Source organism: Nocardia sp. NBC_01327, assembly GCF_035958815.1.
GTDB lineage: Bacteria > Actinomycetota > Actinomycetes > Mycobacteriales > Mycobacteriaceae > Nocardia.
Genome location: NZ_CP108383.1, coordinates 403,701 through 865,073 on the forward strand (window position 1 = coordinate 403,701; position 461,373 = coordinate 865,073).

Below are 461,373 nucleotides of genomic sequence, written 5' to 3' on the forward strand. Positions count from 1 at the left end.
TGGGCCTTGATGCGGTCCACGCCATTGACGAGATCGTCCATGTAGAAGTGCCCGGCTTCGATGGACACATGCGAGAGCGGCTGGCCGGCCACCCGGTTGCGTTCACCGGCCTCGCTGTAGTCGATGGAACTCACTGTCCCTCCAGCCTTTCCCAGAAAGCCTGAGTGTTGACCCGGGTGGCGAGTTCGCGGAAAGCGGCCACGGTCTTCTCGTTCGCGATCCGGTCGGCAACATCGACATCCAGGATCACCTGCTCGCGCCACTGCAGCATCGGCTCGACCGGCGTCGCGCCGAGCATCAGGGTAGTGCCCAATCGATAGCGTACGGCGGCTCGGCTCAGGGTGTTGTTCTGCTCCTGCAGCCACGCCGCCTGCGCCGCCTGCAGGCCGGTGGACTCGTTCAGTTCCGGCACCGCGGTGCGCACGTAGCGCACCGATTCCATCAGTCGCGCACCGTCGTGTCCACAGGCCGCGCCGGTCTCCAGCAGCCCGTGCTCGCCGTGCACGAGACCGTTCGCGGCCACCAGGTGCTGGCGGGTCCAGCGGTGGAACACCAGCCAGCGCACCGTGGACTGGGCCAGCTGCGGCATGGCGGTGGCGCGCAGCACCAGGGTGAGGGCGATGGAGCGCCCGGCGCTCAAATCGACGATGGTGACATCGAATTCCTGCTCGCAGGTGGCGAGCAGTTCGGCGCAGCGGCGCACCATGGCCTCGTCGGCGAAGGCGAATTCCGCACCGCCCGCATCGCCGGGGAACAGCACCAGGCGTCCGGACGGATGCCGGGAGTGCCGCAGTTCGGGGCGGTCGGTTTCCGAACGCACGCTCAGGCGGGCCGCGGAACCGTTGTCGCCCAGCATGTACGAGTGCAGTCCGGCGTCACCGGTGATGCCGCGGTCGGCCCGGCTGATCTCGAAGATCGCGCCCACGGTCGGCGAACCGAAGTCGAAATCCAGATACGCGACCTTGAGGCCGTCCATGCTCAGCTGATACGCCATATTGGCGCTGGTCACCGAGCGGCCGGTGCCACCCTTGTCCGAGGCGGAGAAAACGAGCACGTCACACGCTCCTGGTGGCGTCGAAGCGGGCGTAGGCGAGTTCGTCGAGCTCGAGCAGGGCCTGCGAGGCCAGACTCAGTGCGGTGCCGGGGCGTTCGTCTATGAGTATCCGAGCGCGTTCCAAGCGGCGTTGTGCCAGTGCCAGGGCGGTGCGCAGCGCGGAGCTGTCCGTATCGCTGAGCTCCAGCAGCTGGCCGTTGAGCAGATGCTCGGCCTCGATCAGCAGTTCCATGGCGCGCGCCACCATGCTGGGGAAGCGCAGCGGCGGCTCCCGGAACATGCGTGCGGCGGCGACCAGGCATTCGACCACGCGCTCGGTGAGATACCAGGAGGGTTCATGATTTTCGGCCCCGCCGAACAGGCGGGCCGGATCGTCCCACAGCCCGGTGACCCGGCCCTCGCGGAAGGCGCGGCGGTCCAGATGCTCCATGGTGTCCTGGGCCAGCTGCAGCAGTTTGTCGCGCACCTCCATGGTCCCGGAGAGCCGGGCGGCCTGCAGGATGCGCTTCAAAAGTACTGTGGCGTAGTCCGATACGGTCCAGACCAGCAGCGGCCCGTCGTACACCTCATCGCTGCCGATGAGCCGCAGCCGCACACCCGGGGTGTGCATGGCGCGGGCCGAATCGTGCACCGTCATGCGGCTGGTGATCCGGCCGCGCCGCGCGAGTTCATCGAAAATCGGTGCGGCCCTGGTGAGGTCGTCGTCATCGGCTTCTCGGTTGAGCAGATCCTGCATGAGGACGGCCGATACCGTGAGGCTGAAATAGTCCGACTCCTCACCGTCGGAGGTGCGCCAGGGAATATCCTCGAGCGGCCAGCGGCCGGAGCCGAAGCGCGCCACCGCGGACCAGTAGCGCTGCGCCAGATCCCAGCGCAATTGCAGCGCCTCGGCCAGGCGGCGCTGCTCACCGTCGAGCAGGTCCAGCTCGCGGGTGCGGGCGGAGGTGAGGTCATTGATTCCGTCCAGCGCCACCACGGTGAAGTGCAGGTAGGGACGGGCAATGGCGTAACCCGGCGCGGCGGCGATGGGCATATCGACAAAATCGATATAGGCGGCATCACGCACCAGACTCCAGCTCCAGCCGCATTCGAAGAGCAGATCCTCGTCGTAGAGGTCCACACCGGGAGTCTGGCTGAGGGTCAGATCATTGCGCAGCCGGATGCGCACGCGTTCCAGGCGGCGGGCGACCGCGTCCACCACCGCCGGGGCGGCCGCACCGGTCTGATTGAGCATGGAGAGCATGGCCCGGCCCTCGGGCGATTCCGGGGTCACGGTGTTCACCACGAAGCTGCGCACCAGGCCGACCATGGCGGCGGTCAGGCGGGTATTGATACGGGCATCGAGATGATCGATACGCGCGGCGAGATCCCTTGCCTCCCTCCGGGTCTGCGTCAGCAGGAAGCCCTGGAAACCGCGCAGGAACTTCAGCGCGGCCAGGCACAGGGTCAGCGACATGGAGTAGGAGTCGACGATATCGAGGCCGCGCTGCTCGTCCGTCGGTGCGACCTCGTCCAGGCTGGACAGATAGCTGCCCGCCGCGAAGACCGGCAGATCCTTCTTCTCCCCCGCCTCGTTCGCGGCGACCTCGGTATAGCGGTCGATGTAGTCCTCGAGCACCCGGACCAGCGTTGCTCCCACACGTTGCGGATTGCCCATCGGTGAGAGCACCGCGCGAATATCGTCGGGGATATCGTCCGGCCGGTCCAGGCCGAAGCCGTCGATCTCGGTCGCCGGATACAGCAGACACAGCAGCTGTTCGGCATCACTGATGGAATTGGAGCCGTCGCGCCCGCCCCACACCCACTCCCCCTCGCGGTAGCAGGCGGTGAGCAGCGACCGCCACACACCGAGAATCTGCTGTCGTGGCTGAATTCTCATCGACGCCGTCCCCTGCCGTTTCGTGGCCCGCCTCGCCGGTCGCAAAAACTATCATGCGCCGACGCTGTACACCTGGTGAAAGAGCCCGCTGAACCGATGCGTATTTCGAACGGTCGATCGGGCGAATCGGACAGTGCCCAAGGGTAACTCGGTCTTCGTGCACCGTCATGTGCGTAACGGAACCGGGTGATCCAGGCGGTACTGGGCCCGGGACGTGATCCAGGGATCGGGCGAATCGGGCGCGTGGTCGCACACTGTGTGCGGGTCGACCGGTAGCGTCCCCGATCATGAACCGGACGGTTCGGCGCGTCGCCACCAGTTATGCCCTGCTGCTGCCGAGTCTTCTCGGCGTCGGCTGTTTTCTGCTGGTCCCGATCGGGGTGGTGCTGTGGCTGAGTCTGCACAGCTGGAATCTGCTGGGGCCCATGCAGTTCACCGGTCTCGCCAATTGGCGATCGGTGCTGGGTGACCGGCAGTTCGGGCATTCGCTGCTGGTCACGCTGGCGCTCACGGCGCTGGTGGTGCCCGCGCAGACGGCTCTCGGGTTCGGGGTCGCGGCGCTGCTCGCGCGGCGCGGGCGCGGGTCGGCGGTGCTGCGGGTGATCTACGCGCTGCCGTGGATGTGCGCGCCGGTGGCGGTGGGCGTGGTGTGGCAGTGGATCTTCGCACCCACCGGAGGTGCGCTGAACGCGCTGCTGGGGCGGCGCATCGAATGGCTCAGCGATACCGCGCTCGCACTGCCGGCGGTGGCCATGGTGATCGTCTGGATGAATGTCGGCTATGTGGCCTTGTTCTTTGTCGCCGGAATACGCGCCATACCAGCGGAAATCCTCGACGCCGGTGCGCTCGACGGGGCGACCGGCTGGCGGCGGGCGCGCTGGCTGATCCTGCCGCTGCTGCGACCGACCATGTTCTTCGTGCTCGCCACCGGTGTGCTGAGCGTCTTCCAGACCTTCGACACCGTGTACGCGCTCACCAAGGGCGGGCCAGACCATCACACGGATGTGGTGGCCATGCGCATGTATTCGGAGGCCTTCGACGCCGCGCGCCCCGGGCGGGCGGCGGTCATGGCGGTGGTGGTGTTCGCGGTCATGTTCGTGATCACCCTGGCGCAGCATCGGTACTTCCGGGATCGGACCAGCTATGAGTACTGAACTCCGCAGGGCGGCAGTGCGTTCCGGCGCGGCATACGCGGTGCTCATCGTGGGGGCGCTGCTGACGGTCGCACCGCTGGTGCTCAGTGCGTTCACCGCGGTGAAGACGTCGGGGCAGTTCGCGAGCGAATCCGCCTTGACGCCACCGCATCCGGTGACGCTGGACAACTTCCGGACCGTGCTCGACCAGGGACTCGGGCGGGCAATCGCGGTGACCGCGCTCATGACGGTGTTCATCACCTTCGGACAGCTCGTCATCTCCATCCTGGCCGCATACGCGTTCGCGCGCACCAGCTTTCCCGGGCGGGAAGCGATCTTCTGGGTGTACCTCGGCACCATGATGGTGCCCAGCGCTGTCACCCTCATACCGCTGTATCTCATGTTCGCGAAACTGGGCTGGCTCAATACCTTCTGGGCACTGGTGCTGCCGTTCGTCTTCGGCTCGCCGTACGCCATATTCCTGCTGCGGCAGTATTTCCGGTCCATACCCGGTGAGCTCGTCGATGCGGCGCGGATGGACGGCGCGAACACGCTCGATGTTCTGGTGCATATCGTGGTGCCCATGAGCCGGCCGATTCTGGCCACCCTCACGGTGATCACCATTGTCTCGCAGTGGAACAACTTCATGTGGCCGCTGGTCGCCGCCAGCGGGACGAAGTGGCAGGTGCTCACCGTGGCGACCGCGAATATGCAGACCCAGTACAACTCGCAGTGGCCGCTCATCATGGCCGCCACCACTCTCGCCATCGCGCCACTGGTGGTGCTGTTCCTGATATTCCAGCGGCAGGTGCTGCGCTCCATCGCGTGGACGGGGCTCAAATGAGGGTCAAGGACTCCACCCGGGCGGTGCTCGGGATCGCGCTGGCGGTGCTGCTGCTCATTGCCGCCGCGCTGTGGCTGGGGCGCGATGGTGACGCGTCGGGGCGCACCGTGGTGCGGCTGCGCATCTGGGATCAGAGCTTCGTGGCCGCGTATCGGGCCTCGCTCGATGAATTCCAGCGGGCCAATCCGGATATCGAGGTGCGAATCACGCTGGTGCCGTGGGATTCCTATCCGCAGAAGCTACGGCTGGATGTGGCGGGCGGGATTGCCGACGATCTGTTCTGGACCGGGCTGTACGAGGACTATGCCGACAGCGGGCGCCTGGTGGACATCGGGGCTGCGCTGGGTGCGGACGCCGCGCGGGTGTGGGATCCGGCAGCGGTTTCGCAGTTCACCCGCAATGGAAAGCTCTGGGCGGTACCGCAATTCGTGGACGGCGGGACGGCGGTGTTCTACAACCGGGATCTGCTGCACGCGGCCGGGGTCGATCCCGCCGAGATCGCGGGAGCGCGCTGGAGTCCCGATGATGCCGCCGATACCTTCCGGCCGCTGCTGCGGCGGCTGCACGCGGTGGCGCAGTGGCCGTACAACGCCGCCAAGGATTACCAATCCATCGAACTGCCCTACCTGGGTTCAGCAGGAGGGCAGCTGCAGCAGGGTGAGCAGTTCGCCTTCGCGAGTCCGCAGGGGGAGACCGCGTTCGGGTACCTGGTGCGGCTGATCGCCGAGGGATTGTCGCCTTCGGCGGCGGACACGAACACCAGCGGCGACTTCGCCAAAAATGCGTTCTTGCAGGGCAAGATGGCGCTGTTCCAATCGGGCAGCTTCAATCTCGCGACCATTGCGCAGGGTGCCGGATTCCACTGGGGGCTGGCGCTAATTCCGCAGGGGCCGTTGGGGCGGCTCAGCACCGATAATTCCGTCGGCGTCGCGGCCAATGCGGCGTCGAAGCATCCGGAGGCGGTGCGGCGGGTGCTGGCGTGGCTGGGTAGTCCGGCGGGTGATCGATATCTGGGGATGAACGGGGCCACCATTCCGGCCGTCGTCTCCGAACGGCAGGTGTACCAGGACTATTGGGCGCGGCACGGTGTCGACGTTTCGGCCTTCTTCGATGTGCTGCGCGAGGGGCAGTTCGCCGCCGGGGGCGGACCGGGATTTCCGGCCGCGCTCAAAGCGATGGATCCGATTCTGGCGGAGATGTTCTCGGGCCGGATTCCCGTTCGCGCGGGTCTGGAACGGGCACAGGCGGCGGCGAATGACGCTGTCGCGCAGCAGTAGATCAGATTCGGCTGTGGTCGGTGTACGGGGTGCGCGGACCGAACTTGGGCTTGTGCGCGAAACCCGCGAGGCCCAGTAGCCGGACGGCCCGATAGCGGTGCGGGCGAAGAGGTTCCAGGTATTCGATCATGGCGTCGTCGTCGATGGGACGGCCGAGCAGCGTCCAGCCGACCGTGGCGGCGAGGTGGAAATCGCCCACCGACAGGGCATCGGGATCACCGAAGGCGCGCTGGGCGATTTCGGCCGCGGTCCACACGCCGATACCCGGGACGGTGCGCAGTCGCTTTTCGGCGTCGGCGTGACTCAATGCCGCCGCTTCCTCCAGCTTGGGGGCGATACGGGCCGCCAGCACAATGGTTTTCGAACGCTGCGGCTCCACATTCGCGCGGTGGTAGACCCAGGACGGAATGTGCCGCCAGGTTTCGGCGTCCGGCATGACCCGCAGTCCGTCGGGGGCCGGGCCCGGCGCCGGAGTTCCGTAGCGCCACACCAGTTTCCGCCAGGAGGCGTGCGCGGTGCGGGTGTGCACCTTCTGCTCCAGCACCGCGGGGACCACCGCCTCGAACACCAGGCCGGTGCGCAGCATGCGCAGGCCCGGATTGCGGCGGTGCGCCTCGACGACCTTCGGATGCTCGGGGGAGAAGCCGGTGAGGTCCTCGTCCAGGCACAGCATGTGGGGGAGGCGCTCGAGGAATTCCTCCGCGCCGGGCCCCCAGGCCTGGGCGTCGACACCGCGGCGATCGAGCTGCCGCAGGCGGTAGGTGACCGGTCCGGTCGGCATGCGGGAGGCGTGCCAGTGCGCGCCGTCCGGAGTCTCGCGGTGACAGGGGTCGCCGAGCCCGCGCCGCAGCGGCGAGACGGTGGCGGCGAGATCGATCGGACGCTCGGACCGCACCGTGCGCGTCTGAGCGGTGGCGATCGGCGCGGTGGTCACCGGGACATTCTGCGCCCCGCCGCAGCGGTGCCGCCGCCAGCCCATGCCGGTGGTGACCCCGGCCATAGGCGCGGCCGGGAGAGCCTGCCCCGGCCGCGATGCCGTCATGGCTGGTCGCTGGGCTCCGACAGGAATTGGGCGAGGTGCCGGAAGGACTTGCCGGCCAGCTGCTCGGCCTGGGTGCGGCACGAGAATCCGTCGGCGATCAAGATCGAATCGGGCTCTGCCGCGCGCACGGCCGGGAGCAGTCCGTTCTCGGCGACGGCGACCGATACGTCATAGTGCCCGCGCTGCATTCCGAAGTTTCCCGCGAGCCCGCAACAGCCAGCGATCTCCTGTACCGAAGCACCGGTACGTTCCAGAATCCGCCGATCCGCCGCGAACCCGGAGACCGCGTGCTCATGGCAGTGCGGCTGCACCAGCACCGTCTGCCCGCGCCGATCCGGCGGCTCCCAGCCCGGCTGCGCCTCGAGGAACTCCGCGAGGGTGCGCATCGCCCCAGCGACCGCGCTCGCCCGCGGATCCTGCGGCAGCAGACGCGGCAGATCCTCGCGCAGCGCGGCCGTGCACGACGGTTCGAGCCCGACCACCACCCCGCCGCCGCGCACATGCGCGTCCAGCGCATCCACGGTGTCCCGCAACCGCTTCCGTGCGCCGTCCAATTGCCCCGTGGTGATCCAGGTCAGTCCGCAACACACCCGCCGCTCCGGAATGCCGACCGAATATCCCAGTGATTCGATCAATTCCACGGCAGCCCAAGCGATCTCCGGATCGAACGCATCGGTGAAACTATCGATCCACAGCATGACACCGGTCGACAGGACGGCTGGAGCCGATGCCGAATCACTGGGCGAGACAGCGTCTGCCCCGATCGGCGGCTGCGCGTCCGCCCCGTCGGCGGAGTCGGAGCGGACAGCACGGGCTGCGCCCGAACTGTCGGTGGGGAGCGAGCCAGCGTGACCTTCTGTGATCGGCGCCGCGATTGTGACGTCGGCGGTGGCGCGCAGGGCAGTTTCATTCGGCGGCGGTCCGGATCGCGCACGGTCGCGCCAGGAGCGGCGAAAGCTGCGGGCCGCCAGGGGTGGCACGGGTCGGCGGGAGTCGATTCCGGCGGCGCGCAGGCCTATTCGGCGTAGCGGACCGGTGGCGGCGAAGGTGTTGAGTACGCGGGGGAATCGGGTGGCGATGGCGAGCCACTGGGGGAGGCGGCCCAGGGAGTAGTGGTCGAGGGGGCGGGGGCGGCGGTGGTAGCGGCGGTACAGGGTTTCGGATTTGTAGGTGGCCATGTCGACGCCGGCGGGGCAGTCGGATGCGCAGGCCTTGCAGGAGAGGCAGAGGTCCAGGGATTCGGCTACCGCGTCGGAGCGCCAGTCGAGTGCGCCGCGCACCACCTCCTGCAGGACTCGGGCGCGGGCTCGGGTGCTGTCCTTCTCATCGGCGGTGGCCTGGTACGACGGGCACATGAAGCCGCCGGCGCGGCTCGTATCGGCGCGGCATTTGCCGACGCCGACACAGCGATGCACGGCGGTGCCGATATCACCGTCGGCGAGGAAGGCGAAGCCGTCCGCATCCGGGACCGGGCGCAGACCGGCGAGGCGCAGGTCGGCGTCGAGGGGGTTCGGGCGTACGAGGACACCGGGATTCAGTACGTCTTCGGGGTCGAAGAGCGCCTTGAAATCGGCGAAGGCCGCCAGGGCCGCGGGGGAGTACATGTACTGCAACAGTTCCGAGCGGGCGCGGCCGTCGCCGTGCTCACCGGAGAGGGAACCGCCGAAGCTCACCACCTGGCGGGCGGCATCCTCCAGGAAGGCCCGGAACCGTTGCGGGGCATCCTTGATCGGCAGATCCAGACGGACGTGGATGCAGCCGTCGCCCATGTGTCCGTAGAGCAGGCCGTCTACCCGGTGGTCATGCATCAGGCGCTCGAATTCGCGCAGGTACGCACCCAATCGCTCGGGAGGCACCGCCGCGTCCTCCCATCCCGGCCAGGCTGGATTGCCGTCGGGCGTACGCCCCGACAGACCGGCGCCGTCGGCGCGAATTGCCCACAGCGCCTGCGCTTCTCGCTGATCGAGCACCACGCGGGTATCGAGTGCGTGCGCGGAGTCGCACAGCATCTCGGCCAGTTCTCGGGCCTGCTCGGCGGTATCGCCCGCGATTTCCACGAACAGCCAGCCGCCGCCGCGCGGCAGGTCGGGAACCCTGCCGGTATGCGCGCGGACCACGTTCACCAGTCGCGCGTCCATACCTTCGACCGCGATGGGCCGGACCGCCATGATGGCCGCGATATCGTCTGCGGCCGTGGGCATATCCGGATAGCCGAGCACGACGAGCACCGTGGCCGCAGGTATCGGCACAAGGTCGACCGTCGCCTCGAGCAGTAGTCCACAGGTGCCCTCGGTCCCGACAAAAGCCTGCGCCACCGACGAACCGTGTTCCGGCAGTAGGTGTTCCAGTGCATATCCGGACGCCTGCCGCTCGAACCGCCCCAGTTCGGTGCGGATCAGCGCCAGATTCGAGCGGGTGAACTCTGTCAGGCCCGGCACTACCGCCAAATCCCTGCCGAGTCGCCGCTGCGCACCCGTCCCGTCGAGAATTCGCAGCTCCCGCACGGTATCCGAGGTGCGCCCCCACGCCACCGCCCGCGGCCCGCAGGCATTGTTGCCGATCATCCCGCCGAGCGTGCACCGATTCTGCGTCGACGGATCCGGCCCGAACCGCAAACCGTGCGGCGCGACCTCCCGCTGCACACTCCCCAGCACCACTCCCGGCTGCACCCGCGCCCACCGCTGCTCGGCATCCACCTCGACAATCGCATTCATATGCCTGCTGAAATCCAGCACCACCCCCGCCCCGATGGCATTGCCCGCCACCGAAGTCCCCGCCCCGCGGGCCGTAACCCCCAGCCCCTCGCCCCGCGCGAAGGCCAGCACCTCGGCCACATCCGCTTCGGTCCGCGGAAAAACCACCGCCGCCGGCACCACCCGATAGTTCGACGCATCCGACGAATACTCGGCCCGCCGCCGCTCCGAGGCATCGACCTCCCCGGCAAGCCGCCCGCGCAACCCCCGCACCACCGATTCGCTCACCCCGCCAGCCTAGGAGCACCGCTCCGCAGCACCGCCTACCCGCGGCACCGACCGGCAGTCCGCCCGCACCACGCCGCCCGAGACCACACAGCGCATGCCCTAGCCGAAATACTCCACAGGGCATGTTCAGTCGGTAGAGAGGCTGTTCGGTGAGAGTCGGGCCGCCAACACCCCCACCTGCAACACCCACCGACCGGCAGTTCACCCTGCATGCCAGATCGAGGCCACACAGCACTTGTCTCAGCCGAACAGCTCTGATCAGGCATGTTCGATCGGTCGACGGGCTGTTCGGTGCGAGGTGAGCGAAGCCCGCTTCGACGCGATGGCCGATTCCGCTGTGAGCGGACAATCGGGGGTATCGGCTTGTCCTGAACCTTTGTTGAGGTCTTACTGTCGGTGGTCTGGGGTTCGATGAAGTCCAGAGTGGTGAGGAGTGCGGGATGAGTATGGAAGCCGTAGCGCGGGATCAGCTGTATCGGCGGATGAACGCGCACACGGAGCAGCGGCCGCTGCGGGCGGGGACCGCACGGCGGATTCTCGCTTTCGCGCGTCCGCATCACCGGCGGCTGGTGGCCTTCCTGGTGTTCAGCATCGGGTCGGCGCTGCTGGCGGTCGCGACGCCGGTACTGGCGGGTCAGGTGGTGAACGACATCGTCAAGGGGTCGGCGCCGCGGACGGTGATCCTGCTCGCGGCGATCATCGCGCTGGTGGCGGTGCTGGACGCGGGTTTGGGGCTGGTCATCCGGCTGCTGTCGGCGCGGATCGGCGAAGGGCTGATCTTCGATCTGCGGACCTCGGTCTTCGATCATGTGCAGAAGATGCCGATCGCGTTCTTCACCCGCACCCGGACGGGAGCACTGGTCAGCCGCCTCAACAATGATGTGATCGGGGCCCAGCGGGCCTTCAGCACCACACTGTCCGGTGTTGTCACGAATGTGGTCACGCTGGCACTGACGCTGGCGGTCATGCTGCGGCTGTCCTGGCAGATCACGCTGCTGGCCCTGGTGCTGCTGCCGGTGTTCGTACTGCCCGCGCGGCGCATGGGCGACAAGCTCGCCGGGATTCAGCGTGAGGCCGCGGGGCTGAACGCGTCCATGAGCACGCAGATGACGGAGCGGTTCTCCGCGCCGGGCGCGACGCTGGTGAAGCTGTTCGGACGCCCGCATCAGGAGTCCGCCGAATTCGGCGACCGGGCCGGGCGGGTGCGCGATATCGGGGTGCGGACCGCCATGCTGCAGACCTACTTCGTCACCGCGCTCACGCTGGTGTCGGCCCTGGCTCTGGCGCTGGTGTACGGACTGGGCGGATACTTCGCATTGAAGGGGACCCTGGAACCCGGTGCGGTGGTGGCACTTTCGCTGCTGCTGGCCCGGCTGTACTCACCGCTGACCGCGCTGGCCAGCGCCCGGTTGGACGTCATGTCGGCGCTGGTGAGCTTCGAGCGGGTCTTCGAGGTACTGGATCTGAAGCCGCTGATCGAGGACGCGCCCGATGCCGTCGCGGCGCCGGACGGGCCGATCGCGGTGGAGCTGGACCGGGTGAGCTTCGGCTATCCGTCCGCCGACAAGGTATCGCTGGCCTCGCTCGAGGATGTGGCGACGCTGGACAGCCGGGGCGGGGACGAGGTGCTGCACGAGGTGTCGCTGCGGGCCGAACCCGGACAGCTGGTGGCACTGGTCGGCTCCTCCGGGGCCGGGAAATCGACCATCGCGCAATTGGTTTCGCGGTTGTACGACGTGGATTCCGGATCGGTGCGGCTGGGCGGCACCGATGTGCGCGAGCTGACCGGGCGCTCCATTCAGGACACCGTCGGCCTGGTCACCCAGGACGGGCACCTGTTCCACGACAGCATTCGCGGCAATCTGCTGCTCGCCCGCCCCGAAGCCACCGAGGCGGAACTGTGGGATGCCCTGGAGCGTGCCCGGTTACGTGATCTCATCGCCTCGCTGCCCGACGGTTTGGACACCGTGGTGGGCGAACGCGGCTACCGGCTCTCCGGCGGCGAACGCCAGCGCCTCACCATTGCCCGCCTGCTGCTCAAGCAGCCGCGCGTGGTCATTCTCGACGAGGCCACCGCCTCGCTGGACTCCACCTCAGAGGCCGCTGTGCAGGAGGCGCTCGCCGAGGCGCTGCAGGGCCGCACCGCCCTGGTGATCGCGCACCGGCTCTCGACCATCCGCAATGCCGACCAGATCCTGGTTCTGGAGCACGGCCGCATTGTGGAGCGCGGCACCCATACCGAGCTATTGGCCGTCGGCGGCCGCTACTCCGAGCTCTACCGCACCCAATTCGCGGACGACAGCGAGACTGCCGCCGCCTGATCCCGCCACGCATCGCCCGTTAGCCGTTGCCGGTTCGGCAAGCTGTTGCCGAACCGGCAAATAAAGTTGGCGTACCGGAAAAACTCGATAGCGTCGTAGGCATGGGAGCACATACGCACGAGCACGCGCATCAGCACGACAACCCAGCAGCCACGGACGGCGCCGCCCCCGCGAACGGGCACTCCCACGGCCACGGGCACTCGCACGGGCACACCCACGACGGCATCGACTGGACCACGCAGATCGCCAATCTGCGCCGGGAGGACGCGATGGCGGCCGCGGCGCAGGCGGCGATCGCCGAGCGGTTGATCGCCCTGCTGCCCGAGAGCGGTGACGTGCCGACCGTGCTGGATATCGGTGCGGGTGCGGGCGGGCAGAGCGCGGCCTTCGCCCGGGCCCTCGCGGCTCGCGCCGGCGGACGGCTGGTGATCGCCGATGCGGTACCGGAGCTCATCGAGGCCGCGCGCACCGCCGCGGAGTCGGCCCGGGGCGGCGACGACCGGGTGACCATCGAGACGATCCAGGTGGATGCCGCCGATGACGCCGCGGTCGAGGCGGTTCCGCCCGCCGATCTGGTCTGGGCCTCCCGCATGGTGCACCACCTGCCCGATCAGCAGGCGGGCGCCGATCGCCTCGCCCGCCTGGTCCGCACCGGCGGCTGGCTGGCCCTAGCCGAGGGCGGCCTCACCACCCGTTGTCTCCCCTGGGATCTCGGCATCGGCGCCCCCGGACTGGGGGACCGGCTGGCGGCCGCCCGCGAAACGGGATTCGGCCGCATGCGCGCCGAGATCACCGGCGCCGTCCGCATGCCCTACGGCTGGAGCACCGCCCTGGCCCACGCGGGGCTGAGCGAGGTCACCTCGTTCAGCATCCTCATCGATCATCCGGCGCCCGCCGGCCCCGAGGTTCGCGCCAATGCGGCCGCCTGGCTGGAGGCGCTGCGCGGCCATATCGACGATCAGATCACCGCCGAGGACCGCGCCGCCATCGATGCTCTGCTCGATCCCGCCGGCGACGGCTTCATAGCTGCTCGCAATGACGTATTCATGCTCGGCGCCACCACAGTTCACCTCGGCCGCCGCTGATCGAATTCCGCACCGGCAACCTATCCGCAACGCCGCCAACGATATTCGGCGAATGCGGATCGGCGGCCGCGTGTGCGCAGCCGGTATGCACGTCTGCAAGTACACCCGCATTCACAGCGGCGCGGTGTCTGAGCGACACCGTGCTGTGACCGTTCCGTTAAGCGCGAGGCGGTCGCAAATGTCCTGCTGTACGGCATAATTCGACTTCCCTGGCACAGCTTTCACACACCTTTTTTCAGGCCGGGGGAGGAGTTTCGGTGAGTCGTACGACGGAGCAGCGGCGGGTAACCGCCTTCGGTTTCGATGATATTCAGCGCTTTGCTGAGGTCGCGCGCGCAGGCGCGGAAAAACGGGAGTCCCGCGCCCGCGAGATACCCCCCATGGAATTGCGGGTGACCAGCGAATTCCGCCGGACCGAGGAACAGTGGACGGTCCCGGAGAAACTGCTGGCGGAGTGCACCACGGGCAAGGTGGTTGTCGATTTCACGCAGGCGTACTGTTCCCGCCGCGAGATCGATATGCAGGTCAGGGCGGGTTCCGGCTCGATCGTGGTGATCGTGCCGCGCGGCTGGCGGATCGACCTGGAAGCCGTGGAGTTCGGCACCGGACATGTGGTGAATCGCGTTAATCTGCCGCGTTTTCCGGGCGCCCCACTGATTCGGATCCAGGGCCACGTGGACTCGGGTGTGCTCAGGGCCCGATATGCGCATCGTTCTCCGGCGGAGTGGTTGCGGCGCTCTCGCTGAGAGTTGCGGTAAGACGGAGGGGTGACGCGCTGGCTGCTGCACGTCGACCTCGACCAATTCCAGGCCGCGGTCGAATTCCGGCGGAATCCGGAGCTGCGGGGCCGACCGGTCATTGTGGGCGGCAACGGCGATCCGGAAGAGCCGCGGAAAGTGGTGTCCTGCGCGTCGTACCCCGCGCGGGCGCACGGTGTGCGTGCCGGAATGCCACTGCGGGTGGCACTGCGCGCGTGCCCGGACGGCGTTTTTCTCCCACAGGATCTGGCCGGCTACGCGGAGGCGTCCGAGGAGATCATGACGCTGCTGCGCACATTCCCCGGGCGGGTGGAGGTGCTCGGATTCGACGAGGCTTTTCTGGCGGTGGATACCGACGATCCGGAACAGCTGGCGCGTGAAATCCGCAGTGCCATCGAAGAACTGGGTCTGACGTGTGCGGTCGGCATCGGAGACAACAAGACCCGGGCCAAACTCGCCACCGGATTCGCCAAGTCGGTCGGCAAGTCCGGTGATGCCGCCGCCGAGCGGGATGCCGGAACGGGCATCTTCCGGCTCACGGCGGACAATTGGACCGAACTGATGGCGCATCGGCCCACCACCGCGCTGTGGGGCGTCGGTGCGCGGATCGCAAAACGCCTGAGCGCCTTGGGGATAACGACCGTCGCCGAGCTGGCGGCCGCGGATCGGGAACTGCTCGCCAGGGAATTCGGGCCCAATACCGGGCCTTACCTGTGGGTCCTGGGCCACGGCGCGGGCGATACCGAGGTGGCCGAGCCCCGGGAACCGGTGGGGCACAGTCGATCCGAGACCTTCCCCGCCGATCTCACCGAACGCGCCGAATTCGACGATGCCGTCACCCGCCTGACCACCCAGGTGACCGAGGAGACCCTCGCCGGCGGGCGCACCGTGGCGCGCATCGGCGTCACCGTCCGCACCAGTACCTTCTTCACCCGCACCAAACAGCGGAAGCTCGCACATGCCAGCACCGATGTGGACGAGGTCGTGCAGACCGCGCTGCAGGTACTGCACGGCTTCGAGCTGGACCGGCCCATTCGCCTGCTGGGCGTGCGCGTGGAATTCGGCCCGCGCTCCGAGTGATCGAGGGTCCGGCGTGAGTGACCGAGCGTCGGGCGGGAAGACCACGTTTGCAATGCTGGGACCAGGCATACGGACGGAAGGCACCCATCGATGAGCAATTACGAGAACATCAGCTTCGAGCACAATGGCCCGATCGCCCGCATAACGCTGAACCGGCCGAAGGCCGCGAACGGCATCGACCAGGCGCTGGCCGACGAATTGGCGCAGGCCGCCGCGTACTGCTCGGAGGATCCCGCCATCAAGGTGGTGGTACTGACCGGCGCCGGGAAGTTCTTCTCCGCGGGCGGCGATCTGCGGGCCATGGCGGGCAGTGACGACACCGGTGCGTTCATCGCCAAGCTGGCGGGCACGCTGCACGAGGCCGTGTCCTCCCTGGCCCGCATGGACGCCCTGCTGATCGTCGGGGTGAACGGCACCGCGGCGGGCGCCGGCATGAGCCTCGCGGTGGCCGGTGATCTGGTGGTCGCGAGCGAATCGGCGTCGTTCACCATGGCGTACACCAAGGTCGGGCTGAGCCCGGACGGCGGCGCGTCCTACTACCTGCCGCGCCTGATCGGCGTGCGCCGCACCCAGGACCTCATGCTCACCAACCGGGTGCTCAGCGCCGCCGAGGCGCTCGACTGGGGGCTGCTGCACCAGGTGGTGCCGGACGCGGATCTCGCCGACACCGTGGAGCAGCTGGCCCAGCAGTTCGCGCAGGGGCCGAAGGGTTCCAATGCGAATGTGAAGAAGCTGCTGCTGGTTTCGTCGCAGCACACCCTCGAGGAGCAGTTGGCCACCGAGGCCACATTCATCACGCACGCCGCCGAATCGGCCGACGGGGCCGAGGGCATCGCCGCGTTCCTCGGTAAGCGTTCGCCGAAATTCGCCTGAGGAACGCGGCTTTCGCCGATCACTGCTCGATGAACTCGAGGATGTCGGAGTTCACCTGCGCCGCATGCGAAATGTAGAGGCCGTGCCCCGCGGTCGGGTACTCCTTGAGCACCGCATGCGGCGCGAGCTTGATCGCCTGGTAGCTGCTGACCTCGATCGGGATGGACTGATCGACCAGGCCGTGCAGCAGCAGGAACGGGATGGTCAGCCCGGCGACATCCGGGCGGTGATCGGAGGCCAGCAGGTCCCGCTGCACCTGACGGGTGGCGTAGGGGGAGGCCGAGAGGCAGCGCTGGACCTCGAAGTCGATGACGGCCGCGGAGACATTGTTGCCGAGGTGGGTGGCGAAGTAGCCCTGGGCGCGGGCGGCGAACCACTTCGGACGGTCGGCGTCCAGCTCCGCCATCGACGCCTCGAGCAGCTCGGGCGGTACGCCTGCCGGGTTGTCCTCGGTCTGCGTCATAAAGGGAATCGCGGGGGCCAGCAGGGCAATTCGCGATACCCGGCTCTCGCCGTGCCTGGCCAGGTAGCGCACCAGCTCGGCGCCGCCGGCCGAGTGACCGACCAGGGTGACATCGGTCAGGTCCAGGTGCTCGATGAGTGCGGCGATATCGTCGGCGCGGGTGTCGACGTCGTAGCCACCGGAGGGACGATCCGACCGGCCGTGGCCGCGGCGGTCCAGCAGAACGCAGCGGTAGCCGTGCTGGACGAGGAACGGCACCTGGTATTCCCACATATCCGCATTGAGCACCCAGCCGGCGGCGAAGACGATCGGCGCGCCGGTGCCGTAGTCCTCGTAGGCGAGGGTGGTGCCGTCGGTGGTGGTCTGGAAGTAAGGCATATCTGCTGCGCTCCTTGGGCTTTCGCTTACCGCGTGTTGCTTGCTGAGATCAACGATGCCGCGCCGCGGGAACGAAAGCGATTACGCGCGAGGTAAAGTCGCCGATTATTGCGGGAAGATCGCCCTGACCAGCGCCGAAGCCTATGCTCGGACCATGGAGTTCCAGGCGATGGTGGCACACAAGACGGACAGCGGGATCTCACTGCTCCGCGAGACGGTCGGCGACGACTTCCTCGGGCCGGGGGACGTGACGATCAAGGTGCACTTCACGAGTGCCAACTACAAGGACGGACTCGCCATCACCCCCGGTGGCGGCGTGGTGCGCGATTATCCGATCGTCCCGGGCATCGATATCACCGGTGAGGTTTTCGCCTCCGACAACCCCGAATTCGCGGTCGGCGACCTGGTCGTCGCACACGGCTACGAGATCGGCACCGCGCGCAACGGCGGCTTCGCCGAATACGCGCGGGTGCCCGCCGAATGGGTCGTGAAGCTCGACGGTCTCACCCCGCGCGAGGCGGCGACCCTGGGCACCGCCGGATTCACCGCCGCCCTGAGCGTGCAGGCGCTGCTCGACCACGGTCTCACCCCCGGCAGCGGTCCGGTGCTGGTCACCGGGGCGACGGGCGGCGTCGGCAGCGTGGCCGTCGATATTCTGAGCGGGCTCGGCTTCGAGGTCATCGCCTCCACCGGCAAGATCGGTGCGACCGAACTGCTCGATACGCTCGGTGCGAAGTCCGTGGTCGGGCGGCTGCCCGCCGAGGGCGAAAAGCTGCGCCCGCTCGGTAAGGCACAGTGGGCCGCCGCGGTGGACAGTGTCGGCGGATCCTCGCTCGCGCATATTCTCTCGGCCGTGAAATACGGTGGCGCGGTGGCGGTTTCCGGCCTCACCGGCGGCAGCGACCTGCCCACCACGGTACTGCCCTTCATTCTGCGCGGCGTCTCGCTGCTCGGCATCGACTCCGTGCAGCTGCCGATCTCGATCCGTCGGGAATTGTGGGCGCGGCTCGCCAAAGACCTGAAGCCCCAGCACCTTTCGCTGCTGGAAAACTATGCCCCGATCACCGAGGCCGAAGCGGTCCTGCACTCCGTGCTGGAGGGCACCCACTCCGGGCGCACCGTGCTCGGCGTCGCGGGCGAGTTCTAACCGACGATCGCTCGCACGAGATTGTGGTCGGAGGTACCGGCCACATCCTCGACGGCGGCATCGCGGACCGCGATGCCGCGGACCACCACGTGGTCGATGAACTGGGATTTGGCGCCGTCGGTGCGCGGGCGCGTGGGCTCGGAGTCCGGTGCGAGGCCGGCCACGGTGAATGCCGCGCCGAGCGCGGCGCCCACGGTCGCCCGGTCGGCATTGAAATCGCCCAGCAGCACCGCCGGCGCGGTGGCCGCCAGTGCGGCCAGATCGGCGAACTGCCCGTCGCGGCGAAAATCGCCCGTCACATGGGTCGCGACCACGAGCACCCCCTCCACCTCGACCGCGAGCGCACCCTTTCCGGGATCGGTGGCGAAGGACGCGGCGGCGACCTCCTTACCGGGCCCGTCGACGATGAGTACGAGGTATTCGGCGCGCTCCGCGAGCACCGACGCGATGCGGCGCGGGTTCGGTATCCGCGGATAGCGGAGCGTATGAAAGGTGCTGGCGGGCAGGGCCTCCCGGAGGCTCGCCAGCTGATCGCCACTGACTTCCTGCAAGGCGATGACCCTTTCGGATCGCCGGGCCACCACGCCGGTGACAGCGGCAATTCGCTCGGCCTCCACCGGCCACTGCGCGGCGATCTCGTTGGCGTAGTTGTCGGCGTGGACCCTGTGCAGCACATTCCAGGTAGCGACAGTGATCATGAACAGTCAGGTTACCGAGATACAAACGGACCGTGCGAGTTTCGTTTCATGTGAAACACGCACGGTCCGAGCACGGGGGAGCCGTGCGCGGGGGGACTCCACGCACGGCTCCCGGGCCGAGCGCCTGCCGTCAGGCGGTGGCGCTCAGGGGACGGCCATCCAGAGCCGGCTCGAGAACCGGTTCGATGGCGTAGGCCAGGATGTCGGCCACGTCGGCGACGGGACGGACGTCCAGGGCGGCCAGCACCTCGGCGGGGACTTCGTCGAGGTCAGGCTCGTTGCGGGCCGGGATGAAGACGGTCTTCAAACCGGCGCGCTGGGCTGCGAGCAGCTTCTGCTTCACGCCGCCGATGGGCAGGACCCGGCCGTTCAGGGTGACCTCGCCGGTCATGCCGACGTCCGAACGGACCTGTCGGCCCAGGGCCAGGGACACCAGGGCGGTGACCATGGTGACACCCGCAGAGGGACCGTCCTTCGGGACCGCGCCTGCCGGGAAGTGGATGTGGATATTGCGATCCAGCATCTTCGGCTCGATGCCGATCTCCTCCAGGTGGGAGCGGACGTAGGTCAGGGCGATCTGCGCGGACTCCTTCATGACGTCACCCAGTTGACCGGTCAGGGTGAGCGAGCGCTCGCCCTCGGCGGCATTGGCCTCGATGTAGAGGACATCGCCACCGGAGCCGGTCACGGCCAAACCCGTTGCCACACCGGGGACCGCGGTGCGTTCCACCCCGTCGGGGGTGAAGCGCGGACGGCCCAGGTACTCCTTCAGGTCATCGAGTCCGATCACCAGCGGCGCGGGGCCACCGTCGTAACCGAGCTCGGAACCGTAGCCCAGATCCGCTGTGAGCCCGTCGTTCTCGCCGAGCGACTTCGCATCGGGCACGAAATCTCCTGCGATGACGATGCTTTCGGGGCCATTGAGATCCGCCGACTCCGACAGCCTGGTCGCCGCCTTGCGCAGCGCCTTGGCGATCAGCCGCTCCATCTGCCGCACACCGGCTTCCCGGGTGTAGTTGGCGGCGACCTCACGCAGCGCCTCGTTCGTGATCACGACCTCCTCGCCGGTCAGAGCATTGCGCTCCAGCTGACGCGGGATCAGGAAGTCACGGGCGATGGCGACCTTGTCGTCCTCGGTGTAACCGTCGACGGTGATGATCTCCATGCGGTCCAGCAGCGGGCCGGGAATGGTGTCCATGACATTCGCGGTCGCGATGAACAGCACATCGGACAGGTCCAGATCCAGATCCAGGTAGTGATCGCGGAAGGTGTGGTTCTGCGCGGGGTCCAGGACCTCGAGCAGCGCCGCCGCCGGATCACCGCGGAAATCGGAGCCGACCTTGTCGATCTCGTCCAGCAGGACAACGGGATTCATCGAACCCGCCTCCTTCATGGCCCGTACGATGCGACCCGGCAGCGCGCCGACGTAGGTGCGCCGGTGACCGCGGATCTCCGCCTCGTCGCGCACGCCGCCCAGGGCGACGCGAACGAACTTGCGGCCCAGGGCCCGTGCCACGGACTCGCCCAGCGAGGTCTTACCCACACCGGGCGGGCCGACCAGCACCAGCACCGCGCCGGAACCGCGACCGCCCACGACCTCCAGGCCGCGTGCGGCCCGGCGGGCGCGCACCGCGAGGTACTCGACCATGCGGTCCTTGACCTCGTCCAGGCCGTGGTGATCGGCGTCCAGCACCGCGCGGGCAGCCGAGACATCGGTGCTGTCAGCGGTTTTCACGCTGAACGGCAGCTCCAGGACGGTGTCCAGCCAGGTGCGGATCCAGCCCGATTCGGGGCTCTGATCACTGGAACGCTCCAGGCGATCCACCTCGCGCAGCGCGGCCTCACGGATATTGTCCGGCAGGTCGGCGGTCTCCACGCGGGTGCGGTAGTCGTCCGCGCCGTCGGGCTCACCCTCGCCCAGCTCCTTGCGAATCGCATTGAGCTGCTGGCGAAGCAGGAATTCGCGCTGGCTCTTCTCGACGCCCTCGCGCACTTCCTCGCTGATCTTCTCGCTGACCTCGGTCTCCGCGATGTGCTGCTTGGTCCAGCCGATCAGCTTGGTCAAACGGGTTGCGGTATCGAGGGTTTCGAGCAGTTCGCGCTTGTCCTCATTGGTCAGGTAGGTCGCCCAGCCGGCCGCATCGGCAATGGCCGACGGATCGTTCAGCTGATTGACGGCGTCGATGACCTGCCACGCCTCACGGCGCTGCAGTACGGCCACGACGAGCTTCTTGTATTCGGCGGCAAGCTCCCTGGTGCGGCCGTCGGCCTCGGGGAGCTCGACCGGCTCGGCCTCGACCCAGAGCGCCGCGCCCGGGCCGGTCACGCCGTGCCCGATCTTCGCGCGCCCCTCGGCCTTCAGCACCGCGGCGGGTGCGCCGCCACGCATGCGGCCGACCTGTTCGATGGTGGCGACCACACCGTAGGTGGCGTAGCCCTCGTCCAGGCGCGGCGCGACCAGCACCTGGTTGACCTTGCCCGCCCGCGCGGCGTCGATGGCGGCCTGCGCGGACTCGTCGAGCTCGATCGGGACGACCATGCCGGGCAGCACGATCGGATCGGTCAGGAACAGGACCGGCAGGTTCTGTGAGGTAGTAGTCACGTCTTCGACCCTTCCAACATTGAGCGTCTCCTGCTCAACTCAGGTTGAGCGTGACCTTGTCAACCTCACTACCCCTCGACTAATTCCGCACGCTCGTTCACCCCCAGCGAACGGCCGTTGTATCTTGATTGTCAAGATAAATTCGTCCGAACAGGGAGCTCATCCGAATGTCCAGCGACATCGAGGCCCGGCTGGGAGCGGCCGTGCAGGCATATCAGGCATCGGTCGACGACTTCGACCGCGAGCTCGCTCGCCTGATGGGAGTGAACGAGACGGACCTGCGCTGCCTGGAAATCCTGATCAATGGGGAGGACGCGGCGCCGAGCACGCTCGCCGTCCAGCTCGGACTGACCAGCGGAAGTGTCACCACCATGCTGGATCGGCTGGAGAAGCTCGACTACCTCAGCCGGCATCCGCACCCCACCGACCGGCGCAAGACCCTGGTCCGGATCACTCCGCGCGCGCTCGAACGCGCCCTCGGGCTGATGGCGCCCTTCCTCGACGACTCCCGCCACATCGTGGCGAAGTACACCCCCGAGCAGCTCGAACTGATCATCGGGTTCCTCGACGCCAGCCGGACCACTCAGGACGAGCACGTCCAGCGGTTACGGGCCATGCCCCCTCAGAAAGCTTGACAATCAAGTGACTTGAAGTTCAAGATATATCTATCGGCGGTCGAGATTCCCGCGATATTCGAGAGCTTCAGGTTTCAGGAGGTCGTCACCATGCACGTCATCATCATCGGAGCCGGTACCGGCGGTATGTGCCTGGCGCACGGCCTGCGTCAGGCGAACGTTTCCGTCGCGGTCTACGAGCGCTACGGATCCCGCAGGGACGGGCTGTACGGCTATCGCGTCGGCCTGGACGCCACCGGCGGGCGGGCGCTCGAGCAGTGCCTGCCGCCGAAGCTGTACGAAACCTTCGTCGCCACCTGCGCTCGGGCGCCGCGCTACTTCAATGTGCTGACCGAGAAGATGCGGACCACGGCCAGCATCGCGCTCGGCGAGGCCGGCGACGGTGAGCGTTCGGTCTCCCGCTCCACGCTGCGCCAGGTGCTGTTCACCGGTATGGACGATGTCGTGACGTACGGGAAGGTGTACACGCACTACACCCAGAACCCCAATGGCACAGTCACCGCGCACTTTTCGGACGGGACCAGCGCCGAGGGCGATGTGCTCGTCTCGGCGGAGGGCACCCGTTCGGCCGTCCGGCAGCAGTACCTGCCGCATGCGGAGATCAAGGACTCCGGCATTACCGCGCTGGCCACCAAAACCGCACTGACACCGGAGATTCGGGCGATGCTCTCGACCGAATTCGAACAGGGCATCAACCTCATCTTCGGCAGGGGCGGCATGATGGGCATGCTGCACGTGATGCAGTTCCCCTGGGACGAGCACGGGCGGCCCCGGGACGGCGAGGATGCGGACCTGCTCAATGTCTGGGATGGCCTGCAGTACGACAACACTCGCGACTATGTGAATCTCTCGGTGTGGAGCGCGCACGACCACTTCCCCGAGGGCGTCACCGAGCTGCGCGGTCAGGAACTCGTGCGGGCGGTGCTTGCCGCGACCACAGGCTGGGATCCCAAGCTGCGCCGCATGATCGAACTGTCCGATCCGGCTTCCGCTTTCCCACTGCGGATTTCGACCTCGGTGCCGATCGAGGCCTGGCAGCCGACCAATATCACGCTGCTCGGCGATGCCATTCACACCATGACCCCGGGGCAGGGTGTCGGCGCGAACACCGCGCTGCGCGATGCCGCACTGCTGTGCCGCAGGCTGATCGCGGTGGAGCGCGGTGAGCAGGAGCTGATCGCCGCGATCGGCGAATACGAGGCCGAGATCGTGCCCTACGGCTTCGCCCGGGTCGCCGATTCGCTCGACAACAACGGCACGAGCGCCGATGATCCGCTGTACCGCCCGGTCATGGGCCGGTTGGCGCTCTTCGCCGCGCGCCGCTACTTCAGCCTGACCGCCAAGATCCCCGCCCTGCGCCGGAAATTCCTGGCAGACCTGCGGGATTACCGCGACGCGTGAACGGTGGCGGGCGCCTCCGGAATATTGTTTCCATGGACATAGTTTCTATGTACAGTAAATAGCGGACGCACTTTCGTCACACCCAGGAGTCAGCCATGACCACTGCACCCACACTCACCGGTCAGGACATCGCCGAGGCCGAAGGGGCGGTCACCGCCCTGCTCGAGGCGACGCTCGCCGCGAACGGATTCACCACCACCAGTAAGGAATACGCCGTCCTGCGCGCACTGGCGACGCGCGGGCCGGTCGCCGAACCGGCCGAGTTCCACGCCTATCTGGCCGGGCAGCGGCAGCTCGGCATCGATGCGGCGGGCGCGGGCGCACTGCTCGGCGGCATGCAGGCCAAGGGGTTTGTCGACGGTTCCGCCGTCGACGGCCCGGGACCGGTGCAGCTCACCGCCGCGGGGGCCGCCGAGCTGAAGACCCTGATGCAGACCGTCGGGCCGCTGACCCGGCCCATCTTCGGCGGGTCCGATCCGGAGGAGCTGGCCACCGCCCACCGGGTGCTGACCTCTGTCATCGAGCGGGCGAAGAAGCTCCGCGAGGGACAGGCGCTGTGAAAACGCCTTAGCCACACAACTATTCGACACCCTCGGGCGCATCGAGGAGTTCCCGCAGCATGGCGGCGAGCTCCGCGGTGCGCCCGCTGTTGTTGCCGCCCAGGGGAGCAGTCAATCGATCCCGCAGGTCGTAGACGAGTTCTATTGTGCACTGGGCGGTTTCGACACCCGAATCGGTCAGGGACAGTTCGACCGCGCGCGGGTCAGCGGTGCTGGCGGTGCGCGTGACCAGCCCGAGCCGTTCCAGGGCGCGCACCAGTTTCGAGATGTAGACGGCGTCGAGACCGGTGAGATCGGCCAGTCGCCGCTGACTCGGGCGGGTGCCGTCCCTGGTCAAGCCGTACAGCGGGGCCAGCACCGAGTACTGGGCCTGGGTGAGTCCGTAGGGCGCGAGGGCACGGTCGAGGGTGGCGCGCCATCGGGTCGACAGCCGCCAGACCAGATAGCCGACGTTCGCGCCCACTTCATCATTGGTATCCGCGTTCTCCATGCCCGCCACGCCGGACAGTTTATATGGCAACTATATGGCCCGGATCAGTCGAAAATTGGGGGGTTGACGACGTTGGCTAAAGCGATTAGCTTTATGGCTATCGCAGTTAGCTTTGAACGAGGAGAGAACGACATGACCGAGTACATCGATATCGACGGCGGCCGGATCGCTTACGACTCGATCGGCGAAGGACCGCTGGTGGTGCTCTCGCACGGCATGGGCGACAGCCGCAAGGCCTACCGGTTCCTGGCGCCGCAGATCGCGGCCGCCGGCTACCGGGTGATCAATACGGATATGCGCGGACACGGCGAATCCAGCATGGGCTGGCCGTCGGTCACCGGCAAGGAGGCCATCAGCCGCACCGATGTGGCCAATGACCTGCTCGCCGTCATCAAGGGGCTGAATGCCGGGCCCGCCGTCATCGTGGGTCACTCGCTGTCCGGCGGGTCCGCCACCATCGCCGCCGCGCAGGGGCCGGACCTCGTCCGGGCCATTGTCGAGATCAACCCGTTCACCCTGGAGCAGAAGGTGAACATCGGTGCGCTGCTGACCAATTCGCACCACCGCCGCGGCATGATCCCGCTGATGGGCACCATGATCTTCAAGAGCGTCGGCCAGTGGCTGAAGTACCTGAACGTGGCCTACCCGACCAAGCCCGCCGACTACGACCAGTACATGGCCGACCTCGCCGCCAAGCTGCGCGAGCCGGGCCGGATGGCCGAATTCATGAAGACCGGTCAGTCGACCCCGGCCGATGCGCAGGCCCAGCTGCCGAACGTGACCCAGCCGGCGCTGATCATCATGGGCACCGCCGATCCGGACTTCCCGAGCCCCGAGGCCGAGGGCAAGGCCATCATCGCCGCACTGCCCGCCGGGCTGGGCAGCCTGGGCCTGGTCGAGAACGGCGGCCACTACCCTCATGCACAGCTGGCTGATCAGACCGCAGCCCTGATCCTGCCGTTCCTGAAGGAGCATGCGTAGTGCCTAGAGTCGGGCTCAGCAAGACCGATGTCGTCGCGGCGGGCGCCGCGCTCGCCGACGACGTGGGTTTCGCGAACCTGGCGCTGAGTCCCCTCGCACAGCGGCTCGGCGTCCGGACGCCGTCGCTCTACAAGCACATCGACGGACTGGCGGATCTGCAGCACGGGATCGCCACGCTCGCCATGGGCGAACTCGATCAATGCGTTCGCGACGCCATGCACGGGCGCTCCGGCAGTGCGGCGCTCGCGGCCTTCTCGAACGCCTTCCGGCACTACGTGGTGGAGCATCCCGGGCGCTACGCGGCCACCGTCGGCGCGACCTCCACCGGGCCCGATGACCCACTGCTGCAATCGAGTACACGCGTCATCGAATCCATTCAGGTGGTGCTGCGCGGCTACGGCATCCCCGAATCCGAGATGGTGCACGCGGTGCGCACCCTGCGCAGCATCTTCCACGGATTCGCCAGCCTGCAGGCGGCCAACGGATTCCAATGGAGCCCCGATGCCGAGGACAGCTTCGACTGGATGATCCGCTTCCTCGACCGCGGCTTCAGCGACGCCGGCAGCGGCTGAGCGGCCGCGGCACGAGGTAGATTCGCCGAAGAGCACAGGTGTCAGCGGTTTTCGGCGGACCATGAGTACATCACCGGCAGTGTGGCCACGGGGAGCATCATGGAAAACTTCGAGTTCGACGGTATTCGCATCGCCTACCTACAGCAGGGCGACGAAGGACCAGCGGTGGTGTTCCTGCACAATGCGGGGTCCTCACATCTGATCTGGACACCGCAGATCACCGCTCTCGCAGGGCGATACCGGGTGTATGCGCTCGATCTGCCCGGCTACGGGAGCTCCGATCAACCGGCCGACGGATTCACCCTGGAGCGGTACACCGAACTGGTGCGGCAATTCCTGCTCGCGCATGAGCTCACCGATGTCGGCCTGGTCGGCAACTGCCTGGGTTCGGCCATCAGCCTCACCCTGGCGCGGCGCAATCCGGGACTGGTCCGTGCGGTCGTCGCGATCAACCCGCTGACCGAATCCACCGCCATGCACGGCGATCTGGGCGCACTGGCGCGCATCACCCGCGGCCTCCCCGCGCTCGGCGCCCGCGTACTCGGCGGCTGGCATACCCCGAAGTGGTTCGCCCGCAGCACCATTCGCTCCTGGTTCTCGAGCGGCCGCAGCTATCGCGAATGCCCCTACGTCGCGCCGCTCTCCGACGGCTTCCCGGCCCGCGCCCTGGTCGGCCTGGTCCGCGACCTGTCCGCCTTCACCGCGCTGGACCAGTGGCCCGATCGCGATCAGCTCCCCCCGATCTGCACGATCTGGGGCACCGAGAACCGCATCCTCTCGTCCGCCGCCGGCCGCACCCTCAATGCCCAGCTCCGCCCCGACCGCGCCGAATGGCTGGACCGCTCCGGCCACGTCCCCATGCTCGAGCGCGCCCCCGAGGTAACCGCCATAGTCACCGACTTCTTCGCAGAAGCCTTCGCTCCCGCCAGACCGACCGCGCAGGACTCAGCTCGAAGCTGAGCGCATCCATCTGGCAATTCGCCCCGTTGTTCGGGTGCGTGGCCAGGCCGGGGCGGGATATCGGATGGGTTGGGAGGGGTGGCGGCCTAGCATGGCGGCGGAGTGGAATGCCCGATCCGATTGCCATAGGAGTCGATGAACATGTTGGCGGCGCGACTACATCTGGGACCTGACCGCAGGCTGGAATTGGATGAGGTGCCGGTACCGGAACCCGGGGCCGATCATGTGCTGGTGAAGGTGGAGGCCGCCGGGGTTTGCCTGTCGGATGTGCATCTCATCGATGGGACTTTGTCGCCGCTGTTCTTGAAGGGCGATGTGGTCACGCTGGGGCATGAGGTCGCGGGGACCGTGCATCAGCTGGGGCCGGGGGTCACGGGCGCGAAGGTCGGGGATCGAGTGCTGTTGCAGGCGGGGGAGTTGCGCAATGGCGCTACCTTCACGCGCGGAGTGGATTACGACGGCGGGTGGGCGGAATACACGCTGGCCCGGGTCGACACGCTGGTGCCGATTCCGGATGAATTGCCGTTCGAGCAGGCGTGCTTCATTCCGGATGCGGTGTCCACGCCGTGGGCCGCCATCACCGCTACCGCCGAGGTGAAAGCCGGTGAGGCGGTGGGTGTCTGGGGTGTCGGCGGGCTGGGTGCGCACGGGGTGCAGTTGCTGCGCCTGGTGGGTGCGGCGCCGATCATCGCGATCGATCCCTTGCCGGCCGCGCGGGAACGCGCGCTCGAATTCGGTGCGGATTTCGCCTTCGATCCGGCCGATCCGGAACTGCGGGCGAAGGTGTGGGCGGCCTCGGGGACCGGGCTCGCCGCCGCGTTCGACTTCGCCGGGGTGGCCGCGGTGCGCGAGCAGGCCGCGATCTGCCTGGCGCCCAAGGGGCGGCTGGTGCTGGTCGGGCTGACCGATAAGCCGATCACCATCGCGCACGGGACGGCGTTCAGTTTCTTTCAGCAGCAATTGCGCGGGCACTACGGGTCGGCGCCGGAGCACGTCACCGAACTGGTGAAACTCCAGGGGCTGCAGCGGGTCGACTTCGCCCGGTCGGTCAGCGCGGTGGTGCCGCTGGCCGATGCCGCCAAGGCCGTGCACGCGCTGGATGCCAAGGAGGGCAATCCGATTCGCATCGTGCTGAAGCCCTGAGGATGGGTGGATCCCGGGGTTCAGGCCAGTCGGCGCTGAAAAGCGTTGGTGGGCTGGGCGGTTGACGGGTCGACGGTGTAGACCGTGAGGTCTGCCGAGGACTGGGTCAGGTCCAAGACCATGAAGCCGAGGTCGGTGAAGTTCTCGTACAGCGACGGGGTGATCCGGGCCGGATCGGTGGCGTGCGCGCCGGAATTGGTTTTGGCCGCTGCGCCGGAACCGATCTGGCGGGTGCCCTTGGTGGCGCCGGTGGGTTCCAGCACCTGCAGGCAGTGGTCGTGCCCGGAGAGCAGGAACTGGGCACGACCCAGCACGTGCGCCTCGAAGAAGTCCTTCACATGCGTTCCGTCAATGGGGCTGATGCTCAATCCCTCGTACTGACCGGCATTTCCGTGACTGCCATTGCTCAGATACGGATGATGCGTGCAGACGATCTTCCACTTGGCGGTGGACTCGTCCAGCGCGCGATCGAGCCAGGCGGCCTGCTCGGTCATGAACTGACCGTCCGCGGCCCAGTACGGCGCGAAGAGCGGAGGCAGGTAGGCCGCAATGGGATTCAGGTCCAGCACGAAGAACTCGACGAGCGCACCGATGGGCACCGTGTAGTAGCGCGACGGCATGAACCAGCGCGGGGAACGCGCGTGATAGGCGACCTCGTGATCACCGCGCAGCAGCCAGCCACCGTCGCCGGGCAGGATCGAACTGTTGTCGTGATTGCCCTGCACCATGATCCAGGGGAAGTCGAGATCGTGGTTGGGGTCCTCGAATTTCGCGCTGAACTGGGCGTCGTCATCGGACCACGGGCCCTGTTCGTAGACATTGTCGCCGAGACCGAGCGCGAAGGAGAACGGCTGCTCGCCGTGCAGGGCGCGGGCGGCATCGGCGACGGCCCACTGCGGCCGGGCGCCGGTGCCCGCATCACCGGTGACGAGAATCCGCAGTGCGGCGGTGTCGGGGAAGGGCAGTTTGGTGATGATCGGCGCGGGCGCGGGTTCGGCCCAGCCCGGCCCGGCGGTCGCGGCTACTGTTGCGATGCCGGCGGCGGTTGCGGCACCGGTCAGAAAGCCGCGGCGGTCCACGGTCATCCAGCTCTCCTCAGCTCAGTTTCTGGTCGACTGACCAGTATTCCCGGTCTCCGAAAAGTCCGCACAATATGACACGTTCGCCAAGGCCATCGACCTTTTGACAGCACCCTTCGCCGATGAGAGTGTTGGTTGTCCGTTATCTCACAATCTGCTCGGCCACAGGGGGACGCCACAATGACGACATTGGCCTCGGGTGCTTTCATCGACTGGGAGCAGCTGATCGGCCAGCCGAAACTCGTCGTCGATCTGGTGAGTTTCCCGATCTTCAGCGCCATCGCCGGTTGGCTCACCAACTGGACCGGCGTCCTGATGTTGTTCTGGCCGCTGTACTTTCGCGGATTCCGCGTCCCGGGCCTGGACATCCTCTACCCGTATCTGCCGCGCCGCGTCCAGGTGCTGCCCACCTTCTCCGGCGACGGAAAACAGCTCGGCTTCCAAGGGTTCATTCCCGCGCGCGCCGAAAAGATGGCCAGCATTTGTGTGGATGTCGCCATTATGCGAATCGGCAGTCCCAAGGACTTCATCCACGAACTCGATCTGGACGGAATTTCCGACTACATCGCCGATGTCGGACGCAAACAGGTGCCGTCCATGGTCAACGAGATCATGAAAAGGGAGAACCCGGATCTGTGGGGCGCGGTGCCCGGCGCGGTCCGCAATGTGCTCTACCAGCGGGTGGAGCGCGAACTGCCGACGCTGGCCCGGCGCGCCTTCGAGGAGCTCGGCGACAATGTCGATCAGCTCATCGATATCAAGGGCTTCGTCATCGGGTACCTGCGGGAGAACCCGCACATCCTGAAGGACCTCACCACCACCATCGCCGCGCCCGAACTCAAGTTCATGGTGCGGATCGGCCTGCTCGGCGCACCGTTCGGTCTGCTGCTGGCGCTGTATATGCATGTGCACCAGAGCATTCCGGTGATCGGGTGGATTCCGAACTGGGCGGTCATCCTGACCGCCGCGGCCGCCATCGGCGTGACCGTCAATGTCATTGCCGTCAAAATGGTGTTCGAGCCCGGCGATCCGCAGCCGCGCTACAAGTACCTGTGGAAGCAGGCGCTGCTGGCCAAGCGGCAGCCGGAGGCCGCGGCCGATCTCGCGCATCTGCTGGCCTATCAGGTGCTCACGCTGCCGAACCTGGCCAAGGAACTGCTCGACGGCACCAATGGCGACAAGACCCGGCAGCTGCTGGAGCGGCTCATCTCCGCCGAGATCCACCGGCAGCTCGGGCCCACCCACACCTTTGTCCGAACCGTGTTCGGCGCACGGCAATTCGACAATCTGACCATCGGCGCGGCGGACGCGGCGGCGGGACTGGCCCCGACCCTGGTCGAGGACGAGGAATTCGCGGCCACCCAGGCCAAGAAGATCGACGAATTCGCCGCCCGCAAGCTCAAGCAACTCACCCCCGGCGAGTTCATGGAGATGTTCTACGCCTCCGTGGAACAGGATGCGTGGCTGCTCTACCTGCACGGCGCCGTGCTGGGCCTGGCTGTCGGCGCGGTGCACCTGGTGATTTTCGGCTGGTAGGAGCGCCTCGGTAAATACAAGCACGCACGCTTGCATTTTTTCCACCGCACTGCGATGCTGACCGGCGACGGCATCCGCCATCGGCGTGCGTGCTGTTCCACACTGCGACAAGGACTTGCGATGGCCGACCTCGAAGCGCTGCTCGCCGACCTCACCGCCGAATGCGGTGATCTGGACCGGCTCGTCGCCGATCTGGATCCCGCCGACTGGCAGCGGGACACCCCCGCGGCCGGCTGGACCATCGCACATCAGATCGGTCACCTGACCTGGACCGATCGCGTGGCCGCCGTGGCCGCCACCGACGCCGTGGCCTTCGACGCACTCGTGCAGGCCGCCCTGCCGAAGGCGCTGACCTTCGTGGACGAAGCCGCCGAAGAGGAAGCGAAGACGCCCGCGCCCGAACTGCTCGCGGCGTGGCGGCACGATCGCGAAACGCTCGTACAGGCGCTGCGCACGGTGCCGGCCGGCGCCAAGCTCCCGTGGTTCGGCCCGCCCATGAGCGCGGCCTCCATGGTGACCGCACGGCTGATGGAGACGTGGGCGCACGGCCAGGATGTGGCGGACACGCTCGGCGTCACCCGAGTACCGACCGCTCGGTTGCGGAACATTGCCCACCTGGGTGTCCGGACCCGGAACTTCGCGTACATCACGCACGGCCGCAGCGCGCCCGAGCACGAGTTTCGCGTCGAATTGACCGCACCCGACGGCAGCACGTGGGCCTGGGGGCCGCAGGACGCACCGCAGCGAATCACCGGACCCGCCTTGGACTTCTGCCTCGCCGTCACGCAGCGCCGTCACCTGGACGATCTCGCACTGCAGGTAGAAGGCGCGGATGCACTCGAATGGCTGGGCCTGGCACAGGCTTTCGCCGGGCCGCCCGGAACAGGCCGGACGGCAGGCCAGTTTTCCTGACCTGCCGTCTGGGCATAGAGCGAGCGAGCGCCACCGTAGGTGCGCCGTGCCTGGTGCCGACCGGACGACATTGGCCGGAGGTTCCTCGATGGCAGTCGAGTTGGCGCTCGCCGCTATCCGCTAATTACCCACCCTTTAGACGCCGGAAACATGCTTGTGCGCCGGCAATCGACTTTCTCATTTCGGACTCCTGAGTCCCGCCTGCCGGTACAGTCGCTGTGATCCTGGTCTCGAGGGCGAGGGGTCCTGCCGCGTGCCGCCGTAACCTGGACGGGCGTACGACTTTCAATGGTGCGGGTCGTGGGCGTCGAAAGACGCAGGGGGACCAGGGGAGAGGGAAAGGAACGCACCAGTCATGTCGCATCAACTCGCGACGCAGGCCGCCCGGACGTCTCGGCGCGCAGCACAGGTGCTCCGCTTCAGCGCCGTCGTCACCGCGGGCATGGCCAGCATCGGTCTGACCGTCGCCGCCGGATCCTATGTCGCCAATGAAATGGCCGGAACACAGAAGTCCGGCACCATGCTCACCACACCCAGCCTGGCACACGGGCAATTTCCGCCACCGGTCAACGGCGGCGGCAACCCGCTGCCCGGACCCGTCACGCCGACCGCCGACACCATCGGTCTCGCTTCATTTTTCACCCCGCACAAGACGGAAATGATTGGGCTGGAGCCGATTCCGGCTGTCGAACCGGGCAAATCCGCCGCCGCTCCGGCCGCCGGGCCGCGACCCAGCGCGCTGGCCGGGCAGATTCGGCTCGGCACCGCCTACGTCGGCGCGGCAGTCGTTCCGGCGCAGCTCAATTCGGTGTCGTTCACGCTGGACACCAATGTCTTCGCGACCGTCGCCGACCTGGTGCTGCACAGCCCGCTGGGCCAGCAGCTCGGCATCGGCTCGGATCCGTCCGCCAATACCCAGCTGCGCACCGATGTGGACACCCGGCGCGGCGAGGTCACCGTGACCTTCTCCGATCCGGCCCTCGGACGCTACGGCGTGCAGTTCGCACCGCACACCGCGCCCGCACCGGCCGACTCGGACACGGCGGCCGCCGAGCTCACCCCACCGGTCGCGACCGACCCGGCCGGGGCGACCGGCCAGAGCATCGGCGGCCGGACCAGCGCCCGCACCGGCACGCTCACTACTGACGGAGACTCACACACCGCCACTGTGTGAGACTTCCCGGTGTGTACGACTACTGCGTGATCGGCGGCGGAATCGTCGGGGTGGCCACCGCGTATCGCCTGCTCGACCGGCATCCCGGCGCAAGCCTGCTGCTGGTCGAGAAGGCGGACGCGCTCGGCGTCCACCAGACCGGCCACAACAGCGGAGTCATCCACTCGGGGATCTACTACGAACCCGGCAGTCTGAAGGCGCGACTGTGCCGGGCCGGGGCACAGCAGACCAAGGAATTCGCGGCCGCACACGATATTCCGTTCCGTGTATGCGGGAAACTGCTGGTGGCCACCGATTCCGCCGAACACGCCCGGATGCTGGCGCTCTACGAGCGGTCGGTGACCAATGACGTGGAGGTGGAACTGCTCGACACCGCGGAACTGGTGCGCCGGGAACCGCGGGTGACCGGGGTCGGCGCGCTGTTCGTGCCGAGCACCGGAATCATCGACTACCAGCGCGTCACCGATGCCCTGGCGGACGAGGTGCGCGCGGCCGGGGGTGAGATCGTACTGGGCGCGGAAGTCACCGCCATCGACGAAACCACCGACGCGGTAACGGTTTCCGGGCCCTCGGGTAGTTGGCGCGCGGCGCGGCTGGTGGTGTGCGGCGGACTGCAGGCCGATCGCCTGGCGCGACTGGCCGGGGTGGATACCGATCTGCGCATCGTGCCGTTCCGGGGTGAGTACTACCAGTTGCCGCCCGAGCGCAGCGATCTGGTGCACACCCTCATCTATCCGATACCGGATCCCGAATTGCCGTTCCTGGGTGTGCATTTGAGCCCGACCATCGACGGCGGGCTCACGGTGGGGCCGAATGCCGTGCTGGGGCTGGCACGCGAGGGCTATCGCAAGGGCAGTGTGGATCTGCGGGATGCGCGCGAGATTCTGGGATACCGCGGATTCCATCGGGTGGCGGCGGCCAATGTCCGCACCGGGCTGCGGGAGATGCGCAATTCGGTGTTCAAGCGCGGTTATCTGGCCGAATGCCGGCGCTACTGCCCGGAGTTGACGCGGCAGGATTTGCTGCCCCGGGAGGCGGGTATCCGGGCGCAGGCGGTGCGGCGGGACGGCACGCTCGTGCACGATTTTCTACTCGAACGCACGGCGCGCTCCGTGCATGTTCTCAATGCTCCCTCTCCGGCGGCGACGTCCGCACTGCCGATTGCCGCGCATATCGCCGCGCAATTGGACGCTTGACCATTCTGTGAATTACCGCAATCCGGTTGTGGATGACGGTTACCAGGACTACATATCCGGGTATCCGTTCATTAAATAGGACTGCTGTAGTACTTTTGTTGGCAGCCGTGGGACAGGGAGCAGCCTATGGGCCACATGAAATACGCGAGCGACGTCGGGGCACCGGTGGAGGTCGCGTTCACGTACACGGACAACCATCAGTTCGTACCGGACTGGGCCTTCGCCGTCGCCGCCTTCGAACCACTCGGAGACAGCGATCACGGCGCGGGCACGGTCTTCGCAGCCACGCTGCGAGTAGGCCTCTGGCATCCCACGGTCGAGTGTGAGATCACCGACTACCGCCGGAACGCGGTCATCGAATACACGCTGCGCAGGCGCAGGACGGGGAAGTCAGCGCACGCGCAGAGTGCTGGAACGAGCGAGGGCGGCGGCGGTGTGCAGGACACCGGCGTCTGCTGTTCACCCCTGTGCGTCATCACCCTGCGATTCGATCCGCTGGGCTACGGTCGAGCGGTGCTCACCTCGGAAACCGAGTACTGGACCCCGCGTGGGCTCACCGGCCGCCTGCTCTCCCGAATGCTGGCTGCCGCCGTACAATCGGCCGTGCGACGCACCGAATCGCAATTGCGAAGGGAGATAGAGGAATTCCACGGAACGGATCTTGTCGGCCGGATTGCGTAGGGTTGCGAGCATGATCATCGTGAGCACCGACGGATCGTGCCTGCGTAACCCGGGCGGGGCCATCGGCTGGGCGTGGGTCAATCACGCAGGCGGATCGGCCAGCGGCGGTGCGCCTTCGGGCACCAATCAGATCGCGGAGCTACGTGCCCTATTGGAGGCCATACGCGCGCACAGCAGCTCCGAACCACTGCTCATCGAGAGCGACTCGCTCTATGCGATCAAGTGCGCCTCCGAATGGATCAACAGCTGGCGCCGCAATGGGTGGAAGACCTCCACCGGTGGTCCGGTGAAGAACCTCGAGCTGATCCAGCAGATCGACAGCGCCATCTCCACTCGGCCCGGACCCGTGCGTTTCCGCTGGGTGCGCGGTCATGTGGGCAATTACTTCAATGAGCAGGCCGATCAGCTCTGCGGTCAGGCCGCCCGTGAGGTCGCCGCCTCCGGGGTAGGCACCGACCCGGTGGTGACGGCGCCCGCGCCCATCCCGAGTGAGCCCATCACCGAACCCATTCCGGTGGAACCGACCACCGAACCGATTCCGGTGGTCAGCCCTGTCGAAACGGTTTCGGCTGCTCCCGAAGTCGCGGGAAGCGGGGCGGCGCATCCCGCGCCCGCCACGCCGCGCCGGCGGGTCGCCGCGGCGAAAACTCCGGCGCCCGACGCACTCACCCTGTTCTAGCGAACAAGGAAATTTGGGGGCTTCGCCCCCAAACCCCCTAGGACGGCGAACGCGGACTCCGCCCGGAACCCCGAAAGGACAACGGGCAGGGGCCCGCGACCCGAATGTGGGGGCCCGAGAGTGGGGCCCGAGAACCGCGACCGAATGTGGGGGCCGGAAACCTGCGACCCGAATGTGGGGCTCTACGAATGAGAGCCGCCCCCGGTGATCACTCACCGGGGGCGGCTCTTTTCGGTTCGGACTACTTGGGAGCTGCCGGAGTTGTCGGCGCTGCCGGGGCCGGGGCACCGGGGGTGGCGGGTGCGCCCGGGGTGGCCGGAGCTCCCGGGGTGGTGGGCTGGCCGCTGCCGGGCTGATCGCCGGAGGGGGCGGTGCCGCCGGGGACCAGTGGGTTCTGGGCGTTGTTGCCCTGCGAGGGCAGGTTGTCGAAGTTGGCTACCTTCCACTTGCCGCCGTCCTTCTCCATCTCGGCGATCGCGCCGATGGTGAGGGAGTCGGGCTGCGCGGCGAGCTGGCTGGTGCGATTCTGCGTGAGCACCACCATGACCTTCGCCTTATCGCTGTCACCGGAGACCCAGCCACAGTGAATCTCGCTCAGGGTGGACTTGACCTTGACGCTGACCATGGCGTCGCGGAGGCCGTCGGTGGTGGAGTTGAACATCTTGGCGAAGTCGCCGGTGGAGAGGTTCTTCACGTTCGTGAAGTAGTCGTCCAGGTGCGCCGCGTCGTAATTGGTGACGGTGGTGCCGAAGTCGCAGGCGGTGGCGGTAGCCGAATCACGCTCGGACAATTCGGTACTGCGGTCGCCTGCCTTGAGCCAGAACACCACACCGGCGGCAACGGCCGCGATCAGCACGACGCCCGCGGCGATCAGTGCGAGGACCGGTACGGCCAGGCTGCCGCCGGGAATGCCGGAGCGCTCGGGCTTCTCGGGCTTCTCGGGCTTCTCGGGCTTCGCCGCGGCCTCGACCTTGGCCGACTCCGCTGCGGGTGTGGCGGCAGCGACCGGAACCTCGGCGGCGGGAGCCGCATCCTCGACCTTTGCGTCCTCGACCTTTGCGTCCTCGACCTTTGCGTCCTCGACCTTTGCGTCCTCGGCCTTCTTGGTCAGGTCCGTGGTCTCGGCCGTCTCGCCCTCAGGGGCGGCTGCCGTCTTCTCGGCATCAACCTTTCCCGTGTCGGCATCGCCCCCCGGTGTCACGGCGACGGGCTCGGCGGCCTCGTCATTGTTCTTCTTGTCCTGGGCGGCGTCATCCGACATTGGATCGATCCCCACACTTTCCCGGCGCGCTGCGGACGCGCCAAATAGGTTCAGTCAGGCGAGTATGCCGAACCCGGCAATGAAACCGCCAGGTCGGATTTGTCTCACCGCACCAGCGGTGGAGTTTGTCTGCACCGGTCACTTGATCGGCGGCAGGGTGCGCTCGTTCGGGTCGGCGCCGGCGGGCGGCAGCGCACCGTTGTCCGGGATATCCGGGCGAGGCGCATTGCCGGAGCCGCGAATCTGCTGATCCGCAGGCGCATTGGTGCAGTAGCTGGCCCAGCGCGGCAGGGTGTTCTCGGTCGCGACTTCGGTCCGAACCTTAGCGGTGCTGTAATCGCAGTACGGCCGGGGCCAGATATCCGCGATCGTATAGAACTCGTTGTCGTGGGCGGGGACGCCCATGGCCGAGGTGCCGACCACCAGCGCCGGGAACAGCGCGCGCAGGGCGGGGAGTCGCAATTGCGCGGCCTTGGTGACCGCCGCGAAATTGGTCAGCAGGCTCGACATCGGGTCGGCGGTCTTGTCCAGTACCGCCCCGAGCTGCTGGAACTGCGCCGGAGACTGCTCGAGCAGCTTCTGCAGCTCGGCATTGGCATCGTTGAACTGCTGGAACAGTACGCCCGAATTGCGAGTCAGCGTACCCAGATCCGGCTGCGCCATCGAGGTGGTCGAGGTGATGGTCTGCAGATTCTTGATCAGGTTGACGGTCTGCGGGAGCAGATTGTCCAGTCCGGTGGTGGCCGTGCTGATGCCGTCGATGAGCGAACGCAGCTGGTCGGGCCCGCCGGAGAGCGCGGTGTCCAACTCGGTCAGGATGGTGCTGAACTTATCCGGATCCACCTGGGCGATCAGCGCACTGGAATTGTCCAGCACCGACCACACCGGTGTCGGCGTCTTCACCTTGTCCGGGTCGAACTTCACGGTCGCGCCATTGCCCAGATACGGGGCCTGATCTGACTCGGGCCGGAAGTCCATGTACTGCTCACCCGCGCCGGAGAGCGAGCCCACCGATACCAGGGTGTCGGTGGGGATCTTGTACTTCGTGTCGATCTCGGCGGTGGCGGCGATGGCCGAACCGCTGTCGATCAGCTTGATATCGGTGACCTTGCCGATGCGGTAGCCGCGCAGGGTCACGTCATTGCCGGCCTGCAGACCGCCGGAGCGGTCGAGATTCACTGTCACCCGGTAGGTTTCACGCAGCGGGTTCACGCGCATGACACTCACCGCCAGATAGGCGGCGCCGACCAGCAGGATGAGCACGAGCGCACCGTTGGACACCAGATTCCGGTGCTGCTTCACCCAGTTCACTTGTGGCCCCCGTTGACCCGTCCGTAGATGATCTGCAGCACCTGGATGAGGCTGCCCCCGAAGTCGTTGAGGTCGCGCAGATCCCAGAGTTTGCTGTTTGCCGGATCGGTGAGTGCACCGATGTCGAGCATGGTGGCGGTCGCGGAGACGGCCAGCGTATTGCCCTTGAAGGAGGCGTCGACGGCGGGCCGGATCTCGTGCAGGCCGTCGAGCATGGGCCCGAAGTTCTGCGAGGTCTGCGACAGCGCGTTCATCAACTGGTGCACATTGTCGAGCAGCCCGGCGAGCTGATCGGAGGTGGTGTTGGCGTAATCACCCAGGGCCGCACTGGTTGTCGAGACCTTGGTGAGCAGATCGCCGATGGCCTGGTTGTTCTCGGCGATGGCGCCGATCATGCTGGGCAGGCTGTTCGCCACCTGGCCGAGCTGGTCGTGGTTCGCCTGGAGCGTATCCGCGAGTGAGTCGAAACCGGCGAGCACACTGTCCACCCGCTTGCTGTTGGCATTGAGATTGCTGATGACGCTGGTCATCTGGGTGAGCACGGACCCGAGCTGCTGACCGTGACCGCCGACGATGGAGTCCAGCTCGGAGGTGAGCTTGGACAGGCTGGCGATACCGCCGCCGTTGAACAGCATGGAGATCGAGAGCAGCAGATCCTCGACGGTGGCGCCTGCCGAGGTATTGGTCAGCGTGCCACCGTCTTTGAGCAGCGCCTGGCCGGTATCGGTCTTCGGCTTGGACACCGCCACGAAGACATCACCCAGCGGAGTCGCCTGGCGCAGTTCGGCGGTGGAGTTGGCCGGCAGCGAAATATCCGTGCGGATGGCCAGATCCACATTCGCCTTGAAATCCTTGGTCGTGATCTTGGTGACGACGCCGACGTCGGAACCACCGATCTTGACCTTGGCCTGGTCCGGCAGATTCAGCGCATTGTCGAAAACCGCATGGACCGTATAGGTATCGCCGCCGACGCCGGGCTTGGGCAGCGGCAGTTTGTCCACGGTCAGGGCGCAACCGGACGCGCCCAGCGTGGCCGTGACGGCGAGCGCCACCAGCGCATGACGAGAGCGCCTGGCGAACAGCACCTCTCGGACGAATCGACTACTCATTTGGTCAGTCCCAACATGGCCGCGGTCAGACCGAAGTCAGGTCCGAAATCTTCCATCTTCCCGGTGCGGCAGCCGTCCGACCGCATCTGGATGCGCTCGCAGAAGGTGCTGATGATCTCGCCGGAGAGCGCGGTGCCGATCACGGCGTGCAGGCGGATGAACTGCCCCTGCCGGTTCACCGAGCGATCCAGGTTCTGCATGAGCAGCGGCGCGGTATCGACGACCTCGACCAGGCCGGTCGCGTTGGCGCGCAACTGGTTCGTGACATTGGTCAGACCGGTCAGGGTGCCGTTGAGCTGATCGGCGTACTGCGAGAACGCGCCACTGGTATTGGCCAGGAAGCCGTTCAGCTGATCCAGCGTGGCCTGCAGGCCGGGGGCCTGGTCGGCCAGCAGACCGGTCATCTGGGTGATGTTATTGCTGAAGTCGCGCACCGACTGGTCGTTATCGGCCAGCATGGTGGTCAGCTCGTTCAGCTTGATGATGATGGTCGAGACGGCGTCCTTGTTGTCCACGCCCACCTTCAGCGCACCCGACAGCGCAGTGAGGGTGTCGCGCATCTTCTCGCCGTTGCCGTTCATCATCGGGTACAGCACGCGGCCCGACAGCGGGCCGATGCCGTCCTGCCCCGGCGTCGGCTTGAGCGCCGCGGCGAAGGTGTCGATGGTCTTGATCATCGTGTCCAGCTCGACCGGGGTCTTGGTCTGCTGGGTGGTCAGATGCGAACCGTCCTTGAGAGCGTCACCGCCGGTGTAGCGCGGGGTGAGCTCGATATGCCGGTCGGTGACGATGGAGGGCGAGATCAGCGCGGCGATCACGTTTTTCGGGATCTTCACCCCGCCGTCCACAGTCATATGGACTTCGACGTACTGACCCTTCGGCACGATCTTGTCGACCTTGCCGACATCGAGCCCGAGCACGGTGATCGGATTGCCCTCGAACATGCCCGCGATATTTTCGAAGTCGGCGGTGAAGTGCTGGGTCTGCCCGACCGCATCCTTCACTCCGAGCGGCACGATCGAGCAGCTGCCCACCGCAAGGGCGGCCGCGCCGATCATGGCCAGCTTGGTGATCCTGGCTGCGATTGTCATTTGTGGCACCCCTCGTTCACCTGTACGCCGCACAGCCAGTTGTCCGGGAACAGCCACGGCAGGGCGACCTCGCCGTAATTGCCGTTGCCGAAGGCATTATTGAACGTCCGCACCGACACCGGCATGATCGACAGCAGTCGATCCAGGTTGTCCTTGTTCTTCTGCAGGCCGTCGGCCATGGTGTTGAGCTGCTGCAGGGTCGGGCCGAACTGATTGTTGTTGTCGGCGCCGATCTGCTGCAGCTGCCGGCTCAGGGTCGCGACATTGTCGAGCAGTGAGCGCAGCAGACCCTGTCGCTCCATCACCCGGTTGGCGATGGCCTGACCCTGGGTGATCACCAGCAGCACACTGTTGCTGTTGTCGCCGAGGATCTTGGTCACCCGGTCGAGATCCTTGAGCAGCTTGTCGACCGAATCCTTGCGATCGTTCAGGGTTTTGGCCAGCGCGCCGACGGAATCGAGCGCCTGCACCGTGAGCTGCGGGCTGTCACCCATCTGCTGATTGATCAGATTCAGCGAATCCGCCAGCTTCTTGGTGTCGAGCTCCTCGAACTTCGGCGTGCCCTCCTGCACCACATCGGCCAGGTTGTAGGGAACGGCGGTATTGGACTTGGGGATTCGATTGCCCTTGAGTCCGGAACCGTCGCCCGGCACCAGATCGACGAAGCGGGCGCCCAGCAGGGTCGCCATCTTGATCGTCGCGTGCGCGTCAGGGCCGAACTTCACCGAGTCCTTGACCGAGAGGGTGACCAGCACATGGTCGCCCTCGAGTTCGGCGCCGGAGACGGTGCCGACCGAAACGCCGGAGATGGCCACCTTGTCACCGGTTTTGATGCCGGCGGTCTGCACGAATTCCGCCTTGATGCTGTTCTCACCGATGCCGAGTGACCGGTACACGGTGGAGCCGAGCAGCAGGGCGACGATCAGACCGGCGCCGAACAGACCGAGCCAGAAATTGCGATTGGCGCTGAAGCGAGATTTGAGTTTCGTCATCATGGACGGCACACCGCCGAGTGGGAATTGCCGCCGATCTGGTTGAACAGACCGCGCGGGAAGAGGACACCGTACAGCGAGACATCCAGGCTGCAGATGTAGGCATTGGCGTAGGCGCCGTTCTGGGTGAACTTGCCGACATTGCTCAGGATCGCGGGCAGATCCACGGCCCCCTGATCCAGCTTGGCGCCATTGGCCAGCAGCAGGGTCAGCGCATCCGTGGTGGAGCTCTGCGCCAGCGCCAGCTTGGGCTGGATCAGACCCATCATGGACACCAGAGACGTTGTCGCATCGGCGATCTGCACGGTGGAGGTCTGCAGCGACTGGCCCTGCGCGTAGAGGCCGCCGATCAGCGAGCGGGTCTGGGTCACCAGGGTCTCGAGTTCGTCACCGCGCTTGGCCAGACCGGACATCACGCCGGACAGGTTGGTGATGACATCGGAGAGGATGGCATCACGCCGCTGGAAGTCGCTGGCCAGCGCCGCGGCCTGAGTGATGAAGCCGCTCAGCGAGACTCCGTCACCCTGCAGCGCCTGGATGAAGGTGTTGGAGAGGTCGTTGACCTGCTGCGGCTGCAGCACCTGGAACAGCGGCTGGAAACCGTTGAGCAGTGCGGAGATATCGAAGGACGGCTCGGTGCGTTCCACCGGGATCGCGCCCTTGTTCTGCAGCGGCGTATGCGAACCGCCCGGCTTGGTGTCCGGGGCCAGTGCGACATAGCGCTGGCCGATCAGGTTCTGGTACCGGACCAGCGCCTTGGTATCGCCGTACAGCGTCTGATCCTTCTGCACGATGAAGGTCACCAGCGCCTGGTTCTTCTTGTCCAGGTCGATCTTCTCCACCTTGCCGACGCGCACGCCGGCCATGCGGACGTCATCGCCCGCCCGCAGGCCGAGCACATCGGTGAAGGTGGCGGAGTAGGTGTTGGTGGGTCCGTTGACGGTGCGCGCCAGCGTGTTCCAGATGACCGCGGTCACCAGGATGGCCACGATGGCGAAGATGCCGAACCCGATCAGCGGTTTGCGAATGCTCACTTAGCCGCCCCGCTTTCGGAAACTTGCAACGTTCCACCCCTCAGGATCGAGCTCAGCAGCAGGTATTCGGCCGCTGTCGGACGACGGCCCAGTATCGCGGTGATCGCATCGTCGCCGGTGAAGGAGATCGGTGCGGCCTGCTGCGGCGCCGCGGCCGGATGGATGGGCAGCGCGGCCGGAGCAGCCGGGGCGGCGGGATCGGCCGGTGCGGCCGGAGCCGCGGGATCAGCCGGTGCGGGTGCGGCCGGGAACAGGTTCGGGAACAGTCCCTGCAGCGGGGTGCCCGCGAACGGGTTGTTCGGCTGCGCCGTCTTCGGATCCGGCAGCAGTGAATCGGTGGTGTTCAGACCCGGAATGGTCGGGAAGCCCGGCGGCGCCGGAAGTTTCGGCAGGCCGGCCGCCGAATCGAGCGCCTTGGGCCGCATCGACTCCGGCAGGGTGCCGGGATCGGAGACCAGCGGCGCGGTGGCACAGCTGGGTCCGGCGAGGTCGCCGTAGCGCGGGCAGTCGTCACGGGTGTACGGCTTGTACGGCGTGAAGGTGATGCCCATATTCCAGGCCATCTGACGCTGCGGACCCCAGTTGAAGGTCGAGTTCAGCTTGTGGATGGAGCTGTTGAGGTTCGCGATCGCCTGCGGAATGGAGGACGGATCGTCCGAGAGCGCGCCGAACAGGGCACTGGTGCCCGTGGTGACGTCCTTGCCCAGGTTGGGGTTTCGGGCGAACAGCGAATTGACCTTGTCCACGGTGCCGCTGGCTCCGGTGATGAGCGCGACCAGATCGGCGCGGCGATCGGCGATGGTCTGCGCCGTCTTCACCGAATCGGCCAGCACGCTCATCAATTCCGGTGCGGACTGGTTGAGCGCGTGGAACGAATTGGAGAAATCAGTCAGCGTCGTACCGAGATCGGGGACCGCGCCGCGCACACCCTGCAGCCAGTCGTCGACCCGCACAATGGTGGAGCCGGGCGCGCGGCCGCTGCCGTCGAGCGCGTAGGAGAGCGTGCCCAGTACCCGGCCGAACTGCACCGGATCGATCTTGGTGAAGATATTGCGCACCGTGGTGAGCGTGTCCTGCAGCGCGATGGTGCCTTCGGAGCGGTCCTCGGCGATCTGCGAACCCTCCTTCAGGTGCGCGGAATCGGCTCCGTTGTAGACGAGTTCGACGGAGGTGACGGCGAACAGGTTCGAGGGCACCACGCGCGCGGTCACATTCGCGGGGATGCCGGAGGTGTACTCCGGCTTCATCTCGATGTGCACCTCCTGCGCCGCACCCTGGTCGGCCACCGACACATCCTTGACGGCGCCGACGAGGATGCCGCGGAACTTCACGTCCGCATTGGAGGGCAGGCCGTCACCGGTGGTGGTGAGATTCGCGGTGACATTGACCTTTTCGACGAAGTAGCCCTTGTACCGCGCCATCAGGAAACAGAGGATGATCGCGAAGACGATGAGCCCGGAAACGCCGGCGATGAGCAGCTGCCGCATGGTCGGGCCGCGCCCGCTCGGATCGATGATCATGGTGTTCGCCCCCTATCCCGAGATCCGGATGCCGGGGTTGACGCCCCAGATGGCCAAGGTGATGAACAGGTCCGCGAAGACCACCGCGATAATGCAGTACTTGATGGCGCGACCGGCCGCGACACCCACGCCCTCCGGGCCGCCCGAGGCGAAAAACCCGTAGTAGCACTGGATGAACGTGGTGATCGCGACGAAGATGATCGCCTTCAGCAGTGAGTACAGCACATCGACCGGCACCAGGAACTGATAGAAGTAGTGCTGGAATGTCCCGGACGCGGTGCCGCCGATCAACTGCACGGTCAGCGAGCAGGAGATGTACGCGAACGGCAGGGCCAGGCAGTACAGCGGCACGATCGCGATCATGGCCGCGATCATCCGGGTGCTCACCAGGTACGGAAGCGGCCGGATGGCAACCGATTCCAGCGCGTCGATCTCCTCGGAGATGCGCATGGCGCCCAGCTGTGCGGTGAACCGGCAGCCCGCCTGCGCCGCGAAGGCGAGGGTGGCGAGCATCGGGCCGAGCTCACGCGTGGTGGCGAACGCCGAGATGGCGCCGGTGAGCGGGCTCAGGCCGAGCAGGTTCAGCGAGGTGTAGCCCTGGATGGCGACGGTCATACCGCCGAACGCCGACAGGATGAGCACCACGCCGATGGTGCCGCCGCCGACGATGAGATTGCCGTTGCCCCAGGTGACATCGGACAGCAGTCGCCAGACTTCCTTGGGGTACTGCTTGAACGCCATCGGCATGGAGCCGAGCGAGCGCAGGAAGAAGAAGACCTGGTGACCGATGCGCGCAATGAAGTCGCGCGGCGACGTGGCGACGCCCTTGATCCGTTGGAACGGCCGCAGCAGCGGCGGAACATACGTTGCTGACACGACTCTCAGACCATCTGTGGTGGGAAGAGGGAGTTGTAGACCTGAGTGAGGATCAGGTTGACGCCGAAGAGCATGACGGCGGACATGACCACGGCGGTGTTCACCGAGTTCGCGACGCCGCCCGGGCCGCCGCGTGCGTTCAGCCCGGCATCGCAGGCGATGATCGCGGCGAGCAGGCCGAAGATGAGCGACTTCAGCAGCGCCACAAACAGATCAGTGGTGATCGCGAAGGAGGCGAAGGTTCCGACGTAGGACCCGGGGGTGCCGCCCTGGGCGAAGATATTGAAGACGTAGCCGGTCAGGAAGCCGACGAAAACCACGAAGCCGCACAGGAGTACGGAGACCAGCATGGCGGCGCCGAGGCGGGGGGCGACCAGGCGGCGCAGCGGGTCCACGCCCATGACGCGCATGGCGTCGATCTCCTCGCGGATGGTGCGCGAGCCGAGATCGGCGCAAATGGCGGAGCCGACCGCGCCGGCGATCATGAGCGAGGTGACCAGTGGCGCACCCTGCTGAATGATGCCGAGGCCGTTGGCCGCACCGATGAACGAGGTCGCGCCGACCTGTCCGGCGACGGAGCCGACCTGAATGGACACGATCACGCCGATCGGAATGGCAACCAGCAGTGTGGGAGCCGCCGCGACATTCGCCATGAAGGCGCACTGTCTGACGAACTCCGCGTAAGGGAAGCGTTTCCGGAAGATCGCGACGAACAGTTCGACAACGGCGGCGACTCCCATCGCCATCATCCGTCCACCGGTCTCGAGCGACCGTTTGGGATGGTCCTCCCAATACCCCTTGGCCCAGCCGACGGCGGCATTAACCCTTGACTCCGTTGGGCTCCCCTGCCCGTCCAGACTCTTCGTCAACTGCACTCTGACTACCCCTCTCGACGCCGGGTTACCCGCCACCGGCGACTGTTTGCTTGACGCACCTTACTACGGAGTTAGGAAAAACACACCAGGCGTTGTGGTTCCGGTCATAGAGGCGGATCACTTTCTCTGAACGGTTGTGAACAGGCACATCACGGTTGGTTCACAACCCAAAGAACCAGGCAGACATCTAGAACTTGTTCTAATTTCCGAGTATGGGCAGAGACGTTTCGGTTGAAGTGAAGCCCCATTGGGTAAGAATTAATGGGAGAGAATTTATCGGAAATCCGGCCGAGTTATGCATAAATCCCATAACTGCATCCAACTCGGTATCACTGTGCAACGCGCGCAGGACACGGCTGCGCAACATGTGGCAGTACAAGCAGCCTCGCGGGACGAATACTGACAGGATGTGTTCCGCAGCTTTTTTCGAGCGGCTTCCGACGTCTGGAGGGACATGATCAGGAAACTCGCCGGTATGGCCGGCGTCTTCGCTTTTGCCGTGAGCACCGCGATGTTCGGCGCCGGGGCTGCGAACGCCGATCCCGCACCGGCAGTCATCGGCGGTGGCTCCGGCATCGTCATCGATGACATGTTCGAGTGCACCGTGACCACCATCGGTCACGACGGGGCCGGGCGGCTGGTCGGTATCACCGCGGGACACTGTGGTGACCCCGGAGCCCAGGTGTTCGCCGAAAAGGATCGCGGCGCAGGGCAGATCGGGAAGTTCGTGTACTCCAATCACGATCTGGATTACGCGGTCATCGAGTTCTTCCCGGATCGGGTCATTCCGGTGAATCGGATCGGCAATGTGGCAATCACCGGAATCGGCGGGCCGCCGAACTTCCCGATGATCGTGTGCAAAGAGGGACGGACCACCGGTAATACCTGTGGCCTCTCGTGGGGTGACGTCTTCGCGACCAATGTCGAGACGTGGAGTCAGATGTGTGTGGTGGAGGGCGATTCCGGGGCTCCGGTCGTCGTCGGCACCACCCTTGTCGGCATGGTGAACGCCTACCTGGCCCTCGCCTGCTTCGGCCCCGAGGTCGGGACGAATATGTCCTCGATCATGGGAGACCTGAACGGACGCGGCCAGATCGGCTCGGGGTACAACCCCATATAGATTGCCTCCGCTCCGTCGGAACGAGACCGAGAAGCCCGGCCGGACAACATGTCCGGCCGGGCTTCACTGTTCCCCGGGGGAAGTGGCCTCAGAGGGTCGAGACGCAGACGACGAGTTTGCGCTCGTCGTATACATAGCCCTGGTTGCCGACATTGCAGTCGTCGACGCTGGTGCTGTTCTTCAGGATCGAGAGCACCTTGACCCCGTCGGCCGCGCCGCGGGTGCTGCAGTCGATTCGCTTGGGGTCGTCACCGCTGCCCTTGGCGCCCAGATCGAGGCAGTCGCCGATGACCCAGTCGATATCGAGGCAGATCGCGCCGGTCTCGATGCCGGAGAGGGTCTCGTAGTACGCCTGGTCGACATCGGTGGGGCATTGGGAGTTGGTGGGCGCCTTGGCGACCACCTTGTAGTTGGAGTCCTTGCTTCCACAGGTGGCGTGCTTGATGGTGGCATTGTCGGTGGTGCCACCGAGTTTCACGCAGTCGCCGATGCTGGCCTGGAAGTCGGTATCGCCGCCGCGGTCGGCGGGCGGGGTGGAGGGTTTGCCGCTGGGGCCCGGCTTGCCGGTGGGCTTCGGCGTGGTGCCGGGCGCCTTGGTCGTCGAGACGGCCGAGTCCAGTCCGGGGGGTGCCGCAACCGGGCTGCCGGAAATGGTGGAGCCGCAGGCTGCGAGCAGCAGGGCGGCGGCGGAGAGGGCCGGGACGGCGATCCGGGCGGAGATCTGCTGACGCAACACGAACTTGTCCTAAATTTGAGGTACACCAAGCTTTGAGTCTTGCCATGCATACACGACGTATCGGACACCGTCGACTCACAGCCCGCACACAGGGTTCCGGTCGAACCCCGGGTAGTAGTGAATACGTATAGGAGAGCATGAGTACCGCCGCCCAACCGGTCGGTCCCGAGACCCTGCACCAACCTCGGCTGGTACTGCTGCATGCCCTGGCCGCGGGCATCGATCTCGAGCGGTACTTCCGCCGGCGGCACGAACGGCACGGCGATCCGTTTCTGATGCGCTTCCCGTCCTTCGGGTCGGTGGTCTTCACCGGCACGCCCGAGGGCGCGCGCGAATTGTTCCGGGCGCCGGTCGAACTGCTGGCGCCGCCGCTGCCGAATCCCATCGAACCGATGGTCGGCCCGGCGTCGCTCATCCTGGCGCGGGGCGAGCGGCATCGGCAGGAGCGCGCGGTGCTGGCGCCCGCGTTCCACCGGAATCGAATCAGCGCCTACGGCACTGTCATTCGGGATACGGCGCGGGCCGAGCTGGCGGGTGAGCGCACCGGGCGGGCCTGGCGCGCGGGTACCCGCATCGATGCCCGGGATGCGGCGCGCGCCATGACATTACGGGTGATTCTGGCGGCGGTGTTCGGTATCGACGAGCCCGAGCTGCTGGCCGAATACACCTCGGCCACAACGGAATTCCTGACCTCCTTCGGCACGCCGCTGTTCGCGGTTCCGGCCTTGCGGCGCAATATGTTCGGATTGTCGGGCTGGGAGCGCTTCCTGGCCGCGCGGGATCGGCTCGACGGCCTGATCGATACCGAGGTCGCGCGGCGACGGGCGAGGGACTGCAGCGGCACGGGCGCCGAACAGGATCTGCTCGGCATGCTGCTGGAGACCCGATACGAGGACGGCAGCGCCATGACCGACGCGGACCTGCGCGAACAATTGCGCACCCTGCTGGTCGCCGGGCACGAAACCACGGCGACGGTGCTGGTGTGGGCGCTGTACCGGCTGCACCGTTCGCCGGAGACGCTCGCGCGATTGCGCGCCGAACTCGCCGCGGCCGGACCGGATCTCGATCCGATCGAGATCGCGACACTGCCGTACCTGGATGCGGTGTGCCAGGAGACGCTGCGCCTGCATCCCCCGGTGCCGATCGTATTGCGCAGGCTCACCGGTGATTTCGTATTCCGCGGCACCACGATGGTGGCGGGGGACACCATGGGGCTGTCGGTACAGCTGCTGCACACCGACCCCGAAGTGTGGAGCGAGCCACAGCGATTCCATCCCGAGCGGTTTCTCGAACGCCGCTACGGTCCGTTCGAGTTCGCACCGTTCGGCGGCGGGCACCGGCGCTGCGTGGGTGCGTCGCTGGCCGATTTCGAATTGCGGATCGTGCTGGCCACGGTGCTCGGTGCTGTGCGGTTGCGGCTGTCGCCGCGGTTCGCGCGCGGGCGGGTGCCGTGGACGGTGCCGCACAATATTGCGACCGGTCCGCATGCGGCCATTACCTTCGAGGCCCTCGAACCCTGATGCGACTCCAGTGATTTGCCTCACATCCAGGTTTGAGTATGCGGGTGCATAGGCGTGGGACACACCCGTGACCCGTTTCGGGAATCGCCGATGCGAACGGCGCTAATGCGCCAGCAATTCGCCCGTGGACAGTGGAGTGACCTGAACCACACCAGTGGGTCGGTATGAATAACTGCCACAAGCCAATTGGAATGCCTCTGCTCGCACGGTAGTAATGGATGCGGGGTTGGGACCTACAGCGGGCGGACTGCGCCTGCAATCTGCGTGTTGAACGAGGATCGAGAGGACCGAGAGCTGTGCGCATCACCCGGTACGGACTGATTTCCCTCGCCGTCATTGCGGCGACCGGAGCCGTGGTGGCAGCGCCCGCCTCAGCGACCCCGCTATGGCCGGGCGGCCCGGAGATTCCGGGTGTGCCCTCGGCGGTCATGCCGCAGCCCGCGCCCGGCGATCTGCCGACCGCGCCCGGCGCCAATTCGCCGCTGCCGCCGGCCAATTTCGCGGCCCCGAACATCAGCCCCGGCGACGGGGACGTGGTGGGCGTGGCGCAGCCGGTCATCATCAACTTCAAGGATCCGGTCAGCGATCACGCCGGTGCGGAGAAGGCGATCCGGATCACCTCGACCAACAAGGTGGACGGCCACTTCTACTGGATGGGCGATAAGCAGGTTCGCTGGCGGCCCGAGGACTTCTGGCCGTCGGGCACCAAGGTCACCGTCGAGGGCGGCGGCACCAAGGTCGCCTACGAGATCGGCGACGAGTTCATCGCGACCGCGGACGACAACACCCACCAGATCGTGGTCACCCGCAATGGTGAGGTCGTGAAGACCATGCCCACCTCCATGGGCAAGACCGGGCACGAGACCCCCAACGGCACCTACATCGTCAGCGAGCGCAATCGCAAGATGATCATGGATTCCTCGACCTACGGTGTGCCGACGACCGATCCGCAGGGCTACAAGCTCGAGGTCGAGTACGCCACCCGCATGTCCAACAGCGGCATCTTCATTCACGCCGCCCCGTGGAGCGTCGCACAGCAGGGCTACTCCAACAGCTCGCACGGCTGCCTCAATGTGAGCACCGACGATGCGAAGTGGTACTTCGACAATGTGAAGAAGGGTGATCCGGTGGTGGTGAAGAACACCAGCGGCGGCACCTTCAGCACCAGCGACGGCTGGGGCGACTGGAATTAAGGCGTAAGCCCCAGCCCAGCACAAACTTTCGCAGGCCCCGCCCGTAATGGGCGGGGCCTGCGGTTTATTTCAAGGGTGAAGCTGTCCCCGCGGCCGGGCCACGTCTTCGGGACGGCCCGCCGCGCACTTATCGGTGGGCCGCTCACCAGATCGCCGCAGATTCCTTGCGCGGCAAGCCGGTAAGTTCGCGGCTGGACGGAGGGGGGCCGTGCCGTCGCGGCGGGCGGGCGGCATCGCGCCGACATTCAGGCGAGGCGCTGGGTGGTGGGGGCGTACTGCTCCAGAGTGATTCCATTGGAAGCGTGGTTGAGGGGCTTCATGATGGAGCGCAGGGCCATGCCCTTCCAGGGGAGGCGGCGCATGACGCGCAGGGCGGTGGTCTGGATTTTGAGGCCGCGCTTATCGGCGGCGACCATCTGGTTGGCGTTGTTCCAGCCGAGGGTGAGGTTCAGGTCGACGTATTCGGCCATGCGGGTCTGGTAGTTGCCGAAGGCGACGGTGTGGTCGCCGTGGGCCGCATTCAGCTCTCCGGCAAGGACATACGCGCCGACCAGGGCCATGCTGGTGCCCTGGCCCGAGAGCGGGGAGGGGCTGTAGGCGGCGTCGCCGACCAGGGCGATACGGCCCTGGGACCAGTGCTCCAGGTGGATCTGGCTGACCGAGTCGAAGTAGAAGTCCGGTGATTGCGGCATGAGGCGCAACAGGTTCTGCGTCTCCCAGCCGGCATCGGCGAAGGCCTCGGCCACCAGTCGCTGCTGAGCGGCGATATCGCCGCGCTCGGGCAGGGTTTCCGGGGCGCGGAAGATGAACTGCGCCTTCGCCGAATGCTGCTGCGTGCTGTACACCTGCACGATCTGGCCGGGGGTCGGGTGCACCAGCTCCCAGTGGTCGAGGTTCAGGTAGTTGGGCACCGAGATCACGCAGGCGGCCATACCGGTGTGCTTGGCGAACTGCTCCTCCGGGCCGAAAGTGCTGCGGCGCACCGTGGAATGCATGCCGTCCGCGCCGATCACCAGGTCGAAGACCCGGGGCGCGGCGTGCCGGAAGCGCACCGAGACGCCGTCGGCCTCCTCGGTCAGATCGACGATCGAGTCGCCGAACAGGTACTGCACATCGTTCTTGGTGGCGTCGAACAGGATTCGGGCGAGGTCGCCGCGCAGCACCTCGTCGTCGCCGGGGCCGCGCAGGCCGATCAGGTCCGGGCCGAGGGTGGCGAGGGTCTTGCCCGACTCGTCGACCCAGTCGCCGCCACGCATGGCGGTGGAGGCGCGCTCGATTTCCGGCAGCAGGCCCATGCGGTTGACGACCTCCATGGCGGTGCCGCGAATATCGACCTTGTAACCGCCTTCCCGCAGAGCCGGGGCTTCCTCCACCACCGTCACGGCAAAGCCGTAGCGGTGCAGCCAGTAGGCGAGAGTGGGGCCCGCGACGCTGGCGCCGGAGATGAGGACGGTCTTGCTGGTGAACTGCTGCTGCGTTGTCATGAGAGAAGCATCTGCCGCAGCCCTCACCAACTACTCACCATCGGCTCACCGCCGCTCACCGGGTGGTGCGCAGGGCGCTGAACTGGGGCTATACGCCGATCCCCAGCTGGGAGAGCTAGAGCGCTCTCCGCGGATCCAGGGTGTGGCAGCTAAAGTTCGCAGCTGTCGACCAGGGCGAGCACCTGATCCGGTGACAATGCGGCGCCGCGCCTGTAGGCGGCATCGAACAGTGCTCTGCCCAGGGCCTTCCGGGCAGCAACCGCCACATCCACCGCTTCTGGAGCACCGGCAAGAGCGACACCGCGCAAAGCCTCGGCGGCACCCAGCAGGGTCGCCGCCCGTTCCGTGTCCCCGGTGGCAAGCGCCACACCGGCCACGCCCTCGACAGCACCCGCTGCCAATGGCGGCAGACTGCTCGCGAGCGCCAGTTCCAGCGCTTCGCGATGGCTCGAAAACCCCTGCACCTGCGCTATTTCGGCGATCGCCAGCCAACCGAGGCCGATCAGCGCGCGAACACGCGCCTCCACCGAGCCGATCGAATCACCGCCGGGCAGTGCCAGCGCCGCCTCGTACCGCGCCCGCGCCACGTCCTGATCAGTGCGGCGTGCGATGTCGCCCAATCCGCATAAAGCATTGGCGCGCATATCTGTTGCGCCGATAGACCGGGACAGCTCAGCCGCGCGCTCATAGTCCGCCCGAGCGGCATCGCGCTCCTGCTCCGAATCCACATTGCGCGCATGGATATCGCCACGCCGATTCAGCAGGTCAGCAGCGTCGGCAACCATCCCCAGCTCCGTCCCCAGCGTGATGGCCTCATCGATCAGCGCCAGCGAACCCGCGCGATCACCCCGCAGATCGGCAACCGCGGCAAGCTTGTCCAAGGTAGCCGCAATGGCCCACCGATCCCCGGTTCGCCGGAATCCGCCCAGCGCCGCAAGGAATTCCGGCTCCGCCTCGACCGCATGCCCCGACATGAACAACCCCAGCCCAGCCCCCAGCCGCTCGAACGCCCGAGGCCAATCGTCAGCCCCGAGTAACCCCTGCAACTCCTCCGGATCCCCCGGTATCAACCCACCCACCAGCGCCAACAAGAACACCACATGCGGCCGCCGCAGCGGCCCCGCCAGCTCAGCGATTCCCGCCGCCGCCCGCTCGATCGGCGTCGCCCCATCGATCGCCACAGAACGAGAACCTGATTCCGCAACGTATCGGTCGGCCTCCTCAGGACGGTCGCCACTCGCCAGGTGGCTTTCGATGGCATCGGCCGTAGAAGACGCGGGGGCATATGCCGCCGCTTCACCAGGGGGCGTGGCACGTTCGTCTGCGGTGCGACCTCCGCCCATCGCGGCGGCAGGCTCCCCGTTTCGCGGGACGCGCTCGCTCTCGGCCCCGGTTGGGGCCGGCTGCCCAGCGGACAGAACGGCGAGCGCACCACCTCGCGCAGCGACCGCGACACACAGGGCGTAGTCCTCGGAGGAGACGGGTGGGCGCTGCGCTGCACGGACGCCGGCAGCGCAGCACGAACCATTGCCCGGCGCAGCGGTATCGGCGCCGGTCGGCGGGCAGATTGTCTCCGGTAGGCCGGCCGGTGGAGTATGCGCCGACTCGATGTCGGCTGGGACGCAGGAATCGGGGGATAGCGGAGGGAGGTTCGAATACAGCTGGGCGAGGAGGTGATTCGCTAGCTCGGGGGCGGCGCCGGAGCGGCCGGTCAGCCACCAGTACCAGGATTGTGCGGCGATGAGCCGCAGGGCCAGTGGGGGATCGGCGGGAACTGCCCAGTGCAGGGCGGCTTGGAGGTTGTCGTGATCGGCGGTGAGGTGGGAGAGCCAGGTGAGCTGGTCGGGGCCGCGCAGGGCTGGGTCGGCTTGTTCGGCGAGGTCGGTGTAGTACTCGGCGTGGGCTCGGAGAAGGGTTGTGTGGTCGCCGGATTCGGTGAGGTGGCAGAGGGCGAACTCGCGGATGGTCTCGAGCATGCGGTAGCGGCCGTCGACCACTGTTACCAGGGATTTTTCGACCAGTGCTGGGAGCAGTTCGTCGGCTTCGGGCCAGTCGGCGTCGTACGACAGATGCGCCGGAGGTGCGGTCAGCCGACCGGCCGCGGCAGCGGGATGGCCGGTTGGATCGAGGGAGCCGCAGATTCGGGTGACTGCGGCGAGGGTGGCGCCGCCGGAGAAGACCGCGAAGCGTTGGGCCAGTTGTTGTTCGGGGGGATCGAGGAGATCCCAGCTCCAGGCGACTACGGCCTGGAGGGTTTGGTGGCGGGGGTCGGCGGTGCGGTCGCCTCGGGACAGGAGGCGGAAGCGATTGTCGAGACGGGCGTCGATGTCGTCGAGGCCGAGGGTGCGCAGGCGGGCGGCGGCCAGTTCGATCGCCAGGGGGAGTCCGTCGAGGCGGGTGCAGATGCGGGCTACGGCGGTGATGGTGCCGGCGTCGACGGTGAAGCCGGGGCGGGCGGCTGCGGCGCGATCGGCGAAGAGGCGGACGGCGGGGCTGCGGAGTTGGTCGGCCAGGCGGGCTTCGGGGGCGGCGACCGGGAGCTGGGGGACCTGGAAGACGGTTTCGCCGGTGATGCTCAAGGGTTCTCGGCTGGTGGCCAGGATGCGCAGGGCGGGGCAGGAGAGCAGGAGGCGGTGGGCCAGGCGGGCGGTGTCGAGCACCAGGTGTTCGCAGTTGTCGAGGATGAGCAGCAAGGGACGGTCGGTGAGAAGGGCGAGCAGTTGGGCCTCGGGGTCCCGGTGGCCGGATTGGGTTGCGTCGCTGCCGCCCAGGGCGGCGATGACCGCGGGGGCGAGCTGCGCGCCGTCGGTCAGGGCGGCCAGTTCGACGAAGGACACGTCACCCCGAACTCCGGCGCCCGCCTCCAGCGCGAGCCGGGTCTTACCGGTGCCACCGGGGCCGAGCAGCGTCACCAGGCGGGACTGGGCCAGCAGTGGAATCAGCTGCGCGAGTTCGAGTTCGCGGCCGACGAAGCTGGTGAACTGCGCGGGTAGTCGCCGCTGAGCAGCGCTGGGCGTGGCATCCGCCCGCAGAATAGCCAGGTGCGCCTCGGCCAGTTCCGCGCCCGGATCGGCGCCCAGTTCATCGGCGAGCAGCATCCGGCCCTGCTCGAAAGATTCGAGTGCGTCCGCCTGCCGGCCCGCCGCGTACAGCGCGCGCATGAGCAAGGCGCGCAACCGTTCCCGCAGTGGATGCAGAGCGACCAATTCCGGCAGCGTGGACACCACCGCGTGATGGTCGCCCAGCGTCAGAGCCGCTTCGGCGCGATCGGCCAGGACTTCCAGACGGGCCTCGTTCAACCGCGCCGCCTGCACTTCGGCGAACGGGGCGTCCAGGACATCGGCCAGTGCCGGACCACGCCACAGCGTCATCGCCGCATCGAGCAAAGTGACTGCCGCAGCGGCATCCCGGTCCCGCAGCGCCTTCCGCCCGTCGTCGGCCAGCTTGCTGAAGCGGTGCACGTCCACCGCCTGCGGGTCTATCGCGAGCCGATAGCCGGCGGAAGACGATTCGACGACTTCCGCTGCGCTCGAGCCGTTCCCCTGTGCGGCCGAGTCGTGGCCCTGCGCATCTGACCCGTCAGGCTGTGCGCCCGAGCCGTTCCGCAGCGCACGGCGCAGGCGTGATACCTGCGATTGCAGGGCATGTGCCGCATCGCCTGGCGGATCCTCACCGTAGAGGCCGCCGATCAACCGCTCGCGGCTGACGAGCCGCCCGGCATCGATGAGTAGCAGGGCCAGCAGCGACCGCACCTGCGGGCCGCCTACAGCGATCGGGCTTCCATCGGACCGCCGCGCTTCAATGGATCCGAGTATCCCGAACTGCACGATTGCCAGTATGCCCGGAGCGCCGGGGGGTCGTGCTTCCTCACCGTGGAGGTCGGTCCGACTGGGCGAGGATCGGCCACCCCGCCATTCCCGCGTGCGTGGCGGGGCTGGATGGGGGGGACGTCGGCCGCGATCGCGTGCGGTGCGGGAGTGAGATCGGCGTGTCGGGGATATCACGTCCGAATTGTCCGGCTAGTGGCGTGAATGGCATTCCTCCCAGGAAAGCACCTGTGCCGCCGTACGATTCGGCGCATGTCCGCGCCACCAGCGGGTGCGTCCGGTGAACAGTCGGTTGCGCCTGTGCGCCGACTATTCAACCGCCCAGCATCTGATCGTTACCGGCTAGTCGACCGCAACCGGCACGCTGCGCGGGTGAAGTCGAGGCCTGAACGAGTACTACCGCAGCCCCCGGGACGTGGCTGGCGCGGCAGACCCTGGCAGGACTATGCGCTCTTCACTGTGCTTGTCGCGCCAAACCTGGTGCTGCTGTCGGTTTTTGTGTATCGGCCGCTGATCGACAATATTCGGCTGTCGTTCTTCGACTGGAATATCTCCGATACCACCGCCACCTTCGTCGGACTGGGCAACTACCGCGAGTGGTGGGGCCGGCACGATTCATGGCAAATCGTAGGCAACACAGTGGTCTTCACGCTGGCCGCCGTGATCGGCAGTATGGTGCTGGGTTTGGCACTCGCCCTGCTGCTGGATCGGAAGCTGTTCGGCCGCAATGTGGTCCGGTCCGCGGTCTTCGCGCCGTTCGTCATCTCCGGCGCGGCCATCGGCGTGGCCTTCCGATTCCTCTTCGATCCCAGCATCGGCATGGTGCAGGACCTGCTGCACAAGGTCGGGGTGCACAGCATCCCGGACTTCTACCAGGACCCGCACTGGGCCATGTTCATGATCACGGTCACCTACATCTGGAAGAATCTGGGCTATACGTTCGTCATCTATCTGGCGGCGCTGCAAGGGGTTCGGTCCGACCTGATGGAGGCGGCCGAGATCGACGGCGCGAGCCGGTGGACCACCTTCACCCGAGTACTGCTGCCGCAATTGCGCCCCACCACGTTCTTCCTGTCCATCACCGTGCTGCTCAATTCGCTGCAGGTCTTCGACATCATCAATGTGATGACGCGCGGCGGCCCGCTCGGCACCGGCACCACCACCATGGTCTTCCAGGTCTATCAGGAGTCGTTCCGGAATTTCCGGGCCGGATACGGTGCGACGGTCGCCACCATCATGTTCGTGGTGCTGCTGATCGTGACGCTCGTGCAGGTGCGCATCATGGATCGGAGCGAACAGTGAAGCGGCTCGCGGCGACGACCAAGAATCTCGACAATGCCCGCTGGGCAACAATTTTCGGCTATGCCGCCATGGTGTGCGTGCTGATCGTGGTCGGCGTGCCGCTGTTCTACATCTTCATCACCTCGTTCAAGGCGCGCCCGGACATCTATACGAATCCGACGGTGTACTGGCCGCACAGCTGGCATCCGGAGAATTACCGGGACGCCACCACGACCCTGCCGTTCACGACGTTCCTGCGGAATTCGATCATCGTCACCGCGATCATCTCGGCGGTGAAGTTCGTGCTGGGCGTGCTCAGCGCGTACGGCCTGGTGTTCCTGCGGTTTCCGGGCAAAACGGTGCTGTTCCTGGTGATCATCGCGGCGCTCATGGTGCCCAACCAGATCACCGTCATCTCCAACTACGCGCTCATCGCACAGCTGGGCTGGCGAAACACGCTGCAGGGCATCATCGTTCCGCTGTGCGGGGTCGCCTTCGGCACCTTCCTCATGCGCAATCACTTCCTGTCGCTGCCCGCCGAGGTCATCGAGGCGGCGCGTATGGACGGCGCGGGCTGGTGGCGGCTGCTGACCCGGGTGGTGCTGCCCATGTCGGGGCCGACCATGGTGGCATTCGCCGTGGTCACGATGGTGAACGAGTGGAACGAATACCTGTGGCCGTTCCTCATGGCGGACGACTCGCGGGTCGCGACGCTGCCGGTCGGGCTCACGCTGCTGCAGAACACCGAGAACCCCAGCGTCACCAATTGGGGTCCGGTCATGGCCGGAACCCTGCTCACCATGCTCCCCATTCTCATCGTTTTCCTCGCGCTACAGCGTCACATGATCAAGGGCCTCACCTCCGGTGCGGTCAAGGGTTAAGTCCCAGAAGGAGATTCCCGTGTCGGAAGCACGAACCTCTGCCGAATCCATGGCCCGCCGCGCCCTGTCGCGACGTGGGTTCCTCGGTCTCACCGGTGCGGCCGCCGCCGGGCTCGCGCTGACCGCCTGCGCCGGAACCGGCAGCAGCACCAAGCAGGGCGGTGACTCGAACACCATCACCTTCTGGTCGAACCACCCCGGCACCTCCAAGGATCAGGAGAACGAGCTGATCAACCGATTCCAGGCCAAGTACCCGGATCTGAAGGTCAAGCTGATCGACGCCGGCAAGAACTACGAGGAGGTGTCGCAGAAGTTCAATGCGGCGCTGTCCGGTGGCGACCTGCCGGATGTGGTTGTGCTGTCGGATGTCTGGTGGTTCAACTACGCGCTGAACGGCACCCTCGAGCCGCTGGACAGCCACTTCGGTTCCGCCGGTGTGAAACTCGACGACTACGTGGACACGCTGGCCGCCGACTACCTGTTCAACGGCAAGCACTACGCGCTGCCGTACGCCCGCTCGACCCAGATCTTCTACTACAACAAGGATGTCTGGTCCAAGGCCGGTCTGCCCGACCGCGGCCCGAACAGCTGGCAGGAATTCGACGAGTGGGGCCCGAAGATCCAGCAGGTCATGGGCGGCGACAAGTGGGCGCACGGCTGGGGCGACGCCGTGAACTACCTGGGCTGGACGTTCCAGGGACCGATGTGGACCTTCGGCGGCGGCTACTCCGACGACTGGAAGCTGAAGTTCAACGACCCCAAGTCGATTGCCTCGGGCAAGTTCTTCAGCGACATGATCAATGTGAAGAAGTACGCGAGCATCCGCTCGCAGATCGTCACCGATTTCGGCACCGGTGTTGTCGGCTCCGCCATCGCCTCGACCGGTGACCTGAAGGGCGTCAAGCAGAACGCCGCGGGCAAACTGGAATTCGGCACCGCGTTCCTCCCGCACCCGAGCGGCCCCGGCGCGACCACCGGTGGTGCGGGCCTGGCCATCCCGTCCCGAATCTCGGACGCGCGCAAGGAGAATGCGCTCAAATTCATCGAGTTCATCACCAATGCCACCAATACCTCGTACTTCTCGCAGGCCACCGGATACATGCCGGTCCGCAAGTCGGCGCTGCAGGATCCGACCGAGCTGGACTTCCTGGCGAAGAACCCCAACTCCAAGACCGCCATCGACCAGCTGGCACTGACCAAGTCGCAGGACTTCGGCCGCGTCTTCGTGCCCGGCGGCGACCAGATCATCGGCACCGGCCTGGAACAGATCGGCCTGCAGAACCGTGATGCGACAGCGGCTTTCGCGGATATCACCACCCAGCTGCAGACCATCATCGACCGGCAGATCACCCCCAAGCTGCCCAAGTAAGAAGTCAGGAGACCCGCCGGCATGGCGACTGTGCAGTTCGAGGGCGTGTCCCTCAGTTATCCGGGTGCGCCCGGCCCCGCGGTGGCAGACCTGAACCTGGATATCGCCGACGGCGAATTCCTGGTGCTCGTCGGACCGTCCGGCTGCGGCAAATCCACCAGTCTGCGCATGCTGGCGGGCCTGGAAGCAGTGTCTTCCGGGCACATTCGCATAGGCGGCGTCGAGGTGACCGGGCTGCCGCCGCGCGCCCGGGACGTGGCCATGGTGTTCCAGAGCTATGCGCTCTACCCGAATATGACGGTCGCGGACAATATGGGATTCGCGCTGCGCAATGCCGGGATGAGCAAGGCCGACACGCTGGTCCGGGTCACAGAGGCGGCGGCCATGCTCGAGCTGGAAGAGCTGCTGGACCGCAAGCCCGCCAAACTGTCCGGCGGGCAGCGGCAGCGAGTTGCCATGGGGCGGGCCATCGTTCGGCGTCCGCAGGTGTTCTGCATGGACGAACCGCTGTCCAATCTGGATGCCAAGCTCCGGGTGAGCACACGGTCGCAGATCGCGGCGCTGCAGAAGCGGCTCGGGACGACCACGGTGTACGTCACCCACGATCAGGTCGAGGCCATGACCATGGGGCATCGGGTCGCGGTGCTGAAAGACGGCAAGTTGCAGCAGATCGCCGCTCCGCGTGAGCTTTACGACGATCCGGTGAATACATTTGTCGCCGGATTCATCGGATCACCCGGGATGAATCTGCTCACCGCGCCGGTCAGGGATGGCGCCGCCGAGCTGAACGAGTTGCGAATTCCGCTGCCGCACAGTGTGTCAGGTGATCGTGTGGTGGTGGGGATTCGCCCGGAATCGTGGGAGGTGACCACCGATCCGGAGAATTCGCTGGCCGTGGAAGTCGAGCTGCTCGAGGAGCTGGGATCGGAATCATTCCTCTACTCGCACGGCGTCAACGATGAATGGTCCAGTCGCACTGGCAGAATCGTCGCTCGGGTGGATCGACGGTTTCAGGTTGCGCTCGGGGATGGGTTGCGGCTTGCGCCTAAGCGGGAAGAGGTTTTCTTTTTCGATGCGGTGAGCGAGCTTCGAATTCGATAAGGACAATTCGGGATTCTGAATAGCCTTATATCACAAAGGATTTCGCCTTTCCGGAGTTGTTTTCCGGCGGTAGAATAGAGGCATGAATCCGGGGGCAGAAACCACAATCGTATCGAGTGCACACGCACTCGATACCGCCGTGGAAAACCTCCTGAACGCCTCCCTCACCCCACTGTGCGACGAACAATTCATCACGCTCATGGGCGAGGTCGAGACCAGCATGCGCAAACTCGAAGCCGTCAAACACCGCTTCGTCACCGAAACCTGCACCCGCTCACTGGCCGCCCGCGCCGGATCAGCCTCCCCGATCAAATTCCTCGAACAAACCCTGCGGTTGTCCCACGCCGACGCCGCCTCGCGGGTCAACGCTGCCAAGCAACTGAGCCCGCAACCAGCCCTGGGTGGGGACCTGGAACCGGAACTGGCGTATGTCGCCGAAGCCCAACGGGCCGGGGCGATCTCGGTCGATCACGTGCGCCGGATCACGCAGGTCCTCAAGCGCATCCCGTGCGCCGCCGACCCGGGCCAGAAAGACCTCGCGCAGGACGTTTTGACCACCTACGCGCGTACCGGCAGCCCGGACAAACTGATCGATCTCGGGGAGATCATCCTGGCGCACATCGATCCGGACGGCACCTTGACCCAGGACAAGGACCGCGACCGCATGCGCGGGCTCACCCTGGGGCGTAAGCGTGCCGACGCCATGTCGCCGTTGATCGGGGAGATCACCGAACCGTTGCGGGAAGTCCTGGAACCCTTGCTGGCGAAGTTCGCCCGCCCGGGCATGTGCAACCCCGCTGATCCGGACAGCCCGAAGGTCGCCGACCGCACCCTCGACCGGACGAAACTCAAGGCTGCCGCCGAGCGTGATACACGCTCGGCCGCGCAACGCAACCACGATGCGTTGCTGGCGGTGCTGCGGTTTCAGCTCGACCGCCCCAAACTCGGCTCCCACCGCGGCCTGCCGGTCGAGGCGATCATCACCATGCGCCTGGAAGATGTGGAGCGGGGTGCCGGGATCGCGACCACCGCGACCGGGGGCACCCTGACCATCGCGCAAGCCCTGGAACTGGCCGCCGGAACCCGCCCGTTGCTCGCAATACTGAACAAGGCCGGGCTGCCGCTCTTCCTCGGCCGGGGTCGGGATCGGTTGGCCAGTCCCGCACAACGACTGGCGTTGATCGCCTCCGACAAGGGCTGCACCCGCCCCGGCTGCAGTGCCCCCGCCTCGATAGCGGCCGCCCACCACGTCACCGGGTGGGCCGAAGGCGGGCGCACCGATATCGACAACCTCACCCTCGCCTGCGATGGCTGCCACGCCATGATCCACGACGGCCCCGGCGGCTGGAAAACCATCGTCATGGGCGAAGACACACCCTTCCCCGGCCGGACCGGGTGGATCGCCCCACCGCATATCGACCCCACCGGGACCCCGCAGGTCAACCACCTGCACCACACCGGTGAGGTGATGGCCGGTGCCCTGAACCAGATCCGCACCCGTGAACGGGCACAACGGGCGCGGCGGCAAGCTTGGCTCGATGCCCGCAAAACCACCCCCACCCCGACCCGCGAATAGGCGGGCCACACCCCTTGTAGACACCGTCAGGCTGGTCCTGACGGTGCTACAAGCCGTTGCCCACCAAGGTTTCCGGGGCCATCGACACCGATCAACGTGGCCATCGACCCCCGATCAACCAGATCCGGCCCGGACCAGGGAACGGCGACAACAGCGGCCGACGGCTGACTGTCTCCCTTACCACCAACTCGATAGCAGGACAGCGCAGCGATCCCTCCCAGCGATGCCAAAGAGCCCGCCCCGCGAAAGCTTCCAGAGGCATCGGCGACCGAGGTGCGACCAGAACGGGCTCGGACCGAGCAGACCGACAGCGGCAGCAGCGGCTGCGGCTGCGGCTGCGGCTGCGGCGATGGCAAGCGTGGCTCGATGCCCAAACCACTCCACAGCTCATCGGCACCGGCACCGGCACCGGCACCGATGAGAGGGCCTGGTATTCACGCCCGCGAATAGCAGGCCACCCCGCACACACACCCTCAGGTGGATCCCCGCCGACGCGACAGCCGGTCCACAAGCGTTGCCAGCCGAAGTCTTTCAGGCTCGTGGTCTTCGATCCCTTGTCTCCAGGCGTCCTTGATCTTTCGGGTCTTCGTCTTTTCGTATTTGTCTTTGAAACCGGACCACAGCCGGTCGACCGAGCCGGTACCGCAGGTATCTCCGTACTGCGGGAGGTAAATCGGGTACCCCACCCGACGCCACCAGCACAGCCATCTCGGGCCCTGCCCGCACCCAGGGGGGTCAAGTCCAAATGCGTGGTGTAGCAACGGTGGTCATCGCTTGATCCGGTAGTGGGTCAGGCGGTCAGTGCCGCGGTGGTGTCCTCCTGTTCGTCGGGGTCGGTGAGCCCGCGGGAGCGGGCAAGAACGTCCAACCCGAGGTAGCGGCGTCCTTCGATCCATTCGTCGTGTTGCTCGGCCAGGACGGCGCCGACGAGACGGATGATCGCGGTGCGATCGGGGAAGATACCGACCACGTCGGTGCGGCGGCGGATCTCTTTGTTCAACCGTTCCTGGGGATTGTTCGACCAGATCTGGCGCCAGATCTGCTTGGGAAACGCGGTGAACGCCAGCAGGTCCGCGCGGGCAGCATCGAGGTGCGCGGCGACTCTGGGCAGCTTCTCGGTCAGGGCGTCGAGCATCCGATCATATTGGGCGGCAACCGATTCGGTATCGGCTTGATCGAATACCGAATGCAACAGGGTGCGAACCCAGGGCCAGGAACTCTTCGGGCAAACCGACATCAGGTTCACCGTGTAATGGGTGCGGCAGCGCTGCCAGCTCGCGCCGGGCAAGGTCGCGCCGATCGCGGCCACCAAACCCGCATGCGCGTCGGAGGTGACCAACGCGACCCCGGACAGGCCGCGAGCGACCAGGTCGCGGAAGAATGCCAGCCAGCCGGCACCGTCCTCGCCGGAAGTGACTTGGATACCCAGGATTTCGCGGTAGCCGTCGGCGTTGACGCCGGTGGCGATCAGGGCGTGGACGTTGACCACGCGCCCGTTCTCGCGGACCTTGAGCACCAGGGCGTCTGCGGCGAGGAACGTGTAAGGGCCCTGATCCAAGGGGCGGGTGCGGAATGCTTCGACCTGGGCATCGAGGTCGCGGGCCATGATCGAGACCTGGGACTTGGAAAGTGTTGTGATGCCCAGGGATTCGACGAGTTTCTCCATCCGCCGTGTCGAGACCCCGAGCAGATAGCAGGTCGCGACCACGCTGGTGAGGGCCCGTTCGGCGCGTTTGCGGCGTTCCAGGAGCCAGTCCGGGAAATACGAGCCGGATCGTAGTTTCGGGATCGCGACGTCGAGGGTGCCGACGCGGGTGTCGAAGTCGCGGTGGCGGTAGCCGTTGCGGTGGTTGATCCGGTCGTCGGAGCGTTCGCCGTAGCCGGCTCCGCAGGCGGCGTCGGCCTCGGCGCTCATCAGGGTTTGCACGAAGCTGGACACCATCTCGCGCAGCAGGTCCGGGCCCATTACCGCCAATTGGTCGGCGAACGGCTTGCCCGGGTCGATAGGCTGGATATTGGTCATCGCGTGAAGTCTCCTTCGAGTGACTGTGAGAGGTCCTTCGAGGATCACGCGGTGACCACCTTGCTGTCCGGGGATTACGCCAGACTCAGCAGCTGATCAGCTGCCGTACACCATCTTCGTGGACGCAACCCCCAGGGGTCCACCACCGCCTCTCGGCGCACGCAACCCAGGTGCACCGGCCTTATCTCGGCCGCACAGCAGGTGTCCGTATGTCACAGACCCGATAACCGTTGTGCCGCTGAGAGACCCGCTGTTCCATCCCCGGTGGCCGACGGTTTCTATGCCGAAACGGTCGGTGCACCTGGGTTTCTTGCCTCCCGGGCAGGGTTGGTCAGCAGGGGGTGCGGGCAAAGCCCGAGATGGCCGTGCTGGGCACGTTGGGTGGGGTACCCGGTTTACCTTCCGCAGCTGGGAGAACTACCTCCGTACCAGCGGTGTCGACCGGCTGGGGTGCCGTTCTCGAGAACAAGATACGTAGGGATGCGGTGGTGTGTCTGAGTCGACGATGTCAGTTCTTTTTTTTTTGGGGGGGTGTCCCTATGTTCTTTGTCAAGCGGCAGCCCGGTAGGGCTGCTTGCTGTGGAGCATCGCGTAGAGGACGTCGCAGCGGCGTCGGGCCAGGCAGATGAGGGCGGCGTTGTGTTTCTTGCCTTCGGCGCGTTTGCGGTCGTAATAGGCGCGGCTGGCCGGGTCGTGCAGGGCTGCGAAGGCCGAGAGGAACAAGGCGCGTTTGAGTTTGTGGTTGCCTGATCGGGCGGGGTGTTCGCCGCGGATCGAGCTGCCGGATCGGTGGGTGATCGGTGCGATGCCGGCGTAGGAGGCGAGATGGCCGGCCGATGCGAATGCCGTGCCGTCGCCGACCTCGAGCAGGATGCGGGCGCCGGTCCTGACTCCGACGCCGGGCATCGAGGTCAGGACCTTGGCAAGAGGGTGGTCATCGAGCATCCTCTCGATGTCTTCGGCGATTGTTCGCCGTTGCAGCAGAACAGCTTTCAAGGAGTCTGCCAGCTTGGGCAGGACGATCTCGGCGGCGTTCGTGCCTGGAACGGTGACCGACTGCTGCGGCAGCGCGGTGAGGATTTCCTCGACCAGCCGGGCGCCCATGCGCGGTGCGTGCTTGGTGGCGATGGTCGTCAGTTTGCGGCGTCCGGCTGCCGCGATCCCGACGGGTCCGCCACAGCGGGAAAGGATTTCGAGCACCGCCGGGTGCGCTGTGCGAGGTCCCAGGACACGTTCGAGGGCCGGGTGGATGCTGGTGAGCAGTCCACGGATGCGGTTGATGGTGCGGGTGGCTTCGCCGGCCAGGTCGTCGTCGAAACCGACCAGAACACCGAGCTCGGTGAGGGTTTCGTCGCCCGTGTCCACCTGGCGCAAGGCGTGGGGCATGGTTCGGGCGGCGTCGGCGATGATGAACGCGTCGCGGGCGTCGGTTTTGGCTTGGCCGGGATAGAGGTCCGCGATGCGGCGCATCGCCAGTCCCGGCAGGTAGGCCACGTCGTGTCCGGCGGCGCGAGCGACGGTGACCGGCAACGCGCCGATGGTGTTGGGTTGGTCGACCACGATCAGCAGTGGACCGTGGGCGGACAGGCGCTCGAACACCGCTCTGAGCCGGGCCTCGTCGTTGGGTAATGCTTTGTCGTGTAATCGTTTTCCATCGCCGGTGCGGAGCCCGACCGCGTGATGTTCGCCTTTTCCCACGTCGATGCCGCAGATCACGGCATACGCCTGTGTCATCTCGGTACCTCTGTCGCCTCAGCGTGGACGGCCGCCGATCCGGCGTCGATGCCCGGCACCCACGTTACGAGGAGACCTACCAGCGGCCCTGTCCCTATCAGCGGTCCATCGACGCCACCAGAACCCGGCGACACCACCCCCCGGATCATGCGAGCGACAGGGGCAAGAAGTCATACCGGGCCTGGCGACCGTAGCCCTCGTTCAAGGACTACTAAAAAGGTAACGTGTGGGGGGCGGCGGTAGCTTGCCCGCATGCGAGTTTTCGGCCGTGTGCTGGCTACCACTGTGGTTTTGGTGTTGGCTGCTTGTGCGCCTGGTGGGACCAGTGGTTCGTCTGGGAATGGGGCGGGGTTCGTTCATCCTGGGGTGCTTGTTTCGCGGGCGCAGCTCGACTTTGTGAAGCAGGAGGTTCGGGGTGGGGTTGAGCCGTGGAAGTCGGCGTTCGGGGAGATGGCGGGGAGTGCTTATGCGCGGCTCGATTTCGCTCCCAGGGCGCGGGCGGTGGTGGACTGCGGGTCGTATTCGAAGCCGGATAATGGGTGTACCGATGAGCGCAGGGATGCTGTTGCCGCGTATACGGATGCGCTGGATTGGTATCTGAGTGGGGACGATCGGTACGCGGTGAAGGCTATCGAGATCATGGATGCCTGGTCGGGGACGATCAGGGATCACACCAATTCCAATGCACCCGTGCAGAGTGGGTGGGCGGCGTCGATTTGGGTGCGGCCTGCGGAACTCATTCGGGCTGGGCACGATTGGCCCCAGGCGGGGCGGTTCGCGGAGATGCTGCGGAAGGTGTACCTGCCGAAGGTCGTCGGGGGTTCGCAGTCCAATGGGAACTGGGAGCTGAGCATGCTGGAGGCGACGGTCGGGATCGCGGTGTTCACCGATGGTCGGGCTACCTACGACAAGGCCGTGTCCATGTATCTGGATCGAGTGCCTGCCTACATCTATCTGTCGTCGGACGGGGCGCTGCCGAAGGTGTCCGCGCGGAGCAATCTGCGTACCCCGGAGCAGATCATCAAGTACTGGCAGCAGCAGTCGACGTTTGTGGACGGGCTGGCCCAGGAAACCTGCCGCGACTTCGCGCACACGGGGTATGGGTTGTCGGCCATCGCGCATATCGCGGAAACCAGTCGCATCCAGCACGGAGATCTGTATCCGCAGGTGGCGGATCGGCTGCGGGCGGCATTCGAGTTCCATGCCAAATATCAGCTGGGCGAACCGCTTCCGGAGAATATCTGCCACGGCCACTATGAACGCTCGCTCGGGCCGACCACGGAGGTCGCCTACAACGCGCTGCACAATCGACTCGGCCTCGCTATGCCCGAGACCGAGCGGCTCACCGCACAGCTCCGCCCGGAAGGCGCCGACATGTTCAGCCTCTGGGAGACGCTGACGCATGCCGACAATCCCCACTAGCGGAATCCCGTCAGGGCAGCGGCCGCGCCTGCTCCAGGATGGCGTCCACCGTCTGGTCGACAGTGAGATCCGCACTGTCGAGCCACAATCCGAGGTGCGGGGTGGTGGTGCGTAAACCGGTGTCCAGGTCCGCGACGGTGAACGGTCCGTACGCCTTCTTGTCCCGGCCGGCTTCTCGGGCGGCGACCGCGTCGGGGCGCGGGGCCAAGACCACCACATACCTTGGGCGCGTGCGGATCAGGTCGACGAAGTACGGCAGGAAATCGCCCAGCACCACGTCCTGCACGACAGCGGTGAAGCCCGCGGCGGCGTAGGCGTCGGCGGTCTGGGCGGCCAGCCGGTGGCGCAGGCGCAATTGTTCGAGCGCCTGCTCCGGTGGGTCCGGGCGCATATCCTCGCGGCCGTTCACCACGAAACGGCGGAAGGCGTCACCGCGCACATGCGCCGAGCGGGGCAGTCGCTCCGCCAGCGCCTGTGCGACAGTCGATTTCCCGGCCGCCTGGATGCCGGTGATCAGGTAGACGGCGGCGGTCACCAGATCTTCACGCGCTCCGCTGGATCGAGGTAGAGGCCGTCGCCGGGCTTCACGTCGAACGCCTCGTGGAAACCGTCGAGGTTGCGGACGACGCCGTTGCAGCGGAACTCCGGCGGGGAGTGCGGGTCGACGGCCAGGCGGCGGATGGCCTCCTCGGGGCGGGCCTTGGTGCGCCAGACCTGCGCCCAGCCGAAGAAGACGCGCTGCAGACCGGTGAGCCCGTCGAGGGTGGGGGAGTCCTTGTCCTCCAGCGAGATCCGGTACGCCTCCAGGGCAATGGTCAGGCCGCCCAGATCGCCGATGTTCTCGCCGATGGTGAACTCGCCGTTGACCTTGTGATCGTCGGAGAGGTCCTTCGGGGAGAACTGGTTGTACTGATCGATGAGAGCCTTTGTGCGCTTACCGAATTCGCTGCGATCGGATTCGGTCCACCAGTCGATCATATTGCCGTCGCCGTCGTACTTCGAACCCTGATCGTCGAAGCCGTGGCCGATCTCGTGGCCGATGACCGCACCGATGCCACCGTAATTGGCGGCGTCGTCCGCATTCATATCGAAGAACGGCGGGTGCAGAATTGCTGCGGGGAACACGATTTCGTTCATGCCGGGGTTGTAGTAGGCATTCACCGTCTGCGGGGTCATGAACCATTCGGCGCGATCCACCGGGCCGCCGAGCTTGTTCAGATCGCGGTCGTTCTCGGCGGCGTACCCCTGGCGGTAGTTGCCCACCAGATCGGCCGGGTCGACCACGATCGCCGAGTAGTCGCGCCACTCGTCCGGGTAGCCGATCTTCGGGGTGAACTTCTCCAGCTTGGTGAGTGCGGCCTGCCGGGTGTCGGCGCCCATCCACTCCAGATCGGAGATATTGCGGCGGTACGCCTCCTGCAGGTTCGCCACCAGCTCGACCATGCGGGCCTTCGCGGCCGGCGGGAAGTGGCGCTCCACATACAGTTTGCCGACGGCCTCGCCCAGCAGATCCTGCACCAGGGACACGCCGCGCTTCCAGCGCTCACGGTTCTCCGGGGCGCCGGTGAGGGTGCGGCCGTAGAAGTCGAAGCTCGCCTCGACCAGGTCATCGGTCAGATAGGAGGCACGGGCCTTCACGATTCGCCAGGCCGCCCACGCCTTCCAGTCCTCCAGCGACTCCAGCGCCCAGGTCTGCGCGAAGGTGCGCAGGTAGTCCGGCTGGCGCACCACCACTTCGGCGAAGAGCTCGCTACCGGAACGGTCGACGCCCTCGGCGATCGCGGAAGTCCAGGCGGTCCAGTCGAATTCGGGGTGCTCGCCGGCCAGCGCGTCGAAAGTGGTGAGGTTGTAGCTCTTTTCGGCATCGCGGCGGCGCACCACATCCCAGTGCCCGGCGGCCAGCTTCTGTTCCAGGTCGAAGACCCGCTGCGCGTCGTAGTCCACGCCGGCCAGCTCGAACATGCGGCGGATGTGCGCGACGTACTTGTCGCGAATGTCGGCGTATTCGTCCTTGTGGTAGTACGACTCGTCCGGCAGGCCGATGCCGGACTGGCTGGTGTGCACCAGGTAGCGGGTCGAATCCTTATCGTCGGTGTCGACGTAGAAGGCGACCGGGCCACCGACGCCGTGGCGCTGCAGGCTGCCGATGAGGGCGGCGAATTCGCTCCGATCGCGCACCTGGGCGACCGCGGCCAGCTCGTCCGCGATCGGGGTCAGACCGGCGGCAGCGATGGCGGCCTCGTCCATATAGCTGTTGTACAGGTCACCGACCTTGCGGGCCTCGCTGCCGGGCGCGGCATCGGAGGCAGCCGCCTCCTGGATGATCTGCTGCACGTCCAGCTCCGCCTGGTCGTAGAGCGTGCGGAACGCGCCGTCCACCGCCCTGTCCGACGGTATGTCGTATTTATCCAGCCATTCGCCATTGACGTGCGCGAACAGGTCGTCCTGCACCCGCACGCCCTCGTTACGGAAGGTCAGGTCGATACCGGAGGGATTGTTCAGCTGCGAAGTCACGCTCCCCAGTATGCCGATTTCCGTTCGGGGGAGCCGGAGCCGTGCGTGGTTTCACGGGGAACACACAGCACGGAGAACACACAGCACGGGGAACAAAGCACCGAGAACAGAACACTCAGGCGGTGAGTGCGATCCGGTCGAACTCGCCGTCACGGACTCCGGCGGCGAAGGCGGCCCACTCGCCGGGCGTGTAGACCAGGGAGGTCTCACCGTGGACGAGGGTGGCCCCGCCATCCGGGGACGGGTACGCGACGAGGGCGGTGGAGGCGACGCGGCGACCCGGCACCGTGCCGAGGAAGGCCATCCAGTCGGCGGCGGTCACGGTGATGATGGGCTCGGCCTGGCCGCGATGCGCCGGGTTTCGCCGGAACTTGCTGTCACGGATGAGCACCGCATCACCATCGAAACGGACTTCTACACACTGATTTCCATTATTGGTTCGGGTAGAGGTGAACCAGTCGGTGGAATCCGGCCGATACTGCGCGGTATTGAACATGGGCAGCATTTTACCGTCTCGCATGTGTCTCCTACCCTTGCGAATAACTCTTGATCATGTCCAAAGATTCTGCACGACTGAGAGATTGGTCGAGTGCACGCACAAATGCAAAACCCAGATCGCGAATCTGATCCGGATCCTCCACCGGCCCACCGAAAACCGCACTCTCGGCCCAGCCGAAGGTGGGCAGCGATTCCGAAGTGAAATCCAGCAGATGAAAACTGGCGCCGCCGAGCATGGCGCCCTGCGAGGCGGCGAACGGAATCACCCGTACCGTCAGCGAATCCAGCTCGTCGAGCAGCATCGCCAGATGCTCCAGTTGCCCGCGCAGGACTTTCGGGCCGCCGATCTGCTGCAGCAGCGTGGCCTCACCGATGACGGCGGTGAGGTCCAGATGATCGGCGTCGCGCAGCCGCTCCTGCCGCCGCATGCGCACGGCCACAAGCTGTTCCACCTGCACCGGGCGGATCATGACATCGGCGCTGATGAGCGCCCGGGTGTACTCCTCGGTCTGCAGGAGACCGGGGACCACGAGGCTGTCGTAACTGCGGATGCTGTCCGCACCGAATTCCATACCGTAGTAGCGCTGCAGTTCGGGGCCGATGAGTGCGGAAGCCTTGGCCCACCAACCGCGTTCCTTGCTGGCGGCCAGGAGTTCGAGCAATTCCTCGTGCTCCTCGCCGTCCACCTCGAGCAGCGTCAGCACCGGTTCGATGGTGCTGGCCGTGAGGACCCTGCGGCCCTTCTCCACGTGCGACCAATTGGCCGGCGTGAAGCCGACCCGTTTGGCGAAGGTCGCCGAATCGAAGCCGCGCTGCTCACGCAGCTCCCGTAGGCGGAGAACCAACTCCCACCGGGCGACGGTGGGCGACACGGGTGCCATGCCAGCTGATGCTACGCCTGAAACTCACCGGCGTGTGACTATTGTCATACTGATTGCGGGAGAATAGGGTCGGTAGCAGGAGGTTCGCCATGAGCGCGCTGGACCCGTCCTCGTACACCGCAACTCAGGAGGCGCTGGCCCGTTGCCGGTGCTACCGCAAGGAGCACGGCCTCTACGGGATCGTCGACTCGGCGCTGGGCCGGATCATGCTCGAAATCGGTTCGGTCGGCGCCGTCACCATGCCCGCCGACTTCGGCGCGCGCGTGCGTGACCACCTGCAGGCGCGCAAACGCTGCGGTCCCGTCATCGGGCATCCGCGGTCCGGGCGGTGGACCTTTCTGACCGGGCCGACGGACGATTCGTATCTCGATATCGCCCTGTTCTCGGACCTGTTCCGGGACTGCGCGGCGGTCGCGCTGCCCGGTAGCCACATCGTGCTGCCGTCGCCGACGGACGAGCACACCGGCTACCGATCCTGGGTTTGCCCGCCGGACAGTGACTTTCGGCCGGAACTCGCGGAGGTCGTCGCCGCCACCCGCGAGTGCCGGCCGGTGCAGCACTGAGCGTGCCTGTCCGGCACCGGCACTCGGCCGGTTCGCGCTCGGTCAGTTCGTGGGGGCCGGGGTCAGCGTGATGCTGTACTTGTTCTCGATCTTCTGATTCCAGTCCTGCTCACACTGATCGATCTTGGACTGGTCGTTCTTCGCATCCCGGACGCAGGAGACGAAGTCACTGCCGCCGTTGTCCTTGAAGAAGGTCCAGCCGATCACACCGACAACAATGCCGATGATGAGACTCAGCAGGCCGAGAATGAGACCGGTGAGGGCCATTCCGGAGCCGCCGCTGGTGCCCTTGCGCGCCTTCATCAGCGCGATCACGCCGAGAATGACGGCGAAGAGGCCGAACCCGATGCCGCCGAGCACCGTCCACGAGCTGAGCAGCGCGAGAATGCCCAGGATCAGGGCGGTGATGGCCAGGCCCTTGCTCTTCGGGGACTCCTGCCAGTACTGCTGACCGCCGGGCGGCGGATAACCACCGGGCGGCTGCCCGGGGTACTGGCCGTAATTGCCGGGGGGCGGGTTATTGCCCGGAGGCGGGTACTGCGACATGGGCGGGCCTTTCGTCGGTGCTGCTCCCGGTATCGCCGACAGGAGAACCGGCCGTTAACGCGCCCGGTTCGCCCGGAATCCTGGTCTTATACGAGATGCTATTGCCCGCCCAGACGCGCGTGCATCTCCCACACCAAAATTTCCGACGGCAGGCTCGCCGTCACCCGCTGACCACCGCTGCGCGCCAGCCGCACCGCGTCACCCTCGTACAGCGTCCCGACACCCTCCAGCTCGACCTCACCGCGCGCAATGAATACGTGCAGGTAAGGGGCTTCCGGCAGGCGAACCTCCGGCGCCTCGCCGAGACCCGGCATGCGGGCCACGTGCAGTGCGGAATGACTGCTGCCGATGCCGATGGCCGTGCGATCGCGATAGCGCGGCAGGCCCGAGGCCACCGTCACCAGAGCGCCGCCGGCCAATTCGTCGTCGATCTCCAGCTGCTGATAGCCGGGATCCAGGCCGGGCTCGTCCGGAACCACCCACATCTGGACGAAATGCACCGGCTCATCGTGTTCGGGGCCAGCATCGAACCGCCACGAATCGTTCTTCTCCGAATGCAGGATGCCCGCACCCGCACTCATACGCTGCGCGAGACCGGGATAGATCACCCCGTTGTGCCCGAGCGAATCCTGATGCACCAGGCTGCCGCTCAGTACCCAGGTGATGATCTCCATATCGCGATGGGGATGCGTTTCGAATCCTTCACCGGGCAGCACGATGTCTTCGTTGTTCACGAGCAATAAGCCGTGATGGGTGTTGTCGGGATCGTAATGTTCCCCGAAGGAGAACGAATGCTTCGAATCCAGCCACGCCACACGCGTTTTCATGCGGTCACCGCCACGATGGACATGGATCTGTGGTGTCGTGAGCGTGGACACCGCCGTACTCCTCTCACCGGCGCGCACCGATCAGAATCCAGAGTAGAGGCACATTCCGCGACCCAACCTGAACTCCCGGTAAATATTCTAACGTGAGAGCAACGCCGCTCTGCACGCCACCGACCAGGCACTTCGCTTATACGAGATAACGAGCACCCCGCCGACAGGGTTCGGTCGGCGACCGTATCATGATGTGCCGCAGCGAAACCGGAGGGAGACCAGGGGGATGCGACCCGACGTACTCGCGGGCATCGAACGCGAACTCCGACAACAGGCCAATGCCGAGGGGATCAACCACTTCGTGGTGGCAGCGGCCGTGTTCCGGAATGGAAAACTACTGGTCGTGCGGCGTGTCGCGGACGATTATCACGGCGGCATGTACGAACTCCCGGGCGGCGGCGTCGAATCCGGGGAGAGCTTCGCCGAATGCGTCGAACGAGAACTCTTCGAGGAGACAGGCCTGCGTATCCAGCGCATCACGGACGTACTCGGCGGATTCGACTACGCCACCCGCACCAAATCGCGAGTGCGGAAATACAGCTTCGTGGTCGATACCGAACCCGGGGAAGTGTTGCTCGCACCCGGCGAACACGATCAATTCCAGTGGATAGACGCCGACAGTCTGGACAACCTGCCCATGGCGGACGATATGCGCGCGGCCGTCTTCGCGCTCGTCACCACCCACCCCGCCAGGTGAGCGAACCCGAGACTCGACACGCACAAGACAACACACCGGCGGATAGCTCGCAGTCCGCAGCCGCACCGCGCACACCGCACCTCTCAGGCGCACCGCATCCCGCAGACCCTCGGGACCTTGCAACCCCTCGGGACCTCGCGGCCGAGCCAGACCTTGCGACCCCACCGGAGCTTGCAGTCCCACCGGACCTTGCGGCCGCACCCGAGCTTGCAGTGCCACCGGACCTTGCGGCCGCACCGCGCAGGGGCGTGCGGAGCGCGGTCGCGTCGGTACGCGGCGCCCTGGCGGAGAGTCCGGGTGCGCTGCGGCTGAGTACCGTGCGGCTTGCCGGGCAATTCGGCGACGGCATGTTCCAGGCGGCGCTGTCCGGGGCGATTCTGTTCAATCCCGAGCGGGAGACGGATCCGCTGGCCATCGCGGGCGGGTTCGCGGCGCTGCTGCTGCCGTATTCGATCATCGGGCCGTATGCGGGGGCGCTGCTGGACCGCTGGGACCGGCGCACGGTACTGCTCATCGCCAATGTGCTGCGCGGCGTGCTCATCGCGCTCACCGCGGTGAGCCTGCTGAGCGGGATGCGGGATACGCCGATACTGCTGCTCGCGCTGTCCGTGGTCGGAGTGTCGCGATTCGTGGGGGCGGGCGTGTCGGCGTCCCTGCCACGGGTGCTCGCACAGCAGCGGCTCGTGGCCATGAACTCGATCCTCGCGACCATCGCGTCCGGCTGCGCCATTCTCGGGGCGGGGGTGGCGTTCGGGCTCATCACGGTGATCGGGGCGGGGGATTTCGCCTCGGCCGTCGCGGTCGCGCTCAGTGCCTGCGGATCGATCGCCGGGGCTTGTGCGGCGGCCGGATTCCGGCGCCACGCGCTCGGCCCGGATCCCGGTGACCGCGGTGGTGAACCGAACCGGGAAAGCTCACTCCGGGCGATTGCTGCGGGTTTGCGATCAGGCGCTACCGCGGCCTGGCGGTCACGGGAGGTCACCACCGCCATGATCGGCATCGGCGCGCACCGCATGGTGTTCGGCGCCGACACGCTGCTGATGGTGCTGGTGCTCAGGCGCGGCGCGGGGACCGGGCATCACATCGCGAAATTCAGCGCGGCCATCACCGCGACCGGTCTCGGCATGCTGGCCGCGGCGGTGGTCGCGCCCGTGCTCATTCCGCGGCTCGGGCGGGCACGCACCATTGTGACGGGGCTGATCACCGCCATCGTGGTGCAGTTGACGCTGGTCACGCCCATCACGCTCGCCACCGGGACGGATGAGCGCCGGGCCGAACTGCTGCTGCTCGCGGCCGCGTTCCTGCTCGGACTGGCGGGACAGACCATCAAACTCACCGGCGACGCCGCCATGCAGATCGAGATCGACGACCTGCACCGCGGACAGGTATTCGCCTTGCAGGACACCATTTTCAATATCACCTATGTGCTGGCGCTGGCGGGCACCGCGCTGTGGATACCGGCGGACGGCCGGTCGCCGGCCGTGGTGATCGCCGCGGCGGGGGTGTACTGCTGTGGGATTGCCGCCATAGCGCTAATATCGGCTCGATCACAACCGGCCGACAACCGGTTTCGCTGAGCTCGGGCCACGGCCCGGCGGGTTACGGTGGGGGCCATTCGATCTCGCCCGGCCCGGACGAGGAGACACACACCGCATGGGATTCCGTCCGACCGATGTCCTGATCCTGTCGGGTGCGCTGACCGTGGGTGCGATCCTGCTCCCCGCCGCGCCCGCCGGTGCGACCGAGCCGTGGGCGCCGCCGCCCATGAACAGTTGCGGGGAAACGGGATTCGACCCGCTGGCGCGGGAAGCCCCGCCCGCCACCGCGCAGCCGCAACCGCAGCCCGATCCGACCATTCGCATCCAGGTTCCGGTACCGCAGATCACCACGGTGCCGGTGCCCGGGCCCAAGCCGGACAAGACCCGTATCGAACCGGTGGCGCTGCCGGAGGATCCGTGCGCGGCGCCCTGCCCGGATATTCGCAGCGACCCGAAACCGGCGGAAACCACACCGCCGGAGGGCAATCCGACCGGCGAGCCCGCCACGCCGGGCGAACCCGACGTCTCCAGCAGCGCCGCACCGCCGACCACCGCTCCGAATGCCGGGGGCGACGGACCGCGACCGGCGCCGCAGATCGAACTGCAGCCGGAGACCGAACCCATCCCGATTCCGGTGCCGGGCGGTGAGCCGCCCGAACCGCAGGCCCCGCCGGCCGTGGATGTGCAGCCGCCCGCCGCCGCGCCCGTGGCGGCCGCGGTCACCCCGCGCGAGGTGCAGCAGGTGCAGCTGGTCAATCAGATCACCGGGCACGGGTCGGTCAATCGCACCGATACCCGCTGGTCGGTGGACGGCACCGATCTCGGTTTGATCTGGGAGAACAAGCCCGGTCAGGTCTCGGTCGTCTTCGGCGACACCTTCGGCAAGGGCTGGAGCCCGATCGGCGCGGGGACCGGGGATCAGGACTGGCGCAGCAACACCCTCGCCTACAGCAGCACTCACGATCTCTCGAACGGGCTGGTCCTCGATAATTTCGTGCAGGACAGCCGCTGCCACGCCGCCGAGATCCTGGACAGCCGCAAGATCAAGAACTTCGAGGTCACCACCATCCCCACCTCGGGTTTCGCGGTCGGCAACCGCCAGTACCTGACCTACATGTCCGTGAATCGGTGGAGCAAGATCCCCGGCATGTGGTGGACCAACAACGGCGGCATCGCCTGGTCCGACGACAATGGCAGCACCTGGACCAAATCCCAATGGGCGCACTGGGACAACCTGTTCGGGCTCGGGCGCTTCCAGGTCGCGACCATGGTGCCGCACGGGGACTACGTGTACATGTTCGGAACGCCGAACGGGCGCATGGGAGTGATCGGGCTCGCCCGGGTGCCCGCCGCGCAGGTGCTGAACAAAACCGCGTACCAGTACTGGACCAACGGCAACTGGGTCCCGGCCGACGGGGCCAACGAATTGCTGGCCACCCCAATCGTTTCCGGCACCGCCAGCGAACTGTCGCTGCGCTACGACCAGGACACCGGGCAGTGGCAGATGGTGTACCTGGATCTGCAGCGGCACGAGATCGTGCTGCGGACCGCCGCGGAACCGCAGGGGACGTGGACGGATCCGGTCAAGCTCATCGATATCGACGACTATCCGACGGCGTACGGCGGCTTCATGCATCCGTGGTCGACCGGTAAGGATCTGTACTTCACCATGTCGGCCTGGAACAGCTACAACGTGTATCTCATGCACGCGTCGCTGAAGTGACCCGGCGGAAGCGCAGCGCCTGACCGGGCCGGGCCTGCGCGACCGCGTCCACATCGGCGTCGAGCACCACACCGATCACCGGATAGCCGCCGGTGATCGGATGATCGGCCAGGAAGACCACGGGCTGACCGCTCGGCGGGACCTGGATCGAACCCAGAGCCATACCCTCCGTGGGCAATTCGCCGGTTGTGCCGCGCTGCAGCGGCGGGCCGGTGCGGCGGTCGAGGCGGGTGCCGACGCGGTCGGTATCGGAGGATACGGTCCATTCGCCCTCGTACAGGGCCGGGGCGTTGGCGAACCAGTCGTCGCGCGGGCCGGGCAGGACCCGGATGGTGAGCCGGCCCGCACGCGGCGCCGCCACCGGGGCCACGTCCACGATCGGGTGGATGCGGGGCGGAAGGCCCACGGGCAGTTGATCTCCCGGGCGTAGCGGCTCGGGGCCGATGCCGGACATGGTGTCGCGGCTGCGGGAACCCAGCACGGGTGGGACGTCGATTCCGCCGCGTACCGCCACATAGCTCCGCAAACCGGATAGGGCCCAGCCGAGCCGAAGTCGCTGGCCCTCTTCGATTTCCAGCACGCTCGCCGCGCCGACCGGACGGCCGTCCACGGTCGCGGGTGCGGACGCGCCTGTCACCGCCACCGTGAGATGGCGCTGCGCGAGCAGTTCCAGGCCGCCGAACAACGCTTCGATTCCCGCTGCGCCCTCAGGGTTTCCGACCAGTCGGTTCGCCAACCGCAGGGACGCGCGATCCGCCGCGCCCGCGATGCCGACACCGGAATCGAACCAGCCGGGGCGGCCCAGATCCTGAATGGTCGCCAGCGGGCCGACCCGCTCGACCCGGATCACGGAAGATCACCACTGCCGGCGGGATGCGGGTGCCGGTGTGCGCCGGGGAGCGGCAGTCCGCCGCGCGCGGTCACCCGGACCTTGTGAAACTCGCAGGCAGACAGGCCGATCCACATCTTCATCCCCGCTCCTCGACATCGACGAATCGCACGCGGGTGCCGGTGCGGATCGCGGCGGGCGGATCGCGATCGACATCCCACATGGAGATATCCGTGGTGCCGATGAGCTGCCAGCCGCCGGGACTGCGGCGCGGGTACACCGCCGAATAGCCGCCTGCCAGGGCGACCGCGCCGGGTGGAATCGCGGTGCGGGACTGGGTGCGGCGGGGGACCGTCAGGCGGGCGTCGGGGGATTCCAGATAGCCGAAGCCGGGGGCGAATCCCACAAAGGCGCAACGCCATACGATGCCGGTGTGCTCGGCGATCACCTCGGCCGGAGTCAGACCGAGCAGGCGCGCGACCTCGGGCAGATCCGCACCGTCGTAGCGGACGGGGATCTCGACGGGTTCGTCGCGGAAACCATTGCCGCCCACCGCATCGTCCGGACGATCATCCGGCAGCCAGCCGGGCAACCGGCGCGCCCCCGCCGCCACACGCGCCTCGGATTCCAAGCGGGCCAGCAGCGAATTCAACTGCTGCCGCACCGGTTCCGCAGCGGCAGGAGCAGAGAGCGTCACCAACACCGTCGCCGCAGCGGGAAGCACATCCACCACACCCGCTGGCCGCGCGCGCAGCGCCGCGACCAACTCCCCCACCATGCGGCGCTGTGGCGGAATCACCAGCAGCGCACAATCACCCGCCGAGCGAACCTCGCCGGCGAGCGACTCGGACGCCGAATCAGTCATTACGGGCCTCCCGTGCGAAGGCCTCCAATGTAATACCGACCGCCCCCGCGGTGGCCCGGATACGACAGGTCAGGTCGGCGGTGGTCATGGCCGGCCTCTCATGTGAAGGCCTGCAGTGGAATGCCGTCTTCTTCGAGGGCGGTGCGGATGCGGTGGGCCATGTGCACGGCGGCGGGGGTGTCGCCGTGCACGCAGATGCTGGCGGCGGAGACGGCTACGGTGCCGCCGTCCAGGGTCAGGGCTTTGCCGGTGCGGGCGATCGAAAGGGCCTGGGCCACTGCTTCGTCCGCGTGCAGGACGGCGCCGGGGAGGGTGCGGGGGGCGAGCAGGCCGTCGGGGGTGTAGGCGCGGTCGGCGAAGCCCTCACCGAGGAAGGGGGTGCCGGCGGCTCGGGCGGCATGCTCCATTTCGGTGGCGGCGGGGCCCAAGAGGGCCAGGCGGGAATCGAATTCGCGCAGGGCCGCGACGATCGCGTCCGCCAGGGTACGGTCCGCGGCGGCCGCGTGATAGAGCGCGCCATGGGGTTTCACATAGCGGACGCGGTCACCGGCGGCGCGGGCGAAGGCGTCGAGACTGCCTATTTGGTACAGGGTTTCATCGCGCAGTTCGGCGGCGGGGACTGCGAGGGCGCGGCGGCCGAAGCCCGGCAGGTCCCGGTAGCCGATGTGCGCGCCGATGCGAACGCCCTTCTCGACGGCGAGCGCACAGGTGCGGCGCATGATCGACGGATCGCCGGCGTGGAAACCGCACGCGATATTGGCGCTGGTGACCACCTCGAGCATGGCCGCATCATCACCCATGCGGTACGCGCCGAAGCCCTCGCCCAGATCGCTGTTCAGGTCCACCGTCATGGGTCCGATTGTAGAAGTGACTCGAGTCACCTCGGAGAATCCGGAGATGTCATCGGTGGTCGGTACGCTCGAAAAATCATGGCCACCTATTTCGATCCGAAGGCCTGGTCACCTTTGCGGGCGGTGGACCTGGGCATGGACCTGGGGAAACGCCTGTTCGACCAGACCTGGGTCGATCAGTGGGCGAGCTTCACCACCGCATGGATCGAACCCGTCACCGACTTCGGGGTCGGGACCGTCACCGCGCTCATGCCCGATGTGCTCATGACACTGCTGTCCGAGGGCATTCTCAGCCAGTTCGGCGGGCAGGAGGTGAACGCCACCTTCCTCGGACATGATCTGCGGGCCACGCTGCACACCCTCAAGGTGCGGCGGCGAGGAGCGCATTTTCAGACCAAAACCGTTCTCACCGGGCTGTATTGGAATCAGCACCGGGTCGAGGAGCTCACCGTCATCGCACACGGGGTGCGGCTGGTGCCGGGGGTACCGACCAAACTGCGGGCGCAGCAGCTCGACGTCACCGGGGTGATTTCCCTTGCGGCGCTGCTGGACTGGCTCAACAGCTGGCAGCGGGACTGGGAATTGTCGCCCGGGCCGGACGGGCTCATTCTGGCGCGGCATCGGCGCAGGCGGGTGCGGGCGCTGGTCGACGCCGATATCACCGACAATGTGCTGACCATCGCCGTGCAGAGCGCACACTGGCGCGGGATGCGCGCGCCGCGGCGGATGACGAGGCTGAAGCCGATTCCGCTGGCGGACCTGCCCAGTCAGGCGCGGATCATCAGTACGCAGCGGGTCGGCGAGCATGTCTGCTTCGCCGCCGACCTACCCGGATTGGCCGGGTCGTTCGACCTGGCGCAGATCCGATCGGCGATCGTCGCCGGAACCACGCTGATTATTTTTTAGCCTGCCACCATTCGACGAGTGCCGCTTCGGCTTCCTCGCGAGGAAGGGGGCCGCGGTCCAGGCGAAGTTCCTTCAGGAACTTCCAGGCCTTGCCGACGTCGGGGCCGGGCTGGATGCCGAGCAGTTCCATGATCGCGTTGCCGTCCAGGTCGGGGCGGACGCGGTCGAGGTCCTCCTGCTCCTGGAGGACGACGATGCGGGCTTCCAGATCGTCGTAGGTGGAGCGGAGCTGGGCGGCGCGGCGCTTGTTGCGGGTGGTGCAGTCGGCGCGGACCAGTTTGTGCAGGCGGGGGAGCAGTTCGGCGCCGTCGGTGACGTAGCGGCGGACGGCCGAATCGGTCCACTGGCCCTTGCCGTAACCGTGGAAGCGCAGGTGCAGGTAGACCAGGCGCGCGACATCCTCGGTGAACTGCTTCGGATACTTCAAGGCGCGCATGCGCTTTCGCACCATTTTCGCGCCGACCACCTCGTGGTGGTGGAAGCTCACGCCGCCGCCGGGCTCGTTCTTCTTGGTGGGCGGCTTGCCGATGTCGTGCAGCAGGGCGGCCCAGCGCAGCACCAGGTCCGGATCGCCCTCCTCCTGATCGATGGCCTGGCGCAGCACCGTCAGCGAATGCTCGTAGACGTCCTTGTGCTGGTGGTGCTCGTCGATCTCCAGCTTCATGGCGGGCAGTTCGGGCAGCACCCGCTCCGCCAGGCCGGTCTCGACCATGATGTCGATGCCCTCGGTCGGGTGATCACCGGCGATCAGCTTGTCCAGCTCGGTGTGCACCCGCTCGGCGGTGATGCGGTCGATCTCCGGGGCCATCTCGGCAATGGCGTCCCGCACCCGCGGGGCCAGCCGGAAACCCAGCTGCGAGACGAAACGGGCGCCCCGCAGCATGCGCAGCGGATCGTCCTGGAACGAATCCTGCGGCAGCGCAGGCGTATCGAGCACACCCTCGAGCAGATCCGCCATACCGTTCAGCGGATCCACGAACTCCAGCTCACCGAGCTCGCCGATGCGCACGGCCATGGCATTCACCCGGAAATCGCGGCGCACCAGATCGGCCTCGAGCGTATCGCCGAAGGTGACCTCCGGATTGCGCGAGACCCGGTCGTAATTGTCGGCGCGGAACGTGGTGATCTCCAACTGCTGGCCCAGCTTGGACGCGCTCACCGTGCCGAACGCCAGCCCGCCGGTATCCCACAGATGATCGGCCCAGCCGCGCATCAAGTCCTGCACCACATCGGGCCGGGCATCGGTGGTGAAATCCAGATCCGTACCCAACCGGCCCAGCACGGCGTCACGCACCGTGCCGCCCACCAGATACAGCTCGTGACCGTGCTGGGCGAACAACTCACCCAGCGGGGTCAGAACCTCCGACAGCCGTCCCACGGTGATCGCCGCCGAGGCCAGCAATCGGGTACGACGATCCACGCTGCTTGCTTCCTCGGACTTCGGCGAAACCACGAAATCCGAGCTTAGTAGACCAGGCAAGTCCGCCCCGCCTCCCCGGGACTCTTGCGGGCACCCAGGTGCGTCCAGACTCTCGCGTCGGGCCGGCGGTTCGATGGTTGGCGGAGTCAGCCCGTACCCGGTGAGTTACCCGTACGGCACGAAATCAGCCCTCACGTCAGATACGTATCCCCGTGCAGAGTCGCGGAGCGGCGGAGAGAGTGCACCCCTATAGACTGGCGCCGTGTCTCCGGCCGATCGCGCGAACAGTCGACGCCGCCAGCCCCGGCGCCGTGGTTCGGCCGGTAGTGCGGCGAAACCTCGCATGCGCACGGTGCGGGAGACCTCTGCCGGTGGGCTGGTTGTCGATGGGCTGGACGGGCCGCGTGAGAAGCGGTGTGCCGCACTGATCGGGCGGACCGATCGGCGCGGGCGGTTGCTGTGGTCGCTACCCAAGGGGCATATCGAAGAGGGCGAAACCGCTGAGCAGACGGCTATTCGCGAGGTTGCCGAGGAGACCGGCATCAATGGCAGCGTGGTCGCCGAACTGGGCAGTATCGACTACTGGTTCGTGACCGAGGGCCGGCGGGTACACAAGACCGTGCACCACTATCTGATGCGATTTCTCGACGGCGAACTCTCCGATGCCGATGTCGAAGTCACCAAGGTGGCCTGGGTTCCCTTGAGCGAACTCGATTCCCGGCTCGCCTACGCTGACGAACGGAGGCTGGCGGAGGTCGCGAACCGGCTGATCGACCGGATGGAGAACGGCAGACAATGACGCGTGCGGGGTCTGGGCGTCCTGGGCAAGACACCGCGGCGCTGCACCGCTGGATCCTGTCGTTCGTCGCGGTGGTGGTCGCCGTGCTGACGGTATGTCCGTCCGCTGCGACGGCACAGCCGTCCGGCAGCGGCTCCGGCGCGGCGCCGACCGGACCGAAATTTCTGAAACTGTCCCTGGATTCGGTGACGCCGACGGCGATCACCGCCAGCAGCGACCCCTATTTCGTGGTGTCCGGCACCATCACCAATATCGGTGACCGGCCGGTCGACGATGTCAGCGTGCGCATTCAGCGCGCCGCCGCCGTCACCACGCCGAGCGGATTGCGGTCCACGCTGCGGCTGGACCAGAACAGCTACGACGTCGCGGGCGAATTCCAGGATGTCGCAGACCGTTTGGACACCGGACAGCGAAAGCAGTTCAGCCTCACGGTCGCACTGCGCTCGGCGGCCGAATTGCCCAGCGGGATCTCCTCGATCGATATCACCGCGCCCGGCATCTATCCCCTGCTGCTGAACGTCAACGGCGCACCCAGCTACGGCGGTCAGGCGCGGCTCGACGACGCGCGCTTCCTGCTGCCCGTGCTCGGCGTCCCCATCGCCACCCCCGACCCGATGAAACGCACTGTCACGCCGACGGTTCCGGCCGTCCCGGACGCGCCGCCGGTCGCCACCACCATGTTGTGGCCACTGGCCGACCGGCCGCGCCTGGTCGCCGGTGCGACCGGGTCCGTACAGGGGTCCGCCATGCTCACCGATGACGATCTGGCGTCCTCGCTGGCCAGCGGCGGGCGGCTCGATCAATTGCTGTCCGCGCTGGAGACCGCGCTCAAACCCGATGGCGGGCACGACCGCAAACTCACCAGCGCGCTGTGCCTGGCCGTCGATCCGGATCTGCTGCTCACCGTCTCCGATATGACGGACGGCTACCGGGTGCTGGCCAGTCCGTCCGATCCGGACGGCACCACCCGGGCCGGCACCGGCGCGCACGCGGCCAAGGCCTGGCTGGACCGGCTGCGCACGCTGGCGCCCACCATGTGCGTGGTCGCGCTGCCGTTCGCGCAGGTCGATCCCACCGCGCTGGCCGCCGCCGGGGACGAGACGCTCTCGGATCGAGCCCTCAACGCGCCTGCCGACCTGGTGGATTCGCTGCTGTCGGTGAAATCCGTGCGCGGCGTGGCACTGCCGGACTCCGGAACCCTCGACACCGACGGTGCGGGCCTGCTCGCGCACCACGGCTACACCACCGCTGTGCTCGCCGACAATGCCGTGGCGGCCTCCGACGGGCGCAGCAATATCTCCAGTGCAAAAAGCCCGGGCGGCGCAGTCGAATCGGTGAATCCGGATATGGTGCAGCTGTCGGGGATCACCCTGCCCACCGCCGGCGGCGATGCACCCGGCGGCCCCGAAATGCATGCCGCCACCTTCGATATCTGGTCGGCCACCGCCCTCGCCGCCATCGGCTCGCATCCGCCGACCCCGCCGTTCACCCCGGACCGGGTCCGCTACGACGTCACCAACGACTCCCGCGCCGCCCGGCTGCAGGACGCGCTCGGCGCGGTCGCCTGGACGGCCCTGAACCCGCAGGCCGGACGGCCGCGCTCCGCGGTGCTCATGCCGCCGCAGCAGTGGGGCGCCAACCGGGACGAGGCCACCGCGGTGCTCGGACAGCTCGACCTGCTCTTCCGCAATAATCTGGCCGCACCGCGCTCCTTCGCCGAACTGCTGGCGCAGCAACCGGATCCGCAGCCCTACGACCTGGACTACCTGCCCGCCGCCGCGGACGAGGCCGTGCCCGACCACTTCGCCGAACCGGTCCGGCAGCAGGCGCACAACATCACCGAGCTCATGGGCGCCCTGGTCGACCAGCCGCAGCAGGAACTCACCCCGCGCACCTTCCTCACCCCGCTGCGCGACGACCTCATCCGGGTGCTGACCATGTCCGACCGCCGCGCCGGGGCCGCCGCGGCCGACACCACCGCGCAGCGCCGCCTCGACCAGACCAGCCGCACCATCGACGACCTGTTCCATTCGGTGACCGTGCTGCCGCCGGGCGGCGTCTACACCCTCGCCTCCGAACAGAGCCCGCTACTGCTGGTCGCCCGCAACGATCTGCCGGTCGCCATCCGCATCAAATTCCGCATCGACGCGCCGACCGAGACAAATATCAAAGACATCGGTGAACAACAGCTTCCGGCCAAGGGCACCCGGTCCTTCCAGATCCCGACCGAAGTGTCCGACAGCCGAAACCTGGTGATACCCATTGCCCTTACCACACCCGACGGGACGCCGCTCGGCAATGCGGTATCGGTATCCGTGCGGTCCAACGCCTACGGTCGAGTGTTGGCGATAATTACCGCAAGCGCCGGAGCACTGCTGCTCCTGCTGGCGGGTCGCCGGCTCTGGCACCGCTTCCGCGGGCAGTCGGATCCGGCGGACGAAGGCTTCGATCCGGAGAAGCGACGCCGGGTGAACAAGTACCTGCGCGCCCGGAAACGCAAGCTGCGAGACGAGAACCAGGAGGCCCGGTGAGCGAGTACGGCGGACCGCGCTCGACCGGCCGACCCGACGGCGCCGACGGGCCGCGCTCCCACGGCGCCGACGGCCCGCCCGCCCGGGGCGCCGACGGCCCGCCCGCGCGCCGGGCACCGTCAGCACCCTGGGAGCGCGGTGCGCCCGCACCCCAGGCACCGCGTCCGGCACCGCAGGCACCGCGTCCGGCGCCCCAGGGTCCGCGGCCCGTGCCGCAGGGTCCGCGTCCGGTACCGCCCGGCCCGCGCAGTGGCGGCTTTCCGCCGGTGCCGCAGGTGAATACGCCCGGGGGGCCCGGCCGTCCACTACCCGGTCAACCGTCCGGTCCGCTGCCGGTGCGGGGACCACGCCCCGGCGAATCCGGGCCCATCATGCAGCGCCCGCCCGCACCCGGTCAGCCGCGACAGCCGCAGCCGCCACGCCCGGCCGGACCGCCACGCGGAAACGCCTATGTCCCCGAAGAAGACCGCTACCACTGGGGACACGGCAACCCGGATCAGAACCGGGCACCCGGAATCGGGCCGCGGCCCACCCCGCGCGACGGCATGCGCTACCCGGAGTCGAATCCGGTACCGCGGCACTCGCAACCACTGCCCAGGCAGGCGCGCGGCGGACCGACCACGCGGGAACAGCAGCAGGTCGAGAAGGCCGAGAACTCGAACGCCAGACTGGTCCGGGACTCCGGATCCATCGCGATCGCGACCCTGGTCAGCCGCATCACCGGCTTCGGCAAACAGCTACTGCTGCTGACCGTGCTCGGGCCGGCCATCGCCAGCGCGTTCACCGTGGCCAGCACCATCCCGACCATGATCTCCGAGCTGCTGCTCGGCGCGGTCCTCACCGCCATCGTGGTGCCGACCCTGGTGCGCGCGGAGAAAGAGGACCCCGACGGCGGCAGCGCCTTCGTCCGGCGGCTGTTCACCGCCGCGATCACCATCCTCGGCATCGGCACCACACTCACCCTGATACTCGCGCCCATCCTGACCACGCACGTCTTCCTCTCGAACGACGGCAAGGTCAATACCGCGCTCACCACCGCACTGACCTTCCTGCTGCTGCCCGCGGTGTTCTTCTACGGCACCTCCGCGCTGATGATGGCCATCCTGAATACGCACGGGGTGTTCAAACCCGGTGCGTGGGCGCCGGTGCTCAACAACCTCGTGGTGCTGGCCGTGCTCATCGCCTACCGGCTCACACCCGGTGAGATCAGCCTGCATCCGGTCCGCATGGGCGATACGAAACTGCTGGTCCTCGGCATCGGCGTGACCGTCGGCGTCGCGGTCCAGGTGCTCAGCCTGCTGCCCGCCATCCGCCGCGAAGGAATCGACCTGCGGCCGCTGTGGGGTGTGGACGCCCGGCTCCGGCAGTTCGGCGGCATGGCCGCGGCCATCATGCTGTACGTGCTGATCAGCCAGGTCGGCTGGACCTTCGCGACCCGCGTGTCCTCGCATGTGGACATCGCCGGTCCGGCCATCTACCAAAATGCCTGGCTGCTGCTGCAATTGCCGTACGGCGTACTCGGCGTGACCCTGCTGACCGCGATCATGCCGCGGCTGAGCCGCAATGCCGCCGCCGACGACACTCCGGCCGTGGTCGACGATCTCGGCACCGCCACGCGACTCACCATGATCGCGCTCGTTCCGGTCGTCACCTTCCTGACCTTCGCCGGACCGCAGATCGGCCGCGCCCTCTACGGCTACGGGCACTTCGGACCCGGACAGGCCGGGCGGCTCGGCGAGGCCGTGTCCTGGTCGGCCTTCACGCTGATCCCGTACGCGCTGGTGCTGATCCACCTGCGCGTCTTCTACGCCCGCGAACAGGCCTGGACGCCGACCTGGATCATCCTCGGCATCACCAGCGTGAAGATCGCGCTCTCGGCGCTCGCGCCGATGGTCGTCGACGAACGCCACGTGGTGATCGCGCTCGGTGTCGCCAACGGGCTCGGCTTCGTCTCCGGCGCGGTGATCGGCGGCTGGCTGCTGCATCGCAGCCTCGGCGATCTGCGCATGGCCAATGTCGGGCACACCATCACCCGCGTCGTGGGGGCCTCGCTGGCCGCCGGCGTGGTCATGTGGACCGCCGACAAAGTCATGGGGCTGCACCGGCTTTCGGAGTCCTTCGGCGGCATCGGATCGCTGGTGCGGGTCGCCCTCACCGCGATCATCATGTTCGGCGTCGCCTTCGGCCTCATGCGCCTGGCCGGCATCCCCGAAATCGTCGCCATCACGGTGGCCGTGTCGCGGCGCCTCGGCTTCACGGCACCGGCGCCGCAGATGGATCTCGACGGCGGGCCGATCGACGCGACCACGCTGCTCCCCAAGCCGGATCTGCGCGCCGCGCCGTACTACTACCGGTTCGACCCGTACCTCGACGCGCAGACAATGGTGCTGCCCGTTATCCGACCCGATGCGGTTGACATCACCGGCAAGGGTGAGTTCCCGTACCCTGTTCGGCAGAGAAGCGCAAGCGCCGCATCCGGTGTTCCAGACGACTACAACAGGCCGGATGAGGGCTCTCGCGCGGCCTCGGACGACGGCGTCTACCAGGCACCGGGTTCGGCCCAGACACATCGGTCTCCGACATACCAGGGCGAAGGAGGAACGAGGGTGAGCGACGACGCGGTGAGCGGCGTCCCGGCCGCCGAATCCACAGCGGCAGCGGGCGGTGGGCTCTCCACGGATGCGCCCCCGACTCCGGACGAAAAGATCGGAAAGCAGAGCGGCAAAGCCGATTCCGCCAACCGATCCACCGGACGTGGCGACCGAGGCGAACCGGACGAACTACCGGACGAAGGTGGCGCAGGCCCCGAAACCGGCGTCTACGAGGCGATCTCGCCTCAGATGCCGCCCATGCGGGTGGAGGCCACCAAGCGCATCCAGCGCGGCCCCAAACTGCTGCCCGGCGCGTCCGTCGCGGGCGGCCGCTACCGGCTGCTCGCCGGCCACGGCGGTGCGCGCGGCCTGAAATTCTGGCAGGCGCTGGATGTGAAGCTCGACCGCGAGGTCGCGCTCACCTTCGTCGACGCCGACCAGCAGGACGCCGAGAACTCCGGACACGATGGGCCGCAGGCGATCCTGTCGCGCACCCTGCGACTCGGGCGCATCAACTCGCCCGGCCTCGCCCGTGTGCTCGATGTGGTCCGCGGCTCCTCCGGCGGCATCGTCGTCGCCGAATGGACGCCCGGCCGCTCGCTCAAGGAGATGGCCGACACGGTGCCGTCCCCGATAGGAGCGGCGCGCGCCATCCGGGCGCTCGCGGCGGCGGCCGAACTGGCACACCGCGGCGGCGGCTCGCTGTCCATCGATCACCCGGATCGGGTGCGCATCAGCGCCTCCGGTGACGCGGTGCTCGCCTTCCCCGGCACGCTCGGCGATTCCGACGCGCAATCGGATGTCCGCGGGCTCGGGGCCATGCTGTACGCGCTCATCACGGCGCACTGGCCGATTCGCGTCGGCGGCGTCACCGGTACCGCGGCGACCATCGGCGGACTGCCGCTGGCCGATTTCGGGCCGGACGGAACTCCGGTGGAGCCCAGGACCATTCGGCCCGAGGTGCCCTTCGAGATCTCCGCGGTCGCGGTGCGCTCGCTGGAATCCAACAAGGGTGTGCGCACCGCCGCCACGGTTCAGCACGTGCTGGAGCAGGCGTCGGTCGTCGACCAGAAGACCGACCTCATCCCGGTGCTCAGACTCGGCCAGCGGCCGCCCTCGGCGCCGGACGAGACCCTCGCCGATCCGGAACTGCTCGCCGCCGAGAAGGAACGCTCGCAGCGGATGATGTGGATCCTGGTCGGACTCGGCGTGCTGGCCGCGCTGGTGGTCGGCGTCATCATCTGGTGGCTGCTGAGCGTGTTCGCGCCCGGCAGTTCCGAAGCGCCGCTGAACGAACAGCGCAATATCGGTCTCACGACGTCCAGCCCGATACCGACCTCGCCGGGGGCTCCCGTGCCCACCGGCGGTGCGGCGCAGGGTGTTCCGGTACCGGTCACCGGCGCCATGGTGTTCTCGCCCGAGGGCACCCCGGACGGTGTGGGCAGCATCGGGGCCGTGCTGGACAACAACCCCGTCACGGTGTGGCGGACCGACGCGTACTTCCAGCAGTTCCCCGCCCTCAAGAAGGGGGTGGGGATCATGACGACGCTCGGCAGCCCCAGCAAGCTGACCAAGGTGATCATCGATTCGCCGACGCCGGGCACCGTGGTCGAGATCCGCACCTCGCCCACGGCGTCGCCGACGCTTGATCAGACCCAGCTCATCGGGTCGGCGACGCTCGGCAACGGGACCACCGAGATCGCGGTGCAGGCCGACCAGCCCGCCCGCTACGTGCTGGTGTGGATCACCGCGCTGGCGCAGAACGGCGGGCAGTACCAGACCTCCATCGGTGAGGTGCGCTACGAGGCCGCACCGTAGTTCCGAGGCCGTGCCGTGATCTACGGCCTCGGAACCCGGTGTCCGGTTCGCCCGAAAAAGCCCGCTAGCTGCGCTTTTCTTGCGCAAACCATTGCTACCGAATCGTTATCTTCGTTATGATCTTGCGTACTCTCTGCAGGTTTCAGGAGTTGCAGGTTCAGGAGTTGCATTGTCAACTGCGAAGAATTACGAGGTAGCGACCGAGCCGACCACTCGGTCCACAGCGACGGCCGTCCGGACCCGGAAACCCCGGGTCGCCGAGACCACCGATCGCGATCTCCTAGCCGCCCACGCCTCCGGCGAGCGGCACGCCTTCGCCGAACTATTACGGCGCCATCGCGATCACCTCTGGCAGACCGCGCTACGCGCCTCCTATACGCCCGAGGACGCCGCCGACTCGCTGCAGGACGCCCTGCTCTCCGTCCATCGCGGTGCGGGCGCCTTCCGCGGCGATGCCGAGGTGCGCAGCTGGTTGCACCGCATCGTGGTGAACGCGTGCCTCGATCGCATCCGTCGCAACAAACTGCGGTGCACGGTACCGTTACCGGACGAGTCGTTGCTCGAACCCCGTTATGCCCGCGACGATTTCGCGAGCCTGGAGGCAAGTCTTGTCATCGACGCAGCATTGTTCACGCTGCCCGCCGAACAGCGCACCGCACTCGTCGCGGTGGAGCTCGAAGGACTGTCGATCGCGGAAGCCGCAGCGCTGCTCGGAGTTCCGGCCGGAACCATCAAGAGCCGGTGCGCCCGCGGCCGGCGACGACTCGAAGAACATCTGCACGCGATGAACACCTGAATCCGCTGCGGAACAAGCAGGATAGCGGGAACCGGATCGCACTCCGGTGCGTCAAAAACTAAGACAGGTCTGCGAATTCCCATATCGGGTCCGATCTGGAGGGGCGATGAACGAGGACTACGCAGGAGGACCGGTGGCAGCAGGGACGATTCCCCGGCCGCCCTATTCCTCCGAGCTGCTCGCCGATCTGCACGCCGGGAACGTCCCGGCAGACCTGTCCGCCCAGCTGTGGACGCAGGTCCGCCGCGATCCGGACGCCATGCGCTATCTGCGCTCGCTCGATCAGGTGAACAATCGCCTGCGCGACCTCGGCCGCGACGAACACATCGCCCACCCCATGCCCATCGCCATCACCGCACGCCTGGAACGAATGATCGACAATCTCGCCGCCACCGACCTCGACACCAGTGATCGAGTGGCCACCGTGCACCGCCTCCCGGTGCCCCGCCAATCCACCCATCCCGCACCGCCTTCCACCGCACCCATGCCGGTACTGAACGGTTCGGCCATCTTCGACACCGGGCGGCTGGACCCCCGCGAACTCGACGACCTCGTCCCCGAGGAGCCCGAGTCGGAGTTCGATCTCACACCCGGCCCCGCACCGGCGACCGAACGGTTCTCCAACCGGCTCCGCTGGCTCACCGCGGCCGCGGCCACCGCCGCCATCACGGCCGGAGCCGTGGTGGCCGTGGACGCCGTGCAGACCCGCACCGGGACGCCCGCCGCCGCACAGTCCGCCGCCGCGCTACCGCTGGCGGCGGAACTTCCGCCCACCGCGGTGCTCACCGCCATGGGCCACCACGACATCAGCGGGCCGCTCGCCGCGGGCAACGCACTATCGAGTTGCCTGCGGGCCGCAGGGCTCGACCGCTCGGTGCTGGGATCGCGTAGCGTCCTCTACGGCGGCAAACCGGCCGTTCTCGTGCTGCTCGCGGGCCCGCACGCGCCGCAGATCACAGCCGCCGTGCTCGACAACGGCTGCGGACCGGGGAACCCGCAGGTACTGGCCAGCACCGATATCGGCTGACGGCCCGCCGCCGCTCCCATGCACAGCGGTAGATGGGAGCGCCACCGCCTACCCACGGCCCGGTGGGAACAACAGCGTTTACGCTGTGGTTGACCGACATGCCTGTTTCACGTGCCTGTTTCACAACTGCCTCGGAGGACCCTTTGAGTACCGCTGTTCGCGACCTGATCATCGTCGGTTCCGGACCGGCCGGATACACGGCGGCTGTGTACGCGGCGCGTGCGGAACTCCAGCCGATCCTCTTCGAAGGCACCCAGTTCGGCGGCGCCCTCATGACCACCACCGAGGTCGAGAACTTCCCCGGCTTCCGCGGCGGCATCATGGGCCCGGATCTGATGGAGGAGATGCGCGAGCAGGCCAAGCGCTTCGGCACGGACATCCGCACCGAGGACGTGGACGAGCTCGACCTCTCCGGTCCGATCAAGAAGGTCACCGTCGGCGGTGAGGTTTTCGAGGCCTACGCCGTGATCCTCGCCATGGGTTCGGCGGCCCGCTACCTGAACATCCCCGGTGAGCAGGACCTGCTCGGCCGCGGCGTCAGCGCCTGCGCCACCTGCGACGGCTTCTTCTTCAAGGGCCAGGACATCGTGGTGGTCGGCGGCGGCGACTCGGCCATGGAGGAGGCCACCTTCCTCACCAAGTTCGCCTCCAGCGTCACCATCATCCACCGCCGCGAAGAGTTCCGGGCCTCCCGCATCATGCTGGAGCGGGCCAAGGCGAACGAGAAGATCCGTTTCCTGCTCAACTCCGAAGTGACTGCGGTGCACGGTGATTCGGCTGTCACCAGCCTGAGCATTCGCGACACCCGCACCGGCGAGACCTCGGAGCTGCCGGCCACCGGCCTGTTCGTCGCCATCGGCCACGACCCGCGCAGCGAATTGGTGCGCGGCCAGGTCGAACTGGACGGCGAGGGCTATGTCCAGGTCGACGGCCAGTCCACCTTCACCTCGCTGCCCGGCGTCTTCGCCGCGGGCGACCTGGTGGACCACACCTACCGGCAGGCCATCACCGCCGCCGGAACCGGCTGCCGCGCGGCCATCGACGCCGAGCGCTGGCTCGCGGACCAGGGCGACATCACCAGCAACACACTCGATCACGCCGGTCACTCGGTGGAATCGAACTCTGCGGTCATCAGTAACTAGAAGGAGTCACCATGTCGGACGCCAAGACCACCGCCACGAAGACCGTCACCGACGCCACCTTCGCCCAGGACGTGCTGGCCAGCGACAAGCCCGTCCTGGTCGACTTCTGGGCCTCCTGGTGCGGCCCGTGCAAGATGGTCGCCCCGGTGCTCGAGGAGATCGCCGCCACCCACTCCGACAGCCTGACCATCGCCAAGGTCGACGCGGACGCGAATCCGGAGGCCTCGAAGGACTACGGCATTCTGTCGTTGCCTACCATGGTGCTGTTCCAAGGGGGCAAGGAGATCAAGCGGATCGTCGGCGCAAAGGGCAAAGCGGCCCTTCTGCGCGAACTCGAGGGTGTTATCTGACGACGCGCCGTACGATGCCTGCACTCGACAGTTGCCGAAATCCGGTCCGGGTCTGAGACAATCGACCGACGCTCCGGTCGTGCAGAGGTGTGAATCTTTGCATGAGTGGGTACCCGGGTTGGCGGAAGGAAAGGGCTCTTACGCATGCACCGACTTCGTCACGGCGATACTGGACCAGCCGTAGCTGAGGTTCGGAGCACCCTCGCAAGTCTGGGTTTCCTGCACTCCCACCTGAATGCCGAGCACGGCAACGGGAATGGCGAGTACTGGAAGAACGTAGAAGTCGTCTTCGACCACGACCTCGACTCCGCGGTCCGCGGGTTCCAGCAGCACCGCGGCCTGCTCGTCGACGGCGTGGTCGGTCCGGCTACGTACCGGGCCCTCAAGGAAGCCTCCTACCGACTCGGCGCCCGCACGCTCATCTATCAGCTGTCGGCGCCGCTGTACGGCGACGATGTCGCCACCCTGCAGCGCCGCCTGCAGGACCTCGGTTTCTACGTGGGCCGGGTCGACGGGTTCTTCGGACCGCATACGCACGAGGGGCTCACCTCGTTCCAGCGCGAGATCGGCCTGGCCGGTGACGGCATCTGCGGTCCGGATACGCTCCGGTCCCTGGAACTGCTGGGAGCCCGTGTCACAGGCGGTAATCCGCATCGCATCGCCGAGGAAGAAGTGGTGCACCGGGCCGGGCCGCAGCTCACCGGTAAGCGCATCGTCATCGATCCGGGCCTGGGCGGACCCGATAAGGGCGCACCGGTGCCCAGCGAATTCGGCGACGTGTACGAATCGGAGATCCTCTGGGATCTGGCCAGCCGGCTCGAGGGCCGCATGGCCGCCACCGGTATGGAGACCTTCCTGTCCCGGCCGTGGGGTGCGAATCCCTCCGATGCCGAAAGAGCCGAGACCTCCAATACTTTCGACGCGGATCTGATGATCTCGCTGCGCTGCGCGGGCAACCCGAGCACCTCGGCGAGCGGGGTGGCGAGCTTCCACTTCGGCAATTCGCACGGGTCCACCTCGATGATCGGGCAGGTGCTCGCCGGTTTCATCCAGCGCGAGATCGTCGCCCGGACCTCCCTGCAGGACTGCCGGACCCACGCCCGCACCTGGGATCTGCTGCGCCTGACGAAGATGCCGACCGTGCAGGTCGATATCGGCTATCTGACAAGCGATTACGATTCGACGGTGCTCACCAACCCGCGCATGCGGGATGTGATCGCCGAAGCCATCCTCATCTCGGTGAAGCGGCTGTACCTGCTCGGCCAGGACGATCAGCCGACCGGTACCTACACCTTCGCCGAACTGCTCGCCGAGGAAATGGCCGCGGCCGAGCGCATCTGAGTCCGCTTCCGAACCGAAAAACCCCGTCCTCCCGAATTACTGTGGGAGGACGGGGTTTTCTGCTGTACCGGCCGATCAGAGAGTGATCAGGCGGTTCGGCATGGTCATGGCCGCGGTCGCGAGCAGCTGATCCAGCGCGCGCTCCACGTCTTCCTTCCACAGGTGGTCGCTGTCCAACTCCAGCCGCAGGCGCGGGAAACGGTGGTGCGCGGCAACCACTTTGAAACCGACCTCCTCCAGGAAATCGGCATCGATCATGCAGGTCTCCGGCGTGCACACGGACGAGGGCGACGGCTTGGAGGACGTCCGCGGGGAAGCGGGCGCGATCCGCTCCATGAACATCATGGAGCCGAGATCGGCCATCGAGGTGGACGACGGATCCGAGCGAATCCCGAAGGATTCGATGGCCCGCACACCACGACGCACCAGATCGCCCACCACGGCCTGAATAAGCTGCTGGGCTACATCATTCGTCTGATACGGGAATTCGGCGCCCAGCGTGGTCAGCAGGACCGCGTCCGGGCTCACGGGGGAGGTGGGGAACAGGCCGGCGCGCGGGGACGAGCTCGGCGGCGAATACAGGGCGCAGCCGGCGGGCTGACCGTCGATCAGCGCGATCTGCCCACACGAGCCCCACTCCAGGAGCACAGTGGAAAGCCAGGCCTCCTTTTCGAAGACCGGGTCACTGAATTCACGGGAATCCGCAGCCACCGCCGGATCGAGCTCCCAGAAGACGCACCGCCGGGCATGTGCCGGAAGTTTGTCGAGTCCGCCGAGGGTTAGTGCGGTAACGCTGGTCGACACCGCTCTGCTCAGCCTCCAGCTGTCCGATTCATCCACACTCACGCCGCATCAATATCTGCTCGCCAAAAAGAATAAGCGATCAAAGCAACACGCCTCTCCGGGCCTAGAAAACTCCGGCGTCACTGTGACGTTTCAGCCCCCACCCTCGGGTAGGGGCACCGAACCTCGAAAAATCCGCTCCGAGACTCGGGTGTGGGGGTAGGGCCCCGATTTCCACTACGGCTTGGACTGCTCCATCATGCTGACGATCCGCTCCAGATCATCGATGGAACCGAACTCGACCGTGATCTTGCCCTTGCGCTTGCCGAGCGCCACCGTGACCCGGGTGTCGAAGGATTCCGACAACCGCTCGGCCACATCCTGCAGACCCGGCATCTGGATCGGTTTGCGCTTGGCCGCCGGGGGAGTGGCCGCGGCATCCGGGTTCCGATTGGCCAGAGTGACAGCCTCTTCGGTGGCCCGGACCGACATACCCTCGGCCACGATCCGTGCGGCGAGCGCCTCCTGCGCTTCGGCTCCGGCCTCCAGTGCGAGCACCGCGCGCGCGTGCCCGGCGGAAAGTACGCCCGCCGCCACCCGGCGCTGCACCGGAATCGGAAGTTTCAGCAGGCGAATCATATTCGTCACGACCGGTCGGGAACGGCCGATTCGCGAAGCCAATTCCTCATGGGTGACGCCGAACTCCTCCAGCAGCTGCTGATAGGCGGCCGCCTCTTCGAGAGGATTCAACTGCACGCGATGGATGTTCTCCAGCAACGCATCCCGCAGCAGTGATTCGTCCGCGGTCTCCCGGACGATGGCCGGAATGGCGGGCAGGCCCGCCTCCTGGCTTGCGCGCCAACGCCGCTCGCCCATGATGAGCTGATACTTCGGGGTCGGCAGGCTCTCCACCTGACGCACCACGATCGGCTGCATGAGGCCGAACTCCTTGATGGAGTGCACCAGTTCGGCGAGCGCCTCGTCCTCGAAAACCTGACGCGGCTGCTTCGGATTCGGCACGATCTGGTCGTGCGGAATCTCCCGGTACACCGCACCCGCATCGGCCGCGTCGCCGCCGCCCTCGACCGGATCCGGAACCCGGTGCAGGAAGGCCGAAGCCGGCTGCGGTCCGATCGGGTCCAGTCCGATGACGACATTGGCGGCAGCACTGCCCAGACCGCCCGGTGTGGCTGCGGGCCCGGTAGGGATCAGCGCGGCGAGACCGCGTCCCAGTCCACCCTTCTTCGCCTGACTCATCGGTCTACTGACCCCTCTCGTTGTTCACCGCAGCCGAAATTGTCATTACACACCCGATCCCGTATCGGGTAGCAATGCGGGCTCCTGAATCGCCGAACGGAGTGCCATCTCACGTCCCGCATCGAGGTAGCTCATGGCGCCACGCGAACCCGGGTCGTAGTCGAGCACCGTCATGCCGTAGCCCGGAGCCTCGGACACCTTCACACTGCGGGGGATGACCGCCTTCAGGACCGTGTCACCGAAGTGGTTGCGCACCTCCTCCGCCACCTGATCGGCGAGCTTGGTGCGGCCGTCGTACATGGTGAGAACAACGGTGGAGACATGTAATTCGGGATTGAGATGCGACTGCACCAGACCGATATTGCGCATCAGCTGACCGACGCCCTCCAGCGCGTAGTACTCACACTGGATGGGGATCAGCACCTCCTTCGCCGCGACGAGCGCATTGACGGTGAGCAGTCCGAGCGACGGCGGGCAGTCGATCATGACGTAGTCGATGTCGTATCCGGCGAGATTGGCTTCCTGAATGGCGGCCTTCAACCGGCCCTCGCGGGCGACCATCGAGACGAGTTCGATCTCCGCACCCGCCAGATCGATGGTGGCGGGGATGCACATGAGCCGCTCATTGTGCGGGCTCTGCTGGATGGCGTCCCGCACCGTGCACTCACCGATGAGCAGTTCGTAGCTCGACGGAATACCGGAGTGGTGGGGGATGCCGAGCGCGGTGCTGGCATTGCCCTGCGGATCGAGATCGACCACCAGCACCCGCATGCCCTGGATCGCCAGTGCGGCAGCCAGGTTCACCGCGGTGGTGGTCTTGCCGACGCCGCCCTTCTGGTTGGCGATGGTGATGACCCGCTGCTCCTTGGGGCGCTGCACCTCCGAGTTCTTGCTGGGGTGCAAGACCTGGCTGGCGCGCGACGCCTCGGCGGCAATGGGGGTCTCGGTGGGGGAGATGTTCCCGAACGGGGTGCGGCTGAACTCCTCCGCGTCGAAGGTCCCGGTATCGAGCATGCCGGGCACTCGGGACGTTGTTTCCCGTGAAACATTCGCCGGACCGTTGGACATACAGGCTCCTAACCCCGAGAACTCAAAGACACGTGGCCGAGCGTGGCAGCAGGATCGACAGCGGGCTCACTACGCCACGCTGCGTTGTCACCGAGATGGTGCGAGGTTCGAGATGCGATACCCATTCGAAGCCGTTCCCGACTGTCGTGCAGTCGATTTGGAGCCGCTGCCGGGCATCGCAGTCTGCGCTCACACTCGACGTTCACTAGCTTGCCAGTACGGGACACAATACGGAAGTTGAACGGCAATGAACTCCATCCGACACGCGAAAACGGCCGGGACAATCCGCAGATTTCAGACTCGGGCGCGGCGAGCGGGGCGCGGCGCATGTTTCCCGTGAAACAACAGCGGCAGTGGGGAGGGAAGCAGGGAGGGGAAATCACGAAGCGGGCGAGACGGCAGGACGCCGTCTCGCCCGCTTCGGTTCGGGGGGGTGCTGGACTACTGCGCCGAGAGGCTACTGAGCAGACCGCTGAGGGGGTTGCTCCCGGACGAGCCGGTGCCACCCGGAGTAGTGGGCTGGTTCGTCACTGTGACGGTGGTGGTCTTACTGCTGATGAGTTCCTGCGTCGCCTTGATCTCGTGCGAACCGGTCGTCGACGGCGTCCACTGAATCGTGGCCGTGCTGCCGCTCGGGTACGCCTTGCCGATCTCGGTGCCGTTGTCGGTGAAGTCGACCTGGAAGAGGGCGGAGGTGACCGTGACGCTCGCGGTGATCGTATAGGCCTGCCCGACATAGAGCGTGGTGCCCGAGACACTGAGGTCCGTCACCAGTGCGCTCGCCTGCGGGGCCGCGACCAATGCGGCCGTCGCGAGTGCGCCGAGCAGTGTGGTGCCGAGGCCGGCCCGCCGTGAGATCTTCATGAAAACTCCTGTGCTCCCTAACCCACTGCCTGTGGGTCATCGGGACAGTACCGAGCCATCGGCCTGCGCACAGCTATTTTGAAGTATCTATATTTCAATTATTGCGGGCACGGGACTTGCGGCGCTCACCCCGGGGGAGACGCTCGGCGCTGATCACCATCGTGGGGGTTTCCAGCACACCCACACCGCACTCGAGGACCTCGGCGTGACCCGCGCCCGCCTTGGTGAGATCGGCGCGATCGCGTTCCAATTCCTCGATCGCGCTGATGCCCTTGAGCGCCAGCATGCGCCCGTGATCGTGAATCAGCGGCATGGACCAACCGGCCAGCCGCGCCAGGGGAGCGACCGCGCGGGAGGTGACCACGTCCGCGCCGCCGGCCTCCTTCTTCACACCGGCCTGCTCGGCCCGGCCGCGGACGACGGTGATATCGAGTCCGGCGGCCTCGATGAACTCGGCCAGGAAGACGGTGCGGCGAAGCAGCGGCTCCACCAAGGTGATTCGAAGATCCGGGCGGGCGATGGCGAGGGGGATGCCCGGCAGTCCCGCACCGCTGCCGACATCGACGACGGTCGCGCCCTGCGGGATGAGCTCACCGATCACCGCGCAATTGAGAATGTGCCGATCCCACAGCCGGGGCACCTCGCGCGGACCGATCAGGCCGCGCTCCACACCCGCACCCGCGAGGGCGGTGTAGTAGCGACGGGCCAACTCCAGCCGATTCCCGAAGACCACCGCAGCGGCGGCGGGCGGTTCCGACTCGGTTGGCATTGCTGCCTGATCGGTCATCTCGGTGCCAGGTTCCACGTGAAACATCCTTCCGAACTGATGACGAACAATCGGGACCGGATCGCACGGATCTCATGAACGCCGCGCCCTACAGAGGACAAGCGTAGGGCCCCCGGTCTGATCGACGCGGGGGCCCTACCTCAATGTGCGCGTGTCACGCGGGGAGCACGACGACCCGTCGGCTCGGCTCCACGCCTTCGCTCTCGCTGACGACGCCGTCGACCGCGGCCACCGCGTCGTGCACGATCTTGCGCTCGAACGGAGTCATGGGGGTGAGCGCCTCACGCTCGCCGGACTCCAGCACACGCTTGGCCGCCTCGGCGCCGAGTGCGCTCAGCTCCGCGCGACGGCCGGCCCGCCAGCCCGCGACATCCAGCATGAGACGGCTGCGCACGCCGGTCGCCTGCTGCACGGCCAGCCGGGTCAGCTCCTGTAGCGCGTCCAGCACCTCGCCGCGACGGCCGACCAGCTTGTCCAGATCCTTGCCACCGTCGATGCTCACGATGGCGCGATCGCCTTCGACGTCGAGATCGATATCGCCGTCGAAATCGAGGACATCCAGTAGCTGCTCCAGATAGTCGCCCGCGATCTCACCTTCTTCGATGAGTGCTTCCTCGGCGTCCACCACGGTCTCGGCCGGCGCCTCCGCCGCTGCCTCATCAACAGATCCAGCCGGTGCCGCCGTCGCAGCAGTCACAGTGGGGTCCCCTCCGTCTGTTTCAACAGTCATTGTTGTTCCTTCATCTGGAGTTGTCGGCGCCAGGCGCCACGAGAAGATCAGCGGCGCCGCTTCTGGTTGGCGCGACCACGGTTGCCGGACCGCTTCTTGGCCTGGTTCGAGTTCGGCTTCGCCTGAGTCGAATTCGGCTTGGAGCCGTTCTGCGTGGCCTGCGGCGCATCGGATTTCGCCATATCGACCCCGTCGGAATCGACCGCGTCCTCCACCGGCTTCTTACGCGTATCGACCGGCTTGGCACCCGGCTTCGGCGCATTCTGCGCACGACGCTCCAGGGCGACGGCCTTCTTCTCTTCGTCTTCCTTCTCCATACGACCGAAGACGAGATGCTGCTGCGCGTAGGTCCAGATGTTGTTGGAGACCCAGTAGATCAGGATGGCGATCGGCAGGAACGGACCACCGACGAGCACGCCGAGCGGGAACACGTACAGCGCCAGCTTGTTCATCATGGCGGCCTGCGGGTTGGCGGCGGCCGCCTCGCTCTGCCGCTGCACCGAAGCGCGCGCATTGAAGTGCGTCGCCAGTCCGGCGATGATCATCAGCGGGATGGAGACGGCGGCGATGGCCACCTTGCTGGGCACGCCGCCGTACTCGGCGAACGACTGCAGCACATTCGCCTTCTCGGTCATGAAGCCCGAGAGGGGAGCGCCGAAAAGCCGTGCGGTCAGGAAGGACTGGACGTCGCCCGGGCTGAAGATGTAGTTCGCGGTATGGGCGTTCGCGTACGGCGTCATGCCGACCTGGCCGATACCGGTGCCGGTGCGGTTGAACGAGCGCAGCACATGGAACAGGCCGAGGAAGACCGGCACCTGCAGCAGCACGGGCAGGCAGCCCATGAGCGGGTTGAAGCCGTGGTCCTTCTGCAGCTTCTGCATCTCGATCGTCATCTGCTGACGATCGTTCTTGTACTTCTTCTGCAGTTCCTTGATCTGCGGCTGCAGCTCCTGCATCTGCTTCGTGGTGCGGACCTGCTTGACGAACGGCTTGAACAGCACCAACCGCAGCGTGAACACGAGGAACACCACCGACAGCGCCCAGGCGAACCCGCTGTCCTTGCCGAGCACGAACCCGAAGGCTTGGTGCCAGAACCACAGAATGGCCGACACCGGGTAGTAGATGAAATCGAGCACGGCGTTATGTACTCCCGTCGTTCGTATCGCCGGTCACCGCGGACGATGACCCTTCATAGGCTGCTGCCGCGTGCCGGTGCCGTGAAGCACGTTCCGGTACGGGGTCCCACCCACCAGGGTGCCAGGGCGCACATTTCGCAAGACGCACGGCTGCCAGTCCGAGTCCGACGAACAGACCGCGGGTGCGCAGTGCGGTGACCGCGTACTCACTACACGTGGGAGTGAAGCGGCATGTGGGCATGCGGGTGGGGGAGATGTAGGTCCGATACAGCTCGATGAGGAATATCAGAGCTTTGGCCGGTAAGCGGGCCGCCGCGCGCAGCGCGTTCATGACTCGCTTGATTCACTGGAAGCCACAGAATCGGCCAGGGTGCCGAGTTTGCGCAGCCCGCCACGAATCTGCCGTTCGAGATCGGCGGAGGAGGCGGCCGCGGCGCCCGGCAGGGCGCGCAGCACGATATCCGTGCCGTCGGGTACTTCCGCCGCGACAGCCGCACAGATATGACGCAGGCGGCGGGCCACCCGGTGGCGAACCACCGCGTTACCCACCGCCTTGCTGACGATCAACCCGAAACGCGGACCGCCCACCCGGATGGATGGTTGCGGCCCGCTGGACTGATCGTCGTGTAGCAGTACGTGCACAACGAGATCCCGCTTCCCGATCCGCCGGCCCTGGCGCACCGTCCGGGAAAAGTCGGTACGCCGGTGCAGCCGATACGGCTCAGGCAGCACCGATGCGTCCGGCGGAGTGCGGGCGGAGAAGAGAACGGAGGTCGTTCATAGAGCCGTGCATGGGACCCCACGGCGAGCCGTGCATCAGCCGCCACGGCGAGCCGTCAACAAGCCGCCGCATCCGGGGTTCCGAATCAGGCAGTCAGCTTGTCGCGGCCCTTGCCACGACGAGCCGACACGATGGCGCGGCCCGCACGGGTCCGCATCCGGAGACGGAAGCCGTGGACGCGCGCCCGACGACGGTTGTTCGGCTGGAACGTCCGCTTGCCCTTGGCCACGGTCAACACTCCTCATAGGTGGGGGCGTCGGTTGACGCCCGAAGTTTTTCGGTGAAACGGTGTTGCAACGCGACGAATCAGATCCATCGGTGCAAATACCCTTGTCGGCACGGGCAGCACACAGCCGCCACCGCACCATAGGGTGACTGTAGAAGGGTACTGATCTGCTGGACGAGGGTCAAACTCGGGGGGAGTGACGGTTGTCCCGCCCCCGTCGGGGGGTTGAACACCGGTGCCGGCGGGGTTGAACGCCGGTGTCCGCGGGGGTGAACACCGGGTTCGTGCCGAGAGGTCCGTTTCGTGTACGGTCCTTGGCAGACGTCACCCGACCTAGCGTGTAGTTGCCAGCTGATTGCTGAAGAACCGCAGGTCTACGTCCGTTTGGGGGGATTCGACGGGATGCGACACGCATCCCCAGGTTGTCCACATCTGTGGATAATTGTGTGGAAACACCCTTGGAGTGGCATATTCGTGTGGCTGACGGTCCTCGTCGACGCCCGGTTACCTGGGGGAATCGAGCAGTCGCCGCCCGTCTGCTCCAATCGACCTTGCTCCGGGGAGGACTACGTTCGTGGACGACGAGCAGAATGTGCTGACAGCTGTCTGGCCCGAGGTGATCGCCGAACTCGCGAGCGGCTCGGCCGACGGTGAGATCCAGCCGGTCAGCAAGGCGCACAAAGCCTGGCTCGGCATCATCGAACCGATCACCTTCGCCCAGGGATTCGCCCTGCTCTCGGTACCCGGGACCATGGCGCAGGAGGTGGTGGAACGCGATCTGCGCGAGCCCATTCTGCGGTCCCTGGGCCGCCGTGGTCTCCAGGTCGAGGGCCTCGGTGTGCGGATCCGGGCACAGCAGAATTCCCCGGTCGACCGGTCGCCGAACGCACCCCGCCATGCCCGCATGACCTCCCGCCCCGAACGCCCCCGCGAGCCGGATCGGGCGCCCATGGGCTACCAGCCGGCACCCCCCGCGCAGCCGCCGGCCGAGCGTCCGCAACAGCACTACCAGGAGCGGCCGGACTATCCACAGCCGCGCTACGCACCCGCACAGGACTACCCCTCGGAGTACACCGAGCGCGATGCTTATCCACCTGTGGAATTCCAGCAGCCGCAGATGGCCGAACAGTTGCCGGCCCCGCAGCCGGAACCACAGCAGCCGCCGCGCCGACGCGAGAACCACCGCCCGCCGGCCATGCCGCCCGGGCAGGAATCGCTGTTCTCACCCGAGCCCACCCCGCAGTTCCAGGAGCCGCAGCCCACTCCGCAGTTCCAGGAGCAGCAGTTCCAGGAACCGCAGCCCGAGCCCATGCCCGCACAGCCCACCCGCCGTCCGGTGGACGAGGACCGGGATCGGGATGACGAGCCGGTGGTGAACGCTCGCAACTCGTGGCCGACGTACTTCAACAAGTCGCCCGAGCGGGAGGCGCCGCAGCCGTCCTCGGCCAACAGCCTGAACGCCAAGTACACCTTCGAGACCTTCGTCATCGGCGCCTCGAACCGGTTCGCGCACGCGGCCGCGGTCGCCATCGCGGAGGCTCCGGCGCGGGCCTACAACCCGCTGTTCGTTTGGGGCGCTTCAGGTTTGGGCAAAACGCACCTGCTGCACGCGGCCGGTCACTACGCCCAGCGACTGTTCCCCGGCATGCGGGTGAAGTACGTGTCCACCGAGGAATTCACCAACGACTTCATCAACTCGCTGCGCGACGACCGGAAGGTGGCGTTCAAGCGCCGCTACCGGGAGACCGACATCCTGCTGGTAGACGACATCCAGTTCATCGAGGGTAAGGAAGGTATCCAGGAGGAGTTCTTCCACACCTTCAACACCCTGCACAACGCCAACAAGCAGATCGTGGTGTCCTCGGACCGGCCGCCCAAGCAGCTGGCCACCCTGGAGGAGCGGCTGCGCACCCGCTTCGAATGGGGCCTCATCACCGATGTGCAGCCGCCGGAGCTGGAGACGCGGATCGCGATCCTGCGTAAGAAGGCCCGGATGGATCGCCTGGATGTGCCGCACGACGTGATGGAACTCATCGCGACCAGGGTGGAGCGCAATATCCGCGAGCTCGAGGGCGCGCTGATCCGGGTGACGGCGTTCGCCTCGCTCAACGGGCAGCCGCTGGATCTGTCGCTGGCCGAGGTGGTGCTGCGCGATCTCATGCCCGACGCCGCGACCATGGAGATCACGGCGTCCACGATCATGGCCGTGACCGCGGAGTACTTCAATACGACCCTGGAGGAACTGACCGGTCCGGGTAAGGCCCGGCCGCTGGCCCAGGCCCGCCAGATCGCCATGTACCTGTGCCGCGAACTGACCGACCTATCCCTGCCCAAGATCGGCCAGGCCTTCGGCCGCGACCATACGACGGTCATGTACGCCGACAAGAAGGTGCGCAAGGAGATGACCGAGCGCCGCCGGGTGTACGACCAGGTTCAGGAACTCACAGCCCGAATTAAACAGCGTTCGCGCTGATCCACAACTAACAGGCCCCCATGTCTTCTGACATGGGGGTCTTGTGTTTTCAGGGTTGTGGATTCCTCGAGTAAACGTTGTGGAATCCTCGAGGAAACTGCCAGTTGTCCACCGGTTCGCTCACAGGGCTCTACTAACAGGGGTGCACAACCAGTAGTGCACAGTTCCCACAGGTTGCTTCATCCTCGAGGTCTGACCTGCGCGGATGGGAGTTGTGCCCTGTGGATTCCTCGAGGAGTCCCATGGGAGTCCTCGAGGAAACTGCCAGTTGTCCACCGTTTCGCCCCCATGTGCGCAGGTGGCCCGGAAACCGTGGAGCAACTCGAGGATGACTCGAGGATGAATGTGGAAACTGGTGATGACTCCACAGCCATCGGCTGTTCATCCTCGAGACACCCTCGAGACATCCACACGCCGCCACACCCTCCGAGCTGCGGAAAGGGGGGAAGTCCACAGATTCCACACCGCCTACTACTACTTCATTTCTCTCTAATTAGATTTCTCTTCTAAAACAGGTGTGTGGAAAGTCGGCTTGGGAGCGAACGGTTCGCCGGACTCGGTCCCCGGCTTCATGAACAAGCAGAGATGCCTGGACGAGAAGGCCGTCCCTCGAATCGGACAGTCGGACCCTCCGACCCGGCGCGCGCAGATCGCGGGTACGGTTTGATGTCGGCCCCCTGTGCGAGACTGCATGGGTTCCAGGGGGAAGTAGCCCCTGAAGAATTCAGATCACGACTGATCGAGACTGGGAGAGGACAGACCGGGCGATGGAGCTTGCAAGCATGAAGTTTCGGGTCGCTCGCGAGGACTTCGCCGAATCCGTAGCTTGGGTGGCCCGCAGCCTGCCGTCGCGGCCTCCGGTGCCTGTGCTCGGCGGTGTGCTCCTCGTGGCCGATGAAGATGGTCTTACCGTGTCCGGCTTCGACTACGAGGTCTCCGCGCAGATGCGGGTGGCCGCCGAGGTCGCCGGACCGGGGCAGGTGCTGGTCTCGGGCCGTCTCCTGGCCGATATCACGAAGTCACTTCCGAACAAGCCGGTCGATGTGTCGGTGGACGGCACCCGTGTGCTGATCGCCTGCGGCAGTGCGAAGTTCTCGCTGCCGACCATGCCGGTCGAGGATTATCCCCAGCTTCCCGAACTTCCTCCCCAGACCGGTGAGCTCACCGTGGATCTGTTCTCCGAGGCCGTCGGTCAGGTCGCCGTCGCCGCGGGTCGCGATGACACGCTGCCCATGCTCACCGGCATCCGGGTCGAGATCGAGGGTCCGAAGGTGGTGCTCGCCGCCACCGACCGCTTCCGGCTGGCCGTGCGCGAGCTGGAGTGGAATCCGGGTCGCGCCGATGTGGAGACCGCGGTGCTGGTCCCGGCCCGCACGCTGTCCGAGGCCGGTAAGACGCTCGGTTCGTCCGATAAGCCGGTGCAGCTGGCGTTCGGTACCGGTTCCGATGGCCTGCTGGGCATTGTGAACGGCGGCCGTCGCACCACCACGCGCCTGCTCGATGCCGAATTCCCCAAGTTCCGTCAGTTGCTCCCCAAGGAGCACACCTCCATCGCGACGCTCTCGGTGAGCCAGCTGGTCGAGGCCATCAAGCGTGTGGCCCTGGTGGCCGAGCGCGGCGCCCAGGTGCGGATGGAGTTCTCCGAGGAGGGCCTGCTGCTCTCCGCCGGCGGTGACGATGCCGGTCGCGCCGAGGAGTGGCTGGAGGCCGACTTCCGCGGTGAATCGCTGACCATTGCCTTCAACCCGGGCTACCTGGTGGACGGCCTGGGCGCGCTGCGCACCGATAAGGTGACCTTCGGTTTCACCACCCCCAGCCGTCCGGCCGTCTTCGTGCCGACGCCGGAGGAGGATCCGGCGCAGCTGGATTCGGGTGCGTTCGCGGCACTGGCCAGCAATTACATCTACCTGTTGATGCCGGTGCGGCTGCCGGGCTGATCTCAGCGCGAGCGGTAGAGCACTGTGCACACTGTTGATAAACCTGTGAAAAGCTCGGCGCTGGGTGGTGTTTCACCACTCGGTGCCGGGTTTTTGCACTGCGTGGGGTAGTTATCCCCAGGTCGAAGGGAACGGTGGACTGACCGGATGTACGTGCGCACCCTGTCGCTGCGCGATTTCCGGTCCTGGGAGGCCGCCGAGCTCGAATTGCCACCGGGCCGAACGGTATTCCTGGGCGCCAACGGCAACGGCAAGACGAACCTGATCGAGGCCGTCGGCTATCTGTCCACACTCGGTTCACACCGAGTGTCGGCCGATGCCCCGCTCATCCGCCTGGGTGCGCAGCGCGCCCGGATCGGTGCGACCGTGGTGAATACCGGTCGTGAGTTGCGGGTGGATATGGAGCTCAATCAGGGCTCCGCGAATCGGGCGCAGATCAATCGTTCGCCGGTGCGGCGGTCGCGCGAGATCCTGGGGATTCTGCAAACGGTGTTGTTCGCGCCGGAGGATCTGGCGCTGGTGCGCGGCGACCCGTCCGAGCGCCGTCGTTTCCTGGACGAGCTGGCCACGGCGCAATTGCCGCGGATGGCCGGGGTGCGCGCGGATTACGACAAGGTGCTGCGGCAGCGTTCGGCCCTGTTGAAAACCGCTGGGCGGCAGGCGCGTTCCGGGTCGCGCGGTACGGATCTGAGCACCCTCGACGTGTGGGACGGACATCTCGCGGCGCACGGCGCGGTGCTGCTGGCGCATCGGCTGCAACTGGTGCACGAACTTTATCCACATCTTGCACAGGCCTATGGATCGATTGCGCCGGAGTCGCGACCTGCGTCGATCGCATACCGAAGTGGTTATCTGCCTGTGGAATTCCAGGATCCCGCGCGGACGCCGGAGCCCGGGGACGATGAGGCGCTCGAGGCGATCCTGCTGCGCGAGTTGGCGAATGCGCGCCAGAAGGAGTTGGAGCGCGGGGTGTGCCTGGTCGGCCCGCACCGTGACGATCTGGAGCTGATGCTCGGTTCCGCGCCCGCGAAGGGTTTCTCCAGTCATGGCGAATCCTGGTCGTTCGCACTGGCTTTGCGTCTCGGCGCGTTCGAGCTGCTGCGTACCGCGGGCACCGATCCGGTGCTGATTCTCGATGACGTGTTCGCCGAACTGGATCGCCGCCGCCGCGCCGCACTGGCCGCGGTGGCCGCCGGGGCGGAGCAGGTATTGATCACGGCCGCGGTGCCGGAGGATGTGCCGGCGGAGCTGGCGGCGACGCCGCTGCGGGTGGAGACCACCGGGGAAGCCGATCAGCGGGTGTCGCGAATCGTGGAGTAGGCCGCTCGGCTGGTGGCGCGAGTGCGACATCACGGCCTCGCCGAGCGTGTCTGTCGGCGGGATGCGGCAGAATCGCCGGGAACGAACGGATGATCTCCACAGCAGGGTGATCTCCGAGCCGACCACCTCGCGGACGAAGGGATGAGTGCATGGCCGAGCAGTCGCCAGCCGCCGATCCGCACCGCCCGGCCGCCGCCGCGGGTACGCCGGCCGCCGCCGGTCCCGAATCCGAGCTGCGCGGTGTGGATCTGGCCCGCCGGGCGCTGGAGGAGGCCCGTGCCGCGGCCCGGGCCGCCGGTAAATCGGTGGGCCAGGGCCGGGCGTCGCCGCGGACCGGCGGGGTGCGCGCGCTGCGCGGCCGCCGCCGCGGCTGGTCCGGTTCCGGGCCCGATGAACGTGATCCGCAATTGCTCGGCGCACTGACCGGCAAGCTGGCCAAGGGGCGCGGCTGGTCCGGCAAGGTCGCCGAGGGCATGGTGTTCGGCCAGTGGGCGAAGGTGGTGGGGGAGGACATCGCCTCCCATGCGCAGCCGGTTTCGCTGGAGAACAATGTGCTGAGCATCCAGGCGGAGTCGACCGCGTGGGCGACGCAGCTGCGAATGTTCCAGTCGCAGATTCTGGCCAAGATCGCCGCCGCGGTGGGCCACGGGATCGTCACGCAGCTGCGCATCAACGGCCCGACCGCACCCAGTTGGCGCAAGGGCGAGCGTCACGTGAAGGGACGCGGCCCGCGCGATACGTACGGGTAACCACCCGGAATCGCCTGTGCGGCAACCCTGTTGTCCTGGTCAGCTGACCGTTTCACGTGGAACATCGCCGAAAACGCCGGCCCGGGCAAACTGTGCGCGACGCCCCCGCGACTCGATCTTCGCGCACTTCGTCGCTAACTCACCCGGTGGTCCGCACGACAGCCCGCTGAAGCTCCCCGGACCCCCGTCACCCATGACCGGACATATTGCTGGTCGATTTCACGCACCTACGGCGCACACAGGGGTGTCATAGGTGCATTCTGTGTCGGTCGTACCAGTAGGATGTAGGAGTAACTAGCGGCGATACCTCCCGGCGCGTTCGGCGACAGCTCGCGCGTGGACCCGTAACCCTCGAGCAGACATGCCCCGGGGCCCCACGTGTGCTCACCGTTCAGCGCTCGGAGGATCAGCAAGTAAGGAGAGCTACCGACCAGTGGCTGCCATGGACTCCAACGCAGACGGCTCGACCAAACCTAAGTCGGGCACATACGGTGCCGACTCCATCACCGTCCTCGAGGGCCTCGAAGCCGTTCGTAAACGGCCGGGTATGTACATCGGCTCCACGGGTGAGCGCGGTCTGCACCACCTGATCTGGGAGGTCGTCGACAACTCGGTCGACGAGGCGATGGCGGGTCACGCCACGCGCGTCGATGTCACCATGCTGGCCGACGGCGGTGTCGAGGTCGTGGACGACGGCCGCGGTATTCCGGTCGCCATGCATGCGCAGGGCGTGCCCACCATCGAGGTGGTCATGACCCAGCTGCACGCCGGCGGCAAGTTCGACTCCGACTCCTATGCGATCTCCGGTGGTCTGCACGGCGTCGGCATCTCGGTGGTGAACGCCCTCTCGACCCGCTTGGAAGCGGATATCGATGTCGACGGCTACCACTGGACCCAGGAGTACAAGGATTCCAAGCCGGGCAAGCTGGTGCAGGGGGAGGCCACCAGGCGCACCGGTACCACCATCCGGTTCTGGGCCGATCCGAATATCTTCGAGACCACCGTCTACAACTTCGAGACGGTCGCGCGCCGGCTGCAGGAGATGGCGTTCCTGAACAAGGGACTGACCATCACCCTCACCGATCAGCGGGTGGCCGAGAGCGATATCACCGACGATGTGGTGAGCGATACCGCCGAGGCGCCCAAGCATCTCGACGAGAACGCCCCGGTCGCGACGCCGAAGGTGAAGACGCGGACCTACCACTACCCCGGTGGGCTCGAGGATTACGTCAAGCACATCAACCGCACCAAGACGCCGATCCACAATTCGATCGTGGCGTTCACGGGCAAGGGCACCGGCCACGAGCTCGAGGTCGCGATGCAGTGGAACTCGGGCTACTCCGAGTCCGTGCACACCTTCGCCAACACCATCAATACGCATGAGGGCGGCACGCACGAAGAGGGCTTCCGCTCGGCGCTCACCACGGTGGTGAACAAGTACGCGAAGGATAAGAAGCTTCTCAAGGAGAAGGACGACAACCTCACCGGTGACGATATCCGTGAGGGTTTGGCCGCCATCGTCTCCGTGAAGGTCTCCGAGCCGCAGTTCGAGGGCCAGACCAAGACCAAGCTCGGCAATACCGAGGTGAAGTCGTTCGTGCAGCGCGCCTGCAACGAGCACCTGGCGCACTGGTTCGAGGCCAATCCGGCCGATGCGAAGACGATTGTCACCAAGGCGGTTTCGTCGGCGCAGGCGCGGGTCGCGGCGCGGAAGGCGCGAGAGCTGGTGCGGCGCAAGTCCGCCACCGATCTGGGCGGTCTGCCCGGCAAGCTGGCCGACTGCCGCTCCAAGGATCCGGTGAAGTCCGAGATCTACATCGTGGAGGGCGACTCCGCCGGTGGTTCGGCGAAGTCCGGTCGTGACTCGATGTACCAGGCGATTCTGCCGCTGCGCGGCAAGATCATCAATGTCGAGAAGTCGCGTATCGACAAGGTGCTCAAGAACAACGAGGTCCAGGCGATCATCACCGCCTTCGGCACCGGCATCCACGACGAGTTCGATATCGCCAAGCTGCGCTATCACAAGATCGTGCTGATGGCCGACGCCGACGTGGACGGCCAGCACATCTCGACGCTGCTGCTCACGCTGCTGTTCCGCTTCATGCGGCCGCTGGTCGAGCAGGGTCACGTGTATCTGGCGCAGCCGCCGCTGTACAAGCTCAAGTGGCAGCGCACCGAGCCGGAGTTCGCGTACTCCGACCGCGAGCGCGACGGTCTGCTCGAGGCCGGCCTCGCGGCGGGCAAGCGGATCAACAAGGACGACGGCATCCAGCGCTACAAAGGTCTGGGCGAGATGAACCCGAAGGAGCTGTGGGAGACCACGATGGATCCTTCGGTGCGCGTGCTGCGCCTCGTCACGCTCGACGATGCCGCCGCTGCCGACGAGCTGTTCTCCATCCTCATGGGTGAGGACGTGGAAGCCCGGCGCAGCTTCATCACTCGCAATGCCAAGGACGTTCGGTTCCTCGACGTTTAGCGGAGCCAGGGGTTAGGGGTTCGATTCCCCTGGCCCCCACCTGCGTCGAGCACCCTCCCAAAAGACTTCCTACGGAGACCAATTCATGACTGAGACTTCGCTTCCGCCCTCGGGTGGCGACCGCATCGAGCCGGTCGATATCCAGCAGGAGATGCAGAACTCCTACATCGACTACGCCATGAGCGTGATCGTCGGGCGCGCGCTGCCCGAGGTGCGCGACGGTATGAAGCCGGTGCACCGCCGGATCCTGTACGCGATGTACGACAACGGCTACCGCCCCGATCGCAGCTATGTGAAGTCCGCGCGCCCGGTCGCCGACACCATGGGTAACTACCACCCGCACGGTGATACGGCCATCTACGACACCCTGGTGCGCATGGCGCAGCCGTGGTCGCTGCGCTATCCGCTGGTGGACGGTCAGGGCAACTTCGGTTCGCGCGGCAACGACGGCGCGGCCGCCATGCGCTACACGGAGTGCCGCCTGACTCCGCTGGCCATGGAGATGCTGCGCGAGATCGACCACGAGACGGTCGATTTCACCCCGAACTACGACGGTAAGACGCAGGAGCCGGTGGTGCTCCCGGCGCGCGTGCCGGCGCTGCTGATGAACGGCTCCAACGGTATTGCCGTCGGTATGGCGACCAATATCCCGCCGCACAATCTGACCGAGCTGTCCGAGGCCATCTTCTGGGCGCTGGACAATCACCTCGCGGACGAGGAAGCCACTCTCGAGGCGTGCATCGAGCGGGTGAAGGGTCCGGACTTCCCGACCTACGGCCTGATCGTCGGCACCTCGGGCATCAATGACGCGTACCGCACCGGTCGCGGCTCGATCAAGATGCGCGGTGTGGTCGAGATCGAGGAGGACGCCCGCGGGCGTACCACGATCGTCATCACCGAACTGCCGTACCAGGTCAATACCGACAATTTCATCAATGCCATCGCCGAGCAGGTGAAGGACGGCAAGATCGCGGGTGTCTCCGACATCCACGACGAGTCCTCGGACCGTGTCGGCATGCGCATCGTGGTCACCGTCAAGCGTGACGCGATCGCGAAGGTGGTGCTGAACAACCTCTACAAGCACACCCAGCTGCAGACCTCGTTCGGCGCGAACATGCTCTCGATCGTGGACGGGGTGCCGCGCACGCTGCGCCTGGATCAGATGATCCGGCTGTATGTGAACCACCAGTTGGAAGTCATCGTCCGGCGCACCAAGTACCTGCTGCGCAAGGCCGAGGAGCGGGCCCACATCCTGCGCGGCCTGGTCAAGGCGCTCGATCAGCTGGACGCCGTGATCGCCCTGATCCGCCGTTCGGCCGATACCGACACCGCGCGCACCGGTTTGATGCAGTTGCTGGAGATCGACGAGATCCAGGCGACCGCCATCCTGGATATGCAGCTGCGCCGCCTGTCCGCCCTGGAGCGTCAGAAGCTCGTCGACGAATTGGCGAAGATCGAGCTCGAGATCGCCGATCTCAAGGACATTCTGGAGAAGCCGGAGCGCCAGCGCGCCATCGTGCGCGACGAGCTGACCGAGATCGTCGACAAGTACGGCGACGACCGGCGCACCAAGATCATCGCCTCCGACGGCGACGTGACGGACGAGGACCTGATCGCCCGCGAGGACGTGGTCGTCACCATCACCGAGACCGGCTATGCCAAGCGCACCAAGACCGACCTCTACCGCTCGCAGAAGCGCGGCGGCAAGGGCGTGCAGGGCGCGGGCCTCAAGCAGGACGATCTGGTCCGGCACTTCTTCATCACCTCCACGCACGACTGGCTGCTGTTCTTCACGAACAAGGGCCGGGTCTACCGCGCCAAGGCGTACGAGCTGCCCGAGGCCAGCCGCACCGCCCGCGGTCAGCACGTGGCGAACCTGCTGGCCTTCCAGCCGGACGAGAAGATCGCCCAGGTCATTCAGCTGACCACCTACGAGGACGCCCCGCATCTGGTGCTGGCGACCCGCAACGGCCTGGTCAAGAAGTCCCGTCTGACCGACTTCGACTCCAACCGCACCGGCGGCATCGTCGCGGTCAATCTTCGCGATGGTGACGAATTGGTCGGCGCGGCACTGTGTTCGGCCGATGACGATCTGCTGCTGGTGTCGGCGCACGGCCAGTCGATCCGCTTCTCCGCCAATGACGAGGTGCTGCGCCCGATGGGCCGCGCCACCTCCGGCGTGCAGGGCATGCGGTTCAATCAGGCCGATGAACTGTTGTCGCTCAACGTGGTTCGCGAGGGCGACCAGAACTACCTGCTTGTCGCGACGGCCGGTGGGTACTCCAAGCGCACGGCGATCGAGGAGTACACCGCGCAGGGTCGTGGTGGAAAGGGCGTATTGACCATTCAATACGACGAGAAACGTGGCAGTCTGGTCGGTGCGCTCATCGTCGACGACGAGGATGAGCTGTACGCCATTACATCCGGCGGCGGTGTTATCCGGACTGTGGCCAAGCAGGTTCGCAAGGCTGGACGCCAGACCAAGGGTGTGCGATTGATGAACCTCGGCGAGGGCGATACCTTGCTTGCGATCGCGCGTAACGCGGACGAGCCCGACCAGGTTGTCGAAGATGACACCAGCGGTTCGGCGAAGCAGTAGTTTCACCCCAGCAGCGGCGGCACAACGGATCGAAGGATTCACCATTGACCAATCAGCCGAATGACCAGCGTGGTCATGCCAATGGCGTGACCGAGAGAATCGCTCCGTCTCCGATTCCGCCGCGGCCTATTCCGCGACCGGGTTCGGGAAACGAGGGCGGCGTGCCGCAATCCAATGAGATGCCGGACAACTCCGGCGATTTCGCGCCGGACAACTCCGGCCGAATGAGCGATCCGACGGAGGTGACCGCCCCCGAAGGCGTGGACGGTCAGTCCGGTGGTTCGCCCTATCAGGACGGTGGGTGGTCGCAGCTGCCGCAGCGGGAACCGCAGTCCAACCTGTACCGCCCGGGTCAGGCCCCCACCACCGGCAGGCCCGGCAGTGCGGGTCTGAACGCCGGTGTCTCCAATGCGCGCACCACCGCCGATCTGGCGGCCAAGGCGGCACGCAAGGAGGCCGCCATGGTGAAGTCCGTCGGCATCGACGGACCCACCCGTAGCATCGCCCGTCCGGAACTGGTGAAGGATCTGCCGGATCTGTCGGAGATGCGGCATCCGCTGCCCCCGCCGGAGCCGATTCCGCCGTCCGGTCCGGTATCGCCGTCCGCTCCGGCGGCGGTCGCTGCCGCCGCCGCGACCGGGGAGCCGCTGCGGGCCACCGTGCAGGTGCGCCATATCGACCCGTGGTCCACCTTGAAGGTGTCGCTGGTCATCAGCGTCGCGCTGTTCTTCGTGTGGATGCTGGCGGTCGGCCTGCTGTACCTGGTGCTCGAGGGCATGGGTGTGTGGGGCCGGCTCAACAGCACCTTCACCGACATGGTGTCGGACAGCTCCTCCTCGGGGCTGATCGACGCCGGCACGGTGTTCGGCTACGCGAGTGTCATCGGTCTCATCAATGTGGTGTTGCTGACAGCACTTTCGACGGTCGGCGTGTTCGTCTACAACCAGTGCACCGATCTGGTCGGCGGCATTCAGGTGACCCTGTCCGATCCGGATTAGAGACCCTGTCCGACCCGGATTAGAGGCTTGTCGAAACGGCTGGTCCCGCCTGTGATTTCAGGCCGGTGACCAGCCGTTTTGCTTATCCGCGCTGTCGTCGGGTAATCTTCAGCCTCGGTTCGAGTCACAGACTCGGAGCTGGATGAGGGCCTATAGCTCAGGCGGTTAGAGCGCTTCGCTGATAACGAAGAGGTCGGAGGTTCAAGTCCTCCTAGGCCCACTCCTGAACATCACAGTAGGGTGGGATTCATGCTGAAAACTCTCCTCATGGTCGGCGTTGTCGCCGCGGTGATCTTCGGAATCAGCAAGCTGCGCCAGCGAAGCGATGCGGACCTGTGGCACGAGGTCACCACTCGCTGATCCTCTTCGGGATCCTGTGGAAGCACAGACATCCCGGCTGGGGGCCTTAGCTCAATTGGCAGAGCACTGCCTTTGCAAGGCAGGGGTTAGGGGTTCGATTCCCCTAGGCTCCACTCGTTAATTATCACAGCCCTTCGTGGCTGTCTTATTCCGAGCACATGCGCCCCGTAAGGTGGCGGCATGGCTTCCCCGGAGATCTCCAAGCTGGTCCAATCGGTGGTGGAGCCGTTCCTGCTGAACGGGCAGCGCAAATACAATCGGCGCGAAGTCACCGCGCTCACCAAGGTGCCCTCCTCGCTGACGCGGCGCCTGTGGGTTTCTCTCGGATTTCCGGCCGATCCGGACGATTCGGCCGTCGAGTACACCGATGCCGATATCGATGCGGCCAAAATCTTCAGCAAGCTGAATGTGCTTGCCTCCGCGGATATTCACCGGCAGACGACCGCCGCGCGCACCCTGGGCCGCTCCATGGCCCGGCTGGCCGAATGGCAGGTCGATCTGGTGACCGAGGAGATCCTCGATCGCATTGCCAAGAACACCGCCGAGGATCCGGCGGCCGATCACGAACAGGTGGCGCGCGCCGCGACCGAAGAGGTGGTGGCCGAGCTCGAGGCGCTCATGTCCTATGCGTGGCGGCGGCACCTGGACGCGGCCCTGTCGCGGTCGCTGGAGGAGGGCGCGGTCGCGGGGGACACCATGCGGGTGCTGGCGGTCGGCTTCGCCGATATGGTCGGCTACACCCGCCTGACCCGGCACCTGGATCCCGAGGAGCTCTCCTCGCTGCTGGAGGCGTTCGAGACGGCCACCAGCAATGCCATTACGGCGCACGGTGGTTGGGTCATCAAGAACGTCGGCGATGAAGTCATGTTCGCGGCCAATACCGCGAAGGACGGCGCCCGCATCGCCCTGGCCATCCAGGAGGCCGCCACCGCCTCACACGGCGTCACCCAGGAGCTCCGGGTCGGCCTGGCCTACGGCGACGTCCTGCAGCGCTTCGGCGACCTCTACGGCTCGGTCGTGAATGTTGCGGCCCGCCTTACAGGTGTGGCCCGCCCGGGCACCGTACTCATCGATGACAGTGCGGCACAGTCGATTGTCGGCGACCCGCAATTCGATCTGCGCCACCTGCGCACGGTCCGAGTGAAGGGCATCAACCGCCTCCACGGGCATGTCTTGCGCCGCAATGAGATTCGTCCACTGGTCTGAAAAGGCGAACTACCTGCGCTGATTCCTACCCCAGACATGGGGGCGGGCCTCGGCGAAGGGGGGGAGTTAGCCGAGGCCCGCGTAAGGTCGGCCCGGGGGGGAGGGGCCGACGCGATCGATCCTACGCGACACCGGCTGATTGCGTGGAAATCGGGGCATCGCGTTCGAAGATTTTTTGCGGGAAAAAGTGTCGTACCCGCGTGCGAACATATGTTCGCACGGGAGCTGGCTGTCTCGGACCCCCGGCGGGATGCGGTCGTTAATGTGTGGCCTCCGCCGCCGCGCCGGGGCATACTTGCCCTGAATGTCCGGTCTTGTTCAGCAGCATCTGTGCAGCTCAGAGCCCCTGCGGCTGCCAACTCGCGAGACATCAGGAGAATCATGCCCGACGCAATAGTCGCCGAGGGTCTGGTCAAGAAATACGGCAAACTGGTCGCACTTGACGGACTCGATCTCGTGGTGCCGGAAGGCACCGTCACCGCGCTGCTCGGTCCCAACGGCGCGGGCAAGACCACCACCGTGCGCGTACTCACTACTCTGCTGGTGCCCGACGCCGGGCGGGCAACCGTTGCGGGCGTGGATGTTCTGCGGGAACCGCAGCGGTTGCGTGCGCGCATCGGCGCGTCCGGTCAGTACGCGGCCGTGGACGAATACCTCACGGGCTTCGAGAATCTCGAGATGGTCGGCCGTCTCTATCACATGGGCGTGCAGCGCAGTAAGGAGCGAGCGCGGGAGCTGCTGGACCGCTTCCGGCTCAGCGATGCCGCCGATCGTCCGGTGAAGGGGTATTCGGGCGGTATGCGTAGACGGCTCGATCTGGCGGGCGCGCTGGTGGCCAATCCGCCGGTGCTGTTCCTGGACGAACCGACCACCGGCCTGGATCCCCGTGCGCGCCTGGATCTCTGGGATGTCATCGACGAACTGGTCGCCGGCGGCACCACGCTCCTGCTGACCACCCAGTACATGGAGGAGGCGGACAGACTGGCCGATTCCATCGCGGTCATCGACCACGGCAAGGTCATTGCCGAGGGCACCTCCGATGAGCTGAAGGCGCTCGTGGGTGGTGATCGCATCGAGCTTGTTGTCGACCATGCGGACAATCTGGGCATCGCCCAGCGCGCGCTGGAAGGCTTGGCGCAGGGCGAGATTCGGCTCGAGCCCAGTATGCGGCGCATTATCGTGCCGGTGAACGACGGCTCGCAGGCGCTGGTGGATGCCATCGGTCTGCTCTCGAAACATGAAGTGGTCATTCATGATGTCGGGTTACGCAGGCCCTCGCTGGACGATGTGTTCCTGTCGCTGACGGGGCACGAGGCCGACGATCTGATCAATGGCGCCAAGTCCGCCGAGCCGACCGCGGGCGGTGCCCGATGAGCGCCGCACTGCAGACCACCGTCGACAATCCTTCGCCCGCAGCGCGTTTGGCGATGGTGTTCACCGACAGCGTCACCATCACCAAGCGCAATGTCATCAAGATTCGGCGCGTGCCCGATGTGCTGATCTTCTCGACGCTGTCGCCGATCATGTTCGTGCTGCTGTTCGCGTACGTCTTCGGTTCGGCAATTCAGTTGCAGGGCACCTCTTATCGCGAATTCCTGATCGCGGGCATCTTCGCGCAGACCGTGGTCTTCGGCGCCACCTTCACCGGGCTGAGCCTCGCGGAGGATATGCAGAAGGGCATTATCGACCGCTTCCGCTCGCTGCCCATGGCGCCGTCGGCGGTGCTGATCGGCCGCACGATCGCCGATGTGTGCATCAATCTGGTGAGCCTGGTGGTCATGTCGCTGACCGGTCTCGCGGTGGGCTGGCGCATTCGCGGTTCGTTCCTCGACGCGGTGCTCGCCTACGTGCTGCTCCTGCTGTTCGCCTATGCCGTCTCGTGGATCATGGCGGTGGTGGGCCTGCTGGTGCGGGCGCCGGAGGTCTACAACAATGCCAGCTTCATGGTGATCTTCCCGCTGACGTTCATCGCCAATACCTTCGTGCCCACCGCCACGCTGCCCACCGTCCTCCGGGTGATCGCGGAGTGGAATCCGGTCTCGGCGGTCACGCAGGCGAGCCGGGATCTGTTCGGCAATACCAGTCCGATGGGGCCGAGCACCGATGTGTGGCCGATGCAGCATCCGGTGGCGACAACACTGCTATGGGTCGTGGTGATTCTCGCCGTATTCGTGCCGCTGGCGCTGGCGCAGTACAAGCGCTCCGTGAGTCGCTGACTCGGGAGCAGGTCGAATTACCTTCTCAGCGCGCGGATTCCGCGATCGGAGAGGGGCTGGAGCCGTTGCGGGAATACCCGAGGCGCGGCGGCTCCGCGGCGGGGGCGGGCGGCTGGGGCCGCCGGCTCACGAAAAACGCGACGGCGCCGCCCGCGACAGCGAGCACCGCCGCCACGATGATCCGATTGCGACGGAAAATTCCGGAAGAACGCCCCAGCTCCATCCGACCACTTTGACACAGCAATGGTTTTCGCGCACCCGAGTGCGCGTCCCGGGGTTACTCGACGGTAACGCTCTTGGCGAGGTTGCGGGGCTTGTCCACATCCCGGTCCAGCGCGACGGCCATGTGATAGGCCAGCAGCTGGAGCGGGATGGTCAGGATGATGGGATCCAGTTCCCGCGCGACCGCGGGGACCCGGATGACCGCATCGGCCAGCCCGGCGGGCAGGTCGGTATTGGTGATGGCAATCACCGGTCCGCCGCGGGCCTTGATCTGCTCGATGGTGGTGATGTTCTTGGCCAGCAGTTCGTCACCGGGGATCAGGACCACGCTGGGCATCTCCGGATCGATGAGGGCCAGCGGGCCGTGCTTGAGCTCGGAACCCTGGTACGCCTCGGCGTGGATGTAGGAGATCTCCTTGAGCTTCTGCGCACCCTCGCGGGCCACCGGCCAGCCGCGCACCCGGCCGACGAAGAACATGCTGCGCGCCTTGGCGTAGCGGTTCGCGATCTCGGCGATCTCGGCGTCCTGGTCGAGCACCGATTCGATGGCCTCGGGCAGTGCGCGCAGGCCGGTGACGATGCGCTCGCCCCCGGCGGCCGACAGGTCGCGCACGCGGCCCAGCAGCAGCGCCAGCATGGCGAAGGAGACGGTCATATTGGTGAGCGCCTTGGTGGAGGCCACCGAGACCTCGGGTCCGGCGTGCAGGAACATACCGGCCCCGCATTCACGGGCAATGGCGCTGCCGACGGCATTCACCGCGCCGATGACCCGGCCGCCCTTGCGCTGCAGCTCCTGCACCGCGGCCAGGGTGTCCAGGGTCTCACCGGACTGGCTGATGGCGATGTACAGTGCGTCCGGGTCGACCACGGGATTGCGGTAGCGGAATTCGGAGGCGGGTTCGGCGGTGGCGGGGATGCGCGCCAGCTCCTCGATCAGCTGGGCGCCCAGCTGTCCCGCGTAATAGGCGGAGCCGCAGCCGAGGAAGACGACCTTGCGAATGCCGCGCAGTTCCCGCGCGTCCATGTTCAGTCCGCCCAGAATCGCGGTGGCGAAGCGTTCGTCGAGCCGGCCGCGCAGTGCCCGGCGGACCGCGTCGGGCTGTTCGGCCATTTCCTTGCGCATGAAGTCCGGATAGCCGCCGAGTGCGTAGTCCTCGGCCGCCATATCGATGGTGGTGGGGGTTTTGTCGGTTCGGCTGGCATCCAGTCCCAGTGTGCTGGTGCGGAATTCGCCCGCCTTCACGGTGGCCAGTTCGCCGTCGTCGAGGAAGACCACACGCTGGGTGTGGTGCACCAGCGCCGCCACATCGGAGGCCACGAACATCTCGCCGTCGCCGACGCCGAGCACGATGGGGCTGCCGTTGCGGGCGACGACCAGTTCGTCGGGGCGGCGCGAATCCAGCACCAGCAGACCGAAAGTGCCTTCGACACTGTGCAGTGCGGTGCGGACGGCGTCCTCGAGCGATTCGGTGTCGTCGAGGCAGGCGGCGATGAGGTGCGCGATGGCCTCGGTATCGGTGTCGGAGAGGAATTCCACGCCGTCGGCGGTCAGTGCGGCGCGCAGTTGTTCGGCGTTCTCCACGATTCCGTTGTGCACCACGGCGATCCGCCCGCTGCCGTCGGTGTGCGGATGCGCATTGGCGTCGCTGGGTTCACCGTGGGTGGCCCAGCGGGTGTGTGCGATGCCGACGGTGCCGCGCAGGCGCGCGCCCTCCGCGTCCACCCGATTGCGCAGATCCTGCACGCGGCCCTGGGTTTTGGTGATCCGCAGCCGGCCGCGGTGCGGGACGGCCAGTCCGGCGGAGTCGTAGCCCCGGTATTCGAGGCGGTGCAGGCCCTCGAGCAGGACCGGCACGGACTCACGGTGCCCGATGTATCCGACGATTCCACACATTGCGCGAAGCTCTCCTCTGTCTATCCGTAGACGATGCGGCGCAGCTGCCGTTCGGTGAATTCGGGGGCGGCCACCCGGTGCTGCGCCAGTTCGCTCGTGAGGCGCTGCCAGATATCGGCATTGCGCACCTGGCGGCGTTGCAGTTCGGCGTGTCTGCGGCGCACGAACTGCTCGGCCGTCTCGTCGAAATATCCGACGACATCGGCGACCACCCGGGCCGCGATGGCGTCGGGCAGCCCCGTGGAGGCCGCCACATGGCGCACCAGATCGACCGGAACCCCGTCAGTCACGCCCTGAGCCTGCCCGATGATTTCCATTTCGCCAACATTTGTGCCCGATTCCGGGCAAAGAATCACATCGAACAGGTCGCGGTCACTGTTGGTGTGCCGTGGAACCGCGCAGTCCACCCCGGCCTCTACGCTGTGCTGCGTGACCTCACCGAATCAGACTGCTGTTGCGACGCTGCACACCAATCAGGGCGACATCAAGATCGCGCTCTTCGGTAACCACGCCCCCGCCACGGTCCGCAATTTCCTCGGCCTGGCCGACGGCACCGCGCCCTACACGACCAAGAACTCCTCCGGCACCACCGAGGGCCCGTTCTACGACGGCTCGGTCTTCCACCGCATCATCGACGGTTTCATGATTCAGGGCGGCGACCCGACCGGCACCGGCCGCGGCGGCCCGGGGTACGAGTTCAAGGACGAATTCCACCCGGACCTGCGTTTCGATCGCGGCTACCTGCTGGCCATGGCCAATGCCGGACCGGCGACCAACGGCTCGCAGTTCTTCATCACGGTCGGCCCGCAGCCGCACCTGAATCGCAAGCACACGATTTTCGGCGAGGTGGTGGACCCGGATTCGCGCAAGATCGTCGATGCGATCGCGAATGCCGCCACCGACCGCAATGATCGGCCCAAGGACGAGATCACGATCTCCGGGATCACCCTCTCCTGAATCCGGCCTACCCCGAAGAGAATTCGCCATGAATCCGCAGCAGCCCGCACCGACCTGCTACCGCCACCCCGACCGCCCCACCGGTCTGGCCTGCACCAGGTGCGGGCGACCGTCCTGCCCGGAGTGCCTGACCCCGGCCGCGGTCGGGCAGCACTGCGTGGAATGCGTGCAGCAGGGCCGCCAGGATGTGCGGCCGGTCCGCAATCAGGCCGGTTCGGCGGTGTCCAAGCGCCCGGAACCGTATGTCACCTGGTCGCTCATCGCGGTGAATGTGCTGGTCTTCGCGATCACCGCGTTCCAGGCCCGCAGCGTGATGGACAACCAGCGCTCGGATCTGTTCGTGGACTGGATGCTGGTGCCGGCGCTGGTCGGGCACGGGCAGTGGGTGCGGGTGATCGGCTCGGCGTTCCTGCACTACGGCCCGATCCACCTGCTGGCGAACATGTTCGCGCTGTACGTGCTCGGCCCCTACTGCGAGATCGCGCTGGGCCGGGCCCGGTACCTGTCGGTGTACGCGGTATCCCTGCTGGGCGGTTCGGCGGCGGTGACCGTGCTGTCGGATCCGCTGACGGCCTCGGCGGGCGCCTCGGGCGCGATCTTCGGACTGTTCGGCGCGGTGGCCGTGGTGATGCTGCGGACGCGGCAGAACCTCACCCAGATCATGGTGCTGCTGGTGATCAACCTGATCATCACCTTCTCGGTGCCCGGCATCTCCGTCTGGGCGCATCTGGGCGGCCTGCTGGCCGGTACCGTCGCGGCCGGCGGCATCCTGTACCTGCCGCGCTGGTTGCGCGCGAGTACGCCCGCCCTGGCCATGCGGATCGGCTGGATCGCGGTGGCCGCGGTGGGCCTGATCGCGGTGATCGTCACCGTGGTGGGTGCGCCCACGCTGTACTGACAGGCGTGTGGTGAGGCGCTACTGATTCACGAGGTAGCCGCGCAACGTGTCGAGCACGGTCTCCGGCCGGGTGCCGAGATCCCAGCGCCCGAAGATGATGAGCTTCTCCTCGCCCTGATGATCCACATCCATTTCCAGCATGGGCATGCGGCGTCCGAGGCGGCGATAGCTCACCACGCGGGCGCGCAGCACCTGCTCGGGTGTGTAGTACTGCGGCCCGGTGAGGCCGCGCACCACGATGTGCGGCACCGGCCCGGGCTCCACGGACAGGCGCGGGCGCTGCCGCAGTCCCATTCCGGCCAGGAAGAGCAGGCCGAGCGCGGCCAGGCCGATGAGCAGCCGTCCCGGACCGTCGTCCGAGACGACAACGGCCACGGCGAGGATGATGCCGCCGAGGCCGCAAACGGCCAGCGCGGCCGGGGGTGTGGACCAGGAGAGCTGGGGCTCAGCAGTCACTTTCCCCACTTTCTCCTCGAGTTGTCCACAAGCTCATCCACAGGTGTGCATGAATAACAGTGGTGTAAGGAACTCATCGCCAGCGCATGGTCATGATCAGGCCCACGACCATGAGGCCGAACCCGATCAGGAAGTTCCACGCGCCCAGATCGCTCATCCAGGTGATGTGCTCGGCTGCCAGGTAATACACCAGCAACCACACCAGACCCGCGAGCATGAAGCCCAGCATGATGGCGACGTACCAGACCGGCGACGGGCCGGCCGACTTCACCTTCACAGGCGTGCGGCTGGCCGGGTTGATCGTGTAGTCGGTCTTCTTCCGGACCTTCGACTTGGGCATGACGTCCTCAGTTTCGGCGTGCAGTCTCGGTAGACATTATCCCAGGTCACTCGAGCACAACCTGTGCGAGCCACTCTGGGGGAATAAACGACGGTATTGCATGCGACGCGGCGGGACCCGCCCACTAGTCTCGAATCATGCGTGTATTGGTCGTCGACAACTACGACAGCTTCGTGTTCAACCTGGTCCAGTATCTAGGACAGCTGGGCGCCGAGGCTGTTGTCTGGCGCAATGACGACCCACAGTTGGCGGATCTCGACGCGGTCGTGCAGGAGTTCGACGGAATTCTGATCAGTCCCGGCCCGGGCACGCCGGAGCGCGCGGGCGTCAGCATCGAACTCGTCAAGGCCTGCGCCCGGCACGAGCGACCGCTGCTCGGCGTCTGCCTGGGCCATCAGGCGATCGGCGTGGCGTTCGGCGCCACCGTGACCCGCGCCCCGGAACTGCTGCACGGCAAGACCAGTGAGGTCTTCCACATCGGCGCGGGCGTACTGGCCGGTCTGCCGGATCCGTTCACGGCCACCCGCTACCACTCCCTGACCGTGCTCGAGGAGACCATGCCGCCGGAGCTGGAGGTGCTGGGCCGCACCGAATCCGGCATCGTCATGGCCATGCGGCATCGCACCCTGCCGATCCAGGGGGTGCAGTTCCATCCCGAATCGGTGCTCACCCAGGGCGGGCATCGCATGCTGGCGAATTGGCTGGGCGTGTGCGGCGAGCGTCCCGCCGAGGCGCTCGTGAAGACCCTCGAGGCGGAGGTCGCGGCCCTGGTATGACGGCATACCGAATGAACCGGGCATGACGGCATGACAGCCGGTCGAGGGCGACCGCACGTGCTGCTGTCGGTGGCCGTCAGCATCGACGGCTATATCGACGATGCCGGACCCGACCGGCTGCTGCTGTCCAATGCGGCCGATTTCGACCGGGTCGATGCGCTGCGCGCCGCCTCCGACGCGATTCTGATCGGCGCGCAGACGCTGCGCAGCGACAATCCGCGGCTGCTGGTCAACAATCCGGACCGGCGCCTGCAGCGGCTCGCGGCCGGCCGGCCGGAATATCCGCTGCGGGTGATCGTGACCGCGGCCGGGGATCTCGATCCGGCGCTGCGGTTCTGGCAGCACGGCGGCGAAAGACTGGTCTACACCACCGATTCCGGCGCGGCGCGGATCGGCGACCGCCTGGACGGTCTCGCCCAGGTCGTATCCCTGGGCGCGGCAGTCGATTTCGCGACCCTGCTGGACGATCTCGGCACACGCGATATCGCACGCCTGATGGTGGAGGGCGGCGGCGCCATCCACACCGCCTTCCTGGCGGCCGGGCTGGTCGACGAGATCAGCATGGCGATCGCGCCGCTCGTGATCGGCGATCCGGCCGCCCCCCGCTTCCTGGGGACGATTGTGGATAGTTCTCGACACCGCATGCAGCTGGCCGAGGTCAGCCGGATCGGTGATATCGCCCTGCTGCGCTATCTGCCGAAGGAGGATTCGAGTGCCGGATGAAACACGGGGAGATCGGGGCTGGATGCGCCATGCCATCGGCCTGGCGCGCCTGTGCCCGCCCAGCGATACCGCCTTCTCCGTCGGCGCGGTGATCGTCGGCGCGGACGGGGTCGAGATCATGCACGGCTGGTCCCGGGAGACCGATGAGAAGGTGCACGCCGAGGAGTCCGCGCTGAACAAGCTCGGCGACGACCCGCGCCTGCCGCACACGACCCTCTACAGCACCCTGGAGCCCTGCTCGCAGCGCGGCAGCAAGGATCGCGCGCCGTGCACGGATCGCATTCTGGCGGCGGGCATTCGGCGCGTGGTCATCGCCTGGCGGGAACCGGGCACCTTTGTGGATAACTGCCAGGGTGTGGAGAAACTCCGCGAACACGGCATCGAGGTCGTCGAATTGTCCGATCTCGCAGACGAAGCCATGTCCATGAACCGGCACCTGCAGCTATAACCGTGCTCACCGAACATCGGGGTGTGCGGGAATCCCGCACACCCCGATGCTCGTCAACTCACGGCGGGCCGAGCAGGGACGCGCCGACGGTAATGGTCACCGTCTGATTCTTGGCGATGGACGATCCGGCGGACGGCTGCTGGGCGATGATGCGGCCGACCCCGCTGGGGTCCAGGGTGCTCTGCGTGTTCTGGCTGATCTGCCCGTTCCAGCCGCGCTGCCGCAGCGCGTCGGCCGCCTGCCCGGGGGAGAGGCCGATCAGGCTGGGCATGGGGATCTGATCACCGGAGGCGACCTGCACGGTCACCGTCGAACCCTTGTCGGCCTGGGTGCCGGCGGCCGGGTCGGTGCTGATCACGGTGCCCTTGGGCTGGTTGCTCGGCACCTCCTGAATGGTGACCTTGAAACCCGAGCTGTCGGTCAGATTCGGTTGCGCCACATCGATGGACTGGCCGACCACATCCGGGACGCGGACCTTGTCCGGGCCGGAGCCGAGGCTGATGGTGACCTGTCCGCCGGTGTCGATCTTCTGCGCCTCGACCGGATTCTGGCTGGTGACCTTGTCCTTCTCGTCGACGCTCGAGGCTTCCCGGCGCACATCCGGATTGAGCCGCAGCCCTACGGAATTGAGCTGCTGTTCGGCCTGCTGCTGGGTCAATCCGGCCAGGCGCGGCACCGCCACCTGCGACGGTCCGCTGGAGACCTGCAGGGTGACGGTGCTGCCCTTGTCGATGCGGGAGCCGCCCAGGGGCTGGGTGGCGATCACATTGTCCTGTGCGACCTTCGGGTCCGGTTTGTTCTGGACGGCGACGCTGAAGCCGAGCTTCTCCAGATCCCGCTGTGCGAGTTGGTAATTCTGGTTCGAGAGCTCGGGCACGGCCACCTGGTCGGCATGGCTGCCGGGTCCGAGCAATGCCCAGAACAGCGCGGCGCCGACGGCGAGCACGGCGATGACCACGCCCGCGACGAGCCAGTTGCGGCGGCCACCGCCACCGCTGCCGCGTCCGGCCTCGACGAGTTCCTGTTCGGTGGTGTCGTCGCGCCGCTCGACCGTGCGGTAGCTGCGCGGCGGCGGCAGATCGTCGTCGAGGAAGTTGTTGCGATCCTCGTCGTTCATGACCATGGGCGCGGTGGGCTTCTGCCCGCCCAGCACCCGGATCAGATCGGCGCGCATCTCGGCGGCGGTCTGGTACCGGTTGGCCGGGTTCTTGCTCATGGCCTTGAGAACCACGGAGTCGAGTTCGCGCGGCACGCCGGGGTGCACGTGCGAGGGCAGGCGGGGGTCCTCGCGCACGTGCTGATACGCCACGGCGACGGGCGAATCACCGGTGAAAGGTGGTTCGCCGGTGAGGATTTCGAAGAGCACACAGCCGACCGAGTACACGTCGGAGCGCGCGTCCACCTGTTCGCCGCGGGCCTGCTCGGGGGAGAGGTACTGGGCGGTGCCGATGACGGCGGCGGTCTGCGTCATGGGGTTGGAGCTGTCGGCCAGCGCGCGTGCGATGCCGAAGTCCATCACCTTCACCGCGCCCGCGCGGTTGATCATGATGTTGGCGGGCTTCATATCCCGGTGCACGATGCCGTTGCGGTGCGAGAAGTCCAGCGCCGCACACACATCCGCGATGACCTCCATGGCGCGGCGCGGCGCCATCGGGCCCTTGCCGCGCACGATATCGCGCAGGGTGTCGCCGTCGACGTACTCCATCACGATGTAAGGCAGTGGGCCGCCGTCGATCTCGGCCTCACCGGTGTCGTAGACGGCGACGATGGCGGGATGGTTCAGCGCCGCCGCGTTCTGCGCCTCACGCTTGAAACGCAGATAGAAGGTGGGGTCCCGGGCCAGGTCGGCGCGCAGCACCTTGATGGCCACATCGCGGCCGAGGCGCAGATCGCGGGCCTTGTGCACCTCGGACATGCCACCGAAGCCGATGATCTCGCCCAGCTCGTAGCGGGACGAGAGATTCTTCGGGGTCGTCATGACTGTCCTTGGGGGATGACTGGAGCACTGCTGTCCGACGTTCCTGCATATCCACCGGTTCCGGGAACCGCCTGCCCGTACTCATCGTGTCCGTTGCCGTAGCCGCGAGCCCCGGGAACCGCTGGCCATGATGGTATGTCCCAGGTGGGGCGCGGGTAGCGACTGGTGGTCGGCCAGGCCGGCCGGGTGGTCGTGTTCTGCGGTGTCGTCGTCTGCGGTGTGGTCGTGGTTTGCGGTGTCGTCGTCGGCGCCGGTGTGGTCGTGGGCGCGTCCGTCGTGGTCGGCGGGTCGTCGGTCGTCACGACGGGCGGCGGCACCGGCCGCTCCCGGGTGGTGGTGGTCGGCGGCGGTGTTGTCGTGGTGATGACCGGCGGCGGTGCGACCACCACGCTGGTGCGGGTATTCGGCGTCGACTCCTGCGGCGATCCGCTGAGCAGTACGAAAGCCGCTGCGGCGCCGAGGATCAGCGCACCCACACCGAGTCCGGCCATGGCCTTCTGGCTGTTGGTGAATCGGCCGCCGCCGTCCCCGCCGGTCGTCGCCGGCGCCAGGGTGACCGGTCCGGCGGGCGGGCGCGGACCCGACATCATGACGGTCGCGCCGTCGCCGGGCTGCTGCTGCCGCATCTGCTGCGACGGGGTGGAATAGCGCATGGTGGGCTGGTCGCCGCGGCCGCCGGGAATCATGACGGTCGGTCCGTCGGGCGGCATGATGCGGGCGGCTCCGCCGGTCATGGCGGTGGTCGCCATGCCGCCGGTGGGCGGCGGCCGTCTACCGGACCGCACGGCGGCCACCGCGTCGGCGAATTCGCCGCCGGTGGCGAACCGCTGCTGCGGATCCTTGGCCATGGTGACTTCGATGAGTTCGCGCACGTTCGGCGGCAGATCGGCCGGCAGCGGCGGCGGCGTCTCCCGCACATGCTTCATGGCCACGGTGAGCGCGCCGTCACCGGTGAACGGCCGCTCGCCCGCGAGCGCCTCGTAGCCGACCACGCCGAGGGCGTACACGTCGGAGGCGGAGGTGGCGTCCTCGCCGGTGGCCTGTTCCGGCGCGATGTACTGGGCGGTGCCCATGACCATGCCGGTCTTGGTGACCGGTGAGGCGTCGACGACCTTGGCGATGCCGAAGTCGGTGATCTTCACCTGACCGGTCGGCGTCACCAGAATATTGCCGGGCTTCACATCCCGGTGCACCACGCCCGCGGCGTGTGCGACCTGCAGGGCGCGCCCGGTCTGCTCGAGCATGTCCAGACCCTGCTGGACCGACAGCCGGCCGAGCCGGCTGAGCACCGCGTTGAGCGGTTCGCCCTGCACGAGTTCCATGACCAGATAGGCGGTTTCGCCGCCCGAGGGATCCATGGTCTCGCCGTAGTCGTAGATGCCGGCGATACCGGGGTGATTGAGCTGCGCGGTGGTCCGGGCCTCGGTGCGGAAGCGATGGCGGAAGGTGGGGTCGGCGGAGAATTCCGCCTTGAGCACCTTCACCGCGACCCGGCGATCGAGTCGCGTGTCGAGAGCTTCCCAGACCTGGCCCATTCCACCGGTGGCGATCAGCCGATGCAGCCGGTAGCGGTCCGCGATCAATGCACCGTTGTTCAGCATTTCCGACCCTGTCTACCTTGCGCGTTCATGTCGTTCAGCTCCCCAGCCCGGCGTCGAGCACCGCGCGGGCGACCGGCGCGGCCACGGATCCACCGGTGGCGGCCAGTGCCCGGTCGCCGCCGTTCTCGACGATCACCGCGATCGCGATCTTCGGGTTCTGCGCCGGTGCGAAGGCGATGTACCAGGCGTGCGGAGGGGTGTTGCGCGGATCGGTGCCGTGTTCGGCGGTGCCCGTCTTGGACGCGATCGTGTATGCGCTCTGTCCCCCTCCCGTGGTGTTCTTCTCCGATTCGATCATCATGTTGGTGAGCTGGGTGGCCACCGGCGCGCTGATCGCCTGCCCGACCGACATCGGTTTGATGGTCTCCAATGTGCTCAGATCGGGGGCTTGCAGCTGGTCCACCAGATGCGGCTGCATGCGGACGCCGCCATTGGCGACGGTCGCCGCGATGACCGCGTTGTCGAGCGGGGTGAGCGCCACATCGCGCTGCCCGATACTGCTCTGGGCGAGTGCCGGTGTGTCGGGAATGGTGCCGACGGTGCTGTCCGCCCACGGCATCGGAATATTGGGGTGCTGGCCGACGCCGAAGGCCGCGGCCTCGTCCTTGAGTTTCGCGGCCCCCACCTTCATACCGACCTCTGCGAAAGCGGTGTTACACGAGAGCTTGAACGCGTCGGCCATGGAGACGGTGGCCGCGTCGCCCGGACCGCAGTGCGTGCCGTTGTAGTTCTCCAGCGTGGTCGTGGTGTCCGGCAGGGTGATTCGCGGCGCCGCGGTGAACTGGTCGGTCGTCTGCGCGACATTGCCGGACAGCGCGGCGGCGGCGGTGATCACCTTGAACGTGGAGCCCGGCGGATACGTCTGCGAGACAGCACGATTCAGCATGGGCTGGCGCGGATCCGCCTGCAGCGTCTCCCAGGCCTGCGAGGACGCGGCCCCGTCGTGCCCGGAGAGCAGATTGGGATCGTAGGACGGGGTGGACACCATGGTCAGAATGCGCCCGGTGCTCGGCTCGATCGCCACCACGGATCCGGTGTAGCCCTTGGCCGTCAGCTGGTCGTAGGCGACCTTCTGCATGGCCGGGTTCAGGGTGGTGATCACATTGCCGCCGCGCGGATCCCGGCCGGAGATCATATCGATGAGCCGCCGCCCGAACAGCTGATTGTCGGAGCCGTTGAGCACCGAATCCTCGGCGTGCTCGAGTCCCGTGCTGCCGTACTGCATGGAGTAGAAACCGGTCGCCGGGGCGTAGGCCAGCGGATCGGTCGGGTAGGTGCGCAGGTACTTGTAGCGATCGTCGGTGGAGACCGAGCTCGCGAGCACGGTGCCCTGTGCGGAGATCTGGCCGCGCTGGCGCGCGTACTCGTCCAGCAGCACCCGCACATTGCGCGGGTCGTTGCGCAGACTGTCGGCCTTGATCACCTGCACATAGGTGGCATTGGCCAGCAGAGCCACGATCATCAGCATGACCGCCATGGCCACGCGGCGCAGCGGTGTGTTCACGCGGTGCCCCCCTTCGGTCGCCGCAGCAGTTCGGTGGGCGCGTCGGTGATCGATTCCTGCGGCTTCTTCCGGACCGGCGCCGGGGCCCGCGCCGCATCGGACACCTTGATCAGCAGCGCCACCAGCGCGTAGTTGGCCAGCAGCGAAGAGCCGCCGTAGGACATGAACGGTGTGGTGAGGCCGGTCAGCGGAATGAGTTTGGTGACGCCGCCGACCACCACGAAGACCTGGATGGCGATGGTGAAGGCCAGCCCCGCCGCGAGCAGCTTGCCGAAGCTGTCGCGCACCGCGAGCGCGGTGCGGATGCCGCGAATCACGAACACGCAGAACAGCATCAGCACGGCGGAGAGCCCGATCAGGCCGAGCTCCTCACCGATCGCGGAAATGATGAAGTCGGTCTTGGCGAACGGCACCTGTGACGGCCGCCCGCTGCCCAGCCCGGTCCCGGCGAGACCGCCGGTGGCCAGCCCGAACAGCGACTGCGAAATCTGATAACCGGTGTTGTTGTAGTCGGCGAAGGGATGCAGCCAGGTCTCCACGCGCACCCGCACATGCCCGAAGGCGTTGTAGGCGAAGACGAATCCGATGGCCAGCAGCACCGTGCCGACCGCTACCCAGCCGACCCGTTCGGTCGCGATGTAGAGCATGCACAGCACTGTGCAGAAGATGAGCAGCGAGGTGCCGAGGTCCTTCTCGACCACCAGCACGCCGACGCAGACGATCCAGACCAGCAGGATCGGGCCCATATCCCGGGCGCGCGGCAGTTCCAGCCGGAACACGTGCTTGCCCGCGGCGGTGAACAGATCACGCTTGGCGACCAGCACCCCCGCGAAGAAGATGATGAGCAGGATCTTCGCGAACTCACCGGGCTGAACACTGAAGCCGGGCAGTCGAATCCAGATCTTGGCGCCGTTCACCTGGGAGAACCGGTCCGGCAGCACGGCCGGGAGGGCCAGCGCGGCCAGACCGACCAGGCCGAGCGTATAGGCGTAGCGGGCCAGCGTGCGGTAGTCCCGCAGCAGAATCAACAGGCCCGTGAAAACCACCATCCCCAACCCCGTCCACAGCACCTGCTGGTTGGCATCGGGGGAGGGGATGGGCTGTGAAGCGAGGAAGGCGTCCTGCTTCTCGGCCAGGTCGAGTCGATGGATCAGCACCAGCCCGAGCCCGTTCAGCAGGGCCACGATCGGTAGTAGGAGAGGGTCAGCGAAGGGTGCGTACCGGCGTACCGCCAAATGCGCCACCCCGAACAGGGCCAGGTAGGCGGCGCCGAGTTTGGCGATCTCCCACGTGATCTCCTGTTCCTGACTGGCCTCGACCAGCACCAGCGACACCGTCGTCACCACTGCCGCCAGACCGAGCAGCAGCAGTTCCACGTTCCGCCGGGTGGACGGCGGAGGCGCGGGAGCGAATCCGCCCGGTGGACTGGGAAAGGCCCCAGCGGACGGTGGTGCCGGTGCGGACATCAGTCCGCCACCCTGCAGTTCTGCCCCGGCGTCTGCGGCGCGATCGTGGTGGACGGAACCGGTGCACGCGGTTCCAGCTGATGATTGTCACCGGTGCCCGCCGGAGCGCCGGGCACGGTGGTGGTCGGCGGGGCCGCCGCGGTGGTGGTGACCGGAGGGGCGTTCGGATCGACCGGCGGGGTGACGACGGGCGGCACCACCGGCTGCTGCTTCTCGCACGGCGGCAGCAGATCGTTGCGGGTCAGGCTCTGCAACTGCTTGATGGCGTCGTCGCGGGACCCCGGCGGCAGACCCTTGTCGACCGAATCACGCCCGGTCGGCTTCAGATCGGTGAGCTGCAGACTGCGGCAGCCCGACGGGAAATCCCCACCGGGAGACGTCATCTGGAGATCGCCGCTGCGGGTGACGCAGGCAGACTGATCCACATCGCGAATCGAATAGCCCAGCACCGAACCCGGCAGCCCGCGCAGCACCACGACCTTGTCGTGATCGGCGCCGACGTAGTAGTTGCCGCGAATCATGTTGTAGCCCACCGTGAGCCCGGCGCCGATGGCGATGAGCAGGGCGAGCGACAGCCCGATCCAGCGCAGCTTGTGGCTCTTCTTCGGCGGTTCCGGCTCCGGCGCCTGGACGGCCCGGCGCGGTGCGGCCCGCGGCGGGCGCATGGCGGCGGCCCGGCCGGCGGCGGTATTCGGCGGGGGAGTGTCCTCGTCCTCACCGGAGGCGGCGCCGGCCACGATGGGGTGGCTCTGGCCGTAATCCAGATCGATGACATCGGCGACGACGACGGTCACATTGTCGGGACCGCCACTGCGCAGCGCCAATTCGATGAGCCGGTCCGCGGATTCGTCGGTGCTGCCCTCGCGCATGGTGTTGGCGATGGTCTCGTCGCTGACCACATCCGACAGACCGTCGGAGCACAGCAGATACCGATCACCGGCGCGGGCCTCCCGCATCACCAGCGTGGGCTCGATCTCATTGCCGGTGAGCGCCCGCATGATCAGCGATCGCTGCGGATGGGTGTGCGCCTGCTCCGGGGTGATCCGGCCCTCGTCGACCAGCGACTGCACGAAGGTGTCGTCGCGGGTGATCTGGGTGAGCTCACCGTTGCGGAGCATGTAGCCGCGGGAGTCACCGATATGGGCCAGGCCGAGTTTGCGGCCGGCGAACAGGATGGCGGTGAGCGTGGTGCCCATGCCGTCGAGTTCCGGTTCCTCCTCGACCTGATCGGCGATGGAGGCATTGCCTTCGTGCACAGCACGATCCAGCTTGCCGAGCAGATCGTCGCCGGGCTCGTCGTCGTCGAGATGCGCCAGCGCGGCGATCATCAACTGGGAGGCGACTTCACCGGCGGCGTGGCCGCCCATGCCGTCCGCGAGGGCGAGCAGGCGCGCACCCGCGTAGACGGAATCCTCGTTGTTGGCTCTGACGAGACCGCGGTCGCTGCGCGCTGCATAGCGGAGAACAAGAGTCACGATCGCAGCTCGATCACAGTCTTCCCGACACGGACAGGGGTGCCGAGTGGAACTCGCACCGGGGTGGTGACCTTCGACCGGTCGAGGTAGGTCCCATTCGTGGAACCGAGATCCTCGACATACCAGTCCTCCCCGCGCGGCGAGAGTCGCGCATGACGGGTGGAGGCGTAGTCGTCGGTGAGGACCAGTGTGGAATCGTCCGCGCGCCCGATCAGCACCGGCTGTGTGCCGAGTGAGATGCGGGTGCCGGCGAGTGAACCCTGAGTCACCACGAGATATTTGGCGCCCTTCTGGCCTCGGCGCAAGGATGGGAGCACCGCGGAGCCGCCTTGGGCCCGAGGTGCGACCCGAATGCCGGAGGCCGCGTAGATATCACTGCGCAAGGTCCGGAGCACGGCCCACACGAACAGCCACAACAACAGCAGGAACCCCGCACGGGTGAGTTGCAGGATCAATCCCTGCACGGTGCTCCACCTCCTGTTCGACCATGTCGTACGTACGGGCTGTCGATACGGAAAAGCTCCGCGGACCCGCAACCGGTTGCTGGTCAGCGCGGCCCTACGCCACCGTGAGTATTGGCAGCATCATAGGGCCGTAGACCGGTTGCGATCACGATACGACCGAGGAATCTCGAGCCATATCGTGACCTGCTTCGCGAGCTTACGGGATCAGACGATCCGGATCAGGATCTCGGAATGCCCGGCGCGGATGACATCCCCGTCGGCGAGCTGCCAATCCTGTACGGGAGAGCCGTTGACCAGCGTCCCATTGGTGGAACCCAGATCCGAGAGCATCGCGGTCTGGCCGTCCCATCGAACTTCGATGTGGCGCCGCGAAACTCCGGTATCGGGCAACCGGAAGTGCGCGTCCTGGCCGCGGCCGATGATATTGCTGCCCTCGCGCAACTGGTACGTGCGACCGGAGCCGTCGTCCAGCTGCAGGGTGGCGGAGTAGCCCGAGGCGGCCGCGCGGCCTGCCGGCGCCGCATACCCGGCCTGCTGGCCGTAGCCCGGCTGCTGGGCGTAACCCTGCTCGTCGGCATAGCCCTGCTCGTACGCGGCAGGCTGCTGCCCGTACGCGGGGTCCGCGTAGCCGGGCTGCTGGCCGTACGCCTGCTCCGGCTGCTGCCCGTAGGCCTGATCGGCGTAGCCGGGCTGCTGGGCATAGCCCTGCTGCTGCCCGTAGCCCTGCTGCTCGTACGCCTGCTGCCCGTACCCCGGCTCGGCATAACCCTGCTGGCCGCCCTCGGCGTAGCCCTGCTGCCCGTAACCGGGCTCGGCATAGCCCTGCTCGTACCCGGCCGGCTGCTGCCCGTACGCCTGGTCGGCGTAGCCGGGCTGCTGCCCGTAGGCCTGATCGGCGTACCCGGGCTGCTGCCCGTAGCCCGGCTCGGCGTAACCACCCTGCGGGGCCGCGCCGTAGCCGGCACCGCCCGGCTGGTTGTAGTCGTAGCCGTTCTGGTACTCGCCGTAGCCCTGCTGATCGGGCGCGGCATAACCGGGCTGATCGGGGTACTGCGACTGCGCCGGCACACCGCCGCGGCCGTATTCGCCGTAGCCCTGCGGAGCCGGGCGGCTCGCGGGCGGGGGCGCGTACCCGCGGGAACGTGGATCGGACTCCGCGGGCTCACGACTCGGGTCGTAGCCTGAGTTCTGCGTCATGGGGCCAGCTCCTGGTTGCGGGTTGGGTCGTGGTGTGCGTTCAGGTGCCGGCGCCGGACCCGCCCGGCGCTCGGCGGTTCCGCCGACGGCGTCCGGGTCCACACGGCCGCGTGTCCTGAACTGTCCGGTGTGCAGCGTAGGGGATGCCTCGAACTCCACGTGCACTTCGCCGTACGTCTGCCAGCCTTGCTCACGGATGTAGTCCTGTAAGTGTTTGGCGAAAGCCCGCACTGCGAGGTCGTGGTCGGCCTGTCCCTCGCCCTGGACGAGCTGCCCCAGGTCCGACTCGTTGATGGTGATGACGTAGCTGTTCGGAGCCAGCAGATGTCCGCTGCCGAGGTCCTGGATATGGTCCGCCGCCTCGCGCTGCAACGCGGCTTCGACCTCCTGTGGAACCACGCTGCCACCGAAGGCGCGGGCGAAGACGTCACCGACAGCACCCTGGAGGCGGCGTTCGAACCGCGAAACGATCCCCATCGCCCCTCCTCTCGGGTCAGGACGCTCCCTCGAGTGCGGTTACATCGAAGTGAGCGTGCGGCGTGTCTGGTCTCCTGGCAACGTAGGCGGCACGCGGACATGGCGTGTCACCGCGGGGACACGGTGATTGCATGATATCCACCATCGTCCACCCCTGTAACTCCCGGAAACGGGTCAGGGTTCCCGTGCGGGCATCCGCCGCCCCCAGCGCCGGTTACCTGGTGATTTCGTTTTGGCACACGGGCCGTGATACGTTCTTCGAGTCGCTCGGGCGAGTGGCGGAATGGCAGACGCGCTGGCTTCAGGTGCCAGTATCCGAAAGGATGTGGGGGTTCAAGTCCCCCTTCGCCCACAAACAGTAGGCCCGATCCGGATTCCGGATCGGGCCTACTGTCATTTCCGCACTTGCCGGTGTCATTTCTGCACCCATCGGCTGCTTGCGTGTAGGTTGCCGAACCCGCAGGTCAGACCAGGTGTGACGAAGATCGCAACCACGGTGTGAACTCCTCGGCCGAGGCGTTGCCGGATGGCCTCCGACGGTCCGCGGAGGGGTGGAAATCGATTGCCGGAAGGTGTCGCATCGGGTATGCGCCCGATTTTCTTCGACCATTGCCTGACGGGCATTAAGTCAAAACAGAGTTAAACAAACTTGCAGTCTGTTTCCCCCGAAGCGACCGCTCGGCAATGGTGCTGAGCAGGTGAGAAACACCAGCTTAACGTGGGTTGAACCGCTTGTGCGGAGTAATGGCCGGACTAATCGGCAAACCATTCGACAGGGGTTCTCGTGGTGCACGTGCAAGTGGTCGAAACGAGTGCGCCAACGGTACCGCGCGGGTGGTTTCATCCGCCTCCGCAGACCACCGGCAACGTAGAAGCTGGACATTAGCGGACTGCTCGAGTTGCCTTCGCGCAAAGGGTATTTCGCCTGGTCGCGTTATACGCCCGGTGAGCAAGTCGGAGGTTGCGTAGCCATAACGTTTGTGTAGAGTCGACGGTAACGCTGGCCGCAGCTGAGCCGGACTCGCTGCGGCCAGTGGAAATCACTTCCGGGCCGTTGCCATCAGCGTCGAACTCGCCGCTCCCGCAACCGGATCCGGGTCGCCCCCGAGCGAATTGCCCGGGGTGTGCGCTGAATTGCCCGGCATATGCTCGATATCGCCCGGCATGTGCTCGATCCCACTCGCCGCCTGCGCCGCCGTCTCCTGTTCGAGCACCGCGCGCCGTCCCAGGCCGAACACATAGGCCAGGAAACCGAGTTCGGCGAGCGCCCCGATGCCGATCCGCACCGGAGTGGGCAGACCGCTCGGTGTGACGAATCCTTCGATGAATCCCGAGATCAGCAGCACCACGACCAGGCCGAGAGCGATCGCGGCGGTGGCGCGGCCCTGCCGGGCGAGGGCCTGCGGCCGGGACTCCCGGCCCGGATCGATCAGCGTCCAGCCCAGTTTCAGGCCCGCGCCGCCGGCCACGAAAATGGCGGTCAGCTCCAGCATTCCGTGCGGCAGGATGTAGCCGAAGAAGGCGTCCAGGCGCCCGGCATCGGACATCAGACCGGCGCTGATGCCCACATTGAGGGCATTCATGGCCATCACGTACACCGCGGGCAGGATGAGTATCCCGGTGAACAGCGACATGGCCGCCACCGTCGCATTATTGGTCCACACCTGCGCCGCGAAAGCGTCGTGCGGATGTGCGTAGTAATAGGTCTCGAAATCGCCACCGGGGCGGGTCAGCGTATCCGTATCGGTATCGAGGCCCAGACTGCGCCGGGCGGATTCGGAGTTCGCCACCCACGCGCCGACCGCCGCGGAGGCGACCACGAAGACCGTGGCCACCGTCACCCACCACGGCCAGGCCCGGTAGACGGCCGCCGGGAAACGGTGGGTGAAGAAGCGGCCGATCTCGCGCAGGGTGTCGATGCGCGCGCCCAGCACCCGGCCGCGGGCCCGGGTGAGTACGGCGGAGAGACCGGCCACCAGTTCCGCCTCGGCGGATCCGGACTGCAGCCGGGCCAGCTGCTGCGAGGTCAGCCGGTACAGCAGCACCAGTTCGTCGGATTCGGCGCCGGTGAGTTTCTTATGGCGGGTTGCCAATGCGTCCAGGCGATCCCAGGAAGGTTTGTGCAGGAACGTATACGCGTCCAGGTCCATCGGTTGCCTTCCTGTGCCTTCGCTCGGAAGAATGCTAGTCGCCCCCCACCAGGAGTGACATGGCCCTTTTCACCACCGGCGAAGCAGTCGCCGTCGAACTGCCGATCGCGCGCCTCCCCACGCGGGCCGCGGCGTTCCTGCTCGACCTGTGCCTTCAGCTGATGCTCGGGCTGGTGCTGGTGCCCGGCAGCCAGGTGCTGCTGTCCCGGTGGGGCGCGGATTCGGCCTGGCGCGATACCGCCGCGGTCGTGACCGTGGTCGCGGTGCTGATCGGTTATCCGGTGCTGGGCGAAACACTCACGCGCGGAAGGTCGCTCGGCAAGATGGCGCTGGGGCTGCGGGTGGTGCGCGGCGACGGCGGGCCGATCGATTTCCGGCATGCGGTCACCCGCGGCCTGTCCGGGATCGTGGACTTCTGGATGCTGGGCACCGGTCTCATCGCCGTGGTGGTGTCGCTGTGCTCGCCGAATGCGCGCCGCATCGGTGACGCCCTCGCGGGAACGGTGGTGGTGCACGATCGCAGCCGCCTGCCTTTCGCTGCGCTGGTCGTCCCACCGCCGTGGTTGCAGGGCTGGGCGCGGCAGCTCGAACTCTCCGGCCTGTCAGACGAATTGGCGCTCGCGATACGCCGCTACCTGGTCCGCTTCGGCACCCTGACCCCCGTCGTCCAGGACCAGCTGGGCCGCACCCTGGTCCTCACGGTCTGCGCCCGCCTGCACACCCCGCCCCCCAACGGCTATCCGCCCCTGATGATCCTGGGCGCCGTCCTGTCCGAACGCCAGCGCCGCGCCTTCCCCCCGCCACCACAGCCGATCCGCCCCGGATACGTGCGAGCCCTCGCCTGAAGACCACTCCTCGCAGCGCGAGTTTTACATCGAGCCGGTCTGTTTGAGCTCCAGATACTCGTCCGCGAGGGCGGCGGGAAGTTTGTCCGGGGATTCGGTGATGACGCGGACGCCGGTGCGGCGCAGGGTTTCCCGGGCGATCGCGTGTTCGGTGAGGATGTTCTCGGCGGCGGCCGCGGTGTAGAGGTCGTCGAGGGTGGAGCGGTGGGCGGCCGCGGCGGCCACGTCCGGATCGGTGACGGAGACGATCAGGACGCGGTGGCGCCGGGCCAGGACGGGGAGGACGGGCAGCAGGCCCTCCTGCACGGTGGCCGCGTCCAGATGCGTGAACCACACCACCAGGCTGCGGCGGCGGGCGCGCTGCAGGGTGGTGCGGAGCAGGCCCTGGTAGTCGGTGTCGACCAGCTGCGGCGTGATCCCGGCGAGGGCGTGCATGAGCTTGAGCTGCAGGCGTTTTCCGCCGACGCCGCGCACCTCGGCGCGCAGGATGCGGTCGTAGGCGAGCAGGTCCACCGAATCGCCGCCCGCGGCCGCGAGACCACCGAGCAGCAGTGCGGCCTCGATGGTGGCGTCCAGGCGGGTGCCGTCGCCGACGCGGCCCGCGCTCACGCGCCCGGTGTCGAGCAGCATGACCACGTGCCGATTGCGTTCCGGCCGCCAGGTGCGCACCAGCACGTCATTGGCGCGGGCGGTGGCCCGCCAGTCGATGGTGCGCACGTCGTCACCGGCCACGTACTCGCGGAAGGAATCGAATTCGGTGCCCTGGCCGCGCCGGTTGGTGGTGTTGCGCCCCTCGAGATGTTGCAGCTGCGCGACTTTGGAGACGAGTAGCTTCTCACTGCGGAACGGCGGCAGGGCGCGCAGCCGGGCCGGGACGTCCCGGCGCAGCTGCCGTCCGGCCAGGCCGAGCGGGCCGAGCAGGCGCACGGTGACCGGGCCGGCGACCCGGTCGCCCCGGTATTCGGGGGTCAGCTCGGTATGCAGCCGAATCCTGGTGTTGGACGGCAGATTCAGCGTGTGCGCGTGATTGCGGGGCTGGGCGCTGGCGGGCCAGTCGTCCCAGAGCGTGCCGCGCAGGGTGCGATCGCCGGTGTTCAGTGCGATCAGCTCCACCTCGATACCGCGCCCGGTGCGGACGGTGGTGAGCGCGGCCCGCGAAAGCTGTAGCGCCCCCGGCGAACCCAGCAGCAGCAGATCCGCCAGCACCAGCGCCCCGAGCAGCGCGGTCGCCAGCAGCACGCCCGCCCAGGACGGCAGCACGAAGGTGACGAAGAGTGCGGCGACGCCCGCCGCGACGGCCAGCCGGCCGGTGACGACCACCGGCTACACCGGCACGGGGACGGACATCAGCAGGGACGCCATCACCCCTTCGGTGGTCACGCCCTCGATCTCGCGCTCGGGCCGCAACTGCAAACGGTGCCGGAGCACCGCTGTCGCAACGGCTTTCACATCGTCGGGGGTGACATAGCCACGGCCGTTCAACCAGGCGAAGGCGCGGGAGGCCGCCATGAGCGCGGTCGCGCCACGGGTGGACGCGCCGTGCGCGACCGCGGGGGAGGTGCGGGTCGCACGGCACAGATCGACCGTGTAGGCCAGGACCTCGGGGCTGAGCGCCACCTGGGCGACCGCCCGGCGGGCAGCGGCGATATGCGCCGGACCGGCCACCGGACGCAGTCCCGCGGCGGCCAGATCGCGCGGATCGAAACCGGCGGCGTGCCGCTGCAGAATCCGGAATTCGTCGTCGCGCCCGGGCAATTGGACGTCGACCTTGAACAGGAACCGGTCCAGCTGCGCCTCCGGCAGCGGATAGGTGCCCTCCTGCTCGATGGGGTTCTGGGTGGCGACCACCACGAACGGATCGGGCAGCGGCCGCGGCACCCCGTCCACCGAAACCTGGCGCTCCTCCATGGATTCCAGCAGCGCGGACTGGGTTTTCGGTGGGGTGCGGTTGATTTCGTCGGCGAGCAGCAGATTGGTGAAGACCGGTCCGCGCCGGAAGGTGAATTCCGCCGAGTGCGGATCGTAGATCTGCGAACCGGTGACATCACCGGGCATCAGGTCCGGGGTGAACTGGATGCGGGCGTGCTCCAGATCCAGCGCGGTGGCCAGCGCCCGCACCAGCAGCGTCTTGGCCACGCCCGGAACACCTTCCAGCAGGACGTGACCGTGGCACAGCAGCGCCAGGACCAGGTACATGACCGCCTGGTCGTTGCCGACCACGGCCTTGCCGATCTCGGCGCGCAGGGCCAGCAGCGCCTGCTGGGCCTGTTCGGCGGTCACCGCGTGGTTGGTGTCCACGACAACCGCCGTGGGCTCTGATCCGGTCACAAGACCTCCGCTTCGATCCATTCGAGTTGTGCGGCCACGACTTCCAGCGTGACCCGGTCCGGGACCGGGTCGTACAGTGCGGCGCGCACCAGCACCGGGTCGGAGCCGATGCGCGCGGACAGGGCCGCGGTCACCAGTTCGGGCGGGGTGGCGGCGGTGACGCCCAGCGCGGGCCGCAGCCGCCGCAGGGTGGCGGCGCGCAATCGCGCCGCCACGTGGTCGTGGTCGCGGGATTTCCGGTACAGCCCGGCCTGTCCCGCGAGCAGTTCATTGGCGGGCGCCTCCACCGGGCGGGGTTCGCGCACCACGGTGCCGCGCCGCCGGCCCCGCCACCAGAGCACCGTGACCCAGGCGATGAGGAATTGCAGCCCGCCGTAGGCCGCCCAGTCGGGCAGGCGCTGGAAGATGGAATCGTCGCCGCCGCCGAAGTCCGGCGGCTTCACCTTGGGCGGGTGGTGCGGCGCGGTGGTCGGCGGTGGCTGGGTCGGCGGGGGCTGCGTGTCGTGCGGTGTCGACGGCGGCATGCTCAGGTGGGTGACCAGGTAGATGAGGAAGAGCACGGCGAGTATTCCGGCCAGCACCGCCCAGAATCGCCAATCACGCAGGAGCGCGGGCAGTTCCAGCGGTTCGCGGCCCTTCTTCTTCCGCGCTGTCTTGGGCTTGCGGGACGTGCGCTGCTCGGCGATCTCGGCCGGCGCCAGCTTGGGTGGCGGGGCCACGGAGTAGCGATCGGCCTGTTCCAGTCGCCGGTATTCGGCCTCGGCGGCCGGGCGGCCGCCGTACACGATCTCATCGAAACTGTGTGCGGCCGAGGGCAGTTCGGTGGCCTCACCGGGCAGTACCGCTGTCGCGGCCTGCGCGGTTTCGCGGGCGGTGCGGGCGCGCTGCACCTCGAGGATGCCGCGCTGCTCCAGACCGCGGGTGACGGCGCGATACCGCTCCCGCAGCGCGGTGCCGAAGTCGGCGCGCCGGGCCGCCTCCTCGGCGGCGGCCAGGTGGGCGGCCGCGGGTCCGAGCGCGGGTTCCGGTGGGGCCGGGCGGTATTCGTTCGTGCGCGGATCGGTCACGGCCGGACCGCCCCGGGAATACGGATGTCCCAGGCCTCACGGCGGCAGCGCCGGTCCACATAGGTGACGACCTGGGCCGCCGACTCCACCATTTCGCCGAAGGCCACCATGAGCAGCGCGACCGTCACGATCAGCACCGTCACCGTCCAGCGATGCGTGCCGGAGAAACCGGAGATGAACTGCGGCAGGGCCAGCAGCGGCACCACCAGCACCAGCAGCAGCCCGCGCAGCGAGATCAACAGCCCGACGATCTGCCAGTCCGAACCGGACATCAGCAGTTTCGTGCGCAGTGTCGCGATCCGGAAGGTGGCCGATTCATCGAAAATGGCCGGGACCGTGGTGAATCGGCGCGCCCGCAACCAGAGCAGCCAGATCGCGGCGAACGGGAAGGTGATCAGCAGGGGAGCGCCCAGCGCGAGTACGCCGATGCCGATGAGCGTGTACATCACCTGATAGCCGAGCAGCGGCCCGGCTTCCGAGGCCAGCTGATGCAGCGCACCCCGCCACGACAGCTGCTGCCGGTGCACCACCGCGAGCCCGATCGGCACGGTGACGCCGCGCACGAACATGCGCAGCGCCCAGGCCGCCGCCAATCCGGTCAGCAGTGCGCCCCAGAAGGTTCCGCCGTCCGAATCATCGGTGGCGATGGAGACCAGCACGGTGACGGCGAGGGTGACGGCGGCCGCCACGGCCACCGCCGTGCCGAGCAGCACGGCGAGGGTTTTGATACGCGTCTGGATCAGTGCGAACGGCAGATCCAGGAGTTCCCGGAACTGCATGGGGCGGATCGGGACCGCCGCCGGTTCGGTGTGCGGTTCCCCCACCGAGCCGGCCGGCGGACCGACAGGATCGGTGGCGGCTGGCAACACGGGGCCGAGTCTATAGGGAGGGCCTCGTCCGGTCGCTCTATGTTTTCGCGAGCAGGCGGGCGACCAGCTGCCGGTACAGCTCCGGGTCGACGGGCTGCATACCGAGCAGTGCGCGCAGGTAGACGCCGTCTCCGACCAGGCGGACGATCTCGGCGTGCACCGGATCGTGGATCTCGTTGTCCAGTGCGACCTTCCAGGCGCCCATCATTTCCGCGAGCGCGCGATCGGTCTCCTCCGCCGGAGCGTCGTCCGCGGTGGCGCTGTTCGCGTCGTCGGCGGGACCGTGTGCGCCGTCGACCGTGCGCATGGTGGCCAGGATGGACCGGTGCAGCGCGAGGTCCAGCGCATCGGCGTCATTGTCGGGCTGCGGGGTCTGCAGATACCACTCGGCGACGGAGTGACCCTCGTCCACGGCATGGCGCAATTGCTGATCGGCGCGCTCGCCGAGTCGGCGCACGAGTCCGGCGAGCAGCGCGTCCTTGCTCTTGAAGTGGTAGAGCAGTCCGCCCTTGGAGACGCCGGCGGCCGCGGCGACGCTCTCCAGCGTCACCTGGGACATGCCTTTGTCCAGCAGGAGAGTTTCGAGCGCGTCGAGAATCCGATTGCGGGTGCCGACGGGATCGCGGGTGGTCGTCCGAGAGGGTGTCACAGCCATTAACTGTACCGTCTGGACGGTAAGTCTGTTACTGTACCGTCCAGACGGTTTCCCTCTGGAAGAGAAAGTACCCATGCCCAGCCACATCCCCGCCCGGTCCGGACCCGGATCCGCGGCGGCCCCCGGCAATATCCCGCCCACGTCCGGCACACCCGCGCCGCACTCGGCCGGTCGCGCGACGCTGCGTGATTGGGCCGGTCTCGGTGTCCTGGCGCTGGCGCTGCTGCTGGTCTCGGTGGACGCGACGGTGCTCGATCTCGCGGTCCCCGCCATCAGCAGTGATCTCGCACCCACCACTCCGCAGCTGCTGTGGATCATCGACGTGTACTCGTTCGTGCTGGCCGGTCTGCTGATCACCATGGGCACCCTCGGCGACCGCATCGGTCGGCGGCGACTGCTGCTCATCGGCGCGGCCGCCTTCGGGCTCGCGTCCGCGGTCGCGGCCTTCGCGGTGAACCCCGAAATGCTCATTGCCGCACGGGTTCTGCAGGGTCTGGCCGGTGCGACGCTGATGCCGTCCACGCTCGGCCTGATCCGGTCCATGTTCACCGATGCCCGCCAGCGCACCATCGCCATCTCGGTCTGGGGCGCCATGGCGGGTTCGGGTGCGGCCATGGGCCCGCTGCTGGGCGGCTGGCTGCTCGAGCACTTCTGGTGGGGGTCGGTATTCCTGGTGAACCTGCCGGTCATGGCATTGCTGCTGGTGCTCGCGCCGTTCCTGGTGCCGGAGTCGCGGGACCCGAATCCGGGCCGGTTCGACCTGGCCAGCGCCGCACTGTCCATGCTGGCGCTGATTCCGATCGTCTACGCGGTCAAGGAGTTCGCGGCACACGGGCCGAGCCTGAATCAGCTCGTCGCGGCGGGTATCGGTGTGCTGGCGGGTGTGCTGTTCGTGCGCAGGCAGCGCTCGCTGGCTGCGCCGCTGATCGATCTGGCGCTGTTCCGCATTCCGCCGTTCCGGGCGGCCGTGCTGGCCAATCTGCTGTCGATCTTCGCGCTGGCCGGTGTGCTGTTCTTCGGATCGCAGTATCTCCAGCTGGTACTGGGCCGCGCGCCCTTGCAGGCGGGTCTGCTGCTGATCCCCGGCACCGTCGGCAGCATGGCCGGTTCGCTCGGCGCGGCCTGGCTGGTGCAGCGCTGGCGTCCGGTGAGTGTGCTGGCCGGTTCGCTGGTCACCGCCGCGGTGGGCGCCTCGCTGTTCTGGCTGCTGCGCGCCGATCCGTCGGCCTCGGTGCTGCCGTTCATGGTGGGCTTCCTGCTGATCGGCCTGGGAGTCGGTGTGGCGCTGACCCTGTCGTCCGACATGATCGTCAGCACGGCGCCCGTCGAACGCGCCGGCAATGCGGCCGCCATCTCGGAGACCGCACTGGAAACCGGTGTGGCCCTGGGTGTGGCGGTGCTCGGCAGCGGTGTCATGGCGGCCTTCCGGCACGGACTGGATGAATCCACGGTCCCGGCCGCGCACACCGGGGCGGCGCGCGAATCCCTGGGCGGCGCGGTCGAAACCGCGCGCGGCCTGCCGGAGGCGGAGGCCACGTCACTGCTGAACTCGGCGCACACCGCCTTCGTCGACGGCATCCACCTGGCCGCCACCGGCACGACCCTGATCCTGCTGGTGACCGCGGTCGTCACCTATCGGGCCGCGACGAGCAAGAAGCGCCAGGCGCAGTAACTCCCGGCGCGCTTTTGGCCGGGATCCACGCCCCGGGGTCCTCAGCCGATCTCAGTGGATCCCGGCCAGAACCGTGCCGGGATGACGGGCGCAGGGCCGACGGTGAGGCTGGCGGCCCGGCGAATATGGCTGTGGCCCGGATGTTTCCGTGTTCAACGTGAAACATGCCGGGCCACAGCTGTCTCGGCGACGATGCCGAAGGAGTCCTATTTCTTGTCGGCGCCCGGCGGAAGTTCGCGCGGGCCGCGGTATTCGAGCTCCGGGGCGCGGTGGCCGGGGAGGGCGTGCTGCTGCTGGCCCGCAGGGAGCTGATAGCTCGGATCGACGACCTGGCCCGGCGGCAGTGCACCGTAATTCGGGTACTGCGCATACGGCTGCTGGTACGGCTGATCCACGACATTCGAGGCGACATGGTGGGCGTACTGCTGCTGCGCGCCCGGCGGCAGCTGGTAGCCGTACTGCGGCTGGGCATACATCTGCTGCTGCTGCGCGGAATCCTCGAAGTTCGAGGTCACCTTGCGGGTGCGCCGCAGCGTGAAGGTGATCTCCTCGGCCTCTTCGAACGCCTGCCGCACGGTGCGCAGCGGATGCGTGGCGGTATCGAGGGCATTGGCCACGAACGACGGCACCAGCGGCCGGATCCAGCGGGCCGCGGTATCGGTGAACGGCACCGTGCCGATGATCGGAAGTTCCAGTCCGCCACCCTTGTTCACGGGGGCGGGCTGCGGGGCCGGGCCGGCCGGTGCGAGCGCACCCGCAGCGCCCACCGGCACCGGCGTTCCCGGTGCGAGGTGGGCGGGCAGGTTCGGTGTCACGATGCCGTCCTGGGACACGGAGCCGTCCTTTCGGTGACCGGCCGGCAGTTCATGCTGTGCGGCACGGTCGAATTCGTCGATGGCGCGCTGTTGCGCCGGTTCGGTGATGCCGATCTCGAAGCCGCCGATGGAGGCGATGATGCGCTTGCGCTGCCGCTCCCGATCGATGGCGGTATCGGCGTGCAGCGCCAATTTGGCCGCGGTGAGCTGCTGTTCGGCCCGCAGCGTCTCGGCCTCGACCCGGGTCTCGGCCTGTTTGAGCGCGATGGCGGTGGCGGCGGCCTGCTCCACCCTGTCGGTGGCGGTGCGGGTGGCGAGCTCGCGATCGAACGCGGTCTCTCCGCGCCACCAGCGCAAAAGCAGTGGCAGCAGCGCCAGCACCACCAGTAGCAGCGCGGTGGCCAGGCGCAATGCCAGCGGCCCGGCATGGCCGGTGGTGTAGTCGTTCATGGCGACCCACCGGGCGCCGAGCCCGCGATCGCCGTCGGTGTAGGCGGCGGTGCGCGCGACGCCGAGCGCCTTGTCCTTATCGGTGATCGCGGCGTCCAGCCCGCCGATCCTGGCCTGGGCCGCGGTGAGCTGGGCGTGCGCGTCGTCGGCCACCTGATTGGCGGTGCGCTCCTCGGGCCCGCGCCCCGGGTCACCGGTGATCCGGGTCTGCGGGCAGTCCGGTGTCGGACGGTATTCGCAGCGTGCGGTCACCAGGGCGACGTCGTAGTCGTTCTGCGCCTTGGTGATCTGCTGATCGAGGGTGGCACGGTCGGTGCGCGCCTGGTCGAGATCGGTGCGGGCGGTGACCACGGCGGGCGCGGATTCCACTCCGCGCCGGGCGGTTTCGTCGAGCAGCCGGTTCACGGTGCCGCCGAACAGTACGGTGCAGGCCATTTCGGCGACGAAGATGCCGACCACGGCGGCGACACCGATGCGCGCCGCGAATTCGGCTCGTACCCGCGGTGTTTCGGCTCTTCCCGGGGTGGCGGAGGTGGCCAGCGCGCGAGAGACCGCCCCCACCAACAGGGTTGCGATCAGGGCGATGACGACGACCGCGAACAGCGGCCAGTGCGCGGCGCCGGTGGCCAGTGCGATCACGATGGCCGAGGTGACGGCGAACAGCGCCACCACGGCTCCGGTCACCGCATAGGCGGTGCGCTCGTGGCGTTCGGTGACCCCCGCGTGCGCGCCACCGAGCCAAGTGAGCAGAACGGTCATGAGAGCTCACATCCTCGACACAGTGTTATCTCAGCGTGACAGGCGGGCGCCGGTTCCACCGAGTGGGGCGGCGGGGATGTGGTCAGGCTCACATCGGCGCGTTTTCAGCGTGCGACGTGGTCTTGATCACGCAGGTGCCGGCCGGAATATCGCCCCAGTTAGTGACTTATCGCATATTCACAGTTAGCTGACCGAGTGCTGAATCCCACAGTTTGTAAAGATTCCGTACGGTCGGAACGTTGCAATGGCTTGTCGCCCGGAGTGCCGCGACTTTCACCGCATACCGCCGGGAAGTTAGCCGCCCCACGCCCGGTTTGCCGGATGCCCCTGTGGGGAAACCTCTTTCATTGCAGGTGGGAGGCCGTTCCGGAGCTGCGCCGGGGCGGATAGCCCTTTCCCTCGCGCGCGCGGAGATCAGTGGGCAAGTCAACTGAAACACCTGCGCATGCCTGCTTTACACTGGACAACGCGCAGGTAGTGGAGGATCGATGAAGAAGCCCAGCTAGAAGCTGGTATTAGTCCAACCTAAGTTGGTTGGACCCGAGTCCTGACTTATCGTTTGCTCTTACGCCGGATGCGACAAGTTCGGCATATCGCCCTACACAGCCAGAGACCCGATCGGTGCTCAGCGTAGTGGGCGAGATTGGCGCGGCAGGTAGCTAACACGTAAGCGTTCGGTTACCGCCGAGCACCCACTACGAACTCGGAGCGGGTGAACAACTGGAGAGTTGACTGCACGGGACGACCATCAGCGCCGCTGGTCTCCGAAACGTCCGGGCGCAGTCCGACCGGAGGCGTTCGACGAAGGCCGCAATTCTTCGAAGGCCTGTTTTTTGTGAAGGCAGAGGCATGACGCAACTTCCCGGCCACAGGTCCCCTACTGGCGGTGCCAGCTATGGATACGGACCCCGCGGGCTCTATGACCCGGCGAATGAACACGACGCCTGCGGCGTCGCATTCGTCGTCGATATGCACGGCCGTCGTAGCCGCGACATCGTCGACAAGGCTATTACCGCCCTGCTGAACCTGGAGCACCGAGGTGCAGCCGGCGCCGAACCCAATTCGGGTGACGGCGCGGGCATCCTGATCCAGCTTCCGGACAAGTTCTTCCGCGCTGTGGTCGACTTCGAGCTTCCCGCCGAGGGCGCCTACGCCACCGGTATCGCCTTCCTGCCGCAGGCCCGCCGCGAGGCCGCCCGTGCCGGATACCGCGTCGAGAAGATCGTGCGCGAAGAGGGCCTCGAGGTCCTCGGCTGGCGCGAGGTCCCGATCGACGAGTCGTCGCTGGGCGCGCTGTCCCGCGACGCCATGCCGACCTTCCGGCAGATCTTCATCGCCTCGCCCAAGGGCGGCAGCGAGCAGCTCGAGGGCATGGACCTGGAGCGGCGCGCCTATGTCGTCCGCAAGCGCATCGAGCACGAGCTCGGCAGCGCGGGCGCCGGCGAGGGCGCGACCGGCAAGGAATCGGTGTACTTCCCGAGCCTGTCCGGCCAGACCTTCGTCTACAAGGGCATGTTCACCACCCCGCAGCTGCGGGCGTTCTACCTGGATCTGCAGGACGACCGGGTCGAGTCCGCACTCGGCATCGTGCACTCCCGCTTCTCCACCAACACCTTCCCGTCGTGGCCGCTGGCGCACCCGTTCCGGCGCGTCGCCCACAACGGCGAGATCAATACCGTCTCCGGCAATGAGAACTGGATGCGGGCCCGCGAGGCGCTGCTGAAGTCGAACTCCTTCGGCACCGACAGCGAGGGCAACAACCGCCTGGAGAAGATCTTCCCGGTCTGCACCCCCGGCGCGTCCGACACCGCGCGCTTCGACGAGGTGCTGGAACTGCTGCACCTGGGCGGCCGCAGTCTGCCGCACGCCATGCTCATGATGATCCCCGAGGCGTGGGAACGGCACGAGTCCATGGACCCGGCCCAGCGCGCCTTCTACCGCTACCACTCGTTCCTCATGGAGCCGTGGGACGGCCCGGCGTCGGTGTGCTTTACCGACGGCAAGGTCGTCGGCGCGGTGCTGGACCGGAACGGTCTGCGCCCCGGCCGGATCTGGGTCACCGACGACGGTCTGGTCGTCATGGCCTCCGAGGTCGGCGTGCTCGATATCGATCCGGCCCGCGTGGTCCAGAAGACCCGGCTGCAGCCCGGCCGCATGTTCCTGGTGGACACCGAGCAGGGTCGCATCATCAGCGATGACGAGGTCAAGTCGACGCTCGCCGCCGAGGCGCCCTACCAGGAGTGGCTGGACAACGGCCCGACCAAGCTGTCGGACCTGCAGGACCGCCCGCACGAGCACATGTCGCACGACCGCGTGCTGATCCGCCAGCAGATCTTCGGATACTCCACCGAGGAACTGAACCTGCTGATCTCGCCGATGGCGCAGACCGGTGGTGAGGCGCTCGGCTCGATGGGCACCGACACCCCGATCGCGGTGCTGTCCTCACGGCCGCGGGTGCTGTTCGACTACTTCTCGCAGCTGTTCGCGCAGGTCACCAACCCGCCGCTGGACGCCCTGCGCGAAGAGGTCGTCACCTCGCTGCGCAGCATGATCGGTCCCGAGGACGATCTGCTGAATCCCGGGCAGCAGTCCTGTCGTCAGATCACGCTGACCCAGCCGATTCTGGACAATGACGAGCTGTCCAAGCTCGTGCACATCAATGACGACGGCTCGCGTCCCGACCTGCGTTCGGTCGTGGTGCACGGCCTGTACCCGGTCGCCGAGGGCGGCCAGGGTCTGCGCAATGCCATTGCGGCAGTGCAGATGCAGGTGTCCGCGGCCATCGACGGCGGCGCGCGCATCATCATCCTGTCCGACCGCGAGTCCAACGAGAAGCTGGCGCCGATCCCGTCGCTGCTGCTCACCGCGGCCGTGCATCACCACCTGGTGCAGGAGCGCACCCGCACCCAGGTCGGCCTGGTCGTGGAGGCCGGTGACGCCCGCGAGGTGCACCACATGGCCCTGCTGATCGGCTTCGGCGCGGCGGCGATCAACCCGTACATGGCCTTCGAGTCCATCGAGGACATGCTCGAGCGCGGTCAGCTGCTCATGCCGGGCAGCACCGGCGATCACGGCGCCGACTTCAAGAAGGCCGTCTACAACTACAACAAGGCCGCCGGCAAGGGTGTGCTGAAGGTGATGTCCAAGATGGGCATCTCCACCATCGCCTCCTACCGCGGCGCGCAGCTGTTCCAGGTGGTCGGCCTGTCGCAGGAGCTGGTGGACGAGTACTTCACCGGTCTGCGCTCGCCGCTGGACGGCATCGGCCTGGACGGCATCGCCGGCGAGGTCGCGGCACGGCACCGAATCGCGTTCCTGGAGAACCGCAATGAGCGCGCGCACCGCGAGCTCGAGGTCGGCGGCGAATACCAGTGGCGGCGTGAGGGCGAGTACCACCTGTTCAACCCGGACACGGTGTTCAAGCTGCAGCACGCGACGCGCTCGGGCCAGTACAAGGTCTTCAAGGAGTACACCAAGCTCGTCGACGATCAGTCGGAGCGTTTGGCGTCGCTGCGCGGCCTGTTCAAGTTCAAGTCCAAGTCGCGCAACCCGATTCCGATCGACGAGGTCGAGCCGGTGTCCGCGATCGTGAAGCGCTTCTCGACCGGTGCGATGAGCTACGGCTCCATCTCCTCGGAGGCGCACGAGACCCTCGCGGTCGCCATGAACCGCCTCGGCGGTCGCTCCAATTCCGGTGAGGGCGGCGAGCATCCGGCCCGCTTCGAGCCGGAGGAGAACGGCGACTGGCGCCGGTCCGCGATCAAGCAGGTGGCCTCGGGTCGCTTCGGTGTGACCGCGCACTACCTGACCAACTGCACCGATATCCAGATCAAGATGGCGCAGGGGGCCAAGCCCGGCGAGGGCGGCCAGCTGCCCGCGCACAAGGTGTACCCGTGGGTCGCCGAGGTCCGGCACTCCACGCCCGGCGTGGGCCTGATCTCCCCGCCGCCGCACCACGACATCTACTCGATCGAGGATCTGGCGCAGCTGATCCACGACCTGAAGAACGCGAACCCGCAGGCGCGGATTCACGTGAAACTTGTCGCGGAGCCCGGCGTCGGCACCGTCGCCGCGGGTGTGTCCAAGGCGCACGCCGATGTGGTGCTCATCTCGGGCCACGACGGCGGCACCGGTGCGTCCCCGCTGACCTCGCTGAAGCATGCCGGTGGTCCCTGGGAGCTCGGCCTGGCCGAAACCCAGCAGACGCTGCTGCTCAACGGTCTGCGCGACCGCATCGTGGTGCAGGTGGACGGTCAGATGAAGACCGGCCGCGACGTCATGATCGCCGCGCTGCTCGGCGCGGAGGAGTTCGGTTTCGCGACTGCGCCGCTGGTGGTCTCGGGCTGCATCATGATGCGCGTATGCCACCTCGACACCTGCCCGGTCGGCGTCGCGACGCAGAACCCCGTGCTGCGTGAGCGTTTCACCGGTAAGCCGGAGTTCGTCGAGAACTTCATGAACTACATCGCCGAAGAGGTGCGCGAGCTGCTCGCGTCGCTGGGTCTGCGGACTCTCGACGAGGCCATCGGCCGCGTCGATCTGCTCGACACCACCCGGGCCAAGGAGCATTGGAAGGCCGCCAAGCTGGATCTGTCGCCCATCCTCGACGATGTCGAGACGGCGTTCATGCAGCAGGACCGCCGCAATACCAAGGGCCAGGACCACGGTCTGGACAAGGCGCTGGACAACCAGCTCATCGCGCAGGCCGCGGATGCGCTGGAGCGCGGTAAGCCGGTCAAGTTCGACACCAAGATCACCAATGTGAACCGGACCGTCGGCACCATGCTCGGCCACGAGGTGACCAAGCTGTACGGCGGAGTCGGCCTGCCCGACAACACCATCGACATCACGTTCACCGGTTCCGCCGGTAACTCGTTCGGTGCGTTCGTGCCCGCCGGCATCACGCTGCGGGTCGTCGGCGACGCCAACGACTATGTCGGCAAGGGTCTTTCGGGTGGCCGCCTGACCGTGCGGCCGTCCCTGGACGTGCCCGCCGAGTTCGTGGCGGAGCGGAACATCATCGCGGGCAACGTGATCCTGTTCGGCGCCACCAGCGGCCAGGCCTTCATCCGCGGTGTCGTGGGCGAGCGGTTCGCCGTGCGCAACTCGGGCGCCACCGCGGTGGTCGAGGGCGTGGGCGATCACGGCTGCGAGTACATGACCGGTGGCCGCGTGGTCATCCTCGGCGAGACCGGCCGCAACTTCGGCGCCGGTATGTCGGGCGGCACCGCGTACATCTACAACCCGAACAACACCTTCGAGAAGCACCTGAACACCGAAATGGTGGATCTGGAAGGACTCACGGCGGACGAGTCCGCGGCGCTGCGCGACATCATCGCCCAGCACCGCGACGAGACCGGTTCGGCTGTCGCGGAACGCATCCTGATCGACTGGTCGCAGCAGGTGAATCACTTCGTGAAGGTGATGCCGCGCGATTACAAGAAGGTCCTGCTGGCCATCTCGGAAGCTGAAAAAGACGGCCGGGACGTCAGCGCGGCGATCATGGAGGCCGCTCGTGGCTGACACGATCCACGCTGGAGTTGTCGGATGCGCCGAACTCGGCGCGAAAATCGGAGTCGTAAATGGGTGACGCACAGGGATTCCTGAAGCACACGAGTCGGGAACTGCCGAAGCGCCGTCCGGTCGAGCTGCGCCTGATGGACTGGAAAGAGGTCTACGAGGAGAAGTTCTCCCACGAGACCCTCCAGAAGCAGGCCAGCCGCTGTATGGATTGCGGTATCCCCTTCTGCCACAACGGTTGTCCGCTCGGGAACCTGATTCCCGAATGGAACGACCTGGTCTACAAGGGCGCCTGGAAGGAATCGTTCGAGCGGCTGCACGCCACGAACAACTTCCCGGAGTTCACCGGCCGCCTGTGCCCCGCACCGTGCGAGTCGTCCTGCGTCCTGGGCATCAACCAGGATCCGGTGACGATCAAGCAGGTCGAGGTCGAGATCATCGAGAACGGTTTCGACGAGGGCTGGGTCACCCCGGTGTACCCGACCCGCCTGACCGGCAAGAAGATCGCCGTCGTCGGTTCCGGTCCCGCCGGTCTGGCCGCCGCCCAGCAGCTGACCCGGGCCGGCCACACCGTGACCGTGTTCGAGCGCGACGACCGCATCGGCGGCCTGCTGCGCTACGGCATTCCGGAATTCAAGATGGAGAAGCGCTTCATCGATCGCCGGCTCGCGCAGATGGAAGCCGAAGGCACCATCTTCAAGACCGGTGTGAACGTGGGCGTGGACATCACCGCCGATCAGCTGCGTGAGCGTTATGACGCCGTTGTGCTCGCCGGTGGCGCGACCATCGCCCGCGACCTGCCGGTTCCGGGTCGTGACCTGGACGGCATCCATCAGGCGATGGAGTTCCTGCCGCTGGCCAACCGCGTCCAGCTGGGCGATCCGGTCGCCGATGAGGAAGGCCTGCCGCGCATCAATGCCCGCGGCAAGAAGGTCATCATCATCGGTGGCGGTGACACCGGCGCGGACTGCCTCGGCACCTCGCACCGGCAGGGCGCCGCATCGGTGCACCAGTTCGAGATCATGCCCCGTCCGCCGGAGGAGCGCGCCGGCTCCACCCCGTGGCCGACCTACCCGCTCATGTACCGGGTGGCCTCGGCGCACGAGGAGGGCGGCGAGCGCGTGTTCTCCGTCAATACCGAGCGTTTTGTCGGCGCCGACGGCAAGCTGACCGGTCTGCAGGCCCACGAGGTCTCCATGGTGAACGGCCGCTTCGAGAAGGTCGAGGGCACCGACTTCACCCTCGAGGCCGATCTGGTGCTGCTGGCCATGGGCTTTGTCGGACCGCAGAAGAACGGCCTGCTCGAGGGCCTGGGCGTCGGTTACGACCAGCGCGGAAACGTCAAGCGCGACAACGGCTGGGCCACCACCGTCCCCGGCGTCTTCGCCGCCGGCGATATGGGCCGCGGCCAGTCGCTCATCGTGTGGGCCATCGCCGAGGGCCGCTCCTGCGCGTCCGCGGTGGACAAGTTCCTCGAGGGCGACACCGCACTGCCGTCCCCCATCCGCCCGACGGATGTGGCGCAGCGCTGACCCGCTGAGCCGAGACCAGAAGCGCCCGTGGAGCTTACGCTCCACGGGCGCTTTGCTGTTCGTGCTCGACGGGAGGTCGTGCCGGCGTGGCGGGAAGTCGTGCGGGATGACGAGAGGTCGTGCCGGGATGACGGAAGCTGTTCAGCCGCAGGCGATGGCGAGGCGGTAGTCGCCGGTGGTGTTGGTGGCGGCTGTGATTCGCCAACCGCCGGTGACTTGCCGGCGGGCGGTCTGGGTGATGTTGGCGCCGGTGAGGGCCGGGGCGGCGCAGCGTTCGGGGATCCAGAGGTCGGCCGATGCGCCGGCGCGGTCCGCGGTGCCGGTGAGAGTCATTGCGCCGGAGGGGATATCGGAGGTCAGGGCGGTCAGCTGCCCCGGTGCGGCACGGGGGTAGGAGCGGGCGATGACAGCCGCGGTGGCGGGGTCGTGATCCAGGCCGGTGTCCGGCGCGGTGCAGGTGGGACGGGTGCCGCGGGTCTGGATATTGTGCGGATCGCCGCAGGCCTGACGCCACTGCCAATAGGTGCCGCCGACCAGGTGGCTGTCCTCGAGGGCGGCGTAGCGGCGGGTCTTGTCCGCGATGACGGCGGGATCGGTGTCCCAGAATCCCCATTCGCCATTGAAGAAGGTGGTCCCGTAGCCGCTCGCCGCGGTCGCGGTATCGGCGAAACCCGAAGCGAGAGAGCCGGGTAGCGGGCTGATGGATTCGTTGTACTGGTGCGGGGCGTAGACCATATCGTCCTCGCCCGCCGATCCGGAGGCAGACCCCGAGGCGGACCCGGAGGCCGATCCCGACGCCGATCCGGAGGCAGACCCCGAAGCGCTGGTGAACAGCGGCAGCGGCCCGGGGACAGGCAGCGATCCGGTGATGACCGACGGTTCGAAGAAGGCGATGTGCCGGAACCCGCCCGGCGCGGACTGCTCGCCGGAACGGATGGCGGCCATGGCCCGGCGATAGAAATTGCCGAGCAGCACGTAATCGTCGAGACCCGGAATCAGGCCCGGATTCGGTTCATTGAGCAGGTCGTAGCCGGCGATGGCCGGATCGTTCGCGAAGCGTGCCGCCACCGCCGCCCAGGTATTCACCAGTTCGGTCTGGACGCCGTTGACGTCGAGGTAGAAGTTCGCGAACGAGGCCTGCACCGCCGCCGAGAGTTCGCGTTTGCTCACCCGGCAGGTGGCGCTCGTGCCGACCAGGGCGGTCGCCCATGCGGGCGCGCCGTCCCAGCCGACGCCGGGCTGGGTGAAGGGCGGGCAGTAGACGCCGTCGGGCGTGTTCACCGCGACACCCCAGGCGTCCTGGTGCATATCGAGCAGGACGTAGATGTCGTGTGCCCGCGCCCAGGCGACGGCCTGGGCGATGCGATCGAGATAGTTCTGATCGATATGGCCACGAGTGGGTTCGAGTGCGGACCAGCTGATTATGAGACGCACCACATTCGAGCCGAGTGCCGCGATACGGAGGAAGTCGTCTTCGGTCAGTGTGGTGGTGGCGGGCAGGTCGGGCCATTCCTGGTAGTACTGCCCGGCACTGTTGACATTGACGCCGCGCAGCAGCACGGTGCGACCGGTGTCATCGGCGATGCGGGCGCCCTGTCCCATGACCGCGTGTAGCGGACGTTGTACCTGGTCTGCGGTGGTATCGGTGAGCGGGGTGGCATGGACGACGGGTGTGCTGCCGGCGAGCGGAATTGCCAAGGTGGCGAGGGTGATCAGTACTCGGCGGCGCAATGTGAAATATGTTCTGGTCATTTGACCAGGAGACGCTAGCAGCCCGCCGCGAATCCGCGCGCGGAAACTGAAATCGGACAAGTTGTGATCGCCGCGTAGCGCTTCCGGAATCGTCCCTTTATTGTTGACGGCGTTGTGTCGCTGATCTCTGTCGAGCGGTCTGTTTTGCACATCTCATACGGGGCGGTTACTTCGGTTAACCCCCAGTGCACTCGATCGTCATCCAGCGCAGACACCATGAACGGGAATCGGGACGGCCGTCTCGGGCAGGCGTGAACTGGAGCAGTATGCGGTTGAAAAGAATTGTCGCGGCTGCGGGCGCAGCAGCGAGTGTGCTCATGTCGGGAATCGTGCTCGGCAGCGGGCCTGTTACGGCCGATCCGGGATGCCCGGTCATGTACACGGTAGCCATTCCGGGTACCTGGGAAACCGGCCACGACAAGACTCCCCAGCCCGGCATGCTGGCCGGGGTTACCAACGGGCTACCCGGCGAGGTCGACTATGTGACCTATGCCGCCACCGCGTTCCCCTGGGAAGGCGATGTGTACGGCGCCTCCAAGAAGGAAGCGACCGACAATGCCCGCGGCCTGGTCCAGGCCATGGGCCAGCGTTGCCCGGGGACCAAGATCTCCATCGCCGGCTACAGCCAGGGCGCCGACGCCGCGGGTGATCTGGCCGCCGAGATCGGCTCCGGCCTCGGCGTGGTGCCGCCGGACCGCATCGCGGCCGTCGCACTGATCTCCGATCCGCGTCGTTCCGCGACCGATGCCCAGGTCGGCCCGATCGCGCCCGGCGCCGGTGCGGGCGGCGCCCGGGTCGGCGGCTTCGGCTTCGTCTCGGATCGGGTGCGTACCGTGTGCGCGGTCGGCGATCTGTACTGCGCCACCGAGCCGACGGACTTCATCAGCCGCTTCGCCGGATTCCTGGCGCAGACCTCTGATCCGAATCCCGCGAACATCTGGCGCTATCAGCTCGAGATCGGCTCGATCATCAACGATCTGATGGCACAGGGCGGCATCCCGGTATTGCAGTCACAGCTCAGCATGGGCGCGAACGAAGAGCGGGCCGCGCAGTTCGAGCAGTTCTTCAAGACCGGCGAGCACACCAGTTACGGCTCGTACCAGGTCGGCGGCGGTCAGACCGCCATCACCTGGATGCACAACTGGATTGCCAACGCCGCGTAACCGCTGCTCTCAGCAGGATGGAAAGGCCGCTCCCGACGGGGGCGGCCTTTCGTCGCTGAATAGGTGTGCAGTACTGCGCAATTCAGGCCCCGGCACTGAGTTCACGCATATCGCCGGGCGGGTTAGCCGAAGGAGCCGGTGCTCGGCGGGGTCCAGACCGGCGGCTGGTTCTGGTCGCCGCCACCCTGCCAGTTACCCGGGTTCCCACCCTGCCAGTTGCCATCGTGATCGTGGTCGTGACGGTGGTCGCGATCGCCACCGTGGCCCTGCCAGTCCTGATCGACCTGCTGGGCGACGACGGGCGAGGAGTCCGGGGTCGCCGCGGAGGCGGTGGCGGGGAGAGCGAAGAGCGCGAGCGGCACGACGGCCAAGGCGCCGGCGGCGGCGAGGCGCATTCCCAGGCGACGCTTGCGGGGGGCGGTCGAGCTCATGGAAGTAGGCATCGGAAATCCTTTCGCAGAAACCGAGTCGCTATCCGCGACCCGTGTCCCCTATACAAGTCCGCGGCTCTGGGAGCCCGATGCGACGACTCTGGGAGTCGTCTGTGCGACCGTTCAGTCCCGGCCCGCGCGATTGCGCGGCAGCAGATCCCACACGTGTGCGTTCTCGTTCACCGTGGCGGCCGTGCGGCGGCCGGTGCGGGAGTACAGGATCCGCGTGATCGAGCAGTAGTCGATCGGGAAGGTCAGCGGGCGCTCGAGCCCCAAAACGTCCTGGAGCAGCACGTTTATCACGCCGCCGTGGGCGAAGACCACCACGGTGTCGGCCGGGTCGGCAGTGGCCGCAATGCTCGCGACACTGTCGAGGACCCGTGCGGTGAAGGCGGGCCCGTCGATCTGGTCGGGCAGGTAACCGGCCTTGATGCGGTCGTAGACGTCCTTGAAATCGCGCTGGGCGTCCTCGATCGGGATATACGCGGGAAGATCACGGTCGTACTCGGCGAGACCGTCCAGGACCGCGATATCCAGGCCGAGCTTCTCGGCGGTGGGCCGGGCGGTTTCGCGGGCGCGTAGCTGCGGACTGCTGACCACCCGCGCGATCCGGTGCTGCGCGAGCGCGGCCGGAACCCGGGCCGCCTGTTCGGCCCCGATGGCGGTGAGATCGGGGTCGGCTGGGCCCGAGACCCCCTGGACGCGGGCGGGCTGAGCATGGCGGACGAGGATCAACTGCACCTCTTCCACTCTGCCGCACCGCTCCGCGCTGTCCAGGGGTGGGGGCCGGACGGGTTTCGTCCTATCCGGTCCGGGGTTTCACCAGCGGGAACGGCAGCGTCTCGCGGATACTGCGCCCGGTGAGGAGCATGATCACCCGGTCCACGCCCACGCCGAGACCACCGGTCGGCGGCATGGCGTGCTCGAGGGCCTGCAGGAAGTCCTCGTCGAGTTCCATGGCCTCCGGATCGCCGCCCGCGGCCAGCATGGACTGTTCGGTGAGGCGTTTGCGCTGCTCCACCGGATCGGTCAATTCGCTGTAGGCCGTGCCCAATTCGACACCCCAGGCGACCAGATCCCAGCGTTCGGTGACACCCGCGATATGGCGGTGCGCCCGGGTCAGCGGGGAGACGGAGGTGGGGAAGTCGATATAGAAGGTCGGCTCCTGGGTCTCCGACTCGACCAGATGCTCGTACATCTCGAGCACGAGTTGCCCGGCGTCCCAGCCCAATTGCCACGGGACCCCGGCCTTGTCGCACAGCACCCGCAGGCGGTCCTCGTCGGTGTCCGGGGTGATGGTCTCGCCGAGCTTGTCCGAGACCGCGCCGTGCACGGTCTTCACCGGCCAGTCGCCGGAGATGTCGACCTCGGCCAGCGTGCCGTCCGCACCCGGTCGCATAGCCACCATCTTGCCGTTGGCGGCGACCGCCGCCTCCTGGATGAGCTGGCGGCAGGCGTGCATCATGCGTTCGTAATCACTGTGCGCCTCATAGGCTTCCAGGATGGTGAACTCGGGATTGTGGCTGTAGTCCACACCCTCGTTGCGGAAGACGCGGCCGAGTTCGAACACCTTCTCCATACCGCCCACGCACAATTTCTTGAGGTACAGCTCGGGTGCGATGCGCAGGTACAGGTCGAGGTCGTAGGCATTGATGTGGGTGGTGAACGGGGTGGCATTGGCGCCGCCGTGCACCTGCTGCAGGACCGGGGTCTCGACCTCCATGAAGCCCCACCCGTGCAGGGTGTCGCGCAGCGAGCGCACCACCGCGCTGCGCTTGGCCATCACCTCGCGGATATCGGTGTTGATGGCCATATCGACGTAGCGCTGCCGGACCCGGGCCTCGGGATCGGCGAGGCCCTTCCACTTGTCGGGCAGCGGGTGCAGGCATTTGCCGAGCATCCGCCAGTCCGCGGCGAGCAGGGATAGCTCACCGCTGCGGCTGCGCCCGATCTGACCGCTCATCTCGATGAGATCGCCGAGATCGAAGAACTGGTCGAAGTCCGCGCTGCGATCCGCGCCGACCCGGCCGCGGTCGATGACCAGCTGGATCTCCCCGGACCAGTCGCGCAGCAGTGCGAAGGTGACGCCGCCGTAATCGCGAATCCGCAAGAGCCGCCCGCAGACTCGCACCGTGGTGCCCATCGGCGAATTGCGCGCGGCGGTCACCGTATGGGTGGGCGGATAGGCGACGGGGTAGGCGTCGACGCCGGAATCCTCGAGCCGCTTGAGCTTGTCCATGCGCACCCGCACCTGTTCGGGGCGGCGCGGTCCGGACTCCTCCAGGTCCTCCGGCGGGAGGTCGGGGAGGCTGCCGTCGGCGTGCAGGCCGGTCATGGTCGGCGGCACCGAGGAGCGCAGACCGGTGTGCGCGGACACGTCGGGCTCCTTGCCGAACCGCGGCAGGAAGCCTTCGGCGAGCGCACTGGCGATGGCGACGCGCGGCAGATGCCGGCGTTCCTCGAAGAGCGAGAAGCGCGGCACCCAATCCGGTTGGTATTTCACATTGGAGCGGTAGAGGGCCTCCAGCTGATACCAGCGGGAGAAGAACATGAGCACACCGCGCCACAGCCGCAGTACGGGTCCCGCGCCGATGCGGCCGCCCTCCTCGAACACCGCGCGGAAGACCGCGAAGTTCAACGAGATCCGGGTGATGCCGTACTGCTCGGAATTGAGCGCCAGCTTGGAGATCATCAATTCCATGACGCCGTTGGGACTTTGGCGATCACGGCGCATGACATCCAGGGAGACGCCGGTGCGGCCCCACGGCACGAGTGACAGCAGGCCGAGCACGCGGTCGTCGGCGTCGACCGCCTCGACCAGCAGGCAGTCGCCGTCGAGCGGATCGCCGAGGCGGTCCAGCGCCATGGAGAAGCCGCGTTCGGTCTCGGTATCGCGCCAGGCGTCGGCGCGGCGCAGCACCTCGCGCATCTCCTCCGGCTCGAGCTCCTTGTGCCGGCGCACGCGCACGGTGATGCCCTGTTTGGCGAGCCGGTTCACGGCCTGCCGGACCTGTTTCATCTCCGGTCCGGCGAGCGAGAAGGTGCGGGTCTCCAGAATGGCTTCGTCACCGAGCCGCAGCGCCGACAGTCCGGCGCGCCGGTAGGCGGTGGCGCCCAGTTCGCTCGCGCCCATGACGGCCGGGGCCCAGCCGTACTGGTCGGCCAGCCGGAGCCAGGCGTCGATGGCGTGCGGCCACGATTCCTTCTGGCCGATGGGATCACCGGAGGCCAGGCAGACGCCCAATTCGACGCGATAGGTCAGGGCGGCCTGCCCGTTGGGTGCGAACACCACGGCCTTGTCGCGGCGGGTGGCGAAGTAGCCGAGCGAGTCTTCGACGTCGGACCGCTCCAGCAGTCCGCGCAGCGCGGATTCGTCGAGTCCGGTGAGGGCATTGGAGGCGCGCTGCGAACGGAACAGCACCGCCACCGCCGCCAGCAGCGCGACCGCGCCGAACAGGCCCAGCAGCAGGTTCACCAGATGCGGCGGATGCCCGTCGAAGTCGTCATTGCTGACCAGGATGGCGCCGGTCACCCGGGACACCGCCCACAGCGGCCGCTGTTCGTCGGCGGGCAGGCTGCCGGGGAACAGTTGCACCAGACCCCAGCCGGCCACACAGCCGAGCGCCAGCCCACCGGCCAGCACCCCGACCGCGCGCACGATCGCGCCGCTGCGGACCCGGGTGTAGAACTCGGACCAGGCCGCGATCAGCACCGCGATCACCGACAGGTGCACGACCAGCGCGACCAGCGCGTTGAGATCGCCCTCGGAGGCGAAGTCCAGTGCGTTGGCGATCGAGAACACCGCCATATAGCCGCACAGCAGCCACCAGGCGATGCGCTTGCGGCTCGCGGTGGCGCCGGCCAGCAGACCCACCACCAGCGCCCAGACCAGCGAGGTGTCCGGCGAGTCGAAGTAGTAGGTGTCGAGATAGTGCCGTAGCGACTGGGTCAGGAAGCGCAGACCGGGCGAAATACTCCACAGTGCGCAAAGGAGGGCGTAGACGCCCAGAATCGTCCCAGCGACATGTGGAACCTCACGGAGACGGCCGTGTCCGCGGTGCGGCACCTCAGGCGACCGCGTCTCCGGTCTGTATGCGATGTCCTGGTGTTGCCGGTCCTGCGTCGAAGTCACCGCACCAGTGTGTATGTTGCCGTCGCCCATGTGCACTCGGAACCCGGTTCGTGTCTTGTAGTCGGCGTGTGCCGCTGAGTGACGAGGGCGGCGTTTGGCGGTCCCGGAGGCCGCGGGTGAGGATGTACCTCATGTCGGATCCAGTCGAAGTGCCGATCGAAGACGATGTCATTCGACTCGGCCAATTCTTGAAACTGGCGAACCTCATCGATTCCGGAGCGGAAGCGAAGACGGTCATCGCCGAGGGACTGGTGCGGGTAAATGACGAGGTAGAGCTACGTCGCGGACGCCAATTGTTCGCCGGAGACGTGGTGCTGCTCGCCGGGCGCAAGGTCCGGGTGGCGGGCCGCCGGCGATAGAACCGCCGCGGGCCCGGCCCCCGCCGCCCACCGCCTGCGGTGAAGCGAGGACCGGAGCCGCTGAGAATCTCCCTAGAGTCTCTCGAGAAGCAGTTCTCAGCATCCCTGAAAAGCCGTTTTCGGGGCTTTTCCGGAAGCGGCGATCAGTCTTCCGCGCGGACCACGATTCCGTCGTGATCGCTGTAGAGCACCTCGCCCGGCACGAAGGTCACACCGCCGAATTCGACGGGCACATCGCGCTCGCCGGATCCGGTCTGGGTGCTCTTGCGCGGGTTGGTGCCGAGCGCCTTGACGCCGATATCGAGGGTGCGCAGGATCGCCGAATCCCGCACCGCGCCATGGACGATGACACCGGCCCAGCCGTTGTCCACGCCGCGGCCCGCGATGATGTCGCCGACCAGTGCGGTGTGAATGCTCGCGCCGCCGTCCACGACCAGCACCCGGCCGTTGCCCGGCTCGCCGAGAGTCTGCTTGACCAGGAGGTTGTCCTGGAAACAGCGGATGGTCACGATGCGTCCGGAGAAGGCGGGCTGCCCGCCGAACTGGAGGAACTGGGTGTCGCAGCTGCGGATCCCGGGCCCGATCTCATCGGCCAGGTCTGCGGTCGCGACCACCTCTGCTTGGTTCTGAACACTGCCTGATTCGGTCACTCGCCTATCTTGTCAGGGCGAAAATGCGCAAATCACGCGCGGTGCGATTGCGGTAGGCGGTATAGGCCTGGGTGGTCTCCTCGAAGCGCGCGAAGATCTCCTGCTGCTTCGCCTCGTCCGAGACCCGGGTCGCCCGCACCGGAATCCGCTCGCCCGCGAGGATGATCTCGGCGGCCGGATTCGCGAGCAGGTTCCCGGTCCACGCCGGGTGGTGCTCCTGCCCGAAATTACTGCCGATCACATACAGCGTGTCGCCGTCGTGCACGTACAGCAGCGGGGTGGTGCGCGGCTGCCCGGATTTGCGCCCGGTGGTGGTGAGCAGGACGACCGGTGCGCCGATCGGGCCGAGCACCGTGTATTTGCCGCCGGTGCGCTGCAGCACTTTCCGGTCCAGGGGCGTCAGCTTGCGAATCACCAGCGAGCCGAGCTTGGTCGCGGCGAACGGGCTGGCGATGCGGGACAGAAGATTGGTGCGCGAACCCCAGATGCGGTCCGGAAACTGCTGACTCATGCCGGAAACTGTAGTGCGCGTACCCGCCGCGCGAACCCCGGAAACCCCGCCGGGGGACCCTGGAAACCCCCTGCGGCGTGCATATTCCGATGCATCTGTGCTGTACACGCGCGCATACTGAACGCATTGGCCCACCGGAGCAGGACCGGTAGTCATTGGTTCGTGCGGAGGGGCATGGGTTGGAACCGGCGATCGAGTCGGACATAGTCGGCGCAGCGCGCTCGGTGCTGACGGCTGTCTCGGCACGCTTCGCGGCGGCGTGGGATACGGCGGGGGAGCCGCCCCCGCTGGCCGAATACCTGCCCGCCGCACCGGAATTGCGCCGCTTGTGCCTGATCGAGCTCATCAAGGTCGATCTGGAGTACCGGTGGATCCACTACGACTTCCCGAAGCGGCTGGCCGACTACCGCGCCGAATACGACGAATTGCGTTCCGGGCCTTTGCCGCCCGATCTGGCCTACGAGGAGTTCCACGCGCTGCGCCGCTCCGGCAGATCCCCGGGCGTCGATATCGCCGACAGCGGCTATCCGACCGATGCGGGTCTGACCCGGGCCGCCTGGGGTGAGCGCGACTATCGCAGCACGCTGATCGCCCGCCCGCGGGCCCGCGCGGCCCTGGACGGCATCGAGGTCGGTGACCGGGTGGACGATTTCGATCTGCTGGTCGAATTGGGCAGCGGCGCTTTCGCTCGCGTCTTCCTGGCCCGTCAGCGCTCCATGCAACGTCTGGTGGCGGTGAAGGTTTCGCAGAACCACGGCACCGAATCGGAGACGCTGGCCCAGCTCGATCACGAGAACATCGTGCGGGTCTTCGACCAGCGGCTGATGGACGAGCGCGAACTGAAACTGATGTACATGCAGTACCTGCCCGGCGGCACGCTGTCGAAGGTGCTGAGTCTGGTGCGGCAGCGCCCGCCGCGGGAGCGTTCCGGCGCGCTGCTGCTGGAGGCGGTCGATACGGCCATGCGGGACAAGGGCGGACTGGTGCCGAGCGAATCGGCCATCCGCTCCGGCATCGCCGCGCGGAGCTGGCCGGAGACCGTGGCCTGGCTGGGCAGCCGGCTGGCCCGGGCGCTGGACTACGCCTCCGGCAACGGTGTGCTGCACCGGGATATCAAGCCCGCCAATGTGCTGCTCACCGCCGACGGGGTGCCGAAGCTGGCCGACTTCAATATCAGTTTCAGCCTGCATGTCGCGGGCACCAGTCCGCTCGCGTATTTCGGTGGCTCGCTCGCGTACATGTCGCCGGAGCAGTTGGCCGCCTGCCATCCGCAATTGCCCGATACCGCTGAGGAACTCGACGGCCGCAGCGATATCTTCGCGCTGGGCGTGGTGCTGTGGGAACTGCTCACCGGGCACCGGCCCTTCGACGACGAAACCCGCGCGGGCGATTCCGAATCCTCGCTCGAGCGCATGCTGCGGTTGCGGCGGCACGATATCGATTCGCGCTATCTGTCCGAGCTGCCGCCGGACTGCCCGCCGACGCTGCGCCGGGTCCTGCTGAAATGTCTTGCCCCGCAGCGCGCCGACCGCTGGCCCACCGGTGCGGCGCTGGCCCAGCAGCTCGACCTGTGCCTGGATCAGCGCGCCCGCGATCTGGTGGATCCGCCGCGAAACAGCCTGCGCGCCAGGGTCGGTCCGTGGTCGCTGGTGCTGCTCATCACCGCGGCCAGCTTCCTCGGCGATTTCCTCGGCATGCTCTACGCGAATCTGCACAACGGCCCGCTCTGGGCGGTGTGGTTCACACCGGACCAGCAGGTGAAACTGCAGGCGGTCGGGGCGGGGCTGGCGCTGTTCACCACTCCCGCGGCGATTGTCGTGACCAACTATCTGTGCCGCCGCGCCTTCATCGTCTGGCGCGGCCTGCGCAAGGGCCGCACCTACGATCCGGACACGCTGGCGCGGGCCCGCCGCGACACCCTGGTGGACGGGGATCGGGTCGCGCTGCTGGCCTTCCTGTGGTGGGTGGTGTCGGCGGTGGTGGCCGCCGTCTCCCTGGAGGTCTACACCGATCTGACGCCCGGCCAATTGCTGAATCTGACCGCGACACTGCTGGTTTCGGGCGCCGTCGCGGTCGCCTACCCGTTCTTCCTGGTGACGTTCTTCGTGGTCCGCTGCTTCTACCCGCGGCTGCTCACCCACGGTGAGATCGCCGAGGATCACGAGGCGCTGCGGGCGCTGGGCCGCCGCTGCACCCGCTATCTCGCGGTGGCGGTGGCGATTCCGCTGATCGGCGTGATCACCAGCCTGCTGTTCCTGACCCCGGACGAGGTCCCGCTGGCCATCGGCCCGATCAAATGGCTGTGCCTGGCCGGCGTGCTCGGATTCCTCGGCGACTATTGGCTTTTCCGGCAATTGGAGGCGGATCTGCGGGCTTTCGAGCGCGCGGTCACCACCCGCCTGGATTTCCGCTGACCGATATCAGCGCAGCAGCATCAGCCCCGGCCGTGCCGCTGTTCGTAGGCCTGCCGATCGCCGGATTCGCGGGCGCGCTTGGCGGTCTCGGCCAGGGCCGGATCGAAGCCGTGCTTGATGAGTTTGTTGCGCCGGAACACATAGGTGAGCGCCACGGTGAAGTAGATGAGCGGCAGGTAGAGCAGCGCCATCATGGCCAGGCGCATCCACAGCGGTCCCGGGACGAGCAGGAACAGGCAGAGCACCGGAATCATCGGCAGCAGCATGCGGAGCAGATAGCGGCGGGTGGCGCCGGGGCCGATCAGATCCTCGCGCACCCAGTCCGACATGGCCGGCGGGAGCGTGCGGCCGCAGATATAGCCGATCCGCTGCAGGAAGGACGGCGTGGCGGGTTCGGGCATATGCCCAGCATCCCCGCAGGGAATGGGCCGGACAACGTCGGGGGGTCGGCGGCTTTGACGACCCCGGGCGGTCAGGCCACGGTGCGAACGGCGATCAGGCTTCGGTGCGCGCGAGGTGGAAGGCGGTGACCTGGGTGACCAGATTGTGCGTGGAACCCTTCACGGCGAGTTTCACGAACGGCTCGATGGTGCGGCCGAGCAGCTTTCCGGCCAGGCCGCCGGGCACCCGGTAATCGACGATGGCGTCGATGGTGCAGGATTCCTCGCCCTTGTCGTGGAAAAGGAAGGTGGATTCGATTTCGAAGCCCTTGATGGACTTCACGGCAATGGCGAGGCCGGGTTCGTGCCGCACGATCTTGATGGTCGAATGCAGCGATACCGGCCCCAGGCCGATGGTGCCGTCGAAGGTGGCGCCGACGCCTTCTGTTTGCTCGGTGAGCGGTTCGAAGGCCTTGATCTCACTGATGAATCGGGGCAGATTCCGGTAATCGTTGACATAGGCGAAGGCCGATTCGGCCGACGCGGCGCATTCCGCGACGATCTTGACTTCGGTCATGCGCACGACAGTAACTCGTTCCAATTCAATGCGCAGATCATAAGGTGAGGGCCACATTCGGGCCCCCACCTCCGATTCCTACGCGGTGACCGCCAGCGTGGCCGCCAGACCGAACACCACCGCCATCAGTAGTACTTCGAAAATCGCACGGCGCAAAGAGGATTCCGCGTCCATGCGATGTTCGGTCGCGAGCGGCACCCAGGTGCGCCGCCACCACCAGCCCATGGCCAGCAACGCGACCAGGATCACGGTCTTCGCCAGCAGGATCCGGCCGTACCCGGTGGTGACGAACGGGGTCAGGCCGCCGAGGCGGACCAGTCCGTTCACCAGGCCGGTCGCGGTCACGATTCCCGCCAGCGGCGCCGCCCAGCGCGAATAGCGCGGCAGTAGCACCGCCCATTCGCCGCGGGTGCGGACGGTCAGGGCCAGGGCCAGCAGCACCCCGAACCAGGCGGACGCGGCCAGCGCGTGCACCGCCCCCAGCACCGACCCGAACATCTGCTGCGACATATGCCCGGTGATCGGGCGCAGGGCGAGGGTGACCGCCGTGAACACCAGCACCAGATCCGCCGTCACCCGGTCGGCATAGCGAAAACCGAAGGCGCTGTACACCGCCACCGCACCACTGCCGATGAGCAGTGCGATACCGATCTGCCCGCCGCTCACCGTGGTGAGGTAGTCGCCGAACTGCCCGGCGCCCAGGCGGGCCACCGGAATGCCCTGCACCTCACCGGCTTCCAGCACCAGCATGGCGAATTCCATGGCCGCCCAGAGACCGGCGACCACGGTGAGCGTCCGCCACGGCGGTTCCAGTCGCTCGGACAGTCGCGGTAGGGCGGCCAGTCCGAGCACGGTTGCGCCCGCGCAGTCCGCCAGCACCCGCACCGAGGCCTCCGCCTGGACGGGATCGCCGGCCGCCAGCAGCCAGGCCAGTAGCGCACCGCCCAGGCCGAGCGGAACGATCAGCAGCAGTAGCCATATCGATGAGCTGCTGCCGCCGGTCGTCCCGCGCTCCCTGGGACGATCGGTGCGGTCCGATCGATTCACCTGCGCTGCTTGCCCCGCCCACCCAGGAGCGCGAAGGCCAGGCCGCCGCCGAACAGCACCACCGCGCCGACGATGAACACCCACAGCGGCACCCCGCCGTCGGAGCCGCCACCGGATTTGGCCGAGGAGTCCGCCTTCGGGCCCGGAGTTCCGGTGCCCGCCTTGGTGAGGGTGAAGGTGCGGGTGCCGCTGACCGGATGCCCGTCCGCGGAGGTGACCCGGTACGCGATCTTGTAATCGCCGACCGGACCCAGCTCACCGACCTGGATGCTGATCGTCTGACCGTCCACCTTCGGCTGGCCCCTGGACCACAGATTGCCGTCCGGGCCGGTGACCGTCATGGACGGATAGCTGGTCTGCAGATCCTCGTTGAAGGTGACGCTGGCCGTCGCCGGCGAGGTGTCGATATGCGCGCCGTTGTCCGGGCTGGAACCGATCGGCACCGAATGTGCGCTCGCCACACCGCTGCCCAGCAGGGCGAAACCGGTGACGAGCAGTCCGGCCACCAGACCGGCGAGGAGTCTGCGGGTCATGATTTGCGACCGCGGATCACGCTGCCCAGTCCCAGTGCCGCACCCAGTGCGCCGAGGGCCAGGCCGACGCCGCCGAGCCAGCGCGCGGTGGTGTCGGTGTCCTTGTCCGACGCGGTGGCGGCAACGGCGCCGTCGCCGTCATCGTCGCCGCCCTTGCCGACCGCCAGGGTCAGGGTGGGGGCGGGGTGCTCCGGCTCGCTGCCGTCCGCATTGTTCTTCTGGTCCCAGACCACGACATTGCCGTCGCTGTAGGTCTGGGTGGCCGGGAAGCTGACCGTCTCCTGCTTGGGCAGGGCGACCGAGAGCACGAACCGCTGGAACTGACCCGGTGCGATACCCGGATTGCCCGGGTTGGCGGTCCAGGTGGCGGTGACGGCCTCGCCCTTGTCGTTCTTGTCGATCTTCTCGGTCCAGCCCACCAGGGGTTCGGTGCTGGCGCTCTTCAGATTCGGCAGGGCGACACTGAGTTTCGTAGTGGAGGCGGTGACCGATTCGGTGGGCACCTTGAAGGTGGCGACCGAATAGCCGCCCTGCGTCGCGCCCGGGGCGTCGACGGTGACGTGTGCCGAGGCGACGCCCGCGGTCAGCAGGGTGAGGCCGGCGGCGGCGACGGTGGTGCCGAAGGCACGCGAAGGAGAGATGTGCATGAGTGAATGGCCTCTTCTGGCAAAGGGTTACGGGTGAGGGGAGTTGTCACACCGCAACCGGCGGGGCGCGCGATCCGTTCGCGCCCAGGGCGAGCAGCCGCCTCGCCGTCGCCGCGACCGGAGCCCAGCGCCCGGCCGGAGACTGCACCGGCAGCCCGGCGGGCCGGGTCAGGACCGTCCGAACGGTCTGCGAGACAAGCAGATACAGCCGCTCGGCCACCAGAATCAGGACAGCGAAGACGAGCGCGGCTACGGCGTGCGCGGTAGCCATCGCGCCCGTGCCCAGGAAATCCATGGCCCCCGCGGCATGCCCGTGCTGTGTCAGGCCGCCCAGCGCCACATGGCAGAGGGGCTGACCCAGCACCAGCAGCGCGGGCAGGGTGACGGGGGAGCGCAGTGCCGCGGCCAGCGCGCCGATGGTTCCGGCCGCCAGCAGCAGCAGCGCCAGCCCCGTCGAACCCGGATAGCCGCCACCCGCCGTCCCGTGCGCCGCCACCGCCAGCACCGCCATGGTCACGCCCGCGAGACAACCACGGACAGTGCTGGATTCGGCGCGGCGGTGCATGGGATTCGGCTCAGTTCACGCCGAGACGCGCGAGCACATCGGCTTCGATGCCGGAGAGCTCGTTGGAGATCGACGCGTGCACGGCACGGCGCCGCTGCACCGGCATCTGCGCGGCCGTGCGAATCGCGGCCGAGAGGCTGTCGAGGCGATCGCGCGAGGCGGCCACGAACTTCTTGGTATCGACGTCCTGCGGATTCTTGCGCTCGAGCTCGGCGAGCGTGCTCTCCACATTCGCCTGCCGCGCCTGCAGTTTCGCACCGGGACCGGCGAATTCGCCGAGCTGATTCACCCCGATGCCGAGCTGCTGCGCCCGCCGGGTGTCGAGCTGCCCGCGCACGAAGGTGGCGCCGCGGTAGGCGATCGGCGCCAGCACCGGCAGCAGAATCCGCGCCACACCCAGATACTTGCGCACCTGCGCGGCACTGAACAGATCCCGATCGGCCTTGGCGGCGATCTTCAGCGCGGCCTTCTCCTCGGCCTGCAATTTGGAGATCTCCGCCTTCGCGACCTTCCGCTGCGTCCGCGCCTCGCCGCGATGCCGCTTCCGCTCGTTGCGCGCCCCGAGCTTGGCCTCCATACCGGCCTTGTGCTTCAGCGCCTTGGCCTCGGCCCGCCGCCCGACCTTCTTCTTGCGCTTGGTGAACAACCCCATAGATGGCCTCCGTCATGCTGGTTCGCCATGGCAGCACAGGGCCGGGGGAAGTGCCTGTCCGCCCATGAAACACAGTTTGCGCTCACCCTAACCGGTGCCATTCCAGAACGACGACCGCCGTGCCTGTTTCATAATGAATCCGCGCTGTGACGGGGCGACGGGTTCGACTGTCACAGGGTGAGTTCATACTTCAACCGTGTATTCGGGCATCGGTGACCATGGCGAGCGGGCCGCGTTTCTGGACGCGCGGGCCCTGATCGGCTGCCGGCACCGGCTGCTGCTGGACTCCAGCCATCCGCAGGTGCTGACCGGGGTGATCGAGGACGCCGGTGTGCAGCAGCGGCGGGAGGCGGCGGCCGCGCATCGGATTCAGGTGCGGGACACGCTGGTCGGAGCCAATCCGGAACTCTGGACCGTGATCGAACCGGGCCAGTCCGCGGGCCGTCGCGCGGAGGCGACCATGCGCGCCATGGAGGCCGGGGCGGCACGCATCTGGGGCGGATTGCTGCCGCAGGAGTCCGATACCGGCCGTCGCGGCGGGTGCGAAATCCTCTGGCGCGATGCCGATCGCGGCGGGTACATCCCCATCGTGGTGGTCAATCACAAGGTCACCGACCCGCGTCAGCCCGACCCGGCCGACTTCCATCCCATGACGAGCAGCCTCTACGACTGGCGCCCGAAGTCCGACCGCAATGTGCGCACCCGTCCCCAGCCGCGTGATCAGCAGCGCCTCGCGCACCTGTACCGCATGCTGCAGCGGCATGGCCTGGCCAGCCCGTCCCTGGCGGGCGGCGCCATCGGTTATGCGTTCGACCGCATTCTCATTCACGACCTGTCCACGATTCTCGACGATTACGACCGCCGCTACGCCGACCGCATCGCGGTGGTGCGCGGTGAACTGCCGACGGTCCCGTCCAAGGTGCCCGAATGCCGGCAGTGCCCGTGGTTCACCCGCGCTCCCGAGGAGGGCGGCCGCAGCTGTGAGAAGTGGCTGGTCGAACAGCGTGATGTGAGCCTGGTGGCCCCGGGCGCGCGGGCCGAGGTGCTGCGCCGCCACGGCGTCGACACCATCGACGATCTGGCCGCCTGGACCGGCGACGCCCCGGACGACTGGCATTTCGAGCTGTTCACCGAAACCGTTGTCACCGCCCGCGCCTGGGCCACCGGTGCCCCCCTGGTCCGCCGGGTGGAGCAGGTCCAGGTGCAGCGCGCCGACGTCGAGGTCGACGTGGACCTGGAGAGCTACCAGGAGCACGGCGCCTACCTGTGGGGCACGCTGCTGGACGGCGTCTACCGCCCCTTCGTCACCTGGGACCCGCTACCCACCGAGGACGAGGGCCGCTCCTTCGCCGAGTTCTGGACCTGGCTCATGCAGGTCCGCGCCGACGCCGCCGCGACGGGCAGAACCTTTGCCGCCTACTGCTATTCGCGCACCGCCGAGGACAAGTGGCTCTACGAGTCGGCGCGCCGCTTCGCCGGCATGCCCGGCATCCCCACCGAACGCGAGATCCAGAAGTTCGTCGACGGCCCGCAGTGGGTGGATATGTTCCAGGCCGTCTCCGAGCAGTTCATCTGCCCGAACGGCAAGGGCCTCAAGAAGATCGCCCCGGTCGCCGGCTTCTCCTGGCGCGACCCGGAGGCGGGCGGGGAAGCCTCCATGAGCTGGTACCGCCTGGGCGTCGGTTACGACGGCGGCGAACCGGTGCTCTCGCAGCGCACCCGCATCCTCGAGTACAACGAGGACGACGTACAGGCCACGAAGGTATTGCGGGACTGGATGACCGATCGGGCGGATGCCGAGGTTCCGGGCATCGCAGATTTCGCGGGACGTAATATCGCGTCGTGACCGATCACGTCGAACAACTCGAATTCCAGGCCGAAACTCATCAGCTGCTCGAGTTGATGATCCACTCGGTTTATTCGAACAAAGACACCTTCCTGCGAGAACTGATCTCGAACGCCTCCGATGCGCTGGACAAGCTGCGCATGGAGTCCTACCGCGACAAGGACCTCGTCGCCGACACCTCCGACCTGCACATCGAGCTGGCGGTCGACCGCGACGAGCGCGTGCTCACCATCCGTGACAACGGCATCGGCATGTCCCGCGCCGAAGTGGTGGATCTGATCGGCACGCTGGCCAAGTCCGGCACCGCCGCCATGCGTAAGCAGTTGCTGGAGAACAAGTCCGACACCGCCGCCGAGGAGCTCATCGGCCAGTTCGGCATCGGCTTCTACTCCACCTTCATGGTGGCCGACAAGGTCGCGCTGACCACCCGCAAGGCCGGCGAGACCACCGGCACCCGCTGGGAATCCGCTGCGGGCAGCTCCACGTACACGATCGAGGAACTCTCCGACGCCCCGCAGGGCACCACCGTCACGCTGCACCTGAAGCCGGTGGACGACGACGACCACATGTTCGACTACACGATGGAGTGGAAGCTCCGCGAAATCGTGAAGAAGTACTCCGACTTCATCGCCTGGCCCATCCGCATGGATGTGGAGCGGACAGTCACCGAGGGTGAGGGCGAGGACAAGACCGAGAAGACCCTCGTCGAAACCCAGACCCTGAACTCCCAGAAGGCCCTGTGGACCCGCCCCAAGAGCGAGGTCTCCGAGGACGAGTACAAGGAGTTCTACAAGCACGTCTCGCACGCCTGGGACGATCCGCTGGAAACCATTCCGATGAAGGCGGAGGGCACCTTCGAGTATCAGGCGCTGCTGTTCCTGCCCTCGACCGCGCCGTTCGACCTGTTCACCCGGGAGCACAAGCGCGGCGTGCAGCTGTATGTGCGGCGGGTGTTCATCATGGACAACTGCGAAGAGCTGATGCCGGAGTACCTGCGCTTCGTCAAGGGCGTGGTGGACGCACAGGACCTGTCGCTCAATGTCTCCCGCGAGATCCTGCAGCAGGACCGCCAGCTCAAGATGATCCGCAAGCGCCTGGTGAAGAAGGTGCTCACCACGATCAAGGATCTGCAGGGCGCCGAGGACAAGTCGAAGTACCAGACCTTCTGGCGCGAGTTCGGCCGAGTTCTCAAGGAGGGCATGCTCTCCGATCAGGACAATCGCGAATCCATCCTGGCCGTCTCGTCTTTCGCGTCCACGCATGCGGCCGATGAGCTCACCACGCTGGCCGAATACGTCGCGCGGATGCCGGAGACCCAGACCGGCATCTACTACATGACCGGCGAATCCCGCGAGCAGATCGAGAACTCACCGCATATCGAGGCATTCCGGGCCAAGGGCCTGGAGGTGCTGGTGCTGACCGATCCGGTCGACGAGATGTGGGTCGGTTCGGTGCCGGAGTTCGAGGGCAAACCCCTGCAGTCCATTGCCAAGGGTGAGATCGATCTGGAGTCGGAGGAGGAGAAGAAGGCCTCCGAGCAGCTGCGCGAACAGCAGGACAAGGATTTCGCCGATCTGCTCGGCTGGCTGCAGCAGACCCTGGACGACACCGTGAAGGAGGTCCGCCTGACCTCCCGCCTGACCTCCTCTCCGGCCTGCATCGTCGGAGATGTGTTCGATTTCACTCCGCTGCTGGAGCGCATGTACCGCGCCTCCGGTCAGCAACTGCCGGACTCCAAGCGCATCCTGGAGCTGAATCCGGCGCATCCGCTGGTCATCGGTTTGCGCGACGCGTTCGCCAAGGTCGAGGATGAGGCCGACAAGCCCGCCGAACTCGCCCAGACCGCCGAACTGCTGTACGGCACAGCGGTTCTCGCCGAGGGCGGCGTGCTCGCGGATCCGGCGCACTTCGCCCGCATCCTGGCCGATCGGCTGGCCCGAACGCTCTGACCCGCACGACATCTCGTCCCCGTCGCACCCCCGGTGGCTCGATCACCGGGGGTGCGGCTGTGCGGCGGCGGTTTTCGGTCATGCCCGGTCTCGCGCGGATGTGACGCCGGTAATTTTTTCGCCGGTTCCGGGAACTCCCCCCGGCCGGGTGTGCGTTGTACTGCTTGGTCGTAAGTTTTTCGTGTTCGTGTCTCACATGCTCGCGCTGAACATCGTGCGGGCGCTTCTCTTGCCAGGCAAGTTGCAAGTCGCCTTCTGATTCGACCCGGTCGCCGTGACCGCGGCGGCCGATGCAACATTCAGCAGGAGAAAGTTATGGTTCAGGGCACCGTCAAGTGGTTCAACGCGGAGAAGGGCTACGGCTTCATCGCCCGCGAGGACGGCCCCGATGTGTTCGTTCACTACTCCGAAATCGAAGGCAACGGCTACCGCCAGCTCGAAGAGGGCCAGGCCGTGAGCTTCGAAATCACCGAGGGCAAAAAGGGTCCGCAAGCAGCGGCCGTAAAGCCCCACTAAGAGCCCCCCGGATATGCGCTGATTAACCCGCGCACTCCGAACTCGTGAAACACCAAGGCCCGCACCGGAATACGGTGCGGGCCTTGTGTCGTTCGGGGGCTAGGGGCGGAGCCCCGAAATCCCTTCGGGGGTTTGGGGGCGAAGCCCCCGAAACCCAGCGTTAGCGCGGCGCCATGCGCAGGGCGCCGTCCATGCGGATGGTCTCGCCGTTGAGGTAGTCGTGCTCGGTGATGTACTGCGCGAGCTGCGCGTACTCGTCCGGGCGCCCCAGGCGGGACGGGAACGGCACACCGGACTCGAGCCCCTTGCGGTACTCCTCGGTGACACCGGCGAGCATCGGGGTGTCGATGATGCCGGGGGCGATGGTGTTGACGCGAATGCCGAACTGCGCCAGGTCACGTGCGGCCGGAATGGTCATGCCGGCGACACCGCCCTTGGAGGCGGAGTAGGCGATCTGCCCGATCTGGCCCTCGAACGCCGCGACCGACGCGGTATTGATGACCACGCCGCGCTGGCCGTACTCGTCGACCGGTTCGGTCTTGGAGATGGCGTCGGCGGCCAGGCGCATGACATTGAAGGATCCGAGCAGGTTCACGGTGATGACCGTGCGGAACAGCTCGAGGTCGTGCGGGCCGTTCTTGGACAGGATGCGACCCGCCCAGCCGACACCGGCGCAGTTGACGACGATGCGCAGCGGCACACCGGATTCGACGACCGTGGCGACCGCGGCGGCCACCTCGTCACCGCTGGTGACATCGGTCGGAATCAGGGTGACACCGGCGGGGACGCTGTCGCCCGCACGCTCGATCGACTGTGCCAGGTCGAACCCGAACACGGTGGCACCGGCATCGGCGAAGCGCTTGGCGGTGGCGGCGCCCAGGCCGGACGCACCTCCGGTGACGATGGCGGCGGAGCCGGAAATCTCCACGGTGATTGGTCCTCTCGACTGTGGAGCGCCCTCTCACTGGCCCTCCGTCAACAAGCACCATAACGGGCGAGATGGACACCACAGCGACGGGCCGGTGCAACCCGCGGTACAGCGGGGGAGATCCAGACTTCGCGGTTTGCGAACACAGGTGTTCGTTGAGTGCTAATCTCGATTCATGAACGCCAGCACGGCCCGACGCCCGCGCCGTGGTCTCCTAGGTCCGGCCCAGTCGGTGGCCGGCAAACGCATCCTGATCACCGGTGCCGCCCGCGGCATCGGCGCGGCCCTCGCCCGGCAGCTGCATGCCCGGGGCGCCCGGGTGGCACTACTGGGCATCGAAGAGGCCCTCCTGGCCGAGGTCGCCGCGGACTGCGGCGACGCACCCTGGCGCTACTGCGATATCGGTGATCAGGACCAGGTGGAGCGAGTGGTCAATTCGCTCACCGCGGAACTGGGCGGTCTCGACGCCGTGGTCGCCAATGCCGGTATCGCCCGCCAGCTTTCACTGCTGGGCGGCGAGCCGGACGTGCTCGAGGAAACCCTCACCGTCAATGTGCTCGGCGTCTACTACACGCTGCGCGCCGCCGGCCCGCACATCGCGCACCCCGGCGGTTACGTGCTGCTGGTGTCCTCCCTGGCCGCCGCCATCCACCTACCCCTCGCGGGTGCGTACAGCGCTTCCAAGGCCGCCGTGGAGGCGCTCGGCGACACCCTGCGCATAGAACTGCGGCACACCGGCGCGAAGGTCGGCATGGCCTATTTCGCCGAACTCGACACCGATATGACCAGCCGCGGCTTCGGCACCGACGCCGCGCGAGACATCCTCGGCCGCAATACCGTTTCCGGCACCGCACCCCTGGGACCGGCCATCGACGCCATGGAACGCGCCCTGGCCCGGCGCTCCCGCAAGGTGTTCTCGCCGTACTGGGTCGGCCTGATCCTGAGCTTCCGCGGCATCGGACAGCGTGTTGTCGACTACGCTCTGCGCCACGGGGTCGAGACCGGCCTGGAAGTTGCCCGGACCGAGCGGGTGGCATTCACCACCGAGCAACCGGCGCGCCCCCGCAGAATGGGAAAGCTCGCCTGAACCGCTACGGCCCAACGGAGTTCACCGCATGACCGATTCGGCAGTAACCGCTCGCCAGTTGCCCCGCGGCCGGCACGGTCTACCCCGCGAGATCGTGGTCGCCGCGCAGCGCGACCGCATTCTGCTGGCCATGGCCGAGGCCATGACCGAGAACGGTTATGTCGGAACACCGGTCGCGGCGGTCATCAAACGCGCCGGTGTTTCGCGTGAAACCTTCTACGAGCAATTCCGTTCCAAGGAAGATTGTTTCGAGGCCGCCTTCGAGCGCGCCGTGGAACTCATGCTGACCGGCATCTTCGCCGCGACGGGCGCCGAATTCGACGGCGAAACCCAGACCGAGCGCATCGAGCGCGTCCTCGGCTCCTACCTCGACGCCCTCGCCGCGGAACCCGCGTTCGCGCGTGTATTCCTCGTCGAGGTCTATGCGGTCGGCCCGGAAGCCATCGCCCGCCGCACCCAGCTGCAGGAAACCTTCGTCGCGATGGTCGCCGATATCTTGGACGCCGATACGGAAGAGCAGCGGTTCGCCTGTCAGACCCTGGTGGCCGCGCTGAGCGCCATGGTCACCAATCGCATTGCCGTCGGTGATGTGGAGGGCCTGCGCGCCCTGCGTGATCCACTGCTGAACCTGGTGCGCCGCAGCGGCGGCCTGTTCGGCGCCGTGCCCCTCACCGACTGAACTACGCGGTTCGCTCCCCGATAGTGCGGTCCGGGCGATCCTCGCTGTCCGGTCCCGCCGGAATCGGCGTGCCGCCCCGTCGGCGCAGCAGCAGGAGCACCACTCCGGCGATCGCGGGCAGGACCAGTGCCACTGTCGCCGCGCCCAGCGTTCCCAGTCCGGGGGCCAGTGCGTCGAGCAGTGTCGCCGCGCCGAAGTACAGGAACAGCAGGCCGGAGCACAGCGCGATGAGCCGTTCCGGCACATGCTTGCCGACCGTCACGCCGATCAGAATCGCGAGCCCGCCGGCGGCGACCATGCCGAGTACCGAGCCGATCCACACCCCGACCCAGCCGTTCTTGGTGGCCAGGGCCATGGTGGCGAACATGGTGCGGTCGCCGAGTTCGGCGAGCAGGAAGGCGGACAGCACCACCAGGAAGGCCGACCGGGAGGTGGTCTGCGGCGCGGCGGTTTCGGCTTCGGCCTCGTCGTCCGCGCCGGACAGGATTTCGCGCAGTGTCCACAGGCCGACACCGATCAGGGTGGCCGCGGCGAACAGTGCGATGACGGTGGTGGGCAGCGCCGCACCGAGGAAGTGGCCGACACCGACGGCGATCAGGTTCACCAGCACGCTGGCCACGCTGATCGCGCTCAGCACCACCCACCAGCGGTAGCGCAGCGCGAACGTCAGGGCCATGAGTTGCGATTTGTCGCCCAGCTCGGCGAGGAACAGCGCGCCGAAGCTCAGCAAAATCGTGGTGATCACAGTGTCAGCTCCCAGGTCTCCGGCCTGTCGGCATGAATGCGGGGGCGCTTCAGCCGACACCCGAACCAAAAATCGGTTTGGTTTGTCTTGGCCGAAGGTCTCGCCCACCGGAAACTTCCACCGGTTCACGCAGCCGGACCCGAGAAGGATCAGTATGTCGACTACGCAATTGGGGGCTACTCCCCTTCGCTGCCGTCGATACTACCCCGGCAAATCCGGCATCGGCAAACCGACATCACCGAAATCGCAATGCGCACAATAAGTTTGGGGACACTGCCGCAAGGTTTCGGGTACCCTTACGCACCCGGGAGGTGTGCCCTCACGCGGCCAGCAGCATGGCCAGAACCGCGGTGTCGGGATCGCTGATCGGATCTACGCCCACCCTGCTCACCATGGATGTCACGGACCCGTCGGTATCCGTTTCCACCCAGGCCGCCCGATGTTCCAGACCCAGATGCGGAAGTCCCGGCAGCAGCAGGGTGCCGGAGGCCGCGCCCGAGCACTCGGGCAGCGACGGCCGCGTTTCGCGCGGCGGATGCAGCAGGATCAAGGCCGGTGGCACATGTGCGGCAAACCTGCCGGGCAGCAGCGCGGACGCGCCCAATACGGTGCCCTCGGCAATGACCAATCCGACCATCCCCGGCTCGGGATCCTCCGGCAGCTCCTCCCGGGCCCCGAACACCGTTGTGGTTGCCAGCAGCCCCGGCAGACTCGCCACCCGCACGGCCAGCACCAATAACTGTGCCCATTCCTTCGTGGAATCCGGCCACCGACCGGAAATCACGAACCCGCGAAGCGCGCCGCCCGATTCCTGTGTTGATGAAACGAAGGGCAATACACCGATCTGCTCGCTCATCGCGTGCCTCCCGATATGACGATCCCGGGGCGGCTCTGCCCGTCCTAGTACTCGAGTTTGTACCTATTCAGGACTGGCACACAAGTACCAATGAGTGCTAGATACCAGCTAATCAGGCCCCTACCAGGCGCAATGCCTGGTTAGGCTTGCGGGACTTGTCACGCTTTGCCCCAAACTCGGCCAAAATGTCCGAAATGATCGCCTGCCACGCCTCCGCTGCCTCAGCCCACCGAACGAGCTGTAGGCGGGTGTAGTGCTCTTCGGTCACGTCTCCCCGAGTGCTGTGGCCCGCCCATGCCTTGATCACGTACTCATCCACACCACGCTTCTTCATCTGCGTGATGATCGTGGCCCGGCAGGCATGAGGCTTCAGGTGTCGCACTCCCGCTCGATCCAGCAGCGCGTACCAGGGCGGATAGACAGAGGTGCTGCTGATCGTTGATCCGGCAGGCCCGGCCTTGTTGCCCTTGGACTTCACCACGACCCGCTTCGGAAGTTGAGGGAACAGGCCGTTCTTGTGCTGCTCGTTCTGCCACTCGCGGACCTCGCCGAGCATGGTTGTCACAAGAGGCGGTAGTCGTAGTAGTCGGTCGCCTGCTGCTGACTTCACCTTGGCGAGTTCGTGCAGGCCCGTGATCGGGTTGTGGACCCACTGCTGATTCACCAACAGCCCCGGCTCGTTACCCGCCTCGTCCCGCTCCAGGAGAATGTTCACCCACTCCGCACCGAGGGCCTCTCCGCGCCGCAGGTTCAGCATCCACATCCAGAACATGGGCCGCATTCCCGGGGTGTTCGTATTTTTGATGTCGTCGGCCGCGATCAGAATCTGCGCGATCTCCTCCGGGCTGTAGGCCCCAGAGTCCACGCTCGAACGCATCTGCGCCAACGTCAGGCGGGGCCGCTCCTTCTTCAGGGACTTCACCATGGCCGCCGCGTTGTACGCCTGCCCGAGGTTCCGGAGCCGCTCGAGTGCGTTGTCGAGGTGGCGAACCATCTGGTTCACGCCGTCCACCACCCAATGCTCCAACTGGGCATCTCGGAGTTCGATCACGTCGGATTCCCGCAGCGCCGACACTGGCCAGTGCCCGAACTTGTCCTTCGCGGGTTGCAGCCAATTCGTGTAGGACTGCCACGTTCGCGGGTTCTGGGACTTGTAAGGCAACAGGTAGTCGTCGATCGCGTCCCCGATCGTGTAGCCGGAGGGCAATCCGACCTGCTGTTGAACCTCGCGGGTGCGCCGGATACCCCGAGCGAAATCGTTTGCCTGGTCCAGATCCTTGAAATGCCGGTGCCGCTGGTCTCGCTTGCCTCCAGGCTTCGGCGCACCTTCAGGGCGTGCGCACCATCCGGTTCGGCTCGTGCCCTTCGTCGTGCAGTCCGCCGCCGGGCGCACGTCTATATCGATCTCTTGTTTGCGCGGCCTTGCCAACCTACTCGTTCTCCTTGATCTCGTTGAGCCACAACACGAATTGCCGCAGTGCTTGACCCTGCGCTTGGGGCGAGAGTTCCTCGAACATCGGGCCTACGGTGTCGATGAACATCCGCATCGAGTCACTTAACTCGAGGTCGGGTGATGGAGCCGGAGTCGCGTGCTCATGTGCCTTCGTGATGCCGTCTACGAGCGCGAGGAGTGTCGAGGTCTGTGGCACGCCACCGGCTTCCATGTGCTTGATGGTCCGCACCGGCACGTTGGACAACTCGCTGAGGCGGGCCTGAGTCAGCCCCAGGGCTTTGCGGTCAGCCATCACCCAGCCCGCGACCGCCATGCGATCGGCCATGTCGAGTCGGTTTCCGCGCCGCGCCTGGTGCAGCAACCACCGGACCTCGTTGTCATGTTCGCCGCTGTCGTCGAACGCACGAGCCCGAACGTCGTCCATGCCGGTCTACCTCCGTTCACTCTCTCGGATACTGCGTGAACCGTAGCAGAGTTGCCCATCGTGGGTGTCATAGTTGGCCTAAAACAGGGGTGTCATAGGTGCGTTCTCTGTCGGACACACTGTTAGGATCGTGATGAAAGTGAAACACAGGGCCAGAGTGTGCATGTTCTTGCACCACCTGTGGTCAGTGAAGGAGAACCCGCGTTGATCGTGACCCCGATGAGCCCCACCGAAGCCGCTCGCACTGTTGGGTGCCACCAGAACTCGATCTATGCCGCCCTACTGTCCGGGGAGTTGAAGGGCTACCAGCGGACCGCGAAGGGGCGCTGGCGGATCTTTCCTGACGATCTCGCCAAGTGGCTCAAGGGTGAGTGAGCGCAAGGAAAAGCCCGGCCTGTGCGGCAACACGGACCGGGCTAAAGAAAAACACCCGTCTACCAGGAAGGATGTCTAGTGAGCAACGATACTACAGCCGCGAAGGGCTGTGGCAGTGAGTTCCCGTACCAGCAGTTCGACGTGATCACCCGTGACGCAGTGGGGCTGATGGAAGCCAATGGGCTGAAGGTCTCGCGGCAGTGCATGGGTGGCTGCGGGCAGTGGCTGACCAGTCTGGAGTCGGTGGCCCGTGGGATGGGTTCGGCGTGCTGGAATCGTGCCCAGCAGGCCCCGGAGGGGCGTGCGTGACCGAGGATCGGCAGTCTCGCGAGGAGGTGCGGGCTGTGCTTCGGGGTGTACTGACCGAGGTGCGCACGCATTTCGACAGGTTCATCTATACCGCTGATCCCGATGGGGACGACTCGGTGATCCTGACTTTGTGGGCGGCGCATTCATGGGCGATCGAAGCGCTGTACACGTCGCCCCGGCTGTTGTTCGACTCGCCGTTGCCGGGTTCGGGGAAGACCACGGCTCTCGAGCATGTGGGGCGGTTGTCGAAGGCTCGGTTGTCGATGGCGGCTGTGTCCAGTCCCGCACTCATTCCCAGGGTTTTAGACACTGCACCGAGGACTCTGCTCATTGACGAGTGCGACCGGTCGCTGTCGGGGAAGAAGAACGGCATCGAAGACATCCTCGCCATCCTGAACACCGGCTACAAGAAGGGCGCGTCGCGGCCCGTGCTGGTCAAGAACCCGGATGGTGGTTTCGACGCGAGGGAGATGAGCACCTACGCGGCCGTGGCGATGGCGGGGAACTCCCCGGACCTGCCGGACGACACCCGTTCCAGGACCATCGAGATTCTGCTTTTGCCCGCCAGCAACGGCGAAGTCGCCGAAACCGATTGGGAAGAACTGGATGAGTCGGTGGCAGTGCTCGCACAGCGGTTGCAAGGGGCTGTCGAGGCTGTCATGGACGAGTTCAAGGGGTTGGCCGTGGACCTGCCCGCAGGACTGACCGGCCGCCGCAAAGAGGTATGGCGGCCTCTGATGCGGGTGGCGGTCACCGCTGGCGGTCATTGGCCCGAGAGTCTGGCGCGGGTGATCGGCAAAGATATGGACCGACTGGCCGCCGCCGTCGAGGATGGGCTTGTTTACGAGAAGCCGCATGTCGTGCTGATCAAGGACATGCACGCGGTGTTCGGTGCAGAGCTGTTCATGCCGACCGTGACTGTCATCGATGCCCTGATCGCGCGCAACCCGTTCATGTGGGGCGCGAACCAGGCTCGCAACCTCACGGCGTTGACCGCCAAGCGGCTTGCGTTGATGCTGACGAAGAATTATCGGGTGCGGTCGGCGCAGCCGGCGCGGGGTGCGCAGCGCGGGTATCGCCGGGCGGATCTGGAACGGGCGTGGGCCTCGGTCGGCCTCAGGCCCTCATCTGAACAATCCGATGCACGTGATGCATCTGATGATTCGATGCGGGCGCGGTGCATCACGTCATCGGATGCATCGGATACATCGCATGTTTCAGGTGTGCGGCTGGGCGTGAGCGAAGGATTAGCCGAGCGGGCCTCTCGATGGCTGGCCACCCCCGGCCACGACGGCAGCACACGCAGCGTCGTCGGTGCGGAGGAACTCGCCGCCGCACTCGGTGTCGCCGTGGACGAGATCGCCACCGAACTCGGACCACCGGACTCGTCCAACTTCTATTGGGCCGCTGACCTGAAGTTCGCAGCCTGATTCGGTGGTGATGGATTGCGACAACCCCCGGCACGGTTGCAAGCGAGCCGGGGGTTGTTCGTGAAGTGCGTTGTGGTGCAACGCTCTACGTTGTCCTGAGTTCGGCTATGGCCCCACCCCCTCTCTGGGCTTCCCGAGCTATCGGAGTGGTCTTGGTGGTTAGGCCTCACCCGCCCTCGCTGGCGGTAGGTCCCGCATTGGTGGCATTGCGCGCCGTGCGTACGTCTCCTCTGGATCGACAGTGATCACGTCGAGTTGCTGGACCAGCGTCCCCGGCACTTCGCCATCCTCGAAGTGCTCGGAGCTGGGGACGAATACGGCTTCAGCATCCAGGCGGGTTGCTTGGGCCTTGAGCCGGGCCAACGGTGGCCGACCGAAGCGGGGGTCATAAATCACCATGTCGGCGAAGTCGTATCCGAGACGTGTTGCAAGCCTGCGTATTTGGGTTTGATCCCAGAGCAGAGCCAGCCCGGACACATCGGTCCGGGCGTACCCCACGCATGTTGGCTTGTACTTCATGACTGCCCCTTTTTCATCCGGTCCGATGAGTGCACCGTGTCCGGGAAACTCCAGGTAGAAGCCCGAGTAGTCGTCGGATTCGTCTCCGGCACTGTGTAGTTCGAACAGGCCACCGGGAAATTCGTACAACCTGGTTCGCGGCGCGGCCTCTGGCTCATCGGTCACGGCTGCCTCCTCGGGTCGCTGGTGAGGCAGTCCGGGGGCGGGACGACTGCACCGACCCCGAACGCCTGACTTCGACGCTAAACGGCCACATTGCGGCAACTCCAGGAGCTTGCAGCAGCTTGCGCAGGTTCTTTCGAACCACTGCAAGGCGGACAACGCAGGGGGACCATGGGATGTGCTATCCGCAAGGTGCTGCATAGCAACAGGAGGACAGGTCATGAAACCTGAACAGGCCACCACACTTCAGTTCCTCGGCAAAGGAGGTACCACCGGCGACGGGTGTCCCTCCGTCTACGTCACCGACCACGGCACATTCCTGATCCAAGGATGGGTGACCGATCAGGCGGAGACGGTCGAAATACCGCACCTACTACTAGGTTTCGTCGGCAACGACAGGTTCATTGGTGCGCGCATGGAAGACACAGGGCGCGGCACTTTCCTCCTCACTGGGCGGCCGGTAACCGATGCCGGAACCTTGACGCAGCTGGATCTGTACGAGGACGAGACGGCCATCGAGGTTCCCGTGTGTGAGAGGTCGTTCTACGGTGTTGCTGCTGCCGGGTAAGGAGTTTCACGGGCCGTTCGCGGCCTGCCAACGGGAAGCGTTCCACCTGGAGGTGAAAGACACTTACGAGACGCCGGAGGAGTCCGCGCCTTTCGGGCGGTTCCTTGCCGGGGAGCCTGATGATTACTCATGGCTCGAGGGGTGGCTGGATCGGGTGCGGGCGATGACAGCTCGTGGCGTGCGCGTGCGTAGAGCGCGCGTGGTGACGGTTCCGCACACCGACTACACCAACTTCGCCTTGGAGGTCGCAATCCAGTGCAACAGTGCTGCGGGCGAGGAGATTCGGTACCTTCCCCGCAACCGTATCGACCCCAGTCTGTTGACCACCGATGATTGGTGGCTGATGGATGATGAGACCGTGGCGTTCACCGTGTTCGAGTCAACCGGCCGATTCGTCGGTGGCGCTGTCACAACTGATCCACGGATTGCGGCCTACATTCGGGAGGTGAGGGATCGGGTGTGGGAGCACGCTGTTCCGCTCGCTGACTATGTTCCCCAGCGGACGCGGTGACCAGCGCGGCACATGAGGCACGCGAAGCTCTCGGGGTGAGACTCCGGGAGCTTCGTCGTGATGCGGGCTTGACCGGCCGTAGGCTTGCTGCGCTTGCCGGTTGGCATGAATCCAAGACCAGCCGTATCGAATACGGCAAGCAAACCCCTACCGAAGCGGACCTGCGCGCCTGGTGCGAGCACACCGGCAGCCTTGACCAGTTGACTGACCTGGTCGCGTCGCTACGGAATATTCAGGCCGCCTACATGGAGTGGCAGCGGATCCTCGGCACTGGCACGAAGCGTCGCCAGAAGATGTCGGTGAAGCTGGAGGCTGAGACGGCCGCGATGCGCTGGTATGAGCCGTCGCTAGTGCCTGGCCTGCTTCAGACTCCCGCCTATATTCGGCAAGTTCTTGCGCTGGTCATCAGATTTCGGTCGATTCCGGATGACCTCGAGGAGGGGATGGCTGCCAGGATTGAGCGGCAGCAGGTGCTGTATCACGGCACCCGAAGGTTCTCGTTCGTTGTCGCTGAGCAGGTGTTGCAGACGACCCTGGGCGATGACTCGGTGATGCTGGGGCAACTGGATCGGATGCTGTCGGTGATGGCGTTGCCACGCGTGACTCTCGGGATTGTGCCGCGTCGCAGCGCGATTGAGGCGCTGGCACCGAACGGGTTCGTGATCTACGACAACAGGCTCGTGCAGGCGGAGACAGTGACGGCCGAACTGAATATCAGTCAGCCTCGCGAGATCGCCTTGTACGGCAAGCTGTTCGCGGTGCTGAGTGATCGGGCTGTGTACGGGGAAGCTGCCCGTCGGTTGATTCAGGATGAGGTGGAGAAGCGCAGGCAGGGGAGGTACCTCTAGCTGCGGTCATTCTCCGGACAAGTAGCGGTAGACGGTCGCTCGGGAACACCCGAGCATCTTCGCGATGTCCGGTGCGTTGATTCCCTTCGCCTTCAGCTCTTTTGCCTTCGCCGCGTCCGCGTCACCCACCTTGCGAGGACGGCCACCCTTGCGGCCGTTCGCCGCTGCCGCTGCCAGTCCAGCACGAGTTCGTTCGATCATCGTGTCTCGTTCCAACTGCGCGAAAGCAGCCATGATCGTGAGCATCGCCTTACCCATCGGCCCGTCCGTGTGCAGTCCTTCGGTGAGGCTGCGAAAGCCAATCCCGCGCTCAGTCAGTTGCTCGATCAACTGGAGGACGTGAACCGTGTTGCGGCCCAAACGGTCCAGCTTCCACACTGCCAGCACATCGCCCTCACGAAGGTGATCCAGGCACCGATCCAGTTCTGGCCGTTCAGTCTTCGCGCCAGACACGCCAACGTCGGTGTAGATGCGTTCCGCGCCAGCGGCCTTCAATGCGTCGAGTTGCAGCTGAGGGTCTTGGTCGTTGGTGCTGACTCGTGCGTACCCGATGATCGCCACTGAACCGCCTTCTGTCTCATAATCCCGTTGCTTTTCTGGTTTTGAGACTAGATGTTTTGAGACATGGTTTCAAGACAGTTGTTGATCATGTTTGCCCAGAGTGGCTGACGCTGAACCTGCCGCTCGTCTCAGTCTCAACAACCGATCGTTTATGAGACACCTGCTGGACGGGTGAGCATGGCCCGTGCTCGCACCCTGGGGAGGGACCCTCCAAGGCTCTGTGACCGCCTACCCTCAGGCGCAGTCGCCAATTCTGCGCGCGGGTGGGGGAGGGGGCATTGGCGTGCCTGACCGGGCCGCCCTACCTGGGGTGCCGGGGTTGGATTCGCACCGGGTCGCTATGTGGCTCGCGGTCCGTACGCATTCCCAGGGGTGTTTGACCCCCGTAGACCCTCCCTCCGGGCTCATTTGGGTCAGCGCACCTCCCGGTTGTCTCCCCCTTGTACGGGTTACCAGGTGTGTTTCCGAGGTGGGGCAAGCGAACGCCATGGCTCCGGACTTGTCACGCCTTGTCACAAATCCGGGTTTCACGGCGGTCTAATGGCATCCATCGAGATCCACATTCATGCAGCTCAGAAGTGGTTCTCGGTCATACCGGTCCACCCGCATTCACGGGACTAACCCAAGTACCAAAGAGTGCTAGCACCCGGCGTGTCCGTCGAACACTCACCTGGGAAAACGCAAAAGGCCCGCGAACCAACATGGTTCGCGGGCTTTCCGACAACCTGGCCGGAGCTTCAGGGGCTGCGTCCCCGAAACTCCGTCCGCGGTTACTCCCGTATCCCGGTCGAGGGCCCAGGGGCTGCGTCCCCGGCCCCTCGGTCAGGGGGTGTGGGGGCGTCAGCCCCCACGTCAGTCCTACGGCTGTCAGCCGAAGATCAGACCCTTGCCCTGCTGGGTCGCACGGGCGAAGCGGTCCTGCACGTCGGCCCAGTTGACGACGTTCCAGAACGCGGTCACGTAGTCGGCCTTGACGTTCTTGTACTGCAGGTAGAAGGCGTGCTCCCACATATCGACCTGCAGCAGCGGGATGATGCCCAGCGGCACATTGGCCTGCTGGTCGTACAGCTGGAAGGTGAGCAGCTTCTGGCCCAGGGTGTCGTACCCGAGCACGGCCCAGCCGGAGCCCTGCAGACCGTTGGCGGCAGCGGTGAACTGCGCGCGGAACTTGTCGAACGACCCGAACTGGTCGTCGATGGCGGCCTCGAGCTCGCCGACCGGCTTGTCGCCACCGTTGGGGGAGAGGTTCTTCCACCAGATGGAGTGGTTGGCGTGGCCACCCAGGTGGAACGCCAGGTTCTTCTCGTTCAGGAAGATGGCGGCGTGATCGCCCGACTCACGGGCGGCTTCCAGCTTGCCCAGTGCGGCGTTCGCGCCCGCGACGTAGGCGGCGTGGTGCTTGGAGTGGTGGATCTCGTTGATCTGCCCGGAGATGTGGGGCTCCAGGGCGCTGTAGTCGTAATCCAGTTCTGGCAGCGTGTACTCAGCCACGATGTCCCTTCCTCAGTGTGTCGGGGCTGTGTGCCCGGGGCCTTTGCCTAGGCGCACCCAACCATCATTCGTACACCCGCTCCCGTGCAACCGGGCTGCGTGCCCCTACATTCCGGTGCTCACGACACTTTCCCAACCATTGGAACAGTGGTGATCGCAACTGGAGCCGGGCCGGTACAGGCATACCTCGACGACCGTCGGTGAAACTGAGGAGTGACGGCCGCGGGGGCCGGAGCCCCCACGAATTCACGCTGATTTCACGACGGATTTCACAGTGCCGGACCGATTTTCACAGCGGCGGCACGATATGCGGTCGCATGGTGCGCGGGTCGCCGGCGTCGTGTGCCTGCCACCAGCGCACACCGCCGGAGATGAACTCGGGCAGCGGAATCTCCGTGCCCTTCTTGTCCTGCACGGTGATGCCCTCGAACCACACCCGAACATCGAGTTCGCGGGGATCGACGCCCTCCTCCTGCGAGATTTCGAGCATATGCGCCGCGGGCCGGTCGTTCAGGACGGTGTCGAAGCTGAGCAGTTTGCGCCATTGCGTCCAGGCGTTGTCGTCGAGGTCGAAGAATTCCCAGCCGTGCAGTCCGCCGCCGCCGAAGCTGTTGACGGCGTCGTGCAGCCCGTCCAGTTCGAGCGGCAGCACCACCGGGTCGAGGTCGTCCCAGCGCTGGCGGCGCAGCGAGGCGGCGACGCGGCTGATCCCGGTGAGGGACAGGTACACATCACAATCCGCGGGCGGTGGCCCGTCGGTGGGAAGTGTCAGGACGTCGAGTTCCAGCCGAAACTTTCCGGCCGCCGCGTCGACGTCGATTCCGAGGCATGTCGCCTCGGACAGTGCGGTGTTGAGTCCGGTGATATCCAGTCCGTCGAGTAGCCCCCTGCTCACAGTCATAGCGCCAGGCTACCGATCTTGCCTGGCTGAGCCCAGGAATTCCGTTTTTATGTATGTATGTCGTTTTTTTCCGGTGCGAACGGAACCGATCCCTGACCGGGGCCGTCCTACTAGATGTCGGGTCGACCGCTCCGAGCGGTGGAGGGGACTTTTCGGATCGGTTGACCGGACTTTTCGGGTCTTTCCGTCACTTCTCAACCTGTGGATCAGGTTGTGGATTATGTGGATAACTACATCGAGCCCCCGCGTAGGGCCCCGGCTTCGGGGCGTGTGACGGGGTACCGTCCGGCAGAACGAACCGCCAGTTCCGGACGCTTCGCCGGGACAGAACTCCACGGCCTTTCGGCGCCCGTGGCAGGATCGAAACCGTGAGCAGTTCCGATGTCCCCTCGGTCCCCATCGACGCCGTGCCTGCGGAATTCGATGCCGCCGAGCCGTGGGCGCCCGGCACACCCGCTCCCGCCCTGCTCCTGGACGTCCGCGAGGACGATGAGTGGGCGCTCGGGCGCGCGCCCGGCGCCATCCACATTCCCATGGTCGATGTCCCCGCCCGCCTCGACGAATTGGACTACGACGCCGAGATTTACGTGGTCTGCCGTCAGGGCGGCCGTTCGCTCCCGGTGGTGCAGTACCTGATGGATGTCGGTTTCGACGCTTTCAGTGTCAGCGGTGGCATGGTGGCGTGGCAGCTTGCCGGACGACCGCTCACCGGCGACGGTGACGAAGCGAAGATCTACTAGCGACGATCGACCAGCGCAGAATGATGGAGCGAATGAACGGGGGACACGTGGCAGATCCGCGATCCGCGGTGGTACAGCCGTGCGCCCGCTGCGGCGCCCGCTGGGCGGTGCAGGGCAAACCGCTGCACTGGTGCCCGCGCTGCCACGGCGTGCTGCTCTCACCCGCGGCGGTGGACGCGCCGCCCGCGCGCCGCAATTACCGCTGGGTGGCCCGGCCGCCCGGCCGCAAATCCACACCGCCGCAGCCGCCCCGGCGGCCGGTCGCACCACAGACGCCGCACTACACCCAGATTCCGCGCTGGGGGCTGCAGGATCGGCTGCCGCAGGAATCGGTGGCGCCGCGCACGCGCTTCGAGGCCCTGATCGCCCGCTTGCCGCTGCTGCTCGTCACCACCGCCGTCATTTACGGGGTGGCCGCGCTCGCCGAACTCGGCCGCTACGGCGTTCTGCTGCGCAATCGCACCCGCCTGATCCAGCCCGCGCTGCTGTGGATATCTGATGGCGCGGTGACGGTTTCCGCCATCGCGGCCGCGCTGGCGGCACTGGTGACGGCGGTGGCGCTGGTCGGCTGGCTGGCGCAGACCCGGCGCACCGCGTATGCCGGTGTGGGACGGCGGGATCCGCGGCCGCGCTTCGAACTGTTCCTGGGCTGCCTGGTCCCGGTGGTGAATCTGGTGTGGCCGGGTGTGTTCCTCACCGAGGCCGTGCGCGAGGGCGCGGACGATCCGCGGCTGTTGCGCGCGGTCCGCATCTGGTGGGCCGCCTGGGTTTTCAATGCCGTGCTGGTGACCGCGGCGGTGCTGTACCGGTTCACGGGTTCGCTGCAGGCGCGCGCCGACGGCGTGATGGTCACCGTGTGGGCCGATCTGGTCGCGGCCGGCGTCGCGGTGCTGACGCTGTGGCTGGTGCGCGCCTTCGCCGGTGTGGACCTGCGCGGGCGTCCCGCGACCCTCAAGCGCTGGCTGCCCGCCACCACTCCGGCCACCTCGGTCATCGAACCGGTGCACCCGGCCGGGGCCGAGGGCGCCGGGCGGCGCGCGCCGGACGACGGTGTCGGGAATGATGAGGCGACCGTTCAGAATCCGGAGACCGCGACCGCGGCCGCCGACGGGGCGCCGGAACCCGAGCACGAGGAGGTATTGGCGAAGTGAGCCCGGCCAATCGCGCACCGTTCGTGGTAGCGCACCGGGGGGCGTCGGCAGCGCGACCCGAACACACCCTCGCCGCATACGAACTCGCGCTGCAGGAGGGTGCCGACGGGGTCGAATGCGATGTGCGCCTGACCAAGGACGGGCAGCTGGTCTGCGTGCACGACCGCACCGTGGACCGCACCTCCAACGGTGTCGGCGCGGTCAGTGAGATGACCCTGGAGGAACTCAAGGCCCTGGATTTCGGCGCGGACGGGGAACCGGCCGCGGTGCTGACCCTGGCCGAACTGATCGAACTGGTGCTGGACTGGAAGAGCCGTCCGACAAAGCTTTTCATCGAGACCAAGCATCCGGTCCGCTTCGGCGCCCTCGTGGAAACCACCCTCCTGAGCGAACTGCAGCGCTACGGCATCGCCGCCCCGGCCTCCGCCGATCACTCCCGCGCCGTGGTGATCTCCTTCGCCGCGACCGCGGTCTGGCGTATCCGCCGCGCCGCGCCGCTGCTCCCCACCGTCCTGCTGGGCGAGTCCTCCCTCTACCTCTCCGGCGGCGCGGCAACCACCGTGGGCGCCACCGCGATCGGCCCCTCCGTCCGCACCCTGCGCGAACACCCGGACCTGGTCGACAAGGCCGCCGCCGCGGGCCGCGCCACCTACGTCTGGACCGTCGACGATCCGGAGGACGTCCGCCTCTGCGCCGACCTCGGCGTCAGCTGGGTCGCCACCAACCACCCGGGCCGCACCAAAGGCCTGCTCCCCGCCGCATAGTCCCGGGCGGCAGCAGACCACAGTCCCGGGCGGCAGCAAACACCCTGCGTGGTCGAAGTGCGTGCGGGCTGACCCTGTAGTTTTGCCAGTCATGGGTAAGAGCAAGCGCAACAGTCCCAAGCCGGACAGCAACCGGGCGGAGAAGCTGGCCGCGCGCCGGGCCGAGCAGGAGCAGGCGTCGCAGACGATTACGCGGCCGTTCGAGGGTCTGGCTGCCGAATGTGATCTCGTCGCGCTACGGGAGTTCGTGCCGTCGGCGACCGCCACGCTGAAGCTGTCGCCGAGCATTGCCGCCGAGCGTGCGGTCACCCTCGCCACGGTGCTGCCGGGTGCGGTGGCCGCGCTGGTGCGGGCCGGGGAAGAGCCGATCGGTTTCGTCGGCACGCAGGTGCAGTTCCAGTCGGGCAATCCGGCCGCCGATCTGGCGACCGCGATTCTGTGGACGCAGTCGGCCGAGCCGGGCGAATCTCTCGCGGGCGCGACTGTCGAAGGCGCGCCGAGCCTTTCGGACGTGCTCGACAATGCGGCCCTGGATCTGACCGTGCATCAGGACTTCAACTGGTGGGTGCCCGAGGGCGTCACCCCGGACAAGCAGGTGGCCGCCACCATCGAGCAGGCCAATCTGGCCATCATGCCGTCGGCCCGCCTGAACCTGGGCGCGGATGCCATCGGTGCGGCCTGGTGGGTGGACGCCGGCGAGAAGGCGCACCTGCGCTGGGTCCGCCCGGAGGACGAGGACCAGCTCATGCTGGCGCTGGCGCGGTTGCACGCGGCCGGTGAGCTGCACCTGGGCGAGGGTTCGCGTTTCGCGGGTTCGTTCCGCACGCACGGCCTGCTGGTCCCGGTCTTCGACCTCGATCCGGAGCGGCACGCGGTCGAATGGGAGCCGGCGGCAAAGGAATTCGGCGCCCGCCTGGCGGCCGCCCTGAAGAACGACGAGCCGATGAGCTCGGAGGAGCGGCGTTCGCGCGACGGCCTGCGTTCGCGTCAGGTCACGCTGCGCTGATCGTGCGGTGAACGGGCCGTTTGCTGAGGGTTCCCCCTACGGCGAACGGCCCGAAGCCTTTTCGATAGCCCGAAGCCTTTTCGACAGCTCAGCAAAAAGGCCCGGTCCTGTCTACGGGACCGGGCCTTGTCGTCAAGCCGGAATTACAGCGCGCCGCCGGCGGTGTGCGGCGAGCCCGAAGCATCCTTCGGAGAACTCATTTCGCGGGAAACGAAATTCTCCAGATCGAACATATTGGCGCTGGCCCGCTCGGCGACGGTGAGGAGGGTCTTCATGGTCGCGACCTCCTCGACCTGCTCCTTGAGGAACCACTGCATGAACTGCTCGCCCTGGTAGTCGCCCTCTTCACGGGCGGTCTTGGCGAGCGCCACGATCTGCTCGGTGACCGCCTGCTCCTGCGTCAGGGCCAGGGCGATGGGCTCACGGGCATTCTCGAATTGCGATTTGGCGGGATCGACATTCGCCACCTCGACGATGAAGTCCTGGTCGAGCAGGTACTGCGCGATCATCAGCGCGTGATTGCGCTCTTCGACGGCCTGCTTGTAGAAATACTTGGCCAGGACCGGCAGATCAGCGTGATCGAACCACAATGCAATGGCCACATACTGGTGCTCGGCATTGAATTCGTTGCGAATCTGATCCTGCAGCAGGGCGTGGAACTTGCTGCTCTTGGTTTGGGTTCGGCTGGACATGGGCAAGACATTAGCCCTGGTCAGAACACCTGTCATCCAAGTGCAACCTTATTGAGTGCAGCCTTATTGAGGCAAGTATTGCCTAATTTCACTAATTGCCGGTTGTCGTCACCAGATCCGCCGGAATCGGTTTGTCGCTGGCCAGCGCCTCGAAGAACTGACTGGCCCGGGTCTTGTCCCAGAGCAATACATTGCCGCTGCCGTCCACATCCTCGAACCCGCCGACCGGCACGGTGGTTGCTATCGGATCGCCGGCCAGCGCCTTGCCCAGCAGGGCCAGATCCCAGACATGCGTGCCCTTGTCCACCTGCAGGGACTTCGTGGTGCCCTGCAGCAGCGGCCACACCCGGAACGGGTTGATCAGCGTGGTCGGACTCGCTGCCTTCTTCAGCAGCGCGTTCAGGAATTTCCGCTGGTTGAGCATGCGATTGAGATCGGAGAGGGCGGTCGCGCGGCTGCGCACGAATCCGAGCGCCTCGCTGCCGTTGAGCTTCTGGCAGCCCGCGGGCAGGTCCACCCCGGCGAGCGGATCCTTCATGGGCTGGTCCAGGCACATATCGATACCGCCGACCGCATCCACGATGCTCGCGAATCCGCCGAAGCCGACCTCCGCGTAGTGGTCGATGTGCACGCCGGTTGCGCCCTCCACGGTCTGCACCAGCAGCTGCGCGCCGCCGAAGGCGAAGGACGCGTTGAGCTTGTCCTTCCCGTGGCCCGGAATGCTCACATAGGAGTCGCGCGGCAGGCTGACCAGCGTCGGCCGCCCGGATTTGGGCATATGCATGAGCAGGATGGTGTCGGTGCGCGCACTGCCGACGTCGCCGCCGGTGGCCAGGGCCTGCTCCTGCTCCGGGGTGAGCCCGGTGCGGCTGTCGGAGCCCACCAGAAGCCAATTCGTCCCGGGCGTGTCGCCGATCCGGCCGGAGTAGTCGGCCAGCGCGTCGGTCCGGTTCAGGTTCTGCTCGACGTAGACCGCCGCGGCGATCGGCAGGAGCAGCAGAATCACCAGCAGCGCGAGAATCCAGCGGAACCAGTGCCGTTTGCGTTTCGTCTTGGGCCCGCGCGGCGGACGGTCGCCGCCACCACCGCGTTTGGTCGGCAGTGCGGGCGGCGGCGGTGTCGGCGGTTTCTCGCGGAAGGGCACCGGCTGCTGGGTCGGCGCATGGGACATGGGCGCGGCGGCGCCGTACCGATCGCGTTGCGGCGGAACCGGATTGCGCGGCGGCGCTCCCGGACCGCGTGGCGGTCCGCCGGGATTACGCGTCGGCGGCAGCTGATTCCGTTGCGGCGGAGGCTGATTACGCGGCGGCTGGCCCGGATTGCGCGGGGGCGGCGGGTTGCGGGGGTTGTTCACGATCGGTGGCGCCTCCGACCACGCCAGCGGCGGGCCGGGTTCGTTGCGCCGAATGACCCGGGTGGGGTCCACACCGGGCCGTGGTGGCCCCTGGTGGGGGCGCTCGAGGTCATCGCCGTTCATCATCGAAAGACTACTGATCCAACCCGTCTCAGGGTTCATCTCGATCGCATTACGGCAGCCAGGAGAGGTGTCCACGCAGCAGTGAGTACCCGAGATAGGCGATCGTATCGATGAGCGCGTGCGCCAGCAGCAGTGGCCAGAGCCGGTTCGTGCGCTGCCAGTAGCGCCCGAATACGAGTCCCATCACCAGGTTCCCGATCCCGCCGCCGATGCCCTGGTAGAGGTGATAGCTGCCGCGCAGCAGCGCCGAAGCCACCAGCGACCGATCCTCGGACCAGCCCAGCGCCCGCAATCGAGTGATTAGATACGCGACCACCAGTACCTCTTCGGCGGCCGAATTGGCCCACGCCGACAGCACCAGCACCGGTAGCCGCCACCAGTGATCCAGTGATCCGGGCACGATGGTGACACTCATCCCGAGGGCGTGCGCCACCAGATACAGGCAGAGCCCCGGTATTCCGATCACCGCCGCCAGGACCAGCCCCGGCAGCACGTCCGGTCGCCAGTGCAGCCGCGCCAGGCCGATCAGCTTCGGTCCGATTCCGCTGCGCCACAACAGGTAGAGCCCCAGCGCCGCCCACCCGAGTAGTCGGGCCACGCTCAGCAGTTGGAACAGCAGGTCGATGGTCGACTGCGCCGCCCGCGACGGATTCAGGGCCACCGTCTGCCCGCCCACCCCGCCGGGTGAGAGCGCACTCTCCAGCAGCGACAGGGCCGCGCTGGCTCCGCTCAATCCGAATGTGATGACCAGCACCACCGCGATCTCCAGCCGGATCGCCCGCCGCTCCTGTTCGGAATTGACGGGTGCGGGCCAGTGCGGGTCGGACTCGGCAGCCGAATTCATGGACGCCAATCTATGTGCGCCGGCCGCACTTTGATCAGATGCGGTGAATGCCCTGTTCAAACGGGTTGCCCGCCAATGCCTGTACCGCGCGGCTGAGCGATTCGACATCGTGCGCGGGCGTGGCGAAGGGGACGCGGATATCGTGATCGGCCTCGACGGCTTCGACGCGCAGGGTGACGCCGTAGCGGTCGATGGCGAGCGGGTGGATGAGCGCCCCGCGCCGCAGGTGGGCGGGGAGATGCCGGGCCAGGCGGTCGATGACATCGGCGTGGTCGGCGTGCAGGTGCTGCAGCCAGGCGCCCTCCATGGCGCAGAACGGATCGGGCTGGGCCTGCCGGAGTTGTTCTCGGGACACCGAATCCGCGCCGGAGGTGTCGGCGACGACCGCGGAGTCCACGACCAGGCGCAGCAGGGTCGCGGTGTAGCCGATATCGAGCAGGGCGGGGTGCGGATGGTCCTCGGCGACGGCGGAGGCGAGGGCACGCTGGGTATTGCCCGGTACGGCATGCACCCACCCGCGCAGCCACACCAGCGAGCGCACGGGTTCGCGCAGCGGTAGCGGGGCGTGGTCGGTGAGTTCCAGGACGGCGGGCGAGCCGGTGGTGCCGCAGCCGCCGACCAGCAGGGCGGCGACCGAGCTGGACGGCACCGCGAGCACGGTGTCCCCGCACTGCCGCAGCAGGTGCACCGAGGTGGGGACGGGGTCGAGGCCGGGCAGGGCCAGCATGGCGCTCTCGGCGTGGGCGCACGCGCTGTGCACGCGTTCGGCGGTTTCGGGCGCGACGACCGGTGCCGTATGTGGCATGCCAACCTCCAAATGAATTAGGTAAACCTAAGCTAAGTCAGAGTGTGATCTTGCGCAAGCCATTGACTCGCTACGGTTGACCCGTGCCGCACGATTCCGCCCCCGCCTCCGAACCGGTCCTCATGCAACTGAGCGTCCCGGTCAAACCCGGCGTCCAGGGCATTACCGACGGTCTCGTCCGTGCGATCACCGCCGATCCGAGCCCCGCCGAAATCCTGGATCTCACCGCGGACGACGAGACCGTGTCCGAATTCCTCGTCCGAATCGCCCACAGCGATACGGGTTTCGTCGCCCGCACCGACTCCGGCGACCGCGCCGTCGCGCTCATCGCCGCGACGGTGGCCGCCCTCATCGGCGACGACATCCGCGCCGCCCTGGCCGAACCCGACATCGCCTTCCTGACCGGCCTGAAACCACCAGCCGTGGAAGCCCTCCGCACCGTCCTGCTCGCCATCGAGACCAGCGACCCGGACGGCGTCACGAGCGCGCTCGCGGCGCTGACCCGCTGATCCGCGCTCGCCGCCGCCGCCCGGTCGTGTCACCGCGCCCGCCGGTGAATCGTGTGAGGAGCCGGTAAGGAGTGATTCAAAGTAGGGGGTTGCTCGGCGCACGCAAGTAAGGTCGTAGCCGTGCCGCGTATCGCCTATTTCGGGCCGTCGGGAACCTTCACCGAGATGGCCCTCGCAAAACTCGAGTCCACCGGAGCCTTCCGTGGGCCGGTCGAGCGTGTCCCCGCGCCGAGTCAGGGCGCGACCATCGAACTGGTGCGGGCCGGGCAGGCCGAGGGCGCCGTGGTGCCGATCGAGAGTTCGGTGGAGGGATCGATCGCGCCGACGCTGGACGCGCTGGCGCTCGGGCCGCGGCTGCAGATCATCGCCGAGACCGAATTGGATGTGGCCTTCACGATTGTCGGGCGCCCCGGCATCGAACTGGCGGACGTGCGCAGCATGGCGGCCTATCCGGTCGCGGCCGCCCAGGTGCGAATGTGGTTGGCGCACCGGCTGCCCGCAGTGGAGATGTACACCTCGGCGTCGAATGCCGCCGCGGCGGAGGATGTCGCGGCCGGGCACGCCGATGCCGCCGTCTCGACGGCGCTGGCGGGGGAGCGGATGGGGCTTTCCGTCCTGGCTTCCGGTGTGGCCGACCACGATCAGGCGGTGACGCGTTTCGTCCTGGTCGCGCCGCCGCAGCCCGCGCCGCCGCGCACCGGTGCGGATCGGACGTCGTTCGTGCTGGAGCTGGTCAACGAGCCCGGTTCGCTCATGCGGGCCTTCGCCGAATTCGCCACCCGCGGCATCGATCTCACGCGTATCGAATCGCGGCCCACCCGCACGGGTATGGGCACCTATCGTTTTTATCTGGACTGTGTCGGCCATATCGACGACACCGCGGTGGCCGAGGCGCTGAAAGCGTTGCACCGCACCGCCGCCCGGATCCGCTTCCTCGGATCCTGGCCGGCGACATCGGCGATCGGCACTCCGCCGCCCGCCGACGAACCCGCGGCGGCCTGGCTGGCCGATCTGAAGAAAGGGGTGGCCGACCTGTGACCGGCAAATTGATTCTGGTGCGGCACGGGGAGACCGAAGGCAATGTCGCCAAGCTGCTCGACACCCAGCTGCCGGGACTGCCGCTGACCGAACGCGGTGTGGCGCAGGCGAAAACCTTCGGCGCCACACTGATAACCCCGCCGCAGCGACTGTTCTGCTCGGAGGCCCTGCGCGCCCGCCAGACCGGCGGGTATATCGAGGCCGCCACCGGCACGCCGCTCGAGGTGCTGGAGGGTCTGCAGGAGGTGCAGGTGGGTGAGCTGGAGGGCCTGAACACCCAGGCCGCGCACGAACAGTTCCAGGATGTCTACCACGCCTGGCATTTCGGCGATCTGAGCCTGCGGGTGCCCGGCGGTGAATCCGGCATGGAGGTGCTCGACCGCTACGTCCCGATCCTCGAGCGCCTGCGCGACGACTACCTGACCGACCCGGAAGCCCCCGACGTCATCCTGGTCAGCCACGGCGCCGCCATGCGCCTGATCTCCCGCGAACTAGCGGGTGTCCCAAGACGTTTCGCCGCCAACAACCACCTCGATAACACCGAAACCATCGAACTGGTCCCCACCACCGGTGGCGGCTGGGAATGCACCCGCTGGGGCAGCTACACCCCACCCTTCGGCGAAGACGCCGCCCCCACCGGCGACGACCCCATGGGCTGACGCCGCCCCGCCCGTAGAAATCTGGGCCAGACGCCCCCGGTCATCCGGGCCGCTGTCACGCCCGTCATCCCGACATGCTTTTGGCCGGGATCCGTCGCGACCCACGGACCACTGGTGTGGATCCCGGCCGAAATCGCGCCGGGATGACGAGGGGAAGAGAAGTCGCGCTCGGGTGAACTGGAGCGGTTCAGCCGAGGTGGGGTGTCGGGAACTCTTGCCGCAGGGGTAGTTCCGCGATCAGGTCTTGTAGCGCGGTGCGCAGGCGGGCCGGTGTGCCGGTCGCGAGTGATGTCCACATTGTCCCGTCGTCGGCGCGGCTGGCGGTGGCGAGGAAGCGGCCGTGGCGGGTGTTGAAGACGGCGATGTGGTTGTCCGCGGTGTCGCGGGTGCCGTCGCCGTAGACGACGCCGGTGATCTCGGCGTGTGAGTGCACCTGAACCAGTGCGGCGGCAAGGGTTTTCGCATCGCGGGGCGGATTGCCCACCTGGGCGAGCCGGTGCGCGGTGCCGGTGGAATCCCCGGCCTCGTCGAAGATCGGGGCCAATTCCGCTGTAGGAGCGTTCATTCCGTCGAGGGCGAGGGGTTCGGCAGGCCCGAGCGCGGCCATGAGCGTGCCCGCGAGATCGTGTCCCGCCTCGTCGAGCACATACGACTGCGGCCCGCGCAGCGCGATCACCTCGATCTCGTCGCCCTTGGCCAGGCAGCACCGATTGACCTGCCCGTCCACGTACCAGCGCAGTGCCACGACCCAGTGCGGGCGGTACAGCACGCGCAACCGTTCGGCCAGCTCCGGATGCACCTCGTCACCGTCGAGCAGCTCGCGCTCGGCCAGCGTCGCCGCGGCCGCCGTCATGGCCGCTTCGTGATCGGCGGCATTGTCGTAGCGCCCCATGGCGTTGAGCACCACCGGCAGCTCGTCCAGCGCCAATGCCTCCTGGAGATACTGCATTTCGTCCAGAGACAGCGTGACCGCCCGCAGCACGGACGGCCCCCGGCCCGCGCCGAGCACGGTCACCGATGGTCCTCGTGATCGCCGCCGATAACGGCGGGTGCGATGGCCCGCCCGTCGGCGAAATGCTCCACCGAACGCCCGTAGTCGTTCCCGCCGTGCGTCTCTTCCTCGTCACTGCCGCCCTGATTACCGAGCAGCGGGCTCGAGGCGGGCCGCACAGGTGCACCGGCCGATGCGTTCGGCGCGACCGCAACAGGTTCCGCAATCGGCGCTGCCATCGGCGCGGCAGTTGTTGCGCCGCCGCCGATTCCGGCGCCCGAGCCCCAGCCTTCGGGGAGTTTCAGTGTGCCGCCACCGTTTCCGATGCTCACACTGGCACCGCCGCCACCACCACCGAACGACACCGCACTGGTGCTGAGCCCCACGCCGCCCGCGCCCGCAGCAGCCACTCCGGTGTCGGCAACGGACGGCAGATGCGTGCCCGCCCCCTGCGTAAGTCCGTTGGCCACAGCGGTAATCGCACTGCCTGCCACATTGCCCGCGCTGGTCGCCCCCGTGGTGACCACGGTCCCGGCAACCTGCGCCGCCTGACCCATGGCACTGAGCACCGCGGGATTATTGGCGAGCCCGGCCGCCGCGGCCAATGCCGCCTGGACCGGATCACCGGACCCGTCGCCGAAAGCGCCTGCGCTATCGGCCGATCCGGCGCCCATGGCGATCGGCGGCGGCATGAAGAATTCCCCCGGCGTGGTGACCAGCGCGGTGGTGGCGGCCTCGTAGGTCTCCATGACCAGCGCCGCCCGAATGTCCAAAGCCAGCTTGGCGGCCTCGGCCGCCTCAGCGGTGCCATTGAGCGCACCACCGGTGGAATGCGCCGCCACCCGCGCGGCTTCGACGGCCGCGATCTCGGGCAGGCTCGGCATGATGATCGAGGCCACGGTGTACGCGGTCACATTCGCGGCGGCCTTGGCGGCCATGACCGCGGCCTGCACACTCTGCTGTTCGGACCAGAGGGTGAAGCCGGTGAGCCGGGCCAGCACATTGAGCCCGTTCACGCCCTGCAGCCCGACGCCGACCTCGGCCATGACCCGGGCCACGGTGGTGGTGGCATCGACCCAGGCGGCGGTGAGCCCGCCCCAGGCGGTGCCCGCGGCCGCGATCGGAACCGCGTGCGCGCCCGCGTTCAAGGTGACGGAGTTCAACTCCGCCATGCGGGGCAGCCAGAACACCCCGGTGATTCCCAGCGTCATTGTCAGTGTTCCCCTCTACACCTGGATGGCGGCGATACCGGCGGCGCGCACCGCGTCCTGCACCAGATACTCGGCGAGCTGGCTGCGCAGGGTGGCGGCGGCGTGATGCAGTTCCAGGACGGCCTGTGCGGTTGCCCGATCGTGGCTCAGCGCAGCCTGATTGAAGTGTGCGGCGGCCAGGAAGGACACTTCCTCGGCCCCGGAGGGGATGACGTGGGTGGCCGGCGCGGTGACCGCGGAGGCCAGCGAGAGCCGCTCGGCGAGCAGGTCCAACTCCAGCGCAGCAGCGAGAACAACCTCGGGCTGTACGAGGACATGACCGACCATGAGCGAACTCCCTTCCCGAAGACTTTCCCCCCGATGCCGAGTTCCCCCCGACATCAAGATTGGACGCACCGGTTAGCTGATCGGTTCCCGGGGTCTCGGATCAGCCCCATCCCAGCTGATGAAGGCGGTCGTCGTCAATCCCGAAGTAGTGCGCGATCTCGTGAATCACTGTGACGGCCACCTCGTGCACCACCTCTTCTTCGCTGGTGCACATGCCGAGAATGGCCTCGCGATAGATGGTGATGGTGTCCGGTAATGCGCCCCCGTAGTGGCTGAAGTCCCGATTGGTCAGCGCGATCCCGTGATAGAGACCGAGCAGATGCGGGTCCTCGGCACTGCGGGCCTCGATGAGAACCACCACATTGTCGATGGCCTCGGCGAACTCCCGCGGAATCAGGTCCAGTGCGTCGCCGACCAGTTCCTCGAACCGGTCGGCCGACATGGAGACCGGCATATCTACCCGATCACCGCGGCTGCGGGATGACCGGCGGGGCCGCGCCCGGTAGCGGCGGCGGGGTGTAGCGGCCATTGTTCGGCGGCGGTACGGGCGCCTGGCCGTCGATGAGCAGATCGCCGCGGGCCGAACCGGTGATGGTGGCGAAACCCTCCTGGTCCGCGCCCTTACCGACCATGCAGTTGAGGCTCTGGCTGCCGGCCAGCCAGCTGCGGGCGTCCAGGAAGTCCCAGAACAGGGTCAGGGTCTTGTTGCGCAGTGCGTCGGGGGAGCCGAGGTAGTCGGTGGAGTCCTTGCCGCACTGGTCCTCCATGACCTTGTCCTGATCGTCCTTGGAGGGCGGGCCGCCGGGGAAGCGCGCGCCGAGATCCACGGTGGAGACGATCTCGAAGGCGTGCGGCTGCGCGCAGTCGACCGGATCGGTGGGCAGATTGCGGGCGATGCCGACGCAGGTGCCCACGTCGAAGATCTTGGACTGGTTGATATTCCGCACGCTGCCGGTGATCGGGTGGGTGGCGGTGCCGGCGCTGCCGGTGATCTGCAGACCGCAGCGCAGGGTGCGCTCGCCCGCCTTCCACCCGGCCTCGCCCGGATTGATCAGGCCGACCACGAACTTGCCGCGCGGATCGAGCTTGCCGCCGAGATAGCCCTGCGCGGCGCTGACGCAGTGCTCATCGCGCAGCTCCGAGAAGCGCAGCGAATCGGGAAAGCGTGAGCCCGGCCCGAATTCGACGCCCGGATACTTGCTCAGGTCGATATCGGCGGTGACCTCGAACAGATGCTTGCTGCCGCAGTCCACCTTCACCAGATCGCTGGCATTGCCCTTGGTCCAGCTCAGGCAGTCGCCCTGTTTGGCGGTGCCGAAGGCCGCACCCGCGACCGCACCCGTGGGCTGGGTGCCGCCCGGCGTATGCGCCTCCACCCGATGCGAGTCGAAACCGGAGATGACCATGGTGATCAGCGCCGCCACCACCGCACCGATCGCGACCGCGAGCAGCCCCCAGCGCAGCGTCGGCGCGGAGAGCGGACCGTCCTTGTCGAGCTTGGAGCTCAACCGGCCCAGCGGCCCCGGCAGTCGCGACCGCTTGGAGCTTTCCGGCGGCGGACCGTCGGCGCTCCCCTGCCGCGAGCCGGAAGGTGACCGCGTCTGCCGTCCCCGAGATGGCCAACCTGACTGTTCCGCAGGTGGCCACTCGGGCTGTTCTGGAGGCAACTGTTCGTCGGACATCGCGCTCCATCATGTCAGCGCACCCTCTGCCCCGCCATGTCCTATCGAATCTCGCACCCCAACTCGCCGGTTCACCATGTCGAACCGGCGCGGACCACGCTATTCGGAAGGCCGCGAGCCGAACTGCCCACGCACCTATCCCGAGATGATGCCGGCTGCTTTCTCGCCGATCAGTACCGCGGGCGCGTGCGTATGCCCGCGGGTGATGATCGGCATGACCGAAGTATCGGCGATCCGCAGTCCCTCGATCCCGTGCACCCGCAGCTCCGGGTCCACCACTCCGGTGTGGTCGGTACTCATCCGGCAGGTTCCCACCGGGTGGTACAGCGTGTGCGAATGGTGTTCCAGGCACCGCCGCAGCACATCCTCGATCGGTGTGTCGGCGGGCAGCACCGGTTGCATGAGCTCCCCGATGTGCTCCTTCAGCGCAGGCTGCGCGGCGATTTCGAGGCAGGTCCGCAGCCCGTTGAGCAGGGCGGTGCGATCGGAGAACTCGGCGCAGTAGTTCGGATCGATGAGTGGTGCGGCGAACGGATCGGCCGAGGCGAGGGTGATGCTGCCGGTCGAGAGCGGCTTGAGCAGAATCGCCGCGAAGGTGAGCGCGTGCCCGTCCGGATCGCCGAGTCCCTCCCCGATGTAGGGCGCGGGCGCGAAGATCAGTTCCAGATCCGGCAGCCCGACATCGGGGTGGCTGCGCACGAATCCGTACGCCTCACCGACATTGGAGGTGAGCTGCCCGCGCCGCCGCACGAAGTAATTGGCGAGTTCGGCGATGCTCTTGTCCGCACCGTAGAGGCTGCCCGCCTTGGTCCGGTAGACGATGGGCGCGGCGAGGTGATCGCGCAGATTCCGCCCGACCTCCGAATTGTGGTGCAGCACAGGAATTCCGTGCGACTGCAGCTGGTCGGCGTCGCCGATGCCCGAGAGCATGAGCAGCTGCGGCGTATTGATCGCCCCGCCGGACAGCACGACCTCCCGCTTGGCGTGCAGCTGTTTGATCTCCTCGCCGACCCGGTATTCGACGCCGACGGCGCGTTTGCCCTCGAACAGCACGCGGGTGACGTGCGCGTCGGTGACGATGGTCAGATCCTGATGCTTCTGCAGCGCCGGCCGCAGGTACGCGTCGGCGGTGCTCCAGCGCGCCCCGCGCTTCTGATTCACCATGGTCTCGGTGAATCCTTGCGGCGCATCGAGATTGGCGCGTTCCACCGGATATCCGGCTTCGGCGGCGGCATTCAGGTACTGCTGGGTGAGCGGCCGCGGGCTGCGCTGCCGGGAGATGTGCAGCGGCCCGTCGACGCCCTCCCCGGCCTCGGTCGCGCCCTCCACGGTCTCCATGCGCTGGAAGTACGGCAGCACCTGCTCGAACGACCAGCCCGGTCCGCCGTATTCGGCCCATTCGTCATAGTCGGCGGCGAAGCCGCGCACCCACATCATGGCGTTCATGGAGGAGGAGCCGCCCAGCACTTTGCCGCGCGGCCAGTACACCTGGCGATCGGCCAGCTCGGGTTGCGGTGTGGTGCGGTAGTTCCAGTCGTTCTCGCCCTCGAAGAGCTCGGCGAATCCGGCCGGAATGTGGATGAATTTATCGCGGTCGGTGCTGCCGGCCTCGATGACGGCGACGCTGACGCCGTGCTTTTCGCTCAGCCGCGCGGCCACTGCCGCCCCGGCGGAGCCGGCGCCGACGACAATGAAATCGACTGTGCTCGGCATGTATTGGGGCATGGAGACTCCTCGGGAGAACTGGCGAGGGCCACGCGCACGGGCGCAGACGCGCTTCCGGCCGTGTCCATGCGCCCCACTCTGGTCGATGAGGTCTGCGGTGGCCAGGCAAACGGGCGAATCCAGCGAAACTGTGTGGCAACACCCAGTGGTCGTGGCCCGCCCGGGTCTGGACTGACGGAGCGGGGGAGCGAAGCGGAGGAGCGGAGGAGGGAAGACCCGGGTAACAGGGCCACGACCCCGCCGGAGCGAAGCGGAGGCAGAAAATTCAGTCCACTAGGCTGTTTCTATGATCGACCTTCGATTCCTGCGGGAGAACCCGGACGTGGTCCGCGCGTCGCAGCGGGCTCGCGGCGAGGACCCGGCCCTGGTGGACGCCCTGCTCGCGGCGGATGTGGCGCGCCGCGCGGCCGTCGCCAATGCCGACGGCCTGCGCGCCGAGCACAAGGCACTCGGCAAGAAGGTCGGCAAGGCTTCTCCCGAGGAGCGCCCGGCGCTGCTTGCCCAGGGCCAGGAGTACTCGGCGAAGGTGAAGGAGGCGGAGGCCGCGGAGAACGCCGCCGACGCCGTCCTGGACGCCGCCCAGCGCGCCCTGTCGAATGTGGTGCAGGACGGTGCGCCCGCCGGCGGCGAGGACGACTACATCGTGCTCGACCACATCGGCGCCCCGCGGGAATTCGATTTCCAGCCCAAGGATCACCTGGAGTTGGGTGAATCGCTGGGCATCATCGATATGGAACGCGGCGCGAAAGTATCGGGTGCGCGTTTCTATTTCCTGACCGGTTACGGCGCTCTCCTGCAGCTGGGTCTGCTGCAGCTGGCCGCGCAGAAGGCCACCGCGAACGGTTTCACCATGATGATTCCGCCGGTGCTGGTGCGCCCGGAGATCATGGCGGGCACCGGTTTCCTGGGCCAGCATTCGGCCGAGATCTATCACCTCGAAGAGGACGACCTGTATCTGGTCGGCACCTCGGAAGTGCCGCTGGCGGGCTATCACTCGGGCGAGATCCTGGATCTGGCCGAGGGCGCCAAGCGCTATGCGGGCTGGTCGAGCTGTTTCCGTCGCGAGGCGGGCAGCTACGGCAAGGACACCCGCGGCATTATTCGCGTGCACCAGTTCGACAAGGTGGAGATGTTCGTCTACACCCGGCCGGAGGACGCCGATGCCGAGCATCAGCGCCTGCTGGCCTGGGAGCAGGAGATGCTCGCCGCGGTCGAGGTGCCGTATCGCGTGATCGATGTCGCCGCCGGTGATCTGGGCAGCTCGGCCGCGCGCAAATTCGATTGCGAGGCCTGGGTTCCGACCCAGCAGACCTATCGTGAGCTCACCTCGACCTCGAATTGCACGACATTCCAGGCGCGCCGCCTGAATGTCCGCTACCGGGACGAGAACAACAAACCGCAGACCGCCGCGACCCTGAACGGCACCCTGGCCACCACCCGCTGGATCGTCGCGATTCTGGAAAACCATCAGCAAGCCGACGGCAGCGTCCGCGTCCCCGCCGCCCTGGTGCCGTTCGTGGGTACCGAAGTCTTGAAGCCGATCCGCTGAATGCCGCGGATCGGCGGCGCTCAAAGTTCGCGGCCCGTCCCGATTCTGGACTGAGTGGAGCGGCGGAGCGAAGCGGGGGAGCGGAGGGAGGGAAGAATCGGGACCTCGGGGGCCGCGAACAGCCGAAGCGCAGCGAAGGCGAGTCAAACAGTGCGGCAAAAATCAACACAGCGTTTAGGCTAGGCAGCGTGCGAGGAATCGGGTCTCGCGGCGATACCCGAACACGGGTGCGGGCGGCATCGGCGCTGGCGACAGCAATGGTCATGGCTCGGACCACCGGGGCGTTCTACGTCATGGGTGGGGTGCTTGGTCTGGTTATCACAGCCGTCGCCCCGGGTGATGAGGGAAATCGGCCGCTCGTCGGCAGTGCTGCTTTTGTTGCGCTTTTGCTCGGTCTCAGTCTGCTGATCTGGGGTCCGCGACTGCCGCATTCGGTCCATCACGTGTATGTGGCGATTGCGACGGTGCTGGTGACCGTTGCGGTGCACTGGTTCCCGAATACGGTCGGCGCGATCAGCCTGGCCGCGTTCTATGTCTTCGTGGCCACCGATGCGGCGATTTTCTTCGCCTGGAAATGGCTGGGCGCGCATATAGCTTTCGCGGTGGTGTGCTGCCTGTGGGTGGTGCCCTCGCGCGGGCTGCCGTGGTGGTCGGGCCTGATTCCGGCGGGTATCACGGTCGGAATCGGCATTGTGGTCGGCATTCTCACGCGCATGGCTTCGGACGCGGATATCGATGTGCTGACGGGTCTGTTGAACAGGCGTGGTTTCGATCGCGCGCTGGCCAATGCCATCGGGCATGCCACCCGCACCGGGCAGAGCCTGTCGCTGGTACTGGTCGACCTGGATCGTTTCCAGAAGATCAATGATCATCTGGGTCATCGCGCCGGTGACGCCGTGCTGCAGCGGGTGGGCGATACCTGGCAGAAATTGCTGACGCCGGAGCAGCGCCTGGCGCGTTACGGCGGTGACGCTTTCGCGGTGCTGCTGCCGAATTCGACCGAGCAGGCCGCGATTCTGCTGACCGAGCAGCTGCGCGCGGCGGTGACCACCGGATGTTCGGCGGGTGTGACCTCCTGGCAGCCGGGCGAATCCGGTTCGCTGCTGGTCAGTCGCGCCGATGTGGGTCTGTACCGGGCCAAGCAGGCCGGTCGCAATCGCACGGTGCTGGAGTCCTCGCGGCAGTTGCCGCTGGCGGTGGAGCTACGCGAGGCCATCGATCAGGGCACCCTGGACGTGCAGTATCAGCCGATCGTGAGCCTCTCCGACGGCGCGACCCGCGCGGTCGGGGTCGAGGCGCTGCTGCGCTGGTCCTCCCACGCACAACCGGATGTGACCACCGAGGGCCTGATCCGGGTGGCCGAGGAATACGACCTCATCTCCGATCTGGACGAGTTGGTACTGCGCCGGGCCTGCGCGGACGCGACCCGCCTGCAGGAGACCTTCGCCCAGCTGGATCTGACGCTGAACGTGAATGTGAGCGGCCTGGAATTGGCCGAAACCGAGTACGCGGACCGGGTTTCCGGCATTCTCGCCGATACCGGCTGGCCGGCGAATCAGCTGGTCCTCGAGGTCACCGAGAGCGAGATCGCCGCCGAGTCGGAGACTGCCATCGCGAATCTGCACAAGCTCCGCGAGACCGGTGTGCGCATTGCCATCGACGATTTCGGTACCGGCTATTCGTCTTTGAGCCGTTTGGCCACCCTGCCCAGCGACATTCTGAAGGTGGATCAATCCTTCGTGGCCGCCATCCGCTCCGATTCCCCGGCGCCGCCGCTGCTCGGAGTGATTGCGGCACTGAGTAAATCGCTGGATCTGCAGGTGATCGCCGAGGGCGTCGAGACCGAGTACCAGGCGGCGGTGCTGACCGAACTCGGTTTCGCGCTCGCCCAGGGCTACCACTACAGCGATTCGCATCCGGTGTCCGAACTCATCAATGATCTGAACGACCGCCACGGCCTGGTCGGCGCGACAGTCCCCGATCACGAGCCGAACACCAATGGCTGGATTCCGCTCGACAATCCGTTTGACCCAGGCGTGCCCGGCGCGCAGAGTTGACCTATGCGCATGCTGATCTACGCCTGTTGATCCCGGCTCTCCTCCCGAGCTAGTCGCGCCTTCGTCTCGGGCGCGGCCGCCATCCGAGCACGTCATGGTGCCGATCCGGCCAGGCTCGTGCGCCGCGGCCGCCCCGGCGCCGATCCCCTTCGCAGCCTGACTCTGCGTGCAGTGCTGTTCGCCTTCTCCGCGGACCTGATCCCGCTCTATGCCCTCTACGCTCTGCTTTTCGCCGATCACGGCCTCAGCACCGCGCAGATCTCCTCCCTGCTGGCCATCTGGTCGGCCACCTCGTTCGTGCTCGAGGTCCCCTCCGGCGCCTGGGCCGATACGGTTTCCCGCCGCGCCCTGCTGATCGGCTCCGGCGCGCTGCTGGTCGCGGCGTTCTCGTCCTGGACCCTTTTCCCGTCGTATGCCGGTTTCGCCCTGGGCTTCGTGCTCTGGGGCGCCTCCGGTTCGCTCCGCTCGGGCACCTTCGAAGCCCTGCTGTACGACGATCTCGCCGCCCGCTCCGCCACGTCGAGCTATCCCCGTATCACCGGTTACGCGCGGGCCGCCGCGGAATCCGGTGCGCTGGTGGGCATTCTGGCGGCGGCCCCGCTGTACGCCTGGGGCGGCTACGCGCTGATCGGCTGGTCGAGTGTGGCCATCGCCGCACTGCACATGTGCACCGCCGCAGCGCTTCCCGCGGCGCCGAAGACAGTGTCCGCCAGCGACATAGAGGAGCTCGCGGAAGCCTCGCCACCCGATGCCGATGCGCTCCCGCCGGTTTCGGGCTCGCCGCTGCCGCGCGGTGAGGGTGAGCCGGCCCCATTCGAACGGGACCCCGCTGACGGGCAGGCGGGTGTGCGGTACCTGCGCATGCTGCGCTCCGGACTGCGAGAGTCCCTGCGGATCCGCATGATTCGCCGAGGTCTGCTGCTCGCCGCCATGTTGAACGGCATTACCGCCTTCGACGAGTACTTCGCGCTGCTGGCAGGCAATGCCGGTGTCGCACCGTCGATTACGCCGCTGCTGGTAGGTCTGACGGTGGCGGGTGGTCTGGCCGGTACCGCCCTGGCAGGGCGTACCGAGAATATGAGTCCGCGTGTGATAGCCGCAGCCCTCCTCATCGGCGGCGTGCTGTTCATCGGCGGCGCGCTGTTGGCGGGGCTCGCCGCCGGTCACCCGGATGCCGTGTATGTCCTGACAGCCGTGGGCTTTTCAGCGATCGGCGTGGCCTACGGTATCGACTACAACGCCGAGGTGGTGGCCGCCGCCCGGTTGCAGGACGCCATCGAGGGTCCGGCACGTGCGACGGTGACCTCGGTCGGCGGTTTCCTCACCGAGCTGATGGCCTTGGCCGTCTTCGGTTGTGTCGGCCTGGCTTCGGTGTGGCTGCCGATCCCGCCGACGGTTGCGCTGCTGGGCGTCCCGCTACTGGTGATCGCCGCCTTGTTCCCGGCCTGGCTGCCGCGTGCCGGTTCAGACGACTGACGGTCGAGTGAGACTCGACCACAGCACCCCGCCCTGCGCGGCGAAACGTCGCGCGAGTTCGCGCCGCGCCTCATCGTCGCCCATCGAATTGTGCACGCAGAAATGACCTTCCGCGACGGTCAGCACCTTCACATTGATCAGGCGGATGGCGGAGAGCGGTCCGCGCACCGCCGCGGGTAGTTCGTCATCCACCAGACCGAGCATGACCACGAGGGCGCCGTTCTCGTCCAGATAGGTATCGGCCGCCTCGCCGGGCAGCCGCGCCTCGTCGAGCTGAATGGTGATGATCCTGTGCCGATCCAGCATATCGGGGACCTGGAAGCCGTACTGCGCCACCAGATTCGAGACTGTCATGACGGTCTGACCCAGCCAGGAGGTAGCGACCGTGAGCGTATCGCTGTCGATATGAATATCGGGCGAGATACCGAACACCTCGAGCTCGTACCCATTCGTCGGCTCCGCATCGTCCCACTCCGTCGGATCGGCGAGCCCGCTACTGGCCACCAGCAGCGCATCCTCCCGCCGGACAATGGCATGCGCCTGCCGCACCGCCGGCCAACTGGGCCCACCCAGAAACGAGGGATTGATCAAATGGGCGATCACATCGACATCGGGCGTCCCCCAGGATTCCCACGCGGAGCTCAGCACCCGGCACGTCTCAGCGGCATACGTCTCGCCGACGATAGATTCGGTCACGTCCCTAACGTAATCCACTCCACCCCAACAACTCCCGTCCCGCCAACCGCCCCTCTCCGCGTATTCCTCCCCCACCTGGGCAGTTGTTCACCAGGAACTGGTTGCGGATTCTTCTCGGCCGATGCCGCCACCAGTTCCTGATGATCTTGAAAGTCTGTTGTGGTTCGGGCTGCACGGCCCGACGTTGTCGGTCGCTCGGTATGGCAGCGCGTGTCGCGCGGGCGAGCGGGGAGAATCTGGCGAATGGTGATGCGGCGGCGAGTGGGGTTGGTGCTGGGGGGTGGTATCGGCGCGGGGGTGGCGGTACAGGCGCGGGTGAACGGGGTGCTGGGGGAGCGGTTGCAGGATGGGGTGGCGGCGGCGGTGATCAGTTTCGGGGTGGGATTGGTGCTGGTGGGGGTCGGATGCGTGGGCAGTGGGCGGTTGCGGGCGGGGGTCGGCCGGGCGTGGGCGGCGCTGCGGGCGGGGGAGTTGCGGTGGTGGCAGCTGCTGGGCGGGTTGTGCGGGGCGTTCTTTGTTGCCTGCCAGGGACTTACCGTCGCGGCGATCGGGGTTACCGCATTCACGGTGGCGGCGGTGGCGGGCCAGGTGACGAGCAGTCTGGTTGTCGACCGCCTGGGGGTGGGCCCGCGCGGCCGGACGCCGGTGACCCTATTGCGTTCCGTGGGAGCGGGATTGGCGCTGGTCGCGGTGCTCGTATCGGTCATCGGGCGAACCGATGAGGCCGGCGGTCTTTCGGCGCCGGAGGCATTCCGGGGCGTCCCGCACGTATTGCTCGTTCTGCTCCCGCTGATCGCCGGCGCCGGGACGGCGTGGCAGCAGGCAGTGAACGGCCGAGTGGGTGCGGTCGGTGGTCCGCAGTCGGCGACGCTCGCCAATTTTGTGACCGGGTGTGCGGCACTGCTGCTGGTCGAGGCTGCGGTGATCGCCGGGAGTGGTTGGCCCGGCGGGTTTCCCAGCGAGCCCTGGCTGTACCTCGGCGGTGTCATCGGAGTGGTGTTCATCGCGCTGGCTGTCGTGGTGGTGCGCTGGATCGGAGTGCTGCTGCTCGGGCTCACCTCGGTGGCCGGTCAGCTGCTGATGTCGCTGCTGCTCGATGTGGTCGCACCGACCGGGGCGGGAGTTTCCGCGCTGGCGGTGGTCGGCTGTGCGCTCACCTTTGTCGCGGTAGCGGTGGCCGCGCGCACTTGACCGAACGGTCGGTGTGCTTCTCCGTCCCGAACATCTTCGAAAACTGTTCGTGTCATTATGGTTTGGGCCACTCCCGCGCTGTGTCATCGTGCGAATATGACGATCGAATACGGAGTGTGGGGGCTACGGCTGGCGCTCGGTGTGGTGTTCGGGCTGTCGGCGGCGGGGAAATTCGCCGATCTCGCGGGCACGCGGACGGCGGTGGGGGAGTTCGGGATTCCGCTGCGCTGGGTACCCGCCACCGCATGGGGCCTGCCGGTGGCGGAGGCGGCCGTCGCCGCGGGACTACTGCCACCGTGGACGGCCGCCCCCACCGCGCTGGTGGCGGTGCTGCTGCTCCTGGTGTTCTCGGGCGCGGTGGCGCGATTGCTGCGACAGGGAAAACACCCGGCGTGTTCGTGCTTCGGCGCGGCGAGTTCGGCACCCATCGGCGTGCGGACGCTGGTGCGCAATGCAGTCCTGCTACTGCTCGCGGTGGCCGTAGTGGCTGGTGCGCTGCGATATTCGCATATCCCCGAGGTCCTGCCGATGGATCGCGCCGTCGGCATGGCGGTGGTCGCCGTATTCGCGGCTGCCCTGGCATGGCTGTGGAGCGAGGTGCGGGCATTGCGAAGGCGCCTGGATCAGCAGGCGCTGTCGGCACTGGGTGCGGAGGGCTTGCCGGTAGGCGCGGTGGCGCCGGAGTTCGAATTGCTGAATATGTCGGGCGGCCGGACGAACCTGGAATCCCTGCTGTCCTCCGGCCGTGCGCTGCTGCTGGTATTCGTCCACCCCGGCTGTGAGATGTGTGCCGCGCTGGCCCGCGAATTGCCGCGCTGGCAGGTGCGTTCGGCGGATGCACTGACAGTCGCGGTGCTCGGCAACGGCGAGGTCGAGCCACATGCGGTGTGGGCGCGGGAGCAGAGGCTGGGCGATATCCCCATGCTGGTGCAGCAGGGCAATGAGGCGGCGCTGCGGTATCGGGTGCGGGGTACACCGTCCGGGGTGCTGATCACGGGGGACGGGAAGATCGCGGCCCCGGTGGCGCGCGGTGCGATGGCGATTCGCGATCTGATCGGCCTGGCGAAACCGACTGCCCCGCAAATTGGACCTCGGCGAAACGGTCGATTGGTACCGAATTCGCCATAGATACCCGGGTCGACTCGGCGAGGGCCCCGAGAAACGGTCCGGTCTCTTAATTCGCTTGTTACGCAATCGATTTCGGACGATCGTGCGCTTCGATGCACTTACCATCAAGAGGCAGGTGCTTTTCGTTTCGATCGCTCGGCCGAGAGGAAATGTCATGGCCTACTTCGCATTTACCGATTACTCCGGCAAGGAATTCGTTTTCAAGCTGACCAATGATCAGCGTATTGCCGAGGCTCGCCGGATCCTGTCCGGGGAGGAGACGATGTCGATCCATGTGCTCGGGCGGATCCGGAAGCGGCAGGAAGCCTACAACCCGGGTTGGAGCTTCTCCCTCGATCCGGACACCATCAGCTTCTTCACCATGGCGATCGAGGTGTGCGACTCCAGCATCGAGTACACCGAAGACCATCTCGATGAGGCCTGTGGCGCTTTCCTGCCGGGCTGCATGTGGTGTCCGTGGTCTTCACGTCTCACCCGGGAACTGCAGGACTCGGACGTGCAGGGCTGACCTTCGAGTTACCGCTTCCGGCCGGCACCGGCATCGGTACCGGCCGGAAAGCACGTCAGGCGTCGATTTTCCGCGAGCGCAGCTCATGCCCCTTGGAGGTCTTGCAGCGCCCGGATTCCAGATCCCACTGCCACCCGTGCAGATTGCAGGTGAGCGTATTGCCCTCCACCACACCGAATTTCGACAGATCGGCCTTCAGGTGCGGGCAGCGCCGCTGTATTTCCCAGCCGTCGAGTTCCGTCGAGGCCGAATCGTCGTGCGCCTCGGAGAACCAGCCGTCGGCGTAGGCGATGCGCTCGTCGGTGAGGCATTTGAAGAATGTGTAGAGGAATTCGTTGTATCCGCCGATGCGCCAGGTGGTGAAGCGCGTCGACAGGAAAATGGTGTTGACCCAGTCGGGCTCGTTATCGCGCAGTACGGTGCGCACCAGCTGCGGGTCGATACGGAACCCGTAGCGCTGCTTGCCTTCTCCCTCGATCGGCGCCCGCACAATGCGCTTGGGGAAGTCCAGCACCACGGTCTCCTCGCCCATGACCAGGGCGACCGTATAACCGATGCCGTCGCAGATGAGGTCGCTCTGCGCCATGATCGGCTCGAACAGCTCCCGCAGCTGCGGCAGCAGTGGTCCCTCTCCCGTTGCCCAGGAAGCCTTTTCGGCGGCGAGCACGGGCGCCATGCGTTCCGCCATAGCGGCGATATAGGCGGCCTTGTCGCCGTAGACGGTATCCGGATCGACCGGATGTGTCAGCGCCGAGAGTTCCTTACCGCGCAGATCGGCGGTCGAACCGGGCAGCATGAGCAGCCCGCCCTCATTGCCGTGAATCCGCATCTGCTCCAGGAACACGATCTGATCGGGGAAGATATTGCCTTCATCGCCGCGATCGTCATTGAGATAGCGCAGTTCGTCGTCGAGGAACACCGGCGGCCCGGCGGACGGCACCACCCAGGTGGCTCCGACCTGTTCGATATAGGACCGGCACCGGTCCATACCGCGCTGCCGCTTCTGCTTGCCGAAGTTGGACTTGGTCTTGGCCGGAATGTCGTAGACCATCGGGTACCAGATGGCGCCGGAGTACTGCAGCAGGTGGATATCCACATGCCCGAACGAATCGTGCAGCACATCCATATCGACGGGCCGGGCGTCGTTCATGTTGAAGCACACGGTTTCACCGTCGGCGATGACGATGCCGGAGTCGCCGATGGGCCCGTCGGCGGGCGCGCGCAGCGCGATGATCATGATGTCGAGCTCACCGCCCGGACCGGTGATCGTGTGCTTGACCGAATCCTCGGTCTCGAAGAACCTGTGGAAGCCCAGCGCCTCGAGCTCCCGCTTCAGATCCGGCACCGGATAGTCCGGCAGCAGGACCGTGGCGTCCTTATTGACCTTGTCCGCCAAATGCTTCGCGTCGAAGTGATCGCGGTGCAGGTGCGATACGTACAGGAAATCGCAGTTGCCGAGGTCGTCCCAATCCAACTGCGTATTGTCCGGGAACGGGAACCAGGACGCGAAATACGCCGGGTTGACCCAGGGATCGCACAGGATCGTCCCCGCTGCGGTTCGAATATGGAATCCGGCGTGTCCGACGCTGGTGATCTGCACGAGCTGCTTCCTCCTCGACCGTTACCAGCCACCCAGCGTACTGGCTACTCCGAGACGTCGCCGATGCAGTAACCCTCGGTGCCGGACTTCAGGGTGAATGTCCGGTTTTGTGTGTTTCCGGCACGGTCCGTCACGGATGCCGTGACGCTGATATAGCCGTCACGGAGTGATTCGGACTTCATCGAATCCTCTCCGAAGGACTTGAGCCGGGGGAGACCGGCCTGATTCACGGCGAGCGGCGGGGCGGTGAAGGTGCCGGTGCCTTCCGGATCCCAGGCGCGCGGGGTCGCGGCGCAGACCAGCGGACTTCCGCTCTCCTGATCAGCCGGATCCGGAATCCCGGTCAGCCGCGACAGATAGCGCCGCACCGTGCTGACGGCAGCGACGGATTCGGGGTCGGGCGTGGCGGCCGCGGAGGTGGTCGGCGGCGCGGGCGCGAGGGCGACCGAGGTGCTCGTCACGGTCGCCGACGCAGCCGGCTTATCGGATTTGGTGCTGTAATCGGTGCCCTCGATACCGACGTTCGAATCGCAACCGCTGCTCAGGCAGGCGATTGCCACTGCGGCACTTCCGACCAGTCCCTTGCGAAGGGCGTCACGCAGTCCTGTTCGGGTGTTCTCCACTCGGACGAACCTCTTTCGTGTCTTCGGTTGTTGCCTGGGTCACTGGTGCTCACCGGCGTTGCGACTACGCTAGCGGAATTGTGGAACCCGTCTACTTCCCGATCATCGGGCTGGCTCGCACCGTCTTCGCGCTGCAGGGTCTGAAGTTCACTGTCACTGGCGACGAAAATATCCCGGCGAACGGTGGTGCGGTCATCGCGATCAACCACACCGGGTACATGGACTTCACGTATGCGGGCCTGCCTGCGCGTACGCCGAAGCGCTATGTCCGTTTCATGGCGAAGAAGGAGGTTTTCGACAATGCTGTCTCGGGCCCGGTCATGCGGGCGCTCAAGCATATTCCGGTCGATCGCGCCGCCGGGGCGGACTCGTATCACGAGGCCGTGAATCGACTGCGCGCCGGTGAGCTGGTCGGCGTGTACCCCGAGGCCACCATCAGCCGCAGTTTCGAGTTGAAGGAATTCAAGTCGGGTGCGGCACGCATGGCGATCGAGGCCGATGTCCCGATCGTCCCGATGGTCATCTGGGGGGCGCAGCGCGTGTGGACCAAGGGCTATCCGAAGCGCCTGGGTCGCACCAATACTCCGATCTCCATCGAGGTCGGCGCACCCATCCCGCCGTCCGAACCGGCCTCCGCACTGACGGAACAGCTGCACGCCAGCATGTCGGCCATGCTGCTGAACGTGCAGAAGGACTACGTGCACGAACAGGGCGCGTACTGGGTTCCCGCCCGGCTGGGCGGCAGCGCGCCGACCCTCGAGGAGGCGAATGCCCTCGACGTCGCCGAGGCCGAGGAGAAGGCCGCCCGTCGCGCGCAGAGCAGCGAATAGCACACGGCGTGAGCCGGCGTTGATCGTGTGAACTGAAAGAGGTGGCGGCGCGCGGGTCCGGACGATCCGTTGCGCTGCCACCTCTTTCAGTCGAACGCGGCCCTTCCCGCCCTTGATGAGGAGGGTGAAGATCGGGAGGAGCCGCGGGCTTTCGGGTTATTCGACCGCGACCGCCGCCTTGCTTGTCATGGCCTCCGCGGCCGTGACCGCGTCCGCCGGTTCGGGTTTGGCGGCCGGCATGCTGACGTGGTCGAGCACATAGGCGGTTTCGCTGTGCACAGCCAGGTCGAGGCCCATGGCCTCGCTCTCCGCATCGGCCCGGATGCCACCGAAGCGCTCCATGACCTTGGCGATGCCGAGGGTCACCACGAACGTGTAGGCGAGCACCGCGAGCACGGCGACCGTCTGCCGCCACAGCTGATCCAGACCGCCGCCGTAGAACAGTCCGGCCACGGCATTGGGCGCCGAGCCGTCGGCCAGCAGGCCGATGAGCAGGGTGCCGATAATGCCGCCGGTCAGGTGGATGCCGACCACGTCGAGCGAATCATCCAGTCCGAAGCGGTATTTCAGCGAGACGGCGAAGCAGCACGCCACACCGCAGACCGCGCCCACGATGAGCGCGCCCATGGGCGAGACCGCGCCGCAGGCGGGGGTGATGCCGACCAGCGCCGCGATCAGGCCGGACGCACCGCCGAGTGAGGTGGCATGCCCCTCCTTGAACTTCTCCACGACCAGCCAGCCGCAGATGCCCGCGCAGGAGGCGGCGAGGGTATTGAGCACCACCACGGATGCGGGGTTGCCCGAGGACAGCGCCGAGCCGCCGTTGAAGCCGAACCAGCCGCAGAACAGAATGCCCGCACCCAGCATGGTCAGCGGAATGCTGTGCGGCCGAGGCGAATTCGGGAACACCTTACGCTTGCCGAGCACCAGCGCCAGTGCGAGCCCGGCGATGCCGGCATTGATGTGCACCGCGGTGCCGCCGGCGAAGTCGATGGCCTTGAGCTTATTGGCGATCCAGCCGCCGTGTACCGAGCCGTCCTTGCTGTCGAAGGCGAAAACCCAGTGTGCGACAGGGAAATACACCAGCAGCGCCCAGATCCCGGCGAAGGTCATCCAGGAGCCGAACTTCATGCGGTCGGCCACCGCGCCCGCGATCAGCGCGACGGTCAGTGCGGCGAACAGCAATTGGAAGGCCGAGAAGATGGCCGGTGGCAGTCCGGGGGTGGCGGGTGCGTCGAGGAGTTTCGACGATCCGAAGTATTCCAGCGGATCACCCAGCAGGCCGAGGCCGCCGAGTGAGTTTCCGAAGGAGGCCGAGTAGCCGACGATGATCCACAGCACGCCCACTACCGCGAGTGCGCCGAAGACCATCATGGCCATGTTCAGTGTGTTCTTGACGCTGACCATGCCGCCGTAGAACAGCGCCAGTCCCGCCACCATGATCGACACGAGGGCGAAGGCGGCGAGCATCCACGCGGTGTCTGCCGCGGCTACTGCTTGTTCCATGTTTCACCTGACTTAGAAACGGATTCCATACCAACGGATGTCCTGAGGGGAATCACCGTTGCATGGGAGTAGACCATCGCGGATGTTGCGCCGTGGTACGTGACTGTGAAAGCTACGTAAACCGACGTGCTTCTCGCCGCCCCATATGGTTTCATGACAATCAACAGTGATTCACTGTAGAAGACATGAGAGTTTCGAGCCGAGGGATGCCATATGACCGACACCGCCGAGTTCCTGATCATCGGAGGCGGCCTGGAGGGGCTCGCCATCGCCTGGTCCCTGGCCGAGCGCGGTGCCACCGATATCGTGCTGCTGGAACGGAATTCGCTCTGCTCGGGTATGACCGGCAAGTCCAGCGGCGTGGTCCGCTGCCACTACGGCGCACCCTCGCTGGCGGCCATGTCCTGGTGGTCGGTGCCGTTCTTCGAGAACGCGACCGAGATCCTCGGGGACGATCTGGGTTTCCGGCAGTGCGGGTACGCGGTCGGCGTCGGCGCGGACAATCTGGATCCGCTGAAGGCGAATGTGGCCATGCAGCAGGCCCTGGGCATCGAGGTGGATCTGCTCGCCCACGACGATATGGCCGCCCTGTGGCCCGGCCTGCGGGTCGACGATTTCGCCGCCTTCGCCTACGAACCCCGTGGTGGGCGGGGTGAGGCGTATCTGACCGGTATGGCGTTCGCCGCGGCGGCACGCGCACTGGGTGTGCGGATTCGCCAGCAGACACCCGTGGTCGAGCTGCTCACCGCGGCGGGCCGCGTTGGTGATTCCGCGGCGGGCCGCGTGATCGGCGCGAAGCTGGCCGACGGCACCGAGGTGCACGCCGGAACCGTGGTGCTGGCAGCCGGTCCGTGGACTCCCGCACTCGCCGCGACCGCCGGTGTGGACGTCCCCGTGAAAGCCCAGCGCGCCCAGCTGATCATGATCGATCAGGGCGAACCGCTCCCGCAGGTCCCGGTGCTCTCTGATCTGGTGAGTCTGCAATACCTGTGCCGGGAGCCCAATGGTGAACTGCTGGCGGGCAATAGCGATCACGCCGTCCCCGAGTACCTCGATCCGGACGACTTTGTGAACCGCGCCGATGATTCCACCGTCGAGAAGGTGGTCGGCAGACTGGAACACCGGCTCCCGCAGATGCCGGATCCGCGCATTACCGGCAGTTATGTCGGCGCGTACGACGTCACCCCCGACTACAACCCGATCATCGGCCCCGCGCCGGCGCCGGGTCTGTTCCTGGCCACCGGCTTCTCCGGCCACGGCTTCAAGATCTCCCCGGCGGTCGGCCGACTGGTCGCGGATCTGCTGCTGCACAACGGAACCGAGCTCCCGAATGTCGAGGCCGCCGACTTCCGCTACGAGCGTTTCGCCGAAGGCCGCCCCCTGCTGAGTCCGCACCCGTATGTGGGCGCGGGCGAAATGCGCTGAACCTCAATCTCATCCGAACCCTGCTGCTTCAGGAGCCGATATGGCGACAGATACCACCGCCACCGTCACGCCGATCACCACCCACCGCACCCTGTCCGAACAGGCGCGTGCCACCGGCACCACCTTCATTCTGGCCGTCTTCACCACCCTGTCCGGCAAGCCGTGCGCGAAACTCGTTCCGGTCCAGGCGGTCGGCCAGCTCGAGGCGGACGGTGTCGGCTTCGCCGGCTATGCGGCCGGAATGATGGGCCAGCAGCCGCGTGATTCGGATCTGGTCGCGATTCCGGACGCGTCCACCTTCATTCCGATTCCCTTCGTGCGTCCCGGCCTGGCCATGGTGCACTGCACGCCGCATGTGGAGGGCAGGCCGTGGCCGTTCGCGCCGCGAGTCATCCTGCAGCGCAACCTCGCCCGCGCCGCCGAACTCGGATACACCGTGAAGGTCGGGGCCGAGATCGAATACTTCCTGGTGGACAAGGGTCCGAACGGCCTGATCCCCGCCGACGCCGCCGATGTGAGCCTGCAACCGTGTTACGACGCCCGCGATGTGACGCGTATGTACGACCATCTGGCCGAGGTGTCGGAGGCCATGAACACGCTCGGCTGGGGCAATTACGCCAGCGATCACGAGGATGGCAACGGGCAGTTCGAGCAGAATTTCGACTACGCCGAAGCCATGATCACGGCGGACCGGGTGATCACCGCCCGCTATCTGCTCTCGGTGATCGCCGAAAAGCGCGGTATGAAGGCGACTTTCATGCCGAAGCCGTTCACCGACCGCACCGGTACGGGCATGCACATGCACCTGTCGCTCTGGTCGGGCGATCATCCGCTCTTTCCGGATGCCGACGATCCGCGTGGGCTCGGATTGTCTTCCACCGCATACGGTTTCCTCGCAGGCATGCTCGACCACGCCTGTGCCCTGCAGGGAGTGATCGCCCCGACCGTCAACTCCTACAAGCGAACCGGCGCGACGAGCACCGCCAGCGGCGCGACCTGGTCCCCGCGCTACGCCACCTACGGCGGCAATGACCGCACCCACTACCTGCGGGTACCCGATCAGCACCGGGTGGAACTGCGCGGAGCGGACGGCTCCGCCAACCCGTACCTGGCCATGGCCGCCTCGATCGCCGCCGGACTCGACGGCATAGACCGCGAACTCGACCCCGGCACACCCGGCGAACAGCGCGGCGACATGCTGCCCATGACCCTCATCCACGCCATGGACGCCATGGAATCGGATCCGGTGGTCACCGCCGCCCTCGATGTGGCCGGCCCCGGCGTCGCCGCCTACTTCGCCGAACGCAAACGCGAAGAGTTCTTCACCTGGCACAACACGGTTTCCGACTGGGAGATCGACCAGTACCTCACGGCCTTCTGACCCCCCGGCCTCGACCTCGAAAGGAAGGTGATCCCGGATGTGCGGCATAGTCGGCCTGCACCTGCGTGACCCCGCCCTGTACCCACAGCTCGGCACACTGCTCACAGGCATGCTGGACCAAATGTGTGACCGCGGCCCGGATTCGGCCGGCATGGCCGTCTACGGCGACCCCGTCTGGTCTCCGCCCGGCACAGTCACAGTCACCCTGCTCGACAGTCCCGTCCCGGCCGCCCAACTGGCCGAAAAGCTCACTGCCGCAATGGGTGTGCCGGTTACAGCCATAGACCTGAACCCCACAATCCTGCTCCACGCCGAAGTAGCCTCCCTTCAGTCCGCCACCCTCTCGTCATCCCGGCGCGCTTCTCGGCCGGGATCCACACCGGCACAGCAGGACTCCGGTGCAGCGGGAACCTCCGCGGGTGAAGCCGACGCCCTGGTGCAAGCGATCCGATCCATCGCCCCGAGCGCCCGCGTCATCGGTTTCGGCCCCGGCCTCGCAGTACTCAAAGGCGTCGGCAATCCGACAACCCTGGCCAACGGCTTCGGCCTCCCGCAGGCGCAGGGCTGGCAGGGTGTCGCGCACACCCGCATGGCCACCGAATCCGCCGTCACCGCCGAGGGTTCCCATCCCTTCTCGGTGGGCCCCGGCCAATGCCTGGTGCACAACGGATCCTTCAGCAATCACATGAGCATCAAGCACGAATTGCAGCGCGCCGGCATCGAATTCGACAGCGAGAACGACACCGAGGTGGGTGCGCGCTTCGTCGCGCAGCAGCTGGCGCAGGGCGCTGACCTGGAGAAGGCGCTACTCCTGCTCAACGACGTCTTCGACGGCTTCTACACCCTGCTCGTCTCCACCAGCGATTCCTTCGCGGTGGTCCGCGATGCCATCGCGTGCAAGCCCGCCATCATCGCCGAAACCGATCGGTGGGTGGCCATGGCATCGGAGTACCGCGCACTCGCCGATCTCCCCGGCGTGGAGCAGGCCCGAATCTTCGAACCCGAACCGGAAGAGGTGTACGTATGGCGGCGATCGTGAGTGAGCGCACCGTGCTCGATGTGGCCGAGTCCGGCACCCGCGCAGTGAATTCCGCGCTCATGGCAGCAGATGTCCCGGCGGCGGTCACCCTGGCGAACCCGCGTGGCGCACACGCCCTGGCCTGCGGGCTCGACCGCGATATTGCGGTCACGGTCGAAGGCCACGTCGGCTACTACTGCGCGGGCATGAACCAGCACGCCACTGTGACAATCGACGGCAGCGCCGGTGTCGGCGTCGCGGAGAACATGATGTCCGGCACGGTCCGGGTGCGCGGCGATGCCTCGCAGTCGGCGGGCGCGACCGCCCATGGCGGACTGCTCGTCATCGAGGGCAATGCCGGTGCGCGCTGCGGCATTTCGATGAAGGGCGTCGACATCGTCGTAGGCGGCAATATCGGCCATATGAGCGCCTTCATGGGCCAGGCCGGCCGCCTCGTCGTCCTCGGCGATGCCGGTGAAGCCCTGGGCGATTCCCTCTACGAGGCCCGAATCTACGTCCGCGGCAAGGTCGCCTCCCTCGGCGCGGACTGCGTCCGCAAACCCATGCGCCCCGAACACCTCACCGAACTCCGCGACCTGCTCACCACCGCCGGCTTCGATGCCGACCCCGCCGACTTCACCCGCTACGGCTCCGCCCGCCACCTCTACCACTTCCACGTAGACAACGCCGCCGCCTACTGACCGCCCCGCCCCCAACGCCCGCCCATCCCATCCCATCCCATCCACATCCGCCCACCCCGCGCCCAACCGAACAGCCCGCCCAGCCCCGAACAGCCCGTGCCTTCCCGACCAACTCGTGCCGGACCGAACAGCCCGCCTCGGACCGGAACTGCGCCTGCAGGGGCTGTTCGAAGCAGACAGAGCCTGTTCGGTGCCAGGCGGACGTACCCGGTCGGCGGCACCCGCCGATCCCTTCGACAGGAGTCCGAATCCATGACTCGCCCGAATCCCGCGCTCCGCGAATCCGCGACGTTCGATCGTCGCGCCATTGCCGAGATCCAGCGCGCCGCGGAGACCGGTATCTACGATATTCGCGGCTGGGGTGCGAAACGCCCACTGCCGCACTTCGATGATCTGCTGTTCCTGGGCGCGTCCATGTCCCGCTATCCGCTCGAGGGGTATCGGGAACGTTGCGACACCGATGTGGTGCTCGGCGACCGGCATGCGAAACATCCACTGCACCTGGATATTCCGATCACCATTGCGGGCATGAGTTTCGGTGCGCTGTCGGGCCAGGCCAAGGAGGCGCTCGGCCGGGGCGCGAGCCTGGCCGGTACCTCCACCACCACCGGTGACGGCGGTATGACCACCGAGGAGCGCGGGCAGTCCAAACATCTGGTGTACCAGTATCTTCCGTCCCGATACGGCATGAACCCCGATGATCTGCGCAAGGCCGATGCCATCGAGATCGTGCTCGGCCAGGGCGCGAAGCCGGGCGGCGGCGGCATGCTGCTGGGGCAGAAGATCAGCGCGCGGGTGGCCGGAATGCGCACGCTGCCCGAGGGTATCGATCAGCGCAGCGCCTGCCGCCATCCGGACTGGACCGGTCCGGACGATCTGGCCATCAAGATTCTCGAACTGCGGGAGATCACCCAGTGGGAGAAGCCGATCTACATCAAGATCGGCGCGACCCGCACCTACTACGACGTCAAGCTCGCGGTGAAGGCGGGCGCGGATGTGGTCGTGGTCGACGGCATGCAGGGCGGAACCGCCGCCACCCAGGACGTTTTCATCGAAAACGTCGGCATCCCCACCCTTGCCGCCATTCCCCAGGCCGTTCAGGCGTTGCAGGAGTTGGGTGTTCACCGCAAGGTCCAGCTCATCATCTCCGGCGGCATTCGCACCGGCGCCGATGTCGCCAAGGCCATGGCCCTCGGCGCGGACGCCGTCGCCATCGGCACCGCGGCCCTGATTGCCCTGGGCGACAACAGCCCCCGCTTCGCCGCGCAATACGAGGCGCTCGGCTCCGCCCCCGGCTTCTACGACGATTTCCAAGACGGCCGCGACCCCGCCGGCATCTCCACCCAAGACCCCGAACTCGCCAAAAACCTCGACCCCGTGGAAGGCGGCCGCCGCCTCGCCAACTACCTCCGCGTCCTCACCATGGAAGCCCAGACCCTCGCCCGAGCCTGCGGCAAATCCCACCTCCACAACCTCGAACCCGAAGACCTCGTCGCCCTGACAGTGGAAGCCGCCGCCATGGCGCGAGTCCCGCTGGCAGGCACCACCTGGATCCCCGGAGCGCTCGCATGAGCCTGCCGGATGCCCCGAAGTCACTGCCCACCAGTGCAACAGCACTATCCGACAGCGGACCGGCGCAGTTGGATAGCGAGCCGACGCTCGAGGCCGGTGGACCGGCGCCGTACAGCAGTGGAGCGGCGGGGCCGGCCGGCTCGACGGACTCGTTGGAGGTTCGGACCGCATCGGCTGATGGGCGTACGAGGCGCGCTGCCGGTCGGGCAGTAGCCGACCCACGCATCGCGGCAGCGGCATTCGATCCGCTGTGGGAGGAGATTCTCGCGGTGGGGCGGGACGGCGGCACCGGGGGTTATCGGCGCTATGCCTGGTCGGATGCGGATCTCACACTGCGCGAATGGTTTCGGGGGTGCGCGGGGGCGCGATCGATGGACGTGGAGGAGGACCGGAACGGGAATCTCTGGGCCTGGTGGCTGCCGCGCGATTGGGTGGGTGATCCCAAGGGGGCCTTTGTCACCGGGTCACATCTGGATTCGGTGCCGGACGGCGGGGCTTTCGACGGACCATTGGGAATAGTCTCGGCGTTCGCGGCAGTCGATCTGCTGCGGGCGCGGGGTATCGAGCCGTCGATTCCCCTTGCGGTGGTGGCCTTCTCGGATGAGGAGGGTGCGCGATTCGGGGTGGCCTGCATCGGTTCGCAATTGGCGACCGGCACGCTGGCTCCGGAGCGTGCGCTGGGCCTGCGCGATATCGACGGAATCACGTTGGCGGAGGCCCTGACTCGGGCGGGCCGCCGCCCGGAGCAACTGGGAGTGGACACCACCCTCACCGATCGCGTCGGCGTCTTCATCGAGCTGCACATCGAGCAGGGTCGCGCCCTCGACCTGGTCGACAGCCCGCTGGCGCTGGCCTCGTCGATCTGGCCGCACGGCCGCTGGGAATTCGACTTCACCGGCGAGGCCAACCACGCCGGTGCGACTCGCCTGGTCGACCGCCACGACCCCATGCTGGCCTTCGCCTCCACCGTGCACACGGCTCGTGCGGAGGCGGTAGCCCGTTCGGCGGTAGCGACTTTCGGAAAGGTGCTGGTCTCTCCGAACGGCACCAACGCGATTCCCTCGCGGGTCCGCGCCTGGCTCGACGCCCGTGCTGCCGACCAACCGACTCTGGAACTGATGGTCTCGCGCATCACCGCCGCCGCCCGTGGTCACGCCACCATCGACGGTATCGATCTACAGGTGGTGGCCGAATCCATCACCCCCATAGTCGAATTCCCGGCCGAGCCGCGAGAACGCCTCGCGCGGACCCTCACCCATCTCGGCGATATCCCCGTAATCCCCACGGCCGCAGGCCATGACGCGGGCATCCTCTCCGACAGCGTGCCCACCGCCATGCTCTTCGTCCGCAACCCCACCGGCGTCTCGCATTCCCCCGCCGAGCACGCCGAACCGGCGGATTGCCATGTGGGCGCGGCGGCTCTGGCCGATGTCATGGCGGCGTGGGTTACGGCAGAACCGGCCTGAGCGGTCAAAGATCGACCCGCGACGGCATTTATTGACTATCTGCCCCGATTTTTGTCCGCTCAGGCCGGGCGACTACTCCTCGCTGTGATTGTCGGGGTACGCGGTGATAGCCAGGAATCGAATCGGCAGCCGCACGAGATCATTCGGCCCGTGCGGCCCTTCACCGTCCAGCAGCAGCGCATCACCCGGCCGGAGCGTGTACTCGGAATCGCCGTGCCCGTAGACCATGACCCCCTCGAGCATGTAGAGCAGTTCCGTCCCCGCATGCTGGAACAGTGGGAACGTCTCACTGGCCTCGGTGAGCGTGACGAGCACCGGCTCCAGCCGCTTGTGCTGTCCCCGCAGTGCGCCGAGCAATTCGTAGTGATGCCCCACCCGAGTACCGCGCCCGACGATCCGCGCACCGTTCCCGGCGGGGGTGAACACCGCCTCTCGCGCCGTATCCGCACCCCGGAACAGTGAAGTCACCGGCACATCCAACCCCGAAGCCAGCCGCGCCAAAGTCGAGAGGCTGCACGAGGTCTGCGCATTCTCGATCTTCGAGAGCATGGCCTTGGATATCCCGACCTTGGCCGCCATATCCCCCACCGACAACCCGCTGGCCAACCGCAGCGCCCGCACCTGTTTCCCGATGATCCGCTCGAGATCCACCCCCGTAGGCGTATCAGCGGAAATCTCCCGCTGCACCGGGGCGGGATCGCCATTGTCACGGTGTTCAACCCGGCCTGTCATACGCCGATCCTATCCCGAGTTTCCTACCAGTTGACGATGACTACCACCTCAGGATCGCCCCGCTCAACTGGGGTCGGACCCCCGAACAGCGGACAGCCACACCGCCGCAGCCGCAGCGACAACAGTCGCGCCGGCAAACGCCGCCGCCCCACCCCCCGCCACGTAGACCCACAGCAATCCCGCAATCGGCCCCGCGACAGCGGACTGCCCATCCAGCAACAACCGCCGCCCGAACCGCGACACCCTCACCGCATTCGCCGCAGCCCCCTCATCCGCCCGACTCGGATTATCGATAAGCCTTCCCACCGGCTCACTACTCCGCAACCGCCCCGAAGGAAACACCCGCCCTCCCGCAACAGTCACCGTCCGCCCAGCCAATTCCGCATTCGACTGCGGCAACGCCACCAGCGACGAATCGAAATACACCGGCAACCACCGAGTCCGCCCCCCGGTAGTGAACTCCAACCAAGACCGACTGACCAGCCGATGCTGCTGCCGCACCCTGCGCACCCCAACATCCCGACACGCACTACCCGACTTCGGCAACCCGACCGGCAGATACCCGAGCGCCCCAGTGAACTGAAAAGCGCTGTACCCCAGGATGATCAACCCGACCGCCCCGAGCGCGGCCACCTGCTCCGAGTCGCCGAACGGCGCCCAGGCGAGAGTTACCGCCAGAGCGCCGATCGTCACGATCACCGGGTAGGCCAGGGGGTGGCCTGTCCGGGAACTCACTTAAGGAAGCCGACCTTCGTGTAGTCGGGGGTGGCCAGTCCGAACGCACCCCAGTTGGCCAGGTCGATGCGCACGGCATGGGTGCCTGATGCCTGGTTGAGCATGACCGAATGCACCTCGGTCCAGATCATCTGATCGGCCTTGTTAGCGAGTTCGATGGCCTTGTCCGGGTCGAGCTCCGACAGCGTCTGGTCGATGACCGCATTGAGCTCGGGAGAGCCGATACGAGACTTGTTGCCCTGCCAGTTCTGCGGGTCGTAGTAGTACATCTGCCGCAGGACCTGCAGCGGCAGCACGCCGCCGGACAGTCCGTACTGGGCCAGATCGTAGTTGCCCGGATCGATCAGATTCGTGAAAAGCCCGGTGCCCGGCGCAGTTTGGATGATGAGCTTGACGCCGATCTTCTGCAGGTCCTGCTGGATGATCTTGGCGGTGTCCACCCAGGAGTCCTGCTGATACATGACGTCACGCAATTCCAGCTTGCGCCCGTCCTTTTCGCGGGTATCGCCCTTCATCACCCAGCCGAGCGCGTCGAGTTCCTTGCCGGCCGCGTCCAGGTCGAAGCCGACTACCGCCGAATTGTCCTGGTAGCCCTTCTGTCCCGCGATGTAGATGTGGTTGTTCAGCGGTTTGGGCTGATCCACGATGCCGTGCTGGAAGGTTTCGACGATGGTCTTGCGGTCGATGGCCTTGGCGATGGCCTGCCGCACCTTCACATCCTCGAGGATGGCGCCGGGCGCGCCGTTGAACGCGATGAGGCTGGTCGTCGGTTCGGAGGCCCGTCGGATCTCCACGCCCGGAGTGTTCTTGGCGCCGGTGACCGCCTCCAGCCCGGACATGTACGACTCGTCCAGCTCATTGTTCTGAATGGCCGGCAGAGTCGCGGTGTAATCGAGCACGCTGAAGGTGATGTTGTCCAGCTTCGGTACGTCACCCCACCATTTGGGGTTGCGGCTCAGGGTGATCCGATTCTGCGTGCGGTCGATATTCGAGATGATGAACGGCCCGGCGCTGACCGGCAGCGAATTGCGGGCCCAATCGTTGAACGCCTGCGGGGACTGGGTATCGGCCTTCGGATACAGGATTCCGAAGAGCCCCTTCCACTCTCCGTAGTTCTGCCGGAAGGTGACGACGGCCTGCCGATCATCGACGCCGCGCTCCACCTTGTCGACGTGGTCGTAACCGCCGCTCGAGGCGATCTGGTACGCGCTGTTGGTGCCGTTCAGCGCCTGCCACTCCGAACGCAGATCCTCCCAGGTGATGGGCGATCCGTCGGACCACACCGCCTTCGGGTTGATGGTGTAGGTGACAACCTGCTGCGGGCTGGTTCCGGTCAGTTGGATATCGGTGAAGTAGTCCTTGTCGACACTGAGTTCACCGGCGGCATCGGCGACGAAAGTCTGCGGCAATGTCGGGCTGACAACGCTATTGGCATCGGTGGTGTTGCCGTCGACGTGCAGGTTGTTGAACGACTCCGGGAAGGCGCTCAACGCCAGCCGCAGATTGCCGCCGTCCTTCAGATCTTCCACCGGATGCGGATTGATGGCATTGACGCTGGTGAGATCTACCGCGCCGGTCTGCACGGTGCTGTTGGAACTACAGCCGGAGGCGATCAAGCCGAGCGCGACCACCGGGATCGCGAGTCGAATCGTGGTCGAACGTATCCGCATGGACCGCTCCTTTCGCCGGGGACGGCTCGTGGTGGTTATTTCAAGAACCCGATCGAGGTGTAGTCGTACGAGGCCAGCCCGGGCGAACCGTAGTTGGCCAGCTCGGACCGTACCCCGTAGTTTCCTTCGTTCTGCAGCAGCGGCAGCGAGTGGCCCTCTTCGAAGACCTTGCGGTCCACCTGGTTCGCGAGCGCGATGGCCTGCTCCGGATCCAGCTCCGACAGGGTCTTGTCGATGAGGTCGTTCAGCTCCGGTGAGCCGATGCGCCCGTAATTGAGCTGCAGGTCATTGGGATACAGCCCGAAGATCTGCGGCAGGCTGTTGAAGACGAAAGCGTCGCCGGAGAGCGAGAACTGGCAGACGTCGAAGTCGCCGGGCTGAATGACATCGGTGAAGAAGCGCTGCGCCGGCCGGGTGTCGATGGTCATCTCGACCCCGATCTTGCCCAGGTCCTGCTGGATCAGCTTGGCGATCTGCACCCAGGTGTCATCGTTGTAGAAGACGTCCCGGATCACGAGCTTCTTGCCGTCCTTGAACCTGTTGTTGCCCTGGCGTATCCAGCCGAGCGCGTCGAGTTCCTTTGCGGCGGCGTCCGGATCGAAGCCCAGGCTGTTGTCCTGATAGCCGTGCTGGCCGCGCAGGAACACATGACTGTTGAGCGGCTCCGGCTTCTGGACGAGGCCGTTCTGCATGGTGTCCGCAATGCGCTGCCGGTCGATGGCCTTCGAGATCGCCACGCGCAGACCGGCATCGGAGAGTATCGAGCCCGGCGCGCCGTTGAAGGCGAAGTAGCGCCACCGGTTCAGCGGCGCATTGCGGATCGACACATCGGGTACCCCGCGCAGATTCTGCAGGTCGTCCACGGTGCTGAGCAGCGCCGCGTCGAGTTCCTTGTTCTGGACCGCCTGGGTCCAGGCATTGCGGTCCAGCACGCGGATGGTGACGGTATCCAGCTTCGGGGTATCGCCCCACCACTTCGGATTTCGGCTCAGCACGATCAGTCCGCCGGAGCGGTCGATGGACTTCAGTACGAATGGTCCCGAGGACAGCCCGAGACCGTTCACCAGCGATTTATTGAACGCATCCGGATCGGCCGTGGCGACCTTCGGGTACAGCATGGAATTGCCGGCGAACTGGCCGCGCCAGTCGGCGTACGGCTTGTCGAATGTGATCACCGCTTGCCGGTCGTCGACGCCGCGCTCCACCTTGGACACCCGGTCGAAGCCGTTGGTAATGGCGATGAGGAAGTCTTTGTTCTTGCCGCCCAGCGCATTCGCCTGCGAGGCGAGGTCCGTCCAGGTGATCGGCGAACCGTCGGACCAGACCGCCTTCGGGTTGATGGTGTAGGTGACCACCTGCGGATTCGTGGCGGTGAGCTGCACATCGGTGAAGTAGTCGTGATTGACGGTGAGATTGCCCGCCGCATCGGTGTTGTAGGCGCGCGGCATCATGAACCGGATGATGTCCGCGTAATCGCCGTCATTGCCGTCGATCTGGAGCGTATTCCAGTTCACGGGTATCTCGGGCGTGGCCAGCCGCAGATTGCCGCCGTCCTGGATGTCGTCGCGCGGATGCGGATTGATATCCGAGGCGGTGCCGAGCACGGCCGACCCGGTCGGCGCGGTGGTGCCGCCGCTACAGCCCGCCAGCGCCAGCCCGGCCACCAATACCAGTGCGGCGCATACTCGTCCACTACGCATCGGACACTCTCCTATCGGGTCGTGGCCGGAACCGGCACCGCGTCGATCAGCGCGCGGGTGTACTCGTGTTCCGGGGCGGCGAAAATGCGTTCCGCCGGACCGTATTCGACGATTTGCCCGCGATACATGACGGCGATGTCGTGGGCCAGATTACGCACCACCGACAGGTCGTGGGACACGAACAAATACGACAATCCGCGCTCGGCCTGCAGGTCACGCAAGAGGTTCAGGACGCCCGCCTGGATCGAAACATCCAGGGAGGACACGGGTTCGTCGAGGACCAGCAGTTCCGGATCCAGCGCCAGCGCACGCGCGACATTGATGCGCTGCTTCTGCCCGCCGGAGAAATCCGCCGGGTAGCGGTCGGCGTGCTCGGGCCGCAATCCGACCAGTTCCAGCAGTTCCGGGACCCGCCGATTGATCTCCTCGCGGGAGCGGCCGTTGATGCGCAGCGGTTCGGCGATGGCGTCGGCGACCGGCAGTCGCGGATCCAGCGAGGCCGAGGGATCCTGGAAGACGATCTGCATCTTGCGCCGGATCTCCCGGCGCTGCGGCGTGGTCAGTGTTGTCACATCGTGGCCGAGGATTTCGATGCTGCCGCTCTCCGGGCGCAGCAGATCCATGATCTGCGTGAGCGTGGTCGACTTGCCCGATCCGGATTCGCCGACCAGTGCCAGTGTCCGGCCCGCGCGCACTTCGAAGCTGATGCCGTCCACGGCCTTCACCTCGCCGGTCTTGCGGCGCAGCACCACGCCCCGGGTGATGGGGAAGGTCTTGTGCAGATCGGTCACCTTCAACACCACCTGTGATGTGTCGACCTCCGCGATCTGCTCCGGCGCCTCGATCTCCCTGTGGTAGGCCGTGAACAGCTGCTCGGAGCTGATCTCCGAGGTGCGGATGCAGGCGGCACGATGCCCGGGACCGGTGTCCTGCAGGGGTGGTTCGGCGGCCAGGCAGTCGTCGACGGCGACGGGACAGCGGGGCGCGAATGTGCAGCCCGGCGGCAGCGCGTGCATGGCGGGCGGGGCGCCCACGATCGGAATCAGCGCGGTCCGCGCCGGCCCGTCCATCCGCGGGATGGAGCCCAGCAGACCTACCGTGTACGGCATCCGCGGCTCGTGGAAAAGCTCTGCGGCCGGTGCGGTTTCGACGATCCGCCCGGCGTACATGACCGCCACGCGATCGGCCAGGGTCGCGGCGATGCCCATATCGTGGGTGATGAAAATGACGCCCGCACCGGTGATGTCGCGTGCCTTGCGCAGCAGATTCAGGATCTGCGCCTGCACCGTCACATCGAGGGCGGTGGTGGGTTCGTCGCAGATGATGAGTTCGGGATCATTGGCGATGGCCATGGCGATGACCACGCGCTGGCGCATCCCGCCGGAGAACTCGTGCGGGAACGATTTGGCCCGCACCGCCGGCTCGGGAATGCCGACCAGTTCCAGCAATTCGACGGCCTTGGCGGCGGCCTCGTGCTTGGTCATCTTACGGTGTGCCAGTAGCGCTTCCGCGATCTGATCGCCGATGCGATAGACCGGCGTGAGCGCCGACAGCGGGTCCTGGAACACCATGGACACCCGGCTGCCGCGCAGTGCGGACATCTCTTTGTCGCCCAGCCCCAGCAGTTCTCGCCCGCGCAACCGGATCGATCCGTGCACCCGCGCCTGTTCGGGCAGCAGTCCCATGATCGCCATCGAGGACACCGACTTGCCGGAGCCGGACTCGCCGACAATGGCCAGCACTTCACCGTCATTGACGGCGAAGTTCACACCGCGGACGGCATCGACCCGCCCTTCCTCGCCCGGGAAGGACACGCGCAGGTCCCCGACCTCCAGCAGCGGCGCGGTGGTCGTTCTCCGCCGCTCTGCCGAATCATCGCTCATGCCGGCACCTTTCGCTTCTTACCCGACTTGGCCCGCGCCCGCTTCGCGCCCGGGTCGAAGGCGTCCCGCAGCCCGTCTCCCATGAGGTTCGCGCACAGCACGATGGCGACCAGGAATCCGCCGGCGAACATGAACGTCCACGGGTAGGTCAGCGCCGACTTGCTGTAGGTGCCGATGAGCGAGCCCAGTGACACATCCGGCGGCTGCACGCCGAATCCGAGGAAGCTCAAACCGGTTTCGGCCATGACCGCGCCACCGACCGCGAGTGTGGTGTCGATGATCAGATAGGAGGCGATGTTCGGCACCACGTGCGTGGTGATCACCGTCCAGGTCGAGGCCCCCATATACCGTGCGGCACGGACGAATTCGCGCTCGCGCAGACTCATGGACAGCCCTCGGATGATGCGTGCGCTGATCATCCAGCCGAAGCCCGCGATGAGCAGCGTCAGCAGCACGATCGAGCCATTGCCCTTCGTCTTCGGCGCGAAGAGGGCGATCATGATGAAGCTGGGCACCACCAGCAGCAGATCGACCAGCCACATGATGGCCTTGTCGGTCCAGCCGCCGAGCAGTCCGGCCACCGATCCGGCGATGGTCGCGATGAAGGCGCCGATCAGGGCTGCGCCGAAGCCGATGATGAGCGACTTCTGCAGACCGCGCAGCGTCTGCGCGAGCACGTCCTCGCCGAGTGTTGTGGTGCCGAACCAGTGTTGCCCGTTCGGTGGCTGCAATTTCGCCGTGGGATCGATATCGGTGTAGTTGTACGACAGGAAGTGCGGCAGCGTGAACGCCACCACGAAAATCACCACCAGCACCACCGCGGCCGTCACCGAGGTCTTGTTGCGCAGGAAGCGCCGCCACACCAGCTTCCGTCGCCCGGTCGCCGCCTGCGGTGCGCCTTGAACGATGATCTCGACGTCTGTCATCCGACACGCACCCTGGGATCGAGAATCGCGTAGACGATGTCGGACAGCAGGCCCGACAGCAGCACCACCAGGCCGGCGAACACGGTCACCGTCAGCACGATATTGATGTCCTGGGCATTGATGCCGTCCACCAGCCATTCGCCGACGCCGTGCCAGCCGAAGATCTTCTCGGTGAAGGTCGCACCGGTGATGAGACCGCCGAAGCTGTAGGCGAACAGGGTCGCCATCGGTATGAGCGCGGTGCGCAGGCCGTGTTTGTACAGTGCGTGACTGCGGGTCAGGCCCTTGGCACGCGCGGTGCGAATGAAGTCGCTGCCCAGCACATCCAGCATCGCGTTGCGTTGATAGCGGCTGTACGCGGCCATGGTGCCGAGCGACAGTCCGAACGTCGGCACCACCAAATGCTGGACGCGGTCCACCAGTTGATTCCACAGTCCGTGCACCTGGGTCGCCGACGTCTCGCCCGTGTACAGGAAGATCTGCTTCCCGGTGGACAGATTGATCTCCAGCGCACCGTATTTCAGGAGGGTGGCGAGCAGGAACACCGGCGTGGACAGCAGTAGCAGCGATACGACGGTACTGAGGTAATCACTGAACTTGTACTGCCGGATCGCATTCGCCGCCCCGATCAGGACACCGAGCACGGTGCCGGTGATCGCGCCGATGATGAGCAGGCGCAGGGACACCCCGATGCGGCGCGGCAACTCCTGACTGACCGGCTGCCCGGCGAGGGTTTTGCCGAAATCGCCGTGCACCACACCCCCCGCCCAGGCCAGATAGCGCTGCGGGATGGGATCGTTCAGGTGCAGCTCGGCACGCTTCGAGTCGATGACCGACTGCGGCGGGCGCGGGTTGCGCTGCTCCAGATTGTCGAGCGGGGTGAAGGTGAGCGATGCCACCGTGAAGACCAGGAACGACGCGAGCACCAGTAGCACGACATAGTTCAGCGCGCGTCGCAGTAGAAAACCGGCCATCAGTCCCTCTCGGGTCGAGTTCTAGCCCAGATCATAGGGATACCTGTGGATAACTGTGCGTTGCGCGCACCGGGTGGCGGGTTACAACGGTGGCATCGGGCGGGTAACGGGTATGGCTGCGGGCAGGTAACAGGTGCAGCCAATGACGGGCAATTCGTGCACCGCGGGCGTTTCGGGCGCGGCTTTCAGGCAGGATGGACTAGGTGACTCTCTTCCACCTGCCCAAACCAAAGATGGTCGCCACCGATGTCGACGGCACTCTCATCGACAACGGCGAGCAGGTGAGCCCGCGCACCAAAGCCGCGATCGACGCCCTCATCGCGGACGGCGTGCCGTTCGTGCTCGCCACCGGCCGCCCACCGCGCTGGATCGATCCGGTCGTCGACGGACTCGGTTACGCGCCGCTGTGCGTCTGCGGGAACGGCGCGGTCATCTACGACAGCGCCACCGACCGCATTCTGGCCAGCCGCACGCTCGATGTGGAGACGCTCTCGTGGGCCGCGGATCTGGCCGAACGCCTGCTCCCGGGCTGCGGCCTGGCCGCGGAGCGTGTCGGCGCGACCGCGCACGACGCCGCGACCCCGCAATTCGTCAGCTCTCCCGAGTACGAGCACGCGTGGCTGAATCCCGATGACACCGAGGTCTCGCGCGCCGAGGTGATCGCCGCGCCCGCCATCAAGATGCTCATCCGGCTGCCCGGCGCCTCCAGCGGGGATATGCGCGCGCTGCTCGAGCCCGCCCTGTCCGGGCGCGCCGACCTCACCTATTCGACGGACAACGGGTTGATCGAACTCTCCGCGCCCGGAGTCACCAAGGCGACGGGGCTGGCCTCCGTGGCGCAGCGGCTCGGTGTGCAGCACACGGCGCTGATCGCCTTCGGGGATATGCCGAACGATGTGCCCATGCTCAAGATGGCGGGCCACGGCGTGGCCATGGGCAACGCACACCCGGAAGCGATCGCCGCCGCCGACGAGGTCGCCGCCGCCAATCACGAGGACGGCGTGGCCCGCGTCCTGGAGCGCTGGTGGTCGTAACAGCCTGATAGCAGAGAAGGCCGGTGCGAATCATCGCACCGGCCTTCTCGTCTGTCGCTGAAAGCTACGGCCCCGCAGCAGGTTCCGGTATCGCCGCCGGAATGGGCGCGGCCTGCTGCTCATGGTTCAGCACCGCCGGAATCGGCGCGGGAAGCAGATCCTGACCACCGGTGAAATTCTTCATCACCGTGGTCACGAGCCCCGTCAGCTGACTGAAAATCAGTGAGCCGTTCTGGAAGTCGGTCCGGACGCCGTCCTCGACCGGGTACTCCCCGGTGGTCGGCAGCCCCAGAACGCCTGTGCCCGCGCCCAATTGCAGGAAGCGCTCCAAAATCTTGCCGACCACCGCGAAGACCTTGCCGTCCGGCGCCGAATACAGATTGCCGTTCACGAACTCGGCGTACTGCCCGCCGTCCGGAGTCGGCTGCGGCTCCGACTTCGCCTGTCCGAGTGGACCGTTGGGCCCACCGGACGCGTCGTAGTACTTCGCCACCGGGCTCTTGTCGAGCATGCCCAGCAGCCTGGTGGTCAGGTCCGCGAGCGAGGCCAGATCCGCCTGATTGCTGTTCCCGGGCACCGGATTCCCGGCATTCTGCTGCGGCCCGACGCGGGTGGGCTTGGTCGCCGGAGCACTCGTCTTCCCCGCGACCGTCTCGGCGATCGAGCGCAGCCGGTCCATCAGGTCATACGCGGCATCGCCCGGGCAGGTGGTATTGCCGACATCGCGGTGCGCGAAGATATTCGGCAGTTTCACCGCTTGGCCGAGGGGATAGCGGGTGTAATCACTGCCCTCCGAATACATGGTGGTGGAACCCTCCGGGTCCACCCCCGCGATCTTCGAACGCCAGCCGATGAATTTGCCCATCGCCTGAATGGCATCCTCGGTCGGCGGTTCCGTCTCGTGATCGCCCATGAATGCCACACCGGCGGTATTGATATTGAATCCGCCCGCATGCGCGCCCTCGACCGGACGATCGAGCCCGCCGTACCGGCCCTCGAAGATCTGGCCGTACTTGTCGACAAGTGCGTTGTAGCCGATATCGCACCAGCCCAACGTCTTTGCGTGATAGTTGTAAATGGACCGCACAATGCCTGCGGATTCCGAAGGCGTGTAATCGTTTCGGCCCGCGGTGTGGTGCACCGTAATGGCATTCACGGCATCGTCATAGGTCGGTTCCTCGCAGCGCAGCGATTCATCCGCACCCCATTGCGCGCGGCTGATCACCTTCGGCCCGCCGCCCGGCAGTGCCGCTGCCACCTGGGTGAGATTCTCATCGGCCGCCCCGCGACCCGGATCGATGAGGACCGCCGCGAGTTTCTCCAGATTGATCTGGGCGGGATCACCGGAATGATCGGTGAATGGCGCGGGCTCCGGTCGAGCGGGCACCACCTGTGCGTCCGGCGCGGGTGCGTTGGGAACCGGCTGTGCTGCGGGCGCATTCGGCGCGTCCACCGCCTGCGCGGCATTCTTGCGCGTCACCAGGATCTGCACGGATTTTGTATTGCCGACATAAATCGGTTCGGTGCCGGTGCGACCCGGCTTCTTGCCCGGCGTGTCGACGGGCTCGGTCGGGTACCACGGTCCCCAGCCGCCGTCGTCACGCTTGGCCCGGATGAGAGCGGTGGTGCCCAGCAGCTGCGGCGCGGTGAGCGCGACCATGCTGAACGGGGTGTCGCGGGTGAGTTCCTTGACCTGCGCGCCGACCTTGTCCGCCAGGTCACCGGGCACCGCATTGGGTGCGAGCGCGGGGGTGCGGGGATCGGCCTTGATATCGGGGAGTGCGGGGGTCGCCGGCGCCGCTGCGGGCACTTCGGCATTCGGCGCCGCGGGTTCGCTTTCCGGTGCGGCCGGTGCCTCAGGCGCGCTGTCCGGAGCAGGTACCTCGGGTCCGGGTCCGGCGATCAATCCCGGTGCGGGGGAGACGGGTCCGACGTGGGTGCCCGGTTTGACCGGCTGTCCCAGTCTCGGCAGCTGGATTTCGCTGGGTAGTCGAACACCCGGCGGCAGCGGTAATCCCTGCGGAATGGGGATCGACTTGGGCAGCGGCAGCATGCGCAGATCCGACAGGTGCAGATCCGGCAGATTGAGCCCCGTCAGCTCCCGCAGCGGCAGCACCAGATCGGGTGCGGTGGCGAGTGCGACCTCGGCCATTTCCGCTGGTATTGCTGCCAGGTTGCTTTCATCGGTGTTCCGGACGCCAGGGGGATCAGTGAGCGCCAAAATACCGAACGGCGCAGTGATCGCCAGGATCGTGGCAACCGGGAGGACAAACGAGTGTTTCCTTCTGCGGTACGGCACGAGCAGCTCCCATTCCAGTTAAACCGTTGCGGATCGCCGGTGCCGAGGTTGCTTCTCGACGAACCAACGATCACACTAGTCCCAACTGTCACAATCCCTGAACGTGTGGTTGAGGATTAGCTTCGGGTAACTCGAATGTAGCTTCGGCTATCGACAGAACGGGTATGACATGCCGAACGGCCACCTACGCCAGCGGCGCAGACGTCAGCGTCTCGTCGCTTTGTCAGTCGCCGCCACCACCCTCGGCGGTACCGGCGCAGGCCTGATCTGGGCCTGGCCGAACAATGAGTACGAGTTCACCGCCAGCCCCGGTCACGGGCGCGGTCTGAGCCAGAATGGCGCGTTCGATCGCGCCGTCGGCGGTTCGACCGCCGAAACGATTCTGGCCCACTACTACCCCGGCGCGAGTATCGCCGCGATCGGATCCACGCCGGTCCGAGTCCGCCTCATGGGACTGGACGGCAAGAACCTCGACGTCGAATCCGAAACCGGACTCTATGTCGCCGGCCGCCGTGTCGTCCCCGGCCAGGCCGCACATCTCACCCCCACCGCCACCGGCGCGGACGTCACCATCACCCAGGGCTGCGACGGCGCGGTGCTGTGGCAGGGCTCCACCGACGACCCCTACGCCTACCCCCTGGAATCGGGCACCGACCGCCCCGCGGCCGAACACCTGGAACTCTGCGAGGGCCCCAACTACCGCGGCGTCCTGGGCGTGGCACTGGACGGCGACGCCCCCCGCGTCATCAACGAGGTCGATATCGAGGACTACCTCCTCGGCGTCGTTCCCGCCGAAATGGTCCCCGACTGGGCCAACCAGGGCGGCGCGGAAGCCCTACGCGCACAAGCGATCGCGGCCCGCTCCTACGCCCTCGCAGACCAGCGCTACTCCTACGCCCAAACCTGCGACACCACCGACTGCCAGGCCTACCCCGGCACGGACAAGGAAGACGACCGCACCGCGACCGCCGTCCACTCCACCGCCGGCCAGGTCCTGACCCACGACAACCACATCCTCCGCGCCGAATACTCCGCCGCCCCCGACGCCGGCACCCCCACCCTCGACGACCTGACAGTCGGCCCCGCCCTCAGCGAATTCCAATCCGCCCCAACCCTTCTGGATCCCACCACCCCAGACCCCACCACCGCCGACTCGGTGGCCCCCGCAGATCCGGCAACCCCTGTGGACCCGGCAACCCCCGTCGACCCCCAGGCCTCGGCCCCCACCGGCGCAGATCCCAACGCGCCCAGCGTCTCCGACCCCGCCGCCCCGGCAAAACCCGCCCCCGCAAAACCGGCCCCCGCAAAGCCCAACCCCCGCACCCAAGTCGGCATCCCCCTCCTCCCGGACCTGCTCCGAATCCTGCGCGAGGCCGCCCAGCAGCCCCCGCCCGCTCCCGGATCGACCCTCAAGCCGGGCACCTCTGCGGGCACGGCGGCTCCCGGTACGGCGACCACACCCACTCCACCCCTCGTCACCGACCCCGCGTCGAAGTAGCGCTGACCGCAATCGGTTTCATGGTTCCGCGTGGCGCTGAGCATGTACTTCGTATAACCGAATGGTCATCGGTGAATTCGACCGAAGGCGGCCGTATCCGAACATCGAGCGGTACGGATGACTGAGTCGTGCTCGGCGATGAATCGGTCGGCTATCCGTGGTCTGGCGGAGCGAATACGAATTCCCTTGCCTGCGTGCTGAATCCTCGTATCACTCTGTCGTGACCTGGTGATATGTCCAGGCGGAGCGGGCGATTCACGAATTGCCACCGCCCGCTTGTTACCGGCTGGTCGGTCCGTAGCACCTGCTTTCCGGATCCGTTGAGTAGCAGCGGAACTGTCGAAATGTCCGAATTGGTGTGTAAGCTTCCGGCTGTCGACGTTGCCCGACAGCACTGCGCCACAGGGCATTCCGGACAGGTGGGTTGAGGATGGGTTAGGTGTGGCTGTGCCGCCCCGATGAAACGTGCGTGTGGTGGCGGATAGGTGCAGCTGTCCGACGCAGCGGAGTTCGGCTGGAGCTCGGCCGTTATCGACTGGTCGGCGGTCTATTCCACGGCCCATTCGGGGCCGGGAATTTCGGTTGTCCGTGATGGCGGATCTCTAAGTCGAGGGGTTGTTCAGTCGTGCACACAGCGTCATTGGTGACGTGGTTCGGTCAGATTTTCGATGCCGACGCCATGCTGGTTTTGGCTACTCGGGCGGGCGTCGAGCTGACGGAGCGGATCGCCTGCGGGCAGCCCACTCTCGAGGATCTCTTTCTGGCGTCGGTGGTCCTCGGCCGGAATCTGGTGGACCTACTTCCCGGAACCCTCCACCATCTCAATGGATTTGGTGAGGATCTCCTGCGGCGAGATGTCGAGTGCAGTGCATAGCGTGTACAGCTGAGTGAGGTCCGGCGAGCGTTCGCCGTTCTCGAAGCGCTGGATCGTGCTCACGGCCACGCCGGAGATGGCGGCGAGCTGTGGGCGCGTCAGCCTGCGGCGGGCCCGCGCGGTCCTGAGCTCCTCGCCCACGGCGCGGTTGAAGTCGTGGAGGTCCGGCAGTTCCATACGGACCATTCTGAGGTCCGAACGGCCCAGTTGCAAACATGTTCGGGAAACTCCATGCTTAAACACAGGTTCGCGTAACAACACTGTAACAGGTCCGTTTGGACTTGCAAGAGGTCCGTTTGGACCTTAACGTGGTCCGTATGGACTTGACGAACAGGCAGGCGGCTCATCGGGTCGGTTATGCCATGGGCGATTCCGGTATGGACCTCCGCACATTGGCCGCGCGGAGCGGATTCTCCGAGGACGCCCTCGCGCAACGGCTGAGTGGAACCGCCCCGTTTCAGCTCGACGAACTGGTGCTCATCGCCGGCCTGCTCGGACGGAATCCGCTCGAGCTGCTGCCTGATTTCGGGTCCATCGGCGACCGCCCGGGGGTGGCGGCATGATCGACGTCCTGATCGTCGGCGGCACCTGGGCTCCGAATGGCGAGAGCGTCACCGATACGTTCGCGCGGACTCTCGATCACGCCCGGTTCGCGCCGCGCATGGTGCCGTATCCGGCGGACTACGGCCGCCGGGAGTCGTATGCCCAGAGCAGCGTGGCGGGGAAGACCGCGCTGCTGGAAGCCATTGCCGCATCATCGAATCGAGTGGTGATCGCCGGATACTCCCAGGGCGCCGCCATTGCCGGTGATGTCGCGGCCGAGATCGCCCGCGGCCTGTGGCCGGACCTGGAGGTCGACGCCTGTGCGCTGATCGCCGATCCGCTGCGCCCCGCCGGCCAGTGCATCGGCCCGGATCCCGGCGGTTACGGCATCGGCGGTCAGCGCTGGATCGCCGATATCCCGACCTTCTGGGCTGCGGCACAGGGTGATCCGATCACTGCTCTACCAGCAGGCAATGCTCTGCGCCTGGTCGCCGACTTCTCCCAGTACTTCTGTCTCGCCAGTCCCGAGGCTGTCCGGCAGTGGGGACAGAGCCTGATCGACACCGTCCTGCAGCGGCGAGTGCAGCGCTGGTGGGTCCCCAGGAACTGGAGCGCCTGGAGCGGTGCGCTCGCCTACGCCCGCGGCTACCTCACCGACGGCCGCCACACCACCGACTACGTCCGCTACGGCCACGCCGCCCGCCTCGCCGAAACCATCAACCGGGAGATCGCCTGATGCCGCACGAGGACCCGAATCACCTGTACCTGTCGCACGCCGCCATCCGCGACCTCGCCGACCTCCTGACCGAGATCCCCAGCCTCGCTGAAGATCTCGAAGACGCCGTAGCCTGCCGAACCCGCCTCGGCGACCCCGGCCTCCGCCTGAGTTCCCGCTCCAACGACCAGCCCCTCCCATACAGCGTCGGCGCCGCAAAAGTCCGCGACCACCTGCACGCACTCCTGGTCTCCTGGACCCGCCTCATCTGCGAACAACGAGCCCTCGACTACGCCGGCCCCACCTCCACCCCCGGCCTCTCCCGCTGGCTCCACCGAAACCTCATAGCGCTGGCCATGACCGAAGGCATCGAATCCGCCCCCACCGACCTCCGCTCCGCAGTCGAAGCAGCCGAACGCATCATCTGCCCACCCTCGGAACAAATCCCCGTCACCACCGACGCCCTCGAATCCGCCCGCCGAGCCAAACTCAACGCCTCCGGAATCTCCACCCTCGCAAAGGAACTAGGCGACGCCTTCAAATCCATCACCCCCCGCCGCATTCAAACCCTCCGAGACTCCGGCCGTTTAGCCCCCGTCCCAGGCCCCTGGTCACCTGACTGGCCGGAACAGTTCGTAGTAGGCGAAGTTTTGGATGCCCACCTGGCCTACCCCGCCCGCCGGCGAAAGTCTGCCGAAGGTGCCGCTGCGCCGCATCGATCGCGGCTCCGTATCGAGGTGACGCTCGTCAATTGACCTGATCAGCCCGGTCTTTCGACCGAGCCGGCACTCCTGACATGCGAGGCCGTCGGAACTGTTGCGCCGCAACCGGTCCGGCGGCCCGTCGCGTTTCAGACGACAGCTATCGGAGCATTCAGATGGAATTCACCTTGACGCAGCTGATCGAAATGACTGCACATCATGCACCTGCGGGGACGCTCACTACCAGAGAGGCGCACGAGATCATGCGTCTCCATCGCGAGTGCGTCGCGCACGGGTGCCCGCGGAAACTGGCGGCATTCGAGATGCTGATCGCCGCAGGCCGCGTTGTCCCCGACTCCTCGCGGAGATTCTGATGCGGGCGCAACGGATCGAAAAGACCGTTCTACCTGCATCTTTCATGAATCTTCATTTTGGGTGTTGACATTGCGCGTCGCTTAAGTGAAGCTTTGTGCAGCGCCACAGTTGCGCCTCTCTCCCGGAATCACGGGAAATCACCTTCTCGGCAATGAGTTTCAGGCTTCGTTTGCCGTACCCCTCACGTGCCGAAGCCCTCGATCCGCTGCCGCGGATCGGGGGTTTCTTCGTAGAAGCACGTGCTTCGATCCCGAATGGGAGGAACCCCAATGGTTTTCGGTCTCACGGTCGACCAGTGGATCAGCATCGGCAAGATCATCGCCCAGGTGCTGGCAGTCGTCGTCACGATCATCGCCTAGCCCGCCCCACGTCTCCGCTTCCAAAGCGGCAAGCGGGGACCGTGGCCCTCCGGAAGGAAACAACATGCGAATCAACAAGGTTCCCGAACCGGCTCTGGTGCGTTCGGTGCTCGTGGCGATCACCGGGGTAGTCGCTTACCTGGTCGGTCACCAGGTGAATACCGACTGGATCAACATCGTGCTCACCCTCTACGGCCTGCTCACCCCCGTCATCGCCGGCGCGCTGATCCGACCGGCGGTGACTCCGGTGCACGCGGCGGACGGTGAAGTCTGAATGCCGTCGACGCTCACCCCGGACCTGGTGCAAGCAACCGGAGTGGCAATCGCCTCCGCGATCGGCGCGGTCACCGCATGGCAGGCCCGCGAGGTCGCCAAACTACGCGAACGTGTTGCCGCACTGGAGGATCAAGCCGCCAGCGACCAGCGCCGCTTCCGTGACGCCATCCGCCTGATCCGCGCCCTGCAGAGTCACATCGACGAGCTGCTCGCCTTCCTGCGCTTGCACGTCCCGGGCCAAGAACCCCCACTGGCGAAGTACGCGATCCCCACCACTCTCGAAGAAGAAATCTGACGGCACTCCGCCGTTCCCAGCCCATGCGGCCGGCCCCCGAAACCTCTCGATAGGTACAACGCGGGTTCAGAGCCACGCCGCATGCCCGCGCCCCAGCGCGCCCGTCTCCCGCAGGTGGTCCCGCGGTAGCAGACACCGGTTGCCGCGCAGGGGCGCGCCGGTCCCGCCCCCGGATGTCCCCTCGACCGGGGGCGGGACCCCCATTCCACACAGATCCCGAGCCTGGGGAAGGGCCCGGGATCTTTCCATGCCCATCTCCGGAAGGTCTCGAAACCCATGTCCGACAAGGAAATCGTCGAATCCGTCCGCTTCGGCAATCACCAGCCCCCGTCGGACTACACGAAAACCGATACAGGCCAACTGGTCACCCACGAGTTCCTCGCCCTCATCCAGCAGACCTTGTCCGGTAAGCTCGCCGAACCCAAGCGCGACGAGACCCTGGACCCCGAGGTCCGAGCCCTGGCCGAAGAACTCTCGGTAATCCACCTCCCGGAATGGCACAGCGAAGTCGGCCGAAAACTGGCCGCCCCCACCGTAACCAGCATCAAACAGGCCACCCGAGTAGCCGAATACCTCGTAAGGCGCGGCGTCCGAACCCATCCCGAACTCGAAGAAATCCGCTGGGCCCCCACCCCCCTCGGCCCGCCCGGATCCTTCGACACCGGCATGCATATCACCAGGGACGCCGACGGCAATTGGCCGGCTCCCGACCCGGAAGCCTTTTACGACTTCGAAGACATCGAGGTCAAACAAGCCGAAGACGGCCTCTGGCACGCCACCCACCCTCGGGGCCTCTCGGTAGAAGCCCCCACCAAATCCGACGCCTACGCCGGTCTGGTGGGCCAGCTTCGCCAGCGCATCGAACATGCTCGCCGGACCGGGAACGCACAATGACCACGCCCACAACCGAAGTCGGCGGGGCGCCGCCCTGGGTTTCGTCCCGGGCCAAGTGGTTTTCGGAAATCAGCCTTGGTGATTCAGAGAGTCCTGCCGCGAACCGAAGCAGCGTCAAGACCTTCAATGGGATGACTGCGCGCAGTTCGGCCCTGATGCTCGAACGGATCTGGAACGCCGAGAACCTGGTGCGGAGTGCCGGCGATACCCCATTGCGAGCTACACCGATCGACAATCTGCAGCCGACGTATCCGGTATTCCCGACGCTGTTCGATCCCAATGCTCCTCAGCCCCCAGGGACTACGGATCCGGTGCCCCAGTCGTTGGGGGACTTGGCGCTCGGCCCCCAGAACACACAACCTTCCGCACCTGGGACGTCTGCTCCGGTTCAGAGTCAGCCTGCCCCATCGTCGTCCACCAATCCCCTGAACGAGGCGCCAATTCAGGTTCCCGGAGGGCAGCAGAAGCCGAGTGGGCCGGATACGAGTCTGCTGGATATGCCCGATACGGGCGGTCGTCCGGAGGGTAGTACGTGGGATGGCAAGATGCTCGACAATCGGCCGGTCAAGTACATCATTCCCGAAGGGAATGGTTCGAACACTGTCGATCTCGAGATCACCAATCCCAATGGCACTATCGACCGTTGGCGCATCGCCAGCGACGGCCATGGTGGTCTGCAGCACTGGCACGATGACGCCAACGGCAATTCCTCCTACGCGAGCCGCACCGACCCCAATTCGCGCTGGTACGTCCAAAGCTTCGATCCGGGCGCGTCGACCTCAGCCGCACCGAGCCACGACTTCGAGGCCACCGCGACTTTCAGTCACGTGTTCACCCCGTCCTTCGACACGAATGGAAACCGGGTCGGAACCGACGTCGGAATCCTGAACAGCGCCGGACTCTACGACAACAACCATGTCGACAACTTCGGCAACCTGACGATGACCACCGCCCGGCCAGATGGCAGGGGCGGTATCGAGAGCAGCTTCGTCAAACAACTCGACAGCAACAGTTGGAGGTTCGGTACCGACGGACAGATCTGGGAGATCGGGCCCGACCTCCGAGGTCACACCACCATGGGTCGCAATATCGAAACCGACCGAGGCACCCATGCGTTACTCATCTCTGACGGCGTGCTGTACGACTCGTTCCACGCGCGAAACGATCCGGCCAATATTCGAGACGGAATCCGCTCCTACACCGACAAATACATCGGTGACGACAAGATAGAGAGATTGATTCCAAACGGTCCCAAGCTTCTCTTGGGAACAGACGGAACGCTTATCGACACGATCCGAGCGCCAGACCATCGCGACAGAATCCAAAAGGGACTCGACGCGGTAGACGATATATGGGACGGATTCAAGATAGGTTCCAGAGACTGGGCTGCAAGAGCAACGGGAATTGATGTACTCGCTCAGGACGTAGGAAACGCAGGAAATCCGTACTATACGCCGAAGACCATGGCCGAACGCGCAGCTAATTCCTCTGAGGCTTTTACAGCGGTCGAGCTAGGCCTCGCAAGGAGTATGGCCGACCCATTTATTACCACCGGAAGCTGGGCTGGACATCACGTAGCCGCCGCTCTCTACGGCATGAGTGCTATCGGAGATTCAAGCTCGGCCGGCCGAGCCCGCGCACAGACCGCACGACGGTACCTCGACGAATCCCCGAGCAATGGTGAAGCAGCGATTGCCGCTGTCCTTGCCGCAAGCACATTCATCCCAGTGGGGTCGGCCCTGCGAGCCGGCTCGACGTTAATCCGCAGTGCTGCGGCCGCGGTCGCGGAAGCGGGCTTCACTGTCTCTGCGTTCGCGACACGTACCGCAGCAAGCGCAATCCGTTTCACCGATCTAGCGACCACAGCGACTCTGGGAACAGAGACGCCGATGCTTATGCAATCGCTGCTCAGCTATACGATGAGGAGGTTCTCACCCGCGCCGCTCGGCCCTGATCTTAGGTTATTGAATAGATTCAATTCCCGCATAATCAGAATGCCGAAATCGGGTGCTGTTAGGCCGCCCACCGTTTCTCAGAGTGACAATGGCGCTGCTCGTAGGCAGTTACTTACGTACCGCAAACCGTCAGAAATGAACGGTCCGAGTAGACAACTAACCGAGGACCAGTTCGCGGCGTTGGCGCAGCCTTATGTCAGTAGAGGAAGGCTCGCGGGAGCGCTGAGACTTCCAAAATTGGACGGTAATGCCAAATATATCTATATTGAGGGGAATGGCAGGCAGACTACAGTAGTCACTGCTTCCGATGGTAAGCCAAAATATATAGAAGCCTGGGCCAGCCACAAAACCGGTGCGGGCGCTACCGCAGAGATAGAACCGAATCCGATCCTCCTTCATCCATTGCCTAATGTTGTCTATAAGGTAAATGGTGACTTCATGATCCGCACTGATTATTATGGTCGTGTGGTGGAGGGTTTTAACGCTAGATTGAGAGTATTCTCATCTTCAGATTATCTGAGATCACAAAAGGAGCAGGACAACTTCAATAGGTTGCGCGGTCTTCTTTCGAGAGGGCCAACGGACGCCGGACACATTTTCGGCAATGAATTCGGGTCACCTTCTGAGCGTTTGTTCTATACACATCAGTTGCGTTCTGTGAATCAAAGCCCCGGTACGATGTATAACTTGGAGCGAGAGCTATCGAAGCTTCTGAAGTCGATCCCGGGCGGGCGCGCGGAGTACCACGTAGCGATCGAGTACGCTAACAGACCCTTGGTTCCTGGCTGGAGGCCGATCAACGATGAGCGTCTGCCTACCCTATATCATGTTGGATACCGACTACCGCAACAGACGAAGTGGTTTGTAAGAGATATCCTCGATAATGCATAGTGAACGGGAACGGGTATGTCAGACATAGTCCGCCAGCAGGAACTTATTGATCTTACCGTTGAAAGCCTCTGGCAGGTTGCTCCGGTTGACTGGACAGAAATCGAGGTAACATACAAGGCTGCAGGTGCATCTCGGCGTTTGAATACTCAGTTGCGAACGATGAATGGTTTCAGCGACAAGTTCGACGACCCCATTTTTTTCCCGTCTTCTGTTCTGGAACTGAGAGATCTGATGTATGTTCCAGGATTGGGTACATGGTTCACATTTCAACTGACCATAAGCTGCACGGGTGACGTTATCACAGAGTTTGACTACGATATGCCTGATGAAAATTCTGTTGCTTGGATGGATTTTGAAGGTGATCTTGAATCATATCCCCGCAATACGACTCCAAAATGGATGAAAGAGGCAATCGAACGCGGACAATCCCTTCGGGATGGCGATGAAAATTCGGTCGAAGTAGTCGATCTTCAACCTCGAAGCTCCGGAACGGATATGAATTGCATTTCAGTTGGCGGAATAGAACAAGAACGGGCCTTAATGTTGGCGTCAGACTTTGTTCCTGGAGACCAGAGTTGGCGGTACATCCAAGTTCTGAGCGCCCTCGGCTCCCGAATCGAGCCCATTCTAGTATTTAGTGAGATCTTGGGCGGCGGATTCGAAAGACGCCGAATCGAGTTTTATCGTGACGGTCATGTCGGTCTCGCCAGTCGATACCGGACAACTGGCGGGACGTCACTTGACGGTGACCCGATAGAATCGGCAAGTGAAATATCCGAGGAAGTAGGACTGACCGCTTTAGAAATATCAGCAGTAGAATTTCAGGCGGAATGGATCGCTGCTGGCGGGTGGCAGGCATGAACGCCCAGTGAGACTACGTCGGATGGTCGTATCGTTGAAGCTTTATTGAACCGGCCAACCGGCGAGTTCGAACGTGCTCCGGGTGATGTGATCGCCAGGGCTGAGGCTTCTATGAGTCATCCTGAGATTTAGAGCTTGGACTTCGATGATTTTGTGTTCGAGACCGAGGGTATTCGAATGCACAGGGCGAGCGGTATCGGCCCGGTGTTTGCTTTGTATGAGGTGGCGCGAGGCGTTATGAATCTCGCCGCGAGTGAAGATCGTGCGTCGACCGAGGATGAGCGGTTCTTATCGAATCTATTCTCCGTCGCACTTATCCTCTATGGGAAGAAGGGAATGCGATCGATGGCGCTGCGAATTCCTCTGGAGTGTCAGAGCAATAAGTCTCTGAGGTGAAAGGCAGTATCTTAGATGACTCGGAATTCCGAGGAAGTGATCGGCAAAATTCGGTCGATCTTTGAAGGCGTTGTGGTGGATGGTCTTCGGCGTGAATCGACGACCGGTGCTTCGGATGAGGAAATCGATCTATTTGCGGCGAGACAGGCTGTTGCTTCCGTGCCTGTGGCTGTTCGTGAGGTGTTGCGGTTGATAGGTATTCAGCCTGGTTTGTGGTCGACCGGTAGTGACTTTGGTGTTGATGTTGTCACCATGGATACCAAGAGTTCTGCGCATGTGATACTTTCGGCCATGGATAACGAGTTCAAGGATCCGGCTGGGATGCTGGTACTGAGTTCGCATCAGGGATACTCGTATTACGTCATTGATGGTGCGGACCTCGGCATGGATGATCCGCCGGTATGGGACGTAGTCGAGCACGTGAATGCAGGCAATGGATGGACGAGTGTGTCCGACTGGTTCGCCGCTACCGCTCCAGACGTGGAGGATCTTCGAGATGTCATGGAGTGGATGGCGGAGTCGGGCAATCAACCATTGTGGGCAGACGACCTCCGTCCTCTATAGTCCCGCATATTCTAATTTGAGATCCATCTGATCTGACCAGACTTTCACCGGTCGAGTCGGATTTTTCATTCCCTTTATCGACCGGGTGTTGATCGATGCCTGCAAGGAGCGGGAGGTGAAGATCTTAGAGATAAGGAGTCTGCTGGGTGAATCGAGATTCCGAGGAAGTGATTGACCGAGTTGGGTCGATTTTCTAAGGTGTTGTGGCGGATGGTCTTCGGCGTGAATCGATGACCGGTGCTTCGGATACGGATATTGATCTGTTTGCGGAGAGGCAGGCGGTAACTTCTGTGCCGGTGGCTGTCCGTGAGGTGTTGCGGTTGATCGGTGCTCAGCCTGGTTTGTGGCGGGCTAGTAGCAACTTCGGTGTTGATGTTGTGACTGGAGAATCCAAGAGTTCCGCGGTGTCTGCACTCTCGGCTTTGGATAACAATTTCAAAGATGCGGCTGGGATGCTGGTGATGAGTTCGCATCAGGGATATGCGTATTACGTTATCGACGGTGCGGATCTGGGGGTGGATGATCCGCCCGTGTGGGATGTGGTTGAGGATGTGAATGCCGGCAATGGCTGGATGAGTGTGTCCAACTGGTTCGCTGCCACTGCTCCGGATGCGGAGGATCTGCGCGATCGGATGGAGTCGATGGCGGAGATGGGGGATCAGCCGATATGGGCTGATGACATCGAGCCTCGATAGGTTTGGATTCTCCAGTGTGAGGTCCACATGTCATGACCCGATCCCATTGAGTGGGGTCGGGTTTTTCATTCCCAAGATCGAAAGGGGGTTGCTCGATGCCTGAACGGATCGTGTTTCCTGATATCGAGAAGACTTTGACTGATTTTCTTACCGCGCAGTTCGCGGCGTTGTCCGAGACTGCGAAAGTGGTTACGCGGGTTGCGGATCCGCGGCCGGCGCGAATGGTGCGGGTCAGTCGTAATGATCGTAAGGCTCGGGTTGATGTCGAGGATCAGGTGGGGCGCCGTGGTGCTCAGCTGGTTCTGGATCGTCCCCGGGTTGTCTTCGAATGCTTCGATGATGCTGGTGGTGCGGCGGGTTTGGCCGCGCTGGTGCGCGGGATTGTGAACGCTGCGGCACCCGGCTATATCGGCACTGTGTGGTGTGACTACGTGGAGGACGCGGGGGAGGCGAATGACACCGATCCGGTGACTGCTGCCCCGCGGTACACGATTGTCACCGACCTGATTGTGCGAGGCACTGTCCTCGCCTGAACTCTCACTGCGGTGCGAGTTTCCAACTGAATAAGCAACATTCCCGAGGGCCTGCGCAAAATCCCAAGGGAGATAACAAAAATGGCTCTGCCTTCCAGCAAGTACATCGGCTCCGGCACCCCGAACATCGCGGTCACCGGTGGCGTTCTCGTCGCCCCGATCGGTACCGTGCTTCCGGCCACTGCGGCCGACATCATCAATGCCTCGTTCAAGCCGCTGGGTTACGTCTCCGAAGACGGGATCGAGTCGCAGGGTGAGCGCAAGGTCGAGACGGTCAAGGACTGGAACGCCGATATCATCGCCAAGCTGCAGACCGAGCATTCGGTGCGCTTCGGCCTGACCCTGTACGCCGCGTGGGACAAGGACGTGCTGTCCGAGGTCTTCGGTCCGGGCAACCTGACCGTCACCCCGGCCACCGCCACCACCGGCACCCTGCTGAAGATCAATGAGACCGGTGCGGTGCTGCCGCGCCGCGCCTGGGTCTTCGACATGCTGAACGACAAGAAGAAGCTGCGCATCGTGCTGCCGAACGCACAGATCTCCTCGGTCACCGAGAAGAAGTTCGTCTCGAACGAACTGGCCGGCTTCACCATCACCGTCGAGGCGTTCAAGGACGACACCGGTATCAAGGCGTACCGCTACCTCGACGACGGCGTCACCACCGCCTAAATAGACCCCCAGCGGCGACGGGTCACACACCTATGCGCAGGCCCGCCCGCCGCCGCTGGGCCTTTTTTCCTCTGAAAACCAATCTACGAAAGGGTCTGTGTACCAATGACTTCCCAGAAAGCCCCCGTCACCATCTCCACTCCGACCAAGGTGAAGGACGACTTCTCCTACCGGGTGGATGGCATCGATATCGAGCTGCCGTCGCTGTCGTATTTGAAGCCGGGCCTGGTGCGCCGCATCCGCCGCCTCGGTGACGTCGATGCGATGTACACCCTGCTGGAGCTGGCTCTGACACCCGAAGCGCTTGCGGCCCTGGACAATATGGATCCGGACGCCTACCACGAACTGCTTGAGTCCTGGCGCGCGCACTCGGGGATCAGCCTGGGGGAATCCTAGGCCTCGATGCCCTTCTCGAAGAGCATTCCGAGGCAATCGAATACGACCTGATTGCCCTCGGCCTGCGGTTGCGCCAGCTCAGCACGGAAACACTGAGCTGGCGTGACCTCAAGGCCATCACGAAGTTCCTGCCACCTGACTCGGCGCTCACGCGCTGTCTGTATCCCGAGATCAACCGGTGGCAGCTGGACCAGTACCTACTCGCGGAAATGGCCGACTGCCTGCGCTGGCTCGTGTGGTCCAAGAGCGACGACGCCCGGCACGGCCGCAACCGGCCGGAACCGATTCCGCGCCCCGGCCTCGAGTCGGGCCGCGAAAGAGTCGGCACGGCAGCGGATATCAACCAGATCAACGAGTTCCTCGGCTGGAGCCAGTAGTCGCATCGCCGATGGCCGAGCTCGGGCGCAATCAGCTCAGAAAGTGGATGAATTGTGGACAAGCAACGCCCATCGGCAATGACACTGCCGGACATTCTCGCGATGACGAGCGGCGGGCAGCCGGGTCCGGGAAAGACGATCACGCTGCCCAGTGGCGCGCTGTGGGAGGGCGGCCCCACCGCGGGGACATCGCTGATAACCCTTCCCGACGGTGACCCGATCCTGTTAGCGGACAACGGTTCCGGAGTCTCGAACTCGATCGTCGGCCGTTCCGGGCCGTTCGGTGCCATGGCTCGTGTCTTCGAGGAAGTGCTCGGTCATGTGCCTAGCTTCTTCGCCAATCGCGTGGCCGCTCAGGCCCTCGAACTGGTCCGCGGTCTCCCGGACTCGGGTGAACGTGAAACCGACACCCGGATCGTCAAATTCAGCTCCAAGGCGACACTGCTCAACCCCGCCAGGCGCGGGAACCGATCCGGTTCGGCCGCCGACGAACGGCCCGAAGATGCCGAATACCCCTATGTAGAACCGGTGCGCCGCGCATACGGCGGCTATATCGACGGCAATGTGTACAAGACACGAGCAGCCGGTCTGGTGTCCGGAGAGGGTGGCGCCACCGAGGACGCCGTTCCGCTGCGCGCGTCACCCGGTGAGTTCGTGGTCCGAGCCGCGGCGGTGTCGAATACCCTGCCGCTGCTGGAGATGATCAATTCCGGCTGGGTGCCGCCGGCACAGTTCCTGGCCGGAATGATGTCGGGATTCAGTTCGCCCGCAGTCGATTCCCCGTCGAGCGCGCAGAACTGGCGCGACATGCTCGGCCAGGGCGTAATCGCCGACACCCTTGGGAACATCGGCAATGCCGCGGTGAACACCGGGACCTGGGCCGGAGCCGCACTCGGATCCGCGCTGGCCCCGATGTTCCAGCCCGGCGGCCTGCTGGCGCCCAGGCAGGGTAGCGGCGCCTCCGCGGCGCTACCTGCTCCGCAGGACTCGGCGGGATCCGGTTCACCCGCGGGTGTGACGGCATCGATGCAGGCCACCCCTTCGGGTGTACTCGGAATCTTCGGTGGGACAGGCGCTTCCGGCTCGCCCGGAGACGGCACCGAATTGGGTTCGCTCGCACAGGCGCTCGGCTCCGGCATCACGGGTGCCGCCACCGCGGCGGGCAGCAATCTGGGTGCCGCACTGGGCAGAGCCATCGAACCCGCATTGGGTCCGAGTGGCACGCTCGCCCCGCAAATCGGTGAGCAACTGGGCCGGTTGATCGGATCGCAGTTCGGTGGTGCGCTCACCGCTTCGATGAGTGTCCGGACCGATGGCGGCCAACTCGGTGCTGGTAACAGCGCCGGGGGCGGGACCTCTGTAGGCGGCGGAACAGCCGGTAGCGGCGGAACCTCGGGCGGCGGTGGGACATCCGGCGGAGGCGTGACCGGTGACACCGGTGGCCCCGAACCCACAACAGGCGGCGGTGGTGGCGACAGCAGCGTTGTCGGTACCGCGGGTCCGGCAGGTACTGCCGGATCGGGTTCTCCCGGTACGAGCCCGGACACGACCGCCCGCTGGGAGTACATGCAGGGCACGTCCGACGGAAATCCGGTGTCGGGCTGGGCGTATCTGACGCCCAAGACACCAGTGGTGGGGGTGGCCGAAGGCGATATGCCCGCAGGCATGTCGCTCAACCAGTACATCGTGGACAACGGCGACGGTCTCATCGTGCAGGACGCGCCGGGCACGAATTGGCTTGGCGCACTCACCGGTGACCCCGCCGGATCGGGCATACAGGACCTCACCGGCAAGTCGCATCGATACAACCCGAACGAGGGCAATTTCGCCGACCTGCTCCAGCTCGCCGCAGGCCAGTCCGGCCGAGATCTGGGAACGCTCCTTTCCCCACTGCTGGGTGATCAAGCTCCGGAGTCGTTGTCCCAGTTCGCGAAAATGCTTGTCAACCCAATAGGGCAGGCCTATAGCACCGCCGACCCCAATCACGACTGGACCAACACCCTCGGCTCCTGGATCAGCCAGGCCACCGGTATCCCCTGGAAGCCGACGGGACAGCAGGGTTCCTCGACCGTCACCCAGATGAACCAGCAGCAGCAGATAGGCGCCGCCGCATTCGAATCCGGTGTCCAGGGCCTGCAACAGCACGGCCTGCTCGGCGGCCTCACCGGAGCGATCTCCGGCGCGGCTTCCACGGCGGGCAGCGCGATCGGTACCGCGATCGGCACGGCCGTGGCTCCCTTCCTGGGCCCGGCGGGCGCACTCGCTCCCGCTATCGGATCGTTCCTGGGTTCGATGGCGGGCGGCGTAGTCGGCTCCGAGTTCACCCGCCCGATCGAGTGGGCGGGCAATGCGGTCAAAGAGCTGGTCGGAACCGGTTTCGGCCTCACCGACCTGGCTGACGGCCCGGCCGGGCACACCGTCCGCGGCGATATCTACAACTTCAACGGAACAGACCCGAAGAGCGCGTCCATCGCGACGGAGCGGGTTCGCCGGCGCCGGGCAGTGGCGCAGCAACGCGGAGGAGGCATGGGGCGATGACCCACCAACTTTTGGAAACCCACGGCACGAAGGTTGTGGTGTGGGATGTGAACGGGCGGGTGTGGCATTTGTCCGGCACGAACTCCGGGCGCGAGGGTGTGCGACTGTCCCAGCAGAACGGGTTCATGTTCGCGCCGGTACAGCTGCTGATCACGGAGGGCGCGCGGCAGGACGGGGCCACCTTCGAGCGCTCGGTGCGGTCGAAGAAGGAGTGGGATTTCCTTGTCGTCATCTCCGGTGCGTCGAAAGACCCTGGCGTGGACCCGGTTCGGGACTTCCACGCCGTGCATGACGCCTGGTTCCGGGGCTGGTCGACCGACAAACCGGTGACCGTCGGGTACTTCACCCGGCATCAGGGCTGGCGGTTCCAGCAAGCGCAGCTCGATGCCGCGCCGGAGCCGGTCTCCAGTATCGATCCGGCGGTGAATGCCGTTGCCGCGTACAAGATGTCGGCGACGGCCATGGACCCGCTGGAACACCATCTGCAGGAGAGCTCGGTGTGGGCCAACACCTCCGGTGCGGGTGAAGGCACTGTGCGCGTGCGCAACGCCGCCGATCAGCCCGCCTGGCCGCGGTACACCATGAACGGTCCCGGCCGCTGGTCCATTCTGGATCCGGGCGACGGCGACCTGCTGCGCATGGTGCAGACACCCACGCTGTTGGCGGGGGAGACGCTGCAGATCGATACCCATCCCCGGCACCGCACCGCGCGGGTCTACTCCGGCAATAGTCCGCAGGGCCGAAATGTGTGGGCACAGTTGGCAGGTAGGCGCTGGCTGACGCCTATGGACCCGTGGAGTGCCACCGATATCAGGGTGAAGGTGGAGGGCGGCACGCTCGCTTCGAGCATTGTCGCCGCCGCCACGCCACGATCCTCGCGGCCGTTCTGATGGCAGATACCGAGAGCGACGAACCCGTCGTGGCAGGCACCGTTCCCGTGCCCATCGAATTCTTCGAACCATATGCGGATCAACCTTTTTCGCCCACCCACCTGACGATTCGGATTCCTCCCGTCGGGGCCCTGGATCCCGGCGAAACCCCACCGGCTGATCCACCCGAGACCGCTACGGAAGGTGGTAACGATGCCTGACAGCCCGAGCTGGGATCCGCAGACCGAAGCCCGGCGCATGGACGAGGCATTCCATGCCGACCAGGAGCTGGCGCGCGATCCTGGAGTGCTGGTGCGCTACTGGGACAAGTTCATGCGCGAAGTGGGGGAGGAGCACAACTACCTCTCGCTCGAATTCACCTACCCGCGCAATGCCGCCGGTGGCCTGAAGATGATCTGCCCCAGGGACATGGTGCACTTCGATCACCTCTTCAACAACGATGACGGCGAGGACGCCACCATCCCGATCACCGTGAACACCAGAGGATTCCGGTGGGACGGCTATATCACCAAGGCCTCGCTGGTACGTGATGACAACGGCGTCGAGACCGTGGACATCGAGGCCATCCACGCCTGGAATCACGTCGCCACGATCTGCTGCTGGGCCTCGCCCTTCGCACCGGTGCTGGCCCAGTTCCCGCGCCACCACATTCTTTTCGGCCCGGTGCGCACGATCATCACCACCTATCTGACGATGAATCTGATGCGGTTACAGGCGCCCGGTTGGGCGCCGCCGGGAACCGTGAACGATCCGCTGTGGAGCGGTGTGGGCAACCCCCTGTTCCCCATCGCCGTCGTACCGGTCGACCCCGCGACCGACACCAGCCGCTGGAGCGCGGCCTCGGCCCGATTCGATATGGCGGACAAGCTCTTCGAGCCCATGCTGGAGGACTCCGGTGTCATGCTCACCGCCCGATTCTTCCTGCCGGGCGAGGATGAGCAGCCCGCGCCCGACTGGTTCTATCTGGAGCAGCCGACCGTGGTGCTCGAGACCGTGGACAAGTCCGGTGTGACCGGCTCGACCGGCACACTGATCGACGGAATCCAGTCGTGGATAGAGGAATTCGCCGACGACGGCACCACTCCGAAGCGCTATCCGCGATTCGATTCCACCACCCAGTACGAGGCCGTCTACGGGCAGCCCGGCAAATTCGGCACCTTCACGAACTTCCCGTGGGTCTGGTACTTCGAAGGCGAGTACTCCGGTATCGGCGCTTCCGAAGTGGCGCTGCACAAACCACTCGCCACCGATGTCATCATCGGTGGTCGGTCGCCCGGCTGGGTGAACGCCGGTATCGAAGTGGTGATCAAGGGTCTGCTGTCCCTGATCGGCCTGGACTGGCTGTATCGCGGACAGCTCAACGATGTATTCCTGGCCTGGATGGTCTACCGGGATATGGCGCGCGTGGATCGGGCAGGCCCGTACGCGTTCCGCGAGCTCTATATCACCGGCAGTGATAAGGCCTTCAATCTCGACGGCCTGGTCGCCGCCCGGCAGGGCCTGCACCTGACCCGCGGCTACACCAGCCACAAGGTCACCATCGAGGACAACGCGCCGTATCTGCTCGGCCGGGACTTCGGACTGGGCGATCAGATCGGCTTTGCGGTCGGCCTGCACGTATTCACCGACTACGTCACCGAATTGACCTTCCACGACGATCGCGAGACGGCTTCGAAATGGCAGATCACCGTGGGTGACGGCTCGGATGAAGAGGACTCGATCGTCAAGGCCTGGCAGCGGCTGGGCCGCTTCGCGCACGCCATCAAGGACCTGTCCACCGATGTCGGCGCCGACCTCGACCTGCTCATCTTCTGATTCCCCGTGAAGGAGTGAAACCTATGGCGGACACCAGTTTTCCCGCTCACCTGAGCGTGGATCGGCAGCTCGATATCGACGGCGTGCCGATCCTCACCGCGACGGTCTCGGTCTCCGATGACGTCGCTTACCTCCCGCTGCCCGCCGGTCCGGCCGGGGCACAGGGACAGCGCGGACGACCGCGCAGCACCTTCCGCAAGATGGGGGAGATCCCCAATGCGGGGGCCAGGCCCACCGGTCTCAACGCTGAAGATCGCGGCAAATGGTGGCATCGGCTCGACGACAATGGCATGGACGTCTGGACCGGCACGGCGTGGAAACATTCGCCCGCCGCAGTCGGCGTGCGCGGACCGATCGCTGACGCCAACCAGATCACCGCCGCCCCGACCAAGAATCTTCCGAATCTCACCACTCCGGCGGTCGAATTCCTCGGCGCGGGTGCACAACAGCAGTTGAATACGACCGCGCCCGCCGGTCCGCAGGGCGCGAAGGGCCCGGCCGGCGTCTCCGGGCTGATCACCAAGTCGCCCGACTTCGACCAGACCTCCGGCCTCACTCACGGCGGTGTCTTCGCATACCAGCGCTCCAGCGGAAAGTTCCGCGGCATGCCCGCACCGCTGGGTGTCGGCCCATGGTCCTGGTACGAGTCCGATTTCGTCGCAGACCAGGAAACCTCGGTGGGGCAGCTGATCGCCGGAACCTTCACGATCCCGGCGCAGCCGTTCGCTTGGCGGCCTGTCGTTTACGGGCATATCTCGACCTATTCGGTGAACAACGGGCAGCAGTCCGCGCGGGTGGCCGTGCGACTGTACAACTCGCAGGGCCAGGTGGTCGGGGCGACGGCCGGCGGTTCGGGCGTCTACCTGTACTCGCCGATCATTCCCACCTACCGCGATGAGCAGTCCACCCGAACCCTTTCGCCGACATCGGATTTCGCTGTTGTTCCGGCCGGACAGCCCGCCAACCTGATCGTCGCCGTCGAACGCGATAACGGCAACGCCGCGATCGGTTACCGGACCAGCAGGGCATCGCTCGTCGTCTACGCCCGACCCATCTGAGTGAGGTGACATGTCCACTATTGGTGAATACTTCGAACACACCCTCATCCGCGGACTCGACGAGGGTATCGGCACGCCGGGCCTGGTTCAGTCCATGCACGCCACACCCCGCGACGGATCACTGGAACTGATGACCGGGTCGCCGGGGCCCACCGGTCCAGCCGGCGAACCGTGCCGGGCATTTCGGTGGGAGGGCGATATCGCCGACCAGGCCGCACTGACTGCGCTGTCGGCCAAACTCGGTGTGGCACAGGCAGGTAAAGCTTGGCGAGTGCTGTCGAACGACACGCTCGTGTATTGGAACGGCGCCGGATTCGACAATTTCACCGACGCGTTCGGTGCGGCCGGGCCGGACGGTATCTCATGCACCGTCAGTATCGGTACCGTCGATACCGGGCCGGTCGGCTCGGACCTACAGGCTACGATTACCGGCACCGCGCCGAATCTGACCTTGAACCTGACGGTTCCGCGTGGAGTGAAGGGGCTCAAGGGAGCTCCGGGTAGCCCCGGGCCGATTCGCAACGCACCCGACTATTCCAACGGCACGCACATCGATAAGGCTGTACCCCAGTGGGATTCGGGTGCGGGCAAGTGGACGCCGAGGCCGTACCCCGGATTGCGCGGCCCATGGTCTATCGCCGAAACCGTCGCATGGGATGGCGGCCCGGCGTGGGCCGCCACTCAGATGAACATCGGCACCTCACCGAATACCGTGGCGCGATTGAATATTCCGGCCCAGGACGCCGACTGGCGGCCGGTGGTCGCCGGCGCCGTCTATGTTCAGACCGCTGAGAACGCGCAAACCTTCGACACCCGGGTCGACGCCGAAGTCCGCCTGGGCTCCGACAGCGGTCAGCTCGTGGCATTGGGCTCCGGCACACCCTCGGGCATCGATGGCGCGTGCCGCTTCCAGCCGTTCTTCGGCGCGCGAATCACCCCGGACAGCACCGTCGGCGTGATTCCGGCCGGTCAGCCTGTCGTGCTGTATGTGGTGCTGCGCCGCATCACCGGCAGTTCCAACTATTACTACTACCAGGGCGGCGCTCAAATCCTTTGCTGGGCACAGCCGGTCGGCTTCGCGCCGACGCCCGCCTGAGTACGGAGCAACAGCTGTGACCAACGAACCCACTACCGTCTACGACGACAATGTCATGATCACCATGCGCGGTATCGCCGACTCGATCGGGTTGCCGCACACTGTGAATCCCGTCGAGCACATCGATCGGGAAGCGCTGATCGAACTGCGGCAGGGACCGGCCGGTGACACCGGTCCCGTCGGTGACCCGGCCTGGCCGTGGGATTGGCAGGGCGACGTCGCCGACGTCGCCGCGCTGCGAGCGCTCAATCTCACCACCGCTGATGCGCGCAAAGCGTGGCGAGTGGTTGCCGAGAACGCGGTCTACTACTGGACCGGGCTGGAGCTCTTCGCGTTCGCGAATGCTTTCACCAAGGTGGGTGCCCGCGGAAAGGCCAACCGGCTCAGCGGATCTGCTGTCGCTGGGCCCAATGGGTCCGCTGCGAGCGCTCGGATCACCGGAACCGCACCGAGTCAGAATGTCGAAATCACTTTCCCTCGGGGCGATACCGGTGACGTCGGTGACGCGGGCGCCGCGGGGCGCATTCAGGATTCGGCCGATGTCCTGATCGACGACACCCATCCGCTCGGGCAGGACCTTGTCCTGTCCTGGAATACGGCACTGCAGAAGTTCGTGCCAATCCCCAGCCCGCGCCTCGGCGGACCGTGGGCCATCGGTCAGGGCCAATTCGCCGGTGGCACCGGCCTCAACGAGGATTCGAAAGTGCTGGCCACCCTCACCATTCCCAGCCAATCGATGAATTGGCGGCCCATGGTCGAGGGCTGGATCAATATCGGCACCGAAGGCCCGCGCTACAAGTCCCGCTGCAATGTCGAAGTCCGCATCGGCAGCCCCACCGGTGATCTTGTCGGCTACGGAAACGGCACCAGCGTCCCCACCTTCACGAGCGTCTGGATCTCGCCGTGGTTCCAGTTCCCGATGACGCCGAACTCCAGTTTCGGTGTGGTGCCCGCCAATCAGACCATCACGCTGTACGTCGTCGCGCGCCGTGTGATCGGCACCGAACGGTATTTCGTCAAAGCCAATGACGCACAGGTGACCGTCTACGCCGATCCCGTGTAGTTCCGGAATCGACTGTCTCCCAGGCTCCTCGGAGCCCAACTCTCAGGTACGCCGCTTCCGGCTGCCCGCTGTTCGAAAGGCATCCTCCATGGCCGATCTGCCCCCGCTGAAGTACGGAAAGGTCGTCGGGCGGTTCCTCGCCAATGTCGCCGACGGGCCCGACATCGGTGAGCTGCCCGAATTCCCGCCCCTGGCAGGCACTCTCACCTTCACCGCCGATGCACCGAAGATCCTGGTGGCCGGCGGTCAGCCCGCCCCCGCCACCTACGTGCAGCTGCCCAACCACTATGTGTGCGAGCTCGACGAATTCGGCTACCTCACCTGGCGCGGCAAGCGCGGGATCCGGCTGGTAGCCCCGAGTGTCGATACCAACCCGGGCAACTGGACGTGGCGAGCATCGTTCGATCTGAGCTACGACGGTGAACCCGTTGCGCTCGACCCCTTCAGTTTCACTGTGCCCGAATATGTTCCGGGTGCGGACCCGGCCAACCCGGATACCGGTTCCACCGGGCTGGTCGACCTCACGCTGGTCTCGCCGGTGCCCGCCAGCCCCGGCAATGCCGTCACGCGCGGTGAACGCGGCAGCGGAATCCAGTTCGACGGCCAGGCTGCGACCTACGCGGCGTTGCCCGCCGCGCCCAAGGATGGCGCGCAGTACGTGGTGAAGGCCGACGGACTGCTGTACGTCTATCGGACAGTCGGTGGCTGGACGCCCAATGGCCAGGGCATCGTGGTGCGTGGCCAGGCGGGAACCACTGATTGGGCCGGAATCACCAATAGGCCCGCCACTTTCCCGGCGACGCTCGGGACCACATCGGGCACCGCTGCCGCCGGAGACGATGCACGGCTTTCCGATGCCCGCACTCCTGTAGCGCACACCCACACGGCGAGCCAGATTTCCGATGCGACCGTGACCGGGCGCTCGGTGCTGACCGCCGCCGACGCAACCGCCGTACGCACAGCGGTCGCTGCTGTCGCCGCAACGGATCCGCGCCTGTCGGATGCACGTACGCCGACCACGGCCGGGCAGGTTTACGACATCGCCTTCAAGTCGCACAACGGAACCCGGGTGGCGGGCGCAGGCAATGTGATGCCCGAGGGGTTGCGCCTCGAGCGGAACATCTCCGTCAGCGCGATCACCTACCGCGGTGAAACCGCGGGCACCGGCAATCTCGTTGTCGAACTCCGCAAGAACGGCACCACATTCGCCAACACCTCAGCGACGATCGCTGCCGCGAATCATGCGGTCGACACCATTGTGACGGCCAATGGGCCGTGGAGCTTCGCCGTTGGTGATCGCCTCACGGTGTTCGTCACCACCGTCGACAACCCGGCAGGCAAAGGTTTGCAAGTGAGTCTGAGGGGCGTGACGATCTGATGCCCTTCATTACCGTCGCCTCGACCGGGGTTGTGCCCATGGGCATGAACAAGAACGCAGACCAGGCTGTCAATGCCGGAGCCACCAACGCGAGGTTGGCGGGCTGGACCGCCAGGAGCGGCTATGGCGGCACGATCATCAGCGCCAACAACGAGTTGATCTCGGCAAGCACAGGCGCGGTCATCGTGCACTGCAGTGTGCAGTTGAAGGCCGCGTGGTCCCCGCAGTACGGCGCCCTGCACCTGATGCTCATGCTCAACGACAGCGAACTCAAGTCAGCCGACTTCGCTACCAACGCCACATCGCTCACGTTGCAGGACGTTCAGGTGACCCTCCAACCGGGCGACCGAGTGTGGGTTCAAATGAACAACACCACCAGTGTTCCCTGGTCGACCAACGCGACCGTTCAAGGTGGAGCGACCACCTACGTCTCCTTCGATGCCGCATAGCGGGGAGGTGAGTGAAGAGATGTCTTGGACAGGCGATCCGGTATGGCTGGCAGATGCGCTGCGCGAAGCCGGATTACGAGTAATCGAACATGACGGCTGGCGTGACCGCGGGCACGGCGACTTCGGCGACCTGCGCGGTGTGCTCTGCCACCACACCGCGGGCGGCGGCACCGATGACTGGCGCATCGTCGAATACGGTCGGCCCGACCTCGAAGGCCCACTGGCCCAACTGGTTCTGGAGCGGGACGGCACCTACCGCGTGATCGCAGTAGGCGTCTGCTGGCACGCCGGGCGCGGCTCCTGGCCCGGCTGGCCGACCAACAACGCCAACTACCACACCATCGGCATCGAAGCCGTTTCCCGAGGAGACGGAACCGACTGGACCCCAGTACAACTCGACGCCTACAGGCGCGGCTGCGCCGCCATACTCCGCCGCATCGGCCGCAATGCCGACGACTGTGTAGCCCACCGCGAGTACAGCTCCGAAGGAAAGATCGACCCCTACGGCATCGACATGGACGCGTTCCGCGCCGATGTCCAGGCCCTTATCGATGGAGAGGACGCCGCCATGAGCGCCGCCGAAGTCACCCGGATCCAGGATTTCATCACCGCGTTCTGCGGCCCGATCAGTAGCGATGTCAAGGACATTCGCGAGCAGCTGTGCGGGCAGGGCCAGCGCGACGGCGCCGAATACGCCGGTTGGCCCCAGCTCGGTAATCGCACCCTCGTCGATGCTATCGCCGAGGCGCTCACGCGCCTGGAGAAGCTCGAGAAGTAGGAGCCGCCATGTCCAGCCCTGTTCCCGCCTGGAAGCCCGGAAGTTTCAGCGCTTCGACGGTCTCCAGTTCCGCTGCCGGCGGTTCGCGAACCTTCAACTTCAATCATCTGCCGCAAGGCGATACCTCGACCCGAGTCAAGCGAGTGAATCGCGGAGTAGCGCTGAAGAAGTCGATGAAGACGCCGACGCCATAAGGCACCGGCCGCACTGCCAGCCCTCCCCATTCCCGTTCGGGATGGGGATTTTTTGTGCCCAGATCCGAAAGGCGGACCAGCTTCCATGTTGATCAACACAGCTGGTCCGCCCTCGTGGATCACCCAGCGGAGTAACTGGCTCGCGGGCGCAGTGCCGGCGGCTGCCGCTATGCCTGGCAGCGGGAAGGTACGCGACCTTCCGGTCTCGAATGGTGCGGCTGCTGCTCAGCTATTGGCGCGGATCCACAATGCGAATGCCCTGATGTCGGATTCACCGGATACTGCAGTGGGCCGGCCTATTCCGGTTGCCCAGCCGATCGGTGTGCCGTTTCAGGATCCGGCCGCGCCGGGTGGTCCGCAGGGGCCAGTGCCTCCGTTCCCCATGCATGAGGATCCGGAAACCGGCCACATGAAGCCAGGGTTGGCGAATCCGGGTCTCAGGGGAGATACCCGACCGCCGGCCCCGCCCGCCGCGCCACCGAATCCGGTACCGGTTCCACAGCAACCAGTACCAGCCAGCCCTGGCAACCCGAATCCGCAGCCGAACAATCCCGCCGGAACAGTCCTGGCGGCCCCCCCACCGCCCACCACGGTCACACCCGAGCGACCTGCCCACATCAGCCCAAGTCTTGTGCTGCTGTTAGGCCTGACGCCCTACTACAACTACGACGGCTCGTTGAAGTCCCCCGAACAGCTGGCGGCGGACCAATCCGCCAACGCGCAAAGCCCCGCCGCCCTGCAAAGCACGAAGCCACTCCCGCCGAACGTACCTTTCATCCCAGGTATCACCGGACCTGGCAGCGAGGGTATCCCGCCGATTACGGTCACCGCCCAAGCTTCGGTTCCGGTCGTGCCCGTCACGCCTCCGGTACCTGTATCGATCACCGAGCCCACGAATAGGTATCGACTCGGCCGAGACGTCTACGGATTCAACTACACCGCAGAACAATTGGCGGCCGATATAGCCGAGGTCCAGAACGGCCCATTGCAAACGGTACTCAACGGACCCACCCCGTACCAGCGGGCTCTCGCACGCCTGGCCGCGGCACGCTACACCAGCGAAGAACAGGGTTACGACCTCCAATGGGCCTTCTACGACGCCCAGACCGAAGACGAGCGCACCGCAAAAACACAAGCCCTGACCCGACTGCGCGAAATCGGAATCCACCCCTACACCGATCCGGCCATCGAGAAATACGTCCAGGAAACAACCTCGAAGGCCCAGTACTTCACCGACCCCAACAACCCGGCCCGCTACACCGCCCCACCCCCACCCCGCCCGAAGATGACCAGCCTGGGCGACGACCTCTACGGCATGTTCGTCGAACCAGGCGTAGTCCTCTGGGAAGCGGCCCACGGCAAGGGTGACCACAGCGGCGGAGAAGTCGCCTGGGCAGCAGCCGAATTCGGCCTGAACGCCTCAATGCTCATCCCTGGCGTCGGCGCCGCGGCGACTGGAGCCCGAGCCCTACGAGCAGGCGCAGCCGAACTTCTCGCCAGTTCCCGCCTCGCCGCTGGTCTCGGCAATGCCAGAAACGCATTCGAAGCCATGCAAATCGGACGGCAACTACGCACCCAACAGGTCCTCGCAGACATAGACCGCCTAGCCATCCCACCATCCCACATCGGCCCAGCCCTGGAGTCCACTCCCGGCCGTACCGTCAGACCACCGGTGTCGGTCCCGCCAATAGCCAACGAGTTCGCACCGGGGCTGCGCGCTGAAATCCCGCCGACTTCTCCAGGGCCTGTTGGGACAAACATAGTCAGAGACGTCTCACTTGCACCGAGGGATCTGTCGGTAGGGCCGACAGGTCGGGGACCCGTCCTGCCTATTGGCGATATTACTCCCGTATTCAAATCCGGTGCCGGAGAAATAAATCCAGCCGCATATTCGGCCAGCAGTCTGAGTTCAGCAGCAAGGGGTGTTGTGAATGCCGTGCTATCGGGTTCGAAGGCAGTCGGATTATCTGTCTCAGATGTGGAACTGTCCGTGCGCTCTGCGGCTGCGTCTGTCCGTCAAGGTATCGCTCAGACTATTCGTGGATTAAATGGGATCAGTACAAAGCGTGAAATCGGATCTGGTGCCGTATCAACATGGAAGGCGCCCGCTAGTGGTTATCTGCGGCGCACAGAGAATCTCGGTGCTTTCTCCGAACTCGCGGTACCTATGCAGAAGCGTGCTGTCCAGCAAGCTGCTGTTCAGGCGGAGATTACTTTCAAGGGAGTCAAAATAACGATTGATCGAAATCCGGATCTCGTCGGTAGAAATCTCTTCGGGCACACAACTCCTGACGGCAGCTTGATCACGCTGTATCCTGATGCCTTTACATCGATGGAGGAACTGGTCAAGACTCTGGGACATGAGCGTACACATGTATGGCAGGCAAGAGTCTATGGTGGTGGTCAATCCATGGAAACCATGCATGAATGGGAGGTAGCCGCGCACTCTATCGAGGAGCAGTTCTGGACCTACTATCAGAAGGGATTGGGTAAGTGAGCCTCAGATCAGCCTGGATCGGAGAATTATCCAGGGTTTTGGATGGTCAGCCTATACCGTCGATCGGTTGCCCTACCTGTAATCTATTGACCCTGCAGTTTCGATTTATTGGAAGTTCCGAATCGAAAATCGGTTACGTTGTCATGTGGTGTGAATCGTGTAACAACGGAATTAGGGTCTCTCGTGCGCGAGCGAATGAAAACATTCATATTCTCCCTATAGATGATCCGGCATCGATAGCGGGTGTGCCGAACTTCCATCGTTACGAATGATCGCTGGACTGGGCCGTAGGTATTACCAAGCTTCTTAAGGCACAAGGCTGGCATGCCCTCGATGCCGCTATGCCAGATCGGGCCATCATTCCTGGAACAATGCACGAACAACTTAACGGGACCATTCTTGCCGAGGTGACCATGCAAGATGCCCAGGGGCTGTGCTGAACTGCTTGCGAGACAGACACCGAAACGAGGTAAGGTGAAGATCCTTTACAAAGGCATCCGAGTTCTCGGCATGGTAATCAAAGATGGGCTCTCTACGTTCTTTCCGGGAGGATAGTTAATGGTTTCGCCTGTTAGTCATTGGGTTTTTCATTATGACGAAGATGATTTTATAATCGCCGAGAATGGGTCGGTATCCGAGGAGGTTCGACACGCGATATCAGACTTCATGGATGATGTACGTTCTCTGGACGGTGTTGAATGGGTCATATCTGAATGGAGAGAAATTGTGAGGCACTACCCGGCCGAACCTCACGGTGTATCTTTAAATGCCACCCGAGCGCGGTTAGTGGGTAATAATGAGGTATCTGTCAAGTCCCTTTATGAGCAATTCGTGACGGTATTGGTTCCTGAGGATCTATTTTCGAACGCGATCCGGGAATTTCATGGATTCTTGAAGATGAATTCATAGATGGTGAACTAATTCTGTGATGCAGAACCGGGCGATCTCGGGGTCATCGATCCCGATAGGGACACTCCCGATCCGCCGGTGTGGGAGGTGCTTGAATCGGGGAGAATCGAGCATCGTGGTTCGGTGAGCGAGTGGTTCGGCCACGTCATGGGGTATGCGCAGGCGCGCTGACTCAGGGTTGGCGGGGGATCGGGATGAGGCGGTAGAGCCACCAGGGGCGGTCGGGGAATTCTGGGCTGTAGAGGCGGGCGTTCAGTTGGTGGACTTGGTTGTTCGTGGGGTCTCGGATGGTGATCTGCTCGCGGAACAAGTCCTCGGTGGGGACGTCGGTTGTCCATAGGTGTTCCCACTCCGGGATGGTTCGGCAGTTCTCGATGATTTCGGCGATGTGGGTGTTGGTGGTGGGGTCGGGGGTCAGGGTGCGGAGGCCATAGACGAGGCGGTGGGCCTCCCGGTGCCAATCGAGGATGGTTGAGCGGGCGGTGGGGTTCAGGAGGAGCCATTCGATGAGGTTGGTGCCGTTGGTGATTCCGGGGAAGGTGTGGCGGTAGGCGTCGTTTACCGCGATCAGGGTGAAGGTCGGGATCTGGAAGAAGCCGGCGGGGTGGGGGAGGCTGGCTAGGTCTGCCAGGTCGGCGTGGGTTGGCTGGGGTGGAGTAAGGCCGGGTGAAGGGCCTAGGACGCCGGGCAGGCTGAGGTTCAGGATGTGGCGGCGGTGCAGGGGTGGGATGTTCAGGCCGTCGAAGAGGATGCGCAGGGTGTTGAGGGTGGTGGGGCGGGAACCCAGTTCGATTTTCTCGATCAGCGAGGCCGAGATGTTGACGCGCTCGGCGAGTTGTTCGCGGGTGAGACCGGCAGCCGTTCGCTGTTGGCGAATGTATGAGCCGAATGGGTTGCCGGACAACGATTCTCACCTGTCTTTTGGGGGCTGAGCGGTAATCGATATGGGGTCCTCGCACGGATTGTGTGGACGGCGATCGTTGACCGCCCAGCGTTTGCTCTTGGATAATAGAACATATGTTCGAACAGCAACTGAAGAGGTAACCCCGTGTCGCCGATGTAGTGGGCGCGGGGTTGCCGTTGTGGCTCGATTGGGAGGCGGTCCGGTGGACTGGATGGGCGAATGTGTCGGCAACAGGATTGGGTTGGCAATGACCGGTGCGGGGGTGGGCCTGGGTGAACTCGCCGGGCGAACCGGACTCCCCGAGGTATTGCTTGCCGGCCGACTTGCCGCGCCCGAATACCTCCGGGTCGACGAACTCGTCATGATTGCCGCGGCGACGAAACGAGATGTGGTGGAACTGCTTCCGTGCTCACGTGGGCCTGCCGCGGCTGGATGCAACGCGTGTGGTGACGCGGTGGAATGAGTTAGGGCGGTGCTCCTGCGGGAGTGCCGCCCTCTTTTGTCGTCTTCAGGTGAGGGAGGTGTCGCCGAGGGATTCGGAGAGGTGGCGGAGGAGGTTCACGATTTGGGTGCGGTCGGTGGGGGTCAGGGCTGCCAGTAGGCGTTGTTCGTTGGCTGTGTGGAGGGGGAGGAGGCGGTCTACTAGGTCGCGGCCCTCCGGGGTGAGGTTGACGCGGATGGCGCGGCGGTCGGTGGGGTCGGGGATGCGGGCTACCAGGCCCTTGGTGGTCAGGCGGTCTATGCGGTTGGTGATGGCGCCGGAGGTGAGCATGGCTGCTTTGTTCAATGCGCCTGCGGTGAGGCCGGTTTCGCCGGCGGAGCGGCGGAGGGTGGCGAGGACGTCGAATTCCCAGCGTTCGAGGTTGTGGGTGCGGAAGAAGTCGATCAACTCGCGGTCGAGGATCTGGGCCAGGCGGGTGATGCGAGCGACGATCTCCATGGGGGAGACGTCCACGTCGGGGCGGACTTCTCGCCAGGCGGCGGTGATCTGGTCTACGGCGTCGGGCACGCGGGCTCCTGTCGGGAAATAATCTCAACATTAAGATACTTGACGTTGAGGTATCTGCGTGATTTTATCTTAACGTTGAGATTATCAATGAGGAGCTAATGATGAACATCAGCACCCGGACCGGGGGATACGCCGGGACACTTGCTCTGACCGGGCTCGCGCCGCTGGTGTGGGGTTCCACCTACGCCGTCACCACCGAGTTCCTGCCGCCGGATCGGCCGATGTTCACTGCGCTCATGCGGACGCTGCCCGCGGGGCTGCTGTTGCTGGCCATGACGCGCAAGCTGCCGCACGGCGAATGGGTGTGGAAGGCGGGCACTCTAGGCGCGCTGAATATGGGGGCGTTCATGCCGCTGCTGTTCCTCGCCGCGTATCGGCTGCCGGGTGGCGTGGCGGCGGTGCTCAGTTCCGCGTGGCCGCTGTTCGCGCTGCTGCTGGCGGCCATTGTGCTTAATGAGCGGTTGACCCTGCGGAAACTGCTTGCGGCGGTGATCGGTATCGGCGGCGTCGGGCTGGTGGTGCTGCGGGCGTCCGCTGCGCTCGACACGCTGGGTGTGGTCGCCGCGCTCGGGGCCGCGGTCTCCATGTCGGCGGGCGTCATCATGACCAAGCGCTGGGGACGGCCGGAAGGCGTTACGCCACTTGCCATGACGGGGTGGCAGCTCACCGCGGGCGGGCTGATGCTGGTGCCGATCGCGCTCGGCATCGAGGGTGCGCCGCCGGCGCTGGACGGGCGGGCCATCGGGGGTTACCTCTACCTCGGACTCATCGGTACCGCGCTGGCCTACGCCATCTGGTTCCGTGGCCTGGCACGCGCCAATGCCACCTCGGTGGCCTTCCTCGGACTGTTGAGCCCGCTGTCGGCCGCCATTATCGGCTGGGCCGCGCTGGGTCAGTCGCTGACACCGCTGCAGGTGCTCGGAATGGCAATTGCGCTGGGCGGCACGCTGCTCGGGCAGCTCGCGACCGCGCCGCGTAAGTCAGCGCCCGCGCCGGAAACGGCTGTGGCCGTGTCCAACGCAGTCTGATACGCCCAACCCCCGACACCCGACGCCCACAACCGACGTGCGCACCCGCCGCCCGACGTGCGCACCCGTCGCCCAGCACCCGTCGCCCGACGTCCGCACCCGTTGCCCAGCGCCCGTGCCCGTGCCCGACGACCGCGACCAATTCGGCTGCCGAATTTGGTGGCAGCAGTATTCGCCATCCTCGAAGGAGACCAGAAGCCATGCGTATCACCGTTTTCGGAGCAACAGGCGACGTCGGCAGCCGGGTGATCACCGAAGCCCTGCGGCGCGGACATGACGTGCGAGCCATCTCGCGTGACCCGAGCCGGGTTCGCGGACTGCCCGACACCGTTGAGGTGCGCGCGGCCGATGCTTCGGATGCCGATCAAGTCGCGGCCGTGGCCGCCGGGAGCGATCTCGTGATCAGTGCGACGCGACCGGTGCCTGGCCAAGAGCATGAGCTCGCCCAGGTCGCGGCCGCGCTTCTGGAAGCATTGGCGGACAGAGAGATTCGGCTGCTTGTGGTAGGCGGCGCGGGCAGCCTCCTCGTTCCGGGCACCGGCGCGATACTCAGCGAGCAGCCGGGCTTCCCCGCCGAACTCCTCCCGATCGCCGATGCTTGCAATCAACAGCTGACCGTGTTCCAGGAGTCCGAGCATGCGGTCGACTGGGCCTACCTCAGCCCGGCCGCGCTGCTGGAGCCGGGCGTGCGCACCGGCGTCTTCCGCCTCGGCACCGACGAACTCCTCGCCGATCATGAAGGCAATTCCGCCATTTCGATGGAGGACCTCGCCATCGTGCTCCTCGACGAAGCGGAACAACCCAAGCATCACCGGGCCCGTTTCACCGCCGCCTACTGACCGCTCGATTCGCCGCCACCGGCTGATCGAGACCCGTGCCCAACGAAAAATGGCGCGGGCTCCGAAAACTCCGGAGCCCGCGCCACTTTCAGGTCACAGCGAGGTTCAGAACGGGTGGAACCCCGCACCCACGCCACCGTGCCGGTCGATATCCGCCAGCACCATCGACATGGTTGTGGACAGCTCCGGCGCGTGGATCAGATCCCCGGCGCCCGTGCATGCCGGCAGCTGGATATCGATCGGCCCGGCATCGAAATCCGTACCGGCGACAACCATTCCGACCAGGCGATCGCCCAGGATCACCGGCGCACCGGAGTCACCATGATTGGCGCACACCTGGCTGCGGAACCAACTGGGATTGGTCTCCCACACCGGTCCACAGGTGTAACCGGTGGTGCGGCCGTTCTTGCACGCCATATCACCGACATTCGGCGGCGCCCCGATGCTGTTGATCACCGATTGCGCCACCTGCTTGGTCGGAGCGACCCGGCTGGCATCGAAATCGATGACGGACCAGTCGTTTCCGGCGTTCTTATTGGCGATCACGCCGATACCGCCGCTGTGCGTGTACTCGGCGGCAATGCGCGCGCCGACCTCACCGCAGTGCCCGGCGGTAATGCCGACCAGCTTGCCGTCACGGTCGTAGCCGATGGTGGTGAGCGTGCAGTCGGCGAGTGTTGTCGGATCGTCGAGCTGCTCGACGTAGATGCCCGAGCCGCCACCGAGTGTCACCACGGGCGCCGCGTCGGCGGTTCCGGTGAGCAGGAAGGTGGAACTCAGGGCAGTCGCGACAACGGCCGCCCAGGAAAGAACTCGGGCGCGGCCCGTAACGAACATGGTGTTCCCCATCCCCCGGAAAAGAATCGAGCGGCGCGCTGAAAGCCGGTTCCGCCAGCGCGCGTGTGGATCGTGTCACGGGCTGTCTCACCGAAGCAAGTCGATTGACCAGTGACGGATTCGATGGCCTATTCGCAAGGCTTGACCTTGACGCTACGTCAACTTGCATGCTGAATTAATCGAGGTCGAACAGGAGCGGAAAGGACCGAACGTGGCAACCGAATGGTCGATCCAGGAACTGGCCAAAGCCGCCGGAACCACCAGCCGCACGCTGCGGCATTACGGTGAGCTCGGGCTGCTGGCGCCCACCCGGATCGGTGGCAACGGTTACCGCTATTACGATCAGAACTCCCTCGTACGGCTGCAGCGCATCCTTTTGCTGCGCGAACTCGGTCTGGGTCTCCCGGCCATCGCCGAAGTTCTTGCGGGACAAAAGGACACCGCCGCCGCCCTGCGCACGCATCTGGAATTGCTGCAGCACGAACAGGACCGGATCGCGCGGCAGATCGCCTCGGTGCACACCACATTGCACAAGACGGAAGCGGGTGAATCACTCATGGCCGAGGAAGTTTTCGACGGATTCGACAACAGCCGGTACAAGGACGAGGTCATCGAAAGATGGGGTAGGGACGCCTGGGAGAGCGGCGACCGCTGGTGGCGCACCATGAGCGAGGCCGATAAGAAGGCCCACTTCCAGACCCACCTCGATATCGCCGCCGACTACGGCCGGGCACACGCGGCCGGACTCGCTGTCGGCGCCGACGAGGTGCAGTCCATCGTCCAGCGCCACTACGACTGGGTGACCCTCGGCTGGCAGGGTAAGTGCCCGCCGGCCCAGTACTTCAAGAACCTCGGCGAAATGTACGTCGCCGACCCGCGCTTCGCGGCGAACTACGACAAGCACGGTGCGGGCACCACCGAGTTCGTCCGGGACGCCATGAACGAGTACGCCGACACCCGGCTGTAGCCGGAGGAAATGCGTGGCAACGCACAACGGCCCGAGCAGACGCCCGGGCCGTTGTCGTATGGGGCTATCGAATCAGGCTGCGCCGCACATGGATTGCATGACTCCGCGGAGGATGGGCATGCCGTAGGTGGTGGGGGCGAAGGCGAGGGTTTGGGCGATGCCCAGGGGGGTGGTGATGGTGGAGGCTACGCCGGTGAAGCCGGCGATGGTGCTGCCGACGGTCATGAGGAGGCTGGCGGTGTCCAGGGTGAGGGTGATCATGTCGAAGGCGTTCTCCACCTTCACATCCGACAGGGGCACCGTGTCGAGGCCCTTGCCCTCGTAGATGTCGAAGCCGAGGTTGGCGAGGAAGGTGAGGGGGCCGTAGTCCATGGCGTTCACCAGGGGGCCGAGCTGTTCGATGCGGCGCATCAGGACCGAATGGGCGACTCGGTTGTCATGCAGGAAGCCCTGCAGCGCATCGGCGTTCGCATTCACGGCGGCCGGATCGACCGGCAGACCGGCGGTGCGGGTGAGGAAGTTGCGGGTGCGCTCGACCAGGTCGGAGGTCTTGAGTTCGGCGAGCGGGGTGCAGGTGCCGTCGGCCTTGGTCAGCTGGTTCGCCAGATCCAGGAGCGGCTGCGGGACCGCCACGTGCTCGTCCGGCAGCGGCTCCAATTGCAGCTTCTCGTATGCGGTGGGGGCGGTGCAGGTGCGGGCCAGCTGCGCCTGGATGGAACGGGCCAGTGATTTCACGCCGGTGAACATCGCGCCGACGATCGGCTTGAGAATGAAACCGACGGTCGGGATGAGGCTGAAGGCCAGCTGCGTAGGAATCTTCACGATGCGGGTGCCGAGAATGAACACCTCGATCACATCGGACACCGTGATCGTGGACAGCGAGACGGTCTGGTCGATGCGGCCGGTGCGGATCGCGTCCAGGTCGTTGACCAGGTAGGACACAATCGGATCATCGAGGAATTCGAGTCGATCGCCGGTTCCGGTCGGATCCATGGGCAGACCGCGCCGGTGCACGTGGACCTGCGCGATGGTCTGGCGGAAATCGTTGACCTGCTGATCGAACGCGGCCTGCTGACCTGCCGGAACAACCGTGCGAACGGCGGTCGCGGCATTGGTCACAATGTCATCGAAGGTTGCCGCACCATTGCCGCACAGGCCGGCCGGGTCGGCCACCTGGGTGCTGGCGAGGGTGTCTTCGTCGGCGTGCGCCGGGGCTGCGGTGGGAATGAGGGCGACGGTGCTCAGCACAGCCGTGAGTGTGAGTGCGCCCATGAGTGGGGCGAAACGGGCTAACCGCATGGTGGGGGGTTGTCTTCCGGTCGGCGGGGAGGCACGGCCGCGTACTGCGCACGGCAACGATCTGGACGTTTGTTCAGCTCGTTGCGTTATGAAATACAGGTCGGATGACGGATCTGTCCCCATTTCGGTTAACTCTGAGCGAAATCCTGGACGACAGCTCCCTCTCACGGGGGACGACGATCACCGGTTCCGTCCGTAACCTGGATGCCTAAAAATCCCACCTACCGGAGCCCACGCGCGCCGATATCTTCTTCCACTACGCTGGGCTCCCGTGACCGTCGCATCCCCCTTCGATCTCATCGTCGTCGGCTCCGGCTTCTTCGGGCTGACCATCGCCGAACGCACCGCCAACCTGCTGGGCAAGCGGGTCCTGGTGGTCGACCGCCGCTACCACCTCGGTGGTAACGCGTACTCGGAGGCGGAGCCAGAGACCGGCATCGAAATCCACAAGTACGGTGCTCACCTTTTCCACACCTCGAACAAACGGGTGTGGGATTACGTGAACCAGTTCACCGAATTCACCAACTACCAGCACCGCGTCTACGCGCTGCATAAGGGTCAGGCCTACCAGTTCCCCATGGGACTCGGCCTCATCTCCCAGTTCTTCGGCCGCTACTTCACGCCGGAGGAAGCACGCGCGCTGATCGCCGAGCAGTCCGCCGAGATCGACACCAAGGATGCTGCCAATCTCGAGGAGAAGGCGGTGTCCCTGATCGGCCGCCCGCTCTACGAGGCGTTCATCCGTGACTACACCGCAAAGCAGTGGCAGACCGACCCACGGGAGCTGCCCGCAGGCAATATCACCCGCCTGCCGGTGCGCTACAACTTCGACAATCGGTACTTCAACGACACCTACGAGGGTCTGCCCAAGGACGGGTACACCGCGTGGCTGACCAAGATGGCCGAGAGCGAGCTCATCGAGGTCCGTGTCGACACCGACTGGTTCGACGTCCGCGACGAGCTCCGGGCGCAGAACCCGGACGCGCCCGTCATCTACACCGGCCCGCTGGACGCCTATTTTGATTACAGCGAGGGCGAACTCGGATGGCGCACTATCGATTTCGAGACCGAGGTCTTGAAAACCGGTGACTTCCAGGGCACCTCGGTCATGAACTACAACGACGCGGACGCGCCCTACACCCGCATCATCGAGCCGCGCCACTTCCACCCCGAGCGCGACTACCCGAACGACAAGACCGTCATCATGCGCGAGTTCTCCCGCTTCGCTCAGACCGGCGACGAACCGTACTACCCTGTCAACACCCCCGACGACCGCGCCAAGCTGCTCGCCTACCGCGAGCTCGCCAAGGCCGAAACCGCCTCGGCCAAGGTCCTTTTCGGTGGCCGCCTCGGCACCTACCAGTACCTCGACATGCATATGGCCATCGGCGCCGCGCTCAGCATGTTCGATAATGTGCTGCGCCCGCACCTGGAGTCCGGCGCCGCGCTGGTGGACACCGCCGAATGACCGCACAAGCAACGTTGGAAGACATGACGCCAGAAGAGTCTCACGGAGCGACCCGCGCCAAGTCCCTCCTGCAGCGCATCATCCTGCCCCGGCCGGGCGAGCCCCTCGACGTACGCAAGCTGTACCTCGAGGAGTCCGATACCAACGCCAAACGCGCGCACGCCACCTCGCGCACCTCGCTGTCCATCGGCGCGGAGTCCGAGGTGTCGTTCTGCACCTACTTCAATGCGGTCCCGGCCAGCTACTGGCGGCGCTGGAGCGTATTGCAGTCGATGGTGCTGCGGCTGGAACTCTCCGGTCACGGACGTGTGGACGTGTACCGGTCCAAGGCCGACGGATCGCGAATCCACGTGCAGGGCAACGAGTTCAGCACGCCGGGCGATGCGCAGGACACCCTGGTCGAGTTCGAGGTGGATCTGGGCCCGTTCGAGGACGGCGGCTGGATCTGGTTCGACATCACCACCGACAGCGCGGTGCAGCTGCGCAGCGGCGGCTGGTACGCACCGATCGAGGCGCCGGGTGAGGGCAGCATCGCCATCGGCATGCCGACCTTCAACCGCCCCACCGATGCGGTGAAAACCATTACCGCCCTGGGTAGCGACCCGCTGGTGCTGGAGAAGATCAAGGCCGTCATCATCCCCGACCAGGGCACTCGCAAGGTCGTGGACGAGCCGGGCTTCGCCGAAGCCGCACTGCCGCTGGGTGATCGCCTGGCCATCCACAACCAGCCCAATCTGGGTGGGTCCGGTGGTTACAGCCGGGTCATGTACGAGGCGCTCAAGACCACGGACGCCGAGTTCATCGTCTACATGGACGATGACATCGAGATCGAACCCGACAGCATCCTGCGCGCACTCGCGTTCTCGCGCTTCGCCAAATCGCCCATCCTCACCGGTGGTCAGATGCTGAACCTGCAGGAGCGCTCGCACCTGCACACCATGGGCGAGATCGTGGACCGGTCCATCTTCATGTGGACCGCGCCCGCGAATGTCGAGTACGACCACGACTTCTCGAAGAATCCGCTCAGCGACCGCGACAATTCCAAGCTGCTGCACCGTCGCATCGATGTGGACTTCAACGGCTGGTGGACCTGCGTCATCCCGCGCCGGGTGGCCGAGGAGATCGGGCAGCCGCTGCCGCTGTTCCTCAAATGGGACGACGTCGAATACGGTTTGCGCGCAAGGGATCACGGCTATCCGACCGTCACCCTGCCGGGTGCGGCCGTCTGGCATATGGCCTGGAGCGACAAGGACGACGCCATCGACTGGCAGGCGTACTTCCACCTGCGCAACCGCCTGGTGGTCGCCTCGCTGCACCTGCCCAACGACGGCCGGCCCATGGTGGTCAACACCATCAAGGCCACGCTGAAACACCTGCTCTGCCTGGAGTATTCGACGGTGGCCATCCAGAACGAGGCCATTCGCGACTACCTCGCCGGACCGGACAAGCTCTTCGAGCTGCTGCCGACCGCGCTCGGCAAGGTGCACGCCATGCGCAAGCAGTTCCCGGACGCCGTGGTGCTGCCGTCCTCCACCGAACTGCCGCTGCCCAGCCATGCCGAGGTGGGCGCGGTCGGCGAACCGTCGAACCCGCTCTCGAAGATCGCGCGGCTCGGCAGGGGCGTGGTGCACAACTTCCGCAAGGCCAATACCAAGCACCATGACGTCCCGCAGCTGAATGTGCCGACGCTGGATGCCCGCTGGTACCTGCTGTCACAGGTGGACGGCGTCACCGTCACCACCGCCGACGGCCGCGGTGTGGTCTACCGCAAGCGGGATCCGCGCAAGGCCGCCGAGCTGTTCCGCGAGGCGCTGCGGCTGCGCAGGGAGCTGGCCGAGCGCTTCCCCGAGGTGCGCGAGCAGTATCGTGCGGCGCATTCACATCTCACGAGCAAGGCGGCTTGGGAGAACACCTTTGGAATAAGCACCGTTGGGATCACGAGCGACTCAGGGAATGAGAGCAAATGACCGCCAGTCAGTCGGCCACCGAGCCTGATCGTGGATTGCACATCGTCCCCGAGACCCCCGTGACCGCACCGCCCGCCGAGGTGAAGATCCTCAATCTGGTGCAGGGCACCATCGGCCGGAACCCGGCCGTGGTCAAGGTCGCTCGCGGTATGTCGCATTTCGGCGATCACTCGCTCGGCTGGATCGGCATCGCGGCGGTGGGGGCGCTCGTCGACAAACCCCGCCGACGGGAGTGGGCCGGGGTCGCGGTCGGCGCGTTCGGGGCGCACGCCGCCTCCGTCGTCATCAAGAGAATCGTCCGCCGCCCGCGCCCGAATGATCCATCGGTGCAGGTCAACGTGTCGACGCCGGGCAAGCTCAGTTTCCCGTCCTCGCATGCGACCTCCACGACGGCGGCGGCGGTGTTGCTCGGCAGGCTCACCGGGTTACCCTTGCCCGCGGTGCTCGTCCCGCCGATGCTGCTTTCCCGGGTCGTCCTCGGGGTTCACTACCCATCCGACGTGCTCGCCGGTTCCGCGCTGGGCGCCGCATCAGCTGCTGTTGTGCTTGCCGCCGAAAAGAGACTCGCGAAGTGACCGCGCAGGAAGAAAGAGCCGTTGTTGACATGAGCGAAGAGCCGACCGGCGTTGACCTGGACGAAGGTGTCATCAAGGGCCCGCCGAAGACCCTGATCGGCGGTCTGGTGAAGGCCGTGCGCCCACGCCAGTGGGTCAAGAACGTGCTCGTACTGGCGGCGCCACTGGCAGCGGGCAAGGACGCCGCCGGCCATGTGGTTTTCACCGATATGTCGGTGCTGCTGCACGTCGGCGTCGCCTTCGTGGCGTTCTGCCTCGCGGCCTCGGGCATCTACCTGGTCAACGACGCGCTGGACGTGGAGGCCGACCGGGCCCACCCGACCAAGCGCTACCGGCCGATCGCCGCCGGTGTGGTTCCGGTGAACCTCGCCTACACGCTGTCGCTCGTACTGCTGGTCGCGTCGCTCGCGCTGTCGTTCGTGGCGTCGTGGCATCTGGCCGTGGTGATGGCCGTGTACATCGGCATTCAGCTGGCCTACTGCTTCGGCCTCAAGCACCAGGCCGTGCTCGATATCTGCATCGTCTCCTCCGGCTTCCTGCTGCGCGCGGTCGCCGGTGGCGCCGCCGCCGATATCAAGCTGTCCCAGTGGTTCCTGCTCATCATGGCTTTCGGCTCGCTGTTCATGGCGGCCGGAAAGCGCTACGCCGAGTTGAAGATCGCGCTCGACACCGGCGCCAAGATTCGCAAGTCGCTGCAGTACTACACGGCCACCTACCTGCGTTTCGTCTGGACCCTGTCGGCCACCGCGGTGGTGGTCTTCTACGGGCTGTGGGCGTTCGAACAGGGCCGGATCAAGGACACCGACTGGTTCGCGATCTCGATGGTGCCCTTCACCATCGCGGTGCTGCGCTACGCGGTGGACGTCGACGGCGGTGAAGCCGGTGAACCCGAAGAGATCGCCCTGGGGGACCGGATCCTCCAGTTCCTCGCAATAGCCTGGATCGGAGCGGTAGGTGTCGCTGTCTATCTCACCTGACGTGGTAGAGGGAGAAGAGCGAGGGGAGGGCGCACCGACGGCACAGTTGCCGGTCGGTAGTGCCCATCGGCGTGCGGCAGATGTGTCCGCGCGCCGTTTCTCGCGACTATCTCGCACCGTCTTCATCGGTGGGATCGTGCTGACCGCGACCCTTTTCGCAGCCGGCGCCTGGCAGCGGCGGTGGATCGCCGACGACGGCCTGATCGTGCTGCGCACGGTGCGAAACCTGCTGGCGGGCAACGGCCCGGTATTCAATGCGGGCGAACGCGTCGAAACCAATACCAGTACGGCCTGGACCTACCTCGTCTGGTTCTTCAGCTGGCTGACCCAGCTGCGGCTGGAGTACGTGGTGCTCGGCATCGCGCTCACGCTGTCGGTGCTGGCGATCGTCTTCGCCATGCTGGGCTCGGCACGACTGTGGGGCGGAACGAAATCCGCCCTTCTGGTCCCGGCCGGAGCACTGGTCTACATCGCCATGCCTCCCGCTCGTGACTACGCCACCTCCGGCCTGGAGAACTGCCTGGTCATCTGCTGGCTGGCAGTGCTGTGGTGGCTGCTGGTCCGCTGGAGTCAGGCCGAACGAGTGCGCCTGCCAGGCTTTTTCGGCCTGGTGTTCTTCGCCGGGCTGGCCCCGCTGATCCGGCCGGAGATGACGCTGGTCGGTGCGCTCGCACTGGTCATGATCTTCTGCGCACCGCTGCCGCAGACCCGGGTGCGGCCGCTGTTCTTCCGGATCGGTGTCGTGCTGGTGGCAGGACTGGTGCCGGTCGCGTACCAGATCTGGCGCATGGGCTATTACGGTCTGCCGTACCCGAATACGGCGGTGGCCAAGGATGCGGCCGGGGCCAAGTGGCATCAGGGCTTCATCTATCTGTGGAACTTCGTCGGCCCGTACTGGTTGTGGCTGCCGCTGCTGATCCTGGCGATCGCCGCGGTGTTCGCGGTGCGGTCCGGCCGCGCCTCGGGCTCGCTCGACCGCCGTGCCGTCGACGACGAGGTCTCCGAAGGTTCGGAGACGCGCTGGCGCAATCGGATTCACCGGTTCAGCGTCCGATTGCGCACTCCCGCGGCCGTTGCCACGCTCATGGTCGGCAGCGGTGTGGTGCTCATCGTCTACGAGTTGCGTGTCGGCGGCGACTTCATGCACGGTCGCATGCTGCTGCCGCAGCTGTTCTGCCTGATGCTGCCGGTGGCCGTGCTGCCGGTGCGGCTGCCGCAGAACATCTTCAGTGGTCAGCGCGGCGGGCGCCGCGTGGACTGGGCGCTGGCGGTGGTGCTGGCGGGCTTCGTCGGCACCGCGGGCTGGGCGCTGTTCGCGGCCAATACGACGGCCATCACGACCGGCACCAAGATCGCCTCGACGGGCATTGTGGACGAGCGGATCTACTACGTCCTCAATACCGGTCACGATCATCCGATCCTGGCCGAGGACTATCTGGACTATCCGCGCATGCGCGCCATGGTCCGCGATATCACCGACACCCCGGACGGCGGCCTGCTGCTCAATTCGCCGTCCTTCATGTTCTGGTACGTCGCACCGCCGCCCGCGCCCATTCCCGACGGTGGCGCCGGACATACCGTCTTCTTCCTGAATCTCGGTATGACCAGCATGAACGTGCCGCTGAACGTGCGGGTCATCGATCAGATGGGCCTGGCGTATCCGCTTGCGGCGCATACCGACCGGCTCACCGACGGCCGCATCGGGCACGACAAGAACCTGTACCCGGACTGGGTCGTGGTGGATGCGGGCATGGTCGACAAGCATCCGTGGCTGCCCTGGTACATGGACGACAAGTGGGTGCAGCAGGCGCGAGTCGCGCTGTCCTGCCCGCAGACCCAGGATCTGCTGGCGTCCTCGCGGTCGCCGCTGACCTTCGAGCGGTTCCGGCACAATGTGATGCAGTCACTGGACTTCTCGAAGTACCGCATCGATCGGGTGCCGAAGTACGAGATCGAACGGTGCGGGTTGGTCGATCCGTATCCGTCGGCTCCGGCGGTGCCGGTGCCGCCCAAGTAGCGAGACAGTAAGTCCCCCGGGACAATTCCGGGCAAATTTAGCGAATCACCCACGGCGGCGATCCTTTAACACAGGGTCGCCGCCGTTGTGTCCGATTCGCAACCTGATAATGCACTCTCATCTCGGTTTGGTAACACCCAGGGGGTCGTTTAGCGATAGCATCCCTGGGTACGCCCGTCGCGGTCCATCGCGTATGTGTCGCAACGGTTGTCGCAATACACGGCCCGCGCCCTGGCATGGGCAGCCGGTCGTGCCGACGAAAGGCCGAACGAGATATGCGAGGCTTGACTGTGGGTGGGGCACAGGAGATTCGGGCCCGGGGCGCAGGCGCCGGGCGCGGGTGGCTGAGAAAGTCAGCCGTGGGTCTGGCCGTGGCGGCCTTGCTACCGTTCGGGGCGTCGGTGGCAGGAGCTGGTCTCGGCTCCGGTGTCGCGCACGCCGCCTTCAATCCCGCCGGTATGGACTTCTATGTCGATTCGACTATGGGGCCCATCAAATCTCGTGTGTTCCGGGCGGCGGACGGTAATACCGACCGGGTGGTCTATCTGCTCGACGGTATGCGCGCCCGCGACGACGACAGCGGCTGGGAAATCGAGACCGGTGCGGCGCAGACCCTGATGGCCGCGAATATCAATGTGGTCATGCCGGTCGGCGGCATGTCCAGCTTCTATGCCGACTGGGCCTCGCCGAGCACCTTCCTCGGCATCCCCGCCGGCACGCTTGCGGGCTCGGGTTCCGGCGCCACCGAGGCGCTTGCGGGCGGTCCGGGCAAGACCTCCGCGTATATGTGGGAAACGTTCCTGACGCAGAACCTGCGTGATGCGCTGCGGGATCGCCTGGGCTTCAATGTGACTCACAACGGCGTTGTCGGATTGTCGATGAGCGGCAGCGCCGCGATGGTGCTGGCGGCCTTCTATCCCAATCAGTTCTCCTACGCCGCATCGCTTTCCGGTGCGCTGAATTTGTCCATGCCGGGTATGCGGGATGCCGTCCGGGTCGCCATGCTGGATGCCGGCGGTTACAACATCGACGCGCTCGCCAAGGCCAAGGACGCCAAATGGCAGCACCTCGATCCGTTCACCTTCGCGCCGAAATTGAAGGCCAACAACACGCGCCTGTTCATTTCGGCGGGTAGTGGACTGCCGTCCTCGGCCGATGCCATCAATGCCTCCACCGTCGAGGGCATGGGTATCGAGGCCATCGCGCTGGTGGGTACCAAATCCTTCCAGGCTCGGCTCTCCGGTCTGGGCGACAGCAATGTCACCTACGACTATCCGGCCGTCGGTGTGCACAACTGGAAAAACTGGGAGTCCGAGCTGAATCGACTGACCCCTGATTTGTCGGCGCACATTGGCTGACATAGTTGCCGGGTCACACCCGCAGTTGTTGCGCGGTATTCGTACCGCGTGGCTTTTGTGTCCCTTGTTGTATCAACTACCTGGTCCGGGCCACAAATGCTCGTACTAGTGGTCCCGATCACATATGTCTCTTTCCGATAACGCTCCGTTAGCCGTAGAACGATAGGCTCCCCGAGACGCCCGCCGTGGCCCCGAGCACGCGGTTGAAACGAACGAACACGAAAGGCCTGATGATGCGAGGTGCGCAGGATAGACGTCGGAGATCGAGCGGCGGCTGGATGAGGAAGTCTGTCCTCGGCATGGCCTTGGCGCTACTGCTCCCGTTCGGGGCGTCGGTGGCAGGTGTGGCAGGGTCCGCGAACGCGGCGTTCAATCCGACCGCTATGGATTTCTGGGTCGACTCGTCCAGCGGGATGGGCCCGATCAAATCGCGCATCTTCCGGGCCGCGGACGGTAATACCGACCGCGTCGTCTACGCGCTCGACGGTATGCGCGCCCGTGACGACATCAGTGGCTGGGAAAACGACACCGATGTGGCCAATGCGCTGACCGCCGCGAATATCAATGTGGTCATGCCGGTCGGCGGCCAGTCCAGTTTCTACGCCGACTGGGCCGCGCCCAGCACCTTCCTCGGCGTTCCCGCCGGTACCGGCTCCGGCTCGCTGTCGTCGTCGGGCTCGGCGTCCGGTTCCTCCTCGGGTTCCGGCGGCCTGCAGATCATGGCCGGTGGCCCGGGCAAGAGCTTCCGCTACACGTGGGAGACCTTCCTGACCAAGGACCTGCGTAATGCACTCAGCGCCCGCCTCGGCTTCAACCCGAACCGCAATGGCGTCTTCGGTCTGTCCATGGGTGGTTCGGCGGCGCTGACCCTGGCGGCCTACCACCCGGATCAGTTCAGCTTCGCGGGTTCGTTCTCCGGTTACCTGAACATCTCCGCCCCCGGCATGCGAGAGGCCATGCGCCTGGCCATGATCGACGCCGGCGGCTTCAATGTCGACTCGATGGCACTGCCGTGGAGCCCGCAGTGGCTGCGCATGGACCCGTTCGTCTTCGCGCCGCAGTTGAAGGCCAACAACACCCGGCTCTGGATCTCCGCCGCCAGCGCCATCCCCGGACCGGGCGATGTGACGTCGGTGATGTCGGTCCTGCAGGGCATGCCGCTGGAGGCGCTCGCGCTGGCCAACACCCGCGCCTTCCAGGTGCGTATGGCCGCCATCGGCGCCAACAATGTCGACTACGACTTCCCCGCGGCCGGTGTGCACAACTGGGCCAACTGGGCAGCCGAGGTCTACCGCATGGTTCCGGACCTGTCCGCCAATATCGGCTAGCCTCCGAGCAGCAGTGAAAGGCCCCCGCCCCTCAGGGCGGGGGCCTTTTTGTCGGTCTCGGTCCGGACTCGGCTAATCGGACTCGCAAACACGCCGGGCTGGTGAGCCGACATTTGCCCGGTATCGATGAAGATCAAGCGAAGAAGATCAGGTGTGCAAGCTCGGTTCTGCTCCAACGAGAGGGCTAGGTCGATGCGGGTTAGAGGCTTCAAAAGAATGGTCCTGGGCGTCGCCGCGACGCTTGTCCTGCCACTTGCTCTCACGGTGGTCGGAACCGGGCCTGCGACAGCGGCGTTCAACCCGGCGGCCTTCGACTTCTGGGTGGACTCGCCGGTCATGGGTCCGATCAAGACCCGGGTGCTGCGCGCGGCGGACGGTAATACCGACCGGGTCGTCTATGCCCTCGATGGTCAGCGCGCCACCGAGATCTTGAACGGCTGGGAGAACGACACCAATGTCGCGGACGTCCTGGCCAGCTGGAATATCAATGTGGTCATGCCGGTCGGCGGTGAGTCCAGTTTCTATGCCGACTGGAATTCCCCGAGTTCGTTCTTCGGGGTCCCGGCGGGTGCGGGTTCGTCCGCGGCCAATACCGGTTCGGGCGCCACCGAGGCGCTCGGCGCCGGACCGGGCAAGAGCTACCGGTACGACTGGGAAACCTTCCTGACCGACCAGTTGCGCTGGGCACTGCGGGATCGCCTGGGGTTCAATCCCAATCGCAATGGCGTCTTCGGCCTGTCCATGGGCGGCAGTGCGGCGCTGACCCTGGCCGCCTATCACCCGGATCAGTTCAGTTATGCCGGTTCCTTTTCCGGCTACCTGAACATCTCCGCACCGGGTATGCGGGAGGCGATTCGGGTCGCCATGATCGACGCCGGTGGTTACAACGTCGATTCCATGGCCCCGCCCTGGGGTGACCGCTGGCTGCGCATGGATCCGTTCGTCTTCGCCCCCACCCTGATCGGGAACAACACCCGGCTCTGGGTCGCGGCGGGCAGCGGGCTGCCCATGCAGCAGGATCTCGATATCCCGCTCGGCGCGGCCACGGACCGAATCGTGCGGGGTTCGCCGCTGGAGGCGTTGGCGCTGGCCAATACTCGGGCCTTCCAGGTGCGCATGGACACGCTGGGCGCCCGGAATGTCACGTATTCGTTCCCGCCGGTCGGTCTGCACGCCTGGACCAACTGGCAGGACGAGGCGTATCGCATGATTCCGGACATGTCCGCAAATATCGGGTAAATCGACCGAATACGAAGGCCCCCGCCCGAACAGGGTGGGGGCCTTCGCATATCGGGCGTATCACAATTCGGTGTCCGAGGTGTTTTCCGAGCGACCGGCTCCGAATAAGAGCCTATAGAGAAGCGAGAGCGGCGACAGCTTCTGCATTTCAGTGGTGGTCAACGGTGACCACACTCGGAAAGGCGACATAGATGCGTTTCTCGATGGGTGCACTCCGCAGGGCCGGAGCCGGTCTGGCATTCGCCATGGTGTTGCCATGGGCGGTGGCGGTAGGCGGCGGAGCGGCCCCGGCGGCAGCCGGATTCGATCCGGCCGGATCGGACTTCTGGGTCGATTCGAGTATGGGCCCGATCAAGTCGCGCATCTTCCGCGCACAGGACGGCAATACCCAGCGGGTGGTGTACGCCCTGGACGGATTGCGGGCGCGTAATGACCTGTCCGGCTGGGAGATCGACACCGATGTCGAGCGGGCGCTCACCGCCTGGAACATCAATGTGGTCATGCCGATCGGCGGCCAGTCCAGTTTCTACTCCGACTGGGTGGCGCCCAGCAATACCAATGGGCAGCCCGCGCCGTATGCCTGGGAAACCTTTCTGACCCGGGATCTGCGAAATGCGCTGGCCGGGCGGCTGGGCTTCAATCCGAACGGGAACGGTGTGTTCGGATTGTCCATGGGCGGCAGCGCGGCCCTGGTGCTCGCAGCGTATCACCCGGACCAGTTCCGTTATGCCGCATCATATTCCGGTTATCTGAATATCTCCGCGCCCGGTATGCGCGAAGCGCTGCGGATGGCGCTGCTCGATGCCGGCGGCTTCAACATCGACTCCATGTGGGGACCACCGTGGAGCGAATTGTGGCTCCGCAACGATCCTTTCGTGTTCGCACCACTGCTGCGGGCCAATGGCACCCGGCTGTGGATCTCCTCGGGTAACGGCCAGCCCGGCCCGCGGGATGCGGTGAACTCCGCACTGGATGCCTTCAACCTGACGAATGCGGCCGGGCTGGAGACCATCGCGCTCGCGAATACCCGTGCCTTCCAAGCGCGTATGGACTCGCTCGGTCCCGGCAATGCCGTCTTCGACTACACCCCGAACGGTGTGCACAGCTGGGGTTACTGGGCGGATCAGGTCTACAAGATGCTTCCGGATCTGAGTGCGAACATCGGCTGACCGTAAGGGATTCTTCTGTTGCCGCGACATCACTGATGTTTCGCGATAAGGTCACCGCACGATTACGGTCGAAATTTAGCGTCACCTTGCCAACCGTGTGGAAGGTCGAATACCCTCCAGCGAGCGCATGTGACCAGACCGTGGTAGCGCATCGTTCACTTCGAAGGTCGGGATTCGCGGTGAACGCTGATCATGCACGCCTGCAACGGCATTGCCGTGCGCGCTGCGTGATAACAACTGAACTTATGCAGTAGAGAAGGAGCAGTATCCATGCGTTTCGGCAGGTCCGCCATGCCGGGTGGAGTCCGGTCAGGACGTAGTGCTCACCGTGGCTGGGGCGCACGACTTCTGGCTACAGGCGCTGCGGCACTGGCTATCCCGACCGCCGCGGCAGTGGCGGCTCCGACTATCGCCATCGCCGCTCCGATTGCCGGTCCGGTGCATCGCACCCCCGCCGGCGGTTACGACGAGCTGATGGTTCCGTCCAGTATGGGCCCGGTCAAGGTGCAGGTGCAGTGGGCGAAGAACGGTGGCGACAAGGCCATCTATCTGCTCGACGGCCTGCGCGCCCGCGATGACAAGAATGCCTGGTCGTTCGAGACGAACGCCCAGCAGCAGTTCGAGAACGACGATGTCACCCTGGTGATGCCGGTCGGCGGTCAGTCCAGCTGGTACGCGGACTGGGTCTCGGCGAGCAATACCAACGGTCAGAAGTACACCTACAAGTGGGAGACGTTCCTCACCAAGGAGCTCCCCGATTTCCTTGCGGGCTACGGTGTTTCGCGTACCAACAATGCGGTGGTCGGTCTCTCGATGAGTGGCCCGGCCGCGCTGCGCATGGCCGCCTACCACCGCGATCAGTTCAAGCAGGCCTCCTCCTTCTCCGGTCCGCTGGACTGGAATGCGCCGGGTATGCGTGAGGCCATGCGCGTCATGATGCTCGATGCGGGTCGCTTCAATGTGGACTCCATGGCCGCGCCGTGGAGCCCGGCCTGGCTGCGCATGGACCCGTCGGTGTTCGCGCCGCAGCTGAAGGGTCTGCCGATGTACATCTCGGCGGCCAGCGGTCTGCCCAGTGGCGCTGATGCGGCGTCGGGCGCCTTCAACACCATGAACGCCATGGGTATCGAGGCCATTGCGATGGTCACCACCCACCTGTTCCAGGCCCGCATGAACCAGCTGGGCTTCAAGAACAACGTGACCTACGACTACCCGGCGATCGGTGTGCACAACTGGAAGAACTGGGAGGCCGAGCTGTGGAAAGCACGCCCGGGCATCCTGGCGGCGCTGAATTCCTGATGCGGCGCTGAATTCCTGATGCCGTAGGCCTCGCCTGCGGGACAGACGAAAAGAACCGGTCACCCCTGCGGGGTGGCCGGTTCTTCGCTCTGTCAGGGTTCGGAAGCCGATGGGGCGGAAGCGAACTAGGGTGGCACCTGTGGCAAGAGGTAGACGACGGAGACCCAGGTGGGGTGGGCTCGTGGCGCTTACGGCGGCTACGACCGTATTGCTGGGGGGTGGAACGGCATTCGCGGATCCGGGTGCGGCGCAGGTGCCGGCGAAGTCCGCTATTCGAAATGTGGTGTGGCTGACCGATAGACGGGTCGCCCTGTGGATCGATTCACCGGCCATGGGGACGCAGATCCAGGTGCAGCTGCTGCTCGCGCGGGAATGGAACAGCCGGCCGGATATGAAATTTCCGGCACTGTTCATGCTCGACGGCTTGCGGGCCACCGATCAGGAGAACGGCTGGACCAAAGACGCTGGGGCGCAGGCCTTCTACGCCGATAAAGACGTCACGGTCGTTTTGCCGGTGGGCGGGCAGGCCGGCTTCTATACCGACTGGTTGCGACCGGACAATGGCAAGAACTACAAGTGGGAAACCTTTCTCACCAAGGAATTACCGCCGCTGCTGGACAAGGACTGGCGCACCACGAACGTGCGCGGACTGGCGGGATTGTCCATGGGCGGCAGCGCGGCCATGACGCTCGCGGCGCGTAATCCGGGGTTCGTCCGCTATGCGGCGTCCTACTCCGGGCTGCTCGCCACCACGACTCTCGGTATGCCGCAGGCGATCAAGTACGCCATGCACGATGCGGGCGGCTACGACTCCGATGCCATGTGGGGCCCGGCCGCCGATGCGGAGTGGGACGCCCACGATCCGTACGCGATAGCCGAGAAGCTCCGGGGTGTGAGTCTCTACGTCTCGAGCGGCAGCGGCCTCACCGGACGGTTCGACATCCCCGCCGGAATTCCCGGAGTGAGCACCAATTTCACCGGGATGGCGCTGGAGAGTCTCTCGCGTTTCTCCTCGACGCAGTTCGTTGCCAAGCTGGACAAGCTCAGCATTCCGGTGCAGGTGAATTACCGTCCGTCCGGCACGCATTCGTGGCCGTACTGGGATTTCGAGATGCGGCAGTCCTGGTCGCAGGCGGCGGGCGCACTGGGGGTCGATACCGGCAAACCGGACTGTGCGGCCGGTGGCGCGATACTGCCTGTGGCACAGGGGAAGACATGGCTGGGAGATTGCCTGACCCCGGAGATTCCGCTGACCGGCGGCGCCGCCCAGGATTTCCGCGGCGGCCGGGTGCTGTGGTCGCAGGCCGGCGGGGCGCATGCGGTGGGCGGAATGATCGGTGGCGCCTATGAGGGAGCGGCGGGACCGACTGGGGCGCTCGGATTTCCGATTAGCGACGAAACTCCCATTCCGGGCGGAGTGCAACAGAACTTCCAACACGGATCGATCGTCTTTCACGACGGGAAAGCCGAAATACACGCCAGCTGACTGAGATACCAGCCAGTTACCCTCCCCGCACCGCTAAAGTGCTCCTGTCCGTGACGCCGGTCACGTTTGGTGTCGTTCCCCCCTTGTGTGGTTCAGGAGCACATTCTGATGGCAGTCCAGGGTGCGTCATGCCCGCGTTCGGTTCGGAAAACTGTTTCGGCACACCGGGTACCCGCCGCGCGGGGCGTCCGGGTGCCCGGCTGGCGCCGCCTAGTGGCGGCCGCCGTCGCGGCGGCCGCACTACCGGGAGTGGCTGTGCTGCCTGGAATGTCGGGACTTCCCGGCATTTCGGGAGCGGCGCAGGCCGCCCCGGTGTCCGGGCCGCTGCATCGCGCACCCGCCGGCTCGGCGGAGCCCGCGGCTCCGGCGCCGCCGCCCGTCGTGCCCGCGGCCGCACCTGCACCGGCTGCCGCGCCCGCGGACGCGCCCGCGCCCGCCGCTGAACCCGCGCCGCCGCCGCGCCCGCGCTTCGAAGAGCTCCTGGTTCCCTCCAGCATGGGACCGATCAAGGTGCAGGTGCAGTGGGCCGCCCGCGGCGGTGACGCCGCCCTGTACCTGCTCGACGGTCTGCGCGCGCGGGACGACTTCAATGCCTGGTCCTTCGAGACCAATGCCATGCAGCTCTTCGCCGATGACAATGTGACGCTGGTGATGCCGGTCGGCGGGCAATCGAGTTTCTACACCGATTGGCGTGCGCCCTCGAGCACCAACGGTCAGAAGTTCACCTATCGCTGGGAGACCTTCCTGACCCAGGAACTGCCGGCCTTCCTCGAACCACTCGGGGTGTCCCGCAGCAAGAACGCGATCGCCGGACTCTCCATGGGCGGTTCGTCGGCGCTGGCTCTCGCCGCCTATCACCGCGATATGTTCAAGCACGCCTCGTCCTTCTCCGGCTACCTGAACATTTCCGCGCCCGGTATGCGCGAGGCGATCCGGATCGCCATGCTGGACGCCGGTCGCTTCAATGTGGATTCGATGGCATGGCCGTGGAGCCCGCAGTGGCTGCGCATGGATCCCTTCGTCTTCGCACCGCAATTGCGCGGCCTGCCCATGTACATCTCGGCGTCCTGGGGCGCGCTGGGTGCGCACGACAATCCGGAGGCGGGGGCGTTCAACACCGTCAATGCGGTGGCGCTGGAGGCGCTCTCGATGGTCAACACCATCGCGTTCATGGGGCGGATGAATCAGCTCGGCATCGGTGCGCACTACAGCCTGCCGACCAAGGGCACGCACTCGTGGGGCTACTGGCAGGACCAGCTGACGAGTGCGCGTCCGGAGATCCTGGCCGCGCTCGGCGCGTAGCCGGTGACATTTCCAAAAAAAGAAACCGGTCGTTTGCTGTAGTGCCCCCGTTTCCCGCGCGTCGCACCCCTGGAATTGGACTTTCAGGGGTACAACACTTGTGTGGTTGGAGTGGTTCGTGGGACGAAGCGGGCGCGCCGTCGCTGGGCGGCATGTGCTGCGGCAGCGGTATTTCCGCTGGCCGCGTGCACTTTCGCGGGAGTAGGCGGTTTTGCGGGCATAGCGCCCGCGGCCGCCGAACCCGATACGTCCGGCGCCGCGGCGACGGTCCAGAAGGCAGTGTGGCTGGGTGATCGCCGGGTGGCGCTGTGGGTGAACTCGCCCGCCTCCGGATCCCCGATCGAAGTGCAGCTGCTGCTGGCCCGGGACTGGCGCTCGCGCCCGGACGCGAAATTCCCGACCATGTACATGCTCGACGGTCTGCGCGCCACCGATGACGAGAACGGCTGGACGAAGGACGCGGGCGCGGCCGGCTTCTTCGCCGACAAGAACGTCACCGTGGTGCTGCCCGTCGGCGGCCAGTCCAGCTTCTACGCCGACTGGCTGCAACCGGATCAGGGCCACAACTACAAGTGGGAAACCTTCCTCACCAAGGAACTGCCCCCGCTGCTCGAGAGCCAGTGGCGCGCCACCGATGTGCGTGCGGTATCCGGACTTTCGATGGGCGGCACGGCCGCCATGATGCTGGCCGCGCGCAATCCCGGCTGGGTCCGGCACGCGGCCTCCTACTCCGGCTTCCTCACCCTGACCACGCTCGGCATGCCGCAGATGGTCAATTTCGCCATGAAGGACGCGGGCGGATTCGATTCGAACGATATGTTCGGGCCGCCGACCAGTCCGGAGTGGAAGGCGCACGATCCGTACGAGCTGGCCGACAAGCTCAAGGGCATCGGCCTCTATGTCTCCAGCGGCAGCGGCACCGCGGGCGCGACCGATCCGCCCGGCGATATCCCCGGCCTCACCACGAATTACGCGGGTATGGGCCTGGAAGTGCTGTCGCGGTTGAGCTCTCAGAACTTCGTCACCAAACTCGGCAAGCTGAATATTCCGGTGCAGGTGAGCTACCGCCCCTCGGGCACGCACACCTGGCCGTACTGGGACTTCGAAATGCGGCAGTCCTGGCCGAATACGGCGGCCGCGCTCGGCGTGGACAACACACCCAGCGACTGCAAGCTCGGCGGCGCGATCGCCGGTGTGGCACAGGTCAACACCTGGCTCAGCGACTGCCTGACGCCGGAGTACCCGGTGAACGGCGGTGTGACGCAGGACTTCCGGGGTGGTCAGGTGGCGTACTCGCCCGGCACCGGAGCGCAAGCGGTCGGCGGCGCGATCGCCGGAACGTTCGCGGGTCTCAATGGCGCTGCCGGCGGCATCGGCTTCCCGACAAGTGGAGACCAGGGACTGCCGGACGGTCGCGGGCGCTTCCAGCCGTTCCAGAACGGGCTGATCTATTGGACACCGCAGACCGGTGCCCAGATGGTGCGCGGCGCGATCCTCGACGAGTGGAGCAAAGGCGGCTTCGAACGCGGTCCGTCCGGCTACCCGAACGGACCCGAAACACGCACCCCGAACAAGGACGGCGTGGTGCAGAGCTTCGAGAACGGGCCCATCTACTTCAGCGCCAAGACCGGCGCGCACGAGCTGCAGGGCCTGATTCTCGGCAAGTACGCCCAAATCGGTTTCGAGAACAGTCCTTTCGGCTTCCCGACCGCCGCCGAGCAGCCGCTGCGCGATATCGGCCGCTTCGTGAGCTTCGAGGGCGGCAATATCTATTGGAGTCCGCTGTCCGGCGCCTGGGGCGTGCGCTCGGGTCCGATCATGGACGCCTGGGGCGCACAGGGTTTCGAGAACGGCGGACTCGGCTTCCCGATCAGTGACGAGGCCGCCACGCCCACCGGCGTGCAGCAGACCTTCCAGGGCGGATCGATCATCGTGAACGACGGCAAAGCCCAGGCCTTCACCCTGGACGGCCGCCCGATAGCACTGCCGGGCGCCCCCGCCCCCGCACCAGCACCCGCCGCAGCACCAGCACCAGCACCCGCGGCGGCCCCGGCTCCCGCACCCGTGCCAGCTCCCGCACCCGTACCGGCCGCCGCGCCGGACCCGCAGCCGGCCGCCCCGCCCGAGGAGATTTCGCCCCCGCTGATCCCGGCGCTGGGCCCGGAGGTTCGCCCGAACTGATCGCCTCACCCCATGACATTCGCTCCGAGTTCGTGGCCCGCCCGGTTCTGGACTGAGCGGAGCTATGCCGCGCAGCGGCGAGCGCAGGGAGGGAAGAACCGGGTAACAGGGCCACGAACCCGCCGGAGCGAAGCGTAGGCAAATAGATACAGCTAGCCTGGGGGCGACCTTGTGCCCGCCAGACAGATCAAGGAAGCGAATAAATGCATCGGACCCGTGGAAAGGTTTTCGGCGTCGTTGTTGCTCTCGCCGCCGCCGGACTGCTTGCCGCCTGTGGCAACAACGATTCGACCGCGACGAGCACGCCCACGCTGGCTCCGACCACGAGCAAGACGTCTGCGGCTCCCACCACGACGGCCGGCGGGGACACCCCGACCGATCAGGCCTCGCCCCAGCCCTCTTCGGACGCCACGACGCCCGAGCGCCCGGCGCCGGTGCCGAGTCAGTTCCTCACCACGCCGAGCGGTACGCCCCCGCTCACCGACCGTGACAAGACCTTCCTGGACGAGCTGAAGAAGCAGGGCATCACGCCCGCCGCCTCCGATATCGCGCTCACCGCCGGAAACCTGGTGTGCCAGGGCAAGTCCCAGGGCGCGACGGACGATCAGATCCTCACCTACGTCACAGCGATCGCCGGCTCCGATCCGTCCTTCGACCAGTCGAAGATGTCGGTCGAACAGGCGGGCAAGATCTACGTCGACGTCGCGACGAAGAGTTACTGCAACAAGTGACGACGCGACGCCGCTCCGGACGCCGGTCCAAGCCGGCGGGTTGCCTGCTGCTCATCGCCGCGATCGTGATCGTGATCATCGTGGCGCTGCTGCTCTGGTACCTGCTGGCGGGCCGGCTGCGGTTGCCGGGTCCCAAGCCGCCCGGGCCCAAGGAGCCGACCTCGCAGTCGGCCAATTGCCCGGACGTGCTCATGCTGGGCGTCCCGGGCACGTGGGAGTCGAGCAGTACCGACGATCCGTACAACCCGACCGCGAATCCGGCGTCGCTCATGCTGAACATCACCAATCCGGTACGGGCGCAATTCCCGAACAGCCGGGTCGAGGTCTACACGGTGCCGTACGTGGCGCAGTTCTCGAACCCGATCGCGCTGCCGCCGGACGGTCAGCAGTCCTACAACAACAGTCGTTCCGAGGGCACCCAGCGCGCCAACGAGAAGCTCACCGCCACCTATCACGACTGCCCGCTCACCAGCTATGTGATCGCGGGCTTCTCGCAGGGCGCGGTGATCGCCGGTGATGTGGCCGCCCAGATCGGTGCGGGCAAGGGGCCGGTGCCCGCGAACAAGGTGCTGGGCGTGACCGTCATCGCCGACGGGCGTCGCGATCAGGGGCCGGGACAGGCCATCGAGATCGGGCAGCCGCCGGCGGGCGTGGGCGCGGAGGTCGCGTTGCGGGGCCTGAACGTGCCGGGCATCACCATGACCGGACCGCGAGACGGCTTCGGCGACTTGGCGAATCGGACATTCACCATCTGCGCGCAGGGTGATCTCATCTGTGATTCCCCGAAGCAAGCGCTCAACCCGCTCAATATCCTCGGCAGTGTCGGCACCCTCGTGAAGGCGGCCGGCAACCCTGTCCACAGCCTCTACAACGGCTTTGTCGTGGACGACAGCGGCACCACAGCAACTCAGTGGACGGTCAGCTGGGCCAATGGCCTGATTGAGAAGGCTCCGCATCCCGCACACTCGTGAATTCCGACCGAGCCCCTAGTTTCAGGGTCTCGTTGTAGAGTGCTGCGAGGTTGTGGCCCCGGTTCGCTCGGTGTCCCAGCACCATCCGGACAGCCAGGAGCAGGTGTTCATGACAGCAGTCGCCGCACCCGCTACGGGTGGTCGGCACATCCACCCGGACCACCCCCGGGAACCCCGGGTGCGGCAACTCACATCCTCGTCCCCCAGCGGGAGGGCTGCCCACCCAAAGCACCACATTCGCACCGGTGATCCCGTGGAAGCGAGTCTGGTGAGCTGGGATATGTTTAGCCGCTCCGGAGCATGGCAGGGTGGCTCCTCTGTAACATGACCCTGGTTTGAGTACATCTAGCCAATAGACGGTCACCGCGCAGACCGCAACAGAATTCTGCAGGTCGGCTTCGCGAGAAGCTTCCCGCGGGCGAAGAGTCGGGGCCTCACAGGTAACAGCGGCATCGTCGCCGCCCATGCCGCGTGTGCCTCGGAGGAGAAGAAGGAATGGACGAGACTTTCGACGATTACCTCGACGAAACGGGGAACATCACGATTCCCGAGGGGCGCACCCTCGTCGACTACGTCGAGAAGCACACCCACGGGAATGACGCCGATGATCTGGCTTACCGGTACATCGACTACTCACGCGAGAGCGACGGGGTCTACCAGGACCTCACGTGGAGTCAATTCGGCGTTCGGCTGCGCGCGGTAGCTGCACGACTTCAGCAGGTGACCAAGCGGGGTGATCGTGTCGCGATCCTGGCCCCGCAGGGGCTGGATTACGTCATCTCCTTCTTTGCTGCGATCTACGCGGGCACCATCTCGGTGCCCCTGTTCGATCCGGACGAGCCGGGCCACACCGATCGCCTGCACGCGGTGCTCGGTGACTGCACGCCCGCGGCGATCCTGACGGCCAGCTCCTCGGCCGCTGGTGTTCGCCAGTTCTTCCGCGGGCTGCCCGCGGCGCAGCGGCCTCGCATCATCGCGGTGGACGCGATTCCCGACAGTGTCGGAGAGTCGTGGATCCGCCCCGATATTGCGGTAGACGATATCGCGTATCTGCAGTACACGTCGGGTTCGACACGCACCCCGGCGGGTGTCGAGATCACCCACCGCGGCGTCGGCACCAATGTGCTGCAGATGGTGAATGCGCTGGATCTGAACTGGAATTCGCGTGGCGTCACCTGGCTGCCGCTCTACCACGACATGGGTCTGCTGACGGTGATCCTGCCCGCCGTGGGCGGTAAGTACATCACCATCATGTCGCCGTCCGCGTTCGTGCGGCGGCCCTCGCGCTGGATCCAGGAACTGGCGGCCGTCTCCGACGGCGCCGGAACCTTCGCGGCCGCACCGAACTTCGCGTTCGAGCACGCCGCCGCGCGTGCCGTGCCGAAAAACGGTGAGTCGCTGGACCTCTCCAATGTGATCGGCCTGATCAACGGCTCCGAGCCGGTGACCACCGGTTCGATGAAGAAGTTCAACGAGGCGTTCGCGCCGTACGGTCTGCCCAAGACCGCGATCAAGCCCTGCTACGGCATGGCCGAGGCGACGCTGTTCGTCTCCGCCACCCGGCACGAGGACGAGGCGAAGGTCATCTACGTCGACCGCGTCGAGCTCAATGCCGGTCGCATCGTGAAGGTCGAGCCGGGCACGCCGGATTCCATCGCCCAGGTCTCCTGCGGCTATGTGGCGCTCTCGCAGTGGGGCGCCATCGTGGACCCCGAATCGGTCGATGCCCCAGAGGGGGCGACCGAACTGCCCGAGGGCCGGGTCGGCGAGATCTGGTTGCACGGCAACAATGTCGGCATCGGCTACTGGGGTCGTGCCGAGGAGACCCAGAAGACCTTCCGTAATCGGATCATCAACCGGGTCGCGGACGGCAGTCATGCCGAGGGTGTTCCGGCCGACGGCAATTGGCTGCGCACCGGCGATTACGGCGTGTACGTGGACGGCGAGCTCTACATCACCGGCCGCGTCAAGGATCTGGTGATCGTGGACGGTCGCAATCACTACCCGCAGGATCTGGAGTACTCCGCACAGGAGGCCTCCAAGGCGCTGCGTCCCGGCTTCGTCGCCGCGTTCTCGGTTCCGGCCAATCAGCTGCCCGCGGAAGTCTTCGAGTCCGACAGCCATTCGGGTCTGAAGTACGACGCGGACGACGGTTCCGAACAGCTGGTCATCGTGGCCGAGCGCGGCCCCGGCGCCGGCAAGGCCGATCCGGGTCCGATCGCGGACGCGGTGCGTGGCGCGCTCTCGGCACGGCACGGTGTCACCGCACGGGACATCCTGCTCGTGACCGCGGGTTCGATCCCGCGCACCTCGAGCGGCAAGATCGCCCGTGCCGCCTGCAAGATGGCGTACCTGGACGGCACGCTGCGTGGTGGTTACACGCAGCAGGCCTTCCCCGATGCTCCTGACAAGGAGTGAGTCGGAGCATCTAACGTGGAGTGGCGCGGTCCGAACAGGTCCGCGCCATTCATGCATGAAGCGCCGCTCTCCACCGGAACGGCGAAATCTCAATACTGCCGCGCACCGTACGCAGACAGGTAACTTGAGGAACTGATGGCTGAGAACGAGGGCACGTCCCCCACCCCGATGACCGATAATGCTCCCGCGGTGTCCGACGGTGCCGCGAAACCGGCACCCAGCGGCGCGAACATGTCCGTGGGCGAGCTGCGGGAGTGGCTGCGCCGCTGGGTCGCCGACGCGACCGGACAGCCGCTCGAGCAGATCACCACGGACAGGCCGCTGGAGGAATTCGGCTTGTCCTCGCGGGATGGGCTCGCGCTCGGCGGTGACATCGAGGATCTGACGGGGGTCGTCCTCAACCCGACCATTGTGTTCCAGCACCCGACGATCGCTTCGCTGTCGGAGCGAGTCATCAACGGGGAACCCGAACTTCCGGCCGAGTCGGCCGATGATTCGTTCTATACCGCGGGATTCACGCCGGGCGAGGCGCATGACATCGCCATTGTCGGCTTGTCCACGCGTTTGCCGGGCGCGGGCGATACGCCCGAATCCACGTGGGAATTCTTGATCAATCGCGGTGACGGTATCCGCGACCTACCCGAGGGCCGCTGGTCCGAGTTCACGAGTGACCCGCGCGCGGCCGAGGCTGTCGCGAACGCCATGACCAAGGGCGGCTACCTCGATCAAGAGGTCATCAAGGGCTTCGACGCCGAGTTCTTCGCGACCTCGCCGGTCGAGGTCGAGCGCATGGATCCGCAGCAGCGGCTCACCATGGAGCTCACCTGGGAAGCCTTGGAGCACGCCAGAATTCCGGCGAACACGCTCAAAGGTGAACAGGTCGGCGTGTACATCGGCTCTTCGGGCAATGAGTTCATGCTGATCGCGGCGCTCGGCGTCGGCAGCACTCAATCCGACGACAAGACGCCGCTGTCGGCAGAGGCCTACGGGATCATGGGCAGCGTTTCGTCCATCATCGCGAACCGCACCTCGTACTTCTTCGACTTCCGCGGACCCTCGGTGGCCATCGATACCGCGTGCTCTTCTTCGCTGGTGGCGGTGCACGATGCGATCCGCGCACTGCGCAGCGGTGAAGCCGATCTGGCGCTGGCCGGCGGCGTGAACGCTCTGGTCGCGCCGATGGCGACCCTCGGTTTCGACGCCAATGGCGGTGTGGCCAAGGACGGTCACATCAAGGCGTTCTCCTCGGACGCGGACGGCATGGTTCGCGGCGAAGGCGGCGCGCTGGTGGTGCTCAAGCGCCTGGCCGACGCCGAACGCGACGGTGACAAGATCTACGCCGTCATCAAGGGCTCCGCCGTCAACAATGACGGTCGCTCCAACGGTCTGCTGGCGCCGAATCCGGTCGCTCAGGCAGATGTGTTGCGCCGCGCCTACCGGGATGCCGGAATCGCGCCGTCCAGCGTCGATTACATCGAGGCGCACGGTACCGGCACGCCGATCGGCGACCCGATCGAGGCAGACGCGCTGGGACGTGTCATCGGTCGCGGCCGTGACGACGACAAGCCGGCGCTGCTGGGTTCTGCCAAGTCCAACTTCGGTCACCTGGAGTCGGGCGCGGGTGCGGCCAGCCTCGCGAAGATTGTTATGGCGTTGCAGCACAACGTTATTCCGCCGAGCATCAACTACGCCGGTCCGAGCCCCTACATTCCGTGGGATACGGCGCATTTGAAGGTTGTCGAGCAGCCGACTGAATTCCCGCGCTACAGCGGCATCGCCACCATCGGTGTGTCCGGTTTCGGTTTCGGCGGTACCAATGCGCACGTTGTCATTCAGGAGTACGTACCGACTCCGGTCACCCCCGCCGCGGTCGAGGCGAGCGCCGATCTCGATGACGAGGACACCGATGTGCTGGCCGAGGCCGAGCGCATTGTCACCGAGTCCGCGCCGGAAGTTGTTGCACCGGAACCGGAGTGGGTGAACCGCGAGGAGCCGCTGCCGCTGATCCTCCCGGTCTCGGCCTACCTGCCGTCACGTCGTAAGCGCGCTGCGAAAGATCTGGCCGATTGGCTGGAATCGGAAGCGGGACAGGCGACTCCGCTCGCCGATGTGGCGCGTTCGCTGGCCAAGCGCAATCACGGCCGTTCGCGCGGTGTGGTCATCGCCAAGACGCATGAAGAGGCCGTCGCCGGTCTGCGCGCCATTGCCGAGGGCAAGCCGGGCACCGGCGTCTTCACCGCCGATTCCCCTTCCGCGCGCGGCGCGCTGTGGGTGATGGCCGGTTTCGGTGCGCAGCACCGGAAGATGGGCAAGCAGCTCTACAACGAGAATTCGATCTTCCGCAAGACCGTCGACCAGGTCGACGAGTACGTGATGGACGAGGCCGGGTACTCGGTCCGGGAGATCATCCTGGACGACGAGCAGGACTGGGATATCGGTACCGGCCAGGTCGGCACCTTCACCATCCAGCTCGGCCTGAACGCGATTCTGCGCGCGCACGGCGCACAGCCGGAGGGCGTGGTCGGCCATTCGCAGGGTGAGGTTGCGGGCGCGTACATTTCGGGCGGCCTGAACCTGGAGGACGCGGTGCGCGTCATCTGCGCGCGCTCGCGGCTCATGGCCGAGGGCGAGGCCATGATCACCGATGATCAGGTCCGCAATATGGCCCTGGTCGAGTACTCCACGGAGGCCATCCAGGAAGCCCTGGTGGACTTCCCGGACCTCGAGGTCGCCATCTACGCCGCGCCCACCAATACCGTGATCGGCGGCCCGCCGGATCAGGTGCACGCCATCGTGGCGCGCGCCGAGGCCGAGGGCAAGTTCGCGCGCGTGCTGCAGACCCGCGGCGCCGGCCACACCTCGCAGATGGATCCGCTGCTCGGCGAATTGGCCGCCGAGCTGGCCGGTTTGGAGCCGACGGTCCTCAAGCACGATCTGTACTCGACCGTCCGCAAGGACGGCGTGTTCCGCGCCGGTCACGCCGCGGTGCACGATGTGGACTACTGGGTCACCAATATGCGTGGCGCGGTGTACTTCACCAATGCCATTGCGCAGGCCGTGAATACCGGTATCACCACCTACCTGGAGCTCGCGCCGAACTCGGTGGCGCTCATGCAGGTCATGGGCACCACCTTCGCGGCCGGTGTGCACAATGCGGCGCTGATTCCGACGCTCAAGCGCAAGGAAGACGAATCCGCCGCGGTCATCTCCGCGCTGGCGCAGCTGTACGTGCAGGGTCACCGGGTGGACCTGTCCTCGCTGCTGACCGACGGCGATTACGCGCCGGTGCCGCGCACCGCGTTCCTGCGTAAGCAGTACTGGCCCACGGTTTCGCTGTCCGCAGACTCCGGCAGCAGCCGGGTGCCGGGCTCGCATGTGGCGCTGCCGGACGGCCGCCACGTGTGGGAGGTGCAGGCGAATCTCGTCACCGATCTCGGTGCGCTGGTGAGTGCCGCTGCCGCACAGGTGCTTTCGGACGTCACGCTGGGCGCGTCCGTCGCGCACGGCGCGGTTCCGGCCGCCGGCACCCTCACCACCACGCTCACCCCGCATCCGGGTGGCGCGTCGGTATCGGTGCACGCCAAGGAGGGCACTGCCTTCCGCGCGCTGTTCGACGCCGTCGTAGCCTCCGGTGCACCGCTGCCGGAATCGGTGGTGGCCCAGCCGGTTGCGGCCGTCGCCGCGGCTCCGGCCGCCGAGGTGGCCGAGGTGCTCGGTGACCGCTGGAATCCCGAGAGCAGCCAGACCATCGAACAGCGCCTGGCGCTCATCGTCGCGGAGTCCATGGGCTACGCGGTCGAGGATCTGCCGATGGAGATCCCGCTCATGGAGCTGGGCCTCGATTCGCTGATGGCCATGCGCATCAAGAACCGCGTCGAATACGAATTCGATATCCCGCAGCTGCAGATCCAGGCGGTGCGCGATGCCAGCCTGCTCGAGGTCGGCAAGGTGCTGCGCTACGCCATCGAAAACCGTGAGCAGCTGGCGGAACTGGCCGCGCGCCAGGCCGCGGGCGAGGACATCTCGGTCGGCGGCGATATCGTCGCCGCGGCGCGCGCTGCCATGGCGGCGGGCGCCGATCCGCTGGCGGCACTGCCCGGGGTGACCGAGAACGCGGTGCCGACGCTGGCCGATCGCCTGGATGTGGAGAACAGCGATGTGGTGGCGGAAGCCACCGAGATCGTCGCGGAAGCCGAAGCTGCCGAAGGGAATTCGTCGACCACCGAGGCGGACTTCGAGGACGCCCCGCCGGTCGCGGAGACCGACAAGGACAATGTTCCGCCGCGTAATGCGCCGGAGCGTCTCGCCTTCGGCACCTGGGCGCTGGCCACCGGCAAGTCCGCGGGCGGCATCTTCAACCCGCTGCCCGAGCTCGACGACGCCACCATGCAGAAGCTCGTCGATCGGCTGTCGGAGCGAGTGAAGGCCGAGGTCGACGCCGATCAGGTGCGGGCCTGCAAGACCATCGAGCAGATTGCCGACCTGGTGGCCACCTACCAGGAGCACGGCGATGACGTCGAAGGCTTCGTGCGCACGCTGCGCGCGAAGGAGGCCGGTTCGAATGCGGTGCCGGTCTTCGTCTTCCACGCCTCGGGCGGTAACACCCTCGTGTACGAGCCGCTGCTGAAGCGGCTTCCGGCGGGTACCCCGATGTACGGTTTCGAGCGCGTCGAGGGTTCCATCGAAGAGCGTGCGCGCCAGTACATTCCGGAGATCCGCAAGCGCCATCCCGAGGGGCCGTACGTGGTGTACGGCTGGTCGCTCGGCGGTGTGTTCGCACTGAAGGTCGCGGAGCTCATGCGCGCCGAGGGTGCGGATGTGCGGGTTGTCGGCCTGATCGACGTGGCGCTTCCGTCCGAGCCGCATCTCGACACCCCCGAGGAGCGGCTGAACCGGGTCCGGCGCTTCCAGGCGTTCGCCAAGAAGACCTATGGCTTCGAGGGTGAACTCGACGAGGAGCAGTTGGAGGAGCTTGCCACCGCAACCGATGCGGAGCAGATCGATATCGTTCTGCAGCTGGTGAAGTTCGCCGGTGTCGATATTCCGGGCGGCGTGCTCGAACATCAGCGCAGCTCGTACATCGATGGTGGCGAACTGCAGCGGATCTCGCCGCAGGATTACGACGGTCACGTGGTTCTCTACTTGGCCGATCGCTACCACGATGGAATCATCGAGCTGGAACCGCGTTTCGGTGAGCGGCTGCCGAATGGTGGCTGGGACGACCACCTCTCGGATCTCGAGGTCATTCGAATCCCGGGTGATCACATCGATATCGTGGACGAGCCGCGCATCGGAGTGATCGGCGCCGACCTCAGCAAGAAATTGTCCGAGATCGACACGCTTGCGAAATAGCCCCACTGCGAAACAGGTTCTGCGAAAGTAGGTTTCTGCCGAAGGGGAGGAGTCCAGTGAGCACTACCGCCGAGAAACTCGCAGACTTGCGACAGAAGCTGGAAGTCGCGAGGGAACCGGCGGGAGATGCGGGGGTCGCGAAGCGAGCCAAGAAGGGTATCCCTTCGGCTCGTGACCGCATCAAGATGCTGCTGGATCCGGGCACCTTCGTGGAAATCGGTGCGCTGGTGCGGAACCCGGGCGATTCGACGGCCCTCTACGGCGATGGCGTGGTCACCGGCCACGGCCTCGTCGAGGGGCGTCCGGTCGCGGTGTTCTCCCATGACCAGACCGTGTACGGCGGTTCGGTCGGGGAGGCCTTCGGGCGCAAGGTCGCCGGCATCATGGAATTCGCGGCCAAGGTCGGCTGCCCGGTTGTCGGTATCAATGATTCCGGCGGCGCGCGGGTGCAGGAGGCGGTGACCTCACTGGCCTGGTACGCCGAACTGGGCCGTCGCCAGGAGCCGCTTTCCGGTCTGGTGCCGCAGATTTCGATGATCCTGGGCAAGTGCGCGGGCGGTGCGGTGTACGCCCCCATCAATACCGACGTGGTGGTGGCCACCGAAGAGGCCTATATGTTCGTCACCGGTCCCAAGGTGATTCGCGAGGTCACCGGTGAGGATGTCAGCCTCGAGGAGTTGGGCGGCGCCAATAGCCAAGCGCTGTACGGCAATATCCACCATGTCGCCAAGGACGAGGTCGCGGCGTTCACCTGGGTCCGCGACTACCTCGGCTACCTGCCCTCCAGCTGCTCGGAATTGCCGCCGATCGTGAATCCCGGTCTGGAGCCGGAGATCACCGACTCGGACCGTGAGCTGATCGATCTCGTCCCCGATGCCGACAATGCCGGCTACGACATGTACGAGGTCCTGCTCCGCATCTTCGACGACGGCGACTTCCACGAATTCGGCCAGTCCGCGGGCAAGAACGTCATCTGCGGTTTCGCCAGAGTCGACGGCCGCAGTGTCGGCGTCGTGGCGAACCAGCCCCTGGTCTACGCCGGGGCCCTGGACGCCCGCGCCTCCGATAAGGCCGCCCACTTCGTCCGCCTGTGCGACGCCTACGAAATCCCCCTGGTCTTCGTGGTCGACACCCCCGGCTTCCTACCCGGGGTCGAACAGGAGAAGATCGGCGTCATCAAACGCGGCGGCCGCTTCATCTTCTCCTTCGTGGAGGCCACCGTCCCGAAGGTGACGGTGGTGATCCGCAAGTCCTACGGCGGCGGCTACGCCGTCATGGGTTCCAAACAGCTGGGCGCGGATGTGAACCTGGCCTGGCCCACCGCCCGCATTGCCGTCATGGGCGCCGAGAGCGCCGTAAGCCTCATCGGCGCAAAGTCTCTGGAGGCGGCGCCCGAGGCCGACCGCGCCGCCATGCGCCAGCAGATGATCGCCTTCTACAACGCCACCGTCGCCACCCCCTGGGTGGCAGCCGAGCGCGGCTACATAGACGCGGTCATAGACCCCGCGACCACCCGCCTCGAAATCCGCAAGGCACTGCACCTACTGCGCGACAAATCCGTGGCCCGCAACCCCCGCAAACACCACCTGCTGCCTCTCTGAGACCCGTTTCGGCTGTTCGAGCCGGGGGTGAAACACGGCTCGCCGATTGCTCGGAATCGATCGGTCGTCCGGCTCGAATGTGAGAGCCTTCAGCTATGAGTAGCTCACCTAAGGCATTGCTCGAAGGCGGACCTGACGGGCTGGAACAGCGGATTGTGCCTATTACGCCGCCTGGGATCGAACTGCGGGTGGCGCACGGTGGGGGGTACGAAAGGTTCAAGGTGACGCCGCGGTGGGAGGACACACCGGAGGGCAGTTTGCCGGTCTACGAATGGGTTTCTCACACCGAACACTGAGATATTCGAATACGGACTAGGCCGGAGCGGCGCGGCGGATGGGTAGTCGCGTCGGAACCGGATCATGGGACAGGAAGCCGGCGATCTGGGGATAGATCTCGTTCGGCTTCTCCATGACCAGCAGGTGTGAGGTGCCGGGGACGATGGCGAGTTGGGAGTTGGGGATCGCCCGGTAGAGGGCGAGGGTGTGTTCCAGGGAGACCGAATCGTCGTCGCTCGCCATGACGAGCGTGGGCGTCGAAATCGAATGCAGGTCCTCGGGGGTGAGGTCGGGCTGCGTCTCCCACATCTCGGCCAGTTTGCGCGCGACGATCGGGAAATGGTCTTCCCCGTCGGGGGATACCTCGCCGTAATTCATGGCCAGGTAGCGCAGCGTCTCGGGATCTTCGAAACCGTCCAGCACGCCGGGCAGAATGCCGTCGTAGTGGAAGTTTCCGCTGATCAGCACGAGTTTGCGAACCAGATCCGGGCGGCGCAGCGCGACCAGTAGCGCCACATTCGCGCCGTCGCTGTGGCCGACCAGATGCGCGGGTTCGCCGACGACCTTCTCCAGGAAGGCGATGGTGTCCTCGGCCATCACGTCATAGGACAGCGGCCCCGCGACATCGGGTGTGTGCCCGTGCCCGCGGCGATCGGTCTTGTACACCCGGAAGCGCCCGACCAGGGAGGGCATGGCCGGTGCGAACATTCGCGCATCGACGAAAGCGCCGTGCAGCAGCACCACCGATTCGCCGTCACCGTGGACGTCGTACCAGGTTGCCACGTCGCCGAGTTGAATGTTCACCATGACACCAGTCTCCCGGTTGACGTGGGTCACACCCACAACGGGTGGCAGGAACCGTGCGGCCGGGAAGAAACGGCAGCGGCCGCCGGCATGATGCCGGCGGCCGCTACTGGTTCGATCAGCGCCTAGAACACCCGGAGCTTGCCGGGTGACCAGAACCCGGACCGGTTGGCGGTGCCGGTGTCCAGCTCGGCGGCCTTGGCCGGGTAGTACGGCTCGTACTTCTCCAGCGAACCCCAGTCCCGGCCCCAGTTGTCCTTCAGATACGTGGGGATGGTCTTGGAGTCGGCCAGCATTTCGGTGAAGCCGAGCGGTCCGCCGTTCTCCTCGGCCTGCCAGGTATCGGTGGAGCTGACCGCGAGCGGCCGGTCCGGCAGGATGCGGTAGTTCGGGACCTCGGCCACGCCGTAGCGGTGGTCGAAGGGCCGCTGGCACGGGAACTGCAGGCCGACCGCCCAGTCCTCCAGGATCGGCTGCTCGGAACCGAGGAAGCTGTTGAGCGTCTGCACCTTCGGCACCCGCGGCGGGGTGAAGGCCAGCCACTGATCGCCGATGAGAATCGGGTCGATGGCGTGGATGCGGATGACATCGGTGCCGCTGGGCAGCGCGTCCATCGGGACCCGCAGATTGCGCCAGGACGGCGCCGGGCCGATATCGAACGGCCGGTAGTTGCCGGGCAGTTCGGAGACGCTGCCGTCCGGGTTCTGATGCCCGTACTCGACCAGCAGGGTCTGGCCGTAGGTCATATTGCCGGTCTCGTCGTAGGACATGATGCGCCCCGCCGCCGAGATGACGATGAGCGGTGAATCAGGCGACCGCGCAGGCAGTTTGTACCAGCTGGAGATGAGGGTGGCGGGCTGCTGCACGCCGTCCTGCCAGCTGCCCATGACCGGTGTGGTGGCCGGGTCCAGGCCGTACGGCAGTGCCACGGTGGATCCGTTGACGCCCTCGGCGCCCTTGCCGCCGCCGGTGCCGGCGTTCTGGCCCTTCTCGAAGGCGGGCCCGACGGTCTGGTTGGAGGTATTGCCGGTGCCCGGCTTCACCTCGACGCTGTCGGCATCGATCTTGTCGGGAACACCGTTGGGGGAGAAGCCGACCGGATCGGCGCCGGCCAGCGGATCGCCGTTCAGCGGCGGATGCGCCGGATCGATGACCGGCTGCAGATTGCCGCCGTTCGGATTCGGTTCCACCAGAACATCATTGGCGAGCCCGCAGCTCTTACCGGAGAGTGCGTCGAAGTTGGACCGCGCCAGCGAGTACGCCGGGTACTGCGCGACCGCGCCCTTGACCAGTGACAGCACTTCGAACGCCACCATGAGTGCGGCGACGACGGTCAGCGGGATGGCGGCGAAACGGCGAACCCGCTTGCCGCGCTGGGTCTTTCCGTTCTCCATGGGCTTGGCGTAGCCCTCGCGCAGCGACTGCCATCCGACCACCGCCAGCGCCAGCCCGAACAGCAGCAGGATGAGCGTATTGGCCTCGTGCCCGTGCAGCGAGACGCGCTTGTCGTACCACGGCACGCCATAGCTGGACACGTACCAGTAGCCGTTGATGCCGGAGAACGCGAGTGCGAGCGTGAACATGAGCCCGGCGAGGAAGACCGAGCGGTTCTTGCGCGACCGCAAGGCCGTGGCCGATACCGCGACCGCGGTCACCGCCGCCAGCGCACCCGCGATGCCCGCATAGGACCCGAAGTGGTGTGTCCACTTGGTCGGGTTGAACATCATGAAGAAGATGGTTCCGAACACCACGCCGAGCAGTCGCCAGGTCGGCCCGGAGGCGATGCCCGGCACCTGCCGCCGCCGCAGCAGCACCAGCAGTGTGGTGATCAGGCACAGGATCATGACCAGGAAGGCGAACCGCCGCGCCAGCGAACCGTCCACGGTTTCCACGAACAGGTAGTAGTAGCGCAGGTAGTCCTCGTACCAGGCCAGATTGGGCCCGATGTTCTGGCGCACCCGATTGGCCTCCATGATTCCGGCGAAGGTCTGATCGCCGAAAACGACCGCCAATACCAGGAATCCGGCCGCGGCTATCGGCGCCAGCAGTGCGACATCACCGAACTGTTTGCGCCGCCGCACCACGATCTTGACCAGCGGGCGGATACCGGCGAGCAGCGCCGCCACACACATGAGTCCGGTCGGGGCCGCCGCCAGCGTGAACGCCGCGACCAGCACCGCGACCGCCGCGGGCAGCAATCGTGAAGTGGCAATGGCCCTTTCGATGGAGACCCAGGTCAGCAGCGCGCCCAGCGCGACGATGGGCTCCGAGCGCAGGCCGTTGTTGTAGGGCAGCCAGAAGGCCAGGAACACGAGGCCGCCGGTCCACAGGGCCACCTTGGAGGTCGCGACCCCGCGCCCGAGCCGGGGCACCACCTCGCGGCTGATGACCAGCCAGCAGAGAATGCCGCACAGCAGCGCGGGAATTCGCACCCAGGGGCTCGCGGTGGAGATTTCGGCGAAGGCCTGGATCACGTAGTAGTACCAGCCGAACGGCGCCTCCGGCACGCCGAACCAGCGGAAGTAGTTGGCCATATAGCCCGCGTGCGGCGCGACCCGCACCATGGTGAGGATGTAGCCGTCGTCGGAGGTGTTGGCGCCCACGAAATGCCAGAGCACCAGCGTGCCGATAATGCCGCCGTCCGCCCAGGTCGGCTTCAGCCAGTGCCGCGGGAAGATGCGCCGGTGCCCGCGCCCGTCACTGGCGTCGAGCGCGGCGAGCGCGCCCATGGCCAGCAGCGTGAGCAGTGCGGCCGCGACCATGGCGACCCACTTGAGCACGGTCGGGCTGGAGGAGAACCGCGAGTCCACATTCATGTGGAACGAAAGGCCCTGCGGTACGCCGCCTTTCATATCGGTGTAGACGCCGACCACCTGCGGGCGCAGATCGCCGAGCAGCTGCCCGTCGACCGGCGCGGTGACCATTTCGCGGCCGCCGTCCGCGGTGGTCTTCTCCACGCTGTGGGTGAGCCCGTCGAATTTCGCGTAGGTGCGCTTGTCATCGGAGGTGATGACGATCTGCGAGCAGTCGCTCATCTCGGATCGCTGCGCCGACGCCACGACGGCATTGCGATCGAGCACGTCGACGGTCTCGCCGGACACCCGGACGAACAGCCCCTCCAGATCCGCGCCCTTGCCCTGCGGCGGCGCGGTGGCCAGCAGGATGCCGCCGCGCGGATCCAACTGCTGCACCGCACTACATGGAATGGTGGCCGAAAGATCGAGCGGCACCTGCGACATCAGCGGTGCGTCGACATTGCCCAGCGTCCCGCCCTGCGGCCAGTTCACCGCCGCCGTGGTCTGCACGACGGGCAGGAACGGCGTCGCCAGGGCGAACAGCGCTCCCAGCACACCGGCGACGATCGCAATCAACTTCGCGGTGCGATAGTCGCTCGGCGTCGCGGTGGGTGTCGGCGGCGTGGGCGGTTTGCTCAGAACAGCGGAGGCGTCGGGCACGATTGCAGATCGTATAGCCCCGGACTGTGAGTGGCGCTGTTCACTCCGGCGGTGCGACACGTATGCCCGGTCTCAACGGGCCCGGACAGCAGACGAGCTCACGAAGCGCGCTTCGTGAGCTCGTCGAGTACCCTGTCATCCCGGCATGCTTTCGGCCGGGATCCGCACTGCTACTTGGCCCGGATCGGCGCATCCTTCGCGAGACCCGAACGGGTCTGCACCGTCACCGACAACTCCGCGGGCTTCGCATCCGGGGCATACGGGCTGTACTTCTCCAGCGATCCCCAGTCCCGTCCCCAGTCGTGGTTCAGGTACGACGGAATGCTTTCCGACTTCAGCAGCAGCCCCGTCCAGCCGAGTGGCCCGCCGCCGATATCGTCCTGCCAGGCGTTCGAGGCGTCCGCGCCGACCCGGTCGGGCAGGATGCGCCAGTCCGGGACCTCGGCGACGCCGTCGTGGTGATCGAACGGCCGCTGGCACGGGAAGGCGAGCCCGACGTGCCAGTCCTCCAGCACCGGATCGGTATGGCCGACAAGGCTGTTCAGCGATTCCAGCCGGGGCAGCCGGGGCGGGGTGACGGCCAGCCACTGCTTGGGCGTGATGTCCGGGTCATTGGCGACCAGGCGAACGCTGTTGGCGCCCACGGGAATCTGGTCCAGCGGGACCCGCAGATTGCGCCAGGACGGGTTCGGCCCGATATCGGTGGGCCGGATGCGGCCCACATTCGTCATGCCGCCGTCGGCGGCGCGGGTGCCGTATTCGACGAACAGATCCTGACCGTAGGTTTCCACGCCGTCCTTGGTGAAGGAGCGGATGCGGCCGGCCGCGGTCACGATGAGCACCTTGTAGGCGGGATCATTGCGCACGCTGTCGGACAGATCGACCCGGTACCAATTGGTGGTCAGCTTGGCCGGATTCTGCTCGTCGGCGGTGTAACTGCCCAGCACCGGTGTGCGCGCCGGGTCCAGCCCGAACGGCAGGGCGACGGTGCTGCCATTGATGCCGGCCTGTGCGTCGGTGCCGCCGCCGGTGCCCGCCCCGGTGGTGTTCGTGGTCTTGTTGCTGGAGTTCTTGCCCACCGAGTTGGCCCCGCCGCTGACGGTCTCCTCCGCATCCGCGGTGAGGTCGGTGGCGACGCCGTTGGCCGTGAATCCGGTGTTCTCCGCGGACAATCCGTCGGCCGCCGCGCCCGTCCAGGGTTGCAGCAGCGAGTCGGCCGTATTCGTCTCCACCAGCACGTCATTGGCGAGTGCGCACGAATCCCCGGTCATCGCATCGATATTCGATTTGGCGATGGAGTACGCCGGGTACTGGGTGACGGCTGCCTTGGCGAGCGAGGCGACCTCGAACAGCACCAGCAGCGCCGCGGCGATGGTGAGCGGCATGCTCGCGAACTTGTCGAAGGTGCGCACCGGCTTCGCAGGGGTGAACGGCTCCCGATAGTGCTGGTACGCCGCAATGAGCAGGCACAGGATGGCCAGCCCCAGGAACAGCGTGGACAGCCCCTTGCCCGCGATGAGCGGCGCCTTGTCGAACCACGGCACGCCGTAGCTGGATACGTACCACCAGCCGTTGGGCCCGGTGAAGGTGATGGCCAGCAGGAAGAACACCGCCGCCGTGAACAGCGTGCGATTGCGTGGTGAGCGAATCCCGTTGACGCCCACCGCGACCGCGGCCAGCGCGGCCACCGATCCGGCGAGTCCGGCGTACACGCCGAAGTGGTGTGTCCACTTGGTGGGCGTGAACATCATCAGGAACAGCGACATGAACACGATGCCGAGAATGCGCGCCGCCGGCCCGCGCGCGGTGCCCGGAATGCGCCCGTTCTTGCGCAGCATGACCATGACGCAGACGAGCAGGCACAGCAGCATGGCGAGAATGCCGAACCGCCGGGCGAGCGAACCGTCGGGGGAGAGCATGAGCAGCGAATCCCAGCGGGTGCGCTCGTCGAACCACGCCACATTCGGGCCGATGAGGGTGCGCACCCGCGTCGCCTCCATGACCGAGGCGAGCGTCTGATCGCCGAAAACGACCACCAGCACCAGGGTTCCGGCCGCGATGCCCGGCGCGAAGAGCGCGCCGTAGCGCAGCAGCGCCGAACCGGTGCCCCTGGCCTGCTTGAGGATGACCAGCAGCACCGGCCGTGATCCGGCGATGAGCGCGGCGAGGCAGATGAGCCCGGTCGGCCCGGCCGCCAGCGAGAACGCCGCGATGAGCACGGCGAGCGCGGCGGGCAGCAGTCGCCCGGTGGCAATGGCGCGCTCGATGGAGCACCAGGTCAGCAGTGCGCCCGCGGCAATGAGGGGTTCGGGTCGCAGGCCGTTGTCGTAGGGCATCCAGCCGGCCAGGAAGACCAGTGCCGCAGTCCATACCGCCACATTGTCGCGCCGCACCCGCGCGCCCAGCCGGGGCAGCACCTCCCGGCTGATCACCAGCCAGCACACGATTCCGGCCAGCAGCGAGGGCAGTCGCATCCACGGACTGGAGTCGCTGATCCGCGTCATCCACGACAGCACCTCGTACGGCCAGCCGAACGGCGCCTCGGCCACGCCGAACCAGCGGTAGTAATTGGCCATGTACCCCGAAACCTTCGAGGCCCGAGCCATATTCAGGATGTAGCCGTCATCGGAGGTGTTCGCGCCGATGAAGTGCCACACCACCAGCGTCCCCAGCACCACCGCATCGGCGAGGCGGAAGCGCCACCAGTGCGCGGGCAGGAACCGCCGCGGCCGCCGCCCGTCCCGATTGTCCAGCAGGTGCAGCATGTACATGGCGAGCAGCGTGAAGATCACCGCGCCGAGGGTCGCGCCGCGTTTGATCCAGCTCGGGCTGGAGGTGAAGCGCGCGTCGATATCGGCCGTCGCCACGGCGGTCCCGATCTGCTGCCGGTTCAGATCGGTGAACATGCCGACGACCTGCGGCCGGGTATCGCCGTTCACATTGCCCGCGAACGGAGTTCCGTCCTGCCGGGTGACGCCGCTGAGCTGCACCCGGGTCGCGGTCGCATCCGAGTGCAGCACCAGCGACCCGCAACTCTGGACGTCGGCGACCGGCACCGACAGCAGGGGAATCAGGCGCAGCAGCACCGACAGCGTGCGCCCCTTCTCCGGCACGTCCTCGACCTTGATGACCAGGCCCTTGTTCGCCGCCTGCCCGGAAGCGACCGGGACGGTGGAGAAGAGCGTGCCGCTCGGGAGATCCGTCAGCACCTGGCAGGGCAGATTCACGTCCAGGGTCAGCGGCACGTACGACACCAGCGGCGCGGCGATGTTCGGCGTATCCCCCTGCGGCCAGTGCAGGGTGGGCCGGTCCTGTTTTACCGGCAGAATCGGCGTCAACACCGCCAGCAGAATTCCGAGAATTCCGGATACCACGGCAATGAGTCGGATTCGCTGAAACGCTCGGGTGTCTTCGCGCACGGTGTCCGATGCTATCCACCCCTGTCCCGGACATCCCCCGCGACTCGACCGCGCACCGGGTCGCCGTGCTCCCGGTGCTCGCGCCGTCGTGGTTCAGATGTCCGAACTGTCGCTGTTCAGGGGTCCGGAAGGGCGTGTTTCGACCGGATATTTCGAACTTGTGCTCCGCTTCCCCGGACATTCGGTCGATAATGTTGTTGGGCGACTGTATTTCCCGGGCGCCATCGAAGTAGGTGTGGCGGTCATGACTGAACTGCGACCGGGCGAGGTAATCGCCGGATATGTCATTCAGCGGCGCATCGGGGCGGGCGGTTCGGGAACCGTCTATGTCGCCCGCCATCCCCGGCTACCGCGCCTGGCCGCGCTCAAGGTGTTCAGCCGCGACGGTGTGAACGCCGATGCCGAGGAGTGGCGGCGCTTCGAACGCGAGGCCGATATCACCGCCCGCTTCGATCATCCGAATATCGTTGCCGTGTACGACCGCGGGCTCGACGAGGGCCGGCTCTGGATCGCCATGCAGTTCGTGGAGGGCGCCGATGCGGATGTGCTGCGCGGCACCGCACCCGATCGCGCGCTGCGGATCGCGAGCGGAGTCTCCTCGGCGCTGGACTATTCGCACGGCAAGGGTGTGCTGCACCGCGATGTGAAGCCCTCGAACATCCTGCTCTCCCCGGCCGAGGACGGGCGGGTGGAGCGAGCGCTGCTGACGGACTTCGGCATTGCGCGCCTGCGCGACGAGTCGACCAGTCTCACGCGCACCGGAAATGTCACCGCGACCTTCGCCTTCGCCTCGCCGGAACAGGTTTCCGGCGCCCCGCTGGATCCGCACACGGATCAATACTCGCTGGCCTGCACGCTTTTCGTACTGCTCACCGGTCATCGGCCGTTCATGGCGAAGGATCTCGGGGGCTGGGTGATCGCACACACCCAGATACCGCCGCTGCGCATCACACAGGTCCGTCCGGACCTGCCCCGGAGTCTGGATTCGGTCTTCGATCGGGCGCTGGCCAAGAATCCGGCGCAAAGGTTCGCCGGCTGTGCCGATTTCGTCGATGCGGCCTGGGAGGCGATGTCGGGTCCGGCGACCGTCGAGCACGTGCCGTATTTCACCGGGCCGCGGCCGATCATCACGCCGCCGGTGGATCCGGCGCGGCGGGCGGTCACCGAGCGCGCCCGCGGAGCCTTCGACCCGTATCTGCCGGCGCCGGAACCGGTCCCGGCGCCGGTGGCTCCGGTGCGGAACGAGGGACAGGGCCGGGTGCTGGCGGCGGTGCTGGCCGGCGCGGCCGCGGTAGTCCTGGCCGGGGGCGGCTTCGTGGTGGCCTACGAGCTGGAGAGTCACGGCAATTCCGGTGCGCCGGTGTCGGCTCCGGTGCAGACCATGGCTGCCGGGCCGGCCGCCGCGTCGGTGTTGACCGCGACCTCCGCCGCCGCAGCCGCGCCGCTGCCCGCGGGCAGTATTCCGGCGGGTTTCCTGGGCACCTGGGTGGGGACCAGCGATCAGAACGCCGACGACTACCGGCTCACCGTCCGCCAGGGTGAGGTGAATCAGGTGGTCGAGACCTCCACGATCTTCCGCGGCGGAAATCTGGTCTGCGCCTTCGACTATCGGCTGGTGGGTGTCACGGCCGCCGATATCACCGTCGGCAACGGCGTGACCACGAGCGGGGGTTCACAGTGTTCGCCGCAGGCCACCCAGGTACTGCGACTGTCGGCCGGACAGATCGTCCGGGATCTCGATGTCAGCGGCCATGTGACCTATACCCGTGTGAACTGAACCCGGCACCCGTGTGAACTGAATCCGGCACTGCGTGAACCGAATCAGCGTGAACCGAATCAGGCTGAGAGCAGTCCGCGCACGTCCCACAGCCACACGCCGTCCACCTGCTGTGCGGGGAAGCCGAGCAGCTGATCCACGGTGAGTCGCAGCGCATCACCATTATCGGTCGGCGGCAGCACCACCACATCGGCCTGCCAGTACCGCAGATCCGCGAGCGCCTGGGCGCGGGCGGCATCGTCGATCACCGGCACCTTGTTGGCCTGCTGCGCCCGGATGAGCAGACTGGCCGTGGGCCGGTCGTCGGGACCGTAGCGGCCCTTCTTCTCGGTCCCGGTGGGTCCGACGAAATAGCCTCCGGCAAGCGGGAATTGGAAATCGGCCTCGGTCTGCCAGCGCAGGGCGCGGGCGTCCGGCGGGGTGGGCGGCGGTGCGATGACCACCGAGCCGTGCGAAACATACTGGCGCACAGTCCCGTCCGTGAAGAAGGCGGGCGTCGCCGGGCGCTGCACCACCGGCAGGATGGTCGGGGTGAGCGGCAGCAGCGCCAGCGTCAGCGCGCCGAACCAGGCCAGCGGCCGCCAATCCACCGCGGAGATGCGCCAGTAGTCCAGTGCGCGTTGGGTTCCCATGGCCAGAATGACCGCGATGGCCGGAATGGCGGCCATGGTGAACCGCGACTCCAGGACCGAATTCAGCAGCGGCACATCCTCGAGGTGCTTCCACGGCAGTGAGATTCCGGTGTTGTGCTTCCCGATCATCAGGTTCGCGCCCAGCGAGAGCACCGTGAAGGACACGATGATGAGGGCCGCGGCCCGCACCACGCGTTCGCGCCACAGGAATACGGTGGCCATGGTGACGAGCAGCAGCAGCGGCCAGCCGAAGTAGGAGTTCTCCTCGGTCGGATTGATGGCCACGTTCTGCCCGTGCTGGAACATGCCGCCCAGCGATTCGGACGGGAACTGGAACAGCGCCTTGAGATCGTTGTTCATCGGCCCGTGGTCGATGGACCGGTAGGACTGCGGCCCGAAGAACTGCCACCACAGCGGAATCTCGGTGAGCGCCACCGTGATCACGCCCGCCAGCAGCAGCGTCGGGGTGAGGGTGCGCAGCGCGCGCAGCCCGGTGCGCGGGGCGTGCAGGTAGTAGATGACCGCGTACAGGCCGAAGGCCAACGCGAAGATGAGCAGCGGCTCCTCGCCGAGCGCGATCTGCAGCGAGATCAGCAGGCCGAGCACGAAAGCATCCCGCAGTCGCCGCGCCTTCCGCGTCTCGAGCGGGCTCTGCGCATGCCGGACGATGCGGATCAATTGCAGCGCGATCAGCGGAAGCAGCGCCAGCAGTACGAAATTCGGGTGCGCGTTGGCGTGCGAGATCATGGCGGGCGCGAAGCCGCAGAACACACCGCCTACGGCCGCAGCGAATTTGGAGGTGACCAGCTCCCGCGAGAACAGCCAGTACCAGGCGAAGGCGGTGCCGAACAGACCCAGCGTGAGCACCAGGACGAAGGTGACGGTCGGTCCGAAGAGCAGGGTGACGGGGGTCAGCGGCACGCCGACGCCGAACATGGCGGTATTGGCCATCATGTTCACGCCGTCGGGATAGTTCTGCAGTCCGGTGCCGAGCGGATTCTGCAGATGCGCGACCTTGTGCGCCGTGACCGCGAAGAACCACTCCCACATGGTCTGGTCCTGGCCGCTCTTGATCAGATAGCCGCGATCGGTGTTCAGCCACTGGCCGGAGAGCACCAGGACGGCGAGCGAGAGGTAGCCGGCGGCGACGATCAGGTCGGCGCGGGCCCGTCGCAGGCGGTGTGCGACACGCTGTTGCCGGGTGCGCACCGGGGCAACCGTTTTCGGTACTGTCCGGTCGAGAACCGCGACCGCCGAGCCGTCTTCTTTGGTGCGGTCGATCTCCCACCCCTGTGCCACGCGCTAACTCCTCTTGCCTCTCAATCAGCGGCCCACGCTACCGGGTTCGACTGAGATTGCACTGGCAACTGGATGAGTTATCCCCAGATATGGGGCTTCATCCACAGGTTTAGGCCCATATCTGGGGATAAGTGACCCTTGTCTCGAGGTCATATCGAGAGGTGTAGTGAGCTGCACCACAATTCGAGTGCAGCGCACATAACTCTCAGTGCTGGGCCACCACGAGGGTGAAAGGTCCGATTTCGGTCACCCGGAAGTGCGGGTCATCGAACAGCGCCTTGGGGAATGCCACGGTGTAGCGCTTCACGTTCGGATCGTTCGGATACACGTCCTCGGCGAGCCGCAGCGTGTACTCCTTGCCGGATGTGCGGAACAGGAACGCATCCGGCGCCCGCCACGGGCAGTGCGCCAGCGCGTCGGTCAACTCCTGCGGCGACTTCAGGGTGCTCCACCGCTTGATCTCCGCCGCGCGGGCCTTGAAGTCGGCCAGCGGATTCGCGTAATGCGAAGTGAGCGCCTGGAATCCGAAGTACGGGTAGATGGACAGGAAGCTGGTGTCCGCCGTCAGCACCACACTCTGATCCGGCGCCCGGCCGGTCTGCTCCCGCAGCGCCGCATCGATTTCCGCGTAGTGCGAGACGGCCGAGGGCGGCCGCGCATCCGCTCGGACTCCATTGCCGTCGGTATCGGTGTAGGCCGTATTGATCTCCGTCGCCAGCACATTCGGAATGCCCTGGCTGAACGCCACCGCACCCGCCAGCGCCACCGCCGCACCGGCGAGCCGTACCCGCGACGGCTCGTTCAGCACCTGGTAGGCGGCCCGCAGACCCTCTGCGAAGCCGAACGCCCCGGCCGCCACCAGCAGGGTGTAGAGAATCGGCTCCAGCCGGTAGGACAGCAGCGTGGTGCCCGCGGCGGTCGCCGCCATCGACAGCAGGCACCACAGATAGAGGGCGACCACGCCGATCGCGAGTGCCTGTGCGCGCCGCGAACTTCCGGCCCGCAGCACCAGCCATATGGTCCCGAGCAGGCAGAACGCGCCGAGCAGGGAGAAATCGAACATGGGCAGCGGCAGCTGCGAACCGGGTTCGGGCAGATAGTGCAGTGCGGTACCGGAACTGGCGGTGCTCCCGGTGAGCGTTTTCCACAGGTACGGCAGCCAGACGGTCAGGGCCAGCAGTCCGGAGAGCACTCCGATGCCGATCAGTCGCAGCAGGATCGGCCACACCGTCTGCCGGATCCCCGGCACCGCACCCTGCTTCGAACGTCGTGTGATGCCCCGCTCGCGCAGTGCGAGTCCGGCGGCGACCACAGCCATCAGACAGACCGCGAACACGGCCACCAGGAAGTACAGCGTGTAGAAGGTCGCGGCGACACCCAGGAACAATCCGGTCCCGAGCACCGCGCCCCAGCCCCCGGCGGTCGACGCCGCGGGTTCCGCGGGCCGGTGCAGCGCACCCCAGGCCAGCACCAGCACCGGCGCGATCAGCAGCACCAGCGGTGCGCTGTACGCCTCCGGCGAACCGTAGGCCAGCGTCACCGCGGTGGTCGCGGTCGCGACCGCGACGGCCCAATCCGCGCGAATCAGCTTGGACCACAGCACGACTGCGAGCACCGCCGCCACCGCGATGCCGATGATCGCGAACGGTTTGAACGCCGCCCACCCCGCCATCCCCAGCAGATTCGCGAAGCGCCCGCCCATCCAGAACCAGCCGCCGGGATAGTAGGACGGCAGATCCGCGTAGTTCATATCCCGCAGGGCCGCACTATCGGTCAGCCGCGTCAGGAACTGCGTCCGGAATTCCTGATCCACCGACAGCCCGAGCAGATACAGCTTGGTGGCGGCGAGCGGCATACCCAGCGTCACCGTCACGAACGTCGAAATCCCCACCCAGGACAGCAGTTTCGCCACCCACGGCCACTTGTCCATCCGCAGCAGCACAATCGCCCCCACCAGCAGTGCCAGCGCGACCACCTGTCCCACGGTGGTCAGCGCCCGAGTCACATTGGAGGAGTTGAACGCCGGCCAGTGCACGGTCGAAAACGCCACCAGCCCGACACCCGCCACCGCAACGGCGACCACCCCGGCCAGCACGCCCTCCCCGGCCGCACCCCCGGCCCGCCGCACCAGCATCGCCCCCCGGCCGCCCGACTCCTCGCTCATACGCACTCCGCCTCCGGGTTCGCTTCATAGACCGCGCCTACCGCTGTGCCACCCTAACGACCTTCGGGCCCCCGCGAACCGCCGCATCGCCGACCCCCGCGACCATCAGCGCCCACAACGCCCCAGAACCCCGCCCCCGGAACCGCCCCCGATCTCCTCACCGCCAACCGCATCCCACAGCCCGCTCGCTCATCGCACAGCACCCACCAGGGCTGTGCAGCGGAGACACGCGCTGTGGGATCCGGTCGACGGGGTGTCGCTGCCTGGCAGCGCGAGACAGTCCGCAACCTCTGCGCCGTCAGGCGCATCGCGCAGCCCGCTCGTGTATCGCGCAGCCCGCTCGTGTATCGCGCAGCCCGCTCGTGCATGGCGCAGCGCCTGTCAGAGCTGTGCGGCGGAGGCAGGCGCTGTGGGATCCGGTCGATGCGTTTCGGGGCGGACGGCGTAAACGAGACGAGCGGTGACCGTTGGTCACCGCTCGCTGTCGAATGCTGTGCTGCTCTAGACGGGCAGCTTGCGGAAGATCGGGCGCGGGACGTGGCGCAGGATCATCATGATGTAGCGGAAAGTACCCGGAGCCCAGACGATTTCCTTGCCCTTCTCCGATGCCGCGACGGCCAGGGCCGCCACCTCTTCCTTGTCCACCGTGAGGGGTGCCTCCTTCACGTGGGCGGACATGCGGGTGCGGACCTGACCCGGGCGGATCACGGTGACGCGGGTGCCGTGCGGGCGCAGCGCCTCGCCGAGGCCCAGGTAGAAGCCGTCCAGGCCGGCCTTGGTGGAGCCGTAGACGAAGTTGGAGCGGCGCACGCGCTCACCGGCGACCGAGCTCATGGCGATGATGCGGCCGTGGCCCTGCGCCTTCATCTTCTCGCCGATCAGCACGCCGACCGAGACCGCGGCGGTGTAGTTCAGCTGCGCGGCGATGACAGCCTTGCGCTGGTCCTGCCACAGTTCCTCGGCGTCGCCGAGCATGCCGAACGCGACAATGGCGATATCGACATCGCCGTGTCCCCACGCCTGGTCGATGACCTTGGGGTGCGAGTCCATCTCCAGCGCGTCGAAGTCGATGATCTCGACCTCGGAGGCGCCGGCCGCCTTCATGGTGGCGACCGCGTCCTCGCGCAGCGGATCACCGGGCAGCGCCGCCAGAATGATGCGCGCCGGACCCTTCTTCAGGTACTCCGAGCAGATCGCGAGACCGATCTCGGAAGTGCCGCCGAGCAGCAGAATGGACTGCGGATTGCCTACCGCGTTGATCACTGAAGCTCCAGCCTTCGGGCCATATCGGACATGAAAACGCCTGTGGGATCGACACTTCGGCGGATCTTGATCCACTCGTCGATCCGGGGGTACATCTTGTGGAAGGTCTCCGCGGTGGTCCGGGAATCCTTCGCGGTGTAGAGCCGGCCGCCGAATTCGGTGACGCGCCGGTCGAGATCGGTGACGAGCTCATTGAGACCCGCACGAATCGGGAAGTCTACGCAGATGTTCCAGCCGGGCATCGGGAAGCTCAACGGAGCCGGGTTACCCGCGCCGAACAGCTTGAAAACGTTCAGCGCCGAATAGTGCCCGGACGCCTGGATATCGATGATGATCTTCTTGAACTCATCGACGGCCTCGGTCGGCACCACGAACTGGTACTGCAGGAATCCGGCCGGACCGTAGGCCCGGTTCCACTCCGCGATCATGTCCAGCGGGTGGTAGAACTGCGTCAGATTCTGGATCTTGCCGGTGTAGTTGCCGCCCATGGCGTAGTACGCCTCGCCGACCGAGCCGAGGGTCAGCCGGTTGGCGGTGAAGCTCGGGAAGATGTTCGGCACCGTAAGCAGCTGCGGCGCATCGAACTTCAGCGGATTGCGCTGCTTCTTGGCGGGCAGCTCGTCCAGCTTGGCCAGGCGGCCGCGGGTAATGGTGGCACGCCCCAGCTTCGGCAGCGGGTTCATGACGTCGAACCACGCGCTCGAGTAGGTGTAATTGGCCTCGCTGCCATCACTGTGCGCCGCGATGGTCTCGTCCAGCGTGCTGGTCTTCACGCCGTCGTTGATGAAGTACGCCGTCTCCGTCGCCACCATTTCGATGGTCGCGCGCAGCACGATGCCGGTCAGCCCATTGCCGCCGACGGTGGCCCAGAACAGCTTGGCGTTCTTCTTCGGCCCGATGGTCTGCACCTTGCCGTCGGCAGTGAGCAGGTCGATGGACCGCACGTGATTGCCGAAAGAACCCTCGCTGTGATGGTTCTTACCGTGAATATCGGAGGCGATGGCGCCGCCGATGGTGACCTGGCGGGTACCGGGTAGGACGGGCACCCACAGCCCGAACGGCAGGGCCGCCTTCATCAACTGGTCGAGGCTGACGCCGCCGTCCACATCGACCAGGCGGGAATCGCGGTCGATGCGGTGGATGCGGTTCAGCGCCGGCATATTGATGACGAGGCCGCCGGAGTTCTGCGCGTGGTCGCCGTACGAGCGGCCGAGGCCGCGCGCGATGACGCCTCGGCGCAGATGCGCGGGCTTGGAGTCGTTGTCCTCCGCGACCAGGGCAACCGCCTTGGCGATCAGCTCCGGATCATTGGTCGACAGGACTTCCGACGTAGTGGCTGCGGTGCGACCCCATCCGGTCAGGCGGCGGGTCTGCGTAGGCAGTTCATAGGAACCGTTCGACGCTGCGTCCGCACCAGCGCTCGCCGATTCGGTATCGGGAGCGGCCGTGGTGGTGGTCTGAGCTTTCGTGGACATCGGGATAGAGGCTACAGGCATAACCGTCTCGAGGGTTGTGTCCTCGGTCGCGACCGATACCCTCATGCGTTGTGACCGCGGAACCCCATCTGCCCCTGCCTCCCGAGCTGCCCCTCGTTGACGAACCGGGTGGCACGGACGTCGATCTGAAGACCCAGATCATTCGGTTCGGGCTGACCGGCGGCCTCTCCGCGATCGTGGACTTCGGCCTCTACACCCTGCTGTTCAAGGTGTTCGGGCTGCCGCTGCCGGTGGCGAAGTCGATCAGCTTCATCGCCGGCACCACCACGGCGTATCTGATCAATCGCCGCTGGACCTTCAAGGCCGAGCCCAATCGGAACCGCTTCATCGCGGTCATCCTCCTGTACGCGGTCACCTTTGCTTTGCAGGTCGGCATCAATCAGCTCTGCTACTACGCCCTGCCCGATCAGTGGTGGCGGATCGCACTGGCCTTCTGCATCGCGCAGGGCACGGCGACCGTGATCAATTTCATCGTGCAGCGCATGGTGATCTTCAAGATCAACTGAGTCAGTAGTCGACGAGGGCTTCGGCTTCGGCCTCGGCCTTGGTGCGGAAGTAGTCGCCGCCCTTGGCCCGGGTGTTGTCGGTGCCCCACTCGCGATCCTCGCGCTGCGCGGGGACCAGATGCGGAATGTGCTTGCGGCAGTGGATGTAGGCCTCCTCCACATCCACCACCACCCAGCGTTCGGGCTGGCGGCCGCGCACATCGGGCGGGAGATCGGGGACGCAGCGGCGCATGAGGGCATCGTCGACTATCCGGGCCGTGCCATTGATGTGCAGGCCGATCAGGTCGTACACGAAGTCGATGAGCAGGATCCCGATATGCGGATTCTCCAGCATGTTTCCGAGGCTGGCGTGCACGCCGTTGCCGCGGTACTCCGGGTAGGTGATCGTGGATTCGTCTATGACGTGCAAGAATCCGGGCTTTCCTGCCCGAAAGCTGTTGTCGCACTCTCCGTGTTTATCGGAGGTCGCGATGAAGGCCATATCCATCCGGCGCAGGAAATCGATCATCTGGGTATTGAGTCGATTTCGCACTTGATCGGAATAGAAGCGCTCCGCACGATCTCGAGTGCCGTAGCGTTCCTGCAGTTCCCGCTCGCCGTCGCTGCCGTTTCTGGTACCGGGCATCACGGGCCCCCTTTGGTAGCTGAATACCGGATGGAAGAGGCTCGGCCACGAACTTCGGCCATCCGAAATCCTATACGGTTTAACTATATTCGTCTGGCGAATGAGTGAACCGGCATATCTGCCCTGTTCGGGCGTGGTCGACGGGAGCCGGATAAACCTTCCTGGGCGAGGATCCTCCCGGATGAAAATATCCACAAGAGTCTTTCGTCGCATAGCTGCGCGGATGCTGCACCGCGCACCCGGGGCCGGAGGGCCGAGAACCCCAGGGCGCGCAGTGATTTCGCAATACTGATTTGTCCCTATTGCAGAGTTTTGTCCGGTTACCGCCGGGCGTCATCCCCCTTGCATGAACCGCCCGGTCAGTTTTCAGGCGGGCGTCAGCGTGACCGGAACGCCATTGAAGACCGCATTGCCCGACGGCGCGTCCACCAGCGAATCATCGGTCAGCACATTGGCATTCACGCCGGCGTGGGCACTCGCCACCGTCTGCTCGCTGCCGGAGTGGCCCCAGCCGTGCGGCAGGCTCACCACCCCCGGCATGATGTCGTCGGTCGGCTCCAGATCCACGGTGAGCGTGCCCGCCGCCGACTTCACCACCGCATGCCCGTCCAGCCCCAGCCGCGCCACATCCTCGGGATGAATGTGCAGCGTGCACCGATTGGACCCGCCCATCAGCGGGCCGACATTGTGCAGCCAGCTGTTGTTGGAGCGTAGCTGCCGCCGCCCGACCAGCACCATCTCCGGCGAGGCCGCCGCCAGCCGTTCCCGCAGTCGCACAACGTCATCCAGCAGCTCCGGCGGTGCGAGCTCCACCGCCTTCGACGCCGTCCGCAACAGCCCGGGCAGACCCGGCCGCAATGCCCCGAGATCGATGCCATGCGGATTGTCCAGTAGCACTTGCAAATTCAACCCATGCATGCGCCACGCAGGCTCGTCCACAGGCACTGCAGAGTCGTCCGCGTCGACCGAAGCGTGCGGCGCGTGCGTACCTTGCGCGGCGTGTGAAGCGTGCGTGCCGCCGGCATCCGCCCCGTGCCCCCCGTCGTCCCGGCGTGCTTGTGGCCGGGATCCACCACTGGAATCCGCCCGCAGCCGATCGGGATTCCACTCCCCGTACGCCCCGAGCCGCAGCATCAGGTCGATGCGCTGTTCGGTCGTGTTCGTGCCGATCAGTTCCGCCCGGCGGTCCGACAGCCCCGCCTTGTGCAGCATTCCGGCAATGATGAATTCATCCACAGCCGCCAGCGGATCGACGCCGGGCTGCGGTTCCTGCCCGCTGACGGCCAGCGCCAGGCGCGCGAGGATCTCGGATTCGGCGAGACCGTCGCCGAGCGGGACCAGCGGCGGGGAGTACCGCGCGTAGTTGTGCACCGCGAACTGCAGCAGCGCGAAATCGTAGTGCGGGGACTGCAGAATGCGCGGCGGCGGCAGGATGACATCGGCGTGCCGGGTGGTCTCGTTGAGATACCGATCGACGCTCACCATGAAGTCGAGCCCGGCGAAGGCCGCGTCCAGTCGAGTGCCGCTCGGGGCCGAGAGCACCGGGTTGCCCGCGACGGTCACCATGGCGCGGATCCGGCCCTCGCCCTCGGTGAGGATCTCGTCGGCGAGCGTGGCCACCGGGAATTCGCCCATGGCCTCCGGCAGCCCGCGCACCCGGCTGGTCCAGCGGCCGAGGCGGAACGGGCGGGTGCGCACGATGCCGAGCGTGGCGCCGGTGGCGAACATCGCGCCGCCGGGGGAGTCGAGATTGCCGGTCAGCACATTGACCACATCCACCAGCCACTGCGTGAGTGTGCCGAACTCCGCTGTGCAGGTGCCGATTCGGGCGTAGACGGCCGCGGCCGGCGCGGCGGCCAGCTCGCGCGCCAGCCGCAGGACGGTCTCGGCGGGCACTCCGGTGCGCTCGGCCACCACGGCGGGTGTGAAAGGCGCTGCCGCCGCACGTACTTCCTCGAGCCCTTGCACGTCGATGCGCACGGAGGTGAGATCCTCCGCGAAAAGTGTGTTCACGATTCCGAACAGCAGGTAGGCGTCACTGCCGGGCCGGATGAACAGATGCTCGCTGGCGAGCTTGGCGGTGCGGGTGCGCCGCGGATCCACCACGACGAACCGTCCGCCCCGTTTCTTCAGCGCCTTCAGGCGACCCGGGAAATCGGGTGCGGTGCACAGTGACCCATTCGATTCGAGCGGGTTCGCACCGAGCATGAGCAGATAGTCCGTGCGATCCAGATCGGGCACGGCCACCGTGAGCGGATCGCCGAACAGCAGTCCGGAGGACACCTGCTTGGGCATCTGGTCGGCGGTGCTGGCGGAGAACAGGCTCCGGGTGGCGAGCGCGCGAATGAGGATCGGTACGTACAGCGCCCCGGCGACGGTATGGGCATTGGGATTTCCCAGGTACAACCCGACCGACTGGTTTCCGTGCTCACCCGTGATCTGCGGCAGCCGCTCCCGAATGACGCCGAAGGCCTCGTCCCAGCTCGCCTCTCGCCAGGCGCCGGTGGCCCGGTCGCGAATCATGGGCGCGGTCAGCCGGTCCGGATCCTCGTCGAGATGTCCGAGCGTCGCGCCCTTGGGGCACAGGAAGCCCCGGCTGAACGGGTCCGCCTGATCGCCGCGCACCGCCGTGACGTGGTCGGCGGCATCCAGGGTGAGCTCGAGTCCGCACACCGCCTCACAGAGCGGGCAGGTGCGCGGCAGCGTCCGCGTGGCAGGTGCGGCAGCGGTTTCCGTGACGTGGGTCATACCTCATCATCGCCCGAATTCGGCAGTTCCGTACCGCCGTGTTCGGAAAACGCCCGCCACCTGGAGGCATATCGACTATCGATCAAAAGGCAACGTTTGCCCCCGGGTACGCGAAAACCGCGGATGCCGGGGAGCATCCGCGGTTTCGTGGTTCTGGGCTATTCGCTAGCGGGAAGAGCGCCTGAATCGCTTCACGAGGCGATACGGGCTACCTGCGGTCGCACACCCTTGGCGGCGGCGCGCACGGCGGCGGAGATCGCCACCACCGGCGGGATCCAGCGGGCCTCGTGCGGAGCGACGCTCCAGCAGGCCGAGCCGTCGAACAGCTGGGTCGGCGGCAGCGGGATGCCCGCACCGTCGGTGTGCACGACCGCACCGGCCGCGCGCAATGCCTCGAGGGCCAGGGCGGCCTTGCGAAGCCCGGTGACCAGGTGGATCTCGCGGCGCTCGGCGCCCGGGATCTCGATGATCGGTCCGGTCAGGTCATTGGCCCGAAGGAAGCGCCGTACGAAGGCGGCGGTGTCGCCGGTGACTTCGATACCCGACAGATTTTCGTCGGTGATCAGGCTGATTCCATTGGCCGTTTCGGCGACCGTCCATCCACGCTCGGTGTATTCCTGCGTGGAGGCGGCCAGTGCTGCCGCCATGGCGGAAGACGAAAACGTCGTGCGCACTGGTTTCTCCATTCCCCGGTAGATCTGCGTCCTGCTCTGTGCGAGGTATCGGAACCTCATGCCCGTTGCGTTACAAGCTCATTTTCTGGAGTCACTGTTCGAGCCTCCAAAAGTGACGCCTCGCCATTGGAGCTGTCACCGACGCGCCTCTGTCACATCTGGGACAAAACGGGCCTCGGGTACTGCTGCCTGCGAAGACGGCGTCAAGGGAGGTATCGGGCCCGGCGGGCCGATTCTTACCGTCAAAGCCGGGAAGTGTTCTAGAACACACTGTTTCGAGCTGTCCCGGTGCGGGGATAGCGATGAGACTTCGCTTGGTCGAAAAGATCTGCGGGAGAGGAGATCGTCGGCATGGCCGATCAATCGAGCGGGAACGCAGCGGAACTGGCTGCGCTCGAGGCCGAGGAGTTCGAGGTCGGGCGGTGGGCGGCCCTGAAGGAATCCGCGACCCGGCGCAGGAATCGGCGGCTCGAGGCGGAGGCCGCGATCGACGAGCGGCCGGTCGAACCCTTCACCAGCCCAAGCGCTTTCGGATCCTGGAGTGTGGAGGCGGCGAAGTCGCTGCTGGACCTGCAGTTCAAGCGCTCGGCCACCCGCACCCTGCTGCCGCTGGCCTATCTCCTGGGCCTGGCAGGCGCTTTCGCCATTCCGGTTGTCGGAACCGTGGGGCTGTGGCGTGTTTCGGCATGGCTGGGCGTGGTTTTCGCGGTGGTGTTCGCGATCCCGCTCGCCCTGACGATCGCCGCCGTGGTGCGACTGCTGCTGGAGTTCGTGCTCAATGCTTCGCGGCTGGCCACCCGGGTGGAACACATCTCCGAGTTGGCGGACGACCTGTTCCAGGCGCTGTCGGATGTGGCCGAACCGGTCAATCAATTGTCGGAAGACGTTCGGGCCGTGCAGTTCTGGCGCTATCGAGGGCGGTCCTCGCGCAAATAATTGTGCGACAATGCGATCGCATGACTCGTAAGGGGGAGGGATGGCACTACCACAGGGGATCACCGGATCCACCATGCCGCGGCGGCAATTGGGTCGAAACCTGCGTGACCTGCGTAATCGCGCGCGGATGACGACCCGGGTGGCAGCGCAGCGGCTGGAATGGTCCGAGGCCAAGATCTGGCGCATCGAAACCGGGCAGACCTCGTTGCGCAGCCTGGATGTCGAGGCCATGTGCCGCATCTACGGCGCTCCCGAGGACGCTATCGAGCCGCTCACCGCCCTTGCCCGGGAAACCAAGGCCCGCGGCTGGTGGACCGAATTCGGCGATGTGATCGACGAGGGGTACGAGGTCTACATCGGCCTGGAGGAGGCCGCCGCCCGGCTCACCACCTACGAAAATGAGTTGGTGCCAGGGCTTTTGCAAACCGAGGCGTATATGCGCGCGGTGCTGGCCGGCGCCTATCCGGGCATCTCCGCCGAGCAGATGGACCGCCGGGTGCGGGTCCGCACCGCCCGGCAATCGCTGCTCACCCGCGCCGAATCACCACTGCAGGTGGATGTGGTGATCTCCGAGGCGGTGCTCTGGCATCGCATCGGCGGCGACGAGGTGACCGTCGGCCAGCTGGAGCGACTGCGCAAACTCGGCGAACTGTCGAATGTGCGCCTGCGCCTGCTGCCCGCGGACTGCGGCTATCACCACGGCATGGATGCCGGGCGCTTCGTGCTGCTCGAATTTCCCACTGCCGCAAACGAAAACACCGAACCGCCGGTGGTCTACGTCGAATCCCTCACCGGAGCCTCGTATCTGGACAAGGAGCCCGATGTGGAGCGCTACCGCGAAGCCTTCGCAGCCTCGGCTTCCATTGCGGTGGACGCACTTCCGATGATCGATACAATCCGCGCCGCAGTCTGAGCGCTACGCCGTGTGATCTGACGGCTAGGCCGTGAGAACCGCCCCGCCATGCATGGCATGACGGGGCGGACCGCGCTGTGCGGTGACCGTTCCGGTCAGTGCAGCGACTGTTCCAGTACTTCGCGGTGCGTCGGCGCGGCCGCGGAATGTAGTTCACGCCCCTTGTCGGTGAGGCAGACGAAGATGGCCCGCCGGTCCTCGGTACAGAGCGTGCGGTTGACGAGTCCGTCGCGTTCCAGCCTGGCCACGGCGCGACTGAGCGCGCTCTGGCTGAGGTGGATGTCATTGGCGAGATCGCTCATCTTGTAGGTCTCGCCGCCGGCGTCGATGAGCCGGTCCAGGGTTTCGAATTCGCTGAGCCCGAGGTGGTGGCGGCCCTGCAGTTCCTTTTCGAGGGCGCAGGAGGTCGTCGCGTGCCTGGTCAGCAGATCGCGCCATTGGGCAACCAGGGCGTCGGGGACGACCTGCTCGACAGGCGCTGTCGGCTTCGGCATGCCCGCGATCTTAGCCCGCAGCCGCAACCCATGCAACTGCATTAAATGTGTAGACAATAAATGCACGCGCATGTACCGTCCTCTCTCGTGACTTCCACAGACACTCGCCCCGCAGTGAGCACCGCGGCCGACTCCTCCACGCAGTGGACACCTCGGCTCTGGGGCATGCTCATCACCCTGTGCATCGTCCTGTTCCTCGACGGCCTCGATGTGTCGATGATCGGCGTCGCGCTCCCGTCCATCGGCACCGAACTCCACCTCGGAACCTCCACCCTGCAGTGGCTGGTCTCCGGTTACGTCCTCGGCTACGGCGGTCTGCTGCTGCTCGGCGGCCGCACCGCCGACCTGCTCGGCCGGCGCAAGGTCTTCCTGATCGCCCTGGCCGTCTTCGCCATCGCGTCCCTGGGCGGCGGACTGGTCAGCTCCGCCGCGCTGCTGATCCTCACCCGTTTCGTCAAGGGCCTGGCCGCCGCGTTCACCGCGCCGACCGGACTGTCCATCATCACAACGAATTTCGCCGAAGGACCCGCCCGCAACAAGGCGCTGTCCATCTACACCGTGTTCGGGGCCGGCGGTTACTCCATGGGCCTGCTGTTCGGCGGTCTGATGACCGGCTTCGGCTGGCGCTGGACCTTCCTGCTGCCCTTCCCGATCGCGATCGCCGCGCTGATCGCGGCCTTCTACCTGGTGCCCAAGGACAAGCCCGCCGAAGAGGGCGGTCACGATCTGCTCGGCGCGCTGCTGTCCACCGCGGGCATGCTGCTGCTGGTGTACACCGTGGTCTCGGCGCCGCAGGCCGGCTGGGCCTCCGCCCGCACCGTGCTCTCGTTCGTGGCGGTCGCCGCACTGTTCGCCGGTTTCGTCGTGGTCGAGAAGCGAGTGCGCTACCCGCTTGTCCGCCTGGGCATTCTGAAGAAGCCGACCCTGTGGCGAGCCAGCCTGGCCATCATCGCGGTCGCCGGATCGTTCTTCAGCTGGCAGTTCATCACCACGCTGTACCTGCAGGACACGCTCGGCTGGACCCCGCTGCACCTGTCGCTGGCACTGCTGCCGGTCGGTGTGCTGGTCGTCGCCTCGGCCTTCATCTCCGACAAGCTGGTCGACCGCTTCGGCACCGGCCCGATCATCGCGGTCACCATGGTGATCATGGCCATCGGCTACCTGATGTACCTGCGCCTGGACACCTCGCCCGCCTACCTGACGGTCCTGCTGCCCGCCGTGCTGCTGGTCGGCATCGGCTGGGTCGGCTTCCCCGCCATCAATATTCAGGCCACCAGCGGTATCGACGATGACGAGCAGGGCCTGGCGGCCGGCGTTCTCCAGACCTCCATGCAGGTCGGCGCGGCCATCGTGCTCGCGGTGACCACCGCGATCATCTCCTCCGGTTCGCACACCGGCACCAGCCCCGCCGAGGCCCTCGACAACTACCGCCCCGGGCTCCAATTCGCCGCCGGCGTCGCCATTGTCGGCGCCCTGGTAGCCCTCACGGCCTTCCTCCCCAAGCGCCGCGCCCGCAAGGCCGCGGCCGAGGAAGCCGAGGTCGCGCTGGTCGGCTGATCCGCACCGCCTGGTTTCGGCCGACAGGCACGCCGGACCCCGCCCGCCGCTCACACGGGCGACCATCCGGCCACGGCAGAAAAGCGCTGGGGCGCACCGCGATTACGCGGTGCGCCCCAGTTGCGTATCGGGGGAATGCTCGTCAGTGCGGGAGTTTCAGGTCCGCCAGGCAGGGGGCGGCAGCGTCCTTGGGGGAGCGGGTGAACGTCATCGGGTCGCCATTGCGATCCACCGCGGGCCATTCGATACCGAGCTCCGGGTCGAAAGCGTCCAGGTCCCGGTCGAATTCGGGGGAGTACTCCAGTGAGCACAGGTAGATGACGGTGGAGTCGTCCTCCAGGGACAGCAGTGCGTGCCCGAGACCCTCGGCGAGGAATACCGATTTACGCTCCACATCGTCGATGACGACGCTGTCCCACTGCCGGAACGTCGGCGAATCGGGCCGCAGATCCACCACCACATCCAGGAACGCCCCGCGCACGCAGGTCACGTATTTGGCCTGGCCGGGCGGGGTTTCGGTGTAGTGGATACCGCGCAGCACACCGGCGGCCGAGGTGGAGGTGTTGACCTGCAGCAGATCGAACGGCCGCCCCACCGTCTTCTCGAACTCCGAGGACTTGAAGGTCTCGGCGAACACCCCGCGTTCGTCGCCGTGCAGGCTGGGGGTGAATTCCCAGGCGCCCGGAATCGACAGTTCCCGAATCCGCATGCTCATTCTTCTCGTCCCTGTTCCAGCAGGCCCAGCAGGTACGCGCCGTATCCGGAGCGCACCAGCGGTTCGGCCGCCGCCCGCAACTGTTCGTCGTCGATGAATCGCATCCGCCAGGCCACTTCCTCGGGCACGCCGATCTTCAGACCCTGTCGTTCTTCGATGGTGCGCACGTAATTGGCGGCGGCCAGCAGCGAATCGAAGGTGCCGGTGTCGAGCCAGGCGGTGCCGCGGTGCAGCACCTCGACATTCAACCGGCCCTGTTCGAGGTACGCGCGGTTGATATCGGTGATCTCGTATTCGCCGCGGTCGGAGGGCTTCAGCTCGCGCGCGATCGCGAGGACGTCGTTGTCGTAGAAGTACAGCCCGGGAATCGCATAGCTGGAGCGCGGCGCCTTCGGCTTCTCCTCGATGGAAATGGCCTTGCCGTCGGCGAATTCGACCACGCCGTACGCGGTCGGGTCCGAGACCCGGTACGCGAAGACCGCGCCGCCGTCGACCTCGGCGTAGCGGCGCAGATTGGTGCCCAGACCGGGGCCGTGGAAGATGTTGTCGCCCAGCACCAGTGCGGCTGGCTCATTGCCGATGTGGTCCGCGCCGAGCACGAAGGCCCGGGCCAGCCCGTCCGGCTGCGGCTGCACCACATAGCTGAGGTTCAGCCCGAACTGGCTGCCGTCGCCCAGCAATCGGTGGAACGCCGCCGAATCCTCGGGGGTGGTGATGACCAGGATGTCCCGGATGCCCGCCAGCATGAGGGTGGACAGCGGGTAGTACACCATCGGTTTGTCGTAGACGGGGACAAGTTGTTTGCTCACCCCGCGCGTTATCGGGTGCAAACGCGACCCGGTGCCGCCCGCCAGGATGATTCCACGCATGTCACAAGAGTCTGCCAGTTCGATCGCGAGCGAGAGCGGGGAGGTTCCGAGTCGACGGCGAAACGATCACATGCGTTTGCCGCCATACCGATACGGCGATATCTGTTGCGTAGGTCACGTTCCCATGGTGTTCTGAAACAACGCTATGTGAGATGTCAGCGCCGACTCTCCCGCACCGGGCGCCGAGCCCTTCTTCGGTCACCGGACGAACGGCTCGGCGCGCCAACAACGAAGTAGGTGCGCAATGGCGACGACCCGCAACGTCCACTCCGCCGATCCGGTGATCAATCCCGACAGTGTCAGCGTCTACGCGCGCACCCTCGAGGCCGCCTGCCGAGCCACCATCCGTCCCGCCGGCGAAATGATGACGCTCAGCGCGGGCGCCATGCCGGTGGTCAGCGGAGTCATCAACACCCTGGCCAAACTGCGCCCCGCCCCGCGCGGAGTGGAACGGGAACAGGTGCGGCTCAACGGCTTCCGCATGGAGATCGTGCGCCCCGCCGGAGCCCGCAGCGCGATGAGCGAGGGCGTCGTCATGTACATGCACGGCGGCGGCTTCTTCCTCTGCGGCCTGGACACGCATCGGCCCGTGGTGGCCGCCATCGCCCGCCGCACCGGTATGCCGGTGGTGAGCGTCGAGTACCGGCAGCTGCCCGACACCGATATCTCGGGTTCGGTCACCGACTGCCTGACCGCCTACAAGTGGCTGCTCGGACACGGCGTGCCCGCCTCGCGCATCGTCTTCGCGGGCGACTCCGCCGGTGGCTATATGACTTTCGCGACCGCACTGCGCGCTCGTGATGCCGGACTGCCGGTGCCCGCCGGTCTGGTCGGCCTGTGTCCCGCGCTGAATCTGGACTGCACCGAGAAGCGCGCGCATCCCAACTACCACCGTGATTCGCTGATTCCGCTGTCCGCCTTGGAATCGGTGGTCAAGCTCGGCGCCGAGGTGGACGGGCGGCTGGATCCGCAGCTCTCGCCGGTCAACAATGTGCTCGTCGGGTTGCCGCCCGCACTGCTGATCGTCGCCGAGGACGAGGTGCTGCGGCATGACAGCGAGCTCATGGCGCAGCGGCTGGCCGCCTCGGGAGTGCCTGCGACGCTGGAGATCTGGCGTGGTCAGGTGCACGCGTTCATGGCCATCTTCCCGAGCATGCCGGAGAGCCGGGCCGCGCTGGCGCATGTCGCACAGTTCGTGCGCGAGCGCATCGAAGCAGGCCGGGTCGCACGCACCGCCTAACGCGCACTGCATAAAACGGGCGAACCCGCTCGACCAGGTGGTCGAGCGGGTTCGCTTGCGCCGGAACGCCGGACGCGTTCCGAACTACCGGCCGTATTACTTGGCCGGGGTGAAAGGCGCGTTGATGGTGGTGAAGTACTGCACCGCGGCCAGGATGGCGACCGGGGCGGTCACCAGCAGCTGACCCGCGAGGGTGCCCAGGAAGCCGATGGCGGCCATGCCACCGAGGCAGCCGAGGACGGCGGCGGGAACGATCGGGCCGAAGAGGCCGACGATGGCCGCAGCAGCGGCGCCGGCGCCGATGACGCCACCGATGACACAGCCGACAGCCGCGCCACTGATGCCACCGACGAGGGTGCCGATGGTGGCGCCGGTCGCGATGGTGTCCTTGAGGCGGTTCCAGGCGGCCTGCTCACGGTCGTACGGGGACTTCCACGGGGCGGTGTCCTGGAACGGCAGGTCGACCGGCTTGTAGACGGCGTGGTCCACATCGAACTGCGGGGTCAGCGTCGCGACGTTGTCGCTGATCTGCGCGGCGATCGGGAACTGGAAGTCATCGACACGGAAGCTCAGATCGGTGCCCGCGACGGTGGTGCCGTCGGCGGCCTTGATCTTGAAGACACCGTTGTCGTTGACCAGCGAACCACCATCGGTCTTGATGATCGTGCTGGCGTCGGTGGTGGTGGCGGTGTAGTTGATCGGCGCGTTGGCGTCGGCAGCAGGCGCGGCGTTCACGGTGCCGGCGGTGACGCCCATGGCCGCGATCAGCAGCGCCGACGTGGCGGCGAATTTCCTCATCAGCATTTGTTGCAAACCTCATCGGAATAGCTCGGGGGGACACGGGAATACAAATCCAGGACAGCTAACGTGCGGTGAACCCACCGTGACCGTTCGTTCAAATTCCGTTCACCTCGGTGATCACGCGCTTCGTCAGGTTCTGGAAATCCCCTGCGTACGTATGGTTTTCAGGTCCGCTCCCAGCCACCCGGTTCGTTACTGATCGGTCTGTTTGTGGTCAAGGTCACAGCACGTGCTTGAAAACCGGAATGATCCTGACCGGAAATTCTCGAAGAGTCCACGAAATTGCAACTCTTCGGATGAAAGTACGAATATTGTTGGGCTAACTTGTTTCCTTCTTGTAGCCGATTCCGCTCACAGGAAACTCACAGCGAGTGTAGGCCGCGCAACATGGAGTCCCCATGGCAGCGGCAGACCAAGGCGACGTAGGGTTTTCGGTGTGCGAGTGCTCGTAACCGGAGGCGCCGGCTTCATCGGCGCGAACTTCGTTCATCAGACCGTGACCCGTCGTCCCGACGTCCATGTCACCGTGCTGGACAAACTCACCTATGCGGGCAATCGCGCCTCACTGGCCGCCGTTGCCGACCGGATCGAGTTCGTGCAGGGCGACATTGCCGATCCGGCACTGGTCGACCGGCTCGTCGGCGGTGTCGATGCGGTGGTGCATTTCGCCGCCGAATCACACAATGACAATTCGCTCGCCGACCCCTGGCCATTTGTCCAGACCAATATCGTCGGTACGTATTCGCTACTGCAGGCGGTGCGCCGGCACGAGGTGCGCTACCACCACATCTCCACCGATGAGGTGTACGGCGATCTCGCACTGGACGATCCGACCGCGTTCACCGAGGTCACGCCCTATAACCCGTCGAGTCCGTACTCGGCGAGCAAGGCCTCCAGCGATATGCTGGTTCGTGCCTGGGTGCGCTCCTTCGGGGTTCAGGCCACACTTTCCAACTGCTCCAACAACTATGGCCCGTACCAGCACGTCGAGAAATTCATCCCTCGCCAGATCACCAATCTCATCGACGGTGTCCGTCCCCGCCTCTATGGCACCGGACATCAAGTGCGCGACTGGATCCACGTCGACGACCACAACAGCGCCGTATGGGAAATTCTGGAGCGCGGCCGAATCGGACAGACCTACCTCATCGGCGCCGAGGGCGAACGTGACAACAAATCCGTTGTCGAGCTGATTCTGGAAGCCTTCGGCCGCGATCGTGACGACTTCGATCACGTCACCGATCGTCCCGGTCACGACCTCCGCTATGCCATCGATTCGACGCTGCTGCGTACCGAACTCGGCTGGAAGCCCGAATATTCGGACTTCCGTACCGGTTTGGCCGCGACGGTGCAGTGGTACCGCGACAACGAGGCCTGGTGGCGCCCGCAGAAAGACACCACCGAAACGGCGTATGCGGCCGCGGGAGAAAAAGTTCTGTAACCCCGGAAAGGCGCACTAGGGGCGGGTGAGCCCGCCCCAATCGCGCCGATACGCCGCCCAATCCGCTGGCGTCGCTGCGAAATCCACGTACAATGCCACCCCGAACGTCCGGCGGTCGAGCGCGGTGCGCCCCAAACCCAAACGGACACCGCGTATCGCACTCGCCACCGTCTCCGCCGCACCGTGGTGACCGAGGTCGTCGGCCCAGAAGGCGGGCAGTCCGAGCAGCAGATCCACCTGCGGCGGCGTGACCTGAAGCGCCAGCCGGGTCTGCTGCGCGACGTATCCGCCGTAGAGCGAGCCCGTCGGCATGGCGGTGTCGTAGGACATCATCGCGATCTGGTCCACGCGCCGCGCCACCGATGCGAAATAGGCTTGCGACCACCACTTTCCGTGATCGGCCAGCGCCAAGCCCAGCACATGCAGGCCCGGCAGCGGATCGATGACCGGTGCGGACACCGACAGCAGCGCCTGGCGGGCGGCGGTCACGGGACGCACCCGATCGAGCAGGGTCAGGAATCCCGCCGAACCCGAGCGCACCGGCTCCAGATCGAAATGGATGCCGTCGAATCCGAGATCCAGCACCTGGTTCGCGGCGGTGACCATACGGTCGCGGGTGGCGGCATCGTCGAGGTTCAGGCCGTCGAATTCGGGGGCCAGCACATCGCCGAGCCAGGACTGCACCCGGAGGCCGGGCAGCAGCCGATGCACCGTCTCGACGAACCAGCGGGCTCGGGGATACAGCTCCGGCGGCAGGGTGCCGTCATGCGCGAGCGGGCCGGTGTGGACGTAGAGGTCCTTGATCCCGGTGCTGGACAACAGGACTCCGAGCTGGGCGACATCGGCCTCGGTCTTGCGGCCGTCCACCCAGGCGTGCCCCAGCCACACCGCGTCTCGGCCGCGCGTGCGCGCGGATGCGGCGGGCGTGCCCGCATCCTGCAGGCGCAGATAGACGGCCGCGGCCCCGATCGGCGCCGGCAGGATGCACACGATGACCAGCAGAACCACCGAGATGCGCCGCCACCGCGGCCAACTCGGCCGGCGGGAGTCGCCCCGCCCTGTTGTGCCGGTGGCCGCGACACGGCGTCGCAGCCACCCCCGTGTACCCACCTCCGCACACTACCGAGCGGGTCAGCCCCAGACGATGGTCGAATACTTGATCACGGCTGCGGCGAGCGCGACGGTGACGGCCACGACCACCGTGATGGCCGGACCCTTGGTCGGGATCCTGCCCTCGGAAGTGGTGAGGCGCAAAGGCATCCAGCGCAGCAGCACGGCCAGGAACAGCAGCGCCAGCGGCACGAAGTAGCGGCCCTGGACGCCGTCGATGATGAAGTAGCCGACCGGCGTGAAGGACATGTACAGGGTCACGTAGATCATCGCGACGCTGGCGAGCATGGTGAGCAGTACCAGCCAGGTGCGCAGCCGGTCACCGGTCAGGCGGTCGGCGATGCCGAGACTCACCACGAAGGCCAGCAGGCTGGCGCAGATGGTGAGCGCGGGGACATCGATGTACGCGAAGCCGAGCTCACCGAAGAACTGGGTGAACCAGCGCTGATCGCGGCGGGCGATGCTGTCGCCGAACACCCGCAGGAAATGCCCGGGGTCGCTGAGGATTCCGTGCAGCTGATCGCCGGGCCGCACACTGCCCCACTGCTCCTGCGGGCGCATGAGGCTCATACCGTCGCCGGTGGGTGCGGCGATCTTCATCCATACGGCGAAGGCCACGGCGCCGATCCCCGCACCGGCCCACGGCAGGATGCGCTGCCAGAGCGCCGGTCGGTCGGCGCTGCCGAACCCCAAGCGCTGCGCGGGAATCAGCACGATGAGCATGGCCAGCAGCACATAGGTCGGCTTGCAGACCGGCAGCAGGATCGCCGCGGCCAGTGCCGCAACGGTTTCCGGCCGGGACAGGCGCGTGCCGAGGAACAGGCTCTTGACGATGAGCGCCGAAACCAGCAGTGCCAGTGCGTTGGTCACCGTATCGGCGGTGACCGTGCCCGCCTGGAACACCGCGATCGGCAGTACCGCCACCGTCAGCGCCAGCCACTGGATGCGGTGCCCGCGCAGGGCGCGCACCGCGAACGCGACGATCACGAGATAGGCGATGAGCCCGGCCCAGCGGGTCGCCAGCACCATGCCGCCGACATTGAAGTCGAAGGCCTCGGCCAGCCGAATGCCCGCCGCGGCAGGCAGATACGGGACGAGGGAGTAGGCGGCGGTATTGGTGAACCACACCTGCTTGGTCTGGGACGACACCGCCTGGCCGCCGAGTTCGTCGTAGCCGTGCGGATCCTCCACCATGGGATCCTGCTCGTCGGGACTGTTGTTCACGTAATCGTTGTGCGCGTAGCCCATGAGCGCGTCCACGCTCGCCGGAACGTCGCCGCCCCACGCGGGACCGCGATCATCATGGATCTTCTCCGGCAGGAACCCGCCGTGCGCCACCTGATAGGCCCGCCCGAACTGGGTGATCTCGTCATGCCCCCAGAACGGCGGCGTCAGTACCGAGAACACCGCGCCGAACACCCCGGCCAGCAGCAGGAACACCAAAGTCGCGGTGCCGAAACGCCGTTCGATCCGGGCCGCGACCCGCTGCACGCCGGTCTGCGGCTCGGGAACCGGCGCCGGTGCGATCTTCGTCGGCTGTGCGACGCCGGGCGCCTCCACGGTCTCGGGCTGCGCCGCATCGGGTTCGAGATTGCCGTTATCGCTCACTTCGGTTGCCACAATGTCCGATTCTGCGGGACGGGTGGTGGGTGAGGCGGTAGGCGGGGGTGTTGCGTCCGGTTCGGTCCGGATCGTCATCGGCGGGTACCACCCGAGCGTTCATCGGCGCATTCGTCCGCGCCGACAGCCGAATAGCGCAGGTACATGAGCCGCGCGGCCTCGTGCCGGGACCGGCGGATGCCGTCCAGGACCAGTCCGGCGGTCCAGGCGAGACTGCCCAGCAGCATCAGCGTGAAGCCCAGGAACAGCGTCGGAAAGCGCGGGACCGAATGGATCTCGTAGAACTGGATCACTATCGGCGTGATCAGGATGATCGAGATGATCCAGGCCAGGGTGCCGAACAGGCCGTAGAAGGCGACCGGGCGTTCGTGCCGGGCCAGGCCGACGATCAGCCGCAGGATCTTGAAGCCGTCGGTGTAGGTGCGCAGCTTGGATTCGCTGCCCTCCGGCCGATCCTTGAAGCCGACCGGCACGGCCGTCTGCGGCACCCGCAGATGCAGCGTGTGCACCGTCAACTCGGTCTCGATCTCGAATTCGCGCGATACGGCCGGGAAGCTCTTCACGAAACGCCGTGAGAAGACCCGGTATCCGCTCAGCATGTCCTCGACGTTCTCGCCGAACACCTGCGCGACCACGCCATTGAGCACCTTGTTGCCGGTCGCGTGGCCGGGCCGGTACGCCGACTCGCCCGCTAGTTCGCGGCGCACACCCAGGACATGGTCGTACGGTCCCGACAGCAGCGCCTCGATCAACCGCGGTGCGGCGGAGGCGTCGTAGGTGTCGTCGCCGTCGATCATCAAATAGACGTCGGCCTCGATATCGGCGAAGGCGCGGCGCACCACATTGCCTTTGCCCTTGCGGTATTCATGACGGACGATCGCGCCGGCCTCGCGCGCCCGCTCCGCGGTCGCATCGGTGCTCAGGTTGTCGTAGACGTATACGACAATTCCGGGCACGGCGGCCTTGAGGTCGCTGACGACCTGTGCGACCGAGGCCTCTTCGTTGTGGCACGGAACCACTGCGGCAATTCGGAGCTCGGTGGGGTCCACCCGGTCAATCCTCGATGTGATCGGAAGGCGAATACGAACACGGGGAGGGTACCCGAGATCGCTGCGGTACCGTCGCCGAGTGTCCAGCAGTGAGTCGGTAGCCGTCGAGAACGGCCGGGAGTCCTTCATCGGCAAGGTGCGCGCGGCACTCAAGCAGGGCAGCGCATTCCTGGTTGTCGGCGCGCTCGGATTCGTGGTGGATGCGGGCACCTACAACCTGCTGGTGTTCTGGGGCGGGGAGGGTGTGCTGTTCCATCAGCCGCTGCTCGCCAAGATCATCGCCATCCTGGTGGCCACCGTCGTCACCTATTTCGGCAACAAATGGTGGACATTCGCGCACAAGAAGGGCGGCAGCCCGACCCGCGAATATGTGCTCTACGCGCTGTTCAATGTTGTCGCCATCGGGCTGCAACTGGGCTGCCTCGGGTTCTCCCGCTACGTACTGCACCTGTCTAGTCCGTTGGCGGACAACATCTCCGGCACCCTCATCGGGCAGATCGTGGCGGTAGTCTTCCGCTACTGGGCATATGACAAATTCGTCTTCACCGGCGCGCGCGAAGAAGCGCGTTAACGCGGGTTCGCGCTGCCACCACCGGAGCTCATTGCTATTCTCTGCGCGCCGAGGGTGACAAGTGGGGTGCGTCCCACGTCGTATGTTGCCGGTGTCTATTTTTTCGAGGGATGTCGAGGGATTTCATGGATGCGTCGGCTGGACAAGCCGTGACCGAAATCAGTGACCCGCAGACTGCCGGGGCCCCCGCGACTTTGCGCGCGGAGCACGTGGCTCCCGAGCGGCTGGTGCTGGCACGCGGCCTGTTCACCGGACCGGCGCAGCGGATCAGCGATGAGCTGTACGCGGTCGTGAAGGGCGGCAAGGCCCACCGCGAACGCTTCAGCCTGCGGCTGGAGAAGGGCGCCACGGCACACACCAATACCTACTTCGGGAGATTCGCGGCCAGCTACTGGCAGCGCTGGACCACCGTCACCGCGGTCCAGGTCGCCATGACCCTCGAGGTCGCGGGTCGCACCAAGGTGCGCCTGGCGGCCTCCGATATCGCCGGTCACCGGCGTGTTGTCGCCACCGCCGAAACCCGGGAGACCGGGCGGCTGGTGCTGGACACGGCACTCGACATGTTCATCGACGGCGGCGCGCTGTGGCTCGAGATCGACGCCATCGGCGGCGAGGTCACCATTACCGACCTGGAGTGGACCGCGCCCGCACCGGAGACCGTGCGCCCGGTGGCCATTGCCATCTGCACGTTCAACCGCGCACCGGACTGCGCCGCCACCATGGCGGCGCTGGCCTCGGACGCGACCGTGCTGTCGTCCATCGATGCCGTGTACGTGGTCGATCAGGGCACCGATCTGGTGCAGGATCAGCCGGTGTTCGCCGAGACGGCACCCAAACTGGGTGACAAGCTGCGCTATATCCGGCAGCCGAATCTCGGTGGCGCGGGCGGTTTCACCCGCGGGCTGTACGAGGTGTCCGGCGCCAATCAGCATGCCGACGTCATCCTCATGGACGACGACATCCTGTGCGAGCCGGAAACGGTGCTGCGGCTCAACGCCTTTGCGAACATGACCGTGGAGCCCACCCTGGTGGGCGCGCAGATGCTGTTCCTCTACAACCCCGACTATCTGAATGTCGGTGCGGAGGAGACGGATCTGGGCAGGCTGCGGCACGGGCAGAAGGTGTCCAAGGCGCTGCGCAATACCAGCATGCTCAAGAAGCATCAGGAACGCCGGGTGGACGCCGGCTACCAGGCCTGGTGGACCTGCCTCATCCCCGCCGAAGTGGTGGCCGAGATCGGCCTGCCGGTGCCCATCTTCTTCCAGTGGGACGACGTCGAATACGGCCTGCGCGCTCGCGAGCACGGCTTCCGCACCGTCACGCTGCCGAATGCGGCCGTCTGGCATGCCGACTTCTACTGGAAGGACTTCGACGACTGGGCGCGCTACTTCTCCTCGCGCAACTCGCTCATCGTCTCCTCCCTGCACACCGATCTGGATCCGAAAGCCGTTACCCGGCAACTCTTCCGGGAGATCAGCGAATACCTGGTCGGTATGCAGTACGGCCTGGCGCACACCACGCTGCAGGGCATCGAGGACTATCTGCGCGGCCCGAAGGCGCTGCAGGACGGCGGTATTGCGGCCCTGGCCGCCGCGCGCGGTTCGCGCGGCGACTACCCGGAGACCGTCAAGCATCCGGCGGCCACCGCGCCCGTCGTCAGCGCACACGTGCAACAGCGCCGGGCCGGCGGTGAACCCAGCCGCCCGCTGCTGATCCTGTTCAAGCGCGCCCTGAACCAGTGGACCGGCCGCACCATCCACGGTGTCATCGGCGTCACCCGCGAGGACGCGCACTGGTGGCACGTGGGTCTGTTCGACCATGTGGTCGTCACCGATGCCTCGCAGTCCGGGGTACGAATTCGTCAGCGGGACAAGGAAACCGCGCGCCGTCTACTGGTGCGCGCCTACCGCGTCCTCAAGCGCCTCCGCACCGAACTCCCGGCCCTGCAGCAGCAGTGGCGTCATGCCGTGCCGGAACTCACCAGCCGCGAGAACTGGGAACGCCTCTACGGCATCGACCCCAAGTGAACTGACCTGAACGACCGAGCGGCCGCACCCACCAGGGTGCGGCCGCTTCGTCATTGCCGCCGAGTTCCCGGACCGAACAGACTGTGCGGCAATGACTCCGAACAGCGTGTGCGGCAATGGCACCGAACGTCCTGTGCGGCAATGACTCCGAACAGCTGTGTGGCAATGCCGCAGCCCTCCTACGGGGGCGATATCGACTGTTCGGCCGATTGCCGGTGGTCGGCCGACTGGCCGGTCGTGACGAGGCTGTTCAAGCGTGGGCGGTGAGCAGGGCGCGGGTGGCGGCGGCGAGGTCGGCCTCCAGCCACTCCGGTAGTTCCTTCGACTGGGCGTGGCGGCGCAGCGCGGAGTAGGGGAGATCCACGACCGCGCGGGTGACGGCGTCTATTTCGCGTTCGCCGGCCGCGCCGTAGATGCCGTGGGCGATGCGGTTCAGCAGTTGGAGGAGCGGAGCGTTCATTTCCGCGCGGCGTTCGCGGAACTGCGCGTCGGGGCCGCCGTCCAGCAGATCGCCGAGGCGCAGGTTCAGCATGAGCCGGGCATCGTCGGGGAATTCGCGGCCGAAAGCGAGGGCGGCGCTGGTGATGACGACGGCCGCCTCGATCGGATCATCCACTTCGGTGGCGGTCAGCACCCCGGCTTGGAAGCGTTCCAGCGCGCGCAGCCAGGTCGCGCTGAGCACCCCGTCTCGATTGCCGAAGCGGTGATAGAGGGTGCCGACGGGCGCGCCGCTGGCCTCGGCGATGGCAGCCACACCGGCCGCGCGGGGGCCGTCGCGCAGCACCAGGGTGCGGGCTGCGTCGAGGATCACGTCGGTGCTGTGCTTCCGGGGAGGTGCCATGAACTAGTACAGTCCTTCTATATGGAGCGTTTGCCCTATATCGATCAGCATTCCACATCAATCGCCGCCGATCGCACCCGGGCCTGGGCTGCCCTACTGCGCACGACCTGCAGGAACCCGGATGATCTCAGCACACTCCCACCCGGTTTCACGCTCGACGAGGCCGACCCGCCCGCCCGATTGTCCGCGATAGGCCGCCACCCCTTCTCCCGCTACCGCCTCACCTTCACCCTGGATGAGATCGACCCGCACACCACCCGCCTGACCGCCCTGACTCACGCCGCGTTTCCCGGGCTGCACGGTGGGATCTACAAAGCCCTGGTGATCGGCACCGGCCTACACCGCCTGGTTGTCCGAGAAATGTTGCACCGCATAGCCGGAGCAGCGGAGGAGCGGTCATGACCGGGCCACGGTCGTGGATGCCCGGCCGATACTGGGGTGTCACGGCCGCCGAAGTCGGCATGGAATTGCCTTGTGACAGTGAACTTTCCGGCCGGACGGTGGTGTGCAACCGAGCCGTCGATATCGCCGCCCCGCCAGAACTGGTATTCGCCTGGGTGTGCCAGCTGCGCGCAGCCCCGTACAGCTACGACCTACTGGACAATTTCGGCCACCGCAGCCCTGTAATCCGCGACCCGACGCTCACCGAACTCGTTGCGGGCCAGCGTTTCATGAGGCTGTTCGCGCTCACCGGATACACCCCGGGCGCACAGATCACCCTCCGCGCCTCCGGTGTGGCCGTCACCTATGCCGTACACCCCGTCCTCGCCGCAGGCGCCAGTCGCCTGCACGCCCGAGTCCACTTCCGCGGCCCCCGATACCTTGTGGCCCCACTGGTATTCGGCGACTACCTCATGATGCGCAAACAACTCCTCACCCTGAGGAACCTGGCCGAGAGCGAAGCACACCCTGCTCCGCCCGCAGATGCCGAACAGCCCGTGCCGCACTGACATCGAACAGCCCGCGTACCAGCCGCGCAGTGCCAATACGGGTTGTTCGGTTGCGACACGGACTGTGCGGCCGATGGCAGCGGCGCACCACACCCGCGCTGCATCGCACAACCTGTGCGGCCGCTGCGCGACGGCCGCACAGGCTGTGCGGTCAGTGGGCGGGTTGTGTGGTCGGAGGGAGGGCGGTCAGAGGAAAAGGTCCGTGGTGAGGGGGCCGTCGCCGGGGACTACGCGGTACTTGTCGAGGTCGGTAATGCCGTGGGCGGCAAGGACATCGTCGTCGAGGAAGAAGTTGCCGGTGGTGTCTTTGGCGGGGGAGGTGAGCACCAGGTAGGCGGCATCGGCGTAGATGTCGGGGGTGCGGGAGGAGGCGATCATATCGTCACCGCCGAGCAGATTGCGGACGGCGGCGGTCGCGATGGTGGTGCGCGGCCAGAGCGAGTTCACTCCGATGCCGTACTTGCGCAGCTCCTCGGCCAAACCCAGTGTGGTCAGCGACATTCCGTACTTGGCGATGGTGTAGCCGAGCGAGGCGCCCGCCCACTTCGGGTCCAGGTTCAGCGGCGGCGACAGGGTGAGGATGTGCGGATTCCGGCCGGACTGCGCCGAATCCTTGAGCGCCGGAATGCTCAGCTTGGACAGCAGGAAACTGCCGCGGGCATTGATGTCCTGCATGAGGTCGTACTTCTTCATGGGCAGAAACTCGGTGGGGGACAGGTCGATTGCCGATGCGTTGTTCACCACCAGATCGATGCCGCCGAACCGCGCGATCGTCTGCTGAACCGCCTCGGCCACGGCTCCGTCATCGCGCACATCGCCGACGTACTTCAGTACCGAGCCCCCGGCCTGCTCCAGCTCGGCCGCGGCGGTGTGGATGGTGCCGGGCAGCTTCGGGTTCGGTGTATCGGTCTTGGCGATGAGGGTGATATTCGCCCCGTCCGCCGCCGCCCGGCGTGCGATCTCCAGGCCGATCCCGCGACTCCCGCCGGACATGATCATGGTCCGGCCCGCCAGCGGCTTCCGCGCTTCCGTCATGGTCAGCTCCTGTCTCCTGCTTCGCCCCGGTTCCGATAATCCGCGCGTCCATGCGCAGGCGGAGCGAAACCCCTGATTCGGACAGTAGGGGAGATCGGAGTGTTATGCAACGAGTTGCATAACACTCGTCGAGGTGGGGCTATCCCTACCCTGCGGCACCTGCCACCGCTATCGGCGATTCGGGCGCGAGCCGGATCGGCGGGGCGGGCCGGCGTTCCTAGGCTCGAGGTGGCTGGAGAAACTGGCCTGAACAGGAGGAACGCCTTCTTATGAGCACACCTCGGGTGCGCCGGAGTCGCATTGCACTGGCCGGAGTCGGCCTTGCCGTGGTGCTCGCCTCGGCGGGCTGCACGAGTGCGGGCACGGCCTCGGAGCCAGGCAGTCCGGATCGGAACCGGGCCATTGCGGATGCCATGAACGCGGCGGTCAAGGCCGGATTCCCGGGCATTCAGGTGGTGATTACCCGGCCGGACGGGCAGCGCACCCTGACCGCGGGTGTGGGTGACATCGCGACCGGCGCGCCTATCGCCGACGATGCGCGAGTCCGCATCGGCAGCAATACCAAGACCTTCGTCTCGGTGGTGGTGCTGCAGCTGGTCGCCGAGGGCACGATCGAACTGGACGCCCCCATCGAGCGTTATCTGCCGGGCGTGGTGCAGGGCAATGGCAATGACGGCAATCGCATCAGCGTGCGGCAATTGCTGCAGCACACCAGCGGCCTGCCCGACTACCTCGCGAGCGGCGACCCCTCCCGTACGCCGGATCCGAATTCGCCGCAGCTGAGGGTGGATACGGAGGACATGCGCACGAGGCACTTCGAAGCCGCCGATCTGGTGCGCATCGCCATGTCCATGCCGCCGCAGTTCACCCCCGGCGCGAAGGCGGTGTACACCAACACCAATTACGTGCTGCTCGGCATGCTCATCGAGCGCATGACCGGTCGCCCCGCCGCCGAGGAGATCACCGGCCGCATCATCGACCGGCTCGGCCTGCACGACACCTACTACCCGGCTTCCGGTGAATCCGTCATCCGCGGCGCCCACCCCGAGGGCTATCACGTAATCGACGGCAAGCGAGTCGATTTCACCGACCTCGATCCGTCCTGGGGCGGTACGGCCGGCGCCATGATCTCCACCGGAGCCGATCTCAACCGCTTCTTCACCGCACTGCTGAAGGGCGATCTGCTGCCCGCCGCCCAACTGGCGCAGATGAAGCAGACGGTCCCCTTCGACCGAATGCCCGGCGCGGGTTACGGACTGGGTCTCGTCCACCAGTCCAGTCCGTGCGGCAAAGAGGTCTGGGGACACGGCGGCAGCATTCCGGGCTTCGAAACCCGCAATGGCGTCGCGACCGGCGGCGCGGCCGTCACGGTCACCGTGAACCAGCTGCCGACCGATGAGGCGACCTCTGCCGCCGTCACCAAGGTGCTCGATACCGCGCTCTGTGAAGGATGAGAGAACCAGCCATGCGCCGCACACACGCAATAGCCTTCGCCGCCCTCACCGTCGTCGCCGCGGCCACCGCGGTGACCAGCGCCGTGATCACCGATCGGGCGAGCGCCGACCCGTCCCCGACCGTCGGCCTGGATCGCTTCTACGGTCAGCGCCCCGAATGGAAACCCTGTGACGACCCGAGACTGGACGCCGCCAAGGCCCAGTGCGCCGATATCACCGTGCCACTGAATTACGCTGAGCCGCAGGGCAAAACGATCACAGTCGCGATCTCCCGCATCGCCGCCACCGACCCGGCGCGACGGCACGGCGTCATGCTCTCCAATTCCGGCGGTCCGGGCGGTCCGGGGCTGGACTTCATGGTGGATGTCGGCGCGGCCATGACCCCCGACGTCCGCGCCCGCTACGACCTCATCGGCATGGACCCGCGCGGCGTCGGCCGCTCGACCCCGGTGAATTGCCGGTGGCCCCGCGGCTTCGGCCTGCAATCGGCAGGCATCGATGCCAGGGCGTACGCCGAAACCGTTGCGACACAGGCCGATCTCGCGCAGCGCTGCGCCACCACCGAGGGTGATTGGCTGCGGCACATCACAACCCGCAATACCGCGCGCGATATGGACGTCATTCGCGGCGTACTCGGCGAGGAGAAGGTCAGCTACTACGGCACCTCGTACGGCACCTACCTGGGCTCGGTCTTCACCCAGATGTTCCCGCAGCGCAGCGATCGCATCGTGCTGGACAGCGCGGTCGATCCCGCGCGCTACGGCGCGGTCCAGATGACCCAGGACATGGGCCCCGCGAACGAGGCCGCCCTCGACGCCTGGGCGGACTGGACCGCCGCGCACAATGACGACTACCGGCTCGGCGGCACCCGGGATCAAGTGCGCGCCACCGTGGTCGATCTGATTCGCCGCGCGGCCGAAAAACCGCTCCGGGTCGGTGAATTCGACGTCGATCAGCACGATCTGCCCATGCTGCTGTTCGCCGGACTGGACGATCCGCGGCAGCATCAGCAGGTCGCGGAACAGGTGCGACTGCTCGCCGACGCCGCCGACGGCCGCGCGGTACAGCCCGACGAAGGCACCACCAAAGCCCTCGCCTACATGGTGCGCGCCCTCCCGTCGGACGGTTCGGCGCAAATGGCGATCATGTGCGGTGACGTCGCAGTCCCCCGCGATCCGGCCTGGTACTGGCGCAATATCGAAGCCGCCCGCGCCACCCAGCCGGTCTTCGGCGCCTTCACCAACAACATCACCCCGTGCGCATTCTGGGCGCCCCCCATCGAAGCGCCCACCGTGGTGAACAATTCGATCCCCACCCTGATCGTGCAATCCACCGGCGACACCCGCACCACCTACGCGAACGCCGAAGGCATGCACCGCGCCCTGACCGCCTCCCGCATGGTCACCCTCGACAACGTCGCCATCCACTGGATCTTCGGCCGCTACCCCAACACCTGCGTCTACTCCGCCGTCAACACCTACCTCAAAGACGGCACCCTCCCCACCACCGACCTCACCTGCCAAAAGGACTAGCCCCCTGGACAATCGATCACCAGGAACTGACGGCGGCATCATCCGAGAAACTCCCGCCACAAGTTCCTGGTGATCACTCGTCCAACCCGCACAGCGCCCATTCGGCACTCGCTTTCACGAGATGCCCGCGGGCCTCGAGCCGTTCGGCATAGCGGTAGAGCACCCAAGTGACATCGAGGTGGTCGAGAGTCTCGAGGGTGGGGTGGATTCGTCGAGTGGGCTCTGGTGGTGGGGGTTGGCGGCGTGTCGCCACCACCAGAGCCCGGTGATCGATTGACCAGGTGGCTAGCGGCCGAATTGGCTGCGGTCCTTGTACATTCGGCGCTGGTCTTTGTTGATTTGTTTCCAGGCGCGCTGGCGTTCGGCGCGGAGGCGGGTGTCGGAGCGGGCGGCCATCCAATCGTTTTCGCGGGTCAGTTTGCGGTAGCTGTTCAGGCGGCGCTGGGGGAGGGCGCCGGCCGAGATCGCTGCCAGGACTGCGCAGCCGGGCTCCCGATCGTGGGAGCAGTCGGCGAAACGGCAGGTGGCGGCGAGGGATTCGATATCGCTGAAGGTCCGGCCCAGGCCCTCGGCGGCTTCCCAGAGCCCGATCGAACGCAGGCCCGGGGTATCGATGAGGGTGCCGCCGGTGGGGAGCGGGCGTAGTTCGCGGTGCACCGTGGTGTGCCGCCCGCGCTTATCGCCGTCGCGAACCGCGTTGGTGGCGAACACCTCCGCACCCAGGAGGACATTGGCGAGTGTGGATTTGCCCGCGCCGGAGGGGCCGAGGAGGGCGACGGTGCCGTCCAGGACGGCGATGAGCGACTCCATGCCGAGACCGGTGGCGGCACTCACCGCGAGCACCGTGGCGCCGGGTGCGACGCCGCGCACCTCGTCGAGCGAAAGATCCGGAGCCAGTTCGGCTTTGGTCAGCACGACCACCGGTTGCGCGCCGGATTCCCAGGCGAGAGCGAGCATGCGCTCGATGCGCCCGAGATCCACGTCCCCGTCACCGGGCGTGCAGATCAGCACGACGTCCACATTCGCGGCGAGGACCTGATCGGCCGCGCGGCTGCGGGAATCGGAGTGCCCCGACACCGCGGCCCGCACGATCGCGGTGCGCCGCGGCAGCAAGTGCCGCACCACCGCATTGTTCAGCATCCCGCGCGTGGCGGGCAGCTGCCCCGAATCACTGCCCAGGGCGACCCAGTCGCCCGTGCACAGGCCACTGACGTCGGAATCCGGGCGCGGGCAGCGAGCCCGCACGATAACGGCGGCAGCCTGATCGGGCAGCCGGGTACCGGAAATGGGCACGGCCACATCGCATTCGCTGCGATCCATGCGGAGCACCCGCGCCGGAATCAGCGAATTGCCGAGCAGCGGAAGGTATTCGGCGGCCACGGAGGCGGTCCAGCCGTAGGGGGCGAGCAGGTCGAAATCGACCACAGACATGATGGGAGAGTCCTTCGACGGGCCGAGCCCCTTCGAGGACTCAGCGCGGGAAATTCGAGGTGGGTACGCGCGGCGCGCCGGTTCGAACGAACGAACCTCGCGCGGGCACGACAATCCGTGCTGCAGTCACGTAATCCACCTCCTCAACTCTCCCCAGGCGATCACCGAAGCGATCGCGCGCCGAACAAGAACGGGACAACCCTGTCAGGCTGCCCGTATCGGCGCAATCAATTTTCCTACCAGCGCTTTTGCCGCCCTCAGGACGGAGTCTTGCCCGGCGCACTCGCCTCGGGCTTGCGGAACTGCTCGCGCCGCCCGAGCCGCTGCAGGCGCAGCCACTCCATGAATCCCTGCGGATCCTTCTGCTGCATCAGGAAGTACCACCCGAAGCGAGCCAGCTCCTGCGGCAACAGCTTTCGCATACCCGGCTGCGACATGAGGTACCCGCGATTGCGGTAGGTGAAGTACCGCTTCACCGGATCGTCCGGATACTGCGTGTGCATGCGCCCACCCAGAATCGGCTTGAATTCCTCCGACCCGTTCGGATGCAGGTAGGCGGTCTGCAGACAGGTGCCGAACGGCAGTCCGGACCGCACCAGCCGGCGGTGCACCTCCACCTCGTCACCGCGCACGAACAGCCGCAGATCGGGCACGCCGATAATATCCACGGCCTGCGCGGACACCAGCGCGCCATTGAAGAGCGAGGCGATGCCCGGCAGGAAATCCTCGTCACCGAGCTCGGACCGCAGCCGCCGCCACACCACGCCGCGGCGCAGCGGGAAGGCCAGCTTGTCCGGATCGTCGATATCGGCGACCACCGGCGACACCTCGACCAGCTGATGCCGCTTGGCGCAATCGAACAGTGTCGCAAGCACTTCCGGCCCGTCCGGGCGGCCGTCGTCATCGGCCAGCCAGACCCAGTCCGCGCCCATGCTCAGCGCGTGCAGCATGCCGAGCGCGAAACCGCCCGCGCCGCCGAGATTGTGCTCCGAACCCAGATAGGTGGATTCGATGGGCTGATTACGCACCAGATCGCCGACCTCGGACTCGTTGCCGTTGTCGATGACGATGAGATGGTCGACCGGCCGCGTCTGGGTGGAGAGCACCTTCAGCGATTCGGCCAGCAGTTCCCGGCGCTTATGGGTGACGACAATGGCGACGATGCGGGCATCGTCCGCGAAGTTGGGGGTGGTCTGGTCCACGGGGCTCGACGGTCGGTCGCTGGGCTCGCTCATGCAGGATTCCGTTCCGGTTCACGTTCCAAATCCCGCAGCACCTGTGCCACGTGATCGCCCGCCTCCGGGCCTTCGTACGCGCGGACTACTTCTTCGATGCCGCCATGCATGCGTACCTGTCCATGATCGATCCACATAGCCGAATCGCACAGCTGGGCCAGAAATTCGTTGGAATGGCTGGCGAAAACCAGCAGACCGGACCGAGAGACCAATTCCTGCAGGCGAGTTCGCGCCTTCTTCATGAATTCCGCGTCCACCGCGCCGATGCCCTCGTCGAGCAGCAGGATCTCCGGATCGATGGAGGTGACCACGCCCATGGCCAGCCGCACCCGCATACCGGTGGAGTAGGTGCGCAGCGGCATCGCCAAATAGTCGCCCAATTCCGTGAATTCGGCGATTTCGTCGATCTTGGCGAGCATCTGCTTGCGCGTCTGCCCGAGGAACAGGCCGCGAATGACGATGTTGTCGTACCCGGAGACCTCCGGGTCCATGCCGACGCCGAGATCGAAGACCGGCGCCACTCGCCCGCGAATCCGCGCACTACCGCGGGTCGGCTCGTAGATACCCGAAAGCAGCCGCAGCAGTGTCGATTTGCCCGCGCCATTGTGGCCGACCAGGCCGACACGATCGCCTTCCTTCAGCGACAGCGTGATATCGCGTAGCGCCTCGACCACCACCACATCGGATTGGTTGCGCCCGATGGCGCCACCGGCCGACCCCAGCACCGCCTTCTTCAGCGATCGGGATTTGGCGTCGAAGATCGGGAACTCGACCCAGGCGTTCTGGGTTTCGATACTCACATTGTCGGTCATGAAGCCTTCACACCCAGTAGGGGACGCGGGAACGGAACTTCTTCATAGCCAGTATCGCGATGATCCAGCCGACGACGGTGATGGCCACCACGATCAGCCAGCTGTGCAGGTGGATCGGATCACCCAGCAGCGGAGCGCGCACGATTTCCAGGTAGTGGAAGGTGGGGATGATTTCCGCCAGCTTGGCGCGGTCGCTCGCCTGGCCGTTGAGGGCCGACGGCTTCCACATGACCGGAGTCAGCACGAACAGCATCATCGTGGTGCTACCCAGGATCGGCGCGAGATCGCGGTACCGGGTGCTGAAGATGCCGAACACGATGGTCACCCAGAGCGCGTTCATGAACAGCAGCAGCAGTCCCGGAATCGCGAGCAGGACCGACCAGTGCAGATGCCGCCAGATGCTGAACGCGAGCAGCATCACCACATAGATGATCAGGTTGTGCGCGAAGAACAGGAACTGCCGCCACACCAAGCGGTACACGTGCACGCTCAGCGCCGACGGCAGCTGTTTGATCAGTCCCTCATTGGCGATGAAGACATCCGAGCCCTCGAGAATGCTGGCATTGATCACATTCCAGACGATCAGGCCGACTGTCACATAGGGCAGATACGAGCTCAGTGACTGCCCGAACAGGGTGGCGTACAGCAACCCCATCGCGGCGGCCTGCAAACCGGTGGCGATGGTGATCCAGAACGGACCGAGCACCGAGCGGCGATAGCGCTGCTTGATGTCCTGCCAGCCGAGCGCGAGCCATAGCTCACGCTGGGCGAATCCATCGCGGAAGTCCTTCCAGGCTCGGCTGAAGGACTGAGAGTCCGACACTAGCGGCACCGGTTCATTGTCCAGGCGCGCTTCGATCGTCGCCGAGTCGGGGGGAGCAGCAGCAGGCACAGCACCCGACCCTATCTAATAGCCCGGGCTTTGCGGCGAGAACCTACCGCCGACCCCGGGGGAGCTGCGTCACTGTGGCGCGAATCCGGCGGAATCCGATGGCTCAGAGGTGATGGCTCAGAGGTACTGGCCGCCGCCCGGTGATCCGTGGCCGCGGGGATCGGCGGTGGTCGAGCCCGGGGGCAGCTGCCGCATTTGTTCCAGTTGGGCGCGGGCCGCCATCTGCTGTGCGAACAGGGCGGTCTGGATGCCGTGGAAGAGACCTTCCAGCCAGCCGACCAGCTGCGCCTGGGCAATGCGCAATTCCGCATCGGAGGGAATGACGTCATCGCTGAACGGCAGGGCGAGGCGCTCGAGCTCTTCACGGAGTTCGGGGGCGAGGCCCTGTTCGAGTTCGCGAATGGAGGTGCGGTGGATGTCGCGCAGGCGGGTGCGGCTGGCGTCGTCGAGTGGTGCGTGCCGGACTTCCTCCAGCAGCTGTTTGATCATGGTGCCGATGCGCATGACCTTTGCCGGTTGTTCCACCATGTCGGCCAACGACTCTTCCTGCTCGCCCGATTCGTCGGAATTAGCCGCACCGACAACCTGTCCGGTGAACTCGGTTGCCTCGCCGCCCACCTGCACGGCAGCGGGAATCATCAGCGGCTTGCCCTCGGGGCCGAACACGACAATGGATTCCGGCGCCCCATCCGATTGCGTCATGCCTCCATCATGTCCCGTCATCGCCGACGGCGCTAAGCGGCACCCACCCAAACGCCACACACCGTTACGCCGACTTGCCCTCTGCCTTTAGAGTGGCCAGCATGACTTACGACGTCGCACGGGTTCGGGGCCTCATACCGTCCCTGGGCGACGGCTGGATCCACCTGGACCCGCAATCAGGCATGTTGGTTCCGGATTCGGTATCGCGGGCCGTATCAACGGGTTTCCGGACCTCCGCCTTCTCGCATACCAATCGGCACGGCGCGGCCAAGCGCAGCGCCGCCATTCTGGAGGCCGCCCGCGAGGCGGTCGCGGATCTGGTCGGCGGCGATCCGGCGGGCGTGGTACTCGGCCCGGATCGGGCGGTACTGCTTGCCTGGCTGGCCGAATCGCTCAGCTCCCGGCTGGGTCTGGGCACCGGGATCGTGCTGTCGCGCCTGGATGACGAAGCGAATGTCGCGCCGTGGCTGCGCATCGCGAATCGCTATGGCGCACATGTGCGCTGGGCCGAGGTGGAGATCGAGACCTGCGAAATGCCGGCCTGGCAGTTCGAGGAGCTCATCGGCCCCACCGCCCGACTGGTCGCATTGACGGCCGCCTCGCCCATCGTCGGGTCCGCACCCGCCGTGCGCGTGGCCGCCGATCGGGTGCACGAGGTCGGCGGTCTGCTGGTCGCCGACTGCTTCGGCGCGGCGCCCTACGCGCTCATCGATATCGACGAACTCAATGCCGATGTGATCGCGCTGAGCGCACCGGCCTGGGGTGGCCCGCAGATCGGTGCGCTGGTCTTCCGCGATCCCGCGTTCCTGGACCGCATTCCGTCCATGTCGCTGAATCCGTATGCCAAGGGGGCCGAACGCCTCGAGGTCGGCGGCCACCAGTACGCGCTGCTGGCGGGGCTCGCCACCTCCATCGACTTCCTGGCCGGACTCGACGAGCGCGCCACCGGCACCCGCCGCGAACGCCTCGAAATGTCCATCACCTCACTGCAGGACTATCACGATCAGCTCTTCGAACATCTGATGTCGGTGCTCGACCAGATTCCGAATCTGACCGTGATCGGCCGGGCCTCCACCCGCATTCCGACGGTGAGCTTCACCATCTCCGGCATGCAGGCCGAGAAGGTCTCCGCCAAGCTGGCCGATGCGCGCATCGGCACCCTCAGCGGATCACACGGCGGCAGCCGGCTGCTCGACGCGCTCGGTGTCAATGACGAGGGCGGGGCCGTCACCATCGGCCTCGCGCCGTATACGACGAAGTACGAGATCGATCAGCTGGGCCGGGCTCTGACCGCCCTCGACACGTAGTCCCGCGGGGCTATTCGATCCGGAGGATGACTTTGCCGACCGTCTCGGCGGAGTCCAGCAGCCGGTGCGCCTGTGCCGCATCGGAAATGGGCAGTTCGGCCGAAATCACCGGAACGACGGTGCCCTCGGCGATCATCGGCCACAGGTGCTTGCGCAGCTCGGTGATGATCTCGGCCTTGGAGCCGTGGCCGTGCGCCGGGCGGCGGCGCAGATTGGTGGCATGAATCGTGCCGCGTTTGCCAAGCAGCGCAGCGAGATTCAGTTCGGCCTTCACCCCGCCCTGCATGCCGATGATGACGAGTTGTCCGTCCTCGGCGAGCGCCTCCACATTGCGCTCCAGGTAGGCCGCGCCCATATTGTCGAAAATGATGTCCGCGCCGGGGTATTCGCCGTTGATCACGGTCACGAAATCCTGCTCGCGGTAATTGATCAGCACCGTCGCGCCCAGCTCCCGGCAGCGCTCCAGTTTCGCGTCGGACCCCGCGGTCACCGCGACCCGCGCGCCCAGCGCCCGGCCCACCTGAATGGCGTGTGTGCCGATTCCGCTACCGCCGCCGTGAATCAGCAGCAAATTCCCGCTGTGCAGGCCCGCCCGCATCACCAGATTCGACCAGACCGTGGCCGCGACCTCCGGAAGCGCCGCTGCCGCAGCCACATCCATGCCCTCGGGCACCGGCAGCACCTGACTTTCCGGCACCAGCACCCGCTCGGCATAGCCACCGCCGGAGAGCAGCGCGCAGACCTGATCGCCCTGCTGCCAATCCCGCACCCCGGGACCGACCGCCGCGATCACACCGGAACATTCGAGGCCGAGCGTCTCGCTCGCACCGGGCGGCGGCGGATAGAAGCCCTGACGCTGCATCAGGTCCGCGCGGTTCACCCCCGCGGCCGCCACCTCGATCACTACTTCGCCCGGTCCGGGCGCGGGCAGGTCCGGCACCTGCGCCCATTTCATGACATCGGGCTCACCGAATCCGTCGAGTGTCACCGCATACATGAAACCGAGCGTACGGCTCGTTCCGAACGATTACTGTCAGGCCAGGCTCGGCGGGGACACAGCATCCTGTCAGCTTCTCCGGTCATCGTGGAGTGACCACTTCGAAAAGGGAGAAACCATGATCGGCATACTGACCGCCGTGGGCGCGCTGACCATCTTCACCGCAATGGCAATTTCTGGTTTCGTGGCCGCCGAGTCGCCGCGAGCTCTGGTGCGCGTCCGCAACCGCTGAACCGCGTCGATTCCGTCATAAGTTACGCACCGGGAAAGAACTTCCGACCCCGCCCGGACCCCGGGTGTTGGTACTAGCGTTTGCCGAATGAGCAGTTTCGTCGATTTCCAGAACGAGATCTACCTTTCCGGACTCGCAGGCATCGTCCCTTCGCTACCGATGACGGCGGCGGGACTCGAAGCCCGCGCCCGGGAAGAACTGGAACCGGCGGCCTTCGCCTATGTGGCCGGCAGCGCCTCGGCCGAACGCACCGCGGCAGCCAATCTGCACGCCTTCGAGAAATACCGGCTCATGCCCCGCATGCTGCGCGGCACCAGCGGGCCCGGCGCCCGCGATCTGTCGGTGGAGGTGCTCGGAACCCATTTGGCCGCACCCGTTCTCACCGCACCCATCGGCGTGCTCGGTCTGCTGCACGAGCGCGGCGAGACCGTGGTCGCCGAGGTGACCAGGGAACTCGGCATCGGCATGGTGCTCTCCACCGCGGGCTCCTCCACCATCGAAGAGGCCGGCGCCCTGGCCGGCGACTGGTGGTATCAGCTGTACTGGCCCAACGATCCGGAATTGGCCCGCTCCTTTGTCGAGCGCGCCGAAAAGGCCGGCGCCAAAGCCATTGTCGTCACCATCGATACGCCCGCACTGGGTTGGCGGCCACGGGATCTGGCGCTGGGACACCTGCCGTTCCTCCACGGTAAGGGCATGGCCAATTACCTGTCCGATCCGGTCTTTCGCGCGAAACTCGCAGTGCCGCCGGAGCAGAGCGAGGAGGCCATGCAGGCGGCCGTCCTCACCTGGCTCGGGCTTTTCGGCAATCACGGCCTGCGGCCCGCCGATATCGCGCGACTGCGGGACTGGACCGAATTGCCCATTGCCGTCAAGGGTGTCGTGCACCCCGATGACGCGCGCCAATGTGTGGACGCGGGCGCGGATGCGGTGATCGTGAGCAATCACGGCGGCCGGCAGGTGGACGGCGCCATCGCCGCGCTCGACGCCCTGCCCACCATTGTCGCGACCGTCGGTGATCGCGCCGATGTGCTCTTCGATTCCGGCATCCGCACCGGCTCCGACATCATGATCGCGCTCTCGCTCGGCGCCAAGGCCGTCCTGTACGGCCGCCCCTGGGCCTACGGTCTGGGCCTGGCCGGCCGGGACGGCGTCCGGCACGCCCTGCGCACCCTGCTCGCGGATTTCGATGCGGCCATGGGACTTTCGGGCTGCACCACCCTCGACGACCTGAGCCGCACCATGATCTCCTCCTACCGGATCTGAATCCCGGTGACACGCGGCCCCGATAGGAATGTGTCTTCATCGGGCCGCGAGCGGCCACGGCGCAGTACAGGCCAATACAATGAGCCCGTGGCAGTCGACACCGAGGGCCGCGCGGCGCTCGAACCGAAATGGCTCACCCCGCAGCAGCAACGCGCATGGCGGGCCTATATGGACGGCTCCCAGCGCCTGATGGCCGACCTCAACCGGCAATTGCAGCGCGACAGCGCACTCTCTTTCGCGGACTATCGCATTCTCGTGAAACTCTCCGAGGCGCCCGGCCGGTCCCTGCGCATGAGCGATCTCGCCGACGGCGTGTTCTCCTCCCGCAGCCGCCTCACCCATCAGATCCGCCGCCTCGAAGGTCAGCGCGTGGTCCGGCGGATACCCGCCGAGGACGACGGCCGCGGCGTGCTCGCCCAGCTCACCGATGAGGGCATGCGCCGGCTGCGGGCCGCCGCGCCCGGTCACGTCGCCGCCGTCCGCCGCTACTTCGTCGAGCTGTTCACACCGCAGCAACTCGCCGCGGTGGCGGCCGCCATGGAACTGGTCAACCTCGCGTCCGATCAACGCTCCGACTAGCCCCGGCGAGCACATCCGCTACCATCAGTCCCCTGGAAGCGTGGCAGAGCGGCCGAATGCATCCGCCTTGAAAGCGGACGTCGTGAAAGCGACCGGGGGTTCAAATCCCTCCGCTTCCGCTGGAAAACCAGAGGTGGGCACCGGCTTTCGAGCCGGTGCCCACCGCTGTAAGCAGGGCTTTCCCCTCGAGTGTGGCGCGACTCACCGTTGGCGGAGACTCGCGCGGAGGGTCACCTCGTCGCTGCCGCCTTCTGGCAGGATCGTGCTGTGGATCGCCGCCGTCGAGTACGGCGTCGCCTTGCCGGCGCCTTCGCCAGCGCCGCACTGTTCGCCGGTGCGGCGGTACTGACACCTTCGCTCGCCCTCGCGCAACCGCCGGTCGACTCCGGCTCCAATGAAGAGCCGCCGCCCGCGGTCGATCCCGTGCATCCGATGCACGCGGCCATCGCGCAGATCGAGAATGTGGGTGACCGCCTGCTGCGCGTCTCGGTCACCTCACCCGCCATGGGACGCATTGTGGACGTGCAGGTGCTGGTGCCCGCCAAGCGCGACACCCCCCGCCCCACCCTGTACATGCTCGACGGCCGCAGCGCCGCACCCGATGTGAACAACTGGGCCGTCAAAGGCGGCGCACTGAACTTCTTCGCCGACAAGAACGTGAATGTGGTCTTCACCCTCGGCGGGCCTGCCAGCTACTACACCGACTGGCTGCACGCCGATCCCAAGCTCGGCACCAACCGCTGGGAAACCTTCCTCACGCGGGAACTGCCGCCGCTGCTCGACGCGCGCTTCGAAGGCAATGGCATGAACGGCCTTACGGGCGTCTCCATGGGCGCTGAGGGCGCGATGATGCTCGCGGTGCGTCATCCGGACCTCTACCGGGCGATCGGGGCGCACAGCGGCTGCTACGCAATGAGTTCCGACTTCGGTCAGGCCCAGGCGCGCGCGGTGGTCGGCACCTTCGGCGGTGATCCGGACAATATGTTCGGGCCGTCCGACAATCCGCAGTGGGCCGAACACGATGTGGTCGATCACGCGGAAGCGTTGCGCGGCAAGGCCATCTACCTGTCCGCGGGCAGTGGCGTCCCCGGTGAGCACGACGGTCCCGGAAATCCGGACGCCCGCACCGCCATCCTGTTCGGCGGACCGCTCGAGGCCGGGGCGAATATGTGCACCCATCAGCTCGTCGACCGTCTCGGTCAGCTCGGGATCCCGGCCACCGTGGACCTGCGCCTCACCGGAACGCACTCGTGGCCCTACTGGGCCGACGAATTACCGCGCTCCTGGCAGACCCTGGCCGACGGCCTCGGCATCGGCTGAGGCGCGGCCTGCTCGAAATCGACTGTGGCTCAACCCGGGAAGGCGCTCAACCCGGGAAGGCGCTCAACCCCGGAAGGCTCAGCCCAGGAAGCGGGCGACGGTCTCCGGTGCGGTGGCGAAGCTCAGGAACAGATCGTTCTCGTGCGGGTCGCCCGCGGTGACCCGCACGCCGTCGGCGCCGTAGGGGCGGATGAGCACGCCCGCCTCGGCGCTCGCCTGGCCGTACTCGGCGCTGCGCGCGCCCAGCGGCAGCCAGAGGAAGTTCGAGGAGCTGACCGGCACCCGGTAACCCGCCGCGAGCAGCGCCGCCCGCATGCGATCACGTTCGGCCACAACGGCGTCCGTGCGCTCGAGCAGTTCGTGCCGCGCCTCCAGGGAGGCGATGGCCGCCGCCTGCGCCACCCGGTTCACGCTGAACGGGATGTGCACCTTCATGAGGGCGGTGATGACCTCCGGCGCGCCCACCGCATAACCGACGCGCAGTCCGGCCAGCCCGTACGCCTTCGAGAAGGTGCGCAGCACAAGCACATTCGGGCGGTCGCGGCCCAGCTCCACACCGTTCGGCTGATCGTCGAGGCGCATGTACTCGTAGTAGGCCTCGTCCAGCACCACCAGGACGTCCGCGGGCACGGCATCCAGGAAGCGGGTGACGGCCGCCGCCCCGAGCGCGGTACCGGTCGGATTGTTCGGATTGCAGACGATGACCACGCGGGTATTCGGCGTCACCGCCGCGGCCAGCGCGTCCAGATCGTGGGTGTACTCGCCGTCCAGCGGCACCTGCACGGCCTTGGCCCCGGCCACCTGGGCGACGATCGGGTACGCCTCGAACGAGCGCCAGGCGAAAAGCACCTCGTCGGTGGGCGCCAGGCAGGTGATCTGCACCAGCTCCTGGCAGATCGCGACACTGCCGCACCCGGCCGCCACATTCGCCACCTCGACACCGTGGAATTCCGCGATGGCGGTGCGCAATTCGAGCGCCGAATTATCCGGATACCGGTTCACCTGCTCCGCGGCCTCGGCAATCGCCTTGGCCACCGACGGCAGCGGCGGGAACGTGGTCTCGTTACTGGCCAGCTTCACCACGCCGGCCTGGGTGCGGCCGGCCACGTAGGCCGGGATGACATCGAGGTCCGGACGGATGTGCGCGCTCACAGCTCCAGCCTATGTCCCGGCTCGTCGAGCCCGTCCGGTGGTGCCGAACCCGGAAAATCTCCGGGGCGGCGGGCTCCCGCAAACATTAATCCCGAAGTTACCTTGCGCAACTACTCTGGCTGCATGGCGGGCATTTTCCGAGATCTTGCGCCTGTGCACGAGAAGACAAAGGTTCCTCTCATAGTGATCGAACCGGACGGTCACGCACGCGGCGGCATCGTGGTGTTGCACGAATCACGCGAATTCACCGACCCACTGCTGGAACTCATGCGGTCACTGGCCGACGACGGCTGGACCGTTGTCGCCCCCGACCTGTTCCACCGGGCCAACGGCGTGGTTCCCGACAAAGTGTTCGGCGCGGATCTTTTCGAAGACTTCGACGCCTGTTTCGACTGGCTGACCGGCCGCGGCGTCTTCCGCGACTGCGTCGGCGTGCTCGGCTTCGACTCCGCGGGCACCGCGGCGGCCCTGGTGGCCGCCGATCGCCGGATCGGTGCGGCGGTCAGCGTGGCCGCGCCCGGCATCGAAACCGCGCTCACCCCACAGGCTGTCGCGCTCATCGCCGCCGCCCCCGATCTGAAGGCGCCGTGGCTGGGCCTGTTCGGTGCGGACGATCCGCGCACTCCGCCCGATCACATCGACCGCCTGCGCGACGCCGCGGCCCGCGCCGTCGTCGCCACCCTGGTGGTCAGCTACCCGGGGCTGCACCACCGCCCCGACCACCCCGGCTTCGAACCGGCCGACCTCGATGACGCCTTCACCCTCGACGCGCGCACCCGGATCTTCGATTGGTTCGACAGTCACCTACGTTGACCAGCCGTTTTGTCTAATGGTCGACTGCTGTGTAATCTTTCATCCCGGCGGTTCGAAAGGACCGGCGCCCTCGTAAGAGAAGGCTCCAGGAGGCGTGCCAGAGCGGCCGAATGGGACTCACTGCTAATGAGTTGTCCCTTCACGGGGACCGGAGGTTCAAATCCTCTCGCCTCCGCCAAGCCCGGTTCACCGGGCTGCAACACCCCAGCTTGCTGGGTAAAATGCTGTATCTATAAATGAATAACCATGCGCCCGTAGCTCAACGGATAGAGCATCTGACTACGGATCAGAAGGTTAGGGGTTCGAATCCCTTCGGGCGCACACAAAGACAGAAACCCCTCCGCGGTGCGGAGGGGTTTCTGGCGTTATCGGCCAGGCTGCGAGTCGGGCGTCCCCGACCCGCAGCGAGCCGGGCGTCCCCGGCTCGATCAGGCCTCGGCGTACTTCATCCCCGAGGGATCAGGGCAGAACCTGCGGAATGACCTGCGGGGCCAGCGCGCCGACGAGCATGCCGACCAGGGCCAGCTGGAGCGCGGGGCCGACGGCGCAGAGCGGGATGAGGGGAATGCCGATAATGGTGACGGCGCAGACGACGGCTCCGGTCACGCCGCCGATGATTCCGCCCAGGGCCGCACCGTTGGCCAGCGGATCGTGGTTGGCCGCATCGGGATTGGTGGCGATGTTCTGCGGACCCGGAGCGCTCACGGGCTGTACGGCCTCGGCCGTGACGGGCTGGGCCACATCAGGTGCGGCGGGCTGGGCGATGGCGGCCGCGGGCTGAATCGCGATCGGGGCGTCCGGAGTCACGGCCATCTGTACGACGGAGGCCGACTGCGGGGCGAGGTCGGGGGCGGTGGCGGAAGCCGTTCCCGCGCTCGCGAAGGTCGCGGCGACGGCGAGCGGCAATGCCGCAATGAGAGCCTTGCGACCGAAATTGGACATGGTCTTGCGCATGATTTTTTCCTTAACCCCCGCCGCACGCTCAAATTAGTTGGCGTGCAGAACGTTTCGCGTTGCGAATGACAACGATCAAGTTCTATCCGATCGCGGTCGCCGAATCAAGTCCGGGTCCCGTTATTCGTATCCGGGGCAATTGTGTTCGACAACACCGTAACTCGGTTCTTATTTCCGCCGATCGGGGTCGGCATAAGAAGAAAGCCCGTCCGCGCGATGCGGACAGGCTTTGTGTTTCAGGCGAATCCGCCGCTCACTTCCAGTCGGCGAGATCCGGGAGATCGTCGGTGAGATCGGCGCCCGCGGAGCGGCCGACGAGCCAGGCGGCGAGGGCGGCGGCCGGGCCGGTGATGGCGGCGGCCGCAGTGCCGACCGCGCCGGACCAGCCGGTGTCGGTGGCCGTGACGGTGAAACCGGAGCCCTGCTCCTTGGCGGCGAGATCGGCAACGGCCTGGGGCAGCAGGCGATCCACGAAGTCGCTGCTCCAATCCGCCGGGGTGTAACCGGTATTCAGATCCACATGGTGAATCTCCACCTCCACCAGGCGCATCCACAGCACGCGGGAGGCGGTCATCTCGCCGCCCTGGCGATTGCGGACGACGGCCTGCCAGCTCTCCTCCGGCATCACCCGGGCCAGCGCCAGCCAGCGTTCGGAGGCGGCGGTGAGATCCTCCAGCTGCTCGTGCAGCGCGCGCGGCGCACCCGCCTCGATATCGGCGTCACGCAGGAACGTGCTTGCGTACTGCGGGGTTTCGATGCCGGTGCGGGCCCACAGCAGCAGATTGACGAGACTGTCGGCATTGCGCGACAGATGTGCCAGCACATGGCCGCGGGTCCAGCCGGGCAGCAGCGAGGGCTCCACCACATCGGCGTCGTGCAGGGCGGAGACGGCGCCGAGCAGGCGCGTGGTCGCGGCGGCGACAGTGTCGAGCTGCGTGGGGATCGCGGTGAGTTCCGGTGCGTCGCTGGTCACCTCTCGACCCTACCTAGCGGTGCCGCGATCGCGTTCGGCCAGAACGATTTGCACCGCGAGCACGATCAGCCACAGCGACATGGCGCCCACCTGGATGCGCTGCGCGATCCCGAGACCGTAATTACCGGGCAGATTGTCGGCGATCATCATCCACGCCGTCACCACCGCGCCGACGATCAGAATCCACAGCCCGGTATGCCGCAGGATCGGCCAGCGCCGGTATTTGAACGCCGCCACACTGAACGCCACCATCGCGATATAGATCGAGAACACCGCCAGCGTGCTGGTGAGCGCGTGGATCTGATGCAACTGCGGGAAGAGCCCGGTATCGGAATACACGTGCTTGTTCGGATCCGGTTGCGAGAGCGAGAATTGCGCGTCCGCGATGGTCGAGATGCCGAAGCACATGAGCGCTATCCAGCCGATGTTCGAATACCGGCGGCGCGAGAACAACAGCAGCCCGCTGATGCCGGCCACCGCCAGCATGGTGCCCGATACGGTATCGCCGGTGGTGAACACCCAGCGGAACGGTGCGCCCTTCTCGGCGAGCTGACTCAGGAAGGTATTGGTCGGATCGCTGGGGATGGGTAGGAGGAACTCCAGCACCCAGGAGGAGTAGCCGAGCCCCGCGAGGGCGATCAGGAGGGCGATCAACCAGCGGAGAATCCGCTTCCAGCGCGGCGTGGGCGGCGACTCGTCCGGAGTCGCTTCCGCCTGGTGCTGCTGTGTTGGCATCATCGCCGTACTCGCTTTCGCCGGCCTCGCTCGCTCTCGCAGTGCAGCTGTCCGGACTGGTCGGACGGTCCGGTGATCAGTCCATTGTCGCGCATCAGCTCGGTCGATCCTCACGCCGTCCGCATCAAACTTCGCATCACCAGGTCGGCAGCCGAATCGGGCGATTCGTGCTCCCAGACCCGCACCACCGTCCATCCCGCCTGCGCCAACCGCGCATCGGTATCCCGATCCCGTGCCACATTCCCGGCCAATTTCTCCGCCCACCACTGCGCATTGTTCTTCGGCGATGTGGCGTGTTCGGGGCAGCTGTGCCAGAAACACCCGTCCACGTACACCGCCACCTTCCGCCGCGGAAAAACGATGTCGGCCCGCCTGCGCAGCTTCGGCAGGGGCGCCCTGTCAATGAAGAACCGCGCACCCCGCCTGTGCAATTCCCGGCGCAGCGCCAATTCCGGCGCGGTATTCACCCTGCGCTGCTTCGCCATCCGGGCACTGGTCGCCGCATCGGTGGCGGGGCGCTGGGCGGAGGAGTTCACCTTTACGGCTTACCACCGTGTTCGCGAACGGGCATTGCCCCCGGTGGGGAGTAACTTCAGGGGCTCCGGTGGGAGGGCGTCAGGCGGCCTCGCGCGGAAAGCCGCCCATGCGGTCGAGGTGGTTCTCCATATCCTCGAGGAAGCCCGGCGGAAAGCGCAGTGTGCCCATGCTGGTGCGGCGCAGGAATCCGGCGGTGGCGCGGGCGGACAGCAGGCGGACGTCATCGAGGAACCAGCGCAGATCCTCGTACGGCGCGTGAACGGGCCAGGTGGACACCGGAACTCGATAGACCACACCGTCGCGGCCCCAGGCGGCGGCGGGCCAGGCGCGCCGGGTGTGCGGTTCGCCCTCCTCGAAGGGGTCGTCGACGGCCTCGGCGAGGCGGCCGCCGACCCAGGAAGCCATGCGCACGCTCACCGCATTGCCGACCAGCTTCCAGCGATGGCCCGGCCGCACACCCGGAACGTCGAGAGCCGGTGTGGTCCAATCCCGGTCGAAGCCCTGCAGGCGTTCGGCATCGGTGATGCCGGGCGTGACGATCTCACCGGAGGGCAGGCGCACCGCCGGGGGACTGGCGATGCCCAGGGCCGAACCGCCCTTCACGGTCGGCACCGCGTTCACCGCCCAGCCCAGGCCGCGGGTGCCCTCGGTCCAGTAGAAGCCGCACGGATCATGATCGGGATCGCCGACCGTGCGCGGTCCGGCATCGGCGCCGAACAGCACCGGTCGCGGATCCTCGGTGCGCGAGGCCAGCATGAGCACCCGCTGGCGGCGCTGCGGCAGCCCGAACGCCTGCGCGTCGACCACCCGGTATGCCCACAGGTAGCCGAGCTCCTCCAGCGCGCTCGTAATGTGCCGCATGGCCGCCCCGCCGCCGAGCTGCAGCATGAACGGCACGTTCTCCATCAGCAGCCAGCGGGGGCCGCGTTTGCGCCGCACCAGCCGGAACACCTCGTCCACCAAACCTGAACGGGCCCCGGTGATTCCGGCTGTCCGGCCCGCCTGCGACAGGTCCTGGCACGGGAATCCGGCCGCCACCAACTCCGTCCCCGAGGGCAGTGACCGCAAGCGCTTCACATCCGAATGCAATTCGACATCGGGAAAGTGCGCCGCCAGCACCCCCTGCGCGCCCGCATCGATCTCACACAGCAATTCGCTGCGCCACCCGTGCGCCGAAAGTCCGAGCTCCAGCCCGCCGATCCCGGCGAACAGCCCGACCATCCGCGCGCCAGTCACACCGATTCCTTTCAACCACGAGTTCCCCAAACACCCGCGACTACGTTACTCGAGTCCCGCGAACCCACCCACGTTCAACACCGGGCATAACCGGCGAGCTAGCACGCTGAGCCCCGCCGACCGGGCAATCACGCCCGCGACACGCCGATAAACCTGCAAGCGGCCCGCGCGGCCCACAGTGCTTCCGCCCGCAACGGAACTGCTCACGCGAAGATCGCGGTGAGCACCTGGGCGGTGACCGCGCGACGAGGTCGCCGACCAGCAAGAAGGTGGCAGCGCAGGGCGGTGAGGATCGGATGCCTGATGACCCGGGCACTGTGATGACATCGCCCCGGAGGCGCGTCGGCTGGTGCCTGCCCGCGCAGTTGCGGGCGCGTGGCCGCGTGGGTCGCGGGGCCGGAACGCGCTGCACGTACGGTTATAGCGTGACGGAGAGTGGGAGCGAGGACTCTAGACCGGCGGTGTCGAAGTGGCCGTCGATACTGACCTGGCGTGCGCACAATTCGTCGCGCATGGAGTCGGCGCGGGTGGTGCTCAGCGGCAATCGGATTCGCGCGGCGGGGCGCATCATTGCCGGCGAGTGCGCGGATCATCCGGCATTCAGCGCGTCATACGACCTGGTCACCGATGAGAACGGGGTGACGCGGCGGCTGTCGCTGCGCAGCACCCTGGCCACCGGCGAACGGCATGCCTCCATTGCCCGGGACGAAGAGAACTACTGGCTGATCGACGCCGGCGGCACCCACGTGCGCTCCACCTTCGGCGGCGCCCTCGACGTCGACGTGGTGCTGAGCCCCTTCTTCAACACCCTGCCCATCCGCCGCTACGGCCTGGCGCACGCCAGCGGGGACGTCACCGTTCCGGTCGTCTACGTCCGCCTCCCCGACCTGCTCGTGCAGGAGGCCAGCGTCACCTACAGCAGCGGAGCCGACGGCATCCACGTCCTCTCACCGGTCTCCACCGCCACCGTCACGGTCGACGACGACGGCTTCCTCCTCGATTACCCGGGCCTCGCCGAACGCATCTGATCAACCGTGTCACCCGGCGCGTTTGTGGCCGGGATCCACCGCGACGGGCTGATCAGCGCCCGGTGTTCATTCCAGCCACAAACGCACCGGGATGACGGGGTGGGGCACGGGATGACGGGGTCGGTCAGGCGAGGGATTCGATTACTCCGCCACGGCGGCCGGCGTCGGCGAGCCGGGCGAGCCAATCCTGGTCTCCGGGGCGGATTTCGGTGATGGCCCAGCGCTCGTTGTCGTCGAAGTCGACTCGGGCGTCGTGGCCCGCATCGGCGAGCCGGCCGATGGTGCCACCGGTTCGGAGGGTGTCGCGGGCGCCCTCGAGGACGCGCAGGGCGTCTTCCAGGACCTCCAGCAGGGCGGCCGAATTGGGGTCGCAGATGGCGCGGACCAGGTCGGGTGCGGTGGCGGCGACGCGGGTGCCGTCGCGGAAGGAGCCCGCCGCCAGGCCGAGCGCCAGCGGTCCGCCGCCGCCACCCTGGATGGCGAGGGCCTCCGCGAACACGTGCGGCAGATGCGAGATGCGCGCGACCGCCCGGTCGTGTTCCGCGCTGAGCACGGGCACCACCACGGATCCGCAGTCCAGCGCCAGCCGCGCCACCCGCTCCCAGGCGCTCGCGTGGGTGCCCGGATCCACGCTCACCGCCCAGGCGGCCCGCTGGAACAGGTCGGGAGTGGATGCGGCCCAACCGGACTCGCTGGTCCCCGCCATCGGATGCCCGCCCACGTACCGCCCGGCCAGCTCGTGCCGTCGCACGGCTTCCGCGACCGGAGCCTTCACACTCACCACATCGGTGAGCGCGCAGTCCGGCGCGAAGGACTTCACATCCGACAGGATGGTGTCCAGCGCGGGCATGGGCACCCCCACCACGATGAGCGCGTCGGTCTCGGCGGCACGCCGCAGCACCGGTTCGATAGCGCTGGTCACATCGAAGTCGTCGGCCCGGGCGGCCTTCGCGCCCGCCTCCGACCGGTTGTACCCCCACACGTCGTAACCGGCCGCGGCGGCGGCGCGCAGCACCGATCCGCCGATCAACCCGGCGCCGAGGACACAGACAGCTGTTTGCGAATGGCCGCTCATGCCATCAGATTCGCATACGACTTCAACATTTACCCCGAAGCGGACTACCGTTGCGCCCATGGCAGCACAGCGCTCGAGCACGAACAGGGCGGCGTCGGATGAGTACGACGACGTGGAAGGGTTCGCAGTGGCGGTTGTCCGCGAAGAAGCCGACTGGAAATGCACTCCGCTGAGTGCGGAGGCCCTCTCCAGTCTGTCCGCGGCCGAGGCCGAATTGCGTGAGCTGCGAGCTTCCGGCGCCGTTTTCGGTCTGCTCGATATCGACGACGAGTTCTTCATCATCCTCCGTCCGGGCCCGACCGGCAGCAGAATCCTCCTCTCGGATGCGACTGCCGCCGTCGACTACGACATCGCCGCCGATGTGCTCGAGGAATTGAACGTCGAGATTCCGGATATCGATCCGGACGATCTCGACGACGTCGAGCCCTGGGAAGAGGGTGACCTGGGCGTTCTCTCCGACCTCGGCCTCCCCGAACCGGTCCTCAGCGTCATCCTGGCCGAAACCGACCTCTATCCCGACGAACAGCTCGGCATGATCGCCCAGCGACTCGGCTTCGCCAATGAGTTCTCGGCGGTGCTCGACAAACTCCCACGCTGATCCCGGCCGGGATGAGCCGTCACAACGCGTCCACCGGCGCTACCGGGCCCTCGCGGCCGGGTAGCGCCGTATCGCTGTCCGGGGCAGACTCCGGCCTGGTCTCCGGCGCGGACTCCGCGCTGCTGTCCGATGAGGCGATGATCCGCGCCGCCATCGAGGCCGCACAGCTCGCCGACCCCCGCGATGTCCCCGTCGGCGCGGTGGTCTTCGACAGCTCCGGCCGCGAACTGGCCCGCGCCGCCAATGCCCGCGAGGCCCTCGGCGATCCGACCGCACACGCCGAGGTCCTCGCCCTGCGCGCGGCCGCCCAGGTCATGGGCGACGGCTGGCGCCTGGAGCACGCGACCCTCGCCGTCACCCTGGAACCGTGCACCATGTGCGCCGGCGCCCTGGTCCTGTCCCGCGTGGGCAAACTCGTCTTCGGCGCCTGGGAACCGAAAACCGGTGCCGTCGGCTCACTCTGGGACGTGGTCCGTGACCGACGTCTCAATCACCGCCCCCAGGTCCGCGGCGGCGTCCTCGAATCCGACTGCGCCGCACTCCTCGACACTTTCTTCCGCACCCAGCGCCCCTGACCCCCTCCCCGGCCGATTTCGGGATTGGGCGGGTGTTCCGGTAATGTCACCGGCGGTGGCGTGTCCGAGCGGCCTAAGGAGCACGCCTCGAAAGCGTGTGAGGGGTAACCCCCCTCCGAGGGTTCAAATCCCTCCGCCACCGCTGAGAAGCCCCGCAACAGGGAAACCTGTTGCGGGGCTTTTTCTTTGGAGTCGGCCGGACTCTCGAAAATCACCCGGAACGCATTCGGCCCCCACTCGCATCGAGTGGGGGCCGAATGGTGTGCGGGTCAGACTGCGGCCGGTTCCTTGTCCAGCACCGGGGCGGAGCCCTTGAGGGCTGCGAGCTTGGTGCCCTCGACGTCGATGTCGGGGAGGATGCGGTCGAGCCACTTGGGGATCCACCAGGCCCACTTGCCGAGCAGGACCAGCAGGGACGGGATCAGGACCATGCGGACCACGAAGGCGTCGAGCAGGACGCCCGCGGCCATGGCGAAGCCCATGGACTTGGCCACCACGTTCGGGTCCAGCATGAAGGCGCTGAAGACCGAGATCATGATGACGGCGGCGGAGGTCACGACGCGGGCGCCGTGGTGGTACCCGCTGATCATGGCCTGCTTGGCGGATTTGCCGTGGACGTATTCCTCACGCATGCGGGTCACCAGGAAGACCTGGTAATCCATGGCGAGACCGAATACCAAGCCGATCAACATAATTGGCAGGAACGACACCAGCGGATGCGGATCGACCAGGCCGAACTTGCCCTCCTGGAAGATGAGCACCGTCGCGCCGAAGGTCGCCGCCATGGAGAGCAGGAAGCCCAGCGCGGCGGTCAGCGGTACCAGGATCGACCGGAACACCAGCACCAGCAGCAGGAAGGCCGCGCCCGCCACGATCGCCAGGTAGGGCACGATCTTGCTGAGCAGGCCCGCCGAGACATCGGCGTAGATCGCGGTCGTGCCGGTGATGCCGTATTCCATGCCGTAGCGGTTGTTGAATTCCGATTCGGCATTGCGGGCGTTCTTGACCAGATCCTTGGTGACCTTGTCGTTCGGCCCGGCCTTGGGCACGCCGGTGAAGAGCGCGGCCTCGCCGTCCTTGCTGGTCTGCGCGACGGTCAGGTAGTCCATGCCGTCGGCGTGGGCGACCTTGTCGCGCAGTGCATTCAGGGCTTCCGTGCGCTGATCGGCCGGCGTCTTGCTCATATCGACGGCGAACATCAGGGTGCCGTTGGAACCCTCACCGAAGCCGGCGGTCTGCAGTTCGTACGCCTTGTAGAGGTAGGTGTCCTTCGGCATGGAATCGCCGCCGGGCAGGCCCAGCTGCATACCGGCCGCGGGTGCGGCCAGCAGTCCGAGCAGGACCACCGAGATCGCGAGGGTCAGGGCCGGCGCCTTGCCGATGAGATTGGCGAAGCGCATGCCGTTGGTGACGGAGTTCTCGTCCTCGGGATCATGGCGTGCGACACCGGGCAGCTTCGGCTTGAACAGGAAGCGGCCGAAGGCGCCCATGAGCGCGGGCATCAGCGTGATGGCCACCAGAACGGCCATGAAGGCCGCGACAGCACCGAAAATACCCATGTAGGTGAGGAAGCTGACGCCGACGAAGCTCAGTCCGGCCAGCGCGATGATGACCGTCAGACCCGCGAAGATGACCGCGGATCCGGCGGTGCCGACCGCGGTGCCCGCCGCCTCTTCCGGCGAATTCGACACTGTCAGTTCATGTTTGTATCGCGAGACGATGAACATGGCGTAGTCGATGGACAGCGCCAGGCCGATCATCGAGGCCAGCACCGGCGTGAAGGTCGGCACGGTCAGCCAGTGGGTGCCGAACATGATGATGGAAATGGCGGTGCCCACACCGACGAGCGCGGTGAGAATCGGCACGAACGCCGCGACGACCGCGCCGAAGCCGACCATCATGACGACCAGTGCGACCGCGATGCCGATCATTTCCGAGCTGCCCGAGGAGCCGCCCGGATCCTGCGCGATGGAACCGCTCATCTCGACGGTGAACCCGGCTGCGCGCGCATCATCGCCGATGGCGTACGCGGCGGTCCGGTTGTCGGCGGTGATATCCGCGAACTTCGCGATATTGAACTTCGCCTTGACCATGGCGACCGAATCGGGCGCGGTCTTGTTCAGCACGTTCAGCGGTGCGCTACTGCAGGACCCGGAGAAGTCCGGGGAGTTGCGCACGGCCGGGTCGGCCGAGAGGCAGTCGATCTTGGACGCGTCGCCGATCTTCTTGGTGAGGTCGATCGGATCGGCCGCCGGCACCGACTTGTCGATGATGTCGAGCCCGTTGAGCTTGTCGACGAACGCCTGCAGTGTCTGCGCGTTCTTCGGGTCGGTGAGTTTCTCACCCGCCGGTGCGCCGATCACGTAGGTGCCGGTGACCGCATTGGGGTCGAAATCGTTCGAGGCGCCCGGGAAGTGCTTGTCGAGGATTTCGGTCGCCTTCTCGGAGGGCAGCCCGGGCATGGTGAAACTGTCCTGGAAGGGTTTGGCTAGGGAGCCGCCGACGCCGCCGATGAGGATCAGCGAGATCAGCCAGACACCGATAATGAGCCATTTTCGGCGGAAGGCGAACTTTCCCCACCGATAGAGGTAAACGGACACGAGGACTCTCCTGGCGATGGTTTCGGGGCGACGGTTGTTGTGAAACTCCACAAGTGCGTGTGAGCGCGTAGACAGCCCTGCCGCGGGAGCTTTCAGCTCCTCGCCTTCACGTCATACTTCTGCCTACCGTGCGGTAGGTAGACTACCCAGGGACTAAGCGGAGGAACAACCTCGACTTGATCGGCGTGACTCGCGCTGCGAGGCGTGGTGAGAGGATGGACCCATGGTGGGCCGAGGTGCTGCGGGAACTGTTGTCGCAGGTAGAAGCACGAAAGACGCGATCCGAGACGCCGCGATTCAGTTATTTACCAGCAAAGGCTTTGAACAGAGCAGCTTACGCGAGGTTGCCGATGCGGTGGGAATCACAAAAGCCTCGCTCTACTATCACTATGCCTCGAAGGTCGATCTCCTCGTGGCGATAATCGAGCCGATGTTCGACGACCTGCGTTCGACGGTGGAGAGCCTCGACGACATTCCGCATTCGCCGCAGACCGTGCGCGCGGTGCTGACCGATCACCTGCGCTCCATTCTGGGTCATCGGGCCGCGGGAACGCTATGCATGCGTGACACGGTCGCCATAGTCAATGCGCTCGGCGATCGCTATCCGGATTTGATCCAGCTGAGCCGCCGCATGAATACCTGGCTCGCGGGCCCGGGAGCCAGCAATGAGGAAATACTGCGCGCGGCCGCCGCCATGCAGGTCCTGGGCGCGGCGCTGATGTCGAAGGAGAGCGTGCCCGGTGCTCAGGAGGAGCTGATCGAGAGAGTCCTGCTGAATGCCGCACTGGGCGTGCTGAATCCGGAGCGATAGTATTGCCCGGTTTCGCCGCGTATTGCGACGGCGCCGACTGATTTCGTGAGGTCCGGGTAACTCGCCGGGTACCCCCGAAATCGGTTCGGCACGACCGCAGGCACGCGTGCATGACTGTGCACGGCACCCGAGCCGTGCGCAGAAGTTCCGGGGAGGCGGCACAGTGCATATCACCGCGAAGGTTGATTACGCGGTGCGCACTCTCGTGGAAATCGCGAAGGCGCAATCGGATTCGGTGAAGGCCGATGCCATCTCGAGTGCGCAGGACATTCCGCCGAAGGTGCTCGAGTCGGTGGTGGCGGATCTGCGCCGCGGAAAGCTGGTCACCAGCCGCCGCGGCCCCGACGGCGGATACCGCCTGGCCCGCCCGGCCGGCGAGATCAGCATTGCCGATGTGATTCGCGCTGTGGAGGGTCCGCTCGCCTCGGTGCGCGGGCAGCGTCCCGAGGATGTGGAGTACGCCGGCGCCGCGGAACCGCTGCAGCGGGTCTGGATCGGCCTGCGCGTGAATATCCGCGCGGTGCTCGAGCGGGTGACGGTCGCCGATATCGCCAATGACCTCCTGCCGTCCTTCCTGGACGAGCTGCTGCACGATCCGGACGCCTGGACGCGGCGCTCGCGCGGCACCGGCGGCCCGGTATCCACCCAGTGGCAGGACCTGGATCAACCGAACATCTGATGTGACCTGGGCGATGTCGGACGAGCCGAAAAAGCTCGCGCCCGTCCCGCCGCTATGGCGGTAACCTGCCAACATCATGTTGATTCGACTTCTGCGCACCTTCCTGGCGCCCTACCGCAAGCAGCTGGCGGGGGTGGTCGTGCTCCAGTTGATCTCGGTCATCGCCATGCTCTATCTGCCGACCCTCAACGCCGACATCATCGACAACGGCGTCACCAAGGGGGATATCGGCTACATCTGGAGCACCGGCCTGATGATGCTCGCCGTGACCGGCGTGCAGATCGTCGCCCAGTCCGTCTCGGTCTATCTGGGCGCGCAGGCGGCCATGGGCGCGGGCCGCGATATGCGCGCGGGTCTGCTGCACCGGGTCGGCGGGTTCTCCGCCCGTGAGGTGGGTGTGTTCGGCGCTCCGTCGCTGATCACCCGCAACACCAATGATGTGCAGCAGGTGCAGCTGCTCGTGCTCATGAGCGCGACCATCCTGGTGATGGCCCCGATCATGTGCGTGGGCGGCATTGTGATGGCGCTGCGCGAGGGCGCCGGGCTGTCCTGGCTGCTGCTCATCGCGGTGCCGGCGCTGGCGCTGGCGATGGGTTTCATCATCACCCGCATGGTGCCCGGATTCCGGCGCATGCAGACGCGCATCGATGCGGTGAACCGCGTTCTGCGCGAACAGATCACGGGTATCCGCGTGGTGCGCGCCTTCGTGCGCGAGCGGCAGGAGACCTGGCGCTTCGGTGTCGCCAACAAGGATCTGACCGAGCAGTCGCTGTATGTCGGCCGCTATATGGCGATGATGTTCCCGCTGGTCATGCTCATCTCGAATGTGACCATGGTGGGCGTGATCTGGTTCGGCGGCCACGAGATCAATGACGGGACGCTGCAGATCGGTTCGCTGACCGCGATGCTGGCGTACATCATGCAGATTCTGACGGCGGTCATGATGGCCTCCTTCCTGGCCATGATGGCGCCGCGCGCCGCGGTGTCGGCCGAGCGCATCGGCGATGTGCTGGGCACCGAGTCCTCGGTGCAGCCGCCGCTGCGGCCGCAGCCCTTCCAGGGCGATCCGGGCACGGTCGATTTCGCCTTCGCGGAATTCAAGTTCCCGGGCGCGGAAAAGGCTGTGCTGCGGTCGATTCGGTTCCAGGTGCGGCCCGGCACCACCACCGCGATCGTCGGTGCGACCGGTGCGGGCAAGACCACGCTGATCAATCTGATTCCGCGGCTCATCGATGTCACCGACGGCGCGGTGCTGGTGGGCGGCACCGACGTGCGGAATATCGATCTGGAGCTGCTGCGCGATCAGATCGGCCTGGTTCCACAGAAGGGCTACCTGTTCTCGGGCACCATCGCCTCGAATCTGCGCTACGGCAAGCCGGACGCGACGGATGAGGAACTGTGGCACGCGCTGGAGATAGCGCAGGCCGCGGATTTCGTCCGGGAAATGGGGCAGGGGCTGGAAACCCCTGTGGCACAGGGCGGTACGACGGTCTCGGGTGGTCAGCGACAGCGGCTGGCCATTGCTCGCGCGGTGGTGCGCAGGCCGCGCATCTACCTGTTCGACGACTGCTTCTCCGCGCTCGACGTCTCCACCGATGTGCGGGTGCGGGACGCGCTGCGCCCGGAAACCCGTGACGCTGCGGTCATCATTGTGGCGCAGCGGATTTCGACCATCCGCGAGGCCGATCAGATCGTGGTGCTCGAGGACGGCGCCATGGCGGGCATCGGCACGCACGAACAACTCCTGCAGGACTGCAACGAGTACAAGGAAATTGTCGAGTCGCAGTTCAGTGCGGAGGAGGTCCGATGAGGCCCGGAGCAGTCAATCCCGGTGCGCCGGATGCCAAAGCGAAATCCTTCGGCCCCTCGCTCAAGCGCCTGCTGCATCGGCTCGCGCCCGAACGCCTATACCTATCCATAGTTTTCGTGCTGGCCGTGGCCTCGGTGGTGCTCAATACGCTGGGCCCGCAGATTCTCGGTAATGCCACCAACCTCATCTTCGACGGCGTGGTCGGCAAACAGCTGCCCGCGGGCATGAGCAAGGACCAGGCGGTCGAGCAGCTGCGCGCGGGCGGCGACTCCACCTTCGCCGACATGCTCGCCAGCATGAACGTGATTCCCGGTACGGGCGTGGACTTCTCGGCCGTCGGCCATGTGCTGTCCATCGTGCTGGCGCTCTACATCAGTGCCGCGGTATTCGGCTGGTTGCAGGCGTTCCTGCTGAACGTCGTCATCAACCGGACCATCAAGCGGTTGCGCAATGAGATCGAGGAGAAGATCCACCGCCTGCCGCTGAGCTATTTCGATTCGTCGCCGCGTGGAGACGTGCTCTCCCGGGTCACCAATGACGTCGACAATATGGCGCAGTCGCTGAACCAGACCATGAGCCAGCTGCTCATCTCGGCGCTGTCGGTGATCGGCATCCTGATCATGATGTTCTGGATCTCGCCGCTGCTGGCGGTGATCGCGCTGCTCACCGTGCCGCTGGCGATCATTGTCACCGCGCAGATCGCCAAGCGATCCAAACCGCACTTCGTGGATCAGTGGAAGCTGACCGGCCAGGTCAATGCCCAGGTCGAGGAGGCCTTCACCGGGCACGAGGTGGTGAGCGCCTTCGGCCGCGTGCGCGAGGTCGGCGAGCGTTTCGACGAGACCAACGGCAAGCTCTACAACGCCTCGTTCAAGTCGCAGTTCATCTCCGGCCTGATCATGCCCGCCATCATGTTCCTCGGAAACCTGAACTACGTGCTGATCGCCGTGGTCGGCGGGCTGCGGGTGGCGTCGGGCAATCTGTCCCTCGGTGAGGTGCAGGCGTTCATCCAGTACTCGCGCGGGTTCACCCAGCCGCTCACCCAGATCGGCTCGATGATCAACCTGCTGCAGTCCGGCGTGGCCTCGGCCGAGCGGATCTTCGAGATTCTCGATGCCGATGAGCAGGTGCCCGATCCGCAGGTCGAGGATTCGCGGCCGCTGGATCGCGGGCGGGTGGCGTTCGAGAACGTCTCCTTCCGCTACGAGCCGGAGACCCCGATCATCGACGATCTGTCGCTGGTCGCGGAGCCCGGGCATGTGGTGGCCATCGTCGGGCCGACCGGTGCGGGCAAGACCACGCTGGTCAATCTGCTCATGCGTTTCTACGAGGTGGATTCCGGCGCGATCACCATCGACGAGGTGGACATCACCCGAATCTCGCGTGATCGCCTGCGTTCTCGTATCGGCATGGTGCTGCAGGACACCTGGCTCTTCGGCGGCACCATTCGGGAGAACATCGCCTACGGCAATCCGAATGCCTCCGAGGACGACATCATCGCCGCCGCGCGGGCCGCGTACGTGGACCGCTTCGTGCACGCGCTGCCGAACGGCTACGAGACCATGATCGATGAGGAGGGCTCCGGCGTCAGCGCCGGTGAGAAGCAGCTCATCACCATCGCGCGCGCCTTCCTGGCCAAGCCGTCCATCCTCATCCTGGACGAGGCCACCAGCTCGGTCGATACCCGCACCGAACTGCTGGTGCAGCACGCCATGGCCGCGCTGCGCCGGGACCGCACGAGTTTTGTTATCGCACACCGTCTTTCGACGATCCGCGATGCCGACCTGATCGTGGTCATGGAGAAGGGCAAGATCGTCGAGACCGGTACGCACGAGCGCCTGCTCGCGCACCGCGGCGCCTACTACCGCCTCTACCAGGCGCAATTCGCCGCCGCCATCGAAGACGACGACGAGGAATCGGTCTCGCTGAGCAAGTAGCGGGTGGCTGCGGACGGCCGGGTACCGGCTGCGAGGATGTGCGGGTGTCTGCTCCCGAATTCTCCTTCAAGGTCGGTACCCGTCTGGAAGGCCACCACGGCCGGTCCGGGCTGATCAGCACCCCGCACGGGGAGATCGCCACGCCGGCGTTCATCCCGGTCGGCACCAAGGCGACCGTGAAAGCGGTGCTGCCGGAGACCATGAAGGAACTGGGTTCGCAGGCGCTGCTGTCCAACGCCTATCACCTGTATCTGCAGCCGGGGTCGGATGTCATCGATGAGGCGGGCGGCCTGTCGAAGTTCATGAACTGGCCCGGGCCGACCTTCACCGACAGCGGCGGCTTCCAGGTCATGTCGCTGGGTGTGGGTTTCAAGAAGGTGCTCGCCATGGAGTCCGTCGGCGTGCAGAACGATCAGGTGATCGCCAAGGGCAAGGAGCGCCTCGCCCATGTGGACGATGACGGCGTCACCTTCCGCTCGCACCTGGACGGATCGAAGCATCGCTTCACCCCCGAAGTGTCCATGGGCATTCAGCATCAGCTCGGCGCGGACATCATGTTCGCCTTCGACGAGCTGACCACGCTCATGAATACCCGTGGCTACCAGGAGGAGTCGCTCGAGCGCACCCGGCGCTGGGCGCAGCGCTGCATCGACGAGCACGAACGCCTGACCGTCGCGCGTGCGCACCGCCCGTATCAGGCGCTGTTCGGTGTCATCCAGGGCGCGCAGTACGAAGACCTGCGCCGCAAGGCATGTCGTGATCTGGAAGCGCTGCGCGGCAGTGCCGGAACGGAATTCGACGGGTATGGCATCGGCGGTGCGCTGGAGAAGCACAATCTCGGCACCATTGTCGGCTGGTGCTGTGATGAACTGCCGGAACACAAGCCGCGCCATATGCTCGGCATCAGCGAGCCCGAGGATATGTTCACCGCGGTCGAGAACGGTGCGGACACCTTCGACTGCGTGAACCCCTCGCGGGTGGCGCGCAATGGCGCCATCTATGTGGAGCCGGGCCGATTCAATATCAATACCGCGCGCTTCAAGCGCGATTTCACGCCGATCGACGAGACCTGCGACTGCTACACCTGCGCGAACTACACCCGCGCCTACCTGCATCACCTGTTCAAGGCCAAGGAGATGCTGGCCTCTACGCTGTGCACAATCCACAACGAGCGCTTCACCGTTCGCCTGGTGGACCGCATTCGCGAGAGCATCGACGGCGGGTACTTCCAGGACTACAAGACCGAATTCCTCGGCCAGTGGCGCGGCCGCCTCAAAGCCCCCGAAGACGTCTGAGAGCCGGGATCCACAGCAGCGCAGTAGATCCCGGCCGAAAGGTCGTCTCTACTCGTAGATCGCCGCGCGCTCGCGCGGTGCGTAGGTGGGTTCGCGCTTCTTGAGGAATGCGATGCAGCGGTAGCTGATCGGCAGGATCATCATCTCGACGCCGGTCTTCCAGACGAAGCCGACGATCACGTAGTTGATGTAGTCGCCCCAGGTGCTGATGCCGATGGCTGTCGCGGCGATGGAGCAGAACACCAGGGTGTCGCCGATTTCGCCGGCCACGGTGGAGCCGAGCAGTCGCGCCCACAGGTGCTTCTCCTTGGTGCGCTCCTTGATGAGCACCAGGGTCACCGAGTTGAGGAACTGCCCGACCACGTATCCGGACACTCCGGCGAGCGCCAGCTGCGGCGTCTTGCTCAGCGCGACGCGGAACGAGTCGGTGCTGTCGCCGAGCGAGCCGGCGGGCATCTCGATGGCGATCCAGAAGCAGGCGATCATCAGCACCAACATGGCGAAGCCGTAGTAGACGGCCCGGCGGGTGGCGCGGAAGCCGTAGACCTCACTGAGGATGTCGCCGATCACGTACGCGAGCGGGAACAGGAAGAACGCACCGTCCAGCGTCAGCGGCAGAATCGTGACCGGGCCGACGGACAGGTGGTTGTGGGTGAAGAATTGCACGCCCTTGGTGGCGCAGATATTGGAGATCAGCAGAACCGCCGTGAAGATCACGACCACCTGCGTGTAGTAGCCCCCCGCGGCCGTCGCAAATGCTGCGTGCTCCGGCGCGGGGCTTCCAGATCGGTCCGAATCGACCGTTTTCGTATCGCTCACGCGGAGAAGTATCCCCGGAATGATCGATGGGTACGGGCTGGTGGGGTGCCTTAGGCTGAACCTCATGACGCAATCCGGGGATTCCGACGAGTGGTGGAAGCAGTACGGCGGTGAGGGCGCCGCGCCCGAGACCCCGTCTTCCGCGCCGCAGCAGGCGACGCCGCCACCGTTCGGGTACTCCTCCGCTCCGAATCCACAGCAATCGCCGCTGACTCCGCCGCCGCAGTCGCAGTATCCGAATTACCCTCCGCCGCAGCCGAATCCGGCCGCCGGCTATCAACAGCCGGGTTCCGGCGGTTATCCACAGGCCACACCGGGCGGCTATCCACAGCCTCCGCAGGCGCCGGGACAACCTCCGTACGGTTATCAGCCCGGATATCAGCCGTACGGTTATCAACAGCCGTCGTCGAATACCAACGGTCTGGCCATTGCCGCGCTGATCGTCTCGATCGTCGGCGTGCCGCTGGCCTTCTTCTGCTTCCTGCTGCCGATCGCGCCCCTGATCGGGCTGATTCTCGGCGTGGTCGCGCTGAACCAGGTGAAGAACTCCGGTCAGCAGGGACGCGGGCTGGCGCTGGGCGGCATCTGGATCGGTGCGGCCGGTATCGCGATCAGCATCCTGTTCCTCGCGCTCTTCATCGGCGGGATCGTGAGCTCACCCTCCACCTGAGCCGAATTCACCGCCCCGGCAAGCGAATTCGCCGTCCGGACACAGCAAAGCGGGTGCGCCTCCGGTGAGGAGGCGCACCCGCTTCTATGGTTCGGGGCAGCGTCAGTTGGTCTTGATGACCTGGGTGCCGCCGGCGAACTTGTCGTGCCAGCCCTGCTTGTTCGGGTCCTGCTCGATGGTGACCGCGATGTAGATCGCGAGGCCGATGCTCACCAGGGTGCCGAGGCACGGGATGAACTGGATCGCGACGAACAGGTTGCGCTTGGCCGAGGTGACCGGATCCAGCGGTGCGCCGCCGGGGCCGAGGACCCGCAGGCCGAGGATCTTCTTGCCGAGGGTCTGGCCGCCCTGCTGCGTCTCCATGAAGATGAAGTAGCCGAACGTGATGAGCGGCAACAGGATGTCCCACACCAGCACGATCGAGCTGGGCAGCAGGACGTAGACGATCACACCGACGATGCCGAAGATCAGGCCGTCGATGAAGCGGGCCGCGAAGCGCAGCCACAGGTCACCGGGCTGCGAGCCGCCGCCCCCGCCGCCGAACCCCGGAGGCTGCTGGCCGTACGGCTGGTACGGCTGCTGGCCGGGGTAGCTCGGCTGCTGGCCGAACTGCGGCTGCTGGTTGTAGGGATCGGACTGGCCGAACTGCGGCGGCTGCTGGCCGTAGCCCGGCTGCTGCGGCTGACCGTAGGGGTCGGACGGGGGCTGCTGGCCGTAAGGCTGCTGCGGCTGCTGTCCGTACGGATCCGACGGGGGCTGCTGCCCGTACGGCTGCTGGGGCTGCTGGCCGTACGGCTGCTGCTGCTGGCCCTGCGGGTACGGCTGCCCATACGGCTGGCCGCCCTGCGGATACTGGTTGGGGTCGTACCCACCGCTTGTCATTTGTCTGTGCCGTCCTCGTCGAATTCGTTCGGGGTCTGGTCGAGTGCGTACGTTACGGACCCGAACTGGGTTGCAACAAGCCGTTCGGGTCGAGTGTCCACGGTTCTTGTGGCAGCCGCTCGGGGCGAAATTGCTTAAGCAGCTGCGCAATTGTGGTTGCGGTGGGATAACCCAATGAGGTTGCGAGCGCATTCAGTATCTGGTCGGGGGTCTCGCCGAGTGCGATTCTATCGCGCAGGGTGACCGCTCCGTCGCGTTTGGCGAGCCGCTGCCCGGACGTATTGAGTACCAGCGGTACATGTGCGTACTGCGGTATCGGAAGCCCGAGCAGGGTGGCGAGATAGACCTGACGTGGGGTGGAAGCCAGCAGATCGTCGCCGCGCACCACCTGATCGATGCCCTGGTCGGCGTCGTCCACGACGACGGCCAGATTGTAGGCGGGCGAACCGTCGCCGCGCCGCAGCACCAGATCGTCGACGGCGCCGCGGTAGCTGCCGAGCAACTCGTCGGTGATGACCAGTTCGGTGATATCGGCCCGCAGTCGTAATGCCGCTGGTCGGCCCGCGTCGTATCGCTCGGCCCGTTCGGCGGCGGTGAGCGCGCGGCAGGTGCCCGGATAGGCGCCCATCGGTCCGTGCGGTGCGGTCACCGCCTGCTGTATTTCCTTGCGGGTGCAGAAGCATTCGTAGGTGCGCCCGGTCGCGGTCAGTTCGGCGATGGCCGCCTCGTAGAGCGGTAGGCGCTGCGACTGCCACGCCACCGGCGGCTCCCAGTCCAGCCCGAGCGCTGCGAGATCCGCCGACTGTCGTTCCGCCGCACCGGGTTTCACTCGATCCAGATCTTCCATCCGGAGCCGGAAACCCCGTCCGGTGGAGCGTGCGAAAAGCCATGCCAGCAGTGCCGTGTGGAGATTCCCCAGGTGCAGATCACCTGAGGGGCTGGGTGCGAATCTTCCGAATCCGGACACGGTCGTCCATGCTAGGCGCAACCTTCGCAAACTTCGCGGCACTTTCGGTCATTCGCACTCTTGCGGGTGCACACGCACGATGCGAAGTAGCAGTTGCCGTGTGCGTTCAGCGCAGCCGCAGGCGGGGGCTCAGGTCGTCTTCCGTCAGCGGCTTTTCCTGGTCCAGAGCTGCGAGTATGGCGTTCGCGCGGGCGATGAGACCCGGGGCGTCGATATCGTACGGGGCCGGTCCGACGGCGGTGAGTCGGTGAATCGCGCGTTCCAGAAGTGTGCGAGCGCCTTTGGAATTTCCGCGTTGAATGTGGGTCAGGCCAACGGCGTACTGAGCGAGCCCCTGCCACAGCATCCGCTCGGCGAACGGCCCCTGCTTCCAGGCCGCCTCCAGTACCTCATGGGCGTTGAAGGGGAGGCCGTCGTCGAGCAGGCGCTGTGCGTAGGCGAGGGTCTCGTCGGGGCCCAGCTGGAGATCATCGGGGATGCGCGGCACCCCGATGCTGCCGAAGGGCAGCGGGCGGCCGAAACGATCACGCGGCCGGGCATTCCGCGCCCGCCCGTCGTCGTCGCGGTCGCGAGCGCTCTCGTCCTGCGTGGGGTCGGCCATGAAGTCCATCCTCCCGGATGCCGCGCTCGGCATCCGACCAGGAGTTAGCCAAAATGTCCGCAAACAAACCGACAACTTTATTGCGATCTTTATCATTCATGCGTTTCAGGAGGCGGCTATCTTTAGGCTAATAATTAGCTGGCTATCCTTGCTATGTATTTGCTGATTGAAAACGAAAGAATGCGATCTCCTAATGACGAACCCTGCTAGGGTTTAGCCCGGGAACGGCCAGCGGGGGTGCATTCCCACCGTGAAGTGCAGAGAGCAGGTTGTACGGAGAGGTTGCGTGCAACCTCGGGAGTACAAGGGATTCGCGAATCTCCATGGATCCCATTGCCACCAAGATCGATGCCAGCAAGATCTCACGCTTGACGAAACGAAGGAGCTACAACCGTGAATGCGGATTACACAGGCGCCGTCTGGCGCAAGAGCAAACATAGCGGACCCAATGGCAACTGCGTAGAGGTGGCTTTTCTCGTAGATGGCAATGTCGGGGTTCGTGACAGCAAGGAACGCGGCCACGGGCCGAGCCTGGCATTCACTCCGGGTGAGTGGGACGCATTCCTCGCCGGTGTGTCCGACGGCGAGTTCAACCGGGCCTGAACGGGCCGGCTGAACCGAGAAAACAAAGCCCCGAGTCGCGAGGACTCGGGGCTTTTCGCGGGTTGTTTCAGCTCGACTGCGCCGCACCGGGTTTCAGAGTCTTCGCTTTCAGTGGTCGTCGCTTCCGTTCCCGTTGTGCTGCGCCCGCCGCAGGACCGCCAGCTGTGCGTGCTCGGCCTCGTGCTCCACGGCCGCGTTCGAATCGCGCTCCTCCGCCGGATCGGCGCGGAAGAAGCCGCCGGTGCCCGGCCGCCCGGCAATGCCGAGCTGGTTCAGCTTCCGGGGCACCGTGGCGCCCTGGTATTCCAGCGGAACCGGATGTCCGTGCGCATCCACCGGTCCGAGCGGTTGATGCAGCTCGATGTACTCGCCGTGCGGAAGGCGCCGCACCACACCGGTTTCGATGCCGTGCTCGAGCACCGCCCGGTCACCGCGCTGCAGGCCCAGGCAGAGCCGATAGGCGGCGAAGTAGGCCAGCGGCGGCAAAATCAGCAGCCCGATGCGGAAGATCCACGTGGTGGCATTGAGCGAGATGTGGAAGTTCAGCGCGATGATGTCATTGACGCAGGCCAGGGTGAGCACCAGATAGAAGGCCAGCGACATGGCGCCGATCGCGGTGCGCACCGGCACATCTCGCGGTCGCTGCAGCAGATTGTGCCGGGCGCGATCGCCGGTCAGGCGTTTCTCGATCCACGGATAGCCGATGAGCAGGCCGAAGATGACCGGCATGGCGATCGCCACGGAGAACGCGCCGGGCACCATATGGCCGAACAGGTGCAGTTCCCAGGCCGGGAAGAGGCGCAGGAAGCCGTCGGTCCACATCATGTAGAAGTCCGGCTGGGTGCCGGCGGAGACCTGAGAGGGGTTGTAGGGCCCCAGATTCCAGATCGGATTGATCTGCAGCAGCCCGCCCATGAGGGCCAGCACCGCGAGCGTGAAGGCGAAGAACGCGCCCTGGTCCAGGGAGAACACCGGCACGATGCGGGTGCCGACCACATTGCGCTCACTGCGCCCGGGGCCCGGATACTGCGTGTGCTTCTGGTACCAGACCAGGGCGATGTGAGCGGCGATGAGCGCCAGCATGATTCCGGGGATCAGCAGTACGTGCGCGATGTACAGGCGCGGAATGATGATGGTGCCGGGGAAGTCGCCGCCGAACATGAGCCACTGCAGCCAGGTGCCGATGACCGGCGCGCTCATGGTGATGCCGGCGAACGCGGCCCGCAGCCCGGTGCCGGAGAGCAGATCGTCGGGCAGTGAGTAGCCGAAGAAGCCTTCGAACATGGCCAGGATCAGCAGCACCGAGCCGATCACCCAGTTGGCCTCGCGGGGTTTGCGGAATGCGCCGGTGAAGAAGACGCGGCACAGGTGGATGATCATGGAGGCGCTGAAAAGCAGTGCGGCCCAATGATGTACCTGGCGCACGAACAGTCCGCCGCGGACGTCGAAGGAGATGCCGAGCGCCGATTCGTAGGCGCGCGACATGGTGACGCCGCGCAGTGGCTGATAGTCCCCGTTGTAGACCACGTCGTTCATGGACGGATCGAAGTACAAGGTCAAATACACGCCGGAGAGCAGCAGAATAATGAAGCTGTAGAGCGCGATTTCACCGAGCAGGAACGACCAATGGGTCGGAAAGACTTTATTGATGGACCTTTTGAGGAATGCGGCGGCTTGATACCGCTCATCCGCTGCGTCGGCCTGTTCGGCCAGACGATTACGAGTTGCCATGTGCGGTCACCCGCCCCCGAAGAGATGGTAAGGCTTCTACTACACACGGTAGCACCCAGAGCGGTTGGCCTGTAGTGGCTTTCGATAGGCTTCGGGAGTGAATTCCCTGGCGCCCCGGGACGCCACCATGTATTGGTTGTCCGCCCGCACCCGCAACGACCTCTTCCTGCTCTACTGCTTTGCGGACACCGGCAGGTCCGTCGCTCACCTCCGGACGGAACTCGCTGTCCGGGTCGCCGGAATTCCGGATTTGCTGGTGCGCGTGCTGGATGCTCCTGCAAACATTGCGTATCCGATTTGGGCGAATTGTGAATTCTCAACCGACCAGTTCGCCGACCACGAGTTGCCGGACGCCACCTGGGCTGACGTCACGAATGCCCTGGGCGAGCTGCTCGGCACCGGAGTCCGCGCCGCCCACCGCCCCTGGCGCGTGCACATCTTCCGCGGCATCACCGGCGCACCGGGCTTCGCTCCCGGCGAACCCGCTCTCGTAGTGGTCCTGCAACTTTCACACGCCCTGGCCGACGGCCGCCGCGCCGCCGCCCTCGCCCGATCCCTGTTCGGTGAGCCCGCCGCCACCGATCCCGAGCCCTCGCCGGGCGGTGGGCTCGAGATCTCCGCTGCGCCGGGTGGATTCGACGCGGCCTCGCTCGCGCGGGCCGCACCGGCAGGCATCGGTGCCGCAGTGAAAGGCATCAGTGGTGCGCTGGAGGGCGTGGTGCGGCGGGCTGTGCGCCGGGTCGTTCCCAGCGGAGCGATCGCGGGTGTGCCGATCGACGGCTGGGCGGCGACCGCCGCGGCGCTGCCGGCCGTGCCGATCGATATGGCGCGCACCGTTATTCGCGGGGTGGCCGCGTTTCGTGCGGAGCGGCGGCTGGCCGAGCTCGCCGTGGCCGGTGCGGTTCCGCCGCCCGCGCCGGGCGCACCGCCGAATCTCTTGAACGGCGGCGGCTCGTCCCCGAGTGCGCACGCGGTGCGCATGCTCGTCCACAATGCCGAGTCGCTGCGGGTCCCCGGCTACACCGTGACCGTGGTGGCGGCGACCGCCATCTCGCTTGCCCTGCAGCGCTATCTCGCGCAGCGCACCGAGCCCGCCGAGTCGCTGCTGGCCCAGATTCCGATGGCGGTTGCCGGGGCAGGGCGGACCCGCAACAGCTACTGCGATCTCTCGGTGGATCTGGCGGTGCACGAACCGAGGCTGCCGCGCCGCGCGGACCTGATCGCGGCCGAGCTGGCGGTCCGCCGGGAGCGCGCGGAACATCCACTGCAGGAGGCTCGCTCGCGGGTAGCCGACGCCATGCCCGCCAGGTTGCTGCACGGTGACGTGACTCACTATCCGATCGAGTTTCTCCCCGAACGAGTTTCGGGTCACACGGTGCTGTCCAGCGTCCATCGCGGCCCGGCCGACCTGTCCTTCGGTGGTGGCCCGGTGCGTTTCACCGCGGGCTTCCCGGGCCTCGGCTCGGTCATGCACCTCACCCACGGTGTGCACGGCCTGGGCGACACCGTCACGATCTCGGTGCACGCTGACCCGGCGGTGCTCCCCGACCTCGACGACTACGGCGAACTGCTGAATACGGCACTGTCGGAGGTCACTTCCGCACTGCGGGAAGCCGCGCCCGAAGGACCGGGCGAGGGGCTCTGACCTGCGATATGACGAAGGCCCCGCCCGGACTGAGTCCGGGCGGGGCCTTCGTGAGCGGAGGATAGGGGATTTGAACCCCTGAGGGCGTTAACCCAACCCGCGTTCCAGGCGAGCGCCATAGGCCACTAGGCGAATCCTCCGTCGAGCAATATACCGGCTGCCCCCCTGCCGAAAGCAAATCGCGGACTTCCGCGGTCGTTTCCGGCCGGCTCGATTACTTCTTCTTCAGCCCGTCGAGGACCTTCTGCACCTGCTGCTTGGCGACCGTGGCGACGTCGTCCTTGGAGACCGGTTCGCCGGAGGCGCGGTTGAGGCTGATCTCCACTTTGACCGAGACATTGCTGTCCTTGACCGCGACCGTGTAGTCCAGATCGTTGAACGAGGAGTAGTCGCGGGTCTCGGCGTGCCAGTAACCCGCGGAGCCGATGCCGGTGACGTCGCCGGAGGTGCGGCCGGAACCGGTGGTGCCGGTGTCGTACTGCTTCCACGAGTCGTACTGCGGGCCGCCGTACGCACCGGTGAACTCCACATCGAGGGCGATGCGCGCGGTGTTGGTCTGGTACTTGTCGGTGGCGGAGGCGCTGTAGTAATCGGCATTGCAGCTCGCGCGGCCGCCGGTGTAATCGCTCGCCTTGGTTTCGGAGTGCTCCGGGGTGCTCTTCTGTGTGCTCGACCACTTGGCGAGCGCGGTCGGGTCGATCAGGCTGCAGGAGTTGGTGACCGTGTCCATGGAGTAGTTGCCGTCCATGTTCTTCTTCTTGTCGTCACCCAGCGGACTGATCGGCTTGTCCTTGCTGGTGAGCGCCAGGGCGCCGATGCCGATGCCGACGATCACGACCAGGCCCACCACACCGCCGATGATCCACGGCGTCTTGTTGCCGCCGCCGGGCGGGCGCGGGGGAGTCCCGTAGTTGTAGCCGCCGTTCATGGGGGCCGGGCCGGGCTGCTGCAGGTACGGTTGCTGCCCCGGATAGTTGTTCACCGGCTGCGGCATCTGCTGATGCGGCTGTGACATCTGCGGCGGAAACGGCGGCTGCTGCTGCGGCGGAAAGGGCTGTGCCGGCGGCGTATACGGCATCCCCGCGGTGCCGTAGTTGAGCATTGTCGGATCGGCGCCGGTGACCGGCTGACCCGACTCGGCCGCGGTGGGCGGGGTAGCCCACCACTGTGCGGTTTCCTGATGGTTGGCGGGGTCCTGAGGGCCGCCCGGTCCTGGGTTGTTGCTTGTCACTACTGGTTTCCCCTCCGGTAACGAGCGGGTGCCCCCGCGATGTCGGTTGGATCGTAACGACCCCGTGCGGCAAGAGCATCGGTGAGCCGCTACACTGGCCGACGGATCCAGCGCGGCGCGCATCCTGTGAACTCCCCCAGGGCCGGAAGGCAGCAAGGGTCAATGGGCTCTGCCGGGTGCGCTGGGTCCCCTTTCTTTTTCCTCCAGGTGTGCGGGCTGATATATAGCTCCCCAGGGTGAGGTCCTACCAAGTAACGTGATCGCTGGGTCCGCCCGCCGTGTGCGAGGACCCGCATACATTGCCCCTAGCCCCTGGAAAGGCTGTCTGATGCCCCGGCAAACGCAGATCGGTTTGATGAGCCATGCGGAGCTCGTGTCCGAACACGAATCGCAGACCGCGAACTACGCGAAGCTCCGGACCGAGAAGCTCACGCTGGACATTACGCGCGGAAAACCCGCGCCCGAGCAGCTGGATCTGTCACTGGATCTGCTTTCGCTGCCGGGCAACGGCGATTACCGCGACGGCAACGGCACCGATGTGCGCAATTACGGTGGCCTGCACGGCTTGCCGGAGCTGCGGGCCATCTTCGGCGAGCTGCTCGGCATTCCCGTCTCGAACCTGCTGGCGGGCAACAATGCCAGCCTGGAGCTCATGCACGATGTGATCGTGTTCGCCATGCTGCACGGCGCAGTCGATTCGGAGCGGCGCTGGGCGGACGAGCCGGTACTCAAATTCCTCTGTCCCGCACCGGGTTACGACCGGCACTTCGCCATCACCGAATCGCTCGGCTTCGAGATGATCCCGATCCCGATGGGCCATGAGGGCCCGGATGTGCACGCCATCGCGGAGCTGGTGGCGTCGGACGCGAGTATCAAGGGCATCTGGGCGGTGCCGAACTACTCCAACCCGACCGGTGTCACCTTCTCCGAAGCCGTGACGCGGGAACTGGTTTCGATGCCGACCGCCGCGCCGGACTTCCGCCTGTTCTGGGACAACGCCTACGCCGTGCACCCGCTGACCGATACCGCCGATCCGGTGCTCGATGTGCTGGGTCTGGCCGCCGCGGCCGGAAACCCCAACCGCCCCTACGTTTTCGCCTCCACCTCGAAGATCACCTTCGCGGGTTCGGGCGTGAGCTTCTTCGGGTCCGCCACCGCCAATCTGGAGTGGTACCTGAGCCATGCGGGCAAGAAGAGCATCGGCCCGGACAAGGTGAACCAGCTGCGGCATCTGCGCTTCTTCAACGATGCCGAGGGTGTGCGCACCCATATGCAGAAGCACCGCGCCATTCTGGAGCCGAAATTCAAACTGGTGCTGCGGATTCTGGAGGACCGGCTGGGTGCGTCCAAGGTGGCGTCCTGGACCGAGCCCAAGGGCGGCTACTTCATCAGCCTGGATGTGCTGGAGGGCACCGCGGCCCGTGTGGTGGCACTGGCCAAGGAGGCGGGCATCGCCCTGACTCCGGCCGGTTCGTCCTACCCGTACGGAAAAGACCCGGAGGACAAGAACATTCGCCTCGCCCCCAGCTTCCCCTCCCTCGGTGAACTGGAGAAGGCCATGGACGGCGTCGCCACCTGCGTTCTGCTGGCTGCAACCGAAAAGTTCCTGGGGGCTTAGCAAATAAGAAGGCGCGCACCGGAATCCGGTGCGCGCGAAAAGGATTCGAACAGCAGGGCACGCACCCTCGGGTGCGTGCCCTGTGTTGTCAGCTGGGTTTGTGGGCCAGTACCGCGAAGATGGTTACCGAGAGGTGGATATCACCGGTGGCCGCACCGGCTTCCAGGTCGGCGATGAGTTGATCGCGCTGCGGGACGGTGATGGAGCCGCGGGCGACGGACATGTCCGCGATGCGGGCGACCAGTGCGCCGGCGCCGATGCCGCCGTCCTGGATGAGCGCGTGCGAGCCGATATCGTCCACGACCAGTCCGGCCTGGGTGAGCTGTCCGGCCAGTCGGCGCCCGGCGAAGGGGTTGGTGGTGCGGGCGATCATGGTCTCGATGACCTCGTGCACCACCTTCGGGTCGCCCGGATGGACAACGGCGGTGCCCCAGTCGCTGTCCAGGACGACCACGCGGCCGCCCGGTTTCAAGACGCGAGCGATCTCTCCGGCGGCGCGGGCCGGGCTGGTCAGGTGTTGGAAGACGCGTTCGCACAGGGCGACATCGAAGGTGTCGCTGCCGAAGGGCAGCCCGTAGGCGTCCCCGGAGGCGAACTTCGCGGCCGAACCGGTCTGCGCGGCGCGGCGTTCGGCGGCGGCACGCAGGTCCGGGTCTGGTTCGACGCCGATCGCGGTGCCGTCCGGCCCGGCCAGCTCGGCGAAGGTGAAGACCTCGGACCCGGTGCCGGACCCGATGTCGACGGCGCTTTCGCCGGCCTGGGTGGCAAGAGCCTCGTGCGCCCAGTTCCGCAGCCGCCGGATTCCCGGTAGCGCGGCCTGCAGATCTTGGACATCGACCAGTTGATCCTGGCCGTCGCTGTCGAATCGGTCCGGACGTAAGCCGGCCCCGGTGCCATCGTGCGGCACGGTTCCCACTGTAGAAATAGCCATGGTGTCGGGCATGCCGCCGAGCCTAGTCGTGACCCGCGTCACCGCAAGGCAGAGCCGCGGCGGCCGGGTGATCGGTCCGGATTCGGGGCGGGGTGGGATGATCTGACGATGGTGAGCCGCAAACTGTGCCTCGCGCAGGACCCCGAGGCGGACAAGCTGTTGTCGGACGACGACTTCGCCCTGCTGACCGGCATGCTGCTGGACCAGCAGTTTCCCATGGAGCACGCCTTCCGCGGCCCGCAGAAGCTGGCCGATCGGATGGGCGGCTTCGATATCCGGCGGATCGCCGACACCGATCCGGCGGAGTTCGAGGAGCTGGCCTCCACCCCGCCCGCCATCCACCGCTACGGCCGTTCCATGGGCCGCCGGGTGCAGGAGCTGGCGCACTTCATCGTCGAGAACTACGACGGCAAGACCTCGGGCCTGTGGACCCAGGGTGATCCCGACGGCAAGGAAATCCTGAAGCGCCTCAGGGCGCTGCCCGGCTTCGGTGATCAGAAGGCCCGAATCTTCCTGGCCCTCCTGGGCAAACAGCGCGGCCTCACCGCCGGTGGCTGGCGCGAGGCCGCGGGCGCCTACGGCGAGGACGGCTCCCGCCGCTCGGTAGCGGATGTGACCGATGCCGAAACCCTCACGCAGGTAAGGGAATTCAAGAAGCAGGCCAAGGCCGCCGCCAAAAAAGCCTGACGCGCCCGGAACCGTTCCGCGAGAAGCGATTACGTGCCGGGTAATGGATGTGATTACGCCTGCCCAGAATCAAGGTGGTTTTTAACCTCCAGCGAAATCGCTGGTTGCTTGATGCTTGCCGCTATCAGTTCGTTTCAGGCAGTGGCGAGGAAGCAGTACCAAATGAAGATGAGGGAATTAACCGGGATCGCGGCACTTGCGATCGCGGCATCAGTCGCACCGTTGGCGACTGCCGGAGCGGCTCCGGCCGTACCGGACAACGGTGTAATCAATTACTCGGCAACGAATTCCGACAAGAACACCGTTATCTCCACCGACGCGGGTTCGCTGGTGGTCGACAACGGTGTCTTCAAGATCAAGGCGGCCAATGGGACAACGGTCGCCGGCACCGAATTGAGCTTCCGGGTAGACGATTTCGTCTTCCCGATCGCGGCGGATATCAAGGACCGTACTGCGACCCTGACACCGCAGTTCGATACCGAGCACGCCGTATACAAGCCTGTCGCACTGCCTTTCGAGAATTCGGCGCCGTGGAAGTCGGACTACGACCGCGAACAGGCGGCCTGGGGTCGTCTGCGTGACACCGTCGGCGTGGGCGCGACCATCGGCACCGCGGTAGGTGGCATCGGCGGCGCGGCAGTGGGCTGCGTCATCGGTGGCGTTATCGGCGCCGGCGCCGCGGCCGCCGCGATTGTCGGCCTGTTCGGCCCGATCGTTCCGGCCGCCGTGGTGGGCTGCCTCGGCGGTATTGCCGCCATCGGTTTCCTCGGCACCCTGGCGGGTCAGTTGCTGATTACCGCACCGGTCGCGATTCTCGCTGCGGTGCAGTACTTCAGCACGATCACCGAGCCTTCGATCAATCAGCCGCCTGCGAAATAACTAGCTGACTCACAGGTGCCGCACAGATATTCACTGCTGCGGCACCTTCGAGTCATCTTTTGTTCTCGTCATGCAGCTTCGATCTTGGAGTTCCCCCTACGGATCGCCTGATGAGGAAAACCGAACATATGTTGTCGAAGAAATGCGCCGCTGCTGCGGCGCTGATGATCGCTGCCCTGGGCGTAACCGCTGGTACCGCGGGCGCAGCCCCGGAAGCCGCTGATGCAAGCGCCATCAACTACACCTCCACCACCACCGAGACCAGCACGATCATCAAGACCGATGGTGGTTCGCTGGTCAATGACAACGGTGTCTTCAAGATCAAGGCCGCCAACGGCACCACCGTTGCCGGTACCGATCTGAGCTTCCGTGTCGATGACTTCCAGTTCCCGATCGCCGCGGAGATCAAGGACAACGTCGCGACGCTGACCCCGCAGTTCGACGTGGAGCACGCGGTCTACCAGCCGGTCGCCCTGCCTTTCGAGGACACCGCGCCCTGGAAGACCCCGTACGACCGTGAGCAGGCCGCCTGGAACCGCATGAAGGACACCATCTCCACCGGTGCCACCATCGGCACCCTGGTCGGTGGCGTCGGCGGCGCGGCTGTCGGCTGTGTCATCGGCGGCGTTGTCGGCGCCGGTGCCGCTGCCGCTGCCATCGTGGGCCTGTTCGGCCCGATCGTTCCGGCCGCCGTTCTCGGCTGCCTCGGTGGCATGGCCGCCATCGGCTTCCTGGGTACCCTCGCGGGCCAGTTGCTGGTGACCGCTCCGGTCGCGATTCTGGCTGCCGCGCAGTACTTCACGACCATCAACGCTCCCTTCAACGTGGCTCCCGCCAAGTAGCCACGCACGCTGCGGAGACGCAGAAATAGCTGCAGGGACACAGCCCCCGCCCGGACTCCGGACGGGGGCCGTCCTCGTGTCACGAGTTCGAATCAAGCCGGTTTTAAGGGTCCCGTTCACGAGGGTTTTGCTCGATGCTTGCCGACGCACTGCACAAAGTAGATGAGGGAAGCAGTACATGAAAATGAAGAAATTCGCCGCTATTGCGGCGCTGGTGACCGCTGCGCTGGGCGTGACCGCGGGAACTGTCAATGCTGCCCCCGAGTCTCCTTCGGGCGCCATCGATTACACCGCCACCACCACCGACACCAGCACGATCATCAAGACCGATGCGGGCTCGCTGGTCAATGAAGACGGTGTCTTCAAGATCAAGGCCGCCAACGGCACCACCGTCGCGGGCACCGACCTGAACTTCCGCGTGGACGATTTCCAGTTCCCGATCGCCGCGGAGATCAAGGACAATGTCGCCACTCTGACCCCGCAGTTCGACGTGGACCACGCCGTCTACAAGCCCGTCGACCTGCCGTTCCAGGACACCGCGCCCTGGAAGACCCCGTACGACCGTGAGCAGGCCGCCTGGAACCGCCTCAAGGACACCATCGCGACCGGCGCCACCATCGGCACCCTGGTCGGCGGCATCAGCGGCGCGGCCATCGGTTGCGTCATCGGTGGTGTTGTCGGCGCGGGCGCTGCCGCTGCCGCGATCGTGGGTCTCTTCGGCCCGATCGTTCCGGCCGCCGTCCTCGGCTGCCTCGGTGGCATGGCCGCCATCGGTTTCCTGGGCACCCTCGCGGGTCAGCTGCTGGTGACCGCCCCGGTCGCCATCCTGGCCGCGGTGCAGTACTTCACCACCATCAACGCGCCGTTCAACACGGCCAAGTAAACAGACACGCGATTCGGGGCGCGTCCGGCGCACCGAATTCAGGCGGACCCGCTCGACCACCATGGTCGGGCGGGTTCGCCCGTTTTGGGATCGTGGTGAATTCAAACCTGTTGGGGGAGTTGGCCCGGTGGTGGAGTGTGGTGATGGGCGAGCTGACCTCGATACACGGCGGCGGGGCCGCACTGACTTCTACCGATGGCGCTGACCTGCGAAAAACCTTCGCGCACTTCCCGAGTGGAGTGGTGGCGGTATGCGCGCAGATCGGCGGCGAGGCATACGGGATGGTGGTGAGCACCTTTGTCCCGGTATCCCTCGATCCACCGCTGGTATCCCTGTGCGTGCAGTACTCCTCGGAGACCTGGCCGCGCCTGGAGAAGGCCAGCCGGCTCGGATTGAGCCTGCTCGGCGGGCATCAGGAGGCGGCGGCCCGCAGTCTGAGCTCGCGGAAGGGCGATCGTTTCCGGGATGTGGATCTGCGCACCGGCAACGGCAATGCCGCCTTCATCGGGGGAGCCGCCGCGTGGTTGGAAGCGTCGATATACGAGCAGGTCGCGGCGGGTGATCACGCCGTGGTCCTGCTGCGTGTGCACCGGGTCAGCGCACATTCCGACGACGAGCCGCTCGTCTTCCACCGCAGTGGTTTTCGTGGATTGCATGATGCCGTGCCGCCGGGAATCAGCGAGGCCGCGAGCTGAGCGCCGTTCCTGTTTGAACTCACGCTGATCCGGACCGGCGACACTCGCTGCCCCGGCTCGTAGCGTCATCCTCACCATCCAGAGCGACCGAGAGACCTGGCTCGTAGACGTCGCAGCAACCCCCCGCCCGCGGGTGCGGGTGCTACCGCCGGGACCGATGGAGGACGAATCCATATGAGCACCCTGGCTGCGCGACCCGGATCCCGGGAGGCGACCGCAGCGGACGACAGCGAATTGACCGTCGGCCGGACCTGGCATCCGTGGCGCTGGGTGACCGGCGGCATCGCGCTGGTGCTGGTGGCACAGTTCGCGCACGGCCTGATCACCAATCCGGGCTGGGACTGGTCCACCTTCGCGCAGTACATCACCGCCTCGTCGGTGCTGGCGGCGCTGAAGGTGACACTGGAGCTGACCTTCTGGGGCACACTGCTCGGCTTCTTCATCGGGATCTGGCTGGCGATCGGCCGGTTGTCGAAAAACCCGGTGCTGCAGGTGATTTCCTGGACCTACATCTGGGCATTCCGTTCGATCCCGCTGATTGTGCAGTTGCTCTTCTGGTTCAATCTCGCCTATCTGTACAAGACTGTGTCGCTGGGCATTCCGTTCGGACCGGAGTTCCTGCACGCCGATACGAACAATGTGCTGAGCGGATTCACCGCCGCCGTCATAGGTTTGGCGCTGCATCAGGCGGCGTACTCCGCGGAAATCATTCGCGCGGGCATTATTTCGGTCGATCAGGGGCAGTGGGAGGCCGCGAAATCGCTCGGGCTCCCGTGGCGGCGCCAATTCTTCCAAGTGATCGTCCCGCAGGCGATGCGCGGCATTCTGCCGAATGCCGCCAATGAGGTGATCAGCCTTTTCAAGGGCACCTCCATCGTCTCGACCATGGCCATCGCCGAACTCTTCTATCAGGTGCAGGTGATCTTCGGCCGGAATGGCCGGGTGGTGCCGCTGCTGATGGTGGCGACGGTCTGGTACATCGTGCTGACCACGCTGCTGAATATCGCGCAGTACTACATCGAGCGGCACTTCGCGAAAGGCAGTGTGCGATGAGCGAGTACGCGGTCGAATTGCGCAGTGTAAGAAAGTCTTTCGGCACCCATCAGGTGCTGGGCGGGATCGATCTGACGGTGCGGCCCGGCGAGGTCACCGTGATTCTCGGCCCGTCCGGATCGGGCAAGTCCACGCTGTTGCGCACCATCAATCATCTGGAGAAGGTGGATGCCGGAACCGTCCGGGTCGGCGGTGAGCTGGTCGGTTACCGGCGGCGCGGCAATAAGCTGCACGAGCTGCCCGAGCGCGAGATTCTGCGCCAGCGGGCGCGTATCGGATTCGTCTTCCAGAACTTCAATCTGTTTCCGCACCTGACGGTTCGGGACAATGTGGCGCTCGCGCCCATCGGTGCGCTGCGGCGGCCGCGGGCCCAGGCTCGGGCCGAGGCGCTGGAGTGGCTGGACCGGGTCGGCCTGGCGGACAAGGCCGATGAGTATCCGCGCCGGCTCTCCGGCGGTCAGCAGCAGCGGGTCGCGATCGCCCGCGCCCTGGCGCTGCGCCCCGAGGTGGTGCTGTTCGACGAGCCCACCTCCGCATTGGATCCGCAGCTGGTCGGCGAGGTTCTCGATGTCATCCGGGAGCTGGCGCGCGGCGGTTCCACCCTGGTGATCGTCACCCATGAGCTCGGTTTCGCCCGCGAGGTCGCCGACACCGTGGTGCTGCTGGAGGCCGGGCAGATCGTCGAACAGGGACCGCCCTGTCAGGTTTTCGACGCCCCGGCGCATTCGCGCACCAAAGCCTTTCTCGCGCACGCGCTCTGACGCGTCCCTCCCCTGAGGATCCTCATGTCTCTGTCCAGCCGTCGCAGACGGATCAGCACCGCTCTCGCCGTCGCCATCCTCGGTCTCTTCGTCGGCGGCTGCGGCAGCGGCGACGGCGGTTCCGACAGCGTGCGCACGGTGAACGGGCAGGTCTACGACCTGTCGCCGGAGCAGGCCACCCGGGTGCACGCCGACAAGGTGGATGCCATTGCCGCACTGGTACCGCAGGCCATTCGCGACCGCGGCACGCTGATCGTGACCGGCGCCGCCACCTCCGCCCCGCCGCTGCGCTTCCACGCCACCGACGATCGCACCATCGTCGGCTCCGAGGTCGACTTCGCGACACTGTTCGCCGACATTCTCGGGCTGAAAGTCGATCTGCGCGCGGCGGATTGGACGCAGAACTTCGTGAAGGTCGACTCCGGTGAGGTGGACGCCTTCATCTCCAATGTCACCGTCACCGAGGAGCGCAAGGAGAAGTACGACTTCGCCACCTACCGCCTCGACAATCTCGCGCTGGAGGTGCCCAACGGCGCGAACTGGACCTACACCGATCGGAAGTCGCTGGCGGGCAAGAAGATCGGCGTGCAGTCCGGCACCAATCAGGAGCAGGTGCTGGTGTCCTGGAACGAGGCGAATATCGCCGCGGGCCTGCCCAAGATCGATATCACCTACTACCAGCAGTCCACCGACTACTACCTGGCGCTCGCCTCCGGCCGCCTGGACGGCCTGCTCGGCCCCAATCCGGCAGCGCAGTACCACTCCGCCACCGCCGGCCAGACCAAGGTGGTCGCCACCTTCTCCGGCGCGGGCGACGCCCTGCAGGCCGAGATCGGTGTGCTCACCCGTAAGGACAACGGCCTGGTGGGCGCGTTCCAGAAGGCCGTGCAGTACGCCATCGACCACGGCACGTACCAGAAGGTCATCGACCGCTGGGGCCTGAAGAGCGAAGTGGTCCAGCAGTCCCGCATCAATCCCCCCGGCCTGCCGAAGCCGAAGCCATGACCTCCCGCCCCGATCCACTGCCAGTGCGCGCACCCATACTGCGCCTTCATATTCCGAGCCGTCCGCTCGGCGACCATCGCTACCCCTCCGGAGAACCTCAGTGCTGAAGTCCCCAATGATGCGCCCGCTAGCCCTGGCCGGCGCTGTAGCCGCCACCCTCAGCCTCGCGGCGTGTGGGGGATCGGACAGCAGTGCGGGCGGTGCGCCCTCGGGCCCGCCGCAGGCCGGCGGCACCCTGCGCTACGGCCTGTCGCTGGCCCCGACCTGCTCCGATCCGGCGCAGTCGGCCACCAACCAGACCATCTATGTGGACCGGCAGGTGGTGGATTCGCTGGTCGATCAGGATCCGGCCACCGGTCAGATCAAGCCGTGGCTGGCCGATACCTGGTTCGTCAGCGCGGACGCCAAATCCTTCAGCTTCCATCTGAAGGACGGCATCACCTTCAGTGACGGCACGCCGCTCACGGCGGATTCGGTGCGCAAGAACTTCGATTCCATTGTCGCCCTGGGTGGTGCGAAGGCCCCGCTGGGCGCCAGCTACCTCGCCGGGTACGCGGGCAGCACGGTGGTGGATCCGCAAACGGTCCGGGTGAACTTCGATACGCCGAATGCGCAGTTCCTGCAGGCGACGTCGACCCCGCAGCTGGGCATCCAGTCCGATGCCACGGTGGCGAAGTCGGCGGACGATCGCTGCCTCGGCGCCAATATCGGTTCCGGCCCGTTCACCTACGCCGATTGGAAGCAGAACGCCTCGGCCACGCTCGCCAAGCGCACCGGATACACCTGGGGTTCAGCGGTTTTCGCGAACACGGGCGAGGCTTACCTGGACAAGATCGTCTTCACCGTCGTCCCGGAAGCCGGGGTGCGCACCGGAAGTCTCGCCTCCGGACAGCTCGACGCCATCAGTGACGCACTGCCGCAGGATGTTTCGCAGATCGAAGGCGGCGGCGGCCGAGTGCAGTTCACCGTCAACCCGGGCGTCTCGTTCGGCTTGCAGGCCAATGTGACGCGCGGCGCGCTGCGTGATCCGGCGGTGCGGGCGGCACTGCTGACCGCCATCAACCGCAAGGAGCTGGTGGACACCGTCCTCGGCCCGCAGTTCAAGCCGGCGACCAGCGTGCTGGCCTCCACGACTCCCGGTTACGTGGATCTTTCGGCCCGGGTGAAGTTCGATCAGGATGCCGCCAAGCGGGTCCTGGATCAGGCCGGCTGGGTACCGGGCGCGGACGGCATTCGGGTCAAGGACGGCCAGCGGCTGACCGCGGGCGTGCTTTTCGCCCCGGTATTCGCGGGTAACCAGGCCATTCTGGAGCTGACCCAGCAGCAGTTGCGCGCCATCGGCTTCGACCTGCGACTGGAACCGGCCTCGGTGGCCGAGTCGACGGTCCGGCAGAACAATAAGGACTTCGACTTCGACTACTACAACTCGACCCGCGCCGACGGCGATATCCTGCGCACCACCTTCGCCTTCGATCAGCGCAATCTGAACGCCCGCCCGGATGCCGACAAGCTGGATGCGCTGCTGAGCCAGCAGCTTTCGACCACCGATCCGGCCGCGCGCGCCCGGACCATCGGTGATGCGCAGAGTGCGGTGCTGGACGACGGCCTGTGGATTCCCACCATCGAGCTGTCGCAGGCCATCGGTGTCGGCAAGGGTGTGGCCGATGTGAAGTTCGAGGCGTCCGCGCGGCTGCAGTTCCACGACACCTGGCTGAAGCGGTAATCGGATGCGCCGGTATGTGATCGGACGGGTACTGCAGGCGGTGGGCGTGCTGTGGGCGGCGTTCACGCTGTCCTTCGCGGTGCTCTACCTGCTGCCCGGCGATCCGGCGGAGATGGCGGCGAACGCCGCCACCGGTACGCCGGTGGATGCGCATGCGATTGCCGAGATGCGGGCCCGCTACGGCCTGGATCAACCACTGTGGCAGCAGTATTGGACGGCGCTCACCCATGCGGTGCGCGGCGATCTGGGGCATTCGATCAATTCCGGTCAGACCGTCACCGGCGCGCTCGCCCAGGCCCTGCCCACCACCTTGGAACTGGCGGTGCTGGCGCTCGTGCTGGCGGTGCTCGGCGGCGCGGCACTCGCGCTGGCGGCGGCGTACACCCGGCGCTCCTGGCTGCGCAATCTGCTCACCGCACTGCCGCCGATCGGGGCGTCGATGCCCCAGTTCTGGGTGGGATTGCTGCTGCTGCAACTGTTCTCGTTCCGCCTGAAGCTGGTGCCCGCCTTCGGCGGTACCGGTTTCAGCGGAACCATCCTGCCCGCCATCACCCTCGCGCTGCCGGTCGGCGCGGTCATCGCCCAGGTGCTGTACGCCAGCCTCAGCGCCACCTGGCGGCAGCCGTTCGTGGAGGTGGCCTTCGCCAAGGGCGCGTCGCGGTGGTGGGTGCAGCTGCGCCATGTGCTGCGCCCGGCGACTGCGCCCGCGCTGACCGTGGCGGGCCTGTGGGTCGGCACCATCCTCGCGGGTTCGGTGGTCACCGAGACCGTGTTCTCGCGCCCCGGCATCGGCCGCCTCACCCAGGAATCGGTGCTGTACCAGGACATTCCGGTGGTGCAGGGCATTGTCGTGTTCGCCTCGCTGGTCTTCGTCACGGTCAACCTGCTCATCGATCTCGCGTATCCACTACTCGATCCCCGCGTGGCCCAGCGCGGCTCGAGGAAGGAGCACTCCCATGCCTGAGACCCTCGACCTCTTCGCCGCCTGCACACCCGCCCTCGCGATAGCCACCGTCGCCGTCACCCTCCTCACCGTCGCCCTCGTGATCCTCACCGCCGGCAGCCGCACCCTCGTCATCCCGGCGCGCTTGTTGGCCGGGATCCACAGCGCTGCAGTCGAACCAGGTGCATCCCGGCCAAAAGCACGCCGGGATGACGGGGGGAGCCTTGTCGGGAGTGACGGGGGGACACTCGTCGGGAGTGACGAGGGGGCTCTCGGCCGGGATGGCGGGGTGGAGTCGCGCTGGGGTGCGAGGCTGCGGGTGATCACGCTGTCGCATGCGATGCTCGATCCGGGGTTCGCGTACTGGTTCGTCGATGACGAGGCCTCCGATGTCTGAGGCCGTCGCGGTGCGCGAAAGTCCCACGGTGCCTTCCGTTCCGGTGCGGCAGGTGTGGGACTGGGTGCGCGGCAATTACGGATTGCTCATCGCGGGTGCGGTACTGCTGGTGGTGCTCGGCTGGGTCGTGCTGCCCGGGGTGTTCGCCGGCGGTGACCCGCTGCACGGCGTGCCGGCGCAGAAGCTGCGCGGGCCGAGCGCGCAACACTGGTTCGGCACCGACAATCTGGGTCGCGATGTGTACACGCGGGTGGTGCACGGCGCGGGCCTGTCGATCAGCGCCACACTCTTCGCGGTGGCGCTGGGCCTGGTGGTGGGTTCGCTGCTCGGTCTGGTGGCCGGCGCCTCCGGCGGTGTGGTCGACAGCGCGATCATGCGGGGCGCCGATGTCCTGCTGTCGATTCCGGATCTGCTGGTATCGCTGGCCCTGATCACCGTGCTCGGCATGGGCACCCGCAATGTGGCCATCGCCGTGGGTGTTTCGCTCATCGCCCGCTTCGCCCGCGTCATGCGCGGCGAGGTGTTGCGGGTGCGGCGCGCCCCATATGTGGAGGCCGCCTTCGCCTCGGGCGTGCGCTGGCACACGGTGCTGCTGCGGCACATACTGCGCAATGCGTACGGCCCGGTGGCCGCGCTCGCCGTCATCGATTTCGGCATGGCTGTCCTGTTCGTCGCCTCGCTGAGCTTCCTGGGTTACGGCGCGGTGCCGCCCACACCCGAGTGGGGCTCGATGGTGTCGGAGGGCCGGAACTTCCTGGCCATCGCCTGGTGGCTCACCACGCTTCCGGGCCTGGTGATCATCGCCCTGGTCCTGGCCACCCAGCGTTTCGCGCGCGCTCTGCAGAAGGACACCCTCCGATGAGCGAATCACTGCTGAGCATTGCCGACCTGCGGGTGGAGTACCAGGGCAGCACCGGCACCACGGCGGCGGTCCGAGGTGTCTCATTGCAGGTCGACGCCGGGGAAACCCTGGCCCTGGTCGGCGAATCCGGTTCCGGGAAGTCCACTCTCGCGCATGCGGTGATCGGGCTGCTCAACGGTGGCGTGATCACCGGCGGTGAGATCACCTTCGCCGGGGAGCGCATCGAACGGGCCACCCAGCGCACGCTGCAGCGCATTCGCGGTGCCCGCATCGGCCTGGTGCCGCAGGACCCTGGAACATCGCTGAATCCGGTGCTGCGCATCGGCGATCAGGTCGGTGAGGTCCTGCGCATCCACGGCCGGGCCGATCGGCGCACCGCGCACCTCGAGGCCGTGCGGATTCTGGAGGAGGCCGGGCTGGACCGCCCGGAACTGCGTGCGCGGCAGTATCCCCAGGATCTCTCCGGTGGACAGCGCCAGCGCGTGCTCATCGGCATCGCCCTGGCCTGCACGCCCGAACTGGTCATCGCGGACGAGCCGACCAGCGCCCTCGATGTCACCGTGCAGCGCCGGATTCTCGACCATCTGGCCGCTCGTACCAGAGAATCCGGCACCGCGGTCCTGTTGATCACCCACGATCTCGGCGTCGCGGCCGAACGCGCCGATCGCATCGCCGTCATGCAGCAGGGCCGCATTGTCGAAATCGGTCCTACCGCACAGGTTCTCGGTGATCCACAGCACGAGTACACGCAGCGCCTCATCGCCGCCGCGCCCAGCCTCGATACCGCGCTTCCGGTGCGCCGGGACCTCGGCTCCGCGCCGCCGCTGCTGTCCGCGACCGGACTGCGCAAGGTTTTCCACATTGCACGGGGAGAATCCGTCACAGCTGTGGATAACATTTCACTGGCGGTCGCACGCGGTGAAACCCTCTCGGTCGTAGGCGAATCCGGATCCGGGAAGTCGACCACCGCGCGTATTGTCGCCCGGCTCACCGAACCCGATGCGGGGACCGTCACCTTCGACGGTCAGGACATCAGCGGACTGCGCGGTGCGCGGCTGCGTGAGTTCCGCCGCCGCATCCAGGTGGTCTACCAGAACCCGTACGTCTCGCTGAACCCGAAGCTGACCGTCGCCAAGATCGTCGGGGAACCGCTGCAGGCCTTCGGAATCGGCGACCGCGCGACCCGCCGGAAGCACGTCGCCGAACTGCTCGATCAGGTGGCACTGCCCAGCGACTACCTCGATCGCCGTCCCGCCGAACTGTCCGGGGGCCAGCGGCAGCGGGTGGCCATCGCCCGGGCGCTGGCGCTGCGCCCGGAGCTCCTCGTACTCGACGAACCCGTTTCCGCACTGGATGTTTCGGTGCAGGCGCAGATTCTCGAACTGCTCGAGCGGCTGCAGGCCGAGCTGAATCTCGCCTACCTCTTCATCTCCCACGATCTGGCCGTGGTCCGGCGACTCGCGGATCGGGTCGCCGTCATGCGCCGGGGCGTGATCGTCGAAACCGCCGCCGCCGTCGACCTTTTCGCGCATCCGCAGCACGAATACACGCGTGAACTGCTCGCCGCCGTGCCCGGCGTGGTTCCCGCTCCTCTGGAAAGGACAGCGTGATGCCGTACTCCCCACCGCTGCTGCTGGGCCTGGAACTGTCCGGTACCGGCGCGCATCCCGCCTCCTGGCGCCGCGCCGATTCGCGTGCCGAGGAGCTGTTCACCGGTGCGTACTGGGTCGATGCCCTGCGGGCCGCCGAGAACGCCGGTATCGATCTCGCCTTCCTGCCCGACTCGTTCACCCTGCAGGCCCCCGGCGCCGCGGTCGGCCGCCTGGATGCCGTGGCCATCGCCGCCCGTGCCGCGGCGGTCACCCGCCGCATCGGGCTGGTGCCGCAGGCCTCGGTCACCCATACCGAGCCCTTCCACCTGTCCAAGGCCATTGCCAGCCTCGATTTCGCCAGCCACGGCCGCGCCGGCTGGGAGGTCGGCGTCTCCGGGGCGGGTGAGGCGAAACTGTTCGGCCGCAAGCCGGAACAGGGCGCGCACTCGCGCTGGTTCGAGGCGGACGAGGCCGTGGAGGTGGTGTCGCGACTGTGGGACAGCTGGGCCGACGATGCCGAGATCCGGGATGTCGCCACCGGCCGCTTCATCGACCGCGACCGGCTGCACTACATCGATTTCACCGGTGACAATTTCGCGGTGAAGGGCCCCTCCATCACTCCGCGCCCGCCGCAGGGGCAGCCGCTGGTCACCATTCGCGCCGACGATCCGCACAGTGCCCGGGTGGCCGTGCACCGTGCCGATCTCATTCGTATCGCCGCCCGTGATCTGGAGACCGCCGCGGCCACCCGTTCGGAGCTGCGGTCTGCCGTGGCCGCCGCCGGCCGGGACCCGAATCAGGTTCGGGTGCTGCTGGATATCGATATCCACCTGGCGCCGACCGCGGACGATGCCGCGATCGATGTGGCCCAGCTGGAGGATTGGACGCCCACCGGAGTTCCTCGCACGGTCTTCCACATCGGCACATCCGCCGAACTGCGCGAACTGCTGTCCGAGGTCGAAACCGAGTGTGCCGCGGACGGAGTGGTGCTGCGGCCGCTGGCGCTCACCGCCGCGCTGCCGTACCTCGCCGCCGTCGCGCCGACCCTGCGTGCGCGGCTCGGCCTCCCGCGCCCCGCCAACCGCTACGCCAGCGCCTGAGGAGAGCCATGCCGGAACATTCGATACGCAAGCAGATTCACCTCGCCGCGCACTTCCCGGGCGTCAATCACAACACCGTCTGGTCCGATCCCGGCTCGGGCAGTCAGATCGACTTCGACTCCTTCGTGCACCTGGCGCGCACCGCCGAGCGCGGGCGCTTCGACTTCTTCTTCCTGGCCGAGGGCCTGCGGCTGCGCGAGCACCGGGGCCGCATCCACGATCTGGATGTGGTGGGCCGCCCGGACACCTTCACGGTGCTGGACGCGCTCGCCGCCGTCACCACGCATCTCGGGCTGGCCGGCACCATCAACACCACCTACAACGAACCCTTCGAGCTGGCAAAGCAATTCGCGTCCCTGGATCATCTCTCCGGTGGCCGTGCGGCATGGAATGCGGTCACCTCGTCGGATGCCTTCACCGGCGAGAACTTCCGGCGCGGCGGCTATCTGGAGCACGCCAAGCGGTACACCCGCGCCGATGAGGTGGTCAATGCCACCCGCGCGCTCTGGGACAGCTGGCCCGCCGACGCACTGGTCGTCGACCGCGAGCGCGGGGTGTTCGCGCAACCAGTGCCGACCGTGCGCTTCGACAGCGACCAGTTCGATATCGACGGCGAATTCGTGCTGCCCCGCAGTCCGCAGGGCTATCCGGTGCAGATCCAGGCCGGCGATTCCGATGAGGGCCGCGAATTCGCCGCCGCCAAGGCCGACGTCGTCTTCAGCGCGCACGGTGAACTCGAGGACGGACAGCGCTTCTACCTCGACGTCAAGGACCGGCTCGCCAAGTACGGCCGCGCCCGTGACGATCTGAAGATCCTGCCCGCGGCGGGATTCGTGCTCGGCGACACCCCGGAGGAAGCGGTGGCCAATGCCCGCCGCATTCGCCGCCAGCAGGTCAGCGGGCCGACGGCCATCGCCTTCCTGGAGCAGGTGTGGGGTCGCGATCTGTCCGCGTACGACCCGGACGGCCCGCTGCCCGATATCGATCCGGTCGACAATCCGGATATCACCCGCGGCCGGGTGCGCCATGCCAAGGACCCGCGTGCGGTCGCCGACGCCTGGCGGGCCAAGGCGCAGGCGGAACAGCTCAGCATTCGCGATCTGATCATCGAAACCACTGCGCGCCAGCAGTTCATCGGCACGTCCCGCGAGGTGGCGGCCGCCATCGACCACCACGTCCAGAGCGATGCCGCCGACGGCTTCGTGCTGGTCCCGCATCTCACACCCACCGGACTCGACGAATTCGTCGACAAGGTGATTCCGGAACTTCAGGAGCTCGGCAGCTTCCGCACCGAGTACACCGGTTCGACCCTGCGCGACCACCTCGGTCTGCGCCATCCGCACCACCGCACCGAAGGAGTACGTGCATCATGACCGCGACCGTCACCGAATTCGAACAGCAGTGGGCCACTTGGCGTTCCGAACGCGAAGCCTGGGCGCGGCAGCCACTGGGCTGGCTGAGCCTGACCGGCCTGCACTGGCTCGGCGAGACCGAGGAGACCATCGAGGGATTGCCTGGCCGCTGGCGCGCCGACCGGGAGAACGTCTATGTGACAGCGGAATCCGCGGTATCCGACACCGCCGAACTCGCCACCCTGCGGCTGGGCGGCGCGGTGCTGCTGGGGACGACCGTGCTCACCCCCGGAGAAGGCGCACCCGGCCTGGAGGTGCGCACCGGCGCCCGGCTCATCGAGGTCATCCGCCGCAGCGGCAAATTCGCGCTGCGCGTGCATGATCCGGCCGCGCCCACCCTGGCCGCCTTCACCGAGATCCCGGCCTACCGGCCCGATCCGCGCTGGGTGGTGACCGGCCGTTTCGAACCGTTCGAGGTGGCGCGCGTGGTCACCACCGGGGCCGTGGTGCCCGGCCTCGAGCACCACCATGTGGCCACCGGCACAGTCACTTTCGAACTGGCGGGCAGCGAGCACAAGCTCGTCGTGTTCGGCAATCAGACCCTCGGCCTGCACCTGCTCATCACCGACGGCACCAGCGGCGTCACCACCTACGGCGGCGCGCGCCGGGTGGACCTCTCGCGCCCCGCGCCCGACGGCACCCTGATCATCGACTTCAACCGAACCCTCAATCTGCCCTGCGCCTTCACCGATTTCGCCACCTGCCCGATCGCACCGGCCGAGAACCGGTTGCGGGTGGATATCGAAGCGGGCGAGCAGGATCCGCGACGGGAGCAGCTGTCATGACCATTCCACTCTCGGTTCTGGACCTCTCGCCCATCAGCGCCGGCTCCGATGTCCGCCAGGCACTGCGCAATACCATCGATCTGGCGCGCCAGGCCGAACGCTGGGGCTACAACCGGTTCTGGATCGCCGAACACCACTTCGTCTCGGTGGCCAGTTCTGCGCCGACCACCCTGATCGGCCTGATCGCGGCCGCCACCGAATCCATTCGGGTGGGCACCGCGGCCGTGCAACTGGGGCACCACACCTCGGTGTCGGTGGTGGAGGCGTTCGGCACCGTCGACGCGCTGTACCCCGGTCGTCTCGATCTGGGTCTGGGTCGCTCCGGGCACCGTGGTGACCAATTGCGCTCCGCCGGAGTGCCGCCGGTGCCGAGTCCGGATCGGCCGGTCCAGATCCGCGACGGGGTGGTGCTGCCGCCGCCGTTCAGACCCGGCCAGCTGCTCGACACCACCCGTATCGCAGCGGGTTTGGAGGCGCTGAACCTGCCCGGTGCGCAGGCGCTGCCCTACTCGCAGCAGGTGCAGCAGATCCGCGATCTGCTGGAGGGCACCTACACGGGCAGCGACGGGGTGCCGCTGCACGCCGTCCCCGGCGAGGGCGCGGAGGTGCAGCTGTGGCTGTTCGGCAGCAGCGGCGGCGAAAGCGCCCAGCTGGCAGGACAGTCGGGGCTGCCCTTCGCCGCCAACTATCACGTCTCGCCCGGCACCATCGTGGAGACGGTGGAGGCGTACCGCGCGGCCTTCCGGCCCTCGGCCCGCTACCCCCGGCCGTATCTGGTGGTGTCCGCGGATGTGGTGGTGGCAGAGGATGATGCGACTGCCCAGCACCTGGCCTCCAGCTACGGCCACTGGGTGTACAGCATTCGCAGTGGCGCCGGTGCGGCCGAATATCTGGACCCCGCCGCCGCGCCGCCGCTCACCGGTCCGCAGCGCCGCCTGGTCGACGATCGTGTCACCACCCAGTTCGTCGGGTCGGCCGCCTCGGTCGCCGAGCGACTGCGCGCACTGCAACAGCTCACCGGCGCAGACGAACTCGTGATCACCAGCGTCACCCACGATCACGAGGATCGGCTGAACTCGCACCGCCTGCTCGCCCGCGAATGGGGACTGTCGCACATTCGCGCGGCCTGAGATCTCTCCGCTGCTCGCCGAGGAAGGGGACTCCGTACGCGAGCGGAGGGAGAAGCCGCATCTGCGCCAATGGGCCGACCGTAGATGCGGCACAGGATCGGGCCCGGGCCGTGGACCGCCCGGGCCCGATCCGCTATATCCGGCGAGCGCTATCCCGTTGTGCCGCTCACGAAATCGTCATGATGCGGCCCGTTGAATACGTCCCATGAAGAAAACACTCACCATCGCCGCCCTCGCCCTCGCCGCCGCCGGTCTGGGCGCCGGACTGGCCAATGCCGAGACGCTGCAGGTCGATGGCAGCTACGCCTCCGCCGCAGGCTGCGACGCGGACGGTTCCAACGGCAGCTTCCACGCCAACGGTGTGCAGCTGCGCGGCGAAGACGGCTGGCAGTACCGCTGCGACCAGGGTAGCGACGGCCAGTGGTACATGACCATCTTCCGCTGACCTGAAGCACGCTGTGGCTTGAAGCACGGAATGGCCCGGCCGACATAGCGGCCGGGCCATTTCCGTATTCAGGACTCCGTCATCCCGGCATGCTTGTGGCCGGGATCCAGACCCTCAGGCGTACAAGGACTTTCAGCGGCCGGTGCGGGTGGCGCGGCGCATGGCCGAGACCGGATCGGCGTAGAAGACGCTGAGCGAGGTCACGGCGGCGGCGAACTCCTGCACCCGGCCACCGAAGCGGCTGATGCGCAGATCGGCGGCGGGCAGCGTGGTGCTCTCCGCGAAAGCCTTTGCCACCCGGTCCATTCCGGGGCGGTAGCCGGTGAAGGCCTGGCCGCCCAGCACCACGCGATCCGGATTGAACATATCCCGCACCAGTGCCGCGGTGCGGCCGAGGATTTCGGCGCGCTCGAGCAGCAGATCGCGCGCGGCGACCGAACCGGAGTCGGCGGCGCGGTACAGATCGGTGATCACCGGGCGGCGCGGGGCCTCCGGCTTGGGCAGTACGCCCTGGCGCACCGCACGCTCCAGGAAGAAGCGCTCACCGATGGTGGCCTCCAAGCAGCCGCGCCGGCCGCAGGTGCAATCGGCATCCGAGCCGGTCGGCAGGTGCGCGATGGAACCGGGGCCATTGGCGGGGGTATGCACCCGATCATGCAGTGTCACCGCGATACCCGCGGTTTCGCGCGCGTAGATGTAGAGGCTGCTGCCCGGGCGCGGTCCCTCGCCCGGCTCCCGGCCGGCGAGCAGCAGTTCGGAGGCCGCCATCGCCTCGACATGCGCCGAGACCGACACCGGCAGATCGAGAATGCTGCTGAAGACGGCGGCGACGGGCGCGGCCTGCCAGCCGAGCCGCGGGTGATCGACCACGCCGGCCGCCGGATCTACCCGGCCGGCCAGCGCCACGCCGGTCCACAGCGGGCGGCGGCGCGGCAGTCGATCCAGGAAGGCCTTGGCGCTGCGCGCCACTATGGTCAGCGCCGCGTCCTGACCTGTTTGTGGAGTGGCGATTTCGAGCCCGCCGAGAATCTTGCCGGACAGATCCGCGGCCACGATGCGGGTGAGGGTGGAGCCGATGTGCACACCTACGGTGACATACGAATCGGTATCGACCTCGAAGGGCACGCGGGGACGGCCGACCGCGCCGGAGGCGGTGAGATCGGCGCGCTCGCGCAGCAGTCCGACCGAAAGCAGTGCCGACACTTGGCGATTCACGGTGGCAATGCTGAGTCCGGTGGACTGTGCGGCGATATCGCGGAAGATCGGACCGCGGGCGGCGGCGCGCAGTACGGCGGCCGCCGGGTTATCGGTGATGCGCAGCTCCGGCGGCACCGCGGGCCGGGCCGGAGCCAGGCGCGCGGTGGTGACGGAGGCGGAATGGGTGCGTTCGAGCGTGGGGCTGGTCATTTCGAAGTCCTCGCTGCAGTCCCGCGTATAGCCGACGGGACGGATGCCTAGATGAAAAATTCAGCGGGGGCAGCGAGGATGCCCGGACTCGAGTGAATCGGGGAATCAGTACTCGGCTGCGCGACGGCAGGGACAACACAGTTCCCGCTGCCGTGGCAGCCGTACACCCAGCGCAACGGTCACATACGTGACGTGCGCGGCATGGGGACGGCTTGCAGACATGCATTCAAGTTAACACTGCACTCGAGCCGAACGGAATCCATCTGTCCACATCTCGAGAAATGAGTGGCAGCTCACTCGACACCACTCCACTCCTCGGCCGGTACCCGCACACGCATTCCGATCAGCGTGATTACAAGTCACAGCCCAGGTCGGCGGGGTGGCGCAATAGCCGGAATCCCGCGCATCTCGGCTGGCGGGGCCGCTCGGCAGGCGGCGCATAACCCGGGGGACAGGTGACCGTCCGCACGCACTCCCGCCGTGGTCGGCCGCATCGCCTCTACAGTCTGTAGCCGCAGGTCAAAGGCGGAAAGGAGATGAAGTGTCGCCGGAACCAGTACCGCTGCGCCGGGCCGATCGGGCCCGCCAGGTCGCCGATATCGTGCGCCAGCAGATTCACGCGGGGGCATTCGACAGCGCACTGCCGTCGGAGCCGGAGCTGGCCGCCGAATTCACCGTCTCCCGCAATACCGTTCGCGACGCGCTCGCCCTCCTCAAGGACGAGGGCCTGATCGAACGCGCGCCCAAGATCGGCACCCATGTGGCCCGGCGCAAATACGACCACGGGCTGGACGCACTGCTCGGCCTGAAAGAGACACTGCGCGGGTACGGCGAGGTCCGCAACGAGGTGCGCGCCGCCACCCGGGTGAACCCGCCGCCGGCCGTTGCCCGCAAATTGCAGCTGGAGCCCGGACAGCAGGCTGTATATATCGAGCGGCTCCGGTACTTCGGCGATCTGCCGCTCAGCCTGGACCTCACCTATCTCGTTCCCGATATCGGCGAGGAGGTCATCACCCGCGATCTGGAGACGAACGACGTGTTCGCGCTCATCGAACAGATCAGCGGCGGCCCGCTCGGCGCGGCCGATCTCGCCCTCGAAGCCATTACCGCCGACGCGCATTCGGCCGCCACCCTGCAATTGCCCGAGGGCGGCGCCGTGCTGTTGCTGGAGCGCCTGACCAAGCTCGAGGACGGCCGCCCGGTCGACCTCGAATACATCCGGATGCGCGGCGACCGGATCACCATGCGCGGCAGCCTCACCCGGCCGCCCGAAGGCACCGATTGGAGGCTGATCTGAATGGCTCTCGTCAATCAGCGCACCGATGTTCCCGTGACCATCGACGAATCCCTCTGCATTCAGGGCTGCACGCTCTGCGTGGAGATCTGCCCGCTCGATTCACTGGCGATCAATCCCGAGAACGGCAAGGCCTTCATGCATGTGGACGAGTGCTGGTACTGCGGCCCGTGCGCGGCGCGCTGTCCCACCGGCGCGGTCACCGTCAATATGCCCTATCTGCTGCGCTGAAGGATCGTTCCCCATGAAGTACCGCACCGCCCGCCTGGCTGCGGTGGCACTGGCCGCTGCCCTCTCGTTCACCGTCTCCGGTTGCTCGCTCGATTCGAGTGGCGGTGGCAATACCGTGAAGCTGGTCATCGGCTACCAGTCCAAGACCATCAATACCGTCACCGCCGGAACCCTGTTGAAGGCCAAGGGATTTCTGGAGCAGCGGCTGAACGATCTGACCGCGCACGGCGGCCCGAAATATCAGGTGGAGTGGCAGGACTACGACACCGGCGCACCCATCACCGCGCAGATGGTGGCGGAGAAGATCGATATCGGCTCCATGGGCGACTATCCGCTGCTCATCAACGGTTCTCGCACCCAGGCCAATGAGCGAGCGAAGACCGAACTGGTCTCCATCACCGGATACAACCCCAAGGGCGCGTTGAACATGGTGGTGGTCGCGCCGGATTCGAAGGCGCAGTCGATCAAGGATCTGGCCGGACAGAAGGTGTCGACCAGTGTCGGCTCCGCCGGGCACGGCACCCTGGTGCAGGCGCTGGGCCGGGCGGGCATCGACCCCAAGTCCGGGGTGGAGGTGCTCAACCAGCAGCCGCAGATCGGCTCCTCGGCGCTGGAATCCGGTCAGGTGGCGGCGCTTTCGCAGTTCGTCGCCTGGCCCGGCCTGCTGGTCTTCCAGAACAAGGCCAAACTGCTCTACGACGGCGCGGAGCTGAACGTACCCACCTTCCACGGCGTGGTGGCCCGCCGCGACTACGCGAAACAGCACCCGGAGGTGCTCGATGCCTTCCTGCGCGCACAGTTGGACGCGACCGACTTCATTCACCAGCAGCCCCTGGAGGCGGCCAAGATCGTCGCGGACAACTCCGGGCTGGCCCAGGAGGTCGTGTACCTCTACAACGGGCCGGGCGGAACCTCCTTCGACGCCACGCTGAAGCCGAGCCTGCTGGACGCCTTCAAAGGCGATGTGCCGTACCTGAAGTCGATCGGCGACTTCGCGGATCTGGATATCGACAAATTCGTCGACGACACCGCGCTGCGGCAGGCCTTCCAGGAATCCGGCGCGAATTACGATGCGACACTGAGCAATAGCGCCAATCCGGCGCTCATCTCGGGTACCGACCCGGTGAGCAACCGCCCCGCGTCCAACCCCGCACTGGCCGGAGAGATCTGGTTCGCCGGATCCGACACCACCCAGCCCGCCGCGGACCCCACCAGCCTGCTGCGTGCCATCAAACAGGCCCGCGCCCAGGGCAAAACCGTCCGCGCCGCCTACATCCCGGACGCCGAACTCGGCACCCGCTGGTTCGCCGACAAATCCCTCTGGGTCCGCGACGGCGAAACCTACCTCCCCTTCACCACCCCCGCTGCGGCCCAGCGCTACCTGGCCGCGCATCCGTCGGGTGTGACGGTCTCGTACGACCAGGCGGTCAGCGAGGTCCGGCAGTGACCGCCCCCGTCATCCCGGTGCGATCGACCCCCGTCATCCCGGCGCGCTTTTGGCCGGGATCCACGGAAACCCGCCGGCCCGCTACCCGTGTGGATCCCGGCCGAAAGCATGCCGGGATGACGAGGGTGCGGGGCCACGCTGGAAATGCGGGGGTTGGGCGATGAGTACGTCAACCGCGGTTCGGGTCGATATCGGTGCGGCAGTGGGGGAGCGGGCGGCTGTTGCGAGTAGTCCGCACCGGGCCCAGGGTGTGTGGCGATCTCGGCTGGTTCGGCTGGCCTCGGTGGCGGTGGCCATCGGGGCGTGGCAGTTCTTGACTGCCAATCACATTCGGGTGTGGGTGCGGTTCGATACCTTGCCCACCGTCACCGAGATTGTGCAGGCGTTCCGGCATCAGCTGGGGACCGATACGTTCTATCTGGATCTCGGGCAGTCGCTCATTCGGATTCTCACCGGGTTCGGGCTGGCCGCTGTTGCCGGAGTGACAACCGGTGTGGCGCTGGGGCGTTCGCGGTGGTTCGCGAATATTGTCGGGCCGCTCACCGAGCTCGCGCGGCCGATTCCGGCCATTGCGCTGGTACCGGTGGCGATTCTGCTCTTTCCCGATGACGAGGCGGGGATCGTGTTCATCACCTTCCTCGCGGCTTTCTTTCCGGTCATGGTGTCCACCCGGCATGCGGTGCGCGCTCTCCCGACCATCTGGGAGGACTCGGTGCGCACGCTCGGCGGCAGTCGCTGGGATGTGCTGCTGCGAGTTGTGCTGCCGGGCAGTCTTCCCGGTGTCTTCAGCGGACTGTCGGTGGGCATCGGCGTGGCCTGGATCTGCGTGGTCTCCGCGGAGATGATCTCCGGACGGCTCGGTGTGGGCTACCGGACCTGGCAGGCGTACACCATCGTCGATTACCCGGGCGTCTTCGTCGGCATCATCACCATCGGGGTGCTGGGGTACGGCACCTCTGCCGCCGTCGAGCTCCTCGGTCGCCGCGTCACGCACTGGCTCCCGCGCGTCCCGGAGGTGGCGAAATGAGCGGCATCGGCATGAACCTGCGACTGGATCGAATCGACCTGTCCTACACCGGAACACCGGTCATCGTCGACCTGTCCCTGGAGGTGCGCCCGGGGGAGATCCTCATCCTCACGGGACCGTCCGGCTGTGGAAAGTCCACGGTGCTGCGCGCATTCGCCGGACTGCTGCGACCGGACGCCGGTCAGGTGCTGGCCGACGGCACGCAGGTCACCGGAACTTCCCGCGACCGCGCGGTCGTCTTCCAGGACAATGCGCTGCTGCCCTGGCGCACCGTGCGCTCGAATATCGAACTGGCCCTGAAACTCCGGGGCGAACCGCGCGCCGGGCGAAAAGCCATGGCGGAGCGCTGGATCGAAGAGATCGGCCTGACCGGATTCGCCGACTTCCTGCCCAAGAGTCTCTCCGGCGGCATGCGGCAGCGCGTACAGCTCGCACGCGGCCTCGCGGGCGCACCGCGCTCGGTCCTCATGGACGAACCGTTCGGGGCGCTCGATTCGCAGACCCGCGCCACCATGCAGCGCCTGCTCGTGGACACCTGGCAGACCCATCCGACCACCCTCGTCTTCGTCACCCACGATGTGGACGAGGCGCTGCTGCTCGGCGATCGGGTCGCCGTCCTCGGCCGCGCCGGTGAACCCCTGCGCGCCCTGCTGGAGGTGCCGCAACCGCGCGCCGTGGGCGTCGACCGCTCCTCGCTGCGCGCCGAAATCATTACCGCCCTGGATCATTCGGGCGATCTCGCCGCCCTCTGAGGGCGCCGATCCCCGACCGATTCCCGACCGAATGTTGGTGTGCTGATGGAGATTCCCGATCTGGCCGAGACCACCCGTCTCGACTGCGATGTGCTCGTCATCGGCGGCGGCACCGCCGGCACCATGGCCGCGCTCACCGCCGCCGAACAGGGTGCGAACGTCCTGCTGCTGGAGAAGGCGCATGTGCGGCACTCCGGTGCGCTCGCCATGGGGATGGACGGTGTCAACAATGCCGTCATCCCCGGCAAGGCCGAACCCGAGGACTACGTCGCCGAGATCACCCGCGCCAATGACGGAATCGTCAACCAGCGCACCATCTATCAGACCGCGACCCGCGGTTTCGCCATGGTGCAGCGGCTCGAACGCTACGGCGTGAAATTCGAGAAGGACGCCTACGGCGAGTACGCGGTGCGGCGCGTGCACCGCTCCGGCTCGTATGTGCTGCCCATGCCGGAGGGCAAGGACGTCAAGAAGGCGCTGTATCGCGTGCTGCGGCAACGCAAGATGCGCGAGAAGATCCAGATCGAGAACCGGCTCATGCCGGTGCGCGTCCTCACAGAGAACGGCCGCGCGGTCGGCGCTGCCGCATTGAACACGCGCACAGGCGAATTCGTCACGGTGGCGGCGAAGGCGGTCATCCTGGCGACCGGCCCCTGCGGTCGTCTGGGCCTGCCCGCGTCCGGATACCTCTACGGCACCTACGAGAACCCCACCAATGCGGGCGACGGCTATGCCATGGCCTACCACGCCGGTGCGGAGCTCTCGGGTATCGAATGCTTCCAGATCAACCCGCTCATCAAGGATTACAACGGGCCGGCCTGCGCCTATGTCGCCAATCCGTTCGGCGGCTATCAGGTCAACGCACTCGGGGAACGCTTCGTCGACTCCGACTACTGGTCCGGTCAGATGATGTCGGAGGTGAAGCGGGAGATCGAATCCGCCCGCGGGCCCATCTATCTCAAGGTTTCACACCTGTCGACCGAGACCCTGGACGCGCTCGAGGGCATTCTGCACACCACCGAACGACCCACTCGCGGCACCTTTCACGCCAATCGCGGGCACGACTACCGCACCCACGATATCGAGATGCACATCTCCGAAATCGGTTTGTGCAGTGGACATTCCGCATCCGGTGTGTGGGTCGACGAGAATGCGCGCACCACGGTGCCCGGCCTCTATGCCGCAGGTGATCTGGCCTGCGTACCGCACAACTACATGATCGGCGCCTTCGTCTACGGCGATCTGGCCGGTGCGCATGCCGCGAGCACCCTCGCCGACACCCCGGCCCCGGTGGAACTGCCCGCCGATCAGATCGCCGCCGCGCACGAACTCGTCTATCAGCCGCTGCGCAATCCCGACGGCCCGCCGCAGCAGCAGGTGGAATACAAGCTGCGCCGCTTCGTCAATGACTATGTGGCCCCGCCGAAGACGGCCACCAAACTGTCCCTCGCCATCGAGACCTTCGACCGCATGCTCGACGACCTGAACGCCATGGGCGCGCAGACTCCGCACGAGCTCATGCGCTGCGCCGAGGTCAGCTTCATTCGCGACTGCGCCGAAATGGCCGCCCGCTCCTCGCTCACCCGCACCGAATCGCGCTGGGGGCTCTACCACGAGCGCGCCGACCTGCCCGAGCGTGACGATGTCGAATGGCGATACCACCTCAACCTGCGCAAGAACGCCGACAATGAGATGGAATTCCTGAAGCGGCCGGTCGCACCGTATTTCGTACCGGTCCCCGGACTCGACGATCTGCCCTCCGCCGATGACACCGTCATCCCGGTGGCGCAGCCCGCGCTCGTGGGAAGTCCGCCCAACCTGAATACCGCGCCCGCGACGGTCGGCGCCGCCGCATCCGCTCCCGGGAAGAAGCCTGTCGCTCCACGAATCGCGCTGCTGCTCAGTCTGGATTCGCCGTCCGTCGCCGAACTCGCGTCCTTCCTGGAGGATCCGGACCCGCAGGTGCGCGCCACCGCGATATCGGTACTCACCGAGGGCACCCCGGACGGCTTCGGCGACCGCCTCATCGCCGCACTCGCCGATTCCGATGTGACGGTGCGCAGTTCGGCCGTTGCCGGACTCCGCGAGCTGGTGGAGATCCTGCCGGGCGCCGAGGACCTGGCCACGCACGCCGATTCTCCCGATCCGGCTGTGCGCGCCGCGGTCATCGATCTGCTGCGCGCGCTGCACGCGGGTTCGGTCGAACTGTTCACCAAGGCCGCCGTGGACGGTGACCACCGCGTTCGCATCGAAGCGGTCAACGGGCTCGTCTCCCTGGACGAATGGTCCGCGCTGGCCACCGCCGCACACGATGAGAACCGCGAAGTGCGCATTGCCGCCGCACGCGGTCTGGCCACCGTCGGCCTCGGCGGAATCGAGGCCATCCGCGCCCTCATCCCGGACCGCGACCCGCTGGTGCGCGCCGCCGCCCTCACCGCCCTCGCCCGGCTCGGCAATGCCGAGGACACCGCCACACTGGCCGCAGCGCTGCGTGATTCGGCCTGGCAGGTCCGCGAAGGCGCGGCCCGAGGCCTGCCCTCGGCGGGCCCCGATGCGTCAGCAGAACCGCTACAGGCCGCCCTCGCCGACGTTCATCCGGACGTCCGCAAGGCTGCCGTCCTCACCCTCAGCAGCTGGCCCGAATCCGCCACCGCCCGCGTCACCCTGGAATCCGCCCTGGAGGACACCGACGCCGACGTTCGCGCCTACGCCCGCCGCGCCCTGGCCGTCCACGCCGGGACCTGACCGAGCCGACCGTCATCCCGGCCTGCTTTCGGCCGGGATCCACACCGGCCGACGGACTTAGTTGAACAGGTGCTCCAACTCCGTAATGAAGAAGGGGAAGTGGGCGGCGAAGCGGTGCAGGTCGCGGTCGCCTTCGAAGCCGCCGAACCAGTAGAGGCCGGGGGTGCCGTCGGCGGTGGGGTCCAGTTCGCGGAAGGTGCGCACCCACTGGTCGGTGCGGCGCCCGGCCACCATGAAGGGCAGGGCGCGGGAGAACACCATCTCCTGATCCGGTGCGGGAATCTGCTGCGGCACAACCGCATCCAGACCGCGCAGCATCGCCTGCACCCGGCCGGTCAGCTCCCGGCCCAGTGCCGTGCGGGACGGGAGATAGCGGGGGAGCAGCAGGGCGGCCACGCCGGCGAGCGCGAGCGCCACACCGATCAGCGCATGTCCCGGGCCCAGCGCCAGTCCGATGGTGGTGGCCACGCCGGCGACGATCAGCGCGACGCCCAGCCAGAATTCGAAACCGCGCCGGGTGCGATCGATGAAAGCCCCACGCGCCGTGGCATCGTCGATGAGCGCCTTGCGCACCGCGGTCGCGGGCACCTTGCCGCTGAGCTCCGACAGCAGCACCGAATCCGTGCCCTCGGGCAGCAGCACCGAGTACACCGTCCGCTCGTAAGCGGTCAGCTGCTCATCCGCTGGGTTCATCCGAGTGATCCGCCAGGCCGAATCACCTACGGCCGCAATCCAGACATAGCTGCGAACCGCCAGGTCCACCACGGTCGCCGCCATATCGGGGGCGTCCACATGGCCGTCCACCAGCAGTCCGGCGGTCCCGGGCAGTACCGCGTCCGGTGAGCTGAATTCCACCCGATTGCCCTCGCGCAGCAGCGGATCGAGCGTTTCGGTTCCGCCCGGAGTCGTGCGCCGCGCCCACACCACATATCCGGCGGCGGCCGCGAGCGCGGCCAGCAGCACCGCGAATGCCGCCAGCACCGGACCGGTTACCGAAAACGGCCCGGGCGCATTGTCATCCGCGATATCGGCATTCGCCTTCACGGTGCCCGCCGGCACCTGCAGCGTGACATCGATGACGTCGCCCTTGTGCAGGTCGGTCTTGTCCAGATGCGCGACGCCGTCCGGCTCGACCCGAATATCCGCGCAGTCCTCCGGCTTTCCGGGCGGGCCGATGGTGCACTTGGTGACGCCCATGCGGAAATCGGGACTGGTCACGGTGACGCTGATGGACGCCACATCGGTATTCAGGACGCCGGTCCAATGGAACAGCTGCGCACCCGTGGTCTCGGTGACCGTGTTGTGCACCGTGTACTTGAACGTCACCTGCCCGGGCCGGGCATCGAGGGTGAACCGGTCGTCCGCGACCGCCGCATCACCGTCGCCGTCGGCCTTGATATCGGTGACCTGGAAATTGCGCTGCACCGCATCGGTGACCTGCACCCGCAGCGGCAGCACCTGCCGGAACTCGCTGCCCGCAGGCACTTCCACGGTTTCGGTGACGCGCAGCAGACCGTCGTCGCCGAGATCGACATCGGCGGTGATCCGCACACCGTCGCTGGGCTGCGCATGTGCGGCAGGCGCGATTACTCCTGCCAGAGCGAGCAGCAGCGCGACGAGAGCGCCCCCCCGAAAAATCTGCATGGAAGGTTACTTTAGACAGCTTGCTATTCTTCCTCAGCGGCTGTCGGATATCGCAGAGAACGAGGGGGTGCGGGGGATGACTCGCCCACCGTCCGGATACGGACCGATTCCCCCCGGGGGTTGGCCGCCCCAACCCGATCCACGACGCCCGCAGCAACCCGGATATCCCGGACAACACGGACAGCCGCCGGGGCAGCCGATGCAGCCGTCCGGACCCACCGCACCGCCCACTGGATTTCCGGCACAGCCCGGCTATCCACAACAGCGGCCGGTTTATCCACAGCGACAGGGGCTTCCGCCACAGCAGGGCTACGGTCCGCCGCCCGGATACCGTCCGCCCGGCTACGGCCCGCCGATGCAACCCGCCTACCGGCAGCCCCTGCCGCCGCCGACCGCGGGCTTCCAGATCGGCATGCCCCCGCCGCAGCGCCCGGCGCCGCCGCGCCGCGGGCGCTGGGGCGCACTGGTTGTCATCTTCGTGCTGCTGGTGACCGCCGCCCTGGTGCGCACCGCCGTGTCCCACGGCCTGAACAACCTCGGCGCCGGTAGCCCCGGTGACAAGGTGCAGACCACCTATACGAACTCACCCGACGATAACGCCGGCGTCCCCAAGACCTCGGACAATCCGCTGGTCACCGATGACAGCTACACACTGGTCCCCGAACACTGCAACTACTCGCCGTGGGGCACCCAGGTCGACACCGCGCGCAAGTTCTTCGAAACGGCCGCAAGCTGTCTCGCCGAAGCCTGGAAGCCGCTCTTCGACGACATCAAGCTGCCGTTCGTACCGCCCAAGCTGAATGTCTCGGCGACCACCAGCGGTATCACCACCCTGTGCACGGGTAACAGCACCAACTTCGCCGCGTTCTACTGCTCGGCCGACCAGACCATCTACATGCCGGTCAGCCAGTTGCAGACCGATATCTACAAGGACAACTGGGTCGTCTACCTGTCGGTGTTCGCGCACGAGTACGGGCATCACGTCCAGGCGGAATCCGGCATTCTCGGCAAGGTGCATCAGGAGCGCCGCGATGCCGGCGCGACCAGCGCCACCGGGCTCGAGCTCTCCCGCCGAACCGAATTGCAGGCCAACTGCTTCGACGGCATGTTCCTGGCGTCCTCGAACAACGGCGGCTCACTGACCTCCGCGCAGGCCGGTGTGGCGCGCAACGATATGTTCCATCGCGGCGACGCCCCCGGCGATATGCGCGACCACGGAACCTCGAACAACGGCGGCACCTGGTGGTCGCTCGGTTACGACAAAAACCGTACGGCGCAGTGCAATACGTTCGGCGCCGCCGCGAACAAGGTGAACTGACCCGGAGAACTCAGTGCCCGAATGGGCCGTCGCCGAGGCGTCGCGGTGCGCCGTGCCCGTGCACACCCTCGGCGTACGCGGTCTCCGCGTGCAGTGCGAAGTCGATGCCGCCGATCTCGTCCTCGCGGCTGACCCGGAAGCCGATGGTCCTGTCGATCAGCTTGCCCAGTGCGAAGGTCACCCCGAAGGCGAAGGCCGCCACCACGATCACGCCCACCGCCTGCTTGCCCAGCTGACCGAGTCCGCCGCCGTAGAGCAGGCCCTGCGGGCCGTTGTCACCGGTCATCGCCCGATTGGCCAGGAAGCCGATGAGCAGGGTGCCCACAATGCCGCCGACGAAGTGCACGCCGACCACATCGAGCGAATCGTCGTAGCCGCCCTTGAACTTCCAGCCCACCGCGAACGAACACACCAGGCCCGCAACCAGACCCACGATCAGCGCGCCCATGGTGTTCGTGTAACCGCAGGACGGGGTGATGGCGACCAGACCGGCCACCGCACCCGAGGCCGCACCGAAGGTGGTCGGCTTACCGTCGCGAATCTGCTCGACGATGAGCCAGCCCAGCATGCCGAGGCAACCCGCGACCAGGGTGTTCAGGAAGACCGCTGCCGCAGTGCCATTGGCGGCCAGCGCCGAACCGGCATTGAATCCGAACCAGCCGAACCACAGCAGGCCCGCGCCCAGCAGTACGAAGGGCAGATTGTGCGGGCGCATGGCATCCATCTTGAAGCCGACCCGCGGACCCAGCACCAGCGCCAGGGCGAGCGCCGAAGCGCCCGAGGCGATCTCGACCACCAGGCCGCCCGCGAAGTCCAGGGTGCCCAGCGAGGCCAGCCAGCCGTCCGGGGTCCACACCCAGTGCGCGATGGGTGCGTACACGATGAGCGCCCAGACCGGTACGAAGATCATCCACGCGGAGAACTTGGCGCGATCGGCAATGGCGCCGCTGACGAGGGCGACGGTGAGAATGGCGAAGGTCAGCTGGAAGGTGACGAACAGCAGCTCCGGAATTCCGCTCGCGGCGTGCACGGTCTTCGGGTCGATTCCCGAAAGTCCGATATGTCCGAGATTTCCGATAAGCCCGCCGCCCGCATCATCACCGAACGCGAGGCTGTACCCCGCGATCAGCCACGCCACCGTCACCAGCGGAATGGAAATGAAGCTCATCATGAGCATATTGAGCACACCGCTGGAGCGCACCATGCCGCCGTAGAAGATGGCCAGCCCCGGCGTCATGAGCAGCACCATGGCCGTGGCTGCGAGCAGCCAGGCCGTGGCCGCCGGGTCGATGGTCGTAGTCATGGAGTAACTCCCTTCGCGCGTTATCGCGTTGCAGGGAAGTTACCGAATCCTCACGTTTCGGCGCTGTTACGAAAATGAGGAATCGGATACCTGTCCGTAACAGCCTCAGCTATTGCGTTCCCGGCCTTTACGGGCCAGGGCGCGCATTCCGCGCGGTCCCGGCACGGGCAGGTCGTCCTCGAGGGCCATCCACTCGGCCGTGGTCAGCCACCGCTGCTGTGCCCGGGCATCGGCTGTGTCATTGAACACCCGCCGCCCGCGATCGTCGCGCAGCTCGTAGGCCAGCACCGACCAGCGCGGGGGCCGGCCGTTCTCGGCCACTTGATCGCGCAGATACGCGGTGACCAGGGCGCCGAGCGTATTCACCGGCCGCAGCGATACCCGATTGCCGTACCGCGCGGCATGGAAACGCCTTCCGGCGCACAGGGATCGGGGTGTCGCGCTGTAGGCGATCCAGCCGGCGCGTTGCGCCCGCTCGATCAACCACAGATGTTTGACCGCGGCGGGCGGGATATCGCCGACCCGATCGCGGATGAGGTCGAAGACCGGTTCCGACAGCAGGATGTCGCGCCGCGTCGGCCCGGTGCCGTGCGCGGTCCAGTACTCGTCGGTGAGTTTGGCCAGCACCCGGCCGAAATCCTCGACGCTGCGCTGCGCGCGGCGGCCCAGGCGTTCGATGCGCTCTGCCTCGGCGCGCATATCGTTCTGCACGATGAGGGTCTGGATGGCCGCGAGCGTCGGCACCTGGCCGCGCTGTAGCAGCTCCAGAATGGCGCCCGCTGTCGCCGGATCGGCCGCTGCCGATACCGGTAGCGAAGCGCGCTTGATGTCGTAGTTCTCTGGGCTGATGGCTCGACTGAGCAATCCGACCGCGGCGAGATCGCCGGCGAATTCGGTGCTGGAGAGCCAGGCTTCTGCAATGTCGTCGTGCGACGGCACGGGGAGTTCCTCCGGAAAATTTGGTTGTGCCCCGGTCGGGATGAGGGACCGGCCGGGGCCACCAACCTGATGAAGGTTTGGCTACCGAAGTTGCCGATGTCCACGGTAGCCAAACGATTGCGATCTTGCTGCATCGGTTGATGTGATCGTTATGTCCGGTCTGCCGAGTTGAAACCGAATGCGCATCCGTAAATGGTGATCTTGGGTGGAGGCCGCGTCCGGCTATCGCCTCAGGAGGACGCGCTAAGAATTTGCTCGCTTGGACAACCAATACCGAGTTCAGTCCGGTCGGTATCGAACAGGCGCGCAGATTGCATGTGACATACGCCACATGAATGTCAGGTTTAGGTTTGTCACCCCATGTTCGCGGCCCGCCCGGGTCTGGACTGACGTAGTGGGGGAGCGAAGCGGAGGAGCGGAGGAGGGAAGGCCCGGGTAACAGGGCCGCGAACCCGCCGCAGCGAAGCGGAGGCAATGAAACAGAGTGTCGGAGGTACTCGGTACCCTCAGAAGCCGTGGCTCTGTACCGGAAGTACCGACCGGCAACGTTCGCTGAAGTGGTGGGGCAGGAGCACGTCACCGATCCCCTGAGTACCGCGCTCGACACCGGGCGGATCAGTCATGCCTACCTGTTCTCCGGACCGCGCGGATGTGGCAAGACCTCCTCCGCGCGCATCCTGGCGCGCTCGCTCAACTGCGTGGAGGGTCCGACCTCCACACCGTGCGGGGTCTGCCACTCCTGTGTCGCGCTGGGCCCCGGCGGGTCCGGCAATCTCGACGTCATCGAGCTCGACGCCGCCAGTCATGGTGGTGTCGACGACACCCGGGAACTGCGCGATCGCGCCTTCTACGCCCCGGCCGAGTCCCGGTACCGCGTCTTCATCGTCGATGAGGCGCACATGGTGACCACCGCGGGCTTCAATGCGCTGCTCAAGATTGTCGAAGAGCCGCCCGCCCACCTGATCTTCGTCTTCGCCACCACCGAGCCGGAGAAGGTCCTCCCGACCATTCGCTCGCGGACCCACCACTACCCGTTCCGGCTGCTCCCGCCCGCCACCATGCGCGGTCTGCTCGGCAAGATCTGCGACCAGGAGAACGTCCAGGTCGAAGAGTCCGTGTACCCCTTGGTGATTCGGGCCGGCGGCGGCTCACCGCGCGACAGCCTCAGCGTCCTCGACCAGCTGCTCGCCGGCGCGGGCCCCGAAGGTGTCACCTACCCCCGCGCCGTCTCGCTGCTCGGCGTCACCGACGTCGCACTGATCGATGACGCGGTCGAAGCGCTCGCGACCTCCGACGGCGCAGCCCTGTTCGGCACCATCGATCGCGTCGTCGAGGCCGGCCACGACCCCCGCCGCTTCGCCACCGATCTGCTCGAACGCCTCCGCGACCTCATCCTCATGCGCGCCGTCCCCGACGCCGTCGAACGCAATCTGGTCACCGGCCCCGGCGACGTCCTCGACCGCATGCACGACCAGGCCCAGCGCATCGGCCCCGCCACCCTCACCCGCTACGCCGAACTCCTGCACGAGGGCCTCGGCGATATGCGCGGCGCCACCGCCCCCCGCCTCCTCCTCGAGGTGGTAGCGGCCCGCATGCTCCTCCCCGCCGCCACCGACACCGAGGTAGCCACCCTCCAACGCCTCGAAACCCTCGAACGCCGCATGGCAGGCAGCGCCCTCCCCGCCCCCACCGGCAACTCGACCCCCGCCGCCCGCCCAGCTGCGACCCCGGCCTCCCAAACTCCCTCGCCCGCACCGCCTCCCGGCGAACCCCGCCGCCGAGGCGCCGAAGCCCTCGCCGCCCTCCGCGGCAACCGCGGCGAAACCCCCACCACCCCAACCCCTCCCCAGCAGTCCGCAATGCCGAGCCAGGCTCCGCGGACCGCTCCATCTCCCGCTGCGCCGCGCCTGGATCCGCAGGCACCCCAGCCCGCGCCGGCCCGCCCCGCAGTGGACTCGCCCGTGCAGTCCCCGCAGGCCGTCCGGCCCGCGACGGCTGCGGTACAACCTTCGGCCCAGCCCGTCACCGCGCAGCCGGAGGCTCCGCAAGCGGTCATGCCCATCGTGCCTGCTCAGGACGAGTCTGCTCAGCCCGCCGCGCCCGCGTCGAAGCCCGAGGCGGGCAGTGGTGCGAGCACGGCAGCAGGTGCTGCTGCGACTGTGTCGCAGGGTGATTCGCCGCAGCCTGCCCAACAGGTCGCGGTTCGTCCGCCCGAAATGAGTGCCGCCCGCGTCCCGGTCGGCGACGCCGCCCCGGCGAGCATCGCCACCCCGTCCGCGGAAACGCTTGCCCAGCAGCCTGTTTCCGCGCCGCCCGCCGAGGTCGTGGTGCAGGCCGCAATGGCCGAGAGCGCCGCACAGGAACCGGTTTCCGCCGCCCCGGGCACACGCACGGCCGATTCCGCCGATGCGACGCAGGCCGCCGATTCCGCTGCGCAGGCCACCAGGCCTCCGGCCGAAACTTCTGCGCAGCAGCCTGTTTCCAGGCCGCCCGCCGAGGTTGTGGCGCCGGTCGCGACGGCCGAGAGCGTCACGCAGAGCGCTCGCACGGCTGATTCCGCTGATCCGGCGCATATCGCCGGGTCCGCTGTACAGGCAGAAGCGCCTGCCCAGCAGCCTGTTTCCGTGCCGCCCGCGACTGTGGTGGCTCAAGCAGCGCTCGCCGATGATGCGTCGGCGCTGTCCGCTCCTGCGCAGGAAGTGAAATCGACTGCGGGGGAGTCCGATTCGGCCGCCGAGGCGGTGCCGGATGCGGGGCGCGGTTCGGCGATGACAGTTGTCGATGTTTCGGTGGATCCGGTGCAGACAGCGCTGGGGGTGGAGCCCGCCGAGGTGACGCGGGGCGCCGGGGCGGCCGCTGAGGACGCTGCCCAGGGGTTCGCGTTCTCGGTCCGGTCCGATGGCGGTGATGCCGGTCCCGCGTTCGAAGATGTGCCGCTGTTCGATGCAGCCGATATTGCGCAGGCGCAAGATAGTGCCGCCTCGGCGGCTGGTTCTCCGGTGGAGCAGGCAGTGGGAGCCGAGCCCGTCGCAGTCGTGAATTCCGCTGCGGCCGATGCTGATTCGGGCGCTGAGATTCTCGAAATGGCGCCGGTGCTGGACTCCGAGCCGGTGAGTGCGGCTGACGCCGGTGCTGAGGCGGCGGTTTCCGCGCCGGTGGAAGAGGTTGCGCCGGTTGTGGATGCGCGTGCGGCGCAGGGGGTTGTGCCTGCGGGGCTCGATGGGGATGAGTTGCTGCGGGAGATCGAGGGGGCCTGGGCGGATATTCGGGCCAAGGTGCGGGAGTTCGGGGCTACGGTGCAGGCGATGCTGTCCGGGGCCTCGGTGTCGCGGATCGATGGGCAGCTGATTGTTTTCGCGCATCCCAATGAGATGTTGGCGCAGCGGTTGGCGCAGCCGCAGAACGTGCAGGCGGTGCGGTCGGCGGTACAGGCCGTGCTCGGGCGCGATCATGATGTGAAGTGGGAAGTCGGGGGTGCGGGTGCGCCCGCGGCCGCGAAGAGCGCCGGGAAGGGACCGGCCGCGGGCGGGGAGGCCGCGCCGAAGAAGGCGGCGGCGAAGTTCTCCCGGCCCAGCCAGTCGAAGAGTGCGACGGCGAGCGCCGGTGCGGCGACGGTCGTCACGGATGGGACGGACTGGGGCAACGGCCCTACCGGAGGTGGCGCAGTTGCGACGGCCGCGGTGAGCCCGCCCCCGGTGGCTGAGGTGTCGGCTCCCGCCGAACCGCGGGTCTTCGAGCGTCCCGCCGCGCCCCGGAATACCCCGCCGGAAGACGATATTCCGCTGCCCGACGGCCCGGACCTTCCGGACGACCCGGGGCCCTCGGACTACTCGCCAGTAGGTTATGACAGCGTCCCACCTGCTATTACGCCGGAGGACGAGCGCGAGATGATGGCGGAGGCAGCCGTCCCGGTACCCCCGGAGGAGCGCCGCGACCCTGATGATGTGGCCTTGGAACTCCTGCGCGCCGAATTGGGGGCCACTCCGCTGGAGGGTTGACAGTTGCCCTGTGAGACGCATTAAGTTAACCGGAGTTCGCATTGGGCGGTACTATGATCGGGTGGCCGTGAGTATCGGTTCGGCGAAGTTCTAAGGTATGCCCAGGCGTACGGGTTACCTGCGAGCGCGTCGGTCGGCTCGTGAGGCTGTTTGTACAGCGTCAGACGGTTGGTCGAGAGGCTGACCGGCGAGGTTATGGCTACGTGCTGACCGCACAACGCGGTGTCGGCGCACCTTAAGGAAGGAAAAACTCCGATATGACCACAGAGGCCTACATTTACGAGGCCATCCGCACCCCGCGCGGCCGCAACAAGAAGGGGTCGCTGCACTCGGTCAAGCCGATCGATCTGACCACCGGTCTGGTCGAAGAGCTGCGGAAGCGCTTCCCGAACCTCGATGAGGATCGGATCTCGGACATCATCCTGGGTGTCGTCTCCCCCGTGGGTGACCAGGGCGCCGATATCGCCCGCACCACCGTGCTCACCGCCAAGCTGCCCGACACCGTCGGCGGCATTCAGATCAACCGCTTCTGCGCCTCCGGCCTCGAGGCCGTGAACCTGGCTGCCCAGAAGGTCCGCTCCGGCTTCGATGACCTGGTCATCGCCGGCGGCGTCGAGTCCATGTCCCGCGTGCCGATGGGCTCCGATGGCGGCGCCATGTTCATGGACCCGGCCACCAGCTTCGACTCCTACATTGTCCCGCAGGGCATTTCGGCCGACCTCATCGCCACCATCGAGGGCTTCACCCGCGATGACGTCGATGCCTACGCCGTCCGCTCGCAGGACCGCGCCGCCGACGCCTGGAAGAACGGTTACTTCAACGGCTCCGTCGTTCCGGTCAAGGACATCAACGGCCTGACCGTGCTGGACAACGACGAGCACATGCGTCCCGGCACCACCGCCGCCGACCTGGGCAAGCTGAACCCGGCCTTCGCCGGCATCGGCGAGATGGGCGGCTTCGACGCCGTCGCCATGCAGCGCTACACCTATGTCGAGGCCATCAACCACGTGCACCACGGTGGTAACTCCTCCGGCATCGTCGACGGCGCCGCGCTGGTGCTCGTCGGCTCCGAAGAGGCCGGCGCCGCGTCGGGTCTGACCCCGCGTGCCCGCGTCGTCGCGACCGCCACCTCAGGTGCGGACGCCACCATCATGCTGACCGGCCCGACCCCGGCCGCCTTCAAGGCGCTCGCCAAGGCCGGCCTGACGGTCGACGACATCGACCTGTTCGAGATCAACGAGGCCTTCGCCTCCGTCGTCCTGAAGTTCCAGAAGGACCTGGCGATCCCGGACGAGAAGCTGAACGTCAACGGTGGCGCGATCGCGATGGGCCACCCGCTGGGTGCCACCGGCGCCATGATCACCGGCACCATGGTCGACGAGCTGCACCGTCGCAACGCCCGTTACGCACTGGTCACCCTGTGCATCGGCGGCGGCATGGGCGTCGCCACCATCATCGAGCGCGTCTAACGCCCACCGACTTTTCTCGAGGAGAACCAAACACAATGACTGAGAACATGATCGGCTGGGAAAAGGACGCCGACGGCATCGTCGTGCTGACCATGGACGACCCCAACCAGGGCGCCAATACGATGAACCAGCTGTACAAGGACTCCATGAAGGCGACCGTCGATCGCCTGGAGGCCGAGAAGGACGACATCACCGGTGTTGTCATCACCTCCGCGAAGAAGACCTTTTTCGCCGGCGGCGACCTCAAGAACATGATGAAGACCACGCCGGAGAACGCGGCGGACATCATGGAGGAGCTCACCAGCATCAAGGGCGACCTGCGTCGTCTCGAGCAGCTGGGCAAGCCGGTCGTCTCCGCGATCAATGGCGCTGCCCTCGGCGGCGGCCTGGAGATCACCCTCGCGACCCACTACCGCATTGCCGCCGACGTCAAGGGCGTGCAGCTGGGCCTGCCCGAGGTTTCCCTCGGCCTGCTCCCGGCCGGTGGCGGCGTCACCCGCATCACCCGCATGCTGGGCATTGCCAACGGCCTCATGGGTGTTCTGTTGCAGGGCAACAAGTTCACCCCGGCCAAGGCCAAGGCCACCGGCATCATCAACGAGGTTGTCGGCTCGATCGAAGAGCTGATCCCGGCCGCCAAGGCGTGGATCAAGGCCAACCCGGACAAGGGCGTGCAGCCCTGGGATGTCAAGGGCTACAAGATCCCCGGCGGCACCCCGTCCACCCCGGCGCTCGCCGCCAACCTGCCGGCCTTCCCGGCCAACCTGCGCAAGCAGATCAAGGGTCAGAACATGCCGGCGCCGCGCGCCATCATGTCGGCCGCGGTCGAGGGCGCCCAGGTCGATTTCGACAATGCCTCGCTGATCGAGTCGCGCTACTTCGTCTCGCTGCTGACCGGCCCGGTCGCGAAGAACATGATTCAGGCGTTCTTCTTCGATCTGCAGTCGATCAACAACGGTGGTTCGCGTCCCAAGGACGTGCCGAAGCGTGAGATCAAGAAGATCGGCGTCGTCGGCGCGGGCATGATGGGCGCGGGCATCGCGTACGTCTCCGCCAAGGCCGGTTACACCGTTGTGCTCAAGGACGTCACCATCGAGGCGGCCGAGCGCGGCAAGAACTACTCCGAGAAGATCGAGGCGAAGGCGCTCTCGCGTGGCAAGACCACCGAGGAGAAGTCCAAGGAGCTGCTGGCTCGGATCACCCCGACCGCCGATGCCGCCGACTTCGCCGGCGTCGACTTCGTGATCGAGGCCGTCTTCGAGAAGCCCGAGCTCAAGAACGCGGTCTTCCAGGAGATCGAGGACATCGTCGATCCCGACGCGCTGCTGGGCTCGAACACCTCGACCCTGCCGATCACCCTGCTGGCCAATGGCGTGAAGCGGTCCGAGGACTTCATCGGCATCCACTTCTTCTCCCCCGTGGACAAGATGCCGCTGGTCGAGATCATTCGCGGCGAGAAGACCTCGGACGAGGCGCTGGCCCGGGTGTACGACTACACCCTCGCGATCCGCAAGACCCCGATCGTGGTCAACGACAGCCGCGGCTTCTTCACCTCGCGCGTGATCGGCACGTTCATCAATGAAGCGATCATGATGCTTCAGGAGAACATCGATCCGGCGACCATCGAGCAGGCCGGTCTGCAGGCCGGTTACCCGGCGGCGCCGCTGAAGCTGAGCGATGAGCTCAACTTCGAGACCATGAACAAGATCTTCAAGGAGACCAAGGCCGCCGCCGAGGCCGAGGGCAAGGTCATCTCGGCCGCCTCGCTCGCGTCGGGCAACGTCATCGACACGATGATCGACAAGTTCGACCGCAAGGGCAAGCTCGGCGGCGCGGGCTTCTACAACTACGTCGACGGCAAGACCGCCGGCATCTGGGAGGGCCTGCGTGAGGCCTTCGGTTCCAAGCGTGAACTGCCCGAGGGTGTTTCGCTGCAGGACCTGAAGGATCGCATGCTCTTCATCGAGGCCATCGAGACCCAGAAGTGCTTCGACGAGGGTGTGCTGACCACCACCGCCGACGCGAACATCGGCTCGATCTTCGGCATCGGTTACCCGGCCTGGACCGGTGGCGTGCACCAGTTCGTCGTCGGCTACCCGGGCGGCACCGCCGGCTTCGTGGCTCGCGCCGATGAGCTGGCCGCCAAGTTCGGTGAGCGCTTCGAGGTTCCGGCTTCGCTGCGTAAGTAGTACCGGCGCTGTCACCGCCCCCAGCGGGCGATGACACGCTTGATTCGAGCAGGGCCCGGGTCGCGGAATCGCGATCCGGGCCCTGTCGTTTGTATAGGTATGGGCGTGAGCAGCTGGGACCGCGGTGTGCGGCCGATTACCGCACACTTCGGTGCGTCTCGCGCTACGTTTGGAATATGCGCGGGTGGAACGTCGCAGTCGCCCGCGGGTTCGGGGCGCGCGCGTAATGGCGGGAGGTGGGCGAGATGAATCCACAGCCGCATCCGGAGGGCTCTCGGGGCGACTCTACTCGCCCCGAATCTGCCACGCAGGCATACGTTCCCATCAATATCGTCGATGAACTCGAGGCCATGGGGCTGGTCGCGGCCGAGGAGGTCGGGCGCGGCGGTTTCGGGGTGGTTTTCCGGTGTACGCAGGCCGTTCTGGACCGCATTGTCGCGGTGAAGGTGCTCTCGACCGAGATAGACGATGAGAGCCGGGAGCGGTTCCTGCGCGAGGAGCACGCCATGGGGCGGCTGTCCGGGCATCCGAATATCGTCGACATCCTGCAGGTCGACGTGACGGCCAGCGGCCGGCCCTACATTGTGATGCCGTATGCGACGCACGGGTCGCTGGAACAGCTGGTGCGCGATAACGGCCCGCTCACCTGGTCCGATTCACTGCGGGTCGGGGTGAAGCTGGCGGGGGCCATCGAGACCGCGCACCGCGCCGAGGTCCTGCACCGTGATGTGAAACCCGCCAATGTCCTGTTGAGCCGGTACGGCGAACCGCAGCTCACCGACTTCGGAATCGCCCGCATCCCAGGCGGTTTCCGCACCTCGACGAGTTTGATCACCGGTTCACCCGCCTTCACCGCGCCCGAGGTGCTCAAGGGTGACGAGCCGACCGTGCGCTCGGATGTGTACGGTCTCGGCTCCACCCTGTTCGCCCTGCTGACCGGCCACGCCGCCTACGAAAGGCAGGCGGGGGAGAAGGTGATCGCGCAGTTCCTGCGGATTACCAGTCAGCCGGTGCCGGACCTGCGGGAACTGGAGATTCCACCGGCCGTGGCCGCGGCTATCGAAGCGGCCATGTCACCCGATCCGCGCGACCGGCCCGAAACCGCGGTGGAATTCGGGGAATTGCTGCGTACGGCCCAGGCCGAGAACGGGCAGGTGCCGGACGAAATGGCGCTGCTGGACGGCGCGGTGACCACCGACTCCGACGAAGATGCGGAATCCGGTGCCACCCAGCAGTATTCGCGACAGCGCCCCGGGACGGTGGTGAGCTCTCCGCGCAATCGCTCACTGATTCTGCGGCCGAGCACGCCGAGCGGTAAGTTCCCGCTCCTGGGCGGGGTCAATACCCCGACCGGAAATACGCTGCCGCCCACCGCGACTACCAAATTCCGCCCGCCGACACCCGCGCGCGAGCCGGTGTCGCGGCCGCGCCTGCTGGAACCGCTGCGGGCCGGGGGACGGCGGCGGCTCGCAATCATCCACGGCCCGGCGGGATTCGGTAAGAGCACCCTGGCGGCGCAGTGGTGCGCCGAGCTCACCGATCGCGGGGTCGCGGTGGCCTGGATCGGCATCGACCGCGACGACGACAATGAGGTGTGGCTGCTGGCCCACATCATCGCGGCCATTCGCCGGGTGCGGCCGGAGCTCGGGGCCGGGCTGGAGCAGGTGCTGGAGGAGCGCCCGGCCGAGGCGGTGCCGTATGCGGTGTCCGCGCTCATCGACGAGGTGCACGCCGGGGGCAAATCCGTCGTGGTGATCGTGGACGACTGGCATCGTGTCACCGACACCGGTGCGCATCGGGTGATGGATTCGCTGCTCGACAACGGCTGCCACCATCTGCGCTTTGTCGTCACCAGCCGGGAGCGGGCCGGACTGCCGCTGAGCCGATTGCAGGTGGCCGACGAGCTCGTCGAAATCGGTTGTGAGCAGCTGAGTCTCACCGAGGAGGAGACCCGGCAGATCCTGGTGGATCGCACCGGCCTGCAGCTCACCGATCGGCAGATCGAGCAGATATACACCGCCACCGACGGCTGGCCGGCGGCCATTCAGCTCGCGGGTCTGTCGCTGCGCGCCCGGGAATCGGATGCGGACAAGCTGATCTCCCGAATATCCGGTGACAACAAGGCGATTCGCGAATACCTCGCCGAGAATGTGCTGGACAGCCTCGAACCGCGCATGCTCGACTTCCTCACCGGAATCTCGGTGCCGGAGCGGGTGAACGCCTCGCTGGCGGAGTCGCTGACCGGAATCGCCGAGGCCGCCGATCTCCTCGATCAGGCCGAACAGCGGGAGTTGTTCCTGCACCGGCTCTCCGAGGATTCCGCCTGGTATCGCATGCAGCCCATGGTGGCGGAGCATCTGCGGGCCCGGTTGGAGCGCGCCCATCCCGGACAGGTGAAAGCGCTGCACCGCAAGGCTTCCCGCTGGTTCGCCGAACACCAGCTGCTGCGGCAGTCGGTGGATCACGCACTGGCCGCCACCGATTTCAAATTCGCCCTGGATCTGGTCGAGAACGGCGGGATGGATCTGATCGACCGCTCCCGGCTGGCGACCCTGTTCGGCACGGTATCGAAACTGCCTGTGCAACAGGTGACTTCGCGCAGCAAGCTGTTGATGGCGCTGGCGCGGGCCAATGTGAATCTGCAGCAGTCCGGCGCCGCGCGCACCGCACTGGGCAGGCTTTCGAGCATGCTGGCGCGCAGCTCGCCCACCGACGCCGAGGCGGTGAATCAGCGCTGCCAGGCGGCGGTGCTCGCGGCCGCCGATCAGGTGGCGCGGGACCGCACCGACGGTGTGCTGGACAAGCTCACCGACTGCCTGGAACTGGCCGACGAGCTCCCGGCCTGGACGGTCTCCACCGCCGCGAATCTGGTGTCGTTCGTGCGACTCTGCGATTTCGACTTCGACGGTGCGCGCGGGATGCAGGAGTGGGCCGAGCCCTATCACCGGCGTTCCGCCGATCCGCTGGGCGAGGTGTTCGGCCTGTGCGGTCAGGGCGATGCCGCCTATGAGCAGCTCGATATCGCCACCGCCACAGCGTGTTTCGAACAGGCGTGGCAGACGGCGCGGGATCGCTCCGGCCCGCGCTCGGACTCGGTGCGGGTGGCGGCGGCGCTGCTGGGCGAATTGGCTTATCGCCGTGGCGATCTGGAGAGTGCGGAGCGGCTGCTGGATCAGAGTCATCAGCTGGTCACCCATGTCGGGCCGGTCGACTTCCTGGTCAGCATCTTCGTGATCGGCGCGCGGGTGAAGGCGGCGCACGGTGATCTCGATACCGCCGCCGCCCGGCTGGACGAGGGTGCGCGGATCGCCGTGGATCGCAAGCTCGTCCGCCTCGCCGCGCATATTCGGGCCGAACGGCTGCGGCTGGGCCTGCCGTCCGATCCATTGACCGCCGGTCTGATCACCGACCCCATGGTCCGTTCCGTCCGGCATCTCACCGGTGCGGCGGCGCTGGCCTCCGAGGCCGAGGAGATCGCCGTCATCCGGGCCCTGCTGGCCCGCCACTATCGCGGGGACGACCTCGGCGGCACGGATGCGCTCGCACCCCTGGGCACGGATGACACCGCCGTCAAACGGGCCCGCGTGCTGCATGCCCGGATACGCGAGAAGAATCGCCCCCGGGCCGAACTCGACGCGGCGCTGCTGCTCACCGAATGCCTGTCCGCTTCCGGCTGGGTCGGTGAGTCCATAGGCGTGCTGACGCCCGTGGTGATCCGCTGTGCCGAACTGGGCTGGACGCGTCCGCTGCTGGACGCCGGGCCGGGCGTACAGGGCATCCTGCGCACCATGCGCAGCCAACTCTCGATGGTCGATACCGGCGACGCTCCCGAGCTTCCCCGCGCCTTCCTCGACGCCCTACTCTGAGCAAGGCCCTCGGTCATCCTTACTCCGAGTAAGGCCCCCGGCGTCCCGGCGTGCTTGTGGCCGGGAGCCGCAGTTACCTGATCGATTCCCCCTCGAAACACGCCTGAATTACGAGTGTTCATGCGGTCGCCAGGTTTCATTGAGGTCGTTCACAGGGTTTCTCGAGGAAAGTCATCGACAATCGCCGACGTGCTATCCACCCGAGTGCTGTCGCAGACCCCGCCCCTGGCTCCGCCTCCAGCGCCGCACGCGCCGGTGAATACGGGGCATCAGGGGTTCGAGTTCCATCACGGGCTTTCGCTGCTGAACGGCTGGGTCCCGCAGGTAGCGGCCTTCCTCGCGGTATTCGCTCTGATCGTGGCGCTGGCGCGGTTCAACCGGCGCTGGTGGCTGGTGGGGTTGCCGATCTGTCTGGCCCTCGGGGTGGCTGTCGCCTGGGGCTCGTGGATGTACATGAATGACGAAGGGCTGGCGTCGGATCCGGCTCCGATGTTGCTGTGGGTCTGCATCGGCATGATCGCGGCGGCGCTCGGCGCGATTGTGGTGGGCTTCCGCCGCGGTCCGTGGTGGCAGACGGTCGCCGCGGTGCTGGCGGTGCCGTTCGCGCTCGTGAACGCGCTGATCGTGCTGGACCAGTGGGTCGGTTACTACCCGACGGTGCAGTCGGCGTGGGCCGCGGTGACCGCCGAGCCGCTGCCGCATCAGACGAGCCTGGCCTCGCTCGCCAGTTTGCGGAATACGAATGTCGGCACGGGTCGCATTGTGCCGGTGGATATTCCGGAGACGGGCAGCCACTTCAAGCACCGCACCGAGTACGTCTATCTGCCCCCGGCCTGGTTCGCCGGTGACAAGCCGCCCACGCTCCCGGTGATCATGATGATCGGCGGTGAGTTCAACACCCCCAAGGACTGGGTGAACAGCGGCCAGATCATGCCCGCGGTGGACGATTTCGCGGCGAACAACAACGGCCAGGCGCCGGTGCTCGTCTTCGTCGACTCCGGCGGCAGTTTCAACAATGACACCGAATGTGTGAACGGCACCCGCGGCGATACGGCCGACCACCTGACCAAGGATGTCCCCGGCTACGTGGAGTCGACCTTCGGCGTCTCCGCCGATCCGGCCAAGTGGGCGGTGGTCGGCTGGTCCATGGGCGGCACCTGCGCGGTGGATCTCGCGGTCATGCACCCGGAGCTGGTCGACACCTTCGTCGATATCGCCGGTGACCTGGGTCCGACCGCGGGCACCAAGGAGCAGACCATTCGCCGGCTGTACGGCGGAAATGCCGATGCCTGGGCACAATTCGATCCGGAGACGGTCATGGCCAAGCACGGCCCGTACTCCGATATGGTCGGCGTCTTCGACGATCTGACCCCGCCGAAGCGGCAGGCGGAGATGTACCAGAAGTACTCCCAGATGCGCGGCCCCGCCAAGGATGACGACAATGCGGGTCTGGGCGGGCACGACGGCGTCATGGACACCGGTGAGGTCGGCGCGGCGGACACCCTCTGCGGCGACGGTCGCAAGGTGAATATGACGTGCTGGGTGAACACCGCGGAGGGTGGTCACACCTGGCAGTTCGCATCGTCCGCCTTCACCTCGTCGCTGCCGTGGCTGACGGCTCGCCTCGGACTGCCGGTGCAGAACCAGTCCTGAGCGAAACGGGCTGCTGCCCTTTGTGAAACAAGCGAAATGCCCCGGGCGGATACCCGGGGTATTTCGATTTCAGCTGGGGTTCAGCCGATTCAGGCTAGGGCTTCCACCACGGCCGCAGCGGCACCGTCCAGGCCTGATCGTCACCGAGCTTGACGCCCAGCACCTGGTGCAGCTGCACCACGTTCTTCTCGAACCCGAGCTGACAGCCGGCCATGTACAGGCCCCACACCTTGGCGGTGCCCTCGCCGACCTCGTCGACGCAGGCTTCCCAGTTCTTCACCAGGTTGTCGCACCATTCGGCGAGGGTGAGCGCGTAGTGCTGGCGCAGGTTCTCCTCGTGCAGCACCTCGAGTCCCACGTTCTGGATCTCGGAGATGATGCGCCCGGAGCCGGCGAGCTCACCGTCCGGGAACACGTAGCGGTCGATGAAGTCGCCCGCCCGGGTGGTGTGCTTATTGTCCGGCCGGGTGATGGTGTGGTTGAGGAAGGTGCCGCCGACCCGGAGCTTGGACTGCATGTACTCGAAGTAGGCGGGGTAGTTCTGCACCCCGATGTGCTCGGTGAGGCCGATGGAGGAGACGGCGTCGAATTCGTCCTCGGCCACATCGCGGTAGTCGGAGTGCCGCACCTCGGCGAGCTCGGACAGGCCCTCCTCGGCGATCTTCTGCTGCGCCCATTCGGCCTGCTCGGCCGAGAGCGTGGCGCCGATGACCTTGATCCCGCGCTTGGCCGCGTACCGCACCATGCCGCCCCAGCCGCAGCCGATATCGAGCAGCCGGTCGCCGGGCTTCAGGTTCAGCTTGTCGAAGACCAGCCGGTACTTGTTCTCCTGCGCCTGCTCGAGGGTCCAGGACTCGTCCTCGTACACCGCGCAGGTGTAGGTCATGGAGGTGCCGAGGACGTGCTCGTAGAAGGTGTTCGAGACGTCGTAGTGGTGGTGAATCGCCTCGGCGTCACGAGTCTTGCTGTGCCGCAGGCCTTCCAGCGCGATGCGGCGCCAGCGCGGCAGCGTCTCCTGCGGCGGCGGGGCCACCGGCTTGAGCAGCTCCCAGCCGAGCGAACGCGCGATGGCGACCAGCTGCATGGCGGTGGGGCGACGGAACTTCAAGCCCGCCATGGCCTTCAGGAGTTCGTACGGATCGCCCGCGTGCACGCCGTGCGCGATCATATCGCCGGAGATGTAGGCGCGGGCCATACCCAGATCACCGGGTGCGTTGGCTACGTAGTTCACGCCGCGGGGATGGATGATCTCCAGGCCGAATTCCGAGTCCTCGGGACCGGTGCTGCTGCCGTCGTACGCGGTGAAGCGAATCGGCACCGGGCCGTCGATGAGGGTCTCGAAGATCTCGGCAATGGTGAGCTTCGTTCCGAGCTCGGCGAATACGTCGGAACGATCCTTGAACGTGGTCACTTGCGTTGCACCGCCTTCGAATACAGATCCAGTAAACGAGAATCCGGGTCGTAGGTTCGTTTGAGATTCCGGTACGTGTCGCCGCCGTAGTAGAGGTCGGCGAACTCGTCCAGTTCGTAGTAGGAGTCCGAATACAGCGACTTGTGGCCGTCGAGGGCGGACACCTCGTGTTCGATGGCGCGATTGGCCGCGCCCTCCGGCTGCCCCGCGGTGGTCGACACGGCAGACCAGAAGCCGATGTTCACGTAGGTGCGATCGGGTTCCAGGGGGTAGAGCGGCCAGGGGCGTTCCGGGCCGCCCTCCGCGAGCGGAATATTGGCAGGGCCCCGTAAACGCAACGGGCACAACCAGATCGGCTCGATCGGAATCTCACGCAGGAACCAGTGCAGGAATTCCGCGGTGCGCTCGATGGGCACCTCGATGTCCTGCACCACGCGCTCGCGCGGCAGATTGCCCTGACGGGCCTCGAGCCGGTCGCCGATGCCGTACTTCTGGTCGAGGGCGATGAGCTTCCAGTAGAAGCTGCTGCGCCGGTACTGCTTCGGCCAGATCTTGCGGATCTTCGGGTTCTGGGCGCCGAAGGCGCGCGAGCACCAGAACCAGTCGGTGTCCCAGCGCCACAGGTAATCCGCGATGGTGAGCCGGTCGCGTTTGGGCTCGGCCGAATCGTGCTGGATGGACCGGTAGAAGATGTCCTGATCGGTGTAATCGCTGACCGGACCGGTTTCGGCGGTCTGCCTGCCCAGCACCAGATAGCTCTCGTCGGCGGTGAATACCGCGCCGTCGAGATAGTCGACCTGCTCGCCGGCGTACGAGCGGTCCGCGATGATCTGCGCCATGGTTGTTTCCAGCTCCCGCAGATCATGAAACCGTATGTGCCGCAGTGCCACATACGGTTCGACCGCTTCCAGCTGGATTTTCAGGCGAGTGGAGTAGCCCAGCGTCCCGTAGGAGTTCGGAAATCCCCGGAAAAGGTCGGCGTACTTCCCGTCCGGGGTGGCGGTGATGATCTCGCCCGCCCCGGTGAGCACGTCGATCTCCAGCACCGATTCGTGCGGTAGGCCATTGCGGAAGGAGGTGGACTCGATCCCCAGCCCCGTCACCGCCCCGCCGAGGGTGATGGTCTTGAGCTGCGGCACCACCAGCGGCGCCAGGCCGTACTGCAGGGTGACCGCGACCAGGTCCTCATAGGTGGTCATACCCGCCACATCGGCGGTCCGCGCCTGCGGATCCACCGCGATCACCTGCGTCAATCCGGAGACATCCAGGCCGGGCGCGGTGCTCTTCGCGCGCGCCCGGAACAGATTGGAGGTCTTTTTGGCCAGGCGAACGTTCGCATCGGGCGGAATGGCGCGATACGACGCGAGCAGTCGATCGACCCCAGCCTGATGCGCTGCGAACCCTGATTCCTGCGCGGCCGTTGCGCGGCCGGCCTTCCCCAACAGACTCACTGCCACCCCCGGAACGCTAGCCTGCACGGACCGCTCAGGCCAGCAGGAGGACACCGGCGGGCCGGTTTTTCACGCACAGTTTTCCTACGTCGCGACGGTTGCTACCTGCTTCACTCCAAGTCTATTCCCGCCCGCCCCGTGATTATTCTTACTTCAGCTAACAATCGTTGCCCAGGGCGACAACTGATCTGGTTCCGATCGGGGTAACTCCTGGGGCACCCCCAAAATAGGCGCCCCACACCACCGCTCCTACGCGTCTAGAATTCCGTACGGCTCCCAGCTGGGCGCTAAAGTCCCGGAGGGGCAGAACAAAAGGAGCACATGGTGGGACAGGTCAGCGCCTCCAGTTCGATCGTAGTAACGGCCGATCCGAAGCGCACTCTCGATGCGATTGCGGACTACGAGTCGGTCCGGCCTCGCATTCTCTCTTCGCACTACCGGGACTACAAGGTGGTTGAAGGCGGCAAGGGTGCCGGCACTGTAGTTGATTGGACGCTGGACGCCACCGAGAAGCGGTCACGCAATGTGCACGCGACCATCTCGGTCTCCGATTCCATGGTGACGGAACGGGATTCGAACTCCTCCATGGTCACCACCTGGACGGTCACCCCGCAGGGCGAGGGCTCGCTGGTCACCACCCGTACCAGCTGGAAGGGCGCCGGCGGTATCGGCGGCATCTTCGAGGGCATCTTCGCACCGCTCGGCCTGAAGAAGATCCAGGCCGAGGTGCTCGACAACCTCAAGGAAGCACTCGCCTGAGTCCGTGACCAAGACGGTCGGCCGACGAGCCGGCATCGTTTAACCGGCGGCTTTCGCCGCGGCGATATCGAACAGGTTGCCCTCGGGGTCGGCGAAGGTCGACCACCGCACGCCGTACTCGTCGAAATCGGCGATGTGCTTGGCGCCGAGGGCAACCGCACGTTCGTGTGACTCGGGCAGATCGTCCGCGGTCAGATCCAGATGCACCACATTCTTGCCCGGCGTCTTGTCCGGGACCTGGATGAACATGAGTGTCGGAGTGAATCCGGTGCTCTCGCCGACCGTGGCGAAGTGCTCGTTGCCGCCCGGATCGACGGTGCGCTCCAGCAGCTGCGCCCAGAATCCGGCCAGTTCGGCGGCATTCGCGCTGTCGACGGTGATGTTGGCGATCTTCAATGCCATAGCGGTGTCTCCTGTTCAGAGCCGGCCGATGGGCCAGCAGATTTCGGTGAGGTAGTCGGCCGGTTCGGCATCGCCGGGACCGACCAGGTAGAGCTCGCGAATGGGTTCCGCGAGCGCGGTGTCGTGTTCGGCCACATGGGTACCTAGTGCGCCGTAGGTGCGGTCGAAGTCGGTGAACGGGCCGTGATGGACGGCGACGGCGAAGCGGCGGGCGGGCATATCGACCACCGTGCTGATGATTCCGGCACTGCCGCCGAGCGTCCCGGTGATGCCGCCGAGTGTCGCGAAACGCTCCCGGTCTGCCGGTGCGATCGGCACGAAGGCCACCACCTCGCCGAAGTCCTCCTCGAAGAACTCCAGCGCATAGGTCGCCCCGCCGGGTCCGTCCGGCTGTACGCCCGCGGTCTCCAGCGCCTGGTACAGCGCGGGGAAGGCGCTCTCGCACCACACGTCGATCGCGTCCCGGGTCACCTTCTCGGTGATGGCGAGCGCGGGATAGCTTGGGAGGCAACGATATTCGATCCGCAACCGAACCTCGCTCGGCGGCAGCAGCAGTGCGCGCAGCGAGGCGACCACATCGCGGGTGCGCAGCAGCTCCGCCTCCATGCGCGCCAGATGCGCCCGCAGCGCGCTGTCGCGTGCCTCCCGATCCGGTGCGGCCAGTACCGCTTTGATCTCCGGCACCGGCATGTTCAGCTCGCGCAGCCGCCGGATCAGATGCGCCTGCTCCACCTGATCGGTCGAATAGAAGCGGTAGCCGGAGCTGATATCCACTGCGGTCGGCTCCAGGAGCTCGATCTCGTGGTAGTACCGCAGCGCCTTCACGCTGAGATGGCTGAGGCGGGAGAACTCCCCGATCGGGACCGTCGCTGTCATGCCTTCAGCGAACACTCTCCTACCGGGGGAGAGTCAAGACTCGCCGCGCGCGGCGACGACTAGGCTGGTGCCGATCGCTTACTAGACAAGCGCAGGCCCCGCAGAGAGGACGCACCGTGCAACCCGGTGGAGAGTTCGATATCCAGCAGTTGATGGCCCAGGCCCAGCAGATGCAGCAGGCCGTGATGGCCGCACAGCAGGAGATCGCGGAGTCCGAGGTGGACGGCGAGGCGGGCGGTGGCCTGGTGCGCGCCAGGATTCGCGCCACCGGCGAGGTGCTGTCGCTGACCATCGACCCGAAGGTGGTCGATCCGGAGGATGTCGAGACGCTGCAGGACCTGGTCATCGGCGCGCTCAACGACGCCATGGACAACGCCCAGCAGCTGGCCGCCGATCGGCTGGGCCCGCTGGCCGGCGGTCTCGGCGGCGGCGGCGCGCTTCCGGGCTTCTGATCCGGGCAGCAGGGTTCTGATCGACGTCGGGGCAAGCCACAGAGAGGTGTGAAGGCGTGTACGAGGGTCCGGTTCAGGATCTCATCGACGAGCTGGGCAAGCTGCCGGGCGTCGGTCCGAAGAGCGCACAGCGCATTGCTTTTCATTTCCTCGCGGTGGAGCCGCCCGAGATCGACCGGCTGCAGGCGGCGCTGCAGAAGGTGCGCGACGGCGTGCGGTTCTGCGCCGTCTGCGGCACGGTCTCCGATGGGGAGCTGTGCCGTATCTGCGCCGATCCGCGTCGCGACCGCACCATGATCTGCGTGGTCGAGGAGCCCAAGGATGTGCAGGCCATCGAGCGCACCCGGGAATTCCGCGGCCGCTATCACGTGCTCGGCGGCGCGCTCGATCCACTCTCGGGTGTGGGCCCGGATCAATTGCGCATCCGGGAACTGTTGACGCGCATCGGCAATCAGGACGACGGCGTCGATGTCAGCGAGGTCATCATCGCGACCGACCCCAATACCGAGGGCGAGGCGACAGCCACCTACCTCGTGCGCATGCTCCGGGATTTCCCCGGCCTCAGCGTCACTCGGCTCGCCTCCGGTCTGCCCATGGGCGGCGACCTCGAATTCGCCGACGAACTCACCCTCGGCCGAGCGCTTTCCGGCCGCCGAGTTCTCTAGGCGCCGGGAGGTCCGGGGGTGCGTGTGTGTAGCCCCTGAGAGCTATCGAGCGTTGGTCATGTCCAGACCGGCGGGGCGAGCGCTGCCGGGTGCGGGCACGGAATGTGCTGGCTGTTGCGAGGGACGTCGGCGCCCGCGCCGGTGGCGTGCAATGCGACCACCGCGGCCAGGGCGGCGGCTATTCCGGCCAGGACGGCCAGGCTCTTACGCAACCGCGGGCTGGTGGCTTTTCGTCGGCGTAGCTTCATACGTTCTCTCCTCGCTCCGGGTGAGTTACGAGAACAAGCAGCGTGAGACTTCATGCGGCACGAGACAGCGTGCTACCGCAGTGGTGCGTTGTTGCATTAGTGAAAGGCTAGCGTTCCTACACCCGTGCAGACTGGACGGTACGGGTGTAGGAATCCGAATCGAGATGCGGTTGTTACTGCATTGTTCGCGTCCGCGATTGCTCGCGTCCGCTCAGAAGGTCAGGCGCTGCCAGTCGAGGACGCCGAAGTTCGAGCGATCATCCAGGGTCCAGGACCAGATCAGGTCGGCAACGGTGTGCGGATCATCGATGCGCACGGTGAAATGCCGGTCCGGCGAACCGTCCCGATACTCGACGTCGTAGCGCCCGTCCTCGTGCCGGTAGATCTGGATATAGACCTGTTCGGCGCTCTCGACGATCAGGTACGGGCCGGGCGCACTCAGATCAGGCACCCACCGATGTGCGAGTGCGCTTGTGAGATAAGGGAATTCGCCCGCACCGCCGTGTGAGACCGTGACCGGCACGGAATCGGCCGGATCGATGATCCAGGCCAGCTGCGGATCGTAGACGGCGTAGCCGCGCGGCGTCGCCAGCTCGAACAGCAGGGCGCGCACATGCCCGATGGCGTCATAGGGGCTGGACACGAACAGTGCGGCGCCGATGGCGCCGTCGACGGCGTCGGCGCTCAGGAACCGATCGTCCTCGGGCAGCTCGGCATTGCGCCTGTCGAGCTCGGCGGCCATCTCGGCGACCGGGTGCGCGGCGGGTTTCCCGTCCTGGGCGGTCAGGTACGCATCGACGTCGGCGGGCGTCGCGGCAGCGCCGGAGGGCAGCAGAACGTAGTCGTAGCTCACCTGACCAGGCTAGTAGCCGACGGGGGAGGAGCCGCAGCTAGCCCGGCCCCGGCCCCGAAACCCGGTGGTGCGCCGGTCAACCCGCCAGGGGGCGGCGGGCGGTACCGGGCCTAACCAGGTCTTGAGCGCATTCGCAGCCGCCCGCCACATCGGAGCAGTCGGCGCGGTAGGGGTGGCGTAGCCGATCGGTATCGGCGCACGCCCAATCCGTGCACTCGGCGGAACCGTCGGCATGCGCGATCAGTGTCCCGTGACAGTGATCGAGGGCCGATGCGCAGAGCGAGCAGGTGGCCTGGCTCATGAAACCTCCTTCGATCGTCGCTGTAAATCCAAGCACTCGGGTGTGACAACTGTGGGAGGTCGCCGCGTGTCGTCCGATCTGTCGGGAATAAGCCCGCGTGTCAGGGCACTGGCGTGGTGAACTTGATTATGGGGATTTGGGTTTCCCTCGAACATCGCACGACGTATACCTTCGACCGCCCCGTGCAGATTCATCCGCACGTGGTCCGTTTGCGGCCTGCGCCGCATACGCGCACGGCCATCGAGGCGTACTCCATGCGGGTCGAGCCTGCCGATCACTGGGTCAACTGGCAGCAGGACGCCTTCGGGAATTTCCTTGCGCGCCTGGTCTTCCACGAACCCGCGACCGAACTGTCGGTGGTGATCGGCCTTGTCGCCGATATGGCGGCGATCAATCCGTTCGACTTCTTCATCGAGGAGTACGCCGAGCACTTCCCGTTCACCTACGCACCGGAGCTGGCCGCCGATCTGGAGCCGTACCTGCGGCCGGTGGACGAGCATCGAATCGGTTCCGGGCCGGGCGAATCGGTGCGCGACTGGGTGCGCCGGAACACACCGCGCGATCGGCCGCGCACCATCGAATTCCTGATCGCCCTGAATCAGGCGCTGCGCCAGGACGTCGACTACACCATCCGGCTGGAACCGGGCGTGCAGACGCCCGATCACACACTGCGCGCCGCGCTCGGCTCGTGCCGGGATTCGGCATGGCTGCTGGTGTCCATCCTGCGTGAGTTCGGGCTGGCCGCTCGCTTCGTCTCGGGCTATCTCATCCAACTGGCACAGGATGTTCCGTCGCTGGACGGGCCTTCGGGACCGCTCGCCGATTTCACCGATCTGCACGCCTGGACCGAGGTGTATCTGCCCGGTGCGGGCTGGATCGGATTGGACCCCACCTCGGGTCTGTTCGCGGGAGAGGGTCATATCCCGCTCGCCGCGACGCCGCATCCGGTGTCCTCCGCGCCGATCACCGGCGCCACCGATCCGGTCAATGCCACGCTCGATTTCTCCAATACCGTGCGGCGGATACACGAGGATCCGCGAGTCACGCTGCCCTACAGCGATATCCAGTGGAATCGCATCACCGCGACCGGCGCGGCCATCGATTCGCGCACCAAGGCGGCCGGGATCGGACTCACCATCGGCGGTGAGCCCACCTTCGTCTCCATCGACGATCAGACCGGTGCGGAATGGACCACCGAGGCGGACGGCCCGCACAAGAGGCAGCGCGCCGCCGACCTCGCCCAGCGCCTGCGCCGCATCTACGCCCCGCGCGGCCTGGTGCAGTACCGCCAGGGCAAGTGGTATCCGGGAGAACCCCTGCCGCGCTGGGAAATCGCCACCCTTTGGCGCGCCGACGGCGAAGCCCTCTGGCTCAACCCCGATCTCCTCGCCGACCCCTGGCTCCCCACCGCCGCCCCGCCGAAGGCCGTGCCGCTAGGCCGGCCCCCCGCCGCGCTCCAGGACTTTGACCGCGGGCGGCCGGACGATACCGGCGGAGAGCAGCGCAAAGACGTTGGCGGCGAACGGTATGAGAGCGCAGGCCATCAGCAACCGGTGGACGCGGAGGGCGAACGAGCCGAAGGCGGCGAGCAGCGCAGCGATACCGGCGGCGAACTGGACAACAGCGGGCAGCGCGGCGATATCGGTGGTGAGCTGGACAACAGCGGGCAGCGCGGCGATATCGGTGGTGAGCTGGACAACAGCGGGCAGCGCGGCGATATCGGTGGTGAACTAGACAACAGCGAGCAGCGTGGCGATATCGGTGGTGAGCAGAGCGGGGACGTCAGTGAGCCGGGTGACGGACAGCCAGTGGTCGGTGCGAGCCGCGAAAGTTCTTCGAATGCGGCGCATTCCGCTTCGACGGTGAGTCAGCAGCAGCGGGCCAGTGCTGCGGTCGGGGAGGATGCTGCGGTTTCCGGGCTGCCGTGGCAGGCGGATGCGGCTGCGGCGCGTCTGCTGTTGAGTGAGGTGGCGGACGGACTGGGGTTGCCGCATACGCAGATTCGGCCCGCGTTCGAGGATCCGCTGCTGCGGATGGCGGCGAAAGCGCGTGCGCCGGAGGGGGAACCGGTCGAGTCGGGCGAGGATCTCGCGCCGGAGCAGGATTCGGTGCAGGCGCGCAAGGAGTTGCTGGCCCGGCTCGATGCCGCGGTCACCGAGCCCGTCGCCTATGTGCTGCCGCTGTATCGGCGGGCGGACGAATCCGGGTGGGCGAGTTCGGATTGGCGGCTGCGGCGCGGCCGAATCATGTTGACGGAGGGCGATTCTCCGGCCGGACTGCGATTGCCGCTCAATGCCATCTCCTGGCATGAGCCGCCGATTCCGTTCGAGGCGGACCCGGTGGCGCCGCGTCCGCAGCCGTTCGCCGCGTACGAACCGCCCGCCGTGATCGAACCCGCCGATCGCGCGCCGATCACCGCGCTGGTGGTCGAGGTGCGGGACGGCCGACTGTGCGTATTCCTGCCGCCCGTCGAGGAATTGGAAGCCTTCTTCGATCTGGTGTGCCGGGTGGAGGCGGCCGTGGTCGCGGTGGGTCAGCCGATCGTGCTGGAAGGGTATGCGCCGCCGGTCGATACCCGCCTGCACAGCCTGTCGATCACTCCGGATCCGGGCGTGATCGAGGTGAACATCCAGCCGACCGCCAGCTTCGCCGAGCAGTCCCGGCTGCTCGAAACCCTGTACGAACAGGCCAGATTGGCGCGACTGAGCACCGAGACCTTCGATATCGACGGTACGCACGGCGGTACCGGCGGCGGCAATCACATCACGCTGGGCGGTCGCACCCCGGCGCAGTCACCGCTGCTGCGCCGGCCCGATCTGCTGGTCTCCATGCTCACCTACTGGCAGCGGCACCCGGCGCTGTCCTACCTGTTCTCCGGCCGCTTCATCGGCCCGACCTCGCAGGCGCCGCGCGCGGATGAATCGCGCCCGGACTCCCTCTACGACCTCGAAATAGCGTTCGCGGAGATCGCCCGACTGTCTCGGCAGAACGTGGCTGGAAGCGGTTCGGCCACGGCGGGGTTCGGCTCCGACACCGGCGGCTCGGGGGTGGGCGCGCACGGCTCGACCGCGGGCGGGCGCGGCTCGGGCGGCGCCGGTGAAAGCGCCGCTGCCCCATGGATGGTGGATCGCGCCCTGCGGCATCTGCTGACCGATCTCACCGGCAATACGCACCGTGCCGAATTCTGTATCGACAAGCTGTACAGCCCGGACTCCGCGCGCGGGCGGCTCGGGCTGGTGGAGCTGCGCGGTTTCGAGATGCCGCCGCACTTCCGCATGGCCATGGTGCAGTCGCTGCTGGTGCGGGCGCTGGTGCTGCGGTTCTGGGAGCGGCCGTATACCGCGCCGCTGCTGCGGCACGGTTCGAATCTGCACGGCCGATATCTGCTGCCGCACTTCCTGATCGCCGATATGTCCGAGGTCGCGGCCGATCTGCGCGCGCACGGTATCGATTTCGATATCAGCTGGCTGGATCCGTTCACCGAATTCCGTTTCCCGCGCATAGGCACGGTGGTACACGGGGGTATGGAGCTCGAACTGCGCGGCGCCATCGAACCGTGGAACACGCTCGGGGAGCAGACCACGCTCTCCGGCACCGCTCGCTATGTGGATTCCTCGGTGGAGCGCCTGCAACTGCGGGTCGTCGGCGGCGATCGCGGCCGATACCTGGTCACCTGCAATGGTTTTCCGGTGCCGCTGCTGGCCACCGACAAGGCGGATGTGCAGGTGGCAGGCGTGCGCTTCCGGGCATGGCAGCCGCCGAACTCGCTGCACCCCTCGATCACGGTGGACGCGCCGCTGGTCTTCGATGTGATCGATCTGGAGGCGGGCGTATCGCTGGGCGGGTGCACCTATCACGTGTCGCATCCCGGCGGCATGTTCTATCCGTCGCCTCCGGTGAATGCGATGGTGGCGCAGTCTCGGCGCAATCGTCGTTTCGAACCGAACGGCCACACTCCCGGCCCGGTCGATATCGCGGATCTGCGCGCCACATCGGCCATCCAGGCCACCGATGTCGGTGCGCCTGGGATCCTCGATCTACGCCGGGCGCGCACGGTGTGGGGCATGACCGGCGACCGGTAGGCACACCCTGGGAAGTGGTAGCGGTGACAGTGTTCGACACGACGCCACCCGGTGACGCCACGGCCGGCGGGCCCCACGGCTGGGGCGCCCCGGCCGGTGCGGGACTGGCTGGCGAGTATGCGAAATACCGTGCGGCAGCGGCCGATACCGGAGCTTTCGATGCCTGCGGGCTGCCCACCGACGGCTACTACGACGAACTGGTGAACGGCGGCGGGCGGTTGCGCCCCATCTGGTCGGAACTCTCCACCGACTTCCTGGAACAGGGTCGCGACGGGCTGCACGCACTCGATTCCCGGGTGCGGCGGCTGATCGAGGACGACGGCATCACCTACACCGAGCTCGGCGCCACCGCGAACGAGCCTGCCGCACCGCGCGTCTGGCGGCTCGATCCGATTCCGCTGCTGCTGTCCGCCGAGGACTGGACCACGCTGGAGGCGGGCGTGGCACAGCGCTCGCGACTGCTGGATGCCGTGCTGACCGATGTGTACGGGCCGCGCCGCACGCTCACCGCGGGACTGCTCCCACCGCAGGTGGTATTCGGGTGCGGCGGTTATATGCGTGCCGCGCACGGGATTTCGCTGCCCGGACGACATCAGCTGTTCCTGCACGCCTGCGATATCAGCCGCTGGGGCGATGGGCGGTTCCGGGTGCTGTCGGACTGGGCGCAGGCGCCGTCCGGCGCGGGTTATGCGATCGCGGATCGGCGCGTGGTGGCCTCGGCCATTCCGGAGGCCTTCGAACTGGCCAGCCCGCTGCCGATCACGCCGTTCGTGCGCGCCATGCGGCTCATGCTCGTGGAGGCCGCGCCGCACGCTGCCGACGAGGAACCCGTTGTGGTGGTGCTGAGCCCCGGGCCGCAGTCCGAAACCGCCTTCGATCAGGCATATCTCGCGTCGGTACTGGGCTTCCCGCTGGTGGAGAACGCCGATCTGGTGGTGCGCGACGGACGCCTGTGGATGCGTTCGCTCGGCACGCTCAGACAGGTCGATGTGGTGCTGCGCCGGGTGGACGCCGAATTCTCCGATCCGCTGGATCTGCGGCCGGATTCGCGCCTGGGCGTGGTGGGTCTGGTGGAGGTGCTGCGCCGGGGCGCGGTCACGGTGGTGAATACGCTCGGCAGCGGACTGCTGGAGAGTCCCGCCCTCGCCGCATTCCTGCCGCAGCTCTCGCGTGCGCTGCTGGATGAGGAGCTGAAGCTCCCGAGTGTCGAAACCTACTGGGGTGGAGACGATTCCGCGCGCTCACAGCTCATTGCCCAATTGCCGCGCCTGATCCTGCGCTCCACCGTCGACGGCACCACGGTATTCGGCCACCTGCTCACGGCGGCGCAGCGCGCCGAATGGAGAGCCCGCATCAACGCCGAAGGCTGGAAATGGGTCGGCCGCGAGCCCGCACGCTTCTCGGTGGCCCCGGCTGTCTCCGGTTCCGGGGATCTGCACGCGGCCCCCGTCGCCGTCCGGCTCTTCTCCCTGGCAGGCCGTGTCGGATACCGCGTCATGGCAGGCGGACTCGGCCAACTGCATCAGCGCACCGGACCCGACGGCATGATCGGCGAAGCGGCCGCCAAGGACATCTGGGTCCGCGCCCTGCCCGCCGACGTCCCCGCCGTCGAGGTCCCGGAGGAGCGCGAACGCCGTGCCCCCGCCGCCCCCGCCCTGGACGTCATCAGCTCTCCCCGCGTGCTCAACGACCTCTTCTGGATGGGCCGCTACAGCGAACGCGCCGAGTCCACCGTCCGCCTCCTCAGCGCCACCCACGACCGCTACCAGGACTACCGCTACCGCCCCTGGATGGAAGGCGCCGAAGCCATGCCCATCCTGGTAGCCGCCCTCGGCCACATGACCGGCACCACCCCACCTCTCCCCAGAACCTCCGCCGCCCAGCGGTATTCGAGCGCCGATGACCCGGACTCGGCTGCGCGGCAAACGGATTCGCCGCAGCAAGACGCCACCGGTCAATCCCCACCCGCCGGCGTGCAGCCGGATACTGCGCCCGTCGTAAGGGGACAGCACCAAGGCCCAGCCGGGCAATCGCAGACCTCCGGTGCACAGCGGCAGAGTCCGGGCGGGCAATCGCAAGGCTCCGGCGGACAGTCACAAGGTTCGGGCGGGCAGTCGCAGAGCTCCGGTGGGCAGTCGCAGGGTGCAGGCGGGCAGTCGCAAGGCTCCGGTGGGCAGTCGCAGGGGGCAGGTGGGCAATCGCAAGGTGTGAGTGGGCACCTGCCCCCTGCGGGTGGGCGGCAGCAGGGCTCGGGTGGGTTGCGGCCGGGGCGGCGGGAGTACTCCGATCAGCCGACTATGCCTATTGCGTTGCCGGGGGCTTCGCGGCGGGATCATGCGTATCTGGTGTCGCTGACGGTGGATCGGGAGTTGTCGGGGTCGCTGGCCTATGCGGTGGAGCGGTACGGGCAGGCGGCGCGGGCGGTGCGCGATCAGCTTTCGCCGGATACCTGGATGGTGCTCGGGTCGGTGGATCGGGCGCTGTCGGAATACCGTGGGGCGCGGGGGGATCGGGGAGCGGCGCTGTCGGCGGTGCATTCGCGGGCGCTGGCGGCGCTGCTGTCGCTGTCGGGCATCGACGCGGAATCGACTGTGCGCGATACCGGCTGGCATGTGATGGATATCGGCCGGCGGATCGAACGGGGACTCGCGCTGTCGTCGCTGCTCGCGGCGGCGCTCACCGACAGCTATCCGGAGCCGATCGGCCGGGTGGTGGTCGACGCGGTGCTGCAGGCGACCGTGTCCGCGGTGAGTTATCGTCGCCGCCACCGTGATTCGGTGCGGTTGTCCGCCGTCGCGGGATTGCTGCTGTTCGATTCGAGCAATCCGCGCTCACTGGCCTATCAGCTCGAGCGTCTGGAAGCCGATTTCCTGGCGCTGCCCGCGGCCTCCGGATCCTCACGCCCGCAACGCCTGTTGACCGATGCTCAGCGCATGCTGCGCCGCATCGACCCGGCCGATCTGGAGATCGCCGACGCCACCGGCTGCTACACCGAACTCGCCGAACTGCTCGACGGCGTGCACCTGCGACTGCGCAAGATCTCCGAATCCTTCGAGACCACAAGGCTTTCGGTGCCACGTGAAACACAACCGCTGTGGGGCACCACCCGGGTGGTGGGGTGAGGGTGCGCCGCTATCGGGTACTGCATCGCACGACCTACGTGTACTCCGACGTGGTCTCCAGTTCGTACGGCCGCGCCTATCTGACGCCCCGCGAATTCCCTGGTCAGCGCCTGCTTTCGCACGATGTCCGGATCGATCCGGTGCCGTCGGACCGTTCGGTCGGCGCGGATGTGTACGGCAATACCACCCTGTATTTCCATGTCACCGCCGAACATCGCCGCCTGGAGGTGACCGGTGAATCGATGGTGGAGGTGACCGGCCGGCTCCCCCCGCCGGACTCCGAACCGTGGGAGCACGCCCGCCCCGGCATCGAAAACGGCCCGCTCGGTGTGGAATTCACGATGGATCTGAATCCGCCGGAAATCAATCCGGATATCGCGGCCTATGCCGCCGAATCGTTTCCGCCGGGCCGCCCGCTGCTCGCGGCGGTCACCGAGCTGACCGCGCGGATCTACACCGACTTCACCTACAAATCCGGTTCCACCACCGTGAGCACCCGCGTCGCCGACGTCTTCCTCGCCCGCAAGGGCGTCTGCCAGGATTTCGCGCGCCTCGGCATTGCCTGCCTGCGCTCCCAGGGCCTGGCCGCCCGCTATGTCTCCGGCTATCTCGCCACCAACCCGCCACCCGGCAAGCCCCGCCTGATCGGCGCCGACGCCACGCACGCCTGGGCGACGGTCTGGCTGCCCGGCGGTTCCGGCGACGGCCACTGGATCGATTTCGACCCCACCAACAATAAATTCGCCGATGAACGCTACGTGACCCTGGCCTGGGGCCGCGACTACGCAGACGTGCCGCCGGTGCGCGGCATCATCTACACCGACGCGAAGGAGAGCACCATCACCGTGTCCGTCGACGTCGCTCCAGTCGAGGTGTGAGCAATGCGTGATTTCAACTGCCCCCGATGCGGCCAGCGCCTGGCCTTCGAGAACTCGCTGTGCCTGAGTTGCGGCAGCCCACTGGGTTTCAGTCTGGCCGAGCGAACGCTACTGGTGCTGGCCCGCGAAGCAGCCTCGGGGAACGGAGGCGTCAACTCTCCGAGCGCCGATGGCACCGTGGACGCGAGCGAATTCCGGCTGTGCTCCAACCAGCATGTCGCGCAATGCAATTGGCTGGTCAAGGCAGGTCCCGGCACAGTGCTGTGCGAATCCTGCCGCCTGACCCGCACCCGCCCCGCCGACCAGGACGACAAATGGCTGGCGGCCTTCGCCGAGGCCGAGACCGCCAAGCGCCGCCTGGTCCTGGAACTCACCGAACTCGGCCTGCCCATTGTGGACCGGGTCGCCGATCCGGAATTCGGCCTCGCCTTCGACCTGCTGGCCAGTGCCGAGGAACCGGTCATGACCGGCCACGACAACGGCGTCATCACCCTCGATCTGGCGGAGAGCGACGATGTGCACCGCGAGCAGCTCCGCATCGAGATGGACGAGCCGTACCGCACCCTGCTCGGCCACTTCCGCCACGAGATCGGTCACTACTACTTCCCGGTCCTGGTCTCGGACGCCGATCTGGATCGCGCCCGCGCCCTGTTCGGCGATCCCTTCGCCGACTATCAGGAGGCCCTGGACCGGCACTACTCCGAGGGTCCGCCGCGCGGCTGGGAGTCCAGTCACGTCTCCTCCTACGCCACCATGCATCCCGCCGAGGACTGGGCCGAGACCTTCGCCCACTACCTGCACATCCGGGACACCCTGGATACCGCGGCGGCCTTCGGTTTCGCTCCGGCGGGCGCGACCCTGGACCGCCCGCAGCTCGGTCAGGCCGGTTTCGACCGCATCATCGAACTGTGGCTGCCGCTGACCTGGTCCCTGAATATGGTCAACCGCTCCATGGGACACCCCGATCTGTATCCGTTCGTGCTGGCCGGCCCGGTGCTCGACAAGATGCGATTCATCCATGAACTCTGTGCGCGTCCGGCAGATAGCTAGCCGGGCTTCCGGGCACTCATTGCCGCCCTGTAAACTCGTGATCATCATGCAGCGGGCAAGCCTTCTCCTCGGCCGCCGCGACGGGGTCTGATACGGACCGGCGCCCGTCGCGGGTGCTAGTCGTGCCGGTCTACCCCAAACCTGGGATCCAGCCACACTCTCGGAGATAATCGCCATGTCACCCGCTGATGCTTTCGTTTCCGGCTCTCGCACGATCAATGTGCCGAGCAAGCCAGCTCCTGCCGACCAGCCTGCCTGGAATACGCAGAAGAACTCCTCCATGCCGACCTTCCGGTACCGGCCGTTCGCCGAGGAGGTCGAGCCGATCACGCTGCCCGACCGCACCTGGCCGAACAAGATCATCGACCGCGCGCCGTCCTGGTGTGCCGTGGATCTGCGCGACGGCAATCAGGCGCTGATCGACCCGATGAGCCCGGCCCGCAAGCGCCGCATGTTCGATCTGCTGGTCCGCATGGGCTACAAGGAGATCGAGGTCGGCTTCCCGGCGGCCAGCCAGACCGATTTCGACTTCGTCCGCGAGATCATCGAGGACGGCGCGATTCCGGACGATGTCACCATTCAGGTGCTGACGCAGTCCCGCGCCGAGCTGATCGAGCGCACCTTCGAGGCCTGCAACGGCGCACCGCAGGCCATCGTGCACTTCTACAACTCGACCTCGATCCTGCAGCGCCGCGTGGTCTTCCGCGCGGACCGTGAGGCCGTGAAGAAGATCGCCACCGACGCCGCGTCGCTGTGCCTGGAGATCGAGAAGAAGTACCCGGACACCAACTGGCGCTACGAGTACAGCCCGGAGTCCTACACCGGCACCGAGCTGGATTACGCACTGGACGTGTGTGATTCGGTCTCCGCGATCATCGCGCCGACCCCCGAGAAGCCGCTGATCATCAACTTGCCGGCGACCGTGGAGATGGCGACCCCGAACGTCTACGCCGATTCCATCGAGTGGATGAGCCGCAATCTGGCTCGCCGCGATTCCATCGTGCTGTCGCTGCACCCGCACAATGACCGCGGCACCGCCGTGGCCGCCGCCGAGCTGGGCTACCAGGCCGGGGCGGATCGCATCGAGGGCTGCCTGTTCGGCAATGGTGAGCGCACCGGCAATGTCTGCCTGGTGACGCTGGGGATGAATCTGTTCTCGCGCGGTGTGGATCCGCAGATCGACTTCAGCAATATCGACGAGACCCGCCGCACGGTCGAATACTGCAACCAGCTGCCGGTGGCCGAGCGCCACCCGTACGGCGGTGACCTGGTCTACACCGCGTTCTCCGGATCGCATCAGGACGCCATCAACAAGGGCCTGGACGCCATGAAGTACGCCGCGGACGCCGCGGATTCCGATGTGGCCGATATGACCTGGGCGGTCCCGTACCTGCCCATCGATCCGAAGGACGTCGGCCGCACGTACGAGGCTGTCATCCGGGTGAATTCGCAGTCCGGCAAGGGCGGCGTCGCCTACATCATGAAGACCGATCACGGGCTGGTGCTGCCGCGCCGCCTGCAGATCGAGTTCTCGCAGGCCGTGCAGAAGATCACCGACGGTGAGGGCGGCGAGGTCACCCCGAAGGAGATGTGGGATGTCTTCTCCGAGGAGTACCTGACCCCGATCCTGCCGCTGGAGCGCATCCGCCAGAAGGTCACCGCCTCCGAATTGGATGGCGGCGTCGATCACATCGAGGCCGTGGTCAAGGTGGACGGCGTCGAACAGGCCATCTCCGGCGAGGGCAACGGCCCGCTCGCCTCGTTCGTGGATGCGCTGGCCACCATCGGTTACGACGTGCGCGTACTGGATTACAGCGAGCACGCCATGTCCTCCGGTGACGACGCCCAGGCCGCGGCCTACGTCGAATGCGCCATCGGCGACAAGGTGACGTGGGGCGTGGGCATCGCCACCTCGATCACCACCGCTTCTCTGCGTGCCGTGGTTTCGGCGGTTAACCGCGCAGCCCGAGAGAGCTGACCGGTAGAGCCCGTCGCGGATCGAGGGGGCGGGCTCTTCCTGAATTCTTCGGGAACGTGACAACTGATTTCGTGACCTTCGGGGTAACTCCTGGGGGACGTCTAAGATTGTTTTGGCGCCTAACCGCAGGCACGCGTGCACAACTGGTCACGGCTCTCAGCTGTGCGCTGAAGGTTCGGGGAGGCGGGACAGCTGCTAGCGTTGGGACGCATTAGCGCCGAGCTCTCTGTTCGAGCTGTCGAGCAGATGGGGGACACGTGACCACGAACGATCAGAATTCGAAGTCGAAGCCCGCGCCGGGTACGACGGGGGATGGCGACGACGTCAAGGACGACGCCGCATCCGCCGCGAGTGCGCCGGAGCAGGGTAAGGGCGGGCCGGAGTCCGCGGTCGAGGGTGAGCAGCCGGGGTCGGGGTTCTTCCCGCCGGTTCCCGACTCGATCGAGCAGACCACCGTCTTCCAGGCCGAAGGCGGGCAGTTCGCGCAGCCGTACGGCCAGGGGCAGCCGAACCCATTTGCGCCGCAGGGACCCGGTGACGGGCCGAATCCCTTTGCGCCCGGCGGGTTCCCGCCGGCGGGGCCGTACGGTGCTCCGGGTCCGTTCGCGGGCGGTCCGAACGGACCGTTCGAGGGGCAGGGTCCGTTCGCCGGTCCCGGGCCCAATGGTCCGTACCAGCAGGGGTTCCAGAACTCCGGCAATCACCAGATGCCGGATGCCGGGCAGTTCGCACCGCCGCCGAATCCCGGTGCACCGGGTGCGTTTCCGCCGCCCGAGGGTACCTACGGCGAAGTTCGCGACAACACCCCGTACGGCGAGATCCGGCAGGAAATCGGCAGCGACGGCATGGTTCGCCGAGTGTTTCCCGATCAGCCCGCGCCGCCGGAGCCGGGTGCGCCGGGTCCGGGCGGAGCGCCCGGGCAGTTCGGCGGACCGGGGCAGCCGGGGCAGTTCGCACCGGGCAATGATCAGCCGGGCGGGCCGATCTACAGCTGGTCCCCGCCGCCCGCACAGCAGCAGCCGCCGATGCAGCAGGGCGGACAGCCGCCGATGCCGCCGGGCGGTTATCCGCCGCAGGGCTGGAACGGTCAGCCGCCGCAGGGTTTTCCGATGCAGCAGGGCGGTTTTCAGCAGCCGCCGCCTCCGGGGCATTCGGTCAATGATCTGAACCTGTTGAAGCGGGCCCGCCGGGCGCCGCGCAGCGGGTGGCGCCGGGCCGTGCACAAGGCCTCCGGCGGTGTGATCAACCCGGGTGAGTCGCCCGCGGATGTGGTGCACGCGCAGCTGGTGGATCGGGTCAATCAGCCGGTGCGCGGTGATTACCGCATTGCGATCCTGTCGCTCAAGGGCGGTGTCGGAAAGACCACCACCACAGTCGGTCTCGGCTCCACCTTCGCCTCCGAGCGCGGTGACCGGGTCATTGCCATCGACGCCAACCCGGACCTGGGCACCCTGGCCCACCGGGTGCCGCGGCAGACCCGCTCCACGGTGCGGAACCTGCTGGAGGACAACCACATCTCCCGCTACTCCGATGTGCGCGCCCACACCTCGCAGGCCCCCAGTCGCCTGGAAGTGCTTGCCAGCGAGCAGGATCCGGCGGTGTCGGAGGCGTTCAGCGAGGCCGACTACCGCAAGGCCATCGGCATCCTGCAGCAGTTCTACAACATCATCCTCACCGACTGCGGTACCGGACTGATGCATTCGGCCATGTCGGGCGTGCTCGATATGGCGAGTTCGCTGGTGCTGGTGACCTCGCCGGCCATCGACGGCGCGCGCAGCGCCTCGGCGACCCTGGACTGGCTCGATCACCACGGCTACCACAAGCTGGTGGAACGAACAGTGGTGGTGGTCAACGCTTCTCGCAAGGGTTCCTCGACCGTGGACCTGGACCAGCTCCGCAAGCTCTTCCTGGACCGCACCCGTGCCGTCCAGGTGGTGCCCTTCGACGACCACCTCGCCGAAGGTGCGGAGATCGACCTCGAACTGGTCGGCAAACCCACCCGCCAGGCCCTCCTCGAACTGGCCGCCATGGTCGCCGACGATTTCGGCTACCACGCCAACCGTCAGAGTCAGCCCCCGCACCAGCGCTGACCTCAACCCCCGCAACACAAACCAACGCCCCGCAGCACCGAGCTGCGGGGCGTTGCCTGTTCAGCACGCACCGTCCCATCCCGGCGCATACCCCCGTCATCCCGGCATGCTTTCGGCCGGGATCCACACCCGCAGCTGCCACATCGGTCTGCCGCGCCGGAAATTGCATCGAACAGCCCGTGTCTCGGCCGGACAGTCGCCATCGGGGCTGTGCGCCGGGGGCACGGGCTGTGTGGTCCGGGTGGGTCAGGCGTGGACGAGGGGGGACAGGGCGCGGCCGGCCAGTTCTACGGTGCCGGGCTCGTGACCGCCGGTGACGAGGTTGACGATGAGGCCGTCGATGCCGTGGTCGAGGACTCGGGATTGGAACTGTTCGGCGACCTCGTCGGGGGTGCCGACGAATTGGCGGTCGGCGGGGGACTGGCGCAGGGCCTCGGCGGGCATGGAGGACAGGTCCGCAATGCCTTGGCGGGCAAGGAGATCGGCCTGGGTCTTGCGGGCGCGGTCACCGTCCTCGTCGACGATGACGAAGGCCAGGAAGCTGGTTTCCAGCGTTTTCGGATCGCGGCCGGCCTCGTCGAGGCGGGCGTGCAGGGCCTCGAGCTTGCGGGGGATCTCGGAGGCATTGCAGATGATGTTGAGGTGATCCGCGAAGCGGGCGGCCAGGGCGAAGGTCTTCTTCTCGCCGCCGCCGCCGAGCAGGATCGGCAGATCGTCGCGGACGCGGGGCTCGTTCATCGCGTCTTTGGTGTGGTACCACTTGCCGTCGTAGGTGGACCGCTGACCGCGCAGCATCGGGGTGATGATGTCGAGGGCTTCCTCGAGGCGTTCGAAACGCTCGGTGAAGGTGCCGAATTCGAAGCCGTACGCCTGGTGCTCCAGTTCGAACCAGCCCGCGCCGATGCCGAGCACGGCCCGGCCGCGGCTCACCACGTCCAGGGTGGTGACGGTCTTGGCGGTGAGCGCCGGATTGCGGTAGGTATTGCCGGTCACCAAGGCGGACAGCTGAATTCGCTCGGTGGAGGCCGCCAGGCCGGACAGCGCGGTGTACGCCTCGAGCATGGGCTCGCTGGGCGCGCCGATCAGTGGCAGCTGATAGAAGTGATCCATGACGAAGGCGGCGTCGAATCCCGCGGCCTCCGCCTCGCGCGCCTGCGCGACCACCGCCGGGAACAGGTCGCGCGCCGCCACTCCGTAGCTGAAGTTGGGCATCTGATATCCGAGACGAATGCTCATGCGGTCAACGCTATGACCTGGAGTGCACTCCAAGTCAAGAGCTGCGGCGGTATGGCGCGGCGGGTGGTGCTGCCGCGCGCGGGCGGGTGCCGGAGCTACAGCCGGACTGCGCCGCCGCGGCGGCCTGTCGCAGCGAATGATCCAGTCGCGCAGTTACTTCTGCTGATCGTCCGGCCCCGTGGCCCTGCGGGCGGCGGCCTGGAATGCGGCGAGGACGGTGGCCACCGCGGGACGCTTCTCGGCGTGCGGTCGGGTGGCCAGATCGTAGAGGCGGGCGGCGCGGACCCCGGCCAGGCGGAGCATGACCACGTCCGGGTGGCGTACCGCGTGCCGGGGCATGAGGGCGATGCCGTAGCCCGAGGCGACCAGCGCTTCGATCACGGTGAAGTCGTTGAGCCGCTGGGCAATTCGGGGTTGCACGCCGGTGACGGTGGCAATGGAGCGCAGTACGTCGTCGACCGGGAATCCGCCGCGCACACTCAGCCAGGTCTCGTCGGCGAGTTCGGCGGGCACCACCGCGCCGTGTCCGGCCAGCCGATGATTCGGCCCGACCACCACGTCGATCGGCTCGCGCATGAGCACCCGCGACGCCACCCGCGGCCCGCCGATCGATGCCGCCCGTTCGTCACGATGGGTGAGCACCACGTCGTAATCGGCCAGCAATCGCGGCACTTCGACCGCCGGCACATCCTCGTCCCGAGCCACCATCTCCACTCCGCTGCCCGCCAATTCGGCCAGCACCCGGGGCAGCAACAGCGCAGCCCCCGACGGGAACAGCGCCACCCGCACCTCACCCCGCGGCGACCCGCGATAGGACGCCATCTCCGCCGCCGCCTTGTCCATGGCCGCCAGCACCTCATCGGCCCGCACCACCAGCGCCCGCCCGGCATCGGTCAACCGCACCCGCCGCCCGTCCGGCTCCAGCAGCGCCACCCCCGCCTCCCGCGCCAGCACCTTCAACTGCTGCGACACCGCCGACGGCGTCATCGACAATGCCGCCGCCACCGCCGCCACCGTCCCCCGATCCGCCAACTCCCGCAAAACCCGCAACCGCTCGATCGCCATCCCCGGCCCGCCGCGACTCTGGGCGAGGTCGGGTGGGAGGGCGGCGGTGGATGGTGGGATGCGGCGTGGGGGTGGGACGGTGCGGGGTGGGTGGGGTGTGGGGTCTTCCGGGTGGGGCATAGGTAAGTTTTACTACATTGTTGGTGTGGATATATTCGATTGTTCTTACCTATTGATGGCCTCACTATTCGGGGTATGACCAATCGTGATCGGGTGCTCGGGCTGGGTGTTGTGGTGCTGTGGGGACTGAACTTCCTGGCTATTCGGGTGGGGCTCGACCACTTTCCGCCGTTCTTCTTCGCGGGGTTGCGGTTCGCGGTGATCGCGGTGCCGGTGCTGATTTTCGTGCCGCGGCCGCGGGTGCCGTGGCGGTGGCTGCTGCTCTACGGCGTGGGGTTCGGGATTCTGCAGTTCGCGTTCCTGTTCACGGCCATGCGGGAGGGCATGCCGACCGGGCTGTCGTCGCTGGTGTTGCAGTCCTCGGCGCCGTTCACGGTGCTGCTGGGCGCGGTGTTCCTGCGGGAGCGGCTGCGCGGGATTCAGCTGCTGGGTATCGCGGTCGCCCTGGCGGGGATGGGCGTGATCGGCTGGGACCGGTCGCACCATGCCGCGCTGCTGCCGGTGCTGCTGACCCTGGCGGCCGGGCTGGGCTGGGCATTCGGCAATCTCGGATCACGTTTGGCCGCAGCCGAATCCGCGGGACCGGCGGTGAACCCGCTGCATCTGACCTTGTGGATGGCGGTGGTGCCGCCGCTGCCGATGTTCGCGCTCTCGGCGCTCACCGAGGGACCGACGACCGGCTGGCATGATCTGGCCGCGTCGTTCTCGATGAGCGGCTGGCCCGCCTTCGCCGCACTCGCGTACATCGTGCTGCTCGGCACGATCGCGGGCTCGGGCTTGTGGACGTATCTGATGAGCCGCTACCCGGCGAGCACGGTGGCGCCACTGTCGCTGGGCGTGCCGGTGGTGGGCATCGCGGCCTCCTGGGCGTTCCTGCACGAGACGCCGTCGGCGCTGTCGCTTGTGGGTGCGGCGATAGTCATCGCAGGCGCGTTCACAGCAACCTCGGCCGGGCGTCGAACGGTGTCGACCCCCAGCTCGGAGGCCCGGCCGGCGCCGGTGCAGCCCGCCCCCAGGCTCGTCGAGGCCTAGCGAACGGTCGGCATCCTCGCAAAATCCGCAGACTCCCGGTACGAAAAAACCGACCCTACGGACCCGCTGCCGGTTCCTGCTGCCTAGGATTCCCCCAGGCGTGGGAGGTAGGGAATGGCTGGACAGCGTATGTCCGTCACACGGCGGACGGTGCTGCGTGGCGCGGTCGCGGCCGGTGCGATGGCCGGGGCGGCCGCAACACTGCGCCCCACCGCCGCGGTCGCCGATCCGGGTCGTCGAGTGGTGGTGCTCGGCGGCGGTGTCGCCGGTCTGACCGCCGCGCACGAATTGGCCGAGCGCGGCTTCGACGTGACCGTGTACGAGCGTCGCGCGCTGGGCGGGAAGGCCCGCAGCATCGCGGTGCCCGGCACCGGCAGCGGCGGCCGCCCGGAACTGTGGGGCGAGCACGGCTTCCGCTTCTTCCCCGGTTTCTACAAGCACATTCCCGACACCATGCGGCGAATCCCGTTCGCGGGCAATGCGAACGGGGTGTGGGACAACCTGGTCGCTGCCCCCGAGGCGCGTTTCTCCCGGCAGAACGCCCCGGACACCATCATTCCGATGGGCCGATCCGGGAAACCGTGGGCGACCCCGGACGATTTCCGGGAGACCGTCGGATCGGCCATCAGCACCAGCACCAAGATGACCGATACCGATGCCCTGTACTTCGCCAATCGCCTGCTGGTCTTCAATACCAGCTGCGATGCCCGCCGCTACGGGCAGTGGGACAAGGTGGCGTGGCGCGAATACGTCGGCGCGGGAAGGCGTTCCACCGAATTCCGCATGCTGCTCTCGCGCACCCTGACCACCCTGCTGGTGGCCGCCAAGGATGATCTGGCCAGCACGCTCACCATCGGCAATATGGGTGAGCAGTTCCTCGGCAATCCGCTCGAGGTCGGCAATGACGGCGCGCTGGACCGGCTGCTGAACGGCGCCACCAATGAGGCCTGGATCAATCCCTGGGTGGCGCGGCTGCGCGAGCTGGGCGTGAAGTTCGTCAGCGCCGAGGTGCGCGGCCTCGACGTCGCGGACGGGCGTATCTCCGCCGCCCGGATCGTCGACGCCTCGGGCGCGGCGCAGCAGGTCGAGGCCGACTACTTCGTGACCGCCCTGTCCACCGAGGTGGCCCGCACCCTGTGGACGCCCGAAATCCTCGCGCTGCGACCGGATTTGGCGGGCATGAGCCAGCTCATGGTGGATTGGATGACCGGCATCCAGTTCTTCATGCGCACCCAGACCGATATCGCGCGCGGTCACGTCGCCTATGTGGATTCCCCGTGGTCGCTGACTTCCATTGCGCAGAACCAGTTCTGGAACCGCACCCCGCTGCCCGGCTTCGGCGACGGGACCGTGCAGGACTGCCTGTCGGTCGACATCTCCGACTGGAACACCCCGGGCATGCTGTACGGCAAACCCGCCAAGGAGTGCTCGCCCGACGAGATTTCGCGGGAGGTGTGGGCACAGCTCAAGGCGCATCTCAATGACGAGCACGTGCTGCTGCGCGATGAGGACCTGCACTCCTGGTTCCTGGACACCGGCATCACCTGGGACGCGGCGCAGCATCGCAATGCCAATGCCGATCCGCTGCTGATCAATACCGCCGGATCCTGGGCGCTGCGCCCGGTCTCGCACACCGCCGATCTCGAAAACCTTTTCCTGGCAGGCGATTACGTGCGCACCAATGTGGACCTGGCCACCATGGAGGGCGCCTCGGAGGCGGCGCGGACCGCGGTCAACGCACTGCTGGACGTGAGTGGTTCGAACGCGGCGCGCTGCAAGCTCTTCACGCTGTACCGCGCGACCGAGCTGGAACCGTTCCGGCAGCTGGACATCGGGCGGTACGCGGCGGGGCAGTCGAACCTGTTCGACACACCGCTCTAGCGAGATTCCGCACAAACCACTGGCACCGCACCGTGGTGCGCGCGTTCAATCGAGTCATGAGCGAGATCACCGATCCGGCTGAACTGCGGGAACTGCTGGGCGCGCCGACGCCCCGCGCCATCGCCAAGGAGCGGGTCGCACTGCACCCGCGGGACCGGGAGTGGATCGCGAACTCCCCGTTCGTGGTGCTGTCCACCAGTGACGCGGACGGCAACTGCGACGCCTCGCCCAAGGGTGATCCGGCCGGTTTCGTGCGCGTGCTGGACGATACGACCATCGCCATTCCGGAGCGCCCGGGCAATCGCCGCGCGGACGGCTACCTCAATATTCTGGCGAATCCGCATGTGGGCGTGATCTTCCTGATTCCGGGGCGCGGTGAGACGCTGCGGGTCAACGGCCGCGCGCGCCTGGTGCGCGACGCACCGTATTTCGACGACATGGTGGTGCGCGGGCATCGGCCCATCCTCGCCATCGAGGTGGCGGTCGAGCAGATCTTCCTGCACTGCGCCAAGGCCTTCCTGCGCAGCGGGCTGTGGAAGCCGGAGCAGTGGCCGGCCGACACGCTGCCCACGCAGGCGCGACTGGTCAAGGAATTGCAGCCGGACAGCACCGAGACGCTGGAGCAATTGGAGAAGCACTACTCGCACACGTACGAGGAGTTGCTCTACAAGTCCTGAGCGCGGCACTGCGAGTCCTGAGCGCGGCGCGCCGACGGTGACGCGGCGGAACCCCGGTGCGGCGCAGCTCACGCCGAATCCGGCGATACCGCCTGCGCAGCAACCGGGTCGCACCAATAAACTCGCGGCGTGGCAGACATCTCGGTACGCGGCAAGCTGGCGTTGCGGGCAGCAACGGCGGCCTCATGGGCTTCGCAGCAGGCCGGGCGCGGTAAGGGATCGATGATCGGCGGCCTGATCGCGCTGAAGATCGACCCGACGATCATGACCCAGCTGGGTCGTGGCCGCCGCACGGTGCTGGTGACCGGCACCAATGGCAAGTCCACCACCACGCGCATGACCACCGCCGCGCTGCAGACGCTCGGCGCGGTCGCGACGCAGGCCGACGGCGCGAATATGGATGCCGGAATCGTGGCCGCGCTCACCGCGAATCGCACCGCGGCGCTGGCGGCGATCGAGGTGGACGAACTGCATCTGCCGCATGTGGCCGATGCGCTGGATCCGGCCGTCGTGGTGCTGCTCAATCTTTCCCGGGACCAGCTGGACCGGGTCGGCGAGATCAATATGATCGAACGCCGCCTGCGCGCCGGTATGGCCCGGCATCCGGACACCGTGCTCATCGCCAACTGCGACGACGTGCTGGTGACCTCGATCGCCTACGACCATCCCAATGTGGTGTGGGTGTCGGCGGGCAGCGGCTGGTCGGTGGACGCCACCAGTTGCCCGCGCAGTGGCGAGCCCATCATGTGGGAGGGCGCGCACTGGTACAGCACCGGAACCGATTTCCAGCGCCCGGAGCCGCAGTGGACGGTGGACGAGCACACGCTGCACGGGCCCGATGGGCTGGAATTGCCGCTCGCCCTTGCCCTTCCGGGCCGCGCCAATCGTGGCAACGCCGCCCAGGCGGTGGCCGCGGCCGTGGCGATGGGTGCTGACGCCGCCGCGGCGGCGAAGGCCACCGGGACCGTCGACGAGATCGCGGGCCGCTATCGCACCGTCGAGGTCGACGGGCGTACCGCGCGCCTGCTGCTGGCCAAGAATCCGGCCGGCTGGCAGGAGGCGCTGTCCATGATCGACCCTGCCGCAACGGGTTTGGTGATCGCCGTGAACGGCCAGGTGCCCGACGGCGAGGATCTGTCCTGGCTCTGGGATGTGCGCTTCGAGCACTTCGAGGGCACCCAGGTGGTCGCGGCGGGCGAGCGCGCGACCGATCTGGCGGTGCGCCTGACCTACGCCGGGGTGGAGCACACCACGGTCGCGGATCCCTTGCGCGCCATCGCATCCTGTCCGCCGGGGCAGGTGGAAGTACTCGCCAATTACACGGCATTCCGTGACCTGAACCGCGATCTCGAAGTGAAGGCGAAGGCCCGCGCATGAGTGAATCGACCGTACGCATCGGCCTGGTGCTGCCGGATGTCATGGGCACCTACGGCGACGGCGGCAATGCGCTGGTGCTGCGCCAGCGCCTGCGCATGCGCGGCCACGACGCCGAGATCGTCGAAATCACCCTGGCCGACCCGGTTCCCGATTCGCTGGACGTCTACACCCTCGGGGGTGCGGAGGATTCCGCGCAGCGCCTGGCCACCCGTCACCTGCAGAAGTACCCCGGCATGCAGCAGGCCGCCCAGCGCGGTGCGCCGATCCTCGCCATCTGCGCCGCCATCCAGGTGCTGGGTCACTGGTACGAAACCTCCTCGGGTGAGCGGGTGGACGGCGTCGGCCTCTTCGACGTCACCACCTCCCCCCAGGACAAGCGCGCCATCGGCGAGGTGGCCACCCACCCCCTGCTCCCCGGCCTGACCCAACCTCTCACCGGCTTCGAAAACCACCGCGGCGGAACCAAACTCGGCGGCGACGCCACCGCCCTGGCCCGCGTCACCAAGGGCGTCGGCAACGGCGTAGGCGACGGCTCGGAGGGCGTAGTCCAGGGCTCCGTCCTCGGCACCTACATGCACGGCCCCGCCCTGGCCCGCAACCCCGAACTCGCCGACTACCTCCTGGCCCGCGCCCTCGGCGTCGATTCCCTTCCCCCCCTTGCCCTCCCGGAAGTAGACCAACTCCGCCGCGAGCGCCTCCGCGCCTGACCCGCCCGGTCCATCCCGACCGAACAGACCGTCTCCGAACAGCGCAGCTTGTATGCGCGCTGTGCGGTCGGGACGCGCGCTGTGTGGTCGCGACGGAACAGTTCATCTTGACGGAACAGCTTGTGTCTGAACTGCGCAGATCGTGTCTGAACTGCGCAGATCGCTTGTGCGCTGTGCCGTTCAGGCACGGGCTGCGTCGTTTCTGACGGCGGTTGCCTAGCACGGTTCCCTCGCGACACATAGCAGACACGCATGACCGGTCGGTCTGGTGTTGCCGAATGTGTTGTTGTCAAGGCGACCGGCCGGTAGTGTCGCGCGCGGCCTACTTGATGAGGGAGGTGGCCGCTTGCGCAGGCGCGCCGTGTTGAAAGCTGCCGGATTGGCCGCTTTGCTGGCGGGCGCGGGATCGGGTGCCGCTGTGCGCGGCGCCGGTGTCGCGTCGGCGAATCCGTTGTGGAACGCGCTGTTTCAGGCGTGGGTGCCCGAGATCTTCGCACCGCTACCGGATCCGCCGGAGCACTCCGAGGCCATTGTCATCGGGTCCGGATTCGGGGCGGCCGTGACGGCGCTGCGACTGGCCGAGGCCGGGGTGCAGAACACGGTGCTGGAGCGCGGCTCGCGGTGGCCGAACGATCCCTGGCGGGAGATCTTCACCGGCGACGATCTGCCGGACGGGCGCGGCTTCTGGCATCGCACCAGCTTCACCGGCGTCACCAAGGTGCCCATGCCTTTCAGCGATTTCGGCGGCGTCCTGGATGTCACCGAATTCGCCGGCATCGACGTGTGGCGCGGCGCGGCGGTCGGCGGCGGGTCGATCGTCTTCACCGGTGCGATGGTGGCCCCGCCGAAGCATCTGTTCGACTCGGTATTCGGCGGCATCGTCGACTACGACGAACTCGACCGCGTCTACTACCCGCGCGTGCGGGACATGCTGCGACTGAGCACCATGCCGCCCGATATCTACAATTCGGTGCCGTTCACGCACTCCCGGGTGTGGGATCAGCAGGTCCGGGCCGCGGGTTATGAACCGCAGGCCAATGATTCGATCTTCAACTGGGATGTGCTGCGCGCCGAACTGGCGGGCAACTCGCGTTCGTCGGCAACGGCCGCACGCAGCAATCTCGGCAATTCCAATGGCGCGAAGTTCGATCTGAACCAGAACTATCTGCGCTACGCCGAGGGCACCGGACGCTCGGCGATCTTCCCCGGGCACCGGGTGGACTCCATCGCGCAGGACGCCAATGGCAAGTACGTGGTGTCGGTGACCAAACTGGCGCCCGCCGGCCAGGTGCTCGCCACCCGCACCCTCACCTGTGACCGCCTGTTCCTGGGCGCGGGCTCGGTCGGCACCTCCGAACTGCTGGTGCGGGCCCAGGCCACCGGCGCGCTGCCGCAGCTGAACGAGCATATCGGCGACGGCTGGGGCACCAATGGCGATGTGGTGCTCGCCCGCGCCGAGAGTTCACTGGCCGGTGTCGGCAGCGGTGTGCCCAGCGCCAGCCGCATCGCCGACGAATCCGGTATGCCGCTGACCCTCGAAAACTGGTATGTGCCGGGCATTCCGGTGGATACCGGCGCGATCGCCTCGCTCGGTATCGCGCTGGATCCGACCCGCGCCCGCTTCGGCTTCGACGCCGCCCGCAATGCGGTCGGCCTGTCCTGGCCGCGCGGCGCGCAGAACGCGGTGGTCGACGCCTGCCGCGCGGTCGATCATCGGATTGCCGAGCGTGCCGGTTCGATCGTCGATTACACCCCGATCGGCTACGACGCCAATGCGGCCTTCACCGCCCACCCCCTCGGCGGCGCGGTGCTCGGGCAGGCGACCGATGCGAACGGGCGGGTGATCGGCCATCCGGGTCTCTATGTCATGGACGGCGCGGGTATCCCCGGCAGCACAGGTACGGTGAACCCGTCGCTCACGATCACCGCACTCGCCGAACGCAATATCGAGGCCATCATCCGAGCGGGCCGATAGCTGGAGCATCGGCTGCGGTGTTGCCGGACAACACCGCAGCGCTCGCGGGTGGTCCGGCCGGGGCCAATTACGCTGGCGGAGGCCATTCGATGAGGAAGGGGTCCGCGTGATCGAGGTCAGTGAACCGGAGGCGGGGGAATTCCCACACAAGCCGCCCGCCCTGTGGACGGATCTCTTCATGCTCGCCCTGGCGGTGGTGTCGGTCGCGCTGGTCACCTGGGTGACGTTCTTCCCGGTGGCCGATGACACCTACCGGACGATCCGGTACGTCGACTACAGCATCTGCGCGGTCTTCGCGATCGAGTTCCTCTGGCGCTGGCGGCACGAGGGCTGGAGTTGGACGTTCCCGTTCATCTACTGGTACGAGGTCCTGGGCATGATCCCGGTGACCAGCCCGTTCTTCCGCGGCTTCCGTTTGCTGCGGGTGGTGGCGATCGCGGTCCGGCTGGCCCGGGTGGCCGATCGCGCCTTCGGTGACCGGGTCACGGCGGCGGTGGTGAACCGGTTCGTCGGCACCATCGTCGATATCGTCAAGCGCCCTGTCACCATTGCCGTCCTGGACGAGGTCGGCGATGTGCTGCGCACCGGCCACTACACCCAGAACATCGCGAATGCGCTGGAGGAGAACCGGACCGAGATCAACCAGATGATGCTGGATCTCATTCAGCGCGATCCCCAGCTGGGCCGGGTGCGGTACTTCCCGTTCCACGAGGAGATCATTCACGGCATCACCGATGCCAGCTTCCGCATCATTCTGCAGGTGCTCGCCGATCCCCGGACCGACGAATTGGTAGCTGATGCGTTGCGGGAGAACGTGAATCAGATGCGCGCCGCGGTACACGCCGGAGTGCGGGTGCCGGAGTCGGTGAACAACCGGCTCCCGCAGTGACTCTCAGTACTCGGACGATTCGCCGTATCGACGGGAGGCTCAGCCTCCGTGCCTGATGCGCTCCCGCTTCTGCGCATACGCCACTACTTCCCAGAGTATTAGCACGAGCAAAACCGCGCACAGCATCCCCAGCGATCCCAGCGCCGGCAGTGCGGTCGCGGGCCAGATGAGCGCCAGCAGCGCCACGGCCGCCACCAGACGCGGTATGAGGACTTTGTGTGTCGCGGAGTACCGGAAACCCACCAGAGCGATCAGATAGGCCACCACGCCGCCGTAGAGGGCGTACAGCGGTATGCCGTACAGCGCATCGCTCAGTGAATGTCCCTGCGCCCCGCCCACATAGCCGAGCACCTTCTTCAAACCGAGGGACATGGCGACGATCCCGGCGATCATCGGAAAGTGCCAGTAGGTGTAGCAACCGCGCGCGATCTGCACCCGCCGCTCCCCGGTGGCGTGCTCGAGCGCATGCTCCACCACGAGCGACGCCACATCGAAGTACGCCCACCACAGCAGTCCCGAAACGGCCAGCCCCAGCATCGATCCCAGCGTGATCGCCCAGGAGATGGGCAGTCCGGCCACGCCCACGCCGATGGAGACGATGGATTCGCCCAGCGCGATAATGATGATCAGCCCGTACCGCTCGGCGAAATGCTTGGCGGAGTTGAGCCGCCACTCGTTGCCGGAGAACGCCGTCCACAGCATGTCCCAGGCGAGCGCGCCCAGCCACAGTCCGATCTGCGCGCCGCCGTTGTAGTGCGCGCCGAGCAGCAGCAGCGCACCGCCGACGGTGAGAGATCCACTCGCCCAGCGCACCACCTGTCCGCGCAATTGCTCGTCCTCGGCGCTGGCCAGCCAGAACACCCACAGGTGGATCAGCCGCGCCACCAGATAGGCGATGACGAAGACCAGCGGTCCGTACCAGCCGCCCGGAAGATCGTGGAAGGCTTCGGGAATGGTGAGCGCGATCAGGAACGACGCGCCCATGGCCACGAACATGGCGACCCGGGCAATGCCCTCATCGGCCTTGACCACATTGCCGAGCCACGAGTAGCCGATCCACATCC

General features: G+C 66.5%; 389 protein-coding genes, 8 tRNA genes, 1 other RNA gene, 3 pseudogenes and 1 riboswitch (2 of these 402 running past the window's edge). Of the genes and pseudogenes, 233 read left to right on the forward strand and 168 right to left on the reverse strand.

All coding sequences use genetic code 11. From position 1 onward, the window contains the following. The 3 genes in view from OG326_RS01770 to OG326_RS01780 are tightly spaced (at most 1 nt apart) and all read right to left on the reverse strand, a layout consistent with a single transcriptional unit that may run on beyond the window. Positions 1-134, reverse strand: the 5' portion of a protein-coding gene (locus OG326_RS01770) for an SCO2522 family protein (protein ID WP_327142880.1). 883 nt of this gene lie to the left of the window's left edge; 134 of the gene's 1,017 nt are visible here — the first part of the coding sequence; it begins with the start codon at positions 132-134; the stop codon falls past the left edge of the window. Further along, positions 131-1,054, reverse strand: coding sequence for an SCO2523 family variant P-loop protein (locus OG326_RS01775; RefSeq protein WP_327142881.1), 924 nt, complete (start codon positions 1,052-1,054; stop codon positions 131-133). The genes OG326_RS01770 and OG326_RS01775 overlap by 4 nt, the downstream gene beginning before the upstream one ends. A gap of 1 nt (position 1,055) precedes the next feature. Then, complete coding sequence (locus OG326_RS01780) at positions 1,056-2,933, reverse strand: SCO2524 family protein (protein WP_327142882.1); 1,878 nt, start codon at positions 2,931-2,933, stop codon at positions 1,056-1,058. Positions 2,934-3,220: 287 nt separating this feature from the next. Here OG326_RS01780 and OG326_RS01785 point away from each other — a divergent pair, with 287 nt between their 5' ends. The 3 genes from OG326_RS01785 to OG326_RS01795 are packed head-to-tail and all read left to right on the forward strand — an operon-like array spanning position 3,221 to position 6,187. After that, positions 3,221-4,087, forward strand: coding sequence for a carbohydrate ABC transporter permease (locus tag OG326_RS01785; protein WP_327142883.1), 867 nt, complete (start codon positions 3,221-3,223; stop codon positions 4,085-4,087). Then, complete coding sequence (locus OG326_RS01790; RefSeq protein ID WP_327142884.1) at positions 4,077-4,910, forward strand: carbohydrate ABC transporter permease; 834 nt, start codon at positions 4,077-4,079, stop codon at positions 4,908-4,910. The genes OG326_RS01785 and OG326_RS01790 overlap by 11 nt, the downstream gene beginning before the upstream one ends. Then, positions 4,907-6,187, forward strand: coding sequence for an extracellular solute-binding protein (locus tag OG326_RS01795; protein ID WP_327142885.1), 1,281 nt, complete (start codon positions 4,907-4,909; stop codon positions 6,185-6,187). Before OG326_RS01790 ends, OG326_RS01795 begins: the two co-directional genes overlap by 4 nt. Position 6,188: 1 nt before the next feature. Here OG326_RS01795 and OG326_RS01800 read toward each other — a convergent pair whose 3' ends face one another. Together OG326_RS01800 and OG326_RS01805 are read right to left on the reverse strand one after the other, a co-directional pair. After that, positions 6,189-7,166 (reverse strand): DNA-3-methyladenine glycosylase family protein, encoded by a 978-nt coding sequence (locus tag OG326_RS01800; RefSeq protein WP_442790992.1) that lies wholly within the window; start codon positions 7,164-7,166, stop codon positions 6,189-6,191. Positions 7,167-7,225: 59 nt separating this feature from the next. Further along, on the reverse strand, positions 7,226-10,210 hold the full coding sequence (locus OG326_RS01805; RefSeq protein WP_327142887.1) for an FAD-binding and (Fe-S)-binding domain-containing protein: 2,985 nt from the start codon (positions 10,208-10,210) through the stop codon (positions 7,226-7,228). 440 nt (positions 10,211-10,650) lie between these two features. On the opposite strand from OG326_RS01805, the gene OG326_RS01810 reads away from it, so the two are divergent. From OG326_RS01810 to OG326_RS01830, 5 genes are all read left to right on the forward strand, one after another. Next, positions 10,651-12,531, forward strand: a complete 1,881-nt coding sequence (locus OG326_RS01810; RefSeq protein ID WP_327142888.1) for an ABC transporter ATP-binding protein — start codon at positions 10,651-10,653, stop codon at positions 12,529-12,531. Positions 12,532-12,632: 101 nt separating this feature from the next. Continuing rightward, positions 12,633-13,616: a methyltransferase gene (locus OG326_RS01815; RefSeq protein WP_327142889.1), complete on the forward strand. Its 984-nt coding sequence runs from the start codon at positions 12,633-12,635 to the stop codon at positions 13,614-13,616. Positions 13,617-13,873: 257 nt separating this feature from the next. Beyond that, positions 13,874-14,362, forward strand: coding sequence for a hypothetical protein (locus OG326_RS01820; RefSeq protein WP_327142890.1), 489 nt, complete (start codon positions 13,874-13,876; stop codon positions 14,360-14,362). Between the two features lie 21 nt (positions 14,363-14,383). After that, a complete protein-coding gene (locus OG326_RS01825) occupies positions 14,384-15,454 on the forward strand; it encodes a DNA polymerase IV (RefSeq protein WP_327142891.1) in 1,071 nt (356 codons plus the stop codon). Between the two features lie 90 nt (positions 15,455-15,544). Then, a complete protein-coding gene (locus tag OG326_RS01830; protein ID WP_327142892.1) occupies positions 15,545-16,327 on the forward strand; it encodes an enoyl-CoA hydratase/isomerase family protein in 783 nt (260 codons plus the stop codon). Positions 16,328-16,346: 19 nt separating this feature from the next. On the opposite strand, the gene OG326_RS01835 is transcribed toward OG326_RS01830, so the two are convergent. Further along, positions 16,347-17,168, reverse strand: coding sequence for an alpha/beta fold hydrolase (locus tag OG326_RS01835; RefSeq protein ID WP_327142893.1), 822 nt, complete (start codon positions 17,166-17,168; stop codon positions 16,347-16,349). A 154-nt stretch (positions 17,169-17,322) separates the two neighbouring features. On the opposite strand from OG326_RS01835, the gene OG326_RS01840 reads away from it, so the two are divergent. Next, entirely contained in the window at positions 17,323-18,315 is a 993-nt protein-coding gene (locus tag OG326_RS01840; protein ID WP_327142894.1) for an acrylyl-CoA reductase family protein, read from the forward strand. On the opposite strand, the gene OG326_RS01845 is transcribed toward OG326_RS01840, so the two are convergent. Next, a complete protein-coding gene (locus tag OG326_RS01845) occupies positions 18,312-19,013 on the reverse strand; it encodes an endonuclease/exonuclease/phosphatase family protein (protein WP_327142895.1) in 702 nt (233 codons plus the stop codon). The two genes, OG326_RS01840 and OG326_RS01845, sit on opposite strands and share 4 nt — an antisense overlap. Positions 19,014-19,143: 130 nt before the next feature. Continuing rightward, complete coding sequence (gene lon, locus OG326_RS01850; protein WP_442790993.1) at positions 19,144-21,552, reverse strand: endopeptidase La; 2,409 nt, start codon at positions 21,550-21,552, stop codon at positions 19,144-19,146. A 230-nt stretch (positions 21,553-21,782) separates the two neighbouring features. Between lon and OG326_RS01855 the strand changes: the two genes are divergently transcribed. The 3 genes from OG326_RS01855 to OG326_RS01865 all read left to right on the forward strand — a co-directional run bounded on the left by OG326_RS01855 (position 21,783) and on the right by OG326_RS01865 (position 24,211). Continuing rightward, positions 21,783-22,250, forward strand: coding sequence for a MarR family winged helix-turn-helix transcriptional regulator (locus tag OG326_RS01855; RefSeq protein ID WP_327142897.1), 468 nt, complete (start codon positions 21,783-21,785; stop codon positions 22,248-22,250). Between the two features lie 12 nt (positions 22,251-22,262). Continuing rightward, the gene (locus OG326_RS01860; protein WP_327142898.1) at positions 22,263-23,651 is read left to right on the forward strand and encodes an FAD-dependent oxidoreductase; all 1,389 of its coding nucleotides are present in this window, start codon (positions 22,263-22,265) and stop codon (positions 23,649-23,651) included. Positions 23,652-23,746: 95 nt separating this feature from the next. Next, positions 23,747-24,211, forward strand: a complete 465-nt coding sequence (locus OG326_RS01865; RefSeq protein ID WP_327142899.1) for a hypothetical protein — start codon at positions 23,747-23,749, stop codon at positions 24,209-24,211. Between the two features lie 19 nt (positions 24,212-24,230). On the opposite strand, the gene OG326_RS01870 is transcribed toward OG326_RS01865, so the two are convergent. Continuing rightward, entirely contained in the window at positions 24,231-24,701 is a 471-nt protein-coding gene (locus OG326_RS01870) for a MarR family winged helix-turn-helix transcriptional regulator (RefSeq protein ID WP_327146331.1), read from the reverse strand. Positions 24,702-24,833: 132 nt separating this feature from the next. On the opposite strand from OG326_RS01870, the gene OG326_RS01875 reads away from it, so the two are divergent. From OG326_RS01875 to OG326_RS01890, 4 genes are all read left to right on the forward strand, one after another. Then, positions 24,834-25,682, forward strand: coding sequence for an alpha/beta fold hydrolase (locus tag OG326_RS01875; protein ID WP_327142900.1), 849 nt, complete (start codon positions 24,834-24,836; stop codon positions 25,680-25,682). Further along, positions 25,682-26,254, forward strand: a complete 573-nt coding sequence (locus OG326_RS01880) for a TetR/AcrR family transcriptional regulator (RefSeq protein WP_327142901.1) — start codon at positions 25,682-25,684, stop codon at positions 26,252-26,254. Before OG326_RS01875 ends, OG326_RS01880 begins: the two co-directional genes overlap by 1 nt. 99 nt (positions 26,255-26,353) lie before the next feature. Continuing rightward, positions 26,354-27,214: an alpha/beta fold hydrolase gene (locus tag OG326_RS01885; RefSeq protein ID WP_327142902.1), complete on the forward strand. Its 861-nt coding sequence runs from the start codon at positions 26,354-26,356 to the stop codon at positions 27,212-27,214. A 135-nt stretch (positions 27,215-27,349) separates the two neighbouring features. After that, positions 27,350-28,357 carry a zinc-binding dehydrogenase gene (locus OG326_RS01890; protein WP_327142903.1) on the forward strand — a complete coding sequence of 336 codons (1,008 nt, stop codon included), beginning with the start codon at positions 27,350-27,352 and terminating at the stop codon, positions 28,355-28,357. A 20-nt stretch (positions 28,358-28,377) separates the two neighbouring features. Here the strand turns inward: OG326_RS01890 and OG326_RS01895 are convergent, their stop codons facing one another. After that, on the reverse strand, positions 28,378-29,442 hold the full coding sequence (locus tag OG326_RS01895) for a metallophosphoesterase (protein WP_327142904.1): 1,065 nt from the start codon (positions 29,440-29,442) through the stop codon (positions 28,378-28,380). A 174-nt stretch (positions 29,443-29,616) separates the two neighbouring features. On the opposite strand from OG326_RS01895, the gene OG326_RS01900 reads away from it, so the two are divergent. The 6 genes from OG326_RS01900 (at position 29,617) to OG326_RS01925 (ending at position 35,614) form a co-directional block, all read left to right on the forward strand. Further along, complete coding sequence (locus tag OG326_RS01900) at positions 29,617-30,972, forward strand: hypothetical protein (RefSeq protein WP_327142905.1); 1,356 nt, start codon at positions 29,617-29,619, stop codon at positions 30,970-30,972. A gap of 120 nt (positions 30,973-31,092) precedes the next feature. Beyond that, positions 31,093-31,884 (forward strand): TIGR03084 family metal-binding protein, encoded by a 792-nt coding sequence (locus OG326_RS01905; protein ID WP_327142906.1) that lies wholly within the window; start codon positions 31,093-31,095, stop codon positions 31,882-31,884. Between the two features lie 355 nt (positions 31,885-32,239). Further along, positions 32,240-33,058 (forward strand): hypothetical protein, encoded by an 819-nt coding sequence (locus OG326_RS01910; RefSeq protein ID WP_327142907.1) that lies wholly within the window; start codon positions 32,240-32,242, stop codon positions 33,056-33,058. Then, positions 33,055-34,254, forward strand: coding sequence for an L-2-hydroxyglutarate oxidase (gene lhgO, locus OG326_RS01915; protein WP_327142908.1), 1,200 nt, complete (start codon positions 33,055-33,057; stop codon positions 34,252-34,254). The genes OG326_RS01910 and lhgO overlap by 4 nt, the downstream gene beginning before the upstream one ends. A 126-nt stretch (positions 34,255-34,380) precedes the next feature. Beyond that, positions 34,381-34,935 (forward strand): SRPBCC family protein, encoded by a 555-nt coding sequence (locus OG326_RS01920; RefSeq protein ID WP_327142909.1) that lies wholly within the window; start codon positions 34,381-34,383, stop codon positions 34,933-34,935. Positions 34,936-34,945: 10 nt separating this feature from the next. After that, on the forward strand, positions 34,946-35,614 hold the full coding sequence (locus OG326_RS01925) for an RNase H family protein (RefSeq protein WP_327142910.1): 669 nt from the start codon (positions 34,946-34,948) through the stop codon (positions 35,612-35,614). Positions 35,615-35,855: 241 nt separating this feature from the next. Here the strand turns inward: OG326_RS01925 and OG326_RS01930 are convergent, their stop codons facing one another. From OG326_RS01930 to OG326_RS01970, 9 genes are all read right to left on the reverse strand, one after another. After that, on the reverse strand, positions 35,856-36,875 hold the full coding sequence (locus OG326_RS01930; protein WP_327142911.1) for a hypothetical protein: 1,020 nt from the start codon (positions 36,873-36,875) through the stop codon (positions 35,856-35,858). 138 nt (positions 36,876-37,013) lie between these two features. After that, on the reverse strand, positions 37,014-38,177 hold the full coding sequence (locus tag OG326_RS01935; protein WP_327142912.1) for an MlaD family protein: 1,164 nt from the start codon (positions 38,175-38,177) through the stop codon (positions 37,014-37,016). A gap of 5 nt (positions 38,178-38,182) precedes the next feature. Next, positions 38,183-39,295, reverse strand: coding sequence for an MCE family protein (locus tag OG326_RS01940; RefSeq protein ID WP_327142913.1), 1,113 nt, complete (start codon positions 39,293-39,295; stop codon positions 38,183-38,185). Then, a complete protein-coding gene (locus OG326_RS01945; RefSeq protein ID WP_327142914.1) occupies positions 39,292-40,386 on the reverse strand; it encodes an MlaD family protein in 1,095 nt (364 codons plus the stop codon). The genes OG326_RS01940 and OG326_RS01945 overlap by 4 nt, the downstream gene beginning before the upstream one ends. Further along, positions 40,383-41,378, reverse strand: coding sequence for an MCE family protein (locus OG326_RS01950; RefSeq protein WP_327146332.1), 996 nt, complete (start codon positions 41,376-41,378; stop codon positions 40,383-40,385). Before OG326_RS01950 ends, OG326_RS01945 begins: the two co-directional genes overlap by 4 nt. Then, a complete protein-coding gene (locus OG326_RS01955) occupies positions 41,378-42,412 on the reverse strand; it encodes an MCE family protein (RefSeq protein ID WP_327142915.1) in 1,035 nt (344 codons plus the stop codon). The genes OG326_RS01950 and OG326_RS01955 overlap by 1 nt, the downstream gene beginning before the upstream one ends. Further along, complete coding sequence (locus OG326_RS01960; protein ID WP_327142916.1) at positions 42,409-43,932, reverse strand: MlaD family protein; 1,524 nt, start codon at positions 43,930-43,932, stop codon at positions 42,409-42,411. Before OG326_RS01960 ends, OG326_RS01955 begins: the two co-directional genes overlap by 4 nt. A gap of 12 nt (positions 43,933-43,944) precedes the next feature. Then, positions 43,945-44,808 carry an ABC transporter permease gene (locus tag OG326_RS01965; protein ID WP_327142917.1) on the reverse strand — a complete coding sequence of 288 codons (864 nt, stop codon included), beginning with the start codon at positions 44,806-44,808 and terminating at the stop codon, positions 43,945-43,947. A gap of 5 nt (positions 44,809-44,813) precedes the next feature. Next, positions 44,814-45,683, reverse strand: a complete 870-nt coding sequence (locus OG326_RS01970; protein WP_405134144.1) for an MlaE family ABC transporter permease — start codon at positions 45,681-45,683, stop codon at positions 44,814-44,816. Between the two features lie 454 nt (positions 45,684-46,137). On the opposite strand from OG326_RS01970, the gene OG326_RS01975 reads away from it, so the two are divergent. Next, positions 46,138-46,803, forward strand: coding sequence for a serine protease (locus OG326_RS01975; protein ID WP_327142918.1), 666 nt, complete (start codon positions 46,138-46,140; stop codon positions 46,801-46,803). An 88-nt stretch (positions 46,804-46,891) separates the two neighbouring features. On the opposite strand, the gene lppU is transcribed toward OG326_RS01975, so the two are convergent. Further along, positions 46,892-47,539, reverse strand: coding sequence for an LppU family putative lipoprotein (lppU, locus tag OG326_RS01980; RefSeq protein WP_327142919.1), 648 nt, complete (start codon positions 47,537-47,539; stop codon positions 46,892-46,894). A 137-nt stretch (positions 47,540-47,676) separates the two neighbouring features. Between lppU and OG326_RS01985 the strand changes: the two genes are divergently transcribed. Both OG326_RS01985 and OG326_RS01990 read left to right on the forward strand, forming a co-directional pair. Then, on the forward strand, positions 47,677-49,059 hold the full coding sequence (locus tag OG326_RS01985) for a cytochrome P450 (protein ID WP_327142920.1): 1,383 nt from the start codon (positions 47,677-47,679) through the stop codon (positions 49,057-49,059). Positions 49,060-49,355: 296 nt separating this feature from the next. After that, on the forward strand, positions 49,356-50,252 hold the full coding sequence (locus OG326_RS01990) for an Ig-like domain-containing protein (RefSeq protein WP_442790898.1): 897 nt from the start codon (positions 49,356-49,358) through the stop codon (positions 50,250-50,252). Between the two features lie 245 nt (positions 50,253-50,497). On the opposite strand, the gene OG326_RS01995 is transcribed toward OG326_RS01990, so the two are convergent. Continuing rightward, complete coding sequence (locus OG326_RS01995) at positions 50,498-51,736, reverse strand: FAD-dependent monooxygenase (RefSeq protein ID WP_327142921.1); 1,239 nt, start codon at positions 51,734-51,736, stop codon at positions 50,498-50,500. Positions 51,737-51,885: 149 nt separating this feature from the next. After that, entirely contained in the window at positions 51,886-55,563 is a 3,678-nt protein-coding gene (locus OG326_RS02000; protein ID WP_327142922.1) for a BTAD domain-containing putative transcriptional regulator, read from the reverse strand. Between the two features lie 372 nt (positions 55,564-55,935). Between OG326_RS02000 and OG326_RS02005 the strand changes: the two genes are divergently transcribed. From OG326_RS02005 to OG326_RS02025, 5 genes are all read left to right on the forward strand, one after another. Further along, positions 55,936-56,865, forward strand: coding sequence for a carbohydrate ABC transporter permease (locus tag OG326_RS02005; protein WP_327142923.1), 930 nt, complete (start codon positions 55,936-55,938; stop codon positions 56,863-56,865). Between the two features lie 68 nt (positions 56,866-56,933). Then, positions 56,934-57,725: a carbohydrate ABC transporter permease gene (locus OG326_RS02010; protein WP_327146334.1), complete on the forward strand. Its 792-nt coding sequence runs from the start codon at positions 56,934-56,936 to the stop codon at positions 57,723-57,725. A gap of 49 nt (positions 57,726-57,774) precedes the next feature. Next, entirely contained in the window at positions 57,775-59,094 is a 1,320-nt protein-coding gene (locus tag OG326_RS02015) for an ABC transporter substrate-binding protein (RefSeq protein ID WP_327146335.1), read from the forward strand. Between the two features lie 21 nt (positions 59,095-59,115). Beyond that, positions 59,116-60,195, forward strand: coding sequence for an ABC transporter ATP-binding protein (locus OG326_RS02020; protein ID WP_327142924.1), 1,080 nt, complete (start codon positions 59,116-59,118; stop codon positions 60,193-60,195). Between the two features lie 82 nt (positions 60,196-60,277). Further along, complete coding sequence (locus tag OG326_RS02025) at positions 60,278-61,771, forward strand: HNH endonuclease signature motif containing protein (RefSeq protein ID WP_327142925.1); 1,494 nt, start codon at positions 60,278-60,280, stop codon at positions 61,769-61,771. A 790-nt stretch (positions 61,772-62,561) separates the two neighbouring features. Here OG326_RS02025 and OG326_RS02030 read toward each other — a convergent pair. Both OG326_RS02030 and OG326_RS02035 read right to left on the reverse strand, forming a co-directional pair. Then, a complete protein-coding gene (locus OG326_RS02030) occupies positions 62,562-63,794 on the reverse strand; it encodes an IS256 family transposase (RefSeq protein WP_327139852.1) in 1,233 nt (410 codons plus the stop codon). A 549-nt stretch (positions 63,795-64,343) separates the two neighbouring features. Then, on the reverse strand, positions 64,344-65,528 hold the full coding sequence (locus OG326_RS02035) for an IS110 family transposase (protein ID WP_327139092.1): 1,185 nt from the start codon (positions 65,526-65,528) through the stop codon (positions 64,344-64,346). Positions 65,529-65,978: 450 nt separating this feature from the next. Between OG326_RS02035 and OG326_RS02040 the strand changes: the two genes are divergently transcribed. Continuing rightward, a complete protein-coding gene (locus tag OG326_RS02040; RefSeq protein WP_327142926.1) occupies positions 65,979-66,950 on the forward strand; it encodes an alginate lyase family protein in 972 nt (323 codons plus the stop codon). Positions 66,951-66,960: 10 nt separating this feature from the next. On the opposite strand, the gene OG326_RS02045 is transcribed toward OG326_RS02040, so the two are convergent. The 4 genes from OG326_RS02045 to OG326_RS02060 form a co-directional block, all read right to left on the reverse strand. Next, the gene (locus tag OG326_RS02045) at positions 66,961-67,485 is read right to left on the reverse strand and encodes an AAA family ATPase (RefSeq protein ID WP_327142927.1); all 525 of its coding nucleotides are present in this window, start codon (positions 67,483-67,485) and stop codon (positions 66,961-66,963) included. Further along, positions 67,482-69,464, reverse strand: a complete 1,983-nt coding sequence (locus OG326_RS02050; RefSeq protein WP_327142928.1) for a M13 family metallopeptidase — start codon at positions 69,462-69,464, stop codon at positions 67,482-67,484. Before OG326_RS02050 ends, OG326_RS02045 begins: the two co-directional genes overlap by 4 nt. Positions 69,465-69,579: 115 nt before the next feature. Then, entirely contained in the window at positions 69,580-69,984 is a 405-nt protein-coding gene (locus tag OG326_RS02055) for a DUF397 domain-containing protein (RefSeq protein WP_327142929.1), read from the reverse strand. 7 nt (positions 69,985-69,991) lie between these two features. After that, the gene (locus OG326_RS02060; RefSeq protein WP_327142930.1) at positions 69,992-70,843 is read right to left on the reverse strand and encodes a Scr1 family TA system antitoxin-like transcriptional regulator; all 852 of its coding nucleotides are present in this window, start codon (positions 70,841-70,843) and stop codon (positions 69,992-69,994) included. An 89-nt stretch (positions 70,844-70,932) separates the two neighbouring features. Here OG326_RS02060 and OG326_RS02065 point away from each other — a divergent pair, with 89 nt between their 5' ends. Further along, positions 70,933-71,406, forward strand: coding sequence for a hypothetical protein (locus OG326_RS02065; protein ID WP_327142931.1), 474 nt, complete (start codon positions 70,933-70,935; stop codon positions 71,404-71,406). A gap of 42 nt (positions 71,407-71,448) precedes the next feature. On the opposite strand, the gene OG326_RS02070 is transcribed toward OG326_RS02065, so the two are convergent. Beyond that, a complete protein-coding gene (locus OG326_RS02070) occupies positions 71,449-71,952 on the reverse strand; it encodes a DUF4190 domain-containing protein (RefSeq protein WP_327142932.1) in 504 nt (167 codons plus the stop codon). A gap of 98 nt (positions 71,953-72,050) precedes the next feature. Next, a complete protein-coding gene (locus OG326_RS02075) occupies positions 72,051-72,830 on the reverse strand; it encodes a pirin family protein (protein ID WP_327142933.1) in 780 nt (259 codons plus the stop codon). A 226-nt stretch (positions 72,831-73,056) separates the two neighbouring features. Here OG326_RS02075 and OG326_RS02080 point away from each other — a divergent pair, with 226 nt between their 5' ends. The 3 genes from OG326_RS02080 (at position 73,057) to OG326_RS02090 (ending at position 76,788) form a co-directional block, all read left to right on the forward strand. Continuing rightward, positions 73,057-73,527 carry an NUDIX hydrolase gene (locus OG326_RS02080; protein ID WP_327142934.1) on the forward strand — a complete coding sequence of 157 codons (471 nt, stop codon included), beginning with the start codon at positions 73,057-73,059 and terminating at the stop codon, positions 73,525-73,527. A 212-nt stretch (positions 73,528-73,739) separates the two neighbouring features. Continuing rightward, entirely contained in the window at positions 73,740-75,104 is a 1,365-nt protein-coding gene (locus OG326_RS02085; RefSeq protein ID WP_442790899.1) for an MFS transporter, read from the forward strand. A 76-nt stretch (positions 75,105-75,180) separates the two neighbouring features. Further along, positions 75,181-76,788 carry a DUF4185 domain-containing protein gene (locus OG326_RS02090; RefSeq protein WP_327142935.1) on the forward strand — a complete coding sequence of 536 codons (1,608 nt, stop codon included), beginning with the start codon at positions 75,181-75,183 and terminating at the stop codon, positions 76,786-76,788. Here the strand turns inward: OG326_RS02090 and OG326_RS02095 are convergent. The 4 genes from OG326_RS02095 to OG326_RS02110 form a co-directional block, all read right to left on the reverse strand. After that, a complete protein-coding gene (locus tag OG326_RS02095; protein ID WP_327142936.1) occupies positions 76,766-77,638 on the reverse strand; it encodes a biotin-dependent carboxyltransferase family protein in 873 nt (290 codons plus the stop codon). The two genes, OG326_RS02090 and OG326_RS02095, sit on opposite strands and share 23 nt — an antisense overlap. Further along, the gene (locus tag OG326_RS02100) at positions 77,635-77,760 is read right to left on the reverse strand and encodes a hypothetical protein (RefSeq protein WP_327142937.1); all 126 of its coding nucleotides are present in this window, start codon (positions 77,758-77,760) and stop codon (positions 77,635-77,637) included. The genes OG326_RS02095 and OG326_RS02100 overlap by 4 nt, the downstream gene beginning before the upstream one ends. Beyond that, entirely contained in the window at positions 77,757-78,482 is a 726-nt protein-coding gene (locus OG326_RS02105; protein ID WP_327142938.1) for a 5-oxoprolinase subunit B family protein, read from the reverse strand. The genes OG326_RS02100 and OG326_RS02105 overlap by 4 nt, the downstream gene beginning before the upstream one ends. 98 nt (positions 78,483-78,580) lie before the next feature. Beyond that, entirely contained in the window at positions 78,581-79,333 is a 753-nt protein-coding gene (locus OG326_RS02110) for a LamB/YcsF family protein (RefSeq protein ID WP_327142939.1), read from the reverse strand. Between the two features lie 78 nt (positions 79,334-79,411). Here OG326_RS02110 and OG326_RS02115 point away from each other — a divergent pair, with 78 nt between their 5' ends. After that, positions 79,412-80,239, forward strand: coding sequence for a hypothetical protein (locus tag OG326_RS02115; RefSeq protein WP_327142940.1), 828 nt, complete (start codon positions 79,412-79,414; stop codon positions 80,237-80,239). Here the strand turns inward: OG326_RS02115 and OG326_RS02120 are convergent. Then, positions 80,229-81,692 carry a CCA tRNA nucleotidyltransferase gene (locus OG326_RS02120; protein WP_327142941.1) on the reverse strand — a complete coding sequence of 488 codons (1,464 nt, stop codon included), beginning with the start codon at positions 81,690-81,692 and terminating at the stop codon, positions 80,229-80,231. The genes OG326_RS02115 and OG326_RS02120 overlap by 11 nt on opposite strands. 229 nt (positions 81,693-81,921) lie before the next feature. Here OG326_RS02120 and OG326_RS02125 point away from each other — a divergent pair, with 229 nt between their 5' ends. From OG326_RS02125 to OG326_RS02160, 8 genes are all read left to right on the forward strand, one after another. After that, positions 81,922-82,458: an NUDIX hydrolase gene (locus OG326_RS02125; RefSeq protein WP_309230343.1), complete on the forward strand. Its 537-nt coding sequence runs from the start codon at positions 81,922-81,924 to the stop codon at positions 82,456-82,458. Next, a complete protein-coding gene (locus OG326_RS02130) occupies positions 82,455-84,989 on the forward strand; it encodes a DUF6049 family protein (protein ID WP_327142942.1) in 2,535 nt (844 codons plus the stop codon). Before OG326_RS02125 ends, OG326_RS02130 begins: the two co-directional genes overlap by 4 nt. 545 nt (positions 84,990-85,534) lie before the next feature. Further along, a complete protein-coding gene (gene murJ / locus OG326_RS02135) occupies positions 85,535-89,398 on the forward strand; it encodes a murein biosynthesis integral membrane protein MurJ (protein ID WP_442790994.1) in 3,864 nt (1,287 codons plus the stop codon). A 169-nt stretch (positions 89,399-89,567) separates the two neighbouring features. Then, positions 89,568-90,194, forward strand: coding sequence for an RNA polymerase sigma factor SigM (gene sigM / locus OG326_RS02140; RefSeq protein WP_327142944.1), 627 nt, complete (start codon positions 89,568-89,570; stop codon positions 90,192-90,194). Between the two features lie 133 nt (positions 90,195-90,327). Continuing rightward, on the forward strand, positions 90,328-91,221 hold the full coding sequence (locus OG326_RS02145; protein ID WP_327142945.1) for a hypothetical protein: 894 nt from the start codon (positions 90,328-90,330) through the stop codon (positions 91,219-91,221). 143 nt (positions 91,222-91,364) lie between these two features. Beyond that, the gene (gene trxB / locus OG326_RS02150; protein WP_327142946.1) at positions 91,365-92,363 is read left to right on the forward strand and encodes a thioredoxin-disulfide reductase; all 999 of its coding nucleotides are present in this window, start codon (positions 91,365-91,367) and stop codon (positions 92,361-92,363) included. An 11-nt stretch (positions 92,364-92,374) separates the two neighbouring features. Beyond that, a complete protein-coding gene (trxA, locus tag OG326_RS02155) occupies positions 92,375-92,713 on the forward strand; it encodes a thioredoxin (RefSeq protein ID WP_327142947.1) in 339 nt (112 codons plus the stop codon). 144 nt (positions 92,714-92,857) lie between these two features. Further along, positions 92,858-94,054, forward strand: a complete 1,197-nt coding sequence (locus tag OG326_RS02160) for an N-acetylmuramoyl-L-alanine amidase (RefSeq protein ID WP_327142948.1) — start codon at positions 92,858-92,860, stop codon at positions 94,052-94,054. Positions 94,055-94,129: 75 nt separating this feature from the next. Here the strand turns inward: OG326_RS02160 and OG326_RS02165 are convergent, their stop codons facing one another. From OG326_RS02165 to rpmH, 10 genes are all read right to left on the reverse strand, one after another. Continuing rightward, on the reverse strand, positions 94,130-94,858 hold the full coding sequence (locus OG326_RS02165; RefSeq protein WP_327142949.1) for a GNAT family N-acetyltransferase: 729 nt from the start codon (positions 94,856-94,858) through the stop codon (positions 94,130-94,132). Positions 94,859-95,074: 216 nt separating this feature from the next. Then, entirely contained in the window at positions 95,075-96,094 is a 1,020-nt protein-coding gene (locus tag OG326_RS02170; protein WP_327142950.1) for a ParB/RepB/Spo0J family partition protein, read from the reverse strand. A 45-nt stretch (positions 96,095-96,139) separates the two neighbouring features. Further along, the gene (locus tag OG326_RS02175; RefSeq protein WP_442790995.1) at positions 96,140-97,108 is read right to left on the reverse strand and encodes a ParA family protein; all 969 of its coding nucleotides are present in this window, start codon (positions 97,106-97,108) and stop codon (positions 96,140-96,142) included. Positions 97,109-97,603: 495 nt separating this feature from the next. Next, entirely contained in the window at positions 97,604-98,026 is a 423-nt protein-coding gene (locus tag OG326_RS02180; protein WP_327142952.1) for an Ig-like domain-containing protein, read from the reverse strand. A gap of 94 nt (positions 98,027-98,120) precedes the next feature. Beyond that, positions 98,121-98,840, reverse strand: a complete 720-nt coding sequence (gene rsmG / locus OG326_RS02185; protein ID WP_442790900.1) for a 16S rRNA (guanine(527)-N(7))-methyltransferase RsmG — start codon at positions 98,838-98,840, stop codon at positions 98,121-98,123. A 127-nt stretch (positions 98,841-98,967) separates the two neighbouring features. Beyond that, the gene (locus OG326_RS02190) at positions 98,968-99,543 is read right to left on the reverse strand and encodes a Jag family protein (RefSeq protein ID WP_327142953.1); all 576 of its coding nucleotides are present in this window, start codon (positions 99,541-99,543) and stop codon (positions 98,968-98,970) included. Between the two features lie 47 nt (positions 99,544-99,590). Beyond that, positions 99,591-100,679: a membrane protein insertase YidC gene (yidC, locus tag OG326_RS02195; protein WP_327142954.1), complete on the reverse strand. Its 1,089-nt coding sequence runs from the start codon at positions 100,677-100,679 to the stop codon at positions 99,591-99,593. A gap of 4 nt (positions 100,680-100,683) precedes the next feature. Beyond that, positions 100,684-101,010, reverse strand: a complete 327-nt coding sequence (yidD, locus tag OG326_RS02200) for a membrane protein insertion efficiency factor YidD (protein WP_297610742.1) — start codon at positions 101,008-101,010, stop codon at positions 100,684-100,686. Beyond that, positions 101,007-101,411, reverse strand: a complete 405-nt coding sequence (rnpA, locus tag OG326_RS02205) for a ribonuclease P protein component (protein ID WP_327142955.1) — start codon at positions 101,409-101,411, stop codon at positions 101,007-101,009. Before rnpA ends, yidD begins: the two co-directional genes overlap by 4 nt. Positions 101,412-101,545: 134 nt before the next feature. Continuing rightward, positions 101,546-101,689: a 50S ribosomal protein L34 gene (gene rpmH, locus OG326_RS02210; RefSeq protein WP_297610748.1), complete on the reverse strand. Its 144-nt coding sequence runs from the start codon at positions 101,687-101,689 to the stop codon at positions 101,546-101,548. Positions 101,690-102,260: 571 nt separating this feature from the next. On the opposite strand from rpmH, the gene dnaA reads away from it, so the two are divergent. The 13 genes from dnaA (at position 102,261) to OG326_RS02275 (ending at position 118,020) form a co-directional block, all read left to right on the forward strand. Then, a complete protein-coding gene (gene dnaA, locus OG326_RS02215; protein WP_327142956.1) occupies positions 102,261-104,159 on the forward strand; it encodes a chromosomal replication initiator protein DnaA in 1,899 nt (632 codons plus the stop codon). A gap of 767 nt (positions 104,160-104,926) precedes the next feature. Then, entirely contained in the window at positions 104,927-106,096 is a 1,170-nt protein-coding gene (gene dnaN, locus OG326_RS02220) for a DNA polymerase III subunit beta (protein ID WP_327142957.1), read from the forward strand. A 147-nt stretch (positions 106,097-106,243) separates the two neighbouring features. Next, on the forward strand, positions 106,244-107,416 hold the full coding sequence (gene recF, locus OG326_RS02225; RefSeq protein ID WP_327142958.1) for a DNA replication/repair protein RecF: 1,173 nt from the start codon (positions 106,244-106,246) through the stop codon (positions 107,414-107,416). Positions 107,417-107,565: 149 nt separating this feature from the next. Further along, complete coding sequence (locus OG326_RS02230; RefSeq protein WP_327142959.1) at positions 107,566-108,165, forward strand: DUF721 family protein; 600 nt, start codon at positions 107,566-107,568, stop codon at positions 108,163-108,165. A 442-nt stretch (positions 108,166-108,607) separates the two neighbouring features. Then, positions 108,608-110,641 (forward strand): DNA topoisomerase (ATP-hydrolyzing) subunit B, encoded by a 2,034-nt coding sequence (gene gyrB / locus OG326_RS02235; RefSeq protein WP_327142960.1) that lies wholly within the window; start codon positions 108,608-108,610, stop codon positions 110,639-110,641. An 85-nt stretch (positions 110,642-110,726) separates the two neighbouring features. After that, positions 110,727-113,240, forward strand: coding sequence for a DNA gyrase subunit A (gyrA, locus tag OG326_RS02240; RefSeq protein ID WP_327142961.1), 2,514 nt, complete (start codon positions 110,727-110,729; stop codon positions 113,238-113,240). A 161-nt stretch (positions 113,241-113,401) separates the two neighbouring features. Next, positions 113,402-114,238 carry a DUF3566 domain-containing protein gene (locus OG326_RS02245; protein ID WP_327142962.1) on the forward strand — a complete coding sequence of 279 codons (837 nt, stop codon included), beginning with the start codon at positions 113,402-113,404 and terminating at the stop codon, positions 114,236-114,238. A 146-nt stretch (positions 114,239-114,384) separates the two neighbouring features. Further along, positions 114,385-114,458 (forward strand) — tRNA-Ile (locus tag OG326_RS02250). A gap of 29 nt (positions 114,459-114,487) precedes the next feature. Beyond that, entirely contained in the window at positions 114,488-114,598 is a 111-nt protein-coding gene (locus OG326_RS02255) for a DLW-39 family protein (RefSeq protein ID WP_327142963.1), read from the forward strand. A gap of 40 nt (positions 114,599-114,638) precedes the next feature. Continuing rightward, positions 114,639-114,711 (forward strand) — tRNA-Ala (locus OG326_RS02260). A gap of 67 nt (positions 114,712-114,778) precedes the next feature. After that, positions 114,779-115,804: an adenylate/guanylate cyclase domain-containing protein gene (locus OG326_RS02265; RefSeq protein ID WP_327142964.1), complete on the forward strand. Its 1,026-nt coding sequence runs from the start codon at positions 114,779-114,781 to the stop codon at positions 115,802-115,804. Positions 115,805-116,185: 381 nt separating this feature from the next. Beyond that, entirely contained in the window at positions 116,186-117,178 is a 993-nt protein-coding gene (locus tag OG326_RS02270; protein WP_327142965.1) for an ATP-binding cassette domain-containing protein, read from the forward strand. Further along, positions 117,175-118,020 (forward strand): ABC transporter permease, encoded by an 846-nt coding sequence (locus OG326_RS02275; protein WP_442790901.1) that lies wholly within the window; start codon positions 117,175-117,177, stop codon positions 118,018-118,020. The genes OG326_RS02270 and OG326_RS02275 overlap by 4 nt, the downstream gene beginning before the upstream one ends. Positions 118,021-118,045: 25 nt before the next feature. Here OG326_RS02275 and OG326_RS02280 read toward each other — a convergent pair whose 3' ends face one another. From OG326_RS02280 to OG326_RS02290, 3 genes are read right to left on the reverse strand one after another with little or no spacing between them, the layout of a single operon-like run. Continuing rightward, positions 118,046-118,243: a hypothetical protein gene (locus tag OG326_RS02280; RefSeq protein ID WP_327142966.1), complete on the reverse strand. Its 198-nt coding sequence runs from the start codon at positions 118,241-118,243 to the stop codon at positions 118,046-118,048. 54 nt (positions 118,244-118,297) lie between these two features. Further along, on the reverse strand, positions 118,298-120,136 hold the full coding sequence (gene glmS / locus OG326_RS02285) for a glutamine--fructose-6-phosphate transaminase (isomerizing) (protein ID WP_327142967.1): 1,839 nt from the start codon (positions 120,134-120,136) through the stop codon (positions 118,298-118,300). A gap of 20 nt (positions 120,137-120,156) precedes the next feature. Then, a complete protein-coding gene (locus tag OG326_RS02290; RefSeq protein WP_327142968.1) occupies positions 120,157-120,426 on the reverse strand; it encodes a hypothetical protein in 270 nt (89 codons plus the stop codon). A 139-nt stretch (positions 120,427-120,565) separates the two neighbouring features. Here OG326_RS02290 and OG326_RS02295 point away from each other — a divergent pair, with 139 nt between their 5' ends. Together OG326_RS02295 and OG326_RS02300 are read left to right on the forward strand one after the other, a co-directional pair. Beyond that, positions 120,566-121,093, forward strand: a complete 528-nt coding sequence (locus tag OG326_RS02295) for a peptidylprolyl isomerase (protein WP_327142969.1) — start codon at positions 120,566-120,568, stop codon at positions 121,091-121,093. Positions 121,094-121,121: 28 nt separating this feature from the next. Continuing rightward, the gene (locus OG326_RS02300; protein WP_327142970.1) at positions 121,122-121,991 is read left to right on the forward strand and encodes a rhomboid family intramembrane serine protease; all 870 of its coding nucleotides are present in this window, start codon (positions 121,122-121,124) and stop codon (positions 121,989-121,991) included. 18 nt (positions 121,992-122,009) lie between these two features. Here the strand turns inward: OG326_RS02300 and OG326_RS02305 are convergent, their stop codons facing one another. Together OG326_RS02305 and crgA are read right to left on the reverse strand one after the other, a co-directional pair. Next, on the reverse strand, positions 122,010-122,447 hold the full coding sequence (locus tag OG326_RS02305) for a PH domain-containing protein (protein ID WP_327142971.1): 438 nt from the start codon (positions 122,445-122,447) through the stop codon (positions 122,010-122,012). 73 nt (positions 122,448-122,520) lie between these two features. Further along, the gene (crgA, locus tag OG326_RS02310; RefSeq protein ID WP_327142972.1) at positions 122,521-122,787 is read right to left on the reverse strand and encodes a cell division protein CrgA; all 267 of its coding nucleotides are present in this window, start codon (positions 122,785-122,787) and stop codon (positions 122,521-122,523) included. Positions 122,788-122,924: 137 nt separating this feature from the next. Between crgA and OG326_RS02315 the strand changes: the two genes are divergently transcribed. The 3 genes from OG326_RS02315 to OG326_RS02325 are packed head-to-tail and all read left to right on the forward strand — an operon-like array spanning position 122,925 to position 124,734. Further along, on the forward strand, positions 122,925-123,563 hold the full coding sequence (locus OG326_RS02315; RefSeq protein ID WP_327142973.1) for an aminodeoxychorismate/anthranilate synthase component II: 639 nt from the start codon (positions 122,925-122,927) through the stop codon (positions 123,561-123,563). A gap of 30 nt (positions 123,564-123,593) precedes the next feature. After that, on the forward strand, positions 123,594-124,286 hold the full coding sequence (locus OG326_RS02320) for a RibD family protein (RefSeq protein ID WP_327142974.1): 693 nt from the start codon (positions 123,594-123,596) through the stop codon (positions 124,284-124,286). Further along, positions 124,276-124,734 carry a dCMP deaminase gene (locus tag OG326_RS02325; protein WP_327142975.1) on the forward strand — a complete coding sequence of 153 codons (459 nt, stop codon included), beginning with the start codon at positions 124,276-124,278 and terminating at the stop codon, positions 124,732-124,734. The genes OG326_RS02320 and OG326_RS02325 overlap by 11 nt, the downstream gene beginning before the upstream one ends. Positions 124,735-124,792: 58 nt before the next feature. Here the strand turns inward: OG326_RS02325 and pknB are convergent, their stop codons facing one another. The 7 genes from pknB to OG326_RS02360 form a co-directional block, all read right to left on the reverse strand. Continuing rightward, a complete protein-coding gene (gene pknB / locus OG326_RS02330) occupies positions 124,793-126,712 on the reverse strand; it encodes a Stk1 family PASTA domain-containing Ser/Thr kinase (protein ID WP_327142976.1) in 1,920 nt (639 codons plus the stop codon). After that, entirely contained in the window at positions 126,709-128,313 is a 1,605-nt protein-coding gene (locus OG326_RS02335) for a serine/threonine-protein kinase (RefSeq protein WP_327142977.1), read from the reverse strand. Before OG326_RS02335 ends, pknB begins: the two co-directional genes overlap by 4 nt. Before the next feature lie 34 nt (positions 128,314-128,347). Beyond that, the gene (locus OG326_RS02340) at positions 128,348-129,817 is read right to left on the reverse strand and encodes a peptidoglycan D,D-transpeptidase FtsI family protein (RefSeq protein ID WP_327142978.1); all 1,470 of its coding nucleotides are present in this window, start codon (positions 129,815-129,817) and stop codon (positions 128,348-128,350) included. Continuing rightward, positions 129,814-131,283 carry an FtsW/RodA/SpoVE family cell cycle protein gene (locus tag OG326_RS02345; protein WP_327142979.1) on the reverse strand — a complete coding sequence of 490 codons (1,470 nt, stop codon included), beginning with the start codon at positions 131,281-131,283 and terminating at the stop codon, positions 129,814-129,816. The genes OG326_RS02340 and OG326_RS02345 overlap by 4 nt, the downstream gene beginning before the upstream one ends. Continuing rightward, on the reverse strand, positions 131,283-132,758 hold the full coding sequence (locus OG326_RS02350) for a PP2C family protein-serine/threonine phosphatase (protein ID WP_327142980.1): 1,476 nt from the start codon (positions 132,756-132,758) through the stop codon (positions 131,283-131,285). The genes OG326_RS02345 and OG326_RS02350 overlap by 1 nt, the downstream gene beginning before the upstream one ends. Further along, the gene (locus OG326_RS02355) at positions 132,755-133,222 is read right to left on the reverse strand and encodes an FHA domain-containing protein FhaB/FipA (protein WP_327142981.1); all 468 of its coding nucleotides are present in this window, start codon (positions 133,220-133,222) and stop codon (positions 132,755-132,757) included. Before OG326_RS02355 ends, OG326_RS02350 begins: the two co-directional genes overlap by 4 nt. Before the next feature lie 204 nt (positions 133,223-133,426). Next, the gene (locus OG326_RS02360) at positions 133,427-134,896 is read right to left on the reverse strand and encodes a DUF3662 and FHA domain-containing protein (RefSeq protein ID WP_327142982.1); all 1,470 of its coding nucleotides are present in this window, start codon (positions 134,894-134,896) and stop codon (positions 133,427-133,429) included. Between the two features lie 269 nt (positions 134,897-135,165). Between OG326_RS02360 and OG326_RS02365 the strand changes: the two genes are divergently transcribed. Then, positions 135,166-135,248 (forward strand) — tRNA-Leu (locus tag OG326_RS02365). A gap of 688 nt (positions 135,249-135,936) precedes the next feature. On the opposite strand, the gene OG326_RS02370 is transcribed toward OG326_RS02365, so the two are convergent. After that, the gene (locus OG326_RS02370) at positions 135,937-137,046 is read right to left on the reverse strand and encodes a stage II sporulation protein M (RefSeq protein WP_327142983.1); all 1,110 of its coding nucleotides are present in this window, start codon (positions 137,044-137,046) and stop codon (positions 135,937-135,939) included. Positions 137,047-137,105: 59 nt separating this feature from the next. Here OG326_RS02370 and OG326_RS02375 point away from each other — a divergent pair, with 59 nt between their 5' ends. After that, the gene (locus tag OG326_RS02375) at positions 137,106-137,891 is read left to right on the forward strand and encodes an RDD family protein (protein ID WP_327142984.1); all 786 of its coding nucleotides are present in this window, start codon (positions 137,106-137,108) and stop codon (positions 137,889-137,891) included. A 24-nt stretch (positions 137,892-137,915) separates the two neighbouring features. Here OG326_RS02375 and OG326_RS02380 read toward each other — a convergent pair whose 3' ends face one another. From OG326_RS02380 to OG326_RS02400, 5 genes are read right to left on the reverse strand one after another with little or no spacing between them, the layout of a single operon-like run. Beyond that, on the reverse strand, positions 137,916-139,211 hold the full coding sequence (locus OG326_RS02380) for a DUF58 domain-containing protein (protein ID WP_327142985.1): 1,296 nt from the start codon (positions 139,209-139,211) through the stop codon (positions 137,916-137,918). 3 nt (positions 139,212-139,214) lie between these two features. Then, on the reverse strand, positions 139,215-140,240 hold the full coding sequence (locus OG326_RS02385; protein ID WP_442790902.1) for an AAA family ATPase: 1,026 nt from the start codon (positions 140,238-140,240) through the stop codon (positions 139,215-139,217). Then, positions 140,216-141,286 (reverse strand): DUF4129 domain-containing protein, encoded by a 1,071-nt coding sequence (locus tag OG326_RS02390; RefSeq protein ID WP_327142987.1) that lies wholly within the window; start codon positions 141,284-141,286, stop codon positions 140,216-140,218. Before OG326_RS02390 ends, OG326_RS02385 begins: the two co-directional genes overlap by 25 nt. Further along, positions 141,283-142,155: a hypothetical protein gene (locus OG326_RS02395; protein ID WP_327142988.1), complete on the reverse strand. Its 873-nt coding sequence runs from the start codon at positions 142,153-142,155 to the stop codon at positions 141,283-141,285. Before OG326_RS02395 ends, OG326_RS02390 begins: the two co-directional genes overlap by 4 nt. Positions 142,156-142,192: 37 nt before the next feature. After that, entirely contained in the window at positions 142,193-142,804 is a 612-nt protein-coding gene (locus tag OG326_RS02400; protein WP_327142989.1) for a TetR/AcrR family transcriptional regulator, read from the reverse strand. A gap of 79 nt (positions 142,805-142,883) precedes the next feature. Between OG326_RS02400 and OG326_RS02405 the strand changes: the two genes are divergently transcribed. Beyond that, positions 142,884-144,482, forward strand: a complete 1,599-nt coding sequence (locus OG326_RS02405; RefSeq protein ID WP_327142990.1) for an MFS transporter — start codon at positions 142,884-142,886, stop codon at positions 144,480-144,482. Positions 144,483-144,688: 206 nt separating this feature from the next. Here OG326_RS02405 and OG326_RS02410 read toward each other — a convergent pair whose 3' ends face one another. Further along, entirely contained in the window at positions 144,689-146,506 is a 1,818-nt protein-coding gene (locus OG326_RS02410; protein WP_327142991.1) for a DUF4407 domain-containing protein, read from the reverse strand. Between the two features lie 849 nt (positions 146,507-147,355). Between OG326_RS02410 and gltB the strand changes: the two genes are divergently transcribed. Together gltB and OG326_RS02420 are read left to right on the forward strand one after the other, a co-directional pair. After that, positions 147,356-152,029 (forward strand): glutamate synthase large subunit, encoded by a 4,674-nt coding sequence (gltB, locus tag OG326_RS02415; protein WP_327142992.1) that lies wholly within the window; start codon positions 147,356-147,358, stop codon positions 152,027-152,029. A gap of 59 nt (positions 152,030-152,088) precedes the next feature. Continuing rightward, positions 152,089-153,558, forward strand: a complete 1,470-nt coding sequence (locus OG326_RS02420) for a glutamate synthase subunit beta (protein ID WP_327142993.1) — start codon at positions 152,089-152,091, stop codon at positions 153,556-153,558. A gap of 141 nt (positions 153,559-153,699) precedes the next feature. Here the strand turns inward: OG326_RS02420 and OG326_RS02425 are convergent, their stop codons facing one another. Next, positions 153,700-155,310 (reverse strand): glycoside hydrolase family 5 protein, encoded by a 1,611-nt coding sequence (locus OG326_RS02425; protein WP_327142994.1) that lies wholly within the window; start codon positions 155,308-155,310, stop codon positions 153,700-153,702. Between the two features lie 266 nt (positions 155,311-155,576). Between OG326_RS02425 and OG326_RS02430 the strand changes: the two genes are divergently transcribed. Continuing rightward, positions 155,577-156,473, forward strand: a complete 897-nt coding sequence (locus OG326_RS02430; protein WP_327142995.1) for a cutinase family protein — start codon at positions 155,577-155,579, stop codon at positions 156,471-156,473. A 122-nt stretch (positions 156,474-156,595) separates the two neighbouring features. Here OG326_RS02430 and OG326_RS02435 read toward each other — a convergent pair whose 3' ends face one another. From OG326_RS02435 to lysX, 3 genes are all read right to left on the reverse strand, one after another. Further along, on the reverse strand, positions 156,596-156,916 hold the full coding sequence (locus tag OG326_RS02435; protein ID WP_327142996.1) for a hypothetical protein: 321 nt from the start codon (positions 156,914-156,916) through the stop codon (positions 156,596-156,598). Between the two features lie 111 nt (positions 156,917-157,027). Then, positions 157,028-157,645 carry a histidine phosphatase family protein gene (locus tag OG326_RS02440; protein ID WP_327142997.1) on the reverse strand — a complete coding sequence of 206 codons (618 nt, stop codon included), beginning with the start codon at positions 157,643-157,645 and terminating at the stop codon, positions 157,028-157,030. A gap of 61 nt (positions 157,646-157,706) precedes the next feature. Beyond that, positions 157,707-161,036 carry a bifunctional lysylphosphatidylglycerol synthetase/lysine--tRNA ligase LysX gene (gene lysX / locus OG326_RS02445; protein ID WP_442790903.1) on the reverse strand — a complete coding sequence of 1,110 codons (3,330 nt, stop codon included), beginning with the start codon at positions 161,034-161,036 and terminating at the stop codon, positions 157,707-157,709. 131 nt (positions 161,037-161,167) lie between these two features. Here lysX and OG326_RS02450 point away from each other — a divergent pair, with 131 nt between their 5' ends. Then, positions 161,168-161,395 (forward strand): RNA-binding S4 domain-containing protein, encoded by a 228-nt coding sequence (locus OG326_RS02450; protein ID WP_327142998.1) that lies wholly within the window; start codon positions 161,168-161,170, stop codon positions 161,393-161,395. 143 nt (positions 161,396-161,538) lie between these two features. Here the strand turns inward: OG326_RS02450 and rraA are convergent, their stop codons facing one another. Beyond that, positions 161,539-162,045, reverse strand: coding sequence for a ribonuclease E activity regulator RraA (gene rraA, locus OG326_RS02455; protein WP_327142999.1), 507 nt, complete (start codon positions 162,043-162,045; stop codon positions 161,539-161,541). Between the two features lie 4 nt (positions 162,046-162,049). Continuing rightward, the gene (locus tag OG326_RS02460) at positions 162,050-162,556 is read right to left on the reverse strand and encodes a nitroreductase/quinone reductase family protein (RefSeq protein ID WP_327143000.1); all 507 of its coding nucleotides are present in this window, start codon (positions 162,554-162,556) and stop codon (positions 162,050-162,052) included. A gap of 179 nt (positions 162,557-162,735) precedes the next feature. Between OG326_RS02460 and OG326_RS02465 the strand changes: the two genes are divergently transcribed. Next, a complete protein-coding gene (locus OG326_RS02465) occupies positions 162,736-164,970 on the forward strand; it encodes a serine/threonine-protein kinase (protein ID WP_327143001.1) in 2,235 nt (744 codons plus the stop codon). 20 nt (positions 164,971-164,990) lie between these two features. Here OG326_RS02465 and OG326_RS02470 read toward each other — a convergent pair whose 3' ends face one another. From OG326_RS02470 to OG326_RS02500, 7 genes are all read right to left on the reverse strand, one after another. Beyond that, positions 164,991-165,371, reverse strand: coding sequence for a DUF5313 family protein (locus OG326_RS02470; protein ID WP_327143002.1), 381 nt, complete (start codon positions 165,369-165,371; stop codon positions 164,991-164,993). A 94-nt stretch (positions 165,372-165,465) separates the two neighbouring features. Continuing rightward, on the reverse strand, positions 165,466-165,927 hold the full coding sequence (locus OG326_RS02475) for an SRPBCC family protein (RefSeq protein WP_327143003.1): 462 nt from the start codon (positions 165,925-165,927) through the stop codon (positions 165,466-165,468). Between the two features lie 78 nt (positions 165,928-166,005). After that, on the reverse strand, positions 166,006-166,974 hold the full coding sequence (locus OG326_RS02480; protein WP_327143004.1) for a copper resistance D family protein: 969 nt from the start codon (positions 166,972-166,974) through the stop codon (positions 166,006-166,008). Next, entirely contained in the window at positions 166,971-167,507 is a 537-nt protein-coding gene (locus tag OG326_RS02485; protein ID WP_327143005.1) for a copper resistance CopC family protein, read from the reverse strand. The genes OG326_RS02480 and OG326_RS02485 overlap by 4 nt, the downstream gene beginning before the upstream one ends. Beyond that, positions 167,504-168,154 carry a YcnI family copper-binding membrane protein gene (locus OG326_RS02490; RefSeq protein ID WP_327143006.1) on the reverse strand — a complete coding sequence of 217 codons (651 nt, stop codon included), beginning with the start codon at positions 168,152-168,154 and terminating at the stop codon, positions 167,504-167,506. Before OG326_RS02490 ends, OG326_RS02485 begins: the two co-directional genes overlap by 4 nt. 46 nt (positions 168,155-168,200) lie before the next feature. After that, positions 168,201-168,719, reverse strand: coding sequence for a hypothetical protein (locus OG326_RS02495; RefSeq protein ID WP_327143007.1), 519 nt, complete (start codon positions 168,717-168,719; stop codon positions 168,201-168,203). A gap of 10 nt (positions 168,720-168,729) precedes the next feature. Then, complete coding sequence (locus tag OG326_RS02500; RefSeq protein ID WP_327143008.1) at positions 168,730-169,371, reverse strand: DUF6474 family protein; 642 nt, start codon at positions 169,369-169,371, stop codon at positions 168,730-168,732. A 196-nt stretch (positions 169,372-169,567) separates the two neighbouring features. Here OG326_RS02500 and OG326_RS02505 point away from each other — a divergent pair, with 196 nt between their 5' ends. The 3 genes from OG326_RS02505 to OG326_RS02515 all read left to right on the forward strand — a co-directional run bounded on the left by OG326_RS02505 (position 169,568) and on the right by OG326_RS02515 (position 173,682). Beyond that, positions 169,568-171,217: a TM0106 family RecB-like putative nuclease gene (locus OG326_RS02505; protein WP_327143009.1), complete on the forward strand. Its 1,650-nt coding sequence runs from the start codon at positions 169,568-169,570 to the stop codon at positions 171,215-171,217. Continuing rightward, positions 171,214-173,166: a molecular chaperone HtpG gene (htpG, locus tag OG326_RS02510; RefSeq protein WP_327143010.1), complete on the forward strand. Its 1,953-nt coding sequence runs from the start codon at positions 171,214-171,216 to the stop codon at positions 173,164-173,166. Before OG326_RS02505 ends, htpG begins: the two co-directional genes overlap by 4 nt. A gap of 315 nt (positions 173,167-173,481) precedes the next feature. After that, positions 173,482-173,682 (forward strand): cold-shock protein, encoded by a 201-nt coding sequence (locus OG326_RS02515; RefSeq protein WP_327143011.1) that lies wholly within the window; start codon positions 173,482-173,484, stop codon positions 173,680-173,682. Positions 173,683-173,842: 160 nt separating this feature from the next. On the opposite strand, the gene OG326_RS02520 is transcribed toward OG326_RS02515, so the two are convergent. After that, positions 173,843-174,610: an SDR family NAD(P)-dependent oxidoreductase gene (locus tag OG326_RS02520; RefSeq protein ID WP_297611074.1), complete on the reverse strand. Its 768-nt coding sequence runs from the start codon at positions 174,608-174,610 to the stop codon at positions 173,843-173,845. A 175-nt stretch (positions 174,611-174,785) separates the two neighbouring features. Here OG326_RS02520 and OG326_RS02525 point away from each other — a divergent pair, with 175 nt between their 5' ends. Continuing rightward, positions 174,786-175,697 (forward strand): SDR family NAD(P)-dependent oxidoreductase, encoded by a 912-nt coding sequence (locus tag OG326_RS02525; protein WP_327143012.1) that lies wholly within the window; start codon positions 174,786-174,788, stop codon positions 175,695-175,697. Positions 175,698-175,725: 28 nt separating this feature from the next. Then, complete coding sequence (locus OG326_RS02530; protein ID WP_327143013.1) at positions 175,726-176,376, forward strand: TetR/AcrR family transcriptional regulator; 651 nt, start codon at positions 175,726-175,728, stop codon at positions 176,374-176,376. A 1-nt stretch (position 176,377) separates the two neighbouring features. Here OG326_RS02530 and OG326_RS02535 read toward each other — a convergent pair whose 3' ends face one another. From OG326_RS02535 to OG326_RS02550, 4 genes are all read right to left on the reverse strand, one after another. Then, entirely contained in the window at positions 176,378-177,121 is a 744-nt protein-coding gene (locus OG326_RS02535; protein ID WP_327143014.1) for a TMEM165/GDT1 family protein, read from the reverse strand. A 319-nt stretch (positions 177,122-177,440) separates the two neighbouring features. Further along, the gene (locus OG326_RS02540; protein WP_327143015.1) at positions 177,441-177,977 is read right to left on the reverse strand and encodes a peptidase; all 537 of its coding nucleotides are present in this window, start codon (positions 177,975-177,977) and stop codon (positions 177,441-177,443) included. 112 nt (positions 177,978-178,089) lie between these two features. Then, complete coding sequence (locus tag OG326_RS02545; protein ID WP_327143016.1) at positions 178,090-179,406, reverse strand: tyrosine-type recombinase/integrase; 1,317 nt, start codon at positions 179,404-179,406, stop codon at positions 178,090-178,092. A gap of 1 nt (position 179,407) precedes the next feature. Continuing rightward, on the reverse strand, positions 179,408-179,854 hold the full coding sequence (locus OG326_RS02550; protein ID WP_327143017.1) for a helix-turn-helix domain-containing protein: 447 nt from the start codon (positions 179,852-179,854) through the stop codon (positions 179,408-179,410). Between the two features lie 219 nt (positions 179,855-180,073). On the opposite strand from OG326_RS02550, the gene OG326_RS02555 reads away from it, so the two are divergent. From OG326_RS02555 to OG326_RS02565, 3 genes are all read left to right on the forward strand, one after another. After that, positions 180,074-180,229 carry a helix-turn-helix domain-containing protein gene (locus OG326_RS02555; protein WP_327143018.1) on the forward strand — a complete coding sequence of 52 codons (156 nt, stop codon included), beginning with the start codon at positions 180,074-180,076 and terminating at the stop codon, positions 180,227-180,229. Positions 180,230-180,307: 78 nt separating this feature from the next. After that, positions 180,308-180,538, forward strand: a complete 231-nt coding sequence (locus OG326_RS02560) for a DUF6011 domain-containing protein (RefSeq protein ID WP_327143019.1) — start codon at positions 180,308-180,310, stop codon at positions 180,536-180,538. Further along, positions 180,535-181,968 (forward strand): DUF3631 domain-containing protein, encoded by a 1,434-nt coding sequence (locus tag OG326_RS02565; protein ID WP_327143020.1) that lies wholly within the window; start codon positions 180,535-180,537, stop codon positions 181,966-181,968. The genes OG326_RS02560 and OG326_RS02565 overlap by 4 nt, the downstream gene beginning before the upstream one ends. Positions 181,969-182,127: 159 nt before the next feature. Here OG326_RS02565 and OG326_RS02570 read toward each other — a convergent pair whose 3' ends face one another. Continuing rightward, positions 182,128-182,652 carry a hypothetical protein gene (locus tag OG326_RS02570; protein ID WP_327143021.1) on the reverse strand — a complete coding sequence of 175 codons (525 nt, stop codon included), beginning with the start codon at positions 182,650-182,652 and terminating at the stop codon, positions 182,128-182,130. A 217-nt stretch (positions 182,653-182,869) separates the two neighbouring features. Here OG326_RS02570 and OG326_RS02575 point away from each other — a divergent pair, with 217 nt between their 5' ends. The 3 genes from OG326_RS02575 to OG326_RS02585 are packed head-to-tail and all read left to right on the forward strand — an operon-like array spanning position 182,870 to position 184,576. Further along, entirely contained in the window at positions 182,870-183,217 is a 348-nt protein-coding gene (locus tag OG326_RS02575; RefSeq protein WP_327143022.1) for a hypothetical protein, read from the forward strand. Further along, complete coding sequence (locus OG326_RS02580) at positions 183,198-183,728, forward strand: DUF6879 family protein (protein ID WP_327143023.1); 531 nt, start codon at positions 183,198-183,200, stop codon at positions 183,726-183,728. Before OG326_RS02575 ends, OG326_RS02580 begins: the two co-directional genes overlap by 20 nt. Before the next feature lie 35 nt (positions 183,729-183,763). Beyond that, on the forward strand, positions 183,764-184,576 hold the full coding sequence (locus OG326_RS02585; protein ID WP_327143024.1) for a helix-turn-helix domain-containing protein: 813 nt from the start codon (positions 183,764-183,766) through the stop codon (positions 184,574-184,576). Between the two features lie 6 nt (positions 184,577-184,582). On the opposite strand, the gene OG326_RS02590 is transcribed toward OG326_RS02585, so the two are convergent. The 3 genes from OG326_RS02590 to OG326_RS02600 all read right to left on the reverse strand — a co-directional run bounded on the left by OG326_RS02590 (position 184,583) and on the right by OG326_RS02600 (position 187,529). Further along, the gene (locus tag OG326_RS02590; RefSeq protein ID WP_327143025.1) at positions 184,583-185,137 is read right to left on the reverse strand and encodes a recombinase family protein; all 555 of its coding nucleotides are present in this window, start codon (positions 185,135-185,137) and stop codon (positions 184,583-184,585) included. An 867-nt stretch (positions 185,138-186,004) separates the two neighbouring features. Beyond that, positions 186,005-186,628 carry a superoxide dismutase gene (locus OG326_RS02595; protein ID WP_297611090.1) on the reverse strand — a complete coding sequence of 208 codons (624 nt, stop codon included), beginning with the start codon at positions 186,626-186,628 and terminating at the stop codon, positions 186,005-186,007. 289 nt (positions 186,629-186,917) lie between these two features. Beyond that, on the reverse strand, positions 186,918-187,529 hold the full coding sequence (locus tag OG326_RS02600) for a hypothetical protein (protein ID WP_327143027.1): 612 nt from the start codon (positions 187,527-187,529) through the stop codon (positions 186,918-186,920). 368 nt (positions 187,530-187,897) lie between these two features. Between OG326_RS02600 and OG326_RS02605 the strand changes: the two genes are divergently transcribed. The 4 genes from OG326_RS02605 to OG326_RS02620 all read left to right on the forward strand — a co-directional run bounded on the left by OG326_RS02605 (position 187,898) and on the right by OG326_RS02620 (position 191,190). Further along, positions 187,898-188,269, forward strand: a complete 372-nt coding sequence (locus OG326_RS02605) for a rhodanese-like domain-containing protein (RefSeq protein ID WP_327143028.1) — start codon at positions 187,898-187,900, stop codon at positions 188,267-188,269. Between the two features lie 47 nt (positions 188,270-188,316). After that, positions 188,317-189,420 carry a DUF4328 domain-containing protein gene (locus OG326_RS02610; RefSeq protein ID WP_327143029.1) on the forward strand — a complete coding sequence of 368 codons (1,104 nt, stop codon included), beginning with the start codon at positions 188,317-188,319 and terminating at the stop codon, positions 189,418-189,420. Next, a complete protein-coding gene (locus OG326_RS02615) occupies positions 189,417-190,184 on the forward strand; it encodes a glycerophosphodiester phosphodiesterase (RefSeq protein WP_327143030.1) in 768 nt (255 codons plus the stop codon). Before OG326_RS02610 ends, OG326_RS02615 begins: the two co-directional genes overlap by 4 nt. Positions 190,185-190,275: 91 nt before the next feature. Next, a complete protein-coding gene (locus OG326_RS02620; protein WP_327143031.1) occupies positions 190,276-191,190 on the forward strand; it encodes a DUF5926 family protein in 915 nt (304 codons plus the stop codon). Positions 191,191-191,333: 143 nt separating this feature from the next. Here the strand turns inward: OG326_RS02620 and OG326_RS02625 are convergent, their stop codons facing one another. The 4 genes from OG326_RS02625 to OG326_RS02640 all read right to left on the reverse strand — a co-directional run bounded on the left by OG326_RS02625 (position 191,334) and on the right by OG326_RS02640 (position 195,008). Further along, positions 191,334-191,882, reverse strand: coding sequence for a ferritin (locus tag OG326_RS02625; protein ID WP_327143032.1), 549 nt, complete (start codon positions 191,880-191,882; stop codon positions 191,334-191,336). Between the two features lie 91 nt (positions 191,883-191,973). Further along, a complete protein-coding gene (locus tag OG326_RS02630) occupies positions 191,974-193,359 on the reverse strand; it encodes an LCP family protein (RefSeq protein WP_327143033.1) in 1,386 nt (461 codons plus the stop codon). Between the two features lie 49 nt (positions 193,360-193,408). Beyond that, entirely contained in the window at positions 193,409-194,203 is a 795-nt protein-coding gene (locus OG326_RS02635; RefSeq protein WP_327143034.1) for a CPBP family intramembrane glutamic endopeptidase, read from the reverse strand. 34 nt (positions 194,204-194,237) lie between these two features. Next, positions 194,238-195,008, reverse strand: a complete 771-nt coding sequence (locus OG326_RS02640) for a DUF2470 domain-containing protein (protein WP_327143035.1) — start codon at positions 195,006-195,008, stop codon at positions 194,238-194,240. Between the two features lie 83 nt (positions 195,009-195,091). On the opposite strand from OG326_RS02640, the gene OG326_RS02645 reads away from it, so the two are divergent. From OG326_RS02645 to OG326_RS02655, 3 genes are all read left to right on the forward strand, one after another. Then, positions 195,092-195,517, forward strand: a complete 426-nt coding sequence (locus OG326_RS02645; protein WP_327143036.1) for a hypothetical protein — start codon at positions 195,092-195,094, stop codon at positions 195,515-195,517. A gap of 120 nt (positions 195,518-195,637) precedes the next feature. After that, positions 195,638-196,555: a prephenate dehydratase gene (pheA, locus tag OG326_RS02650; RefSeq protein WP_327143037.1), complete on the forward strand. Its 918-nt coding sequence runs from the start codon at positions 195,638-195,640 to the stop codon at positions 196,553-196,555. Beyond that, complete coding sequence (locus tag OG326_RS02655) at positions 196,552-197,214, forward strand: histidine phosphatase family protein (RefSeq protein ID WP_327143038.1); 663 nt, start codon at positions 196,552-196,554, stop codon at positions 197,212-197,214. The genes pheA and OG326_RS02655 overlap by 4 nt, the downstream gene beginning before the upstream one ends. 187 nt (positions 197,215-197,401) lie before the next feature. On the opposite strand, the gene OG326_RS02660 is transcribed toward OG326_RS02655, so the two are convergent. The 6 genes from OG326_RS02660 to OG326_RS02685 all read right to left on the reverse strand — a co-directional run bounded on the left by OG326_RS02660 (position 197,402) and on the right by OG326_RS02685 (position 203,150). Then, the gene (locus OG326_RS02660) at positions 197,402-198,229 is read right to left on the reverse strand and encodes an ESX secretion-associated protein EspG (protein WP_327143039.1); all 828 of its coding nucleotides are present in this window, start codon (positions 198,227-198,229) and stop codon (positions 197,402-197,404) included. After that, positions 198,226-199,416: a PPE domain-containing protein gene (locus OG326_RS02665; RefSeq protein WP_327143040.1), complete on the reverse strand. Its 1,191-nt coding sequence runs from the start codon at positions 199,414-199,416 to the stop codon at positions 198,226-198,228. The genes OG326_RS02660 and OG326_RS02665 overlap by 4 nt, the downstream gene beginning before the upstream one ends. 15 nt (positions 199,417-199,431) lie before the next feature. Then, positions 199,432-199,743, reverse strand: a complete 312-nt coding sequence (locus OG326_RS02670) for a PE family protein (protein WP_327143041.1) — start codon at positions 199,741-199,743, stop codon at positions 199,432-199,434. 100 nt (positions 199,744-199,843) lie between these two features. Next, on the reverse strand, positions 199,844-200,197 hold the full coding sequence (locus OG326_RS02675; RefSeq protein ID WP_327143042.1) for a metallopeptidase family protein: 354 nt from the start codon (positions 200,195-200,197) through the stop codon (positions 199,844-199,846). A 10-nt stretch (positions 200,198-200,207) separates the two neighbouring features. Further along, positions 200,208-201,251, reverse strand: coding sequence for a septum formation family protein (locus tag OG326_RS02680; RefSeq protein ID WP_327143043.1), 1,044 nt, complete (start codon positions 201,249-201,251; stop codon positions 200,208-200,210). A gap of 309 nt (positions 201,252-201,560) precedes the next feature. Then, entirely contained in the window at positions 201,561-203,150 is a 1,590-nt protein-coding gene (locus OG326_RS02685) for a GMC family oxidoreductase (RefSeq protein ID WP_327143044.1), read from the reverse strand. A 286-nt stretch (positions 203,151-203,436) separates the two neighbouring features. Here OG326_RS02685 and serS point away from each other — a divergent pair, with 286 nt between their 5' ends. From serS to OG326_RS02700, 3 genes are all read left to right on the forward strand, one after another. Further along, a complete protein-coding gene (serS, locus tag OG326_RS02690; protein WP_327143045.1) occupies positions 203,437-204,699 on the forward strand; it encodes a serine--tRNA ligase in 1,263 nt (420 codons plus the stop codon). Between the two features lie 188 nt (positions 204,700-204,887). Beyond that, positions 204,888-206,756, forward strand: coding sequence for a putative bifunctional diguanylate cyclase/phosphodiesterase (locus OG326_RS02695; protein WP_327143046.1), 1,869 nt, complete (start codon positions 204,888-204,890; stop codon positions 206,754-206,756). A gap of 171 nt (positions 206,757-206,927) precedes the next feature. After that, positions 206,928-208,232, forward strand: coding sequence for an MFS transporter (locus OG326_RS02700; protein ID WP_327143047.1), 1,305 nt, complete (start codon positions 206,928-206,930; stop codon positions 208,230-208,232). Here OG326_RS02700 and OG326_RS02705 read toward each other — a convergent pair. After that, the gene (locus OG326_RS02705; RefSeq protein ID WP_327143048.1) at positions 208,221-208,928 is read right to left on the reverse strand and encodes a hypothetical protein; all 708 of its coding nucleotides are present in this window, start codon (positions 208,926-208,928) and stop codon (positions 208,221-208,223) included. The two genes, OG326_RS02700 and OG326_RS02705, sit on opposite strands and share 12 nt — an antisense overlap. A gap of 243 nt (positions 208,929-209,171) precedes the next feature. On the opposite strand from OG326_RS02705, the gene OG326_RS02710 reads away from it, so the two are divergent. From OG326_RS02710 to OG326_RS02720, 3 genes are all read left to right on the forward strand, one after another. Continuing rightward, positions 209,172-210,119 (forward strand): DMT family transporter, encoded by a 948-nt coding sequence (locus tag OG326_RS02710; RefSeq protein ID WP_327143049.1) that lies wholly within the window; start codon positions 209,172-209,174, stop codon positions 210,117-210,119. Between the two features lie 96 nt (positions 210,120-210,215). After that, positions 210,216-211,247, forward strand: a complete 1,032-nt coding sequence (locus OG326_RS02715) for a MauE/DoxX family redox-associated membrane protein (RefSeq protein ID WP_327143050.1) — start codon at positions 210,216-210,218, stop codon at positions 211,245-211,247. Between the two features lie 154 nt (positions 211,248-211,401). After that, a complete protein-coding gene (locus OG326_RS02720) occupies positions 211,402-211,755 on the forward strand; it encodes a BP74-related protein (RefSeq protein ID WP_327143051.1) in 354 nt (117 codons plus the stop codon). 55 nt (positions 211,756-211,810) lie between these two features. Here OG326_RS02720 and OG326_RS02725 read toward each other — a convergent pair whose 3' ends face one another. Next, positions 211,811-213,355 (reverse strand): Rieske 2Fe-2S domain-containing protein, encoded by a 1,545-nt coding sequence (locus tag OG326_RS02725; RefSeq protein ID WP_327143052.1) that lies wholly within the window; start codon positions 213,353-213,355, stop codon positions 211,811-211,813. A gap of 44 nt (positions 213,356-213,399) precedes the next feature. Continuing rightward, complete coding sequence (locus tag OG326_RS02730; protein WP_327143053.1) at positions 213,400-213,978, reverse strand: hypothetical protein; 579 nt, start codon at positions 213,976-213,978, stop codon at positions 213,400-213,402. Between the two features lie 80 nt (positions 213,979-214,058). On the opposite strand from OG326_RS02730, the gene OG326_RS02735 reads away from it, so the two are divergent. After that, entirely contained in the window at positions 214,059-214,808 is a 750-nt protein-coding gene (locus tag OG326_RS02735) for a lysophospholipid acyltransferase family protein (protein ID WP_327143054.1), read from the forward strand. Between the two features lie 156 nt (positions 214,809-214,964). On the opposite strand, the gene OG326_RS02740 is transcribed toward OG326_RS02735, so the two are convergent. Continuing rightward, positions 214,965-216,314 (reverse strand): ammonium transporter, encoded by a 1,350-nt coding sequence (locus OG326_RS02740; protein WP_297628815.1) that lies wholly within the window; start codon positions 216,312-216,314, stop codon positions 214,965-214,967. A gap of 213 nt (positions 216,315-216,527) precedes the next feature. Here OG326_RS02740 and OG326_RS02745 point away from each other — a divergent pair, with 213 nt between their 5' ends. From OG326_RS02745 to OG326_RS02770, 6 genes are all read left to right on the forward strand, one after another. Continuing rightward, complete coding sequence (locus OG326_RS02745) at positions 216,528-217,739, forward strand: NAD(P)/FAD-dependent oxidoreductase (RefSeq protein ID WP_327143055.1); 1,212 nt, start codon at positions 216,528-216,530, stop codon at positions 217,737-217,739. 40 nt (positions 217,740-217,779) lie between these two features. Next, positions 217,780-219,120, forward strand: coding sequence for a type III glutamate--ammonia ligase (glnT, locus tag OG326_RS02750; RefSeq protein ID WP_327143056.1), 1,341 nt, complete (start codon positions 217,780-217,782; stop codon positions 219,118-219,120). Between the two features lie 37 nt (positions 219,121-219,157). Continuing rightward, positions 219,158-220,159 (forward strand): glutamine amidotransferase, encoded by a 1,002-nt coding sequence (locus tag OG326_RS02755; RefSeq protein WP_327143057.1) that lies wholly within the window; start codon positions 219,158-219,160, stop codon positions 220,157-220,159. Next, positions 220,144-220,839 carry a protein glxC gene (locus OG326_RS02760; protein ID WP_327143058.1) on the forward strand — a complete coding sequence of 232 codons (696 nt, stop codon included), beginning with the start codon at positions 220,144-220,146 and terminating at the stop codon, positions 220,837-220,839. Before OG326_RS02755 ends, OG326_RS02760 begins: the two co-directional genes overlap by 16 nt. A gap of 252 nt (positions 220,840-221,091) precedes the next feature. Further along, the gene (locus tag OG326_RS02765; RefSeq protein ID WP_327143059.1) at positions 221,092-222,411 is read left to right on the forward strand and encodes an FMN-binding glutamate synthase family protein; all 1,320 of its coding nucleotides are present in this window, start codon (positions 221,092-221,094) and stop codon (positions 222,409-222,411) included. Further along, positions 222,408-223,877: an allantoate amidohydrolase gene (locus tag OG326_RS02770; RefSeq protein WP_327143060.1), complete on the forward strand. Its 1,470-nt coding sequence runs from the start codon at positions 222,408-222,410 to the stop codon at positions 223,875-223,877. Before OG326_RS02765 ends, OG326_RS02770 begins: the two co-directional genes overlap by 4 nt. A 72-nt stretch (positions 223,878-223,949) precedes the next feature. Here the strand turns inward: OG326_RS02770 and OG326_RS02775 are convergent, their stop codons facing one another. From OG326_RS02775 to OG326_RS02800, 6 genes are all read right to left on the reverse strand, one after another. Beyond that, positions 223,950-224,609: a helix-turn-helix domain-containing protein gene (locus OG326_RS02775; protein ID WP_327143061.1), complete on the reverse strand. Its 660-nt coding sequence runs from the start codon at positions 224,607-224,609 to the stop codon at positions 223,950-223,952. 731 nt (positions 224,610-225,340) lie between these two features. Further along, positions 225,341-227,014, reverse strand: coding sequence for an ABC transporter family substrate-binding protein (locus tag OG326_RS02780; RefSeq protein ID WP_327143062.1), 1,674 nt, complete (start codon positions 227,012-227,014; stop codon positions 225,341-225,343). Between the two features lie 35 nt (positions 227,015-227,049). Then, on the reverse strand, positions 227,050-228,714 hold the full coding sequence (locus OG326_RS02785; RefSeq protein ID WP_327143063.1) for an ABC transporter family substrate-binding protein: 1,665 nt from the start codon (positions 228,712-228,714) through the stop codon (positions 227,050-227,052). Positions 228,715-228,725: 11 nt separating this feature from the next. Continuing rightward, positions 228,726-230,597: an ABC transporter ATP-binding protein gene (locus OG326_RS02790; protein ID WP_327143064.1), complete on the reverse strand. Its 1,872-nt coding sequence runs from the start codon at positions 230,595-230,597 to the stop codon at positions 228,726-228,728. Continuing rightward, positions 230,594-231,523, reverse strand: coding sequence for an ABC transporter permease (locus OG326_RS02795; RefSeq protein WP_327143065.1), 930 nt, complete (start codon positions 231,521-231,523; stop codon positions 230,594-230,596). Before OG326_RS02795 ends, OG326_RS02790 begins: the two co-directional genes overlap by 4 nt. Continuing rightward, positions 231,520-232,497 carry an ABC transporter permease gene (locus OG326_RS02800; RefSeq protein WP_327143066.1) on the reverse strand — a complete coding sequence of 326 codons (978 nt, stop codon included), beginning with the start codon at positions 232,495-232,497 and terminating at the stop codon, positions 231,520-231,522. Before OG326_RS02800 ends, OG326_RS02795 begins: the two co-directional genes overlap by 4 nt. 233 nt (positions 232,498-232,730) lie before the next feature. Here OG326_RS02800 and OG326_RS02805 point away from each other — a divergent pair, with 233 nt between their 5' ends. Next, positions 232,731-233,531, forward strand: a complete 801-nt coding sequence (locus OG326_RS02805) for an HAD family hydrolase (protein ID WP_327146340.1) — start codon at positions 232,731-232,733, stop codon at positions 233,529-233,531. A gap of 64 nt (positions 233,532-233,595) precedes the next feature. Here the strand turns inward: OG326_RS02805 and OG326_RS02810 are convergent, their stop codons facing one another. Further along, positions 233,596-235,683 (reverse strand): N-acetylmuramoyl-L-alanine amidase, encoded by a 2,088-nt coding sequence (locus tag OG326_RS02810; RefSeq protein ID WP_327143067.1) that lies wholly within the window; start codon positions 235,681-235,683, stop codon positions 233,596-233,598. A gap of 316 nt (positions 235,684-235,999) precedes the next feature. Here OG326_RS02810 and OG326_RS02815 point away from each other — a divergent pair, with 316 nt between their 5' ends. After that, positions 236,000-237,328: a SpoIID/LytB domain-containing protein gene (locus OG326_RS02815; RefSeq protein ID WP_327143068.1), complete on the forward strand. Its 1,329-nt coding sequence runs from the start codon at positions 236,000-236,002 to the stop codon at positions 237,326-237,328. 796 nt (positions 237,329-238,124) lie between these two features. Here OG326_RS02815 and OG326_RS02820 read toward each other — a convergent pair. Further along, positions 238,125-238,379 carry a helix-turn-helix domain-containing protein gene (locus OG326_RS02820; RefSeq protein WP_327143069.1) on the reverse strand — a complete coding sequence of 85 codons (255 nt, stop codon included), beginning with the start codon at positions 238,377-238,379 and terminating at the stop codon, positions 238,125-238,127. Positions 238,380-238,519: 140 nt separating this feature from the next. Between OG326_RS02820 and OG326_RS02825 the strand changes: the two genes are divergently transcribed. The 25 genes from OG326_RS02825 (at position 238,520) to OG326_RS02945 (ending at position 263,453) form a co-directional block, all read left to right on the forward strand. Next, entirely contained in the window at positions 238,520-238,765 is a 246-nt protein-coding gene (locus OG326_RS02825) for a hypothetical protein (RefSeq protein WP_327143070.1), read from the forward strand. Next, positions 238,762-239,481 (forward strand): PE-PPE domain-containing protein, encoded by a 720-nt coding sequence (locus tag OG326_RS02830; protein WP_327143071.1) that lies wholly within the window; start codon positions 238,762-238,764, stop codon positions 239,479-239,481. The genes OG326_RS02825 and OG326_RS02830 overlap by 4 nt, the downstream gene beginning before the upstream one ends. Beyond that, positions 239,481-240,215: a hypothetical protein gene (locus OG326_RS02835; RefSeq protein WP_327143072.1), complete on the forward strand. Its 735-nt coding sequence runs from the start codon at positions 239,481-239,483 to the stop codon at positions 240,213-240,215. The genes OG326_RS02830 and OG326_RS02835 overlap by 1 nt, the downstream gene beginning before the upstream one ends. Before the next feature lie 744 nt (positions 240,216-240,959). Continuing rightward, complete coding sequence (locus OG326_RS02840; protein ID WP_327143073.1) at positions 240,960-241,169, forward strand: hypothetical protein; 210 nt, start codon at positions 240,960-240,962, stop codon at positions 241,167-241,169. Further along, the gene (locus OG326_RS02845; protein WP_327143074.1) at positions 241,170-241,466 is read left to right on the forward strand and encodes a hypothetical protein; all 297 of its coding nucleotides are present in this window, start codon (positions 241,170-241,172) and stop codon (positions 241,464-241,466) included. A 276-nt stretch (positions 241,467-241,742) separates the two neighbouring features. After that, positions 241,743-242,360, forward strand: a complete 618-nt coding sequence (locus tag OG326_RS02850; protein WP_327143075.1) for a hypothetical protein — start codon at positions 241,743-241,745, stop codon at positions 242,358-242,360. Continuing rightward, positions 242,357-245,206, forward strand: a complete 2,850-nt coding sequence (locus OG326_RS02855; RefSeq protein ID WP_327143076.1) for a DNA/RNA non-specific endonuclease — start codon at positions 242,357-242,359, stop codon at positions 245,204-245,206. The genes OG326_RS02850 and OG326_RS02855 overlap by 4 nt, the downstream gene beginning before the upstream one ends. A 15-nt stretch (positions 245,207-245,221) precedes the next feature. Further along, positions 245,222-246,067: a DUF6881 domain-containing protein gene (locus OG326_RS02860; protein WP_327143077.1), complete on the forward strand. Its 846-nt coding sequence runs from the start codon at positions 245,222-245,224 to the stop codon at positions 246,065-246,067. Between the two features lie 411 nt (positions 246,068-246,478). Further along, a complete protein-coding gene (locus OG326_RS02865; protein WP_327143078.1) occupies positions 246,479-247,027 on the forward strand; it encodes a hypothetical protein in 549 nt (182 codons plus the stop codon). A 230-nt stretch (positions 247,028-247,257) separates the two neighbouring features. Further along, positions 247,258-247,722, forward strand: coding sequence for a hypothetical protein (locus OG326_RS02870; RefSeq protein WP_327143079.1), 465 nt, complete (start codon positions 247,258-247,260; stop codon positions 247,720-247,722). Positions 247,723-247,817: 95 nt separating this feature from the next. Next, on the forward strand, positions 247,818-248,255 hold the full coding sequence (locus tag OG326_RS02875) for a hypothetical protein (protein ID WP_327143080.1): 438 nt from the start codon (positions 247,818-247,820) through the stop codon (positions 248,253-248,255). 81 nt (positions 248,256-248,336) lie between these two features. Further along, on the forward strand, positions 248,337-248,924 hold the full coding sequence (locus OG326_RS02880) for a phage tail tube protein (protein ID WP_327143081.1): 588 nt from the start codon (positions 248,337-248,339) through the stop codon (positions 248,922-248,924). Positions 248,925-249,029: 105 nt separating this feature from the next. Then, positions 249,030-249,320 carry a hypothetical protein gene (locus OG326_RS02885; RefSeq protein ID WP_327143082.1) on the forward strand — a complete coding sequence of 97 codons (291 nt, stop codon included), beginning with the start codon at positions 249,030-249,032 and terminating at the stop codon, positions 249,318-249,320. Between the two features lie 68 nt (positions 249,321-249,388). After that, on the forward strand, positions 249,389-249,697 hold the full coding sequence (locus OG326_RS02890; RefSeq protein WP_327143083.1) for a DUF5361 domain-containing protein: 309 nt from the start codon (positions 249,389-249,391) through the stop codon (positions 249,695-249,697). A gap of 78 nt (positions 249,698-249,775) precedes the next feature. Next, entirely contained in the window at positions 249,776-252,235 is a 2,460-nt protein-coding gene (locus tag OG326_RS02895) for a hypothetical protein (protein WP_327143084.1), read from the forward strand. Further along, complete coding sequence (locus OG326_RS02900; RefSeq protein WP_327143085.1) at positions 252,232-253,125, forward strand: phage tail protein; 894 nt, start codon at positions 252,232-252,234, stop codon at positions 253,123-253,125. Before OG326_RS02895 ends, OG326_RS02900 begins: the two co-directional genes overlap by 4 nt. A 192-nt stretch (positions 253,126-253,317) precedes the next feature. Then, positions 253,318-254,940, forward strand: a complete 1,623-nt coding sequence (locus OG326_RS02905) for a Gp37-like protein (protein ID WP_327143086.1) — start codon at positions 253,318-253,320, stop codon at positions 254,938-254,940. Between the two features lie 23 nt (positions 254,941-254,963). Further along, a complete protein-coding gene (locus OG326_RS02910; RefSeq protein WP_327143087.1) occupies positions 254,964-255,998 on the forward strand; it encodes a hypothetical protein in 1,035 nt (344 codons plus the stop codon). 10 nt (positions 255,999-256,008) lie between these two features. Next, positions 256,009-257,094: a hypothetical protein gene (locus OG326_RS02915; RefSeq protein ID WP_327143088.1), complete on the forward strand. Its 1,086-nt coding sequence runs from the start codon at positions 256,009-256,011 to the stop codon at positions 257,092-257,094. Between the two features lie 16 nt (positions 257,095-257,110). After that, entirely contained in the window at positions 257,111-258,157 is a 1,047-nt protein-coding gene (locus OG326_RS02920) for a hypothetical protein (protein ID WP_327143089.1), read from the forward strand. Between the two features lie 88 nt (positions 258,158-258,245). Next, positions 258,246-259,535, forward strand: coding sequence for a hypothetical protein (locus OG326_RS02925; protein WP_327143090.1), 1,290 nt, complete (start codon positions 258,246-258,248; stop codon positions 259,533-259,535). A gap of 38 nt (positions 259,536-259,573) precedes the next feature. Continuing rightward, positions 259,574-259,984 (forward strand): hypothetical protein, encoded by a 411-nt coding sequence (locus OG326_RS02930; RefSeq protein WP_327143091.1) that lies wholly within the window; start codon positions 259,574-259,576, stop codon positions 259,982-259,984. Between the two features lie 19 nt (positions 259,985-260,003). After that, a complete protein-coding gene (locus OG326_RS02935) occupies positions 260,004-260,762 on the forward strand; it encodes a peptidoglycan recognition protein family protein (RefSeq protein WP_327143092.1) in 759 nt (252 codons plus the stop codon). Positions 260,763-260,770: 8 nt separating this feature from the next. Then, complete coding sequence (locus tag OG326_RS02940) at positions 260,771-260,956, forward strand: hypothetical protein (RefSeq protein ID WP_327143093.1); 186 nt, start codon at positions 260,771-260,773, stop codon at positions 260,954-260,956. 631 nt (positions 260,957-261,587) lie between these two features. After that, the gene (locus OG326_RS02945; protein ID WP_327143094.1) at positions 261,588-263,453 is read left to right on the forward strand and encodes a hypothetical protein; all 1,866 of its coding nucleotides are present in this window, start codon (positions 261,588-261,590) and stop codon (positions 263,451-263,453) included. Positions 263,454-264,534: 1,081 nt separating this feature from the next. Here the strand turns inward: OG326_RS02945 and OG326_RS02950 are convergent. Then, a complete protein-coding gene (locus OG326_RS02950) occupies positions 264,535-265,266 on the reverse strand; it encodes a helix-turn-helix domain-containing protein (protein ID WP_327143095.1) in 732 nt (243 codons plus the stop codon). A gap of 247 nt (positions 265,267-265,513) precedes the next feature. Here OG326_RS02950 and OG326_RS02955 point away from each other — a divergent pair, with 247 nt between their 5' ends. Next, complete coding sequence (locus OG326_RS02955) at positions 265,514-265,729, forward strand: hypothetical protein (protein ID WP_327143096.1); 216 nt, start codon at positions 265,514-265,516, stop codon at positions 265,727-265,729. Positions 265,730-265,774: 45 nt separating this feature from the next. Here OG326_RS02955 and OG326_RS02960 read toward each other — a convergent pair whose 3' ends face one another. Further along, positions 265,775-266,275: a MarR family winged helix-turn-helix transcriptional regulator gene (locus tag OG326_RS02960; protein ID WP_327143097.1), complete on the reverse strand. Its 501-nt coding sequence runs from the start codon at positions 266,273-266,275 to the stop codon at positions 265,775-265,777. A gap of 101 nt (positions 266,276-266,376) precedes the next feature. Between OG326_RS02960 and OG326_RS02965 the strand changes: the two genes are divergently transcribed. Together OG326_RS02965 and OG326_RS02970 are read left to right on the forward strand one after the other, a co-directional pair. Continuing rightward, positions 266,377-267,303 (forward strand): EamA family transporter, encoded by a 927-nt coding sequence (locus OG326_RS02965; RefSeq protein ID WP_327143098.1) that lies wholly within the window; start codon positions 266,377-266,379, stop codon positions 267,301-267,303. Positions 267,304-267,503: 200 nt separating this feature from the next. After that, entirely contained in the window at positions 267,504-268,142 is a 639-nt protein-coding gene (locus tag OG326_RS02970) for an NAD(P)-dependent oxidoreductase (RefSeq protein WP_327143099.1), read from the forward strand. A 105-nt stretch (positions 268,143-268,247) separates the two neighbouring features. Here OG326_RS02970 and OG326_RS02975 read toward each other — a convergent pair whose 3' ends face one another. After that, positions 268,248-268,979, reverse strand: coding sequence for a S1 family peptidase (locus OG326_RS02975; RefSeq protein WP_327143100.1), 732 nt, complete (start codon positions 268,977-268,979; stop codon positions 268,248-268,250). A 211-nt stretch (positions 268,980-269,190) separates the two neighbouring features. On the opposite strand from OG326_RS02975, the gene OG326_RS02980 reads away from it, so the two are divergent. Further along, a complete protein-coding gene (locus tag OG326_RS02980) occupies positions 269,191-269,946 on the forward strand; it encodes a MerR family transcriptional regulator (protein WP_327143101.1) in 756 nt (251 codons plus the stop codon). A 72-nt stretch (positions 269,947-270,018) separates the two neighbouring features. On the opposite strand, the gene OG326_RS02985 is transcribed toward OG326_RS02980, so the two are convergent. Beyond that, complete coding sequence (locus tag OG326_RS02985) at positions 270,019-271,194, reverse strand: hypothetical protein (protein WP_327143103.1); 1,176 nt, start codon at positions 271,192-271,194, stop codon at positions 270,019-270,021. Positions 271,195-271,516: 322 nt separating this feature from the next. Between OG326_RS02985 and glf the strand changes: the two genes are divergently transcribed. The 19 genes and pseudogenes from glf (at position 271,517) to OG326_RS03080 (ending at position 300,980) form a co-directional block, all read left to right on the forward strand. Further along, positions 271,517-272,713, forward strand: coding sequence for a UDP-galactopyranose mutase (gene glf, locus OG326_RS02990; protein WP_327143104.1), 1,197 nt, complete (start codon positions 271,517-271,519; stop codon positions 272,711-272,713). A 23-nt stretch (positions 272,714-272,736) separates the two neighbouring features. Then, positions 272,737-274,680 carry a glycosyltransferase gene (locus OG326_RS02995; RefSeq protein WP_327143105.1) on the forward strand — a complete coding sequence of 648 codons (1,944 nt, stop codon included), beginning with the start codon at positions 272,737-272,739 and terminating at the stop codon, positions 274,678-274,680. Further along, on the forward strand, positions 274,677-275,255 hold the full coding sequence (locus tag OG326_RS03000; protein WP_442790904.1) for a phosphatase PAP2 family protein: 579 nt from the start codon (positions 274,677-274,679) through the stop codon (positions 275,253-275,255). The genes OG326_RS02995 and OG326_RS03000 overlap by 4 nt, the downstream gene beginning before the upstream one ends. A gap of 29 nt (positions 275,256-275,284) precedes the next feature. Further along, the gene (locus tag OG326_RS03005) at positions 275,285-276,232 is read left to right on the forward strand and encodes a decaprenyl-phosphate phosphoribosyltransferase (protein WP_327143106.1); all 948 of its coding nucleotides are present in this window, start codon (positions 275,285-275,287) and stop codon (positions 276,230-276,232) included. Positions 276,233-276,278: 46 nt separating this feature from the next. Beyond that, positions 276,279-278,249 (forward strand): flagellar motor control protein ZomB, encoded by a 1,971-nt coding sequence (zomB, locus tag OG326_RS03010; RefSeq protein ID WP_327146342.1) that lies wholly within the window; start codon positions 276,279-276,281, stop codon positions 278,247-278,249. A 275-nt stretch (positions 278,250-278,524) separates the two neighbouring features. Beyond that, entirely contained in the window at positions 278,525-279,607 is a 1,083-nt protein-coding gene (locus OG326_RS03015) for an alpha/beta hydrolase (protein WP_442790905.1), read from the forward strand. Positions 279,608-279,837: 230 nt separating this feature from the next. Continuing rightward, positions 279,838-280,935, forward strand: a complete 1,098-nt coding sequence (locus tag OG326_RS03020) for an alpha/beta hydrolase (RefSeq protein WP_442790906.1) — start codon at positions 279,838-279,840, stop codon at positions 280,933-280,935. 216 nt (positions 280,936-281,151) lie between these two features. Then, the gene (locus OG326_RS03025; RefSeq protein WP_327143109.1) at positions 281,152-282,174 is read left to right on the forward strand and encodes an alpha/beta hydrolase; all 1,023 of its coding nucleotides are present in this window, start codon (positions 281,152-281,154) and stop codon (positions 282,172-282,174) included. Between the two features lie 191 nt (positions 282,175-282,365). Continuing rightward, positions 282,366-283,343, forward strand: a complete 978-nt coding sequence (locus OG326_RS03030) for an alpha/beta hydrolase (protein ID WP_327143110.1) — start codon at positions 282,366-282,368, stop codon at positions 283,341-283,343. A 291-nt stretch (positions 283,344-283,634) separates the two neighbouring features. Next, positions 283,635-284,642, forward strand: a complete 1,008-nt coding sequence (locus OG326_RS03035) for an alpha/beta hydrolase (RefSeq protein WP_327146343.1) — start codon at positions 283,635-283,637, stop codon at positions 284,640-284,642. Between the two features lie 109 nt (positions 284,643-284,751). Next, positions 284,752-286,089: pseudogene (locus OG326_RS03040) on the forward strand (alpha/beta hydrolase-fold protein); the annotation flags it as partial. 306 nt (positions 286,090-286,395) lie between these two features. Further along, the gene (locus tag OG326_RS03045; protein WP_327143111.1) at positions 286,396-287,430 is read left to right on the forward strand and encodes an alpha/beta hydrolase; all 1,035 of its coding nucleotides are present in this window, start codon (positions 286,396-286,398) and stop codon (positions 287,428-287,430) included. A gap of 102 nt (positions 287,431-287,532) precedes the next feature. Then, positions 287,533-289,611 (forward strand): alpha/beta hydrolase-fold protein, encoded by a 2,079-nt coding sequence (locus tag OG326_RS03050; RefSeq protein WP_327143112.1) that lies wholly within the window; start codon positions 287,533-287,535, stop codon positions 289,609-289,611. 203 nt (positions 289,612-289,814) lie between these two features. Beyond that, on the forward strand, positions 289,815-290,342 hold the full coding sequence (locus OG326_RS03055) for a DUF732 domain-containing protein (RefSeq protein ID WP_327143113.1): 528 nt from the start codon (positions 289,815-289,817) through the stop codon (positions 290,340-290,342). Further along, positions 290,339-291,313, forward strand: a complete 975-nt coding sequence (locus OG326_RS03060; protein ID WP_327143114.1) for a cutinase family protein — start codon at positions 290,339-290,341, stop codon at positions 291,311-291,313. Before OG326_RS03055 ends, OG326_RS03060 begins: the two co-directional genes overlap by 4 nt. Before the next feature lie 495 nt (positions 291,314-291,808). Then, positions 291,809-293,731, forward strand: a complete 1,923-nt coding sequence (fadD32, locus tag OG326_RS03065; protein WP_327143115.1) for a long-chain-fatty-acid--AMP ligase FadD32 — start codon at positions 291,809-291,811, stop codon at positions 293,729-293,731. A gap of 135 nt (positions 293,732-293,866) precedes the next feature. Next, positions 293,867-299,083, forward strand: a complete 5,217-nt coding sequence (gene pks13 / locus OG326_RS03070; RefSeq protein WP_442790907.1) for a polyketide synthase Pks13 — start codon at positions 293,867-293,869, stop codon at positions 299,081-299,083. Between the two features lie 56 nt (positions 299,084-299,139). Beyond that, on the forward strand, positions 299,140-300,684 hold the full coding sequence (locus tag OG326_RS03075; RefSeq protein ID WP_327143116.1) for an acyl-CoA carboxylase subunit beta: 1,545 nt from the start codon (positions 299,140-299,142) through the stop codon (positions 300,682-300,684). Positions 300,685-300,779: 95 nt separating this feature from the next. Beyond that, entirely contained in the window at positions 300,780-300,980 is a 201-nt protein-coding gene (locus OG326_RS03080) for a DUF5988 family protein (protein WP_297619507.1), read from the forward strand. Positions 300,981-300,996: 16 nt separating this feature from the next. On the opposite strand, the gene OG326_RS03085 is transcribed toward OG326_RS03080, so the two are convergent. The 3 genes from OG326_RS03085 to OG326_RS03095 all read right to left on the reverse strand — a co-directional run bounded on the left by OG326_RS03085 (position 300,997) and on the right by OG326_RS03095 (position 308,653). Continuing rightward, positions 300,997-301,767: an alpha/beta fold hydrolase gene (locus OG326_RS03085; protein WP_327143117.1), complete on the reverse strand. Its 771-nt coding sequence runs from the start codon at positions 301,765-301,767 to the stop codon at positions 300,997-300,999. A gap of 122 nt (positions 301,768-301,889) precedes the next feature. Continuing rightward, complete coding sequence (locus tag OG326_RS03090; protein ID WP_442790908.1) at positions 301,890-305,219, reverse strand: arabinosyltransferase domain-containing protein; 3,330 nt, start codon at positions 305,217-305,219, stop codon at positions 301,890-301,892. A gap of 170 nt (positions 305,220-305,389) precedes the next feature. After that, positions 305,390-308,653 carry an arabinosyltransferase domain-containing protein gene (locus OG326_RS03095; protein WP_442790996.1) on the reverse strand — a complete coding sequence of 1,088 codons (3,264 nt, stop codon included), beginning with the start codon at positions 308,651-308,653 and terminating at the stop codon, positions 305,390-305,392. Positions 308,654-308,882: 229 nt separating this feature from the next. Here OG326_RS03095 and OG326_RS03100 point away from each other — a divergent pair, with 229 nt between their 5' ends. Next, positions 308,883-310,415, forward strand: coding sequence for a serine/threonine-protein kinase (locus OG326_RS03100; protein WP_327143119.1), 1,533 nt, complete (start codon positions 308,883-308,885; stop codon positions 310,413-310,415). 59 nt (positions 310,416-310,474) lie between these two features. Here OG326_RS03100 and OG326_RS03105 read toward each other — a convergent pair whose 3' ends face one another. The 4 genes from OG326_RS03105 to OG326_RS03120 form a co-directional block, all read right to left on the reverse strand. Further along, positions 310,475-312,256, reverse strand: a complete 1,782-nt coding sequence (locus tag OG326_RS03105; protein ID WP_442790997.1) for a glycosyl transferase — start codon at positions 312,254-312,256, stop codon at positions 310,475-310,477. A gap of 295 nt (positions 312,257-312,551) precedes the next feature. Continuing rightward, entirely contained in the window at positions 312,552-314,510 is a 1,959-nt protein-coding gene (locus OG326_RS03110) for a galactan 5-O-arabinofuranosyltransferase (RefSeq protein ID WP_327143121.1), read from the reverse strand. A 501-nt stretch (positions 314,511-315,011) separates the two neighbouring features. Beyond that, the gene (locus tag OG326_RS03115; RefSeq protein ID WP_327143122.1) at positions 315,012-315,773 is read right to left on the reverse strand and encodes a decaprenylphospho-beta-D-erythro-pentofuranosid-2-ulose 2-reductase; all 762 of its coding nucleotides are present in this window, start codon (positions 315,771-315,773) and stop codon (positions 315,012-315,014) included. Then, on the reverse strand, positions 315,770-317,254 hold the full coding sequence (locus OG326_RS03120) for an FAD-binding protein (protein WP_442790998.1): 1,485 nt from the start codon (positions 317,252-317,254) through the stop codon (positions 315,770-315,772). The genes OG326_RS03115 and OG326_RS03120 overlap by 4 nt, the downstream gene beginning before the upstream one ends. A 65-nt stretch (positions 317,255-317,319) precedes the next feature. Between OG326_RS03120 and OG326_RS03125 the strand changes: the two genes are divergently transcribed. Then, positions 317,320-317,775: a GtrA family protein gene (locus OG326_RS03125; RefSeq protein ID WP_297619484.1), complete on the forward strand. Its 456-nt coding sequence runs from the start codon at positions 317,320-317,322 to the stop codon at positions 317,773-317,775. A gap of 1 nt (position 317,776) precedes the next feature. On the opposite strand, the gene OG326_RS03130 is transcribed toward OG326_RS03125, so the two are convergent. From OG326_RS03130 to OG326_RS03140, 3 genes are all read right to left on the reverse strand, one after another. Next, entirely contained in the window at positions 317,777-318,400 is a 624-nt protein-coding gene (locus OG326_RS03130; protein ID WP_327143124.1) for a pyridoxamine 5'-phosphate oxidase family protein, read from the reverse strand. A gap of 366 nt (positions 318,401-318,766) precedes the next feature. Continuing rightward, positions 318,767-321,148, reverse strand: a complete 2,382-nt coding sequence (locus OG326_RS03135) for a molybdopterin-dependent oxidoreductase (RefSeq protein WP_327143125.1) — start codon at positions 321,146-321,148, stop codon at positions 318,767-318,769. 191 nt (positions 321,149-321,339) lie between these two features. Beyond that, positions 321,340-321,822 (reverse strand): hypothetical protein, encoded by a 483-nt coding sequence (locus OG326_RS03140; protein WP_297619475.1) that lies wholly within the window; start codon positions 321,820-321,822, stop codon positions 321,340-321,342. Between the two features lie 351 nt (positions 321,823-322,173). Here OG326_RS03140 and OG326_RS03145 point away from each other — a divergent pair, with 351 nt between their 5' ends. Then, positions 322,174-322,758, forward strand: coding sequence for a DUF4282 domain-containing protein (locus OG326_RS03145; RefSeq protein WP_327143126.1), 585 nt, complete (start codon positions 322,174-322,176; stop codon positions 322,756-322,758). A 40-nt stretch (positions 322,759-322,798) separates the two neighbouring features. Continuing rightward, a complete protein-coding gene (locus tag OG326_RS03150) occupies positions 322,799-323,671 on the forward strand; it encodes a helix-turn-helix domain-containing protein (RefSeq protein WP_327143127.1) in 873 nt (290 codons plus the stop codon). A gap of 95 nt (positions 323,672-323,766) precedes the next feature. Here OG326_RS03150 and OG326_RS03155 read toward each other — a convergent pair whose 3' ends face one another. Beyond that, positions 323,767-324,165, reverse strand: coding sequence for a MarR family transcriptional regulator (locus OG326_RS03155; protein ID WP_327143128.1), 399 nt, complete (start codon positions 324,163-324,165; stop codon positions 323,767-323,769). Between the two features lie 87 nt (positions 324,166-324,252). Between OG326_RS03155 and OG326_RS03160 the strand changes: the two genes are divergently transcribed. Further along, complete coding sequence (locus OG326_RS03160) at positions 324,253-325,722, forward strand: MFS transporter (RefSeq protein WP_327143129.1); 1,470 nt, start codon at positions 324,253-324,255, stop codon at positions 325,720-325,722. A gap of 142 nt (positions 325,723-325,864) precedes the next feature. Here OG326_RS03160 and OG326_RS03165 read toward each other — a convergent pair whose 3' ends face one another. Both OG326_RS03165 and rfbA read right to left on the reverse strand, forming a co-directional pair. Further along, a complete protein-coding gene (locus OG326_RS03165) occupies positions 325,865-326,431 on the reverse strand; it encodes a dTDP-4-dehydrorhamnose 3,5-epimerase family protein (protein ID WP_327146346.1) in 567 nt (188 codons plus the stop codon). A gap of 2 nt (positions 326,432-326,433) precedes the next feature. Beyond that, positions 326,434-327,306 carry a glucose-1-phosphate thymidylyltransferase RfbA gene (gene rfbA, locus OG326_RS03170; protein ID WP_327143130.1) on the reverse strand — a complete coding sequence of 291 codons (873 nt, stop codon included), beginning with the start codon at positions 327,304-327,306 and terminating at the stop codon, positions 326,434-326,436. 244 nt (positions 327,307-327,550) lie between these two features. Between rfbA and OG326_RS03175 the strand changes: the two genes are divergently transcribed. Next, on the forward strand, positions 327,551-328,546 hold the full coding sequence (locus OG326_RS03175) for an alpha/beta hydrolase (RefSeq protein ID WP_327143131.1): 996 nt from the start codon (positions 327,551-327,553) through the stop codon (positions 328,544-328,546). 96 nt (positions 328,547-328,642) lie between these two features. Here OG326_RS03175 and OG326_RS03180 read toward each other — a convergent pair whose 3' ends face one another. Then, positions 328,643-329,350 carry a hypothetical protein gene (locus tag OG326_RS03180; protein WP_327143132.1) on the reverse strand — a complete coding sequence of 236 codons (708 nt, stop codon included), beginning with the start codon at positions 329,348-329,350 and terminating at the stop codon, positions 328,643-328,645. 433 nt (positions 329,351-329,783) lie between these two features. Here OG326_RS03180 and rfbB point away from each other — a divergent pair, with 433 nt between their 5' ends. Next, complete coding sequence (gene rfbB / locus OG326_RS03185) at positions 329,784-330,788, forward strand: dTDP-glucose 4,6-dehydratase (RefSeq protein ID WP_327143133.1); 1,005 nt, start codon at positions 329,784-329,786, stop codon at positions 330,786-330,788. 15 nt (positions 330,789-330,803) lie between these two features. Here the strand turns inward: rfbB and OG326_RS03190 are convergent, their stop codons facing one another. From OG326_RS03190 to OG326_RS03200, 3 genes are all read right to left on the reverse strand, one after another. Next, positions 330,804-331,898, reverse strand: coding sequence for a hypothetical protein (locus OG326_RS03190; RefSeq protein ID WP_327143134.1), 1,095 nt, complete (start codon positions 331,896-331,898; stop codon positions 330,804-330,806). Between the two features lie 21 nt (positions 331,899-331,919). Continuing rightward, a complete protein-coding gene (locus tag OG326_RS03195; protein ID WP_327143135.1) occupies positions 331,920-333,518 on the reverse strand; it encodes a DUF2142 domain-containing protein in 1,599 nt (532 codons plus the stop codon). A 74-nt stretch (positions 333,519-333,592) separates the two neighbouring features. Further along, entirely contained in the window at positions 333,593-334,567 is a 975-nt protein-coding gene (locus OG326_RS03200) for a glycosyltransferase (protein ID WP_327143136.1), read from the reverse strand. Positions 334,568-334,646: 79 nt separating this feature from the next. Between OG326_RS03200 and OG326_RS03205 the strand changes: the two genes are divergently transcribed. Continuing rightward, on the forward strand, positions 334,647-335,138 hold the full coding sequence (locus OG326_RS03205) for a GtrA family protein (protein WP_327143137.1): 492 nt from the start codon (positions 334,647-334,649) through the stop codon (positions 335,136-335,138). A gap of 125 nt (positions 335,139-335,263) precedes the next feature. After that, entirely contained in the window at positions 335,264-337,165 is a 1,902-nt protein-coding gene (locus OG326_RS03210) for a glycosyltransferase (RefSeq protein ID WP_327146347.1), read from the forward strand. Positions 337,166-337,415: 250 nt separating this feature from the next. On the opposite strand, the gene OG326_RS03215 is transcribed toward OG326_RS03210, so the two are convergent. Then, complete coding sequence (locus OG326_RS03215; RefSeq protein ID WP_327143138.1) at positions 337,416-338,006, reverse strand: TetR/AcrR family transcriptional regulator; 591 nt, start codon at positions 338,004-338,006, stop codon at positions 337,416-337,418. Between the two features lie 21 nt (positions 338,007-338,027). Between OG326_RS03215 and OG326_RS03220 the strand changes: the two genes are divergently transcribed. Further along, the gene (locus tag OG326_RS03220) at positions 338,028-338,408 is read left to right on the forward strand and encodes a hypothetical protein (RefSeq protein WP_327143139.1); all 381 of its coding nucleotides are present in this window, start codon (positions 338,028-338,030) and stop codon (positions 338,406-338,408) included. Then, positions 338,405-338,956 (forward strand): hypothetical protein, encoded by a 552-nt coding sequence (locus OG326_RS03225; protein ID WP_327143140.1) that lies wholly within the window; start codon positions 338,405-338,407, stop codon positions 338,954-338,956. Before OG326_RS03220 ends, OG326_RS03225 begins: the two co-directional genes overlap by 4 nt. A 186-nt stretch (positions 338,957-339,142) precedes the next feature. Here OG326_RS03225 and OG326_RS03230 read toward each other — a convergent pair whose 3' ends face one another. Beyond that, the gene (locus OG326_RS03230; RefSeq protein ID WP_327143141.1) at positions 339,143-339,991 is read right to left on the reverse strand and encodes an SDR family oxidoreductase; all 849 of its coding nucleotides are present in this window, start codon (positions 339,989-339,991) and stop codon (positions 339,143-339,145) included. A gap of 269 nt (positions 339,992-340,260) precedes the next feature. Between OG326_RS03230 and OG326_RS03235 the strand changes: the two genes are divergently transcribed. Both OG326_RS03235 and OG326_RS03240 read left to right on the forward strand, forming a co-directional pair. Beyond that, complete coding sequence (locus OG326_RS03235; RefSeq protein ID WP_327143142.1) at positions 340,261-341,445, forward strand: serine hydrolase domain-containing protein; 1,185 nt, start codon at positions 340,261-340,263, stop codon at positions 341,443-341,445. 11 nt (positions 341,446-341,456) lie between these two features. Continuing rightward, positions 341,457-342,977, forward strand: coding sequence for an alpha/beta fold hydrolase (locus OG326_RS03240; protein ID WP_327143143.1), 1,521 nt, complete (start codon positions 341,457-341,459; stop codon positions 342,975-342,977). Positions 342,978-343,050: 73 nt separating this feature from the next. On the opposite strand, the gene OG326_RS03245 is transcribed toward OG326_RS03240, so the two are convergent. The 6 genes from OG326_RS03245 to OG326_RS03270 all read right to left on the reverse strand — a co-directional run bounded on the left by OG326_RS03245 (position 343,051) and on the right by OG326_RS03270 (position 348,049). After that, complete coding sequence (locus OG326_RS03245; protein WP_327143144.1) at positions 343,051-343,230, reverse strand: hypothetical protein; 180 nt, start codon at positions 343,228-343,230, stop codon at positions 343,051-343,053. Positions 343,231-343,262: 32 nt separating this feature from the next. Continuing rightward, a complete protein-coding gene (rsgA, locus tag OG326_RS03250; protein WP_442790909.1) occupies positions 343,263-344,408 on the reverse strand; it encodes a ribosome small subunit-dependent GTPase A in 1,146 nt (381 codons plus the stop codon). Positions 344,409-344,665: 257 nt separating this feature from the next. Next, on the reverse strand, positions 344,666-345,643 hold the full coding sequence (gene glfT1 / locus OG326_RS03255; RefSeq protein WP_327143145.1) for a galactofuranosyltransferase GlfT1: 978 nt from the start codon (positions 345,641-345,643) through the stop codon (positions 344,666-344,668). Further along, positions 345,640-346,455, reverse strand: coding sequence for a galactan export ABC transporter ATP-binding subunit Wzt/RfbE (wzt, locus tag OG326_RS03260; protein ID WP_327143146.1), 816 nt, complete (start codon positions 346,453-346,455; stop codon positions 345,640-345,642). Before wzt ends, glfT1 begins: the two co-directional genes overlap by 4 nt. Positions 346,456-346,462: 7 nt before the next feature. Beyond that, positions 346,463-347,287 (reverse strand): galactan export ABC transporter permease subunit Wzm/RfbD, encoded by an 825-nt coding sequence (gene wzm / locus OG326_RS03265; RefSeq protein ID WP_327143147.1) that lies wholly within the window; start codon positions 347,285-347,287, stop codon positions 346,463-346,465. A gap of 177 nt (positions 347,288-347,464) precedes the next feature. Further along, the gene (locus tag OG326_RS03270; RefSeq protein WP_327143148.1) at positions 347,465-348,049 is read right to left on the reverse strand and encodes a bacterial proteasome activator family protein; all 585 of its coding nucleotides are present in this window, start codon (positions 348,047-348,049) and stop codon (positions 347,465-347,467) included. A 101-nt stretch (positions 348,050-348,150) separates the two neighbouring features. Here OG326_RS03270 and OG326_RS03275 point away from each other — a divergent pair, with 101 nt between their 5' ends. Then, positions 348,151-349,356, forward strand: a complete 1,206-nt coding sequence (locus tag OG326_RS03275) for a cysteine desulfurase-like protein (RefSeq protein ID WP_327143149.1) — start codon at positions 348,151-348,153, stop codon at positions 349,354-349,356. 10 nt (positions 349,357-349,366) lie between these two features. Here the strand turns inward: OG326_RS03275 and OG326_RS03280 are convergent, their stop codons facing one another. Next, positions 349,367-350,353, reverse strand: coding sequence for an NAD(P)H-quinone oxidoreductase (locus OG326_RS03280; RefSeq protein ID WP_327143150.1), 987 nt, complete (start codon positions 350,351-350,353; stop codon positions 349,367-349,369). A 319-nt stretch (positions 350,354-350,672) separates the two neighbouring features. Between OG326_RS03280 and OG326_RS03285 the strand changes: the two genes are divergently transcribed. The 4 genes from OG326_RS03285 to OG326_RS03300 all read left to right on the forward strand — a co-directional run bounded on the left by OG326_RS03285 (position 350,673) and on the right by OG326_RS03300 (position 353,750). After that, positions 350,673-351,851 (forward strand): lactate 2-monooxygenase, encoded by a 1,179-nt coding sequence (locus OG326_RS03285; protein WP_327143151.1) that lies wholly within the window; start codon positions 350,673-350,675, stop codon positions 351,849-351,851. Between the two features lie 168 nt (positions 351,852-352,019). Further along, entirely contained in the window at positions 352,020-352,430 is a 411-nt protein-coding gene (locus OG326_RS03290; protein ID WP_327146349.1) for a MarR family winged helix-turn-helix transcriptional regulator, read from the forward strand. A 34-nt stretch (positions 352,431-352,464) separates the two neighbouring features. Beyond that, positions 352,465-352,549: transfer RNA gene (locus OG326_RS03295), tRNA-Ser, on the forward strand. Positions 352,550-352,697: 148 nt separating this feature from the next. Next, a complete protein-coding gene (locus OG326_RS03300) occupies positions 352,698-353,750 on the forward strand; it encodes an alpha/beta hydrolase (protein WP_327143152.1) in 1,053 nt (350 codons plus the stop codon). A 78-nt stretch (positions 353,751-353,828) separates the two neighbouring features. On the opposite strand, the gene hisC is transcribed toward OG326_RS03300, so the two are convergent. Next, positions 353,829-354,902, reverse strand: a complete 1,074-nt coding sequence (gene hisC, locus OG326_RS03305) for a histidinol-phosphate transaminase (RefSeq protein WP_327143153.1) — start codon at positions 354,900-354,902, stop codon at positions 353,829-353,831. A 123-nt stretch (positions 354,903-355,025) separates the two neighbouring features. Here hisC and OG326_RS03310 point away from each other — a divergent pair, with 123 nt between their 5' ends. The 3 genes from OG326_RS03310 (at position 355,026) to OG326_RS03320 (ending at position 356,036) form a co-directional block, all read left to right on the forward strand. After that, entirely contained in the window at positions 355,026-355,715 is a 690-nt protein-coding gene (locus OG326_RS03310; protein WP_327143154.1) for a dienelactone hydrolase family protein, read from the forward strand. Positions 355,716-355,803: 88 nt separating this feature from the next. Then, positions 355,804-355,893 (forward strand) — tRNA-Ser (locus OG326_RS03315). A 70-nt stretch (positions 355,894-355,963) separates the two neighbouring features. Continuing rightward, positions 355,964-356,036 (forward strand) — tRNA-Arg (locus OG326_RS03320). A 138-nt stretch (positions 356,037-356,174) separates the two neighbouring features. On the opposite strand, the gene OG326_RS03325 is transcribed toward OG326_RS03320, so the two are convergent. From OG326_RS03325 to OG326_RS03345, 5 genes are all read right to left on the reverse strand, one after another. Continuing rightward, entirely contained in the window at positions 356,175-356,669 is a 495-nt protein-coding gene (locus OG326_RS03325) for a hypothetical protein (RefSeq protein WP_327143155.1), read from the reverse strand. A gap of 253 nt (positions 356,670-356,922) precedes the next feature. Then, on the reverse strand, positions 356,923-357,642 hold the full coding sequence (locus tag OG326_RS03330) for a maleylpyruvate isomerase family mycothiol-dependent enzyme (protein ID WP_327143156.1): 720 nt from the start codon (positions 357,640-357,642) through the stop codon (positions 356,923-356,925). 9 nt (positions 357,643-357,651) lie between these two features. Then, a complete protein-coding gene (locus OG326_RS03335) occupies positions 357,652-358,380 on the reverse strand; it encodes a DUF998 domain-containing protein (RefSeq protein ID WP_327143157.1) in 729 nt (242 codons plus the stop codon). Between the two features lie 107 nt (positions 358,381-358,487). Further along, the gene (locus tag OG326_RS03340; RefSeq protein ID WP_327143158.1) at positions 358,488-358,913 is read right to left on the reverse strand and encodes a very short patch repair endonuclease; all 426 of its coding nucleotides are present in this window, start codon (positions 358,911-358,913) and stop codon (positions 358,488-358,490) included. A 79-nt stretch (positions 358,914-358,992) separates the two neighbouring features. Next, the gene (locus tag OG326_RS03345; RefSeq protein ID WP_327143159.1) at positions 358,993-360,150 is read right to left on the reverse strand and encodes a DNA cytosine methyltransferase; all 1,158 of its coding nucleotides are present in this window, start codon (positions 360,148-360,150) and stop codon (positions 358,993-358,995) included. Positions 360,151-360,611: 461 nt separating this feature from the next. Between OG326_RS03345 and OG326_RS03350 the strand changes: the two genes are divergently transcribed. Next, the gene (locus tag OG326_RS03350; RefSeq protein WP_327143160.1) at positions 360,612-361,178 is read left to right on the forward strand and encodes a putative glycolipid-binding domain-containing protein; all 567 of its coding nucleotides are present in this window, start codon (positions 360,612-360,614) and stop codon (positions 361,176-361,178) included. Positions 361,179-361,302: 124 nt separating this feature from the next. On the opposite strand, the gene OG326_RS03355 is transcribed toward OG326_RS03350, so the two are convergent. Further along, positions 361,303-362,253: a prephenate dehydrogenase gene (locus OG326_RS03355; protein ID WP_327143161.1), complete on the reverse strand. Its 951-nt coding sequence runs from the start codon at positions 362,251-362,253 to the stop codon at positions 361,303-361,305. Positions 362,254-362,311: 58 nt separating this feature from the next. Between OG326_RS03355 and OG326_RS03360 the strand changes: the two genes are divergently transcribed. The 3 genes from OG326_RS03360 to OG326_RS03370 all read left to right on the forward strand — a co-directional run bounded on the left by OG326_RS03360 (position 362,312) and on the right by OG326_RS03370 (position 363,568). Next, positions 362,312-362,851 carry a tRNA adenosine deaminase-associated protein gene (locus tag OG326_RS03360; RefSeq protein WP_297609877.1) on the forward strand — a complete coding sequence of 180 codons (540 nt, stop codon included), beginning with the start codon at positions 362,312-362,314 and terminating at the stop codon, positions 362,849-362,851. 137 nt (positions 362,852-362,988) lie between these two features. Then, the gene (locus OG326_RS03365; protein WP_442790999.1) at positions 362,989-363,426 is read left to right on the forward strand and encodes a nucleoside deaminase; all 438 of its coding nucleotides are present in this window, start codon (positions 362,989-362,991) and stop codon (positions 363,424-363,426) included. A 54-nt stretch (positions 363,427-363,480) separates the two neighbouring features. Then, positions 363,481-363,568: transfer RNA gene (locus OG326_RS03370), tRNA-Ser, on the forward strand. Between the two features lie 127 nt (positions 363,569-363,695). On the opposite strand, the gene OG326_RS03375 is transcribed toward OG326_RS03370, so the two are convergent. Further along, positions 363,696-366,026 (reverse strand): MMPL family transporter, encoded by a 2,331-nt coding sequence (locus OG326_RS03375; protein WP_327143162.1) that lies wholly within the window; start codon positions 366,024-366,026, stop codon positions 363,696-363,698. Between the two features lie 223 nt (positions 366,027-366,249). Between OG326_RS03375 and OG326_RS03380 the strand changes: the two genes are divergently transcribed. The 5 genes from OG326_RS03380 (at position 366,250) to tgt (ending at position 372,558) form a co-directional block, all read left to right on the forward strand. Next, entirely contained in the window at positions 366,250-366,837 is a 588-nt protein-coding gene (locus tag OG326_RS03380; RefSeq protein ID WP_327143163.1) for a TetR/AcrR family transcriptional regulator, read from the forward strand. A 163-nt stretch (positions 366,838-367,000) separates the two neighbouring features. After that, positions 367,001-367,516, forward strand: coding sequence for an RrF2 family transcriptional regulator (locus OG326_RS03385; protein WP_327143164.1), 516 nt, complete (start codon positions 367,001-367,003; stop codon positions 367,514-367,516). A gap of 76 nt (positions 367,517-367,592) precedes the next feature. Next, on the forward strand, positions 367,593-369,326 hold the full coding sequence (locus OG326_RS03390) for an ABC transporter ATP-binding protein (RefSeq protein WP_327143165.1): 1,734 nt from the start codon (positions 367,593-367,595) through the stop codon (positions 369,324-369,326). Next, complete coding sequence (locus tag OG326_RS03395; RefSeq protein ID WP_327143166.1) at positions 369,323-371,263, forward strand: ABC transporter ATP-binding protein; 1,941 nt, start codon at positions 369,323-369,325, stop codon at positions 371,261-371,263. Before OG326_RS03390 ends, OG326_RS03395 begins: the two co-directional genes overlap by 4 nt. 44 nt (positions 371,264-371,307) lie before the next feature. Continuing rightward, positions 371,308-372,558 (forward strand): tRNA guanosine(34) transglycosylase Tgt, encoded by a 1,251-nt coding sequence (gene tgt, locus OG326_RS03400; RefSeq protein WP_327143167.1) that lies wholly within the window; start codon positions 371,308-371,310, stop codon positions 372,556-372,558. Positions 372,559-372,606: 48 nt separating this feature from the next. Here tgt and OG326_RS03405 read toward each other — a convergent pair whose 3' ends face one another. Beyond that, positions 372,607-373,377 carry a queuosine precursor transporter gene (locus OG326_RS03405; RefSeq protein ID WP_327143168.1) on the reverse strand — a complete coding sequence of 257 codons (771 nt, stop codon included), beginning with the start codon at positions 373,375-373,377 and terminating at the stop codon, positions 372,607-372,609. A gap of 64 nt (positions 373,378-373,441) precedes the next feature. On the opposite strand from OG326_RS03405, the gene OG326_RS03410 reads away from it, so the two are divergent. Then, positions 373,442-374,047 carry a DUF4190 domain-containing protein gene (locus OG326_RS03410; protein ID WP_327143169.1) on the forward strand — a complete coding sequence of 202 codons (606 nt, stop codon included), beginning with the start codon at positions 373,442-373,444 and terminating at the stop codon, positions 374,045-374,047. Positions 374,048-374,149: 102 nt separating this feature from the next. Here the strand turns inward: OG326_RS03410 and OG326_RS03415 are convergent, their stop codons facing one another. The 3 genes from OG326_RS03415 to OG326_RS03425 all read right to left on the reverse strand — a co-directional run bounded on the left by OG326_RS03415 (position 374,150) and on the right by OG326_RS03425 (position 376,497). Continuing rightward, positions 374,150-374,929, reverse strand: coding sequence for an RDD family protein (locus OG326_RS03415; RefSeq protein WP_327143170.1), 780 nt, complete (start codon positions 374,927-374,929; stop codon positions 374,150-374,152). Positions 374,930-374,981: 52 nt separating this feature from the next. Then, on the reverse strand, positions 374,982-375,896 hold the full coding sequence (gene gluQRS / locus OG326_RS03420) for a tRNA glutamyl-Q(34) synthetase GluQRS (protein WP_327143171.1): 915 nt from the start codon (positions 375,894-375,896) through the stop codon (positions 374,982-374,984). A 106-nt stretch (positions 375,897-376,002) separates the two neighbouring features. Next, positions 376,003-376,497 carry a DUF309 domain-containing protein gene (locus OG326_RS03425; RefSeq protein WP_327143172.1) on the reverse strand — a complete coding sequence of 165 codons (495 nt, stop codon included), beginning with the start codon at positions 376,495-376,497 and terminating at the stop codon, positions 376,003-376,005. Between the two features lie 393 nt (positions 376,498-376,890). Here OG326_RS03425 and OG326_RS03430 point away from each other — a divergent pair, with 393 nt between their 5' ends. After that, a complete protein-coding gene (locus tag OG326_RS03430; protein ID WP_327143173.1) occupies positions 376,891-377,100 on the forward strand; it encodes a DUF397 domain-containing protein in 210 nt (69 codons plus the stop codon). A gap of 108 nt (positions 377,101-377,208) precedes the next feature. Here the strand turns inward: OG326_RS03430 and qcrB are convergent, their stop codons facing one another. Then, positions 377,209-378,831, reverse strand: a complete 1,623-nt coding sequence (gene qcrB, locus OG326_RS03435) for a cytochrome bc1 complex cytochrome b subunit (protein ID WP_327143174.1) — start codon at positions 378,829-378,831, stop codon at positions 377,209-377,211. A 97-nt stretch (positions 378,832-378,928) separates the two neighbouring features. On the opposite strand from qcrB, the gene OG326_RS03440 reads away from it, so the two are divergent. After that, positions 378,929-380,476 (forward strand): wax ester/triacylglycerol synthase domain-containing protein, encoded by a 1,548-nt coding sequence (locus tag OG326_RS03440; RefSeq protein WP_327143175.1) that lies wholly within the window; start codon positions 378,929-378,931, stop codon positions 380,474-380,476. A gap of 55 nt (positions 380,477-380,531) precedes the next feature. Here OG326_RS03440 and OG326_RS03445 read toward each other — a convergent pair. Continuing rightward, positions 380,532-380,616 (reverse strand) — tRNA-Ser (locus OG326_RS03445). A 74-nt stretch (positions 380,617-380,690) separates the two neighbouring features. Beyond that, positions 380,691-381,707: a hypothetical protein gene (locus OG326_RS03450; RefSeq protein WP_327143176.1), complete on the reverse strand. Its 1,017-nt coding sequence runs from the start codon at positions 381,705-381,707 to the stop codon at positions 380,691-380,693. Between the two features lie 100 nt (positions 381,708-381,807). Here OG326_RS03450 and ffs point away from each other — a divergent pair. Together ffs and OG326_RS03460 are read left to right on the forward strand one after the other, a co-directional pair. Continuing rightward, positions 381,808-381,902, forward strand: an RNA gene (gene ffs, locus OG326_RS03455) — signal recognition particle sRNA small type. A 133-nt stretch (positions 381,903-382,035) separates the two neighbouring features. Then, positions 382,036-383,325 (forward strand): aminotransferase class I/II-fold pyridoxal phosphate-dependent enzyme, encoded by a 1,290-nt coding sequence (locus OG326_RS03460; protein ID WP_327143177.1) that lies wholly within the window; start codon positions 382,036-382,038, stop codon positions 383,323-383,325. Positions 383,326-383,413: 88 nt separating this feature from the next. Here OG326_RS03460 and OG326_RS03465 read toward each other — a convergent pair whose 3' ends face one another. Then, on the reverse strand, positions 383,414-384,232 hold the full coding sequence (locus tag OG326_RS03465; protein ID WP_327143178.1) for a methyltransferase domain-containing protein: 819 nt from the start codon (positions 384,230-384,232) through the stop codon (positions 383,414-383,416). Between the two features lie 132 nt (positions 384,233-384,364). Between OG326_RS03465 and OG326_RS03470 the strand changes: the two genes are divergently transcribed. From OG326_RS03470 to OG326_RS03555, 18 genes are all read left to right on the forward strand, one after another. Beyond that, entirely contained in the window at positions 384,365-384,943 is a 579-nt protein-coding gene (locus tag OG326_RS03470; protein ID WP_327143179.1) for an HhH-GPD-type base excision DNA repair protein, read from the forward strand. Between the two features lie 162 nt (positions 384,944-385,105). Beyond that, positions 385,106-385,822, forward strand: a complete 717-nt coding sequence (locus tag OG326_RS03475) for a hypothetical protein (protein WP_327146351.1) — start codon at positions 385,106-385,108, stop codon at positions 385,820-385,822. A gap of 128 nt (positions 385,823-385,950) precedes the next feature. Continuing rightward, entirely contained in the window at positions 385,951-386,664 is a 714-nt protein-coding gene (locus OG326_RS03480; RefSeq protein WP_327146352.1) for a hypothetical protein, read from the forward strand. A gap of 178 nt (positions 386,665-386,842) precedes the next feature. After that, positions 386,843-387,547: a hypothetical protein gene (locus OG326_RS03485; protein ID WP_327143180.1), complete on the forward strand. Its 705-nt coding sequence runs from the start codon at positions 386,843-386,845 to the stop codon at positions 387,545-387,547. Between the two features lie 143 nt (positions 387,548-387,690). Further along, positions 387,691-388,242: a flavin reductase family protein gene (locus OG326_RS03490; protein ID WP_327146353.1), complete on the forward strand. Its 552-nt coding sequence runs from the start codon at positions 387,691-387,693 to the stop codon at positions 388,240-388,242. Between the two features lie 71 nt (positions 388,243-388,313). After that, positions 388,314-388,406, forward strand: a riboswitch (SAM riboswitch). A gap of 10 nt (positions 388,407-388,416) precedes the next feature. Next, complete coding sequence (locus tag OG326_RS03495) at positions 388,417-389,295, forward strand: amino acid ABC transporter permease (protein WP_327143181.1); 879 nt, start codon at positions 388,417-388,419, stop codon at positions 389,293-389,295. Further along, positions 389,292-390,056 carry an amino acid ABC transporter ATP-binding protein gene (locus tag OG326_RS03500; RefSeq protein WP_327143182.1) on the forward strand — a complete coding sequence of 255 codons (765 nt, stop codon included), beginning with the start codon at positions 389,292-389,294 and terminating at the stop codon, positions 390,054-390,056. Before OG326_RS03495 ends, OG326_RS03500 begins: the two co-directional genes overlap by 4 nt. Before the next feature lie 24 nt (positions 390,057-390,080). Beyond that, complete coding sequence (locus OG326_RS03505) at positions 390,081-391,061, forward strand: ABC transporter substrate-binding protein (protein WP_327143183.1); 981 nt, start codon at positions 390,081-390,083, stop codon at positions 391,059-391,061. A gap of 115 nt (positions 391,062-391,176) precedes the next feature. Further along, entirely contained in the window at positions 391,177-392,784 is a 1,608-nt protein-coding gene (locus tag OG326_RS03510) for an ABC transporter substrate-binding protein (RefSeq protein ID WP_327146354.1), read from the forward strand. A gap of 4 nt (positions 392,785-392,788) precedes the next feature. Continuing rightward, complete coding sequence (locus OG326_RS03515) at positions 392,789-393,748, forward strand: ABC transporter permease (protein WP_327143184.1); 960 nt, start codon at positions 392,789-392,791, stop codon at positions 393,746-393,748. Continuing rightward, a complete protein-coding gene (locus tag OG326_RS03520) occupies positions 393,741-394,124 on the forward strand; it encodes a hypothetical protein (protein WP_327143185.1) in 384 nt (127 codons plus the stop codon). The genes OG326_RS03515 and OG326_RS03520 overlap by 8 nt, the downstream gene beginning before the upstream one ends. After that, positions 394,117-394,986 carry an ABC transporter permease gene (locus tag OG326_RS42970; RefSeq protein WP_442790910.1) on the forward strand — a complete coding sequence of 290 codons (870 nt, stop codon included), beginning with the start codon at positions 394,117-394,119 and terminating at the stop codon, positions 394,984-394,986. The genes OG326_RS03520 and OG326_RS42970 overlap by 8 nt, the downstream gene beginning before the upstream one ends. Beyond that, the gene (locus OG326_RS03530; RefSeq protein WP_327143186.1) at positions 394,983-396,596 is read left to right on the forward strand and encodes an ABC transporter ATP-binding protein; all 1,614 of its coding nucleotides are present in this window, start codon (positions 394,983-394,985) and stop codon (positions 396,594-396,596) included. The genes OG326_RS42970 and OG326_RS03530 overlap by 4 nt, the downstream gene beginning before the upstream one ends. After that, a complete protein-coding gene (locus OG326_RS03535; RefSeq protein WP_327143187.1) occupies positions 396,596-397,678 on the forward strand; it encodes an LLM class flavin-dependent oxidoreductase in 1,083 nt (360 codons plus the stop codon). Before OG326_RS03530 ends, OG326_RS03535 begins: the two co-directional genes overlap by 1 nt. Before the next feature lie 8 nt (positions 397,679-397,686). Further along, the gene (locus OG326_RS03540; protein ID WP_327143188.1) at positions 397,687-399,051 is read left to right on the forward strand and encodes an NtaA/DmoA family FMN-dependent monooxygenase; all 1,365 of its coding nucleotides are present in this window, start codon (positions 397,687-397,689) and stop codon (positions 399,049-399,051) included. Next, entirely contained in the window at positions 399,048-399,875 is an 828-nt protein-coding gene (locus tag OG326_RS03545; protein ID WP_327143189.1) for a DUF1684 domain-containing protein, read from the forward strand. Before OG326_RS03540 ends, OG326_RS03545 begins: the two co-directional genes overlap by 4 nt. Beyond that, positions 399,872-401,005: an LLM class flavin-dependent oxidoreductase gene (locus tag OG326_RS03550; protein ID WP_327143190.1), complete on the forward strand. Its 1,134-nt coding sequence runs from the start codon at positions 399,872-399,874 to the stop codon at positions 401,003-401,005. Before OG326_RS03545 ends, OG326_RS03550 begins: the two co-directional genes overlap by 4 nt. 205 nt (positions 401,006-401,210) lie before the next feature. Beyond that, positions 401,211-401,450 (forward strand): hypothetical protein, encoded by a 240-nt coding sequence (locus OG326_RS03555; RefSeq protein ID WP_327143191.1) that lies wholly within the window; start codon positions 401,211-401,213, stop codon positions 401,448-401,450. A 132-nt stretch (positions 401,451-401,582) separates the two neighbouring features. On the opposite strand, the gene OG326_RS03560 is transcribed toward OG326_RS03555, so the two are convergent. Further along, complete coding sequence (locus OG326_RS03560) at positions 401,583-402,857, reverse strand: ROK family protein (protein ID WP_327143192.1); 1,275 nt, start codon at positions 402,855-402,857, stop codon at positions 401,583-401,585. A gap of 541 nt (positions 402,858-403,398) precedes the next feature. Here OG326_RS03560 and OG326_RS03565 point away from each other — a divergent pair. The 6 genes from OG326_RS03565 to OG326_RS03590 all read left to right on the forward strand — a co-directional run bounded on the left by OG326_RS03565 (position 403,399) and on the right by OG326_RS03590 (position 410,353). Further along, on the forward strand, positions 403,399-404,154 hold the full coding sequence (locus tag OG326_RS03565; RefSeq protein ID WP_327143193.1) for a GntR family transcriptional regulator: 756 nt from the start codon (positions 403,399-403,401) through the stop codon (positions 404,152-404,154). Beyond that, entirely contained in the window at positions 404,155-404,382 is a 228-nt protein-coding gene (locus OG326_RS03570; protein WP_327143194.1) for a 4Fe-4S dicluster domain-containing protein, read from the forward strand. A gap of 13 nt (positions 404,383-404,395) precedes the next feature. Next, positions 404,396-405,829, forward strand: coding sequence for an ABC transporter substrate-binding protein (locus OG326_RS03575; protein WP_327143195.1), 1,434 nt, complete (start codon positions 404,396-404,398; stop codon positions 405,827-405,829). Positions 405,830-405,989: 160 nt separating this feature from the next. Next, positions 405,990-406,856: an ABC transporter permease gene (locus OG326_RS03580; RefSeq protein WP_327143196.1), complete on the forward strand. Its 867-nt coding sequence runs from the start codon at positions 405,990-405,992 to the stop codon at positions 406,854-406,856. Next, positions 406,853-407,608, forward strand: a complete 756-nt coding sequence (locus tag OG326_RS03585; RefSeq protein ID WP_327143197.1) for an ABC transporter ATP-binding protein — start codon at positions 406,853-406,855, stop codon at positions 407,606-407,608. The genes OG326_RS03580 and OG326_RS03585 overlap by 4 nt, the downstream gene beginning before the upstream one ends. A 45-nt stretch (positions 407,609-407,653) precedes the next feature. After that, positions 407,654-410,353, forward strand: a complete 2,700-nt coding sequence (locus OG326_RS03590) for a fumarate reductase/succinate dehydrogenase flavoprotein subunit (protein ID WP_327143198.1) — start codon at positions 407,654-407,656, stop codon at positions 410,351-410,353. Positions 410,354-410,410: 57 nt separating this feature from the next. On the opposite strand, the gene OG326_RS03595 is transcribed toward OG326_RS03590, so the two are convergent. Then, positions 410,411-411,997, reverse strand: a complete 1,587-nt coding sequence (locus OG326_RS03595; RefSeq protein ID WP_327143199.1) for a DUF2207 family protein — start codon at positions 411,995-411,997, stop codon at positions 410,411-410,413. Positions 411,998-412,352: 355 nt separating this feature from the next. Between OG326_RS03595 and OG326_RS03600 the strand changes: the two genes are divergently transcribed. Then, on the forward strand, positions 412,353-413,315 hold the full coding sequence (locus tag OG326_RS03600) for a neutral zinc metallopeptidase (protein WP_327143200.1): 963 nt from the start codon (positions 412,353-412,355) through the stop codon (positions 413,313-413,315). A 10-nt stretch (positions 413,316-413,325) separates the two neighbouring features. Here OG326_RS03600 and OG326_RS03605 read toward each other — a convergent pair whose 3' ends face one another. Next, complete coding sequence (locus OG326_RS03605) at positions 413,326-414,618, reverse strand: ammonium transporter (protein ID WP_327143201.1); 1,293 nt, start codon at positions 414,616-414,618, stop codon at positions 413,326-413,328. 105 nt (positions 414,619-414,723) lie between these two features. Further along, a complete protein-coding gene (locus OG326_RS03610; protein ID WP_327143202.1) occupies positions 414,724-415,557 on the reverse strand; it encodes a hypothetical protein in 834 nt (277 codons plus the stop codon). 515 nt (positions 415,558-416,072) lie between these two features. On the opposite strand from OG326_RS03610, the pseudogene OG326_RS03615 reads away from it, so the two are divergent. From OG326_RS03615 to OG326_RS03635, 5 genes and pseudogenes are all read left to right on the forward strand, one after another. Continuing rightward, a pseudogene (locus tag OG326_RS03615) lies at positions 416,073-417,662 on the forward strand (DNA polymerase III subunit gamma and tau); the annotation flags it as partial. Between the two features lie 2,150 nt (positions 417,663-419,812). Then, complete coding sequence (locus OG326_RS03620) at positions 419,813-421,024, forward strand: acetyl-CoA C-acetyltransferase (RefSeq protein ID WP_327143203.1); 1,212 nt, start codon at positions 419,813-419,815, stop codon at positions 421,022-421,024. Between the two features lie 35 nt (positions 421,025-421,059). Then, positions 421,060-423,213, forward strand: a complete 2,154-nt coding sequence (locus tag OG326_RS03625) for a 3-hydroxyacyl-CoA dehydrogenase NAD-binding domain-containing protein (RefSeq protein WP_327143204.1) — start codon at positions 421,060-421,062, stop codon at positions 423,211-423,213. 245 nt (positions 423,214-423,458) lie between these two features. After that, a complete protein-coding gene (locus OG326_RS03630) occupies positions 423,459-427,079 on the forward strand; it encodes a protein kinase domain-containing protein (RefSeq protein WP_327143205.1) in 3,621 nt (1,206 codons plus the stop codon). 189 nt (positions 427,080-427,268) lie between these two features. Beyond that, positions 427,269-428,732, forward strand: coding sequence for an alpha/beta hydrolase (locus OG326_RS03635; RefSeq protein WP_327143206.1), 1,464 nt, complete (start codon positions 427,269-427,271; stop codon positions 428,730-428,732). Positions 428,733-428,826: 94 nt separating this feature from the next. Here the strand turns inward: OG326_RS03635 and OG326_RS03640 are convergent, their stop codons facing one another. Both OG326_RS03640 and OG326_RS03645 read right to left on the reverse strand, forming a co-directional pair. Then, positions 428,827-430,143 (reverse strand): class I SAM-dependent methyltransferase, encoded by a 1,317-nt coding sequence (locus OG326_RS03640; protein ID WP_327143207.1) that lies wholly within the window; start codon positions 430,141-430,143, stop codon positions 428,827-428,829. Continuing rightward, positions 430,140-431,594 (reverse strand): FAD-binding oxidoreductase, encoded by a 1,455-nt coding sequence (locus OG326_RS03645; RefSeq protein WP_327146356.1) that lies wholly within the window; start codon positions 431,592-431,594, stop codon positions 430,140-430,142. The genes OG326_RS03640 and OG326_RS03645 overlap by 4 nt, the downstream gene beginning before the upstream one ends. 324 nt (positions 431,595-431,918) lie before the next feature. Between OG326_RS03645 and OG326_RS03650 the strand changes: the two genes are divergently transcribed. Further along, positions 431,919-432,353, forward strand: coding sequence for an SRPBCC family protein (locus tag OG326_RS03650; RefSeq protein ID WP_327143208.1), 435 nt, complete (start codon positions 431,919-431,921; stop codon positions 432,351-432,353). Between the two features lie 39 nt (positions 432,354-432,392). Here OG326_RS03650 and OG326_RS03655 read toward each other — a convergent pair whose 3' ends face one another. Together OG326_RS03655 and OG326_RS03660 are read right to left on the reverse strand one after the other, a co-directional pair. Beyond that, complete coding sequence (locus tag OG326_RS03655; protein WP_327143209.1) at positions 432,393-432,755, reverse strand: VOC family protein; 363 nt, start codon at positions 432,753-432,755, stop codon at positions 432,393-432,395. A gap of 15 nt (positions 432,756-432,770) precedes the next feature. Then, positions 432,771-433,631, reverse strand: coding sequence for a MerR family transcriptional regulator (locus OG326_RS03660; protein ID WP_327143210.1), 861 nt, complete (start codon positions 433,629-433,631; stop codon positions 432,771-432,773). Between the two features lie 116 nt (positions 433,632-433,747). Between OG326_RS03660 and OG326_RS03665 the strand changes: the two genes are divergently transcribed. Continuing rightward, positions 433,748-434,083: a YbaB/EbfC family nucleoid-associated protein gene (locus OG326_RS03665; RefSeq protein ID WP_327143211.1), complete on the forward strand. Its 336-nt coding sequence runs from the start codon at positions 433,748-433,750 to the stop codon at positions 434,081-434,083. Positions 434,084-434,139: 56 nt separating this feature from the next. Then, complete coding sequence (gene recR / locus OG326_RS03670; RefSeq protein ID WP_327143212.1) at positions 434,140-434,748, forward strand: recombination mediator RecR; 609 nt, start codon at positions 434,140-434,142, stop codon at positions 434,746-434,748. A 56-nt stretch (positions 434,749-434,804) separates the two neighbouring features. On the opposite strand, the gene OG326_RS03675 is transcribed toward recR, so the two are convergent. From OG326_RS03675 to OG326_RS03685, 3 genes are all read right to left on the reverse strand, one after another. Next, positions 434,805-434,996, reverse strand: coding sequence for a hypothetical protein (locus tag OG326_RS03675; protein ID WP_327143213.1), 192 nt, complete (start codon positions 434,994-434,996; stop codon positions 434,805-434,807). A gap of 211 nt (positions 434,997-435,207) precedes the next feature. Beyond that, complete coding sequence (locus tag OG326_RS03680; RefSeq protein WP_327143214.1) at positions 435,208-435,849, reverse strand: hypothetical protein; 642 nt, start codon at positions 435,847-435,849, stop codon at positions 435,208-435,210. 76 nt (positions 435,850-435,925) lie between these two features. Then, complete coding sequence (locus OG326_RS03685; protein ID WP_327143215.1) at positions 435,926-436,150, reverse strand: hypothetical protein; 225 nt, start codon at positions 436,148-436,150, stop codon at positions 435,926-435,928. A 128-nt stretch (positions 436,151-436,278) separates the two neighbouring features. On the opposite strand from OG326_RS03685, the pseudogene OG326_RS42975 reads away from it, so the two are divergent. The 7 genes and pseudogenes from OG326_RS42975 to OG326_RS03715 form a co-directional block, all read left to right on the forward strand. Beyond that, positions 436,279-436,464 (forward strand): annotated as a pseudogene (locus OG326_RS42975) (transglutaminase N-terminal domain-containing protein); the annotation flags it as partial. A 213-nt stretch (positions 436,465-436,677) separates the two neighbouring features. Continuing rightward, the gene (locus OG326_RS03690; protein WP_442791000.1) at positions 436,678-440,232 is read left to right on the forward strand and encodes a transglutaminase family protein; all 3,555 of its coding nucleotides are present in this window, start codon (positions 436,678-436,680) and stop codon (positions 440,230-440,232) included. Between the two features lie 23 nt (positions 440,233-440,255). Beyond that, positions 440,256-443,354, forward strand: a complete 3,099-nt coding sequence (locus OG326_RS03695) for a circularly permuted type 2 ATP-grasp protein (RefSeq protein WP_327143217.1) — start codon at positions 440,256-440,258, stop codon at positions 443,352-443,354. Then, complete coding sequence (locus tag OG326_RS03700) at positions 443,351-444,232, forward strand: transglutaminase family protein (RefSeq protein WP_327143218.1); 882 nt, start codon at positions 443,351-443,353, stop codon at positions 444,230-444,232. Before OG326_RS03695 ends, OG326_RS03700 begins: the two co-directional genes overlap by 4 nt. Before the next feature lie 3 nt (positions 444,233-444,235). Further along, positions 444,236-445,282: a zinc-binding metallopeptidase family protein gene (locus tag OG326_RS03705; protein ID WP_327143219.1), complete on the forward strand. Its 1,047-nt coding sequence runs from the start codon at positions 444,236-444,238 to the stop codon at positions 445,280-445,282. Positions 445,283-445,457: 175 nt separating this feature from the next. Next, on the forward strand, positions 445,458-447,260 hold the full coding sequence (gene leuA / locus OG326_RS03710; protein ID WP_327143220.1) for a 2-isopropylmalate synthase: 1,803 nt from the start codon (positions 445,458-445,460) through the stop codon (positions 447,258-447,260). A 257-nt stretch (positions 447,261-447,517) separates the two neighbouring features. Then, the gene (locus OG326_RS03715; protein ID WP_327143221.1) at positions 447,518-449,350 is read left to right on the forward strand and encodes a nucleotide-binding protein; all 1,833 of its coding nucleotides are present in this window, start codon (positions 447,518-447,520) and stop codon (positions 449,348-449,350) included. A gap of 246 nt (positions 449,351-449,596) precedes the next feature. Here OG326_RS03715 and OG326_RS03720 read toward each other — a convergent pair whose 3' ends face one another. Further along, a complete protein-coding gene (locus tag OG326_RS03720; RefSeq protein WP_327143222.1) occupies positions 449,597-450,586 on the reverse strand; it encodes an LLM class F420-dependent oxidoreductase in 990 nt (329 codons plus the stop codon). A 153-nt stretch (positions 450,587-450,739) separates the two neighbouring features. After that, complete coding sequence (locus tag OG326_RS03725) at positions 450,740-451,651, reverse strand: LysR family transcriptional regulator (protein ID WP_327146357.1); 912 nt, start codon at positions 451,649-451,651, stop codon at positions 450,740-450,742. Between the two features lie 195 nt (positions 451,652-451,846). On the opposite strand from OG326_RS03725, the gene OG326_RS03730 reads away from it, so the two are divergent. The 7 genes from OG326_RS03730 to OG326_RS03760 all read left to right on the forward strand — a co-directional run bounded on the left by OG326_RS03730 (position 451,847) and on the right by OG326_RS03760 (position 460,309). Continuing rightward, entirely contained in the window at positions 451,847-452,803 is a 957-nt protein-coding gene (locus OG326_RS03730) for an EamA family transporter (RefSeq protein ID WP_327143223.1), read from the forward strand. Between the two features lie 114 nt (positions 452,804-452,917). Beyond that, positions 452,918-454,684 carry a hydroxysqualene dehydroxylase gene (locus OG326_RS03735; RefSeq protein ID WP_327143224.1) on the forward strand — a complete coding sequence of 589 codons (1,767 nt, stop codon included), beginning with the start codon at positions 452,918-452,920 and terminating at the stop codon, positions 454,682-454,684. 56 nt (positions 454,685-454,740) lie between these two features. Further along, the gene (locus OG326_RS03740; RefSeq protein ID WP_327143225.1) at positions 454,741-455,361 is read left to right on the forward strand and encodes a pyridoxamine 5'-phosphate oxidase family protein; all 621 of its coding nucleotides are present in this window, start codon (positions 454,741-454,743) and stop codon (positions 455,359-455,361) included. A gap of 129 nt (positions 455,362-455,490) precedes the next feature. Further along, entirely contained in the window at positions 455,491-456,738 is a 1,248-nt protein-coding gene (locus tag OG326_RS03745; protein WP_327143226.1) for a Mur ligase family protein, read from the forward strand. Further along, positions 456,735-457,445: a type 1 glutamine amidotransferase gene (locus OG326_RS03750; protein WP_327143227.1), complete on the forward strand. Its 711-nt coding sequence runs from the start codon at positions 456,735-456,737 to the stop codon at positions 457,443-457,445. Before OG326_RS03745 ends, OG326_RS03750 begins: the two co-directional genes overlap by 4 nt. Positions 457,446-457,791: 346 nt before the next feature. Continuing rightward, complete coding sequence (locus OG326_RS03755; protein WP_327143228.1) at positions 457,792-459,420, forward strand: GMC oxidoreductase; 1,629 nt, start codon at positions 457,792-457,794, stop codon at positions 459,418-459,420. Between the two features lie 106 nt (positions 459,421-459,526). Further along, on the forward strand, positions 459,527-460,309 hold the full coding sequence (locus OG326_RS03760; protein WP_327143229.1) for an ion transporter: 783 nt from the start codon (positions 459,527-459,529) through the stop codon (positions 460,307-460,309). A gap of 39 nt (positions 460,310-460,348) precedes the next feature. Here the strand turns inward: OG326_RS03760 and OG326_RS03765 are convergent, their stop codons facing one another. Further along, positions 460,349-461,373, reverse strand: the 3' portion of a protein-coding gene (locus tag OG326_RS03765; RefSeq protein WP_327146358.1) for a low temperature requirement protein A. It continues 181 nt past the right edge of the window; the window shows 1,025 of its 1,206 coding nt (coding positions 182-1,206); the start codon falls outside the window, past its right edge; the stop codon is at positions 460,349-460,351.

Coding starts and splice junctions, on each gene's coding strand:
- OG326_RS01780 (WP_327142882.1), bottom strand. CDS start 2,933: ATGAGAATTCAGCCACGACAGCAGATTCTCGGTGTGTGGCGGTCGCTG.
- OG326_RS01785 (WP_327142883.1), top strand. CDS start 3,221: ATGAACCGGACGGTTCGGCGCGTCGCCACCAGTTATGCCCTGCTGCTG.
- OG326_RS01790 (WP_327142884.1), top strand. CDS start 4,077: ATGAGTACTGAACTCCGCAGGGCGGCAGTGCGTTCCGGCGCGGCATAC.
- OG326_RS01795 (WP_327142885.1), top strand. CDS start 4,907: ATGAGGGTCAAGGACTCCACCCGGGCGGTGCTCGGGATCGCGCTGGCG.
- OG326_RS01800 (WP_442790992.1), bottom strand. CDS start 7,166: ATGGGCTGGCGGCGGCACCGCTGCGGCGGGGCGCAGAATGTCCCGGTG.
- OG326_RS01810 (WP_327142888.1), top strand. CDS start 10,651: ATGAGTATGGAAGCCGTAGCGCGGGATCAGCTGTATCGGCGGATGAAC.
- OG326_RS01815 (WP_327142889.1), top strand. CDS start 12,633: ATGGGAGCACATACGCACGAGCACGCGCATCAGCACGACAACCCAGCA.
- OG326_RS01830 (WP_327142892.1), top strand. CDS start 15,545: ATGAGCAATTACGAGAACATCAGCTTCGAGCACAATGGCCCGATCGCC.
- OG326_RS01835 (WP_327142893.1), bottom strand. CDS start 17,168: ATGCCTTACTTCCAGACCACCACCGACGGCACCACCCTCGCCTACGAG.
- OG326_RS01840 (WP_327142894.1), top strand. CDS start 17,323: ATGGAGTTCCAGGCGATGGTGGCACACAAGACGGACAGCGGGATCTCA.
- OG326_RS01845 (WP_327142895.1), bottom strand. CDS start 19,013: ATGATCACTGTCGCTACCTGGAATGTGCTGCACAGGGTCCACGCCGAC.
- lon (WP_442790993.1), bottom strand. CDS start 21,552: ATGGTCGTCCCGATCGAGCTCGACGAGTCCGCGCAGGCCGCCATCGAC.
- OG326_RS01855 (WP_327142897.1), top strand. CDS start 21,783: ATGTCCAGCGACATCGAGGCCCGGCTGGGAGCGGCCGTGCAGGCATAT.
- OG326_RS01865 (WP_327142899.1), top strand. CDS start 23,747: ATGACCACTGCACCCACACTCACCGGTCAGGACATCGCCGAGGCCGAA.
- OG326_RS01870 (WP_327146331.1), bottom strand. CDS start 24,701: ATGGAGAACGCGGATACCAATGATGAAGTGGGCGCGAACGTCGGCTAT.
- OG326_RS01875 (WP_327142900.1), top strand. CDS start 24,834: ATGACCGAGTACATCGATATCGACGGCGGCCGGATCGCTTACGACTCG.
- OG326_RS01885 (WP_327142902.1), top strand. CDS start 26,354: ATGGAAAACTTCGAGTTCGACGGTATTCGCATCGCCTACCTACAGCAG.
- OG326_RS01890 (WP_327142903.1), top strand. CDS start 27,350: ATGAACATGTTGGCGGCGCGACTACATCTGGGACCTGACCGCAGGCTG.
- OG326_RS01895 (WP_327142904.1), bottom strand. CDS start 29,442: ATGACCGTGGACCGCCGCGGCTTTCTGACCGGTGCCGCAACCGCCGCC.
- OG326_RS01900 (WP_327142905.1), top strand. CDS start 29,617: ATGACGACATTGGCCTCGGGTGCTTTCATCGACTGGGAGCAGCTGATC.
- OG326_RS01905 (WP_327142906.1), top strand. CDS start 31,093: ATGGCCGACCTCGAAGCGCTGCTCGCCGACCTCACCGCCGAATGCGGT.
- OG326_RS01910 (WP_327142907.1), top strand. CDS start 32,240: ATGTCGCATCAACTCGCGACGCAGGCCGCCCGGACGTCTCGGCGCGCA.
- OG326_RS01920 (WP_327142909.1), top strand. CDS start 34,381: ATGGGCCACATGAAATACGCGAGCGACGTCGGGGCACCGGTGGAGGTC.
- OG326_RS01925 (WP_327142910.1), top strand. CDS start 34,946: ATGATCATCGTGAGCACCGACGGATCGTGCCTGCGTAACCCGGGCGGG.
- OG326_RS01930 (WP_327142911.1), bottom strand. CDS start 36,875: ATGTCGGATGACGCCGCCCAGGACAAGAAGAACAATGACGAGGCCGCC.
- OG326_RS01940 (WP_327142913.1), bottom strand. CDS start 39,295: ATGAGTAGTCGATTCGTCCGAGAGGTGCTGTTCGCCAGGCGCTCTCGT.
- OG326_RS01945 (WP_327142914.1), bottom strand. CDS start 40,386: ATGACAATCGCAGCCAGGATCACCAAGCTGGCCATGATCGGCGCGGCC.
- OG326_RS01950 (WP_327146332.1), bottom strand. CDS start 41,378: ATGACGAAACTCAAATCTCGCTTCAGCGCCAATCGCAATTTCTGGCTC.
- OG326_RS01960 (WP_327142916.1), bottom strand. CDS start 43,932: ATGATCATCGATCCGAGCGGGCGCGGCCCGACCATGCGGCAGCTGCTC.
- OG326_RS01975 (WP_327142918.1), top strand. CDS start 46,138: ATGATCAGGAAACTCGCCGGTATGGCCGGCGTCTTCGCTTTTGCCGTG.
- OG326_RS01985 (WP_327142920.1), top strand. CDS start 47,677: ATGAGTACCGCCGCCCAACCGGTCGGTCCCGAGACCCTGCACCAACCT.
- OG326_RS01995 (WP_327142921.1), bottom strand. CDS start 51,736: ATGACAACGCAGCAGCAGTTCACCAGCAAGACCGTCCTCATCTCCGGC.
- OG326_RS02010 (WP_327146334.1), top strand. CDS start 56,934: ATGGTGTGCGTGCTGATCGTGGTCGGCGTGCCGCTGTTCTACATCTTC.
- OG326_RS02015 (WP_327146335.1), top strand. CDS start 57,775: ATGGCCCGCCGCGCCCTGTCGCGACGTGGGTTCCTCGGTCTCACCGGT.
- OG326_RS02020 (WP_327142924.1), top strand. CDS start 59,116: ATGGCGACTGTGCAGTTCGAGGGCGTGTCCCTCAGTTATCCGGGTGCG.
- OG326_RS02025 (WP_327142925.1), top strand. CDS start 60,278: ATGAATCCGGGGGCAGAAACCACAATCGTATCGAGTGCACACGCACTC.
- OG326_RS02030 (WP_327139852.1), bottom strand. CDS start 63,794: ATGACCAATATCCAGCCTATCGACCCGGGCAAGCCGTTCGCCGACCAA.
- OG326_RS02035 (WP_327139092.1), bottom strand. CDS start 65,528: ATGACACAGGCGTATGCCGTGATCTGCGGCATCGACGTGGGAAAAGGC.
- OG326_RS02040 (WP_327142926.1), top strand. CDS start 65,979: ATGGCGGGGAGTGCTTATGCGCGGCTCGATTTCGCTCCCAGGGCGCGG.
- OG326_RS02055 (WP_327142929.1), bottom strand. CDS start 69,984: ATGCGAGACGGTAAAATGCTGCCCATGTTCAATACCGCGCAGTATCGG.
- OG326_RS02060 (WP_327142930.1), bottom strand. CDS start 70,843: ATGGCACCCGTGTCGCCCACCGTCGCCCGGTGGGAGTTGGTTCTCCGC.
- OG326_RS02065 (WP_327142931.1), top strand. CDS start 70,933: ATGAGCGCGCTGGACCCGTCCTCGTACACCGCAACTCAGGAGGCGCTG.
- OG326_RS02070 (WP_327142932.1), bottom strand. CDS start 71,952: ATGTCGCAGTACCCGCCTCCGGGCAATAACCCGCCCCCCGGCAATTAC.
- OG326_RS02080 (WP_327142934.1), top strand. CDS start 73,057: ATGCGACCCGACGTACTCGCGGGCATCGAACGCGAACTCCGACAACAG.
- OG326_RS02090 (WP_327142935.1), top strand. CDS start 75,181: ATGGGATTCCGTCCGACCGATGTCCTGATCCTGTCGGGTGCGCTGACC.
- OG326_RS02100 (WP_327142937.1), bottom strand. CDS start 77,760: ATGAAGATGTGGATCGGCCTGTCTGCCTGCGAGTTTCACAAGGTCCGG.
- OG326_RS02105 (WP_327142938.1), bottom strand. CDS start 78,482: ATGACTGATTCGGCGTCCGAGTCGCTCGCCGGCGAGGTTCGCTCGGCG.
- OG326_RS02110 (WP_327142939.1), bottom strand. CDS start 79,333: ATGACGGTGGACCTGAACAGCGATCTGGGCGAGGGCTTCGGCGCGTAC.
- OG326_RS02115 (WP_327142940.1), top strand. CDS start 79,412: ATGGCCACCTATTTCGATCCGAAGGCCTGGTCACCTTTGCGGGCGGTG.
- OG326_RS02130 (WP_327142942.1), top strand. CDS start 82,455: ATGACGCGTGCGGGGTCTGGGCGTCCTGGGCAAGACACCGCGGCGCTG.
- murJ (WP_442790994.1), top strand. CDS start 85,535: ATGCGCTACCCGGAGTCGAATCCGGTACCGCGGCACTCGCAACCACTG.
- trxA (WP_327142947.1), top strand. CDS start 92,375: ATGTCGGACGCCAAGACCACCGCCACGAAGACCGTCACCGACGCCACC.
- OG326_RS02160 (WP_327142948.1), top strand. CDS start 92,858: ATGCACCGACTTCGTCACGGCGATACTGGACCAGCCGTAGCTGAGGTT.
- OG326_RS02170 (WP_327142950.1), bottom strand. CDS start 96,094: ATGAGTCAGGCGAAGAAGGGTGGACTGGGACGCGGTCTCGCCGCGCTG.
- OG326_RS02175 (WP_442790995.1), bottom strand. CDS start 97,108: ATGCTCGATACCGGGACCTTCGACGCGGAGGAGTTCAGCCGCACCCCG.
- OG326_RS02180 (WP_327142952.1), bottom strand. CDS start 98,026: ATGAAGATCTCACGGCGGGCCGGCCTCGGCACCACACTGCTCGGCGCA.
- rsmG (WP_442790900.1), bottom strand. CDS start 98,840: ATGTTTCACGTGGAACCTGGCACCGAGATGACCGATCAGGCAGCAATG.
- OG326_RS02190 (WP_327142953.1), bottom strand. CDS start 99,543: ATGACTGTTGAAACAGACGGAGGGGACCCCACTGTGACTGCTGCGACG.
- yidD (WP_297610742.1), bottom strand. CDS start 101,010: ATGAACGCGCTGCGCGCGGCGGCCCGCTTACCGGCCAAAGCTCTGATA.
- dnaN (WP_327142957.1), top strand. CDS start 104,927: ATGGAGCTTGCAAGCATGAAGTTTCGGGTCGCTCGCGAGGACTTCGCC.
- recF (WP_327142958.1), top strand. CDS start 106,244: ATGTACGTGCGCACCCTGTCGCTGCGCGATTTCCGGTCCTGGGAGGCC.
- OG326_RS02230 (WP_327142959.1), top strand. CDS start 107,566: ATGGCCGAGCAGTCGCCAGCCGCCGATCCGCACCGCCCGGCCGCCGCC.
- gyrB (WP_327142960.1), top strand. CDS start 108,608: ATGGACTCCAACGCAGACGGCTCGACCAAACCTAAGTCGGGCACATAC.
- gyrA (WP_327142961.1), top strand. CDS start 110,727: ATGACTGAGACTTCGCTTCCGCCCTCGGGTGGCGACCGCATCGAGCCG.
- OG326_RS02255 (WP_327142963.1), top strand. CDS start 114,488: ATGCTGAAAACTCTCCTCATGGTCGGCGTTGTCGCCGCGGTGATCTTC.
- OG326_RS02265 (WP_327142964.1), top strand. CDS start 114,779: ATGGCTTCCCCGGAGATCTCCAAGCTGGTCCAATCGGTGGTGGAGCCG.
- OG326_RS02270 (WP_327142965.1), top strand. CDS start 116,186: ATGCCCGACGCAATAGTCGCCGAGGGTCTGGTCAAGAAATACGGCAAA.
- OG326_RS02275 (WP_442790901.1), top strand. CDS start 117,175: ATGAGCGCCGCACTGCAGACCACCGTCGACAATCCTTCGCCCGCAGCG.
- OG326_RS02280 (WP_327142966.1), bottom strand. CDS start 118,243: ATGGAGCTGGGGCGTTCTTCCGGAATTTTCCGTCGCAATCGGATCATC.
- glmS (WP_327142967.1), bottom strand. CDS start 120,136: ATGTGTGGAATCGTCGGATACATCGGGCACCGTGAGTCCGTGCCGGTC.
- OG326_RS02300 (WP_327142970.1), top strand. CDS start 121,122: ATGAATCCGCAGCAGCCCGCACCGACCTGCTACCGCCACCCCGACCGC.
- crgA (WP_327142972.1), bottom strand. CDS start 122,787: ATGCCCAAGTCGAAGGTCCGGAAGAAGACCGACTACACGATCAACCCG.
- OG326_RS02315 (WP_327142973.1), top strand. CDS start 122,925: ATGCGTGTATTGGTCGTCGACAACTACGACAGCTTCGTGTTCAACCTG.
- OG326_RS02320 (WP_327142974.1), top strand. CDS start 123,594: ATGACAGCCGGTCGAGGGCGACCGCACGTGCTGCTGTCGGTGGCCGTC.
- pknB (WP_327142976.1), bottom strand. CDS start 126,712: ATGACGACCCCGAAGAATCTCTCGTCCCGCTACGAGCTGGGCGAGATC.
- OG326_RS02335 (WP_327142977.1), bottom strand. CDS start 128,313: ATGCTGAACAACGGTGCATTGATCGCGGACCGCTACCGGCTGCATCGG.
- OG326_RS02345 (WP_327142979.1), bottom strand. CDS start 131,283: ATGTCCGCACCGGCACCACCGTCCGCTGGGGCCTTTCCCAGTCCACCG.
- OG326_RS02360 (WP_327142982.1), bottom strand. CDS start 134,896: ATGGGGATCGTTTCGCGGTTCGAACGCCGCCTCCAGGGTGCTGTCGGT.
- OG326_RS02370 (WP_327142983.1), bottom strand. CDS start 137,046: ATGGACCTGGACGCGTATACGTTCCTGCACAAACCTTCCTGGGATCGC.
- OG326_RS02375 (WP_327142984.1), top strand. CDS start 137,106: ATGGCCCTTTTCACCACCGGCGAAGCAGTCGCCGTCGAACTGCCGATC.
- OG326_RS02385 (WP_442790902.1), bottom strand. CDS start 140,240: ATGGATCGAAGCGGAGGTCTTGTGACCGGATCAGAGCCCACGGCGGTT.
- OG326_RS02405 (WP_327142990.1), top strand. CDS start 142,884: ATGCCCAGCCACATCCCCGCCCGGTCCGGACCCGGATCCGCGGCGGCC.
- OG326_RS02410 (WP_327142991.1), bottom strand. CDS start 146,506: ATGACCGTTCTGCTCACTTGGCTCGGTGGCGCGCACGCGGGGGTCACC.
- gltB (WP_327142992.1), top strand. CDS start 147,356: ATGACGCAACTTCCCGGCCACAGGTCCCCTACTGGCGGTGCCAGCTAT.
- OG326_RS02420 (WP_327142993.1), top strand. CDS start 152,089: ATGGGTGACGCACAGGGATTCCTGAAGCACACGAGTCGGGAACTGCCG.
- OG326_RS02425 (WP_327142994.1), bottom strand. CDS start 155,310: ATGACCAGAACATATTTCACATTGCGCCGCCGAGTACTGATCACCCTC.
- OG326_RS02430 (WP_327142995.1), top strand. CDS start 155,577: ATGCGGTTGAAAAGAATTGTCGCGGCTGCGGGCGCAGCAGCGAGTGTG.
- OG326_RS02435 (WP_327142996.1), bottom strand. CDS start 156,916: ATGCCTACTTCCATGAGCTCGACCGCCCCCCGCAAGCGTCGCCTGGGA.
- OG326_RS02450 (WP_327142998.1), top strand. CDS start 161,168: ATGTCGGATCCAGTCGAAGTGCCGATCGAAGACGATGTCATTCGACTC.
- OG326_RS02460 (WP_327143000.1), bottom strand. CDS start 162,556: ATGAGTCAGCAGTTTCCGGACCGCATCTGGGGTTCGCGCACCAATCTT.
- OG326_RS02470 (WP_327143002.1), bottom strand. CDS start 165,371: ATGCCCGAACCCGCCACGCCGTCCTTCCTGCAGCGGATCGGCTATATC.
- OG326_RS02475 (WP_327143003.1), bottom strand. CDS start 165,927: ATGACCGAAGTCAAGATCGTCGCGGAATGCGCCGCGTCGGCCGAATCG.
- OG326_RS02485 (WP_327143005.1), bottom strand. CDS start 167,507: ATGACCCGCAGACTCCTCGCCGGTCTGGTGGCCGGACTGCTCGTCACC.
- OG326_RS02490 (WP_327143006.1), bottom strand. CDS start 168,154: ATGCACATCTCTCCTTCGCGTGCCTTCGGCACCACCGTCGCCGCCGCC.
- OG326_RS02495 (WP_327143007.1), bottom strand. CDS start 168,719: ATGCACCGCCGCGCCGAATCCAGCACTGTCCGTGGTTGTCTCGCGGGC.
- OG326_RS02500 (WP_327143008.1), bottom strand. CDS start 169,371: ATGGGGTTGTTCACCAAGCGCAAGAAGAAGGTCGGGCGGCGGGCCGAG.
- OG326_RS02515 (WP_327143011.1), top strand. CDS start 173,482: ATGGTTCAGGGCACCGTCAAGTGGTTCAACGCGGAGAAGGGCTACGGC.
- OG326_RS02525 (WP_327143012.1), top strand. CDS start 174,786: ATGAACGCCAGCACGGCCCGACGCCCGCGCCGTGGTCTCCTAGGTCCG.
- OG326_RS02530 (WP_327143013.1), top strand. CDS start 175,726: ATGACCGATTCGGCAGTAACCGCTCGCCAGTTGCCCCGCGGCCGGCAC.
- OG326_RS02540 (WP_327143015.1), bottom strand. CDS start 177,977: ATGAGCGAGCAGATCGGTGTATTGCCCTTCGTTTCATCAACACAGGAA.
- OG326_RS02550 (WP_327143017.1), bottom strand. CDS start 179,854: ATGGACGACGTTCGGGCTCGTGCGTTCGACGACAGCGGCGAACATGAC.
- OG326_RS02555 (WP_327143018.1), top strand. CDS start 180,074: ATGAGCCCCACCGAAGCCGCTCGCACTGTTGGGTGCCACCAGAACTCG.
- OG326_RS02575 (WP_327143022.1), top strand. CDS start 182,870: ATGAAACCTGAACAGGCCACCACACTTCAGTTCCTCGGCAAAGGAGGT.
- OG326_RS02600 (WP_327143027.1), bottom strand. CDS start 187,529: ATGACTGTGAGCAGGGGGCTACTCGACGGACTGGATATCACCGGACTC.
- OG326_RS02620 (WP_327143031.1), top strand. CDS start 190,276: ATGGGTAAGAGCAAGCGCAACAGTCCCAAGCCGGACAGCAACCGGGCG.
- OG326_RS02625 (WP_327143032.1), bottom strand. CDS start 191,882: ATGTCCAGCCGAACCCAAACCAAGAGCAGCAAGTTCCACGCCCTGCTG.
- OG326_RS02630 (WP_327143033.1), bottom strand. CDS start 193,359: ATGAACGGCGATGACCTCGAGCGCCCCCACCAGGGGCCACCACGGCCC.
- OG326_RS02635 (WP_327143034.1), bottom strand. CDS start 194,203: ATGAATTCGGCTGCCGAGTCCGACCCGCACTGGCCCGCACCCGTCAAT.
- OG326_RS02640 (WP_327143035.1), bottom strand. CDS start 195,008: ATGCCACATACGGCACCGGTCGTCGCGCCCGAAACCGCCGAACGCGTG.
- OG326_RS02665 (WP_327143040.1), bottom strand. CDS start 199,416: ATGACGCTGGGAATCACCGGGGTGTTCTGGCTGCCCCGCATGGCGGAG.
- OG326_RS02670 (WP_327143041.1), bottom strand. CDS start 199,743: ATGGTCGGTCATGTCCTCGTACAGCCCGAGGTTGTTCTCGCTGCTGCG.
- OG326_RS02675 (WP_327143042.1), bottom strand. CDS start 200,197: ATGCCGGTCTCCATGTCGGCCGACCGGTTCGAGGAACTGGTCGGCGAC.
- OG326_RS02685 (WP_327143044.1), bottom strand. CDS start 203,150: ATGCCCCAATACATGCCGAGCACAGTCGATTTCATTGTCGTCGGCGCC.
- serS (WP_327143045.1), top strand. CDS start 203,437: ATGATCGACCTTCGATTCCTGCGGGAGAACCCGGACGTGGTCCGCGCG.
- OG326_RS02710 (WP_327143049.1), top strand. CDS start 209,172: ATGGTGATGCGGCGGCGAGTGGGGTTGGTGCTGGGGGGTGGTATCGGC.
- OG326_RS02715 (WP_327143050.1), top strand. CDS start 210,216: ATGACGATCGAATACGGAGTGTGGGGGCTACGGCTGGCGCTCGGTGTG.
- OG326_RS02720 (WP_327143051.1), top strand. CDS start 211,402: ATGGCCTACTTCGCATTTACCGATTACTCCGGCAAGGAATTCGTTTTC.
- OG326_RS02740 (WP_297628815.1), bottom strand. CDS start 216,314: ATGGAACAAGCAGTAGCCGCGGCAGACACCGCGTGGATGCTCGCCGCC.
- OG326_RS02745 (WP_327143055.1), top strand. CDS start 216,528: ATGACCGACACCGCCGAGTTCCTGATCATCGGAGGCGGCCTGGAGGGG.
- glnT (WP_327143056.1), top strand. CDS start 217,780: ATGGCGACAGATACCACCGCCACCGTCACGCCGATCACCACCCACCGC.
- OG326_RS02755 (WP_327143057.1), top strand. CDS start 219,158: ATGTGCGGCATAGTCGGCCTGCACCTGCGTGACCCCGCCCTGTACCCA.
- OG326_RS02760 (WP_327143058.1), top strand. CDS start 220,144: ATGGCGGCGATCGTGAGTGAGCGCACCGTGCTCGATGTGGCCGAGTCC.
- OG326_RS02765 (WP_327143059.1), top strand. CDS start 221,092: ATGACTCGCCCGAATCCCGCGCTCCGCGAATCCGCGACGTTCGATCGT.
- OG326_RS02770 (WP_327143060.1), top strand. CDS start 222,408: ATGAGCCTGCCGGATGCCCCGAAGTCACTGCCCACCAGTGCAACAGCA.
- OG326_RS02775 (WP_327143061.1), bottom strand. CDS start 224,609: ATGACAGGCCGGGTTGAACACCGTGACAATGGCGATCCCGCCCCGGTG.
- OG326_RS02780 (WP_327143062.1), bottom strand. CDS start 227,014: ATGCGGATACGTTCGACCACGATTCGACTCGCGATCCCGGTGGTCGCG.
- OG326_RS02785 (WP_327143063.1), bottom strand. CDS start 228,714: ATGCGTAGTGGACGAGTATGCGCCGCACTGGTATTGGTGGCCGGGCTG.
- OG326_RS02790 (WP_327143064.1), bottom strand. CDS start 230,597: ATGAGCGATGATTCGGCAGAGCGGCGGAGAACGACCACCGCGCCGCTG.
- OG326_RS02795 (WP_327143065.1), bottom strand. CDS start 231,523: ATGACAGACGTCGAGATCATCGTTCAAGGCGCACCGCAGGCGGCGACC.
- OG326_RS02800 (WP_327143066.1), bottom strand. CDS start 232,497: ATGGCCGGTTTTCTACTGCGACGCGCGCTGAACTATGTCGTGCTACTG.
- OG326_RS02805 (WP_327146340.1), top strand. CDS start 232,731: ATGGTCGCCACCGATGTCGACGGCACTCTCATCGACAACGGCGAGCAG.
- OG326_RS02810 (WP_327143067.1), bottom strand. CDS start 235,683: ATGGCCGAGGTCGCACTCGCCACCGCACCCGATCTGGTGCTGCCGCTG.
- OG326_RS02815 (WP_327143068.1), top strand. CDS start 236,000: ATGCCGAACGGCCACCTACGCCAGCGGCGCAGACGTCAGCGTCTCGTC.
- OG326_RS02820 (WP_327143069.1), bottom strand. CDS start 238,379: ATGGAACTGCCGGACCTCCACGACTTCAACCGCGCCGTGGGCGAGGAG.
- OG326_RS02825 (WP_327143070.1), top strand. CDS start 238,520: ATGGACTTGACGAACAGGCAGGCGGCTCATCGGGTCGGTTATGCCATG.
- OG326_RS02830 (WP_327143071.1), top strand. CDS start 238,762: ATGATCGACGTCCTGATCGTCGGCGGCACCTGGGCTCCGAATGGCGAG.
- OG326_RS02835 (WP_327143072.1), top strand. CDS start 239,481: ATGCCGCACGAGGACCCGAATCACCTGTACCTGTCGCACGCCGCCATC.
- OG326_RS02840 (WP_327143073.1), top strand. CDS start 240,960: ATGCGAATCAACAAGGTTCCCGAACCGGCTCTGGTGCGTTCGGTGCTC.
- OG326_RS02845 (WP_327143074.1), top strand. CDS start 241,170: ATGCCGTCGACGCTCACCCCGGACCTGGTGCAAGCAACCGGAGTGGCA.
- OG326_RS02850 (WP_327143075.1), top strand. CDS start 241,743: ATGTCCGACAAGGAAATCGTCGAATCCGTCCGCTTCGGCAATCACCAG.
- OG326_RS02855 (WP_327143076.1), top strand. CDS start 242,357: ATGACCACGCCCACAACCGAAGTCGGCGGGGCGCCGCCCTGGGTTTCG.
- OG326_RS02860 (WP_327143077.1), top strand. CDS start 245,222: ATGTCAGACATAGTCCGCCAGCAGGAACTTATTGATCTTACCGTTGAA.
- OG326_RS02865 (WP_327143078.1), top strand. CDS start 246,479: ATGACTCGGAATTCCGAGGAAGTGATCGGCAAAATTCGGTCGATCTTT.
- OG326_RS02870 (WP_327143079.1), top strand. CDS start 247,258: ATGACCGGTGCTTCGGATACGGATATTGATCTGTTTGCGGAGAGGCAG.
- OG326_RS02875 (WP_327143080.1), top strand. CDS start 247,818: ATGCCTGAACGGATCGTGTTTCCTGATATCGAGAAGACTTTGACTGAT.
- OG326_RS02880 (WP_327143081.1), top strand. CDS start 248,337: ATGGCTCTGCCTTCCAGCAAGTACATCGGCTCCGGCACCCCGAACATC.
- OG326_RS02885 (WP_327143082.1), top strand. CDS start 249,030: ATGACTTCCCAGAAAGCCCCCGTCACCATCTCCACTCCGACCAAGGTG.
- OG326_RS02895 (WP_327143084.1), top strand. CDS start 249,776: ATGACACTGCCGGACATTCTCGCGATGACGAGCGGCGGGCAGCCGGGT.
- OG326_RS02900 (WP_327143085.1), top strand. CDS start 252,232: ATGACCCACCAACTTTTGGAAACCCACGGCACGAAGGTTGTGGTGTGG.
- OG326_RS02905 (WP_327143086.1), top strand. CDS start 253,318: ATGCCTGACAGCCCGAGCTGGGATCCGCAGACCGAAGCCCGGCGCATG.
- OG326_RS02910 (WP_327143087.1), top strand. CDS start 254,964: ATGGCGGACACCAGTTTTCCCGCTCACCTGAGCGTGGATCGGCAGCTC.
- OG326_RS02915 (WP_327143088.1), top strand. CDS start 256,009: ATGTCCACTATTGGTGAATACTTCGAACACACCCTCATCCGCGGACTC.
- OG326_RS02925 (WP_327143090.1), top strand. CDS start 258,246: ATGGCCGATCTGCCCCCGCTGAAGTACGGAAAGGTCGTCGGGCGGTTC.
- OG326_RS02930 (WP_327143091.1), top strand. CDS start 259,574: ATGGGCATGAACAAGAACGCAGACCAGGCTGTCAATGCCGGAGCCACC.
- OG326_RS02935 (WP_327143092.1), top strand. CDS start 260,004: ATGTCTTGGACAGGCGATCCGGTATGGCTGGCAGATGCGCTGCGCGAA.
- OG326_RS02940 (WP_327143093.1), top strand. CDS start 260,771: ATGTCCAGCCCTGTTCCCGCCTGGAAGCCCGGAAGTTTCAGCGCTTCG.
- OG326_RS02955 (WP_327143096.1), top strand. CDS start 265,514: ATGACCGGTGCGGGGGTGGGCCTGGGTGAACTCGCCGGGCGAACCGGA.
- OG326_RS02965 (WP_327143098.1), top strand. CDS start 266,377: ATGAACATCAGCACCCGGACCGGGGGATACGCCGGGACACTTGCTCTG.
- OG326_RS02970 (WP_327143099.1), top strand. CDS start 267,504: ATGCGTATCACCGTTTTCGGAGCAACAGGCGACGTCGGCAGCCGGGTG.
- OG326_RS02975 (WP_327143100.1), bottom strand. CDS start 268,979: ATGTTCGTTACGGGCCGCGCCCGAGTTCTTTCCTGGGCGGCCGTTGTC.
- OG326_RS02995 (WP_327143105.1), top strand. CDS start 272,737: ATGACGCCAGAAGAGTCTCACGGAGCGACCCGCGCCAAGTCCCTCCTG.
- OG326_RS03000 (WP_442790904.1), top strand. CDS start 274,677: ATGACCGCCAGTCAGTCGGCCACCGAGCCTGATCGTGGATTGCACATC.
- OG326_RS03005 (WP_327143106.1), top strand. CDS start 275,285: ATGAGCGAAGAGCCGACCGGCGTTGACCTGGACGAAGGTGTCATCAAG.
- OG326_RS03015 (WP_442790905.1), top strand. CDS start 278,525: ATGCGAGGCTTGACTGTGGGTGGGGCACAGGAGATTCGGGCCCGGGGC.
- OG326_RS03020 (WP_442790906.1), top strand. CDS start 279,838: ATGATGCGAGGTGCGCAGGATAGACGTCGGAGATCGAGCGGCGGCTGG.
- OG326_RS03025 (WP_327143109.1), top strand. CDS start 281,152: ATGGTCCTGGGCGTCGCCGCGACGCTTGTCCTGCCACTTGCTCTCACG.
- OG326_RS03030 (WP_327143110.1), top strand. CDS start 282,366: ATGCGTTTCTCGATGGGTGCACTCCGCAGGGCCGGAGCCGGTCTGGCA.
- OG326_RS03035 (WP_327146343.1), top strand. CDS start 283,635: ATGCCGGGTGGAGTCCGGTCAGGACGTAGTGCTCACCGTGGCTGGGGC.
- OG326_RS03045 (WP_327143111.1), top strand. CDS start 286,396: ATGTCGGGACTTCCCGGCATTTCGGGAGCGGCGCAGGCCGCCCCGGTG.
- OG326_RS03055 (WP_327143113.1), top strand. CDS start 289,815: ATGCATCGGACCCGTGGAAAGGTTTTCGGCGTCGTTGTTGCTCTCGCC.
- fadD32 (WP_327143115.1), top strand. CDS start 291,809: ATGGACGAGACTTTCGACGATTACCTCGACGAAACGGGGAACATCACG.
- pks13 (WP_442790907.1), top strand. CDS start 293,867: ATGGCTGAGAACGAGGGCACGTCCCCCACCCCGATGACCGATAATGCT.
- OG326_RS03080 (WP_297619507.1), top strand. CDS start 300,780: ATGAGTAGCTCACCTAAGGCATTGCTCGAAGGCGGACCTGACGGGCTG.
- OG326_RS03085 (WP_327143117.1), bottom strand. CDS start 301,767: ATGGTGAACATTCAACTCGGCGACGTGGCAACCTGGTACGACGTCCAC.
- OG326_RS03100 (WP_327143119.1), top strand. CDS start 308,883: ATGACTGAACTGCGACCGGGCGAGGTAATCGCCGGATATGTCATTCAG.
- OG326_RS03110 (WP_327143121.1), bottom strand. CDS start 314,510: ATGAGCGAGGAGTCGGGCGGCCGGGGGGCGATGCTGGTGCGGCGGGCC.
- OG326_RS03130 (WP_327143124.1), bottom strand. CDS start 318,400: ATGCCCGGTACCAGAAACGGCAGCGACGGCGAGCGGGAACTGCAGGAA.
- OG326_RS03135 (WP_327143125.1), bottom strand. CDS start 321,148: ATGACCCACGTCACGGAAACCGCTGCCGCACCTGCCACGCGGACGCTG.
- OG326_RS03145 (WP_327143126.1), top strand. CDS start 322,174: ATGGCCGATCAATCGAGCGGGAACGCAGCGGAACTGGCTGCGCTCGAG.
- OG326_RS03150 (WP_327143127.1), top strand. CDS start 322,799: ATGGCACTACCACAGGGGATCACCGGATCCACCATGCCGCGGCGGCAA.
- OG326_RS03155 (WP_327143128.1), bottom strand. CDS start 324,165: ATGCCGAAGCCGACAGCGCCTGTCGAGCAGGTCGTCCCCGACGCCCTG.
- OG326_RS03165 (WP_327146346.1), bottom strand. CDS start 326,431: ATGCGGATTCGGGAACTGTCGATTCCGGGCGCCTGGGAATTCACCCCC.
- rfbA (WP_327143130.1), bottom strand. CDS start 327,306: ATGCGTGGAATCATCCTGGCGGGCGGCACCGGGTCGCGTTTGCACCCG.
- OG326_RS03175 (WP_327143131.1), top strand. CDS start 327,551: ATGGCGACGACCCGCAACGTCCACTCCGCCGATCCGGTGATCAATCCC.
- OG326_RS03180 (WP_327143132.1), bottom strand. CDS start 329,350: ATGCTGATGAGGAAATTCGCCGCCACGTCGGCGCTGCTGATCGCGGCC.
- OG326_RS03210 (WP_327146347.1), top strand. CDS start 335,264: ATGGATGCGTCGGCTGGACAAGCCGTGACCGAAATCAGTGACCCGCAG.
- OG326_RS03215 (WP_327143138.1), bottom strand. CDS start 338,006: ATGGCACCTCCCCGGAAGCACAGCACCGACGTGATCCTCGACGCAGCC.
- OG326_RS03220 (WP_327143139.1), top strand. CDS start 338,028: ATGGAGCGTTTGCCCTATATCGATCAGCATTCCACATCAATCGCCGCC.
- OG326_RS03225 (WP_327143140.1), top strand. CDS start 338,405: ATGACCGGGCCACGGTCGTGGATGCCCGGCCGATACTGGGGTGTCACG.
- OG326_RS03230 (WP_327143141.1), bottom strand. CDS start 339,991: ATGACGGAAGCGCGGAAGCCGCTGGCGGGCCGGACCATGATCATGTCC.
- OG326_RS03235 (WP_327143142.1), top strand. CDS start 340,261: ATGAGCACACCTCGGGTGCGCCGGAGTCGCATTGCACTGGCCGGAGTC.
- OG326_RS03240 (WP_327143143.1), top strand. CDS start 341,457: ATGCGCCGCACACACGCAATAGCCTTCGCCGCCCTCACCGTCGTCGCC.
- rsgA (WP_442790909.1), bottom strand. CDS start 344,408: ATGTCTGTGGTCGATTTCGACCTGCTCGCCCCCTACGGCTGGACCGCC.
- glfT1 (WP_327143145.1), bottom strand. CDS start 345,643: ATGAGCGAGCCCAGCGACCGACCGTCGAGCCCCGTGGACCAGACCACC.
- wzt (WP_327143146.1), bottom strand. CDS start 346,455: ATGACCGACAATGTGAGTATCGAAACCCAGAACGCCTGGGTCGAGTTC.
- OG326_RS03270 (WP_327143148.1), bottom strand. CDS start 348,049: ATGACGCAATCGGATGGGGCGCCGGAATCCATTGTCGTGTTCGGCCCC.
- OG326_RS03275 (WP_327143149.1), top strand. CDS start 348,151: ATGACTTACGACGTCGCACGGGTTCGGGGCCTCATACCGTCCCTGGGC.
- OG326_RS03280 (WP_327143150.1), bottom strand. CDS start 350,353: ATGTATGCGGTGACACTCGACGGATTCGGTGAGCCCGATGTCATGAAA.
- OG326_RS03285 (WP_327143151.1), top strand. CDS start 350,673: ATGAGCAGTTTCGTCGATTTCCAGAACGAGATCTACCTTTCCGGACTC.
- OG326_RS03290 (WP_327146349.1), top strand. CDS start 352,020: ATGGACGGCTCCCAGCGCCTGATGGCCGACCTCAACCGGCAATTGCAG.
- OG326_RS03310 (WP_327143154.1), top strand. CDS start 355,026: ATGGCGGGCATTTTCCGAGATCTTGCGCCTGTGCACGAGAAGACAAAG.
- OG326_RS03325 (WP_327143155.1), bottom strand. CDS start 356,669: ATGCGCAAGACCATGTCCAATTTCGGTCGCAAGGCTCTCATTGCGGCA.
- OG326_RS03335 (WP_327143157.1), bottom strand. CDS start 358,380: ATGATGCCAACACAGCAGCACCAGGCGGAAGCGACTCCGGACGAGTCG.
- OG326_RS03355 (WP_327143161.1), bottom strand. CDS start 362,253: ATGAGCGGCCATTCGCAAACAGCTGTCTGTGTCCTCGGCGCCGGGTTG.
- OG326_RS03360 (WP_297609877.1), top strand. CDS start 362,312: ATGGCAGCACAGCGCTCGAGCACGAACAGGGCGGCGTCGGATGAGTAC.
- OG326_RS03365 (WP_442790999.1), top strand. CDS start 362,989: ATGATCCGCGCCGCCATCGAGGCCGCACAGCTCGCCGACCCCCGCGAT.
- OG326_RS03380 (WP_327143163.1), top strand. CDS start 366,250: ATGGTGGGCCGAGGTGCTGCGGGAACTGTTGTCGCAGGTAGAAGCACG.
- OG326_RS03390 (WP_327143165.1), top strand. CDS start 367,593: ATGTTGATTCGACTTCTGCGCACCTTCCTGGCGCCCTACCGCAAGCAG.
- OG326_RS03395 (WP_327143166.1), top strand. CDS start 369,323: ATGAGGCCCGGAGCAGTCAATCCCGGTGCGCCGGATGCCAAAGCGAAA.
- OG326_RS03410 (WP_327143169.1), top strand. CDS start 373,442: ATGACGCAATCCGGGGATTCCGACGAGTGGTGGAAGCAGTACGGCGGT.
- OG326_RS03415 (WP_327143170.1), bottom strand. CDS start 374,929: ATGACAAGCGGTGGGTACGACCCCAACCAGTATCCGCAGGGCGGCCAG.
- OG326_RS03425 (WP_327143172.1), bottom strand. CDS start 376,497: ATGGCCGACCCCACGCAGGACGAGAGCGCTCGCGACCGCGACGACGAC.
- qcrB (WP_327143174.1), bottom strand. CDS start 378,831: ATGGCAACTCGTAATCGTCTGGCCGAACAGGCCGACGCAGCGGATGAG.
- OG326_RS03460 (WP_327143177.1), top strand. CDS start 382,036: ATGCCCCGGCAAACGCAGATCGGTTTGATGAGCCATGCGGAGCTCGTG.
- OG326_RS03470 (WP_327143179.1), top strand. CDS start 384,365: ATGGTGAGCCGCAAACTGTGCCTCGCGCAGGACCCCGAGGCGGACAAG.
- OG326_RS03475 (WP_327146351.1), top strand. CDS start 385,106: ATGAAGATGAGGGAATTAACCGGGATCGCGGCACTTGCGATCGCGGCA.
- OG326_RS03480 (WP_327146352.1), top strand. CDS start 385,951: ATGTTGTCGAAGAAATGCGCCGCTGCTGCGGCGCTGATGATCGCTGCC.
- OG326_RS03485 (WP_327143180.1), top strand. CDS start 386,843: ATGAAAATGAAGAAATTCGCCGCTATTGCGGCGCTGGTGACCGCTGCG.
- OG326_RS03490 (WP_327146353.1), top strand. CDS start 387,691: ATGGGCGAGCTGACCTCGATACACGGCGGCGGGGCCGCACTGACTTCT.
- OG326_RS03495 (WP_327143181.1), top strand. CDS start 388,417: ATGAGCACCCTGGCTGCGCGACCCGGATCCCGGGAGGCGACCGCAGCG.
- OG326_RS03500 (WP_327143182.1), top strand. CDS start 389,292: ATGAGCGAGTACGCGGTCGAATTGCGCAGTGTAAGAAAGTCTTTCGGC.
- OG326_RS03505 (WP_327143183.1), top strand. CDS start 390,081: ATGTCTCTGTCCAGCCGTCGCAGACGGATCAGCACCGCTCTCGCCGTC.
- OG326_RS03510 (WP_327146354.1), top strand. CDS start 391,177: ATGATGCGCCCGCTAGCCCTGGCCGGCGCTGTAGCCGCCACCCTCAGC.
- OG326_RS03515 (WP_327143184.1), top strand. CDS start 392,789: ATGCGCCGGTATGTGATCGGACGGGTACTGCAGGCGGTGGGCGTGCTG.
- OG326_RS03520 (WP_327143185.1), top strand. CDS start 393,741: ATGCCTGAGACCCTCGACCTCTTCGCCGCCTGCACACCCGCCCTCGCG.
- OG326_RS42970 (WP_442790910.1), top strand. CDS start 394,117: ATGTCTGAGGCCGTCGCGGTGCGCGAAAGTCCCACGGTGCCTTCCGTT.
- OG326_RS03530 (WP_327143186.1), top strand. CDS start 394,983: ATGAGCGAATCACTGCTGAGCATTGCCGACCTGCGGGTGGAGTACCAG.
- OG326_RS03535 (WP_327143187.1), top strand. CDS start 396,596: ATGCCGTACTCCCCACCGCTGCTGCTGGGCCTGGAACTGTCCGGTACC.
- OG326_RS03540 (WP_327143188.1), top strand. CDS start 397,687: ATGCCGGAACATTCGATACGCAAGCAGATTCACCTCGCCGCGCACTTC.
- OG326_RS03545 (WP_327143189.1), top strand. CDS start 399,048: ATGACCGCGACCGTCACCGAATTCGAACAGCAGTGGGCCACTTGGCGT.
- OG326_RS03550 (WP_327143190.1), top strand. CDS start 399,872: ATGACCATTCCACTCTCGGTTCTGGACCTCTCGCCCATCAGCGCCGGC.
- OG326_RS03555 (WP_327143191.1), top strand. CDS start 401,211: ATGAAGAAAACACTCACCATCGCCGCCCTCGCCCTCGCCGCCGCCGGT.
- OG326_RS03560 (WP_327143192.1), bottom strand. CDS start 402,857: ATGACCAGCCCCACGCTCGAACGCACCCATTCCGCCTCCGTCACCACC.
- OG326_RS03570 (WP_327143194.1), top strand. CDS start 404,155: ATGGCTCTCGTCAATCAGCGCACCGATGTTCCCGTGACCATCGACGAA.
- OG326_RS03575 (WP_327143195.1), top strand. CDS start 404,396: ATGAAGTACCGCACCGCCCGCCTGGCTGCGGTGGCACTGGCCGCTGCC.
- OG326_RS03580 (WP_327143196.1), top strand. CDS start 405,990: ATGAGTACGTCAACCGCGGTTCGGGTCGATATCGGTGCGGCAGTGGGG.
- OG326_RS03585 (WP_327143197.1), top strand. CDS start 406,853: ATGAGCGGCATCGGCATGAACCTGCGACTGGATCGAATCGACCTGTCC.
- OG326_RS03590 (WP_327143198.1), top strand. CDS start 407,654: ATGGAGATTCCCGATCTGGCCGAGACCACCCGTCTCGACTGCGATGTG.
- OG326_RS03595 (WP_327143199.1), bottom strand. CDS start 411,997: ATGCAGATTTTTCGGGGGGGCGCTCTCGTCGCGCTGCTGCTCGCTCTG.
- OG326_RS03600 (WP_327143200.1), top strand. CDS start 412,353: ATGCAACCCGCCTACCGGCAGCCCCTGCCGCCGCCGACCGCGGGCTTC.
- OG326_RS03605 (WP_327143201.1), bottom strand. CDS start 414,618: ATGACTACGACCATCGACCCGGCGGCCACGGCCTGGCTGCTCGCAGCC.
- OG326_RS03620 (WP_327143203.1), top strand. CDS start 419,813: ATGACCACAGAGGCCTACATTTACGAGGCCATCCGCACCCCGCGCGGC.
- OG326_RS03625 (WP_327143204.1), top strand. CDS start 421,060: ATGACTGAGAACATGATCGGCTGGGAAAAGGACGCCGACGGCATCGTC.
- OG326_RS03630 (WP_327143205.1), top strand. CDS start 423,459: ATGAATCCACAGCCGCATCCGGAGGGCTCTCGGGGCGACTCTACTCGC.
- OG326_RS03655 (WP_327143209.1), bottom strand. CDS start 432,755: ATGGCATTGAAGATCGCCAACATCACCGTCGACAGCGCGAATGCCGCC.
- OG326_RS03660 (WP_327143210.1), bottom strand. CDS start 433,631: ATGACAGCGACGGTCCCGATCGGGGAGTTCTCCCGCCTCAGCCATCTC.
- OG326_RS03675 (WP_327143213.1), bottom strand. CDS start 434,996: ATGAAGCTACGCCGACGAAAAGCCACCAGCCCGCGGTTGCGTAAGAGC.
- OG326_RS03685 (WP_327143215.1), bottom strand. CDS start 436,150: ATGAGCCAGGCCACCTGCTCGCTCTGCGCATCGGCCCTCGATCACTGT.
- OG326_RS03705 (WP_327143219.1), top strand. CDS start 444,236: ATGCGTGATTTCAACTGCCCCCGATGCGGCCAGCGCCTGGCCTTCGAG.
- leuA (WP_327143220.1), top strand. CDS start 445,458: ATGTCACCCGCTGATGCTTTCGTTTCCGGCTCTCGCACGATCAATGTG.
- OG326_RS03720 (WP_327143222.1), bottom strand. CDS start 450,586: ATGAGCATTCGTCTCGGATATCAGATGCCCAACTTCAGCTACGGAGTG.
- OG326_RS03725 (WP_327146357.1), bottom strand. CDS start 451,651: ATGGCGATCGAGCGGTTGCGGGTTTTGCGGGAGTTGGCGGATCGGGGG.
- OG326_RS03730 (WP_327143223.1), top strand. CDS start 451,847: ATGACCAATCGTGATCGGGTGCTCGGGCTGGGTGTTGTGGTGCTGTGG.
- OG326_RS03735 (WP_327143224.1), top strand. CDS start 452,918: ATGGCTGGACAGCGTATGTCCGTCACACGGCGGACGGTGCTGCGTGGC.
- OG326_RS03740 (WP_327143225.1), top strand. CDS start 454,741: ATGAGCGAGATCACCGATCCGGCTGAACTGCGGGAACTGCTGGGCGCG.
- OG326_RS03750 (WP_327143227.1), top strand. CDS start 456,735: ATGAGTGAATCGACCGTACGCATCGGCCTGGTGCTGCCGGATGTCATG.